Origin of the sequence: Bifidobacterium apicola (assembly GCF_042846865.1) — a bacterium.
Lineage (GTDB): Bacteria > Actinomycetota > Actinomycetes > Actinomycetales > Bifidobacteriaceae > Bombiscardovia > Bombiscardovia apicola.
In genome coordinates this window covers 1,095,760-1,557,132 of record NZ_BAAFQQ010000001.1, presented here as the reverse complement: position 1 = coordinate 1,557,132, position 461,373 = coordinate 1,095,760, and the positions used below count along the sequence as shown (strand labels likewise).

Annotated in this window: 348 protein-coding genes, 9 tRNA genes, 3 rRNA genes, 1 other RNA gene, 4 pseudogenes and 1 riboswitch (2 of these 366 cut by a window edge); of the genes and pseudogenes, 144 read left to right on the top strand and 221 right to left on the bottom strand. The window is 59.3% G+C overall.

The window, feature by feature from the left end:
- Together ACGG9J_RS06375 and ACGG9J_RS06370 are read right to left on the bottom strand one after the other, a co-directional pair.
- Positions 1-517: the start of a hypothetical protein gene (locus tag ACGG9J_RS06375; RefSeq protein WP_390134633.1), read on the bottom strand. 854 nt of this gene lie to the left of the window's left edge; only the first 517 of its 1,371 coding nucleotides appear in the window; it begins with the start codon at positions 515-517; its stop codon lies beyond the left edge, outside the window.
- Between the two features lie 102 nt (positions 518-619).
- Positions 620-1,273 (bottom strand): GNAT family N-acetyltransferase, encoded by a 654-nt coding sequence (locus ACGG9J_RS06370; protein ID WP_390134631.1) that lies wholly within the window; start codon positions 1,271-1,273, stop codon positions 620-622.
- A 79-nt stretch (positions 1,274-1,352) separates the two neighbouring features.
- Between ACGG9J_RS06370 and ACGG9J_RS06365 the strand changes: the two genes are divergently transcribed.
- From ACGG9J_RS06365 to mscL, 4 genes are all read left to right on the top strand, one after another.
- Positions 1,353-2,030 carry a 5-formyltetrahydrofolate cyclo-ligase gene (locus ACGG9J_RS06365; RefSeq protein WP_390134628.1) on the top strand — a complete coding sequence of 226 codons (678 nt, stop codon included), beginning with the start codon at positions 1,353-1,355 and terminating at the stop codon, positions 2,028-2,030.
- A gap of 101 nt (positions 2,031-2,131) precedes the next feature.
- Complete coding sequence (locus tag ACGG9J_RS06360; protein WP_390134626.1) at positions 2,132-2,338, top strand: FmdB family zinc ribbon protein; 207 nt, start codon at positions 2,132-2,134, stop codon at positions 2,336-2,338.
- A gap of 83 nt (positions 2,339-2,421) precedes the next feature.
- Positions 2,422-3,375, top strand: coding sequence for an SAF domain-containing protein (locus tag ACGG9J_RS06355; RefSeq protein ID WP_390134624.1), 954 nt, complete (start codon positions 2,422-2,424; stop codon positions 3,373-3,375).
- On the top strand, positions 3,362-3,889 hold the full coding sequence (mscL, locus tag ACGG9J_RS06350; RefSeq protein ID WP_390134622.1) for a large conductance mechanosensitive channel protein MscL: 528 nt from the start codon (positions 3,362-3,364) through the stop codon (positions 3,887-3,889). Before ACGG9J_RS06355 ends, mscL begins: the two co-directional genes overlap by 14 nt.
- Before the next feature lie 9 nt (positions 3,890-3,898).
- On the opposite strand, the gene ACGG9J_RS06345 is transcribed toward mscL, so the two are convergent.
- The 12 genes from ACGG9J_RS06345 to ACGG9J_RS06290 all read right to left on the bottom strand — a co-directional run bounded on the left by ACGG9J_RS06345 (position 3,899) and on the right by ACGG9J_RS06290 (position 21,352).
- A complete protein-coding gene (locus tag ACGG9J_RS06345) occupies positions 3,899-4,132 on the bottom strand; it encodes a hypothetical protein (protein ID WP_390134620.1) in 234 nt (77 codons plus the stop codon).
- On the bottom strand, positions 4,132-7,842 hold the full coding sequence (locus ACGG9J_RS06340) for a helicase (RefSeq protein WP_390134617.1): 3,711 nt from the start codon (positions 7,840-7,842) through the stop codon (positions 4,132-4,134). The genes ACGG9J_RS06345 and ACGG9J_RS06340 overlap by 1 nt, the downstream gene beginning before the upstream one ends.
- Before the next feature lie 8 nt (positions 7,843-7,850).
- Positions 7,851-9,365: a variant leucine-rich repeat-containing protein gene (locus ACGG9J_RS06335; RefSeq protein WP_390134615.1), complete on the bottom strand. Its 1,515-nt coding sequence runs from the start codon at positions 9,363-9,365 to the stop codon at positions 7,851-7,853.
- Positions 9,366-9,615: 250 nt separating this feature from the next.
- Positions 9,616-11,151, bottom strand: a complete 1,536-nt coding sequence (locus tag ACGG9J_RS06330; RefSeq protein WP_390134613.1) for a glycoside hydrolase family 30 protein — start codon at positions 11,149-11,151, stop codon at positions 9,616-9,618.
- A 52-nt stretch (positions 11,152-11,203) separates the two neighbouring features.
- The gene (locus ACGG9J_RS06325; RefSeq protein ID WP_390134610.1) at positions 11,204-12,745 is read right to left on the bottom strand and encodes a glycoside hydrolase family 30 protein; all 1,542 of its coding nucleotides are present in this window, start codon (positions 12,743-12,745) and stop codon (positions 11,204-11,206) included.
- Positions 12,746-13,088: 343 nt separating this feature from the next.
- Positions 13,089-13,469, bottom strand: coding sequence for a 50S ribosomal protein L7/L12 (rplL, locus tag ACGG9J_RS06320; protein ID WP_110452615.1), 381 nt, complete (start codon positions 13,467-13,469; stop codon positions 13,089-13,091).
- A 101-nt stretch (positions 13,470-13,570) separates the two neighbouring features.
- Positions 13,571-14,092 (bottom strand): 50S ribosomal protein L10, encoded by a 522-nt coding sequence (gene rplJ / locus ACGG9J_RS06315; RefSeq protein WP_390134607.1) that lies wholly within the window; start codon positions 14,090-14,092, stop codon positions 13,571-13,573.
- 225 nt (positions 14,093-14,317) lie between these two features.
- On the bottom strand, positions 14,318-17,023 hold the full coding sequence (locus ACGG9J_RS06310; RefSeq protein WP_390134604.1) for an alpha-L-rhamnosidase-related protein: 2,706 nt from the start codon (positions 17,021-17,023) through the stop codon (positions 14,318-14,320).
- Between the two features lie 54 nt (positions 17,024-17,077).
- Positions 17,078-17,971, bottom strand: coding sequence for a YesL family protein (locus tag ACGG9J_RS06305; protein WP_390134602.1), 894 nt, complete (start codon positions 17,969-17,971; stop codon positions 17,078-17,080).
- Positions 17,972-17,974: 3 nt separating this feature from the next.
- Complete coding sequence (locus tag ACGG9J_RS06300; protein ID WP_390134600.1) at positions 17,975-18,874, bottom strand: carbohydrate ABC transporter permease; 900 nt, start codon at positions 18,872-18,874, stop codon at positions 17,975-17,977.
- A gap of 4 nt (positions 18,875-18,878) precedes the next feature.
- Complete coding sequence (locus ACGG9J_RS06295; protein ID WP_390134598.1) at positions 18,879-19,868, bottom strand: carbohydrate ABC transporter permease; 990 nt, start codon at positions 19,866-19,868, stop codon at positions 18,879-18,881.
- Positions 19,869-19,999: 131 nt separating this feature from the next.
- Positions 20,000-21,352: an ABC transporter substrate-binding protein gene (locus tag ACGG9J_RS06290; RefSeq protein ID WP_390134596.1), complete on the bottom strand. Its 1,353-nt coding sequence runs from the start codon at positions 21,350-21,352 to the stop codon at positions 20,000-20,002.
- Between the two features lie 309 nt (positions 21,353-21,661).
- Between ACGG9J_RS06290 and ACGG9J_RS06285 the strand changes: the two are divergent.
- Together ACGG9J_RS06285 and ACGG9J_RS06280 are read left to right on the top strand one after the other, a co-directional pair.
- Positions 21,662-21,913 (top strand): annotated as a pseudogene (locus ACGG9J_RS06285) (DeoR family transcriptional regulator); the annotation flags it as partial.
- A 321-nt stretch (positions 21,914-22,234) separates the two neighbouring features.
- Positions 22,235-22,990 (top strand): substrate-binding domain-containing protein, encoded by a 756-nt coding sequence (locus ACGG9J_RS06280; RefSeq protein ID WP_390135334.1) that lies wholly within the window; start codon positions 22,235-22,237, stop codon positions 22,988-22,990.
- A 61-nt stretch (positions 22,991-23,051) separates the two neighbouring features.
- On the opposite strand, the gene mtnN is transcribed toward ACGG9J_RS06280, so the two are convergent.
- From mtnN to rpsO, 14 genes are all read right to left on the bottom strand, one after another.
- Positions 23,052-23,786, bottom strand: a complete 735-nt coding sequence (gene mtnN, locus ACGG9J_RS06275; protein ID WP_390134594.1) for a 5'-methylthioadenosine/S-adenosylhomocysteine nucleosidase — start codon at positions 23,784-23,786, stop codon at positions 23,052-23,054.
- A gap of 65 nt (positions 23,787-23,851) precedes the next feature.
- A complete protein-coding gene (locus tag ACGG9J_RS06270; protein ID WP_390135333.1) occupies positions 23,852-25,063 on the bottom strand; it encodes a 3-deoxy-7-phosphoheptulonate synthase in 1,212 nt (403 codons plus the stop codon).
- A 29-nt stretch (positions 25,064-25,092) separates the two neighbouring features.
- The gene (locus tag ACGG9J_RS06265) at positions 25,093-26,235 is read right to left on the bottom strand and encodes a 3-deoxy-7-phosphoheptulonate synthase (protein WP_390134592.1); all 1,143 of its coding nucleotides are present in this window, start codon (positions 26,233-26,235) and stop codon (positions 25,093-25,095) included.
- A 149-nt stretch (positions 26,236-26,384) separates the two neighbouring features.
- Entirely contained in the window at positions 26,385-27,749 is a 1,365-nt protein-coding gene (locus ACGG9J_RS06260) for a C1 family peptidase (RefSeq protein WP_390134590.1), read from the bottom strand.
- 114 nt (positions 27,750-27,863) lie between these two features.
- A complete protein-coding gene (locus tag ACGG9J_RS06255; RefSeq protein WP_390134588.1) occupies positions 27,864-28,886 on the bottom strand; it encodes a CPBP family intramembrane glutamic endopeptidase in 1,023 nt (340 codons plus the stop codon).
- 190 nt (positions 28,887-29,076) lie between these two features.
- On the bottom strand, positions 29,077-30,807 hold the full coding sequence (locus tag ACGG9J_RS06250; protein ID WP_390134586.1) for a cell division protein: 1,731 nt from the start codon (positions 30,805-30,807) through the stop codon (positions 29,077-29,079).
- Between the two features lie 144 nt (positions 30,808-30,951).
- Positions 30,952-31,680: a pyroglutamyl-peptidase I gene (locus ACGG9J_RS06245; protein ID WP_390134584.1), complete on the bottom strand. Its 729-nt coding sequence runs from the start codon at positions 31,678-31,680 to the stop codon at positions 30,952-30,954.
- A gap of 22 nt (positions 31,681-31,702) precedes the next feature.
- Positions 31,703-32,494 (bottom strand): IspD/TarI family cytidylyltransferase, encoded by a 792-nt coding sequence (locus ACGG9J_RS06240; protein WP_390134582.1) that lies wholly within the window; start codon positions 32,492-32,494, stop codon positions 31,703-31,705.
- A gap of 119 nt (positions 32,495-32,613) precedes the next feature.
- The gene (locus ACGG9J_RS06235) at positions 32,614-33,597 is read right to left on the bottom strand and encodes a polyphenol oxidase family protein (RefSeq protein ID WP_390134580.1); all 984 of its coding nucleotides are present in this window, start codon (positions 33,595-33,597) and stop codon (positions 32,614-32,616) included.
- On the bottom strand, positions 33,594-34,475 hold the full coding sequence (locus ACGG9J_RS06230) for an aldo/keto reductase (RefSeq protein WP_390134578.1): 882 nt from the start codon (positions 34,473-34,475) through the stop codon (positions 33,594-33,596). Before ACGG9J_RS06230 ends, ACGG9J_RS06235 begins: the two co-directional genes overlap by 4 nt.
- Before the next feature lie 78 nt (positions 34,476-34,553).
- Positions 34,554-36,809, bottom strand: a complete 2,256-nt coding sequence (locus tag ACGG9J_RS06225; protein ID WP_390134576.1) for a DUF2207 family protein — start codon at positions 36,807-36,809, stop codon at positions 34,554-34,556.
- Positions 36,806-37,396 carry a LemA family protein gene (locus tag ACGG9J_RS06220; protein ID WP_390134574.1) on the bottom strand — a complete coding sequence of 197 codons (591 nt, stop codon included), beginning with the start codon at positions 37,394-37,396 and terminating at the stop codon, positions 36,806-36,808. Before ACGG9J_RS06220 ends, ACGG9J_RS06225 begins: the two co-directional genes overlap by 4 nt.
- 80 nt (positions 37,397-37,476) lie before the next feature.
- Positions 37,477-40,230, bottom strand: coding sequence for a polyribonucleotide nucleotidyltransferase (locus ACGG9J_RS06215; RefSeq protein ID WP_390134572.1), 2,754 nt, complete (start codon positions 40,228-40,230; stop codon positions 37,477-37,479).
- 250 nt (positions 40,231-40,480) lie between these two features.
- Positions 40,481-40,750, bottom strand: a complete 270-nt coding sequence (gene rpsO / locus ACGG9J_RS06210; protein ID WP_024626835.1) for a 30S ribosomal protein S15 — start codon at positions 40,748-40,750, stop codon at positions 40,481-40,483.
- 476 nt (positions 40,751-41,226) lie between these two features.
- Here rpsO and ACGG9J_RS06205 point away from each other — a divergent pair, with 476 nt between their 5' ends.
- The 4 genes from ACGG9J_RS06205 (at position 41,227) to ACGG9J_RS06190 (ending at position 44,637) form a co-directional block, all read left to right on the top strand.
- Complete coding sequence (locus ACGG9J_RS06205; RefSeq protein ID WP_110452634.1) at positions 41,227-41,556, top strand: DUF4176 domain-containing protein; 330 nt, start codon at positions 41,227-41,229, stop codon at positions 41,554-41,556.
- Between the two features lie 56 nt (positions 41,557-41,612).
- Positions 41,613-41,912 carry a hypothetical protein gene (locus tag ACGG9J_RS06200; protein WP_390134568.1) on the top strand — a complete coding sequence of 100 codons (300 nt, stop codon included), beginning with the start codon at positions 41,613-41,615 and terminating at the stop codon, positions 41,910-41,912.
- Between the two features lie 60 nt (positions 41,913-41,972).
- Positions 41,973-43,235 carry a hypothetical protein gene (locus ACGG9J_RS06195; protein WP_390134566.1) on the top strand — a complete coding sequence of 421 codons (1,263 nt, stop codon included), beginning with the start codon at positions 41,973-41,975 and terminating at the stop codon, positions 43,233-43,235.
- 76 nt (positions 43,236-43,311) lie between these two features.
- The gene (locus ACGG9J_RS06190; protein ID WP_390134564.1) at positions 43,312-44,637 is read left to right on the top strand and encodes a hypothetical protein; all 1,326 of its coding nucleotides are present in this window, start codon (positions 43,312-43,314) and stop codon (positions 44,635-44,637) included.
- A 194-nt stretch (positions 44,638-44,831) separates the two neighbouring features.
- Here the strand turns inward: ACGG9J_RS06190 and ACGG9J_RS06185 are convergent, their stop codons facing one another.
- The 3 genes from ACGG9J_RS06185 to ACGG9J_RS06175 form a co-directional block, all read right to left on the bottom strand.
- The gene (locus ACGG9J_RS06185; RefSeq protein WP_390134561.1) at positions 44,832-45,548 is read right to left on the bottom strand and encodes a hypothetical protein; all 717 of its coding nucleotides are present in this window, start codon (positions 45,546-45,548) and stop codon (positions 44,832-44,834) included.
- Positions 45,549-46,058: 510 nt separating this feature from the next.
- Entirely contained in the window at positions 46,059-46,313 is a 255-nt protein-coding gene (locus ACGG9J_RS06180; RefSeq protein ID WP_390134559.1) for a hypothetical protein, read from the bottom strand.
- 777 nt (positions 46,314-47,090) lie between these two features.
- Positions 47,091-47,243 carry a helix-turn-helix domain-containing protein gene (locus ACGG9J_RS06175; RefSeq protein ID WP_390135332.1) on the bottom strand — a complete coding sequence of 51 codons (153 nt, stop codon included), beginning with the start codon at positions 47,241-47,243 and terminating at the stop codon, positions 47,091-47,093.
- A 1,607-nt stretch (positions 47,244-48,850) separates the two neighbouring features.
- On the opposite strand from ACGG9J_RS06175, the gene ACGG9J_RS06170 reads away from it, so the two are divergent.
- Entirely contained in the window at positions 48,851-49,369 is a 519-nt protein-coding gene (locus ACGG9J_RS06170) for a hypothetical protein (protein WP_390134557.1), read from the top strand.
- Between the two features lie 385 nt (positions 49,370-49,754).
- Here ACGG9J_RS06170 and ACGG9J_RS06165 read toward each other — a convergent pair whose 3' ends face one another.
- Positions 49,755-50,246, bottom strand: a complete 492-nt coding sequence (locus tag ACGG9J_RS06165; protein WP_390134555.1) for a holo-ACP synthase — start codon at positions 50,244-50,246, stop codon at positions 49,755-49,757.
- A gap of 439 nt (positions 50,247-50,685) precedes the next feature.
- On the opposite strand from ACGG9J_RS06165, the gene ACGG9J_RS06160 reads away from it, so the two are divergent.
- On the top strand, positions 50,686-51,306 hold the full coding sequence (locus ACGG9J_RS06160; protein ID WP_390134553.1) for a DUF1643 domain-containing protein: 621 nt from the start codon (positions 50,686-50,688) through the stop codon (positions 51,304-51,306).
- A 1,574-nt stretch (positions 51,307-52,880) separates the two neighbouring features.
- Here ACGG9J_RS06160 and ACGG9J_RS06155 read toward each other — a convergent pair.
- From ACGG9J_RS06155 to ACGG9J_RS06130, 6 genes are all read right to left on the bottom strand, one after another.
- Positions 52,881-53,309, bottom strand: a complete 429-nt coding sequence (locus tag ACGG9J_RS06155) for a tyrosine-type recombinase/integrase (protein ID WP_390134551.1) — start codon at positions 53,307-53,309, stop codon at positions 52,881-52,883.
- A gap of 193 nt (positions 53,310-53,502) precedes the next feature.
- Positions 53,503-53,576 (bottom strand) — tRNA-Gly (locus ACGG9J_RS06150).
- Between the two features lie 1,061 nt (positions 53,577-54,637).
- The gene (locus ACGG9J_RS06145) at positions 54,638-63,997 is read right to left on the bottom strand and encodes a fatty acid synthase subunit beta domain-containing protein (RefSeq protein ID WP_390134549.1); all 9,360 of its coding nucleotides are present in this window, start codon (positions 63,995-63,997) and stop codon (positions 54,638-54,640) included.
- 74 nt (positions 63,998-64,071) lie between these two features.
- The gene (locus tag ACGG9J_RS06140; RefSeq protein WP_390134547.1) at positions 64,072-65,643 is read right to left on the bottom strand and encodes an acyl-CoA carboxylase subunit beta; all 1,572 of its coding nucleotides are present in this window, start codon (positions 65,641-65,643) and stop codon (positions 64,072-64,074) included.
- Positions 65,640-67,475: an acetyl/propionyl/methylcrotonyl-CoA carboxylase subunit alpha gene (locus ACGG9J_RS06135; protein ID WP_390134545.1), complete on the bottom strand. Its 1,836-nt coding sequence runs from the start codon at positions 67,473-67,475 to the stop codon at positions 65,640-65,642. Before ACGG9J_RS06135 ends, ACGG9J_RS06140 begins: the two co-directional genes overlap by 4 nt.
- 65 nt (positions 67,476-67,540) lie before the next feature.
- Complete coding sequence (locus ACGG9J_RS06130; RefSeq protein ID WP_390134543.1) at positions 67,541-68,302, bottom strand: biotin--[acetyl-CoA-carboxylase] ligase; 762 nt, start codon at positions 68,300-68,302, stop codon at positions 67,541-67,543.
- 523 nt (positions 68,303-68,825) lie between these two features.
- On the opposite strand from ACGG9J_RS06130, the gene ACGG9J_RS06125 reads away from it, so the two are divergent.
- Both ACGG9J_RS06125 and ACGG9J_RS06120 read left to right on the top strand, forming a co-directional pair.
- The gene (locus tag ACGG9J_RS06125; protein ID WP_390134540.1) at positions 68,826-70,718 is read left to right on the top strand and encodes a DUF6020 family protein; all 1,893 of its coding nucleotides are present in this window, start codon (positions 68,826-68,828) and stop codon (positions 70,716-70,718) included.
- The gene (locus ACGG9J_RS06120) at positions 70,715-71,947 is read left to right on the top strand and encodes a PucR family transcriptional regulator (protein WP_390134538.1); all 1,233 of its coding nucleotides are present in this window, start codon (positions 70,715-70,717) and stop codon (positions 71,945-71,947) included. Before ACGG9J_RS06125 ends, ACGG9J_RS06120 begins: the two co-directional genes overlap by 4 nt.
- A gap of 90 nt (positions 71,948-72,037) precedes the next feature.
- Here ACGG9J_RS06120 and rplA read toward each other — a convergent pair whose 3' ends face one another.
- The 12 genes from rplA to dapE form a co-directional block, all read right to left on the bottom strand.
- Entirely contained in the window at positions 72,038-72,727 is a 690-nt protein-coding gene (gene rplA / locus ACGG9J_RS06115) for a 50S ribosomal protein L1 (RefSeq protein ID WP_015022450.1), read from the bottom strand.
- A gap of 64 nt (positions 72,728-72,791) precedes the next feature.
- Positions 72,792-73,223: a 50S ribosomal protein L11 gene (gene rplK, locus ACGG9J_RS06110; protein WP_015022451.1), complete on the bottom strand. Its 432-nt coding sequence runs from the start codon at positions 73,221-73,223 to the stop codon at positions 72,792-72,794.
- 136 nt (positions 73,224-73,359) lie between these two features.
- Entirely contained in the window at positions 73,360-74,193 is an 834-nt protein-coding gene (gene nusG / locus ACGG9J_RS06105; RefSeq protein ID WP_390134534.1) for a transcription termination/antitermination protein NusG, read from the bottom strand.
- 30 nt (positions 74,194-74,223) lie between these two features.
- Positions 74,224-74,448: a preprotein translocase subunit SecE gene (gene secE, locus ACGG9J_RS06100; protein WP_390134532.1), complete on the bottom strand. Its 225-nt coding sequence runs from the start codon at positions 74,446-74,448 to the stop codon at positions 74,224-74,226.
- A 44-nt stretch (positions 74,449-74,492) separates the two neighbouring features.
- Positions 74,493-74,568: transfer RNA gene (locus ACGG9J_RS06095), tRNA-Trp, on the bottom strand.
- A 120-nt stretch (positions 74,569-74,688) separates the two neighbouring features.
- A complete protein-coding gene (locus ACGG9J_RS06090; RefSeq protein ID WP_390135331.1) occupies positions 74,689-75,897 on the bottom strand; it encodes a pyridoxal phosphate-dependent aminotransferase in 1,209 nt (402 codons plus the stop codon).
- Positions 75,898-75,940: 43 nt separating this feature from the next.
- A complete protein-coding gene (proB, locus tag ACGG9J_RS06085; RefSeq protein WP_390134530.1) occupies positions 75,941-77,083 on the bottom strand; it encodes a glutamate 5-kinase in 1,143 nt (380 codons plus the stop codon).
- Positions 77,080-78,759: a GTPase ObgE gene (obgE, locus tag ACGG9J_RS06080; RefSeq protein WP_390134528.1), complete on the bottom strand. Its 1,680-nt coding sequence runs from the start codon at positions 78,757-78,759 to the stop codon at positions 77,080-77,082. Before obgE ends, proB begins: the two co-directional genes overlap by 4 nt.
- Before the next feature lie 127 nt (positions 78,760-78,886).
- The gene (gene rpmA / locus ACGG9J_RS06075) at positions 78,887-79,138 is read right to left on the bottom strand and encodes a 50S ribosomal protein L27 (protein ID WP_015022457.1); all 252 of its coding nucleotides are present in this window, start codon (positions 79,136-79,138) and stop codon (positions 78,887-78,889) included.
- 32 nt (positions 79,139-79,170) lie between these two features.
- Positions 79,171-79,479, bottom strand: coding sequence for a 50S ribosomal protein L21 (gene rplU, locus ACGG9J_RS06070; protein ID WP_390134526.1), 309 nt, complete (start codon positions 79,477-79,479; stop codon positions 79,171-79,173).
- Between the two features lie 154 nt (positions 79,480-79,633).
- Positions 79,634-82,309, bottom strand: a complete 2,676-nt coding sequence (locus ACGG9J_RS06065) for an Rne/Rng family ribonuclease (RefSeq protein WP_390134524.1) — start codon at positions 82,307-82,309, stop codon at positions 79,634-79,636.
- Between the two features lie 236 nt (positions 82,310-82,545).
- Positions 82,546-83,775, bottom strand: a complete 1,230-nt coding sequence (gene dapE, locus ACGG9J_RS06060; protein WP_390134522.1) for a succinyl-diaminopimelate desuccinylase — start codon at positions 83,773-83,775, stop codon at positions 82,546-82,548.
- A gap of 144 nt (positions 83,776-83,919) precedes the next feature.
- Between dapE and ACGG9J_RS06055 the strand changes: the two genes are divergently transcribed.
- A complete protein-coding gene (locus ACGG9J_RS06055) occupies positions 83,920-84,864 on the top strand; it encodes an AEC family transporter (RefSeq protein ID WP_390135330.1) in 945 nt (314 codons plus the stop codon).
- A 39-nt stretch (positions 84,865-84,903) separates the two neighbouring features.
- Here ACGG9J_RS06055 and ACGG9J_RS06050 read toward each other — a convergent pair whose 3' ends face one another.
- From ACGG9J_RS06050 to ACGG9J_RS06015, 8 genes are all read right to left on the bottom strand, one after another.
- Positions 84,904-86,268 carry a Maf family nucleotide pyrophosphatase gene (locus ACGG9J_RS06050; protein WP_390134519.1) on the bottom strand — a complete coding sequence of 455 codons (1,365 nt, stop codon included), beginning with the start codon at positions 86,266-86,268 and terminating at the stop codon, positions 84,904-84,906.
- Positions 86,258-87,310, bottom strand: coding sequence for a homoserine kinase (gene thrB, locus ACGG9J_RS06045; protein ID WP_390134517.1), 1,053 nt, complete (start codon positions 87,308-87,310; stop codon positions 86,258-86,260). Before thrB ends, ACGG9J_RS06050 begins: the two co-directional genes overlap by 11 nt.
- Complete coding sequence (locus ACGG9J_RS06040; RefSeq protein WP_390134515.1) at positions 87,310-88,650, bottom strand: homoserine dehydrogenase; 1,341 nt, start codon at positions 88,648-88,650, stop codon at positions 87,310-87,312. The genes thrB and ACGG9J_RS06040 overlap by 1 nt, the downstream gene beginning before the upstream one ends.
- Before the next feature lie 110 nt (positions 88,651-88,760).
- The gene (locus ACGG9J_RS06035) at positions 88,761-90,332 is read right to left on the bottom strand and encodes a diaminopimelate decarboxylase family protein (RefSeq protein ID WP_390134512.1); all 1,572 of its coding nucleotides are present in this window, start codon (positions 90,330-90,332) and stop codon (positions 88,761-88,763) included.
- Positions 90,333-90,358: 26 nt separating this feature from the next.
- Complete coding sequence (argS, locus tag ACGG9J_RS06030; RefSeq protein WP_390134510.1) at positions 90,359-92,116, bottom strand: arginine--tRNA ligase; 1,758 nt, start codon at positions 92,114-92,116, stop codon at positions 90,359-90,361.
- A 43-nt stretch (positions 92,117-92,159) separates the two neighbouring features.
- Positions 92,160-92,549: a Rid family detoxifying hydrolase gene (locus ACGG9J_RS06025; RefSeq protein ID WP_390134508.1), complete on the bottom strand. Its 390-nt coding sequence runs from the start codon at positions 92,547-92,549 to the stop codon at positions 92,160-92,162.
- A 103-nt stretch (positions 92,550-92,652) separates the two neighbouring features.
- Positions 92,653-94,407: a pyruvate oxidase gene (gene spxB, locus ACGG9J_RS06020; protein ID WP_390134506.1), complete on the bottom strand. Its 1,755-nt coding sequence runs from the start codon at positions 94,405-94,407 to the stop codon at positions 92,653-92,655.
- Positions 94,408-94,676: 269 nt separating this feature from the next.
- A tRNA-Arg gene (locus ACGG9J_RS06015) sits at positions 94,677-94,752 on the bottom strand.
- Positions 94,753-95,116: 364 nt separating this feature from the next.
- Between ACGG9J_RS06015 and ACGG9J_RS06010 the strand changes: the two genes are divergently transcribed.
- Positions 95,117-95,746, top strand: coding sequence for a CYTH domain-containing protein (locus ACGG9J_RS06010; RefSeq protein ID WP_390135329.1), 630 nt, complete (start codon positions 95,117-95,119; stop codon positions 95,744-95,746).
- Positions 95,747-95,786: 40 nt separating this feature from the next.
- On the opposite strand, the gene ACGG9J_RS06005 is transcribed toward ACGG9J_RS06010, so the two are convergent.
- The 3 genes from ACGG9J_RS06005 to ACGG9J_RS05995 form a co-directional block, all read right to left on the bottom strand.
- Positions 95,787-96,752, bottom strand: coding sequence for a tetratricopeptide repeat protein (locus tag ACGG9J_RS06005; protein ID WP_390134505.1), 966 nt, complete (start codon positions 96,750-96,752; stop codon positions 95,787-95,789).
- 117 nt (positions 96,753-96,869) lie between these two features.
- Positions 96,870-97,895 carry a hypothetical protein gene (locus ACGG9J_RS06000; RefSeq protein ID WP_390135328.1) on the bottom strand — a complete coding sequence of 342 codons (1,026 nt, stop codon included), beginning with the start codon at positions 97,893-97,895 and terminating at the stop codon, positions 96,870-96,872.
- Positions 97,896-97,897: 2 nt separating this feature from the next.
- Positions 97,898-98,971: a hypothetical protein gene (locus ACGG9J_RS05995; protein WP_390134503.1), complete on the bottom strand. Its 1,074-nt coding sequence runs from the start codon at positions 98,969-98,971 to the stop codon at positions 97,898-97,900.
- A gap of 81 nt (positions 98,972-99,052) precedes the next feature.
- Here ACGG9J_RS05995 and ACGG9J_RS05990 point away from each other — a divergent pair, with 81 nt between their 5' ends.
- Positions 99,053-99,991, top strand: a complete 939-nt coding sequence (locus ACGG9J_RS05990) for an FKBP-type peptidyl-prolyl cis-trans isomerase (RefSeq protein WP_390134501.1) — start codon at positions 99,053-99,055, stop codon at positions 99,989-99,991.
- 92 nt (positions 99,992-100,083) lie between these two features.
- Here the strand turns inward: ACGG9J_RS05990 and ACGG9J_RS05985 are convergent, their stop codons facing one another.
- From ACGG9J_RS05985 to ACGG9J_RS05915, 15 genes are all read right to left on the bottom strand, one after another.
- Positions 100,084-100,995, bottom strand: a complete 912-nt coding sequence (locus ACGG9J_RS05985) for a cysteine ABC transporter substrate-binding protein (RefSeq protein ID WP_390135327.1) — start codon at positions 100,993-100,995, stop codon at positions 100,084-100,086.
- A gap of 83 nt (positions 100,996-101,078) precedes the next feature.
- Positions 101,079-101,954 carry an amino acid ABC transporter ATP-binding protein gene (locus ACGG9J_RS05980; protein WP_390134499.1) on the bottom strand — a complete coding sequence of 292 codons (876 nt, stop codon included), beginning with the start codon at positions 101,952-101,954 and terminating at the stop codon, positions 101,079-101,081.
- Positions 101,947-102,621, bottom strand: coding sequence for an amino acid ABC transporter permease (locus tag ACGG9J_RS05975; protein WP_390134497.1), 675 nt, complete (start codon positions 102,619-102,621; stop codon positions 101,947-101,949). The genes ACGG9J_RS05980 and ACGG9J_RS05975 overlap by 8 nt, the downstream gene beginning before the upstream one ends.
- Positions 102,608-103,261, bottom strand: a complete 654-nt coding sequence (locus ACGG9J_RS05970) for an amino acid ABC transporter permease (protein WP_390134494.1) — start codon at positions 103,259-103,261, stop codon at positions 102,608-102,610. The genes ACGG9J_RS05975 and ACGG9J_RS05970 overlap by 14 nt, the downstream gene beginning before the upstream one ends.
- Positions 103,262-103,672: 411 nt before the next feature.
- Entirely contained in the window at positions 103,673-103,915 is a 243-nt protein-coding gene (nrdH, locus tag ACGG9J_RS05965) for a glutaredoxin-like protein NrdH (RefSeq protein ID WP_390134492.1), read from the bottom strand.
- A 227-nt stretch (positions 103,916-104,142) separates the two neighbouring features.
- A complete protein-coding gene (nucS, locus tag ACGG9J_RS05960) occupies positions 104,143-104,946 on the bottom strand; it encodes an endonuclease NucS (protein ID WP_390134490.1) in 804 nt (267 codons plus the stop codon).
- 87 nt (positions 104,947-105,033) lie between these two features.
- A complete protein-coding gene (locus tag ACGG9J_RS05955; RefSeq protein WP_390134488.1) occupies positions 105,034-105,330 on the bottom strand; it encodes a F0F1 ATP synthase subunit epsilon in 297 nt (98 codons plus the stop codon).
- 2 nt (positions 105,331-105,332) lie between these two features.
- Positions 105,333-106,817, bottom strand: coding sequence for a F0F1 ATP synthase subunit beta (gene atpD, locus ACGG9J_RS05950; RefSeq protein ID WP_024626877.1), 1,485 nt, complete (start codon positions 106,815-106,817; stop codon positions 105,333-105,335).
- An 8-nt stretch (positions 106,818-106,825) separates the two neighbouring features.
- The gene (locus tag ACGG9J_RS05945; protein ID WP_390134485.1) at positions 106,826-107,776 is read right to left on the bottom strand and encodes a F0F1 ATP synthase subunit gamma; all 951 of its coding nucleotides are present in this window, start codon (positions 107,774-107,776) and stop codon (positions 106,826-106,828) included.
- Between the two features lie 3 nt (positions 107,777-107,779).
- Positions 107,780-109,438, bottom strand: a complete 1,659-nt coding sequence (gene atpA, locus ACGG9J_RS05940; protein WP_390134483.1) for a F0F1 ATP synthase subunit alpha — start codon at positions 109,436-109,438, stop codon at positions 107,780-107,782.
- A gap of 46 nt (positions 109,439-109,484) precedes the next feature.
- Positions 109,485-110,312, bottom strand: coding sequence for a F0F1 ATP synthase subunit delta (locus ACGG9J_RS05935; protein ID WP_390134481.1), 828 nt, complete (start codon positions 110,310-110,312; stop codon positions 109,485-109,487).
- A gap of 51 nt (positions 110,313-110,363) precedes the next feature.
- Complete coding sequence (locus ACGG9J_RS05930) at positions 110,364-110,906, bottom strand: F0F1 ATP synthase subunit B (RefSeq protein WP_390134479.1); 543 nt, start codon at positions 110,904-110,906, stop codon at positions 110,364-110,366.
- Positions 110,907-110,956: 50 nt separating this feature from the next.
- A complete protein-coding gene (atpE, locus tag ACGG9J_RS05925) occupies positions 110,957-111,184 on the bottom strand; it encodes an ATP synthase F0 subunit C (RefSeq protein WP_015022486.1) in 228 nt (75 codons plus the stop codon).
- A gap of 126 nt (positions 111,185-111,310) precedes the next feature.
- The gene (atpB, locus tag ACGG9J_RS05920) at positions 111,311-112,126 is read right to left on the bottom strand and encodes a F0F1 ATP synthase subunit A (RefSeq protein WP_390134475.1); all 816 of its coding nucleotides are present in this window, start codon (positions 112,124-112,126) and stop codon (positions 111,311-111,313) included.
- Between the two features lie 191 nt (positions 112,127-112,317).
- Positions 112,318-113,364 (bottom strand): homoserine O-succinyltransferase, encoded by a 1,047-nt coding sequence (locus tag ACGG9J_RS05915; RefSeq protein ID WP_390134473.1) that lies wholly within the window; start codon positions 113,362-113,364, stop codon positions 112,318-112,320.
- A gap of 95 nt (positions 113,365-113,459) precedes the next feature.
- Between ACGG9J_RS05915 and ACGG9J_RS05910 the strand changes: the two genes are divergently transcribed.
- A tRNA-Met gene (locus ACGG9J_RS05910) sits at positions 113,460-113,536 on the top strand.
- Here ACGG9J_RS05910 and ACGG9J_RS05905 read toward each other — a convergent pair.
- The gene (locus ACGG9J_RS05905; protein WP_390135326.1) at positions 113,493-113,720 is read right to left on the bottom strand and encodes a helix-turn-helix domain-containing protein; all 228 of its coding nucleotides are present in this window, start codon (positions 113,718-113,720) and stop codon (positions 113,493-113,495) included. The two genes, ACGG9J_RS05910 and ACGG9J_RS05905, sit on opposite strands and share 44 nt — an antisense overlap.
- 136 nt (positions 113,721-113,856) lie before the next feature.
- Here ACGG9J_RS05905 and ACGG9J_RS05900 point away from each other — a divergent pair, with 136 nt between their 5' ends.
- Positions 113,857-114,117: a helix-turn-helix domain-containing protein gene (locus ACGG9J_RS05900; protein WP_390134471.1), complete on the top strand. Its 261-nt coding sequence runs from the start codon at positions 113,857-113,859 to the stop codon at positions 114,115-114,117.
- Positions 114,118-114,209: 92 nt separating this feature from the next.
- Here the strand turns inward: ACGG9J_RS05900 and ACGG9J_RS05895 are convergent, their stop codons facing one another.
- On the bottom strand, positions 114,210-114,440 hold the full coding sequence (locus tag ACGG9J_RS05895) for a hypothetical protein (RefSeq protein ID WP_390134469.1): 231 nt from the start codon (positions 114,438-114,440) through the stop codon (positions 114,210-114,212).
- A gap of 229 nt (positions 114,441-114,669) precedes the next feature.
- Here ACGG9J_RS05895 and ACGG9J_RS05890 point away from each other — a divergent pair, with 229 nt between their 5' ends.
- The 20 genes from ACGG9J_RS05890 (at position 114,670) to ACGG9J_RS05795 (ending at position 129,432) form a co-directional block, all read left to right on the top strand.
- Positions 114,670-114,870 carry a hypothetical protein gene (locus ACGG9J_RS05890; RefSeq protein WP_390134467.1) on the top strand — a complete coding sequence of 67 codons (201 nt, stop codon included), beginning with the start codon at positions 114,670-114,672 and terminating at the stop codon, positions 114,868-114,870.
- A 395-nt stretch (positions 114,871-115,265) separates the two neighbouring features.
- Entirely contained in the window at positions 115,266-115,550 is a 285-nt protein-coding gene (locus tag ACGG9J_RS05885) for a hypothetical protein (RefSeq protein WP_390134465.1), read from the top strand.
- A complete protein-coding gene (locus ACGG9J_RS05880; RefSeq protein ID WP_390135360.1) occupies positions 115,550-115,912 on the top strand; it encodes a hypothetical protein in 363 nt (120 codons plus the stop codon). Before ACGG9J_RS05885 ends, ACGG9J_RS05880 begins: the two co-directional genes overlap by 1 nt.
- A complete protein-coding gene (locus ACGG9J_RS05875; protein WP_390135325.1) occupies positions 115,815-116,093 on the top strand; it encodes a helix-turn-helix transcriptional regulator in 279 nt (92 codons plus the stop codon). Before ACGG9J_RS05880 ends, ACGG9J_RS05875 begins: the two co-directional genes overlap by 98 nt.
- 41 nt (positions 116,094-116,134) lie before the next feature.
- On the top strand, positions 116,135-116,830 hold the full coding sequence (locus ACGG9J_RS05870; protein ID WP_258561484.1) for an HNH endonuclease signature motif containing protein: 696 nt from the start codon (positions 116,135-116,137) through the stop codon (positions 116,828-116,830).
- A gap of 111 nt (positions 116,831-116,941) precedes the next feature.
- Complete coding sequence (locus tag ACGG9J_RS05865; RefSeq protein WP_258561485.1) at positions 116,942-117,247, top strand: hypothetical protein; 306 nt, start codon at positions 116,942-116,944, stop codon at positions 117,245-117,247.
- Positions 117,244-118,689, top strand: a complete 1,446-nt coding sequence (locus ACGG9J_RS05860; RefSeq protein ID WP_220236376.1) for a hypothetical protein — start codon at positions 117,244-117,246, stop codon at positions 118,687-118,689. Before ACGG9J_RS05865 ends, ACGG9J_RS05860 begins: the two co-directional genes overlap by 4 nt.
- A 136-nt stretch (positions 118,690-118,825) precedes the next feature.
- Entirely contained in the window at positions 118,826-119,917 is a 1,092-nt protein-coding gene (locus tag ACGG9J_RS05855; RefSeq protein WP_390134462.1) for a phage portal protein, read from the top strand.
- Complete coding sequence (locus tag ACGG9J_RS05850; protein ID WP_390134460.1) at positions 119,904-121,469, top strand: HK97 family phage prohead protease; 1,566 nt, start codon at positions 119,904-119,906, stop codon at positions 121,467-121,469. Before ACGG9J_RS05855 ends, ACGG9J_RS05850 begins: the two co-directional genes overlap by 14 nt.
- Positions 121,466-121,795, top strand: a complete 330-nt coding sequence (locus tag ACGG9J_RS05845) for a hypothetical protein (RefSeq protein ID WP_220236378.1) — start codon at positions 121,466-121,468, stop codon at positions 121,793-121,795. The genes ACGG9J_RS05850 and ACGG9J_RS05845 overlap by 4 nt, the downstream gene beginning before the upstream one ends.
- Positions 121,792-122,145 (top strand): hypothetical protein, encoded by a 354-nt coding sequence (locus ACGG9J_RS05840; RefSeq protein ID WP_220236379.1) that lies wholly within the window; start codon positions 121,792-121,794, stop codon positions 122,143-122,145. Before ACGG9J_RS05845 ends, ACGG9J_RS05840 begins: the two co-directional genes overlap by 4 nt.
- A 19-nt stretch (positions 122,146-122,164) precedes the next feature.
- Positions 122,165-122,599, top strand: coding sequence for a hypothetical protein (locus tag ACGG9J_RS05835; protein WP_390134457.1), 435 nt, complete (start codon positions 122,165-122,167; stop codon positions 122,597-122,599).
- Positions 122,592-122,975, top strand: a complete 384-nt coding sequence (locus tag ACGG9J_RS05830) for an HK97-gp10 family putative phage morphogenesis protein (RefSeq protein WP_220236381.1) — start codon at positions 122,592-122,594, stop codon at positions 122,973-122,975. Before ACGG9J_RS05835 ends, ACGG9J_RS05830 begins: the two co-directional genes overlap by 8 nt.
- Before the next feature lie 2 nt (positions 122,976-122,977).
- On the top strand, positions 122,978-123,271 hold the full coding sequence (locus ACGG9J_RS05825; protein WP_220236382.1) for a hypothetical protein: 294 nt from the start codon (positions 122,978-122,980) through the stop codon (positions 123,269-123,271).
- Between the two features lie 132 nt (positions 123,272-123,403).
- Positions 123,404-125,515 (top strand): tape measure protein, encoded by a 2,112-nt coding sequence (locus ACGG9J_RS05820; protein ID WP_220236383.1) that lies wholly within the window; start codon positions 123,404-123,406, stop codon positions 125,513-125,515.
- Complete coding sequence (locus tag ACGG9J_RS05815) at positions 125,512-127,014, top strand: hypothetical protein (RefSeq protein WP_220236384.1); 1,503 nt, start codon at positions 125,512-125,514, stop codon at positions 127,012-127,014. The genes ACGG9J_RS05820 and ACGG9J_RS05815 overlap by 4 nt, the downstream gene beginning before the upstream one ends.
- Before the next feature lie 8 nt (positions 127,015-127,022).
- Positions 127,023-128,180, top strand: coding sequence for an SGNH/GDSL hydrolase family protein (locus ACGG9J_RS05810; protein ID WP_390134454.1), 1,158 nt, complete (start codon positions 127,023-127,025; stop codon positions 128,178-128,180).
- Positions 128,177-128,416 carry a hypothetical protein gene (locus tag ACGG9J_RS05805; RefSeq protein ID WP_390134452.1) on the top strand — a complete coding sequence of 80 codons (240 nt, stop codon included), beginning with the start codon at positions 128,177-128,179 and terminating at the stop codon, positions 128,414-128,416. Before ACGG9J_RS05810 ends, ACGG9J_RS05805 begins: the two co-directional genes overlap by 4 nt.
- A 12-nt stretch (positions 128,417-128,428) precedes the next feature.
- Positions 128,429-129,208: an endolysin-like domain-containing protein gene (locus ACGG9J_RS05800; RefSeq protein WP_390134450.1), complete on the top strand. Its 780-nt coding sequence runs from the start codon at positions 128,429-128,431 to the stop codon at positions 129,206-129,208.
- Positions 129,205-129,432 (top strand): hypothetical protein, encoded by a 228-nt coding sequence (locus ACGG9J_RS05795; RefSeq protein ID WP_390134448.1) that lies wholly within the window; start codon positions 129,205-129,207, stop codon positions 129,430-129,432. Before ACGG9J_RS05800 ends, ACGG9J_RS05795 begins: the two co-directional genes overlap by 4 nt.
- 1 nt (position 129,433) lies before the next feature.
- Here the strand turns inward: ACGG9J_RS05795 and ACGG9J_RS05790 are convergent, their stop codons facing one another.
- The 3 genes from ACGG9J_RS05790 to ACGG9J_RS05780 form a co-directional block, all read right to left on the bottom strand.
- Positions 129,434-130,261, bottom strand: coding sequence for a tyrosine-type recombinase/integrase (locus ACGG9J_RS05790; RefSeq protein ID WP_390134446.1), 828 nt, complete (start codon positions 130,259-130,261; stop codon positions 129,434-129,436).
- Between the two features lie 291 nt (positions 130,262-130,552).
- Positions 130,553-132,079 (bottom strand): DUF2130 domain-containing protein, encoded by a 1,527-nt coding sequence (locus ACGG9J_RS05785; RefSeq protein WP_390134444.1) that lies wholly within the window; start codon positions 132,077-132,079, stop codon positions 130,553-130,555.
- 118 nt (positions 132,080-132,197) lie between these two features.
- Positions 132,198-132,611: a hypothetical protein gene (locus ACGG9J_RS05780; RefSeq protein WP_390134442.1), complete on the bottom strand. Its 414-nt coding sequence runs from the start codon at positions 132,609-132,611 to the stop codon at positions 132,198-132,200.
- A gap of 629 nt (positions 132,612-133,240) precedes the next feature.
- On the opposite strand from ACGG9J_RS05780, the gene ACGG9J_RS05775 reads away from it, so the two are divergent.
- A complete protein-coding gene (locus ACGG9J_RS05775; RefSeq protein ID WP_390134440.1) occupies positions 133,241-134,248 on the top strand; it encodes an aldo/keto reductase in 1,008 nt (335 codons plus the stop codon).
- 139 nt (positions 134,249-134,387) lie between these two features.
- Here ACGG9J_RS05775 and ACGG9J_RS05770 read toward each other — a convergent pair whose 3' ends face one another.
- Positions 134,388-135,344, bottom strand: a complete 957-nt coding sequence (locus ACGG9J_RS05770) for a hypothetical protein (RefSeq protein WP_390134438.1) — start codon at positions 135,342-135,344, stop codon at positions 134,388-134,390.
- 527 nt (positions 135,345-135,871) lie between these two features.
- On the bottom strand, positions 135,872-139,765 hold the full coding sequence (locus tag ACGG9J_RS05765) for an LPXTG cell wall anchor domain-containing protein (protein WP_390134436.1): 3,894 nt from the start codon (positions 139,763-139,765) through the stop codon (positions 135,872-135,874).
- A gap of 157 nt (positions 139,766-139,922) precedes the next feature.
- Here ACGG9J_RS05765 and ACGG9J_RS05760 point away from each other — a divergent pair, with 157 nt between their 5' ends.
- The 4 genes from ACGG9J_RS05760 (at position 139,923) to ACGG9J_RS05745 (ending at position 142,488) form a co-directional block, all read left to right on the top strand.
- Entirely contained in the window at positions 139,923-140,414 is a 492-nt protein-coding gene (locus tag ACGG9J_RS05760) for an inorganic diphosphatase (RefSeq protein ID WP_046323398.1), read from the top strand.
- 149 nt (positions 140,415-140,563) lie between these two features.
- The gene (locus ACGG9J_RS05755; protein WP_390134434.1) at positions 140,564-141,010 is read left to right on the top strand and encodes a DUF3290 family protein; all 447 of its coding nucleotides are present in this window, start codon (positions 140,564-140,566) and stop codon (positions 141,008-141,010) included.
- A gap of 3 nt (positions 141,011-141,013) precedes the next feature.
- A complete protein-coding gene (locus ACGG9J_RS05750) occupies positions 141,014-141,658 on the top strand; it encodes a DUF421 domain-containing protein (RefSeq protein WP_390134431.1) in 645 nt (214 codons plus the stop codon).
- Positions 141,659-141,924: 266 nt separating this feature from the next.
- Entirely contained in the window at positions 141,925-142,488 is a 564-nt protein-coding gene (locus tag ACGG9J_RS05745; RefSeq protein ID WP_390134429.1) for a manganese efflux pump MntP, read from the top strand.
- 1 nt (position 142,489) lies between these two features.
- Here ACGG9J_RS05745 and ACGG9J_RS05740 read toward each other — a convergent pair whose 3' ends face one another.
- A complete protein-coding gene (locus ACGG9J_RS05740; RefSeq protein ID WP_390134427.1) occupies positions 142,490-143,152 on the bottom strand; it encodes a hypothetical protein in 663 nt (220 codons plus the stop codon).
- A 163-nt stretch (positions 143,153-143,315) separates the two neighbouring features.
- Between ACGG9J_RS05740 and ACGG9J_RS05735 the strand changes: the two genes are divergently transcribed.
- From ACGG9J_RS05735 to valS, 4 genes are all read left to right on the top strand, one after another.
- On the top strand, positions 143,316-144,146 hold the full coding sequence (locus ACGG9J_RS05735; protein WP_390134425.1) for a winged helix-turn-helix transcriptional regulator: 831 nt from the start codon (positions 143,316-143,318) through the stop codon (positions 144,144-144,146).
- A gap of 61 nt (positions 144,147-144,207) precedes the next feature.
- Positions 144,208-144,855, top strand: coding sequence for an endonuclease III (gene nth, locus ACGG9J_RS05730; protein ID WP_390135324.1), 648 nt, complete (start codon positions 144,208-144,210; stop codon positions 144,853-144,855).
- A 10-nt stretch (positions 144,856-144,865) separates the two neighbouring features.
- Entirely contained in the window at positions 144,866-146,398 is a 1,533-nt protein-coding gene (locus ACGG9J_RS05725) for an ABC transporter substrate-binding protein (protein WP_390134423.1), read from the top strand.
- Positions 146,399-146,442: 44 nt separating this feature from the next.
- On the top strand, positions 146,443-149,184 hold the full coding sequence (valS, locus tag ACGG9J_RS05720) for a valine--tRNA ligase (RefSeq protein WP_390134421.1): 2,742 nt from the start codon (positions 146,443-146,445) through the stop codon (positions 149,182-149,184).
- A 339-nt stretch (positions 149,185-149,523) separates the two neighbouring features.
- Here the strand turns inward: valS and ACGG9J_RS05715 are convergent, their stop codons facing one another.
- From ACGG9J_RS05715 to rho, 3 genes are all read right to left on the bottom strand, one after another.
- A complete protein-coding gene (locus ACGG9J_RS05715; protein WP_390134418.1) occupies positions 149,524-149,883 on the bottom strand; it encodes a chorismate mutase in 360 nt (119 codons plus the stop codon).
- Between the two features lie 143 nt (positions 149,884-150,026).
- Entirely contained in the window at positions 150,027-150,167 is a 141-nt protein-coding gene (locus ACGG9J_RS05710) for a hypothetical protein (protein ID WP_390134416.1), read from the bottom strand.
- Between the two features lie 83 nt (positions 150,168-150,250).
- The gene (gene rho / locus ACGG9J_RS05705) at positions 150,251-152,161 is read right to left on the bottom strand and encodes a transcription termination factor Rho (RefSeq protein WP_390134414.1); all 1,911 of its coding nucleotides are present in this window, start codon (positions 152,159-152,161) and stop codon (positions 150,251-150,253) included.
- A 239-nt stretch (positions 152,162-152,400) separates the two neighbouring features.
- On the opposite strand from rho, the gene ACGG9J_RS05700 reads away from it, so the two are divergent.
- The gene (locus ACGG9J_RS05700; RefSeq protein WP_390134412.1) at positions 152,401-153,018 is read left to right on the top strand and encodes a TetR/AcrR family transcriptional regulator; all 618 of its coding nucleotides are present in this window, start codon (positions 152,401-152,403) and stop codon (positions 153,016-153,018) included.
- A 65-nt stretch (positions 153,019-153,083) separates the two neighbouring features.
- On the opposite strand, the gene ACGG9J_RS05695 is transcribed toward ACGG9J_RS05700, so the two are convergent.
- The 11 genes from ACGG9J_RS05695 to ACGG9J_RS05645 all read right to left on the bottom strand — a co-directional run bounded on the left by ACGG9J_RS05695 (position 153,084) and on the right by ACGG9J_RS05645 (position 164,565).
- Positions 153,084-154,673 (bottom strand): NAD(P)/FAD-dependent oxidoreductase, encoded by a 1,590-nt coding sequence (locus ACGG9J_RS05695; RefSeq protein WP_390134410.1) that lies wholly within the window; start codon positions 154,671-154,673, stop codon positions 153,084-153,086.
- A gap of 138 nt (positions 154,674-154,811) precedes the next feature.
- A complete protein-coding gene (locus tag ACGG9J_RS05690) occupies positions 154,812-155,126 on the bottom strand; it encodes a DUF2469 domain-containing protein (protein ID WP_015022511.1) in 315 nt (104 codons plus the stop codon).
- Entirely contained in the window at positions 155,126-156,229 is a 1,104-nt protein-coding gene (locus ACGG9J_RS05685) for a GNAT family N-acetyltransferase (RefSeq protein ID WP_390135323.1), read from the bottom strand. The genes ACGG9J_RS05690 and ACGG9J_RS05685 overlap by 1 nt, the downstream gene beginning before the upstream one ends.
- A 191-nt stretch (positions 156,230-156,420) precedes the next feature.
- Positions 156,421-157,923 (bottom strand): Asp-tRNA(Asn)/Glu-tRNA(Gln) amidotransferase subunit GatB, encoded by a 1,503-nt coding sequence (gatB, locus tag ACGG9J_RS05680; RefSeq protein WP_390134408.1) that lies wholly within the window; start codon positions 157,921-157,923, stop codon positions 156,421-156,423.
- A 24-nt stretch (positions 157,924-157,947) separates the two neighbouring features.
- Positions 157,948-159,501, bottom strand: a complete 1,554-nt coding sequence (gene gatA, locus ACGG9J_RS05675) for an Asp-tRNA(Asn)/Glu-tRNA(Gln) amidotransferase subunit GatA (protein ID WP_390134406.1) — start codon at positions 159,499-159,501, stop codon at positions 157,948-157,950.
- A gap of 4 nt (positions 159,502-159,505) precedes the next feature.
- Complete coding sequence (gatC, locus tag ACGG9J_RS05670) at positions 159,506-159,802, bottom strand: Asp-tRNA(Asn)/Glu-tRNA(Gln) amidotransferase subunit GatC (RefSeq protein ID WP_015022515.1); 297 nt, start codon at positions 159,800-159,802, stop codon at positions 159,506-159,508.
- A gap of 43 nt (positions 159,803-159,845) precedes the next feature.
- Positions 159,846-160,835 carry an ABC transporter permease subunit gene (locus tag ACGG9J_RS05665; protein ID WP_390134403.1) on the bottom strand — a complete coding sequence of 330 codons (990 nt, stop codon included), beginning with the start codon at positions 160,833-160,835 and terminating at the stop codon, positions 159,846-159,848.
- The gene (locus ACGG9J_RS05660; RefSeq protein WP_390134401.1) at positions 160,832-161,779 is read right to left on the bottom strand and encodes an ATP-binding cassette domain-containing protein; all 948 of its coding nucleotides are present in this window, start codon (positions 161,777-161,779) and stop codon (positions 160,832-160,834) included. Before ACGG9J_RS05660 ends, ACGG9J_RS05665 begins: the two co-directional genes overlap by 4 nt.
- Positions 161,776-162,501 carry a TrmH family RNA methyltransferase gene (locus ACGG9J_RS05655; RefSeq protein WP_390134399.1) on the bottom strand — a complete coding sequence of 242 codons (726 nt, stop codon included), beginning with the start codon at positions 162,499-162,501 and terminating at the stop codon, positions 161,776-161,778. The genes ACGG9J_RS05660 and ACGG9J_RS05655 overlap by 4 nt, the downstream gene beginning before the upstream one ends.
- Entirely contained in the window at positions 162,498-163,163 is a 666-nt protein-coding gene (locus ACGG9J_RS05650; protein ID WP_390134397.1) for a type I phosphoribosyltransferase, read from the bottom strand. The genes ACGG9J_RS05655 and ACGG9J_RS05650 overlap by 4 nt, the downstream gene beginning before the upstream one ends.
- Positions 163,164-163,212: 49 nt before the next feature.
- Positions 163,213-164,565: a DNA recombination protein RmuC gene (locus ACGG9J_RS05645; protein ID WP_390134395.1), complete on the bottom strand. Its 1,353-nt coding sequence runs from the start codon at positions 164,563-164,565 to the stop codon at positions 163,213-163,215.
- Between the two features lie 176 nt (positions 164,566-164,741).
- On the opposite strand from ACGG9J_RS05645, the gene ACGG9J_RS05640 reads away from it, so the two are divergent.
- Positions 164,742-166,805, top strand: coding sequence for a P-type ATPase (locus tag ACGG9J_RS05640; RefSeq protein WP_390134393.1), 2,064 nt, complete (start codon positions 164,742-164,744; stop codon positions 166,803-166,805).
- Positions 166,806-166,908: 103 nt separating this feature from the next.
- On the opposite strand, the gene clpB is transcribed toward ACGG9J_RS05640, so the two are convergent.
- The 9 genes from clpB to ACGG9J_RS05595 all read right to left on the bottom strand — a co-directional run bounded on the left by clpB (position 166,909) and on the right by ACGG9J_RS05595 (position 177,667).
- Positions 166,909-169,716, bottom strand: coding sequence for an ATP-dependent chaperone ClpB (clpB, locus tag ACGG9J_RS05635; RefSeq protein ID WP_390134391.1), 2,808 nt, complete (start codon positions 169,714-169,716; stop codon positions 166,909-166,911).
- Positions 169,717-169,873: 157 nt separating this feature from the next.
- Complete coding sequence (locus ACGG9J_RS05630; protein ID WP_390134389.1) at positions 169,874-170,689, bottom strand: fumarylacetoacetate hydrolase family protein; 816 nt, start codon at positions 170,687-170,689, stop codon at positions 169,874-169,876.
- 66 nt (positions 170,690-170,755) lie between these two features.
- On the bottom strand, positions 170,756-171,568 hold the full coding sequence (locus tag ACGG9J_RS05625; RefSeq protein ID WP_390134387.1) for a YggS family pyridoxal phosphate-dependent enzyme: 813 nt from the start codon (positions 171,566-171,568) through the stop codon (positions 170,756-170,758).
- 241 nt (positions 171,569-171,809) lie between these two features.
- On the bottom strand, positions 171,810-172,850 hold the full coding sequence (gluQRS, locus tag ACGG9J_RS05620; protein ID WP_390134385.1) for a tRNA glutamyl-Q(34) synthetase GluQRS: 1,041 nt from the start codon (positions 172,848-172,850) through the stop codon (positions 171,810-171,812).
- A gap of 88 nt (positions 172,851-172,938) precedes the next feature.
- Positions 172,939-174,285, bottom strand: coding sequence for a metal-dependent hydrolase family protein (locus ACGG9J_RS05615; RefSeq protein ID WP_390134383.1), 1,347 nt, complete (start codon positions 174,283-174,285; stop codon positions 172,939-172,941).
- 223 nt (positions 174,286-174,508) lie between these two features.
- On the bottom strand, positions 174,509-175,240 hold the full coding sequence (locus ACGG9J_RS05610) for a GntR family transcriptional regulator (protein ID WP_390134381.1): 732 nt from the start codon (positions 175,238-175,240) through the stop codon (positions 174,509-174,511).
- A gap of 248 nt (positions 175,241-175,488) precedes the next feature.
- Positions 175,489-176,895 carry a PTS ascorbate transporter subunit IIC gene (locus tag ACGG9J_RS05605; RefSeq protein ID WP_390134379.1) on the bottom strand — a complete coding sequence of 469 codons (1,407 nt, stop codon included), beginning with the start codon at positions 176,893-176,895 and terminating at the stop codon, positions 175,489-175,491.
- The gene (locus ACGG9J_RS05600) at positions 176,892-177,197 is read right to left on the bottom strand and encodes a PTS sugar transporter subunit IIB (RefSeq protein ID WP_390134377.1); all 306 of its coding nucleotides are present in this window, start codon (positions 177,195-177,197) and stop codon (positions 176,892-176,894) included. The genes ACGG9J_RS05605 and ACGG9J_RS05600 overlap by 4 nt, the downstream gene beginning before the upstream one ends.
- 5 nt (positions 177,198-177,202) lie before the next feature.
- Complete coding sequence (locus ACGG9J_RS05595) at positions 177,203-177,667, bottom strand: PTS sugar transporter subunit IIA (RefSeq protein WP_390134374.1); 465 nt, start codon at positions 177,665-177,667, stop codon at positions 177,203-177,205.
- Positions 177,668-178,547: 880 nt separating this feature from the next.
- Between ACGG9J_RS05595 and ACGG9J_RS05590 the strand changes: the two genes are divergently transcribed.
- Positions 178,548-179,078, top strand: coding sequence for an Ltp family lipoprotein (locus ACGG9J_RS05590; protein ID WP_390134372.1), 531 nt, complete (start codon positions 178,548-178,550; stop codon positions 179,076-179,078).
- Positions 179,079-179,228: 150 nt separating this feature from the next.
- On the opposite strand, the gene ACGG9J_RS05585 is transcribed toward ACGG9J_RS05590, so the two are convergent.
- The 8 genes from ACGG9J_RS05585 to ptsP (ACGG9J_RS05550) form a co-directional block, all read right to left on the bottom strand.
- Positions 179,229-179,302 (bottom strand) — tRNA-Lys (locus tag ACGG9J_RS05585).
- Positions 179,303-179,397: 95 nt separating this feature from the next.
- Positions 179,398-180,918 (bottom strand): formate--tetrahydrofolate ligase, encoded by a 1,521-nt coding sequence (locus ACGG9J_RS05580; RefSeq protein WP_390134370.1) that lies wholly within the window; start codon positions 180,916-180,918, stop codon positions 179,398-179,400.
- A gap of 40 nt (positions 180,919-180,958) precedes the next feature.
- Complete coding sequence (locus tag ACGG9J_RS05575; protein ID WP_390134368.1) at positions 180,959-182,485, bottom strand: C69 family dipeptidase; 1,527 nt, start codon at positions 182,483-182,485, stop codon at positions 180,959-180,961.
- A gap of 193 nt (positions 182,486-182,678) precedes the next feature.
- Positions 182,679-183,251: a YbhB/YbcL family Raf kinase inhibitor-like protein gene (locus ACGG9J_RS05570; protein WP_390134365.1), complete on the bottom strand. Its 573-nt coding sequence runs from the start codon at positions 183,249-183,251 to the stop codon at positions 182,679-182,681.
- A 207-nt stretch (positions 183,252-183,458) separates the two neighbouring features.
- A complete protein-coding gene (locus ACGG9J_RS05565) occupies positions 183,459-185,006 on the bottom strand; it encodes a PTS ascorbate transporter subunit IIC (protein ID WP_390134362.1) in 1,548 nt (515 codons plus the stop codon).
- Positions 185,007-185,095: 89 nt separating this feature from the next.
- Positions 185,096-185,368, bottom strand: coding sequence for a PTS sugar transporter subunit IIB (locus tag ACGG9J_RS05560; RefSeq protein WP_024626949.1), 273 nt, complete (start codon positions 185,366-185,368; stop codon positions 185,096-185,098).
- 78 nt (positions 185,369-185,446) lie between these two features.
- A complete protein-coding gene (locus ACGG9J_RS05555) occupies positions 185,447-185,893 on the bottom strand; it encodes a PTS sugar transporter subunit IIA (RefSeq protein WP_390134359.1) in 447 nt (148 codons plus the stop codon).
- A 77-nt stretch (positions 185,894-185,970) separates the two neighbouring features.
- Positions 185,971-187,620, bottom strand: coding sequence for a phosphoenolpyruvate--protein phosphotransferase (gene ptsP / locus ACGG9J_RS05550; RefSeq protein ID WP_390134357.1), 1,650 nt, complete (start codon positions 187,618-187,620; stop codon positions 185,971-185,973).
- Between the two features lie 232 nt (positions 187,621-187,852).
- Between ptsP (ACGG9J_RS05550) and ACGG9J_RS05545 the strand changes: the two genes are divergently transcribed.
- Both ACGG9J_RS05545 and ACGG9J_RS05540 read left to right on the top strand, forming a co-directional pair.
- Positions 187,853-188,119 (top strand): HPr family phosphocarrier protein, encoded by a 267-nt coding sequence (locus ACGG9J_RS05545; RefSeq protein WP_110452833.1) that lies wholly within the window; start codon positions 187,853-187,855, stop codon positions 188,117-188,119.
- A 52-nt stretch (positions 188,120-188,171) separates the two neighbouring features.
- Positions 188,172-189,230 carry a LacI family DNA-binding transcriptional regulator gene (locus ACGG9J_RS05540; RefSeq protein WP_110452729.1) on the top strand — a complete coding sequence of 353 codons (1,059 nt, stop codon included), beginning with the start codon at positions 188,172-188,174 and terminating at the stop codon, positions 189,228-189,230.
- 18 nt (positions 189,231-189,248) lie between these two features.
- On the opposite strand, the gene ACGG9J_RS05535 is transcribed toward ACGG9J_RS05540, so the two are convergent.
- The 5 genes and pseudogenes from ACGG9J_RS05535 to ffs all read right to left on the bottom strand — a co-directional run bounded on the left by ACGG9J_RS05535 (position 189,249) and on the right by ffs (position 195,660).
- Positions 189,249-190,409: a DNA polymerase III subunit delta' gene (locus tag ACGG9J_RS05535; protein WP_390134355.1), complete on the bottom strand. Its 1,161-nt coding sequence runs from the start codon at positions 190,407-190,409 to the stop codon at positions 189,249-189,251.
- 350 nt (positions 190,410-190,759) lie between these two features.
- Positions 190,760-191,413 (bottom strand): annotated as a pseudogene (gene tmk / locus ACGG9J_RS05530) (dTMP kinase); the annotation flags it as partial.
- Complete coding sequence (gene topA, locus ACGG9J_RS05525) at positions 191,410-194,301, bottom strand: type I DNA topoisomerase (protein ID WP_390134352.1); 2,892 nt, start codon at positions 194,299-194,301, stop codon at positions 191,410-191,412. The gene topA and the pseudogene tmk, both read right to left, overlap by 4 nt.
- A gap of 148 nt (positions 194,302-194,449) precedes the next feature.
- Positions 194,450-195,469: a phosphatase PAP2 family protein gene (locus ACGG9J_RS05520; RefSeq protein WP_390134349.1), complete on the bottom strand. Its 1,020-nt coding sequence runs from the start codon at positions 195,467-195,469 to the stop codon at positions 194,450-194,452.
- Between the two features lie 100 nt (positions 195,470-195,569).
- Positions 195,570-195,660, bottom strand: an RNA gene (gene ffs, locus ACGG9J_RS05515) — signal recognition particle sRNA small type.
- Between the two features lie 230 nt (positions 195,661-195,890).
- On the opposite strand from ffs, the gene glf reads away from it, so the two are divergent.
- The gene (gene glf / locus ACGG9J_RS05510; RefSeq protein ID WP_390134347.1) at positions 195,891-197,069 is read left to right on the top strand and encodes a UDP-galactopyranose mutase; all 1,179 of its coding nucleotides are present in this window, start codon (positions 195,891-195,893) and stop codon (positions 197,067-197,069) included.
- Between the two features lie 239 nt (positions 197,070-197,308).
- Here the strand turns inward: glf and ACGG9J_RS05505 are convergent, their stop codons facing one another.
- Positions 197,309-198,451, bottom strand: coding sequence for an inositol-3-phosphate synthase (locus tag ACGG9J_RS05505; RefSeq protein ID WP_390134345.1), 1,143 nt, complete (start codon positions 198,449-198,451; stop codon positions 197,309-197,311).
- Between the two features lie 193 nt (positions 198,452-198,644).
- Here ACGG9J_RS05505 and ACGG9J_RS05500 point away from each other — a divergent pair, with 193 nt between their 5' ends.
- On the top strand, positions 198,645-200,891 hold the full coding sequence (locus ACGG9J_RS05500) for a transglycosylase domain-containing protein (RefSeq protein WP_390134343.1): 2,247 nt from the start codon (positions 198,645-198,647) through the stop codon (positions 200,889-200,891).
- An 83-nt stretch (positions 200,892-200,974) separates the two neighbouring features.
- On the opposite strand, the gene leuA is transcribed toward ACGG9J_RS05500, so the two are convergent.
- The 14 genes from leuA to ACGG9J_RS05430 all read right to left on the bottom strand — a co-directional run bounded on the left by leuA (position 200,975) and on the right by ACGG9J_RS05430 (position 214,840).
- Complete coding sequence (gene leuA, locus ACGG9J_RS05495) at positions 200,975-202,885, bottom strand: 2-isopropylmalate synthase (RefSeq protein ID WP_390134341.1); 1,911 nt, start codon at positions 202,883-202,885, stop codon at positions 200,975-200,977.
- Positions 202,886-203,146: 261 nt separating this feature from the next.
- Positions 203,147-203,767, bottom strand: a complete 621-nt coding sequence (locus tag ACGG9J_RS05490) for a DUF5701 family protein (protein ID WP_046323454.1) — start codon at positions 203,765-203,767, stop codon at positions 203,147-203,149.
- A 42-nt stretch (positions 203,768-203,809) separates the two neighbouring features.
- Positions 203,810-204,898, bottom strand: a complete 1,089-nt coding sequence (locus ACGG9J_RS05485; protein ID WP_390134339.1) for an aspartate-semialdehyde dehydrogenase — start codon at positions 204,896-204,898, stop codon at positions 203,810-203,812.
- A 19-nt stretch (positions 204,899-204,917) separates the two neighbouring features.
- Complete coding sequence (locus tag ACGG9J_RS05480) at positions 204,918-205,481, bottom strand: ACT domain-containing protein (RefSeq protein ID WP_390134337.1); 564 nt, start codon at positions 205,479-205,481, stop codon at positions 204,918-204,920.
- Positions 205,478-206,311 (bottom strand): aspartate kinase, encoded by an 834-nt coding sequence (locus tag ACGG9J_RS05475; RefSeq protein WP_390134335.1) that lies wholly within the window; start codon positions 206,309-206,311, stop codon positions 205,478-205,480. Before ACGG9J_RS05475 ends, ACGG9J_RS05480 begins: the two co-directional genes overlap by 4 nt.
- A 330-nt stretch (positions 206,312-206,641) precedes the next feature.
- Entirely contained in the window at positions 206,642-207,244 is a 603-nt protein-coding gene (recR, locus tag ACGG9J_RS05470; protein WP_015022549.1) for a recombination mediator RecR, read from the bottom strand.
- Entirely contained in the window at positions 207,244-210,156 is a 2,913-nt protein-coding gene (locus tag ACGG9J_RS05465; protein WP_390134333.1) for a DNA polymerase III subunit gamma and tau, read from the bottom strand. Before ACGG9J_RS05465 ends, recR begins: the two co-directional genes overlap by 1 nt.
- A 71-nt stretch (positions 210,157-210,227) precedes the next feature.
- Positions 210,228-210,623: an Rv3654c family TadE-like protein gene (locus ACGG9J_RS05460; RefSeq protein WP_390134331.1), complete on the bottom strand. Its 396-nt coding sequence runs from the start codon at positions 210,621-210,623 to the stop codon at positions 210,228-210,230.
- 3 nt (positions 210,624-210,626) lie between these two features.
- Positions 210,627-211,004 (bottom strand): TadE family type IV pilus minor pilin, encoded by a 378-nt coding sequence (locus ACGG9J_RS05455; RefSeq protein ID WP_390134329.1) that lies wholly within the window; start codon positions 211,002-211,004, stop codon positions 210,627-210,629.
- Positions 210,991-211,251, bottom strand: coding sequence for a DUF4244 domain-containing protein (locus ACGG9J_RS05450; protein ID WP_390134327.1), 261 nt, complete (start codon positions 211,249-211,251; stop codon positions 210,991-210,993). Before ACGG9J_RS05450 ends, ACGG9J_RS05455 begins: the two co-directional genes overlap by 14 nt.
- A gap of 305 nt (positions 211,252-211,556) precedes the next feature.
- Positions 211,557-212,099: a pilus assembly protein gene (locus ACGG9J_RS05445; protein ID WP_390134325.1), complete on the bottom strand. Its 543-nt coding sequence runs from the start codon at positions 212,097-212,099 to the stop codon at positions 211,557-211,559.
- Positions 212,090-212,752 carry a pilus assembly protein gene (locus ACGG9J_RS05440; RefSeq protein ID WP_390134323.1) on the bottom strand — a complete coding sequence of 221 codons (663 nt, stop codon included), beginning with the start codon at positions 212,750-212,752 and terminating at the stop codon, positions 212,090-212,092. Before ACGG9J_RS05440 ends, ACGG9J_RS05445 begins: the two co-directional genes overlap by 10 nt.
- On the bottom strand, positions 212,742-213,764 hold the full coding sequence (locus tag ACGG9J_RS05435) for a CpaF family protein (protein WP_390134320.1): 1,023 nt from the start codon (positions 213,762-213,764) through the stop codon (positions 212,742-212,744). The genes ACGG9J_RS05440 and ACGG9J_RS05435 overlap by 11 nt, the downstream gene beginning before the upstream one ends.
- An 86-nt stretch (positions 213,765-213,850) precedes the next feature.
- Positions 213,851-214,840: an ATPase gene (locus ACGG9J_RS05430; protein ID WP_390134318.1), complete on the bottom strand. Its 990-nt coding sequence runs from the start codon at positions 214,838-214,840 to the stop codon at positions 213,851-213,853.
- Between the two features lie 672 nt (positions 214,841-215,512).
- Here ACGG9J_RS05430 and ACGG9J_RS05425 point away from each other — a divergent pair.
- From ACGG9J_RS05425 to ACGG9J_RS05405, 5 genes are all read left to right on the top strand, one after another.
- Positions 215,513-217,759, top strand: coding sequence for an RNA degradosome polyphosphate kinase (locus ACGG9J_RS05425; RefSeq protein WP_390134316.1), 2,247 nt, complete (start codon positions 215,513-215,515; stop codon positions 217,757-217,759).
- Positions 217,760-217,820: 61 nt separating this feature from the next.
- A complete protein-coding gene (locus ACGG9J_RS05420; protein WP_390134314.1) occupies positions 217,821-218,900 on the top strand; it encodes an NUDIX hydrolase in 1,080 nt (359 codons plus the stop codon).
- 13 nt (positions 218,901-218,913) lie between these two features.
- A complete protein-coding gene (locus ACGG9J_RS05415) occupies positions 218,914-219,609 on the top strand; it encodes a thymidine phosphorylase (RefSeq protein ID WP_390135322.1) in 696 nt (231 codons plus the stop codon).
- Positions 219,610-219,856: 247 nt separating this feature from the next.
- Complete coding sequence (gene upp, locus ACGG9J_RS05410; protein WP_390134312.1) at positions 219,857-220,495, top strand: uracil phosphoribosyltransferase; 639 nt, start codon at positions 219,857-219,859, stop codon at positions 220,493-220,495.
- A 575-nt stretch (positions 220,496-221,070) separates the two neighbouring features.
- The gene (locus tag ACGG9J_RS05405) at positions 221,071-223,146 is read left to right on the top strand and encodes an ABC transporter permease (RefSeq protein ID WP_390134310.1); all 2,076 of its coding nucleotides are present in this window, start codon (positions 221,071-221,073) and stop codon (positions 223,144-223,146) included.
- Here the strand turns inward: ACGG9J_RS05405 and ACGG9J_RS05400 are convergent.
- Positions 223,115-224,200: a glycerophosphodiester phosphodiesterase family protein gene (locus tag ACGG9J_RS05400; RefSeq protein WP_390134308.1), complete on the bottom strand. Its 1,086-nt coding sequence runs from the start codon at positions 224,198-224,200 to the stop codon at positions 223,115-223,117. The two genes, ACGG9J_RS05405 and ACGG9J_RS05400, sit on opposite strands and share 32 nt — an antisense overlap.
- 180 nt (positions 224,201-224,380) lie before the next feature.
- On the opposite strand from ACGG9J_RS05400, the gene ACGG9J_RS05395 reads away from it, so the two are divergent.
- Positions 224,381-225,241 carry an aldo/keto reductase gene (locus ACGG9J_RS05395; RefSeq protein WP_390134306.1) on the top strand — a complete coding sequence of 287 codons (861 nt, stop codon included), beginning with the start codon at positions 224,381-224,383 and terminating at the stop codon, positions 225,239-225,241.
- Between the two features lie 381 nt (positions 225,242-225,622).
- Here ACGG9J_RS05395 and ACGG9J_RS05390 read toward each other — a convergent pair.
- The 4 genes and pseudogenes from ACGG9J_RS05390 to dnaB all read right to left on the bottom strand — a co-directional run.
- Positions 225,623-225,874: pseudogene (locus ACGG9J_RS05390) on the bottom strand (phasin family protein); the annotation flags it as partial.
- 263 nt (positions 225,875-226,137) lie between these two features.
- Positions 226,138-226,938: a type 1 glutamine amidotransferase gene (locus tag ACGG9J_RS05385; protein ID WP_390134304.1), complete on the bottom strand. Its 801-nt coding sequence runs from the start codon at positions 226,936-226,938 to the stop codon at positions 226,138-226,140.
- 26 nt (positions 226,939-226,964) lie between these two features.
- Positions 226,965-228,356, bottom strand: a complete 1,392-nt coding sequence (locus tag ACGG9J_RS05380) for a Mur ligase family protein (protein WP_390134302.1) — start codon at positions 228,354-228,356, stop codon at positions 226,965-226,967.
- Positions 228,357-228,360: 4 nt separating this feature from the next.
- Positions 228,361-229,701, bottom strand: coding sequence for a replicative DNA helicase (gene dnaB / locus ACGG9J_RS05375; RefSeq protein WP_390135321.1), 1,341 nt, complete (start codon positions 229,699-229,701; stop codon positions 228,361-228,363).
- 416 nt (positions 229,702-230,117) lie between these two features.
- Between dnaB and ACGG9J_RS05370 the strand changes: the two genes are divergently transcribed.
- Entirely contained in the window at positions 230,118-231,509 is a 1,392-nt protein-coding gene (locus ACGG9J_RS05370) for an MATE family efflux transporter (RefSeq protein WP_390134300.1), read from the top strand.
- A 118-nt stretch (positions 231,510-231,627) separates the two neighbouring features.
- On the opposite strand, the gene ACGG9J_RS05365 is transcribed toward ACGG9J_RS05370, so the two are convergent.
- The 11 genes from ACGG9J_RS05365 to ACGG9J_RS05315 form a co-directional block, all read right to left on the bottom strand.
- Positions 231,628-231,966 carry a P-II family nitrogen regulator gene (locus ACGG9J_RS05365; protein WP_101432992.1) on the bottom strand — a complete coding sequence of 113 codons (339 nt, stop codon included), beginning with the start codon at positions 231,964-231,966 and terminating at the stop codon, positions 231,628-231,630.
- A 17-nt stretch (positions 231,967-231,983) separates the two neighbouring features.
- Complete coding sequence (locus tag ACGG9J_RS05360; protein WP_390134298.1) at positions 231,984-233,249, bottom strand: ammonium transporter; 1,266 nt, start codon at positions 233,247-233,249, stop codon at positions 231,984-231,986.
- Positions 233,250-233,440: 191 nt separating this feature from the next.
- The gene (gene ftsY / locus ACGG9J_RS05355; protein WP_390134295.1) at positions 233,441-234,670 is read right to left on the bottom strand and encodes a signal recognition particle-docking protein FtsY; all 1,230 of its coding nucleotides are present in this window, start codon (positions 234,668-234,670) and stop codon (positions 233,441-233,443) included.
- A gap of 49 nt (positions 234,671-234,719) precedes the next feature.
- A complete protein-coding gene (locus ACGG9J_RS05350) occupies positions 234,720-235,283 on the bottom strand; it encodes a hypothetical protein (protein ID WP_390134293.1) in 564 nt (187 codons plus the stop codon).
- A 248-nt stretch (positions 235,284-235,531) separates the two neighbouring features.
- On the bottom strand, positions 235,532-236,263 hold the full coding sequence (locus ACGG9J_RS05345) for an ABC transporter permease (RefSeq protein WP_024626997.1): 732 nt from the start codon (positions 236,261-236,263) through the stop codon (positions 235,532-235,534).
- Complete coding sequence (locus ACGG9J_RS05340) at positions 236,260-237,168, bottom strand: ABC transporter ATP-binding protein (protein ID WP_390134290.1); 909 nt, start codon at positions 237,166-237,168, stop codon at positions 236,260-236,262. Before ACGG9J_RS05340 ends, ACGG9J_RS05345 begins: the two co-directional genes overlap by 4 nt.
- Positions 237,169-238,229: 1,061 nt before the next feature.
- Positions 238,230-238,793: a GNAT family N-acetyltransferase gene (locus ACGG9J_RS05335; protein ID WP_390134288.1), complete on the bottom strand. Its 564-nt coding sequence runs from the start codon at positions 238,791-238,793 to the stop codon at positions 238,230-238,232.
- A 325-nt stretch (positions 238,794-239,118) separates the two neighbouring features.
- A complete protein-coding gene (locus ACGG9J_RS05330; RefSeq protein ID WP_390134286.1) occupies positions 239,119-239,793 on the bottom strand; it encodes a response regulator in 675 nt (224 codons plus the stop codon).
- Positions 239,786-241,051 (bottom strand): sensor histidine kinase, encoded by a 1,266-nt coding sequence (locus ACGG9J_RS05325; protein ID WP_390134284.1) that lies wholly within the window; start codon positions 241,049-241,051, stop codon positions 239,786-239,788. The genes ACGG9J_RS05330 and ACGG9J_RS05325 overlap by 8 nt, the downstream gene beginning before the upstream one ends.
- 37 nt (positions 241,052-241,088) lie before the next feature.
- On the bottom strand, positions 241,089-242,510 hold the full coding sequence (locus ACGG9J_RS05320) for an FtsX-like permease family protein (RefSeq protein ID WP_390134282.1): 1,422 nt from the start codon (positions 242,508-242,510) through the stop codon (positions 241,089-241,091).
- The gene (locus ACGG9J_RS05315; RefSeq protein WP_390134280.1) at positions 242,510-243,247 is read right to left on the bottom strand and encodes an ABC transporter ATP-binding protein; all 738 of its coding nucleotides are present in this window, start codon (positions 243,245-243,247) and stop codon (positions 242,510-242,512) included. Before ACGG9J_RS05315 ends, ACGG9J_RS05320 begins: the two co-directional genes overlap by 1 nt.
- Before the next feature lie 497 nt (positions 243,248-243,744).
- On the opposite strand from ACGG9J_RS05315, the gene ACGG9J_RS05310 reads away from it, so the two are divergent.
- Both ACGG9J_RS05310 and ACGG9J_RS05305 read left to right on the top strand, forming a co-directional pair.
- Positions 243,745-243,817 (top strand) — tRNA-Lys (locus ACGG9J_RS05310).
- A gap of 2,236 nt (positions 243,818-246,053) precedes the next feature.
- The gene (locus tag ACGG9J_RS05305; RefSeq protein WP_390134277.1) at positions 246,054-247,364 is read left to right on the top strand and encodes a hypothetical protein; all 1,311 of its coding nucleotides are present in this window, start codon (positions 246,054-246,056) and stop codon (positions 247,362-247,364) included.
- Between the two features lie 33 nt (positions 247,365-247,397).
- Here ACGG9J_RS05305 and ACGG9J_RS05300 read toward each other — a convergent pair whose 3' ends face one another.
- A complete protein-coding gene (locus tag ACGG9J_RS05300; RefSeq protein ID WP_390134275.1) occupies positions 247,398-248,252 on the bottom strand; it encodes a hypothetical protein in 855 nt (284 codons plus the stop codon).
- Positions 248,253-248,419: 167 nt separating this feature from the next.
- Here ACGG9J_RS05300 and ACGG9J_RS05295 point away from each other — a divergent pair, with 167 nt between their 5' ends.
- From ACGG9J_RS05295 to ACGG9J_RS05285, 3 genes are all read left to right on the top strand, one after another.
- Complete coding sequence (locus ACGG9J_RS05295; protein WP_390134273.1) at positions 248,420-249,280, top strand: hypothetical protein; 861 nt, start codon at positions 248,420-248,422, stop codon at positions 249,278-249,280.
- Between the two features lie 357 nt (positions 249,281-249,637).
- Entirely contained in the window at positions 249,638-251,269 is a 1,632-nt protein-coding gene (locus ACGG9J_RS05290) for a DUF262 domain-containing protein (RefSeq protein WP_390134271.1), read from the top strand.
- A gap of 72 nt (positions 251,270-251,341) precedes the next feature.
- Entirely contained in the window at positions 251,342-252,223 is an 882-nt protein-coding gene (locus tag ACGG9J_RS05285; RefSeq protein WP_390134269.1) for a PIN-like domain-containing protein, read from the top strand.
- A gap of 1,008 nt (positions 252,224-253,231) precedes the next feature.
- On the opposite strand, the gene ACGG9J_RS05280 is transcribed toward ACGG9J_RS05285, so the two are convergent.
- Positions 253,232-253,594, bottom strand: a complete 363-nt coding sequence (locus tag ACGG9J_RS05280; protein ID WP_390134266.1) for a hypothetical protein — start codon at positions 253,592-253,594, stop codon at positions 253,232-253,234.
- Positions 253,595-254,543: 949 nt separating this feature from the next.
- Between ACGG9J_RS05280 and ACGG9J_RS05275 the strand changes: the two genes are divergently transcribed.
- The gene (locus ACGG9J_RS05275; protein ID WP_390134264.1) at positions 254,544-255,725 is read left to right on the top strand and encodes an AbiH family protein; all 1,182 of its coding nucleotides are present in this window, start codon (positions 254,544-254,546) and stop codon (positions 255,723-255,725) included.
- Positions 255,726-256,117: 392 nt separating this feature from the next.
- Here ACGG9J_RS05275 and ACGG9J_RS05270 read toward each other — a convergent pair whose 3' ends face one another.
- From ACGG9J_RS05270 to ACGG9J_RS05260, 3 genes are all read right to left on the bottom strand, one after another.
- On the bottom strand, positions 256,118-259,954 hold the full coding sequence (locus ACGG9J_RS05270; protein ID WP_390134262.1) for an AAA domain-containing protein: 3,837 nt from the start codon (positions 259,952-259,954) through the stop codon (positions 256,118-256,120).
- 124 nt (positions 259,955-260,078) lie between these two features.
- Positions 260,079-263,117, bottom strand: coding sequence for a cation-translocating P-type ATPase (locus ACGG9J_RS05265; protein ID WP_408069111.1), 3,039 nt, complete (start codon positions 263,115-263,117; stop codon positions 260,079-260,081).
- 450 nt (positions 263,118-263,567) lie between these two features.
- Positions 263,568-263,954, bottom strand: a complete 387-nt coding sequence (locus tag ACGG9J_RS05260) for a hypothetical protein (protein WP_155804679.1) — start codon at positions 263,952-263,954, stop codon at positions 263,568-263,570.
- Positions 263,955-264,029: 75 nt separating this feature from the next.
- Between ACGG9J_RS05260 and ACGG9J_RS05255 the strand changes: the two genes are divergently transcribed.
- The 4 genes from ACGG9J_RS05255 to ACGG9J_RS05240 all read left to right on the top strand — a co-directional run bounded on the left by ACGG9J_RS05255 (position 264,030) and on the right by ACGG9J_RS05240 (position 267,579).
- Positions 264,030-264,731, top strand: coding sequence for an ABC transporter ATP-binding protein (locus tag ACGG9J_RS05255; RefSeq protein ID WP_024627009.1), 702 nt, complete (start codon positions 264,030-264,032; stop codon positions 264,729-264,731).
- Complete coding sequence (locus tag ACGG9J_RS05250; protein ID WP_024627010.1) at positions 264,728-266,158, top strand: ABC transporter permease; 1,431 nt, start codon at positions 264,728-264,730, stop codon at positions 266,156-266,158. Before ACGG9J_RS05255 ends, ACGG9J_RS05250 begins: the two co-directional genes overlap by 4 nt.
- 433 nt (positions 266,159-266,591) lie before the next feature.
- Positions 266,592-266,885 carry an ABC transporter transmembrane domain-containing protein gene (locus ACGG9J_RS05245; RefSeq protein WP_024627011.1) on the top strand — a complete coding sequence of 98 codons (294 nt, stop codon included), beginning with the start codon at positions 266,592-266,594 and terminating at the stop codon, positions 266,883-266,885.
- 397 nt (positions 266,886-267,282) lie between these two features.
- The gene (locus tag ACGG9J_RS05240; protein WP_198217313.1) at positions 267,283-267,579 is read left to right on the top strand and encodes an ATP-binding cassette domain-containing protein; all 297 of its coding nucleotides are present in this window, start codon (positions 267,283-267,285) and stop codon (positions 267,577-267,579) included.
- A 1,429-nt stretch (positions 267,580-269,008) separates the two neighbouring features.
- Here ACGG9J_RS05240 and ACGG9J_RS05235 read toward each other — a convergent pair.
- From ACGG9J_RS05235 to ACGG9J_RS05215, 5 genes are all read right to left on the bottom strand, one after another.
- Positions 269,009-270,517: a HAMP domain-containing sensor histidine kinase gene (locus ACGG9J_RS05235; RefSeq protein WP_024627014.1), complete on the bottom strand. Its 1,509-nt coding sequence runs from the start codon at positions 270,515-270,517 to the stop codon at positions 269,009-269,011.
- On the bottom strand, positions 270,505-271,236 hold the full coding sequence (locus tag ACGG9J_RS05230; protein ID WP_121914935.1) for a response regulator transcription factor: 732 nt from the start codon (positions 271,234-271,236) through the stop codon (positions 270,505-270,507). The genes ACGG9J_RS05235 and ACGG9J_RS05230 overlap by 13 nt, the downstream gene beginning before the upstream one ends.
- A 118-nt stretch (positions 271,237-271,354) precedes the next feature.
- Positions 271,355-272,179, bottom strand: a complete 825-nt coding sequence (locus tag ACGG9J_RS05225; protein ID WP_121914934.1) for an ABC transporter permease — start codon at positions 272,177-272,179, stop codon at positions 271,355-271,357.
- A 1-nt stretch (position 272,180) separates the two neighbouring features.
- Positions 272,181-273,017, bottom strand: a complete 837-nt coding sequence (locus ACGG9J_RS05220; RefSeq protein WP_121914933.1) for a lantibiotic immunity ABC transporter MutE/EpiE family permease subunit — start codon at positions 273,015-273,017, stop codon at positions 272,181-272,183.
- Positions 273,014-273,709, bottom strand: coding sequence for a lantibiotic protection ABC transporter ATP-binding protein (locus tag ACGG9J_RS05215; RefSeq protein ID WP_267443953.1), 696 nt, complete (start codon positions 273,707-273,709; stop codon positions 273,014-273,016). The genes ACGG9J_RS05220 and ACGG9J_RS05215 overlap by 4 nt, the downstream gene beginning before the upstream one ends.
- A gap of 388 nt (positions 273,710-274,097) precedes the next feature.
- Between ACGG9J_RS05215 and ACGG9J_RS05210 the strand changes: the two genes are divergently transcribed.
- The 5 genes from ACGG9J_RS05210 to ACGG9J_RS05190 all read left to right on the top strand — a co-directional run bounded on the left by ACGG9J_RS05210 (position 274,098) and on the right by ACGG9J_RS05190 (position 279,353).
- Complete coding sequence (locus tag ACGG9J_RS05210) at positions 274,098-275,168, top strand: iron-siderophore ABC transporter substrate-binding protein (RefSeq protein WP_390134255.1); 1,071 nt, start codon at positions 274,098-274,100, stop codon at positions 275,166-275,168.
- 19 nt (positions 275,169-275,187) lie between these two features.
- Complete coding sequence (locus ACGG9J_RS05205) at positions 275,188-276,237, top strand: FecCD family ABC transporter permease (protein WP_390134253.1); 1,050 nt, start codon at positions 275,188-275,190, stop codon at positions 276,235-276,237.
- A 44-nt stretch (positions 276,238-276,281) separates the two neighbouring features.
- The gene (locus ACGG9J_RS05200) at positions 276,282-277,298 is read left to right on the top strand and encodes a FecCD family ABC transporter permease (protein ID WP_390134252.1); all 1,017 of its coding nucleotides are present in this window, start codon (positions 276,282-276,284) and stop codon (positions 277,296-277,298) included.
- A gap of 5 nt (positions 277,299-277,303) precedes the next feature.
- Positions 277,304-278,203, top strand: coding sequence for an ABC transporter ATP-binding protein (locus ACGG9J_RS05195; protein WP_390134250.1), 900 nt, complete (start codon positions 277,304-277,306; stop codon positions 278,201-278,203).
- 178 nt (positions 278,204-278,381) lie between these two features.
- Positions 278,382-279,353 (top strand): siderophore-interacting protein, encoded by a 972-nt coding sequence (locus ACGG9J_RS05190; RefSeq protein ID WP_390134248.1) that lies wholly within the window; start codon positions 278,382-278,384, stop codon positions 279,351-279,353.
- A gap of 210 nt (positions 279,354-279,563) precedes the next feature.
- On the opposite strand, the gene ACGG9J_RS05185 is transcribed toward ACGG9J_RS05190, so the two are convergent.
- From ACGG9J_RS05185 to ACGG9J_RS05150, 8 genes and pseudogenes are all read right to left on the bottom strand, one after another.
- Positions 279,564-280,154 (bottom strand): anthranilate synthase component II, encoded by a 591-nt coding sequence (locus ACGG9J_RS05185; RefSeq protein WP_390134246.1) that lies wholly within the window; start codon positions 280,152-280,154, stop codon positions 279,564-279,566.
- Positions 280,135-281,772 carry an anthranilate synthase component I family protein gene (locus ACGG9J_RS05180; protein ID WP_390134243.1) on the bottom strand — a complete coding sequence of 546 codons (1,638 nt, stop codon included), beginning with the start codon at positions 281,770-281,772 and terminating at the stop codon, positions 280,135-280,137. The genes ACGG9J_RS05185 and ACGG9J_RS05180 overlap by 20 nt, the downstream gene beginning before the upstream one ends.
- A 459-nt stretch (positions 281,773-282,231) precedes the next feature.
- On the bottom strand, positions 282,232-283,680 hold the full coding sequence (locus ACGG9J_RS05175; protein ID WP_390134241.1) for an MFS transporter: 1,449 nt from the start codon (positions 283,678-283,680) through the stop codon (positions 282,232-282,234).
- 40 nt (positions 283,681-283,720) lie between these two features.
- Positions 283,721-284,644, bottom strand: coding sequence for a nucleoside hydrolase (locus ACGG9J_RS05170; RefSeq protein WP_390134239.1), 924 nt, complete (start codon positions 284,642-284,644; stop codon positions 283,721-283,723).
- Positions 284,645-284,678: 34 nt separating this feature from the next.
- Positions 284,679-285,497, bottom strand: a complete 819-nt coding sequence (locus tag ACGG9J_RS05165; protein ID WP_390134237.1) for an energy-coupling factor ABC transporter ATP-binding protein — start codon at positions 285,495-285,497, stop codon at positions 284,679-284,681.
- Positions 285,494-286,342, bottom strand: coding sequence for an energy-coupling factor ABC transporter ATP-binding protein (locus ACGG9J_RS05160; RefSeq protein ID WP_390134235.1), 849 nt, complete (start codon positions 286,340-286,342; stop codon positions 285,494-285,496). Before ACGG9J_RS05160 ends, ACGG9J_RS05165 begins: the two co-directional genes overlap by 4 nt.
- Entirely contained in the window at positions 286,339-287,157 is an 819-nt protein-coding gene (locus tag ACGG9J_RS05155) for an energy-coupling factor transporter transmembrane component T (RefSeq protein WP_390134233.1), read from the bottom strand. Before ACGG9J_RS05155 ends, ACGG9J_RS05160 begins: the two co-directional genes overlap by 4 nt.
- A 146-nt stretch (positions 287,158-287,303) precedes the next feature.
- Positions 287,304-287,954, bottom strand: a pseudogene (locus ACGG9J_RS05150) (ECF transporter S component); the annotation flags it as partial.
- A 250-nt stretch (positions 287,955-288,204) separates the two neighbouring features.
- Between ACGG9J_RS05150 and ACGG9J_RS05145 the strand changes: the two are divergent.
- The 5 genes from ACGG9J_RS05145 to ACGG9J_RS05125 all read left to right on the top strand — a co-directional run bounded on the left by ACGG9J_RS05145 (position 288,205) and on the right by ACGG9J_RS05125 (position 294,670).
- Complete coding sequence (locus tag ACGG9J_RS05145) at positions 288,205-290,076, top strand: PfkB family carbohydrate kinase (protein ID WP_390134231.1); 1,872 nt, start codon at positions 288,205-288,207, stop codon at positions 290,074-290,076.
- A gap of 77 nt (positions 290,077-290,153) precedes the next feature.
- Positions 290,154-290,549: a VOC family protein gene (locus ACGG9J_RS05140; RefSeq protein ID WP_390134229.1), complete on the top strand. Its 396-nt coding sequence runs from the start codon at positions 290,154-290,156 to the stop codon at positions 290,547-290,549.
- 273 nt (positions 290,550-290,822) lie between these two features.
- Positions 290,823-291,716, top strand: coding sequence for a 3-hydroxyacyl-CoA dehydrogenase (locus tag ACGG9J_RS05135; protein WP_390134227.1), 894 nt, complete (start codon positions 290,823-290,825; stop codon positions 291,714-291,716).
- A 221-nt stretch (positions 291,717-291,937) separates the two neighbouring features.
- Positions 291,938-292,831, top strand: a complete 894-nt coding sequence (locus tag ACGG9J_RS05130) for a 3-hydroxyacyl-CoA dehydrogenase (RefSeq protein WP_390134224.1) — start codon at positions 291,938-291,940, stop codon at positions 292,829-292,831.
- 180 nt (positions 292,832-293,011) lie between these two features.
- Positions 293,012-294,670 (top strand): MFS transporter, encoded by a 1,659-nt coding sequence (locus tag ACGG9J_RS05125; protein WP_390134222.1) that lies wholly within the window; start codon positions 293,012-293,014, stop codon positions 294,668-294,670.
- 9 nt (positions 294,671-294,679) lie between these two features.
- On the opposite strand, the gene ACGG9J_RS05120 is transcribed toward ACGG9J_RS05125, so the two are convergent.
- The gene (locus ACGG9J_RS05120) at positions 294,680-295,090 is read right to left on the bottom strand and encodes a DUF4186 domain-containing protein (RefSeq protein ID WP_390134220.1); all 411 of its coding nucleotides are present in this window, start codon (positions 295,088-295,090) and stop codon (positions 294,680-294,682) included.
- A 215-nt stretch (positions 295,091-295,305) separates the two neighbouring features.
- Between ACGG9J_RS05120 and ACGG9J_RS05115 the strand changes: the two genes are divergently transcribed.
- The gene (locus ACGG9J_RS05115; protein ID WP_390134218.1) at positions 295,306-296,595 is read left to right on the top strand and encodes a class I SAM-dependent methyltransferase; all 1,290 of its coding nucleotides are present in this window, start codon (positions 295,306-295,308) and stop codon (positions 296,593-296,595) included.
- A 206-nt stretch (positions 296,596-296,801) separates the two neighbouring features.
- Here the strand turns inward: ACGG9J_RS05115 and ACGG9J_RS05110 are convergent, their stop codons facing one another.
- The 8 genes from ACGG9J_RS05110 to ACGG9J_RS05075 all read right to left on the bottom strand — a co-directional run bounded on the left by ACGG9J_RS05110 (position 296,802) and on the right by ACGG9J_RS05075 (position 306,112).
- Entirely contained in the window at positions 296,802-297,353 is a 552-nt protein-coding gene (locus ACGG9J_RS05110) for an FMN-binding protein (RefSeq protein ID WP_390134216.1), read from the bottom strand.
- Position 297,354: 1 nt separating this feature from the next.
- Entirely contained in the window at positions 297,355-298,182 is an 828-nt protein-coding gene (locus tag ACGG9J_RS05105; protein ID WP_390135320.1) for an ABC transporter ATP-binding protein, read from the bottom strand.
- A 44-nt stretch (positions 298,183-298,226) separates the two neighbouring features.
- Positions 298,227-299,393, bottom strand: a complete 1,167-nt coding sequence (locus ACGG9J_RS05100; protein WP_390135319.1) for an ABC transporter permease — start codon at positions 299,391-299,393, stop codon at positions 298,227-298,229.
- Positions 299,394-299,409: 16 nt separating this feature from the next.
- Positions 299,410-300,720 carry an ABC transporter permease gene (locus ACGG9J_RS05095; RefSeq protein ID WP_390134214.1) on the bottom strand — a complete coding sequence of 437 codons (1,311 nt, stop codon included), beginning with the start codon at positions 300,718-300,720 and terminating at the stop codon, positions 299,410-299,412.
- 21 nt (positions 300,721-300,741) lie between these two features.
- A complete protein-coding gene (locus ACGG9J_RS05090) occupies positions 300,742-302,016 on the bottom strand; it encodes a Fe-S-containing protein (RefSeq protein WP_390134212.1) in 1,275 nt (424 codons plus the stop codon).
- Between the two features lie 13 nt (positions 302,017-302,029).
- Positions 302,030-302,650 (bottom strand): iron transporter, encoded by a 621-nt coding sequence (locus tag ACGG9J_RS05085; RefSeq protein ID WP_390134210.1) that lies wholly within the window; start codon positions 302,648-302,650, stop codon positions 302,030-302,032.
- Positions 302,647-304,461, bottom strand: coding sequence for an FTR1 family iron permease (locus tag ACGG9J_RS05080; protein ID WP_390134208.1), 1,815 nt, complete (start codon positions 304,459-304,461; stop codon positions 302,647-302,649). The genes ACGG9J_RS05085 and ACGG9J_RS05080 overlap by 4 nt, the downstream gene beginning before the upstream one ends.
- A 160-nt stretch (positions 304,462-304,621) precedes the next feature.
- Positions 304,622-306,112: an amino acid permease gene (locus ACGG9J_RS05075; RefSeq protein ID WP_390134205.1), complete on the bottom strand. Its 1,491-nt coding sequence runs from the start codon at positions 306,110-306,112 to the stop codon at positions 304,622-304,624.
- A gap of 304 nt (positions 306,113-306,416) precedes the next feature.
- On the opposite strand from ACGG9J_RS05075, the gene ACGG9J_RS05070 reads away from it, so the two are divergent.
- The 3 genes from ACGG9J_RS05070 to ACGG9J_RS05060 all read left to right on the top strand — a co-directional run bounded on the left by ACGG9J_RS05070 (position 306,417) and on the right by ACGG9J_RS05060 (position 311,429).
- A complete protein-coding gene (locus ACGG9J_RS05070; protein WP_390134203.1) occupies positions 306,417-307,880 on the top strand; it encodes an amino acid permease in 1,464 nt (487 codons plus the stop codon).
- A gap of 89 nt (positions 307,881-307,969) precedes the next feature.
- Positions 307,970-308,148, top strand: a riboswitch (Lysine riboswitch).
- A gap of 96 nt (positions 308,149-308,244) precedes the next feature.
- Complete coding sequence (locus ACGG9J_RS05065) at positions 308,245-309,720, top strand: amino acid permease (RefSeq protein WP_390134201.1); 1,476 nt, start codon at positions 308,245-308,247, stop codon at positions 309,718-309,720.
- Positions 309,721-309,923: 203 nt separating this feature from the next.
- Positions 309,924-311,429 carry an amino acid permease gene (locus tag ACGG9J_RS05060; RefSeq protein WP_390134199.1) on the top strand — a complete coding sequence of 502 codons (1,506 nt, stop codon included), beginning with the start codon at positions 309,924-309,926 and terminating at the stop codon, positions 311,427-311,429.
- Positions 311,430-311,537: 108 nt separating this feature from the next.
- On the opposite strand, the gene ACGG9J_RS05055 is transcribed toward ACGG9J_RS05060, so the two are convergent.
- From ACGG9J_RS05055 to fbaA, 10 genes are all read right to left on the bottom strand, one after another.
- Complete coding sequence (locus tag ACGG9J_RS05055; RefSeq protein WP_390134197.1) at positions 311,538-315,254, bottom strand: family 43 glycosylhydrolase; 3,717 nt, start codon at positions 315,252-315,254, stop codon at positions 311,538-311,540.
- Between the two features lie 26 nt (positions 315,255-315,280).
- Positions 315,281-318,454 carry an immunoglobulin-like domain-containing protein gene (locus ACGG9J_RS05050; protein WP_390134195.1) on the bottom strand — a complete coding sequence of 1,058 codons (3,174 nt, stop codon included), beginning with the start codon at positions 318,452-318,454 and terminating at the stop codon, positions 315,281-315,283.
- 123 nt (positions 318,455-318,577) lie between these two features.
- Positions 318,578-321,556, bottom strand: a complete 2,979-nt coding sequence (locus ACGG9J_RS05045; RefSeq protein WP_390134193.1) for an Ig-like domain-containing protein — start codon at positions 321,554-321,556, stop codon at positions 318,578-318,580.
- Positions 321,557-322,073: 517 nt separating this feature from the next.
- Positions 322,074-325,769 carry a family 43 glycosylhydrolase gene (locus ACGG9J_RS05040; protein WP_390134191.1) on the bottom strand — a complete coding sequence of 1,232 codons (3,696 nt, stop codon included), beginning with the start codon at positions 325,767-325,769 and terminating at the stop codon, positions 322,074-322,076.
- A gap of 628 nt (positions 325,770-326,397) precedes the next feature.
- Complete coding sequence (gene ilvC / locus ACGG9J_RS05035) at positions 326,398-327,447, bottom strand: ketol-acid reductoisomerase (RefSeq protein ID WP_015022635.1); 1,050 nt, start codon at positions 327,445-327,447, stop codon at positions 326,398-326,400.
- Positions 327,448-327,711: 264 nt separating this feature from the next.
- Complete coding sequence (locus ACGG9J_RS05030; RefSeq protein WP_390135318.1) at positions 327,712-328,968, bottom strand: MFS transporter; 1,257 nt, start codon at positions 328,966-328,968, stop codon at positions 327,712-327,714.
- A 401-nt stretch (positions 328,969-329,369) separates the two neighbouring features.
- A complete protein-coding gene (locus tag ACGG9J_RS05025) occupies positions 329,370-330,338 on the bottom strand; it encodes an FAD:protein FMN transferase (protein WP_390134189.1) in 969 nt (322 codons plus the stop codon).
- A gap of 9 nt (positions 330,339-330,347) precedes the next feature.
- Positions 330,348-331,649, bottom strand: coding sequence for an adenylosuccinate synthase (locus ACGG9J_RS05020; protein ID WP_390134187.1), 1,302 nt, complete (start codon positions 331,647-331,649; stop codon positions 330,348-330,350).
- A gap of 141 nt (positions 331,650-331,790) precedes the next feature.
- Positions 331,791-332,489 (bottom strand): CPBP family intramembrane glutamic endopeptidase, encoded by a 699-nt coding sequence (locus ACGG9J_RS05015; RefSeq protein WP_390134185.1) that lies wholly within the window; start codon positions 332,487-332,489, stop codon positions 331,791-331,793.
- Positions 332,490-332,641: 152 nt separating this feature from the next.
- A complete protein-coding gene (gene fbaA / locus ACGG9J_RS05010; RefSeq protein ID WP_390134183.1) occupies positions 332,642-333,706 on the bottom strand; it encodes a class II fructose-bisphosphate aldolase in 1,065 nt (354 codons plus the stop codon).
- 272 nt (positions 333,707-333,978) lie between these two features.
- Between fbaA and ACGG9J_RS05005 the strand changes: the two genes are divergently transcribed.
- The 8 genes from ACGG9J_RS05005 to rlmB all read left to right on the top strand — a co-directional run bounded on the left by ACGG9J_RS05005 (position 333,979) and on the right by rlmB (position 346,528).
- A complete protein-coding gene (locus ACGG9J_RS05005; RefSeq protein ID WP_390134182.1) occupies positions 333,979-334,971 on the top strand; it encodes a nucleoside hydrolase in 993 nt (330 codons plus the stop codon).
- A gap of 13 nt (positions 334,972-334,984) precedes the next feature.
- On the top strand, positions 334,985-336,394 hold the full coding sequence (locus ACGG9J_RS05000) for an MFS transporter (protein ID WP_390134180.1): 1,410 nt from the start codon (positions 334,985-334,987) through the stop codon (positions 336,392-336,394).
- Between the two features lie 830 nt (positions 336,395-337,224).
- Positions 337,225-337,806, top strand: a complete 582-nt coding sequence (gene dcd / locus ACGG9J_RS04995) for a dCTP deaminase (RefSeq protein WP_024627087.1) — start codon at positions 337,225-337,227, stop codon at positions 337,804-337,806.
- Positions 337,807-338,056: 250 nt separating this feature from the next.
- The gene (locus tag ACGG9J_RS04990; protein WP_390134176.1) at positions 338,057-342,115 is read left to right on the top strand and encodes a fibronectin type III domain-containing protein; all 4,059 of its coding nucleotides are present in this window, start codon (positions 338,057-338,059) and stop codon (positions 342,113-342,115) included.
- Positions 342,105-343,553: an MFS transporter gene (locus tag ACGG9J_RS04985; RefSeq protein ID WP_390134174.1), complete on the top strand. Its 1,449-nt coding sequence runs from the start codon at positions 342,105-342,107 to the stop codon at positions 343,551-343,553. The genes ACGG9J_RS04990 and ACGG9J_RS04985 overlap by 11 nt, the downstream gene beginning before the upstream one ends.
- Positions 343,550-344,632, top strand: a complete 1,083-nt coding sequence (locus ACGG9J_RS04980; RefSeq protein ID WP_390135317.1) for a LacI family DNA-binding transcriptional regulator — start codon at positions 343,550-343,552, stop codon at positions 344,630-344,632. Before ACGG9J_RS04985 ends, ACGG9J_RS04980 begins: the two co-directional genes overlap by 4 nt.
- 18 nt (positions 344,633-344,650) lie before the next feature.
- Positions 344,651-345,421, top strand: coding sequence for a carboxymuconolactone decarboxylase family protein (locus ACGG9J_RS04975; RefSeq protein ID WP_390134171.1), 771 nt, complete (start codon positions 344,651-344,653; stop codon positions 345,419-345,421).
- A 114-nt stretch (positions 345,422-345,535) separates the two neighbouring features.
- A complete protein-coding gene (gene rlmB / locus ACGG9J_RS04970; RefSeq protein WP_390134169.1) occupies positions 345,536-346,528 on the top strand; it encodes a 23S rRNA (guanosine(2251)-2'-O)-methyltransferase RlmB in 993 nt (330 codons plus the stop codon).
- A 106-nt stretch (positions 346,529-346,634) separates the two neighbouring features.
- On the opposite strand, the gene ACGG9J_RS04965 is transcribed toward rlmB, so the two are convergent.
- The 3 genes from ACGG9J_RS04965 to ACGG9J_RS04955 form a co-directional block, all read right to left on the bottom strand.
- On the bottom strand, positions 346,635-348,311 hold the full coding sequence (locus ACGG9J_RS04965) for a DUF4032 domain-containing protein (protein ID WP_390134168.1): 1,677 nt from the start codon (positions 348,309-348,311) through the stop codon (positions 346,635-346,637).
- A 180-nt stretch (positions 348,312-348,491) separates the two neighbouring features.
- The gene (locus ACGG9J_RS04960) at positions 348,492-349,619 is read right to left on the bottom strand and encodes an ABC transporter ATP-binding protein (RefSeq protein WP_390134166.1); all 1,128 of its coding nucleotides are present in this window, start codon (positions 349,617-349,619) and stop codon (positions 348,492-348,494) included.
- Between the two features lie 275 nt (positions 349,620-349,894).
- Positions 349,895-350,293 (bottom strand): carboxymuconolactone decarboxylase family protein, encoded by a 399-nt coding sequence (locus ACGG9J_RS04955; RefSeq protein ID WP_390134163.1) that lies wholly within the window; start codon positions 350,291-350,293, stop codon positions 349,895-349,897.
- 172 nt (positions 350,294-350,465) lie between these two features.
- Here ACGG9J_RS04955 and ACGG9J_RS04950 point away from each other — a divergent pair, with 172 nt between their 5' ends.
- The 7 genes from ACGG9J_RS04950 (at position 350,466) to ACGG9J_RS04920 (ending at position 357,920) form a co-directional block, all read left to right on the top strand.
- A complete protein-coding gene (locus ACGG9J_RS04950; protein ID WP_390134161.1) occupies positions 350,466-352,484 on the top strand; it encodes a serine/threonine-protein kinase in 2,019 nt (672 codons plus the stop codon).
- Positions 352,485-352,545: 61 nt separating this feature from the next.
- A complete protein-coding gene (locus tag ACGG9J_RS04945; RefSeq protein ID WP_390134159.1) occupies positions 352,546-353,469 on the top strand; it encodes a DsbA family protein in 924 nt (307 codons plus the stop codon).
- Between the two features lie 110 nt (positions 353,470-353,579).
- Positions 353,580-353,653: transfer RNA gene (locus tag ACGG9J_RS04940), tRNA-Thr, on the top strand.
- 416 nt (positions 353,654-354,069) lie between these two features.
- Entirely contained in the window at positions 354,070-355,467 is a 1,398-nt protein-coding gene (locus tag ACGG9J_RS04935) for an aggregation-promoting factor C-terminal-like domain-containing protein (RefSeq protein WP_390134157.1), read from the top strand.
- A gap of 32 nt (positions 355,468-355,499) precedes the next feature.
- Positions 355,500-356,381: a 16S rRNA (adenine(1518)-N(6)/adenine(1519)-N(6))-dimethyltransferase RsmA gene (gene rsmA / locus ACGG9J_RS04930; protein ID WP_390134155.1), complete on the top strand. Its 882-nt coding sequence runs from the start codon at positions 355,500-355,502 to the stop codon at positions 356,379-356,381.
- Positions 356,378-357,298 (top strand): 4-(cytidine 5'-diphospho)-2-C-methyl-D-erythritol kinase, encoded by a 921-nt coding sequence (locus ACGG9J_RS04925; protein WP_390134153.1) that lies wholly within the window; start codon positions 356,378-356,380, stop codon positions 357,296-357,298. The genes rsmA and ACGG9J_RS04925 overlap by 4 nt, the downstream gene beginning before the upstream one ends.
- A gap of 10 nt (positions 357,299-357,308) precedes the next feature.
- Complete coding sequence (locus ACGG9J_RS04920) at positions 357,309-357,920, top strand: LytR C-terminal domain-containing protein (RefSeq protein ID WP_390134151.1); 612 nt, start codon at positions 357,309-357,311, stop codon at positions 357,918-357,920.
- Positions 357,921-358,028: 108 nt separating this feature from the next.
- Here ACGG9J_RS04920 and ACGG9J_RS04915 read toward each other — a convergent pair whose 3' ends face one another.
- Positions 358,029-359,453 carry a CCA tRNA nucleotidyltransferase gene (locus tag ACGG9J_RS04915; protein WP_390134149.1) on the bottom strand — a complete coding sequence of 475 codons (1,425 nt, stop codon included), beginning with the start codon at positions 359,451-359,453 and terminating at the stop codon, positions 358,029-358,031.
- A gap of 108 nt (positions 359,454-359,561) precedes the next feature.
- On the opposite strand from ACGG9J_RS04915, the gene ACGG9J_RS04910 reads away from it, so the two are divergent.
- The 5 genes from ACGG9J_RS04910 (at position 359,562) to ACGG9J_RS04890 (ending at position 369,309) form a co-directional block, all read left to right on the top strand.
- Complete coding sequence (locus ACGG9J_RS04910; RefSeq protein ID WP_390134147.1) at positions 359,562-360,203, top strand: NUDIX hydrolase; 642 nt, start codon at positions 359,562-359,564, stop codon at positions 360,201-360,203.
- Positions 360,200-362,413 (top strand): DUF6049 family protein, encoded by a 2,214-nt coding sequence (locus ACGG9J_RS04905; protein WP_390134145.1) that lies wholly within the window; start codon positions 360,200-360,202, stop codon positions 362,411-362,413. The genes ACGG9J_RS04910 and ACGG9J_RS04905 overlap by 4 nt, the downstream gene beginning before the upstream one ends.
- Positions 362,410-366,579 (top strand): lipid II flippase MurJ, encoded by a 4,170-nt coding sequence (locus ACGG9J_RS04900; protein WP_390134143.1) that lies wholly within the window; start codon positions 362,410-362,412, stop codon positions 366,577-366,579. Before ACGG9J_RS04905 ends, ACGG9J_RS04900 begins: the two co-directional genes overlap by 4 nt.
- A 240-nt stretch (positions 366,580-366,819) precedes the next feature.
- Positions 366,820-368,103 carry an aminotransferase-like domain-containing protein gene (locus tag ACGG9J_RS04895; protein ID WP_390134141.1) on the top strand — a complete coding sequence of 428 codons (1,284 nt, stop codon included), beginning with the start codon at positions 366,820-366,822 and terminating at the stop codon, positions 368,101-368,103.
- Between the two features lie 3 nt (positions 368,104-368,106).
- A complete protein-coding gene (locus ACGG9J_RS04890; RefSeq protein ID WP_390134139.1) occupies positions 368,107-369,309 on the top strand; it encodes a D-alanine--D-alanine ligase family protein in 1,203 nt (400 codons plus the stop codon).
- An 813-nt stretch (positions 369,310-370,122) separates the two neighbouring features.
- Here the strand turns inward: ACGG9J_RS04890 and ACGG9J_RS04885 are convergent.
- Positions 370,123-370,473, bottom strand: coding sequence for a hypothetical protein (locus tag ACGG9J_RS04885; protein WP_390134137.1), 351 nt, complete (start codon positions 370,471-370,473; stop codon positions 370,123-370,125).
- A gap of 109 nt (positions 370,474-370,582) precedes the next feature.
- Between ACGG9J_RS04885 and trxB the strand changes: the two genes are divergently transcribed.
- On the top strand, positions 370,583-371,527 hold the full coding sequence (gene trxB / locus ACGG9J_RS04880; protein WP_390134135.1) for a thioredoxin-disulfide reductase: 945 nt from the start codon (positions 370,583-370,585) through the stop codon (positions 371,525-371,527).
- A 455-nt stretch (positions 371,528-371,982) separates the two neighbouring features.
- Here the strand turns inward: trxB and ACGG9J_RS04875 are convergent, their stop codons facing one another.
- The 8 genes from ACGG9J_RS04875 to rpmH all read right to left on the bottom strand — a co-directional run bounded on the left by ACGG9J_RS04875 (position 371,983) and on the right by rpmH (position 380,779).
- Positions 371,983-373,578, bottom strand: coding sequence for a ParB/RepB/Spo0J family partition protein (locus ACGG9J_RS04875; protein ID WP_390134133.1), 1,596 nt, complete (start codon positions 373,576-373,578; stop codon positions 371,983-371,985).
- A gap of 4 nt (positions 373,579-373,582) precedes the next feature.
- Positions 373,583-374,530, bottom strand: coding sequence for a ParA family protein (locus ACGG9J_RS04870; protein WP_390135316.1), 948 nt, complete (start codon positions 374,528-374,530; stop codon positions 373,583-373,585).
- Between the two features lie 2,125 nt (positions 374,531-376,655).
- The gene (locus ACGG9J_RS04865) at positions 376,656-377,537 is read right to left on the bottom strand and encodes a 16S rRNA (guanine(527)-N(7))-methyltransferase RsmG (RefSeq protein ID WP_390134131.1); all 882 of its coding nucleotides are present in this window, start codon (positions 377,535-377,537) and stop codon (positions 376,656-376,658) included.
- A gap of 425 nt (positions 377,538-377,962) precedes the next feature.
- Positions 377,963-378,604, bottom strand: coding sequence for a Jag family protein (locus tag ACGG9J_RS04860; protein WP_390134129.1), 642 nt, complete (start codon positions 378,602-378,604; stop codon positions 377,963-377,965).
- A gap of 177 nt (positions 378,605-378,781) precedes the next feature.
- The gene (gene yidC / locus ACGG9J_RS04855; RefSeq protein WP_390134126.1) at positions 378,782-379,804 is read right to left on the bottom strand and encodes a membrane protein insertase YidC; all 1,023 of its coding nucleotides are present in this window, start codon (positions 379,802-379,804) and stop codon (positions 378,782-378,784) included.
- Between the two features lie 2 nt (positions 379,805-379,806).
- Positions 379,807-380,118: a membrane protein insertion efficiency factor YidD gene (gene yidD / locus ACGG9J_RS04850; protein WP_390134124.1), complete on the bottom strand. Its 312-nt coding sequence runs from the start codon at positions 380,116-380,118 to the stop codon at positions 379,807-379,809.
- Positions 380,115-380,618 (bottom strand): ribonuclease P protein component, encoded by a 504-nt coding sequence (rnpA, locus tag ACGG9J_RS04845; protein ID WP_390134121.1) that lies wholly within the window; start codon positions 380,616-380,618, stop codon positions 380,115-380,117. The genes yidD and rnpA overlap by 4 nt, the downstream gene beginning before the upstream one ends.
- Before the next feature lie 26 nt (positions 380,619-380,644).
- Positions 380,645-380,779: a 50S ribosomal protein L34 gene (gene rpmH / locus ACGG9J_RS04840; RefSeq protein WP_015022700.1), complete on the bottom strand. Its 135-nt coding sequence runs from the start codon at positions 380,777-380,779 to the stop codon at positions 380,645-380,647.
- A 329-nt stretch (positions 380,780-381,108) separates the two neighbouring features.
- Between rpmH and dnaA the strand changes: the two genes are divergently transcribed.
- From dnaA to ACGG9J_RS04800, 8 genes are all read left to right on the top strand, one after another.
- Positions 381,109-382,854, top strand: a complete 1,746-nt coding sequence (gene dnaA, locus ACGG9J_RS04835) for a chromosomal replication initiator protein DnaA (protein WP_390134117.1) — start codon at positions 381,109-381,111, stop codon at positions 382,852-382,854.
- Positions 382,855-383,268: 414 nt separating this feature from the next.
- Positions 383,269-384,393, top strand: coding sequence for a DNA polymerase III subunit beta (gene dnaN, locus ACGG9J_RS04830; RefSeq protein ID WP_390134116.1), 1,125 nt, complete (start codon positions 383,269-383,271; stop codon positions 384,391-384,393).
- A 29-nt stretch (positions 384,394-384,422) separates the two neighbouring features.
- Entirely contained in the window at positions 384,423-385,685 is a 1,263-nt protein-coding gene (recF, locus tag ACGG9J_RS04825) for a DNA replication/repair protein RecF (RefSeq protein ID WP_390134113.1), read from the top strand.
- Complete coding sequence (locus ACGG9J_RS04820) at positions 385,682-386,179, top strand: DciA family protein (protein ID WP_390134111.1); 498 nt, start codon at positions 385,682-385,684, stop codon at positions 386,177-386,179. The genes recF and ACGG9J_RS04820 overlap by 4 nt, the downstream gene beginning before the upstream one ends.
- Before the next feature lie 292 nt (positions 386,180-386,471).
- Positions 386,472-388,511 (top strand): DNA topoisomerase (ATP-hydrolyzing) subunit B, encoded by a 2,040-nt coding sequence (gyrB, locus tag ACGG9J_RS04815; protein WP_390135315.1) that lies wholly within the window; start codon positions 386,472-386,474, stop codon positions 388,509-388,511.
- 133 nt (positions 388,512-388,644) lie between these two features.
- Positions 388,645-391,272, top strand: a complete 2,628-nt coding sequence (gyrA, locus tag ACGG9J_RS04810; RefSeq protein ID WP_390135314.1) for a DNA gyrase subunit A — start codon at positions 388,645-388,647, stop codon at positions 391,270-391,272.
- Positions 391,273-391,375: 103 nt separating this feature from the next.
- Positions 391,376-392,005: a DUF3566 domain-containing protein gene (locus tag ACGG9J_RS04805; RefSeq protein ID WP_390134109.1), complete on the top strand. Its 630-nt coding sequence runs from the start codon at positions 391,376-391,378 to the stop codon at positions 392,003-392,005.
- A gap of 58 nt (positions 392,006-392,063) precedes the next feature.
- On the top strand, positions 392,064-393,179 hold the full coding sequence (locus tag ACGG9J_RS04800) for a VanZ family protein (RefSeq protein ID WP_390134107.1): 1,116 nt from the start codon (positions 392,064-392,066) through the stop codon (positions 393,177-393,179).
- Here the strand turns inward: ACGG9J_RS04800 and ACGG9J_RS04795 are convergent.
- Entirely contained in the window at positions 393,125-394,078 is a 954-nt protein-coding gene (locus ACGG9J_RS04795; RefSeq protein ID WP_390134105.1) for a DMT family transporter, read from the bottom strand. The genes ACGG9J_RS04800 and ACGG9J_RS04795 overlap by 55 nt on opposite strands.
- A 449-nt stretch (positions 394,079-394,527) precedes the next feature.
- Here ACGG9J_RS04795 and ACGG9J_RS04790 point away from each other — a divergent pair, with 449 nt between their 5' ends.
- Together ACGG9J_RS04790 and ACGG9J_RS04785 are read left to right on the top strand one after the other, a co-directional pair.
- On the top strand, positions 394,528-395,238 hold the full coding sequence (locus ACGG9J_RS04790) for a LytR/AlgR family response regulator transcription factor (RefSeq protein ID WP_390134103.1): 711 nt from the start codon (positions 394,528-394,530) through the stop codon (positions 395,236-395,238).
- A complete protein-coding gene (locus tag ACGG9J_RS04785; RefSeq protein ID WP_390134101.1) occupies positions 395,235-396,602 on the top strand; it encodes a GHKL domain-containing protein in 1,368 nt (455 codons plus the stop codon). Before ACGG9J_RS04790 ends, ACGG9J_RS04785 begins: the two co-directional genes overlap by 4 nt.
- Here the strand turns inward: ACGG9J_RS04785 and ACGG9J_RS04780 are convergent.
- The 4 genes from ACGG9J_RS04780 to ACGG9J_RS04765 all read right to left on the bottom strand — a co-directional run bounded on the left by ACGG9J_RS04780 (position 396,566) and on the right by ACGG9J_RS04765 (position 404,624).
- The gene (locus tag ACGG9J_RS04780; RefSeq protein WP_390134099.1) at positions 396,566-397,615 is read right to left on the bottom strand and encodes a glycosyltransferase family 2 protein; all 1,050 of its coding nucleotides are present in this window, start codon (positions 397,613-397,615) and stop codon (positions 396,566-396,568) included. The two genes, ACGG9J_RS04785 and ACGG9J_RS04780, sit on opposite strands and share 37 nt — an antisense overlap.
- Positions 397,616-397,785: 170 nt before the next feature.
- Positions 397,786-398,457, bottom strand: a complete 672-nt coding sequence (locus ACGG9J_RS04775) for a hypothetical protein (protein WP_390134097.1) — start codon at positions 398,455-398,457, stop codon at positions 397,786-397,788.
- The gene (locus ACGG9J_RS04770; RefSeq protein WP_390134095.1) at positions 398,450-400,879 is read right to left on the bottom strand and encodes a glycoside hydrolase family 3 C-terminal domain-containing protein; all 2,430 of its coding nucleotides are present in this window, start codon (positions 400,877-400,879) and stop codon (positions 398,450-398,452) included. The genes ACGG9J_RS04775 and ACGG9J_RS04770 overlap by 8 nt, the downstream gene beginning before the upstream one ends.
- Before the next feature lie 844 nt (positions 400,880-401,723).
- Positions 401,724-404,624 carry a glycoside hydrolase family 3 N-terminal domain-containing protein gene (locus tag ACGG9J_RS04765; RefSeq protein WP_390134093.1) on the bottom strand — a complete coding sequence of 967 codons (2,901 nt, stop codon included), beginning with the start codon at positions 404,622-404,624 and terminating at the stop codon, positions 401,724-401,726.
- Positions 404,625-405,209: 585 nt separating this feature from the next.
- Here ACGG9J_RS04765 and ACGG9J_RS04760 point away from each other — a divergent pair.
- The 12 genes from ACGG9J_RS04760 to ptsP (ACGG9J_RS04705) all read left to right on the top strand — a co-directional run bounded on the left by ACGG9J_RS04760 (position 405,210) and on the right by ptsP (ACGG9J_RS04705) (position 418,992).
- The gene (locus tag ACGG9J_RS04760; RefSeq protein ID WP_390134091.1) at positions 405,210-406,046 is read left to right on the top strand and encodes an alpha/beta fold hydrolase; all 837 of its coding nucleotides are present in this window, start codon (positions 405,210-405,212) and stop codon (positions 406,044-406,046) included.
- Positions 406,047-406,572: 526 nt separating this feature from the next.
- Positions 406,573-408,097: ribosomal RNA gene (locus ACGG9J_RS04755) — 16S ribosomal RNA — on the top strand.
- Between the two features lie 414 nt (positions 408,098-408,511).
- A 23S ribosomal RNA gene (locus ACGG9J_RS04750) occupies positions 408,512-411,582 on the top strand.
- 168 nt (positions 411,583-411,750) lie between these two features.
- Positions 411,751-411,867, top strand: a 5S ribosomal RNA gene (gene rrf, locus ACGG9J_RS04745).
- Together the 16S, 23S and 5S rRNA genes form the textbook arrangement of a ribosomal RNA operon.
- Before the next feature lie 497 nt (positions 411,868-412,364).
- Positions 412,365-413,867, top strand: a complete 1,503-nt coding sequence (locus ACGG9J_RS04740; RefSeq protein WP_390134089.1) for a BglG family transcription antiterminator — start codon at positions 412,365-412,367, stop codon at positions 413,865-413,867.
- Entirely contained in the window at positions 413,864-414,364 is a 501-nt protein-coding gene (locus ACGG9J_RS04735) for a PTS sugar transporter subunit IIA (RefSeq protein ID WP_390134087.1), read from the top strand. The genes ACGG9J_RS04740 and ACGG9J_RS04735 overlap by 4 nt, the downstream gene beginning before the upstream one ends.
- Positions 414,361-414,828 (top strand): PTS sugar transporter subunit IIA, encoded by a 468-nt coding sequence (locus ACGG9J_RS04730; protein WP_390134085.1) that lies wholly within the window; start codon positions 414,361-414,363, stop codon positions 414,826-414,828. The genes ACGG9J_RS04735 and ACGG9J_RS04730 overlap by 4 nt, the downstream gene beginning before the upstream one ends.
- 39 nt (positions 414,829-414,867) lie before the next feature.
- On the top strand, positions 414,868-415,179 hold the full coding sequence (locus ACGG9J_RS04725) for a PTS fructose transporter subunit IIB (protein WP_390134083.1): 312 nt from the start codon (positions 414,868-414,870) through the stop codon (positions 415,177-415,179).
- Positions 415,180-415,216: 37 nt separating this feature from the next.
- The gene (locus ACGG9J_RS04720; RefSeq protein WP_390134081.1) at positions 415,217-416,335 is read left to right on the top strand and encodes a PTS fructose transporter subunit IIC; all 1,119 of its coding nucleotides are present in this window, start codon (positions 415,217-415,219) and stop codon (positions 416,333-416,335) included.
- Positions 416,336-416,361: 26 nt separating this feature from the next.
- A complete protein-coding gene (gene alsE, locus ACGG9J_RS04715; protein WP_390134079.1) occupies positions 416,362-417,111 on the top strand; it encodes a D-allulose 6-phosphate 3-epimerase in 750 nt (249 codons plus the stop codon).
- Between the two features lie 10 nt (positions 417,112-417,121).
- Positions 417,122-417,382 carry an HPr family phosphocarrier protein gene (locus tag ACGG9J_RS04710; RefSeq protein ID WP_390134077.1) on the top strand — a complete coding sequence of 87 codons (261 nt, stop codon included), beginning with the start codon at positions 417,122-417,124 and terminating at the stop codon, positions 417,380-417,382.
- Positions 417,379-418,992, top strand: coding sequence for a phosphoenolpyruvate--protein phosphotransferase (ptsP, locus tag ACGG9J_RS04705; RefSeq protein ID WP_390134074.1), 1,614 nt, complete (start codon positions 417,379-417,381; stop codon positions 418,990-418,992). Before ACGG9J_RS04710 ends, ptsP (ACGG9J_RS04705) begins: the two co-directional genes overlap by 4 nt.
- An 81-nt stretch (positions 418,993-419,073) precedes the next feature.
- On the opposite strand, the gene ACGG9J_RS04700 is transcribed toward ptsP (ACGG9J_RS04705), so the two are convergent.
- From ACGG9J_RS04700 to ACGG9J_RS04665, 8 genes are all read right to left on the bottom strand, one after another.
- Positions 419,074-419,460: a nuclear transport factor 2 family protein gene (locus ACGG9J_RS04700; RefSeq protein WP_390134071.1), complete on the bottom strand. Its 387-nt coding sequence runs from the start codon at positions 419,458-419,460 to the stop codon at positions 419,074-419,076.
- A 122-nt stretch (positions 419,461-419,582) separates the two neighbouring features.
- Positions 419,583-420,425, bottom strand: coding sequence for a formate/nitrite transporter family protein (locus ACGG9J_RS04695; protein WP_390134069.1), 843 nt, complete (start codon positions 420,423-420,425; stop codon positions 419,583-419,585).
- Between the two features lie 111 nt (positions 420,426-420,536).
- Positions 420,537-423,362: an ABC transporter ATP-binding protein/permease gene (locus ACGG9J_RS04690; RefSeq protein ID WP_390134066.1), complete on the bottom strand. Its 2,826-nt coding sequence runs from the start codon at positions 423,360-423,362 to the stop codon at positions 420,537-420,539.
- Between the two features lie 104 nt (positions 423,363-423,466).
- Positions 423,467-426,925 carry an FtsX-like permease family protein gene (locus ACGG9J_RS04685; RefSeq protein ID WP_390134064.1) on the bottom strand — a complete coding sequence of 1,153 codons (3,459 nt, stop codon included), beginning with the start codon at positions 426,923-426,925 and terminating at the stop codon, positions 423,467-423,469.
- Between the two features lie 2 nt (positions 426,926-426,927).
- The gene (locus ACGG9J_RS04680; protein ID WP_390135313.1) at positions 426,928-427,629 is read right to left on the bottom strand and encodes an ABC transporter ATP-binding protein; all 702 of its coding nucleotides are present in this window, start codon (positions 427,627-427,629) and stop codon (positions 426,928-426,930) included.
- 155 nt (positions 427,630-427,784) lie between these two features.
- Complete coding sequence (locus tag ACGG9J_RS04675; protein WP_390134062.1) at positions 427,785-429,236, bottom strand: ABC transporter ATP-binding protein; 1,452 nt, start codon at positions 429,234-429,236, stop codon at positions 427,785-427,787.
- On the bottom strand, positions 429,214-429,912 hold the full coding sequence (locus tag ACGG9J_RS04670; protein WP_045923762.1) for an energy-coupling factor transporter transmembrane component T: 699 nt from the start codon (positions 429,910-429,912) through the stop codon (positions 429,214-429,216). Before ACGG9J_RS04670 ends, ACGG9J_RS04675 begins: the two co-directional genes overlap by 23 nt.
- Positions 429,909-430,517, bottom strand: coding sequence for an MptD family putative ECF transporter S component (locus ACGG9J_RS04665; RefSeq protein WP_390134060.1), 609 nt, complete (start codon positions 430,515-430,517; stop codon positions 429,909-429,911). The genes ACGG9J_RS04670 and ACGG9J_RS04665 overlap by 4 nt, the downstream gene beginning before the upstream one ends.
- A gap of 268 nt (positions 430,518-430,785) precedes the next feature.
- Between ACGG9J_RS04665 and ACGG9J_RS04660 the strand changes: the two genes are divergently transcribed.
- The 7 genes from ACGG9J_RS04660 to ACGG9J_RS04630 all read left to right on the top strand — a co-directional run bounded on the left by ACGG9J_RS04660 (position 430,786) and on the right by ACGG9J_RS04630 (position 445,751).
- Entirely contained in the window at positions 430,786-432,786 is a 2,001-nt protein-coding gene (locus ACGG9J_RS04660) for an ATP-binding cassette domain-containing protein (RefSeq protein WP_390134058.1), read from the top strand.
- Complete coding sequence (locus ACGG9J_RS04655) at positions 432,770-434,521, top strand: amino acid ABC transporter ATP-binding/permease protein (protein ID WP_390134056.1); 1,752 nt, start codon at positions 432,770-432,772, stop codon at positions 434,519-434,521. Before ACGG9J_RS04660 ends, ACGG9J_RS04655 begins: the two co-directional genes overlap by 17 nt.
- Positions 434,522-434,932: 411 nt before the next feature.
- Complete coding sequence (locus ACGG9J_RS04650; RefSeq protein ID WP_390134054.1) at positions 434,933-436,627, top strand: RNA-directed DNA polymerase; 1,695 nt, start codon at positions 434,933-434,935, stop codon at positions 436,625-436,627.
- Positions 436,628-436,999: 372 nt separating this feature from the next.
- Entirely contained in the window at positions 437,000-437,614 is a 615-nt protein-coding gene (locus ACGG9J_RS04645) for a DUF4145 domain-containing protein (protein ID WP_390134052.1), read from the top strand.
- Between the two features lie 310 nt (positions 437,615-437,924).
- Positions 437,925-443,276: a type ISP restriction/modification enzyme gene (locus ACGG9J_RS04640; protein WP_390134050.1), complete on the top strand. Its 5,352-nt coding sequence runs from the start codon at positions 437,925-437,927 to the stop codon at positions 443,274-443,276.
- Between the two features lie 2 nt (positions 443,277-443,278).
- Positions 443,279-444,097 carry a TIGR02391 family protein gene (locus ACGG9J_RS04635; RefSeq protein ID WP_390134048.1) on the top strand — a complete coding sequence of 273 codons (819 nt, stop codon included), beginning with the start codon at positions 443,279-443,281 and terminating at the stop codon, positions 444,095-444,097.
- A gap of 703 nt (positions 444,098-444,800) precedes the next feature.
- Complete coding sequence (locus ACGG9J_RS04630) at positions 444,801-445,751, top strand: PspA/IM30 family protein (RefSeq protein WP_390134046.1); 951 nt, start codon at positions 444,801-444,803, stop codon at positions 445,749-445,751.
- Between the two features lie 402 nt (positions 445,752-446,153).
- Here the strand turns inward: ACGG9J_RS04630 and ACGG9J_RS04625 are convergent, their stop codons facing one another.
- The 3 genes from ACGG9J_RS04625 to ACGG9J_RS04615 form a co-directional block, all read right to left on the bottom strand.
- Positions 446,154-446,714: a hypothetical protein gene (locus tag ACGG9J_RS04625; RefSeq protein ID WP_390134044.1), complete on the bottom strand. Its 561-nt coding sequence runs from the start codon at positions 446,712-446,714 to the stop codon at positions 446,154-446,156.
- Between the two features lie 552 nt (positions 446,715-447,266).
- Positions 447,267-447,339 (bottom strand) — tRNA-Ala (locus ACGG9J_RS04620).
- Between the two features lie 38 nt (positions 447,340-447,377).
- Positions 447,378-447,451: transfer RNA gene (locus ACGG9J_RS04615), tRNA-Ile, on the bottom strand.
- A gap of 104 nt (positions 447,452-447,555) precedes the next feature.
- Between ACGG9J_RS04615 and ACGG9J_RS04610 the strand changes: the two genes are divergently transcribed.
- Together ACGG9J_RS04610 and ACGG9J_RS04605 are read left to right on the top strand one after the other, a co-directional pair.
- Positions 447,556-448,164 (top strand): M48 family metallopeptidase, encoded by a 609-nt coding sequence (locus ACGG9J_RS04610; protein ID WP_390134042.1) that lies wholly within the window; start codon positions 447,556-447,558, stop codon positions 448,162-448,164.
- Positions 448,165-448,642: 478 nt separating this feature from the next.
- Positions 448,643-449,410, top strand: a complete 768-nt coding sequence (locus ACGG9J_RS04605; RefSeq protein WP_390134040.1) for an SDR family oxidoreductase — start codon at positions 448,643-448,645, stop codon at positions 449,408-449,410.
- A 2-nt stretch (positions 449,411-449,412) separates the two neighbouring features.
- Here ACGG9J_RS04605 and ACGG9J_RS04600 read toward each other — a convergent pair whose 3' ends face one another.
- The 3 genes from ACGG9J_RS04600 to ACGG9J_RS04590 all read right to left on the bottom strand — a co-directional run bounded on the left by ACGG9J_RS04600 (position 449,413) and on the right by ACGG9J_RS04590 (position 453,141).
- Positions 449,413-450,672 carry a Na+/H+ antiporter NhaA gene (locus ACGG9J_RS04600; RefSeq protein ID WP_390134038.1) on the bottom strand — a complete coding sequence of 420 codons (1,260 nt, stop codon included), beginning with the start codon at positions 450,670-450,672 and terminating at the stop codon, positions 449,413-449,415.
- A 422-nt stretch (positions 450,673-451,094) separates the two neighbouring features.
- Complete coding sequence (locus ACGG9J_RS04595) at positions 451,095-451,574, bottom strand: Dps family protein (RefSeq protein WP_390134036.1); 480 nt, start codon at positions 451,572-451,574, stop codon at positions 451,095-451,097.
- Between the two features lie 214 nt (positions 451,575-451,788).
- Positions 451,789-453,141: a hemolysin family protein gene (locus ACGG9J_RS04590; protein WP_390134033.1), complete on the bottom strand. Its 1,353-nt coding sequence runs from the start codon at positions 453,139-453,141 to the stop codon at positions 451,789-451,791.
- 156 nt (positions 453,142-453,297) lie between these two features.
- On the opposite strand from ACGG9J_RS04590, the gene ACGG9J_RS04585 reads away from it, so the two are divergent.
- The 5 genes from ACGG9J_RS04585 (at position 453,298) to ACGG9J_RS04565 (ending at position 457,624) form a co-directional block, all read left to right on the top strand.
- On the top strand, positions 453,298-453,861 hold the full coding sequence (locus tag ACGG9J_RS04585) for a redoxin domain-containing protein (RefSeq protein ID WP_024627523.1): 564 nt from the start codon (positions 453,298-453,300) through the stop codon (positions 453,859-453,861).
- Positions 453,862-453,982: 121 nt separating this feature from the next.
- Complete coding sequence (locus ACGG9J_RS04580; RefSeq protein WP_390134030.1) at positions 453,983-455,734, top strand: FAD-dependent oxidoreductase; 1,752 nt, start codon at positions 453,983-453,985, stop codon at positions 455,732-455,734.
- 252 nt (positions 455,735-455,986) lie between these two features.
- Positions 455,987-456,160: a hypothetical protein gene (locus ACGG9J_RS04575; protein WP_390134028.1), complete on the top strand. Its 174-nt coding sequence runs from the start codon at positions 455,987-455,989 to the stop codon at positions 456,158-456,160.
- Between the two features lie 411 nt (positions 456,161-456,571).
- Complete coding sequence (locus tag ACGG9J_RS04570) at positions 456,572-457,039, top strand: hypothetical protein (protein ID WP_390134026.1); 468 nt, start codon at positions 456,572-456,574, stop codon at positions 457,037-457,039.
- Between the two features lie 300 nt (positions 457,040-457,339).
- Positions 457,340-457,624 carry a hypothetical protein gene (locus tag ACGG9J_RS04565; protein WP_390134024.1) on the top strand — a complete coding sequence of 95 codons (285 nt, stop codon included), beginning with the start codon at positions 457,340-457,342 and terminating at the stop codon, positions 457,622-457,624.
- 410 nt (positions 457,625-458,034) lie between these two features.
- On the opposite strand, the gene ACGG9J_RS04560 is transcribed toward ACGG9J_RS04565, so the two are convergent.
- Positions 458,035-460,794 (bottom strand): phosphoenolpyruvate carboxylase, encoded by a 2,760-nt coding sequence (locus ACGG9J_RS04560; protein WP_390134022.1) that lies wholly within the window; start codon positions 460,792-460,794, stop codon positions 458,035-458,037.
- A 306-nt stretch (positions 460,795-461,100) separates the two neighbouring features.
- Between ACGG9J_RS04560 and ACGG9J_RS04555 the strand changes: the two genes are divergently transcribed.
- A protein-coding gene (locus ACGG9J_RS04555; RefSeq protein ID WP_390135312.1) for a threonine/serine exporter family protein crosses the window boundary here: on the top strand, positions 461,101-461,373 show its 5' portion. 1,494 nt of this gene lie beyond the right edge of the window; only the first 273 of its 1,767 coding nucleotides appear in the window; its start codon is at positions 461,101-461,103; its stop codon lies off the right edge, out of view.

Genomic DNA, 461,373 nt, shown 5'->3' with positions numbered 1-461,373 from the left:
GTCCAGTCACGCCGGAAGCCTTGTTCGCGGTCAGGCTGGCTGCCCGCTGACGACGCTGACGATCACGCCGCTGGGCCAAGTTGCGTTCCCAGGCCCGCGCCTGGGCCGAGGCATGTGCACCAGCAGCCAACACCACTATCAGCAAGGCCAAGGGAATCAGAGTGAGCCATGCGCTATAGCCCATAAGGAAGGAGAAACCAGCCACCAGTACCGTGACAATCAGCAGAGCAAGGACCAGGATACGACGACGGCGTATGGCCGCACGGCGCAACTGTCTGATCTGCTTGATCCGCTGGGCCTGACTCCGCCGGTTGCCATCCTGCTGCCCTTGCTGCATGACCAACCCTTTCACCGTCATCGACTGCCTGTCGCAGAACCTCATGCCGTCTTCCCCGCCCACCATATGCAAGGAGGTGGAAAGCCTGTCCTGGCGATGCTCCGAGGCCCGCTTCATGCCCTTGATGGTGCGAAACGGCAACCAACCCAGCACCAGAATCACCGCAATCACCAAAACCACGATGCTGCTTAGTGATTCATAAACCATAGGTACTACGTTAGTTGACGGTATGCCCCAAGCGGCAAGTCAAGCCCAGCGTGTCGGCCATGGCGCCACTGGAATTCACAGACTGGCAAGCAGATCCGGATCGAATTGGTCGCTGATCAAGGCAAAGGTCAGGTGGTCGCGCCACTGTCCATTGACGTACATGTAGCTGCGGCGCAGCCCTTCAGGCTCCATGCCCAGCTTTTGGACCACGCGCAGGGACCGCTCGTTTTCAGGCAGAATCGCCACCTCGATCCGGTGCAGATGTGGTCCATTTTCGTTCCGGAAAGCCCAATCAGCCAGCATGGCCAGGGCCAGGGGCGCGAAACCATGGCCAGTCCAGTCCTCATCCACCCAGTAGCCCGCCGTCGCCATGCGCATGGACCCGTAGCGGATGGCGCCCAAGGAGATCTGCCCCACGATGCTCTGATGAAACTCCATCAGGAAGACCGCTTCGGTGCCCTCCTGCCGAGCACGCTCCAGCTGCTGCATCCACTGGACATAGGTCATGCCGGGTTCGTGGCGAGGATCCCCGGATTCCCAAGGGGCCAGCCACTCCCTGTTCTTCCACCGAACCGCGTTCCAAGCCGCCTGGTCGTCCTCGCGGATGGGCCTGAGCAGGAAGTCCCCATGACCTGAAGGCGGGGCCAGACAATCAGGCAGATCCAGGGCATGCTCAGAGCGTGTCCGGGAACCTTGCCATACCTGACGGAAGGTGTGCAGAACCGACATGACTCCATGTTCTCACTGAACGACGATCGAAACAGGCAGGCGTCCATTAGAGGGAGCTCCTGCTGGTAGAACTGAGGGCATGAAGGAGCAGGAAAGCATCGACATGGACAAGCAGGATCAGCGCAACCATCTGCTTGAAGCCCGCAGGCGCATCGACTTGGCTCAATGCATGGACGCAGGCCGCAAGCTGGCCGATCTGCTGGCTGACCAAGTCTTGCCCAAGGTCGAACGCCCCCGGCGCCGCCAGCCCCTGACCGTGGCCGCATTTTCCTCAATTCGAGGGGAGATAGCCATGGATCCCAGCCTGGACCTCCTGCTGCGCCGGGACGACCAGGTGCTCATCCCAATGCTGGGCACGGGCATGCAGGTGGGCTGGGGACGCCTGCGAGCACGACAGGATCTGAATGACATGAAGCGGATCCCCGGCTGGCGTCCGGACGAACCCGATACATCGGCCCTGCCATCGCAGGCCTTGAATCAGGCCGATCTGATCCTGGTGCCGGCACTGGCCATCGACCATACCGGCATTCGTCTGGGACGAGGCGGCGGTTGGTACGACCGGGCCCTGACCATGCGTGCAGATCGAACTCCGGTGGTAGGCATCTGCTGGCCCGACGAATTCATGGAATCCCCACTGCCGCATCTGGACCATGATCTTCCCGTGGATGCCGTCCTGACACCTGAAGGCTTCACGCCTACAGCCACAGGCCTGTCTCGAAGGCCCAAGGCAGACCATAATGGGGATGAGCAAGGCTGACGAAAGGCCCGGCCCCGATCCCTCTGGTCGAAGCCACCACTAGGATATTGGGTGTTGAACCAATCGTCGAGCGAACCGACCATCAGCGGAGGGAAAGAACGGTGCCCACCTATCACTATCGTTGCAAGAACTGCGGATATGACTTCACCAAGGAGCAGTCCTTCAACGACGAACCCATCACCATCTGCCCCAAGTGCGGGCAGCAGCAGGTCCGCAAGATCTTCTCCGCAGTGCCCATTGAGTTCAAGGGCCATGGCTTCTACCGGACCGACGGAGCCTCATCCTCCTCTTCAAGCTCCGACAAGTAACAACAAGCAGGCTGAGAAGCACATTCGACCACATCGACCATACTGGTCCCCTGCGCCGGCCAAGATCCCGGCAAGCTGGGGGCATGGTCGATTTTTCTGTTTTCACCCACAAAGCCACGCCTCCATCCGCCGCTGGATCCCTTAACCGTCGGCGGCGGATTTTTCGACTGAGACGTGCGGGGGCCGCTCTGGCACTTGGATTGGCAGTCTTCTGCACCCTGCAGGTCCTGATCCAGGCTCAAGGCCGCCTGTCTGTACTGGTCGCTGCGCAGCCTATTGCACGCGGATCAGCCATCGAACCTGCCATGGTGGAAACGCGGATCCTGCACAGCAGGGAACGGTTGCCCGGCCTGATCTCCTCCTATGGACAAGTACGCGGGCAGCGGCTGATCATTGGAGTTCATAAAGGACAGCCTCTGACGACGGCCATGATCAGTGGGCGACCGGCACAGCCGCCCGGGACCACCCCGGTGACCGTTCGTCTGGCCGACGATCCGGGGGACCTGCAGGCTGGCGACCAGGTGAGTTTGCTGGCCTCGGGGGACTGCCCGGCTGGTGTGGGCCCGCATCCTGCCCAGCCGAGTTCTCAGTCACAATCCTCCGTGCAAAACCGACCAGTTTCTAACCGGGAACCAAGACTTCCCCAAGGCCAGCAAGTCAACGACGCACGCACCCAGACATCCGGGCAGCCCCCAGGCATTGGGCACTGCGTGATAGCTGAAAAGGCACTAGCGCTACAACCGGCTCAGACCATCGACAAAGATCGATCCGACCCAGCAGGACGGGAGAGCAACCAAGCCCGGCAAGGATCCCAATCCGTCTTCGCCCTGGATGCCAGTCAGGCTCTGCTCTTGCTATCGCTGGACCCATCCACCCCCGTCATCGCCATCCGCCCGGACAGGACTTCTGTATCGACACCCTCCAGTCATGTCGGAAAACCGAAACCATCCCGGGCCCGCGATAATGGAGAAAGAAGGAGGCATGGGCGTTTCATGCCTTACCACAGCTACGGAAGGATGCAGGATGGCCTCGATTAATCAGGCAGCGGCCAAGGATACCGCCGAAGCAGTCCACAAAATCTCGCAGATCAGCAACAAGGGCGTGCTGGGCGAATTCAAACAGTTCATCTCGCGTGGGTCCATGGTGGACATGGCCGTGGGCGTGGTCATGGGTTCAGCGGTGACCAGCGTGGTCAACGCCATCGTCAACAATCTGATCAGCCCCTTGATCGCCATGATCTTCGGCAAACCGGACCTGTCGGGACTCCTGACCATCAGCTACCGGAACGCCACTATCTCCTTTGGCGCCATTCTGACTGCCCTGCTCAACTTCCTCTTGATCGCCATCGCCGTCTACTTCTGCATCATCATGCCCATCAACAAGCTGCGGCAGCTGAGCCGAGCAGCCTCCGGCATCAAGGACCAACCGAACGCACCCAGCCCTCAGGACCAGACCCTTCAGCTGCTGCGTCAGATCGCCGACGACATTCACCAGTCGAAAGGTGCAGACAGTCGGCAGACTGGAACCGGATTGCCCAGGAGCCAGGATTAGGACCGGCAGTCAGTCGCCACGCTCATTGGGGAAGAGTCCCCAGTGCGGCGGCAGCTCGCCCAGGATCCGCCGGTCATCCCCATCAATGCGATCCTGTGCGCAAACCCGGTCCTGAGGATCTTCCTCGATGCCGTCAACATCGAACCGTTCCCTGCCGGGACGAACTACACGACGATGCCGACGCGCATGCGCAGATGCGGAGTCGTCGGCCTGATTTCCACAGCCTTGCCGATCCTCTGCCATCAACGCGCCTGCTGATAGATATCGGCAAGTCGGGCAACGATCCTGTCAGCCTCCTTGTCAGGATTGACAAATGCAGAGACGCTCCAGACCGTCATAACTGACCACCCGAGATACTGCAGGTCCTCGGTAGTGAACCGGTGACGCTCTCGGGTGGACTGGGTGTGCATGAAATCGGCATCGTCAGTCAGCACAGCCAAAGCATAAGGCTTGTTCTTGAGCCCGACCACCAGCGGGATTCGGGGCGCCTGATCGTACCCGTAACCCAGAGCTACATCCAGCCCCCGGTTCCGCAGCCGCTGGGCCAGATCCCGAAAGAGCACATTGGTGGACTGCTCGTCCTGCTCCGGCCGGGCCGGTTCAGCGTCGGGATGTTCAGCCCAGGTCAGCAGCTCCTTGAGCAGACGCGGCCCAGGCTGATGAAGGCGATCATCCTCCAGATCTTCAGCGGAGAACGCCGCTACAATGTCCAGATTCCGATCCGGCAGTGCAAGGGCATCCAACAGCATGCCCTTGCCTCCTTCACCCTCCAGATCGCCAAACTGCTGCAGGAGGCGGCCATGAGCCGTCTTGGCAAAGCCTAAGGTCAGGATCGCGTCCGTTGCCCGTGCGCCGCAGACCTCGTCAATGCCGACGATGCGCACATGCCGCAGGAACTTGGCAAAAGCCCTGTCCTTGGCTGCTGCGGATTTGAGCTCGGCTCCCAGTCGTGAGCGATGGGTTGCGGACAGCGTGATCACAGTCAGCAGATAACTGCTAGGAACCAGAGAGAAAGATCCGGCCTTGCGTCTGAGCATGTCGACAACAGCAGTGACCTCCTGTTGACTGGACTCAACCAGCCCGGTGGCCATGACCGGCACGCCAGCGCCATCCACCCTGGTCAGGGTTACCTTGCCAGGCTCCCGGCAATCGGGCACAGGCGTTGACAGGCCCCCATAGCCGTGATCCTTCAGGAAGGCTTCCAATTGAATGGAGCGGCGCGAAGTACGGGCTTTGACGGTGACCGGGACCAGATGGTCGACCAGCTGCAAGAGGCCATCTGAGGTGATGGTAGGCCGGTGAGCGATGACGGCCACCTGCCGGGCACGAGCCAGCACGGTAAGCACCTGGATGGAAGGCATATGGGCCCCGGCGTCGATGATGACCGTATCAGCCAGTTGCGTCGGATTGGTCCTGGTCGCCAGCGTGGCAGGAGTCGCGATAATGATGGGCTTGGCCGCCGAGAGTATGCCAGGGTGGGCCTGCTGGAAGACCGTAAGGGAGGCACCGGGGTTGCCAGCTAGCATGGTATGCAGCTGGTTGGCCTCCTGGGTGCGTGAGAAGAGCAGCTCAGACAGGCGCTTTTCGCTCTCCTGGGCAACCATAGGTCCTACGCTGGCTACATGCTGTGCATCCACCTGGCTGAAGCGGTCGGCTGCGTTGGAAAGGGCGGAACCATCCTGATTGGAGATGATCTGCGAGGACCGCATGATGTCGTCAAATACAGTGGTCCACCAGGCCAGTTGCAGCTCGGCACGTACCGCCTTGCCCTCAACCTGACGGTTGCGCAGGTCCTGGACCAGGTCCTCCAGCCCCGCCTTGCTGAATTCGCCCTCCAAAGTGCAACGCTCAGGCAAGGTATCCAGGGCCGTATGGTCATCGAAGAGGGCCTTGAGCCGTTCCTCCACCTTGTTGAAGTCCATGGTCTCCAGATCGCCGCCAGCCGGAGTCGATGCCAGGACGGTATCCAGAGCCGTCATGTCGCGGATCAGGGATTCCTGAGTGTCGATAATGACATCCAGCTTGGGCGGCAGAACCGGCCATCCGCCGTGGGGGACAAAGGTCCGCCACTGCTCAGCCTGCTTGGAGACCACCACCAGCGACTCATGCAGATCCTCGACCTGGGCGCCAGGCCTGAGCAGGCTCTTGGCTTCCTTGACCAGACGCCGACGTTCCCAGAATCCCAGATTTGTACCGTTGGCCTTGCGATCGGCCTTGGGCTTGGTGGCTTCAATCATGGCAGGAATATCGCGCTCGAAGATGGAAGGCTGGAAGACATCCAGGACCCGGCGCAGGTTCTTGAGGACCACCACTTGCCGTCCCCAATCCTTGACGGTGGCCGGCACAGGGAATCCACAGGTCTCTACAGTGGATTTGACCTGCTCGCGGGTGTCTGGCAGGAGACGTTGCAGGAGACGAACCACACGGGAGTAAGCGTCCACAGCCTCGTTCTCGTTGACCAAGGCGGCACCGAACCAAGGAGTGTCCTGGGGGCCGATGACGAATTCGCCCAGCTCGGCAGCCCTCTCCAGCTTGTCCGCCCAGGCGTCCAGCTCGGGCTGCAGGTTGTGGGCCGTGGCTGCGCCCAGCCGGACACGGGTGGCGGGATGCGTAGGCATATTGGCAATGCTGGCCAGATTCTGAATGGTCTGGTATGCCGAAACCCCCCAGCTCGAATCCACCCCGTGCAGGTCTCCCAAGTAACGGGTCAGCCGGGAACGGACGCCAACAAGTTCGTCAGCCACCTGGTCGAAATGCTCACTGGCCTTGCCGGGTTTGAACCCCACCGCATCGATCAGCCGCTGATCCAAGTTCCTGCCCAGCTGGTCGTCAGTCAGGTCAAGGGCCATGCTGGCCATCCCGGCAGCATCCAGACGACGTTGGAAGCGCCGCTTCTCCTCCACCACGCAGGGCACATAGAGCACGCTTCTGCCAGAGGTGACACAACGCGAGGCAATGGCCAAGGCATCCTCAGCGCTGTGGCGGCCAGACTGCTCATTCACAAGCACGCTGTGCCCGGTCGCCACCAACTGGGCAGCATAGCGAACCCGGTTGCCCACATCTCCTGCCTCGAACTCACTGTGAGGGTCAGCATCAAAGGGGCTGTAGTCGGGCACTGCTCCGCCCTTGAGCCGCTCGGAGGCTGCCTGATCGCCAGCCAAGGCATCCAGCAGATCGTTGCCGGTGGATCCGGCGGTCATCCGATCCAGAATCCGCAGGCTTTCGCCCAGAAGCTGGGCCGATGGCTCAATGAAGCATCCCAGAACAATTTTCCGTTCGATGGTGAAGTCGCTGATATGCGGCGTGATCAAGGCTGTCATATCCTTGAACAGCGATGAAGTTTCAGGGGTGCCGCCTTGATAGTGGGACGCGGAAAACAGACGGTCAGGATCCAGGGTGATGCCCCGCTCGCGCATGGCCGAGATCAAGGCAGGATTAAGGTCCACCTTGCCTGTGAATCTGATGGAGGCTCTGGATGCTCCCTGTGTGCTCTCGTCGATCCGCACGGGATAGAGCAGTACGGGCATGTCACGTCCCTGCCAGGCAGCCACCCCCACCACCATAGAGAGCTGGGCGAAACCACTGGCACGCTCCTTGGCGGCCTGATCGTCCAGAACCCGCTCCATGCGCCGATGGGCCGCACGCAGCATGCCGCGGTCTCGGAAGAGCGCATCCAGATGGACCTGACCGCTGGCGAAGAGTTGGGCAATGCCTGAAGGATGCGCATGCGTCAGGTCCATCTGCGCGGCCAGCTGCGACACATTCTCCAAAGGAGTCAGTCCCACCTGGTTCTGATAATCCTGACGCCATCCTCGAATTCGCTCCAGAGGAGTCAACGGGGCCTTGACCTGTTCGGCCGCGCGGTCAGACGAAGAGCCAGCTGTTGATGCTTGTGCACCTTCAGCTCGTTTGCTCTGTTCCGATCCCCCGGTGCTCATTACCGTTTCGCTCATCCGTTCACTCACTTCCGCACCGCGTTCAGATATTCGTGGTACCCGTCATTGTTGCGTAGGGCCGCGTCGATGTCCTGATCGCCCTGAGCCTCCAACCAAGCGTAAAGATCATCATAGAGAGCAGGGTTCATAGCCAGGAAAGGCAGCAGCTGCCGATGCTTGGCCATGGCGAACTGCAGAGCGAAGTCCCCGGTGCGTTTGGCGTCATCGGAGCTCATCCCGTCTATCTCGATGGTTTCCTGGCCATGGTCATAGTCGCCCTTGGAGACCCGCTCGAAGACGGATCCGGGCTCAAAGGCCGGCTGATAACGCTGCTCATCGTCATCCGGCTTATCCGCCGGCTCAGGACGCCGGATCTGATCCGATCCCTTCTTGGACAGGCGGGCCAGCTCCACAGCTCCGAGCGGGGTGAACCCCTGGGCCAAGTCCGTTTCACTCCTCCGGCCTTGTCGCTGGCTGTCTTCTTCAGCGGCGGGCCCGGCTGAACGGGCACGACGAGCATCAGCAAAAAGGTCGCGATCGACCGGCTGTCTGTTCTCTTCTTGGGTACCGACCAAGGGCAGACCCTGCTCGGATTCGCGCTCCTGCGATGGCATAGGTCGGCTGGGTCCGCTATGAGTGCCTTGGGCCTGGGAATCCCCTCCACGCCTATCGCCACCACGGTCTTCGAATTCCCGGCCATCCGGCTGGGCGGCGTGAGCGCCGGGACGGTCCGATACCTGACCTTCTGCCACGCCGGTGTCGACAGGTCTGCTGGCAGTTTGACCATGCTGGGCTGAATCGGGATTGCCGGAATGATGAACTGGTGAGCCTTGCGAATCTGCGGACGCTGATCTATCAGTCAAAGGCGACGACGGATTGCCCTGCGAATTGCGGCAGACATGCGCAGCCTTTGAATGATCTTGTGAAATTCTGCCGGCCTCCTGGGGCGAACCGTCTGCTTTGGCGGCCCCTAAGGCCATGTCATGCAGAGCAGCGACCCGGTTGCGGACACCGTTAGCCTTGAAAATGCCGGTAGGCTCACCCGCGCGCATATCCAGAATATCGTCGACGGACATGTCAGCGGCATCAGGCTCCACCATGCCACGGGGCTGTGTGGAGTATGAAAAGAGGTCAGGCACCTGGAGCGAAGAATCGGTCTGGTCCTCTTCGGGATTGCTGATTCGTACGAAATCGGCAGGGACATCGCCGAACTGGAAGCGAGCTGAGCTGCCGGACAGGGGGAAGGCGGCATCCACAGGCAGCCTGACCAAGGAACCATCGGACTGGACCAGGTAGGATCCGTTGGTGGAGCCCATATCACGCAAGGTAGCCAGACCGTCCTGATCTATGGCGAAAATGGCATGCCGTTTGGACATGGATTTGGTCCTATCGGGCACCTCCAGACGACGCCGACCGTCATCAGCCAGCGGGCGCAGAGGCTTACGGCCAATCTCGACGGTCTCGCCGGGCTTGAGCCTGGTCTCTTCCGCCCCATTGAACTTGATTATCCACACCTGCCCCGGTCGCCGATCGTCACTCACGTTTTCGACCTCCCAAATCTGCAGCCGACTTCACTCGGTACTACCGCCTATTCTGTCATGAAACCCAGAGATAGGGTTGATTGCGTGCCGAATTAACTGATAACGGACACATGAGAGGCTTGCGGATATGTCAGCGCTGTGAACCCTCCCTGCAGGCGAAGCTTGGGCATCGACGTGATAGATATGAAACGGCGGCCGTTCCTGCCCCGGATAAAACCGTCAGAGGCGATCAGCGGCCGCCGTCACCGGATCAGGCCTGGTCGACCTCCCCCTCGTAATGGTCGTCAGCTGGGTGCGGAGTCATATGGACGACGAATTGGTCATCCTCGGGCACCGTGCTGCGGTTGATGCGATCGGAGTCTGACATATGGCAGGAGACCGTCCCGAAAGCCGGGATGCTTACTGGTCGCCAGCTGGCACCCCAGCCGTTGACGGTCAGGGCCGCCCGGATGGGTTCTTTGGTCGGATTATAGAGGATGACGCTGAGCTCGCCGTCGTCCCGGATAAAGGCGACCGATCCCAGACCGCCGGTCCGGCCATCACGGGTATGGCTCGTGGAGGCCACCCTGCGAGCGCCGACCGGCACATCCTGTCCGAAATTACGGAGCATGAAGTATTCCAGATTGCGCTTGACCCCGCCAGTTTGGGAATCAACGGTGATGACTCCGCGCCGGCCCATGGTTCGCGCCCAACTGGGCAGACCCTGCTCATCCAGGGCCAGGTTCCACAGATCGATCATGCCTACGCCCTGACGGACCAGCCCGATGCCGATCTCCCCGAACATGACGTGGCTGGCCTCGTCCACTTGCTCATCCAGCATGCAGCGCCGCTCACTCATGACTGATCGCCATCCGGGGAACTGCCTGGTGGCATTCACGACCCATTTGGGCAGGCCGGAATATGTATGCATGGCCGTACCGGCGAAGCTCTGGGCCTCGGCAGGGGTCATATAGTCGCTGACCGGGCGGCTGAAGAACCTCAGACCGTCATCGCCGAAGAAGATCTCCACCTCTGGGAAGCTGCGGTCCAGTGCCGGACGCAGGTAGTCCACCCCCCAGCGCACCAGCTCTTCGGGGGTCCAGGTCGTCATAGGCCAGGAGGGATTGTTGGAGGGTTCGTTCTGCATGGTGACGGCCGCGATGGGAATGCCCAGCTCCTGATAGGCCTGGATAAACCGGACGAAATAGCGGGCATAGGCCGCATCGACCGTGTCAAGTGGACGGTAGCCGTTGCCGCAGTATTGCCCCAACCGTAGACGCCCAGCACCCTCTAGCTGACCGCTGTCCTTCATCCAGGCGGGTGCACTCCAGGGCGAAGCCAGAATCCGCACGCCCGGGTTGATGGCCATGATCTCCTGAAGGACGGGAACCACGTACTTCATGTCCTTGGTGGCCTCGGGCGAGCCCGGCTCCCCCTGACCAATGGAGAAGTATGTCATATCCGAATCCGACATCACGCCCTCGGGCAGCTCATCATAGGAGTAGTAGCGCTGGCTGGAGAAGTCGCAGGACCCCATGGAGATCCTCAAGGTGGACAGACCTGCTTCAGCCGGATCGAAGAGCTCAGTCAGGATCCGATGACGTTGGTCGGCATCCATGGCCGTCATGAACAGGTAGGCGCTGGAGTCAGTGAGAGCTGCGCCTGCCCCCTCCCAGTACTGGTATCGTCTGGTTGGATCAATGACGATGGGAACGGCCGCGCCAGGCTCATTCGTCGCCTCTGGGATCGCGATCGGTTGTCGCCGCTGGGACAGATCCCCTGCCGTTGCGGTCCAGATCTCGTTCATGTTCGTATGTCTCCTTCCGCCGGGCTCTTTCCCGGCATCGCAAATTCGGTTCTCAGTCCTGTCCGGGAGCCTTGTCATCCACGTCGTATTCGGGCAGGTGCAAAGCGAAGTTTTCATCCTCGGGCACGGCCGAATCGTTGATCCTCTCGCTGGTCGTCGCGTGCATGGTCACGGTCCCCCATGCGGGAACGGTCACGGTTTGCCAGCGGTCCCCCCAGCCGTTGACGGTGACGGCCGCCTTGGCAGGCTCGCCCGTGGGGTTGTAGATATGGGTGGCAATGGATCCGTCCGGCGCCAGGAAGGCCACGGAGCCCAGAGAGCCGCTCCAGCCATCCGGGGTGTAGTTGCTGGAGTCGATCACTACCGAACCGGGCTCCACGTCCTGGCCAAAGCTGCGGAGCATGAAATACTCCAGGTTCCTGCGCACCTTGCCGCTGCCATGATCGATAGTGACCACCCCGCGTCTGCCGTCGGCACCGATCTGATTGGGCAGCCCACGCTCGTCCAGGGCCATGTTCCACAGGGTGATAAAGGAAGAGCCATGGCGGACCAGCCAGTTGCCGATGACCCCGGACATGATGTGGGCAGCGTCCTCGGGGGTCTGGTCCAGCATGCAGCGACGCTCGGTCATGCCATAGATCCACTGCGGATAGACCCGGTTGGCATAGTCCAGATTCGGGTAGTCGTTGTCGTAGGTGTGCAGGGTCAGACCGCTGATGGAACGGGCCTGCTCGGCAGTGACATCCTTGTCTACCGGTCCTGTCAGGCAGTGTGCCGAGTCGTCGTTGATGAAGATGCGCACCTGGGGATGCCGACGGTCCAGCACAGGCCTCAGGAAGCGGTGGGCGAAGTCGGCCTGCTGGGCCAGCGTCCAGGTCATGGCCGGCCAGGGGGCGGCGTTGGAGGGTTCGTTCTGCACCGTGACAGCCCAGATAGGAATGCCTATGGCTTCCATCTCGTCGATGTAGCGGGCGAAGTAACGGGCATAGACGCCTTCTATGGAATCCTCAAGCGGATCATAGCCGTTGCCGGTCCACTCGTTGAAGCGCAGGTGGCCGCCCATGCACAGGTGGCCGGTGTTCTTCATCCAGGCTGGGGCGCTCCAGGGCGAGGCGATGATCTTCACTGCAGGATTGATGGACAGAATTTCCTGGACAACGGGAATGATGTACTTATAGTCCTTGGTGGCGTCCGGAGCGCCCGGCTCTCCCTCCCCCAAGGAGAATCTAGTCAGATCCTTGTCATGCTGGCCGTAGGGAATGTCATCGTAGGTGTAGTAGGGCTGTGAGGACGGCTCGCAGGATCCCAGCGGAATGCGGATGACCGAAAAGCCGCCCTTTTCAGGATTGAACATGTCGTCCAGAAGAGCATGCCTTTGCTCTGCGGTTTGACTGCCCCAGATCAGCGAAGCCGCAGCGTCAGTGATGGCGGCACCGGCCCCGATCCAGGGCTGATGGCGCTGGCAGGGATCAATGATGATGGGCTTGGCATCCCTGGGCTTCTCCCCAATTGGAGGAGCTTGCAGGGGCCGGCGTCGATCGGTCAGATCTCCGGAGGTCACGGTCCAGAACTGGTTGGTGAAGGTGATGGTCATGATTGCTCTCTCGTTGTCATATCTGGGCATCGGCGTCACAGTCGATAGGACAGGGCCTTAGCTTAGCAGTGATTCCAATCATGAACAAACTGTTTCGATCAACTTCGATCATCGTGATTGGACAGTCATCCCTATGCTCCTGAGCAGCTAAACTGCAGTCACTGCGGCAGAGCTGATGCGCCCATATACATCGGTGCAGATCGGCTCAGCGCAACGCCATCACCCCTGCGCACGGCCGATAGGGTAAGTAGGGACAGGGCAGGGGGCATATAGGAGAAAAGCCCCATACCGTCATTGACGGTATGGGGCTTTTCAATATGCAAAGGCTCAGAAGAGCCGATGACTACTTGAGCTCGACAGTGGCGCCGGCCTCTTCCAGCTGGGCCTTGGCCTTGTCGGCATCTTCCTTCTTGGCACCTTCCAGAACGGCCTTGGGGGCACCGTCAACCAGAGCCTTGGCATCAGCCAGACCCAGGTTGGTGATGGCCTTGACGGCCTTGATGACCTGGATCTTCTTGTCGCCGACGGCGGAGAGGACGACGTCGAACTCGGTCTTCTCCTCCTCAGCCGGAGCAGCGGCACCGGGGGCGGCAGCGGCCACGGCCACGGGGGCGGAGGCCTCGACGTCGAACTCGTCCTCGAACTTCTTGACGAAGTCGGACAGCTCGACCAGAGTCATTTCCTTGAACGCGTCGATGAGCTCGTCAGCGGAGAGCTTGGCCATAATGGCTTCCTTTCATTTGTGGCAACCGGCATTGACTGGTAGGCCGGTCACCGAACATCTTCTTGTATTTGCCGTATGAATCCAGGGCCGAAGCCGTGGAATCAGGCGGCCTTTTCCTGCTTCTCGCGCAGGGCGTCGAACGTGCGCACAGCCTTGGTAGGCACAGCGACGAACAGGTTGGCGGCCTTGGACATGGTGCCCTTGAGCGCGCCGGCCATCCGGGAGAGCAGAACATCGCGGGATTCCAGATCCGCGATCTTCTTCATGGCATCTGCATCAGCAACGGCTCCATCGATGAAACCACCCTTGACGATCAGTGCCGGGTTGTCCTTGGCGAAATCACGCAGCGTCTTGGCGGCATTGACGTAATCACCCTTGACGAAGGTGATGGCGCAGGGGCCGGCAAGCATCTCATCGAGACCCTCGACTCCGGCCTCTTTGGCCGCAATCCGGGCAAGCGTGTTCTTCGCCACGTTGTAGGAAGTATCGCGGCCTAGCTTGTTTCGCAGATCGGCGACCTGCGGAACACTGAGCCCGCGGTACTCGGTGAGGATGATGGCATCGGCGTCACGGAACTTGTCCGTCAGCCTAGCGACAGCCTCTTCCTTTTCGGGCCTTTTCATGGCGTTCCTTCCTAGACAGACCTATGGAGGGAACCGGACGGCCGAGCCTGGCAGGCAAAAAGAAAGCCCTGCCGACAACAGGCAGAGCGAAAGAGTCACAAGGACCCATCTGAAACTCAACCTGTGCTGGCTCGAACAACCGAACTTAGGAGACCCAAGGGTCCCGACCAACGGTCTTTGGTATGCAAGCGCCTATAATACACAGATCAGCAAGGACCGTCAAGTCTATAGTCGCGTCACCACCAGATGGTGATGGCCACAGGACAGCGCATCCGTAAGAAGGGATCCTGCTCTGCAACGGATCCCGGCCACCCGGCTCTCGGCATCCAAGGCCTTCAGCATGATCGGCGACCCGTCCAGTAAGGCCTCGATCTGGCCTCCTGGTCTGACGCCGAGCACAGGAGGGATGATCAGATAACCCCGGCAGCCCTGAGGCACCGCCAACTCCAGATCGATGCCCGGCAGAAGAACGAACCCGGGCCTGGCATCTGCACTTCCTTCGAGCCTGTACGACAGGTGGATATCCCCAGTGGGCACGGGCATGGTCAGCTCCGCCCGGTCCAGACTTCCAGGCTGGGGAGCGGCAACGAATTCACGGTACCCGGGCTTCAAAGGCCGCAGCCCCATCAGCCCGCTGGAAATCAGCCAGACAGGCGAAGCCCCCCAGGGGTGCGAATAGGTGGTGTTGGATTTGATCGACGGGTCCCAGGCCTCCATGGTGCCTCCAGCGCCCTGATCCAGCATGTGCTTCCAGGTGCGCATGCCCTCCCCTGCCGAAAGCAGAGCCAGAGCATCAGCCCCTAGGCCTGATCGATAAAGTCCATCCAGAAGCACAGCGGCCGCATAGGCGCTGCAGGCCATCCCCTTGTGACGCAGATAGGCACCGACCGCCTCCAGACGGGCAGGATCCGAGGGAGGCGCAAAAGCCAGCACGAAGGCCGATGCATGCATGGCGCAGTGATCGATGGCCGGGCCGTCGGGACCGTTGAGCAGCCCATCCCGGTAGGCGCCGACCGCTGGATCGTAGAGCCGCTCGTCCAAGGCATCATGCATTTTCCTGGACACCTCTCGCAGATGGGCGGCTCTATTGCGATGGCCCAAGGCCCATGACAGACGAGCCATGGCCTCATAGGCGGCACTGGACAGTGCATTAATGACCGTGTTGACACGACCGAAGACATATCCGTCACGTTCCACGGGCGGCCAGTCGACCAGGTCTCCATCCATCTGGCTGGAAGCGCCCGGGTCCTTGACGACCAACCCGCTGTCCTGGTCCAGGTATCTGTCTGGCAGCAATCCCATCAGCCGGTCGTATTGGGCCGCAGCCTGAGTCAGATCTCCGGTGTGCATCCAGGCATCATGCACAGCCAGGATGCTGTAGAGGGGCCACTCGGTGGGCCAGGTCCTGTTGGCGATCAGATAATCCACACTATAACGACCCAGGGCAGGCGCATCATCCAGAACCATATGAGCCCGCTGCTGAATCCAAGCATCAGCCTCATAGGGGGCCCGCTCCCTGGTCCACGAATCGACGTAGATGTCGGCATTGAGCCCCCTGATGGTGTTCCGTCCCAGCTGCCAGACCCGTTCCAGCAGGGGCCTGTCGCAATGAAACCTGGCGTGGTCGTCATAAACCGGGGCCTCAAGGCACTCCGCCCACAGCCCCCCGTGGGACAGGCTCGCCAGCAGCCCTTCGTGGTCAGCCTCCGCCGACCATGCCAGCTCCAGATATCGAAAGACCCGGATCCCCCAAGTCTGCGCCCGGTTGCTGCCAGCCTGCAGCCGCCAGTGATCCTGATAGACATTGGAGGTGGCCAGGCGGTAGCGAACGCCGCCTTGGCCGTCTAGGACCTCCCCGTAGCGGACGGTCAGGTCCAGATGTTGCGACAGCTCCACCCGCAGTCCGATGCCGCCCATCCGCACAGAGCCGAAGTCCAGCAGAAGATGACCAGGGGCAGCCTCCAGAACCCGGTGAACTTCCACCCGAGTCAGTCTGGTACCGTCTGCAGGAGCCGCCAGACACTTGGAGAATGGGGGCCTAATCCGGACTTTGGGCCATGCGGAGTCGTCAAAGCCCGGGCTGGAAAATCCCCAGGGATACCGGGCCAGATCAATGTCCTCAGCCGGAGCCTGATAGTAGGTTGTTCCGATGGAGGCGCTGTCGGGAAAGGCCCCAGCGCCGCTAATAGCCTTCCATTCGGTGTCCGTACCGTAGTGCTCCACCCTGCCATCAGGCCGACCCACATCCAACTGGGCCTGGAAGCGTCGTCCCTCCATGGCATAGGCCACCACGCCCAGAACATTATCCGCCCCGGGGCGCAAGAGCCCGGTAACCTCGTAACCCCTGTAGCGGTCCTCTCCATCCAAGGGAAATACCGGTCCGCAGCCCAGAAAACGCCCGTTGAGCCATAATCGGTAGACAAACTGTCGCGCAGGTACAGTGCTGTCAGCGGTCGCGTACAGACTAGCCCAGAGGATCGGCCCCGGGGGCAGCCGGACCACACCACGCATCAGCGCCCAGCCTTGGGCATTGCCCCGGGACCCTGAGGAGCTTCTTTCGTCCTCTGCGGACCAAATGGCTTGAGCTTGCCAGACCTTACCAGGCCCCGTGCCAAAGGTGATGGGTTCAGAACCTATCAGCCGATGGCCCTGCGCATCCAGCAGGAGAACGGTCAGCCAATACCGTCGCGAAGGATCCATATCAGGTCCAGGCAGACGGCTTCCATTGAGCTCGTCCGCGGGCTGGATGCCGGTGTCTGCAAGCATCCCACCCTTGGGCTGTTGGAAAACCCGTACCCGAGCGAAACGGACCTTATCCGCCCAGGACGGCAGGGGATCCAGCCTCCACCTGACCGTGGGCCTGGACCCCGGCTCGATATCTACAGGACGGCCCCGGTCCTCGATCAACACCTGCAAAGGCCCACAGCCCATTCCAGCAAATCCCCTTTGAGTCTGCTCGCAAATACAACTTTTCTTCATAACCCGCTATTGCCGGTAGTCCTTTAGGGCAGTAAAGGAGGAGCCCTTGCCGTCAGCCTCAGGCAGTCCATACATGGCCTGAACACCTGGGTCCCCGCTCTCACGGGCCATCTGCCGGAAGAAGGGATCAGCCTGCCAACGCACAGCAGCCCAGACCAGATACCAGATCAGGCCTGTGGCCAGAAGAGCCACCAGGATGGGCGAGCGCATCAGCCCCCAAGCATACCCAGCCAGGACAGCCAGCGACAGAACCAGCATGTACCAACGGCGCACCGACAGGAGGAGGCCATTGACCAACACCTTGCGGATTCGCGCCCGAGGATATTCCACCAGCAGCACCAAGGCGACCAGGCCGGCCTGCAACAGGAGCAGCAGGCATACCACGATCGGGAGGAACAAGATCTGACCCCATGAGAGCTGTGATGCGATCTGCAGATCATAAATCAGCGCGAAAGCGATGAGCCCCAGAGGCAGCCAAGCCGCCCATGATCTCAGGGCCAGAACCTTGTAGGCCCGCCAGTAGGCGCGGAAGAATCCATAGACCGTCCCCGAGTCCACATAGGGTTTCGCTATCCAATCCGGCAGAGGATGTCCACGCTCCATCATGGAAGCCACAGCCTGCCGCCTGGCCTGGGCAGTAGTCGAAGACAGCCCGGGATGATCGCGATAGACGGCGAAGAGGGATGCCAGACCAGGCGCGGACAGCACGGCTGCCAGCAGATAGGTCGGGAAATACTGCGGATCTCGCAGAAAAATCAGTACTGCAACCAAAGGCAGCATCCCTAGCAGGGAGCAGCATCCAGCCCCCAGCACCACAGCAATGGAGTTGGTGATCCCCAGGAGGGCCCGCATGGCGTAGCCCTTGGCGGGACGCCCCTGGTCGCCATCGCTTCCAGCCAATACTCAGCCTTTCATGCCAGATGTTGCAATGCCAGCGATGAACTGCTTCTGACCGATGAGGAAGACGACCAGGATAGGCAGGACCGAAAGTACCGAGCCGGTCATGATCATCGCAAAATCAGCATTGTACTGGGAGATAAAGAGCTTGAGGCCCAGCTGGATCGTGTAGAGCTTCTGGGAACGCAAGTAGATCAGCGGTCCCATGTAGTCGTTCCACGTATTAGTGAAAGTGATGATGGCCAAGGCTGCCAGGGATGGTCCCGACAGAGGCAACATGATGCGCCAGTAGATGCCGAACTCACTGAGACCGTCCAATCGGCCCGCCTCTGACAGATCCTCAGGTATGGTGTCGTAGAACTGTTTCATCATGAACACACCAAAGGCTCCGAAGGCTTGCAGAAGGATGATGGACCATCGCGTATCAGAGAGGCCGACAGCCGAGACCAGCTTGAACTGCGGGATCATGTAGGCCTGCCAGGGCACGGCCATGGTGGCGATGTAGATCAGGAAAAGAGTGGTGCGCCCCCTGAAGGGGATCTTCGAGAAGCCATAAGCCGCGAAGGATCCGGTAAAGACCTGCAGGAGGGTCACAATCACCGCAAAGAAGATGGTGTTAAGCAACCAAGTAGTCATATCGGACTTGGTCCAGATGGCTACGTAGTTCTCCCAGTGCCAGACCGATGGGAACCACTTGATGGGGATGGCGTAAACCTCATTGTTGGGTTTGAGGGAGGAAAGGAACATCCAGAAGAAGGGGAGGAGCACGAAAGCCGAAACAAGGATCATGGCCAGATAACCGATGACGGTGCCAACCATCTTGCCCGGCGAGACCGGCTTCTTGTTCCAAGGAATCTGCTCACCGGCAGGTGAGGAAACGGATGCAGAGACTGTGTTGGTGGACATGATCTCAGTCCTCCTTCAGGTTGTTGTACCAGAACTGGACCAGCGTGACCACCATGCAGATGGCCAGGAGAACCAGGGAGACGGTCGAAGCGTAGCCGAAATCACCACGTTCGAAGGCCACACGGTAGATGTACTGCGCCAGAACCAGAGTGCTGGTGCCGGGTCCGCCGTCGGTCATAACCAGTGTCAGATCAAGGATCTTGAAGGATCCGATGGTCAGGGTGACCATGACGAAGAAGAGCGTAGGTCGCATCATGGGGACGGTCACATGCCAGAAGCGCTGCCATCCGTTTGTGCCATCAAGCTCAGCAGCCTCATAGAGCTCGGAGGGGATGGTCTGCAGACCTGCCAGGAGCAGGATCATATAGTAGCCAACCTCGCGCCAAGTACCCACGACGATGACTGCAGGCATGGCCCAAGCCGTCGAGCCCAGCCACCCGGGGGGATTGCTGATGAAAAGCCGCAGGAAAGAGTTTATAGGTCCGGATTTGGGGTCGAAGAGCATGCCCCAAACCTGGGCCGCAGCCACTATTGAAGTGATGTAGGGGAAGAAGGCCACCGTCCTGAAGAAGGCGCGGCCGCGCAGCTTGGAATTGAGCAGGACTGCCAGCGCGAAGGCCAGGACCAGTGTCAGTGGAATGTGGACTATCGAGTAGTAGATGGTGTTCCACACCGAAGTCATGAAAATTTTGTCGTGGGATAGCCTGATCCAGTTCTTCACGCCATTGAAGACGGGGTTGCCGAAGGCCGACCACTTGGTAAAAGCTATATAAAAGAGCGTCAGGGTGGGCAGGAGGGTCAGACAGATAAAACCTATGAAATTCGGCGAAATGAATATCAAACCATTGCGCAGGTTCCTTCGTGAAATCGCCTTGGCATTGAACTTGCCCTGCCTAGTCCTCCGGGCTCGCCGCCCGCCGCCGGGCCCATGAGACCCCGTTTTATGATCAGCAACCGCCTTTTGGTCGCCGATCACACCGATTTCTTCTGACATCTGTGCCTCTCTTTGCTGCCATAACGTGTCATGGGTTTGAGGAATTCCCCTGCCACATTTACTCCATCTGGCTCAGCGGGAGGCTCCAGGACACGCATGCATCCTGAAGCCTCCCTATCTGTCACCAGGAACTATTCGTCCAGCACGCCCTGGTCCTTGACGTTCTGGGTTGCTTCCTTGAGCCCATCGGACGGAGACTTGGCACCAGTCATGATCGAGGAGTGGGTGTCCTTGAGGATGGAATTGATGGTGTCCGTGGCCGTGGCTACGGGGGCTTCCATCTTCATGTCGTGCTTGCTCCATGCATCTTTGGAGGCCTGGTCGGCAGCCATGCCCTCAGGAGAGAAGAAGGTCTCGGTCACCTTGTCGTCGATGTAGGCGGGGGTGGTGGAGAGCTTGGCCAACTCAAGAGCGCCTCCTTGGCCAGTGGCCCACTTCACGAACTCCTTGGCAGCGGCCAGTTTCTGGCCGGTGGCCTTGGAAGAGACTGCCAGGCTGGTGGGGCTGCCGAAGGTAATCGGGGTCTTGGGCAGCTTCTTGTCGGGGTTCTGGGGAGCCGGAGCCATGCCCCAGCTGAATTTCTCGGCTTCACCCGACTGCTGCTGGCTGACAAGGGTAGCGGCGTACCAAGTGCCCATGGGCATCATAGCGGCCTTTTGAGTGCCGAACTGGGCTTGATACTGAACCTTGTTGGTGAATGAGGTGTTCCAGTCGATCGTATACTTGTCTTTCTGCCACTCCAAGGCCCTCTTGTAGAAGGGCTCCATGTAGGAGAAGTCGGCCTTGAGGAAGGTGCTGTCTGCCGACTTGCCACACTGTGCCAGAGCGAAGGACTGCACCACGGACTGCCAGTTGTGCATGTACATGGGGTAGACGCTGTTGGCATCGTAACCTGCTGCCGGCAGCTTCTCCTTGAGTTCCTTGGCGGCCTTGGTGTAATCGTCCCAGGTCCACTTGGCGTTCGGCTCTTCAACCCCGGCCTTCTTGAACATGTCCTTGTTATAGAAGAGGACCCAGGTATCACTGCGGTAGGGCAGGGCGAAGTACTTGCCATTGTGCTCATAGCCGTTCAGATCAATGTGCTTGTTGCCCTGGTAGCCCTTGGCGATGTCGGAGATATCCGCCAGTCCTTGCGAGTCTGAATAGGTGACGTACTTGAGCATGTTCTTGATGGGGAAGACATCCGGCTGGGCGCCTGAGGAGATGTCTGCCGTCAGCTGCTTGTCATAGTCATCAGCGGAGTACTGCTTGACGTTGACGGTCACGTTGGGGTGGGCTTTATGGAAGGCGTTAGCCAGAGTCTTGAACTCAGGGGTCATATCCAACGACCATCCTGCGAAGGTGATGGTGGTTTTGGTCTTGCTGTCGAATCCGTCGCTGCCTGAGGAGGCCTGCTCGCCTGAGCCGCCACTGCCGCATCCAGCCAGCAGCATGGCGCCCGCAGCAGTCACCGCCAGAGCCTTGATTACTGTTTTCACGTTCATGGTCATCCCTTTCCTTCGGCGACAATGCCGCGGAAGAGGCCGGACAAGGCCGGCCCTTCTCTCGCTCCAGATCCATCACAGTCCCAGATAAACCCTTGCTGGCTTACCTGCTCATGATGATTCCGAGCGAACGAAATCTAGACTAATTGGTCGGAAAATGACCTGAAGAGTTTGTTGCAGTCTGTTTCCGTCACTCTTAGGCCATACCTCTGGTATACACTAAGAAAGCTAGGAAAGCTAGGAAAGCTAGGGGTGTTGGCCGTCGCGACTGCCCTCATCAGCATCATAGTCAAGCATCGAGGCTGGAGCATGAATCAAAGAGCGTCAGGGGCTGAGAGCAAAAGACAGAAACCGGCTGACGGGTCCTTCCCAAACCCCCCGGCGGCAGGATGGCTCCCGGCTCAGAGACGTGAGCTGATCCTCAACGCACTGCTTACAGAGAGCGTAGTCAGAGTGCCCTATCTGGCTCAAATGATGGGCACCACTGAAATAACCGTCCGAAGGGATTTGAACAATCTGGCCAGAGCCGGTCTCGTCAGACGAGTGCACGGGGGTGCCCTGGCCGTCAAATCCTTGGATTCCCAAGGTCAATCTGCCGAATCGTTCACAGTCTCTTCCCCCTATAACGCCGACCTGGCCTCGGCAGGAATACCAAAGTCATCAGTGAGAACGAATATCGCTACGAAAAAGAAAACAAAAAGAAAAAGCAATCCAGATCGAGCCAGCAGCGGAAGCACCGACGGCAAAACCAGTGTTGGCCTGTCCGCCATAGATAAAGCCTCCAGCAAGGACAGGGCAGCCGTCGTCCGTAGAAGCAGGATCGGGATAGCTCTGCCTGAGCCCAGCTTTATCTGGCCCTCAGTAACCGATGCCATCAGACGCATGGCAGCCGAAAAATTCGGCCTTGAGATCGTGGCCGAGGAAACCTCTTATGAGACCTTTCCTGAAATAGACATCCTGGATGATCTGGCTGCTGATCCACAGATGCTTGGGCTGATCATGGCCCCCAGCACCGAACCGGATGTGGCACCGGAAACCTGGCAGTGGCTAACCGAGTGCCAACTGCCCGTAACCATTATGGAGCGCCATCCGCCCCAATGGCTGCCCGGATTCTTCGACTCGGTTCATACCGACCACCCAGCCGGAGTTCGCCGAGGACTGCAGCACTTCCTCCAGCATGGCCACCATCGGGTGGGACTGGCTCTGGGCAGGACCCCCACCGCAGGCGATATCGAGCTGGGTTGGCAGCTGATGATGAAAGATGGAGGCGGGCTTGAACAGACCTTCCTGCTCAAGGACAAGCAGCCATATGCAGCCGAGGATGTGGAGCAGATCGTCCAAACGATTCTGGAAACGCACACCACGGCCGTCCTGGTACATCCTGACTACCTGTCCATCGCTCTGGTCCAGGCCTTAGAAAGACGGGGCTGTCGCATTCCCAACGATCTATCCATGATCACCATCGACGGCTACACCAAACGCCTGACCGTCCTGCGATCCTCGGCCCAGGACCTGGCGACCGCAGCCCTGCGCCTCCAGGTGCGGCGGATACAGGACCCGGACCAGCGCATCGAGCACCTCTACATAGAGCCAGCGCTCATTGACAGGGGATCAGTTGCCGACGTAGCTGACAAGTAGGCGACGTCGGCTGCATGCATGGAACAACAGACACCTGGCCGGTCCAGGTACCGGTCAGCTCTTAAAGCTCGCGTACGATGCCCAGCACCAGCTTGGCGGCAGTATCGGCATATTCGGAAATGTCGAACTCCCGGAAGACCTCGTAGTCGGTATCGGCATTATCGCTCAGAGCGCGGATGACCAGGGCCGGGACCTTATTGCGCGCTGCCACATGGCAGACTGCCGCCCCTTCCATCTCGACCGCGTCGGCTCCGGTCTGCTCCCTGACCTGGGCGATCTTTTCCTTGCTGTCCACAAAGTAGTTGCCTGTCGCAATAGTGCCAACGATGTGCTTGATCCCCATGGAGTCCAAGGTCCGGCCTGCCAGATCCAGCAGGCGGGGGTCCGAGTGAAACTCCTTGGTGCCGGGAGCCGACTGGGCAACCAATCGCATGTCGGTATCCAGATAGCGCAGGGTGCCGCCAAGAACCACATCGTTGATGTGCAGGTCCTTGTTCAAATTTCCTGCAATGCCGGAGAAGATGACAGCCCTGGGGTGGAAGGCATCGATCAGATACTGCGTGGTGGCTGCGATGTTGACAGTGCCCATGCCGCCTACGGTGGCAGCTAACCGAACAGGACCATGTGCTCCATCAAGGGTGCCGTATATGACCTTCAGTCCGGCATCGCCAGCATGGGGATCCTGATCCGCCTGCTCCAGGCCTCGGCCGATCAGGGCCACCTCTTCTTCCATAGCCCCGATGACAGCAATAGGCCGCTGATTTTCGGCCTCCAGAGGATCATCTGCTTCGCTCATGCACGACTCCTTATCCATGATTTCATCCGCAACTGCGGCCCGACCAGCCTACTGCAGGCTTTGCATCAACAAGCCGAGCCCCGGCGACGGTCCACTGCCGCTGCCAGCTCCTCCAGCAGCTCCTGAGTGTCGGGCCAGGAGATACAGCGATCGGTGATCGAACACCCATAGACCAGCTGGTCCAGCGGGGCTGGTTTCTGATTGCCTCCACGTATGAAGCTTTCCATCATCAGACCGGTGACGCCTTCCTCGCCGTCGCCTATTCGCTGGGCAAGTTCGCGAACGACCTGGATCTGACGGCTCTCGTCCTTGCCTGAATTGCCATGGGAGGCATCAATAACCAGTCCGTGGGCAGCCGCGCTGTCCGGGGACATGCGCTGGCGCAGCACTGCCAGAGCCGCTCGCACTGAATCCTGGTCATAGTTGGGTCCGGACTTGGAGCCGCGAAGGACCAGATGGCAGTCGGGGTTGCCCATGGTCGCCACAGCCGCAGCCTGGCCCTCGTGGTCTATTCCGAAGAAGGTGTGGCGCTGAGATGCCGCATAGCAGGAATCGATGGAAACATCCACGCTGCCATCCGTGGCGTTCTTGAAGCCGATGGGCATGGACATGCCGCTGGCCAGCTCCCTGTGGACCTGGCTCTCCGTGTTCCGAGCGCCGATAGCTCCCCAGCTGACCGCATCGGAAATGTACTGGGGCGATGTAGGCTCCAGAAATTCCGTGGCCGCCGGAAGCCCGGTTTCCAGAACGCCAATCAGGATGCGCCGTGCCAGGACCAGGCCCTTCTGGATGTTATGACTGCCGTCCAGGTCGGGATCATTGATCAGCCCCTTCCAGCCGACCGTGGTCCTGGGCTTCTCGAAGTAGACCCGCATGACGATCAGCAACCGATCCTTCAACCGCTCATTGACAGCCGACAGACGACGGGCATAGTCCAGTGCTGCCTCCGGGTCGTGGATGGAGCAGGGGCCCACAATGACCAGAAGCCGGTCGTCCCGGCCATGCAGGCAGTCCACAATCTCCTGCCGGGAGCGGATGACCAGATCCTTGGCCGATCCATCCAAGGGGTATCGGGTCAGCATCTGCGCGGGCGAAGGCAAGCGGTCAAGCTCAAAGACCCGCCTATTGACGATCCGACCTATGCCTACCTCGTCCTCCCACCTGGGCAGGTTCCCAGTCTGCAAAGGATTGACTCCGGCCGCCAGCGCCTTGTGCACGAGTTCAACCTCATAGGCCTTGCTGGGTCGGGGCAGAGGCTGCTGCAGTTCATCCTTCATCCGACCCATGCCTTCTCCTTGTCCGCCCATCAGGACCGGACCTCCCGACGAGCTTGGACAGCATCGGCCAGGATCTGCAGCAGTTCCTCGGTCCTGTCCCAGGAAATGCAGGCATCCGTGACGGATCTGCCGAAGACCAGCTGGTCCAGCGGAGCCGGTTTCTGGTGGCCACCCTCAAGAAAGCTCTCCATCATGATGCCTGACAGGCCCTGCTCGCCATTGGCGAGACGTTCTGCCAACTCCTCGACCACCTGGGCTTCACGTACGGGGTCCTTGCCACAGTTGCCGTGGGCGGCATCAACAATCAGACCCCGGCATGCACCAGGGCCCAGCGGCGCCTGATGCATGGTCTCCAGAGCTGACCGGACGGATTCGGGATCGTAATTGGGGCCATGACTGGAACCACGCAGAATCAGGTGGCAGTCTGGATTGCCCCTGGTCTCGGCAGCGATGACATGGCCGTCCAAGTTGATGGACAGGAAGTGATGCTCAGATGCTGCGGCCAGGCAGGAATCGACCGCAGCCTCTACGCTGCCCTCTGTCGAGTTCTTGAAGCCCATGGGCATGGACATGCCGCTGGCCAGCTCCCTATGGACCTGGCTCTCCGTGTTCCGAGCGCCAATGGCCCCCCAGCTGACCGCATCAGAAAGATACTGGGGGGTGATGGGATCCAGCCATTCCGTGGCCGCCGGAATCCCTTGGCCCAGGACCTGCCAGAGCACCTGGCGGGCCAGACGAATCCCCTTGCGAATGTTGAATGATCCGTCCAGATCAGGGTCGTTGATCAGCCCCTTCCAGCCGACCGTGGTCCTGGGCTTCTCAAAGTAGACCCGCATGACAATCAGCAGCCGATCCTTCAACCGCTCATTGACAGCCGACAGACGACGAGCGTACTCCAGTGCAGCCTTTGGATCATGGATGGAGCAGGGGCCGGTGATGACCAGAAGCCGGTCATCGCGTCCATGCAGAACTTCCCGGATCGCCTGGCGGGAGTCACGAACAAGCCCCATCCGCTCTTGGTCCAAGGGGCACGAGCGCAGAAAGACCCTGGGGGCTGGAATGGGATCCAGCTGACGGATGTTGACGTCCACTGTTTCGGGAAAGACGGCCGTATCGGCAAAATACTGCCGCTCCCCTTCCGGGATGATATCCGGTTCCTTGACGAATGCCACGGTCGCTCTCCTCTCTGTCGTACTTCGACAATCACGCCCGAATTCCTCATGATCGCCCACATCCGGGCCAATGCAGACGGTCCGTTCCCGCGACCCTTATAGACCACGGGAACGAACAGATAAATAGATAAATAAATGGGTACGGCTGCTCAGGCCAAAGCACCCATGGGGTCCCAGGCGGGCAGCATGATGGCCTCTTGGTCGAAGGCCTTACGGTACTCGTCGGACAGCATGGACTTGGGCACGGCTACCTCATAGACATACTGGCTGAACCAGTCGTCGCTCATGGTGAAGTAGCCCTTGTTGGCGATGTCACCGCCCCAGGAGTTCTCCACCCGCCAGCGGTTGGTGGTGCGGCCGTCATCGGCAACATCCACGCCCACGAATGCCATGGCGTGGTTCTGGGCCGAGTCGCCGAAGCGCACCCGCTGCTCCTTATTCATGTCGAAGTCCACACCGTAGACCCGTCCATACTCGAACAGGTCGGTGGCCCACTGACCGGCCTTGCGGTCCATCATGGGGTGGCAGTCGGCACCGAACCAGACCGGCAGACCCTGCTCGCTCATCAGACGACGGGCGCAGTCCTTCATGACCTCCACAGGAACGTTCAGGTACTCGGTGGGATCGCCGCCTGCCACGTTGCCCAGGTGCTCGATGCCGATCTTGCGACCCTTGGGATGCTCGGGACGAGGATCATCGACCAAGCAGACATAGTCCTCAAGTCCGGCATCCACGTAGCGATTCCAGAACTCCTGCGGGGTGATCCGCCCATCCCGGTGGAAGACGCCGTCCTTGTCGGTCCACTCCCAGTCGAAGCTGGTGGGCGGGGTGCCCAGATGAATGGTCAGAATACGGTGACCAGCCTCCAGGGTCTGATCGATGGTCTCGTCGATGCCGTCCGGGTTGGCCACCATGTGAGCTGTGGCCTGGTGGAGCAGACGACGCAGCTGATCGTTCATCTGGCTGGTGTTCTGGGAGGAGGCGGTCTCGGGATAGAACTGCTTGGGCACCGCGCCGTACTTCTTGTAGATGTTCATGGCCATGATCCACTGGCCGCCATCGCCCATGACATCGCCCATCAGGAAACGCATGAGCTGGGAGTCGACAGGCTCGCCGGCACGCACTAGGGCAGCCACGTCGCGCAGGAAGTAGTTGACGCGCTCGAGCTTGTCATAGTACATGGCATAGTTCTGGGACAGCTCGAAGTCGCCCATGGGGTTGGCAGTGCTTTCACCATCAATGTTCAGAGCCTTGCGGGCCACGAACCGGGCCACGTTCAGCGAGCTGAAGAGCCAGCAGCGGCCGGAATGAGCCTGCGAGGTGACCGTGCCGTTATCGATGCTGACCGAAAATCGGTGCTGGAGCAGGCGGGAGCGATTATAGTTGTGGGCCACTTCGTCGATGCCTACCTGAGTGACGGCGTTCATGGCGACGCGGTTGGCCTCTCGACCATCGAAAGCGGTGCGCAGGCCCTCCAAACGGGTCTGATCCAGTGGTGTCAGTACTGATGTCATACGGTCTGTCCTTGTTTCCTTTCATGCGGATGTATCTGCATCCCTGCATCCAGCATAGCGGGAATCGGTCATCGAGGGTTCGCCTGGTGGAGGATGTGGACAGCTGTACTTGCGTCAAGCCAAGGAGAAGCGCTGGGCCGCATTGACCACGGCCAGGACCACCAGGACGGCCAGCCCAAGGGAGAGCCAGCCCCGATAGGTGCCGGAGCGTGAACGATTGGCGCGCAGACGCTCTGCCAGCCGTCCCCGAATCAGCCAGAGGACTGCCAGCCCCCCGACAAGACCCAAAAGGGCCATTCCCTGGTTGATCATCATGCCGGTGCGGGCAGGCACTTTGTGGGTCAGCCACATCATGGCATCAGCCAGAACCAGGTTGTTGAAGATATGCAGAGCCATGGACCAGAGGATGGAGTATTCCATGGCCACGACACCCAGAACCAGGCCCAACAGGAAGGTGAACAGACTCTGGGTGATGTCGCCGTGCAGGCAGGCGAAGATAAAGGAGGAGGTGACGATGGCGAAGGTCCGTCCGTAGGGCCTCAGTCGGCCCATGACCACGCCACGCAGCAGGAGCTCTTCGACGATGGGAACCAGAACAGCCGTATCAAGGGGCGACAGGAACCCGTGCTGGCCCGCTGCGATCTGGGAAGTGGTGGAATGGTAGACCAGCCCCATGGCCTGGGATCCCTGGTTGACCACCCAGGTAAAGCCGGTCTCGACACTGCCGGCCAGCATGATCAGCAGGATGGCACCGATCAGCACAGCTGGACCGGGATTGGTCTGAGCCTTGTACTGTACAGGGTTGGAGCCGCGGCCAAGCAGATCCTGGCCACGAGTGCCGAAAAGAAAGACCAACATGACCAGATCGCCCAACAAATCAGCCAACCCCGGTTGACGGGCAATGCCCAGGGCTGCAGCCACTGAGGGCAGATTCAGAACCCCTGCGATCAGGTTGGCCACCACCAGATACACTATGGCGTAGAGGGATTGCAGGTCCACCCCGCGACGCACCCGGGCGCTCCACGAGGGTGAGGGCCCTGGCCCTGGAACCGTGCTTGATCCTCCTTGCCTGTCCGCACCCGCAGCGATCGACCCCGTGGCGAGGGAATCTGATGATGCTTGATTTGTCTGCTGCATGATGCTCTCCCAACCCTGTAACCTTGGCCTGCACCCCTTCACCTTCGACTCTAGGCCACTGCAAGGGTTCGGATCGAGATTGACGCCCATGCCGGTTTAGGCCTGCAGCTACGCAACTTCCAGGTAAGGCAAAGGCCGGGTCGCAGATCATGCCTGCGACCCGGCCCTGACGAATAATGACGTTTGCTGTTCAGTCCCCGTCTGTCGGGGTAGCGTCATCGCTGATGGGCGGAATGATCGTAGTCTCCTGGTCAGCGACCGCTTTCTGCACCTGTCCGTCTTTAGCCTGGGTCGGCGCATCATCAGTCTTGACAGACGCTCCGGGCAGGACGCTGGGCGTCGGAGAAGGCAGAACCTGAGTCGGCATACTGGCCGTGGGCCGAACAGCCGCAGCTGCGCTTGCCTCATCCGCTGAATTGCTGTCGGAATCACTCACTTCATCATCGGCAGGCTGGCCCGCCGCCACAGGAACAACCGATGCCTGAGTGGCTTCTTTCTGTGTGTCTGCAACTGACTGGCCCACAGCCTGGTCCTCGCCTTCAGCCTTCGAAGAGGCCGCTGAAGCCGGGGAAGCAGGAGCCGGGAGCGGATCCACAGCAGGCACAGCATTGACCACGGGCACGCTGGGCGCCTGTCCCTCGTCCTGGTCATTGACCACAGCCTCATCGTGGAAGCCGTCGAAGTTGCCGAAGGACTTGGAGAAGATGTTCCTCAGCTCGTCGACCCGGGAGGTGATTGTGGCTTCCCGGTGCTGCAGCTTGGCAATATGGTCTTTGAGCCCGTCCAGCTCAGCCTGGGCGGCCTTGCGATGGGCGTCGACTTCGGCCTGGGCGCGCTGTTTGGCCTCCTCCAGCAACTGGTTGGCCTTGCGCTCGGACTCCTCCCGCTTGAAGGAGGCGAATGAATCAGCATCCTTGCGAGTGGCCTTGGCCTGTTCGATCAGCTCCTGCGTCTCCTTCTCGGTCTTGACTCGCCGATCCTCCAGGCTCTTGAGCAGCTCGCCCACCTTCTTGGTGGCATCCTCCTGCTGGGCAGCGATGTCGGAGCGGACCTGCTCAGCCTCTGCATTGACCTTGGCCATGGTCTGAGCACTGGTGACCTTGGACTCGTCCACAATCTGCTGGGCCTCGGACTTAGCCTTGTCGGTGATCTCCGAGGCCTGACGACGGGCGTCATTCAGGCTTTTGGAGACCTGCTCACGCACATCGGCAAGCTTCTTGTTGGCCTCGGCCAGGGCCTTCTGAATCTGATCATTGGCCTCTTTCTTGAGCTTGGCGATCTCCTCGTCGTTCTTGCGCCGTTTGTCGGCGATCTCCTTGGCGGCCTCGGCCTTCTGCTCGGACAGCTCCTTGTCCTGGGTGGCCTTGCTGGTAGCCAGCCGCTTCTCATGCTCCTCGCGGGAGTTCTGCAGCTCCAGATCCAGGGCCTGGCGGCGTTCCGCCACAACCTTATCGGCTGCGGCCTTGTTCTGTTCGCTCTGCTGCTTGGCGGTTGTGGTGACGGTCCTGGCTTCGTCATTGGCGGCCTCGAGGATCGACTTGGCCTTGGCGTTGGCCTCGTCCACGATGTGCTTGGCTTCAAGCTGAGCCTCGTTGACCAGGGTCGTCGCCTTCTCCTGGGCGGAGGTCTTAGTGGATGCGGCATCTTGCTTGGCGCGGTTGAGCAGTTCAGTGCTGGTCTGCTCGGCCGAGGCCAGCAGCTGCTGGGCATTGGCCCCCAGGGAAGCGAAGGAGTTGCGCGGCTGTTCAACCTTGCGGGATTTGACCTCCTGCAGTTCTGCCTCCAGCTTCAGAATGCGATCATCATCGGCCTTGATCTGCTGACGCAACCGGGCCAGATTGCTCCGCGAGGCCGTCAGGGCCTGGTCGACCCGCTCCTTGTCATAGCCTCGCAGGACAACGGGAAACTGATCTTCGGCCATGGAAACACTCCTCTTCGCCACCAGGACATGCCGGCCCGCGACAAAAGCGTCTTCGGTCCGGTGGATTTACCTTGACTCTACCCTATGACCTGTCGAAAGTCGCTGTCTGACGTGCCGCCGACACATTGACCTTACATACTGGTCTCAGGCAATAAGAATGGGACTGGAGGAGGGTCTCCGGTAGTAGCGAATGGTCTCATTGACCACCTCGCGCACAGCCTGTATCTGCTGGTCCAGGGGCAGGCCGCACTCCTGGCCGCCGCTTTCGTTGACCAGGGGCAGGCTGACGAACCCGGCCAGGACGTCTGCATGGCCAGCAGCCCATGCCAGCAGATTGTAGAAGAGCGCGTTACAGACATAGGTGCCCGCGTCCGAGCTGAGTGTGGCGGGGATGCCGCAGGTGCCGAAGTCATGCAGGATGGCCCTCAGGGGCAGGCGGGTCCAGTAGGCGGCCGGACCCTGGGGGTCGATAGGCTGGCGGCTGTTCTCGCGGACGGTATCCTGAGACCTCTGCTCCCCGGAATTTTGACGGTCATCTGCATCGTCAGCGTCGTCCTCCTTGAGATTGACGGCGCAACGCTCCATGGCGATTCCGCGAGCCCGACGCTTGAGCCCTGTAGCGATGATGATGTCGGGGTGCACCCGCTCTATGGCCTCATGCAGTATGGGCCAGGCCTTGGCAAAGCTGACGGGCATGGTGACGGAGGAAATAGCCAGGTCCACGCCCTCCAGGGGATCCTCCTCGGTGGGACCGACTGGCCGCATGCCCTCCATGCCATGCTCTGCCAAAGCCTGCGAGACCTCATAGGAGGGGTTGACATCAACACCCTCGTAATGGTCGTACCCGGCGACGATGACCTTGATCTGCTCCATGTGCCCCATGGTACACAGGGCTTCACCCAGCCAGAGAGCGCGCAATCCATTCAGCCATGGGCACGTCCGAGGGCAGGGTGATCTTCATGTTGGTCTCGGTGCCGGCCACGATGGCCACCGGCTCGTCGGGCAGGCGGTCCACCACTACCCGGGTGTCATCGGTTGGATGGAAGTCGGGGTCTGCAGCGGCTAGGTCGTAGGCCTTGCGGAGGGTGCCAAAACGGAAGGCCTGCGGGGTCTGAGCCCGGAACATATTGTCACGGTCAGGCACCTGACGGACCACCTTGCGCTCACCCAGATCGCCAGCCATCAGCATGGTGTCGGTCGAGGCCACAGCCACGGTCGCGGCATTGAACGTATCCAAGGCATCGATGCAGCCGTCGATGGACTCTTGGGCGACGAAGGGTCGTACCGCATCGTGGATGAGCAACTTGGCATCCTGCGGAATCTCCGCCTCGGCCAGGACCTGCAGGGCCGCCTCGGTGCTATCCATGCGCTCGACGCCGCCCTTGACGACCATCCTAACCTTGTCGTAGATGTCATCGCCCAAAATAGTTTCGACAGACTCCCGTACCCGATCGTTAACCACGACCAGGATGTCGGTGACGCGGGCATTGAACTGAAAGGCCTCGATGGACCAAGCGATGATGGGCTTGCCGCCTACCTGCACCAGCTGTTTGGGGTTGCTCTCGTCGAACCGAACGCCCAGCCCGGCCGCCAGAATCACCGCCACGACAGGCTGATTCTGCTCCTCCGGCTCCGCGTTATCCTGATTCAGCTCGGACGGCGCTGCTGACCCTCTGCTCTCACTCATAGGTTCAACGGTACTCATGCAACAGAGAGAAAGGGCGCAGACCCGGCGCTATCTGCACCGAAAATCTGCACTAGGCACTGCCCCCGTTGCCAGGGGCGGGACCAACCAACTCTGCAGCCTCAGTCGTCGACCATAATAAGAGCCAACATGCGGCCCTCCCCCGCCTTGCCAGCAAGCGATGCCCGGCGATGGGAGTACCAGAGCGGGTTCTCCAGGGTGCACAGCGGTCGACGCAGATCATCAAGACGCTTCGACAGGGAGGGGCCTTCGTGATCCTGGTCGCACAATTCTCTCAGGTCCGGATCCCGACGCAGATAGCTGGTGGCAGCGCCAACTCGGGGAGCGGAGTCAACAATCCGCGTCACTCCCGCCGCTTTCAGCTCCATCCTGGCTGCGAAGGCAATGTCAATGGCGATTCCGCCGAATCGACAGGGGCCGGATGCGCCAGGAAAACGCTGCTCGAAGTCATCGGCCAGGTCCGAACCCATTTGATAGCAGGCAGCACAGATCCGAGGTCCCAGGGTCGCCATGATCCGGGACGGGTCGGCGCCCTTGCCGACCATGGCCCGGACTGTGGCCGGAATGACTCCGGCAACCAAACCACGACGGCCACAGTGTGCCGCCCCCATCACGCCGGCCTTGGAGTCAGCCAAAAGCACAGGGAGGCAATCGGCAGCGAAGATGCCCAAGGCCAGGTCACGACGGGTGGTCACCTGTGCATCAGCCTCACAGCGCCCAAGGAGCTGATCCTGATCAGCATCCCAGACTCGGGCCGAGTGAACCTGGTCCACCAGAACTATGGTGCGGTCCAACTGACGGCCCAGGGCCTGACGGTTAGCAGCCACTGCCTGTGGGTCATCGCCGCCCTTGCCGCCCAGATTCAGCTGAGCATAATCTCCCGAGGAGACCCCGCCCAGCCTGGTGGTGTAGACCACTTTGATCCCTGGCGCCAAGGCTATGGGAATGGTGACGGGGATCGGACGGCCATGATCGTCCAGCGCCGACAGGGGGCTGCTGTCCAGCAGGGTCCGTTCCCGATTCCAGGATTCACAGCTCTGAACGCTCTGAGCATCCTGCTCGCTTGGCTGGGACTCGAGACTCATGCAGTCTCCGCCCGGTTCAGGCGGTCCATCTCCTCGTCACTCAGCTCCATGTCGGCCGCCTGCAGGGAGTCCAGAATGGTGGCCGCCCTGTGAGCCCCGGGAACCACAAAGACGTTGCGGTTCTGGGACAGCTCCCAGGCCAGGACCACGCGCTGGTGGGAGACGCCGCGCTCCTGAGCCACCTGCCGGAAGGCATCATAACGGGTTTCGTCCTTAGGCGCTCGGAAACCTCCCAGAGGGCTCCAGCAGACGAAGGCCAGACCCTGTTCAGTAGCATGGTCCAACTCCTGGCGGGAGCTGGTGAAGGTAGGCGAGAACTGGTTCTGCACGGCTACAAGGTCATCGCCCAGAATCTGACGGGCCAGGTCCATCCGCTCGATGTCTACGTTGGAGACGCCCAGAGTCCGAGTCACGCCCTGTTTGGTCAGCTCGGCCATGGCCTCCAGTGATTCCTGGTAGGGCACCTGCGGATCGGGTCGGTGCAGGTAGAGCAGGTCGATGGTGTCCACGCCCAGGGCCTGGGCAGACTCCTTGGCGTGCCGGATCAGGCTCTCCGGGCGACCGTCCACAGCCCAGGTGGGCCGCCCGTCGGTGAAGTTGCGGTAGTGTCCCACCTTGGTAGCCACCAGCACATCCTGACGAGGTCCCTGCCAGGAGTCCAAAGCCTGGCAAACCAGTCGTTCATTGGTCTGCTCAGGACCGCCTGATTCGTAGTAGGACCAGGCAGTATCCAGATGCCGACAACCGGCATCCAGGGCCTGATGGATGACATCAATGGCCGTTGCCTGGTCCGGCTTGCCCTCAATGGACAATCCCATGCAGCCCAGTCCGACCGCTGTCGTAGTAAAGGGCCTCAAGGCCCGCATCGCCGATGTCATGCATGTACTCCCGTCTTGTAGATTGAGGCCGGCTTCGACGCCGCCGGCTTCCCATCGAGCTTAGCTGGCGGCCCGGTCTCAGCGGCCGCCGAAGGATCCGCCACCGGAACCACCGCCGCCACCGTCGAAGGAGCCACCACCGTCGCCAAGCCCACCAATAACACTGCCAGAGCCGCTGGCCATGCCAATCAGGCCGCCAATCTGGTCGAGTCCCTGGGTTAATTGAGTACCCAAATCAATCACGCCACCTTGGCCGAGCGCTGAATTGACAGCCAATGCTTCAGGGTCACTCAGGGAGGAAGCCACCGCAACATCCTGGCTGTAAGGCAGGAAGGTCCAGTAGAGCAGGCTGCCGCGCGCATGGTCATTCAGCCAGTCGGAGTCGGTCAGTTCAGGGCTGCCCTGTGCCAGCTGAGCGACGACCCGGTCGCTTATGCCGAAGGCCGTAGCGTAAACCAGGTAACGGTCCCAGAGCACCAGATCCTCCACACCCCGGTGGCTAAAATCGCTGAAGTCCAGCAGATAGCGCCGAAGTCCCGACACCTGCCCGGCCATGGGCTGTCCATTCCTGCTCAGCACCCGCCAACAGTTATAGCGCAAGGAGAATGTCACCACAGCCACCAGAAGCATGGCCAAGGGCGCACGTACCAGTACGGTGCCCGGCAGGAATCCGGCCAACAGAATGAAAGCAGCCAAGAGCACAGCCAGGAAGGCAAAGATCCCTACATTATGACGATAGGCACGTAGGTCGGCATTGTCGGTCTCATACTCGACAGCCTTGTAGAAAGTATCCAGGTAGGCCCTGCCATTATCGGATTCAGTCCTGGCGAAGAGCGCAATCATCTCATACAGGTCGAAGCGTTTATTCTTGGAGCCAATCATAGTGGAGGCACCTTCCAGCATGCTCAGGCAGGCTTCCTCGCTTGAGGACAGGGCCAGGGATGCTCGATCCTTGCTGCAGACCGGATTGATGACCACCTCTATGGACTGCTGTTTGCCTTTGAGCAGCAAGCGCCTCACCTGGGTCACAGATCCTTCGCCGAAACTCGCCCGGTCCTCATACTTGACGGAAACAAGAGCGATGGCCCGCTTGGAGGCCAGGGAGAGAATGGTTGCTGACAATTGCCTGCCAATAGGGGATTCTCGGGTCAGCATCACATCGTTGATAACGGCGGCCACGGCGGGTGACAGATCAGGAGGCTGACGGTAGTAGATGATATCGCCTTGGTACTGGGAGTCTCCATAATTGCGGAAGGACCGCCAAAGCATCACTGCAATCAGCCCGATAGCAGCCAAGAGTACCAAGACGCCCGTCAAGAGTCCGATCCTCGCCCGTCTGGTCTGCTCAGCGTGCCAGTGCTCGTACTGCGGACGCTCTTGCCCAACAATACGGTCGCATGCCGGCTGAGAATCGGTCCTGACCACCGAGGAAGTCCTCCCCGCATCGAAGAGCACCACCAAATCCAGATGCTGGCCCGGCTTGATGTGGTCTGCGGAGAATCGGATACGGCTGTCATCCACCACCTGGTAGGAACCCCTGCCAGCGAAGTGCAGCCAGGCCTTCGCGTCCTTGTCCTTCTCCGTTCCTGTCTGCTTGGGCAGCTTGACATTGGCGCTCACATGCTCAACGGGAATCTGGTTGGTGTCGCCCACGGGCTCCCATTGGAATTCGGCCACATCGGGATGGGCAGTGGTGACCCCGTGGAAGGTCATGTCGATGCGGAAGCGCCGACCTGAATCCTTGGTAGTCTGTGGAAAGTTCCAGCCAAGCTCCACCTGGCATTGATTGCCCAGATCGCCGCAGGCGGACCCTTGGCCCGCATCGCCCGGCTGGTAGAATTTCAGCCTCCAGTCCGAGACCATGCCCATATACCAGGTGCCGGCCCAGTTCTTGTCCCAGTCGTGAATGTACCTGACAGCATCAGGATACTTTAGCGGGTTGGTCTGCCTATATGTGGAGCCATTAGTCAGGTCAGTCACGCTTACGTCGCTTATGCCGGTCAGCCGGTCAGGCTTGATCTGATAGCGCTGGTAGAGCTCCCGCCAAGGGTGTTTCTTGCCGTGGTCGTCCTCGCGGGAATTCATGGTGACAGTCAGGGTCTGGCTGATACGCAAATCCCCATTATCCAGGACCTGGACATCATAATCCACCGAATCGTATACCAGGTCGGGACGATTCCTGTTGAAGATATACAGGACAGCGAGGCACGTCACCAAGGCTGCCACCAGAGCCAGCGCCAAGGCCCCGAAAAAGCGTGAGGTGCTCCAGGAGGGATGGCCCGAGGAGGGATGATTCGAGGCCGCCTTCCCGGAGGAGGCTGCTGGGGAGTTCACTGTCCGAAGTCCACAACTGGCGCCTGGCGGCTGCCCTCGTCGGCCTGGAAGTACTGGGCCTGACGGAAGTGGAAGAGGGATGCGATGATGTTTGAGGGGACCGTCTCGATGCGGGTGTTGAACTTCTGAACCACATCATTGTAGAACTGCCTGGCGTAGGCGATCTTGTCCTCCAGGTCCTTGAGCTGACGCTGCAAGTCCAGGAAGTTCTGGTTGGCCTTGAGCTCAGGGTAGGCCTCCGCCCGAGCCATCAGAGTGACCAGGGATTGACCCAGCCGCTGCTCGGCATCGGCACGGGCTTGCATTGGGTCCCCGCCAGCTGTCTGGGCCTGTGCCTGGGCCACGTCGGCGCGGGCCCTGATCACCTCCTCCAGGACGGTGGACTCGTGTGAGGCGTAGCCCTTGACCGTCTGGACCAGGTTGGGCACCAGGTCGGCACGCTGCTTGAGCTGGACGTCGATTTGTGCCCAGCCATTGGCCACCCGGTTGCGCAGGTTGACCAAACCGTTGTAGATACCGATTCCCCAGATGACCAGCAACACGACCAACACAAGGATGATAGCGAGCACGATCATTGATACAGGCATGCTGCCATTCTCTCACTAAATTCAGAAGAGACAAAAACGGGACCCCGTCCAATGGAACGGGGCCCCGGCATCAGTGGGAATCAATCCTCACTGTCGAAGGGATCGAAGTCCCTGCGCACGCGGCGACGAGGGCGCTCGGAGCGCTCCTCCCGGTCTGCCCGGTACTCGTCGTAGTGCTCGTCGGCAGCGTAGCGCGGATTCTCCCTGCGGCCACGATAGCCGCCACGTCCGGAAGAACGACGCTCATGACGGCCGCCACGGTCAGTACGGCCACGACGTTCGCCACGGCCCCGACCGCCACGATCCTCGTCCTCGTCGCGGGAGACCCGACGACGATCGCGGCGGGAGCTACGGTCCTCGTCCTCGAACCAGTCTCCGCCATCCTCATAATCGCGGTCGCGGCTCTGACGACGGTGCCGGGGACGATCCTCCTGGCCCTCGTCGTCGTAGTAGCGATCATCACGCTCGGAGCGGGAACGACGCGGGGCCTCATACCGGTCCTCGCGCTCTAAGGAACGGCTGCGGTGATCACGACGATCACGGTCGCCACGACCACCGCGATCACGACGGTCGCCACCACGGTCACGACGGTCGCCATGGCCACCGCGATCACGGCCCCCTGCGGACTGCTGGTCCTCGAAGCCGGGGATAGCCAGGGAGATCTTGCCGCGGTCGTCTACACCCTGGACAATGACCTCGACAGTGTCGCCCTCCTTGAGGACGTCCTCCACGGAGTCAATGCGCTCGCCGTTGGCCAGGTTGCGGATCTGCGAGATGTGCAGAAGTCCGTCGGTGCCGGGGGTCAGGTTGACAAAGGCACCGAAGCTGGTGATCTTGACCACCTTGCCGTTGAAGGTCTCCCCCGTCTCAGGCACGTGCGGGTTGGCAATCTGGTCGATGACCTCCTTGGCCTTGGCTGCAGCCTCGCCGCCCTCGGAGGCGATGTAGACCGTGCCGTCGTCCTCGATGGAGACGTCGGCGCCGGTGTCCTCCTGGATCTGGTTGATCATCTTGCCCTTGGGTCCGATGACCTCGCCGATCTTGTCTACAGGAACCTGGGTGGTGATGATGCGCGGCGCATAGGGGCTCATCTCGGCAGGCCCGTCGATGCACTCGTTGATCACGTCCAGGATGGTGGCCCGGGCTTCCTTGGCCTGCTGCAGGGCGGCGGCCAGGATGTCGGCGGGAATGCCGTCCAGCTTGGTATCCAGCTGCAGGGAGGTGATGAACTCGGAGGTGCCGGCCACCTTGAAGTCCATGTCGCCGAAGGCATCCTCGGCACCCAGAATGTCGGTCAGGGTCTTGTAGGTGGGCCGACCGTCGACCTCGCCTGTGACCAGACCCATGGCGATGCCCGCCACAGGGGCCTTCAGAGGCACGCCGGCAGCCAGCAGGGACAGGGTGGAGGCGCAGACGGAGCCCATGGAGGTGGACCCGTTGGAGCCGATGGCCTCGGAGACCTGACGGATGGCGTAGGGGAACTCCTCGCGGCTGGGCAGCACCGGGATCAGCGCGCGCTCGGCCAGGTTGCCATGGCCCACCTCGCGGCGCTTGGGCGAACCCACGCGGCCGGTTTCGCCAGTCGAATAGGGTGGCATTTCGTAGTTGTGCATGTAGCGCTTGGTGGTGGGACCGGACAGGGCGTCGATGGTCTGCTCCATCTTCAGCATGTTCAGTGTGGTGACGCCCAGCACCTGGGTCTCGCCGCGCTGGAAGAGTGCGGAGCCGTGCACGCGGGGCACCACGTCCACCTCGGCGGACAGAGTGCGGATGTCGCGCAGGCCGCGGCCGTCAATGCGGTAGTCCTGGGTCAGGATGCGACGACGGACGATCTGGCGCTGGAGCTCCTTGAAGGCGTTGCCCAGCTCCTTGTCTTTCTCGGCCTCGTCCATGTCGGTGAACTCGTCGGCCAGGGCCTCGCGGACCTTCTCCTTGATCTCGTGGATACGATCCTGGCGGGGCAGCTTCTCCGCGATAGAGAGAGCTTGGTCCAGGTCAGCATGAGCCACCTGGTCGATGCGCGCGTAGAGCTCGTCGGTGTACTCAGGGAAGAGTTGGAAGTCCTTGGTAGGCTTGGCAGCCTTGGCCTTGAGCTCGCTCTGGGCCTCACACAGAACCTTGATGAAGGGCTTGGCGGCCTCAAGACCCTGGGCGACCACCTCTTCATCGGGCTTGATCTGGCCCTCGTCATAGATCAGGCTCCAGGCGTTCTTGCCGGCGCCTGCCTCAATCATGGCGATGGCGACATCCCCGCCCTCGACCACACGGCCGGCCACGACCAGCTCGAAGACGGCGCGCTCGCGCTCGCTCCAGCGGGGGAAGGCCACCCACTGACCATCGATCAGGGCCAGGCGCAGACCCGAGACCGGCCCCTCGAAGGGCAGTCCGGAAATCAGGGTGGAAGCGGAGGCCGCGTTCAGGGCCAGCACGTCGTAGGCATCCTCGGGGTTAACAGCCAGGATGGTCTCCACAACCTGGACCTCGTTACGCAGGGTGTGCGGGAAGAGGGGGCGCAGGGGGCGGTCAATCAGCCGGCAGGCCAGGATGGCCTCATTGGAGGGCCGGCCCTCGCGGCGGAAGAAGGAGCCGGGGATCTTGCCCGCAGCGTACATCTTCTCTTCCACATCGACGGTCAGCGGGAAGAAGTCGTAGTTCTCCTTGGGGCTGGACCCGGCGGTGGTGGTGGACAACACCATGGAATCGTCATCAAGATAGGCGGCTACTGCCCCATCCGCCTGCTGGGCGAGACGACCCGTCTCGAAGCGCACCGTGCGCTTGCCATATGATCCGTTGTCGATCGTGGCTTCTACAGCCGTGATTTCGGGACCCTCCATAGGGTTCCTCCTTTTGTTTACTGCTTGTTTACTACCTGATGTCAGGATGCTCGGCATCAATTGACTGCCGGAGGTCCTTGTACTTCGGTCTGGTCCTGCCGAACCCCATGTCCGGCTATCTTCATGCCTTGCAGACCAGCCTTGCATTTCAGTTCGGCACCATCTTCTACAACCCCATCCCGGGGTTAACGGTGCCTGGTTCAGTCATGCAAAAGCGCCCGAGCGCTAGGCCCGGGCGAAAGCATGCATATCAGTGGCGTAGTCCAAGACGCTCCACCAGGGAACGGTAGCGGTTGATGTCCACCTTCTTGAGGTAATCCAGCAACCGGCGACGATGGCCGACCATGAGCAGCAGGCCGCGACGCGAATGATGGTCGTGCTGATGCTGCTTGAGGTGCTCGGTCAGGTCGGAGATGCGCTTGCTCAGCAGAGCCACCTGGACCTCGGGGGAACCGGTGTCACCCTCGTGGGTCGCGTATTCCTTGACGATTGCCTGCTTCTGCTCACTCGTAAGAGCCACGGCTCCTCCTCTTGCATTCTTCCGTTACGCGGTGCACCAGCCCTATGCTGAAGCGCTCTCGATCCGCGGGCGAAACACGCCAAAAGTCCATTATACACATTTTGCGGACCAAACAAACAGTGACGGGATCAGCAAAATGAGGGAGAGCACGGCGAGTAAAAGGCGAAAGCTGTACTACGTGAATACACATGTGCCCCTTATCTCAGCTCCACCAATTTCCCTGCTCGACCATGACGAACCAACACAATCGATTACTTTCCCCAACTATGGCACTGCTGCTATGAACGTGGTTATCGCTTGCACCGTAGCGAAAATTGGATTGGCGCCAATGAGAGATGAGCCATTTCACTCCGATGCAGCGAAGATGTCCCACTTTGTTGCATGAGCCGACCGTGATTTACCGTGTAATATCATCATAGGTTATTAGAGAAGTTGAAGGAATGTAACTCGATTCATCCATCAAAGAGGAGCACGTAATGAAGCAACCCGAGCAGGACTCCGTCAAACCAGAAGATACCATTCTTCCTTTGGGATCCGTGGTGAAAACCGGAAGAGACCCAGGTACCCTGCTAGTTATCATCGCCCGCGCTCCGTTGACAGTCATGAATGGAACAACGGGCTACTTTGACTATGGTGCCGTACAATTCCCGTACGGCATGACGGATCCGGCCAAGACCATCTTCTTCAACCGTCCAGACGTCACGGAAATAGTATTCATGGGATATATCAACGCCGAGGAACAATCCTATGAACGAACATTTGACGAAGTCACCAAATCAACCGACTACCCCCACCTTCATCTCTGATTCAGTTACCGGCCACATAGGACATACTCGATAAAAGGAATAGACGGGAGAAGACCATGGTGGACTTTTCCGTGGATTACGGCCAGCTTGGCGACATGAGCAGAACCCTGAACCAGGCCGACAAAAACTGGGAATCCGAAGTACAAAACATTGACGTCGATAGCGCTCAGGGTGAAAACGGATTAGGGGACAACTCAGTAGCCGACAGCACGAATCGGGTCAATGACAACCTAAAACAGCGTTTGTTGAACCTTCAGCAATCTGTTCACGTTCTTAATCAGTTCATTGAGTCGGTAACCATGCAGACAAGCAATGTCGATGACAAGCTGAGCGTTGAAATCGAAAAACGCGAATAAAAAATCACAACTTTTCGTATTTGCATTGACGGGGATGGCACCACTTAAGGATACGACACCATGGGCACTTCAGATTTGGATTGGTCGGCTCTTGAACTATCAAAGAACCCTGTACCAGGAGGGAAGAGCGCAATCGACAGACTGGCCTCGCAGTTTTCCGCGAACGGTGACCGCTGCAACGAAGTGAGTCACTCCATTATCAGCGCTTGCGGCAAGGCACCTGATTTCAAAGGCGATTCAGCAAAACAGCTCCAACAGTCCCTTTCTCAGGTGGCACAGTTTGCCGGACGCCTTTCGGATGTCTGCGGGGACATCAATCAAGCATTAAGCCGCTGGGGGTCTGCAGTTGATACGAGCCAACAAACCGCATACAAAGATTGCCAAAGAGCAATGGACCTTCGTGACTCAATCGCGCAGTATCAGAAGAAACTCGACCAAGCGAAACAGACGTTGAAAACAAACAGCGACAACCTGAAAAAGGTCAGGCAAACCAACGGGGATAGCATGTCGCGGGATACCAATCGTCTGCTTGGTGTCATTAATTCGACAAACGAGAGCATAACTCGTTACCAAAAGCTCGTTGCTGACGACAAGGCTGAAATCAAGCGGTTGAAGGGTGAAGTCAGCTGGGTCAGGGAACAATATAAGGACGCTGCCAAGAGAACCAAACAGAACCTTGATGGATGCGTGGATGAAGCAACAGCCAAGGCTATGCAGCTCAACATATTGAACCACTCTTCCACGGTCGGCGATTTTCTTTCTGGCGGTTTTGAATCATTGAGCGGCATCGCTGAACTCATGAAAGCCGATCCTGCCCTTATTGAGGGGTTGAAGACAGCGGGCCTCATTGGGGATGGGTTGTCGGGAAATTGGCTGGGACCAGTAGTTGGTGGACTCATTGATGGGGGTAGCCTGGTTGCACCGGCAACCAAAACCACGGGGGATATATTTCAAGTTGCCAACAAGGCTGCCGGCACGGCTGCAAAAGTTGGTGCCTTCGGCTGCATAGTTGGCGGTATTGCTGATTCCTTCGGCACATACTATGCACGCAAGGAAGCCTACGGACAACAGGCCGCTACCCAAGATGCTATAGCTCATGGCCTGATCACTGCCTCTGCTGGTTTTGCAGGTGCTTCATCAGGGGCCGCCGCTGGAGCAATTGTGGGATCAATCGTCCCCGGACTAGGTACGATTGTAGGAGCTGGAATTGGTTTAGTCGTAGGATATCTCGGTGCAGCAGCCACCAACGCTTTTTACGACAATTCCGTCAATCGCGGGAACGGAGATGACATGTGGGACCACTTTAAGGACAATCTATGGTAGCTTTCCCGCTGTCTCCTGCATTGCCATGTGCACGGCTCGGATTGAAACCAGAAATGATATTAGGGGGTGCGTACTGATGGGGTACCTATTGGTAGATGTCCTATTCGGCGCTCCGGTGGTGCTGGTCTGGTTGCTTGCGGTGGTGTCGTTCAATGCGTGGAGGTCGAGGCGGCTGATGGACCGTGTCCTGGCGCCCTACCTCCTGGCACGGGGCCTGTGTCTGCAGACCTTCCAGGGGCATGTGTGGCGGCGGCGCGGCAGGATTGGCCGGCCCCGGCCCGGGCAGGTCCTGCCCCTGGGCTCGCTGGTCGTCCTGGCCGACGGGCCCGCCACCGTAGCCGGGGCCTACAGAGGCACCGGATGGTTCGACGGGCTGGGAGAGGACGGGCTGGTGGTCCGCCTGGTCGGCCAGTACGTGCAGCCACCCGCACAGGCCACCGGGTCATCCGGCCCATGGTACGCGGGCAGGATCTGCTCCGTGGGCGGCGTTGCCTGCGGACCCGGCGTGGTCCCCGGCGGCGATGCCCCCCTGCCCGAGACCGGCGTCGGACACACCCCCGACCCCGACCTGGTCACCTTCGCCCAGGACCAGGTCAGCCTCCTGGCCTGGAAGGGACCCGACAACCCCGTCACCAGGCTCCTGCGCGCCCGTCAGGTCCGCGCCCTTGCCCGCGACCACCGACGGGAGGACCCGGTCCGCCGCCGGACACGGCCGATGCCGCACTGGCACGCCAGCCGCCCCGCATGGTGGCGCTACGAAGCCATCGGCTTCCTGCCCGACCGGTTCACCCGCGTCTACTGGGACCGCGTCCGCAACCAGCCCGTCAAGGCACCCATGCTCTACAGGACCCCGGAAGCCAAGGAATACAACAGACGACACTATGCCGCCCCCATATACACCATCGCGCTGATCGTCATCATCCTCATATCCGCCCTCAAAATAGCCCGCACATGGCACCGCTCCAGGCCGCACCGTCCCCTCCAGGGCGGCGAGGTACTCCTGGACATGCCCCCACTGACCTCGGCAATCGTCAGCTGCGTTCTGGGCCTCGCCATCGGCATCGGCACATGGGCCTGGGCCACCCACCGGCAATTCCCCCAACACCACATGACCCCGGCCAGCAGCCGCGAACTCCAAACCGCCCTTCACAACTACTGGATCGACATGCGATACATCACCGGAACCACCATCCCCCACACCATCCACGTCCTCGGCTACACCGCATTCGTCCTCGTGCCGCTCTTGTTCATCACTGATTCCTTCACCCTTCCCGAATGGGTCCATACCTACCTGAGCTGGCCATTCTTAGCTCTGCTTATAACCTGCATGGACCTACCCCTCATAGATACCTTCTACGGTGGTTCGATAGCCAAACGCCTGGATCGGGAATTAGCGGAGTAAAGCCAATATGATGCATCAGCTCCATCCCCCGTGCTCAATACAATAGCGCTACAGCAATCTATGGAAGGCAGCATCCTGGTCTTACGCTCGCACCACTTGACAGCGTGCGGACAGGAATCAGCCCAAAACCACAACTGGTCTGCTAACGTCACCCATCACGCAGCATATTCTAGTAAATTCAGCGATCCTATGATTTATGCCGCGGTGATGAGACCTCCGAAGAGGACGATGGCGATGGCAATCAGTTCAATGATGAAGAACATGGACAGGGCCGACCAGCTGTGAGTCAGCGTGTTCCAGGGGGAATCCTTGCGCACACAGACCAGAATGGCCACGAAGATAACCGCAAAAGCCGCCACGCCCAGCCCAGCCGCGATAATGCCCAAGTTGGCCGCATTGGCCAGGATGGCCTGATGCTGATAGACGACGAAGGTGCTGTACCAGAAGTTCATCTTGAGCAGGCAGAGGCCGGCGATCAGCTGTTCGGCGGCCAGGCCCAGCACGAAGACCACCCGCCAGAACCATGAGGACGACTCGATGATGGACATGCCGATGCCCATAAAGGCCAGCACAGTCACGGTCCAGGCAATCAGAGCTATGCCCCGCGGGTCCAGGACCGAGGCATAGTGGAGCACGCCCTGAGTATGGTTGATGGCCAGCGAGCGCCCGTATCCGTAAGGAATGACGATGGCCAGAAGGACCGCCAGCGCGAAGACCACCCAGCGGACCGGGCGAGCACGGCGCTGCTCGATCTCAGCCAGGGAGTATTCCGAATCTGGAATGGTCGCCTCAGGATGAGCCGAAACCTTGTTCACCGAAGTCACTTCATCAGAGTGCGATGGCACAGCCACAGAACCCGCTGCATCGCTTCTGCCGGATTTTGCGCCATCCGCATCGTCGAATTGCTCCATCGGCGACCACACCTCCAAGTCCGCTACTCGTGGACACATCGCCTACAAGCTTATACCGGGGGGCAAGCCCGCGCTTAAGAGCGAAAAGTACAATTCGTAAACACTTGGCATCCAGACGATAGCAGATAAATGGAGTCATCCTGCAAGCGGTATAGTTCATCCCCGCAGACGCGAGGAACACCTGATTTCTGCGACCGAAAACGCTGCAGACCCAGAATCACTCCCCACGTATCCGAGGAGCACCCGGCAGTGTCTTCTGACCAGCCGATCATACGCATCTGAAAACCATGACAATCCGTGTTCAAATATCCTGCTAGTCATCCGCAAAGCGGTAAATGGATGCCTTGAAAGGCAAACAAAACTTTCAATCAGGCGCACCAATGCGATTATTACAGCTACAGGAGAATCAAACACTCGTGCACGAACTATGAAGCAGTTATCAATTCTCACCGGGGCCCCAGTAGCGATTCTTTTGCTGATTGCAACATAATATGGGAGCCCGGGAATGAATCAGTCGAACTGCCTGATGCCGAGGACATCGTAGAAACTTACCTTGGTGTCACCGCCGAAGCCGGCACCATAGTTTGTCCCATAGTACGTACGATCCGACTGGATCATTCGCCTGTCCTCATCATCCAGCGAATCCCAGACTCTGCGCTCTGCATCATCCATGTCATCAGTAATGGAATACTTTGACGTATAGTCATCAACCCTCTTCTGGAGAATACGGTCATAAGTGGTACAGGCCTTATCCTTAGTTGCCATTTTTCATGAAATCCTCGTCCAAAGCCATTCATCTCCTCTCATCTTTGCGAACATGAGTGCATCCATCCGATGCCCTGCAGGATTGTCCCTGCATCTGCAGGGAGGGACAGTAGTATTTCTATACTACGAAAAGTCCCGGTCACTACTTGGGATCATTCTCGCGAATGCAGGGAGCACAGCACTCTTGCAGCTAGGAACAAGAGAACGACATAAAAAAGATTGACACTATACCTGAGCAGCAACTCATACTCATGTTTAGAAGGAATACAATTCTTAACGGAGTTCTGGGGAAAGAACAGTTTTAATGCATGTTCCCGCTAAAAAACAGTGTTGTCTGGGTGATTCAGAGTAGCATGATCGGTTTTCCAATTCAGGCTTCTACGGGGGGGGGGGGCGTATACCGCAGGCAGAGAACCATACGTAGTGGCATCCCCAATTCACGCCCCCGCGAAGGGAGCGACCAAGTGTTGGAGACCAGCGCCGTCTGCCTTTGCAATTTCAACCCACGCTCCCGTGAAGGGAGCGACCCGCCCCACATAGCAGGTGTCCACGGCCGCGTCCTTATTTCAATCCACGCCCTGCGGCGACTTATCCATTTACGCGATACACATAAAACTTTGAACTCCAACATAGATTATACAAATTAAATCCGGCTCAAACAAATGCGCAGGAGCGCTCTCAGTCACAAATGATCTGCATCGCATTAAGGATATTACATCAGTCTACCGTTCGGCGACAACCACATATAATCGACAAGTTCAACGATCCATCCATCGTCTACAAAGTGCAGCGACGATACTCAATAGGTGACATACATACTTTTGATTTAAAAGCGCTACAAAAGACGGACGGCTTGGAATATCCGCAATTCTGAGCTATACATTCGACAGACTTGGAGGAATTGCTGAGCATTCTTCGAGATGAGTTGATGGCGCGTCCATAACATAGACATAAGGCGTATAACCAGTTTCCTTTTTGAATACCCTAATGAAGCTACGCTCCCCCCCCTAGGCCAGTCATAATTGCAGGCTGATGAAAATCAAGAAACTCATCCAGATGATTAGCGATTTATGTCATCACCATTTGCATGTCATGGCCATTCCTGTCAACGTCGCCCCGACCCGCCGACAAAAAAGCTACGCATCGGCAACAGCCTGATAGCGATGGTATTGGCAACAATCCAAAAGTACAAACTGGCCACCATGAGCAACGCCCTGCATAGCATTGATGCACAGTCAAAGCTCACCTGATTGCAAATGCAAGATTTGAAAACTGGGATAGGCGTCGCGCTCGGTGCGTTGGCCGTCGAGCAGATAGTAAGGCCTTCTTGGCATTGAGACTGCAAGCAGGAGTCAGGAATGCTTGGCATTTACTTGTTCGTGAAGCCGAAGCCCTGCAACAGAGTGCTCAGAAATCCGGGGATTATCCTATTCAGGATGGCAAAGCCAATTATAACGACCGCCATGAAGACGACGACTCCTATTAGCTCGTCACGCTGTCGCTTACGGCGTTCAGCCTCACGCGCCGCAGCCATCCTCTTGCGGTAAACCACCGGACACGTCGTCCCTGGACGATGACGATGTACAGGACATTCTGGATCATACTGACACACACAATTAGTATAAGTCTCCTCCCCAGTTCCAAGCATTGGTACTTGCCCGTAAGCTCCACTTGCTTCGTCCTTGTCTGGCCACACCACACAACCTCAAGATTGGGCGAGATCCAGTCAAAAAATGTTTAGCAGGGCTATACGCCAGCCAAACCAATCGCCCGAAACTGTTTACCTCCTTCAAAGACAAGGATGAAGATGTAAACCCGGCTGCACTTACCACGGCATTCCCTATGCCCGCCCTCATCGATGAACTCAGAGACACCAGCACCGACCCCAATATGCGAGCACTGAAGTCAAAGACAAAGAGGCGAAAGACATACTTGCCGCACTTACACGCAGCAACAGAGCGATTCGGAATCACTCTGGTTGTTGGTTTTGAATTATCGTGGCGAACATGTCAACCATCCGTTCTGAAGTCTTTGAACTCAGAGTAAGCGAAGAGGATTGGACCAATAACAACGAGGTTCCCCTTTGATGGAATCACGCCCACAGATGCAGGGAACACATGAAGTCAAGTCCGGCGAGCCTGCTACAAATATGGTTATTCCTACGTATGCGGGGAATATGCGTAGTCTGCATAAAAAAGTTTGCATCAGTAAGGATTATCATTGAGGATAAGGGTGTTCTGTCGCAGACCGTACTAGGCCTACACCATGAGGTAAGTAAATCAGTCATGGCATGGAAGGAGAATGCACAGGGCGCATCAGCGAAGGCGGCCCATTGGCATTTCATCGTCGGTCTCGTGGCCGTCCTGGTGATTGCCGCGGGCCTATCGCTGGGGGTGTGGACTTGGTCTTCGCACGTCAAAACGAAGTCCCTGGCCGGCTGCCGGTCGCAAGCGACTTCCGCGGCTCGGAGCGTGAAGGCCTACGAAGCGGATCGGGCTGCGGCGCAGCGGTGAGCCCGGGCCATACCCCAGGACGACGTGTCCGACGCCAAGGTCGTGGCCACCGTGGAGAAGGCTGCCAACGACGAGGCCCGGACGGTCAAGGCGCACCTGGACAAGGCAATCGCTGACAGGGACTCGCTGCTCTCGGGCAGCAACGGCCAGGTGGCGGACAACGCTGTGCGCGACGCCATGAAGACGGTGTTCGGCCAGGTCAAGGTCGTGCAGGCCGACACCAAGGCAGATACCAACGTACAGCGCAAAGCCATCCAGGATCTCGATCTCGCCAGCCAGATGCAGGCAGTCAATGACTCGAAGGCCGCCAAGGCCAATGTTGATCGGGAGGCCGCTGATCAGCAGGCCCAGCAGGCGGCTACTGCGGCTCCAGCGTCTTCCTCGGGCCACACACGGGGCGGCTCTGCCGGCGCTTCAGGCCGTTCCAACGGCTCCAGATATGCACGAGGCGGATCAAGAGGCGGCTATACCGCTCCCGCGCCTTCGTCGGGAGGCAGCGGCTCCAGCTACCCTCCCGCCCCTGATCACTACACCCAGGAGTAGATCGACGGAGCTCATCATTATCTGTGCATAATGCAACTTGACATCACCAGCGGATGCTGAGCGCCCTTAGCGTTTTCGGCCAGAATCAGGACCCGGCCGCGCCGTCCCTGAATTTCTTATCAATACACAACCGGACGACGAGCCGAGATCATCCCACGGAAGTAAGGGACGCAACTCAAGAAGAGGCTGTATGTAGTTGGGAACCACAGTCAGCCCTTAGGGCGACGCATGTAATACATAGAGCTGACTGCATCTGAAGTCTTGAACCTTGAATTCGACTTCGACACAATCGGAGCATCGCTCCACATGCCGAGGACTTCTATTTGGTTGTCTGACGCGACAACTAGGAATTCACGGCACATGCGTCACATGTCCTAGCCTAATTTCAGACGAACCTACACAAAAGTACAACCGCCGAAGCCACCGGTCCATCATGGCTGAGAGCGATATGCCAGCGCAACTCCACCTGGTCGACTTGACTACCGGCCAGAGGCAAAGATTCGTGAAGCTTGGCCTTTACGGTGGACTCTAGATTGACACTCGGCCGACCCCGGCCGTCGTCCAGGATCTCCACCCCGCTCCAAGGAAAATCATCCAGACCATAGGGCGAGGGCTCAGGTCCCAGCGCCTGAGACCAGGCCTTGAGCACCGACTCCTTGCCAGCCCAGCGCACTGCCAAGTGAGTCGCTAGGTCGTCATGCTTGAACAGGGCCTGCTGCTCAGCCTGCCGCCGCTCCCGTGCCGAGAACAAGCTTGCCATACGCGTGCCTGGCATAGCCAGCTGCCGGCCGAACTCCTTCAGGTCGACCAAATCATGCCCCAACCCCAGCACCTGTCCAAACACGGCATCTTCCATAGGCCTGAGTATGCCCTTCATCTTTTCCTGCTGCAAATCATCCGGTCGAAAAATTGAAGGCTCCGTAACGCCTTAACGAGGTAATCAATAGTTATGTTCCTACGCGAATGTCCGGACAAAGGAAAAAGAAATAAAGGAGGCCCCGCCTCATCAATAGAAAGAGACATATCACTGGCATAGCGACGATAAACCGCCCTGTTGCTTACCATCTATCACCCTTCGCATGTACACTATTGTCTGCACATTTAGCATGTAAAGTACCGAATACTGGGGGAATTCCACATGCACGAGTACATTGCCGTCATCTGCATCGCAGACTGCTCCATCATCGCACGCCCCGACGATGTAGGACTAAACAGGAAGAAGTAACCCGAGGAGAACGGGCGGCCTTGCACCCGGCGACGGTTGGAAATATTGAATACTCATAGTTCCTTCCGAACCTGAGAAATATACTGGTTATATGAATAAATTGCTACATGCAGCATGGACTAGCGACAAGCTCGTATTCCCTTCCAACCCAGCGGAGGTCAAACAACGGTGGTTCCTACGCACCCCGATCAATCCAGCACAAGATCGCGATCTCGTGTTCATCGGAATCAACCCATCGACAGCCACACGATTCGCCAACCAGAGTTCTGGCGGTGATAAAACGACAGAAATGATACTCAACTCCTCTCTTTTCAATGAGGACGACTCACCGCTCAAGAGGGACGGGTCACCACGGAAATGGCGATCGCTGACAATCGTGAATCTCATCCCCTTGATCGGACAGTCTCACGATCTGCTTGATAGGGACGACGAGATCGACCTGACGATTCCGACAACAGTGGAGGTTCTCGAGACCGTGCTTGCCTCAGCTCAGTTCATTCATCTCATGTGGGGCAATAAGAAGGATCCGAAATTTCCATGGAAGACACGGGTGCTGAAGAAGCTCGCGCCTACAATACTCTCGCTGACAGTGGATAAGCAGGTTCAGGCATACCTGTCACAGTCTGGGGATCCTCTACATCCTGGATTCGGGGGACTTGACTATTGGCACGGCAAAAATCTCTGCAAGGACGCCCGAGGAGCACTCGCGTAGTATCCGGGCGCTCCTTGGTCGCTCCCGCATGACGCTCGTAGCGCAAGCGGACTGTGACAGTTTCGGATGAAGGGTTAGCGGTGTTGCCGGGTTTGCAGGTCATATCTGCTCTGTTCCGCCTTGGCGGGTTGGAATCGAGATCGGTTGAACCCGCCTACCCGCAACGACAAGACTCGGAAGGCGTGGACACAAGAAACGGTTAACTTCGCCATCGGTGTGGCAAAGTGACCCGTGAGTGCTCAGCCTGGTCTCGCAATTTCGTATGTCCAGGTACCCCACGGCTAGCTGATGCCGTGGAAGGGGTGAGAGGGTCGATACGTCTCCAGTGTCGGATCGTCTTGCTCGTGACGATCGAATGGTCAGACACCGTCGAGTGAGAGGCTGAGCTCACCACTAACCAGACAGCGCACCTCTCATCCAAAGCACTGGATTAGTCAACTGAAAGCAGCCGGTTCAACGCGGAAGGCGAGCAATCACCAACTTTCGTTGTGATGGTTCAAGTCTGATTGATAGGACTTTGCCTATTGCCCGCAAGGTGCTTTCGTAGGAAATGGCGATTTGCGAATTAGATGCTCCTGGAGAGTCTGGGGCAAGTGGAACAAGAATTGATGCAGGGGGAGATGGATTGCCGTTCACAGAGTTGATGCTCGCTATCTATCCGCACCTCACTGGTGAACAAAACACCGCATCTTTCATGCGGGGCTTATATGAACGGCTTTCGTAGGCGCCGGAACAACTCTGATTTACTTCGCCGGTCAAGTCACCTGGGGATGATCAGCTGATGCAACTCCGTCCAAGTGGTACACCCGTGGACTTGTCTAAGGCCATAGCTTGTCAGATGCTGAAGGACACGACACGCACAGATATCATAGACTCACCCAATTTCACCGACGACATCGAAATAGAAGTCTGCCAATCAGATGGAAAAGGCACTTATCGGCTCCGTCAAACCCTCTGACGAAGAAAATCTCAATACGAACAACGTTGGACATGTGTTCTTTGACTTGATACAGCAGTCTCTCGAGTTCATTGTCGATCCGGAATTCAAAAAATGACCGCAAGATCTAGCAAAACTCTTTAGTTTTAGATCGAGCAAAGAGCAAGTTCGGATCCAGCCTCCCAGAAGAGTGCAAGCTCAGCTGGGAGCCATGATTCCTGCTTCTTGACCCAGGTTCGATTTCTTCCACCCTGATGCGTCGCCATCCTGGAGTTCCCTGACTCAATATCGGACGGTACGTGTCCACAAAACCCCGTATTAACTGCAGCAAGCAGTAATTCGTAGTCGACTCCTTACATGTGAGCCGCATTTCCGGCAGAGTCCAGGATTTGCAGCGCTTCAGAGGCACATGAGTGGATAGATGTGCACGACTTCGGCCGTGTAGTTCATGCAGGCCTTCTCAAATCTTAGCTTTAGATGACGTCGATCCAGTCCTAGCCGACATGCCCCATGAGTTCCTTGTAAGCATCTTCCGGGGCTCCAGCCTTGGCCGGCCCTGCCGCAAAGTGGTGCCTGGCACCCCTGGTCACATACGGCAGACCGGCCTCTTCGAGCGCTGTAGTCCAGCACCACCACTTCACTGGGTTAGTGGCCATTCCCTGCGAGTGAACACCAGGTCCCCATCGCCGATACCGTGGTCTCGTATCCAGTCCTGCATGATCTTGTTGCTCATCTCCCTGACATGCCAGGGCTCGAGGTCTTCGAGCCGCACGCTGCCGATGACTGCGGTAATGTTCCTGCAGTCGCTCCGGTAGGTTTCGTAGACTAGAGGCTTGACCATGGGCCGCTTGTACTCGTCGGGCCATCGGTCGAACCAGTCGCGCAGCAGCGACGACTTCCCTGTCTTTATTTTCTCTGTCCCTTGGTATTTGGCCAGCGCGTCCTCGAATTTTGCGCGCGCCTTGCTTTTGATGCAGTCGGTTTTGTCGAGCCTGCGCCGCTTGCCGGTGGCGGGGTCGCGGGGAAGTTCGCGGCGGAAATGCCAGTAGCCTCTCCCGTCCCGCACGATCGCTATGCCTGGGGCTGGGAGACCTTGTCGCTGTAGTCATCCGAGGGCCTCCGGCGTGTACCCTATCGTGTACCTATTTAGCTCGTAAAGTGCCGAATACTGGGGAAGATCTCACTCAGTCAGGGCTTGATCCTGACCGCTCCAAGTGTTAAAAAACCCGCCAAGAATAGCGGAATATCAACGATAATCGTGGAGCGGGCGACGGGAATCGAACCCGCGTAATCAGTTTGGAAGACTGAGGCTCTACCATTGAGCTACGCCCGCAAAGCCGTTGGCTCGGTACAGAGCATAGCACATGGGCCAGCCGGAACATGCAGTAACTTTGTTATCGCGAGGCTTAACTCAGCAATAAAGCTAAGTAGTCATCACCAGGAAGAACCGTGGTAAGACATGGAAACCTACGCTGATTACTCCCTCGCCAACGAATAACTTTGAAGATCCGTACAGAAATTCCTGCCGCTTGCCGAGCCAAGTTCGCCCACAGCAGTTCGTTTACCTTAAATATGAAATCATGCCGTTGCGAATATCGCTTCAATGGATATCTATAGATTTACCCCGAGCACAAGCCGGTTCCGATGACGGACGCCAGCCGCTGGATGCTCGATTCGATCGCCCGAACCGACGACACGAATAACCACTGCTGTTCCAGCCTGTAAGAGGGTCACGCCTACAGCAGAAGGGGGAAAGTACCGGCGTGGCTATGATGTTCGGACTTCTTGCCATGAGTATTATTGCAACAAACCGCAGCCGCAGGATTTCCATAAAAGCGGCCACTGACACTTAGCACGAGTAAGAGGCCGGACAACTCCCCCAAGACAAGTCCGGCCATTCGGGTGGCCCGGCAATAACCCCAAGTAAAACCTGGGCCACCCATCTACTTTTTTATACCATTTCATGAACGGGGTCCAATCACGGTCAGGACGTAAGAGCCGCCTGCCCCTTAAGCAGCATTGGAACAACCCCATGTACAGACAGCAGGCAAAGACACCAATGCCCGCCTTTCCTAATCGCTCCGATGACGGATACCGCCTGGATGTCCATGAGGGACTCGCTACGTTAAGACATGAGGCAGAACAAAGGAGCCCTAGCCAAGCGTGGCGCACCCACGGACATTTCACCACGCTCCCATGAAGAGAGCGAACGCTCAAGTACGGGCAGCTGATTAGCGTCAACCCCCCATCAAGAGCAAGATAACGCTCAGAGAACCACGACAAAAGGGGAGGCAGGCATCTGGCCCACCTCCCTGATTAACGCAGTGATTGAACTCTCACCGATTCCCCATCCCCCACTGCGGAGGACGGAGAATTGACCAACTCAGGATGCTCTCAGCTCTGGTCATAGTAGCCGTCAGCACCCAAACGGGCCTGGGGGTCCAGCAGCATGGCCTTCTCGATCTCATGGCCCACATACCCGTGGCCGTCCTCATGGAAACGACGGTTGTCAATGGGCTCGTAGAGCGGGGCCCGACCCATGCGGCCCTCCTCCAGGTGGCGCTGACCAGCAGCCAAGCGGTCGTTGGCCCGGCGGCGCCACTCGTCCAGGGCCTCCTGGCCGGAGGTCTTGAACACGGCTGCTTCGAAGGCTCCAGGGCTGACGATGACCCCAATGCCGGAGACATGGCCGAAGCCCAGGGAGGTTACCAGTCCGGCCTTGATCCTACCCACCTTCAAAGGCTGTTCCAGCCAAACCAGATGGTCATCACGTCTCAGGACCGGATCCACGCAGTCCAGGGACGCATTGGCAGGGATGACCCCGGACCGGAAGAGTTGGGTGAGCCCGTTGATCTGGAAGATGCAGGCACCGCCCTTGGCATGGCCGGTCAGGCTCTTCTGGGAGATGACATAGAGCGGGTTGCCGTCCGTCCGGCCGATGGCGTGAGCCAGAGTGTTGTGCAGCTCGGACTCATTGGGGTCATTGGCATTGGTGGAGGTGTCATGCTTGGAGACCACGGCGATGTCGTCGGGGTCCACACCCAGCTTGGCCAGCGAGCGCACCAGGTCCGAATCCCTGCCGCCCATGCCTGCGGCCAGAGCTCCAAGACCAGGCGCTGGGATGGAGGTGTGGGCGCCATCAGCAAAGGAGTGGATGTACCCGACCACGCCAGCCACGGGCAGACCCATGCGCAGGGCAATATCACCGCGTGTCAGCAGGATGGTCCCGCCGCCCTGGGACTCCAGGAATCCGCCGCGCCGACGGTCGTTGGCCCGGGAGAAGAACCGGGGCTGGATGCCCTTGGCGTACATCTCGGCGGAATCAGCGGTGGCATTCATGTTGCCGAAGCCGATGACCGACTCCACGCCGATGTCGTCAATGGCGCCTGTGACCACGAAGTCCGCCTTGCCCAGAGCGATCTTGTCAGCGCCCTCCTCCAAAGAAACAGCAGCCGTAGCGCAGGCCGAGACCGGCTGGACCATGTTGCCGTATCCGCCGATGTAGGACTGCATGACGTGCGCAGCCACCACGTTGGGCAGGGCCTCCTGAAGGATATCCGTGGGAATTTCCTTGCCCATGAAGCGGTCCAGGTAGAGCTTGCGCATGGAGGCCATGCCGCCGAAGCCGGTCCCCTGGGTGGAGGCCACCTTGGAGGGATGCACGGCCTGGAGGATCTCCACTGGGGTGAATCCAGCCGACAGGTAGGCATCCACAGTGGTGACGATGTTCCAGAGAGCGATGGGGTCCACATCCCCGACCATGGAAGCGGGAATGCCCCACTTGACCGGGTCGAAGCCCTGGGGGAACTGGCCGCCAACAGTCCTTGACATGGTGGCCCGGCGCGGCACGCGGATGCGAGAGCCGGGCAGGCGGGTGACGGTCCACTCGCCGGACTGGTCATCACGGGCGATGCTGGTGTGGTCAGGATCCTGGGCCACGTACTCCTCGGCCATGTCCTTGGTGGGCACCGAGAAAGCCACGTCGTGATCCAGGAAGACGTCGACCTCCTCTTCATTGGTGCCCTGGCGGTAGTCGGAGCCCATGCCGTCATCGAAGGGACGGATGCCGGAGCGGGCCACCACCTGGTCGTGGTAGCGCTCAGCGATGTCCTGCTCGGGCACCAGCTCGCCGTCGGAGTCGTACCAGCCCGGCTTGGGGCTGTCCTGCCATTCGACCAGGCCCATATTCCAGGCCAGTTCGAGCACGGCAGCGGCGCTCAGGTCTACCTGACCATCCGAGTGGATGCCCATTTCGGCCTCGAAGCGGGTGCGGCCGGAGCCCCAAGGACCCATCTCGCCGATCGAGACGATGACGATCTGATCCTCGGGTCTGGCGGTCACGTCCTGCCAATCCTGCAGATCCACTGGTGCTTGGGCAGGCACTTGGGGGGTGGGCAGAGCCTTGATGACCCTGCTCGAATCCCTGCCGATAACTTCGGACTCGTCCCCTGTCTTCGCTGCAGGAGCTGGTGTCGGCGGATCGTCATCCTGGGCAGCCTCGGCCTTCAGGGCCTTGAGGTCCAGCGGGCTGGAGCCCAGACCGCCAGTCAGATCGGCCTGGAGCGGAGCCTGGAGAGCCTGCTGACGAGCATGAGCAGTGCACAGTTCCAGCAGGGAATCGGCCATCTGCTCGGTGGAGTAAGTGTGAACGCCATGGCGCTCCACCACCCGGACCAGCGGATCGTTGCCGCCCATGAGCCCGGTGCCACGGACCCAGCCGATCAGCGGATGGGCGAAGGTGACTCGGCCGGACCAGTCCTGCTCAGGGCGGGACCGGTTGACGATGGCATCCAGGGCGGCCTTGACCTCCCCGTAGGCTCCGTCGCCGCCGAACATGCCGCGGTTGGGTGAGCCAGGCAGGACCACATGCAGACGGTGGTCAACGTCGGTATCCGCCCCGATGCCGGCGAACCCGGCGATCTGGCGTTCCAGGCTCCAGAGCATGAGCCGGGCCTGGGACTCGAAGAGCCGGCCCGAGTCGGCCATGGTCCCGTGCATGGCGGGGGCTGCGAAGGGCAGCAGCAGGGTGGGCTCGTAGGCAGGCTTGAGCACGGTGGTCGTAGCCCCCGTGGTCTTGCGCTGCTCATTGCCGACCCAGTCGACCAGGGCATCAACATCCCGGTAGCTGGACAGGTTGGCAGGCACGATCCATAGACGGGCGCCGCCCACGGCATGGCGGCGGTAGAGGTCGCGAGCCCAGATGACGGTCTGCGGCTTCAGGGAATGGCAGACGGCGATGACCGTCGCCCCGCCCTCCAGCAGGCCTGCAGTCAGAGATCCCGCGATGGACTTGGGAGCCACGCCGGTGACCACCGCCACGTCATTGGCGAATCGTGCGGCGGTCTGATCCGAGTCGGCAGGAGTCATGGCCTGGTCGGCTATGCCGCTGAAGACCCGGGCCAAATTCTGTTCACCGCGTTTGCCTGCCTGCCCGGCATACCAGACAGCCTGATCATGCACCTCGCGTCCGGCTCCTAGGAAGCTCAGGCCGCTGCGGTCATCATCATGCTCATGGTAAATGTGAGCCAGATCCTCGCGGGCGCTGGCCCAGCGATCGTCGAAGAGGACGGCGCGCGAGGCCTCAAACCGCGGCGCCACCTGTTGGGGCCAATCGTTGCCCAGCTCGGCATCGACAGCGGCCACGACCGCTGCATCCTCATTCTCGCCAGGCTGGACTGCCGGGGGTTCAAGTCCCAGCTTGTCCAAGAGGAATCGGGCGGTGGAGGCCAGCACGCCCTCAGAGCCGGTCACTTGGGCTGCAAAGGCATCCAAGGCAGCGGAGTCGACCACGGCACCGCCAGCGGCACCGCCTGCAGAGGGCATGGAGACCGTGACACCATGACGCTGGGCAACCTGCTGAACGGCCTGGTCGATCAGAGCATTGGCAGCGGCCACAGTAGAGACGGCTTCAGTGGGCAGAAGCGCCAGGTCGCCGCCACGCGAGGAGGCGCCCTCACGGGTGTCCAGGACCAAGCTGGCCACGGTGGCCGAGACCCAGCCAGCACCTAGCTGCCAGACATCGGAGACCCGCTGCTCAACCTGCTGCAGCTTGAGCCCGGAGGGGCCGAAGAGGTCTCGGATGCGCTCACGAACAATGTCGGAGAGCACCGGGCCGAAAGGCCGATAGTTGGGGGCCACCTTGTTCACCAGTGCGCTCAGGTCGGTCATGCTGGCCTCGGCTGCGCCGTCCACGCTGGCCACGCCCAGCTCGGAGCTGATGTCCATCAGCAGCTGGTTGCGCCTGGAGGAGACGCCGTTGGTCAGGGTGTCGGTGGTGTCGGTCTGCCCGATCTGCTCGGGACGGATCTTGGTGGAGTAGGCCAGCAGGACGGCGATGGCATCCGAGGCCTTGAAAGGCAGGTCGGCTACATCGGCACCCGATGGACCGCCGGTCGCCGGGGCCGGAACAGGAACCGCGTCGTCAGCTGCTGCCGAGGCAGGGGCTGGAGCCGGAGCTGAATCAGATACGGAAGCTGCCGCGGCAGTCTGGGCTGTATCGGGGCTGGATCCCTGTACCTGGGCTGCGGACTCCTCCTGAACCGGGGCCATGGGATCAGTGTCGGTCAGGTAGACCCGGCTCTCGTCCCTGCCCAGGTTGTAGACGCTCACGTGACGCTCGCGGAAGTCAGGCAGCTTCAGGGTCTTCGTGCCCAGGTTGGCCAGGGTGGGCGAATGGCCCAGCCCTACCTCAATCAGCTGCTCTACGCCCAGGCCGCCCTGCTCAGGAGCCTCGAACATGATCGCCTGGGTCTCGATCCAGCGCACAGGAGAGGCGAACTGCCAGGAGAGCAGCTCGGTCAGCAGCAGACGGCCCAGCTTCTGGTCGTCGGCCGCATACTGATCCCAGATCTGGGGATCGTCCAGAGCCTGCTTAATGCGCTCAGAGGGGACCACCTCCAGGATGGAAGCCGCGAACTCCTTGGTCATCTGGAAGGGCCGTGCAACCAGGTTGGGTATGTAGCGACCCTCCAAGCGGGAGTAGTCGATATGCTCGGGCAGCAGAGCGTCCAAGGTATCTCGGAACTCGGGCACCCCCTTGCGCAGCAGGGTGGAGTGGAAGGGCACGTCGATGCCAGGCACATACATGAAGGCCGGCTTGCCGCCCGCCTCCTTGGCCCGGCGGTTGGCATCGGCTCGCAGATACTCCAGACCGGCGATGGTCCCGGCCACGGCGTACTGCTGGCCAGCCAGGTTGTAGTTGACGATCTCCAGGAATTCGCCGCACTCCTTGGATACGGACTCCACATACTGCTTGACGCCGGAGTCGCCCACGCCAAACTGGTTGGGACGCAGGGCTCCCATCCGGTAGTTGCTGCGCCCCTGCTCATCGCGTTCGATCAGGGAATGCATGGTGGACCCGCGATGGAAGACCAGCTCCAGAACCGTCTCCAGGGACATGACCCCGGCGAAGGAGCTCAGGGCGTTGTACTCGCCCAAGGAGTGGCCGGCGAAGTAGGCGGGCCAGATGTCCATGCCGGACTCACGCAGGCGGGCGGTCTGAGCGAAAGCCACGGTGGCCAGAGCCACCTGGGTGAACTGGGTCAGATTCAGCAGACCCTCCGGATGATGGTAGGTGACCCCCTTGGCCGTCAGGGTGTGCGGATTGTCACGCACCACGGCCAGGATGGAGAACCCCAGCTTGCTGCGGGTCAGGGCATCGGCCCGTTCCCAGGTCTCGCGGGCGGCCGGGGACTTGGCCCGCTCGTCCAGGACCATGCCCTGCTGCTGAATCCCCTGGCCGGGGTAGACGTAGGCGGTCCTTGGGGCACGGGCGATCGCCGTGCCGCGGGAGACCAGCTGGCCGTCGATCCTGCAGGTGACCTCCAGGACCAGTCCGCCGTGGCGGACCTTGCCCACACGCTCCAGGCTGATCTCCACCTTGTCGCCTAGCTGGACCATGCCATACATGTTGTAGGTCCATCCGGCGATCTCGTAGTGGACGCCCTGCTCGTCAGTGGCCTGAGCCGCATATTGAGCGGTGGCAGACAGCCACATGCCATGCACCAGCGGTGCAGACAAGCCGGAGACCGCCGCTCCTCGCTTGGATGTGTGGATGGGATTGAAGTCACCTGAGGTGCGTGCGAAGGCGGTCATATCCTTGGGGGCGGTGACAGTGACGCGGCGCAGCAGCCTGCGGGGTGTGTCCACCGTGTCGGCATGGATGCCGCCGTACTCGGGAGCCTCCTGGGGCAGCTGATCGCTGTAGGCACGGCCACGGATGGCGAAACGCTCCACCTCGCGGGCCAGTACAGTCCCGTCCTGGGCGGCGTGAACCACGTGGATGGTCACCACCCGGCCAGAGGAGGATTCCTGATAGGGCTCGGCCCAGCTGGTCAGCCCAATCCGCTGGCCGGTATGCTCCAGCAGCCGCTTCTCGCTGACCTCCAGCTCGATCAGGTGGTCCAGATGGACCGCGTTGAGCAGTCCCTCGATGATGGGGAAGCCGTCCACATAGACGGATCCCAGGGCTGCATAGATGGCCGGCCAGGCCGGACCCACCAGGGCATCAGGGGCGAAGCCGGAGGGGATCAGCGCATCAGGAAGGGCGCCACCGGTTGCCGCCTCATGGTCGAAGCCCAGGTTGGCCGCCAAGGTGTAGCCGCTGTGGGCCAGGCCGAAGGGGTGGTCAGGGTCGTCATCGTCCTTCTCGATGACAGGCATGGCCTCCAGCTTGTCGCCGGTAATGGAGGTGTTGCCGATGCCCGCTGTGTCGGCCAGCATGGCGTAGACGTCCTTGGGCAGGCGGCTGCGGTCAACCACCGGGAAGAAGCCGACCTGGTCGCTCTTGAGGGTCAGCGGCACGACGATGTGACGCACCGCATGCCGGTCCAGACCGCCGTCAGGATCGTCGTCCCAGTAGGTGTCCAGATGGATGTCCAGGTCGTAGTGCTCACCCTGGTCGTCCTGACCAGTGGCGGTGATGGTGTAGTTGGGGTCGTCCATGGCCGTCCCGTAAGCCGGACTGGCCATCAGATGGCCCACCCAGGAGATGTTGGGACTGCGGCGGATGAACTCCTGCGCATCAGTGGCGCCTGCCAGCTGGCTGTAGGCCTTGGCGGGACTGCTGTCCAGGCCGCGCACCCGGTCTATGGCCGCCTGCTCGAACCGTCCCAGAATGGAGGCCACCGGCTCGTCCACCGTGGTGATGCCCGCCACGGAGATGGGTCCGGGGATGGCCCTGACCGAGTCGGCGCCGTAACGGGGATCCTCGGACTGCCAGAGCTGATCCTGACCCCACCAGCGCAGCAGATCATTGTCGATGACCGGCACGAAAGGCATGGGCTTGGGGTACTCGCGCACCAGGACGGGGAACCAGGCCACGTCGGTGGGCACCACCTTGAGCTCGGCCGCCTGTGGATAGGCCTCATGCAGTCGGCGAAGCGCCTGCTCGGGCTCGGCCACATCCTGCCTGGAGGCGAAGATGGAGTCGAACTCGCCGCTCTGACGCTCGCAGACCCGGGCCTCGATGCGCCGCAGCAGGTGCAGGAAGCGGTCGATGTAGGTGTCGTCGGCCCAGGGGTAGGCCAGGTCGGCGAAGCGCTGGGCCCAGTCCTGGTAGGTCATGGTCTCCAGATCGCCGAAGTAGGGCTTGGCGGTCCTGTTCAGAGCCTCGATGATCTCTGCGCGGCGGGTCTCCAGTTCCTCCGGGTGCTTCATGACCCGGACCAGCAGACGGCCGCACTCGGCAGAGGAGTTCTCCATCTCGTAGATGTCGGCATGCAGATGGCTCAGACCGGAGCCCACGCCTCCCACAGACTTGCCGCTGGGCACCCACTTCTCGCCCATGGGAGCGAAGAGGTCCGGATCGGGGGTAGAGCTGTCGATGCCGGGGGTGGCCACCAGAGCCCGCTTGATCTCGGGATTGGTGTGGGCCTCCTTGGCGGTCATGGCAGCCGTGCCGATCATGACGCCGTCCACGGGCATGTCCGGCAGGTGGTAGGCGCGGGACCACTGGCCGCTGATGTAGTCGGCCGCCCGCCCAGGGGTGCCGATGCCGCCGCCAGCCACCAGAACAATATTGGGGCAGGCGCGGACCTCGGCGTAGGTGGTCGAAAGCAGATCGTCCAGGGACTCCCAGGAGTGGTGGCCTCCGGCAGCACCGCCCTCGACCTCCATCAGTATGTGAGTGGGGGCGACCTTGCGGGCGATGGCCACGACCTGGCGGATCTGGTCCACCGTGCCGGGCTTGAAAGCTACATACGGGAAGCCCTCCTCGTTGAGCTGACGGATCAGGGTCACGGCCTCGTCCAGCTCGGGGATGCCGGCAGAGATGACCACACCGTCGATGGGGGTGCCGGAGGCGCGCTTCTTGGGCACGATATGCTGGCTGCCGAACTGGAGGTTCCACAGGTAGCGGTCCATGAACATGGCATTGAACTCGACCGTGCGGCCCTCCTGCAGCTGGTCCTCCAGCTGGGACACATGGCGGTCGAAGACCTCGGCGGTCACCTGGCCGCCGCCCGCCAGCTCGGCCCAATAGCCAGCATTGGCGGCCGCAGCCACGATTTCGGGCTCCACGGTGGTCGGAGTCATGCCGGCCAGCATGACCGGGGGCTTGCCGGTCAACCGGCTGAAAGCAGTCTCCACCCGGGGTCCAGCCGGCGTCTCAAGCAGACGCGGGGCCAGCTTGGACCAGTCCTGGGTTCGGGCCGGATCCTCCTCCATGGTGGACAGCTGCGCGCGCCGGGCCTGGTTGGAGGCCTCGACCACACCCACGCCAGTGCCTTGGACCAGGTTGTCCACCAGCTTGCCCAGAGTCTCGCCCGGGCCCAGATCAACCAGCCAGAGGGAGGCGGCGTCCTGCTGATCTATGACCTCGGCGATCCGGCCGGCCCAGTCGGCATGATTGAGCAGGACCTCTTCAGCCAGAACCCGGGCACGTTCAGAGTCCAGACCGCAGCGGCCGGCCCAGTCCACACTCAGATCCACGGCCTCCTTCATGAGCGGGGAGTGGAAGGGCAGGGTCACATCCAGATACTCCAGAACCGGGGAGAAGGCGGTTCCGCCACGGACCTTGTCCTCGCGCAGGCGGCGCTGATGATCGCTCTCCTTGCCTGCCTCGATGGCGAAAGCAGCCAGATCCTCCGGATAGCCGGACAGGACCAGGTTGCGGTCCGAGTTGGTCACGGCCACGCTGATGGGGCCGCGAGCGCCAGGCACCCGGTCGATCAGAACCTCCACCTGGTGGCGGGTGGCGCCGCGCACCGAAAGCATGGGGGTGGCCTCACCCTGGCGGTGAATGCCCAATCGACGGGCCTGACGAGTGCCAGCAGCGCCGATCAGCATAGCGGTGGCCAGGATCTGGTCGATGGCGCCCTGTGCGGCCTTCAGGGATCCGGCCGACTGGATCTCTTGGACCATGTGGACCCCGATGATGCCCTGGGAGTGCCCCAGCAGGGCTACCGGACGAGCTTGGGCCGCGTCGTAGCCCAGCTGGTCCATGTCCATAAGGGCACCCAGCTGCACCAAGGCAATGCCGGGCACGCTGACAGCCGCGTCAGCAGCCGGGCCCAGCCTGACGGGATCTGGCTTGTAGCCGAACAGATCCAGCTGGCGGCCGTTAGTGGCCAGCAGGTCCGGCTTGACCGCCCTGAGCAGGTCTGTGGCCGCCGCCATCCGCTCCCTCAGGGCCCTGTCGATGTCGGGATCGCCTTGCAGATCAGCCAGTGCCACAGTCCAGGGGTTGGACTGGCCGGCGAACATGAGCGCGTGCGGCTGCTCGGCGAGACGGTTGATGAAGAATGTACTGGTCATGATGTCCTATTCGTAGAGGTTTGCAGATTGCTGATAATGGCGAGGGGAAAAGCTCGGCCTAGGGTCGGGGAAGCTTATAGGGGTTGGTTGCCATGGTGCTTGTCGTTGACCCTGACACGTTGCTTGTCTGCCAAGAGGTCCATGGCCTGGATCAGGACCGGTCTGGTCTGCTCCGGGTCGATCATGCCGTCCAGCTCGCCCATCTCCAGGGAGAGGTTGGCATTGACGGTGCTGCTTTCGTACTCCTGGGCCAGCCGGTTGCGCAGCTCGTCCACGTCCCGACCGGCCTCCTTGGCCTCCTGCAGGTCGCGCCGGTGGATGATGTTGACCGCGCCCTGGGCTCCCAGTACGGCGATCTGCGAGGAGGGCCAGGCGTAGTTGAGGTCCGCGCCGATGGCCTTGGAGCCCATGACGATGTAGGAGCCGCCGAAAGCCTTGCGCAGAACAATGGTGACCATGGGCACCTGGGCATTGGCGTAGGCATAGATGACCTTGGCCCCACGACGGATGATGCCGGCGTGCTCCTGGTCGGAGCCCGGCTTGTAACCGGGGGTGTCCACCAGGGTGATGACCGGCAGGTTGAAGGCATCGCAGAGACGGACGAAGCGGGCCAGCTTCTCGGAGGATTCCACATCCAGGCTGCCTGCGTCCACCATGGGCTGGTTGGCTACGATTCCCACCGGCCGGCCCTCCAGACAGGCAAATCCGACCACGATGGACCGGGCATAGAGCTCTTGGACCTGGACCAGCTCGCCGTAGTCGACGATGGCGTGGATGACGTCCAGCACATCGTAGGGCTGCCGGTCGTTCTCGGGGATGACCGCGGCCAGTCGCTTGGCGGCCTGGCGCTCGGCATGGCCGGAGATGAAGGCGTATCTGGGAGGCTCCTGTCCGCTGTTGGCGGGCAGATAGGCCAGAACGGTCCTGGCGTAGTCGATGGCGTCGGCCTCGTCCTCGCCCAGGTAGTGAGCCACGCCGGAACGGGTGTTGTGCACGTAGCCGCCGCCCAGCTGGTCCATGCTGATGGTCTCGCCAGTGGCCGCCTTGACCACGTCGGGACCAGTGACGAACATGTCCGAGTTCTCCTTGGTCATGATGATCAGGTCGGTCAAGGCCGGGCAGTAAACGGCACCTCCTGCGCAGGGCCCCAGAATCAGAGAGATCTGCGGGACGAATCCGCTGGCCTGGCAGGTCTTGCGGAAGATTCGGCCGTACTGGGTCAGGGCGGCCACACCCTCCTGGATGCGGGCGCCTCCCGAGTCGATCATGGCCACGATGGGGACCTTGATACGCAGGGCCATGTCCATGAGCCGGCAGATCTTCTCGCCTTCGGCCCGGCCCAGGGTGCCGCCCCTGACGGAGAAGTCCTGGGCGTAGACGCCGACCTTGCGCCCGTAGACCAGGCCGAAGCCGGTGATGACCGCAGATCCCGCCCGGCCCCCGGCAATGTCACCGCCAGCGAATCGGCCCACCTCCTCGAAGGTGTCCTTGTCGAAGAGCAGATCCAGGCGCTCCCGGGCGGTCTGCTTGCCCTTGGCATGCTGGCGGTCGCGGGCGTGCTCCTCGGCCTGCTTGGCCAGGGCAGCGGCCCGATGGATGCCCTGGCGCACCGGCTGGGAGCCCAAGGTGGATTCGGTGACGCTCATGCCTGCTCCTCCCCGCCCAGATCCAGGGTGACCAGGGTCTGGCCCGGATCCACCCCTTGTGCCACGGACACATCGATGGTCTTCACGCGGCCCTTGGCCGGGGCATAGACGTAGTTCTCCATCTTCATGGACTCCAGAACCACCAGCAGGTCGCCCTTGTCAACCTCCTGGTCGGGGGCCACGTTGATGCGGGTGACCACCGCCTGCATGGTGGCCACGATGACGCCGGACCGGGCCGCATCCTGCCGGGGTGCGCCAGGCTCCTGATCCCGCAGCCCGCGCCCACGCAGGGGCTGCCGGGGCCGGGAAATGCCATCATGACCGCTGAAGCCGCCCATTCCTCCCAGAAGCGACTGGGGCAGAGCAAGCCTGACCCGCTTGTCGTCGATTTCCACGTTATAGGTCTCCATGGGATCGCTGTCCCGGTCCTGCTCCTGTGCGGAGACGCCGGAGACCGAAGCAGGCTGGCCGCTGCCGTTGGAGGCAGGCTCCACGTTCAGATAGACCCTTTCAAGCCACTTGGTGGACACGTCGAAGGTGTGACCGTCTTCGGCAGTGAACTCGGGATTGGTGAAGATCTTCTGGAAGAGGCCTGCCGGGGTGGGGACCCCGCTGATGCTCATCTCGCGCAGGGCCCGACGAACCCTGGCCACAGCTGCCGGACGGTCCTGGGCGGTCACGATCAGCTTGCCCATCATGGAGTCGTCCCTGGGCGAGACCGTGTCTCCCACCTCGACGCCTGAATCCACGCGGATGCCAGGGCCGGAGGGCCACTGAATAGATTCGATGGTACCTGAGCTGGGGGTCAGATTGGTGGCCGGGTCCTCGCTGGTGATGCGCAGCTCGAAGCTGTGGCCGCGGGGCGGGGGCGCCACGTTCAGGGAGCCGCCGTCGGCGATCCGCAGCTGTTCGCGGACCAGGTCCAGTCCGCAGACCTGCTCGCTGACCGTATGCTCCACCTGCAGCCGGGGGTTGACCTCCATGAAATAGACATCGTCCCTGGGGGTGACCAGAAACTCGCAGGTGCCCAGGCCCACGTAGCCCACCGTGTCGAACAGGCGGCGCGAGAATCCCTCCAGCTGGGCGATCACGTCGTCGGACAGGAAGGGCGCAGGAGCCTCCTCCACCAGCTTCTGGTTGCGGCGCTGGACCGAGCAGTCCCTGGTGGAATAGACGGTGAACTGGCCGTGGCTGTCCCTGCCGGACTGGGTCTCCACATGCCGGGCCCGGTCCACGAACTTCTCGATGAAGTAGTCGCCCAGGTCGCCGCCCTGAAGGGCATCATGGTTCATGTAGAAGGTGCGCAGCTCGTCGCTGTCGTTGATCAGGGTGATCCCCCGGCCGCCGCCGCCGTCAGCTTTCTTCATCATGACCGGATAGCCGTGCTCGTCGGCGAAGTCCAGCAGAGGGCGCATGTCGGTGACCGGTTCGCTCAGGCCTGGCACCACCGGCACCCGGGCCCGCTCGGCCACCTTGCAGGCGGTGATCTTGTCGCCCAGCTCGTCCAGGACCTCCGGGTCCGGACCCACCCAGGTGATGCCCGCCTCAATCACCTTTCGCGCGAAGGAGGAGAACTCGGAGAGGAAGCCATAGCCCGGGTGGAGGGCGTCAGCGCCGGCCCGGCGGGCGATGGAGACGATCAGATCCTCATTCAGGTAGGTCTCCAGGTTGGTGTCCCCAGGCAGCAGGTAGGCCTCGTCCGCCATTTGGGCATAGGGGGCGTCCCGATCCTGGTCGGCATAGACGGCCACGGTGGCGATGCCCATCTCCTGGGCGGTGCGCACAACCCGCAGGGCTATCTCGCCGCGGTTGGCGATCAGCAGTTTTTTCATTCCCCTCTCCTCACTGGTTGCTCAAGGGCGATTGGACTGACAGAAAAGCATGGACAAGGCAGGAATCAGATCCTCACAGCGGCCACTTCAGGCAGGATGCCCACGTCGGCTGTGGACACATCAACTTGGTTTCCATCCGACAGCCGCACCCTCAGGGAGGCATCATGGTTGATCTCCAGGGCACGACCCTCTACGGGTGCTCCGGCCACGGGAATGACCATGACATTCCGACCCAGTGTCCAGCTGAGCGCGGCGATCCGCGAGCGCAGGCCCTGAGGCCCGTTCAAGGTTCTTTCCAGCGAACCGTCAAGGCCGAGGGGGGCCATCTCCCCGCTCAGGTGCCAGCTGATGGCATCGACCAGATCGTCGCGCAGGGTCTGGTAGTCGGGCAGGTCCTCGTAATGGAGCTGCAGAGAGGTGGAATCCGCAATGGGCAGCGCCTGCCGAGGCAAAAAAAGGTTGATGCCGATGCCGACAGCCAGCGCCGACCAGTTTTGATCCACCCGGACCAGCTCGCAGAGGATGCCCCCCAGCTTGGCCCCGCGGCAGAACAGATCGTTGGGCCACTTGAGAGTCAGGACCCGTTCAGGTTCGCCGCCGTCGGCCAGCTGGCAGCCATGGTGCTCAAGCACGTCCTGAAGGCCTTCCAACGCGGCCAGTCCCGCCACGAGGGGCATCCACCCGCCAAGCGGTCCAGTAAGCAAGCTGGTGGGCAGCGGCAGGGCCCAAGTAGCCAACAGGGAGCATCGGGGCTGGTTGACCCAGGTTCGGTCAAGACGACCGCGGCACCGGGACTGCGCATCAGCAACCGCTACGCTAAGCGGCATGGTGTGCCCCCCGGCGCCCGGCCATCGCCGAAGACCTCTACTTGCGACTCTTCCCTCGTAGATTGTCGTCGTAGAAAGGCCCTGACGGGCATTTTTTCGAGGCGTACCTTCGGCTTTCCCCTTAGTGCCAGAGACCAGTACTTTCGCAGCCCCCGTGCTCGTTGTCGATTCACTGCCCCCGAATAGTCGCTCGACCCGGTCGCGCGCATCCGAATAGGACGAGGCTTCCAGAGCATGAGCCACGAGCGTATTGGTCGAATCGACGGTGTCGAACACCACGATCGAGGAGAGTACGCCACTGTCCAGCGATGCCGATGGCTGCCACTTGATATTCTGATGAGGCACGCGTTCCACTATACGGCACAAGGGGTCAGCCCCGGTAGCGAACCACCCACAAAAGCGATGGTCGGTTTTTGTATCTTTTCACAGGATGCCCTTGAACTGCCCATAGCGCATCCTCGGATGGGCACTGGATAAAATGAGGAAAACCGTACAACAGGCACAACCCGCGAAAGGGGTTCTTTTGAGTGCAGACAGCCGTAGGGTGCAGCCAAGAGAGGAGGTCGAGCGACCTGTGCCGACCCCGGTCTTAAAGACCAAGAAGCCCAGGCCTAATGCATCCCGGACCGTCGGCCTGGCCCTGGCCCTGCTGGCCTGCCTTTGGATCGCCTGCTGCACCGGACTGGGTCCCATCTACCGTCGGCAGGGTTCTTTGACGCAGATAGGCCTGGCCCAAGTGCTGGTCATGCTGGGCGCCTTAGCCGTCTGCCTGGCTCTGGTCCTGGCCTGCCGCCGGATTCTTCTAGGCTGCGCACCCCTGCGAATGCCGCAGCGGCTGACCGCCCTGGCACAGCACCCACGGATGCGTGCCTATGCGGCCTTCATCACCCGGCAAACCAGTGGCTGGCGGCCCATCATGCGTCTGCTTCTGCTGGGCTGGGCCTGGGCCTTTCTTACCCTGCTTGCCGCCTATGGGGCCGACCTGTACGCCCAAGCCCAGGAATGCGCCAACCTCCTGGCCCAACTGCAGGGCAATCAGCCCCCCTACGGCGGCAATGCCTTCACCCAGATGGACGTCTACCCCATCGGCCACTACCTGTGGCCGGAGCACCCAGCATTCCTGACAGACCAGCACAACATAGTGCTGACCCTGGTCTATGGCATGACCATCATGGCCTCCAACCACCTGACCGGGTCCTATGACGCAGGCATCGTGCTCCTGGCGGGACTGCAGGTGCTTTTCGCTGCCTTCTGCTGCGCCGTCACTGCCGACCGCTTCCTGCGCGGCAGCGCAACCGAACAGGTGGGAGCCCTGGCCCGCACCCTGGCCATGCTTTTCTTCCTGCTCTGCCCCTTCGTGGTTTTCAGCACCTTCAGCCTGACCAAGTCGCCCCTCTTCGCCTTCGCCTTCATCTGGTGGTTCGGCATCTGGCACCAGCTGGAGGCAACAAATAGGAACTCTCCGCCTTCCGCCAGCCAAGCGACCCGACTGCGACCTGGCCTTGTACTGAGCACGCTGATCATGCTGATCAGCGCCAAGTACGCCCTGTACATCGTCCTGGCCCAGCTGGTTCTGGCCCTGATCATCCACCGTCGTCAGTGGGCCACCGTCCTGATCGGACTCCTGCTGCCCCTGGTCCTGTTCACGGGGGTGACCGGGGCTCTAACAGCCACGGGGACGGTCATCCAAGGGGATTCCGTGGAAAGCCGCAGCATCCAGCTGCAGCAGATCGCCCGAGTGGCCCGGCTCAACCCCCATGGGATTCCGGCTCAGGCAAGAGCCGACCTTGAGCCCATCATGGACCTGGACAATGCCGCCATCCAGTACACCCCCTGGGAGGCCGACAGGGTCAAGTCCTCGGGCAATCAGCCCAAACTGATCGTCTACCGCTGGAGGACGGTGACGCCCGAGCAGATGTCTCGGCTGAATCGGGCCTGGCTCCAGGTGGGACTGCGCAACCCGGTGATCTACCTGGATGCCTTCATGGCCGAGTCCTACGGCTACTTCGACCCAGGCGATCCTGCCTACGTGGCTATGTCCTACTACCTCAACAACGGCTACGTGCAGAATTCAGGCTCCTGGCTGGCGGCCTGGTGCCACGACTGGCGCAACGGTGTGACCGGATTCGTCAGGACCTGGGCCGATACCCCCCTGCTGGGCCTGGTGGCAAGAGCCAACTTCTGGGTGGTGGCCGCTCTGTTGCTGATCGTCGCCCGGCTGGCAGCCGGCCACTGGCGCGGGGCCCTGTGCTGGTTCCCCCTTCTGCTGATCATGGGAGTCATGATCACCGCCCCAGCCAACAACTTCGAACGACATATGCTTCCAGTGGACATGGCAGTGCCCTTCCTGATCCTGGACATGGTCCGACAGAGCCGTCGTACCCGTACAGATAACCTGATGGACCGTCCGGCATGATCGGCCAGTCGAGGCGCTCCAGATCGAGGAACCATGACCCAGCCAAGGTGCAGCAAGCCCACCAGGCACCTACCGCCTCCAAAACAGCCATGGAGCAGATTCTCCGGAAGACATTGGATCATTTGGAGGAGGCGCTGCCCTGGGCCAGGTCCTTGCCCGTCGATGGACGCAAAACCTTGGAAGGAGCCATTCGAACTGCCTTGGACGACCTGCTGTCCCGACTTGATGCCCAAGGCAGGCAGGACAACGCAGTCCCCTCCCCTCTACCAGCAGAGCTCTCCCGGAACCTGGGGCCGCACCGGGCCATGGAGCTGACCGAAGTCATTCTGGACATGCTTGAAGAGGCTGGCCGGACCTTGGGGAGCGAAGGGGAACGGTCCACGCTGATCTACACCCGTCATGCCGCCACTGCGGCAGCTGGTCTCTACGCCGATCTGGCCGAGGCAAGGAACGGGCGCAAGGCCACAATAGAGTCGAGAATCATTCGGCATTTGATTGAGAAAACAGCAGACACACGGACCGTTGACGATCTAGCCCGGTTAGGCTGGCCGACCGAATTCGACAGCTTCGCTGTCGTTGGCGAAGCCCGTGACAGCAATGACGGGCAGGGAATGGAGAACGCTCGCCAGCCGATCCATACTACCGTAGTCCGTCAAGGCGGCAGAGCTCTGGTGGGCGAAAACGAGGGACTCATGGTGGTCCTGATCAGCCCCGACCGGTCAGGTGCTCCAGCCGACTTCTGCGCGTCCATCCTGCGTTTCTTCGCCGACGGGCCCGCTGTCTGTCTGGGACCACTCCGCCATGGGATCTCCGGCGCTGAGGCTTCCATCCGAGCCGCCCTGAGCACCCAGGCTGCAGCCCCGGCAGTAGCCGACCCCATCACCGCCGCCCTGCCCAGGCCCCTGCACGCCGACGACCTGCTGCCAGAACGAGCCCTGAACGGTGACACGGACGCTGCCGACCAGCTCTACCAAGAGGTCTATCTGAGCCTGGCCGGACAGGACCCCGACGGCCCCCTGCCGACCACTCTGCTCACTTTTCTGCGCTCGGGCAACTCGCTGGAAGTCACCGCCAAGAAGCTGGGCATCCATCCCAACACCGTGCGCTACCGGCTCAGGCGCTGCGTGGAAGTGACCGGCTGGGATGCCATGGACCCGCGAGAATCCTTCGTCCTTCAGGCTGCCCTGATCATCGGCAGAATCCGCAGGTCGCATCCGAGCGCCGACTGACCGGATCCGGATAGATCAAAAGATGGACCGAAATATAAAAAGGGCGGGGACCCGAAGGTCTCCCGCCTTGGAAGTATACGGCGAACCGACTCAGAGCACCGCAATGTCCAGGGGAACACCCGGACCCATGGTGGTGGTTACGGTGGCCTTGGTGATGTAACGGCCCTTGACCGTGGCCGGCTTCAGACGCTTGATCTCCTCGTCAACCGCATGGAAGTTCTCCTCCAGAGCCTGCTGCTCGAAGGAGACCTTGCCCACGGGGAAGCTCAGGTTGCCGTTCTTGTCCACACGGAACTCGATACGGCCAGCCTTGATCTCGGTGACTGCCTTGGCCACGTCCATGGTCACAGTGCCGGTCTTGGGGTTGGGCATGAGGCCGCGGGGACCCAGCACGCGGCCCAGACGGCCGACCTTGCCCATCATGTCGGGTGTGGCCACCACAGCATCGAAGTCCAAGTAGCCGCCGGCAACCTTGGTCACCAGCTCGTCGTCGCCCACCTCGTCGGCTCCGGCCTCGGCGGCTGCAGTCGCCTGGGGACCACGAGCGAAGACCAGGACACGCACGGTCTTGCCGGTGCCGTTGGGCAGGCTTACAGTGCCACGGACCAGCTGGTCGGCCTTGCGGGGATCCACGTTCAGGCGGTAGACGGCCTCAACAGTCTCGTCAAACCCGCGCTTGGGCATGCTCTTGAGCAGGGCGATGCCCTCCTCGGGGGTGTACAGGTTGGTGCGATCGACCTTCTCGGCCGCCTCGCGATACTTCTTGGAACGCTTGGTCATCTGCTTCTCCTATCAGCAGTCGCGGTGCGGGCAAGCGTATGCCCTACCGCTCACAACAAAAATTTCAGTCGGTGACGGTGATGCCCATGGAACGGGCGGTGCCTTCGATGATCTTCATCCCTGCCTCGACGTCACGGGCCGACAGATCCTCCATCTTGGTCTGGGCGATCTCGCGGACCTGGGCCTTGGTGACGGATCCCACCTTGGTGGTCAGCGGGTTGCCGGCACCCTTGGAGACGCCGGCCGCCTTGCGCAGCAGGTCGGCTGCCGGCGGAGTCTTGGTGATGAAGGTGAAGGAACGATCCTCGTAGACGGTGATGATGCAGGGGATGACCTGGCCCATCTTGTCCTTGGTGGCATCGTTGTACTGCTTGCAGAAGTCCATGATGTTCACGCCATGGGAGCCCAGTGCAGGACCCAGCGGGGGTGCAGGATTGGCCTTGCCGGCCTCTATCTGCACCTTGATCAGCGCGGTGACTTTCTTCTTTGCAGCCATATGCTGGTTCTTCTTTCTACGAAGCGGTGATGTCGGAGACCATAGGTCCCCTCCCGCAACCTGTTCTTTCCAAATGCGCTCCACGGGGGAGCACAAGCCTGACGATTATCGCATCAGCCGAAGACGGCCGAGGCGCTCAGACGATCTTCTCGACCTGATCGAATCCCAGCTCCACGGGGGTGTCCCTGCCGAAGATGGAGACCAGAACGGTCAGCTTCTGCGTGGTGGGCTCCACATCGGAAACCACAGCGGCCATGGTGGCGAAGGGCCCTTCAGTGACCGTGACCTGATCGCCAACGGCATAGGAGACCTCCACCGTGCGCTTCTTGGCAGCTTCGGGTTTGTCTCCAGCGGCTTTCAGAGCCTCGGATGCGATCATGGGGGCCATCATCTGGACGACCTCCTTGCGGGTCAGCGGAGCCGGCTCCTTGCTGGGACCCACGAATCCGGTGACACCCTCGGTGTCACGGACGATGCGGCGGGCGTTCTCGTCCGGCCACATGCGAATCAGCACGTAACCGGGAACCCGAACCCGGGTGACGACCTTCTTGCCCTTGTCGGTGTGTTTTTCGACCTCCTCCATGGGAATCTCCACCTGGAAGACCTTGTCCTCCAAGCCGAAGGAGGCCACGCGGGACTCCACGTTGGCCTTGACGCGCTTCTCATAGCCAGAGTAGGTATGCAGAACATACCATTTGCCCTCAAGGGTGCGCAGCTTCTTGGAGAACTCATCCACGGCACGCTGACCGGGATCCTCCTGGTCGGCCTGGTCATCGTTGTCCCCTTCATCAGAGGAGTTGCCGGAATTGGAGGAATCGTCCTTGCCCTGCTCGGCCTGCTCCGAAGCGGACGCGAGCGACTGATCCTGGACCTGGGCATCCTCCTGCGTGGGGGCATCGACGGATGCCGACTGGACCGACTCAGCGGCCTGATCGGGGTCCAGTCCCTCTCTGGTCAGATCATCACTCATGGATCACTCCACCTTCTACCTTGTCACGGCTCAGCCAAATATCAGGAAGCCCAGTTTGCCCAGGCCGAAGTCCATCACGGTCACGAAGATCATCAGCAGCAGCACGAAGATGAAGACGGCCACAGACCAGCCCACCAGCTCCTTGCCTGTCGGGGTCACGACCTTGCGGATTTCATCGATAACCTGCTTGATGAAGAGCCCGATACGCATGAAGAAGTTCGGCCTGGCTTCCTCAGCCCCATCCTTCTGTGCCATGGTCATCCGTCCTTCGTTTGTTCTGCATCGTCTGCTGCAAGCCTTGGCAGGGAAGGCGGGACTCGAACCCACAACCTACGGTTTTGGAGACCGTTGCGCTACCAATTGCGCCACTTCCCTATCGGAACTTCCCACCAGCCTACTCGACAGGGAGGAAAAACCGCCAAATCTCAAGTTTAGCCTAAAGGATGGATTGCGTCCAACCGTGTTGCCCCGACAGCATTTCGTCCAGGAACCGGATCAGGCGCTGACCCAGTCCCCAAGGCGCTGCATGCCCTCGGCCAGGTCGTCGTCAGCCAACGCGTAGGAGAAGCGCAGGCAGCCGGGCGCACCGAAAGCCTCGCCCGGCACGGCCGCCACCTGGATCTGCTCCAGGATGACCTCGGCCAGCTCACTCGATGTAGCGCAGACCGTGCCCTGCGGACCCACGGGCCGATCCAGCAGACCGGACACGTCGGCAAAGGCGTAGAAGGCGCCCAGGGGTTCAGGGCAGGTCACCCAGTCCATGGCGTTCAGGGCGTCCACGATGGCCCGCCGGCGCAGAGCGAAGGCCGACCGCATGGCCTCCACGTCCTCCAAGCCTCCAGTCAGTGCAGCCAGGGCTGCCTGCTGGGAGACGTTGGCCACGTTGGAGGTCATATGCCCCTGAAGCTTCGCGGCCGCCTGGGCCACCGGCAAGGGAGCGGTCAGCCAGCCCACCCGCCAGCCGGTCATGGCATAGGTCTTAGCCACGCCGTTGACTACGATCAGCTGATCGCGCACCTGGGGCACCAAAGCGCCGGGATAGGGGGTGTGCGCCCCCTGGTAGGTCAGATGCTCATAGATCTCGTCGCTGATCACCCAGATCTGGTGCTCTATGGCCCAACGGCCCACGGCTGCCACCAGTTCGCCGTCCCAGACCGTCCCGGTTGGGTTGGCAGGCACGTTGAGAACAATGGCACGGGTGTGCTCGGTTCGGGCAGCCTCCAGCTGCTCCAGCCTAGGGATATAGCCCTGGTCGGCTCCGCTGAGCACCGGGACCGGCCGGCCGCCAGCCAGCAGAACCATCTGGGGATAGCTGGTCCAGTAGGGCGCAGGGATGATGACTTCATCGCCGGGGTTCAGCAGGATCTGGAAGGTCTCGTAGACGGCCTGCTTGCCGCCGTTGGTGACCACAACTTGATCCGGGTCGATTTGATAGCCCGAATCACGCAGGGTCTTGTCCGCGATGGCCTGCTTCAGTTGGGGCAGACCCGCCGTGGGCGTATAGCGGTGGTTGCGCGGATCCAGGCAGGCGCGCGCTGCTGCCTGCACGATATGGTCAGGTGTAGGAAAGTTGGGTTCGCCGGCACCGAAGCTGATCACATTCATGCCCTGGGCCTTCATGGCCTTGGCTTTTGAGTCCACAGCCAGAGTGGCACTGGGGGCCACCGCATCAATGCGTCTGCTCAGGGTCTGCCATTGCGCCATAGTCATGCTGCCATGGTACCGCCCGGCACCCCCAGTGCTGCGCTCAGACCAGGACCAGGGAGTCCCGATGGACCAGCGGGTGGGCATAGTGGGCGCCCAGTCGGCGGCGGAGCTCCTGGGTGGTCAGGCCCAGCATGTCCTGAGCCTCCTCGGAGTCGTAGCCGGACAGGCCCTTGGCCACCTGGTGACCGGACTCATCGTGTATCCAGACAGGATCCCCGGCAGAGAACTCGCCCTGGACGGATCTGGCACCGGCCGCCAGCAGGCTGGCCCGACCGCCGCGCAGAGCTTTTACAGCCCCCTGATCCACCAGATAGCCACCACGGGGACGGGAGGCAAATTTAATCCATAGCCGGTGCGAGGAACCCCGTGGGCGGATAGGGGCGAAGAGAGTGCCCACCCTGTCGCCGGCCAGGGCAGGACCTGCAAGGTCGGCGCGCGTCAGGACAACAGGCATACCAGAAGCCGCGGCAATCCGCGCCGCCTCCAGCTTGGTGGACATGCCCCCGGTCCCCAGCCCGGAGACGGACCCCTGGGCATCCACCTGGTCCATGATGGCCGCCACATCGGGCACGAAATCGACTCTGCGGGCACTCGGCCTGGATGGGGGTTCGGTGTAGAGGGCATCCACATCAGTCAGCAGGACCAGGGCATCAGCGCTGACAATGTTGGCGATCAGCGCCGAAAGGTGGTCGTTGTCGCCGAAGCGGATCTCGTTACTGGCAAGGGCATCGTTCTCATTGACAATGGGGATGACCCCCAGATCCAACAGACGGCAGAGGGTGCGTCGGGCGTTGCGGTACTGGACGGCATGGGTGGTGTCACGGGCGGTGATCAGGATCTGGCCAACACGCAGACCATAGCGGGCGAAGGCTGCCTCGTACTGGGCCATGAGCAGACCTTGGCCCACTGAAGCCGTAGCCTGCTGGGTAGCCACGTCGCCGGGGCGTTGGTCGAACCCCAGGGTGCCGAAGCCTGCTGCGATGGCTCCGGAGGTGACCAGGACCAGGCGGGCGCCATCCACAGCAGCCGAAGCCAGAGCCCCTACCAGCGAGCGCAGGCGATCCTGGTCCAGGCGTCCGTGGGGATCAGTCAGGGAACTGGTGCCCACCTTGACCACCATGGTGCGGGCCTGTGCCACCCGGGAGCGGACCTCATCCTCCTCAGATCCCTCCCGACCGGTCATTGCCCAGCCTCCTCAGAACTGGCAGCATTTGTATCCCCGTGCCCCAGCAGGCCATGCCTGTCGTGGGGATCGTCGTCCACAGAGGGGTCGGCCCAGTGCCCCTGGCGCCGCTCCTGCTCCATAACCTGACGCACCGCCTGACGGGCATCCATCATCTGATGGTACTGGCGGCGGCGTTCGCTGTTGGTGCGGCGGCGGTTGAGCCCCTGGCTCTCCTCCAGACGCAGGTCACGACCGCGGGCCACCTGGGGAGTGCCGTCCAGCATTTCGGCGCCAGCTGCCACGCTCGGGTCCCAGTCGAAGGCCACTGCATCGTCGCCGGGACCGATGCGGACCTCATCTCCAGGCCTGGCTCCTGCCTTTCGCAGGGCATCCTCTACGCCCATCCGGGCCAGGCAGTCAGCCAAATAGCCTACGGCCTCTTCGTTGTCGAAGTTGGTCTGGCGAACCCAACGTTCAGGCTTGGCTCCGCAAACCCTGAACCAGGTTTGCCCGGAACGGGTCTGATGCCGCTCAAGAGTGAAGTCGCCAATCTGGTCGGCATTCCTGCGCCGCCGCTCCAGGGGACGGATGACCACGCGTTCCTCCTGCCTGGCCTCCTGCTGCTCCTGCAGCTGTCTGCGCAGGCGGTCCACCAGATCGGCCAGGTAGTAGCCCAGCTCCTTGAGTCCCTGATGAGAGGCCGTGGAAACCACGAAGACCTTCAGACCCATGGCCTCGAAGTCAGGCCGGACGAATTCAGCCAGTTCGCGGGCCTCCGGCAGGTCGGCCTTGTTGAGGATGATCACCCTGGGCCGCTCGGCCATGGGGATGACCCCCAGCGGAAGCTCGAGGCGGTCGGCATAGCGGGAAAGCTCCTCCTCCAAGGCCTGATAGTCGCTCATAGGGTCACGATCAGGCTCCAGGGTGGCGCAATCAATGACGTGGGCGATGATCTCGGTGCGCTCAATGTGCCTCAGAAACTCCAATCCAAGGCCCTTGCCCTGGGATGCTCCCGGGATTAGCCCGGGCACATCGGCCATGGTGAAGCGGCTCTCCCCTGCCTGGACCACGCCCAGGTTGGGCACCAGGGTGGTAAATGGATAGTCGGCGATCTTGGGCCTGGCCGCGCTCATGGCCGCCACTAGGCTGGACTTGCCTGCGCTGGGGAAACCCACCAGAGCCACGTCGGCGATGGATTTGAGCTCCAGCACCAGGTCGCGCTCCTGCCCGGGGTCCCCCAGCAGGGCGAAGCCGGGAGCCCGCCTGGCCTTGGTGGCCAGGGAACGGTTGCCCAGGCCGCCCACGCCGCCCTGGGCCGCCACGAACCGGTCGCCTGCATGAGCCAGGTCAGCCAGGCGCTCACCAGGTTGCTTGCGCTCCCCCTGGCCTCCCTTGGCGGTGAAGACCACGGTACCCACCGGCACTGGCAGAATCAGATCCTGGCCACGGCTGCCGTCCTTGTCGCCGCCCAGACCCATGGTGCCCGATTCGGCCTGGCGGTGCGGCAGGAAGCGGTAGTCCAGCAGACTGGTGGCGTTGGCATCGGCCTGAAGAATGACCGAACCGCCCTGACCACCGTCGCCCCCATCGGGCCCGGCCAGGGGCTTGTACTTCTCGCGGCGGATGGAGGAAGCCCCATTGCCGCCGTCGCCACCCTTGACATGGACGGTGACCTGATCCACAAATGCGCTCATAGGGGCCCATGGTACTCAATCCGGCCTGACATGCGGCCCCTGAGAGCTGAATGCCCGGCATCTCCATACATATGCAAAAAGGCCACCCCATGACAGGGATGGCCTTTGGCTGATGCCGATAAGGCAATCAGGCAGTAAGCACGTCAACGACCTTGCGGTCACGCCGGTTGGCGAACCGAACCGTTCCGTCCGTCAGGGCGAAGAGGGTATGGTCCTTGCCCAGGCCGACGTTCTGGCCGGGATGGAACTTGGTGCCACGCTGGCGAACGATGATGTTGCCGGCCACTACGGCCTCGCCGCCGAACTTCTTGACGCCCAGGTACTGTGCATTCGAATCGCGCCCGTTGCGTGAGCTGGACGCGCCCTTCTTATGTGCCATGTCTGGTTCCTTTCCTACCTCGACCTAGGCCCTCAGGCGATGGCCGTGATCTTGACCACGGTCTGCTTCTGGCGGTGACCCTTGCGGCGCGCCACGCCGGTCTTGTTCTTGAACTTCTGGATGTTGATCTTGGGGCCCTTGGCCTCGTCGTCCACGACCTCGCCCTTGACGGAGAACTTGGCCAGATCCTTGGCGGCCATGGTCACCTTGGATCCATCGACAACCAGCGCGACCGGAAACTCGACCGACTCGCCCTTCCTGGCAGCCAGACGGTTGACCGTGATCTGGTCACCGACCTCGACCTTCTCCTGATGGCCTCCGGCCTTCACAATCGCGTACATAGCCCTACCTTGCCTGTTGTCCAAAGCTGTATGCGCCCGGTATCCGAGTCCCGCCTTGCAATTGACGGACCCGTCCAGACACCAGCTAACCAGTATAGAAGCAAACACACCGCGTCGTCAAATGTGCCTGCCCCGCCGACAAAACGAAATCAGTCTATGACTCCTTGACGACATCCGTCGTCTCAGCCTGAGCCTCGTCCTCGTCCGATGCCGCCTGGGCCGCCGCAGCGATCCTGGCCAGCTTGGCCTTGACCGCAGGCGTGGAGCCGGTTGACAGGGTCTCCTTGGCAGAGGAGCCATGACCATGCTTGTTGGTCTTGACGAAGGGATCACCGCCCTTGACCGCGTACGGATCGGCGTAGGAGGCAGAGATGGTCGGCTTGTCGTGGAGTATGAAGCCTCGGCCATGGCAGGTGGGGCACTCCTCGGAGAAGGCCTCGACCAGGCCCTGGCCCACCCGCTTGCGGGTCATCTGTACCAGGCCCAGGGATGTGACCTCGGCCACCTGATGCTTGGTGCGGTCCCGGGCCAAGCACTCGACCAAGCGGCGCAGGACCAAGTCGCGGTTGGCCGGCATGACCATATCCACATAGTCGATCATGATCATGCCGCCGATGTCGCGCAGGCGCAGCTGTCGGGCGATCTCCTCGGAAGCCTCCAGATTGCAGCGGGTCACCGTCTCCTCCAGGGACTTGCCCTTGCCGATGAAGCGTCCCGTGTTCACGTCGATGGTGGTCATGGCCTCGGTGCGGTCGATGACCAGGGAACCGCCGGAGGGCAGGTAGACCTGACGCTCCATGCCCTTGCGCAGCTGGCTGTCGATGCTCCAGCGGTCGAAGACATCCTTGCCCTGATGCTCGGCCGGATCCCAATGCTCAAGCTTCTCCTCCAGGTCGGGGGCCATGGTCTCCAGGTAATTGCGGACCCGCTCATAGACCCCTTGCCCCTGGACCACCAGCTTGGCGAAGTCGTCATTGAAGATGTCACGGACCACACGGATGGCCACGTCCGGCTCGCCCTGAAGAAGCTTAGGACGCTTGCCGTGCAGGAACTCCTTGTGCTTGTCCTCGATCTTGCTCCACTGGCGCTGCAGGTTCTCCAGGTCCTTGGTCAGGGCCTCCTCGCTGGCTCCCTCGGCCGCGGTGCGGATGATGACGCCCATATCCTTGGGGGCCACTCTGGAGACGATGCTCTTGAGGCGGGAACGCTCGCGGTCGGGCAGCTTGCGGCTGACGCCGGTCATACCGCCTGAGGGCACCAGGACCAGGAAGCGGCCGGCCAGCGTAACCTGCGAGGTCAGCCGGGCGCCCTTGTGGCCGATGGGATCCTTGGTGACCTGGACCAGCACGGGATCGCCGGACTTGAAGGCCAGCTCAATCCGTCTGGGCTGACCCTCCAGACGGGTGGAATCCCAGTTGACCTCGCCAGCGTAGAGCACACCGTTGCGGGCCTGGCCGATATCCACGAAGGCGGCCTCCATGCTGGGCAGGACATTCTGGACCCGGCCCAGGTAGATATTGCCGACAGTGGAAACCTCCTGGATGTCGGAGACGTAGTGCTCAACCAGGATGTCGTCCTCAATGACCGATATCTGAGTGTGGTTTTCCTTCTCACGCACCACCATCAGGCGGTTGACGCTCTCACGGCGTGCCAGGAAGTCCTGCTCGATCAGCTGGGACTGACGGGAGCGCTCGCGACGGTTGTCCCGCCGACGCTGCTTCTTGGCCTCCAGGCGGGTGGAGCCCTCCACATCGGTGATCTCGTCAATATATTGCTGCTTGCGTGAACGGCGGCTGCCGGACTCCTCCGACTCGCCCTCAGCGGACTTGGAACCCCTGCGACGGCGGCGGCGACGGGTCAGCGGGGCCTCGTCCTCCTCATCCTTGTCTTTTTCCTGCTCGTGCCCGCGACGGCGACGGCGACTGGAAACGGACTTCTCGGACTCCTCATCATCACTCTTTGAACGGCGGCGACGACGGGTGCGGGTGCCGGACTCCTGCTGGTCCTCATCCTGCTCCTGGTCCTCGTCAATCATGAAGGTGATGCCCTCGTGATCCAGATCCTCCTCGATGCGCTCCACCTCGTCAGCGGCCCGGCGCTCCTCCGCATTGAGCCTGCGGGAACGTCGCGAACCGCTCTCCGAAGTATTCCTGGACCTGCTCCGTCGGGAGGACTTGGATGATTGCTCGGTGTCCTCGTCCTCATCATCCCGCTCGTCGCGCTCATCATGGTCAGGTCGTGCGGCTGGTATGACGGGCTCCTGGAAGAGCAGCGATGTCATAGGACGGGGACGGGAGGCGCGGGCGGTACGCGGACGCTCATCCTGCTCCTCACCCTTTCGACCGGCCCTCTGGCTGTGACCCGAGGTCAAGGCCTCCACGGCTTCAAGAGCCCTCTCCTGACGATCGTGGTCAGGTTCGCCCTCCTGGGCATGCTCTTCAGTCCGTCGGCGGGCGGCAGTTCGAGTGCGACGACGGGTGGCCGTCCTGGTTGGCTTGGACTCGCCCTCATCCTCCTGGACATCCTGGCCGGAGTGGTCCTGCACGTTCTGGTCAGCCGCCTGATCCTCCTTGGCCTTGCGGGTGCGGCGGCGACGGGTGGCAGAGGGCTTCGACTCGTTCTCCTCCTTGGCCTTGCGGGAGGTCTTGCGCTTCTCGGCCTCGACTTTCACAGGTACATCAGCACCAGCAGCGCCGGCCACCCGGACCACACGCCGTCCAGTGCGCCGACGGGCGCCGGAACCTGATGCCCCCTCGACCTGCCGCTCCTGCCCACCGCTGATGGCGGACCTACTATCCTTGGTATCCTCATTATTCGTTTTTTCGGGCACAATGCTCCTTGCGGCACGCCGCCTCGCGCCGCTCTCACGGTCCCGATCCGTCCTCACGCTGCACTCTCACTGCAGCCGCGCACCTGCGTACGCCCGATCGAAACGCCTTGGCAAAAAGTCTTCCTGACGCAGGCGGACACCGACGCCCGCACGGATCACTGGGTCTCCGTACAGGGGGATCAACGCCTACGCTGCAAGTGGTCAGGCAGAACCACCGTCCTCTAGTATGGCACAGATCAGCAACGGTCAGGTCCATTGAGCCAGTTGATCAGGATTGCTTCCAGCCGGATCAGGTCATCCAGGGGCACCTGTTCATCAGCCTTGTGGGCCAGCAGGGGGTTCCCAGCGCCCAGGTTGACGGCTGGTAGGCCGAGGGCTGAAAATCGCGCCACATCGGTCCACCCCAGCTTGGCGCGAGGCTGCTGGCCCGTGGTCTGAGCAACCAGATCCGCCAGCGAACGAGCCCAAGGCGAATCCAGACCCGGACGGGCCGCAGGCGATTCGTCGCACATGCGCACCGAAAATCCTTTGAAGACCCCGCCCTGGGCCACATGCTCGCCATTGCCCAGCTCAGCGCCTGTCCCCTGGCCCATCATCAGCTCCTTGGCCTGGGACAGGCTCTTGTCAGGGGCGAACCGGTAATTGACGTGCACCCGGCAGCGGTCAGGGATGACATTGGTGCCAAGGCCTCCCTCGATCATGGTGGCGTTGAGCCCCTCCCGGTAGTCCAGGCCATCCACCCGCACGGTAGCCGGACGGTACCGTTCCAGTCGGTCCAGAATAGGCGCCGCCGCGTGGATGGCGTTGCTGCCCATCCAGGCGCGAGCGGAGTGGGCCGCCGTGCCGTGTGTGATCAGGTCGAAGCGCATCGTTCCGTTGCAACCGGCCTCGATGGCGCAGTCAGTCGGCTCGCCGATGATGGCGAAATCCCCCTGTACCCACTCGGGGCGGGCGGTCACCACCCGACCCAGCCCGTTCAGGTCGGCCTGGACCTCCTCATGGTCATAGAAGACGAAGGTCAGGTCATAGACCGGCTCCCGCAGAGTAAGCGCCAGGTGAAGGAAGACGGCATCAGAGGCCTTCATGTCGGCGGTGCCCCTGCCATACAGCACCCGGGACCCAGGATGGGCGGCAGCCAGGTCGGCGCGGATGGCCGGATCGCCGGGCTCCAGCCAACGCGGGGGCAGATTCCCATCAACCGGCACAGTGTCCAGATGCCCGGCAAGGACGATGCGATGAGGACGGCCCAGCTGAGTGGAGGCCACGACCGTATCGCCCAGCCGCCGGACCAAGAGGTCAGCGCGTGAGGCCAGGGCCTTTTGGACGGCATCGGCCAAGACGGTCTCCTGACCGCTGACCGAAGGCATGGAGGTCATGGACTCAAGCATCCTTGCCAAGGCCTGGGCAGGTTCAACCCCCCGGATGCCAGCGAGAAGATCGATATCCGTCTGTGTGTTCTTGACCATAGTGCCATGCTAGCGGGCCGAGGGAGCGCGGATGGACCTGTAGCCGCGTGAGCAAGGCCCAGGTGGCACAATGGGGACGACGGAAGTGGCGGCACTCCGCCTGGAAGGCCGCCGTCCACCATGCGAGACGAGGAGGATGCCGGAGTGCCTGGACTGCTCAGTGCCATGGAGGGATTCTTCATCATCGGCGTGGTCATCGCCGTGGGCTACGTGGCCGCCCGCTTCCACGTAGGCGGCCCGACGGCCCAGCTGGTGCTCAACAAATACTCCTTCTTTGTATCAACGCCCTGCCTGATGTTCGCCATCCTCTCCAAACAGAAGCTCTCGGTCATCTTCCATCCCAGCATCATCGTGGCCTTCCTGTCGGCAGCGGCCGTGGGCCTGCTCTTCGTGGCCCTGAACGCCGCCAGCTTCCACCTGCCTGCTGCCGAGGCCACCATCGGCGCTCTTGACTCCCTTTATTTGAACTCCAACAACATCGGGCTGCCTGTAGCCACCTACATTCTGGGCAACCCCACTCTGGTGGCGCCCATCCTGGTCATGCAGCAGGCCCTGTTCACCCCCATCGGATTGACCGTCCTGGATGCGACCACCTCTGGCAAGTTCTCGGTCAAGACCGTTCTCAAACAGCCCCTGAAGCAGCCCATTCTCATCGGCTCCCTGGGCGGCATATTGATCTCGGCCATCAGCGCCCAGACCGGCCACTTCGTCATCCCCGACTTCGTTTACAAACCCATCGACATGATCGGGCAGTCGGCTGTGCCCATGATCCTCATGGCCTTCGGCATGTCCCTGCGGGGTTCGCGGCCCATGAGCCAGGGCACAGGCCGGCGAGCCACCCTATGCGCGGTTATTCTGAAGAATCTGGTCATGCCCATAATCGCCTATCTGCTGGCCCGGTTCATGATGGGCTTCAGCGGAGCGGAGCTGTACGGGTGCGTGGTTCTGGCCGCTCTGCCTACCGGTCAGAACGTCTACAACTACGCGGCCCGCTACGAGGTGGGAACCACCTTCGCCAGGGACGGCATACTGCTGAGCACGATCAGCTCGCCCGTAATCATCGCTCTGGTCGCTCTGCTTCTGAGCTGATGAGTGCAGCCAGACCTGCTGCTACCGCATGAGCTTTGTTCAGGCAGACTTCCGACATCCTTCGGCCGCAAGAGCCTCCAAGCGTTGCCGGAAATGCGGCCAGTCCCGGCCGAAGGCCTTCAGCAGGGGCAGGTCCGCTACCTTGTCCATATCCACCCATTCCAAAGCGATGCTCTCATCGTCATTCATGTGCGGATCGACATGATGGCCGGGGCGCTCGAAGGCCAGGATGGTCGTGTAGCCCCAAGGACCATGGTCCTCCAAGTAGGAACCCACAACCTGAATGTCCTCCGGGCGGATGTTGGCCTCCTCATAGCTCTCGCGCAGACCGCCCTCCAGTGGGTTCTCCCCGTCGGAGATGGCGCCGCCCGGCACACCCCAGGTGCCTCCCTCGGCGCTCCAGCGTGCCCGGTGCTGCAGAAGCACACTGACTGGTGCGCCCGTGCGGGCATCGCGTCGGGCCAGCAAGACGCCGGCAGCCCCGTTGAGCCCCCAGTGTCGTTTGCCGCAGGCGCAGTCCACCCACCCATCGCCGGGCTGATGGACGTTCTCCTCGGGGGCGATCAGCCCTTCAGGACCCTGCAGCAATCCGTCAGACCCCCGCCGATCGGGCAGAACCCGTTCGGCCCACAGGTCAGGCCAGGAGACGCCCAGCTCCTGGGCCAGGGCACGCAGGGTGGGCATGCTCAATCCCATCACCCCGCTGGGATCGCCCTCGATGCTCTGAATGAAGGCGCTGCCCAATCCCTCCAAGGTGAAGGCCCCGGCCACCTCCAGGGGTTCTCCGGTAGATACATAGGCCTGTATGGATGACTGGTCGTAGTCCCCGAAGGTCACTTGAGCGCTGCTGATCGCTCGGGCCCGTCGGCCAGTGGCCAAATCAATCAAACAATGGCCGGTGACCAAGGTGCCGGTTCGGCCGCGCATGGACATCAGCCGCTCCAGAGCGCGCTCTGGCTGGTGTGGCTTGCCCATGACGGCGCCGTCCATGCTGAACAGAGAGTCGCACCCCAGCAGAAGGGGCCCGCGCCCAGCGCCGATCATCCCGCCCCAGGTCCCGATGACCTGGCTCATGGGATCCCGGGCGGATACGCTCGAATCGTCCTGGCTCAAAGGCTTGAACGTGACCAGATCGCCCCGCGAGCGCCTTTCAGCATCCTTGACAGCATCCATGGTCGCTTGTACAGCCGTTGCCTTGGCCTCAGCCAAGACACTGACACGTTCTCGCGCATCCATGTCCTCCAGGCGACAACCCAGTTTACAGGCCCGTTCAGCCAGCACAGCAGGTTCATCCACCCTGGAGGGTCGAATGACGGGGTCAATGCCCGACTGGACAAGAAGCCTGCGTCTGGAGGGAGAGGATGAGGCCAGAATAAGCGGGATATGCCTGTCTTCAGTGTTCACGATTGCCTTCCCGGTCCCGTTCCACCTGGACCCCCTTGCGATCCACGTCCAGCGACAGGATCCGCCAGCGGCCGGAATCCAGATAATCCTTGGCGAGGGCCCGCAGCTTCTTTTCGGCATCACCATAGTGCAGGACGATAATGCAAGGGCCGGCTCCTGAGACGGCCGCAGCGTAACCATGACGGCGCAGGAGCTGCAGAAGCTTGGTGGAAGAGGGCATGAGTCCGGCCCGGTATGGCTGATGGATCCGGTCCTGTGTTGCTACGAAGAGCAGAGCGTTGGCCCTGGCAGCCTGTTCTGCTGCCTCGGCCCTTAGGTCATCCAGCGACCCGGGGTTCAGAGCACCCGGAATCAAAGCTGCCCGTGACAGATTATGAACGGCATCCGCGTAAGGCACCCGGCCAGGCAAGGCCTGCCGGGCCTTCTGCGTGGACAGGTGGGCGCCGGGAACGAAGACCGTTGCTTTGATGGCCGGATCCACCTTGTAGCGCAGGGTGTGGTAGCCACCCTCCAAGGGCGCGCCCCCGGCTATGGGCAGGGAGCCCACCCCCTCGTCGGTGGCCAGATCATAGGACACTGTCAGCCCGCCGTAGACAGCAGGCGCCACATTGTCGGGATGCCCCTCAATCTGGGCAGCCAATGCGAAGACGGCATCACGACGCAGGGGACCAGCATGTGCGAAGGCTGCAGCCGCCGCGATCCCGGCCACTATGGCCTCGGCGCTGGAACCCAGTCCTCTGGCTTGGGGGATGCGGTTGACAGCTCGCATGATGAAGCCAAACCTTGGCAGACCAAAGACCTGGCAGGCCCGTCTGAAGGTGGAGACGACCAAATGGGTCTCATCTCGTGGCAGGGTCCGTTCCCCCTCGCCCTTGATAACGACATAGGCGCTGGCATCGCCCGGATCCACGGAACGGGTGAAGACGATCTCGTCATGATAGTCCAGCGCCAGGCCGATCGCGTCGAAACCTGAACCCAGGTTGGCGCTGGTAGCTGGCACACGTACTCGCACAGTTGCAGGCCCCTCTGTCACAACGACCATTATTGAGCCTGCCGATCGAAGACGCGCAGGATGGAGGCCTGCCCGGTGACCGAGTCGAAGGCGGAGATCCGCTCGACCACACGTCGCAGAGTCACCTCGTCGCACAGGTGGGTGACCACGCGCAGCTGCTGGATCTCGCCGCTGTAGCCCGGGTCATGCAGGGTGGGCTTGATGTCCTGGTTGACTCCGTTGATGGAAATGCCCGCCTCGGAAAACACTTGGGCGATGGCCGCCAGCACTCCAGGCTTGTCGTGAATGAGGAAACGGACAGCGAAAGCAGCCCGGGATGAATCCAGAGGAGCCATGGGGATGTTGGCGTACATAGGTATCCCCGGCCCAATGCCATGCTGGACGATGTGGCGGGCCTCGGTGACTACATCACCCACAACGGCTGATGCGGTGGGCGCTCCGCCTGCGCCTCGGCCATAGAACATGAGGTCGTCGGCGGCCTTGGCGGTAACGAAGACTGCGTTAAAGCTGCCGTGGACCGAGGCCAGAGGATGGCTTTCGGGAATCAGCGCCGGGTAGACCCGGGCCGAGATGCCCTGTTCGCCGCGTTCGGCCACGGCCAGAAGCTTGATGACACGGTGCTCGGTCCGCGCAGCCGCAATATCGTCAGCAGTGATGGCACGGATGCCCTCCACCGGCACATCGTCCAGTCGCACGTCGGTGTGGAAGGCCAGCGTAGCCATGATGGCGGCCTTGGCCGCTGCGTCCAGCCCGTCCACATCGGCAGTGGGGTCCGCCTCTGCAAAGCCCTTGTCCTGAGCATCGCGCAGGGCCTGGTCGAATTGAAGACCCTTGGTGGTCATCTCATCCAGAATGTAGTTGGTGGTCCCGTTGACGATGCCGACCAGACTGGTGATGCCGTCGCCCACCAGGGACTCGCGCAGGGGCCGCACGATGGGGATGGCCCCGCCCACGGCCGCCTCAAAGTAGATGTCGACGCCCCGCTCTTCGGCAGCGCGGTAAAGCTCGGGGCCGTGCTGGGCCAAGAGGGCCTTGTTGGCGGTGACCACGCTGGCGCCGGACTCGATGGCCTTGAGCAGCAAGGTGCGTGCTGGCTCGATGCCGCCGATCAGCTCGATGACGATGTCCGCCCGGGTGACCAGGTCAGCCGAGTCGGTGGTCAGCAAGGACGGATCGATCCAATCCGCCTTGACCTTGTCAGGATTGAGGACGGCGATGCCCACCAACTCCAGTGGGCGACCCACTCGACTGGCCAGATCCCGGCTCTGCTCCACCAGGAGGCGGGCGGTCTGGGAACCCACAGTCCCGGCCCCCAGAAGCGCTATACGTATGGGCCTGACGGCCTCCTGCTGCTGCATATTCTTGGGCATATGGATCCTCCATCCGCCCCAACGGGGCCGGTCACCGGGTGTTGCTCCATCTTAGAGAGCCAATCCGACACCCATATTGGCACCGCCAGCTGGTTCCAGCGAGGCGCTGATCATCCCTGATCCAAGGCCAGCAGGTCATCAATGGTCTGTCGCCGCAGCATCAGATGGTCGCCGGACTGGTCCAGACCGACCACAGGAGGGATCAGGGCCTGGTTATAGTTGCTAGCCATGGTTCGCCCGTAGGCGCCGGTCACTGGCACCAAAAGCAGGTCACCCCGGCGGATGTCTGCGGGCAGAAGCACATTCTGCACCAGAATATCCCCTGATTCACAATGCTTGCCAACCACCCGAGCCTGGATACGGTCCGCACTGCCATGCCGGTTGGCTAGAACAGCCGTGTATTCGGCTCCGTAAAGAGCCGGACGGATATTGTCGCTCATGCCGCCATCAATTGAAACGTAAGTACGCACGCTTCCGTCAGACAAGGGGACGGGCTTGACGGTGCCCACCTGATACAGGCTCATGCCGCAGGGAGCCACGATCCAGCGGCCAGGCTCGAAGGCGATGACGGGCATGGGCATGCCCAAGCGACGGTTGACGGCTGTCATGTCGGCCCCCAGGCTGGTCAGGGTCTGGTCCAGATCCATCCGATCCTCATCCGGGGTGTAGGGCACGGAGAAGCCGCCGCCCAGGTCCACCTCGGGCATCAGGTATCCGTCGGTGGCCCAGAAAGTGTGCCTCAGCAGCATCATGCGTCGGGCAGCCTCGATGAAAGCCGAGGAATCATGGATCTGGGAGCCGATGTGTGTGTGGATGCCCACCAGCTCCAGTTCCTGCTCGTAGGAGCGAATCTCCTTGAGCAGGGCGATAGCCGGTCCGTCGGCTAGAGCAGACATGGCTTTGATTCGGGCAGGATCAGTCGATTCAGCGGGCCCATTGGCAACAGAATACAGCGCCGAAGAGAATGGTGACACCACGGAATCGCTGGAGGCAGAGGACTCCTCTTTCTTCGTGGCCACCGAAGCCGTTGCCCCAGCCTGTCCGGAGGCTCCAGGCTGGGGCCCAAGGTCCAGCAGGCCCACGTCAGTGCCCTGCGGCAGCAGGGGGATGCCGAACTTCTGATCCTCATGGGCAGTTGAGATGTACTCGTGACCGCCGGCATGCACGCCCACGGTCACCCGGAGCATGACCCTGGCACGACGCCCCCGTGCCCTTGCAGCAGCGGCGATTCGGGCAGGCTCATCAGGCGCATCGATGACGATGGCCCTATAGCCTTCCCTGACAGCCAGATCGATCTCCTGGTCGGACTTGTTGTTGCCGTGCAGGACCAGACGGCGGCCAGGAGCGCCGGCAGCCTGGGCGATCAGCATCTCGCCCAGGGAGCAGGTGTCAATATCCAGCCCTTCCCGCAGCATGATCCGCACGGTCTCCTTGCTGAGAAAGGCCTTGCCGGCGTAGCTGACCCTGGTGGTCGCTCCGCCCAGGTCTCGCAGAGCCGCCTGACGAAAGGCCGAGGCCCGTTCCGCCATCATCGCGGTATCCATCAGATACAGGGGGGTGCCGTAACGCTTGGCCAGGTCCTCCATTGAGCGCCCATGCATGGTCAGCATGCCCTGGCGGTCCCGCTGCACAGTCCCGGGCCAGAACCCGTCGGACCCCAGCCCGCACATCCGTGTTTCCATCAACGACCTCCCGGCGACTCTGAAGATTACATGCGGTCCGGGGCCTGGACTCCCAGCAGTCCCAGACCGTTGGCGATGACCTGCTGCACGGCGTCATTGAGCCGCAGACGCGCCGCCGCCCGAGCTGGTTGTGGATTCCTGTCCTCGTCCTGGTCCAAATCCGCCCGGCCGGTCGGCTCCATGGGCACCACGCGCTCTAGGTTGTACCAGCGGTGATAGACCCCGGCCAATTGCTCCAGGTAGTGGGCCACCCGGTGGGGGGCCTTCTGGTCGCCTGCCGTCTGAACAACATTGGGGTAGAGGGCCAAGACGCCCAGAACATCGTTATCGGCCGCAGTGTCCAGCAGGGACAGATCAGCCCCGGAACGGTCGATACCCGCCTGGGCTGCGTTCCGATCCACGTTTTTAGAGCGGGCGTGCGCGTACTGCACGTAGTAGACGGGATTGTCATTGGTATGCGAGGCCAGCAGGTCCAAGTCGATGTCCACGCTCTGGTTGTAGTCGGTGCGGGCCAGGGAATATCGGGCAGCATCCACGCCCACGGCATCCACCAGATCGTCGATGGTGACCACGTTGCCTGCCCGCTTGCTCATGCGCACGGCCTGGCCATCCTTGATGACGTTGACCAGCTGGCCGATCAGGATCTGCATGTTCACACCGGGAGTGTCCCCGAAGGCCGCACAGATGGCCATCATTCGGCCGATGTAGCCGTGATGGTCGGCGCCCAGCATGTAGATGGCCTCGTCGCAGGGATCCTTGGCCCTGCGTCTCTTGTTCAGATAGTAGGCGATGTCGGCCGCCACGTAGGCTGCATGGCCGTCGGATTTGATGATCACCCGGTCCTTGTCGTCGCCGTAGGCGGTGGAGCGGAACCAGGTAGCCCCGTCCTTCTCGAAGATGTCGCCCTTGGCCCGCAGCTCCTCAATGGCCCGGTCCACCTGGCCGGACTCATACAGGCTGTTCTCATGGAACCAGACATCGAAATTGACCCGGAAGTCACGCATGGACTGCTGGATCTCGGCGAACATCATAGGCACGGCTCGGGTGCGGAAGGCCTCGCGCTGGGGGCTGTCACCCTCGGCGCCATCCTCGTCGCGCACCCTGGGCATGGCCAGGATGTCCTGCCCCTGGTCGGCGGCTTCCTTGACCACCCGCGAGGCGATCTCATCAATGTATGAGCCCTTGTAGCCGTCAGCGGGCACGGGCTCACCATGAGCCGCCGCTACCAGCGAGCGTGAGAAGCGGTCGATCTGCGTGCCGTGATCATTGAAGTAATACTCTCTGACCACCTTGGCGCCGTTGGCCTCCAGGACCCGGGCCATGGAGTCGCCCACTGCCGCCCACCGTGTGCCGCCGATATGGATGGGGCCCGTAGGGTTGGCTGAGACGAATTCCAGATTGAGTGTGCGCCCGCTCAGGTGATCGTTGCTTCCGAAAGCGGATCCCGCTTCCAGGACGGCATCGACCACAGCAGCTGCCGAGGCCGAGTCCAAGGCGATATTGATGAAGCCAGGACCTGCCACGTCCACCTGAGCGATCCCGTCGACTTCCCGCAGGGCCTCAGCCAAGGCCTGCCCCAGCTCGGCAGGCCTCATGCCGGCCTTCTTGGCCAGCTGCATGGCGATGTTGGTGGACCAATCCCCGTGGGAGCGGTCCTTGGGGCGCATGACCGCCAGACGGTCGGCATCAGGAACCATGTCAGGCTCCAGGTTTCCCAGGTGGCCCGACTGGGCCATCTGAACGGCGGTCGAAGAGATGATACGGGCAAGTGCTTCAGGACTCATGCCCCCAAGTCTAGCGACGGCGGGGACCAGCAACCGGCTTGTCTTAGGCCAATGCCACAACCTCGATCTCGACCAGGGCCCCCTTGGGGATGTCCGCACCTCCAAAAGCCACGCGGGCCGGCCGCACCGAGCCAATGAAAACCTGGGAGTAGGCCTGGTCTACCTCGGCGAAATCCTCCACCCGCCGCATAAGAATGGTGGCCTTGACCACCTTCTCCATACCGGTGCCGGCTGCATCCAGAATGTTCTTGATGTTCTTCAGGGCCTGGGTGGCCTGGTCAGCCGCAGTGCCCTCCACAAGATCGCCGCTGTCCGGGTCGATGCCCAGCTGTCCTGAGACAAAGACAAACCCCCCGGCCTTCACAGCCTGACTGTAAGCTCCCAAGGCCTGGGGCGCATATGGCGTGCCGATCTCTTCCGGTCCATCTTCCATGGGTCCGTCCTTTCTTCAGGTCCGCCGCACCCATGCCGAGCCGAAGCCCCGGGCGGACACCGTCCACTATAGGAGTGTCCGCCCGGCGGAAACGGCACCAGTCTCAGCCCTTGCGAGCCTCCTGACCCATCCAGTAGGCCAGGGAGTGCAGATCGCCGGCCTCGTAGGTCTTGACGAAGTTCTCGACCTGGTCCGGATCCGAGCAGGTCTCCGGGAACCGCATGTAGCGGGTGTCCAGAGGGCTGGCCCCTGTCAGCTTGATGTCGATGACCGAAGACCTATCGGCCTTGCGGGCCTCGGAAAAGGCGTAACGGGCATCGGCCACCGTGCGCACGGTGAAGCCCAAGGCACCCATGCCCTCGCCGACCTTGGCCCAGTCGGTGTCGGGCAGGTCCACTCCGCTCAGAGGCTGATGGCTGTCGTCGCGCTGCTCAGCCTCGATGTAGCCCAAGGACTGGTTGGAGAAGACCACGTTGATGACCGGTGCATGGTACTTGAGCTGGGCCAGCACCTCCTCGCCGAGCATGGCGAATCCGCCGTCGCCGCTCAGGGAGTAAACAGTCGATTCCGGATGCTCCAGCTTGGCGGCCAAGGCAGCCGGCACAGCGTAGCCCATGGTGGCGTGCTTGCCAGACACGGTCCAGCGATTGGTGGGCTTCAGATGCAGCAGACGCAGGAAGTCAATGTCCACATTGCCCACGTCGGGGATAACGATGTCATTGTCCTCAAGCTGCTGATCGATGACGTGGTAGACAGGCTCGGGCCTTAGAGGCGTGCGGGTGTCTTCATTAAAGGAGGCCAGCCACTGGTCCCAGTTCTCCTTGCTGCGCAGACAAGCCCTGTAGAAGACGGACTCCTCCTGGTCCTGGCCGGCAGCGGTTATTGCCTTGAGGGCCTCGCGGGCATCGGCCTGGATGGCCAGGACTACGTTGGCCTGGAAGCGCTTGCCCAGCTTGACCGGGTTCAGATCGATCTGGATGACTTTGGTGTTGGGAGTGACGAACATGGACCCGAAGGGGTTGTCTGAACCCACCCAGACCGTCAGATCCGAGGTGTAGATAGCCTCCGTGGCGGTCTTGGTGGCCACACGTCCAGCCGACTGCAGGTAGGCAGGATAGGTGTCCTCCACGATCCCCTTGGCAGGGAAGGTGGAGACCATGGGCATCTTGAAGCGTTCGGACATGGCGACCAGCTCATCGCGGGCCCCGGCAGCACCCTGGCCGAAGTAGAGCAGCGGCGCCTTGGCGGACTGAATGATCTCCACTGCCTTGCTGACCTGGTCGGCTGGGGGCTTCAGAGGTTCCGGCTTGCGGAAGTTAGGCGCAGATGCCACCGGGCGGTCGTCGATCTCGGCCCAGGCCAGGTCCTTGGGGATGATGACCACGGAGACCCCGTGACTGGCATAGGCGCGGCGGATGGCTTCATCCACCAGGGCCGGCAGCCCCTGGGCGTTGGTGGCGGCCCGGGCGAATACGGCCACGTCGGTAAAGATAGGCACCTCGTCCATGGCCTGGAAGAAGTCCATGTTCATAAAGGCCTGGGGCACCTCGCCCACCAGGGCCAGCACCGGCACGCCGTCCTCACGGGCATCGTAGAGGCCGTTGAGCAGGTGGACAGCACCGGGACCCGACGAGCCGAAGCAGACGCCGATCCGACCGGTCAGCTTGGCCTCTCCGGCGGCAGCAAGGGCTCCGGCCTCCTCATGACGGACCTGGATGAAGTCGATGCGTTCGCGTTCATTGTGGATGGCATTCATCATGGAGTCGAAGGAGCCGCCGGGCAGACCGTAGATGCGCGGCACCCCCCACTGCTCCAGGACGTGAAGGACGGCATCCCCTGCATTGATTCGATTGGCCATGTGATCTCCTTTGCTTCACCGCGGAAAGGAGGCTCCGCCACAACGCGGAAACGCCTGTCCTCCCCGACGTTCGGTCTTACCCTTTCACTATGGCACCTGAAAACGAGGACACAAGCGGGCCAAGGGCCATGTTCCTCAAAAGCTTAGTGATTCACCACACATATCGCGCACGGATTTGATCTGACACGTGACTTGATGCATGACATCCGGAAAGGAACAATCATCTGAAAGAGACCCTCTAAGTGCTTGGATCACGCAGAGGTTTATTCTGGTGGGCTCGAAGGGATTCGAACCCTCGACCTTCTGTTCCGGAGACAGACGCTCTATCCGCTGAGCTACGAACCCGACAGCCACTTTCCAGTGGACAACAGAAACCATACTAGGACACTTTGTGCATTTTTGCACCCATGCGCGTCTTGACGTGTTGGCCCAGCTCCTGCCGTTCTCGGCGTGTTACCCCAAGATTCCGCGCATTTGATAGGTATCGTGATGGCAAGACTTCGTGTCACCGCCCCGGTTGCGCCATTGCATCCTCATGCGGTGGCACGAAGCCGCCAACATTCCCGGATGATCTTCTCTCGGGATGATTCACACTTTAGTTCCTTCACCCGGCCATCACAAGCGACCTTCACATACCTGGACTTTGAGGTGTGCTGCGGACAGCGGATGGTGGCCGCGCCCGGCCTACCGTACCATGGGATGCATGGCCATGAATGAGGACGAGGACGATTTCGAATTCGAGCGCAGATTTTTCTGTCGGAACCTTCCTCGGGAGCTGCTCGGGGAGAGTCGGCCGACCCTGATCGTGCAGAGCTACTACGTACATGAGGACAACTTCGCCCTTCGGGTGCGTCTGCAGGGCCAAGTGAGCCCGGTGATACCCATGACGCCCCGAACCGATGCCCTGCACACCCTGCTCGAGGAAGGCGATCATTTCGACGCCGCCTCCATGACAGCCAAGGGCCCCTCCGTCGGCGGCACTCGCTACGAGGCCGAACGGGCCATCGATCCGGGAATCGCGCTGGAGCTGATCCTGCGCGGCGGCATTCCCATTGTCAAGAACCGATATGGAGTCTGGCTGGACGAGGACTGGTGGAACCTGGATGTCTTCGGGGACGGCAATGCCCCCCTGGTGGTGGCCGAAGTGGAACGGACCGGGCCGGTGACTGACCTGACCATCCCTGATTTTTGCGCCACAGAGATCACCGACGATGCTCGATTCTCCAACGACGGGCTGGCTGACCACCCCTTCGGCGACTGGGCGGCAGACTTCGACCGGGAGCTAAAAGCCCAAGGACCGCGCTTCCTGACCAACTTTGATGGGAACCATGAGTCCTGACTGCAAGCCAGCCAATGTCGGCCGGAGCCCGGCAGCCTGATCAGTACATCAGCGTGGACAGGCGGCGACGTGCCTTGGCCAGTCGAGGATCTGTAGGTTCAGGAATGACGAAGTACTCCAGCAAGCGACGGCGGATGGGATCGGTCTGATCCCGGTGCCTGGCCAGAAAGTCCAGCAGACGATCGAAGGCATCCTGAATCTGACCGCCGATCATGTCCACATCAGCTACATCCAACTGGGCCTGCAGATCGTCAGGAGCATCAGCAGCCGTCTGACGGACCTTGCGGACATCGGCTTGAGCTGAACGGGCCATCAGCAGACACTTGGCCTGTTCACGCTTGGCCAGATCGTCGGTCGAATCGGCCTGAAGCAGCTTGCCGTAAGCCTCGGCTGCAGCTGCATAGTCGCCCTCTTGAGCCAGTCGGTGGGCCTCCTGATGGGCAGGTGGAATAGCATCAGCCGCTGCCTGGCCGGACTGATCGTCCTCCCGCTGATCGTTGGTCTCCTGATAGGGGGCGCTGCCGGTGATGCCGGCCTTCTGCGCCATCTGGACCACCTGGGGAATGAGCTGATCGGTGATCTGGTTCATCTCCTCATCGGTGGGCAGCCCCTGCAGGATTGGCATGGGCCGGCCGGCCAGCAGGGCGAAGAGGGCCGGGGCTCCCTGCACCTGGAAGGTCTGGGCGATCTGCGGATTAGATGCAATGTCAATGCGTGAGAGCTGAATGCGCCCTTCCTGGGCGTTGACGGCCTGAGCCAGGCGCGTAGCCAAGGGGAAGAGGCGATCGTCAGTGGGCACCCAGAGCAGAATCAGAATGGGGAATGTGGCTGAGGTCTGAACCATAGCCTGGAAACTGGCCTCCGTGGTATCAATCACGTAGCCACCTGCAGCTGGCGCACCGCCCTGCTGGCCTGGCTGAGCATCAACTTGGTGCTTGAGCGCGCCCAAGTCGACCGCTCCTGCCAGCGAGACGCCCGGCTGCCCCTGCCCGTCCTTGTTCGCCATGTCAGTCCTCCTTAACCTCGCGGTTGCCGACTGCAGCTTCGGCCCGCTCTGGATTGCATACTCCTGCAAGCCAATCTAGTCCAAGGACCGGGCGTTCACCTAGCGCAATCCCGCCGTTCAGACTGCTTCCACCTTGATGGGCTCACGCTCGGCACCCACAGCCCTGATAGGCTCATGCGAGTCTGCCGAAGGCACATAGAGGGCGATCACATTGACATAAGTGACCTTCATGGTGCTGGTGGGCTTGCCCTGCCCGAAAAGGGCCTTCTCGGCATCCGAGGCCGGCGAGGACTCGCGGCCCTCGCCCGCCTGCCTGGTCCAAACGGAATCGATGCGGGCCACGACCAGGTCTCCCCCATCGGAGGAGTGCATGACCCGCAGTTGCCCCTGTGCCGGAGTGAAGGTCTGCGACTGGCTGCCCTTGTTGGCTTCGATTCCCTGCTGAACCACCTGAGTCAGCGTACCCAGGGAAGTGCGGAAGTCATCCTGGGCGAACTCCTCGGCGTACTTGCTGCTCTGGGGATTCTGCAGAAGGTCGGCATAGCGGCTCACGGCCTCCGCCGGCGTGGCCTTGAGCCCCTGATCGTCGCCCTGCCCCATCCTGGCGCCGATAGTGTCCACCGGGAACTTGGGCAACTGGGCCCCTTGGAAGAGTCGGGCCACCCCCCAGAGCTTGTAGTTCTCATGGGCGGACTCCTGGTCCAGAACCAAGAGGCGCTTGGACTGCTGATCCTGCGTAGTGGTGGTAATCGAGAAAACCGAGCGCGGCCAGCCCGGATCACCGGGGATGACCGTCTGGGCGATGGTGGCAGGAATGGTCGTCTTGGGGTCCAGCTGCCCAGTGGCCTTGGCGATGGTCAACTCGCTGGTGCGTATCTCCAGCTGAGGACCGCTGACTCGTTGGGCCAGCCCGGCCGGGTCCTTGGATGCGTTGGCCTGATCCAGAACCGTCCCGATGCTCTTACGGATCCGTGCCTCCTGGGCCGCAGTCAGGTTGGGTGCAGGGGCGGCGGTCGCAGTGCTCTGAGTTTCGGTCTGGCGGATCTGGGGAACCTGTCCCTCGCAACCCGACAACCCGGGCAGCAGGGCAAGAGACAAGGCCAGCGCCGCTGCAGCTTCCACCCTGTTCATCGGCTTGTTCATGCTCATCGGTCTTCCTTCCCCTCGTGGGCAAACCTGGCCAGGTAGGAAGCCATCTCCTGATCGCTGATGACCGTGGTGGACGACACATCGTCGGCACCCCGGTCGCCGCTGACGGTGCGACCATCGCCATTCTCCTGGCGATCGGCGACCAGGTTCCGGTTGCGCGGATCAATCACCGTCGGAGACTTGAGCGGGGATTCCGGATCCCCCTGCCGCTCCTGACCACGAGCGTGACGCCGACGCCGACCCGAAGCCGAGTCGCGCCGATGTCCCAGATTAGGCAGAATGGCGGTACGCAGCGCCTGGGCTACGCTGACTTCGGGAGATTCCTTGGCCTCCTGTCCAGGTTCGGTCTGCTTGCGGCGTTTAGCCGGCTCCATGGCGAAGACCGTGGCCGAAAGAAGGGCCAGCAGGGCCAACAGCCCACCGGCAAAGTAGAAAGGCATGGCGAAATTGGGCAGCTTGTCTCGTTGCCAGAGCATCTCCAGCCCCAGGGAGTGGCCCTGGGGAACCTCCACAAGCAGAACGGCCTGCGGGTCGTTGGTCTTCAGGGACATGGACACGCCGCTCTCTTCACAGGTGGCCTGTTTCCACATATCCGAATCCTGAAATGCCACGCCCTGATCATTTTTGACGGCCTTGCCGGGGCTGGAGTCCCTGCTGACGGACAGGGTCTGCCAATCATCCAGGCCGCGCACCCGGGCCACGTTATGTCCGGCCGTCCAGCCAGCCGCATCCTTTGCCGTAGTCAGAGCCATGCAGACGGTGGGCTTCTGTGAATTGTCACCTGCGGATCCGGAGGTCCCAGCCGGCACCGCATCCACACGCATGGTCACTCTGCTGTCCACCAGGGGAAGCACGCCTGGATCGGTCACTACATAGGTTGCGTTCGTGCGCGCATGTGCATCCACGTGAGCCGAAGGCTTCCAGACCGTGGCGTTGAGAATTCCCAGCACAATGGCCGCTACAGCCAGCAGTCCGAAGATGGGGGTGACGATGCCGCGCATAATCGTGCTGTGGCGCGAAGGCTTGCCAGGCCGCGTCATCTCATCGGTTTCCTCGGGTACTTGCTCCATATTATCGACATTCTACCGTCGGCTCCCTATGATCCGGTTCCAACACAGGGAAATCACCCATAAGCCCTAAACTGGTCTTCTATGACCATCATCGCAAGGAAATCAGACAGCAGGCGCCTGCTGGGCATCATGACCGCTCTGGCTCTATGTCTCGGGCTGTCGGCCTGCGGCGGAAGATCCGACGGGGGCAGCCACTCAGGAGACACCATGCAGGGCGTATCGGCCAGCGGCAAACTTGGCAGCAAGCCCGACGTCAGCTTCAAGACTCCCTTCAAGGTCGAGAACCAGGCCCATCAGGTCATCCAGGAGGGCAATGGCGAGGTCATCCGCGATGGGGATCGCGTATGCACAAGAGGCCTGGCCTTGGATGCCAAGACCGGCAAGGTAATCAGCTCCACCTGGGACAAGAGCGGCCCGGAGTGCTCCCTTGTCATCAGCAAAAAATCCATTCCGGCATACTATGACACCTTCAAGGGCCTCAAGGTCAACTCCACTGTGGCCGTGGGCATCAATGAGTCAGGCTCCGGCGGCAACAGCCAGGCGACCGACTCCTATATCATGGCCCTTACCTTCGTCTCCCGCTCTAAGAACCTGACCCGCGCCCAGGGTCAGAAGGTGACCGACCTGCCCAGCGACCTGCCCAAGATCAGTCTGGACAGCAAGGGCAAGCCCTCCCTGGATCTCAACGGCTACCAACCCAAGGGAGGGTTGGTGGTCCAGCCCCTGATCAAGGGCAATGGCACCAAGGTCGGCCAGCATCAGAGCGTCAGCGCCAACTACACCGGCTGGCTGGCTTCCGATGGCAAGCAGTTCGACTCCTCCTGGGACCGGGGTCAGGCCAGCGACTTCAGCCTGGACCAAGTGGTCAAAGGCTGGCAGCAGGGTCTGGCCGGCCAGACGGTGGGCTCTCAGGTTCTTCTGGTCATTCCGCCCGACCTGGGCTATGGCAGCCAGAAGCAGCAGAGCATCCCGGCCAATTCGACCCTGATCTTCGTGGTCGACATCCTGGCCGCCTACTGATTCAGCCAATCCACCAACTCAGACAGGCAGGGCCTGCACCCATCCAGCTGCATTCGAATGGGTGCAGGCCCTGTCATAAGTCAGTCGGCAGATCAGTCCTTGCCGCCCTCGACCACAATCTCGTCGGGGTTGGCTGCGCTGCCGTAGACCGGTTCCAGGGTCTTGCGGTAATCCTCATGGAAGAACCGCTCCTGTCCCAGTTTCTCCAGCTCCTTGTTGATGTAGTCCAGCAGAGGCTTGTTCCCCTTGCGCACAGCCGGAGCGATGACCGCCTCGTCTCCAAGCTTGGTGATCCCCACTGAGAAGCCCTTGTTGGCCTTGGCCCAGGCCAGCACCTCGGTGTTGTCGGTGCTCATGGCATCGCCGCGGTGGTCCAGCAGGGCGTTGTAGGCGTCGGCGTACTGGTCGTACTTCTGCAGCTTGACTTCCGGGTAGTGCTGCTCGAAATAGGGCTCAGCCGTGGTCCCCTTGGCAATGATCAGAGTCTTGCCATTGAGCTCCTTGACATTTTTGATAGGTGCCGAATCCGGGGAGACCACGCCCAGGTAGACTTTCATATAGGGCTTGGCGAAGTCCACCTTGCGAGCGCGATCATCGGTGACTGTGAAGTTGGCCAGAACCACGTCTACCTTGTTGCTGGATAGCACGTCCACGCGAGCGGCCGGGTCAACCGAGGTGTATTCGGGCTTGACGCCCAGATCCTTGGCCAGGCGCTCGGCTAGGACCACATCGTAGCCCTGGTTCTTGCCGTCCTTGTCCACATAGCCGAAGGGGGCCTTGTCGGTGAAGACCGCCACCCTGAGCTTGCCGGACTTGGTGATCTGCTCCGGGGTGCGCGCAGACCCGGATGCTGACAAGGAGCCGGAGCTGCTTGCCGAGCCGCTTCCAGCATCACTGGGGGTGGCCGCCGAAGGGCCGCAGGCCACCATGGAAGCCATTATCGCGATCGTCGCCCCCGTGGCCAGCGTCGCCCGTATCAATCGGTTCACTACCCTTGCGGTCATGATCCCTCTTTTCCTGTTCTCTTTCCTATGGCCGCCCTTGGGGGCGGTTCCGGCGAAGACCGCCGGACGAATATGCGAAGCCCTCATTGGGACTCCTGATCCTGGTCCTGATCCCGCCTGCGCTCATAGGTGAAGGTGGACAGGAAGCGCTGCGCCCGGTCAGTGGCCGGGTGAGTGAAGAAGACCTCTGGGTCGTCGGACTGCTCGACTAACGAGCCTCCATCCAGGAGGACGATGTGGTCGGCGATGCCTCTGGCGAAGGCCATCTCGTGGGTGACGATCATCATGGTCAACCCCTGGTCGGCCAGCTCCAGAATGACCTGTAGGACCTCGCGGACCATCTCTGGATCCAGAGCCGCGGTCACCTCGTCGAAGAGCATGATCTCGGGGTGGAGGATGAGCGCCCGGCAGATGGCCACCCTCTGCCGCTGGCCGCCCGAGAGCTGGCTGGGCCAGGCATCCCGGCGGTCGGCCAGACCCACCCGATCCAGCAGCTCCAGAGCCTCTTGACGAGCCTGGTCCCGCTTGCGCTTCTGAACCAGGACGGGTGCCAGAGTCACGTTGTCCAGAACAGTCCTGTTGGGGAAGAGATCGTAGCTCTGGAAGACCATGCCGATCCTGGTGCGCAGGTCGGAGCTGCGACTGCCTGACATAAGGCCGCCAGGACCTCCGCTGTGCTTGCCCAGGGGGTGACCGGTCTCCACCACCTGACCGTCCAGAAGGATGCGGCCGCCCTGTATGGGCTCCAATCCGGCTATGGTCCGCAACAGGGTGGACTTGCCTGAACCCGACGGGCCCAGGACCACAAAGACCTTGCCCTTGGGCACCTGAAAGGAGATGTCATTGAGCACAGGGCTCTGCGCCCGCGGATATTGCTTGACCAGATGCTCCACGGTCAGCACCGCCCGTTCCTCCTGGTCATCCTGTGGCTGGTTCGCCGTCGTTTGCCCCTCAGTCATGGGCCCACCTCTTTTCCAGATGCCGGGCCGCCAGGGACAGGGGCCAGCAGATAAAGAAATACATAAAGAAGATCACCCCGTAGATCCACAGAGTCGCTTGCGGATAAGCGAATCGGTTGGCGTCGATGATCTGCTGGCCGACCTTGATGACCTCGATGACGCCCAGCAGGGCGGCCAGGGAGGTGGTCTTGACGATCCTGGTGGCCAGGTTGACACTGGCAGGCAACAGTTGACGCAGGGCCTGCGGAAGGATGATCCTAGAGAAGGTCTGCCAAGATCCCAGTCCCAGTACGTAGGCCGACTCCACCTGGGTGCGGGGGATGGACTCCAAGGCCCCTCGGACCAGGTCACCCAGTTCGGCCCCGCCCCAAAGCACAAAGACCAGCAGGCAGGCACCAGTGGCATCCAAATTCAGGTTCCATGCCCTGGACAGCCCGTAGAAGGCGATGAAGAGCAGGGCCAGCTGGGGCATGATGCGGATGAAGTCCAGATAGATCCTCATCAGGAAGCGAATCAGGGGGTTGCGCAGGGTCATCAGCCATCCGACCACCAACCCCAAGGGCAGGGAGAGCAGGACCGAGACGCCGGCTATCCAGACGGTCACCCAAAGCCCCTGGAAGAGCCTGGGCATGACCCCTGGCTGGAAGAGCACCTCAACGCCGTGCATAGTCGAACCTCCGCTCAAGAACGGTCCCGATGACGGAGATGGGCAGCAGAATGACCAGATAGGTGACGATGAGCAGGGTCAATGACTCGTAAGTGTCGTAGGAGGTGCCCATCAGATCCTTGGTGACATACATGACGTCGGCCAGAGCGATGGCCGAGACCACCGAGGATTCCTTGATCAGGAAGATGATGTTGGCCACCACGCCCGGTATGGCGCTGCTCAGGGCCTGGGGCAGCACGATCCTGGACAGGGTCTGGCCTCGGGTGAATCCCAGGACGCAGGCTGACTCCATCTGCACCCGAGGCACCGCCTCCAGTCCGCCACGCATGGCTTCGGCCATGTAGGAGCCGCCCAGGAAAGCCAGCCCGACGATGGCGCAGGTCTGGGCGCTCCAATTGACCCCGAGCTTGGGCAACCCGAAGTAGAGGAAATAGAGCTGAACCAGGAGCGGGGTGTTTCTCGACAACTCGATGTATATCCTGGCTGCCTGCGAGAGCAAAGGGATTCTGAAGACCTCCAGTCCGGCGCAGACCAGCCCGATCAGCATGGAAAACACCACGCCAAAGAAGGATATGAAGACCGTGACATAGGCCGCGTTGACGAAGAAGTGCAGATTCTGCGCCATGAAGGTCCAATTCATGCCCTCACCTCCCTACTTGCTTGAGTCCTGTTCATCGTCTCCTCTTCACTGCTTCCCGCCGACTGCCCGCTGTCTGTCCATCGCCTGCACGATAGCCGAACACCTTGGCCACCGCTTGAGGCATGCAATCGACAATCCTAGAGAACGCGAACTGCTTTCCGCTGCTTTTCGATATACGAATACCGGATACCGCGTTATCATCCGCTCTCACAGCGACCTGGACGGCGATCCATAATCATGCCGCAGCCATCTCAACAAGCGCTTGCAGAACAATGATCAGCCAACTGCCTGCCTACCAAGCATCTACTAAGCGAGTAGGCGCACACTGTGTTTTCGATCAACCCTGCTGCTCACCAAGTTATGAAAAAAGCCCGGTCCACATATTCGTGAACCGGGCTCCGAGTCTTTTGATCAGGCCAAGACCTTGGCGCTCTGTGCTACCTTCCTGATCAGATCGGGGCGATACCCGCTCCACGTCTCCTGGTCAGTGACTACGATGGGGGTCTGCTTAAATCCCTGGGCGATGAACTGGTCGATCAAGGTCTGATCCTCGGTCAGATCCACCTGCTCGAACTCCAGCCCCTGCTTGGTCAGCTGACGCTTGGTGGCATCACACTGGGGACAGTGCGCTTTGGTGTAGACCGTGATGGACATGATCGCCTCTCCCTGAAATGTAGCCGCGATATTCCAAGCTCTATATCCGTTTGCTTGGAACCTGATGATTGCACTCTACACACTCCAGGGCGCAAGCACAATACCACCTGTAGTGGCGTGTCAGGCCATAAACCCCAATATCTAGTAGCTTTTCTGCCCTTGCAGGGCAGAGAGGCATCTATGTGAGCTACCTGACATATTGACAATGCAAAACTGGAAAAACTGCCTCAGAAGAGGGTCAGCTCGTCGCTGTCAGCGCCCTTCATGGCCTCGTAGTCCAGGATCAGACACTCGAATCCCCTATCCTCGGCAAGGACCCTGGCCTGGGGAGTAATGGTTTGAGCTGCGAAGATCCCGCGAACAGGAGCCAGCAGAGGATCTCGATTGAGCAGGCGGCAGTAGCGGGTCAGCTGTTCCACCCCGTCAATGCCGCCATGCCGCTTGATCTCGATGGCCACATGCTGCCCCTGGCCGTCCACGGCCATGATGTCCACAGGGCCGATGGGCGTGGGATACTCACGGCGCACCAGGGTGGCTCCCGGCCCGATGCGGTCGATCTGTTCGGCCAGATAACGCTGCAGATGTGCTTCCACACCGTCTTTGACCAATCCCGGATCGGTCCCCAAGTCGTAGCTGTCGTCGGCATAGATCTGATAGAGCCTGATGGTGAGCACGTCGCTGGATTTCACGGCCGAAACGCGCAGAACTTTGCGGACAGGCCGACACTGGTCCTGATCCTGCTCCTGGGCGATCAGCGCATCGGGCGCAGCAGCTTCGGCTACCTCATCCGGCCCAGTCCCAGACACGGGGTCAGCCTTGGCGCCTGTGCCGTCTTTGTCCGTCCCCTCGGGTTCGATCTCTCTGATGGTGCAGGGGGCGCACATCCAGTTCAGAGGCTTGTAGGAGCCCAATTCAGAAAAGATCAGACAGCTCATGTCAGCCTTGATCAGCAGGACACGTCTGGCCGGCGGCAGGCTGGCATTGAGACGCCCGGAGTATTCGGCGGAGCAGTCGGCAACAATGATTCGCACAGATGCCAATATATCAGTCACCGTTCCGGGCGAAGAAGAAAAAGCCCGGCCGATGCAAGAGCACCAGCCGGGCGGAAAGGAAAGAAGTCAGGAGTGTTGTCCCTGACCAGCGTCCTCCAGATAGTGGTCCACGGCCACAGTCAGCTTGTTGCTGTCGAAAGAGGCGAATCCGCTGTCCACATGGAAGGACTGACGACCGCCATCGGTGGCCTGAACCCGGATGTTGCCCTCCTGCAGCAGGGCCAGCACCGGCTCATGGTCGGGCATGATGCCCATGGACCCCTGGGTGCCGGGCACGGTGACCGACCGCGCCTGACCCGACCAGATGGGCCTGTCTGCCGAGACGATGTTGACCTGCATGGAGGCCTTGCCAGTGCCCGCCATGACTACCGGTATTCCTTCTGCATATCGTGCCACTTGTGCTCAAGGTCGTCGATGCCGCCGATGCCGGAGAATGCCTGCTCGGGCACATCGTCGTATGCACCGTCGCAGATGCGGGTGAAGGCCTCGATGGTCTCGTCCGCAGGTACGTAGGAACCCTTGCGACCGGTGAACTTCTCTGCCACGTAGAAGTTCTGGCCCAGGAACTGCTCAATCTTGCGGGCGCGGTTGACCGTGGTCTTATCCTCCTCGCCCAGCTCGTCGATGCCGATCAGAGCAATGATGTCCTGGAGCTCCTTGTTCCTCTGCAGAATGGCCTTGACACGGTTGGCGCAGTCGTAATGAGCCTGCCCCACATAGCGCGGATCCAGAATCCTGGAGGTGGATGCCAGCGGGTCCACAGCCGGGTAGATGCCCTGGGAGGCAATGTCACGGCTGAGCTCGGTGGTGGCGTCCAAGTGGGCAAAGGTAGTCGCAGGTGCCGGATCGGTATAGTCGTCCGCTGGCACGTAGATGGCCTGCAGGGAGGTAATGGAGTGACCCCTGGTGGAGGTGATCCTCTCCTGCAGGGCGCCCATCTCGTCGGCCAGATTGGGCTGGTAACCCACGGCCGAAGGCATACGGCCCAGCAGGGTGGAAACCTCGGAGCCAGCCTGGGTGAACCGGAAGATGTTGTCGATGAAGAGCAACACATCCTGGTTCTCCACGTCGCGGAAGTACTCCGACATGGTCAGGGCGGTCAGAGGCACGCGCAGACGGGTCCCCGGGGGCTCGTCCATCTGGCCGAAGACCAGTGCGGTTTTCTCCAACACCCCAGCCTCGTCCATCTCGCCGATCAGATCGTTGCCCTCACGGGTGCGTTCGCCCACGCCAGCGAAGACGGAGACACCGCCGTGGTTCTGCGCCACGCGCTGGATCATCTCCTGAATGAGCACGGTCTTGCCCACGCCTGCGCCGCCGAACAGACCGATCTTGCCGCCTTCCACGTAGGGGGTCAGCAGGTCGATGACCTTGATGCCGGTTTCGAACATCTGGGTCTTGGATTCCAGCTGATCGAATGCAGGCGGGTTGCGATGAATGGGCCACCGCTCGGTGACCTTGATCTGCTCACCCTCTTTCTTATTGAGGATGTTGCCGGCCACATCAAAGACATGCCCCTTGGTCACGTCGCCCACGGGCACCATGATGGGCCCGCCTGTATCGGTGACAGTGGCACCGCGAACCAGACCATCGGTGGGCTTCAGAGCCACGGTACGGACCGTGGAATCGCCCAAGTGCTGCTCCACCTCCAGCATGATGGTGGTCAGCGACTCACCCTCGGTGTTCGAGGACTTGCTCAGGTCCACGGTCAGGGCATTGTAGATGTCCGGCAGATGGCCTGCCGGGAACTCCACATCGATGACCGAACCCTGGACTCGGGTGACGCGCCCCTTGGAGGCCGAATCCGGCTTGCGGCTCGCTGTGGTCGGCTGTTCTTGCTGTGCAACCATTGGCGTTCCTACTCTTCCTCTTTGTTGAGCGCATCGGCACTGCCGACGATCTCGGTAAGTTCCTGCGTGATGGCCGCCTGACGGCTGGCATTGAGCCTGCGGGTCAGGTCGTCGATCAGTCCCCTGGCGTTATCAGTGGCGGTGTGCATGGCATTCTGTCTGCTTGCGGTCTCCGAGGCGGCCGAAGTGAGCAGGCATTCATGGATGCGCGACTGAATGTATTTGGGCAGAACGGCATCCAACACCTCCTGGGGGCTGGGCTCGAAGCCGTAGAGGGCCGCATAGCGGTCGCTCTGGCGTCCATGACCGTCGTCCGGCACGGGGGCGTCAATGGCCTCTTCAGGCTTCTCCTGGTCAGGCCTGATCAGCTCCAGGGGCAGCATGCGCAGCACCCGAACCTTCTGCACCACCATGTTGACGAATTCAGTGAAGACGATGTAGAGCTCGGAGACGCCGCCTTTGGCCGCTGGAGTCATATAAGTATCCAGCAGTGCCTGGGAGATCTCCCTGGCTACATCCACACCGGGCCGATCGCTGTTGCCCTCCCAGGTCTTGACGATGCTGCGGTTGCGGTAGCGGTAGTAGGAGACACCGCGGCGACCGTAGACAAAAAGCTGGGGCTGTCGGCCCTGCTGGTCCAGTCGGGCCAACAGGGACTCAGTCTCGCGGATGACCGAGGAGGTATAGGCCCCGGCCATGCCACGATCGGCAGTCAACGCCAGCACAGCCACGCGCGGGTTCTTCTCGTCTTTCCTGACAATGGGGTGGCGGATGTCGTCCGTGTGGGCCACCAGGGCCTGGACTGCATCGAAGATCGCATCGGAGTAAGGCTTCGCGTCCATGGCCACGGTCCTGGCCTTGGCGATGTGCGAGGAGGCTATCATCTCCTGGGCATTGAAGATCTTCTCCAATGCCGAAGTGGAAGCGATCCTTGACTTGAATGCGAGTTGTGAGGCCATGGTCTACCGCTTCCCGGCCTTGCTGCCGCTCTTGCCGTCAGCCACCAGCTTCTCCTGCTGGACGTCCACCGGTTGCTCCTGCTTCTGATCGGCCTTGTGCCCGTCCAGAGTCTGGCCCTTGTGGGTCACGAAGGTCTTGGCGAACTCGTCCACGGCCTTGTCCAGGGCCTTTTCGGTATCGTCGGTGAAGTCCTCCGTGTCGCGGATGGTCTTGAGGATGCCGGTGTTGTGGTCCAGATAGTCAAGGAGTCCGGACTCGAAGGGCAGCACGTCCTCCAGGTCCAAATCATCCAGCTTGCCGTGGGTGCCCACCCAGACGGAAACGACCTGCTTCTCCATGGAGTACGGCGTGAACTGGGGCTGCTTGAGCAGCTCGGTCAGTCTGGCGCCACGGGTCAGCTGGGCCTTGGAGGCCGCGTCCAGATCGGAGGCGAACATGGCGAAGGACTGCAGGGAGCGGTACTGGGCCAGGGAGATCTTCAGAGTCGAGGAAACCTTCTTCAGAGCCTTGGTCTGAGCAGCGCCGCCGACTCGGGAGACGGAGATGCCCACGTCCACAGCGGGACGCTGGTTGGCATTGAACAGATCGGACTGCAGGAAGATCTGGCCGTCGGTGATGGAGATCACGTTGGTCGGGATATAGGCCGAGACGTCGTTGGCCTTGGTCTCGATGATGGGCAGACCGGTCATGGACCCGCCGCCCAGGTCATCGGAGAGCTTCGCGCAACGCTCCAGCAGACGCGAATGCAGGTAGAAGACATCTCCAGGATAGGCCTCGCGCCCCGGCGGACGACGCAGCAGCAGGGAGATGGACCGGTAGGCCTCGGCCTGCTTGCTCAGGTCGTCGAAGACGATCAGGACGTGCTTGCCGTTGTACATCCAGTGCTGGCCAATGGCCGAACCTGTGTAGGGGGCTATGTACTTGAAGCCAGCGGAATCGGAAGCCGGTGAGGCCACGATGGTGGTGTACTCCATGGCGCCGGCCTCTTCCAGAGAGGAACGGACCGAGGCGATGGTGGTGCCCTTCTGGCCGATGGCCACGTAGATGCACCGCACCTGCTTCTTGGGGTCTCCGGACTCCCAGTTGCGCTTCTGATTGATGATGGTGTCGATGGCAATGGCCGTCTTGCCGGTCTGTCGGTCGCCGATGATCAGCTGGCGCTGGCCGCGGCCGATAGGAGTCATGGCGTCGATGGCCTTGATGCCGGTGGCCAAGGGCTCGTCGACGGGATGCCGGTGCATGACGTCGGGGGCCTGAGCCTCCAGAATTCTGCGGCCCTCGCTCTTGATTTCGCCCAGGCCGTCAATGGGCTCGCCCAAGGGGTTGACCGTACGCCCCAGATAGCCGTCGCCGACGGGCACCGAAAGCACCTCGCCGGTCCTGTGGACTTCCTGGCCTTCTTCGACGCCTGCGAAGTCGCCCAGGATGACCACGCCGATCTCTCGGGCGTCTAGGTTGAAGGCCAGTCCCAGCGTGCCGTCCTCGAAGGTCAGCAGCTCGTTGGCCATGCAACCAGGCAGTCCCTCCACATGCGCAATGCCGTCACCAGCCGTGCGGACGTAGCCCACCTCCTGGGTGGGGGTGTCCGTCGGCTTGTAGGACTCGACGAACTGGTCGAGCGCCTTGCGCACCACGGCGGGATCAATGGTCATTTCTGCCATGATCACTCCTTATTTCTGTTCTTGTTCAAGTCTGTCGGTTCCCCGCTCATCCTGCTACGGCCATCCGCCGCTTCAGGTGCTTCAGCTGGGTAGCCACCGTGCCGTCTGTGGAGACCGAACCGTACTGGACCTTCATGCCGCCCAATACCGATGGATCGACCACCGAGTTGATGTGAACCGGCTTGCCCAGCTTGCGCCCGTAGACCTCCCGCAGACGACTGACCTGCTCGTCCTTCATGGAGACCGCCGTGGTGACGGTGACCATGACCTGGTCCATGTGCTCGGAGAAGCGGTCCACCAGCCAGACGATGGTGTCAGGAAAACGCCGTCCGCGCAGATCTATTGTGGCGTTCAGAGCCATCTGCTCGGTGACCTCATGCAAATGCTGCCCGTCCAGGAGCGCCTTGAGCAGATCCGCTCGGGCCTTGGAGTCACTGTACTCGTCGGAGAGCCGGAAGAGCACCAGGGGCATGCCCAGCAGAGCCGAATGAATCTCCGCCAGCTCGCCGGCCACCTGGTTGGTGATGCCCAGAGCATCGGTGTAGTAGGCAGCTGCGTCCACCGCCATGTCCTCAGCCGCGTTGGCGACGTGCACCACACGGCTCCACTGATGATCAGCCAAATCATGGAGAATATCCACAGTCAGCGGATCAGCTTTGTCAGCCAGGATAGTGTCGATCACACGCCACTTGTCCTCTGACGGACGGGAGGAATCGGTCAGTGCACGCTCCAGAGTCCTGTTGGCATCAAGCAGAGTCACGAAAGCATAGAGCTCCGAAGCCACATGGAGGGCATCCTTCCCCTTGCTCTTGAGCAAAGGAGCATACTTTGCCCTGGTCTCCTTGTCGGAGCTCAGCGAAGTCTCTCCCCGCATGTCACCTCCCCTTTCGCGGAACGGTCGTTCCCGTCATCCGCCGATCCGTCATCATGCCTGCCGCTTGTCCGAGGACTGTCCGCCCTGGTCCGCGATGATCGAGTCGATCATGGAGGACTGCACGGCATCATCCTGAAGCTGCGAGCCCAGAATCTTGCCTGCAAGAGCTGTAGCCAGCGTACCTACCTCGCCCTTGAGCGAGACCAGGGCCTGCTGCTGCTGGGACTGGATGGAGCGCTGGGCATTCTCAGTGATCTGGTTGGCCTCGGTCTCGGCGCGGGACCTGGCATCAGCCACGATCCTGGAAGCCTCGGCCCGGGCGTCATCCCGAATCTGGGAAGCCTCAACACGAGCCTTGCCCAGCTGATCCTGATACTGCTTGCGGGCCTGATCCGCATCTTCTCTAGCCTTGGTGGCCTTCTGGATGTTGCCCTCGATCTTAGCCGAGCGCTCATCGAAGATGGCCTGGAACTTGGGCATGAAGAACTTGTAGAAGAAGACGGCCAGGATGACCAGGATGACCAGCGACCACACAATGTCATAGAGCTGGGGAATGAATAGCTGGATCCCCTTGCCTGCCGCTAGAGCGTACATTGGCTCCTCCTTTCCCTTATCGAAGCCGGATCATGCAAGAATCGCACGGCTCAGGCGATGAAGAGCGCCACGAAGCCCAGCAGGGCCAGCACCTCGATCAGAGCCAGGCCGATGAACATGGTGGTGCGCAGCTGTCCGCTGATCTCGGGCTGGCGAGCCATGCTCTCGACGGTCTTGCCGACGGCGATGCCCAGACCCAGAGCGGGGCCGAGGGCTGCGATGCCATATCCCAGGATGCTCAGATTGCCGGAGACCTCAGCAAGTGTGATGATGTCCATTTATTTTCCTTTCCTCCACCGTTGCCGGTTCTTGGATTGTGGTTCGGCCCCGACCCCCGTCTACCGGTCGGAACCTCCGAATATGTGGGCTGCGACCGTCCGAAACTCCGACCGCAGGCTTGTCGCTCAACCTTCCTCAGGGTAACTCATAGAGATGTAGACCGTGGTCAGGATGGCGAAGATATAGGCCTGAAGTGCCGCCACAAAGATTTCAAAGGCCGTCAGGGCGAAGCCCAGAACGAACCAGCCCATGCCAGCCAGAGCCAACACCTTATTGCTGGCCTCGACAATGTAGAACTGGGTAAAGGCCAAGGTAACCGCCACCAGCAGATGGCCGGCGATCATGTTGGCAAAGAGTCGAATGGTCAGAGAGGCCGGTTTGACGATGACCATCTCCAGGAGCTGGATAGGCGTCAGAATAATATAGAGAGGCCAGGGCACACCCGCTGGGAAGAGCTCCGACTTGAAGTAGCCCCAGACGCCCTGCTCCCGGAATCCCGTTGCCATGTACTGGCAGAAAGTCCAGATGGCGAAGACCAGAGGCATGGTGATAGTGGCCGTGGCCGCAATGTTCATGCCTGGCACGATGCCACAAAGGTTGAAGACCAGGATGGTCAAGAAGATGGTCGTGATCATGGGCACGTAGCGCTTGCCCCGAATTTCGCCCAAGGTGTCATAGACGACCGAGTCACGGATGAATTCGATGACCCACTCAATGGCTCCCTGCCAGCGGGAGGGGATCAGCTTGGCCCTTGCAGCTGTGATCCCCAGCACCAGAAGAATGATGACCATGGCCACGAACCTGATCAGGATGATCCGATTCATGGCAAAGGGCGTTCCCTGGAAAAGAATCTCAGGAGGCAGGAAATCATCGATGGAAGGCAGCTCACTCGGCTTGGCCATGGCCAGACTGAAAGCTTCACTTCCCATTGCCTCTAGCATCTATCGCCTCCTGAACGACACAGTGAACACTATAGCGCGTGTGCGACTCATGGCTGCACCGTATCGGTAGTGTAGCCCACACCGAGAGCCACGGTAACTATGGATTCATCCAGTGTGTCACAGATGGTGGCCGAAGGTCGAATCCGCCCCGCGCTGCGGGAAGGCTGATGACGAATTTAATCCAACCGTCATCAACCGTTAACAGCTCCAGGAATAAGCCCATATCCGTCACCAGCCAATGGCCGGTACCCGTCGGCGCGTGGGCGTCCAGGAGCGTGCCTGATGGATCTGTCGGTGCCTAATCGACCCGCTGCCCGCAGAGTCGGCACCTGATCCAAGTCGTAGGGAGTGGTCTCGTATACCCAGTTCAGCCAGTTGCGCCAGAGCAGGTTGGCATGGGCCCGCCAGGAGAATACCGGCTCCAGTCCGGGATCGTCATGAGGGTAGTAGTTGACCGGGAAAGGCACCTGATCCAGCCCCTTGGCCATGTCGCGCTGGTACTCATGGGCCAAAGTGCCACGGTCATACTCCCAGTGGCCCAGCACGAAGATCTCTGAGAAATCCTGGGTGCTGATGAGCCCGGAACCTGACTGAGGACCCCAGGTCAGCACCTGCAAATCCGGGCAGGCACGCACCTGGTCCTCATCCACCCCGGCCCAGCGGGAGTGGGGCTGCAGGGCGATCTCGTCGAAGCCATTGGTAATGAAGCAGTACTCGTCTTGCAGGTACTGGGGGAAGACCCCGAAGACCTTGCGATCCAGGTTGCGCTTGGCGATGCCGTGGCGATAGTAGAGCCCGGCCATGGCGCCCCAGCACAAATACATAGTGGAGAAGACGTGGGTGGACGCCCAATCGAGAATACGGGTCAGCTCATCCCAGTAGTCGACCTGCTCGAAGTCCATCTGCTCCACCGGGGCGCCCGTCACGACCAGACCGTCATAACAGTTGTCCTGGAATGAGTCCAGATTCTCATAGAACTTGACCAGGTGATCCATGCTGGTGTGCATGGCCTGATGGGTGGAGGTCTTCATAAAGTCAATCTCCACTTGAAGCGGCGACTTGGAAATCAGCCGCAGCAGCTGGGTCTCGGTTTCCACCTTGGCAGGCATCAGGTTGAGGATGACCAGCTTGAGCGGACGCATCTCCTGGCGCTCCGCCTCGTGGCTTTCAAGGGCGAATATGCGCTCCGAGTCCAGGATGGATCTGGCCGGCAACCCGGTGGGGATGGTGATAGGCATGGTTCCATTATGGCCCAGCGCAGGCCTTCCCACACACGGACTTGACAAGTGCGTTGGAATCCGTAACATAGATAACTGCTGTGTTGAACAGCCGACGCGGGGTGGAGCAGTTCGGTAGCTCGCTGGGCTCATAACCCAGAGGTCTCAGGTTCAAATCCTGACCCCGCTACCAAAAGCCCGTTGGGTTCGAGAAATTTGGCCGGTTGAATTCCTAGGAATTCACCGGCCTTTTCCATATCTGAAATGGTCCAGGCCGTCGTCCCGTGCATTTTCTGGGAAATCACGCCGCTTGAAACCCCCATGCTGCGAGCGAGGTCTGACTGGCTCTTATTTCGAATGGCAAGAGCGACTTTCATGTTCATGCTTATGACGCTCTCTAATGAACTTGTTGTAGCTTTTCGTTCCCTAGTTTTTGTAGTCATACTTAATAGTTTAGCATTATTTAACAAATTATTGGCAAACTAGCAATGGCCAACTTGCGCTAAAAAGAAAATGCCATATAGTTTAAGTATGACTAAATTACACTTAGGTAATTACACGCAGTTCATAGCGAAGCTGAATAGCCTTCTCAGAGAGCGGGGCATGTCCCGGACTGACCTCTCCCGCTACCTGGGTTGCACACCATCGCTGATAACTCAAAAGATGAATGGTCGCACCCAATTCACCCTTCATGACGTTTTAAAGTTATCCGATCTATTCCACATCAGCGTTGATGAACTCCTTGGGCGTGAACCAATGGGAGTTCACTCATGATGCGCAAAAAGAATAAAGCTCTAGAAGCAGCGATAAGAGAGTACAGGCAAAAAGAAAAGACCCGCCGGTTCAGAGCGGGCCAGAGGTCATCTTTATTCAGCCGCCAAGGCAATGGATCTCGGGTTATTGGCGTCTTCAGAGTTGACAAACGCATACCAATCGACATTGTTTGTATTGACCACAACAGTGTGGGTATTGCGGTAACCAGGAATCTTGGCCTCTATCATAAAACCGTCCCCGACAGCGTTAGACGGCTCAGGTTCCTTTGCGAACTCAAGTTGGCTAATGTGCCCGTTTGTAGACATCACAAGATGCGTGGCCATATTTTTCCCTCTTTCCGCCATTTTCAACAGATATTTGTCAATGCATACCCCAGTGTACGTCGAAGGAAGGCTTCAATTCCCGGAGGCCGGCCGTGAAGACCTTTTACAAGATAACTATTGCCTTATTAGTCTCGCCTGTACTTCTTATCTTTCTGACCATGGGATTTTGGAAGCTCTTGGCCATCGCTCTATTCTGTTCCGTTCTGCTTCTCTCCGACTGAGGTGAGTGATGTCAACGAAGACGAATGTAACAATGAACCGGGATTACCCTGACGTGTTCACTGTGGAGGTCTCTACCGGCGATATTCGCCAGGTCATGGTCCTGACATTGGACCAGTTGAAAGCGTTCAAGGCTCAGGCCAACGACGCCATTGCAGAACATAACAGGCTGGTCCATGGCGGCTGGCCGGGGCACTGGGTGCCCCAGTAGCCGAATCCGGCTGTAAGCGATGTACAACCGAAAGCCATTGATGGGCCGTGTGGCGGAGCCCTAGGCGCTTAGCCGGGATTGAGCACCTGGTACGCCAGGCGCGTGGCAGTCGCGCTATTTTCGAGACGAAGTTCTGCTCCAGACCGGTGGGTGACGCTGATTAAGGCGGAATCTGGCAGCTCTACCACGCATGTGGGTTGCCCATCGGGACCATTCCCGGCGTCTTCGGACGCTCTTGCAATCGACGGCCGGCTCCATACCGAAAGCCATTGCCAAGACCTGCACAGTCAGACCCAGCCGAAACTATCGCTGCTGGGCCTGACTAGGTCTTGACTTCTCTAACCTCACCACCCAAAAGTCCTCACAAACACAACCTCTAGGGAAGGAGCCTAACCATGGGAATCGGAAAACTTACCTTTGAAGAAACACTCAGGCAGCAGACCAGAAGCCTGTTGCCCTATCTGGATTCACTCAAGCAGCAGGGCGTCAAGTATGTCACCAGACAGGCCATCATCCGTCGATCTGGTCTGTCCGACAATGAGGTCCAGAAGCTGATTCATGACAATCACATGCCCAGGCACACTTTGAAAGTCCGGGGCCAGAAAGCCTATGACATCGAGACCACGCTAAGAATGCTGGCCCGCTGGTGCCGCTCCTACGAGTACCTGGTGGTGGTCTGATGGCAACGAAAGTAACTATCGGCGAAGCATTGAGCCCATATTCACAACCGGTTAATACAGTCCACTCACTGATGGTACTGGCTGACAGGATTGACAAGGCAGCGAGCCGCTGCGGTTCCACCGAATTGACAGCCAGGGAATGCTTTCGCCCTTTGGGACTGAATACTGTCATTGAATTCCGGGGATTGCAGGCCGAGGGTCTCATGGTCTACAGGCGCGGTGAAAACTGGTGCCTGGACAGTCGGCAGTTTCGCCGATGGGTCAATGACCGGGTTGCCGAGATTCAAGGCAAAACAAGCAATCAGCCATCATCGGCTTTCGGCCAGCAGCAGCTGTTCCAGGAAGGCGACCATGAATCCTAGAGCTAAGCTCAGCACCGAACAGGCCGCGATTTATCTCGGTGTATCGGTATCGACTATGAAGCGAATGCGGGCTAGCCGAACCGGGCCTGCCTACATCCGACTTGAACCGTCACGTATGATCCGCTATGAGTTATGGGCGCTGGACCAGTGGGTTGCCGACCGACGCAAGAGGGGCAACTGATGGGTCGCCGGCAGACTATCGCTCCGGCCATAAGAGCTCAGGTGATAAGGACTTACGGCAACGAGTGCTGGCTCGGCCTGCCGGGCTGCACCGGCCAAGGCGAGGAGGACGACCACATCCGGCCATACCATCTCGGAGGCAAGGACACCGTAGCCAACATCCGCCGGGCATGCAAGCACTGCAACGCCAGCCGGCAGGACCGGATACTCAGCGGCTATGGGGCCAATATTCACGTGGTCATGGGTCCTCCGGAAGCAGGCAAGAGCACCTATGTGGCCAGCCATGCCGCAGACGACGCCTTGGTACTTGACTTCGACAAACTAGCCCGATCCATCCAGCCGATGTCGGACATCCGCAAGGAGCGGCCGGCACCCCTGGTGGCAGCAGCCCAGGGAGCCTGGCAGGGAGCTTTCAACCGTCTGGTCAGACTCGGCGACCCGGTGGACGTGTGGATAATCAAGAGCCTGCCGACCAGCCGACGACACCCTCACATGCTGGACGAATGGCTGGCGCTGGACTACAGCCTGCATGTAGTGGATCCAGGACAGGCCACGGTATCTGAGCGACTGAGAGCTGACGGCAGAACGCATGGCGAAGAGCTGATTGCCCGGAGATGGTATGCGCTCAGAATCAGCCAGCGACTCCTGGATACGCGCCAGGCTCGAAGACGTGAACGCCTGGCTGCTCTTGGCCTTCGACGCAAGCCGACGGCAACCAAAGCCCGGCCGAGTTGGTGAGCTCTTTTTTAAGCCGACGGTTGGCCAGCAGACCGCGCGCCCAGTTTTTTCTCCCCCCAACTCAAATAAAAAACGGCTAGAAACGGTGAAAAATCAACGAAAGGAGACACTATGCAGGACATGCTGCCGGGATTGCAGGAGTTCGAGTCCACCAACCGCTACCAGGAGAACGCCACCATCGAGCTCATCGAGGACATCACCAAGGAAAGGGCATTGACCAGCTATGCGAAGGTGATATGCAAGTCCATGGTCTCCCTAGCCCGGAATATCGACAGCCAGAACGCCGCCGGCAGAGAGACCAGCCGAAACATGGCCGAGTACCGGGCCTATTTGGACGAGCTGCGCGAAATCTACCCTGAGACCCCAAATGTCGATGAAGCCCTTGGCTCCCTTCTGGCTGAATCGAGCGCCAAGTGACGCCACTCAGGGGAGGGACCAAACGCAACCCGGACCGGCAGACCGACGGCGGTATCGTCGCCAAATACGCAGAGCTGCTTAGCACTCCCCTACTGCCTTGGCAGCGGTATGTGGCCGACGTGGCCGGCGAGATTGACCCCTCCACCGGCACCTACTTTTACGACACCGTGGTGCTTTCCACCCCTCGGCAGTGTGGCAAGTCCACGCTGGTCGATACCGAGGACACCCGCAACGCCCAATGGGGCGCGAACCGGTACATTTACTACCTTGCCCAGACCGGCAAAGACGCCGATGACCACTTCAAGGAGTTCTTGAAGAAGCTGCAACCCTCGCCACTCGCACAGATCGCACGCAAACCCAAGCTGAGCAACGGGTCGATGCAGCAACAGTTCCTGAATGGGAGCGTCATCAAGCCGATGGCCGTCACAAGGGTAGCCGGTCACGGCGTTCAGGGCGATAAAATCACCCTCGATGAAGCATTCTCACTTTCATCCGAGACCGGCAAGGCCATCATCGACGGATTCCTGCCCACGACCGCCACCCGGTACATGAAAACCGGCGTGCAGCCCCAGGTCTGGATAACCAGCACCGAAGGCACTGCGAATTCGACCTTCTTCAACCCCATCATCGACGGCCTGCGCGAGGGGAACGTGCCCGAGCACACCTGCTGGTTTGACTGGGGCATCCCCAAGGACAGCGACCCCGAGGACCTGAACATCATCATGCAGCACCATCCGGCCGCCAACCTGCTCTGGGATCTGCGCCAGCTACGCCAGTTCCGCGAAGGTTTCCGCGACGATGTAGCCGGTTGGGCCCGCGCATTCGGCAACCGCCGCGATACCGGCATTATCGACCGCATCATACCGGCCGAGCTGTGGGAGGCCACGACCGTGTCGCCAATCGAGCCGACCGACCTGGCAGATGAAGAACTGGCCTTCGGCACTGCGGTGGACCTCGATGCCACCCACACCAGCATCTCCGTGGCCATCCGCCGGCAGGATGGCACCATCGCTACCCAACTACTCAACGTGCTGGACGGTACCGGCCGGGCCCCCGACGAAATACGCCGCCTCTGCACCCGCTATCACGCTCCCCTGGTGATGGACGACCGAGGGCCGAACGCTGACCTGCACGACCGACTGGAAGCCATGACGGATCAGGCCGGCGACCCTGCCATCCGGTTCGTGCCCATGGCGGCTGGCGACTATATGGCCACTGGCCAAGCCTTCGTATCCGGCTTGCAGAACGGGGTAGTACTCCACGCCACTGACGAAGAGCTGGACGAGTCCGCCGCCATCTGCGCTAGGACATGGAGTGGTGATGCCTGGCGCGTGACCCGCCGGGGCAGCACCGGGCTGACCTCGCCCCTCGAATCCTGCATGTTGGCGACCTGGGGCATCACCCACCTGCCGGACACCAACTGGACTCCTCAAATCTACTAACCCAGCCTGAACCCACCTGAACCCACCCGAACCCACCTGAACCCGAAATCCTTGCTCGGCCGTTCTGAGCATGGCTATCACTGGGGCCATGAGCAAAATGAGTCTATGGCAACGTATGAAAGTTGCAGGCAGGGTTATGACCCGGGGCGAGGAAGCCCTGGACGACATGCCCGAGGGGCTGCGACCACCTGATCGCACCGGCACCTATGACCCATTGCAGCTTTCTACCGTCTTCCGCGGTATCCAGGTGTTGCAGACCGCCATCACAGGCCTGCCCCTGCATGAGGTCCGTAACGGCCTGAACCTGGAAACCACTACATCCATTATCGAGCGGCCCGACGTGAATCGCTCCCGCCGCGACTTCTTCGCCGACCTGGTAGCCAGCATGGCCCTGGACGGCAACGCCTTCATTCGATTAATCAAGTTTGAGGGCAACACCGTGTCCTGCGAGGTCCTGCCCCCTAGCCTGGTCACGGTCAGCAACGACGGCAAGGACCCGGCGGCCCCCAAGCTCCGGTTCAGCTACCTGGGCCGCGACTATTCGGCCGAAGAAGTCATCCACTGCAAGTTCCTAGCTGTTCCGGGCCGACTGCGGGGACTCGGGCCTATCTCGGCGGCACGCGAAGAGGTGGAAGGCGCCAGGATGGCACGCGACTACAAGGCCCACTTCTACACCGATTCAAGCAACGTCAAGGGCTACCTGAAGACCGACCAGAAGATTACCCCAGAAAGCGCGAACCAGGCTAAGAAGGCATGGAACAAGAGCGGCAAGGCCGGCGACATCAAGGTGGTGGGCAGCGACCTGACATATGTTCCGCTGGCCATGAAGCCCGCCGATCTGCAATTCCTGGAGACTCAAAAGTTCGACACTACTCAGATTGCACGGCTCCTTGGCATACCCGCCTCCATCATGCTTGCAGCAGTCGATGGATCTAACCTCACCTACAGCAACATCGAGCAAAGCTGGATAGAGTTCGCCGACTACACCTTGGCGGCTTACACCGGCGAAATCGAGGAGGCGCTGACCTCGCTCCTGCCAAGAGGCCGAAGCGTGAAATTCGACTGGGACTCAAGCCGACGAGCAGACATGGCAGCCCGGTTCGGCGCCTACCAAACCGCCATCGAATCCGGGTGGATGACCATCAACGACGTACGCAAGCGCGAAGGCTATGAACCCCTGCCGACTGACGCACCTCAAACGAAGGAGACCAAGAATGCAAATGCGTGAAATCGGGCTGAAGGGCGTATGCCTGCGGTCCAACGAGGAGGGCGACGGCCGCGACCTTGAAGGGCTGGCGGTGCCGTTCGGCGACATTATCGATACCTGGGACGGCCCCGAGACCTTCGACCGGGATTGCGAGTTTGCGGACGTGGAGAACGCCAAGCTCTGCTATCAGCACGGCGAGCTCATTGGTCGCATCACCAAGTCCGAAGCTCGCGAGGACGGCCTGCACATTCAGGCGCGCATCAGTGACACTGCAAGAGGTCGTGATGTGGTCCAATTCCTGCGCGATGGCGTTCTTGACAGCTTATCTGTCGGCTTCGTGCCCGTGCAATCCGAACGCGATAAGGCGGGCGTCATTCACCGTCGCAAAGTCCGCCTACTCGAAACCTCCGTCGTCTCCTGGCCCGCATACGAGGCGGCCAAAATCACAGCCCAACGATCAGTAGATAACACCAATGACAAGGAGAACAACTCCATGACCGACAACGACAAACTCGCCGAAGAACTGGCGGCCATCAAGGAACAGCAGCGCTCTATGCAGGCGGCCATCGCCAAGGGCTTCAATCCCGAACCCGGCCCAGTCATCGGCGGCAAGTACCGCTCCCAAGCGGAATACCTGAAGGGGCTTTATAACGAAGAGCCCGAAGCCATCGAAATCATGAACGAGTGCCGCGACTTCATCGCCACCGGCGACACTGGCAACACCGCCACCTGGATTGCCGACGACCTGCGCCTGATCCAGCAGCGCCGCAAGGTCATGGGCGTGCTGACCCACGACACACTGCCAGCCAAAGGCATGAGCATGGAATACCACGTGGTGACCAGCGACACCACCAAGACATCCAAGCAAGCCAGCGAAGGTGGCGCTCTGCCCTTCGGCAAGGTCAAGTTCGGAACCAAGACCGCCGACATCGAGACCTACGGCGGTTACACGTCCCTCTCCCGCCAGACCATCGAGCGGTCCACTACCCCCATGCTCAATACCGCTCTAAAAGCGCTGAACAACGCTTATGCGGCAGCTACCGAACAGGCCGCGCGCGACTTCCTATACAAGCTCATCAGTGACCGCAGGGACGCCCAGACCGACCCGAACAAAATCGACGCACCTGTGGCACTCGACAAAATGACCGCTGACCATTGGGCCGGTCTGCTACTGGACGCGGCCGAGGAGATGGACGACCGCAATGCCATGATGGACCGGCTGGTGGTCTCCAAAGATGTGGCTAAGGCCATCATCGGCCTAAAGGACTCCGGCAACCGATTCCTGGACATCTCCGGCAAGGGTAGCGACACCATCGGTTCTTTCAACCTTACCGGTACCGTCGGCGACCTGATGCGTATGCCCGTCCAGATCCTGCCGAAGGCTCCCGTCGGCACAGCCGCCTTCCTCGACCCCGAGGCGGTCACGGTTTGGGAGTCCGGTGGCCCTACCCAGCTGAGTGATAGCGACACCACCAAACTGGTAGACTCCTTCAGCGTCTATGGATACATGGCCATCGCTGAAACATTCGCCGACGGCCTTCTGCCCATCAAGTTCGCTGGTGTATCCGCATGATAAGCGATGCTGAACTAATCGCCCGGCTACGCAGCGAGGTGTCTGTCGAAAAGGGCGACGAGGACCGCCTGAACGAGAAGCTGGGTGCAGCCAAGGTCTATGTTGAAAGCGCCATAGGCAGGCAGAAGGTCGCCGATGAAATCCGCGCTGATTGCGTGGTTAGTTGTGCAGCAGACCTGTACAACAGCAGGGACGCGCGGCTGGGCATCATGGACGTGGGCAGCGAGACACTAGAGCCGTTCCGGGTTTCGACTGATCCCCTGCGAAGCGTCTGGCCCAAGCTCAAAGCGGCCGGCGTCAACACTGGCGGGCTGGTGATCTCATGACCATCAACGACCAACGCGAAGATCTCATCGAACGACTGACCGACAGCGTGGGGAACCTCGTATCCGTCATCACCATTGACGCCCAGAGTCTGCGCCCCTTACCCGGCAAAGCCGCTATCCTCGTCAACCCACCGGAAATCGACTTCGAAGGCTGGGAAATCCAGGAAGCGCGATGGTCAATTATCGTCATCGCTGGCACCATGGCGACGCAGGTGGACGCTCTAGGCCTCATTCTGCCTGTCATCGAGAAGCTCCAAGCCGACCACATCAACATGCACAACGCCCGACCCGTCACCTACACCAACGGTTCGGGCAGTCTGGCCGCCTATCAAATCACCCTCAACCCATGAATAATTAAGGAGAACAAACATGGCGGAGAAAATCAGGACGCTGGGACCCGGAACGCTCATCATCGGCGAAGCCAACGATTCCCAACGGTTCGACGCGGACGCCACCAAGGTAACGCTGACCCCCAAGGCCGATTCGGACGACCCGCTGGACTTTCTGGACGGTACATCCGAGGCCGGGTCCCAGTCCGTTAGCTGGACCATGGACGGCACCATCAAAGAGAACTACAGCAAGACAGGCCTTCAGGCCTGGTGCTTCAACAACTCCGGAAAGACCAAGCCCTTCAAGTACATACCCAACAATGCGGGGGATCTGGGTTTCAGCGGGGACGTGCTGATCTCACCCATCGCCATTGGCGGCGACGTGAAGAAGAAGAATGACCAAGACTTCAGCTTTACAGCCACCAACGTGAAGCTGGCCCCAAATACCCCTGAGCCGTCAGTAAGTGATGAGTAAACGTTCGGCAATTGAAGTCAAGGGGTCCGCGCAACTGGCACGGACCCTGCGCAAAGCCGGGGCAGACATGAAGGACCTGCGCGCCGTTAACCGCAAGGCAGCGGCTTCCATCATCCCGACTGCCAGAGCCGAGACCCCCATCAGAAGCGGACGACTGCAACAATCGGTTCGTGCCGGTGCTACCCAGAAAGCCGGCGTACTCAGGGCCGGCAAAGCCTCCGTCCCCTACGCCGGACCCATCCACTGGGGATGGCGCGACCACCACATTCAACCTCACCCCTTCCTTGTAGATGCCGCCCGGCAGACAGAGCCCACATGGGTAGGCATCTATGAATCAGAGATAAAGAAACTGCTGGAACAAGTGCAAGGAGCATAGACATGGCAACTACAACCATCATCGAATACCTGGACGGGACCAGCGGCTCCGTCACGGTAAGCCTGTTCGACAAGATGCAGGCGGAAAAGTACGGCAAAGCAGCCGGCTGGGGCAACGTTCAGGAATCGCCCATCGAATCCTTCACCTATGCCACCTACTTTGCCCTGCGCCGGTCTCATCAGCTCACGGACGGCCAAGGTTTTGAAGATTGGGCCCAGACCGTCGAGGACATCGACCAGCGCAGGGAGACCGATACCCCTTTGCCTGCTGGCCCTCCGGAAGCCTCTCTGAGTTGAGCGTGGTCCTCGCCGCCCGTTTCGGAGGAACTCCGTGGGAATGGCGGCGAGAAACACATCCCGACGAGCGGGACCTAGGCACGGCGGCATGGCTGCTGGAAGAAGAACAGGAAATGCAGGAGGAGGCAGCAAATGGCTAAGAGCGCAATACTTGCGGTTAAGATCATTGGCGATTCCAGCAGCGCCAGCAAAGCCATGGGCAGCGCCGCGCAATCGGCAAGCGGTTTCGCTGCGAAGATGGGAGCAGTGTCCGGCATCGTCCAGAATGTCGCCTCCAAAGCATTCAACGTTCTCAGGTCCTCGGTGGACAGCGCGGTCAGCCGCGTGGACACCATGAACAACTTCCCTAAGATTATGCAGAACCTCGGCTATAGCTCCCAGGAGGCCACTGCCTCGATCCAGAAGATGAGCGATAAGCTCTCCGGCCTGCCGACCAGCCTGGACGAGATGGCCGGCATGACTCAGAAACTGGCCCCCCTCACTGGCGGACTGGGCAAGGCCACCGACCTGTCCCTGGCACTGAACAACGCCCTGCTGGCCGGCGGAAAGGGCACAGCCGTGGCCGCAAATGCCATGGAGCAGTATTCACAAATGCTGGCCAACGGGAAACCAGACCTACAATCCTGGCGGAGCATGACCGATGCGATGCCCGGCCAAATGAACCAGTTGGCCATCGCGATCCTTGGTGCCGGCCACAACTCCATGGACCTGTACGAGTCCATGAAATCCGGTACCACCACGTTCGGCCAGTTCAACGATGCCATCCTGCAGCTCAACGACCACGGCATCAACGGGTTCGCATCCTTCAGCAAACAAGCCAAGGACGCCACTAACGGCATCGCCACCAGCGCGCAGAATATGAAAACGGCCGTCGTCCGCGGCCTCGGCAATGCTATCGCTAAAGTCTCCCCGTTCCTGACCGACATGATGGGCAAGGCCACCCAGGGCATCAACGATGCCTCGAAACTGGCAGCCGACGGTATCGGGAAGATTACCGACTACGTGCAGAACTCGGGCCTGGGAAGCGCCGTGCAATCAATCATCACGGATGCCAAGACCTATATTGGGCCGGCCCTCGAATTCGTTAAAAGCAACGTACATGATGCCTTCGAAGCCCTCTCGCAGTCCGCCGGTCCCGCGATGGCCGGCGTCAAAAGCGCCTTCAAGGCCGTCGCCGACGTCATGGCACCTTTCGTGGATGCCATCATCGGTGCCAAGAACCAGTTCAGCGACATGCATCTGGACACCGGAATGTGGACGCTGGCGAAGGATACCATCAGCGGCACCGGCCGCGCTCTCGAAGCGGTCGGCGGGTTTGTGTCTAGGTACAAGGACCCATTCCAGGCCTTGGCCGTGAGTGTCGGCGCCATAGGCGGGGCCTTCCTGGCGGGCAAGTTGGCCATAGCAGCATGGAATGGGGTGCTGGGGGCATGGAACGCCATCACACGGATAGCGACAGCAGCCCAAGCGGCGTTCAACGTGGTCATGAACATGAACCCCATCATGCTAGTGGTTGTGGCTGTTGCCGCCTTGACCGCCGGCCTGGCTTACTTCTTCGCAAAGACGCAGACCGGCCAGCGAATATGGGAGGCTTTCACCTCTTTTCTCAGCTCATCCATCGCCAACATCCGAGCTTGGTTCGGCCAGGCCGGCGATTGGATCACCGAGAAATGGCAGGGTGTGCAGGCGTTCTTCTCCGGCATTCCAGGAACGATAGGCGGTTTCTTCGCCGGCATCGGATCTCTTCTAAGTCAGCCTTTCAATGCAGCCAGCTCCTGGGCGCAATCGAAATGGGAGGGGCTTACAAGTTGGTTCGCTGGAGTCCCAGGAAGAATCGCGGGCTTCTTCGGCGGCATCGCAGACACGCTGACTGCCCCCTTCCGCGCTGCCGTGAACGGCATCAAGAGCATATGGAACAGCACAGTAGGGGGGTTCGGATTCGACGTACCGGACTGGGTGCCTGCCGTCGGCGGCAAAAGCTTCAAAATTCCCAAGCTAGCCTCTGGAGGCATACTGCGCGCAGCCGGCACGGTCATGGTCGGCGAAGCTGGGCCAGAACTGCTAACCCTGCCCCGAGGAGCGCAGGTGACCCCCCTCAGCCGCACCTCCTACAACCTCGGCCCGTCCATACCCAACAAGTCCCCCATTATCATCAACCTCACAGTTAACGGCATCCTCGACGGCGAGGACGGCGCCAAGAAAATCAGGAAAATACTCAACGACTATGCGGGGCACCGCCGATGAGACAACCCTTCCTGTTCATCGACCGCGGCCATGGTTGGGAGAATCTGACCGGGCACGAGAGCGGAGTATGCGCACTTACCGACTTCACGGTGGACTGGGGCACCGATGAACCCACTACGCAGCCAGAAGTCAACGTCCTGAAGTTCCGCCTACTGGATCGCACCGGGACAGTAGCCGGAAACAGCTCAAGCCTGGCCGGCGCCAAGGTATGGATACAACTGACCCGCATGCCATTGTGGGCGGACCTCAACGCCGAAGAGAAGTGGCAGGACAACGACACAACCTGGCGAGACTTCCATCTCTGCCATGTGCCCGACCCGACGCTGCCGCCCGATCCGACTGCCTTGACCATCTTCAAGGGCACGATGAGCACAGGCGGGACAATTGAACAGCTGAGCGACGGCCGCTATATGCTCAACCTGTATGCCAATTCGACGTTGGTGCGCGCCAGCAGGACAACCCAGCAAGGTCCTGTGTCGTCCGACCCTGCATTGGCAGGGTACCACTGGGCAGTGCCGGCTGGCCAGCGCATAGACGAGATACAGCGGCGCCTGGAATCGCTGGGCTGCCCGCCGCTTTCTGACGCTACGGTGCATTGGCTAAAGGGCAGAAACCTCGACCTCGCGCCCTATGACACCTCGTCCTTCCCTGACCTGACCACGGTCCTTTACGGGATAGCGGCAGCCGACCCAGACCTGCCCTTATACTACGAGACCCATGAGCATGGCAGCGAAACAATCGAAGCTGTCCATGCCGGCGCAAAAGCATTCATAACCCTGCACGCCAACGGTACTCTGACGGTCACCTGCGCAGGCCACACCGAGCAAGTGGTTTCAGGTGGCGACATAACGGTTGATAGCCACACTCTCACCCTTCCCGACCCGGTGAGCCAGGTCATCATCAAAGGCAAAAAGGTCGAGTGGCAGGATTCTGAACAGCATTTGACCTTTAGCGATGACGAGATTCACCTATCCGATCGCGGACGACTCCCCACGAACCTGAAGGAGACCATCGCCTCGGTCAGCGCCGAAACGGACGCCATCATCACCGACGCATCGGAGGGGCACTACAAGGGGAAGGTATGGCAGCCCACCGAGGGGCAACGCGAACAATGGGCAGATTGGCTTCAGGCAGCCTCCCTACGCCTGCGTCCCGTGAAAATCACCGCCAGCAGCAGGTTCATCGACATAGACGACTTCGAACAGCAGCTCCAGCCGTCCGCAAGCCTCTGGGCGTTCGTGTCCAACCGATACACAAAATTGCTCAGTGACGACGGCAGCCCCGCCACGTCGGGCGCCTGGCTCGCCACCGGAGGGACCCTGACCTTCACATGGCAGGGGAATGAACCCACCATTTCAAACGAAATATCGATCCATCCGCTGCCGATGATCCCACCCACCATGAGCCATTGGCAGGACCTGACCCCCATCACACTGCCCTGGACCGCCCTGCCCATTACCTGGGGCGAGTTCTCGCAAATCACCTACTTCCAACGATAGGAGACACCATGCTGGAAACACCACGTCATCACATTAAGTACCCCGCCGGAACGGACCTTGTTAAAAACGCCAGCTCTCAGTTTCGGGCGATGGCGGAAAGCATCGACGACAACGTCGATGCGCTGCCGGCACAAATTACCGTCAAAGTAGACCAGGCGACCCAGGACACGAAGAGATGGCGCGACGAAGCGGAGCAATTCGCCGCCAAAGCCGGAACGTTGCAGGATAACGCTGTCGCTGCGCTTATCCGCAAACCAGATTCCGCCACCAGAAAGGCCCTTGCTGGCAGTGTGTGCTTGTGGATTGGGGACAGCTTTACCCAGGGATACATGGCCTCCAGCCCAAGCAAGCGGTACAGCCGTCTGGTCAGTGACCAAATGGGGTGGATCGAAGTCAACTACGCAGTTGGCGGGGCCGGATACATAGCACCTGGTGAAGATAACCGAAATTTCCTCCAACAAGCCAAACTCGCTAAATCTAATGGAGTTGAGCCGGATGTCGTCATTGTGGCCGGTTGTCAGAACGACTATAACAACCCCACATATGAAGCCGCAGTCGAGTGCCTGAGCTGGTGCAAAACTACATGGCCACAAGCGCGGTTGGTGTGTATCACCAGTCTCTGGTGTGCAAAAGGAGTGCCGGATTACGTCCTTGCTAGAAGCACAGACGCAACTAGAGCCGCACGGGTGGCCGGAGCACAGGTTATACCATATGGGTACCAATGGCTGTATGGCGATCCGACTCTTGTAGACACATCAGGTGGCAACCATCCCAATGATGCCGGATATCGACATATTGCAGACATGGTAATCCAAGGACTCAATAAGGGGACCGCTGCCGCTAACTACGACTATCTGCCTGTAACGCCTTATAGCTCTTTCTCCGTATCTTATGCGAACCTTAGCATCACTGAGGGTATCGTCACCTTCAGCGCCTGGTTCACCAAAAAAGGCAACAACGCATCATTCAACGACATGATTTGCACGTTAGACAAGCGTGCCGCCCCTGGGAAAGATCAATATATCCCGTTATTCACCAATGGTGGCAATAGCACCATGCTGGGGAAGATATATGACAATGGCATCCTGCAATTGGCAAGCTGGCCCCAGGGCGTGAGCAGTACTCAGATAATCATCCCGACTGTGTCCTGGAGGGTTGGACAGTGAGCAAGGAGATAGTTGTCGCACTCATCGCTGCTGTCGCCGCCCTGTCCGGGTCCTGTATAACCACATTTGCGCAGCATCATTTGCACAAGTTCAACGAAGCACAGATGATCCAGGACGCTATCGCCGACAACCAAAGGCTATGGCTATGGAATCGTCAGCTCGTAGACCATATCTACAAAGGCTACCCGCCACCGCCACCGGAACCCCCGGCTGATCTGTTTCGCCGTAACGAATGAAATCGAGGCACAATGCCATCAATCAACAAGCTCATCGAACGCATGCGCTATTACTGCGGCACTGCGTCCGTGGGATATGACCAATCGTCTCGCTGGGACGTACGGGACGGAGGCGAGACAGATTGTAGTGCTCTGGTCATCGCCTGCCTGCGTGAAGCCGGCTTCGCCGTAGGTGCCGCTACCTATACAGGAAATATGAGCGAGGAGCTCACCGCCCATGGGTGGAGACGGTTACCGCCTGACGGGGCTCCTCAGCCCGGAGACATCTTGCTCAACGACTCCAAGCATGTGGCTGTTTATCTTGGCGGCGGCCAGCTGGCCCAAGCCTCCAAGGACGAGAACGGCAACACCAGCGGGGGCCAGGCCGGCGACCAGACCGGCATGGAAACCAATATCACCAACTATTACAACTTCCCGTGGAACTGCTATTTAAGGTACACGGGAGAAAACGAGGACACAGTGACAGCGCAAGTGCTATTCGATACACGAGACCAGGACGGCCGCAATCTCTTCGATGAGGCCATCCAGACTCGCGCCGAACTCACAGACAGGGCCAAACAGGCCATCTATGAAGCTAAAGGACTGGACGGCCGCAACGTGTTGGACGGGGTGATCCAAGCGCGCCACGAGATAGCCGAACTTAAAACGCTAATCACGGCACAGGGAGCAACCATCGAGACCCTGGCCAGGGCGGCTGGAGCGGATCCTTCGACAATCGCCCGCATCGTGCAGCAGGCGGTCAAGGACAAGCTCGACCAACTGCATATCACTGTCGAGGAGGTCAAGCCATGAGCGACCCGAAGCATTCTGCAGGACCCGCCGAGGAATATAAGCCGCTGTTCAGCGAACGGACCAGGACCGCCATCTATATCGCGGCTATGACCCTGGTCATCATCGGCAGCGGTGTACACAGCTTCGCCAACCCTGCCCTGGGCGACTGGCTGACCACGGTGGGCGGCTATCTCGCCGCCGGTTTCGGAGTCGTCTATAACCCCATGCGCATGGCCGGCAAATAGGTCAGCTGACCAGCCTGGCACCTGCCAGAGCGGCCTTGAGCCGCGAATCGGGCATGGCTACGTACCTCTGCGTTGTCTCGACCGACTCGTGCCCCAGCAGCCTGCTGACCAGGTACAGGTCGTGGGTCTCCTGGTAGGTCATTGTGGCGTACCGGTGGCGGAGGCTGTGGGCGGTCCATTCGCCGCCCAGCAGGCGGGCGACGTGCTTGCCTACATAGCTGGCTTCTACGTGCCCTGACCAGCGGCCGGGCAGCAGCCAGCCATGCCGGTCGATGATCTTCTGGGCCAGGTCGTCGGGCAGGGGGACCAGGCGTTGCTTGTCGCCCTTGCCGTGGACTATGAGGGTCCTGCCCAGCAGGTCGTCCATGACGTCGTCGCTGCGCACCTGGGCTATCTCGGCCCGCCGCAACCCGCATTCGGCGGCCAGCCTAATCATGAGCGTCTCGGTTTCGTTGGCTTTGCTCAGCGCGACCAGGATGACCCGGTCGGGGCATGGTCTCGGATGTGCGTGAGGCCGCCGGATACTGGGTAGATCCTTGGATATGTCCTGCTCGGCCCGGCCTGACCTATAAAGCCATCCGAAAAAGGATGAGGCGGCGTTCCTGTACCCTTTACGGGTCTCCGGCTTCCAGTCTCCCGCCGCAAACCAGTGCACCAGCTCTTCTGCGGTGACATTTTGCGGCGACCCTCTCAAGTCGTTACTGAGCTTCGTGAGCTGCCGGCGCCTGGTGTCGACACTCAGGGCAGAGAGACTGCCGGCCTGGAGGGTTTCAATCCATTTATCTATGCATTCGCGCCATTGGGGCGCAGGGGCTTTCTTCCTTGACATGAAGCCATGTCATCACGCGGTTAGAATGAACTCGCAGGGTTCGCCGCCGGGGCGGTGAACCTGTGACCTCTGGGTCAGTAACCCAGAGGTCACAGGTTCAAATCCTGACCCCGCTACCAGTAAGGCTCGGAATCTTTTAGATTCTGAGCCTTTGTTTCTATCTCGGCATACTTGCGGCAGATGGGAACAGCTGCTGACATGATACAGCCAGTTATGGCTGAACGACTCGACTGCAAATTCAGAGAAGGCCGTCTACATTCATCCCTTCACATGACTGCACCGTTCACAGTCTCAGGATTCTATTGCCTTCGACTTCTTTACTTCGTCGAACTTGGCCTTCATAGTCTCATTGTTTCTGGTCAGTCTTCGTATGGTCACATCCTGCGCCTTGTTGTTGGCCAGACGAAGCTGGTTCTCGGAACCTAGCAGAGCGTCCTTGATCTTGTTCAGGTGGTTGATAGATTTGTCAATCTCCTCTACCGCGTTTTTGAACTTTTTTGAGGCGATTTCGTAGTTACGACCAAAAGCATTCTTGAAAGAGTCCAGCTCTTCCTCAAAATGCGTTATATCGATGTTCTCTTCCTTCACCTCTTCAAGTTCATTCTTGTATTGCAGAGAGTTCTTGGCGGCGTCCCGGAGCAGGGTGATTATCGGAATGAAGAATTGCGGACGGATGACATACATTTTCAGGTAGCGATAAGAGACATCTACGATACCCGTGTTGTACAGGTCGCTGTCAGGCTCCAACAGGGAGACCATGATGGCGTATTCGCAGTCCTTCTCTCGCCTGTCCTTGTCGAGCTCCTTGAAAAAGTCCTCGTTCTTGTGCTTGGTGGAGGTGGTGTCCGTCTCGTTCTTCATCTCGAACATGATGGACACGATCTCCGTGCCGGAATCATCCTTGTCACGGAAGATGAAGTCGCCCTTGCTGCCCGTCCTGGCATCGTTGTCCTTCTCGAAGTAGGCACGGGGGAAGGCCGTGGACCGCAGCTTGTTGAACTCGATCTGGCAATGCTGCTCAAGCGTCTCCCCCACCATCTTGGTGGACAGCTTCGCCTTCAGATCTCGCAGCCGTTCAATCTGATCGTCACGGTCCTGGATCTGGATCTCATAGCGTTCCTTGAGCGACTTGGCCTCGACCTTGCTCTGCAGCTCCGCCTTGTCCAGACTGCTCTTCAGCTCAGCTATCTCGGAATCCTTGTCTGCAACAACCGCCTGCAGCTGCGACTTCAGCTGCTCCTTGGAGAGCTTCTCCTCGGACTCCTTCTCCAGCTGCAGCCTCTCAAGCCTGCCCTTGAAATCATCACGCTCCTTCTCCACCGGACCCAGAGCCTGGGCAAGCTCCTGCTTCTTCTGCAACTGAAAGGCATCCAACTGATTCTGCAATTTGACGATCTCGGCATCTTTGTCCGCTGCCGCTTTCTGCAGCTCACTCTTGGAATTGGCCTCTGCCAGATCGAGCGCCTGCTGCTTCTCTGACTCGGCCCTGTCCAGCTTGGCAGTCAGATCGTCTTTCTCTTTTTCGACCTTCCTCAAGGCCTCCGAAACGGCGAGTTCCTTAGCAGCTTGCTCGGATTCCAGCTTTGCCTGCAGCTCCTGTATCTGGGCATCCTTTGCGCTTTTGGTCTTCTGCAGCGTCTGCTCGGCCTGTGCCTGGTCCAGTTCACGGATCTTGCTATTCTCGCGTCTAGCCTGCTCAAGCCGTTCATGAAGCTGCCTGTCAAAATCCTTGTCACGAACCTGCTTCAGGATGTCGGCATATCCGGCCTCGTCAATAGTGAATGCAGTTCCGCATTTGGGGCAAATAATTTCGGGCATATGCAACCTTTTCTTTCCGAACCTGTGGTAAAAACCATCCTTGCTCTAAGCAGTCTGTACTGAAAACCGAGTACATACGACAACTAGTACAAACTATATTTGATCTACGTCGATACCATTACAAGGATTCAATAATCATGGACCAGGTAATAATCTTGCGGATCGCACCACAGGCCCGGCGATAGTCTCCCGCCTGCCTCGCAGCCTCGAAAGCTGCTGCTACTATCGGCTCTTCAATCCCAACCGCTTCGGCAATCCACAACAGCGACGCAGCGTTCTCCAATTTGTTATAACAAATTTTTGCACTCTTATTGGGCTTCTGCCGGGAATAGGCGCCTGATCCATGTGTTGCGTTAGCTGCAAACCACTGTACCATATGCTGTTTTTCTGTTCTTGCATACGTATCCGGCGAATTGTTTACTTCGCTAAGGTACCTATCGGAATACGGATAATGCGAGCGCTTAAAACGCAGCAAATGCGAAAAAACAACGCAGCTCATATCATTTCCACTTGCCACGTCAGCCTTCTTCATTAAAGGTTAGCTTCAACTTTCCATTAATTATATCAACTGAGAATAATGGCATGTCCGATTGGTAATTATCCCGGTCTATTTGTTTGGAATGCATCCATTTCCTAAAGAACAAAATACGGGGATGTCATAAAAGCCTCATGTCTTTGACAAAGAGCGATAAGAAGACACTACCTCTACAAATATTGTTGCTCTCTCGAAAGGCACAAAAGACCAGCACAAAGGGTCAAAAATGCAGATGAATTCCTATTATGGCAGTGCATTCATTTTGACTCCAATGGCCGTTGGCCAGCAATGCTTCTTATCCCAACTGAAGAACAGCAAATGCAAGTGCGGAGGAGTCTGAGACAGTATCCGCTCAACTCAGCTCGCCTAAATGCTACTGGCAAATCAAGTTGGGAACGCATCAAGCCCAAAACTCAACCCTTGCTACCAAAAAGACTGCATTCACCCATACCCCAGCTCTTTGCCTTATGCTACCGAGTCATAGTTCATAACAGGTAAACAATAAAAGAACTTGAATGCCTCTTTGCTAGTCTCTGTTTGCTCCGCAAGCCAAAGAAGCAGACCTCCACCGACTTGAACTTGCTAGCATGATTGCATCTGCACCAAGGAAGGCCAAGGGGGCTTAAATGCAATACACACAACTGGGCAGGACAGGCATCAGCATATCGAAGATCTGCGTAGGATGCATGAGCTTCGGCAAACCGGGCACCATGCACGACTGGACACTGGATGAGGAAGGGACTGACGCGGTCGTTGCGCACGCACTAGATCTGGGCATCACCTTCTTTGACACAGCCAACGGCTACTCGGCCGGGACCAGTGAAGAGTATCTGGGAAAGGCACTCAAAAGGCATTCAAGCCGCGACCAGGTGGTCATCGCTTCCAAGGTCTACTTCAACAAAGGGCGACTTTCCTCCAAGGCCATCCATCGCGAGATTGATGGGACGCTCAAGCGGCTGGGCACCGACTATCTGGATCTCTACATCATCCACAGGTTCGACTATGAAACGCCCATCGCGGAGACCATGGAAGCGCTGAACGACCTTGTCAAAGCAGGCAAGGTGCGAGCATTAGGAGCCTCAGCCATGTATGCCAGCCAATTTCAGGACATGCAGAAAGTCGCCCGAGACAACGGCTGGACCCCTTTCAGCGCCATGGAAAACCATTACAACCTACTCTACCGGGAAGATGAGAAGGACCTGATACCTTTCTGCAGAAAAACGGGCATTTCGCTCATGCCCTACAGCCCTCTGGCCGCCGGCCATCTGACACGCTCCACCTGGACCGCTGACACCCTGCGCAGCGCCACTGACAAGGTCTCGCGCGGCAAGTACGACCGAGCCGAGGAGAACGACCTAGCCATCATTGACCGCGTGCAGAAAATAGCAGAGCAGCACAACGTACCTATGGCCCGGGTAGCCATAGCCTGGCAGTGGGCCAAAGGCGTTGCTTCACCGATCATTGGCGCCACCAAAGCCCGGCATCTTGACGATGCGGCGGCTGCGCTAGATTTGGAGCTCACACCTGAGGAGATCTCCTCCATGGAGGAGCCCTACCTGCCGCATGAGACCGTGGGAGCCATTGACAGCAACCCGCCCCAGGGCGTAGTGCTCCTGGACGCGGAGGAGAATTAACGCAATCCCCTCCCCCCCTAGTCTGGATCATAGTTGCGTTGGATCTAATGACTTATGGTTTACTGCCAAATCATGTTTGTATTTCTGTGCCAGACTAGAGGAACAGCTCAAGGACAAGTCCTCATGGACTCAGATCGGCCTATAGTCCGTCAGAACCGTCCGCATCCTCCAGATCCGCTGAATCATCCGAATTCTCGCTAATTTCTAGAACAGTCAGGGCATCAGAGGTCTCAACATCTTCAAAATCTGCCGGCGTATTCAACGTTTCCGATGCTTGCGGATTCCCGGATGTCTGCGAATTGATCATGCCTAAATCCAGTACCTTTTTATAGTCATGATCCGCATCAGACTGTGAATAGCCAAAGTGAGCCTCATCCATAACGGAAATCAGGTGCATGCCCATAGGGCGCATAGTCGTCCAGGTAATCCCTCCCGACACCACTCCACCAATTATCGGCACAGCCTTGGAAACTCCTTTGGCAAAGACGCTTTTAGTCATTTTTACGGACATAGTCTTGGCTACCGATTTGACGATTGGATAGATCACTCCCTTTGTCAAGGCCTTCTGCGGCAGACGCTTCAAAGCGGATTTCCCCAGTTGCGTGGAGATCAAACGCACCGCCGAACTGGCACCAGCGGCACCAAGCATGACACCCAGGTATAAAAGCAATTGATTCCCGATCACCTCATCATCTGGCAGGACACCTTCCCAGAAATCCTCCTCTCCATACAGATAGGCGATCTCTTGGGCTGTTATAAAAGCAAAACCGTAGAACTGGACCGTGTCTGTTGGAATTGTGGCAACCATGGTAATCCCTCCCGGCACTCCAGCCAACAAAGATGCACCAGTGGATTGTCCTGTTCTTTTCAGCACGATTTGTCGCGCCATCTTATAAAGGACCTTCCGATCGCAGCCGGCGGCCACCGGCCCCCTCTTTACTATGTCGTCAATGACCTGCCGTGGAGCGCTGGCGAACTGCTCGCGCAGAAAACGCTCACGATCCACTTTCATCCCCGGAATTCGCACGGCCTGTTTCAGCATCACCATCAAGGCTTTTCTGCCATCTTTAGAGCCTTCGGTGTTCTCCTTCGCCATTGCTAATCCTCTCCGCCGCCGTCCTTGGCCGATATTTCACGCGGTCAATGGTATCCAAGAAACCAGACGAACACATCCACAACCGCTCTGATAACGCGATCAGACAGGGCATCAACACTGAAGATCAGCTGCAAGATGCAGAAAGTCGCTATCGGTACACAGCCGCGGCACTTAAGCATGAGACCGACAGTCTATCAAGCAGCCGCCCGCCTCAGCCGTTGGTTGTTTTAATATGAATAGCACAATCATTTAGTCAGTCAAACTTTCACTTTGCCTATTGTTGATTTCCCAGGACGGAAATGACCTAAGACTTCGCAGATATCTGGGAATGGTCAAAATAACTGACATTGCCTGGCGAACAGCCGATACACCCCGCCTTGGATCCGGAGCCGGCTTGTATCGCTTTCCTAGATCTATCTGCTTGCCTGCCTGCGACAGGTCGAGACTGACCTTGGTCTGTCGACCGGCCTAACGAGGCCGATCGGCAGACCAAGGTGCGCACACTGGGTCTCCGTACTCGTTCCAGGTCACTGTCGCCCATGGTTACTGGCGGACATCTGCCTAACTAACTGGAAGATGATAAGCCCAGCCATGACCGCTGCAGCAGCGAGAGCCAAGGGAAGCACCACCACAGCTCCGGTCTTAGGCAGCGCGACTTTCAGAGCGTTCCAATCATCACTGTTGGATTCGACAGATCGATCAGCACAAAGCAGACGGCCATCGACTACCACCCCGTGAGAATTTGCTCGCCAAGAAACTTTTTGGGCATTCTCCAGTTGAGGCATGGAGGCCTGATTCTCCACTGGACAGGGGACTAACGGAGTGCCTACCACTCGAACCCTGTCGGTGTGTTGACCCGATATGCCTGCTACCGTGGCATGCACATCTACAGACTGGCCTGGTCGGAGCATCAGAGTCGACCAGTTGTCTGGATAGTGGATCCCAGTCACCCGCCCTTGACCGACGACCGTCTTATCTTCTAAATGCAGTTGCCGGGCTGGGAAGATTGCTCCGGTCCCATTGCTGGGATCGCGAGGAGAATCGTTCGTGATTCGGAAGACAATGGCGACATCGTCATGAGTCCGGAGGGCCTGTTCCGGCTGATCCCGATCCCCCCTAACCATACCGCCAGCCTGATCAAACTTTTCGATATGCAGAGCCGGGGTCATATCAGGCGTTCTGGTCCAAACCGTGTTGGAGACCAGGGTCTTGTCCTGATAGAACTCAGTAAATCGGTTCTCATGACGCTCCACATTCTTCAGCCGTCTACATTGCAGGTAAGCCCTCCACCCGACTGGGCGATCGCCTGAGGCGCCGACCAAGGCCAGATATCGTGGTGTGGCCTCCACTTTGACCAGACCTGCCGGATCTGCGGTCACCATGAACAAGGGACCGCCATGAATATTTGCGGACATATCCGAACCAGCCATGATCTGTCCATGATGAATCAGGATGCGCCCATTCTCATAGAGGTCCTGGGTGGCGTAGACAGCCCAATGACCAGTGAACCGATCGACCGAAGGGTCCAGCCGATCCTCAATCCGCCAGGTCCCCACCTGCGGATAGGCCCGTCCCGCTGGCAGCAGACTGGAGTCCAGACGGTAGAGGAAGAGCCGATCGCGGTAGATGCTGCCGCCGTGTGCGCTTTCCCCGCCCACGGAAACCACCACATCCTTGGCGGGATTGAGCGGCTTGATCGGATTGGCGACCAGATTGGTCGCTTTGTGCAGGTCGTTGACGATCTGAGTCGCCTGGTTGCGCACCACATGACCAGGCTCTGCACGGATGACCGTGTAAGGCAGAATCAGATCGTAGGTACGCCCTAGCAACCCTTGGTCAATGGCCGGCTCCCTGAGGGGACTATGACCTCGTGCTGCAGCATAGGCAACCAGATCGGCAGGCTGGGGATCCCCTTTGAGGGTCGCGCCTGTGGCTGGAACATAGGTATCTACAGTTTTGGCGAAGACCAGCACTACGCCGTTTTTTACCTGGATATTGAAAGCCTTGGTGTAATCGCGGCCGTTGGAGCCCAGAACTTCGATGCTCTTGGGATCGATATCCAAGTGACGAGCATCGTAGGCATCCGTCACGCCTAACCGCCACACCGGATAGGCGGTGTCCTTGCGGCAGGCGTCCAGACTGATCCGATAGACCCCGCGGTCGCCTATGAAGAGCACCTTGCCGTCGATGCTGATGCCTGGATCACGCGCGCTGACAACGCTCTTTGAGGGATGGAAGTCAGCTGGCGGATTGCTCACCTGGTTGGAGGGGGTCAGCGAATTATTCAGCGTCAGCACCCACTGATTGCCAACCCGATGATCCCTTGGGGCTTTGGGATCAACCCTGCCCTCAAAGCGCAGGCGGATCCTGGGGTTGCCCCCGGCACGCCACTGGCTGATCCGGCCGGGATCGGTGATGGTCACCCGCAAACTGTGTCCCTTGCCATTCCACTTTGTGGCGTATCCGGTCTTGGCGATGATATCGCCGCTCTGCAGGTCAGTCACCTCAAGAGTCTGCTTATCGGGCAAAAACCAGCGGTCATAGACATCCGTCAGAATGACCGACTTGACCGGATAGGCCAGATTGTCAGGGAGACTAGGTTGGGTATCCAACTGATACTCCAGCCGCTGACCAGGGAAAACCACCTTGCCATCAACGTTGGCCTGTTCCCCGCCTTGGCCGGCCTCCGAGATGACATCCTTGCGCACAGGAGGCAGATATCCGCAGATGCCGGGCTTATTGGTTTGCACGCTCTGCGTGTTGACAGTCTGGGAACCCGAGTTAGTCAGCGCCGCGCCCTGGCTGCCATGGCCGTTCGGGGCCTTGCAGAAAGTCAGTTCCTGGTCAGGTGTTCCGCCCAGATCCTTGCGAACTTTGGCTGCGCCGCCGCCGTTGGCAAAGCGGACCGTAAAGGGAACCAGCATAGTGACCTGTCTAGGATCCTCCATGCCTTTGAGACCCTTCAGCCATCCGCTTTTGGCCTGTGCACGCGCCCGCGTTCCAATCACGCTGATCTCGAAACGGTCGGTCACATCCCTGCCTTTGTCCACAATGTCTTCGATGCTGCTTCGACGGTAGTGCCCATCTGCATCCGCCTTAGCCCTGGCCTCGAAGATACGAATAGCCCGAGCACCATCCTGATCAACCAGATAGTCGGCAGCACTCCAGTCGTCAGTCAAGGTGAAAACCTTGGGAGCCTCAATCAGGCGGGCTTCTACAGTGCCGTTGACCACTGACCCCACCCGGTCTCCGTCCAGAAAGGCATGCCCGTCGGCACCGGTTTTGTTGGTCCGCTGAGGGTCAACGACTGCTTTCCAGAGCCCAGTGGCACGATCGCGCAGAATCCATGATTTGTCTGGTCTGGGCTTCCAAGTAGGAGTGCGGCGATCAGGGGTCGACTGATCAACTTGACGACTGGTGCCCTTCCAGCGGACTTCTCCACAGTCCAGGATGACTCCAATATCCGGCTGCTTGACAGTCACGTCCAGCTGCCATACCCAGCGATGCTCCTCAGGCAGAGTCCCGCCCTTCCAGGTAGCTGTAGCCCTATTGCCGGGCGGTCTGCTCCCATCGGCGGTGTTGAAAGCGAACCTGCTGGTCAGATCCTCGCCACTGGTTAGATCTTTGACCTTCTGCCCGTCGATATGGTACTGCTTGCCCCGGGAATCGAAAGCATCGGTAAAGGTCAACTCGCGACCGCCCCGGCCGGTTCCGGTCTCGATGCGGGTGCGGTTGATCATTCCATCCGCGCTGGTGCCGGGATCCACTTTCTTGTCAGGCGGATTCGGCGGCAGATCGGCCGGCTTGGGCTCATAGTCATTAAGCATGAAGACCACCAAGGAGATGCTGTGCTCGTTGCCGGCATACATGTCGGCGAACTTGTCCAGACTGTCTCCGGGCTGGTCCCAGAAGGGGTCGCCAGTCTGATAGGTCACCCCGCGGTTGCTGAAGGTGCGGTTGGCCACCTGACTTCGCCAGTTGGCCATCCATATGCTATGGATGGCCATGCTGACCCCATCGAAGACTCGATGAGAGCCGCGATAGCCCGTGACCACACCCACGCCGGTCACCCGGCAGTGGCCTTGTCCGGATTGGTCAGCATGGGCCTCGTTAAAGCGTGCCTGGCAGTTGCCATTGGCCTCATCCAGAGCCTGGTGTTTGACCCGAGCAGTGGTGGCATTGCCCCCATCCACAATCCCCATTTTGGAAAAGGCCCTGTCGATGCTGCTTATCTCATAGCCGCCGAAGGAGCCTTGATCGTCATCCTTGTAGGTCCAGCCCTGCCAAAACCGGCCATCGCCTTTAGCGCCGCCGCCGGCATGACCTGATCCTCCGCCAGCCATGGCAGGAGCCGCCGGACCGACAAGGGTCGCCAAGGCGAGCAGAACCGCCAACATGCCGGTCCATCTGTGCTTGTACATACTCGTCCTCACTCTTCGCCCGCCCCATGCCTCGAGTATGAACGGCTGCTGAGCGTATACCTGCGTCGGCGAAGCACTGTGGTCGAATGTGCCCCGGGACGGTTATGCTGTGTATGAGACATTCCTATGCCGTCCAGACCGAAAAGGAGACAGGACAATGGCAGAGACATTCGACGTGTTGGTCGAGATTCCCCGGGGCTCCCGCAACAAGTATGAGATGGACCACGACAGCGGCCATATCAGGCTGGATCGCACCCTCTTCACCTCTATGGGCTACCCTGACGACTACGGCTACATCGATGGGACCCTGGGCGAGGACGGCGATCCCCTGGATGCCCTGGTCATGATTCCCGATTCGGTCTTCCCGGGCTGTATCGTCGAATGCCGCGCCGTAGGTCTCTACCACATGGTCGACGAGGCCGGCGGAGACGATAAGGTGCTCTGCGTGCCTGCTGATGTCCGTTACGATGCCATCAAGGACATCGACGACGTCTCCGATTTCCACAAGCAGGAGATCAAGCACTTCTTCGAACAGTACAAGGCTCTGGAACCAGGTAAGGAGGTCATGCCCGGCGACTATTGGACCAATGCTGAAGCTGCCGAGACCCAGATCAAGGCTGCACGCGAGCGCCTGGCAGCGCAGCACTGACTTTTTAAGGCCGACCAGTCGGCACAACCACCCCGGCGAGGGCCCAACCACCGCCCGAACCGGGGTTTTGCATGCTCAAATCCTCCCGAATTGCGTCCGGCCGTCTACGATTGCCAATTGCGGGTGCGCGCGCAACGGCAGGAGCGGCTATGACTTTCTATACGTACCAATATCTCAAGGGCGGTCAGACCAACTGGACCATGATCAGGATCATTGTGGTAGTCGTTCTGGCCTTGGCCTTCCTCTTCTTCCTGTTCATGTACTCCCGCCACCGCTGGAACCATAAGTACAAGGATCTGTCCATCATCCTGGCCACTCTGCTGCTGCTCGCGGCAGCCATCCAGTACAGCGACTACACCAATCTGCGCACAGCCAGCCTGCAGAGCGGACAGCTGACCACGGTCATCGACAAGTCAGCAGCCAAGCTCAAGGTCGATCCTGAGCAAATCAGCATCAACGACACCTCACGCAACAACGACATGATCATCAAGACCCCCAAGGGCTACTACACCCTGGTATTCAACAGCTCCGGCTCTGAATTCCTGCTGCAGCGGGCCGACCTGTACCGCCCAGACATCACCGTGATCGGAGAGTGACCCATGGATATCAATTTCTACGTCAACGTAGCCCTGAAGCTGATCGTCGGACTGCTCTTCATCACCCTGCTCATCAATGTGACCGGCAAGGGAAACCTGGCGCCCACCTCGCCCATGGACCAGCTGCAGAACTACGTCCTGGGCGGCATCATCGGCGGAGTCATATACAGTGACAGCATCTCAATGGCCCAGTACATTGTCATCCTGCTGATATGGGCGGCACTGATCCTCATCACCCGGTACGCCAAGACCCACATCCATGCAGTGGGCAAGTACATTGACGGCGAACCGGTCACCATCATCAAGAACGGGAAGCTGCTGGTACAGAACTGCCTCAAGGTCAACCTGACAGCCAAGGAGGTGGACTTCAAGCTGCGCACCAAGGGCATCAACGACATCCGCGATGTCAAGCGGGGCATCGTCGAGCAGAACGGCAGCCTGACCATCATTTCCGAGGGCGACAAGGACGTGCGCTATCCAGTGGTCATGGATGGGCGGGTTGATCCCGACGTTCTTGACACCATGGGACGGGACGAGGACTGGCTGGACGAGCAATTGGCCAAGCAGGGCATACACAAGGTCAGCGATGTGTATATGGCCCGATACCAGAACGGCGAGTTCTACGCCGTCACCTACCAGGACAAGTAGCGACATCCATGCGGCAGAAGGAAGCCTGACTGTGACCATGGCTCAATAAGAGACCGATCCGATATCCTGTCATGCTTGATTGTTCCAGCGCTGACAGGTAAAATCTATGTCCATATTGTTATGGCGTAGCATGTGAACGGCATTCAACGAATTCAAAGCCGACTCCAGTCGGCAGTTCCGCGCTGGACGCTCCCGAGGCGTAGGCGGGTTTGAGGAGACCTGGTCGAGGCCCATCCCACCGGGGATGAACCCTTTCAAGGAATGCCGTGTACTTAAGATTGCTGTTTATCGCTTTAGGTGTATCTTCTGACGCTTTCGCCGTCTCCATCAGCAAGGGGCTGTCCGTGGACCGTCTGCGGGCCCGCCACCATTGGCTGGTGGGACTTTGGTTCGGTGGGTTCCAGACTCTGCTGCCCTTGCTCGGTTACTTCGCCGCTTCCATGCTGCAGGACTCCCTGGCCGCCGTGGATCACTGGATCATCTTCGGCATCCTGTCGGCCATCGGGGTCAACATGATCCGCGAGGGCGTCTACGGCGAGGAAGAAGGAGCGAACGGCGAAGAGGGCTTCTCCTGGCGGCGAATGCTACCTGCTGCCATAGCCACCAGCATCGACTCATTCGGCGTGGGTGCAGGCCTCGCTCTGCTGGGCATCAACATTTGGCTGTCCGCACTGGTCATTGGCCTTGTGACAGCTGCGGCCTCCGTGGCGGGGCTGCGCATCGGATACGCTGTCGGTTCACGTTGGCGCAAGCCTGCCAGAATCGCAGGCGGCATCATTCTGATAGTCATGGGCATTCAGATCCTTCTGGACCACCTGATGAATGCCTAGCTCAGATCGTCGCCTGCAGTACCAAGGCGGCCAGCACCACGATGGTTCCGGTCAGAAGGACCGACATCAGCGCCAGACCAATGGCCCCACGCCGATCTGCTGCTTCTTTGGCCCAGCGATAGCCCGAGGCCTCAAGCCCGACCAGCAGCAGCAAGGCCACAAGCACCACCAGGATCGACATCGGGTCAGCCCGCAAACCCCCGGTCAGCTCTGGCAGGAAGATCCATCCCGATGCAGCGACAGCGGTGACCCCGCCCATGGCGGTTGCAGAAATGCCTCGGATGACCATCTGCCGGTCCCGACGCAACATCTGCCGAACGAACATGAACACGGCCAAGAAGGCCAACATGAATGCCGCAGTCGACAGCCAGACCCTGAAAGCGTCAGACCCCTGCACGACCAAGGCCGGAACCAAGCAGACCAAGGTCAGCAGACCGAACATGGCCCGGTCGGGGCCAGGTCGAATGCCACGGCCCACCAAGGGCCAGGAGGCCAACAGGGCCGATGCCAGCGCCAGAACCAGGACGGCCTGCACCCATCGAGCGACCCGAGGCTCGGCCAGCAAACCCGCCGCCACGCCTGGCAGGATCAGGGCCGCCAGGGCCAGCAGCTGCGTCAGCGCGGGCGCCCGCCCATCCCGGGTTTCTTTTACGGTCTGCGCCATGGGTCCTCCTGCCTGTCCCCGTCGGGGAGCCATACGTCACATCCTAGGCCAAGGCCATCCTGTGAACTCAGAGCCCCGGTGACGGCCCGATTGTACAATGATGACGACTGTTCAACGAATCCACCCCCGCTATGGACGAACGGACAGGGAAGAAGGTACCCCCGTGACGGATCTGACCTTGATGACCTGCGCCGAGGACCCGGCATCGGTTCTGCCAGCCTTGGCCCTGCTCTCCCATCGAGTGCGTGTTCTGCCCCTGGACGCCGCCTCCTTGGTAAGAATGCCCGAGGACACAGTGTTGCTGATCGATGCCAGCGACGACCTGGCTGAGGCCAAGACCCTCTGCAACCTGACCCGAGCCTCGGGCCTGTCCACGCCCATCATCCTGATTCTCAGCGAGGGCGGCTTCACTGTGGTCAATGCCAACTGGGGGGTGGCCGATGTCATCATCCAGTCCGCATCCCCAGCCGAGGTCGAGGCCCGGCTGCGTCTGGTCTGCCAGCGCGTGCCCACGACATGCAAGCCGGATGCTCAGCCAGAAGAGTCTGAGGACCAGGTGCCCACCGGTCAGGTTCGCTCGGGCGATCTTGTCGTGGACACCGAGAGCTACACGGCCCGAATCCACGGTCGTCCCATCAACCTGGCTTACAAGGAGTTCGAGCTGCTCAAATACCTGGTTCAGCATCCCGGCAGGGTCTTCACCAGGGCGCAGCTCCTCCAGGAGGTATGGGGCTATGACTACTACGGCGGCACTAGGACGGTGGATGTGCATGTGCGGCGCCTCAGAGCAAAGCTGGGCAGCGAACACGAGCACCTGATCGGCACGGTCCGCAATGTGGGCTACCGGTTCGATCCGCCCTCCTCGGCAAGGACGACCTCAGCCCCCGAACCCAAGCCGGATGCCGGGACCAATGCAGACCCAGCCGAACAAAAGGGCAGCCAGACAGAACAATCCCAGGATTCCAAGAAGAAGAAAACCGATCATAGTGACTGATGCATCATCAAATCGAAAGCACCCCCAAGGCAGGGAAAGCAAGGCCCGGCGCTTGGCCCGCATGCACGAGGAGTACCGCATCCTCTGCCAGGTCTTTCCCGAGGCAGTCTGCGCCCTGCACTTTCGCAACCCCTTCGAACTGCTGGTGGCTACTGTCCTGAGCGCCCAGACCACCGACAAGCGGGTCAACTCGGTGACCCCCGAACTCTTTGAGCGCTACCCTGATCCCGCAGCCATGGCCCAAGCCCAGCCGGTCGACCTGGAAGCCATCATCCACCCGGTGGGCTTCTACCACGCCAAGGCCCGCCACCTGCTGGGACTGTCCCTGATGCTGACCGAAGACTACGGCGGCGAGGTCCCTCAGACCATGGAGGAGCTGACCAGTCTGCCCGGCGTGGGACGCAAGACCGCCAACGTGGTCCTGGGCAACGCCTTCAACATCCCCGGATTCCCGGTAGACACCCACGTCACCCGGGTCACCGGCCGCCTGCGCTGGCGGACCGACTGGCGCAGCGCTCACCCCGATCCCGTGAAGATCGAGCATGAGATCTGCAACTGCTTCCCTCCCGAGGACTGGACCAATCTGTCGCACAGGCTGATCCTCCACGGTCGGGCCACCTGCCACGCCCGCAAGCCTGACTGCCTCCACTGCCCCCTTGCTGAAACATGTCCCAGCGCCGAGCTCCTGGCCCGACCGGCCTCTCGGTAGAATCAAAACCATGGCACGCGGCAGACACAAACAAATCAGGTCCGGAATCATCTTTCTCCTGGTACTGGCAGTGCTGACCGCAGGCACCTATATGGCCTGGCCTCTGGTGACAGGCCAGGGAGGGTGGCGGCTGCCGTGGAACAAGGAAGGTTCAGGCCAAGTCGTGCGCATCCGGGCCCGCCAGGCCCCCGTCTCGCTGGATATCCGCACCGAACCCGGACGCTCCACCGACCAGGTCCTGCTGGGCAACGTCTATCAGACCTTGACCAAGCCCGACGCCCAGGGTCGGCCGACGCCCGGCCTGGCCCAGAAATGGGAAGTCTCCGCAAACGGACTGCTCTACACATTCCACCTGCGCAAGGATGCCCGCTTCACCGATGGCCGCCGCCTGACTTCGGAAGACGCCCTCTGGTCCCTGCATCAGATCGTCGACCACCACTACCAGGGCTATCGTGACTTGGATGCACTGGCCAGGGTAACCAACCCCGATGAGGCCACACTGGTAATCGGATTGAAGAGCCCGAACGCCAGGTTGCTGACCGCCCTGAGCGGTCGGGCAGGCATTGTCTACGACCGCCAGGCCAGGATCAACTACTCCACTCAATCAGCCGGTTCCGGGCCCTACCAGGTGGCTGATTGGCAGCCGGGCGCCAGTCTGACCCTGACTGCCAACCAGTCCTATCGAGGTCCGGACAAGGCTGCCATTGGCAAGGTGATTTTCAGCTATACCGGCAGCCCGCAGCAAACCGTCAAGGATCTGGACCAGGGACGCCTGGACGCTGTAGTGGACATGGATCCGGCCACCGCCAAGCAGGCCGGCAAGGCGCCAACCGTCACACCCAGCACAGACAATGTGGTCTTGGCCTTCAACAACAAGGCATCCAGCGCACTGTCCGACCAGCATGTACGCGAGGCAGTCCGCTATGCGCTGGACCGTGAAGCACTGGCCAAACTGGAAGGAGGCGCAGCCAAGGCGCTGGGCGGGCCGCTTAACCAGCTGAGTCCCGGTTATGATCCCGGCCTGCAGGCCTTCCCCTTCGACCAGGCCCAGGCGATTCATCGGTCCTCCTATTACAACCCGTCCTACTTCCACGGCGGTCTGCGTCTGATCTATCCGCGCGAATTCGGCAGCCAGGTGGGCGAGCTGATTCGCACGCAGCTCAAGGCAGTAGGCCTCCCCAGCCAGGTTTCCATGGTGGATCAATCCACCTTCCGCGACCAGGTGCTCAGCCGCCGCGACTATGACATGACCCTGCTGGTCATGGACAATGATGAAATCGACCGCTTCGCGGACCCCGACTCCATCATGCTCTTCGACAACGTCGATATCCAGAACTCCTGGAAGCAGGTGACTGCCTGCACCGACCAGAAGGCCTATGCCGAGCAACTGCGGGCCTTTGCTCGACAGGTCAGCGACCTCTCTGCCAGCGACTGGCTTTATCAGCGTACGCCCCTGGTCCTTAAGGCCCCCCGCCTCCAAGGCATGCCCAGCTCTCTGCTGGACCGCTACCTGCCCCTGTGGAACCTGCGCATCCAGGGGTAATCAGACCGGCGGCCCTTGTCACTGTTCGTCCATAAAATGCTGGTATGTCTGCTGAACACCAAGGAATCGTCAATGCCCATCTGACCCCTCTGCCCGACAGGGTCGGCGTGGATGGCCTGGAGGAAAAGTGGTGCCACGACTGGGACGAGTCCGGCGTCTACCGCTTCCGCAATACCCGCGAGCGCTCCGGCGTCTACTCCATCGATACCCCGCCGCCCACTGTCTCAGGACACCTGCATGTGGGGCACGTCTTCTCATACACCCATACCGACGTGATCGCCCGGTTCAAGCGGATGCAGGGCTACGACGTCTTCTACCCCATGGGCTGGGACGACAACGGCCTGCCCACCGAGCGGCGGGTCCAGAACTATTACGGGGTTCGCGTAGACACCTCGCTCAAGTACGATCCGAACTTCAAGCCTCCCTTCCACGGGACCAAGGGCAAGAAGATCAGCGCCAAGGACCAAGTGCCCGTCTCCCGGCAGAACTTCATCGAACTCTGTGAGGAACTGACCGCCGAGGACGAGAAGCTCTTTGAACGGCTCTGGCGGTCGCTGGGACTGTCGGTGGACTGGTCGCAGACCTACCACACCATCGGCGAGCATCCCCGCCGGGTGGCGCAGAAGGCTTTCCTGCGGAACCTGGCCCGGGGAGAGGCCTATCAGAAGGAGGCTCCCGGGCTCTGGGACGTGACCTTCCAGACCGCTGTGGCCCAGGCCGAACTGGAGTCGCGCGAGTACGACGGCTTCTACCATCGGGTGGCCTTCCGGTTCGCGGACGGCACGCCAATATACATCGAGACCACCAGGCCTGAGCTGCTGGCGGCCTGTGGCGCCCTGATCGCCCACCCCGACGACAAGCGCTACCAGAAGTACTTCGGTCAGAAGGTCTACTCTCCCCTGTTCAAGGTGGAGGTGCCAATTCTGGCCCATCCCGCCGCCGAGATGGACAAGGGCGCTGGCATTGCCATGTGCTGCACCTTCGGCGACGTGACCGACGTGCAGTGGTGGCGGGATCTGAACCTGCCCACCAGGTCCATCATCCAGCGCAACGGACGAATCGTCATGGACGTGCCGGATTGGATCACCGATGAAGGCGGGCGGAAAATCTTCGAGCAGACCGAAGGCAAGACCACCTTCTCAGCCCGCAAGATCATCGTGGACGCCCTGCGCGAGTCCGGCGATCTGGATGGCGAGCCCAAGCCCACCAAGCGCATGACCAACTTCTACGAGAAGGGCGACAAGCCCCTGGAGATCGTCACCTCCCGTCAGTGGTACCTGCGCAACGGCGGCACCGACCAGCAGCTCAACAAGGAACTGCTGGAGCGGGGCAAGGAGCTCAACTTCCATCCGGACTTCATGCGGGTGCGCTACAACAACTGGGTCGAGGGCCTGAACGGCGACTGGCTGATCTCCAGACAGCGCTTCTTCGGAGTCCCCTTCCCCCTCTGGTACCCGGTCAAGGAGAACGGCGAGACCGACTACGCCCATCCCATCACCCCGGCCGAGGACAGGCTTCCCATTGATCCCAGCACTGATGTGCCCGAAGGATTCGAGGAATCCCAGCGTGACCAGCCCAGCGGCTTCACGGCCGAGAAGGACATCATGGACACCTGGGCAACCAGCTCGCTGACCCCTCAAATCGTGACCCACTGGGCCGAACCGAGCGAGAAAGACCAGGCCCTCTTCAAGGCCACCTTCCCCATGGATCTGCGTCCCCAGGGGCAGGACATCATCCGAACCTGGCTCTTCAGCTCCATAGACCGGGCCCACTTGGAGAATGGCTGCCTGCCCTGGAGCGACACCACCTTGTCCGGATGGATCCTGGACCCGGACCACAAGAAGATGAGCAAATCCAAGGGCAACGTGGTAGTGCCCGACGAACCCATCAAAAAGTATGGCGCCGATGCCGTGCGCTACTGGGCATCCTGCGCCCGGCTAGGCCTGGATGCCACCTACGATGAGGGACAGATGAAGATCGGCCGCCGTCTGGCCGTCAAGCTCCTCAATGCCGCCAAGTTCGCTCTGGCCATCGGGCGGGAGGATGAGAACCATAGGGTCGCCCAGGCGGCAGAGGTCACCTGGAACCCCGCAGACGTAACGGTCCCGCTGGATCGCGCGGTCCTGGCCGGCCTTGCCCAGGTGATCGACCAAGCCACCAAGGCCCTCGAAGCCTATGAGCATTCCAAGGCCCTGGAGGTGACCGAATCCTTCTTCTGGGACTTCTGCGACAACTACATTGAGCTGGCCAAGAACCGGGCTTACGGAACTGCGGATGCCACCGGCAGGACCCCTGACCAGGCCCAGGTGCTCAGTGCCCGCACGACCCTGGGACTGGTCCTGGACGCTCTCGATCGTCTCCTGGCCCCCTTCCTGCCCTTCGCCACTGAGGAGGCATGGCAGTGGATGCACCAGGGGGAAGGATCGGTTCACCGGACCTCCTGGCCTCGTTCGGAAGACTACCGGGCAGCCGCCCAGGGCCAGGATCCGGATCTGCTGACTTGGGCAGGCAGAGCCTTGGCCTCACTGCGTCGCATCAAGTCCGAGGCCAAGGTCTCCATGAAGACCCCCATCCTCTCCGCCTCCCTCAGCGTGGCGCCGGAGGGTCTGGAAACCGTGAAGGCTGCTCTGGACGATATAGCGGAAGCAGGCAGGGTCACTGGGGATCTGGATTTGGTCGAGGAGGCAGCAGGGCCCGAGTCACCTGGGGCGACCGACGATGAGTACGGCATCCGGGTGACCGCTAGCCAACTGGGCGAGCCCCCTGCCAAGAGGCCTCACAAGTAAGATTCGCAATTCCCAATACAGCCGGGGTGGACCAGCGATAAGGACCACCCCGGTTATTTATCAGTAAGGCCGAAGGCGCTGCCATAATCAGCACGATCGTCTAATAGGAGCGGCTGCTGACCAAGCCGATAACCCATTCGCGAGCGGATACCAGGTCACCATTGCCGCGGCTTCTCTAGAAAGCATTATCAGCAGAAGGCAGACACGACCCTGCCCGACGCTTTACCGAGGAAGATTCCTGGGTATTTGCAGACAGGGCGGTCTCTCCTCATCGTCAATATTGTAGCCAGCGGTATAAGAAGCCAACCATGCCGTTGACCATTATCCCTGATGCGACTCTCAGCAGGAACTGGCCTGACTGGCCAGTCGCTCGTGACCACGCTTGGCGGCATCGGCCACCAAATGCAAATAAGCCTCAGCCAGATCAGGATCCAGCCCGCAATCCTCTGCCTTGCCCCGCAAGGTCGCCACCTGTGCAGCCTCCCGGTGCAGATCCGCCGAGGCGAATCCCGCTCGAGCCTTGAGCAGACCGATGCGGCGCGTAACCCGGAACCGCTCAGCCAGCATGGCGACAATGGCGGCATCAATGGTGTCTACATCAGTACGCAACTCTGCCACCTGACGGGCAGCGTCAGCCTGGGGACCGCCGCCCTGCGCCTGGTCATCGATCACCGTTTCCTCTATGTTCGTCTTGCCCATGGAAAACCAGTCTAATCCGGCCCTTACAGCTTCACGACCTGGCCCATGATGGGGTTCGATATTGTGCCGGCCGAGTGTATACCGGCGTCCAATGGAGTCTTGTCGGCGTGGATCGGAAAAAGCAGCCCCTCTTTTACTTACAACTAGTTGGCCGTCCACTCCTTGACCGGCAGCGCAGGCATGATTCTGCTGGTTATAGTCAGTCTGCCGGCCATGGATTTGCCTTGGTCGCACGAGAGAGGCGCAAGGTCCAGATAGACCCGATGCACCAAGGTGACTGTCACGCACCACCGCATATGCATTGGGCCCCATCGGCGAACCGAATCGCGAATGGGGTCCAATAAACGTATCAGGCGTCAGACTCGAGTCACTTCTGAGCCAGCATGGACTGGTTGATGGCCGCCAGGAAGTCTCGGTTGGTTGCGGTCTTCTTCAGCCTGGGCGCAAGAGTCTGGTAGGCCTGCTCAGTCTCCATGCCGCCCAGGAGGCGACGCAGACGATAGACCACAGCCAGCTCCTCGGGCGCAGTGATCAGCTCCTCGCGCCGGGTTCCGGATGCATTGATGTCGATGGCGGGGAACATGCGCTTATCAGCCAGATCCCTGGTCAGCCTCAGCTCCATATTGCCGGTGCCCTTGAATTCCTCAAAGATGACCTCGTCCATCTTGGACCCGGTTTCCACCAGGGCCGATGAGATGATGGTCAAGGAGCCGCCGTTCTCGATGTTGCGTGCAGCACCGAAGAAGCGCTTGGGAGGATAGAGGGCCTGGGCATCCACACCGCCGGAAAGAATGCGGCCGGAGGCAGGAGCCGAGATGTTGTAGGCGCGAGCCAGACGGGTCATGGAGTCCAGCAGTACCACCACATCCTGCCCCAGCTCCACCAGACGCTTGGCTCGTTCGATGGCCAGCTCGGCCACAGTGGTGTGATCGCTGGCAGGCCGGTCGAAGGTGGAGGAAATGACCTCGCCCTGGACCGTGCGCTCCATGTCAGTGACCTCCTCAGGCCTCTCGTCCACCAGAACCACCATCAGATGCACCTCGGGGTTGTTGGCGGTGATGGAGTTGGCGATGGACTGCAGAGTCAGGGTCTTGCCTGCCTTGGGCGGCGAAACGATCAGACCGCGCTGACCCTTGCCAATGGGAGCGACAATGTCAATCAGGCGACCGGTGATGTTCTTGGGCTGGGTCTCCATCCGCATGCGCTCCTGCGGATAGAGGGGGGTCAGCTTATTGAAATGGGGCCGTCCGGCAGCATCTTCAACACTCATGCCATTGATGGTGTCAATGGCTTGAAGAGGAACGAATTTCTGTCGCTGATTGCGGTGCTCACCCTCCCGCGGCGGACGAATGGAGCCATGCACGGCATCGCCCTTACGCAGGCCATACTTCTTGACCTGGCCCATGGAGATGTAGACGTCGTTGGGACCAGGCAGGTAGCCTGAGGTGCGAACAAAAGCATAGGAATCCAGCACATCCACGATGCCAGCGACGGGGACCAGATCCTCGGGCTTGAAGTTCTCCCTAGGCTCATAGTCACGATCCCGGCCGCTGTTGCGGTGGTTGTTGCGGTTGCGCCGGTCGTTGCGATCGTTGCGGTCATTGCGATCGCCACGGTTTCGGCGATCATAGCCGTTGTGGCGGTAGTCACGCCCATCCTCGCCGCGATCCTCATAGCTACGGCGACGGGGCCGGTCATTCCTTGAGGGCAGAGCCGCCAGAATGTCGTCCAAATTGCGCACTGAACCGGAGCCAGAGCCACCGCGCTCTTCACTATAGTCACGCTCGCTCCGGCCACGATTGGCGTGGGAGCCACGGGATGAATCCATGTTACGGTGACGGCGTCGGGATATGACCACGTTCTCGTCGTCGGCTACAGTACGGGGGAAGCGGTTCCGATGCTCTGAACGGTCGTTCTTGTGGTCGTCAATGCCCAGAACATCAAAAAGATCCCCAACGGGACGCTCATCCTTGGACCCCGTGGTTTCCTTGGACCTCTGCGCATCTTCCGCGGAGGGTTTCGCCTCCTGCCCGGTCTGGCCACTGTCAGCTTCTGTCGGTTGCTGATCGGCGCTCTGGCCTCCCTTAGCCACGGCGGCCGCAGCCTTGGGTTTGCCTACGGTTACGCCCTTAGGAGCCTCGCCGCCTGAACGGGCCGCCTCGATCGTTTCGATCAGAACCGGCTTGCGCATGCCGGAAATGCCACGCAACCCCAGCTGCCGGGCCAATTCTTTGAGTTCGGGCAGCTTCATGGAATGAATATCTTGGCTTGTTGCCACTGTTGTAATGCCTTTCCTTCGCTATGCCCAATTAGGCTAGGCAAATAGCTTGAGAATATTGCGGGGGTGCCGCTCATGAAAATCCGATGCCGACTCGGCTTATCGAACTTCCATAAGCCTACAACGAGTGTCCGACCGGTGCAAGAATCAGCCTGCGTGTCCAGAATTCATAGACAAACCTCTACACTGAGCATATGAATGACCGATCATCTCTGCGTGAACAACGACGGAGCGAATTCGTGACCACGGCCATGCGGGTCTTCGACCGGAAAGGCGCCGCAAAAACCTCCCTGCGCGACGTGATTCATGCTATGAACCACGGCAAGGGCGTGGGAATGAGCGTTTTTTATTACTACTTCAACTCTAAAGACGATCTGATAGACGCCTGCGTACGCACCTACCTGGCCTCCTACGTGGACCATGTGGTCGACATACTTCAGAACCCTGACCTGAGTGTTCAAGAGGCGCTGAATGACATCTGCCCGCATCTGGTAAGAGCCATCTGGAAGATGGACGTCATCTTCGCTGACAAGGCTAATTGGTACAACTATCTGAGCACCAATAACAATGTGATGGAGGGCTTCGTCAGGCAGATCATCGATCCTTTGACCAAGGCCCTGGACCGCTGGCTGGATCGAGGCGACCTGCCGCAGACCACGCTGACACGGACGGCAGAAACCCGTACCGTAGCCTGGCTGATGGCCGACGGGCTCTCATCCATCGTCAGCAACGGCAGAGGAGCCGCCGGACACCCGCAGATCAGAGAGGTCGTCCGCCAACGTGTCCGCGAAAGCGTGGCTTTCTTCTCGCAGCTCCTAGGCCTGCCCCTGAAGGCGCCAGCCATCGCCTTGTCATAATACGTAGCAAAGCCCCCGAACCGCATGGTCGGGGGCTTTGAAATCACACGAAGGCTGGAGTCTGCCTACTTCTCCTCATGATAGGACTTCTCGGTGTTGACGTTCCAGACGTTGGTCTTATCAGCACGCCCCGATTTGATGTTGGCCACGGCCTCCATGGATGTGGCCATGGAGTGGTCCTGGTTGTTGTAGTGGTGCTGCCCGTTGCGGCCTACGCAGTAGAGGTTGCCGAAGGAGTCCAGCCATTTGACCAGCTCTGGCATCTGGGCATACGTGTCGAAGTAGGCCGGGTAGGCCTTGACCACCCGCTCCCGGTGCGAGTCCAGCACGTCGGCAGGACCGTTGATGATACCCATCCGGGTGAGCTCCTTGATGGCAAATTCAGTGGTCTGCTCATCGCTCATGCTCCAGAAGTCATCGCCTTCCTCGCAGAAATACTCCAGGCCGATCCAAACGGTGCCATCCACATTCTTGACCATGTAGGGGCTCCAGTTGTTGAAGATCTGGATGCGGCCCATCTTGTAGCCGGGGTCCTGCACGTAGATCCAGCAGTCGGGGACGATGGGCGGATCGCCCAAGGTCTTGATCGAAGTGGTGTTGCGGATGCGCAGGTGGCGGACCAACAGTCCAACGGTCACGAAGTCGCGGTAAGGCAGGCCTTGAGCCACCTTGACCATTTCCTTATCGGTGGAAGGCTCCTCGTGGGCGATGGCCTCTACCAGATCCTTGATGGGCATGGAGGAGATGATCTGATCGGCCTGCAAGGTCACCTCCTTGCCATCGGCGTTGCGGTAGATCACACCGGTCATGCGGCCATCTCTCTGGGTCAGCCCGATCACGCGGGCATCAGTGATCACATGGACTCCATGCTCCACATTGCGACGTTCCACAGTCTCCCAGAGCTGCCCTGGACCCAGCTTGGGATACCAGAACTCTTCAATAAGGCTGGTCTCGACCTGATGAGCGTCACGCTTCTTGGGCAGAAGCTTTTGGAAAGCGTTTTTGAGCACGCCCATGATGCTGAGCCCCTTGACACGCTGGGCACCCCAGTCAGCACTGATCTCGCGAGGATGGCGGCCCCAGAGCTTTTCGGTGTAGCCCTCGAAGAACATGGAGTAGAGCTTGCGGCCGAAGCGGTTGATATAGAAGTTCTCCAGATTGTCCTCAGGCAGCTTATGGACGACGGACTTCAGATAGCTGAACCCGGCCTGCACGGTCAGTTTGAAACCCATAGCCCTGAGAGTATTTGGGGTCAGGGAAATAGGATAGTCAAAGAAATGGCGGTTCCAGTAGATTCTGGAAACGCGGTGACGCTTGAGCATGACCCGATCTGTCTTCCCCGGGTCGGGGCCTCCGGGCTCCAGATCGTGATGGCGACCGAGTTTTTTATCGTCATAGGAAGGTGCCCCCTGCAGAGGCAGGACCTCCTTCCACCAGTCCATGATCCGGTCATCCTTGGAGAAGAACCGGTGGCCGCCGATGTCCATGCGGTTGCCGTTGTGCCGAACCGTGCGGGAAATGCCGCCAAAGGCATCAGTGGCCTCCAGCACGGTAACGTCATAATGCTCGTCGCCGCCGTCCTTGACCAGTTCCCATGCCGCTGTCAAGCCGGCGGGCCCTCCGCCGATGACGATCACGGACTGCTTGCGCTCCATGCCAACCTCCTGAAAACCGTATGAAATCATCACCACTGTACTCGGGTCGTCCCCAGCCAGATGCTGCCAAGGAACTTCCCACACGAATTCCCGCCATTGCGTGGAACAAACGTGATGATGCTGGACCTTGCGCGCTGTTTAGCCCAGCGAATCAGGGATGTCGATGTCTGTCTTCTGCACTTCCTCCACATTGACGTCCTTGAAGGTGACGATGCGGACGTTCTTGACGAACCGGCTGGACCGGTAGACGTCCCAGACCCAGGCATCCGTCAGCCGAACGTCAAAGTAGACGTCCTGCCCAGCGGATCGGACGTTGAAGTCCACCTTATTGGCCAGGTAGAAACGCCGCTCGGTTTCGACCACGTAGGTGAACAGCTTGATTACATCCCGGTACTCGCGGTACAGAGCCAGTTCGGCATTGGTCTCGTAGTTGTCGAGATCCTCGGCACTCATCAGCTACCTCCATTCGCGCGATCACGGCCATGGCCAAGCGTACGCCACCAGGCGCGCTTGGATCGTTTGGACTCGGCCGACCCATAGGCCCAATCCGATGCCGTATGCTCCTCGCCAGACTGCTCAGCAACCGATTCTTCAGAACCTGATTCCTCCTGCGCTTTCTCAGTATCTGCCTGACCAAGTCCCGCCTTTTCATGATTGCTGCTATCGGGCCCCGCATGTTCCTCAGCAGGTTTTACTGAACGCGAACCGCCATTCCGGTCCGGATTGGCCTGGTCAGCTGATTCCTGCGTGTCCTGCGATGCAGGGACAGACCCTCCAGGTTCGGATTCGCCCATGCCGCCAGCATCGTCTGCAGCGTAGCCATGCGCGACCATGGCTTCAGCCACGCCGGGATTGTCGCGGATGACATGCATGCCGAAAGCATTCAAAGAGCGAATGGGATCATACTCGTCGACCAGCGCGTCCATGACGATCTGATCCTGATACTTGCCGTTCTCTGCATCCCAGAGCGCATCACGTGAGGTTCCCGAGATCATGAAGCCCAGGGACTGGTAGACAGAGATTGACCGTGTGTTTTTCTCTGGCACAGCCACCCAGATCCGATGCAGGCCCAGGCCCGTAGGAGCAGCGGCGTATCCATAGGTCATGATTCTGGGCATGGCGTCGCGGGAGTAACCACGCCCCCGGAAGTGCCGCCCTAGGACCACCTGGATCCTGGCGGAGCGGGACCAGCCGTCCACGTCGATCAGGAAGATCATGCCGATGACCCCCTTGGTGGCATCAGCATCGGGCGAGCCATCCTGATCGGTGTCAGCATCAGTGACCATGGCCCAGGCCAGCGTGCGCCGGGACTCGGGGTCGCCCACGCCCGAATCGCGGGCAGCCAGGCCCTTGGACCATGCCACAGACCGCCGCACCCAAGCGTTGACCACGGCTCGTTCGGCATTAGGCCCCTTGCCGGTGATGCCGGTGGAATTGTAGAAAGCCTCCAGCTGGTCCATTGCCGTCAGATCGGCGATGACCGCCGGACGCAGGTGCAACATCTCGCCCCGGATGTAGGGGATCTCGATCCGGTCGGGCAGCTGCCTGTCCACCATGTCGTCTGATCCATCGGTCTGCGCTTGCGGTCGGTCGTTGCCCCTGCCGCTCATAGACATCACGTCACCTCCATGATCGCCACCTTGCGATGGCAATCAATTGTAATCCCTTGCCCCTGGGAAAATCATGAGAGGCTGGGCGGGTCCGTCTGCCCGACCCCGAGGCGATCAGGCCGACGGACCGGGCGCGCTCAGGACCGGGCTATGCGCTCCATGACGATCTTGCTGACCGCCTTGGCATCGGCCTGGCCCTTGGTGGCCCGCATGACCGCTCCGATAATAGCGCCCATGGGCTTCATATTGCCGCCTTTGAGCTTGGCCACAATGTCCGGGTTGTCCTTGAGGGCCTGATCGACAGCGGCATCCAGAGCCCCATCGTCAGAAACCACCTGGTAGCCGTGCTTCTTGACGACCTCGCTGGGCGTGCCTTCACCGGCCAGCACGCCGGAGACGGTTTGCTTGGCCAGCTTGTCATTGAGCTTTCCGTCAGCGATCAACTGTTCCACATCGGCGACATCCTGAGCCGAAATGGGCAACTCCTGCAGGCTGACCCCACGGGCATTGGCCTCGCGGGAGATCTCGCCCAGCCACCACTTGCGAGCACCGGCAGCCGTGGCACCGGCCTTGACTGTATCCTCAATCAGATCCACAGCATCGGCGTTGACCGCGTCCTGCATCTGTCGGTCGGTGAAGTCCCATTCCTTCTTGAGACGGGCACGACGTTCGCGCGGCATCTCGGGCATCTGGGCCTTGAGCTCTTCAATATGGTCCTTGGCCACATGGACCATGACCAGGTCGGGGTCGGGGAAGTACCGGTAATCGTTGGCATCGGTCTTGACTCGGCCGCCTGCCGTAGTTTGTGTGGACTCGTCCCAGTGGCGGGTCTCCTGCAGCACCTCCCCGCCGGACTCCAGCAGAGCCGCCTGACGGCGGATCTCGTATGTCAGGGTCTTCTCTATGCCCTTGAAAGTGTTGACATTCTTGGTCTCTGACCGGGTTCCCAGAGGGGCGTCCGGCCCGGCATGCAGGGAGACGTTGACATCGGCGCGCATGTTGCCCTGCTCCATCCGGGCGTGGGAGATGCCCAGGGCCCGGACGATGTCGCGGATTGCCCGGACGTAGGCCCCGGCCACCTCGGGGGTGCGCGCCCCGGCGCCCTCTATGGGCTTGGTCACAATCTCGACCAGTGGCACGCCAGCACGGTTATAGTCCACCAGTGAGTGATCAGCGCCTTCGATACGGCCGTCAGCCCCACCTACATGGGTGTTCTTGCCAGCGTCATCCTCCACATGAGCCCGCTCGATGGGCACACGGAAAATGCTGCCGTCGTCCAGCTCCACGTCCAGATAGCCTTCGCCGTTCAGGGGTTTGTCGTACTGGGAGATCTGATAGTCGCGGGGCATGTCCGGGTAGAAGTAGTTCTTTCTGGCAAACTGGCTCCACTCGTTGATCTGGCAGTGCAGTGCCAGGCCCAGCTTGACCGCATAGTCGATGGCGGTCTTGTTGACCACCGGCAGACTGCCGGGCAGGCCCAGAGAGACCGGGGTCAGCTGGGTGTTGGGCTCGCCGCCGAACTCGATATGGGCCGGGCAGAAGAGCTTGGTGTTGGTGCAGAGCTCGACATGGACCTCCAGGCCGAACACCGGGTCGTACTTGGCCACGGCATCGGCGTACTTCATAAGTTTTTCAGCCATTGTGATTCCGTTTCCTTCCGATGCCTACTTGGTCGAATCCTGAGCCAGGCCATCCAGCCAGGGGGTGGACAGCTTCCGGGAGATGGGCCCGCCCCACTGTTCCTCCAAGGCCGCCTCAAGAGCGGCGGCAGGCCGGTACATGACCTCGTCGCGCATCTGGGGGGCGAAGAACTGGAAGCCGACAGGCAGTCCGTCGTCGCTGAGCCCGGCAGGAATCGACATGGCCGGAGTGCCAGCCAGGTTGGCCGGAATGGTAGCCACGTCGTTCAGGTACATGGCCAACGGGTCGTCCATCTTCTCGCCAAAGCGGAAAGCCGTGGTCGGCGAAGTGGGCGATACCAGGACATCGGCCTGCTCGAAAGCCTTCTCGAAATCGCGGATGACCAGGGTGCGGACCTTCTGGGCCGAGCCGTACCAGGCATCGTAATAGCCGGCGGACAGGGCGTAGATACCCAGGATGATCCTGCGCTTGACCTCGTCGCCGAACCCGGCCTCACGAGTGGCGGACATCATGTTGGCAGCCGTCTGAGGGACACCCTCGGGAGGCATGACCCGCAGACCATAACGCATGCCGTCGTAACGGGCCAGGTTTGAAGAAACCTCGGAGGGCATGATGATGTAGTAAGCAGCCAGCGCGTAGGGGAAGTGCGGGCAGGAAACCTGAACCACCTCGGCGCCCATGGACTCCAGCAGGGAAACGGCCTCGTTGAAGCGGGCTTCCACGCCGGGCTGGTAGCCCTCGCCACCCAGCTCCTTGACCAGCCCCACCTTGAGGCCTTTCAAATCGCGCCGCTGACCCTGGCGAGCAGCCTGGGCCAGAGGAGGAACCGGCTTGGGAATTGAAGTGGAGTCGCGCCTGTCATGGCCGCCGATGACTTCCTGCAACAGCGCCGCATCCAGCACGGATCGGGAAACCGGACCAATCTGGTCCAAGGAGGATGCCATGGCGATGGCCCCGAACCTGGAGACGCCACCGTAGGTGGGTTTGACGCCCACAGTGCCAGTCAGGGATCCGGGCTGGCGAATGGACCCGCCAGTGTCGGTGCCCAGGGCCAGCGGAGCCTCAAAGGCGCCGACAGCCGAGGCCGAGCCGCCGCCTGAGCCTCCCGGGACGCGCTCGGTATCCCAGGGGTTGTGCGTGGGCTTGAAGGCCGAGTGCTCAGTGGAGGACCCTTGGGCGAACTCATCCAGGTTGGTCTTGCCCAGAATGGGCATGCCTGCGGCCTTGAGCTTCTTGATGACGGTGGCGTCGTAAGGCGGCACCCAGCCCTCGAGGATCTTGGAGGCGGCCGTAGTGGGAATGCCCTTGGTAACGATCATGTCCTTTATGGCGATGGGAACGCCTGCCAGTTCCGGCAACCCCTCGGCACCTTCGTGGGCCAGGCGCTTGTCGAAAGCGTCGGCCTGCTCCAGAGCCTGCTCGGCGCTGACGTGTAGAAATGCATCAATGCTGGGCTCAGCGGCCTCGATCACATCCAGATGAGCCTGGACCAATTCACGGCTGGAAACCTGTCCCGACCGCAGCTGCGCGGCCATGTCGGAGGCGGATTGCTTAACCAATTCTTCCTGTACGCTCATCGTCTCACTCCTCACCCAGAATGCGCGGGGCCACGAACATGCCGGACTCGGTGACCGGCGCCCCTGAGAGGGCAGCCTCCTGGGTCAATGGCTCCTCGGCCTCATCGGGACGCAGATAGGCCTCCAGGGGGATGGGGTTGGCAGTGGGGGGCACGTCATCACCAGCCACCTCCTGGACCTTGGTGATGGAATCGGCGATCACGTTGAGCTCGCCCTTGAGGCGGTCAGCCTCCTGATCAGTCAAGGCAATACGGGCAAGATCGCCCAAGTGCTTGATCTCTTCACGTGTAAAAGTTGGCATACTACTTATCATATGGGTGCTCTATGACACGCAAAAGGCAAAATCAGTAGATGTCTACCCGCCTGAAAACCGCGGTTCCCAGAGCGCAGCAGAGGACAGTCCAGGCCGCCATGATCAGGCCAGCCTGCCACCAGGTGGGCCACCATCCGTCGCCCGCCTCTGCCGCCCGATTCAGGCCTGAAAGAAAAGTGCCCAGCAGGCTGGCCGGCGTCAGCCTCAGGAGAATCTGCAGCCACGCGGCATGAGTGCCCAAACCCCTCAGCAATCCCAGAATCAGTGGCAGGATCAAGGTCAGCCCCAGAACCAAGCTGATCCCGTCGACCTTGGATCGGCTCAAGGCCCCAAGGCCCATGCCCATCAAGGCGAAAAGGGCCAGCATGAGCGGGCCGCCCAGCAGATCAATCAGGACAAACGCGGACTTGTCAGCGGGCAAGGGACCAGATCTGCCTGATGGAAGCAGGGTCTCAAGGGTCCAGCTGAACAGCAGGCCCACCTGCGTTGCCAACCAGACCGGCAAGGCCAGGGCAAGACCCTTAGCCATCAGAACCATGCCTCGACGAGGATTGGCCGTCAGCGTGCTCTCAATGGCGGCACCGGAAAACTCACGTGTAACGGTCAGAACCCCCAAAATGCCAGCAACGATCATGGCCGGGAACATGCCTGAAGCGCCGGCCAACCAGTTCACGGCCATGGGTGTAGGCAAGAGGTTGGCGAGCAGGTAGCCAGACCTCCGGTCGAGTCCAGCCATGACCCGAGCCGACCAAGCAGCCAAGATAGCGCCCAACGGCTGCAACAACATAATGATCAGAAGCAGAACCCAGGTCGAGCGCTGGAAGCGCATCTTGCGCAGCTCCCCCAGGACCGCTCCAGAAAATGTCAGCCGATCGGGCTTACGGCCAGCGCCCGGGAAGGTCGAACCTGGAGTCCGACGCAGCCAGATAGGGGCGGAACCGTGCCGCGGGATTGCGTCATCAGGATTCGCGGCTATTCTTCGTCTGCTCCGGCGGGCCCGACGATCGCCTTCAGCACTCATAGCCTTGTCTCCGGCCTACGCTGCAGTTCTCCCCTTCTTTTATGGACGACATCCTCGTAAGCCTGTTCCAGGGAGGCCTGCTCCTGCTGGAACTCATAGAGCACCACTCCCTCATGGGCCAGAATAGTGGCCGTGGAGGCCAGAGGCGCACCTTGGATGCGGAAGCGGGCAGCGTCAGGCGGGCAGTTCTCATCTGAAGGCAGACGGGTGATGCGAATCCCGGCAGCTGTGGCCAAAGCCGCTTCCAATTGGTCGGGCTGCGGCGTTACCGCACAGATTGAGTCACAGGAGTGCTCTCCTATGAACCGGGCCACGGTCGTCCTCTCCAGGATCCGGCCCCTGGCGATGATGACCAGATCGTCGGCGATGTGAGCCATTTCACTCATCATACGGAAACTTAGGAGAACGGCCCTGCCCTGCGAAGCAAGGCTGCGACAGAGATCTTCCACCAGCTTGATTCCTTCAGAATCCAGGCCGTTAAACGGCTCATCCAGAACCAGATTGTGCGGATTGCCCAGTAGCGCTGCGGCAATGGCCAGCCGCCTATTCATCTCAATGGAAAGGGAGCCTGTCCGTCTGTCAGCAGCCGATTGCAAACCGACCAGATCCAAAACCTGGCCCACCCGCTGGCGGTTCAAGCCGTTGGTCGCTGCCAGGGCCAGCAGGTAATCCTTGATCCTGCATGCAGGATAAGCGCCATGCGGGTTCAGCACTGCGCCCGCCGTGTGCATGGGCGATGCGAGCCGAACGAAGGGCTGGCCGTCGAACAGAACCCTGCCTGCACCAGGGCGCACCAGCCCCAGAGCGATGCGAAGAGCGGTCGACTTGCCGGCTCCTTTAGGCCCCAGCAACCCCGTCACCCGACCATCCTTGGCCGTGAAGGAGACACGGTTCAGTGCCTTGCGGGACCCGAAGCTCTTGGTCAGCGAATCGAAGACGATCATTGCAGAGTTCCTTGACCCGACTGACCCGCCACCCCGGCATGCTGACAGATCCAGGAATGCATGGCCACGGCGGCGGCAGCCCCGGCGTTGATGGAACGCACGGACCCGAACTGGGAGATGTAGACCACATCGTCGGCCAGCTCCAAGGCCTTCTCGGACAGACCTGGCCCCTCGGCGCCGAACATGAGCAGGCAGCGACGAGGAAAGCTATAGGCCTCCATAGGGACAGCCCCGGGGACGTTGTCAATGGCAATCATACGGGGCATGGACTTCCCCTGCCTGGTTGCCTCTTCTCGCAGTGTGACCGCCATGGTCGCTATGTCGGGATCATGCACCACGTGCTGGTAGAGCTCGGTCATCAGCGAGCCCTTGCGATTCCATTTGTGAGGACCCACTATATGGACGCGGCGGGCGGCAAAGGCATTGGCGGTTCGGACCATGGAGCCGATGTTGAAGTCGTGGGTCCAGTTCTCCACAGCCACCTCGAAATCATGACGGCCCCGGCGATCCAAGTCGTCCCGAATGGCCTCGACCTTCCAGTAGCGGTACCTGTCCAGGACGTTGCGGCGATCCCCCTGCTCCAGCAGTTCAGGATCATAACGTGAATCCATCGGCAATGGCCTGTCAGAGTGCTCTTCCTGCCAAGGGCCGACCCCCACCTGCCGGAAGACCGGCTCATCTGAGGCCATGGCCGCTCGGGTCACTGGACCGGGCTCCCTCATGAACGCTCCGAGGAATCGTCGGCCGCTCCGACGAATTGATCCTCTTGATAGACACAGATGAAAGGCAGCCGCTGCCGGGATCCGTCCACCGGATCGACCACCTGGATGCTGCCGTCAGTCCGGCCACCCACCAGCGAGGCGATGGCTAGCGTCTTCGCTCCCTGGCGCTGGATGATCCCGCAGTCGAGATTGAGCTCGTTGTCCTTGCCCAAGGTAACCAGAGATGAGGTCTGCACGTAGGATTTCCGACCCAGCCAGGCATCCAGCAGGATGACCCTCCTGCCTTCGATGGATGGCCCCTTGATGGAGGGGTAGACGAAGTCCATGACGAAGGCGTCCAGATCCTGCCCGCGCGAGGCTGCGGCGTGAAGCATGGCATCAGCCAGTGGCACAGCAGCGGCAGTCAAAGCCCCGACCGCATCGAAGTCGTCGACCGAATAGCCGGCATCCTCCAGGGTATCCAGAAGAACATGTCCGGCCAGTTCGGCCCCACGGTGATGGAAGGTGACCCCGCTCAGCTCCGTGAAAGGACGCCCGCCGATCTCCTTGGCCAGGAGTTCACGCAGCTGATCAACCGGCTCAGGCAGCTCCGTGTCTGATTCACGCCTGACCAGATCGGGCGACCCGGTGGGCCTGAAGGGCGAGCCTTCTTGTCTCTTCATTGCCTCGTTCATGCTTATCAGACTAGCGCCGGAGGGCCCTAAGCGGCACTCACCGCTCCTGATCGGGCAGGACCTCCGGGGCGGTCAACTCTTTGACGTTGCCCTTGTCCGAATCAATCACGCCGACCGATTCGATCACCTTGGAGGGGTCCATCTGTTGCAGCTTGCGGGCGGTGACCAGTACCCGCGACTCCAGGGAGGAGGCAAACCTGTTGTAGGCGGTCACCGTGGCAGTGATGGAGCGGCCTAGCTTGTTGGCCCGCTCGCCCAGAACCACAAAGCGGTCATAGAGCTCATGAGTGAGTGTGAAGAGGGTGCGGGCATCCTCGGACAGATTCTGCTGTTGCCAGGCGTAGGCCACCGACTTGAGCACTGCCCAGAGGGTCACTGGCGAGGTCAGAGCCACTTTCTGTGCAAAGGCATCGTCCATCAGGGTGGGGTCCACTTCCAGGGCAGCCTGGAGAAGGGAGTCGTTGGGGATGAAGGCCACCACGAAATCCGGAGCCGTTTCGAAAGCGTTCCAGTACTCCTTGTCAGCCAGGGCCTTGACGTGCTCACGCAAGGCCCGGGCATGTGCCTGAAGCAGCTCGTCCCGGCGGCGCAGCTCGTCATCCGAGGCGGTGTCGGGGATCTCACAGGCCCGCTGGTAGTCGGAATAGGGGGCCTTGGCATCGATGGGGATGGTCTTGCCACCGGGCAGGTGGACTACCATGTCGGGACGCAGGACGCGACCATCCGAGGCTGTGACCACCACCTGGGTATCAAAGTCCACATGCTCCAGGAGCCCTGCCGACTCGACGATATTCCTGAGCTGGGCTTCGCCCCAGGCGCCGCGCACCTTGTTGTTGCGCAGGGCCGAAGCCAGAGAGCTGGTCTCCTTGTCCAGCCGCCCCTGCTGCTCGCCCAGACTCTTGAGCTGCTGCCCCAGGGAACCCATCTCCTGTTTGCGGCCCTCCTCGATCTGGGCCACCTTGTGCTGGAGGGCGTCCAGGTTCTTCTGCACGGGGGCCAGCGCCGAGAGCACCTTGCTCTCCTCCTCAAGGTTCTGAGCCTGCCTGCGTCGCTTCTCCTCTTCCTGAGCCTGAGCACGGCGACGCTCCTGCTCGATCCTGATCTGCTCGGCCTGCTGGGACTGGGCCAGCTGGGACTTGACAAAGGAGAGCTCGCGGTTCAGGCCATCCACCTTGGTCCGCGCCTCCACCAGCGCCGCTTCGGATCCGTGGAGCCGGTCCTGGGCCTGATCCAACTGCGAGCGCAGCTCATCCACTTGAACATCAGACCCCATGCTGACGGCCCTGCGGCCCTGGGCACGCCCCAGCACATATCCGGCTAACCCTCCCAGGACCATACCGATCAGCAGAAGAAGCACCACCATGACCACTGACGACGTAGAATCGAACATATGTTCTAGTTAACCCTCAGCGCTGGACCCGGAAGCCAGGTCGGCACGGCAGGCTGTCGGCGATAATTCGAGAATTCGTTTTTTCCGCAAGGAATCGGCCTTAAGACCGGCGTCGGGCCGCAATGCAGGGCAGAATAGGGAACATCGAGGGGTTGTAGCAAGACCGAAGGAGATCCGTGGGTATCGATATCTTCCTGGCGATAGCCGATCTGGTCGTGGCCTGCGCGGTCACCTGGCTGATCATCTGGTACTTCCTTATGCCGTCGGCTCATGTCAGCGGTCAGGGTGCAGGCGCAGGCTTTGCCGCGAACTTTCCTTGGCGCGATCCCGAGAATTGGGGCAAATGGGGGGCCGATCTGAACTCCCGGAGCCACAGCCTGATCAGGCCGACCATCGTCAGCGCTCTGCTGACTGCGCCTGTGCTGGTTCTGGATCTGTTCGATCGTTTCGGACCCGACATGATCCCTTCATGGCTGACCAGCCCTTGGGTGCAGGCCATTCTGATAACCCCGGTCATCTTCTACTGCGGCCGCGAAATACTCATGGACGGGTGGAGGGCCATGACCATGCATCGCTGCAGCCCCGACCTTCTGGCCATGCTGGCCACAAGCCTGGCCTATCTGTATAGCCTGGCCACCTGTCTGGCCGGATCGCTGTTGCCGGAAGGCTCACGATCCCCATACTTCGATCTGATCGGCGTGGTCATCACCCTCCTGTTGCTGGCTCGGATCATTGGCACCAGAATGGAAGCCTCCCTGGTGGCATCTTTGAACCATCTGACGGAAATCCGACCAGCCTCAGGCCTAGTGGCCGACCCCGAGCATCCACAGACGGTCCCCGCTCAGGTCGTCGCACGTGACCGGATCCGCCCAGGCCACCTGCTCCTGGTGCGCACAGGCGAGCGCCCGGCCGCCGATGGGATTGTGGAGTCTGGGTCGGCTCTGGTTGACGAAAGCGAGCTGACCGGCGGCGACCGGCCCAGGGCATGCGGACCTGGCGACCGGATTCTGGCCTCGAGCAAGATTCTGGAAGGCCGACTGTCTATCCGCGTGGACGCTACAGGCAACAACACCTATGCAGCCAAGCTCATGAAGATCATCCCCCAGGCCCTGGCCGAGCGCTCCCCCGACATGCGCAGGATGGATCGGATTGTCCACACAGCCATCGCCTTGATCATGATCCTGGCTGTCTGGACTTTCATGCTCTGGCTCATGCTAGGGCCACAGCCCCACCTGGCACACGCTGTAGGCAATGCCGTCTGCGTACTGACCATCGCCTGCCCTGCTGTCGCATCCATGACCATCCCCATGGCTTTCCGAACCAGCTTGGAGACGGGTCTGGCCCACGGTCTGCTCTTCACCTCGCCACGAGCCATGAACCACTTAGGCCAAGTACGCACGCTGATTCTGGACGATTCATCCCTGCTCGATCCCAATAACCCGGAAGAACAGGGCGTCCACACGGAATCGCTTACTAGGGCTGCGACCCATCTGCGCTCCTTGCGGGTAGGCACTCTGATTCTGGACGGAAGTCGTCAACCGGACGACAGGGTTGAACGGGCAGCACGTCAGGCGGGCGTAGATATGCTGATCACGCAACTAACACCCGAGCGCAAGCGCGAGTGCATGGACCGGCTCAATCACGACCTGACCCGAACCAGCAGGGGCGTTCCGGCGGACCCAACCGGTCAAGACGCCGCATCCTCCAGGAAACAAGGCCAGTCCAGGCTGGCGGCTCTGGCAACTGCGGCAACCGCTGATCGCGAGCTGACCGCCAAGGCCCAGGTAAGCATCGCTTTGGGCCCCCGACTGCAGACCGACGCAGAAGGCACAGACCTGCTGCAACCGGATCTTATTCTGCACCAGGGCGACTTGGATGGGACGGGCAGGGCCATGGAGCTGAGCCGGGCCACCACCCAGGTCGTCAGGCAGAACCTGGTCTGGTCTACCCTATACAACATTGTCGCCCTGGTCCTTGCCACCGGAATATGCCAACCCCTCCTGGGCTGGATGCTTAACCCCATGATCGCAGCAGCAGCGGGGGCTATGTCCACCATCCTGGCCATGCTCAACGTTCGTCGCTTGCATCGGTTACGGCACCTGCGCCGCCGCTGGCTGCACCTCGCCCTAATCGACACGGACCAGCTTCCGACGGTGGCGGCACGACGCCCTCAGGTCATTGTCGACAGCCAATGGGAGTCCATGCAAGAGGGCAAAGATCCAGCGGCCGCCATGGACTGAATCCACACAGAACAGTCTGTAGTGCAAAAAGGGTCGGCACCCGGGGATGATCCCGGGTGCCGACCCCAATTCATGAGTTATGAATGCTGATTGCAGCCTGACCTCAGTGAGGCTGGGTCTGACCTTGATCGTCTCCACGCGCGGCATGACGGCCACGGCCTCCATCACGACCGCCATCGCTGTGATCGCCAGCGGTCTGGTCGGTGCTGCTCGCATCGGCGTCGCCATCAGCCGTCACATCGTCGACCGTGACCGAGTCATCAACCAGATTCTCAGTGGGCCAAGCGGTCAGCTCCAGATGGTCGCCGCCGGTCTGGTCCACCAGGACCGTGTCGCCGTCGTGGACCTTGCCAGCCAGCAGCATCCTGGCCAGCTGATCGCCGACCTCGGTCTGCACCAGCCGGCGCAGAGGACGAGCGCCAAAGGCCGGGTCATAGCCCATGTTGGCCAGCCACTCCCGAGCAGAGTCGGTGACATCCAGGGTGATGCGCCGGTCGGTCAGCCGCTGGGCCACCTGCTTGACCTGAATGTCCACAATGGAACCCAGCTCGTCGCGGGTCAGCGGATGGAAGATGACCAAATCGTCCAGCCGGTTGATGAACTCTGGCTTGAAGTTGGCCTGCACAGCATCCATGACGGCCTTGCGCTTGCCTTCCTCGTCCAGGTCGTCCCGGACCAGGAACTGCGAGCCCAGGTTGGAGGTCATGATCAGAATGGTGTTCTTGAAATCCACCGTCCTGCCCTGGCCATCGGTCAGTCTTCCGTCGTCCAGAACCTGCAGGAGCAGATCGAAGACTTCAGGGTTGGCCTTCTCCACCTCGTCGAAGAGGACCACCGAGTAGGGCCGCCTACGCACTGCTTCGGTCAGCTGTCCACCCTCTTCGTAGCCCACGTAGCCTGGAGCAGCGCCAATCAGGCGGGAGACCGAGGCCTTCTCCATGTACTCTGACATGTCGATGCGGACCATGGCCTTCTCATCGTCGAAGAGGAAGTCAGCAAGGGCCTTGGCCAGCTCTGTCTTGCCCACGCCGGTGGGTCCCAGGAACATGAAGGATCCAGTGGGCCGATCGGGGTCGGCGATACCGGCACGCGAGCGCCGGACCGCATCGGATACCGCATGAATGGCCTCCTGCTGGCCGACCACCCGCTTGCCTAGGTAGTCCTCCATATGCAGGAGCTTCTCGTTCTCGCCCTCCATGAGTCGTCCCACAGGGATGCCGGTCCAGTCAGAGACGATCTCCGCCACGGAATCCGCATCAACGTGGTCAGGAACCATGGGCTCCTGGGCCGGACCTCCGGCGATGTCAGCCCCATCAGGACCCGCATCATTGGCAGCGTTCTTGGCCTGCTCGGCGGCGTTCTCCGCCTGGGCCAGCTGCTTGCGAATGCCGGGGATCTCCCCGTAGAGGATGCGGGAGGCCTTCTCCAGGTCGCCCTCACGGGTGGCTTTGTCGGCCTCGACCCGCTTGGCGTCCAGCTGAGCACGCAGGTCTCCGACCTTGTTGTGGCCGGCCTTCTCGTTCTCCCAACGGGCCTTGAGGCCGCCCAGCTTCTCACGGGAGTCCGCCAGTTCGGCCTGCAGCTTGCTCAGACGGTCCTTGGAGGCCGGGTCGTCAGCCTTCTTCAGCTGCATCTCTTCCATCTCCAGACGGGTGACGCGGCGTTGAAGCTCGTCGATCTCCTCAGGCTGGGAGTCCAGCTCCATCCGCAGATGGGCTGCGGCCTCGTCAACCAGGTCGATGGCCTTGTCCGGCAGCTGACGACCAGAAATGTACCGGTTGGACAGCGTCGCTGCCGCTACCAGGGCATCATCCCCGATGGTCACCTTGTGGTGAGCCTCGTAACGCTGCTTGAGACCACGTAGGATGGCCACGGTGTCCTCCACGGAGGGCTCACCCACGAAGACCTGCTGGAAGCGGCGCTCCAGAGCCGGGTCCTTCTCGATGTTCTCCCGGTACTCGTCCAGGGTGGTGGCGCCGATCAGGCGCAGTTCACCCCTGGCCAGCATGGGCTTGAGCATGTTGCCCGCATCCATAGAACCCTCGGCGGCACCAGCACCGACGATGGTATGGATCTCGTCGATGAAGGTGATGACCTGGCCGTTGGCACTCTTGATCTCATTGAGAACAGCCTTGAGGCGCTCCTCGAATTCGCCACGGTACTTGCTGCCAGCCACCATAGAGCTCAGATCAAGGGAGATCAGTCTCTTGCCTTGCAGCGTGGTGGGCACGTCGCCGGCCACGATGCGCTCGGCCAGGCCCTCGACCACAGCTGTCTTGCCCACGCCGGGCTCGCCGATAAGGACAGGGTTGTTCTTGGTTCGCCTAGACAGGATCTGCATGACACGACGAATCTCCTGGTCCCTGCCGATGACCGGGTCCAGCTTGCCCTCCTTGGCCTGGGCAGTCAGATCGGTGGAGTACTTCTCCAGGGCCTTGTAGGTGCCCTCGGCATCGGGGCTGGTCACCTTGGCGCCGCCGCGCACCTGTGGCACGGCATTGCGCAGGGTATCGGCCTGCAGGCCGTTTCGGTTCAGAATATCTGCAGCCTGCGAGGGACCCTGGGCGATGGCGATGAGCAGGTGCTCAGTGGAGACGTACTCGTCACCCATGGCCTGCATTTCCTTCTCCGCCTGGGCCAGGGCCATGCTGAGCTGACGGCTGGCACCGGGCTGCGAGGCCGTAGATCCGCTGGCCGACGGCAGCGCCACCAGGGCCTGACGGACCTCGGCACCGATCCGTTGACTGTCGCCACCGGCCGCCTGGATCAGTCCCGGAACCACGCCGGACTGCTGACGCAGCAGAGAATCAAGCAGGTGGAGCACATCCACCTGGGGGTTGCCGGCCGCCGAGGCCGACTGGATAGCATCGCCTATGGCCTGTTGAGCCATCGTGGTGAAGTTTTCGTTCATGAGCATCCTCCAACATTCTTCGGCAAGGCCAGCCGAATAACTCGACCAGACCCCGTCACGGGTTCATCTGTCTTCTACAACAGTGAAAGAAGGATGCCTATTCCCAAACTTGAGCCTATCAGGCTCAAGTTTTTGAGTTACTCGTTTCTACTGCTTGCTACTCGTCGATGACCACGTTGCGCAGGTAGCCAATCCCCTCCACGCAGACCGTGGCCTCATCACGGTTTTTCAGTGAACCAGAGGCGTGCGGGGTCCCGGTCATGATGACGTCGCCGGGCAGCAGGGTGGCAAAGCTGGAAATGAAAGCGATCTGCTCAGGAATGGAATGGATCAGGTTAGCGGTGGTGCCGCTGGCTTCGGGAACCTCTTCCCCATTGAGCTTGAAGGAGATCCTCGCATCTCGATAATCCAGGTCGGTCTCGATCCAAGGCCCGAGAGGGCAGGCGGTGTCAAAGCCCTTGCAACGGGTCCACATAGGATCGTCCTTCTGCAGGTCACGCAGGGTCACGTCATTGACGCAGGTGTAGCCCAGCACATAGTCCATGGCCTCGTTGACGCTCACCTTCCGCGCCATCCTTCCCATGACGACGGCAACTTCGGGCTCATAGTTCATATCCTTGCTGTACGAGGGCTTGACGATGGGGTCGTCAGGGCCAATGACCGAGGTGGAGGGCTTCATGAAGAGCATGAGCTTCTCTGGAGGCTCCGGATTCGAGGACTGACCATGCTCGGCCATGTAGGCGGCATGGGCGCGGTAGTTCTTGGCCGCCCCGTAGATCTTGGAGGGGATGACCGGAGCCAGAAGCCGCACATCCTCATCGTCCAGGGGGTAGCGCTGGCCGGTGGGCTCGACCTGCTGGCCGGTCAGGGGGTAGCCGCTCAACTCGACCAGGTAGTCCTTGCCGTCCTGCTTGTCGGTTTGAACAAAGGCGTATCGTGGGGTGTCCTTATAGGAAAAACGCGCGATTCTCATAGGGCACAGTCTAGCCCCAGCCCGGGCCTCTTGACAGGTTTGGGTTCCGAAACAGACAGCGGCTGGTCAGATAAAAGCCCGCGGGCCGAAGATGGCTGTGCCTACACGGACTTCAGTCGACCCCTCAGCCACTGCATACTCCATGTCTCCGGTCATGCCCATGGACAGCATGGTGCAGGTGTCAGTGCCTGGCTCACCCGAATCCTGGATGCGGTCGCGCAGGCCGCGCAAATGCGCAAATCCGCTTCTGATAACGGCCTCATCATCCACATGGGCGCCGACGGTCATCAGGCCCTTAAGCCGGATCCCCTTCATAGCGCCCAGCTCATAGGCCAGATCCAAAGCCTGGTCGGGGGCACATCCCGACTTGGCCTGCTCGCCGGATTCGTTGACCTCCAGGAGTATGCCCACAGTTCTGCCCGCAGCCAGCGCCCGCGTGGCCAGCTTCCGAGCCAGCGAGAGTCCGTCGACCGACTCGACCGTGTCGACATATGGCAGGATCTTATTGATCTTGTTGGATTGGAGCTGCCCGATAAGATGGAAGTCCACGCTGGGTGAATCGCTCTCTGCAGCGTCAGCGCCAAGGGCCAGTCCCCGGTCCTGACAGAGCTCCAGCAACCCCTGGGCCTTGGCGGTGACCTCCTGGGGACGGTTCTCGCCGATACGACGCACCCCGGCATCAATGGCTGCCATGATCTCGCCTACATCGCGGGTCTTAGTGGCCGCCAGCAGCGTCACCGAACCCTCTTTTCGGCCGGCGGAGTCTTCCGCTTTGGCGATCCTTTCAGCCACACGCTTGACCCCATCCGCAATCTGCACGGCCCGTTCCTGGCTGACCTGCCGATTGCCCAGATCCTTGTGGTCCATATAGGCGACCATGACCCGCTACCTCCTTAAAATCCGGAAGCCTTGACTGAGGCCATAGTAGCCAGTGACTCATACTGGAATTCCCTCCGACCTCGGACATCAGACGGCGGGACTGATAAACCAGGATCGATGAGTCACCTTGCAAGATCGCGAATATTGCTGCTCAGCAGTCGCTCAACAAGTCCCGCAAGCTGAAAAGACGGCAGGAAAAACAGATGCCGTAAACGCTCGGAGCAGCACAGGACAGAAGAACTCAAAGATTCGGCTTTGCTCCGGAACCGTTCAGCTTGCTCAGATCCAGCATTCGATCCTTGCGGTCAGCGGCCAGTGTGTTCCACGTGAAACCATCCAGCAGCTCCTGCGCACTTGCAGGTCTAGGACGGTCCAAGAGTCCCAGGAGCCATCCACAGACCCCCAGCACCTGCCTGGCCGTCCAGCCGTCTCTTCTGAGCGATTCCAGGTCCGGTGAGCCGAAACGCTTGGACATCCTCCTGCCGTCCACGCCATCGATCAGAGGTAGATGCGCGTACTGAACAGGAGCATGCGGGTGAAGATGATTCCGGATCCACATCTGAATGGCTGTGGACCTTAGCAGGTCCCTTCCCCGCACAATCTGATTGACACCCATGGCCAGGTCATCCACCGTCACTGCCAGCTGGTAGGAAATCAAGCCGTCCGAGCGCCGAACGACCACATCGCCGACCTGCCTGGACAAGTTGAAAGACTGCAGCCCGAAGACCAGATCGTCGAAGCGACAGACTGCATCCGACTCATCGGGCTGATCCGGGACTGCAATCCGGAGGCTGTGCCTCCGCCCCTGGGTCAGCCTTTCATTGACTACCTGACGGGAAAGTCCTCGGCAGGTGCCCGGGTAGACGATGAACCCGTCGCCTTCATTCGGCGCCGATGCCGCGCGAATGTCGGCACGGGAGCAGAAGCAGGGGTAAACCAAAGGCTGCCCGCCGATCAATTGCTGCGATTCCAGCTGCTTCAATGCCTGGCCGTAGGCATCGGCACGCTGGGACTGGTAGACTACCTCGCCATCCCAATCCAATCCCAGCCATGCCAGGTCATCCATGATCCAGCGATCGGCATCCTTGACCACACGCGGCGTATCTATGTCTTCGATTCGAAGCCGCAGAACCCCGTCAGACCCTTGCGACCTGACGCCCAGCCAGGCCGCCAAGCATGCATAGATATTGCCTAGATGCATCCGCCCAGTCGGCGAAGGCGCCAATCTTCCCACGACCTTGGTCTGGTCGGTCCGGTCCACTCTTGGCTCTCCCATTTGCATACCGACATGCTTGCATACCACCCGGTCATCGGGAAACCATCAGTCGGTCAAACTATCGCATGCCTCTGGATGGCCATAAAGCAAATGATCAGAAGCTGTCGAGCAGGTGATCGATCTCCTCGAAGTGCTTGACCTCAGGCCGCCATACCGGTTTGCCGCGAGCGATGACCAGCTTAGGATCAGCCAGCGTGCGCACATCCTTGGCAGGGTCCTTGTCCAGGACGATCAGATCCGCATCCTTGCCCGTGTCAACAGAGCCTGTGACATTGTCGAAGCCCAGGTTTCGTGCATTGACCTGGGTAGCGGCGTGGAAGGCCTGCGCCGGGGTGAAGCCGGCATACCGCACCAGATAGTCGAGTTCTCGCCAAGTGCCGTACTGGGGCACGAAGGTCATGCCTGTGTCGGTTCCTACACCAACGGCAATGCCATGCTCATGAGCCTGCTTGGCGCTCTTGACCATGCCGTCGACTACCAGCTCGGAATTGCCGCGAACTATATCGCTGATCCCCAACTCCTGCTGACTGATCTTGACCAGAGGCAGTCCGGCGGACAGGGTTGGGTCCAGAGCGGAGAAGCCACGGAGCGAGCGCGGATTGTCAAGGAAGAGCCCGATCATCTCGTCATCAAGAGCGCTGCCATGCTCGATGGTGTCCACGCCAGCTTTGAGAGCGGCCTTGACCCCCTCGGGGCTCTGGGCGTGCGCCGCGACCAGCACCCCGAATTCATGGGCCTCATCGCAGACGGCAGCCATTTCCTCTTCAGTCATCTGCGGGCTGCCGGCCTCGCCAAGCTTGGTGGCATCGGTGACGCCTCCGGTCGCAGCCACCTTGATGGCATTGACCCCATGGTCCAGATTCTCCCTGGTCCGACGCCTGGCCTCTTCGGGGGAGGAGCAGGACAGAGCGATGAAGGGATCGCCATGCCCCCCGGGAATCGCCAGGAGAGGCCCGGCAGCCAGCATGCGCGGACCAGTCAGTTCATCAGCATCAATCCGGTCACGCAGACGAACCGCCTCATAGCCCACATCGCCCAGGGTACGAATGGTCGTGACGCCCGAGTTCAACAGCGTGGAAACGTTGCCCTTGATCCTGGCGTCCATAAGGACTCTGCCGGCAGGACTGTGCACCACCTTCAAGCCGGCACTGACCACGCGCGGAGACAGGTCGGTTCCCCCAGACAGCGGCTTGCCGTCAGCAAAGAGATGGGTATGCGCATTGATGAGGCCGGGTGCCACAAACTTGCCTGTAGCGTTGATCCGGTGATATCCGGAGGGCACATAGGCCAGCGGTGTCGGACAGACCTGCTCTATCCGGCCATCTGTGGACACCAGAACAGACATATCCTTCTGGACCGTGCCTTTTTCATCACCGGTCGCGATATTGGCATGCTCAAGTACAAACGGCTCGCGCTCTTTCCTGCCTAGAAGACGCCCCATGGTCCTACCTGCCTTTCCATCTCCGATGCGCTCACTGCGAGGAATCGGGCATATATGTTCAATACTATCCACTGCAGGACGAACCATTCAAGCCTGACGCACAAGCATATGGACGCCATTCAGAAGCAGCCTGACAGCAGGAGCCGGACCGAAATTCCCGAAACGCAGCTGACGTTCGAAGTCATCGCCGCAGACCCTTGCCAATCTATTTGAGCGGGGTGGATCACCTGGAGTCCGGCATACTGTTGATGACGAACTCGATTTCGGAATATGCAGGAGGTTGAAGAGCCACGCCGAATGCCACCACTGAACCGAATCCGTCGAAGACGGTGGAATCCATGGCCAGCACGGGACGACCCCTGTCCACATGAAAGTATCCGGCGATCCGTGAATCGACATTCTCGATGCGGACCACCACCTCGTTTCTGGCGAGCCTGACGTCGTATCGTCCCTCGATGAAGTTATAGAGGGATCCATCGGAGAAATCATGCTCAAGTATTTCCGGAAACTGGGCAACCGACAGGTAGGTGCAGACATATTGATGCAGATTGCCGCCGACGTAGCGCAGCCGTTCCAGCTCGATCAGGTCTGCCTGAGAATCGATACCCAACTTGGATGCAAAATCGGCATTCTTGACAACCCTGTTGCCAAGCACCCGGGTCTTGACCGTTCTGCCCAGGTCACGCTGCTGGCGCCAGAATCCCCTGATATGGCCGTTGATCACCTCACGAGAGGACGAGGGCGACTTCAACTTGAAAGTACCCTTGCCTTGACTGCGAACGATCAAACCCTCACGGATCAAATCTTCTATGGCATGACGAACCGTAATCCGACTGACATTGTAGCGTGTGCAAAGTTCGGACTCCGTGGGCAGCTGCGCCCCATCCTTCATCCGTTTGATGCTTCCGCGCAAATGGTCTCGCACGGACACATACTTGGGAATTCCATCTACCATTGCAAAACCGACCCACCTGATTTCATTGCCTTCATGAATTGAAATCCCGCGACCTGCGCCAATCGGAGGCTCGCTGTCTTCAATGATTGTAAGAGCCTCTAACCGTTTCTGCCCAATACAGGGGTCAAGCAGAAACATCCTCCAGCAATGGATGGGTCATGGAACCAATCTCGAAAATTCCGTTAGTCCCATGACCCCCCTCGCCATCGCTGCCTCTGCCGACTTCAGATAGGACAGAGTCTTCAGGTTCAGGCGACGGCTTCAGCCTTGTCAGCCGAGTCAGCTGCAGCGGCAATAGCCTTCTTGCGCTTGTTCATGAAGTAGGAAACCACATAGACCAGGATCAGCACGACAATGATTCCCGCGATGATCGCAATCTGACCGCCGGCCTTGTTGAGGTATCCCAGGAAGATGCCGGCCACGCCGAAATCGGCATCCGAGTATGTGGCAGCGCCCTCGCCCACAGAACCCAGCACCGGCAGAAGCAGGAGCGGCAGGAAGGTTATGGCCAGGCCGTTGACAAAGGAACCGAGAATGGCTCCTCGTCGACCGCCCGCGCCGTTGCCGATCACGCCTGTGGCACCGCCGGTCATGAAGTGGGCCACGACACCGGGAATGATGACGGTGGTGCCGGCCAGGGCCATGATGGCCATGCCTACGATGCCGCCGACGAAGCTGGACAGGAACCCAATCAGAACGGCGTTAGGAGCGAAGGTGAAAGTGACGGGGACGTCCAGTGCAGGCTTGGCGTTCTTGACCAGGTGTTCGCTGATGCCCTTGAAGGCAGGAACGATCTCGCCCAGGACCACACGAACACCTGCCAGGATGATGTAGACGCCGGCAGAGAAAGTAGCAGCCTGCAAGACCACATAGACGATGAAGTTCTGTCCGTCGCTGAGCTTGCTCTCGATATAGTCGGGACCAGCGAAGAGCGCCACGATGACATAGATCACAGCCATGGACAGGGCCACGATGACTGTTGTATCGCGCAGGAAGCCCAGGTTCTTGGGGAAGTTGATATCCTCAGTTGATTTGGAGGGATGCTTCTTGCTGCGGGTGAGCGTAGCCACCAGACCGCCTAGGGCGATGCCCGAGCCTCCGGTGTGCCCCAGGGCCACATCATCGGTGCCAGTCACCTTTTTCATGAACGGCTGCACGACTGCGGGCGAAAGGGTCACAACCAGACCCTGAGCGATTGAGCCCCAGAGCAGGGTCTGCCAGGTGGAGAACCCGGCCGCCACGAAGATGACCGTTATCATCGTGGCCATGTAGAAGGCCACGTGTCCTGACAAGTACACATATTTGAAATATGAGGTTGCCGAAAGAAGGACATTGACAATCATTCCAAAGAAGAAGATGAGTGCAGCTACAGATCCGTACTTGACCAGGACCGTGCCGACTATGGCCTCGTTATTGGGAACAACGCCCTGAACATGGAAGGCGTGCTGGAACATATCCCCAAAGGGTGTCAGTGCATTGGTCACCACGCCAGCGCCAGCGGCAAGGACCAGAAAGCCCACGAAGGTCCGTATGGTTCCCTTCATGACATCCGTGGCAGACTTGCGCTGCAGAATCAGGCCGATCAGGGAGATCAGCGCGACAATGACGGAAGGCTGCCGGAAAATGTCCAAAAGGACTTTCAATACCCCGTTCATGCCGTCTGCCCTCCTTGGGGAACATCCATACCATGGCGCTTCAGAGCCTCAGCCAGCTTTTCTTTAATCTCCTTCATGTCGATCAGACTGTTCAGGACGACCACGTCTCCCAGATCCTTGGCAGCATCAGCGATGTCACGACCGACAAAAATAATATCCGCATCGCCCTTGTTGACCGAACCCAGATCGCTGTGGTTGGTCTCGACCCCGGTCACGCCAAGCTCTTTCAGAGCCTTGTCAATATTGAGCTGGGTAATGAAGCTCGACCCCAGTCCAGTGCTGCAAACCGTCAGAATCTTCATGTTGATTACCTTTCTTCCTTGAGGATCGTCCTCAATTCCTCAACGTTCGCGGCATTGCCCAACCGTTCCTGATTCTTCGCGTCGCTCAGGAAGGTCGCCAGCGATTGCATCAGGTTTAAATGGCTGTTTGAGTCCTGCGCAGCCAGGCAGAAGAGCGTGCTGATCGGGTGGTCCTGAGAATCAGCCAGCAAAAAAGGCCTGCCTACCTTCAGCACCGACAGGGAGGTGGTCACAACGCCTGCCTCAGGCCTGGCATGGGCCATAGCGATGCCTTGACCCAGATCAATATAGGTGCCGCCTGGTTTGCGTATCGAAGCCTTGATGGCATCGACATAAGAGGGTTTGATCCTTCCCAGATCAACCAGCGGACCGGTGACCAGGTCCACCGCTTCCTCCCAACCGGCCACGCCGTCCCGGTATATGACGGTGCCTTCCGGGAAATACTCGTCCAGCAATTTGCCTCCTCGCATACAATGAAGCTCATCCGCTTCGTAGCGAATGCTCGCGTGAGGGTGGATGCCTCCCCACGGAATCTTCAACTTCGAATTCCACAAACATTATAACAACATGACAATATGATGTCTACAGTTGCGTGTTCAAATGCCATATCGTTCAAGCACCATATTCCGGGCATCAGAATAAGACCCGGGACGGTAGGATCGCCAGATAGGTGACCGGCTTCCACTCGCTCAAACCGATAACTATAAAGGGGACAGCCAATCCTTTGACCTTTTACCCTTGCAAACAGCAAAGGGCTCTTAGGATCAGCACAAGGCTCGCAGAGAACCCGTTGATGGAGTAGTTGACCAGAGAGCCCGAGGCATTGACAGCACATAAGGCGTTCAAAATCGGCGCAAATTCATTGGCCATGCGATAGCGCGGGAGGTAGCAGGCATAGACGACCAGCCGGCTTAGGGCCGTTCCGACCAATTGCGGCGACATATGAGGCAGGACCCAAATCTAGGGAAAGATACCGATAACAGTCTGCCCCTCAAAATCTTGGCCGGTTGAAGCAGGCCTCTGATACCACGTCGAATATAAACGCGACAAACATGACCTTGAACCCCTATACCACCGCAATAGGGAGTCAACCAGAGTGGTGGACCGTCAAACAATCTTTGATGAGCGTCATGTTTGCTCATGCCAAACGATTGCCGAATACGTCAAAAATCGTCGTAATTCACACCATGGTCACACTTCGTGTTCGCCATACATGAAAATTCGGGTTTCTCTCAGCTAAGTATGCCGTTCTGGTCTTTCTGGTAGTCTGCTGATAGTCACAGAAGACGAGGAGAGAGGTAAGTCATGTCTCACGCTGGACAGACACCACAGACACCTGCACCTGCGCCGATGCAAGCACCGGAGCTGCCAAAGAAGAAAAAGCCGATATACAAGAGAGTTTGGTTCTGGGTTGTCGTAGCGGTCGTCGTCCTTCTTATCTTTGCTGTATCCTCTGGATCAGGCAATAAGTCGACGAGCAGCGCTCCAAAGACTGAGGCCGCCACCACATCACAGCAGCAGAGCAAGACTGAGGACACCGCAAAGGCCCCTGAAACCCCTGCTACCCCTGACGTGCCTCAAGAGTACAAGTCGGCTCTGGCGCAGGCGAAGACGTACTCGGAGATGATGCACATGAGCAAGCAGGGCATCCTCGACCAGCTCACCAGCCAAGAAGGCGGAAAATTCAGTCAGGAGGCCGGACAGTATGCCGTAGACAATCTCAAGGCCGACTACAACGCTAACGCCCTCGCTCAAGCCAAAACGTATCAGGATACTATGCACATGAGCCCGGCTGCCATCCAGGATCAGCTCACAAGCGAGTACGGAGGAAAATTCACGCCTGAAGAAGCGGCTTACGCCGTCCAGCACCTCAACCTGTAGCCAAATGCTACATATCGGCCCCGCTTCGGCGGGGCTTTTCTTTTGCGAGGACTTTTGTCACACAGATGTCACACAAAACCGTGTTTTAGGAAAATTACCCGGATAAAGAAAAAGCCCCGCAGCCTTTGCGGCTGTAGGGCTTTGACTCTGTGCCCCCACGGGGGCTCGAACCCCGGACACGCTGATTAAGAGTCAGCTGCTCTAGCCAACTGAGCTATAGGGGCAGGGCACTTTCAAGAGCCAAGTAGATACTATACACGGTTTCGGCAGGCCCGCAACACGGCGCGTCACAGGCCTACCGAATCCTGCCGTTGCTGGCTCAAACAATCTTGGGCATAGGAGTTGTCAGGGAGGTGGTCAGGTTCACCTGCAGAAGACCGGCCCCCGTATGGGCTTCGACCTTCTTCAGGGTGACTGTGCGCTTGTCCTCGTCTGCCCGGTCATCGTCGGTCATAGTGGCCGGTGATTTGACTGCCACCACCGTCAGATCCCCGATGGAGATGCCTGCCTTGTTGCACAGCTCTGAGGCCGCCTGGAGACTGTCCTGGAAGCCCTCACGCTCAATAACGCGATCGGCCGGCACCCCGTAGGCGCTCCGAGCGATCCACCGAATTCGATCCGGCACGGACATGCTGTGCAGGCTGGCTGTATCATCTTGGGTCTTCGCAGGCTCCTGCAGGGCCTTGATCAGATCATCCAGTTGAGGCTCAAGGGCCTTGCCCCCGTCACGGAAGAGATTGCCTGCAATAGGCCTGCGGAATCCCAGGCCGTCAGCGGTCTGTCGCAGGGAATCCACTTGGTCGTCCTCGCCCTCCCAGAGGTTGATCAGCGGGAAGGTGGGGATGCCCAGTCCCTCCAGACGGTGCACGTGGAAGGGATAGCGCCAGCTCAGCTTGGGATCGTCCCTCCAGGTGGTGGCACGGGTGACAACCACGGCGGCGGCCGGCCACTGGGCCCCATACTCACGGGCAGCGATGTCCAGCCACTTCTGGGCCCCGGCATCAGCTCCGTAGCCCGCCTCGACGACGACCACGTCGTGCCGGGCGCAGGCCATTTCCACGGACACCAGGCTGGGAATGCCGATGGAGACGTTGGCGAATGGCCCGCCATGCACATAGACCGGAGAACCCTCCAAGGTCTGAGTGAAAGCAGGCTTGACCGCATCGGTCAGGATGCCGGTGATCCGCCACAGGTCCACAAACTCTCCGAAGGTAACCGGACGGCCATCCAGGGTCCCGGCGACCATGGCGGCCACGCGCTGTTCGATCTCCTCCATGCTCCGGGAGAGCACAACAATCTGCATGAGCTCACAGGTGGGAGTCAGCACGGTCCGCTCAGGCAGGTTTCCCTTGCCGCGATCCACCGTGATCTGCCTCAGGGACCGGGAGGGGACCTCACTGACCCTGGGCACCAGAACCGTGTCCAGCCGGCCCTCGTCCACAGCCTTCTCTGCAAAGGAGACCAGCAGGTTCTGGGCGGATTCGATGGCCGCCATCTCCCCGCACAGACCCCAGTCCACCAGCTCAGGATGCGTCAGGGATGACTTGCCGCCACCGGAGGCGCCACCCTTGGATCCGGCTGCGGTGATGCCCATGCTGGGTTGGCGCAGGACAGCCGCGGCATCCACTCCCCGGGCGCGCAGGGCATCGATCAGCGCAATGGTGGTAGTGGTCTTGCCCTCGCCCCGCGAGGCCTTGAGCGGCGTGTCTGCGGTGACCAGCAGCACCTGTCCATGCTTGCGTGGCATGTCCGGATGTTCCCGCAAGTCCTTCAGGTAGCCAAAGGCATCGATCTTGTCAAACAGGCCGTATGGCCTGACATAATCGTCGAAGTCGGTCATGGGGCTCTCCTTCTTTGTGGTCCTTGTAGATTCAGACGGCTCAGTTGTCGGACAGGTGGTATCCGTTGCGCATGCCCATGCTGACCGTATAAAGCACCTGGCCCAGCAGGTCATCGGTCTCCTTGCGCAGACGGTCGGCCATGTCCTGGTTTGCACCCTCCAGAACCTGGCGGACCTCAGGGTTGTCCGTGCCCTTATCGGCGCCCTCAAGCCTGGTCACCTGTTCGTCAGCAGCGGCAATCAGACGATGGCCCTCGCCTCCAACGCTCTGCTGGTAGCGTTCGACTGCAGCTGAAGTGCCGGCGAAGGCCGAGTCGCACAGTGCAGCAATCAGCCGGTCGGACCAATAGAGGCTGTCGGTGGAGACACGATCCGTAGCGTTAGCGAGATAATCAGGCGTACGTTCCACATTGGCATAGAAGGGAACCAGGGCGTTGAAAGCGTTGGACCCGTAGGACATCCACTGGATCGCCCGGCAGGATTCAGGCCGGTAGGGGCGCAGCTGGATCAGGGCCAGCTGGTCGTTGCGGTTGATGCCGATGGGCCGGTAGAGACCCTTGGTGTGCTCGTCGCCGGTCCGCCCATAAGGATCGTAGGGCGTGCCCTGATAGTGGGAGCTGAGCAGATATTTGACATCCTCCACCGTGATCAGACGCTCGGGCTGACGGCACCAAGGGATGTTGTCGCTGGTTGGGGCATGGTCAGCGTCCGGCCCGTCCCAGATCTCGTCATAGGGATTGAGGAAACGCTGCATGTACCAGGCGCGGGGCGTATTATATACATGGTCTGAATCGCTATGGGAGCCAAAGGCATCACGGGGATTGAAGGGCGATGTTGACTCCACAGCCAGATCCAGATGGTTGTCAGCAATGAAATCCCGCAGGTCGGCCGAGCAGAGGTGGTCGGTTTGATCCCCGAAAGCATCGTCCAGATCGAACTCGTCGATGCCCAGCTGATTGGGCATGGTCACATAGGAGTCGTCGGGCACCCGCTTGGCTATCCAATGGTGGCCGCCCACGGTCTCCATCCACCAGATCTCGTCCACGTCGCTGAAGGCGATGCCGTTCATCTCATAGGTGCCGTAACGCTCCAGCAGGGAGCCCAACCGCTGGACACCCTCCCGTGCCGAGTGGATATAAGGCAGGACGATGGTGACCAGATCCTCCTCGCCGATGCCTCCGGGCACCTCGGCCAGATAGCCCTCATCGCCGGGATGGCCCTGGGCAGGGGTGAGCTCCACCAGCGGATCGGCACCCAGAACGCGCTCATTGGTAGTGATGGTCTCGGTGGCTGACATGGCCACGTTGTCGCTGTTGACGCCCGCTTCGGCCCAGAGCCCCTGATCGAGAACGGCGTTGGGCACCGAGGTGTAACGCATGGGATCCTTGGGCAGATCCATCTCCAAGTGGCTGATCACGCTGCGGTAGTGCCGGGGCTGCTGGTCGGGAGCAACCAGGACGAAACGCTTTGGGCGGAACTCCCCGTTGGCTGAATCCTCATTCCGGGCGATGATGGTGGATCCGTCGTAACTGGCGTGTTTTCCTATCAGAAGCGTGGTGCAGGGCATGTAAACGTCTTCCTTTGTCTGGTTGCGGTCAACTGTCATCACCAGCCCGGAGGTCGGGGAATGCCTGTCACACCCGACTGCGTGTGCAGACAGGGATGACGGCCGACTGCGCACTTGGGGCATGGCCTCACTCTAGTGCCAGACCGCCCCAATATCAGTCCCAATATCGGGGGATGTGCGGTAAATCAAATTCTCATGCCTCGGCTGGCAGCCAAACCCGAGCTGCAGCCGCCACAGGCTGAGCGGAATGAATGGCATGGACCAGGGCGTTCAGCCAGAATCCCTCTTCCAAACCAGCAAGAGCCTCCTGCGTAGCCCAGACCGAGAGCACGTAGTCATGGGCCTGGTCTGGAGGGGTGGGACCGTTGTAGCGCATGAGCACAGCGGGATCGTCGGCGATCTCCTCCTCCATAACCAGCGGCGAGGCGGCCGAAGTCCGGCCCTGAGGCACGCCAGGCATCAGATTGGGCAGGTTTCTGGAGAAGTCCTCGGGAATGGACAGGACAGAGCCTCCGTCCTCATCAGGCTGCAGGGCAGCCAGAGCTTCTACAGGCAGATTGGCCACGGACCAGTGGATCCAAGGGAAGCCGCAGACCGGCACGGAATCAGGATCCACCAACATCCAGTGCAGATATCGGGCCTCCTGGGGCATCCCTTCAAGCCGGAAGGGGAAAGAGACTACAGGACGTCCCTTACGCGTGAGGGACTGAGGGGCGCGCTTGGCATACCGATCGGGAATGGTGCCGAAATCAGTGTTAATCCTCATGTCTCGATTCTCGCCCGCACAAGCGACGGGGTCAAGTGCATCCGCTAAAGAAGCTTGGCGCAATTAAGCCCATCGCACTGGTTCAAGAGTGCTAGAGCCGCCCGTTTCCTTTCCGCATGAAAAGAAACGGGCGGCTCTATCTTGTATTGGAGAAAGGAATCAGCCGAACCCTTCCTCCTGGCGCCTATAAGACGCGCTTGCGCATGCCTATTCGGCTTTCGCAGCCTCGGCGGCCTTGGTCTTGGCACGAGCGGCCTTGGCGGCTGCACGAGCCTGAGCCTTGGCCTCCTTCTCTTCAGCCTCGACACTGGCGATGAACTCAGCATGCTTGGCGGCAGGCATCCATCCGGTGTTGACCACCTTGACCTGCCAGATCCAGGCCAGGGCGAAGATCACCACAGCCATGACCACCAAGGCCACGGCCCCGACAGGGATGCCCAGCTGGGCCAGCTTGCCGACCACGGTGCCGTACCAGGCAAAGTCCGCATCGCCGAAGGTTGCGTTGGACAGGCCGAAGCTGCCCAGAACCGTCATCAGGATGGCCGGCAGGAAAGTGATCAGCAGACCATTGATGAAGCCGCCGACCACGGCCCCGATGCGGCCGCCGGTCGCATTGCCGAAGACACCGGCACCGCCGCCATCGAAGAAGTGGGGCACCATGCCCGGCAGAATCAGGGCCAGACCCCAGACAGGCCCGAGCCAGACGGCGATGATGACCAGGGCCACCAGACCACCGGCGAAGGAGGCCAGGAAGCCGATCAGGGAGGCGTTGGCACCGTAGGGGAAGACGATGGGGATATCCAGGGCAGGACGAGCACCGGGGACCACCTTGTTGGCGATGCCCTGGAAGGCGGGCACCAGCTCGCCCAGGATGATGCGAACGCCGTAGAGGATGATGCTCACGCCGATGCCGAACTGCAGAGCCTGAGCGAAAGCGGCCATGAAGAAGGCTCCCCAGTTGGCCGGATGGGAGGGGAAGACGGCAAAGGCGGCCTTGGCAGGCACCACAAAGGCAGTCCAGATAGCGAAGACCAGGTAGAGGACGACCATGAGCAGGGTGGTGGAAACCATGGAATCACGCAGGAAGCTCAGCCCCTTGGGGAAGTCGATGTCCTCAGTGGATCGCGACTTCTTGCCCACAGCGCTGCCGACTGCGCCCGAGACCACATAGCCCAAGGTGTTGAAGTGGCCGATGGACAGCTTGTCACTGCCGGTCACCCGGTTCATGTACGGCTGGGCAAAAGCGGGCATGGCCACCATGATCACGCCCATGAGCAGGGAGCCGATCAGCACGATGAGCAGGTTGTTGCCCTTGCCGAACCCGATCGAAAGGACCAGAGCCAGCAGGGTGGACATGAAGACCATATGGTGGCCGGTCAGGAAGACGTACTTGAGCGGAGTGAACCGTGCCAGCAGGATCATGATGATGAAGCTGAGCACGATGATGTAGGCGGAGGCTGCACCGAACTGGCTGGAGGCCTGAGCCACGATAACCTCGTTGGTGGGGACGACCCCGTGGGCGCCAGTGGCCTTGAAGACCAGCTTGCCGAAGGGATCCAAGGCGTTGGTCACCACGGTGGCGCCGGCGCCCAGAATCAGATAGCCCATGGCCGCCTTAAGGGCGCCAGAAATGACCTGGCCCGCGCTCCGTTTCAGGGCGATCAGGCCGATTGCCGCCACGATGCCAATCAGATAGGCGGGCACATTCAGAATCTCCTGGCTGATGAAGTTCAGCACCGCAAGGAAGACATTCATTGTTTGTCCTTACTATTTCTCTCTTGTTCTCAAACTTAAAAGAGCGGGCATTCCATCGGTCTGACGATGAAGGATGCCCGCCGGGCGCATCAGTCGGCGTACTGCTCCAGAATGCCCTTGATCTCGTCCTTGTCCATGAAGTTCTGGACAGTCTCGACCGGGGTGGTGGTCCCCTCCAGCTCGGGCGCCAGCTGGGGCGAAGTCAGCACCAGATCGTTCATGTTGGCGGTGCCCTTGGCGCTGCCTGCGTCAGAGGTGGTCACAGTCACGTCCATGCCCAGCTCCGATGCCACCTGCTCCACGTTGACCTTGAGCAGAACTGAAGTGCCGATGCCGTTGCCGCATACGCAGAGAATATCCATGAGTTGCTCCTTTGTTCCTTGTTTGCTTCTACTGCTTCTTGTATTTGCCATGCTGGAATCCGCAAAAGCGGGTCCCGCTCACGATTCGAGAATGGCGCGGACCTCGCCAGGAGTGCCGGCCTTGCCCAGCTGCTCGGTCTTCTTCGTGTCCGTCAGAGCACCGGCGATGGCGGACATCACCTGCAGGTGCTCCTGCTCATCCCGGCCGGCCAGACCGATCACCAGGGAGACCGGATCGTTGGCCTTGTTGCCGAACTCGACGGGCGTGGACAGCCTTACCCAGCTCAGGCCGGTTCCCAGAACCGCCTCGCTGGGCCGGGAATGAGCCAGAGCCAGACCAGGAGCGATGACGATGTAGGGACCCATCTTCTCGACAGTCTCGATCATCTGGTCCGTGTAGGCATCGGTGGTGAACCCGGAGGCCACCAGCCTGTCGCCCGCCTTGCGGATGGCATCCCGCCAGTCAGTCGCCGGTACATCCAAGGCGAAGGATGTGTCGGGAAGGAAGGCTTGGAAATCCGTCATGTCTGCTCCTTGCTCGTGCTGTTTGACTTGATCGACTGCACCGGATCTGATAGGTCTGCACAAATCCGGTCGCCTGCTCACCACCCCTGGGGATGGTAGAACTCTCCGTCCAGAGCCTTGGCGGCGAGCGCCTTGGCCTCATCCATGGTGTGCTTGGCCAGTTCGGCGCGAACATCATCCAGAGCGACCGGAGTCATGGACAGGCTGGTCACGCCGATTCCAGCCAAAACCACCGCCAGGTCCGGATCGGCAGCAGCCTCGCCGCAGACTCCGACAGGCATATTATTGGCCTGACCGGCATCAGCGATGAGCTTGATGGCCCTGAGGACGGCAGGATGCCAGGCGGTCTGATAGGAGGCGACCGAACCCAGCGTGCGGTCTGCTGCCAGTGTGTACTGGGTCAGATCGTTAGTGCCGATGCTGACGAAATCGGCCACCTTGGCCACCTTGTCGGCCATCAGCGCGATTGAAGGAACTTCGGCCATGACGCCCACGCGCTTGAGCCCCTTGCTCTTGCCCAGACGGACGAAATAGTCAGCCTCATGTTCGTCGGCGACCATTGGCGCCATGACCCATAGGTCAGCATCCGTCTCGGCATCGGCCCGGGCCAGAGCCTCCAGCTGATCCTCCAGAACCTGGCTGTGGACCTTAAGCGTGCGCAGACCGCGCAGCCCCAAGGCCGGATTGGGTTCATCGGCCTGGGTCAGGAAAGGCAGCGGCTTGTCAGCGCCGGCGTCCAGCAGACGAATGACCACCTTGCGACCGGGGAAGCGTTCAAGAAGAGCCTGGTAGGCCTTGGCCTGCTCCTCGACGCCGGGTGCCTGCTCGTTGCCCAGGAAGAGGAACTCCGAACGGAAGAGTCCAACACCTTCGGCTCCATACTCCAAGGCCGGATCGGCATCCGCGGGCTTGCCGACATTGGCCAGGAGGGGAATCCTGGTTCCGTCCTTGAGCTGGCCTGGGCGGCCTCGCAAGGCCTTGGCCTGATCCGCTTCGCGACGGGCCTGCTCAGCTTTTTCAATCTGTTCCTGGGTGGGATCAGCCGTCACCTTGCCGGCAGCGGCATCGACGATGACCGTCTGTCCGTCGGACAGCCCTGCCGCGTCCTGAGCGCCTACGACAGCGACGATCCCCCTGGACCGGGCCAGAATGGCGGTATGGCTGGTTGGGCCGCCCTCAATGGTGACAATGGCCAGGACCTTGGTCATGTCCAAGCTGGAGGTGTCGGCCGGGGACAGGTCAGGGGCGACCAGAACGAATGGCTTGTCGCTTTCCGGCACGCCCGGTGCCGGGACACCGAGCAGATGGGCGATGACACGCTGCCCAACATCATGCAGATCATTGGCCCGCTCCCCCATGTATCCGCCGATGGCCTGGAGCTTTCCCTCAAAGTCGGCAAAGGCCTCATAGACGGATCGCTCGGCGGTCTTGCCACCGTCCAGCAGGGATCGGATCGAGGTCTTCAGGGCCGGGTCCTGGGCCATCTGAGCCAGGGCGGTCAGAATCGGAGCAGCATCCTTGGCCCCCTGCCCATCCTGGGCGGCCTTGGCGCGCGCAAGCAGGTCCCTGTTGACGGATGTCAGAGCGGATTCGACCCTGCCGAATTCAGCATCCGCCGTCAGGTTGTCAGGCCTCGCCTCATCGCCGGGCACGTCCAGTCCGGCCGCCATATGGATAACCGGACCAACGGCAACGCCGCGGCCAATGCCCACGCCTTGGATCTCCATGTCGCACTCCTTAGTGCCTGGCCACTGCACGCGAGCCGCCCTGAGGCAAGCTGAACAACGGCAGTGGAAACGTTCTTCATGCAACGATGTTCAGTATACACATATTCATTCGTTTTTCAACGGTAATCGTTTTCTGTAATTCCTCTTTTGCAGTGGTAAGATAACCAGCGTATCCACCACTAGACATGCCGGTTCGACAAGATCGGCCTTATATTCAGGAGAGATGATCACCATGGCAACAGCACAACGTTCCACTGTCATCACCGACCCGGTGGGCATTCATGCCAGGCCCGCTTCGGAATTCTCGCAGGCCGCCGCCTCCAGCGGATGCAAGGTTACCATAGCCAAGGGCGACGGCAATCCTGTAGACGCTGGCAGCATTCTGATGGTCATGAGCCTGGGAATCGCCAAGGGCGACAAGGTCACCGTGACCGTCGAGGGCGACGAGGCCGAGACCGTGGCGGACTCCCTGGTCACCAAGCTGACCCAGGCCGAATAACTTCGTCACCAGAGGCAGCCGACATCAGCGGAAAGGATCTTCGAGGGAGCCAATGGGACAGACGGCGGACAACAAGCCTTCCATTGCCAACGTCGCAGCCCTGGCCGGAGTTTCGACGGCGACTGTGTCCCGTGTCCTTTCCGGTCATAGGCGCAAGAACGATGACATCAGTCGCAGGGTTAGAGCTGCGGCTGAGAAGCTTAATTACTCAGCTAACTTCGCTGCTAGCGCGCTCCGCTCGGATCGCAGCAGAACCATGGGTCTGATCCTATGTGGGGTCCCCACGGGCATGGCAGGGTCCATCCTGGATATGCTCAGCAGGAGACTGACCGAGCAGGGGCGCTACCTGCTGGTCATATCTGCCAGGGACGACCAACAGCGCGAAGCTGCCATCAGGTCCATGGCGGCCCGGCAGGTCGAAGGAATCATCGTCGTCCCTTCGCCGGATGACGACCCGGATGGCATGCCTGCCGATCTGCCATCCGGGCTGCCCATCGTCCAGGTCGGGGGCAGACCGCTCTCCTACCACACCAGCTGGGTCGGCATGGACCAGGCGGCCTCAATGCGGCTCATCATCGCCCACCTGGCCGAGCAGAACGCACACGCAGTGGCCTATCTGAGCCGTGAGTTGGACACCAGCGCGGCCACCGAGCTCTTCACGACTTTCTCCACCTTGACCAACACCCTGGGCATGACGCCTCAGCCGGACTGGGTCCAGTTCGGTCCCTGCAGCATGCGCCGCGGCTACGATGCCGTCATGACCATGCTCACTGAGGGAAACGACCATCCCGACGCCATCATCTGCGGGGACGACTCGCTGGCCCTGGGCGCTCTGATGGCCTGCAGCCAACTGGGCTTCCAGGTTCCCGACCAGGTCAAGGTGGCCGCCTTCGTGGACAGCCCGGCCTGCCTGATCAGCAGCCCGACCTTGACTGCAGTCAAGACCCCCATAGAAAGCATTGTCCAAGAGGTGCTGCGGCTGGTCGACGCCAAGGGACAGTCCATTCTCCCCTCCCATGTGGCTCTGCCACCGGCGCTGGAGTGCAGGGAATCGACCTGGTCGCCAAGGATCGGCAGCAGTGATATGACCTTGCCGGGCACTTTTGCCTGATGAACCCTTGGTTTGGGCTTAGACCAGCAGGGTGCAGAAGAGGGCTTCGAAGACGAGGAGCGGCGAGCCGTTGGCGGCCAGCCTCCTGCGAGCTCGGGCAATCAGCTGAATGCGGTCGATGGCCCCCTGCCTGGAGAGCCTGACGGACAGATCGGCAATTGCTGCTCGATTCTCCAAATTGACCAAGCCAGCCTCCTCCTCGGCGCCGTTCTGCAGGACGCCCACATCCCGGTAGACGCTGGCCAGAGTGCTCAAGTTGCGGTCCAGCACATCCCGGGTCAATCTGGTGACCCGTCGGCGAACCTGATCCTTGCCGCCCAAGGCATGATAGGCACCACGAAGCTGACGGGGAATGCGTTCCTTGTCCTTAAGCCCGTTGATTTGCCGAAACTCCCGCTCGTCCCTAGACACCTCATCGTCCACTGTGGAAGTAGCCTGATCCCGGGCCGCATCGACTACCCGACCAGCCAGGACCACGGCATCCGAGGCGCGCCGCAGGCCCAGCAGGCCCACCACCAGCTCATCACGGTCGGCCAGGACCTGATCCCTTGTGGCGTAGAGACGGGCGATGCCGATGTGCCCCTGGGCTAGACGGGCAGCCTTGGCGGCCAAGGATCGGTCCACCCCCACCTGATCAGTCAGAAAATCGGCCACTGCAGTGTTGGAAGGCACCGCCAGGTTGAGCACCCTGGTCCGTGAACGAATGGTGGGCAGCACGTCCTGGGCGCTGGGTGCGCACAGAAGCCAGATGGTATGCTCGGCGGGCTCCTCGATCTCCTTGAGCAGCACATTGGTGGTCCGCTCCAGCATTCGATCCACGTCTTCGATGATGATGACCCGCCAGCGCGAAGTTGATGGCATCTGCTCCGAGGTCATGATCAGCTCCCTGACCTCGTCGATGCCGATGGTGACCTTGTTGGTGGACAGTATGGTCACATCCGGATGGGTCCCGGCTAGTACCTGCTGGGTAACGCGGGTAGGCTGATCGCTCAATCCCTGGTCAGGACTGATCAGGGCAGCTGCGAAAGCCCGGGCCAGATTGGACCGTCCTGATCCGGGCGGGCCGCAGATCAGCCAGGACTGGGCCACCTCGTCATGGCCCTGGGCCTGAGCGGCCACCGTCCGCTTGAGCAGATCGACCGTGGGCTGCTGACCCACAATGGCATCCCAGACGCTCATCGGGTTTTCCGCAGGAGACGGGACCGGAGCAGCCAACGAGCGCGAGAACCCACAGAAACCGAATCATCATCAGCATCGCCGCCGACTGATCCTGCGTCCATGGGCTGACCGTACTGGTCGCCATCAGGCTGATCCTGCAAGTCGGCATCAGCCTCCGGTGCCTGGGACGTACCAGCGTCCTCAGTCCAGTCCGATTCGGCAACCGAATCATCGTCCTCATATTCTGCAGCCGATTCATCCTCGACGGCATCGTCCTGACCATCAGCGCCAGCGCCATCATTCTCATCATCGACATCAGAGAGTTCATCGTCGACCTGAGGCAGATCCGGCTCGCGCCCTTCGACCAACTTGTCCAAATCATCTTGGATGATTTGCCAGACCTGGTCGATGGACTGAGTAGCGTCTATAACCAGGAACCGGTCGGGCTCCCTCTGAGCCAGCTGCAGAAATGCCTGACGCACATGCTGCTGAAAGTCGTCGCCAGCCGACTCCAGCCTATCGGGCTCATGGTCCAGACGCAGCTTGGACTGGTCCGGATCTGCATCCAGAAGGTATGTGCGCTTGGGCAGAAGGCCCTGACTGGCCCACAAACTCAGCCGGCGGATCACATCCGCCGACAGATCGCGGCCTCCAGCCTGATAGGCCACTGAGGAATCCAGGTAGCGATCGCAAAGCACAATGTCTCCGCGATCCAGAGCCGGACGCACAACCTGGGCCACATGCTCGGCCCGATCGGCCGCATAGAGCAGGGCCTCGGTCCTGGGGGTCAAGTCGTCGGAGGCATCAACCACATCAGTGCCCCCGGTCACGGCAACCGACGGAAAGGCAGCCAGACCGTGCAGAACGAGTTCCCGAATGGTCAATCCGACAGGGGTGCCGCCTGGCTCGCGGGTGACCAGGGATCGCAGACCGCACTCCTGCAGATAGTTGTGGGCTCGTTGAACCTGGGTGGTTTTGCCTGCCCCGTCCATGCCTTCGAAGGAAATGAACAAACCGTCGCTCATGCCTGATTCTCCGTAGTCTTGACAGTCTTGGTGGACTTGGCCTTCTGTGTGGCCTTGCGGGTGCGAGCAGACGACTTGGCGGCTGTAGATTTGCCGGACGTCGATTTCCGCGTTGCTGACTTTCGTGCTGTCGATTTGCGGGTGGTCGACTTGCGGGTGGTCCTGCCACGCCGCTTGGCAGGTCCTGCCGCGCGCTTCTCTGCCAGCAGGCGGAAGGCCACCTCTGGTTCAATGGACTGGGCCGTGTACTGCTTGGGCAGGGTCCTGTTGGTCTGCCCGTCGGTGATGTAGACACCGTAGAACCCGTCCTTGATGGTGACGGGTTTGCCACTGTCAGGATCTGTACCCAGCTCACGAAGAGGAGGCTTGGCCGTACCCCGGGAACGCCGTCCATACTTGGGCTGGTCAAAGAGGGTCTTAGCCCCCGCCTGATCGATGGTGAAGATCTGTCCCTCGTCGGTCAGCGAACGCGTCTCGGTGCCGCCGTCAGCCTTAGTGGCCGTCAGGTAGGGGCCATAACGACCGTTGCTGGCTGTGACTGTGGCCTGGCTAGTTTCTCCTGTTTTTGCATCGGTCAGTTCGATGCTGCCCACCGTCCTAGGCAGGCTGAGCAGCTTCAGAGCATCCTCCAGGGTAACCGTGTCTGGATCCATGGTCTTGAAGAGCGAAGCCATCTTGGGCTTAGGACCAGTCTGCTTGGCTGTCCGTGCAGTCTTGCCAGTCGTCTTTTTCTGCTCAGCCGCTTCCTCTTCGGGGCTGATCAGGGCCACATAGGGCCCGAATCGGCCCTTGCGCACTTCGACCCGACCGCCAGTCTTCGGATCCTTGCCCAATTGTCGAGGACCGCCGGCATTGGCAGCGATCAGCTCATGGCCTGCCGCTACAGTCAGCTCGTCCGGAGCCATGGTTGGCGGCAACGAGGCCCGCTTGGGATTGCCGTCGGCATCCAAGTCGGCTGTATCCTCCATATAGGGACCGTAGCGTCCGACCCTCACCTGCAGGCCATCGCCGATCTCGATGGTATTGATCTTGCGGGCGTCGATGTCACCCAACTGGGCCACCTGCTCCTGCAGACCCTGATGGGCCTGGTCTGCATTCTGAGCAGCGCCAGGGCCCGAACCGAAGTAGAACCGGGTCAGCCAGTCCTTGCCTCGCTCCTTGCCATGGGCGATCATATCCAGGCCATTCTCCATCTGCGCCGTGAATTGATAGTCCACGTACTTGGGAAAATTGGTCTCCAGCAATCTGACTACCGAAAAGGCCAGCCAGGAGGGGATCAGCGCACGACCACGCTCGTAGACGTATCCACGGTCGATGATGGTCGAAATGATGCTGGCATAAGTGGAAGGTCTGCCGATCTCCTTGGCCTCCAGGGTCTTGACCAGGGATGCCTCGGTGTAGCGTGCAGGCGGCTGGGTTTCATGTCCCTCAGGCTCTACGGAGGCGGCGCGAAGCACATCCCCCTTCTGGACTGGAGGCAGGGATGAATCCTCATCGGTCTGCTCGGAGCCAGAACCCACAGCCTTGAGGAACCCAGGGAACTTGATGACAGTGCCTGAAGCCTGGAAGAGGGCTGTACCCTCCTTGCCTGCCTGCGCCGACAGGCGGATAGTGGCTGTGGAACCGGTAGCGTCAGCCATCTGTGAAGCCAGGGTGCGCCGCCAGATCAGGGTGTAGAGCTTGAGCTGGTCAGGAGCCAGACGATCGGCCAGATCCTGGGGCCTGTGGAATGTCGAACCGGCGGGCCGAATGCACTCGTGAGCCTCCTGGGCACCGGCAGTCTTGGTTACATACTGCTTGGATTCAACCGAAAGATATTCGGCCCCGTATTCACGCTCGACCCCCTTACGGGCTGCAGCAATGGCCTCCTGGGAGAGAGTGACCGAATCCGTACGCATGTAGGTGATGAACCCATTCTCATAGAGCCCTTGGGCAGCGCGCATGGTGGCCCGGGAACTCATGCCCAGCCGGTTGCCCGCCGTCTGCTGCAGGGTAGACGTGGTGAAGGGGGGCTGGGGACGCCGCCGATAGGGTTTGGTCTCCATGCCCGTCACCGTAAAGTCCTGATCCTTCAGCGCCTCAGCCAGGCTCCGGGCATGCTGCTCATCCAGCTGCAGGACCTGCTCCTTGGCGGCCGCTTCCGTCAGCTGCCCCTTGGAGGTGAAGTCCTTGGAGACCGCCAGCCGCCGCTCGCCCAGGCTGATCATGTGCGCCGGAAAACCGCCTGACGAAGCCGAGTCCCTGGCACCCTCCTGCACCAGACGCGCCAGCAGATCCCAGTAGGAGGCCTTGACGAAGGCCATGCGCTCACGCTCGCGCTCCACAATCAGCCGGGTCGCCACAGACTGGACCCGCCCCGCACTCAGACCAGGACCCACCTTGCGCCAGAGCACGGGGGAAAGCTCATAGCCATAAAGCCGATCCAGAACTCTGCGGGTCTCCTGGGCATCCACCATGTGGGCATCCACGTCCCTGGTGTGCTTGAGCGAATTCTTGATGGCCTCTGGAGTGATCTCATGAAAGACCATGCGCTTTACCGGCACCTTGGGTTTGAGGGTCTGGACCAAATGCCAGGCGATGGCCTCCCCCTCACGATCCTCATCAGTGGCCAGATAGAGCTCGTCGGCGTTCTTCAACGCCTTCTTGAGTTCGGATACCGTGTGCTTCTTTTTATCGTCCACAATGTAGTAGGGCTTGAAGCCATCGTTCACGTCTACGCCGAACTTGCCGTAGGCCTTCTTCTGGGAGGCCGGGATCTGCGATGGTTGGGCCAGGTCGCGGATATGGCCCACCGAGGCCATGACCGTGTAGCCCTTGCCCAGGTACCCGCCGATCTTCTTTGCCTTGGTTGGCGACTCAACAATGACGAGCTTATTGCCGGATGCCATGGCCTCTCCTTATATTGTGGTCTTTCGCACGCCATCTTACTCACGAGGTTCCGTCACCATGCAAATCAAGGGGTCATGTGTACGGATGTGGATCCCTGGGTCCAATGGTGGATGAATCAGAGACGTTCAGCACGCCCAGCGATCGACTTCAGCCATTTTGCGGTGGAGCCGGGGGCCGGCCGACAAGGCCCATCCTGGTCAGAGGCGAGGCCGTAATCTGCCTCATCGCCAGAACCAGACCCAGCGAAAGCGACAGAACAGAGGCCATCAGTATGACAGCCGAGCAGTGAACCCCATAGGCCGTCCACCGGGCGCCGATCTCCAGACCAGGGCTGACCTGCCAGATGACGTAGCAGGCGTAAAGAATCCCCAGGAACCCCGCTACCATCATCAAGGTAGAGACAATTTGAATCGAAGCCGAGGACATTCTGGTCCCAGGAACATCCATCCCTGTTCCCCGAGTGCCAGCCAGAGCAACAAGGCAGAGACCTGCCGGAATAAGCATGCCCATGACTACGTCTGAGGGGCGGTGCCAGCCGCCCTGCACCAGCGAGCAGCCCACGGACAGGTCAAAGGCGAACCCTACCAAGGCAACTGGGGCCCTCCAAACGCGCGGCACCGCACAGAGCAGGGCCAGGACCACCGCCAGAGCCAGGATGGTATGCCCGGATGGGGCTGAATTGGATGTGGAGGCCTGAGCGTGAATCAGCACGGGGCGAGGCAGGAAGCGTTTGAGGATACGCGCCGCCCCGTAAACCACAAGAGCGTATACGGCAAGCTGGCCGAGCAGCCACCACCGGCGACGCACTAGAACAACCGCCAGGGATGAAAGACCCAGCACCACGCAGATCGCCACAGTCACGTAAGGAATGGTGAACAGTCCTAGGTAAGCCTTGATCAGGGGCGCCTGGTCAAGAAAGCCTCGGAAGTTCGCCAGGGCCATGTCGTCATAGGTCTGCCCTGGCACAGTCCACACGGTCGCCCACCAGACCAATGCCGCCAGACCCAGGCAGGCCAGGCCGGCGACCAGGCACAGAACCACGGCAGAAATCCGGGGTCGAGACATCAAAGGATCCCGGTCAGCATGACTGCCGTCCGCCTTGGTCTGCTCATTCGGGTCCCGGTACCAGGCCTGCTGTGCTTCGCCCTGCTTGTGCTTGTTGGTCATACCTCAAGACTCTATCCAACCCCTGGGTCGGCGGCCGACACCCCCGTCCGACAAACGCGTTGTTTTCACGACTCCAGCCAGTTCAGTCAGGGCAAATATGAAAAAACTCCCACGCACCCGCCAGAGGCCACTTACCCTTGCTGCATTCCTGCCCTGGGGGGATTGGGTGACATAACGCCACGTGAGAGCAAGTCACCATGATAGCAGACAGGTTCCACTTGTCCATTGGGAAGCGCCGACCCCTCCGGTCAGGTGCACATTCAGTCGACATCGCTGCCTGCCGCTTCCCTGACAAGAGCCGCCCGCTAGCATGTAAACAGCAGGATCGCCGTACTCCAAGCGGCTGATCACGGATCAGGCCGGGACCTGGCAATAGACAGCCCCGGCATCGCAGCGACAAGGAATGGGCGGCTGAAGACGAATGGATGACATGAATGCTGATTTGGTGATTGTGGGCGCTGGCCTGTTCGGCCTGACCGTAGCCCAGCAGGCGGTCGAGCACAGCGGGGCCCGGGTGCGGATCATCGACGTGCGCGACCACATCGGCGGCAACGCTTATTCCTACATGGACGAAGAGACCGGGGCCGAAATACACAAGTACGGTGCCCACCTCTTCCACACCTCCAACCGCAAGGTTTGGGAGTACGTCAATCGCTTCACCGAATTCACCGACTACACCCACCGGGTCTACACCACCCACAAGGGCGAGGTCTACCCCCTACCCATCAACCTGGGCACCATCAATCAGTTCTTCCACGCCCACTACACTCCCCAGCAGGCTCGGGAACTGATCCGGGAGCAGGCCGGCGAGTTGGCCGGGACAGACCCGGGCAACCTGAACGATCAGGGAATCAGCCTGATCGGCCGTCCCCTTTATGAGGCCTTCATCAAGAACTACACAGCCAAGCAGTGGCAGACCGACCCCTCCCAGCTGCCCGCCTCCATCATCAAACGGCTCCCAGTGCGGTTCAACTACGACAACCACTACTTCAAGGACACCTGGGAGGGCCTGCCCAAGGACGGCTACACAGCCTGGTTCGAAAGGATGATCGACGACCCACGCATCCAGGTGAGCCTGAAAACCGACTTCTTCGACGACTCCCAGCCTTGGAACCGAGATGCTCTGGTGGGGCAGGTCCCCGTGGTCTACACCGGCCCGGTCGACCGCTATTTCGACTACCGTCTGGGCGAGCTCAAGTGGCGGACCGTGGACTTCAAGGAGCGCCGCTACGATGAGGACGACCACTTCGGCTGCCCGGTCATGAACTTCTCCGATCCTGATGTGCCCTACACCCGTGCCATTGAGTTCAAGAACTTCAACCCTGAACGCTACGACCGGCAGAACCATGAGCGCACCGTGGTCTGGGAGGAATACAGCCGATTCGCCGGCAAGGGCGACGAACCCTACTACCCCATCAACACGGACGGCGACCGTGCCCTCTATACCCAGTACAAGCAGCTGGCCGCCCAGCAGCCGAAGGTGGTATTCGGCGGCCGTCTGGGCACCTATGCCTACTACGACATGCACCAGGTCATCAACTCAGCCCTGGATGCCTGGGACAAGCGGATCGCCCCACTGGTAGGCCACAACCAGGACTGAAACCCTGAGTCGAACCTGCTGACCTTCTAGCGGCAATTCCTGAAGGGAGCCGGGGACTGAAAAGTCCAGCACCAGCCAGAGTCAGCAAATCTGAAGCCGCCGTTCCGATCAGAAGACAAAAAGGCCGGCCACTCACGAGAAGCGGCCGGCCTTTCCTAGAACAGGAATCTGCCATTCATGCCTCCGGGACAACCCATTGAAGCGGCGTCTCAGCAATCAATTAGACAGAATCTGCAGACTCAGGCGTGCCAGACGTCCTTGCCGTTCTCCTTGGCGGCCTTGACATCGGCATCCAGGGCGCTCTCGTCGCCCTCCACCTTGCCGGCGATATAATCCTCGACCAGCCGGCGGGCCTCGTTGTCCTCATGCTGGACAGCGGGGGACTTCATGAAGTAGGAGCTGGGTGCCAGCACCGGGCCAGCCAAATGGCGATCCAGGGCGATCTTGGCAGCGCGCAGGGCGTCAATGACGATGCCGGCCGAGTTGGGCGAATCCCAGACCTCCAGCTTGTACTCCAGATTCAGGGGCACATCACCGAAGGTGGTGCCTTCCAGACGCACGAAGGCGAACTTGCGGTCATCCAGCCAGGCCACGTAGTCGGAAGGACCGATGTGGACGTTGTGGGGATCCATATCGTGAGGAACAATGGAGGTGACTGCACGCGTCTTGGAAACCTTCTTGGACTCCAGACGAGTACGCTGCAGCATGTTCATGAAGTCCATATTGCCGCCCACATTCAGCTGGTAGGTGCGGTCCAGACGCACGCCGCGGTCCTCGAAGAGGCGAGCCATGACCCTGTGGGTAATGGTCGCGCCTACCTGGCTCTTGATGTCGTCACCCACGATGGGCAGGCCGGCATCGCGGAACTTCTGAGCCCACTCGGGATCGGAGGCGATGAAGACAGGCAGGCAGTTGACGAAGGCGCACCCGGCCTCGATGGCGGCGGCGGCATAGGCCTTGTCGGCCTGCTCAGAACCGACAGGCAGGTAAGAGACCAGCACGTCGACCTTCTTGTCGCGCAGGACCTGCGCCACATCCACGGGCTCGGCGTCCGACTCGGTGATCATCTTCTTGTAGTACTCGCCCAGCCCGTCGCCGGTCGGCCCGCGCAGGACCTCCACGCCCTTGTTGGGGACGTCGCAGAACTTGTAGGTGTTGTTTTGGGAGGCGAAGATGGCCTCGCTCAGGTCCTTGCCGACCTTGAGTGAATCCACATCGAAGGCGGTCACGAACTCCACGTCACGAATGCGGTAGCCACCGAAGTTGGCGTGCATGATGCCGGGGATCTTGTCATCATCCTTGGCGTCCTTGTAATACTCGACTCCCTGTACCAGCGAGGAAGCGCAGTTGCCCACGCCCGCTATAGCTACACGGATGCTCATACAAACTCCTCTGATTTACTGAGTTATTCCAACCTAAGCATACCTTCTTCCGATGGAAAGCATGAATGGAATTGAACCGCATCTTCAAACTCGGCGGCAGAACTAGCTCCAAAAGGGGAGTAAACGTACGAAAATGATGGACGTTCAGCCCTAGGTCGAACAGTTTTCAGCCCGGCCGGATAGCGTGGTTGGCATGGCCAATCAGACTCGTTCAGTCAGTTCGACCTCGCCCACACGCAGGGCCCAGTCCGGAGCGCGCGGGAGCAGGAATCGCACCGACAAGCCCGTATCGCGGCATGCTGACCAGCACCCTCGGGGCGGCGGACCTCGTCGCGGACGGCCCCACAAGTCGCATCGTGTGCTGAAGTGGACCCTGGCCCTGCTGGGACTGTTGCTGGTCGCCGGAGCAGCGGCTTTCGCATACCTGTATCTGACCACTGAAATCATCCCGCCGGAAAAGCAAGCCCTTGCTCAAAAGACCACGGTCTACTATGCGGACGGCACTACGCCCATCGGAACCTACGCCAACCAAAACCGGGAAATCATCGACTGTGCGGTCCTGCCCAAGTATGTGGGCAACGCGGTCGTCGCCTCGGAGAACCGCTCCTTCTACAAGGACAACGGCATCGACCTGAAAGGCATTGGCCGGGCGCTGCTCAACAACGTGACCAAAGGCACCCGACAGGGCGGGTCCACCATCACCCAGCAGTATGCCGAGCGCTACTATTTGGGCGAGACCACCTCCTACAAGGGCAAGCTGCGCGAGGCTATCCTCTCCCTGAAGATCTCCAGGACCGAGAGCAAGGACACGGTCCTTTGCAACTACATGAACACCATCTACTTCGGACGCGGCGCTTACGGCATCCAGGCCGCCGCCCAAAACTATTTCGGCAAGGATGCCAAGGATCTGACCATGCCTGAGTCAGCCATGCTGGCCGGCATCATCCCCGCCCCTGCCTCCTGGGATCCGGCGGTCAACCCCAAGCAGGCCGAATCGCGCTTCCGACGGGTGCTGGCCATCATGGAAGAGGACCATTACATCAGTCATCAGGACCGGGCCAGCGCTCAAGTGCCGCAGACCATCAAATACATGCCGCAGAATGTCTACCAAGGGCCCAACGGCTACCTGCTGCGCATGGTCCGCGAGGAGCTGTCCTCAGGCAAAAAGGCTCCTTTCACCGCAGACGACCTGGATACAGGCGGCTACCGGATCATCACCACCATCCAAAAGGACAAGCAGGATCTGATGTTCCAGGTGACAAGCCCGTCCACAGGCAACAAGCATCTGCCGGCCACCCTGCAGACCGGAGGGCTCTCGGTAGACCCCAAGACCGGGGCCGTCATCTCCCTGTATGCCGGGGATGACTACCTGACCCACCAGCTCAACAACGTGGACCAGGCAACCTTCCAAGTGGGTTCGACCATGAAAGCTTACACGCTCCTGGGCGCCATCCAGGATGGGGTAAGCCTGAACACGGTCTTCAACGGCAATTCCCCGCGAACCTTCTCCAGCGTGGGCAAGTCCGTCGCTAATGCCGGGAATGTCAGCTACGGGTACATCAATCTCTATTCGGCCTTCGCCAACTCGGTCAACACGGTCTTCATGGACCTGGGCGAACATGTGACATCGCAAAAGATTGCCCAGATAGCCCACACAGCGGGCATCACCGGAAAGATCGATGATACGACCACCTTCGACACCCTGGGTGTGGACGCCCTCTCGGTCTATGACGTGACCCAAGGCTACGCCACCTTGGCCAACGGGGGACGCCGACCCGAGCTGCACCTAGTAGCTCAGGTGAAGGACGCCAAGAATCAGGAGCTCTATACGGCTGCGATCCAGTCGGATCAAGTCTTCAACGCCGACCAGGTGGCCCTATTGCAGAAGGCGATGACCACCACGGTCCAGCGCGGCACTGCATCCTATGCCCGTTCCTTGGGGCGGCCCATCGCCGGCAAGACCGGCACGGCCAATGACCAGACCGCAATTTCTTTCATCGGTTTCACTCCCTCGGTTCTGACCACCTTCGCCGTCTGGAACCAGGGGGAGGACGGCAGCGCCCTGAAAGTGCCGGATCGCTATCAGAACGAGTTCTATACGGTACAACTCTTCACTCAGTACATGAAGTCGGCCCTGGGCAACAGTCCGGTAGAGCGTTTCCCAGACGCTGAGGACCATGGCAAGATCGGTGGCCCGGAGGGCAACTGGGGCACCGGAATCAGGCAGAGCTATTCGGGCACGCCCAACCGTGAATACTCATATGAGCCTCAGAAGCGTGCCCAGCGCCAGAACAACGAGCAGGGGCAGTCCGGATCCGGCAGTGGCTCAGGCGCCGGCACCGGAGGCGGCACCGAGAACAATGGCAACAGCGGCAACAGTGAAGGTGGAAACGAAAGCAGCACTCAGGGCAACTTCGAGAGCGAGCCATCCCAGCAGTAAACCGGTCCAGACGACCAGGTCTTATCAGGGCGCAGCTCTGCGTCCGGATAAGACCTGAAGGAATGGATTGGATCTTCTGGCCTTCAGCCGCGCTGGAAGCGGTTGAGAGCCGAGATAATGGCCTTGAGGGAGCTGGTGGAGATGGACGAATCAATGCCCACGCCCCAGATCACCCGGGATCTTGCTGGCTCGCCCACCTGGCATTCCACGTATGAAGCCGCCAGAGCATCTGTGCCGGCGGTCATGGCATGCTCGGCGTAATCCAGGACCGAGACGGTCTGGTCCAGAGACTTGAGCGCATCCAGGAAAGCCGCGATCGGACCATTCCCATGCCCCTGAACGTGACGGCGCACTTCTGGATCGCCTGGGGCAAGCCCTCGGTCCAGCAGGGTCGCATCCAGGACGGTGTCGGAGCCATCTTCGCCGGAGGTGACTGCCACATTCAGCAGCTTGAAGCGTCCCCACTGGCGCAGGGTCTCGTCACGCTGATCAGCCATGGACTCGCCGCCGATCACGCTCCCACCGGCCTCCACGGGCAGGTACTCGTCCTTGAAGAGCCGCCAGATGTCGGCATCCTTGACCTCTCGCTTGGTCCTGTCGGCATAGCTTTGGACCAGACGATCGAACTCCACCTGGAGACGCTTGGGCAGATCCAGATGATGGTTGGCCTTGAGCAGGTAGGCCATGCCGCCCTTGCCCGACTGGGAATTGACCCGGATGATGGCCTCGTAGTTGCCGCCCACATCCTTTGGGTCAATAGGCAGATAAGGCACCAGCCAGAGGAAGTCGTCGGGATTGGCGTTGGCGCGTAGAGCCGCCTGCTGCCGGGCATCCAGCCCCTTCTTAATGGCATCCTGGTGGGAACCGGAGAAGGCCGTGAAGACGAAGTTGCCGACATAGGGGTGCCGCTCGGAGACGGCAATCTGGTTGCAGTATTCCACCGTCCGACGGATGCCGGGCATGTCGGAGAAGTCCAGCTGGGGGTCGATCCCCTGGACCAGCAGGTTCAGCCCGACCGTACACAGATCCACGTTGCCGGTGCGCTCGCCATTGCCCAGCAGGCAGCCCTCAACCCGGTCAGCCCCAGCCAGCAGACTGAGCTCGGTGGCGGCCACGGCCATGCCCTCGTCGTTGTGAGGGTGCAGTGAAAGCACCACCGCATCCCGGTCCTTGAGGTTGGTGGATATGTATTCCACCTCATCAGCGAAGACGTTAGGAGTGGTCATCTCCACGGTGTTGGGCAGGTTGATGATCATGGGATGCTCCGGCGTAGGCCGGATCACGTCGATGACTGCGTTGCAAACTTCCAAGGAATACTCAGGCTCCGCCCCTGAGAAGGACTCGGGCGAATACTCATAGGAAAGATCAGTGCCACCGGCGTCGGCCTCCAGTGAGCGGCAGAGTTCGGCTGCATCCGTGGCCAGCTGTTTGATCCCTGCCTTGTCCTTGTGGAAGACAACCTCCCGTTGCAGGACCGAAACCGAGTTGTAGAAATGGACCACGGCCCGCTTGGCTCCCCGCAGAGCCTCGTAGGTACGGCGAATCAGATGTTCGCGGGCCTGAGTCAGGACAACAATGGTCACGTCGTCAGGGATCAGTTCGCGCTCTATCAGGAGGCGGATGAAGTCGTAATCAGTCTCGGAGGCCGAGGGGAAGCCCACCTCGATCTCCTTGAAGCCCATGGAGATCAACAGATTCCAGAATCTCAGCTTGCGCTCGGAATCCATGGGATCAACCAAGGCCTGGTTGCCGTCGCGAAGATCCACCGAGCACCAGCGCGGCGCCCGCTTCAGGGTCTTGCCAGGCCAGGTGCGCTGCGGATAGTCAAAAGGCACCTGCTTGTTGTAAGCAACATACTTGTTGTAAGGCATGGCGCTGGGCTTCTGCGGCGAACCCACGAACCTGGGGGGAGGCAGCAGCAGGTCGTTGTTCCCTCCATTGGACGCCGCGGCCTGGGCCGCAAGATCAAACACGGATGCACGATCCTGATCCATCTCTCCTCCTTCTTTCGTTCGTCGGAAACCGCAATGTCACCCGGCTATGGGTGTTCGGGCAGGCCGAAACCGTAACGGGGTGTCATTATCTTACCGGAGGAGGGCCGGGACATGCGGTTTGGGTCCGCATTCCGACGTACAGGAAAGCGAGCACATAAGGGGGGGGGGGGGGCATAATTTGCAAGATCGTCCACGTTGCAAACACCGCACGATGCAAGCGCCGAAAGAGAGCTCACCACATAAGATTCCAGCGGAAGAGATTCACTGGAAGAGGGAAACGCCGCGACGACCCTCGCAGTAGGCATTGCCCAGCCAGGTGTGGCGTGAGTTGGGCCAGACCGATCCCAGACGGGGGGCGTTCTGGCTCATCCAGATGCTGGGCACGCGTCCATCGGCGCTGTGGGAACCCAGCAGGTTGAAGCCGTTCTTGACCGCCAACCAGTCAGGATGCTGAGTGGCGATGGCCAGCCCCTCCTCCAAGGTCAGGGGAAGACGATCGTCGGAGTCGATCAGCTTGCGGGCCACGTCAGGCTCGCGGTTGGTGTAGCAGGTGCCGGTGTGCGGCTCCAGGACAATGTAAAAGGGCCCCTCCGGCGGCTCAAACCCGTTCTGAGGCAGGAAGCTGGCAATGTCACGCGGAGGCATGGTGGTAAAGCCAGCCATTCGGTTGATGCTGGTCCGGGCGATCAGCGACTCAGGCGAGACCAGCTCCCGGGTGGGGATGAGCAGGATCTGCTCGCCCAGCTCAGTGGACTCCAGCGCGGAAATCAGAGGCTGGGCCAAGGCTCTGAAAGCTGCGGCGCTGATGTCCGCCACATCCGGATAGCCCAGGGCCACGATCCGATCCAGTTGCCGCTTCACTTCTTGGGAAGATCTGGTCATGGTCTCCAGTCTAATCGGTGCCCTGCAGGCGAACCGATCATCTCAGATCCTGTCTGCGAAGTGCTTGCGAGCGATCAGCTCGGCAATCTGCACGGCGTTGAGGGCGGCTCCCTTACGCAGGTTGTCATTGGCCACGAACATGGACAATCCCCTCTTGCCTTCCACAGCCTGGTCTTGGCGGATGCGGCCCACAAAGCTGGGGTCCTTGCCAGCTGCGTCCAAAGGAGTGGGTATTTCCGCCAGACTTACTCCAGGGGCCTTGGACAGCAGGTCACGAGCCTGATCAGGGGTGACGTCGTGTTCGAACTCGGCATTGATGCTCATGCCGTGGGCGGTAAAGACTCCTACCCGCACGCAGGTGCAGGAGGCGGCCAGATCAGGCAGGTGCAGGATCTTGCGGCTTTCATTGCGCAGCTTCTGCTCCTCATCGGTCTCCCCGCTGCCGTCATCGACCAAGTCGCCTATAAAAGGAACGGCGTTGAAGGCGATGGTGCGCACCACCTTGGTGGGCGGAGGAAACTCGATGGCCGATCCGTCGAAGACCAGACGATCAGCACCCTGTTCCACGGCGGTTTTGGCCTCGTCACGCAGCTGGAGGACACCAGCACGCCCAGCCCCCGACACGGCTTGGTAGGAGGAGACAATCAGACGGCGCAGACCGTATGCCTTGGCTAATGGACTCAGCACCGGCATGCAGGCCATGGTGGTGCAGTTGGGATTAGCCACGATCCGCCGGGGGATAAGGTCCAGGTCCTCGGGATTGACCTCAGCCACCACTAGGGGGACTTCGGGATCCATCCGCCAATGGGAGGAGTTGTCGACCACATAGGCTCCGGCCTCGGCGAAGCGTGGGGCCCAGGTTCCTGAGGTCGAACCGCCGGCGGAGAAGATCGCCAGATCAATCCCGCTCAGGTCGGCCTGCTCCACATCCTCGACCGTGATGGTCCTGTCACGCCAGCGCAACTGCTCTCCAGCAGACCGGGACGAAGCCATGAAACGCAGGTCCGCCACGGGGAAGTCCCGTTCATCCAGCATGCGGCGCATGACCATGCCTACCTGGCCTGTGGCGCCCAGAACAGCAACATTGATGCCACGGCGGCCGTCGTTCGCCAAATCAGTCTTGTCAGTCATTGCTCCTTCTCCTTTCAGCTCAGCGACCCGTGCCGCCATAAACGACCGCCTCGACCTGATCGGCGTCCAAACGGAAAGCCGTATGGATGGCCCGCACCGCCTCGTCCAGATCCTGGATGGGCACCAAGGCGGAGATTCGGATCTCGGAGGTAGAGATCATGAGCACGTTGATGTGCCGGTCGCTCAAAGCTCGGAAGAAGGTGGCGGTAATGCCGGAGTGGGTCTTCATTCCCACGCCTACCAGAGTCACCTTGCCCACCTCGGGATTGATGTCGACCGAACGGAACCCCAGCTGCTCGCGGGAGTCATCCAGCATGGGAACAACCTGATCAGCCTGAGCGGAGGGCAGCGTGAAGGAGATATCCACGGTGCCGGTGGCCGCCCCAGCCTGGACGATCATGTCGATGTTGATGCCGCCCTCGGCAAGGATAGTGAAGAGCTGTGCGGCTACGCCAGGCCGGTCGGGCACGGCCCGCAGGCTGACCTGGGTCTCGCTGCGGTCGTGGGCCACTCCTGAGATGATGGGTGACTCAGGACCGTTCAGGTCCGGGAACAGGTCGCCCATGGATTCGCCGTTGGTCATGTCCTTCCTTCCGTCATATCCCGTTGCCTATCGGTGTGCGCAGCGGGGCGATCCGGCAGCTGGCCGGTCTCCAAATTGGGAATCTTGTCGGCATCGACATCGTCGGGCATGATCAGCGTGCCCGGACGATGGGAGAAAGAGCTGCGCACGTGGATGGGCATGCGGAAGCGCTGGGCATACTCCACGCAGCGCAGGGCCAGCACCTTGGAACCGCCAGCTGCCATTTCCAGCATCTCCTCGTATGAGATGCGAGCAATTCTGCGGGCAGTGGGCACGATGCGGGGGTCTGCGGTGAAAACGCCGTCCACATCGGTATAGATTTCACAGACATCCGCATTAAGCGCCACAGCCAGGGCCACAGCAGAGGTGTCCGAGCCACCGCGACCCAGGGTAGTGGCATCGCCGTCGGGGTTGACCCCTTGGAATCCGGCCACAATCCCCACCTCGCCCCGGTCCAGGGCCTTCATGACCCGCTGGGGTCTGACATGGCGGATATGAGCGGCGCCGTAGCGTGCATCGGTCATGAATCCCGCCTGTGAACCGGTGAAGGAGTGGGCGCGCTCGCCTTGTGCATGTATGCTCATGGCCAGCAGACTCATGGAGATGCGCTCCCCCGCAGTCATGAGCATGTCCATCTCTCGGGCTGGAGGATTGGAATCCACGTCCATGGCCTGATCAATCAGATCGTCAGTGGTGTCTCCCATGGCCGAAACCACCACAGCGATGTCATTGCCGGCGCGCTTGGTATCAATGATGCGCTTGGCCACACGCTTGATGGAGTCCGAATCTGCCACCGAGGACCCGCCATACTTCTGAACGATAAGTGCCACTGCTGTTCCATCCCGCGACGGTTAAGCCACTAGACCATCATTTGCAACATGTTGATTACATGGATTATACGAACGACACCGTTTTATCAGACCCCCTCCACCAATATGCGAAACGTGGGCAGCGCAGACCGGCACGAACCTGGGCTCCAACAGGGCATGCTGCTTTTACATAACCGAATAAGGCCGGAGATGGTCTGACAGGCTACCCTACAGCTGCTTGGCGGAACCAGCATCAACAAGGATCCTGATAAACCCAGCCTAGGCACTGATCTGGAGCCGAAGTTCAAAAGAACGACAGCCAAGGAAACCAGAGTTCGGTGACCGCCAGCCCTAAAGATCGCGACGGCCGGAAATCGCCCGTCCAAGGGTGATCTCGTCAGCATATTCCAGATCACTGCCGACAGGCAGACCGCTGGCCAGCCTGGTGACCCGCAGATCCAGGGGGCCTAACAGCCGTCCCAGGTAAGTAGTGGTGGCCTCGCCTTCGATGTTGGGATCCAGGGCCAGCATGACCTCCTTGACCTGATCCGTGCCCAACCGCTTCAAAAGCTCGGGAATGCGCAGATCGCCCGGCCCGACGTTGGACATAGGGTCGATGGCTCCGCCCAGCACATGATAGAGACCCCGGTATTCTCCAGTACGTTCGATGCTCATGACATCCTTGGGCTCCTCGACTACGCAGATGATGCTGCGGTCACGACGCGGATCCTGGCAGATGGGGCATGGACTGGTCTCGCAGACATTGCCGCAGATCTCGCAAAACCGGACCTTCTCCTTGGCTGCGACAATGGCATCGGCAAGGTCCTGAGCACTGCGCCGATCAGCTCCCAGAATATAGAAGGCAATGCGCTGCGCACCCTTGGGACCAATTCCCGGCAGCTGAGCAAAGGCATCGATCAGCTCTTGAATGGCTCCATCATAGGTAGCAGCCATCATTCACCTTCCTGTCGTTGCGCGTGTTCCTGCCGACGCCTTTGCACATTGATCGGGTTCTGCGGGTCATCGGCAGCAAAATCCTCCACCTTGGTCACATCAAACAATTTGGTCAGTTCATCCTGGTTCATGGCATTGTCCGCTCCGAGCCTGGCATCGTCCATGGAATAGACATCGTCTTCAGGATCCACGGAAGGCCCTGCAGCTTCTGAAGCAGCTTCAGCAGACGATGCTTCTTCCTGACCGTGACCGCTGGAGGCCGGACCAGCGAAGCCTGCAGGCATCCTCCTGTCCTCAGGTCCAGGGACCTTTGCTGCTGCATGGGACCGATCCGACTCTCCAGCGGTACCCGAACCGCGATCGTTGCCTTGCGCATCTGGCGAGGTTGAGACGCCAGTTGCCACAGCCGCGTCTTCGGGAACCGGCCCGGTCTCTGATGTCGGATCCGCAGTTGCAACCGACTTTGCAACTGCAAGCCCCTGATCCGAAGCTCCACGACCTTGACTGCTGGAGAACTCTGCGGAGGCTGCTGAGGCGGTTCCAGAATCGGGCAAGGCCCAGGGATCAGTGTCATCGCTCATATCCGGCAGAGCCACCTTTTTAGGCTCGTGGTCCTTCCGGCCAGTGGGTCGGTCGCTGCCCTCACTGGACCGCCAGGCCTTTTGTGGCGCATGAGTCGATGGCGTAGGGTGGGCCCAGGGATCGTCGTCAGGCAATACTGCAGAAGCAGTAGAGCCAAAGCCCGCCGCCGGCAACGGTTCCGAAGATGACTGGACAGGACCGCCGACCGGGTGGTGAGCGTCGTCAGAGCTTCCGTCGCCTGAAGCTTCTCCAGGAGTAGACCTTCCGTCCGATGCCGATGTTCCGGTCTGACCCTCATGCCCAGTCGAGGCCGTCATCTCCCTAGGAGCGTGGCCCTGCTCCGTGGCCGCATGAGGCATGACCGCCGCTCCAAGATTCATGGTTGCCAAGCCGGCGCGTGCCAGAGCCACCTCCTTCTTGACCTCTGCCCGACGCTGGGGAGACATCCTGTTGACGGACTCCACCGTCTCGCCGTTGGCAGCCGTCCCTGATGGGGCGATCATGGTAGCCTGTCCGAACTCCTGGCGAGCGCGGACCATGACAATACGAGGCACCTTGGTCTCCCCGTCGACCGACTGCGCGGCCACGGCCATAGCGAAAGCATGCTGACTGAGTGGACGATCGAAGGTCATGGACAGCCGCTGACGGCCGGAGGGGCCTGCTGTCATGGCTACGGTGGGTACCCGGTCTCGCACGACATACTGGCGGACCTCATCCGGCAGGGAAGCCACCAAGGCATCCCAGCGCTTATCCAGCTCTGTGCCAGTCGGTACCTCGTTTGCCTGCCCTTGTGCGGCCTCCTGTTGTGCAGGCCGAGGTATTTCCATAGACTGGGCGGGTCTGGAGGGACTGGATGTCCCGGTCTGTCCCTGCGCTTGTCCAGTCGGCGAGGAGGGAGCTTTCTTGCGCTCGGATTGGACAGGGCCAGAGCCGGAATGGAGCGCCTGCTCTTCGCCCTCTCGCTGTCCATTAGCGGAGGAATCGGAATGAGAACCGACCATGGTCTGTGGTCCGGCAAAGGAGGCGGGCGCTGCAGCAGACGGCGAGCCTGCCATGCCGGATTGTTCGATGCGATCAGCGCCATCAGCACTGTTAAACTGCGATGTTCTGGACAGCCGACCGTTCTGCTGAGACCTGTCGGCGCCAATGAACCCGCTGCGGGCCGGCGCCGGAGCCGACCCAGCGGCGGAAGCCGTCCCTGCGGCCGGCGCCTGCTCCATAGGCTCACAGCCGATTGCCAGCAGCCTGGCAGCCAGCAACTCCAAACGCATCCTGGGAGAGGTGGCTCCGTTCATTCCAGCCAACGCATCGTTGATGATATCGGCCATTCTGGTCAGGGCCTGGAGATCCAACGCATCTGCCTGTCGATGCAGGTTGGTCACTTGGTCGTCGTTGGCATCCCCGCTGAGCACGCTTTCAGCCCGGTCTCCCGCCAGTTTGAGAACCAGCAGGTCACGAACATGAGCAAGGAGATCCTCGACGAAACGCTGGGACTCGAACCCACCGACGACCACCTTTTGAATGACCCCGTAGAGTCCGGCTCCATCGTGGGCAATCAGTGCGTCCACGGCTTCACTGATCAGTGCTGCAGGAGTGAACCCCAGCAGGGCTACCGCCGCATCATAGGTGATGGTATGCTCGTCAGCGCCTACCATGAGCTGGTCCAACACGGAAAGAGTGTCACGCACCGATCCGCCTCCGGCTCGCATGGCCAGTTTGAGCACACCGGGCTCAGCCTTGATGCCCTCTTTTTCGCAGATCCCCTCCAAGTATGGCCCCATGACTTCCTGAGGCACTAGGCGGAAGGGGTAATGGTGGGTGCGGGAGCGGATGGTGCCGATCACCTTCTCCGGCTCTGTAGTGGCGAAGATGAACATGACGTGTTCCGGCGGCTCCTCGACGATCTTCAGCAGGGCATTGAATCCCTGCTGAGTGACCATATGAGCTTCATCCAAAATGAAGATCTTGTAGCGGTCGCGCACAGGGGCGAAACCTGCCCGCTCCCTGAGCTCCCTCGCATCGTCAACGCCATTATGGCTGGCGGCGTCAATCTCCACCACATCGATGGAACCGGGGCCTCCGGTGGCCAGATCCTTGCAACTGTCGCATTCGCCGCAGGGATGGCTGGTCGGACCCTTGGCACAGTTGACGCAGCGAGCAAAAATCCTGGCACTGCTGGTCTTTCCGCATCCCCTGGGACCGGAGAAGAGATAGGCATGGGTCAGCCGGTTCTCATCCAGAGCTCGGGTAAGGGGCACCGTAACCTGCTTCTGACCGATGATGCCGTCAAAAGTGTCAGGCCGATACCGCCGATAAAGTGCTAGTGCCATGATTCAAGGCTATCCATTTCTTTAGACACGTTCGCTTTCTTTCCTAAGGCTTCCGAACCCGCTTCCTCCTCTCATCCACAGGGCTCGGGGCCTGCCCGGGCAGACTGGACCAGGCGGGGCATCATCGGGACTCCGGTCTCAACCCCTACCGAGACCTTCACATCGCCTCCATCCACCTGGCAGTCCGTCAGGACCCCACGGTTGAGACGAGCGACCCGGGAAGCCAGAGTACAGGGCTGCGCCTGTCCTTCGTCCAGGGCGGAAGCTGCAGCCAGCGCCGAGACGTCAGCACCGGTACGTGCACGTGTCCGGCAGATCATGAGATTTCCCAGCAGCACCGCCAGACCCAGGCCCAGACCAACCAGAGCCATCAGCATGATGCCCAGAACCGTGCCTGAGCCTGGATCCGAACCCACTACCCGTGAACCGACACGTTCGATGCGCGTCCTTCTGACATGTCCGGGCATGACTCATTCTTCCAATATGGCCACGGCATCGCCATGGACCTGTGCAGGCAGCACGCCCATTGGGCCGGAAACCACTGGACATGACACCCTGACTGCCGTCTGCCCTGCAGACGCGCTCAACCGCACCTGGGCATGCGGCCCAGCCATTCGACTCACCAGCTCTCGGGAATCACCCTTGCCCTGGGTGACGATCAGATCCCTGGCAACCGCGTTGGCCGCATCCTGACAGACCATGCCGATTCTGATCGTCTGAGTCAGCGTCAGCAGTAAAAGAGCCAGAACCACGACAGCGGGAAGAACGATGGCAAACTCCGCCGTTACTGCGCCGTTATCGGATCGCCACCGTCGTCTCTGCTCAGAGCCTCTTTCAGCCGACGGCACTGAGTGCCTTCTTCACTAAGCCCATCAGCAAAGTGCGCGTGGAGGAGGATTTGACAATGGCCAGCAACACTCCGGCCAGTGTGGCGGCAGCCACCATGATCACAGCGTATTCAGCAGTGATGGCCCCCGATTCAGGCCTGGCCAGCACCACGCTCAGCCGTGCATGCAAGGCACGTACTCCAGAATCAATAGCCTGGCTGATGCGGACATACAAAGCCGCCATGAAGCGATTGGAACGCTTCCTCATTCTTTGCAACCACCGGAATCCGCTACCGGCGGCAGGCCATGTCGCAGTCGGCACCAATTGGCCTCCTGCCTGCCTGGCCTGCAGATGGAAGACTGTAGCAATCTCCTGTGAATATGTCATCGTTCTCACCTTTGCCTTTTCTTGTTCCCCCACCCCGGTAGATGGCGGTTCCTCAGGGAACCGGCATCCGGTACCTTTTACTGTGCCCGGTCCAGTCCATCTCTGCTGCCTTGCCAGATACATGTGGACGAGCGGACCCGGACCGGCAACCTGTGGACAACTGAACCCATAAGGACTCCATACCCTCAGGACAACCCACCCACAAAGGCTGCAATGCAGGGAATGACTCCGATCAGCACGAAGGCCGGCAGTATACACAGCCCAGTCGGCACCAGTAGCCTGACAGTGACCGCCGCCGTGGCCTGGGCCAGGGCGCTGCGGGCATGGTGATCCAGCTGACGCATGGTCGTGTGGATACGCGTAAGAGGCGATGATCCCAAACGCCAGGACGGTTCCAGGCAGTCAGCCAGAACCTGCATCGACCGCCCGTAATCAGGATCGCCGATTGCTGCCGACCAGGACAGCTCCCATCCGTTGCCACGTCCGAGCAGATGAGCCACGCGAACCATTCGAAGCCCGTAAGGACCTGGAAGCAGCCCACCAACTACTCCTAGGGCCCTCGGCAGGGAGGCCCCCTGACGAACAGCGACCCCCAGCAAGGCCAATACCAGACTCAAGGGCGGAGTAGAGACCTGTTCATCGGCTAATCGCTCACCCAAGCCATCGAATTCCATGAGCAGGAGGGTCAGTATGGTCGACACTGCAGCAATCAGCGGCTTCAAATCCATAGATCCTCCCTGCTCAGATCGTTCCTCAGCAGGTGCATCCACACCAGACCAAGGGCATAGAAGCCCACTCCAAGGATCAGACATATGGTTCCCGGACCTGGTCGACACAAGAAGGCCAGCGGTCGTGCACCCATAAGCTCTCCCATGATGATTGTCAACACTGGCAAGATCGACAGGAGGCGGATCGTGGCCTTGGGCACAGCAAAGGCTTTTTCCCTGGCCTCTTCCAGAGCCGCCCGCCGCGTCTGCATGCCTTGCACGGCCCGCAGCCCGTCCGAAGCCCGGCAGCCCAGGATGGCGCTGAGCCCATAGCAGGCCATCAGAGCCTGAGCCATAATTGTCAGAGTCGCTCCTTGTTCCTTGGGCAAGCATCGGCCCTCCAGCATGGCCATGACACGATCCCATGTGACCTCCCGAGTGGCGAACCGCCGCCCCGATGCCTCCTCGAAAGCCTCTACCAAGCCGCCCCCATTGTCGACATAGGCAAGCAGGGATGTGATCAGCACCGCCAGTCCGACCCGATCCGACTGTGCAGAGGATCGGACTGACATAACCGTCAGCCTTGCGGTCGCACCGCCGCTATGCGGAAGCAGAGCCAGACTGGCAATAGTCGTCATCAGCGCAGCCAGCCAGGCTGCCGTCTCATCGCCCATGATCCTCCTTAACCATAGCTGCGCTCGCCCGGGCGCTAGTCACAATGCCCCACCGCCTGGCGAACTCTGACCAGGCTGTTCCATATCCAGCAGCCCCTTGGCCAGGCCAGGTGCAGACAGCTTCCCCAAGAAGCCGACCATCAGCGGCAGTTGTCAGTCGACCAATCTGGGCAATATGCCTATGACCTGCTGAACGTTCCAGATGGATAACAGCATCAAACGCTCCCTGTGCCAGAGCTGCCAGAGCCCTCGGCTGCAGCCCCGCCAGCAATCCCAGGGTCGCCAGCCTGGCGGGAACGCGTTCTACATTGTCGGCGTGCAGAGTCGCCATGCCGCCCCGATGGCCAGAGTTGAAGGCCCGCAGCAGATCCGCTATCTCCTCTCCCCGGCACTCGCCCAAGATGATCCGATCTGGCCGCATGCGCAGTGTGGCCTTGACCAAATCAACCAGCCCAACGCCGCCTGCCCCTTCAACATTGGACTCTCTGGCAGCCACGGAAACCATATTTTTATGACCGGCAATACGGCCCAGCTCGCGCACTTCCTCCACGACGACCAGCCGCTGCTCCTGCGGGCACATGCCCAGCAGGGCCCGAAGAAGCGTGGTCTTGCCGGCACCCGTGCCTCCGGTCACCAGGATGCTGGCCCGGTTGATCACCAGTGCCCGAAGGATGAACAGCCAGCTGGCGGGACAGAGCCCAGCAGCAGCCAGCTCCTCCAGACCGGGCGGATGTCTGTTGGGCAATCTGATGGAGATAGCGGCGCCTTCTGGAACAAGCGGAGCCAATACGGCATGGACCCGAATCCCCTCCCTGCTGGAAGCATCGGCCATAGGACGAGCATCGTCCAGGCGACGTCCCAGCTGAGCACATAACTGGACAGCAAAGTCCCTTACAGCCCGAGGACCTGTGAATCCTGGACGAAGCAGAACCTCCTCCATGCCAGCACCCCGGTCGATCCAGACATCGCCCTGCCCGGTCACAGCGATGTCAGTCACCGCGGGATCGCTCACCAGCCCATCCAAATACCCGAAAGTGGGGGGTTGAGCGCAATCGCCGTCGCAGAGTGCGCCCTCAACGCTTTCCCTGCTTCCTGCGATCATTTGACAGCCCCAGACCGAATCGATTCGTGAAGCGAGATCGGCTCTCCCCCTCTTCCGCTGACGGTTGCCATCCCCGCGATCCGCTCCACCAGGGGATGAAGGGCTCGGGCGTAAGCGCGCGGCACCCGCTCCAGACCACGCCCATCCAGGACGGATGCCGACAGCTTCGGCTGCGGGTTGAGCACCACGTCCACCGATCGACCCAGAAACTCCTCCGCCTGCTCTGGGTCAATGCCATGACTGACCCAGTGCTGGGTGGGCATCATCCCAATCACCGCCATGGGCGGTCTGCAGGCGATCAACGGACTGTCCTGGTCTCGATCACCAGCACTTTTGCAGCCGCTCAACGCATGGAGAAGTGCCTTCGCCCGTGCAAGACCCAGCACGGTCATGTCCACCATCAGCAACGAAGGCAGCCCTCTCAGCGAGCGCAGATTGCCCAGGCCCCTGCCCCGACCGGCATCAATCAGCAACAGATCAGCAAATCCAGCCATTGCGCTGACCGCTGCATCCACGTCCCACCAGCCTTGTGGAGGAGCGCTCCAGGGATCGTTGCTGAGCACCGGGATGCCATCCCAGACCGGCAGCTCCTCATGGAGGGCTTGTGGATCCACTCGGCCCAGGGGAGCTCGAATTCGCCCCAGGCGCATGCCAGGCGCCCCCTCGATACCGACGAGTACATCCATCCCTCCGCCATCCAGGTCCAGATCCACCAAAGCGCATGACAAGTTCATGCCCCGAAGCTGCTTGGCCATCAGTGCCGTCATGGTTGTCAGCCCAAGCCCTCCCGAGGCCGAAAGAAAGACCAGTCCAGTCACGACGGACCCATACTCGGCTCTTGAGCCACTCCGCCCAATACCAGCATCTTGGCTTGCAATCCGCCGATCGGACAGGGTGGATTGCCCGGGCCGATCGGCGCCCCCGTTCTGCACGCGGCCAGATCCCGACGATCGCGGCAGATCAAACTGTTGAACCGTGCCCGCCATTCTCCCTGTTCGACGATCCTGGGTCAACCCGATTGAATTAAAAGAACGCGAAGCCCATTCAGGCTTCCGCCATCTCATGCCACCCTTTATAGTCGTCTGCGGTATGCCTATGCCCATTCCAGTCATGGCTACCAGCACACCCGTCCCTTGACGACAGCACCAGCCCCCAGCGCTGATGTGGTCGAATGACCTCATGTCTCCACATTGCTTCATCTTCTCTGTTCACAGATGAATAAATATCACGACACGCCTGGAAATCCAGTATTTTTGGCCCCACGCCCAAGCGAAGAACCCAGATAATCACATAGAAATAACAGATTCCTTCAAACCTGACGTATTTGACCTATCGCAATGCACGAAATCGCACAAAAGATCAAGCCGACGACCTTCTTCGCTCTAACGCGACGGACATGCTTGCCATCGGCCCCAAAACTGGCATAATGACATATACAAGGACGGTTCGAGAACACGGAAGCCCACAAAGTGTATGGCCACCAGGACCGATACGTTGAACGGGTGTATAAGACTTGACCGTTGCAACGATGATGTTGTGCAGAGATTCCCTCTGAATCGACCTTGTGGGGACGGCCTCCTGCGGGGGGCCGTTCCTATTTATCCACAGGCTTTATCAATGATTGCAGAGGACTGCATCTGCGAATAGAGTGCTATGGTATGGTTCAGAAATTTGACGCACCCTCCAAGGCCTTGCTACGCAGCCAGATCGCGGAGCATATTGCCGAGACCGATGGCCAGGCACGGCATGTATCCAGGCACTCGGATCACCCGGTTTCGCCCTTGCCTGAGGATCGCTATTTCGACCGGGAGCTGAGCTGGCTCAAGTTCAACAAGCGCGTGCTCGAGCTGGCCGAAGACGAGAGCGTGCCTCTGCTGGAGCGCGCCAACTTCGCCGCTATCTTCGCCAGCAACCTCGATGAGTTCTTCATGGTGCGCGTAGCTGGTCTGAAGCGTCGCGTGGACACCGGCATCGCCGTGACGGCCGCCAGCGGAATGAGCCCACGTCAGCAGCTAAGGGCCATCTCCGAACAGGCGCACAAGCTGCAGGACGAGCATGCCCACTACGTCATCGACCACATTCTGCCGGATTTGGCCGCCGAACGCATCATCCTGCTGAGCTGGACACAGCTGAGCAGCCAGGAGCAGGAACGACTCACCAACTTCTTCCGCAACCAGGTCTTTCCAGTCCTAACCCCGCTGGCCGTCGACCCGGCCCACCCCTTCCCCTACATCTCAGGCAACTCCCTGAACCTGGCGGTCCTGGTGGAGAACCCGACCTCGGGCAAAACCCACTTCGCCCGTGTCAAGATTCCCGACAACCTCTCCCGTCTGGTTCCTGTGGATGATCTGACCGACGAGGAAGGCCGGGAGGAACGCTATGGGTTCATCACCATGGAGAATCTGATCATCGCTCACCTGGAATACCTCTTCCCAGGCATGATCATCAAAGAGGCCCGCTCCTTCCGCGTCACCCGCAACGAAGACATTGACGTAGAAGAGGATGACGCAGAGAACCTGCTCAACGCCATGGAGAAGGAGCTGTTGCAGCGGCGGTTCGGACCGCCTATCCGCCTGGAGATCTCCGACTCCGCTTCTCCCTTCCTCTCCCAGCTGCTGGCTAGTAAGCTGCGAGTCAACCAGGAAGAGGTCTATCGACTGCCCGCCCCCTTGGACTGCACGGTCCTGTTCGAGCTGCAGTCCATCGACCGGGCCGATCTCAAGTTCCGGCCTTTCATTCCCACTACCAACCGGCAGATCGCCGAAGTGGAATCCAGTCAGGCCCAGGATATCTTCGCCGCTATCCGCGAACATGACATTCTCCTTCACCACCCCTATGACTCCTTCTCCACCTCGGTTCAGGCCTTCCTGGAGCAGGCGGCGGCTGATCCGCGAGTGCTGGCTATCAAACAGACCCTCTACCGGACTTCAGGCAACTCGCCCATCATCAATGCCCTGGTGGATGCCGCACACGCCGGCAAGCAGGTCCTGGCTCTGGTCGAGATCAAGGCTCGGTTTGACGAAGAGGCCAATATCGCCTGGGCTCGTCAGCTGGAACGGGCAGGCGTCCATGTAGTTTACGGAATTGTGGGGCTAAAGACCCACTGCAAGCTCTCCCTGGTGGTCCGTCAGGAACAAGACGGTCTGCGCCGTTACTGCCACGTAGGCACCGGCAATTACAACCCCAAGACCGCCCGCCAGTACACCGACTTGGGCCTGCTCACCTGCGACCCGGTGGTAGGACAGGACCTGACCCGGCTCTTCAATCAGCTGTCAGGCTATGCCCCCAAGTCCTCCTTCCACCGCCTGCTGGTAGCCCCACGCACGGTCCGCTCCGGGCTGCTGCAGCGGATCGCCCGCGAAGAAGAGACCGCTCTGAACGGCAAACCTGCATGGATACGAATCAAGGTCAATTCCCTGGTGGACGAAAAGATCATCGACGCCCTTTACCGGGCCAGCCAGGCCGGGGTTCACATCGACATCGTGGAGCGCGGCATCTGCTCCCTGAAGCCAGGTGTGCCCGGACTGAGCGAAAATATCCGTGTCCATTCCATCCTGGGACGGTTCCTGGAGCACAGCCGCATCTTCGCCTTCGCCAACTCGCAGGGTCCCCAGATCGGCGAGGGCCCCTTGGCCGGGCCGGAAGTCTGGATAGGTTCTGCCGACCTGATGCACCGCAACCTGGACCGCCGAGTGGAGGCGCTGGTCCGCATCACAGCGCCTGAGCAGGTTCAGGGGCTGATCGACTATGTGGATCTGCAGATGGCCGACACCACCAGTTCCTGGCACATGCAACCCGATGGCACCTACAAACGCCACAGCAGGGACGATCAGGGCCGGCCTCTGGTCGACTCACAGGAGTATCTGATCGACCGCCACACCCGCGCCCCTCGGGCCAGGCGATGATGATGCGCCCCCAAGCCGGCGAGGTCGCCGCCGAGGCGGACGATCGGGATGGCATCCGGCCATGAGCAGGACTGTCGAGGCAGCCGGAGCCATCCTCTACCGGTGGCGCACAAACTTCCAGGGATGGATGAAATTCAGTGACGACGGCCGAGCAGCCCCGGGAGCCGGCCCCCGATCCGACCTCGATGAACTGGAGCTCTGCCTGGTTCATCGCCCTAAGTACGACGACTGGAGCTGGCCAAAGGGCAAGCTGGAGAACCGCGAAACCCACATGCGGGCGGCCGTGCGCGAGGTCGGCGAAGAGACAGGCTGTCTTGTCCGTCTAGGGCCGTACCTGGGGGATGCCGAATATCCGCTGAACAACGAGGGTCGAAGTCGAGGCAGCAAAGGCGGCCGGCTCAAGCATATCTGCTACTGGATGGCCACAAAGACCGACACGGAACACTCTGCTGGTCAGAGCGCACTGTTGGGGCCCATCCACCGGCCTGATTCCAGGGAAGTAGACCAGATACGCTGGGTAGAAGCCTCTGGAGCCCGCAGACTATTGACCCACCCCAGCGACAGAACCATACTGGACGCCTTCGTGGATCGGGTGGAACAGGGTGGCATCCGAGCTCGTCAGCTGATCATCGTTCGTCATGGCAAGGCAGTGGCCCGGAAGGAGTGGACAGGCAAGGACGCGAATCGTCCTCTGACCCCCAGGGGCGCCGGAACCTCTTATGCTCTGGCTCGCGAGCTGGCCTGCTTCGCGCCCGACCGCCTCATGTCCTCCCCCTGGATCCGCTGCGTGCAGACATTGCGGCCCTATGCCGATGAGGTCGGCCTACCAGTGGAGATGGCTGCCTGCCTGACGGAATCCTCCTACCACCGCCGTCCCGATCAGGCCCACAGCTGGCTGAACAGGCAGATGGCCGACCTGCTGACAGGCAACGGAACCACCATGATCTGCATGCATCGTCCGGTCCTAGGGGGGGTCTTCGAGCAGCTGCGCGGACTGTGCTCCAGCGGATCGCTGTCCAAACGTCTGCCTGATGACTCTCCCTTCATGCCCACCGGCAATGCCGTCGTCCTCAGCTTGACTGGCGACCCCAATCATCCGACCATCATCGACATACAGAAGGTGACTCCCATTGTCTATTGACAGCAATTCCAGAATCGGCTCATCCTCGATCCGCTCTTCCCGCACGGGATTCGTGGCTTCCGGCACTGGAGCAACCCGCCCCTCACGCCCGGGCCAGCTGGACCCAGCCATCGCCGACCAGCTCTCCGGAGGCATGGACCCGCAGCAGATCAGCGAGATGAGCCACGTTTCGGCAGCCTCCCTGTTGGACCGGGTCCACCACAGCGCCGACCCCGTCATTGTAAAACGGGTTCTGACCCTGGTAGACCACGAAGGCGTGGATGTAGTGGCCGAGCTCTGGAGCGACAGCGACCCTGACTCCCTGCCTGGCATCCTTTGGCGGCTCTACATGCTCCGCAGCTGGATGCGTAGGGATGCTGATGGAATCAGTCGGCTGTGGCGGCTGGGCGAACCCACCGACACCGCGGCATCAGCTATAGCCGGCGTCGACCAGGCCCCGGAGGCCGATGACATCATCCGAACCGCCGATTCCATCCTCTCCGGAGCTTTCACCGGCGACTTCGCCATAGCTCTGGAACGGGCCGGAGCATTCTGCGACGTGATCGCCCGCGGCATCAAGACCACCATCCGGGATGCCCAGAGCAGGCAGCTGGACGGTCAGGAGGCCAAGGAGGTTGACGCGGCGCAGCGCACGGTCAACTCCCTCAATCAGACGGCCCGTGACTTCATGCGGGGCGCCTCGCTCTGGCGGCGGGGACGACTGGAGTAAACCCGCCACCCTTTCAAGCCGGAAGCGTAAGCGCGTCGTCAACACGGATCAGACTCCGGCATGCCCTACAATGGGGACTGCGTCGGACCATGGTTAAGCCCCGGGCTCCGTTTGTTGCCGCTGCGAGCGGCGTTTGCGCCGACAGGCGCTTGCATGGTTCGGCGTTTTCATTTCCATCCCCAAATCAAAGACAGCATGGCTTGCCGGTCGCTACCAGAAGCCGACCCGCTGAGCTACGCTGAGAGGTATGGAACTTCACGTACTGGAACACCCGCTGATCGAGCACAAGCTGACCGTACTGCGGGACAAGAACACCCCTTCCAACACCTTCCGCGAACTGATCAGCGAGCTGGTCATGCTGGAGGCCTACGAGGCCACTCGCAATCTTGACATCGAGGACCACCCCATTGAAACCCCGGTAGCTCCCATGGTAGGCAAGAAGCTCTGCTCTCCGCGCCCCATGGTGGTTCCCATTCTGCGCGCCGGACTAGGCATGCTGGACGGCATGACCCGGCTGCTGCCCACGGCCGAGGTCGGATTCCTGGGGCTCAAGCGCGACGAGAGCACCTTGGACATCATCACCTACGCCAACCGTTTGCCAGAGGACCTTTCCGGCCGCCAGTGCTTCCTGCTGGATCCCATGCTGGCCACCGGCGGCACCCTGATCGCCGCCACTAAGTATCTTGCTGAGCGCGGGGCCAAGGACGTGACTTCCATCAACATTCTGGCTGCTCCTGAGGGCCTGAACCGCCTCAAGGAGGAGATGGACCCCTCCATCAACCTCAAAGTGGTGGTCTGCGCAGTCGACCAGAAGCTGAATGAACACGCCTACATCGTGCCTGGCCTGGGTGATGCCGGCGACCGCCTTTACGGCGTCATCGACTGACCCAACGAACCGACGGGGCACGAACCCCATCTTTGCCGAGGGCCCGAATCATCCGCGATTCGGGTCCTTTTTTCAATGTCCGTTGAAGCCCGTCACGACAGTTGTTGCGCCAGAAAGACCATAACCAAACTTAATAAGGCCCTTCTAGACCGATCATCCAGGCAGACCAATTATCCAGAGACAGGACAGCCGCACCATTGGCCCTGTACTGGTTCATAGTGTGATTTTCCCGTCCACGTGCACACGTTCGTTGGTAAGCGTGGCCGCAGTCAGAAGCACCAGACCTTCCTCCTCCACCCTGTTAGCGAGGGTAGGTTCGCTAATGAAACCGTCACTAAGGAAACTGCCGGCTCTGCAATGCCATGGAACTTAGCGAACCAGTCATCATATCTGCAACCTTTCCGACCTCTATCCCCTTGGCCTGCATTCTTGCCCCCACCTCTCGCGCAAGAGCACTTAATCGCTCCTCACCACCCTGGTTCTCCCCTGGTCTGACCCTGAAAACACCCTGAGTGCACTTTCCCCCGGTGTTGCAATAAGAACAGCTGCATTCAAGGGCGAGAAAGGAGCACACCATGGAGGGCAAGTCCCTTTCCCTAGGTGGATCAATCACAGGAACCGGAGCCTCAGGACCGATGGGCGGGGGCGGCTCGCAAACCGCAGATCGAACCAAGGCACGCACTCCTGGCCTGGCCTCCCTGGTGCGATCCTTTCTGCATGAGCATCGGTCCTCCTACACGGTCATGGTCCTGGCGGTCATGGCCGCTTCGGTCCTTACCAGCGCTTGGGCCCAGGTAGCCATTGCCGCTCGGAAGGGCGACGGAATGCCGGATACGCGCGCAATGAATTCCTACGACCGCGCTATGACCCTGTCCTTACAAGACGGTGCTTCACAGATATCCATAATGTACGCCTGCATATGCGGGTTCGTCTCCATCTTCCTCGTCATCACTTCCGTAGGGTTCCTGATTGAGCGCCGTCGTCGCGAGTATGCCATGATGCGGCTTTCAGGCGCCTCTCCCAAGACCGTGAGATTCATCTCCCTGCTGGAATTCATGATTCCGGTAGGCCTGGCCGCCCTCCTGGGCAGTTTGGCGGGATGCCTGCTGGTGCCCGCATTCGCCAGGTCCCTGATCAACTCAGGCCTTGAAGCACTGGAAATGAACGCGCATCCCCACCCCATGGGAATTATCTTCACTCTCGCGGGGATACTCCTGGCAGGCCTCTTAGGAACCTGGTTCGCCGCCAGGAGGCTTACCGCGATCTCTCCCATCGAGGCCCTGCAGGACTCCGAAAACCGATCGGGGACCAAGTCAATCGGCCCTCTTCGCCTGATAATCGCCCTGGCTGGCCTGGCAGGAGGACTGGCCATGGTCTATCACCGCTTCAAGGGCATGGACATTGAAATCCAGATTATGGCCTCGACCGGCTGTCTGCTCGTCATCATCGGCGCCCTGGCCCCTGTCCTGGTTCCGGCCTGCGCCAACCTGATCGGCATCCCCTTCCAGCTGGCCTTCCGAGGCGCCGGTCTTCTGGCACGCCAAAGGGCGCGGAAGGAAAACCGGAGCTCCACCGCCGTCGCGGTGCCAATCATACTGATGCTGGTCATCGTAACCGGATTTATAGCCCTGGGACGATCCGGCTGGGCGCAAGAAGTCATAAGCCGGTATAAGCCGGTCGCTGCCGAAACCATGATCAATGCAGAGACCAACGATCCAAGAGACCCGGATCGCCAGCTTCGGTCCATTGCAGACATCGAATCCGCAGTCACCTATAGCGAGGGATCCTGGACAACTGCGGACAAGGAAGATACCGGCAGCAAGGACGAACCTTCCGTCATGGCTATGCACGTCAACAAAGCAGGCAAGAACGTCAATACCATTAGTCCGATCTTCATCAAGGGCTCCGCTGCTGACCTGGGGCCGGGCAAGATCGCCGTCATAGCAAGTGGCCACGCTCAGGAGAAAAACCCTATTGGCCGCAAGCTGACCCTGATCGACAGGTACGACAAAGGCCATACGCTGACCATCACCGCCGTAGTCGATATGACCCCGACAGGGCAGACGGGCGAATACCTGATGACGGATGCCGACCTGTCGCAACTGGCGCCCTACAACAGTGGATCGACCACCCTAGCCAGGACCGCCCCAGGAGCTCGGACAGACGATCTGATCAGCCAACTCAATGCTTCATGGGACAGGAAGGGCATCAAGGCTTGCACCAAGAAGGAGTACATTCATTCCGACATCCAAAGGTCACAGAAAGTGCAGCGGGCCATGCCCCAGATAGCGAATGGGGCCATCGTCCTGACGGCCATATTCCTGATCCAGGCATGCGCCATCGCAGTCAATGAGCGTCGTCAGAAGAATCGGAGAATGCAGGCTGCCGGTGTTTCACGTGGAACATTGGTCTGCTCTTCGATTTGGGAGTCAGTAATCGATGCCCTTTCGGCCATCCTTCTTTCGGCCCTGGCCATGGCGGGGGTGCTTGCCGTCATCTTCCACCAGTTGTCCGGCCAGATAGACATGAGCGTCGTGCCTCTCCCCTACGGCTACTTCCTGATCATGGCCCTCTGGGCGACGGGCCTGGCCGCTGCGGCCTCAGGCCTGTATAGCTGGTTCAGTTCTCGGGCAGATACGACTCGAAGATGATCCCATCGAAGTCGGGGCTGGCAGCCTCTTGCGCGCGCTCGGAACGGACTGTCCAGGCGATTGGCGTTCCACCCAGGAACCGGTAAAGACGCATGGGCAGTGAATGCCCGCTGTGCCACTCGCAGGCCACAAAGTCCGGCCGCCCCAGCCAATTGAAGAGAAGGGACCCGGCCATCCAGCGCACAGCCGTGGAGCAGGTGTCCACCCGGCCATGGTAGGGGGCGACCAGTTGCCCCCTGGTGACGCCTGGGTGATGAACCCGATACCAGGCAAGGGCCAGGACGTTGAATGATTCAATCACATAGGGGCCCTGGTACCTGGACAGGAGGGCATCGGTCCGACGCATAAGCTCCCGATCCAAGCCCACGTCCATCTTGATCTCGACGACCAGAGGCACCCGGCCATCCACCAGAGCGAGCACCTCTGACAGAAGAGGCACATGCTGAGCCTCAAAATCGTTGAAGCTCCCGTTTTCGCTTTCTCTTTCGTGACCGCCGTCGTGGTCGGCAGAGCCCGGAATCCCTTCCCCGGACTCAAGAGCCTGGGCCGGGCTTGGACACAGAGGGATCCTCCGCAGCTGATCGTAAGTCAGATCACCCACTGCTCGATTGACGCCAGCAACCCGTTGCAGGTCTCCATCGTGGATGACCACCACCTGGCCGTCCCTGCTGAGATGAACATCCAGCTCGATCCCGTAGCCGGCCCTGCAGGCCGCCTCGAAGGCAGCCAGCGAATTCTCGGGCGCTACCACCCGATAAGGTTTGGCCGGGGCCGAAGCATGCCTGCCCGAGGGTCTGCCGGACGTAATCTTCAGACAGTCATGGATACGGTGCAGGTAGGCGGTCTGGCCGGGGTTGGGATTGGTCGTCTCCATGCCCGAGCCAGCATCATGCAGACCCCTATGGGCATAGGGATGCAAGGACAGGCCGGCAGGCTTTCTCCGACCCGCAACCACTGAGAGGCCAGGGGCCAGGGCCCAGCACCAAGCTCCCAAAACCCCGAATCCCAGACCCAGTGCGACCTTGCCGGCCAATCGTGCTTTGGACCCCATCATCGCCTCCAGCCATCAGCTACTTCAATCTCCACGCTAGCATCGAAGGAGGGCTGAACGCGCTTTGCTGTCTTGACTTCGAGCTGCTTCAAGGCCCTATCCTTGAACAAGCACATCGTAGAGGCATGCTCTGCCCCTCAGCCGGCTCTGCCAAGCAATCTGCCAAGAAAGAAGCACAATACCATGCAGAATGATCCATCCACCTCCGTCCCGTCAGTCAAGCTCAACAACAGCGTCCTCATGCCTATGGAAGGCTTCGGCGTCTACCAGATCACCGACCAGGACGAGTGCCGCCGCTCGGTGCTGGACGCGCTTGAGGCCGGGTACCGGGCCATCGATACAGCCCAAATCTATGGAAACGAGCAGGCCGTCGGCGATGCCCTGGCTCAAAGCGGCATCGGCCGCGACCAGGTTTTCCTGACCACCAAGGTCTGGATCACCAACTACGGATACGACAAGACCAAGGCTTCGGTCGAGGAATCCATGAAGAAGCTGGGCACTGACCACCTGGACCTGGTCCTCCTCCACCAGCCCTTCAACGACTACTACGCAGCCTGGCACGCCCTTGAGGACCTTTATGACCAGGGGGTCCTGCGGGCCATCGGCGTCTCGAACTTCTATGCCGACCGCTATGTGGACCTGGTCAAGTTCAACAGAATCGTCCCGGCCGTCAACCAGCTGGAGACCCACATCTTCCACCAGCGCCCCCAGGAGCGCGCCTACACGGACAAATACGGCACTCGGATCGAATCCTGGGGACCCTTCGCCGAGGGCCGACAGGGGATGTTCACCAACCCGACCTTGACCGAGATCGGGCAGGCGCACGGCCGGACCGCAGCCCAGGTGGCCCTGCGATTCCTGGTCCAGGACGGGGTCATCGTCATCCCCAAGACCACCCACCGCGAGCGCATGCGCGAGAACCTCGATATCTGGGACTTCCAGCTCAGCGATCAGGAGATGGACCGGCTGCGGGCCATGGACACTGGCAGATCAGCCTTCATGAACCATGAGGATCCTGCCGTGGTCGAGGACTTTGTCAACTGATTCAGCGATTGACAAGCCCCCGTGCAAATTGGGCTCTCAGCCTAGGCTTCGCCCTTGCGTCGCCAGCGCTTAAGGGCCCGATGCATCTGTGTCAAGGAAACTCATCCAAGGGGTACAGAGCCAATCAAAGAGAAGACCTGGCCGAGCGGACGGCCCTATCCGGCGGCCAGGGAGCCAGATTGTGAATGATGCCGGACCAGAGCTGACGGCTGCCGACCTTGATCAGCTCTGTTGACCTGCGATGGGATCACTGGAAGTGATGGGAATGAAACCGGTCCGTCGATTTGGCATCGGCGCCTTGGGGTTCTGGTCATGACGAAGGGGAGCAGCAGGAACGACATGAGCCTCAGGCCGGGGCATATCCACAGCTGGAGCGGGAGCGGCGGGTCGAGGCGCGGCGCTTGGGGCCGGAGCAGGGGCAGCCGGCCGTGGCCCATCTTCGGCCGGGGCAGGTTGCTTCTGCCTATTGCGTTTGAGCTCCGTATTGAAGATCTTCCCTTGTTCGACCGTCAGCTCACCCTTCTTGACCAGGCCGTCAACGATCTCCTGGCCCTTCTCCACGCCTGTGGCCAGTGCCCCGATGCCGGCCAAAAACACCTTGTGCAATCCATCACCGATATGCAAATCCGACATGACATGCCTCCCAGCATTCATACGCCCTTGAAGTACCGGGCTTATTCGAACAGCTGCTCCCCTTTTCACCGCCAAGGAACGAGCAGCCATCTGCCATTACAGTCTAGCCGGATATTTCAGACCGAACCGATGCAACACCATGGCCGGAAGCCCGGAAAGCACAGTCTGCGCCCTTCCCCGGCGCGCAGGCGACCCGTCTCCGCTCTGGCCCGAAAGCCGTGCGCGCCCTGCAGAGGCCAACGCCAGGAACTGCAGGTTCCTATTCACCGTGGCCTTGATGCGGCAATGCGGCTGGCCTGATCTGCCAGGGAGTCCAGACGCTCCAGTTCACTCCGACTCTTCTCATCCATGGATTCCTTCATCTGGGCGAAGGTGCCCTGGCCGTACCGTCTTTCGGCTGCACCCTCGATAAGGAAGTCCGTAATAGCCGGGTTCTTCGGCAGCAGCGACCCATGCATGTAGGTGCCGATGACCTTCTTCCATCGGGCCCCCTCGGTGTGGTCCTTGCCGTTGTTGCCACGGCCGTCTTCGTCCACCCTGCCCAGGGGCTGTGCTCCTTCCCCTAGGTAGGTCAGGCCCGAGTGGTTCTCGTAGCCGACCACCCTGCCGAAGTCCTCTGCTTGCTCCACCAGGTTGCCGATCATCCGCTCGGACTTGGCAATGGTATGCACGTCAAGGATGCCGACCCCCTCCAGGCGCTCATGGTCCGAGGTCTCGAAATAATGGCCGAAGAGCTGGTAAAGCCCGCAGATCATCAGCATGGGCACATCCTGGTCGGCCAAATCGCGCAGATCCCCGCCCCGCTCCCTCAAGTCGTCGATGATCCGTTCCTGGCCATGGTCCTGGCCGCCGCCGCCCAGAATCATATCGATCCGCTCCGGCCAGGCATCGCCGGGATCGTAATAGCGGACCATGGGGCGGAACCCATACAGCTCGGCCCTGCGGGTCACGCTGAGAATGTTGCCCGAATCCCCATAGATGTTCATGTCACGGTGGTAGAGGGAGAGGATCTGCAGCGGCGGGCGGGCCCCTGCAGCCTTGGCCTTATCCTGAGTCTGCGGCATTCCTGCGCTCCTTCTGGTTTGCTCGCTCATGCGCCCACCCCGGCATCATCCACGCTCGTGAGCCTGCCCAAGGCGGACCGGAGCCGAAGCATGGAGGTGTAAGTGCAGTAGATCCGCTTGGGTCGGCCGGGATGCACCTCAAGGAAGGCTGCCAGCGCCCGATCCAGGTCGGTCTCGATCGCCTCCGTGGGCACCTGGTCATAGGCCAGGCGCAGGGCCATGTCATAGGCCCGGGTGCCGGAGACCATGGCCACGCCGACATCTCTGAGCGAGGTGAAGTCCACATCCCAGAGCCAGCTCATGTCACGCCCGTCTGCATACTCGTCGCGGATGGCGATCATGGTGTCCTGTCCGGCAGGGTCGAAGGAGGACAGGGCCAGGCGGAAGCCCATGGGGTTCTTGACCAGGACCAGCTCAACCGGCGCGCCCTGGTAGGTGATGACCTCCCCACGGCCGAAGGCGGGCGTCACCTTGGACAGGGCATCCATGAGCGCTGCATCATCAGGCTCCCTGTCCTCCAGAACGACCCTGACCAGCGCCAGAGCAGCAGCCGCATTGTAGAGGTTGTAGACACCCTCCAGACGTAGATCAGCCTCCAGGATCCGACCGTCCAGGCGGAAGGCAGCCCTGTGGTCCATGACCCGTTCCAGGGTCACCTCGGCTGGCAAACGATGACCATGGCGGACCGGACGGGGAGCATTGCTCGCACTGGCACCGTCAGCATCCCGATCCGAGGCATGCATGTCGTCATCGGTGGGGAAATAGGTCAGCAGGTCATCTGACAGCCCGAAGTAGGCCACACCGGTCTGGGCTGGCGTCTGGGCGGCCAGACTGGCGATGCGCGGATCCTCACGATTAAGGACCACCGTGCCTGTAGTGGCCTGGGCCACCTGACCCAGCAGCCGGGCTGTAGTGTCAATTTCCCCAAACCGGTCCAGCTGGTCACGCATGACATTGAGCAAGAGTGCATAGCGGGGCTTGACCTGTCGCACGAAGTGGACTGCATAGGCCTCGTCCAGCTCCAGGACGGCAATATCGGCGTGCAGCCGGCCGGACAACCCCAGCGTAGAGACCAGGGCCGAGACTACGCCGCGTGTGAAGTTGGACCCGGTCGGATTGGTGAAGACCTTGAGACCCAGGGACTCCAGCATGGATGCCACCATTCGGGTGGTGGTGGTCTTGCCATTGGTCCCCGAAACCAGAACCACCCCACGGGGCAGCCCCGACAGGGTCCTGGCCAGGAAGTCCGGGTCGATCCGCTCCACTACCTTGCCGGGCAGGGCCGAACCGCCATGATGGGATAGACGCGAAACGAGGCGCACCGCCTTGCCGACTAGAAGGGCCAGGAATGAGCGCAAACGCCGACCAGGACGACCAGGCTGATCGGCAGGCTGCGCCTTGGAATCCGTGGAACGCATGATCTCAGACCCCTCCCTGCTGGTAGTCCTGGGGCATGTCCTTGAACTTGGACTTCTCGCCCAGGAAGGCCAGCTTGAAGGTATCAGTGGGGCCGTTGCGGTGCTTGGCCAGGATGATGTCGGCCTCGCCGGGACGGTCCTCCTTGTCATAGAAGTCCGGCCGGTGAACCAGAAAGACCACGTCAGCATCCTGCTCGATGGAACCTGACTCGCGCAGATCGGAGAGCATGGGCTTCTTGTCGTTGCGCATCTCGGGACCACGGTTGAGCTGGCTCAGCGCCACCACTGGAACCTCCAGCTCCTTGGCCAGCAGCTTCAGGGCGCGCGAAAAGTCGGAGACCTCCTGCTGGCGGGATTCGACCCGCTTGCCCGAGGTCATCAGCTGCAGGTAGTCGATGACCACCAGCTTCAGATCGTTGGTCTGCTTGAGCCGACGGCACTTGGCGCGAATCTCCATCAGGCTCATGTTGGGCGAATCGTCCAGGAAGAGCGGGGCATCCTGGAGTCTGCTCCAGAAGGTGTTCAGGGTGTTCCAACGCTCAGGGGTGATGTCGTCCGCCCGGCGCAGGGCCACCAGGGGGATGTCGGTCTCGGCCGAAATGATGCGCTGGGCCAGCTCGGTCTTGCTCATCTCCAGGGAGAAGACCACCGTGGTCATGTTGTTATGGAGGGCCGCGGCGCGGGCGAAGTCGATGCCCAGGGTGGACTTGCCCATGGCGGGGCGGCCGGCCACCACGATCATCTGCCCAGGCTGCAGGCCCTGGGTCACGTCGTCGATGCTCTTGAAACCGGTGGGCACGCCCCGCTCCAGATCTCCGTTCTGCAGCTTGTCCAGCTGGTCCAGGGTGTCATGGACGACCGGTCCGATGGCCTCGTAATCCTGACGGACCCTGCCCACGCTCATTTCATAGACCTCGGCCTGGGCCAGGTTGACGATGTCCTCCGCCTGGGAGCCCTCGGCCGAGTAACCCAGCTGGGCGATCTTGGTGCCGGCTGCGATCACATTGCGCAGGATGGCCCGCTGGTGGACGATTTCCGCATAGTAGGTGGCGTTGGCGGCTGTAGGAACCGAGGCCACCAAGGAGTGCAGATAGTCAGTGCCCCCCACCTTCTCCAAGTCGCCGGACTTGAGCAGCTCGTTGGCCACCAGGACCGCATCCACCGGCTGGGAGGCCGAGAAGAGGGTGACGATGGCCTCGTAGATGGTCTGGTGCTTGGGCTGGTAGAAGTCGGATACTTCGATCATCTGGCTGACTTCGCCGATGGCATCCTTGCTCATGAGCATGCCGCCCAGCACAGCCATCTCCGCATCATCGTCATGCGGCGGCACCCGGTCGAAGAGCATGTCACGGCCGGTCTGGGCATGATCGGTTGGATGCTGTTCGGGATGGGTGTAGTCGGTGTAGTCGTCGGAAGCCATAGCCACGATTCTACGAAGAGGACCGTCCTTAACAGCTCTAAGAGGAGGATTTCACCCAAGGCATTCACCAGGAGGCACCGAGCTCTCCCATGCAGCACAGAGTCGCTTCTGCATGTGCATAGAAAAATAAGTTATCCACATTCAAGGCGTGTCCTAGAGGACATGTGAGCAACTTATCCACCTCGTGGGTATAACTCTGTGCAAAACTTGGGGACAGCCTTCCACATCATCAGTCCAGCTTGCGCCAGGGCCTGTTTGGTGATACGGCATCTACCGGCAAGGCGTCCACGGACTGACTTCCAGAGGTTGTGTCTTCAGTCCAGAGCATTAGCATGACGTCCATGCGCAGCCAGAGGAACATCACCGAAACCAAGACTGGACCAATCACGCCGGAAGAACGCCGGGCGACCTACCGGACCATTGCCGGACTGGCCATACCCACCTTCGGCCAGCTGATCGCCTCCCCGCTCTTCGTCATGATCGACACCGCCATCGTGGGCCACATCAGCGACTCGGCCCTGGCCGGGCTCTCCGTCGGATCCACCGTGGTGCTGACCACCGTGGGCCTGTGCATCTTCCTGGCCTACGGAACCACCTCCCAGGTGGCCCGACTCATGGGCGCCGGCCGTCGCAGGGAGGGGATGCAGGCCGGTGTGGACGGCATGTGGCTGGCCTTCGTCATCGGCCTGATCGTCTGTGCCGTTCTCCTGGCTCTGAGCCGACCCATCTGCAGCCTGATGGGAGCTCGCGGGCCGGTCCTGCAGGCAGCGCAGACCTATCTGAACTCTCTGGTCTTCGGCCTCCCGGCCATGCTCCTGGTCTACGCGGCCAACGGCATCTTCCGGGGACTGCAGAAGGTAAAGATCACCCTGGTGGCCGCCGTGTCGGGCGCCATACTCAACACCGCCCTGGAGGTCCTTCTGGTCTTCGGCCTGCACATGGACATTCTGGGTTCGGGCGTGGCCACCCTGATCGCCGAGTGGGCCATGGGGCTCTTCCTGACCATTCCCGCCCTGGTTTGGGCCCGTCGGGAAGGCGCCCAACTGCGGCCCCGACTCTCAGGCATGGCAGCCAGCATGGGCGACGGCTTCCCGCTCTTCCTGCGGACTCTGGCCCTGCGGGTCTGCCTCTTTATGACCGTGGTGGCTGCGGCTCACCTGGGCGAGCAGGTGTTGGCCGCCTACCAGGGGGTCAACTCGGCCTGGAACTTCGGACTGAACATGCTGGATGCCGTGGGCATCGCCGGTCAGTCACTGGTAGCCACCGAGTTGGGCGCCGGACAGCGGTCACGGGCACGGGTCATGACCGACCTGTCAGCCAAGGCCGGCATGGCCATGGGAGTGCTGGTCGGACTGGTCATGATCGCCCTGGGCCTCTTCGCCGCCCCCCTGTTCAGCCCCACGCCGGCCATCAGGTCGCTGATCACCGTGGGCATGATCGTCCAAGGTGTCTTCATGCCCATCGCCGGATGGATGTGGGCCCTGGACGGGATCCTGATCGGGGCCGGGGACTATCGCTATCTGGCGGCCACCTGCTCCCTGACCGCTGTGATCTACCTGATCGGGCTGCTGGGCATGACAGCTCTGGCCATGAGCTGGACGCCCACCTGGCGGATAGCCATGCTCTGGGCCGTGCTCAATGTCCTCTTCATCGGCGTCAGAGCTATCTGCAATGGCTGGAGAACGCGCACCGATGTCTGGATGGGGACGATTGGCCAGGTCAAGGAAGCCTGAAGAGCCATAGAAAAAAGCAGGACCCCGACCGCTCGGCCATGAAATGAACCACAGCGATGGGATCCTGCGAAACTGGTCAGCAGGAAGACGACCATACAGACGGCAGCAGGCGGCTGCCTCAGATGGCGTCGACGCCGGTCTCCCCGGTACGGACCCTGACTACCGAGTCCAGGGTCTGCACCCAGACCTTGCCGTCGCCTACGGTGTTGGTGGCGGCAGCTTGGACGATAGCGTTGACCAGCTCGTCGACCCGGCGATCCTCGGTCAGCACCTCCAAGCGCACCTTGGGAACCAGATCCACCTTGACAGTGCTGCCCCGGTAGACCTCCTTATGGCCGCCCTGTCGGCCATAGCCCTGGGCTGACGAGACGGTCATGCCGTGCACGCCGACCTCGGTCAGGGCCTGTTTAATCTGATCCAGCCGCCCAGGCTGAACGATGGCGGTAATGAGTTTCATGCTGCCTTCCTTTCTGATCAGTTCAGAATGGATCCGAAGTCGTAGGCGCTCTCACCCTGATCGCTCTGATCGACGCCGATGACCTCCTGATCCTTGCTGACTCGCCAACCAATGGTCTTCTCCAGCGCAAAGGCGATCACACCAGTGACTGCAGCTGCGTAGATGATCGCAATCAGCGCCACCAGGAACTGAACCAGCAGCTGCCGGAAATTGCCGCCGGCCAGGAAGCCCGTGCCGGTACCAAAGAAGCCTATCAGCAGCGTGCCCAATAAACCACCCACACCGTGGATGCCCACCACATCCAAGGAGTCGTCATAGGCGAAACGGAACTTGAGCCCGCAAGCCAGGCAGCAGACGAAACCAGCCAAGAGGCCGATGACCATGGCCCAGAGCGGGGAGACCACGTCGGCCGCCGGCGTGATGGCCACCAGGCCGGCGACCATGCCGGATGCAGCACCCATGGCGGTGTAATGCCCGGTGCGGATCCGTTCAGTAAAGAGCCAGCCCAGGGTGGCGCCGCTGGCAGCGATGGTCGTGGAAACCCAGGCATATCCAGCCGTGCCGTTGGCGGCGAAGGCGGAACCGGCATTGAAACCGAACCAGCCGAACCAGAGCAGGAAGGCGCCCAGCATGACCATGGGCACATTGTGGGGACGTATGGACTCCTTGGGGAAGCCGATTCGCCTGCCGATGATGAGCACAATGACCAGGGCTGCTACTGCCGCGTTGATGTGAATGACCGTACCGCCTGCGAAGTCGTGCGCCTGAGCCCCGATGGCGTTGGAGATGGGTCCATCGGCAGCCAGCAGTCCGTGATTCCAGACCATGTGGGCCATGGGCGCGTAATCCAAGGTGACCCAGAGGGCCACGAAGATCATCCAGGTGCTGATTCTGACTCGCTCTGCCAGGGCTCCCGAAATCAGAGCCACGCAAATCATGGCGAAGGCGGCCTGGAAGGCAATGTCCACCGTGTGCGGGTAAGCAGCGTTGGCGGAATCAAGCGAGGTGAAGACCCCGTCCTTGGCCGTGACCGTGTCCTTGAGCAGGAAGCCGGTGATGGGGTCGCCGAAGACGCCTCCGATGTCCTTGCCTGCAAAGGAAATCGACCAGCCCCAGAAGGCCCAGATAACCCCAGTCACGGCAATGGCCAGCGTGGACATCATCATCATGTTGAGCACAGCCTTGGCTCGGACCATACCCCCATAGAAGAAAGCCACCGCCGGAGTCATCAGGAAAACCATGGATGCCGCTACCAGCATCCAGGCAGCATTTCCAGAATCCATGCCTACACCTCTCTTTTCCCCATCCGGGCGGGCAGTCCCCCGATAACGAGGGCTTCCCTCCGGACAGCCTACGTCAGATTCTCTTCCACTTCCCGATTCATCAAACAGGAAGAGGATGACGGTCAGGTCACCGCCGCATTACCTGCGGGTGACTATTGGATGACCACCGTATGACCAACCGGCCGGCTGGACTACTCGTCTCCCAGGATGCCGTCGACAAAGGACTCGGGATCGAAAACGGCCAGATCGTCGGGCCCCTCGCCCAGCCCGACCAGCTTGACGGGCACGCCCAGCTCCCGCTGGACAGATATGACAATGCCGCCCTTGGCCGAGCCGTCCAGCTTGGTCAGGACAATGCCTGTGACCCCGATGGCCTGGGCGAAGACCTTGGCCTGTATCATCCCGTTCTGCCCGGTAGTGGCATCCAGAACCAGCAGAACCTCGTCCACAGGCAGGTTCTTCTCGATCACCCGCCGGATCTTGCCCAGCTGATCCATCAGGTTGGCCTTGTTCTGCAGACGTCCGGCTGTGTCCACAATGAGGACATCTGCCTGATCGTTTTTGGCCCGTTCAGCCGCTTCAAAAGCCACCGAGGCCGGGTCGGCACCGTCACGGTCGCTGCGGACCACGGGCACACCCACCTTGCCGCCCCAGGTTTCAAGCTGGTCAGCGGCGGCGGCACGGAAGGTATCGGCGGCACCCATGACCACCGACTTGCCATCGGCCACGAAGAGTCTGGCCAGCTTGCCCGCCGTGGTGGTCTTGCCGGTGCCGTTGACGCCCACCATAATAATGACCGACGGCCTGTTGGCCTGGGGTCGGGCAGCCACAAGAGTTCGGTCCATATCAGGATCGACCAGATCGATCAGGCGCTGACGAAGGCCACGACGCACGGCTGCGGGGTCCTTCTGCCCTGTGATCCGGGCATCGTCGCGCAGCTGCTTCACCAGCTGTTCACTGGCCTCGGCACCCACATCCGCCATGAGCAGGGTGTCTTCCACATCCTCCCAGTCGGATTCGCTCAGATGGTCCTTGGTCAGAATGGCAAAGAGGGCCTTGCCAAAGGGGTTGGGACTCTTGGCCAGCCTGGCCTTGAGCCTGGTCATGCGGGATGCAGAGGCCTCCGGATGCGCCAGCTCCTCCTGCGCCGACGATGCCGCTTGCTCAACCGAGGACGGCTGACTGGACTCCTTTGAATCGACTGAGCCGGAACCCGCAGAAGCACTAGATGCGCGCAAAGCAGATCGGGGTGCCTGGTCACCCGACGAAGCTGCTGGGAAGGCACCAGGCTCTTCCGCACTGTCGGGGCGCGCGGAATCCCCCTGGGACCGGTGTTTACGGACCGCCACCAGAATGCCGACCACTGCCAGCACCAGGACGATCAACACCGCGATAAGAATAAGGAGCTGCTGTGTTGTCATAGGTACCAGCCTAAAGGCGAAAAGGGACACGGATGGTCACCACCAGCGGTCACTTCCCGCTCGGATGGCTCGTTCCCGCCTGCGGACCGCTCTGGACTGCGGGCATAATGTCGGAGGTAGTGGGCTGAGGCTCCCGTCGCTGCCGACGCGAAGGCTCAGGGCTTGATGATCGCAGGGTGGAGCTCCTGGGGGCTGGAGGCCCAGAGGTCGCAGAAACCGACGGTACAACATTCTTCTTTTGTCTCGGGCTGGTCGAGGACGCGGAATCAGCGCTTGGGGGCCGAGGCAGATTTATCTCGTCCGTGGAATCGGAGGCCAGCATGCCTCGAACCTCCACCACGGAGGAGGAATTGACATAGACCGGATAGGGATGTTCGGTATCTTCAGCAGTTGATGCGCCCTCGTCCGATCCAGGGGCAAAAGACAGATGCCCTCCTGCTATCCGCGGCAGCCGATTCTCTCGTTCCTGCTGACGGCGGGCCGCCCGGCGTACACGCTCATCCAGAGACTGGGAGAAAGCACGGTCCTGGGACTCACCAAGCGCCAGACGCATGACGAATACAATGAATGCCGCCACCACCAGCACCCATACCAGGACAATCAGCCAGACCATACCTGCCATTCTCTCAGAAGAACGCCCCAAACGCGCTGCAACACGAGGAATCTATCGGTCTCTTTCACACTGATGGGTCAGCGGATGCTCAGTATCTTTCTTATACGCGAGGCGGCTGCAAGTGAGAAGTAACGCTTCTGCGGGAATCACGCTCTGCCAGGTCTGCAATTACCATTCAAGAAATCAAGACATTCAAAAATCGACAAGTCCCTTGCAATGGCGGTAACGGTGCATAACCGCCAGCAGTATTATTTCCAGCGAAAACCGTATATGGAAACAAGTCCTAAGGTAATGCAGCCCACAGCCAGGTATAGGATCCCGAGCCAGGCATGAGGCCAGGTCCCCGATCCGATCAGCATCATCGACAAGGCCTCCCTCATATGATATAGGGGCGTATACGGGGCAATGGTCTGCACCCAGGACGGTAGCATATTGAGCGGCATCATAGCTCCGCCAATGAAGCCCAGGGGCAGAATAATGATGTTCGCAAGGATGGATACCCCTGCGATGGAGTAAATTATCATGGCGATAATGACACCCAGGAAAAAGAACAAAAGATAGCCAAGGACCAGGGGAAGCAATCCCGACAAAAACGTCGGTTTCAGCCTCATTCCCATGACCATCCCCAAGACGACAAGCACTACAGCCTGCGCCAGAAGGACGACGATACCCACAACAGCCTGGGAGAGGATAATCACATTCCAGGATAGAGGAAAATTGCGAACCGTCTGCAGCATGCCATTCTCACGCCAGAGGGCAAGGTGCGAAGCACCCGCAAAAATACCCACGTAGGCCGCACCAAACGCAATGACATTGGCGCTGATTTGACTGGCAATATCAACTCCAGGAACGTAGCTCTTAAAAGACAGGACCAGAACCAGCAACAAGGCTATAGGAAAGAGAAAGGTGAAAACCAAAGTGGACCAGTCACGAATATCGTAGTGGAACATCAACTTGAATAGAGTTTTGAAGCTGTTCATTTGACGTTCTCCTTTTCGAGAAGGCGAAGGTAGACATCCTCCAGACGCCCATCCTTGACTTGCGCCTGGCTTGTATTGATCCCGGAATCAACCAATTTCGCGAAAGTAACTCCGGTATCCCTGGTGCGAACTGTCAGACCGTCGGGTGTGGTTTTTACATAGTCAGCTCCCATGAGACGGGCTACATGATCGGCCTGATCCAAGGCATTTGGAAGAAGAATGGTCGACTCCATCTTTGCTTGCGCAATAAGCTTGCTAGGACTGGCCGTCACGAGAATATGCTTATCCGCCAAGATCGAGACCACGTTGCACAACCGCTCCGCCTCATCCAGATGGTGCGTCGTATAAAGAACCGTGGCGGCCAATTGCTGATTCGATTTGAGCAAGCTCACAAGATCATGGCGTGACTCCGGATCGAGGGCGGCAGTGGGCTCATCTAGAAAGAGCAGCCGAGGATGATGGACGACGGCCGTAGCGATAGCCAATCTCTGCTGTTCGCCGCCGGATAATGATTCAACCTTGTTGGATGCCACATGATCCAGTTTCAATGCATCAATAAGATCGTCCACACGCGACCGGGGCACCTGGTAGATATCCGCCACTGCGGTAAGGTGCTCAAGGAGCGTCGTTTTAGGGAAGAAGGACGACTTTTGAGGCTGGATGCCTATTTGGCGGAGCAGGGCCAAGTTGCGTGGATAGGGCGTCTTGCCCAGAACAGAGACCGTTCCCTCAACCGGTTTTTGCAGTCCTTCCAAGACGGTGAACAAGGTTGTCTTTCCAGCGCCATTTGGCCCTATGACCCCATGGAAGGCCCCTTCTTCAACCTCCAATGAAAGATGAGAGAGAATCGTTTTGTTCTTTATTCGAACAGTAAGGTTCGATACGCTTACTTCGATATTGCCCATTCCAGAGCCTTTCAGCGTCAATACTGATGTGGTAAAGCGCGGGTTGTGTCGTCTATTGCTGCTTGTCTATTCATGACTATTTCAATTTGCTGAGTCTGCGCAGGTGGAGGAAAGAATCAGTCCAAATTCCGGCCCAGCATAGTATGGTGATTTTGGCTCCGATGGTCTTTTCCATGAGACCATCTGCTTCAACTACGATAGCTTATTAATCCATATTCTTTCCTCACCCATGAGCCCAGAATTTCAGGCATTTTCTAATAAAAAACAAGCTGGATCAGACATAAAACCGCCACCGTCCCACAAATTATGGCATCCAAGAGCACGTACTGGCAAACACTGATTCCACTACTGGTTTACCTGCAGCTGGAACAGCATATTCCCATTTATCAAGCGGGCCGCCAAGGGGCGGACGGGTACATCTACTTTGTTCCCAATCGGCACTTTGGCAAGAGAAGCCATACCAGTATCAGCAAAAGCGGATATTGAGAAAAGTGCGATGCTTGTTCCCCCGGCTCATGCTCACCAGTGGGGAGGTTGACCGCCGACAACAGTAGACCGCGCGAACGAACAGCGACGGCGATGATGCGAAACTCTGCAAGTTATCAACGGAACCCACTATTTCGCCCTTTTCGCGTATTGGCTATCTCGAATGATGCTGGCCTTCACCGTTTCGCCGCCAGTCTCTTACCTTCATGAAGACAATCATCATTAGCCAAACTGCTGGGTATGTGCATGAACCCCAGAACTGTGAACCGGTGGCAAACGATATAACATGGGCGAGAATTAATGCCAGGGCAAAAAACCTGACAGCAATGACTTGCGGCTTATCGGATGGTTTCTGTGTCGAAGCTGTTTGTCTCATGGCGGTTCCTTTGCCGTCGTACATAATGCACGGAATGTGCATAAAAACAAAATATACACTAACCGGCATTCGCTCAAAATAAGCTTAAAATAAGTTCGCGTTCTGGATGCGCATATACGTCATAGCCGGAGAAAATCATTGCAGAGAGCCTAGCCAGGAAGCAATTACATGAAAGCTGCTTTTGCATCCAAGATTGCGTTTACCGATCTGTTCGTTTCGAAGACAAATCAATCCAATACCGTTCTACTGGCTGACCAGATCTGCTGGGGAGCACATTCTCCAGTTGCCCGCCACGCGAAAGGATGGTCCGGCGGCTGGCCAGATTTGATGGGGAACAGGTGATCAGAACCCGGCTCATGCCCAGAGTGGCAGCTTGTCGAAGACATTCATCCAGCATCAGCCCGGCATAGCCCAGCCGGCGACAATCCGGACGAACTGAATAGCCGATGTTGCCGCCCACTCGCAGAAGCGCCTGCGTAAGCTGCAACCTCAGCTGGATCGTTCCCACCGGTTTGCCGCCGGGGTCCAGGGCGGCGAACTGCAGAGCGGGCACAAATCCCGACGGCAGATCATCGCCGCGCGCCTGACGAGCCACCTCAGGCAAGCCAAACCGACGAACCTCATCCAGGCTGCGACAGTCCTCCAGAGGACCAAGCCCCGCCGCTTCATCCTCAGTCCGGGCATGACAGGCCTGCAGATATTCCCAAATCGCTTCGGCATCCACCGCCCCTGGCTGGTCCATCCTCACCAGACGGATTCCCACGGCCCACCTCCTATATCGAATGCTTGACCATCCTTTTATCAGCTGCAACCTGACCAACAGTTGTGCTTCAGCTTACTTGAGCAGCATTCAAGAGAACTGAAGTTTCAAAAGGGAACAAGTGCCGCCGGGACATCACGTGCATAACTGAATAGTTGAAACTCAATACAGCAAGAATCACAATGTTCAATAAAAGTTCTCCCAAACTTACGTTCTGGGCTTTAGTCCCTGGCTTCGGCCTCATCAGGTCAGCGAAAGAGTCGCTCTGGAATCTGTCATTCTTTCTGCTTTTCTCCCCGCAATGCCCGGAATGGCCAATCAGGGATCGTCAGTCAGACATTCCGGCCTGAAACCATGTGATGACAATTTGTGTACGGTCCCGCAGTCCAGTCTTGTCGAGTATGCGGCTTACATAGCGCCGGACGGATGTGATTTCGAGAGTGAGACGCTGGGCTATTTCCTGATTGGACAGCCCCTGAGCGATGAGCCCGGCTATCTCGTACTCCCTGGGGGTCAACTTATCCAGCTGCTGCCTGGCCTGCGGGTCACTGATCTTATGCCGGGCATAGGCTCTGTCGCGGTTGATGAGCTCTGCTGTGATGCGGGGGGTGAGCACTGCGTCCCCATCGGCCACTGCGTGAATGGCTCGGTGCAGATCTCTCGTGGATACGTCCTTGAGCAGAAAGCCGTAGGCGCCTGCATGCAGACCGGTGAAGGCATAATCGTCTTCGTCATAGGTGGTCAGGATCAGCGTACGAATGTCGGGGAACTCCTTGGAAATGACCGCAGTGGTACTGATGCCGTCCATCACCGGCATGCGAACGTCCATCAGGATCACCCGAGGCAGCGGCTGCGCGGCTGCTTTCATCTCCCGAAGCATGGTCACCGCCTCCTGACCGTTGGAGGCTTGTCTGACGACCTGTAAATCGTGGTCGGCCTCGATCATGCGTACCAACCCCTTGCGGAGGAGCGCAAGGTCGTCGACCAGCATCAGGTCAATCATGGGCGTTGCACCCTTTCTCGCTGGTCCCAGGCAGGACGGCTTTTACCGTCCATCCCCCGTTCTCGCTCGGCCCGCATCTCAGACTCCCTCCCATCTGTCGGCATTGCTCGCCGATTTGTCTTAGCCCCATTCCTTGATGATCATGAATGGCTGGTTGCTGATCGCCCAAGACTTGCCCGTGCTCATCCCCACGCCCATCGTCGTGGATGCTGATGCGGAGGGTGCCGTCCTGCTCGTAGTCGCGGGAGATGACGATGGTGCTCGGATCCGAGGCGTGCCGGAGCGTGTTGGTGATGGCTTCCCTGCTGATGATGAAGCAGAGGTTGTCCTGTCTGGGATCGTGCCGATGATGGCCTGTTTCGGTAGACACGACAGCCAGCCCAGCCGCGCGGGCATGGGCGATTACAGTGTCGAGTTCGTCGAGCGTATGCAGCCTGGAGCCATAGCTGCGCCCATCATCATCGGACTCTTGAGGGAGCGCCTCATGCTCTTGGACAAGGGTACGGACGGCTTGTCGTGTGTCGGCCAATCCATCCCTGGCCACCTGATTGATGTCCTTAAGCACCTCTTGCAGCTCCTCAATCTCAGCCGAGTCAGCGAATCCCTGGGTCAGGGCAATGATTGTGGTGAGGTCATGGCCCACGCTATCGTGCAACTCCCCTGCCACCTGGGCACGTGATATGGCCTGATCCCTTTGCCTGGCAAGCATTTCAGAGCGGATGCGCTCCTGCTCCTCACGCTGCTGCGTCTCGCGTCGGATCCGGTAGGACCTGGCAGCTACGGCAACGGCCGCGACCGCCATGATGACAGCCATCCGGGCCGACCATTCCAGAAAGAGCATGTGCCCGGCATGCATGCTGACGGTGACCAGGCTGACGGCTGCGGCTACATCACCCACGCCTGCTGCAATCCTGAGTGCTGATGATAAACAGACGCAGAAATAGAGGGCGCCTACCAGTGGTATCAGGAAGCTATCGTCCGAGGTAGCAAATGACAGACCGATGTACGTCAGGGTCTCCAAAGTCGTGATGAGCAGGGGAAGCTGTCTGCTCCAGTACAGCAGGCAGGAAGACAGGAGCCCAATCAGGCCAATGGCCGTCTTCCAAACGGGCAAAGGAATGTTCTCGGCCCAGACTGGAGGAAACGTAGGGGCGCTGACATAGAGAAGCGTATAAATCAGGCTCAGCAGAGGCATGACGAATCTGGTCAAGCGTTGATTGCTCAACAGCTCGAATAGGTAGGTTGCCATGCCCTTCATCGCGCCCCCTCACGCCGTATGCCGAGGATGCCCAGGTTCATTCGCCAGTGTACTGTGCTATCACACCGGCAGGGGAACGACCTGCTGATTTGCGCACCGTGGCCCACGAAGCCAACGATGCCGCAGAAGACAGAAGCAGGTAGACCAGCGCCCAATGAGCCCAAGGTATGCCGATGCTGGCAGCCCCGAAGACCTTGCGAAATCCGGCAGCATAGGCCAGGACCGGCAGGATGCTGGAGGTGAAAGATATCAATACGGCGGTAGTCGCCATGATGAACCCTTCGAGAGCGGACATGAGCTCAAGTTGATTCGGGTCCGCGCCAGCAATCGAGATGAGGGACAGATCCAGGCTTCGACCATGGGCTGAGATCAGGTATCCTGCGCATACTCCAGCCAGCGTGACGACCAGTGCGGGACCCAGGAGCGTCATGAGCATGGAGAAGTCAGAGCTGCTGACATCCAGGTTGGGAGGCAGCAGGCGACTGGAATCGGCGCTGGTCTGATAGAAGGAATCGGTCATCATCAGCAATGAAACCCCCACGACCAGCGGTATGACCGTAGAACTGAGACTGCGCATGCGGGCGCTGGCTTGCCGGCAAGCGACCAGCCATGAGGGGTTGCGAAGTGCGATGAGCCTGGTCCAGCCGCTGGTGACCGCGCCGAGCAGGGAGGGACCTGCCAAGCAGATTGCTGCCAGCAGGAGCACGAAACCGAAAGTGCTGCCCATGGCAATAGGCAGGATGGGTGCCGCAGTGTGCAAACGGACCAGTTGCTCATCAGGTATGGTCCGAGCCTGCATAATCGGCATCAGCATGACTGCCAAGGCTGCCAGCAGACACAAGGCAGCGGCGATACGACGAGCCAAACCTGCTGTTTTTGGAGGAATGATTGCAGCACGCAGAGATTCCACGGGACTGATCCTGCTGATGGTCCGGATGGTCAGCAGTGTGCCGATCAAGGCCACCAATATTCCGCATGAGGTTCCTGCTTCCCAGGAAGCCAGCTGGTGGCTGGCGATGAAAGGCTGCCAGCCGATCAGGAACTGGGAAGTCTCCCAGGCATAGAGGGGACGGGCCAGTAGAAAAGAGGCCGCCAGAGAGACCACGCTGGCCGCGAGCGCCAAAATGAGCACGCGCAGACAGGTCAGCGAGGTCAGTTGCCAGGGCGTTGCGCCTTGCAAGGCTAACAGGGCAAGGTTGCGTCTGCGCTGGTTGATCACCGACGAAACGACCTGCAGAACGATCAATACTGCGGCAACAAGAAGTGCGACAAAGGGGATCATCAAGTTTTGGTAGGCAGTGCGGCCTTGCTCGGCCATGCCGGGGAGATCGACCAGGGCCTTGGCTGAAGAGAGCATCATGGCAAGCAGGCCGACCATGGTTTGCGAGGCGATCAGCACGAGCACGATGCCAGACCAAGCCAAAGGGGCATCCTTGAAATCTCGCAGAAGCAGTCGCATCAGATGCCCGCTTTCGGCATGGGAACCTTGTCGGCTGTGGCTATGCGACCGTCGCACAGATGCACCAGGGTGTTGCAGCGGGAGGCGACTTCCGGGCTGTGGGTGACCATAATCACTGCGTGGCCCGGTCGATCGGCGAAGGCGGCGAGCTCATTGACGACCGCATTGCCGGTCTCCTGGTCTAGGGCGCCAGTAGGCTCATCGGCGAAGATGATATCTGGATCCGAAATCAGCGCGCGGGCCAGGGCCACACGCTGCTGCTCGCCCCCTGACAGGAGGGTCACATTGGCCTTGAGCAGCCCCCTGATGCCCAGTCTGTTCAGCAGCTCGACCGCCTGATCCTCCGGCCAGCGGGTCTTGCGCAGAATAAAGGGCAGCTTGAGGTTGTCATCCACACTCATCGAAGGCACCAGATTATAGGACTGGAAAACGAAGCCCAGGTGCGCACGGCGGAATCGCGCTGACGTTGCAGGCCCCATGGCAGAGATGCGCCGACCCAGGACTTCCACCTGGCCCGAGCTGACTGGTTCGAGACCAGCCAGGCAGTAGAGCAGGGTTGATTTGCCGCTGCCCGATGGCCCTACAATCCCGGTCATGGCTCTCCAGGAAGCAGTGAACTCCACATTCTCCAAAAGAGTTATGGTCTCCCTTTTCCTGGGCGAAACCTGCTTGCACAGGCCGGATGCGCGAATGGCGAAGGACTCGCCCTGGCCGGAAGGATCGACGGTACGCTTCATAGCAGTATCCCGCGCTTGCAAACGGGCGAATGCCAGTGTGAGCCTGTAGCGCTCTGTACATGCGGCGATGCGCATTGAGCCGGATGTTTCATCGGAGCTCCCTCCCTCAGCGCAGTTGCGAGGACAAGAGATCGCCTCGCAGGGATGATTCTTTCAATCCGAGTACGGGGAATCAACGTCGCTCGCCAGTTCGCCATCTGCAGATGGCAAAACATTGTCCGACTCACTGCACAACGGGCAGGAAGCTACCCTACGCTTTGGTAGAAGCTTTTGGCAGACAGGTTGGTTTACTGTCCGGCACGGATCCCGTTGGCAGGTTCAGAGTTTGCCCCACCCCTCCCCCACGCATCCCAACAACCTTCTTAAGTGGGCGGAAAGGTAGCGTTTCAAGTTGATATTCTTCGTTGATCTGTACGGGTTCTCGGTCTTGCTTCGCCAGAGAACCGGCTTGCCGCCAACTGGAAAAATCCAAGACAAACATGTAGTGTTGAGCTGTTGCCCCTCTGGCTCAATGGTTAGAGCAGCGTCCTTTTAAGTCGTGGGTTGTGGGTTCGAGTCCCACGGGGGGCACTTTTTCTGCTGGCTTGCATTTGGCGGCTCAGCGATGGGTAGGAACTAACAGCACAAGCATGGTTCAGAGCTGATCTCGGGGCATGAAATAATAGAAGCTCTGTTCCGCGACCAGAAGGATAATCCCCAGCGTTATAAAGATCCTGGAATTTGGTCAGCACAATGTTTGATAGATGCGGGGATTGTAGATAAAAACATATCCACCGGCAAAATTCAATAAGTCAGGCCAAATTCTGTCGGCTCATAATGATAACGGTCAGCGCGGTCTTTAAGAAATTTTCAGTTTTCCTGTCGCAGGTAGGCAAGGATCCCAGGCGCGATATTATCGTTATTTTTTTTGGGGGGGGGGGGGAGGGAGGCAGGTATTACCTTAAGCAATGGGGATCGATAATCCATAAAGACTCTTCAAAATTTTCAAAAAATCACAAGGTAGGCTCACTTGTGCACTCATATTATTATCTGCTGTCATTATTCTAATAGTCAGAATTCGGCATCATCTTCTCTAAGAGGTCGTCGTCCACTAGCGTGAGAGTAACAAGGAAAAGTAATGATGAATAAATGCGAGACTGTCTCCACTTACTTAATCAATCCCCAAAGTCAATTTGCCGTAACCGAGCATTAAACCTTTCCCACAGTTTACTGTCTGGCGAAACGTTGATTGGGGCAAAAATACTTTCATACCACTCGACGTGATTCCATAGTTTCTTTGTGTTATTCAATCTATAACCACTATTTTCGAACTGACCTGGCCGACTATGTCACGTAAAGTCCTATGAAGCATTGAATTCTATACACATAAGTTAAAACCCTTTTGATGCCTAATATGTTTTCAAGTGCGTGTGACTGAACATAGAATGTGAGCACGCAGCATCACAAGGTCGATCCGCCCGTAAAAAAAATCGAACGTAAACATTTTCAACAGGCGCTAGATGACTTCCGCAGTGCGAATGAGTACGGGCCCATAATAGCAGGTCAGGTCTTCAGTGAGATTGTCGAGGCCTAGGAGAGCCCTGATTTCATCATGAAGATGCCTTCCGGACCGAACACCCTTATCGGTGTCGAGCATCTTCACTCTGACCCGAGCGGGCTTGAAGTACAGCAACCGGGCAGACGCAGCAAACCATCGACCCGCCAGTCCGAGCTTAAAAGGGTTAGGAGAACGCAGGATGCACTCCAGGAGGATGGCAGGCAGATTGACTGAGATGATCACGAACAGATCTTCGGAATCGTGGAAAGGCTCAACAAAAATCATCTCTGCCGATGTGCGAATCCTTTCTAAATCGGATGCACCCCGCCAAATAGGGAATCTCAACTTTTCTCTTTAACACCATCTGAGGAAAACGGAATCATAACTAAACAATGTTCTGAATTGCGGCAGCCGCATGTCGCCACGGCATGAGCTTGGAGGTCTCGTCTTTTACATCGATATGCAATGTGGCTATTCCTATTTCACCATCAACCAGCCAGGCTGGGTGCCTCGCAAATGTTGTCAGGGCGAACTACCCCTATTCCCCGAAATCATTCCATTGATACGTGAATCAACCAAGAACGATGTGAGATGGATACTCATCAGTACCTCGCTGATGATCACCGACGACATGACCGGCGATCTTCTATTCGACACCACGGATATAGAAACGAGTATGCGCCAGTAGGGCCTGAACCAGTGCCTGTGGTTCATCTGCCAGATGCACAAGGGGGAAGTGAACAACGACAATGGAATCGACTTCATTCTCAACAGGAAACAGTATACCGGCACAAGACGCCAACTACAACGACTCGGCAAAGTGGAGGCATGCAAGGCCATCGACGCAATGGAACACAACCAGACCTTCATCACCTCGCCAGCCGCGCAACTCATGATTAATAGGTATGGAGCCAATCTACTAAAATACAAATAACCAGGAGCGACTCTCAAACCTGGTTTGATGGACAGGCTACTAGGACTCATAAGGTATTGAGTGCAGTAAATGTAACCAGAGATCGATGAAGCCTCTTTCCAAAGCAGAAAAATCTTGGAAAGTCCGGGAAGAGCATGGATAAAATCAACCTGAGCCGCCTAGAACGACACCACGGCCGATAGAATATATTGAAAAACATGAGCTCTGAACATGAGGATGGGCAGGATTCCATCCTTCCTCGGTAGAAGGGGCATAAAACAGATTCAGCTCACATAACTGTTTGTGCTAGCAATAGCGCGAATGAGAACAATAGCCCTATCCGATTGGAGATCATTGTGGCCGAACAAAACCGTCTGAATGAGAAGCAGCTGGCTGTTTTGCGGTGGGTCGGTGAAGGGCGACCGAAAGGAGTGTATGAGCATGGGTTCGATCATCGGGTGACGGCGCGCGCATTGGATCGACGTGGGTTGCTATCCGTACAGGGGCATGGTAGATCCTGGCGTGCAAGCCTTACTGATGAAGGACGTTACTACTTGGAACATGGCTCATATCCAACATCCGAAGATTCTGACACTACTGAAACGAAACTGGCTACATCCCTCCCTGCCTCCGAGCCACCGTACAAGCCCGTCCACGATCTTCTTGATCGTCTTGAGTGTGCGGGCGGCGTGCTTCGCTTCGACGCACCAAGTGATGCGGAGCGAATCGGTTATGTTCGTACCGTCAGACAGCTACGTCTTTCAGGAGGTTTGGGTCCTCAACGCCTATTGAAAGTGACCGGGACTAAACGGGGACCGTTGACCATTGAACTCATACGATCTTCAACGCAGGCAGAGACACCGTCCCAGATTCCCGTGCCAGCTGATGCTGATCGCAATCGACCTGAAATACAAGCACTCATTGAGCACGCTTCACATCTCATGGTTAATGAGACAACCCGTCCGCGAGCATTGGCACTCGTACAAGGCATTAGTGAAGAATGCATTCGGCGTGGATGGGCGCTGAGTGTGGACAAGAAACCGAGCTTTCTTATCACGGTTGGCCAAGATCACTATCGCTGCAAACTCAGTGAAGAGAGGGTGAAACGCGATGTCTACACGGACGAGGATATGGCTGAATGCAAGTATGAATGGCAACGAGTCAGCCCAACGCGCAAGGAAGTCTGGTCAGGCCGCCTCAAATTGGAGCTCAATCCTGGCTATAATTCCCGATCGTGGGCAGATCGCCAGCGATGGACTCTCGTCTCCAAACTTCCCGAGTTCTTCGACATCATCGAAGAATGGAGCCACGCCGCACAAGGTAGACGAAAGAAACTTGAAGCCTATCATGCCAAGCAGGTCAAGGAATGGGAGGAAGCCATTCCCAAGGCCCGCGAGGCCTATTTACTTAAGCTCAATGCTGATCGTGCGAGGCAGCAAGCTGAACAATGGGAGAACGCGGCACGGCTGCGCTCCTATAGTCAAGCGATCCGGCGTCATGCGGAGGAATTCGACGAGCAAGCGCAAGAACACGCGCTAGAGTGGGCGACCTGGATCAATGAACATGCAGATCATATCGATCCCCTCAATGACAAATCCCAACTGTCCATGAGTGAGTGCATCAAATTAGGAGCAAAAGAACTGGATGCGTACATGCCTCATGGATAGAGTGTTGAGAACCCTCCCGAACCATGCACCTGGCTACCGTGATTTGCGAGCTTGCATAATCGGAACGCCGAACCGACGCTGAATATCATCAGCCTGTGTCGTGAGTTTCGCGGTACGCAGGACAAGGATCGCGTGAGTCACTAGCTCATCCAGCCGCACTACCTCTTGCCGTAACGCTTTGAGCTCGTCCTGACGCGCGACAGCCTCGGCACCACACCATTGACGCAGCAAGTCACGGCACCGTTTACCATACGGCTCTTCGAAGTCGCTGGATGCAACTTCTTCCGGTGTAACGAAAATATCTTCGTCTTTCTTAAAGTAACTCTTATACCATCGCCCATGCGTTGATTCCAATTGAACTTCTGATTCCTGCTTTTCGACCTCATGCAGCATCTTGTCAGAGAAGAGAGTACAGGCAGTTCTCACGATAAGCTCGGTGGTCGCCCATGGCACAATCCACCCATCTTCGTCATCAAACGATTCGGGAGCATCTCTCAGTAAAGACTCATCAATTTGCAAATATCCAGCGAGACCAGCAACATCCTTTACAGCAGTCACTCCGGTATAGCGATACGCCGGAATAGCCAACTCTTCGTTAATTAGCGTTCTAAAGACTTCATCGATTGCAAACTCTACTGGCCCGCCTTCCAAACCAGGATGAGTATCGACTCTATCCCAGCGAGCCTCTCGAGCCTCGAACTCCACAGCATCTTTCCAGATCACCTTCAAACGAGTAGGTGGAATCCACTTCTGTCTACCCTCAAATTGTTCATCGATAAACCGGACAAGCGTCCGCGGTGGTTTCTGCGTCCCAATCTTGAGAACTTCGACCTCAACCAAGGAGTCAATGTTATGCGCCCGATAACCCCAACGCTCACCAATCTTCATAGACAGCATTATCTCAGATCAGAGCGACCTGCATACCCTTTCTTTGTAATACAGGAAGCTGATCACAACCTCCTTCCCACTCAGCATAGAGGTCAAATCCAGTTCGAAAGAATAGAAGGTTGCCAACGGTTCCACGAATGTGGGTATGTGTTCGTACGCTTAAGCATATGAGTTTTACTGCTTCTATCCTTCGCGTAGTGATCGCATCTCCTTCGGATATCCCAGAAGCCCGAGATGCTGTTGAAAGAGCACTCCACAACTGGAATGACGCCAACTCTATCTCGAAACATATTGTTCTTCTTCCTTGGCGTTGGGAGACAGCTTCCGTGCCACTTCTCGGAGGGCACCCGCAGTCGCAGATTAACGAACAGGGCGTTGATAGCGCCGACATTGTCATCGCACTGTTCGGTAGCCGTCTCGGTTCGCCTACACCAGGCTCGGTTTCTGGAACGGTCGAAGAAATCGAACGTTCCGTAGCCACAGGCAAACCCGTCCACCTGTACTTCTCGACTGCGCCACTACCCCGTGACATTGACACGGCACAGCTTGATGGTTTGCGGGAATTCCGCCGTCAGATCCGTCAGCAAGGGCTGCTGGGAGAGTTCTCCAATAATGCGCAACTGGAACATGAAGTGTGGAAAGCGATCGAATTCGACATTGACAAGCTCGACTTCACTATTCACGACCCTGATTCGACCAGCGTACATGGAGTAAGATTTTCTGCACAGCCCCAGGAAAAGCGAGAACTCAAAGATTATGACAAAAGAGGCAGGGCGAGGTACACAACTCGATATTGGATTGAAATCACGAATTCCGGTGACAAGGATGCCACAAACGTCACATTCGAAGCCTTAGGTGAGAACCCGAGCATGATGCTGATCGGGGATGATGAGCCTACAACAATCCATGCCGGCCAGACCCGGCGACTTCACGTTATCCACTATTTCCAAAGCAGTGACCCAGATATCGTCCGCATCCACTGGGATGAGAACGGAGAAAAGAAACAAAAGGACTTCCACGTCGGATGAATAATACATGATTGTACGTGCTAAGAGAAGGACTTCATAACAGCTCATTGCTCGCTGACAGGCTATGGGTCTCATTCACACAATACTTGAAACAGACCATTTCACTGCGACCTCTGACCCAATAGCTCGCATGGCATCTAGTATCTACTATCTTTCTTCTCGCGGGAATCATAGATAACACAGCAAAAACACAGAATCATCGTTAACACATTCTGGGCTGTTGACAATCCGATGGCGTTGCATGCGAACGTCTGGTAGCCACATTGTGATCGTAAGAGTCTAATTGGAAGCAATGGCCCTTTCCGGCATCGGGAACCGTTCTCACTTAAGTAAGATCATGAGGTGTATGATGTTGGTATGGGAAAACCATTAACAGCCACTTCCAACACTATGAGTTCTTTGATAAGTGGGAACCATTTCGCCATTCCTATATATCAAAGAAACTACAGCTGGGGCGATGATGAGGTAACCGATTTTTTTTCAGATCTCTCCGACTCAGTTGATCAGGACTACTACTTTCTGGGCCTTTTTATTTTGACAGGAGATCAACCCAAAGAAGTGGTTGATGGCCAACAGCGATTACTAACAGTGACGTTACTTGCCGCTGCTCTCTATCATGATGCGGTGAAATTTGGTAGAGACGCACTAGCAGAACGTATCAAATCGACATTCTTGACATATATTGACTATGACACTGATGAAGAAAGACCGAGAATCTCTCTCTCTGACAGCACTGATAACAGAACTCTACAAGAGATTTTGGGGAAACCGGCAACAGACATTGCGCTTCCTGCTAAAGGAAGGGACGCAGAGGACTCTATATCAAGAAATCTCGTAAAGGCTTATAAAAAATTAAGCACGTTACTGGATCAGAATCTGAAGGACGATCCTTTTAAAAGGCTCGGCATCTGGGCAAATTTTCTGACTGATCATCTCTATATTGCACAATTCACACATCCAGATAGCGCATCGGCTTTTCGCGTTTTTGAAATAGTCAACAATCGAGGAAAAGATTTAACTACCGCCGATCTGTTGAAGAGTTATGTGCTGAGTGACGCGGAAACAAGCCAGATGCAAGAAACATACGATCAATGGCAAAAAATAGCGAAATCTTTCAGAGATCCTTCGACTTTCGTCCAATTTATAAGACATGTGGTTACGGTTCGTAGGGGCTATGTGTTACCGAGAGATCTTTTTGATGCATTAACAGGCCGTCTTAAGAAGTTTAAACCCATCGAGTCTTCGGAACTTATGAAAATCATGAGTCACGATTTACGGTATTACCTACAGATGGAGGATCCTTCAACAGCTGGACCCGCAAATGACTACCAAGCATCAATATATACAATTTTAAACCGGTTAAATGTCACATCGATACGACCGATACTTCTTGCACTTACGAATACGAAAAATCCCGATGCGGGAGCATCGAGTCTATTACGGCTCGTCGTAAGAAGAATTAGCGTTGGCAGTCTGGGAACTGGTAACGTGGAACGACGTTTCAGCGAAGCCGCTAAAAAAATTTTTTTGGAACACAGCTGGGAAGCAGCGTTTGACGATCTGAGCGATCTAGTGCCTTCAAGAGAACAGTTCTGCGAGCAAGTACTATCACGTACCCTTGGGAAAAACATTCTACAAGTTCTTGAAGCCTCAGCGATACAAGGGAAAATTAATCCTGATCTTACTGATAGTTTTATCCAGTACGTGATTACCAAAGATGGTGACTGGGGAATAACGAATCCAAGTGAAGTGAATTACTGGAGTGCCACTATTGGGAATGCGGTATTAACAAATATCCTAAGAAGACCTAGCAACAGCGACAACTGGGACGGATTTAAACAAGAAATATTAGGAAAAATGATTAGCGAACATGATCGGGATTACTTTGCAAATTTAGAAAATTGGAGTACTAAAAAACTCGAGCAGCGAGGAAAAACGCTGACAGAGACAGTAGCCTCTATCTGGTATGACAAAGAGATTGGCGAGTGAGATTCGATGGCATTGTCGGGAATGTGCCACTGGCTGTATCCATCTGGTATGACAAAGAGATTGGCGAGTGAGATGGCAGCAGATAAAACAAATACTGAAGTGAACTGCCAACCGTCATCTACTATGAATGACCTATCTGATAAGGTTCAGACAGTTTTTAAAGTACTAGATCGAAGAGAGAAACTTGCTGCCTTACCCAAGCTTGAAGAAGCCTTGGCTTCTCTTAATAGCAAGAATAGTATTAATGCTCAAGTAGATAGAGACTCAACAGTTTTCGGGTTCGATACCAATGCAGTAATTAAAATCAGCAGCCTAAGCCGAGGTAAAAGTGATAACATTATTGACTTCATAAAAACACTACCTAAGCATCATATTATAATTCCGGGTCAGGTCGCCCAAGAGACATGGAATGTCATAACTAGAGATCATCACAATTCCAAAATCGGCCAGATCATAACAATGCAAAAAACTGATGTCCAAAGTATCCGGACGCTACTGGGAGACGTTAAAGCTGATAGGACTTTTGATTTATTGCAAGAATTGCGAGCAATATATCAAGAGTATCAGCCTCAGAATGATTCAGACAGTTTGAGATCCTTAACATCAACCATCACCAATCTTAAAGCCGTTGCAATCTGCCCCTTCGTGCCAAGAGCTCAGTTCTTGCAATTGGCTGAAGTAAGGCAAAAAACAAACACACCCCCAGGTTTTCGCGACTCTGGTGATAACCATGGTGACTATTTCGTCTGGGCAGATTTCTTATTAGGCGTATGCATGTTAAACAAACCAAATATCACCAACATTGTCTTAGTCACGGATGACACAAAAAGTGATTGGAGTATTCGTGGTGTCACTCATCCCATGTTGAGCGCAGAAATCGATGCTTTATGTGGGAAAAAATTCCAACTTTGGGGTGTGCAAGATTTTTCACGTTATGTAGAATTGAACATTTAATTGAGTAATTAGCCACGAGGGGAATCCTATGATCGAGTTCAGTATTGTAGATTGACAATCAGCTCCAATAATGTCTTGAAGACATTCAATTGATTTCGTTCGGCATGAACGAGCAGTCTTAGTCAAAACGTTTGCCTTAATCTACATCTTTTTGTTACCTTTCGCGCTGTCATATCACACCGCCACGGACGGTGTTCACAGCTCGTACTCATTCAACACGAATACTGAGCTACTCCACCGCTTCAGATAACATCACTTCCAGGGCATGGGAACGAGCAGTTTTCCACCGAACCGCACAGAAACAACCTGGCTGCATATTACCCAGAACCACTCGATGCTTAATCGCATTGACTGTCGAACAGTGCGCACTGTAAGGGTACACCATGGGTTGAGCGCTGCGGATATTTTCTTAAAGACCAGATGAAAGTATGTAATGAAGTGGTCAAATCAAATTGCGCTTGTTTTCCAGTATTTTTATGCGGTGATTCACACGCACTCTATCAAGAAGATTGCGTCTGAGTTTTGTTCCTCACATTGTTGCTATCGTTGTGACTGCCTTCCGAAGTCTAGTTCGTTATACGGTAAACGACAATTTCGATATGCGTTGTATGAAGAATCTCCGCGACGCAATCTTCTGTTGTTTATTGTCTAGTCAGCGATCAGCGTGGTCACGATGCTCATTTCTAGTTCAGGCCTCCATTGGGCTCTTCATCGACATCTCCCTGTCCGTTAGGTCAAACGAATAAGCGGATTAAACTGGTACACTACAAGACTACCTATCTGCCTGGGAAAGTGATCTTTGATACGAATCAACTTGCCATACCCAGAGCGCAAGGTTTCTAGTGAACCGAATTAACGATTATCAGGCTGGACCCTTCTGATTATTAGATTGCGATCTGGAATGGCAATGCAACATTAAATATGCTCGCCAATCCGTATCGGGTTCTGCCGCCCGTCTTTTACAAGACGTTACAAATTCATTTTCTCGTTCAACGATCTCTTTATCTATCAGTTTCCGTATGACAATGGGTCGCCGTCCAACGCCCATATTGGATGGGGATCTAGCAATTGGTCATAAGTCAGAGCTATCCGCTGGTAAGTACTGTCACATTTTCTGATGACCAATGAGATGAGTGATATTTCATTGACATCATGGACATATTGACAGAAGGCAACCCCATTCCAAGGCGATTTCAAAACCCCACTAAGAATATCCAATTTCTGAATTTCATTCTCATTTAAACCTTTAGCCGTTCGTTCCACCTCTATTGAGACGAACTCCCCCATCCCAGTGAGCCTGATTAGGTCAGCTTCACCAATTTCGTTACCATCGTCTGTTTTGAAAACACTCATTCCAGGATGCATTCCCATGAGTTAGCCTTTCGACTCAGCTTCAAATATCCAGTGGAAGAACCGGGCAGCAAGAAAGTGTCCTACAGCATCCACCTTGTAGACGCGTCTGGACTGTCTCGCTGAACCTGTACTGGAACTTGGCTACGGGCTCATCCCCGAATGGGAAGTCAATAGTTTTTCGAACAGCCACGACAGATGATTGGCGGGACGAAACTTGTAATTAGAATCCACTGTTTTGCGCTGCATTCACGGCATTGGATCCGGAATCCTTTTAGGACGACACTCGCCTTTCTGCCTAGGCCAGCCAACAGCCAACATTTCGTAGCCTTGTCGCTGTTACCGAACACCTTTTTAAAATCTGGAACGTCTTCACTGGTAGCTCATCTATTGAAATGCCAGCATATTCACCCGGATCAACCTCTTGCCCTTCTCGCCGTGCGCGTTCCCGATACCAGTTGAAAACCTGCTGTGCAGCCATTGATTCCAGTAATCGAAGCAATGGAACAGGGCATAGCATACCCAAATCATTGAGATCTCCTAAACCATATTCTTCAGGGTTGTCGACATAGACTTACATGCGGAAAAGCAGATCAGATTGAAGGAATGCGCCAGGCTAGCGCTCCGAGAGATTACATACTCCGTTACGCCTCTACTCACTGATTCTTATCAAAAGCCTCTTTTAGCCACTTACGTTACCGGGCGTACAGCTCTTTTCAGCTCTTCGGAAACCGGTTTAAGCAGAAGCTTAGCACGGTGCACAGAACCCGCACCTCCTCATATTGCTCATAGCGACTTCTGCGGACTCAAGCATGTTATGGATCCGCGACGGTCTGCTCATGTGGGCATTGCAAAATTCGACTCTGCGTAAATGCAGATGAAACTGAATTAACGAGTTTATTTCACACGGCTTATCGGAAGATTATTATGCATATTTAGATATCTTGATGGCTAGGTAGGGAGTGAGGTCATGTCGGTTCCCGATCAATTGCTTATTCTCGGCAACGGTTTTGATCTTCAATGCGAGTTGGCTTCGACATTTACGGATTTTGAGGAGCCGCGCAAATATATGATTAATACGTTCATAAAGAAATACACACATTGCGAGGACATGGCAGGCATGCCTCTATCGCTTTATGACGATGAAGAGCGACCAGGTAAATCTCTGGCTGCTGATTTGCAGGCTGGGGGAATCACTGCTTGGGATTTTATTCTTATTGCAGACGAACAGGTACGAACCTGGTATGACGTAGAAGCCTGTATCAGAGACTGGCTCATGGGCTACGCCGAGGGCCATCAGTCTTCTAGCGAGAATCAGCTGCAAACAATGGAAAATCAGTACTCACAATATAGACGAGTGACAACCCGTGAAGTATCGCCCGGAGACTACGAGGGAATCGCAGCTTTGGGCAACTTTATTAATGATTCAGTTTTTGAACAACTGTCGGTAGACAGACAAGTCGCTAAACTGCTTCTCAAATGGTATAATTGCGATGCTGATGATAATTCAGTCATGAAAGCAATGATGCAGGAACTCCATCGCCTGGAGGCAGCCTTCTCAAGTTATATGAAAAATGTAGCAGAGAGCAATGAAAATTACCGTAGCCGTGCCTGTCTTCTGCTAGAGCAACTCATGAACGATCAGCTAAACGATTATAATTCTTTGCTGACCGATAACACGTACAAAATAGGCGGGGACATCATTTTCGGCATCGACAACCACAACGTCGACACGGATGACTCCAATTATCAAGGTCTTGTCAAGTTTACCAAAACCTATAGGCTCATGGCACTGGGCAAAGGTAGCAAGACCAAACTAGTCCATCCCCGTGTAAGCGGGCAACCAGGCAGTGAAACCAGCATCATCAAGTTCTTCGGCCATTCCCTTGGTGACCCCGATTACTCATACTTCCAAGCCATCTTCGATGAAGTTAACCTGTACGGAAGCGATACCCGACTGGTCTTCTACTACAACCAAAACCGCTCGAATAAGAACACCGCAGAAGAGAACGCCCAGGAAGAGATGTTCGAGAAGGTCAACCGCCTTATCACCACATATGGACAGACCCTGGACAACAAGGATCACGGCCGTAACCTCATGCACAAGCTTCTCCTGGAAAACAGGCTGCAGGTCGTCCAAGGCCCCGTCTGACAGAGATGCCACTTTCTGAAGTAATTCCACGTGACAGTCAGGATGCAACCCCAGCCTGACTATGTACTCTTCATGACCTAGCACCATGCATATTATGACCCAGTCGACACTGAACTTGGCTACACTCATTTCTTAGCAATAGCAGCCTTGGAACCATACAGCTGATTGATCATAGCCACACTGCTTCAAAGGATTTGGCAGATCGCCATCCCATCAACACCTTCCTGATGCCTTCTAACAAGAGTATGTATAATCAGCCAGAGCGTAAGGCGAAGTGCCCAACAATTAGACTCCGATCTATTTTTAAATCTACAACATAGGTAATTGGTTTTACAGACCAGGGATGAAGTGCTGTCATTAAAGGAATTCTGTTCGCACCTTTCCTGATTCGATCAGGCTCTCATACTCGCCTCCACCGGTAGGTCCTTGGCGATCCTGGACGTATAGGTTCCATTCTTCCAATCAGCAAGGTTGCCGACCACATAGACACGGCGCTTGGCTCGCGACACGGCGACGTTGAGCAGATTGGGCGAACCATTAACCCATGAACGAGAGCCTTCTCCACGCTTGCCGGCTCTGCTGCCGAGGACTATGAAAACCACATCGGCTTCCCGCCCTTGGGAAGTGTGGACGGTTCCGGCCTGGCTTGATGCCAGCCGGTTCGCTTCGCTGCGGTTGCAACCAGTGCATTGCCGCAAGGCATCCGCGAAGGTGTCACGCACCTGGTTGGCCACAGCCCTGAACGGAGCGATGACCAGAATATTGGTGGGGTCAATCCCGCCCCGGAAGAGCCCGCACAGACGCCTGTGAAGCTCGTAGCCTTCCTGCGGCCTCCATTGCGTTCTACTGGTTTCGCCCGAATTCGGCGGCACATCGTACCAGCAGGAGTCCGGCAGCTCATCGCCCGCATGCGGACCGGACGGATAGGCACAGGGCTGATGCTCCGGCCCTACGCGAACCATCCTACCGGAGTAGGCCATATCGTTGCATATAGAGAACATGGGTTCATCGCAGCGCCGATGCACCACCAGAGGCATCCCCAGCCAGTGGTCATCCGTCTCGTCCAAAAGGCCGCAAGGAGTCTGGTAATCGACCAAGGCCTGCATGTTTTCGGATTCCAGTCCCAGGCGCTGTAGGTGATGGGTGCTCGCCAGGAGTTCTCGCATTGGCTTGGGCATGGTATCCACGGGTTGGAGCTGCATCGGGTCTCCGACTGCAACCGCATGTTTCACGCGTTGCAACAGACCAGCAGCAGCCTGGGGCAGGGCCTGTCCGGCCTCATCCACAATCGCCCAGCCGAGCGCCTCCTTGCCTATCCCCGAAAACATTCTGGATATTGATGCAAAGGACGAGGAGACGACTGGGATCACCAAGAAGAAAGTCTGCCAAGCCACCAGCCTCTCGTCATCCGTAAAACCATTCGACTGCATCACAGCGCAAGCCAGGGAAAGATTGCACATGAATTGCTGGGCAGCACCCATAACGGCCTGCTGGTGAAGAGCCAGCGCCTTGATGTAGACCTCCGTCCGCGCCTTGCTCCATTCCTGGTCCATCCATGCAACATGGTCATCGCCAATGTCGGGCCTGGGCCACTGAATCTGCTCGGCTTCAGCAATCTGCTGTTCAAGGGCAGCAAGTTGCTTGTTCAAAGTCGCAATCTGTGTTTGGCATTCCCCTAACTTCCGATCACCGACTTCCAACCCTCCATAGAAGGATTGCAACCGCTGATGGACCCTGCCGGCCTGCTCGTTAAAATGCTGCTTTGCACGACGCGCCTGCTCCAGATCAGTACGTACCTTAAGCTCATCCTGCTGCCTTTCGTAGCTATGGAAAAACGACCTTAGAGGATGCGCCTTCCAGTAAGACAAATGAACCCGACAAATGCCATCAGCCTGCTCCCAAACAGCTCGCGCATTATTGGCAGCCTGGCCAGCATCCGACATCTGCCGCTCCATTGATTGAACCTGTTCGACATACCTTGAGCGGCTTGCCTTCATGCCATGAAGTTGTTCGTTGAGGGTCTTCAGCTCGGCTGACAGATCGGATCGATGATTGCACAAGTCTGAGTAAGAACGCATAAGGTTGTACTGGGCAATTTTCCTGGCGCGAATGCTCTCTTCCTTCTTCAGAGCAGCATTAAAGTCGTTCCGGGCCTTTGCCCAATTGGTCCTGCTGCCTCTTTCACCTGGCATGTATTTCAATGATTTATAGATAAACTCATTTTTGAAGGGCCACAGGAATCGGTTTTTATTGCTCATGTTTCCCAAGACAGCCGATATAAGAGCCCAAGCGGATGAGGCATTTGAAGAACCGCTCTCATTATCCTGACCCCTGCGACCGGTAATTTGCCCGGCAAAGTCTCGAAAAGCGAATCCACAGGGAACCTGTTTGAATTCACTGTCAATATAGGTTTCCCACTCGGTGTCTATAGCATCGGCACTGGGCAGATCCTGGCTGACGTTTTCAACAGCCTTGTTGTTACTGGAAGCAACGACAATCTCAAAACCGGTCACCGACGGATCAAGCGTCCAGTAGACATAGTCCTTGTCCTCGTCTGAAGTTGCTCTGGCCAGCCTCCGGGATGTGAAAATATCCTGGGGGCGGGAGAATCCTGCCAACCGCCGAGCCCTGGCCACAATAATCTCGGCCACCACATCCTTGAGCAGGGTGGTCTTGCCAGTTCCAGGAGGGCCATTGACACCTAGCAGTGATGAGCTGCCATATCCTTCCAAGGCCGCCCGTATTTGATTGATGGCCAGTTGCTGACCAGTTGACTGAAATTGATTGGAAGCACTCGGCCATCGCCCGAATGGCATGCTGGCAGGTTCTGTAAAATCACCGACCAAGTGCCCTTCAGGGTCCTTCTGCAGATTGAACCGTCGAGGATGACCAATCGATAGATATTGCCTGACCGGTTCGGAAAATATTTCAGTCCCATTTTGATAAAGGTCTTCAAGATCTTCTAGGAAGAAGGAATCCATCATTTCGCCATTCAATGATTCTGAGCTGGCTTCCAGATGGCAATTGACATAATCCCTGATCAGTGGTGAGCCGTCAGCGCGAGCGAAAAGAGGAGATCTACTCACCGCGCGGTCATCCAGTCCCATCCGATCCGCTACATGTTCAATGAGGCTTTCGATCTCATATCTGCCGACCGGACCTGCCTTGTACATCGGTCGGCCTGCTTCGTCCCCAGGGTCTTCCCCAGCCAGACGATTGAATTCGGATTTGAGTTTCCTTTCCGTATCGTCAAATACTTCGATATGCGGCCACCCAGCCGGGCAATCAGGCCAGCCTTCATGATTGAACAGGCAGGAAACCGCCTTGGCATATTGAGAGAGCGTCAACGATCTTGGGGCCAGACAGCCATCATCCCCTACGCAGAACTCCATAAGGGAAGCCACGGTAGAAGGACCGCCGGCGCGCCTGTTCTGCCGATGCGCTAACTCCTGCAACACCTCGTCCTGAGCAGTCTCCTCGGCTGGCGAGAGCTCTCGAACAAGCTTGGCGGCCTTCAACAGCGCATTCGTGACTACACGCTGGGAGAGCCCGACTGCTATTCGAAAACGTTCATGCTTAAGCCACCGATTTTGTCGTCCCACCGCTTCTTGCTGCTCCGAATCCTCGTCAGGTTTCACTGCCTGGTGGACGGGGCGACGCGCAAATCGGCGGTCATAGTCCTTGCGGTAAACAGCACAAGCTGAGCCAGGCCGATTGGCCGTTGCTGACAGCTTTCCCGCCACCTGCAGCAGGCGCGAAACCATGGAATCCGTCAGTTCAGTACCTGCCGGCAGAGGATCGGGCTGCTTAGCCACCTCTAGCCATAACTGGCTCATCTCCCCAAGTAGACCGGTTATAGTCTGTTCGTCGAGTCCGGATCTGACCGCCTGCGCCCGCAGCCAGTTCTCAGTATCTTCTGCAAACGAGAAAGGTTTGGTCAGCCGGGCGTTCATGTCTGTCTGCAATCGGTATATTTTCCTGCTCTGCAGGTCGTTATAGAGGTTTGTATAGGAACGATGCTCATTGTCAACCGGCCCGATGAGAAGATCAGCATGAATGTCATTCCATGGAAGTCGCTCCTGCTCAGAAATGCTTACCCTTTGGTCGTCGCTGCGGGGGGAGGATAAAGCAATGAGCTGGTTATCCCTCCAATTTTGCGGCGAGAACAGTTCAACCGCGCACCAATACGACAAAACATCCATTGCATGCCGTTGCTCATCGTTCCCCATATTTGCCAGTATGCGGATAAGCGGGGACAGATGCAGGAACAGGTTCGAGCCACAGATGAGGCCATAGGAGGCAATCCCGATGCGGTAATGTCCAGACCAATCACCGCATCAGGAAGAAGCCAGGTTATGCCCGCAGCCGTCTGACCGCCCAGTTGAACAGTTTGCGCAGCTCCGAGGCCACTAAGACCAGGGAGGCCAGGGCGATGCACTCCAGCCAGGCCTGGGGCTGGAGGGGGACGGTGCCGAAGGCCTCGCCCAGGAAGGGCACGTAGATCACCAGGAGCTGCAGCAGGATGGAGACGCCGATGGCGCCCCAGAGCCAGGGGTTGCCGAAGAGCCCCTGGAAGGCCGACTTGCGGGAGGAGCGGGAGGCCAGCGCGTTGAACAGCTGGGCGAAGACCAGGATCGTGAAGCCCATGGTCCGCGCCTCACGCATCTGCGCCTCATGGCCGATCGCCTGGACCGACCTGTCAGTGAAGAGACCGCCACTCAAATGCATGTCCATGCCAATCAGGGTCACCAGGGCCATGACCAGGCCGATATAGACGATGTCGACCCACATGTTCCGGTCAATCACCCGGTCGTCGATGGACCGGGGCGGACGGCCCATCAGATCGTCGCTCTGCGGGTCCACTCCCATGGCCAGGGCGGGAGCCGCATCGGTCAGAAGGTTGATCCAGAGCAGCTGAGTGGCCAGGAGCGGCACGGTCACGCCCGCCACGCCGGGCTGCGATATGCCCAGAAGACCCGCAAAGACCACGCCCCCGAAGACCGTGAAAACCTCGCCCATGTTGGAGCTGAGCAGGTAGCGCAGGAACTTGCGGATGTTGTCGAATATGCCCCGGCCCTCTCGTACAGCCTGGACGATGGTGGCGAAATTGTCGTCCGCCAGAATCATCTTGGCCGACTCCTTGGTGACCTCGGTCCCGGTGATGCCCATGGCCACGCCGATGTCCGCAGCCTTTACAGCGGGGGCGTCGTTGACGCCGTCGCCGGTCATGGCCACGACCTTGCCCTGGTCCTGAAGCGATTCGACGATCTTCAGCTTGTGCTCGGGGGCCACGCGAGCGTAGACGGAGACCTTGGAGGTGGTCTCCCGAAGCTGGTCCGCGTCCATGGCATCCAGCTGCTCGCCGGTGCAGGCGGGGCCGCCGGGCTCGGTGATGCCCAGGTCACCCGCGATCCTGGCCGCAGTGAATGGATGGTCGCCAGTGATCATGATCGTTCTGATGCCGGCACTGTGAGCCTGAGCCACAGCCTGGCGTACCTCAGTCCGAGGCGGATCGATGATGCCGACCATGCCCGCCCAGATCAAATCGCTTTCCAAATGGGCGCTCTCCTGGAATACCTTGTCCGCAGACAGGAGAACTGCGGAAGCACGCTGAGTCTCCTTAGACAAACGGTCCGTCTGGCCTGTCCCAATCGTGCTTGACGGCCTCTCCCCCTCGTCATCTTCGGTCAGGGACGACAGTTCCTGACCGGATACAGGCCGGAAAGCCTGTCCCAGAGTCCTGTAGGCATCGCCGGACAGATGGCTGACTTGGGCGAGTATCCTCTCCCGGTCAGCGCTAGTCATAGGCCTGACCTGGCTGTCTTCGAGAATCCGGTCGCACCGGCCGAGCAGCACATCGGGAGCACCCTTGCAGAAGAGGCGCGATTGCCCTTCGCTGCCGTCACGCGGAGCGGCCAGGACCGACATGAGCTTGCGCTCGGACGTGAAAGGAATCTCAGCCAGACGACGGTAGCCGTCAGCCTTGGCATCAGCGCCGACTTTGCGAGCGGCGACAATCAGAGAGACCTCCGTGGGATCGCCGACGCTCTGCCAGTGACCCTGCCCGGATCCAGACTGGGTCTGGGAATCAGGTTCGGCCTCGACCGGCTGCCAATGCAGGTCTCCGTCGTTGGCGATGGCCCCGACCATCAGGGTCTCTTCCACTGCCTCAGCCAGAGATGAACCAATGGTATCTGTCAGTTGTTGATCATCTGACCCACTGGCCTCGACCGGCTGCATGGTTCCCTCCGGAGCGTACCCGGTGCCAGTGAGCCTGACCTGCCCCGAGGGGACGACCACCCGTTCAACGGTCATTTCATTGCGTGTAAGAGTCCCTGTCTTGTCGGAGCAGATGACTGATGCCGATCCCAGGGTCTCCACCGAGCTGAGCTTCTTGACGATGGCATGATGCTTGGCCATGCGCTGCACGCCCAGGGCGAGAACCACAGTCAGGATGGCCGTCAGCCCCTCCGGCACAGCAGCTACGGCCAGGGATACGGCCATGAGCAGGGAATCAATCAGATCCTGGGTTGTCTGAAAGCCTTCCATCAGGGCCAAAGCAGCCAAAACCAGGGCGGCAATCAAGCAGACGGCCAGTCCGAGGAGCTTGGAGACGCGGGCCATCTCCTTCTGTAGGGGCGTGGGTTCCTCCTGGGTATCAGCCAGCATGTCGGCGATCTTCCCGACCTGGGTGTCCATACCAGTAGAGGTGACGATCATGCGCCCGTTCCCCTGGGTCACTGCGGTGCCGTTGAAGACCATGTTGGTTCTGTCACCCAGAGCCTTGGGCTGGTCAAGCCGACCGGGCCGCTTGCCCACCGGCAGCGACTCGCCGGTCAGCGATGCCTCGGCCACGCGCAGACCCGCGGCCTGGAACAGTCTTCCGTCGGCGCCGACCGAATCGCCTTCAGCCAGGACTACTACATCACCAGGCACGATCCTGCTGGTCTCCAGGCTGACCACCCGGCCGCCTCGCAGCACCGAGGCGTGCGGGGCCGTCATGCTCGCCAGAGCATCCACAGCCCGCTCGGCCTTAGCCTCCTGAGCGTACCCCAGGGCGGCATTAAGGATGAGGATGATCATGATGACGATGGCATCAAAGGGCAGGGGCTCCCCGCCTCCTGATGCCGGATGTGAGCGTTCCACCACCCAGGCCACCAACGAAATGGCCGTGGCTGCCAGAAGCAGATAGACCAAGGGGTCCTTGAACTGTTGAAGGAATTTCCTCCATGCAGGAACGGGAGGCGCTCCAGCCAGCTCATTAGGACCGAACCTGTCCAGCCGACGCGCCGCCTCGGCCTCATCCAGGCCCCGGTCGGGGTCCACATTCAGGGCAAGGGCAACCTGATCGACACCTACTATAGAAGGGTCCTTGAGGACGGGGCCATTCACTCTGCGCCTCTGCTCATGGCCCTGCCCTGCAGTCGGGATCACGCCGGTATCTGTCGATTGCTCATGCTTGGGATCGCTGGTCAACCCAGTCATGCCACTCTCCTGCTTATGCCACGGAGTAGTCAACGCTTCAGAGGCCCGTTGGAAGAAATCAGAGGCGGCCAGACCAAAACGCTGCGTGGATGCTTGCCAAGTTGAACCAATAATATACATAAACACGGCCGAAGTCGTCAAGGCCTTTGCTTCAGTATGCATTCTCAGGCCTGTCTCATGACAGAGACGGTATCTTTGCTGCACTTAACTTGGCAGCGCCCTAGTTGCCGAATCCCCCCCCCAAAAATACTAGATCTTCATTAGAAAAGCTTTAATCAATTTGGGCTCATCTGGCATAAAAACCCTTATCTGCCCTGAGAATCCTATTTAAGACCCTCTTGTGATTATTCGACAGGCTCAGCTGGCGTTATCTGAGCAGTAAATAGTCTTATAGGCCAACCATGGTAGTTCTTGCCAGCCGTCTGCCCTAACGATCCTTTCAGTGGAGACACCATTGGAAATAGCACTAAACACGAGAAAGAGAGGAGAGAGACGGACAAAATGCACAACATTATCGATCTGCAGAATAGTAATATCGCCATGAATGATGAAGCCGCTCATCATAGCGGCGTCAGCATATTTGCATGCCACGGCGGTGGGCATGATAATATCTGGAGTTGATGGACCTGCAGCTAATCCACAAAAATATGCCACTGCGATGACGTATTCACCAAAATGGCATGGGCTGTCATTTTTGCCTTGATGATGGCAAGGACAACAGTCATGTAAGTCTATGGGTGCCATCCTTGTATGGCATCCATAGCATTATTCTGATGAAGATTTATAAGTCGCGAGAACGGCGATGATGGGAGAACGGTGATGAGTGGTGCTTCAGTGAGTTCAAATGGATTGACGATGACGGTGACTCCGAGGAAGGATGATTCGATCACCATCCTCGACCATGTCGACTTCCATGCTGAGCCCGGAAGAATCACGGGGATTGTCGGCCCCTCAGGCAGCGGAAAGTCCACCTTGCTGTACTGCCTTTCGGGATTGGAACGTGCGACATCCGGAAGCATCTCCCTTCTAGGGCATGACATCACGCATATGCGAGCGTCCGCGCTCACTCGGTTTCGGCGTCGGCATCTGGGATTCGTGTTTCAGTCCTACAACCTGATCACGAGCATGACGGTGGAGGAGAACCTCGCGCTGCCATTCACCCTGCGCGGCCGTCGACTCCCCAAGCAAAAAGCGGATGAGATGTTGCGGTACTTCGGATTGGCAAACGAGAAAAAAAGGAGCGTGACGATGCTCTCAGGCGGAGAGCAGCAACGTGTCGCGCTTGCACGAGTGCTACTCTCCGATGCAGATATCATTTTCGCCGACGAGCCGACTGGAGCCTTGGATCAGGAATCTGGCGCCAAGGTCATGCAGGTGTTCAAAAGTCTGGCTATGGATGCGGGCAGGACCGTAGTAATAGTGACCCACAGTGGAGAGGTAGCCGGACAGTGCGACCAGATCGTTGAGGTCCGTGATGGCCACGTGCTGAACGCCGATGCGGAGAGCGGGGCCGGTATATGAGGGGCGCACTCTCTGATCTGAAAGCAGCCCCGGCCGTATGGGCAGGCGTATGGCTGTCACTAATCGTTTCCCAGACCGCTGTGTGCACTATTGTCGCCGCGCGCAGGGCTATTGATGCCGCTTACCACGGACCGGATGCCGGGCTAGGCGCCAACCTTTCCGGCCCAGCAATGCTGTTCAGCGTGGTCATAGCCGTGTTCGTAATGCTGTGGGTCGTGACCGCCGCTCTGAACCAGCGTCGGCACCAACTAGCATTGCTGGTCCTTCAAGGCGCCACGCCTTGGCAGCTGCTCTTCGGGAATCTGGCTATCATCATCGTCCTATTCATCTTGGCAGCAGTAGCGTCATCCCTCCTGACGCCGCTGGCAGCACCATATCTGTTCGACCTCCTGGCCAGAGCATTCGAGCTGAAACTGACGTATCAAGCAACCCAGCTGCTGGCATCCATCGGCACTGGGTTGGCCATTGCCGGAGTCGCCGTCCTTGCAGGCACAGTGCTGACCGTGCGCACACTATCCAAGATCAGGCCGATAGAGGCGCTTCGGCAGTCACAAAACCCGCCGAGACAAGTGAACGCATTCCGTGTTCTGCTAGGCGCATCGTTGCTCGTGGGAGCGATATGCGCGCTCATCATCCCGGGGACAGCTACACGCAAGATAGACTCTGGCGAGCTCGCCACGCACATTTCCGGCAGGAATCCCATAGAGTCCAGAGTGACAGGATTCATTGGGTTCTCCATGGGAGGCATGTTCCTCCTGATCTTCGCATTGGCTGTTCTGGCTCCCTATGTCATGCACTGGTTCACCAAAGGATGGACGCATCTTCTCCCCCTGCCATTCAGCACCTGGAAACTCGCTAGGCAGCAGGCCGTTGGGAGGATCCAACGACAGAACGCGACCATCATTCCCATGACGGCCGGCTTGTCGTTGCTCATGACTTTCTCTGGTGTGTTGCATACGCTGACCGACAGCCTCAAGAATTTCGCCAGTAACGGCCATTCCATGAACGTGAACCCACACATGCTGACGAACCTGATGGCCATGCTCGGCCCTGCGCTCATCATCGCTTTGGTGGGCGCAATCTCCGGACTGATGATCACCGCACGAGGGCGACGCCTGGATCTGGCGCTGACATACGTATCCGGTGCCAGTACCGGACAGTTGCGCATTTTGGGAGCCCTCGATGGTCTCATTTCGATGGTCACCTCGGTGCTGCTCGCCTTCGTCATCACACTGCTCAGCACCTGCGGCACCGCCTTCATGCTGCAACGATATCTGGGAAGCGCAAAGATAAGCGTTCAATGGGGATATTGGGCGGTCATCGCACTCCTCGCTATTGTCGTAGGCGCCCTCGTCACAGGCGTGCAGGCGCTGTGCGCGCGTTCCGAGGATTCTGTGAGGGTCATATCACGTGCAGTCGGTGAGTAACCACCCCCAACAAAGGACGAAAATGTCGCCACACAAGCGGAATAGTAATGAGAAAACCGCATCTTTGATAGACGTGCCCCGCCTTTTGAAATCCATAAGGGTGTTTTATTCACGGTTAGTCTGCTAAGTATAGCGAGCGCCCTCTTAAATCTGGCTCAGCCACAGCTTGTCAATGTCATTCTTGGACGCGTGCAGCATAACATGCGATCCGCAGTGCCCCTCTAATAGCGTTGGCAGGAGTGTTTCTGTCCGGCGCAGCAATCACTTCTTTTGACGCTTACCTGCTGTTGAACGATATGAGACGGTCTCTAGTAATGCATATTCTGCATTTGCCGTTCAAAGATCTGGACCAGTCGCATACAGGCAACGTAATTTCTATTATTTCATCTGATACAAATGAACTGAAGCGATTGCTGACCGATAATTGCCAGAAGTGTTTGGCACTTTACTGGTGTTCATAGGCGCGTGTGTGGGAATGGTCATAATCAGTCCCGTCATGTTCGTTATCTCTCTTTCGACCTGTCTTGTTACTGTCGGTTTACTGGTAGTCTTATCCGGAAAATTACGAGACTGCTCCAGAGGGGCTCAAACGGCCATAGGAGATATGACGTCTGCAGCCACTGATGCTTTGATGAGTTTGAAAAGGATCAGGGTTTTCGACGCCACGGAGCGTGAGACCAATAAAATCGGCGAGAAGCCAGGCAAGCGTGCACATCCGGTCGTCTAATTTCAAAGAAGCAGTCACTGATATGGCCATCAGGAATGGCCTTAATGCAGTTGTGCCTGATGGTTGTATCGGGAATCGGCGCTTTCCAAGTGGCCAAAGGAGTGATGACTGTTCAGCAACTGGTAACTTTTCTATGTACCTAGAAATGATGCCCACGCCTATGGCGACACTTTCTTCGACATATAGCAGACTGTTCAGAGCGTTGGGCGCGAACTCCAGCATTCAAGCGATAATGAGAATGCCGACCGAAGATGCGACATCAGCATGAGCAGTATCCAGTAGGGTCCAAAGGAAGGTCACCAACTCCGATCAGATTGACATCGATCTTGACCATGCTGATATTCCGTATGATGACGCACGGAACAATCGTGGCGGGCTCCAACTGAATGAAGCGGGTGTGCATATGAAAGGCGGCGTCGTCTACGCGATAGTCGGACCATCCGAAGCGGGCAAATCAACCATGCTGGCCCTTATAAAGGTATTCTATAAGCCAAATCATGGCCATGTTCTCTTTAATGGCATTGATATTTCAACTCTCAGCTCCTCTTATGTACGTTCTCTGATCGGCTATGTAGAACAAGATGCCCCCATATATTCCGGTTCTTCCAGAACGAATTTGGCGATGAACAAGAACGGCGTATCCGATGAAGGCTGCTGGAATGCCTTAAATAAGGTGAACCTCACGCCAAAGTGAGAGACACCTTCGATGGATTGGATACCCCAGTAGGCAACGCGGTGTATTGCTGAGTAGCGGTGAACGCTATCGCTTGGCCCTGGCAAGGCTGTTGTCCATAAGGCGGCCGATCATGCTGCTTGACGAAACAACGTACCATTTAGACGCTAAAAACGAGGAGCTCGTCGCACAAGTCATTCATGCCAATTCCCCGGAGCAGACAATAGTCATGGCGGCACAGAGAATACAATCAATCGCTTCGTCAAATAGAATCATGGTTTTGGCCAATAGAACTATCAATGGTTTCCTTTGGAAAATATTGTCTGCCAATCCTACTCTCCTATATGTATTGCTGTTAATAAACTTGATACCAATGTGAATAATTTGGCTATATATAAATATGCGCGGAAAATACGATCCACCGGCAGCAAGGTTCTCACCTCAACAAAGGAACAGACGATTCAAACTATCGTCTTGCCCTCTAAAGATATCTTTAATGACATTTATTGGCTGCTTGGTTTCCAGCATGATATGCAGTCATTACTAGACTGACCACGGGATATCTAGCAGTAAAGTTTAGCTGGGAGTACAGCACGTGAACCTTACACAGGGCACGCGGGAATAAATCTTGGAATTGCTCATTGTCAAGACATGACCCTCGCTGTTCCGCACAGTCAATCAGCTATCTGTTTTTTGATGACTATATGATCACGACGATGTTGATCGCCTACGGGCTTAAGGAGCCGGACCGGGCATCAGACCGCTGGTTAATAGCCTAAACGAGTGGGCGTGGGCTGATACATGACGTACGCTCTGAGCTTCTCATACCAGATAGGATGATACAAAAAGAAAGAAGAGGATACGGCACCTATATTCCATGTCGGCCGTGCGTTTTGAACCGTATTACGGTATTTTCATGCCAGGCCCTGACGACGATCTCGAGGCTCCTCCGGTCATCTCAAATAGTTTCAATTTCATACAGCTGCGTAGGCGTCATACGGGCATCGGCATCTCCGATCGGGTATGACTGCCTGCGCTGATGCCTGCTGTCTTGCAGTAGACAGGCCTCTTCGCCTATGTGTCTGCCGTTGATGCAAGCCGAAACCACCGTTTTGCCGTCGATCAGGCTTTCGCTATAGAATATGTTTGACCTCGGGATTCATTTCTTTTTCCCTGTGCTATTATCGCCTACTCCAGCGACAGATCGCTCTGTTCAGCGTCATCTGATTTTTACATGCAGATCCCTACAGATTGATACTTTCTGTTATCTGTAACATACAGATCTGCCAAAGAATGGTGAACTTTAGTAATCAATTACTAAAGCGATTGCTAAACAATTGATGTTTTCATAATTATTGGCCCACGATTAACACTATTTGCTAATCTTTACCACTGTGCAATTCTTAACTGGACACCGAGTTTGCTGTGACCGGTATCAGCTCCGCTGAATTCACTGCACTGGCAAAAATACAGTGACTGCTGCGCCATCGCCACTGGCTGCATTGGCGAGGATTAGGCGGCCTCCTGCACTTTCCACAGTCGACCGCGCTGCAGCCAGGCCGATGCCATGGTGACCGCTGGAGCCGTGCCGACTGCTGTCAGCCTGATAGAGCCATTCCGTGGCATGGGCCAGAGCCCGGCTGCTGAAACCTGGACCCCGGTCACGCACCGTCACCACTAAGGCTCGCCCGCCCTCCTGACCACCCTCCAGCCTCCAGGTCAGCGTCACCAAGCCATGGTCCGGCGAGTAGTCGGCCGCGTTGGCGATGATGTTCATGATCGCTCGGGTAAGGTCAGCCGCGTCACCGGAAACCTGACCGGTGTCGGAACCTAGACGGTCATCCCGCTCAAGCCGCAGACTCCGGGCATTCAGGTAGCCTTGGGCCTGGTTGTTGACCGCATCTTTCAAAGCAACCGCCATGACCCCGGATCGCCCTGAAGCCGTGCCCACGGAACCCTGGCTGATGGCTTGCGCATAGTCAGCCATCTCACGGATGGCATCCTCGATGGAGTCCAGGTAGGACTGCTGCTCCCGGCTGAGCCCGGTCTCCCCCAGCAGGTCTGCATTGCCTCGCATGATGGTCAGCGGCGTCTTCAGGTCGTGTGCCAGGGCCGCCACCTGCCGACGCTGGGACTCCTGGGCCATCCAGGTCTTCTCCAGGGATTCCTTCAACGTGGCGCGCATCCTATCGAAGGACCCCAGCACCCGGTTGATCTCCAGCACGTTGCTGCGGGGCAGGGATGCGTCAAGATCCTGCCGCCCTATGTCGTCAGCCACCTGGTTGAAAACCTTGAGCTTGGACGATATGACATGGGCCGCCCGCAACCCGATCAGCAGGAGGGTGATCAGCAGGACCGCCCCGCAAGACACCAGCAGAAGATTCTGGGGATTGGGATAGCGGTCCCGGGCCTGCCTCGATACCCACTGCGGCTGGATCCGATAGGCCAGGACGCATGGCCGCCCATCGGCTGTGGCATAGACGAGGTAGGTCGCATTCGGCCTTGCACGAGTGGCGAGAGGCCGTCCCGTCTTCTTCTCCCGCTCTTCCGATGGCATGGATGCCCTGTGCTCCCAGTGGTCGGCCGCCAGCTGGTCGGCTTCGCTGGCCATGCCGCCCTTCATATCTCCCCCCGTGGGATGCACCTGATGGTCATAGGTTCGGTACCAGTAAGCAGCGGGAATCATGGATTCGTCAATAGCAGTCGAACGGCCGATGGAGTGCCCCACCTCCTCCAGATGCTGTTCGCCATAGTTGGCCCAGAAGAAGTCACCCCTGGTCCCCAGGTTTATCCAGACCATATACATACCGGCGAACAGCAGAGCCAGAATCAGCAGCACGTAGAGAAAGTATCTGATGATCAGCAGAACGATGGGCATTCCCTTGCGGCTTGGCCGGCCCTTGCCGTCGGGGTTCTGCTCCCCCGGCGCTTCGGGCACGCCGTCGGTCAGGCCGCCCATTGGTAACCCACCGACCAGATGGTCCTGATGGGGTCCACCCCCAGGGCCTTGAGCTTGCGCCGGGCATTGCTCAGATGGACTCTGACCGCAGCCGTGGCATCGCTGTCCGTATCCTCAGCGGCCGGGTCATCCTCAGCGGCCAAGCAGGCCTCCCATATCTGCATGGGCGCGTAGGCCCGCCCTGGATGTTCGGCCAGCAGTGCGCATATGCGGTATTCCGCATCCGTCAGATTGGCGTTGCGCCCGTCCACCCTGATCTGCCGCGCCTGAAGATCCATGTCCAAGGAGCCGAAACGCAGGAGCGGACGCCCACGCCGACTGCCCTGGGACAGCCTCGCCCTGACCTTGGCTCGGAGCTCGGCAATGCCGAAAGGCTTGCGTATGTAATCGTCAGCCCCCAGGCCATAGGCCAGGACCGCGCTGTCCTCGTCGGTCTTGGCCGTCAGGAAGATAATCGGGCAGGACACCCGTTCCCTGATGGAGGTCAACAGAGCGAAGCCGTCCAAGTGAGGCATCATGACATCGCAGAGGATCAGGTCGACCGAGGACAGGTCCATCCTCACGACCTCCCGGGAATCGTTGACCGCAGTCACGGCATAGCCGTCCTTGGACAGAGCGGCCATCAGCAGGGTGGTGATCCTGGGATCGTCGTCCACCACCAGGATGGATGCCCTATGCCTATCGTCCCCTGGGGAACCTTCGGCGTGCACGTCAGCCACGATTGGCTCCTTTTCTGCGCTTGCCGACTCGGCCCAGCCACTTTTGAGAATGAACGCCTTGTGGGCCGGGATTCTTGCAAGCCTGATTTCTTGCGGACCGGATGCCCTGCGACCCAGTCTAATCGCTGACCTTGCGACGATCCTCGAACCTGCCGATCCAGAGCAGGAGGGCCAAGCCCAGGGTCAGGGTGAAGACCAGACAGGGAATCAGATTATCCAGAGCCGTCACGCCGATTGAAGCACGCAGACCCTCACCTCCCGGCATGGTCAAGGCCAGTACCTGCTCGATTCCTAGGGAGCCGAACCTGGTAGGCCAAGTGAATGGTATCCACCGGGTGATTCCGGGGGTGCTGCCAACACCTGACAGGGTATGGCTGTACAGACCATTGAAGAGGCCGCCAAGGGAACTGATGGATATTCCGGTGCCGAGGACCCCAATAGCGATAGTCGTGTTTCTACCGAAGCGCAGGGCCAGGGCCATGGAGAAAAGGTAGAGGCAGAGGGAACCACCGGCCATGCCCAGGGTGGCGAGCGCTAGGGCCGAGATTGGCGCATCCAGTCCGCCGACCATAGCCATGGGCAGGCAAAAAGCCAGAGCCGCCAGGGCCAGAGCCAGCAGGCCCAGAAGCCAAAGCACCAGGATCTTGGCTGCCAGACCCAGTCGGCGGCTGGGAACCCCCAGAAGGTTGGCCATGTCGCCGGCCTCCCGCTCGGTTTCGATGTTCATGGCAACGACAATGGCGACCATCAGGGGCATGAGGGCACCCAAGACCTGAAAGAAGGCATCAGTCTCCAGACCAGGATCATAGGGGGCTGCGGCGAAGTAAGCGCCGCAGGCGAGCCCGGCCGCCAGGCCACAGATGACATGGATAGCGATAAGCACCGATCCGTGCAACCGTACGATTTCCGAGGCCACAACCCGGCCGACTGTCATCCTAGTCATGTCAGTTGGTCTCCTTCCGCGAGAACCAGATTCCCGTCAGGACGGACAGGAGCAGGAACCAGACCAGACAGGCCACCAAGGCCGTCAGGCTCTGCCCACCGAAGACAGACAAGGCAGCCTTGATCGGGCTGTTGTCTTCGGTCTCCAAGGGCACGCCATCAGGCATGACCTTCATGAAGGGCACCGGCAGGTTGATCATGGCGGCGGGCGGCAGGAAGGGCCATAGCCGTTGGTTTCCCCAGAAGGTGATCGAGACCAGCAGGTCCGCCATGTAAGGCAGGCCGAACCCAATCAGAACGCCGAACCGGGCGGTCAGCGCCAATCCCGCCGGTATCATCCAGGAACAGGCCAAGACCAGCATCAGGGCGCTGACTACGAAGTCGACTACAGACGGTCCCCCGACCCCGGAGACGGCGACCATGAGCGCCGAAAGACCCAGAGCCAGCAGGGTGGCGATGCCGATCAGAAGCAGGCAGTAGACGATCTTGGCCCACCAGACCAGAACAGGCGCGGCAGGCAGAGCCAGAGTGGTCCTCCACCGCTGCTTCCCGTCGATGTTGGCCACGGCAACGCTTATCAGAGCAGTCATGGCTGGGAGGAGCAGGACATACCAGTAGTTGACCCAGGAGGGCATCCAGACATGCAGCCCGAACGCGAAGCAAGCCACGATGACAATGAGCACCAGAGGGAAAGCCAAGGCCATCCGCCTGGGCGCGGCCGACCGGCCCTTCATGATCTCCGCTGCCAGGATCCTGCCAAAGGGGATGCCGTTGCCCCTGGTTCTGACTCTTTCAGCCGTATCCTGCTGGACGAATTGGTTGGCATTCATGTTGCTCATCGTGACCTCCTGAGCACGTCCATGAACAGCCCCTCCAGGTCCTCCCCGGCGTGCAGCTCATTCTCGTAGGCCAGGCGACCGTCCGCGATGATGCCGATATGATCCGCCAGGATCGACACCTCGGAGAGGATATGGCTTGAGACGATCACGCTCATCCCCTGCTGCGGGAAGCTGCGGATCATTCCCCTCAGCTCCTCGATGCCCAGCGGATCCAGCCCGTTGGTGGGCTCGTCCAGGATCAGCAGACGAGGTTTGGTCAGAATGGCGTTGGCTATCCCCAGGCGCTGCTTCATGCCTAGTGAGAACTGCCCAGCTTTCTTGGAGCCTGTGTCGCTCAGTCCGGCAATGGAGAGCGCCTGGTCGATCCGCTCATCAGGCAGGCCAAACAGGGTTGTGCGCACCTTGAGGTTCTGACGGGCCGTCAGATTGGGGTAGATGGGCGGCTGCTCGATCAGGGCGCCAATGTCGTAGAGGTCCCGGCGCGACCAGGGATGTCCGTCAAGAATCATGGATCCGCCAGTGGGGTGCAGCATGCCTGTGACCATCTTCAAGGTAGTGGATTTACCAGCCCCATTTGGCCCCAAGAGCCCGTAGACTCCGCCCTCGGGGACATGCAGGGACACCTGATCGACGGCCCGCTGTCCGTGGCCGAAGACCTTGGTCAGCCCCTCGGTCCGCAATATGTAACGCATGGTCAGCTCCTATTCATTTCCGTGTGGCAGGAGCCAGACTAAAGACCGAAAATAAGGAAAGATAAAGAAACGAGCAGAGCCCTTCTGCTGCCAAGGAAGGCATCGTGAAAGACGAAGTCCTGAGAGACCTAGAACAGTCAAAATTCTGCGTCTGCCGAACCTTGATATCCGACAGGATCCGTAGAGCAAGGGCTTTGCTAGATGGTTCCACCGAAGGCCATGAGAGGCCGATTGGACCCAACCCTCGCTTTCTCATCGTTTTCGCAGTGTGCCATTTAACACACGCAACCAGGGAAATCAACTCTTTTCTTCCCGCCGGGCCGATGCTACATCTGGTACCTGGCTCTGGTGCACCATGCCAATTCGACAGCACGATCAAAGGAACCACATGCACATTCGACCACTCCTTTCCCTCGCTCGATTCAAGCGCGCTATCGCAGTAATCCTGGTGCTGGCAAGCGCCCTCTTCTTCCTGGGCGCCTGCGGATCGGGCTCGCAGACAGACCAGTCCAGCCAGTCAAAGGCCTCGGAAGGGCAGGGCTCCTTCCCCGTCAAGATCGATCATGTTTACGGCACCACCTCGATCCCTTCCAAGCCCAAGCGCATCGCCACCGTCGGATGGGCCACTCCCGACAACCTCATCGCCTTGGGGGTCGTGCCGGTCAGCATCCAGAAAAACTCCTTCGGCAAGACCGTGGATGGAGGGTATCTGCCCTGGACCAAGGATGCCCTGGATGAGATGCATGTGGCCAAGGCGGATATGCCCAAGCTGCATGACGAATCGGACGGCATCGATGTCGAGGCCATCGCCGCGTCCAAGCCCGATCTGATCATCGGCCTGCTCTCCGGCATGACCAAGAAGCAGTATGACACCTTGAGCAAGATTGCGCCGACAATCGCCTATCAAGAGGTTGCCTGGGGCGACCCCTGGCGCAAGGTCATCACGTCCACAGCCAAGGCCATCGGAGAACCCGAAAAGGGCAAGCAGCTGATATCCGACCTGGAGGAGCGCATCTCAAAGGCCGGAGAGACCCAACCGGCCATCAAGGGCAAGACCGCGGCAGTTATGTATTTCGATGCCTCCAAGCTCTCTAAGTTCAGCGTCTACACCACCTCCGACGCCCGGCCTCAGTTCCTGAACGACCTCGGTATGGAGACTCCGGAGTCCATCAAGGAGGACTCCAAGGGCACTAAGAACTTCTACAAGGAGATCTCCTCCGAGCATGCCGACAGGTACAAGGATGTCGACATCATCGTTACCTACGGCACCCCGGACCTGCTTGAAGCGATGCGCAAGGACCCTCTCCTCTCCAAGATTCCCGCAGTTGAGCGCGGATCCGTCGTGGTTATCGACAATGACAGCGAGATGGCCAATGCCCTTGACCCCTCGGCCCTGTCCATCCAGAAGACGACCGACACATACGCCCAACTTCTGGGCGAGGCTGCCGCCAAGGTCTGATCAGGCCGCAGGTGAGGGGATGAAAGAGGGAGAGGTGGCGCATATATGCGGTCGGCGAGCAACCATGCATCGCAACGGAAACGGACCCATGGTCTTGCCCGGGCTGATTCTGGCGGTCTGCCTGGTCATGGTCTGCGCCCTGTCCCTGGTTTTCGGATCCCGTTCCGTCAGCCCTTCCGACATCCTCCACGCCCTGTCCGCCTCCTCGGATGACATCGCGGTCTCGGCCATCCGCCTGAGAATCCCCCGCACCGTCCTCGGCCTCCTGGTCGGCGCGGGGCTGGGGGTGGCCGGGACCCTGATGCAGGGCATATCACGCAATCCACTGGCGGACCCGTCGATTCTGGGTTTCAATACGGGGGCGGCCCTGGCGATCGTCTGCTCCATAGCCTTCTTCTCCTTATCGACCCCGGCCCAGTATGTCTGGGTGGGACTGCTGGGCAGTGCGACGACCGCACTGGTCGTCTGGGCCATAGGCTCCCTGGGGCCATCCGGTCCATCTCCGCTACGGCTGACCCTGGCCGGTGTCGTGATCAGTTCGGTACTGGGGTCTCTTACCTCCGCCATCCTTCTGCCGCGCGTCAATGTCATCAGCTCTTATCGTTTCTGGCAGGTGGGCGGAATCTCCGGCGCCCGGTTCGACCTCATGATGCCGGTCCTGCCTCTTCTCGCTCTTGGACTGATACTCGCCTTCTGCCTGACGCCCGGGATCAACGCCTTGACCCTGGGTGATCAGATGGCCGAAGGACTGGGTATGCACGTCGGACGTGTCCGCAGCCTGGCCTGGCTTGCGGCAATACTCCTCTGCGCCTCCTGTACGGCACTGGCGGGTCCGATTGGCTTCGTCGGATTGGTGGTCCCCCATGTGGCACGACTGCTCATAGGACCCGACTACAGGCGGATCATGGCCCTGAGCATCCTCATCGGCCCCCTTCTGGTGGTTGGCGCCGACGTGGTGGGCAGGATAATCACCCGTCCATCCGATGTGGAGGTCGGCATCGTCACGGCACTGATTGGGGCTCCCGTATTCGTGATTCTGGCCGGGCGCAGAAGAACCGCGGAGGTATAGGCATGGATGCTTGCCTCCTTCATGATGCGCACAGACCCGATGCGATGACCGACCTGCAACGGATACGACGGACCCACACCGTTCGTTCACTGGCAGTCACCATCCTGCTTGTGATACTCCTGGTTGCTCTCGCGCTGTCCGACCTGGTTCTGGGACACCGCACATACTCCATGAGCGACCTGATTGGAGCACTTCTGGGGCAGGGAGACGAAGGGACCAGGTTCGTGATTCTCCAACTCCGCATGCCCAGGGCACTGATCGGCTGCGCCGCCGGCATCGCATTCGGCATGGCCGGAATTGGTTTCCAACACCTCCTGCGCAACATGATGGCCAGCCCGGATATCATCGGCATCACGACAGGAGCCAACACGGCCGCCATCTTCGGCATTGTCGTATTGGGCCTGTCGGGCATGCCCTTGGCCTGCCTGGCGGTCATGGGCGGTCTCCTGACAGCCCTCCTGGTCATGGCCCTGGCCTGGCGCGGTTCGTTCGACCCGACCCGGCTGATACTGATCGGAATCGGAGTGGCCGCAGGGTTCAATGCTCTGGGTTCCTGGCTGATGGTTCGCAGCAACCAATGGGACATCCAGGCAGCAACCCGGTGGCTGACGGGCAGCCTGGCCGATGCCCAGTGGTCCGATCTACCCGTACTGGCAACAACAACCCTGGTCGGCGCCATGCTCCTGCTGGCACTCGACAGGAATGTCAGCACACTGCAGCTGGGACCGGAGATGGCCGCCGGACTGGGAGTCAGGGTAAGCCCTGTCCAGTTCGAGGTGATTATCGTGGGTGTGCTGCTCCTGGCTGTCGCAACGGCGACCACCGGTCCCATCTCCTTTGTTTCGTTCCTCTCCGGCCCCATCGCCGCAGTCCTGGTTGGTCGGGGAGCATCGGCCCTTATCCAGTCGGGCCTGGTGGGAGGTTGCCTGGTTCTGGAGTCGGACATCGTCGCCCAACATCTGCCCACAACCCAGATGCCGGTCGGCATCATCACCAGCATTGTGGGCGGACCCGTCCTCATCCTGATCATGGTCCTTATGACCCGCAGACAGGAGCTCTGACCATCTTGGCATCATCTCCGGCATACGACGCTTGGAGCAACGCGCATAAGCTGACCGCCTCGCACCTTCGCCTCACCTATGGCGGGCGTACGGTCATCGAGGACCTGAGTCTGGATATACCCCCACACACGATGGGGTCCATCATCGGACCCAACGGATGCGGAAAATCAACCTTCCTCAAGGCCATGGCCAGGATACTGAAACCAGCCTCGGGGACCGTCACGCTGGACGGAGAGCCCATCACCAGCATGCCCACCCGCAAGGTTGCAATGATTCTGGGGTTACTGCCGCAGAACCCGTCAGCACCCGCAGGCATCACCATCGCCGACCTGGTCGCTCGCGGTCGATACCCCCACCACCACTTCATCGAGCGGTGGACGACCAAGGACGAAAAGGCGGTGGAACGGGCCCTCGCCCTGACCGGACTGACCGATATGGCGGGGTGCCCAATCGACCGCCTGTCCGGAGGACAACGCCAGCGCGCCTGGATTGCCTTGACCCTCGCCCAGCAGACCGACATACTCCTTCTTGACGAACCAACCACGTATCTCGATATCGCCTACCAGCTTGAGGTACTCGACCTGCTGAGCACCCTGAACAGGCAGGAGGGCGTCACGGTGGTCATGGTTCTCCACGACCTGAACATGGCCGCCAGATATTCGGATTGGATCCTGGCCATCAAGGATGGCAAGAGGGTCGCTTTGGGCGCTCCCGACGAGGTCATGACCGAGAGCCTGGTCACGGAAGTATTCGACATCGCATCGACCGTGGTCTCTGATGGGTCCACCGGCACCCCATTGATGACCCCGGCACCCAGCCATAGTCTTGAAGCCCACTCTGGCGGGGCTGGCAATGTACACGTACACTGGGATGACCCGACAGGGCGACAGCAACCAATCCAATGATGTAAAGCCCTCGATGTAAACCCCTCGTCCTGTTCTCCGCATCGCTAACACCAACGTCTCCGACCAGAAAGCCTCAAAACCACCGATTCATGAACCATGACAACCTGAGTGGAGCCCCATCCTCAGGCAACTTGACGTTCCGATCAACCCATAAACCTCAACCGAAAGATAGCCAGCCATGGAACACCAAGCCAACAACCATCCTGTCCCTTTGATTCCCTTCCGCGTCTCCGTAGCCAGAGCGGAAACGCTCTCGCCCCACTTCAAGCGGATCGTCTTCCAGGGACCGGATCTGAAGATTTTTGCAGACGCTGGGTACGATGAGCGAATCAAAATCCTCTTGCCGCTCCCCGACGGATCCGTGCCGCCCCCTTCATTCTTCGAGGCGACCCCTGAAGATCCGCTTGCCTGGTACCAACAGTGGAGGACCATGCCCGCAGAGAGCCGCAACCCGCTGCGCACCTATACGGTTCGCAAGGTCAGGCCCGAGAGCGAGCAAATAGATGTGGACTTCGTCATCCACGACCATGCCGGACCGGCTGGAGCCTTTGCAGAGGCAGCAAGACCAGGCGATCAGGCCATCATCATCGGCCCCAATGCACAGGCCGGAGGACCCGTCGCGGGGATGGACTTTCACCCAGGCCAATCCAGACATCTTCTCCTGGTGGGCGATGAGACTGCGGTACCAGCCATCGGCGCCATAATGGACAGCCTGATCCGCGACCACTGGCGGGGAGAGGGGGTGGCATTGATCGAAGTCCCGACCGAAGAGGACCGTCTTCCGCTGCCCGAGCATGAAGGAATCCGCATAATTTGGACGACCTGCGACGAATCCGGGCATGGGCACGCCCTCACTGAAGCCATGCGCAACCTACTGGACGACCTGCCAATCCATCCGCCTACGGCCGCAACCGCTGAACCTTCCAAGGAATTCACAGAGGTCGATATCGACAAAGAGCTGCTCTGGGAGACTGCCAATGCCGCCCAAGCCGATGCCTCCATTCATGCCGACGACCTGTACGCCTGGATCGCCGGAGAGGCAGCCACCGTCCGCGAACTAAGGCGCATGCTGGTCAGAGACCAGGGGATGGATCGGCGCAGCGTCTCATTCATGGGGTATTGGCGCCAGGGCCGCAGCGAGATGTCCTGACCGCCCGTCCCCGTGAGCGGGCGACCACCCTCGTCTTTTCCTGACCTGGAAGCCAAAGAGCGATCACAGAAGCCCTTCTGACTGCGTGAGTAACAGGTCATGGGCTGCCGAATCGAATCCGCCACGGCATCTTGCAGGATTGATGGATAGGAACCACAGCCTTGCTTGCTGTGCGGCAGATTGGATAGAACCCCGTCCGGTTCTGATGAGTCAGTTCCCGTCAGATGAACCGCAGTACTCCCGGAAGAAATTGCCGATCACCTGGTGACCATACTGGCTGCCGATGCTCTCAGGGTGGAACTGAACGCCCTCCATAAGCAACCGGCCCCGCCTAAGGCCCATCACATAGCCATCCAGAAGCGAGCGCGCGCTGATCTCCAGATCGGCGATCTGGCTGACCGAGGCCTCGTCGGCAACCAGGGAATGGTACCTGGTCACATCGAAGGTATCAGGCAAGCACTTGAAGCAGCCCTTCCCGTCGTTGCTTATCCCGCTCACCTTGCCGTGCTGACGACTGGATGCCCTGACTACCCGTGCTCCGGCGTGTACCGCGATGGCCTGCATGCCCAAACAGATGCCGAAGACCGGCTTCCGTCCTGCCACCTGGTCAAGAAGCTCCAGGTAACCGCAGTCCTCCGGGCGCCCCGGCCCGGGGCCCAGAATGACCGCATCGAAGGTAAGCGGATTTACTTCTGCAAGGTGGTTCACCCGGACAATGGTCGTATCGGCGACCAACAGGTCCACGTAGTTCTTGACCACGTAGACGAAACTGTCGAAGGCATCAACCAGCAAGACTTTCATGGGCCAGCTCCTTTCCGGTGATGGCCAGGTAGGCCGAACTCATCTTCTTCATGGTCTCCTGCCACTCGCTCTCAGGCTGGGAGTCCTCGACGATCCCCGCCGAGGCGCGCAGGTGATAGCTGCCGGAATGGTAGGAGGCTGTGCGTATGCACAGTGCGGTCAGGACCAGACCGTCGAATCCGAGGAAGCCCACAGCTCCGGCATACACCCCGCGCGGGCTGACCTCGGTCTCCTCAATGATCTCCACGGCGCGCACCTTGGGGGTACCCGTCATGGTGCCGGCAGGGAAAGCGGCCGAGAAGACGTCGTACTTGTCCAGACCAGGCCGGATCCGGCCGACCACATCCGAGACCATGTGAATGACGTGGGAGTAGACCTCGGTAGTCATCAGCCGGTCCACCTTCAAGGATTCAGGCGTGCAGCACCTGGCTACGTCGTTGCGGCCCAGGTCCACAAGCATCAGGTGCTCGGCCCGCTCTTTGGGGTCGCTGGTCAGCTGCCTGATGGCCGCCTGTCGAGCCTCTTCTTCTCCGGGGTTACCGACCGTTCCGGCGATGGGCCGCAGGGTTATGTCACCAGCAGGGGTCAGCCCGATGAAGAGCTCGGGACTTGCTCCGATGACATGCACGCCCTGAGGGGTTACGAAGTAGTACATATAGGGGGACGGGTCCTGCAGACGCAGCCGCTGGTAGACCTGGAAGGGCGGAATGCGGGAATCCACCTGGATCTCATGCCCGAGCTGGAGCTGATAGACATCGCCCAGGGCTATGTGCTCCTTGCCCTCGGCAAACCACTGATAGAAACGATCCCGATCGATCGTGTCATGGGCCTCGTATGGATAGTCCGGCCCGATGCCACCCTGTATGCCGGTCTGGACCGCATCAGTGTTTGGAGATTGCCCCGGCGATGCGTCGAATTGAAGCAGCCCCAGCACATCTTCTAACGGCGCGGATTCATGCCCGGTCTCGCCGCCCTTGATTGGCGCATTCGGAACCTGTGCACCAGACTGTGCAGAAGATCCGCGCTCTCGCAGATTTTCCTTACCCTCGGGACTGTCATATCCAGCAGAATCCTTATCGGCATGGATCAGGGTGGCACTGCAACCACCGGTTTTCAGATCCAAGGTGATGATTCCTCGGTACAGCGTCAACGAGATGACAGGCAAGGCCGCATCCCTTGGTATGCGCTCCTCCAGATCCTCGATCATGAAGATGGTGTCATACCCGAAGTAGCCGAACCAGCCCATCCCGAAGGGGCCTTCGTGGTCGCCGCTGATGGCGAAGGAGGATTCCAACCTCCTCAGCGCTGCAAAGACTTCCTGGATGCCGGGGACCGGAAGATGAACCACCCCATGCTCAATCCGTCCGAAAGTCTCCAACAGGCCTGTCAGCCGAGCATCGCCCAAAGGGTCGATGGTCATGACGTGGTCCGTCACACTCACGGCCAGCATCGGTTCGAATCCGATTGCCGAGCGGTTCCGATCCGGATCAGGGCCGCTCAGGGACTCCAGGATGAAGAGCTGATCCTCCCGATATCGGGTGCGCAGCCGCCTGTAGATGGCCAGTGCGTCAAGGTCGCTGGAGAACCGACGGGATTCCAAAATTACGTTGATAGTCATTAGGGCACTTCCTAGGTCAAATACTGCAGTTGGGAAGCGGCAGCGATACCTCATCTGATGCCGTTTCAGCGCGTCATGGATATGGATTTCCCATGGCAGGATGTCCGCAGATAGTAAAAGAGCAACCTCATGCACCGAGGCGAATACAGAAATTAGAAGAAGAACCGGCTACAACATCAACGCCATCGGGCATCGACATAGAAGAAGACACCCTTGGGCAACCAAGGCTGCAATGGTGTCGTTTTCTCCATGGCCACGATGCTAGAGCACCAGGATGCAGCCGCCCAACCGGCATCCATAATTCGGACATCTTTAGACTGAAGACTGTTCATCCACCAACGGCGCTGCGGAAGTTATGCCCATCATGCCCAGCAGAATTCTGTCCACACCCTTATGGACAAGAACCGGGCCTAGGGGCAAATTCCCAGACCCGGTTCCCTCAATTAGCAGCTCGGAAGATCAGTCCTCGTCCTCAGCCACGCGGGAGTGGCTGTAGATCATCTTCATGGAGCAGATGAAGAGAACCAAGCCCAGCAGGATGATCACGCCGCCGATCATGAAGACATTGGCGTAGGTCGAAGCCAGGCCCTGCGCAGTGCCGGCCAGGCTGCCCGAACCCATGGATCCGTTGGCCATGAGCTGGCCGAAGAGGGCGACACCGATGGAGCCGGTGATGGCCTGGAGCAGATCGTTGAAGCCGAGCACACGGCCGGACTCCTCAGGTGCCACGGTCAGGGTCGCGGTGTCAACGATGGGCTGGTAGAAGAAGGAGGTGCCGAAGTAGTAGATGCAGGGCGCCACAGCCAGGGCCCAGATCTTGCCGGCGGGGATCAGGAAGGCGATGGCGATCAGGCCGCCGCCCATGCAGGCCAGAGCCAGGATGACCGAAGCCTTGCGCCCGATCTTCTGAATGATCGGCCCGGCAGCGAATCCCATGATGCCAGCCAGGATGATGGACCAGACCAGCAGGTTGGAGACCTTGGAGGAGTCGATGCCGTACACGTTCAGACCAATGGCGTTGACGCCCGCGTTCAGGGTGTAGCTGAAGAAGTAGCCGACGAAGATGACGGTCATGGTCATGGCGAAGGCCGGGTTGGTCAGCATCTTCGGAGTGATGAAGGGATTGCTGGCCTTGTTGACATAGACCAGGAAGGCCACCAGGGTCACGATGCAGGCAATGCCCCAACCCCAGTTGATATCGGTGAAGAACATGGTCACCGAAGCAGCGAACAGTCCGATCAGCGTGAAGCCGATACCGTCGATCTTGACGCCAGCCGCATGCTGGTCGGGCAGGTTCTTGGCCAGGACGGGAATGAAGAAGACGGCCACAATACCTACTCCGAAGAGCCAGCGCCAGTCAAGCAGAGTCATATAGCCAGCCAGGAAGACTCCTAGGGCAGCGGCGAAGCGGAAGACCGCGACGAAGACGCCGTACCAGAGCACACGCTTCTTCTTCTCCACATACTTGGAGACCAGAACCAGGAAGATGGACCCTGAAACCTGCCAGCCGGCCGACTGCACCACGCGGGCAGCGATGACGATCCATATGCTGAAGGTACCGAAGCACCCCAGAATCGACCCCAGCACGAAGACGACCGTGCCCAGGATCATCATCTTCTTCAGGGAGACAAAATCGCCCAAGGAGCCGTAGATGACGCAGACGATTCCCAGGATGATGCCGGGCAGCGAGGTGATCAGCGGAGCCAGATTGGCCTGGTTGAGCTGCTTGCCGATGTTCACGTAGATCATGCCGAAGGCCTGCTGCTGGAGCACGCCCAGGGTGAAGATAATCAGAACCACCGGGATGGCTACGCGGGCCATCTTGTTCATTTTCGCGAACTCCGCAGTCCCCTCCTCGGGAACGGGTATGCCGTTCCTCTGCTCCTCGGAGACAGTTGACTCACTCATTTTTTCTTTAATTTCCTTTCGGTTCTTCTCAATGGGGAAGTTACTGACGGCGGACCTTGCCGACCTTGTCAACGAAGCAGGAACGGAACCTGTCCACGTCCACATCCACGCAGACGCTGGCGTTGGCCTTGCCGCCAAGGATGCCGTCATAATCGACCACCGTGGCGCCCAGGGTGAGCGGGCTGGAGATCTCGACATCCACAAAGGCCTCGCGCATGGTGAACAGGTCTGGCTGAATCAGCACCATGGCGGCGGAGGGGTCATACATCTTGATCCCCTCCTCGATGTGCCCACCGTCATAGGACCGGAAAAGGGAGGCGACCATGCCGCCCACTTCACCGGCTGCGTCCAGATCGTCCAGGTCTCCGGCGACCAGATGGGCCTTGCGACCGATGTCCAGGCCGACCATGGTCACAGGCAGCCCGCTGCGGAAGACCATCCTGGCGGCCTCTGGGTCGACGGAGATGTTGAACTCGCCATAGACCCCGATATTGCCGCGTCCTGTGGAGCCTCCCATCATGACGATCCGGTCGATGTGGTCCTTGACCTCCGGGAAGGTGGCCAGCAGCAGGGCGATGTTGGTCAGAGGGCCCAGGGTCAGGATGGTGACTGGCTCATCGCTCTCCAGCAGCACCCGCCGCTCCTCCAGGACCGCGTTGTTCTCGGTCAGCAGGCTGGGGTCCGGCTCAGGAAAGACGAATGACCCCATCCCCGACTTGCCGTGGGCTTCGGTGGCGAACCTGTTGTCGCGCATGAGCGGGGCCGCCGCGCCACGGGCCACGGGGATGCGCCTGCCCAGGAAAGTCAGCAGCTTCAGCGCATTGTTGGTGGTGTGGCCGATGCCCACATTGCCGGACACCGAAGCTATCAGCCTGATGTCGAAGCTGGGTTCGTCGACCAGCATCGTAATGGCCGCAGCATCATCGATGCCGGGGTCCGTGTCGATGATCAGTGGTCTGGTCATTGCTTCACTCCTTTTGCTCTTGTCGTATCCAAACTCAAATTCCAGCCCCCGCTTTGGCCCGGCGGGCTGCATCGACAAAGGCAGCGACGGTGAAGACCGGGCCGTCCAAGCCCACCTGCCGGGCCACCCGGGTGATGGGCGGAGGCGTCACATAGGCCTGCTTGAGCACACCCACCCGGGCGAAGACCTCCTCACGACTGCCATCCAGCAGGACCCGGCCATGCTGCATGAGCACAACCCTGGGGAAGTTGCGGGTGACAAACTTCATATCGTGGGAAATGGTGATGCAGAGTCTGCCTTGGTCCCGCAGACGGGCGATGATGGCAGCCAGCCGATCATTGCCGGCCTTGTCCTGGCCGCATGTGGGTTCGTCGAAGACCACGGCACCCGTGTCCATCATGAGGACGGAGCCGATGGCGCAGAATTTCTTCTCGGTGGGGCTCAGATCGAACGGATGATCGTCCAGCCGGTCCGCCAGACCCACTAACTGCGCCACCTGCTCCATGCGGCGCTCTATCAGATCCTGATCGACCCCAAGCTGCCGGGGACCGAACTCGAATTCCTTGCGGATGCTGTCCAGAAAGAGCTGATCGTCGGGATTCTGAAAAACGTACCCCACTTTGCGGGCCCACTGGGCCGTGTTTGCCGTAGCCAGATCGACGCCGTCAATCAAGATGCGACCACTGGTTGGTCTAAGGATGCCGTTCAGATGCTTGGCCAGGGTGGTCTTGCCAGCGCCGTTCTGACCGATCAGCGCTACAGGCTGATCACCTTCGAGGGTCAGATTCACCCCGTCCAGGGCACGATGGCCATGCGGGTAGACGTACTCCAGATGTTCCAGGTCGATCTTCATCGCAGCGCCTCCCGAATCATGCGCACCGCCTGGTCCTCGCGTACGGGCAGATCCGGCAGGTCGAATCCAGCGGCCTGCAAACCCCTGCCGAGTTTGACGTAATCCGGTATGTCAATTCCCCACTTCACCGTCTCAGGATCGGTGAAGACCTCCTTGGGAGTGCCTATGGAGCGAACCCGGCCTGCCCCCAGGACCATGACCTGGTCAGCGCATCGAGCGACCCGCTCCATATCGTGATCGACCATGACTACGGTGATGCCCTCCTGGTTGAGCCGCTTGACAATGTCGAAGATCTCTTCGCTGCCTAGCGGATCCAGCTGGGCCGTGCATTCGTCCAGAACCAGGATGTCCGGCTCCATGATCAAGGTCGAGCCCAGGGCCACCCGCTGCACCTGGCCGCCGGAAAGCTCCAGAGGGTTCTTGCCGAGCAGATCCTCGATATGCATAAGGGCAGCCACCCGAGCCACCTTGGCATGCATGGTTTCACGTGGAACCCCATGGTTGCCCAGCCCGAAGGCCAGTTCCTCGGCCACGGTCCCAGCCGTATAGGAGAGCTGATTGAAGGGGTTCTGAAAGACCAGACCCACATGTTTTGACAGATCGGCAATGCTCGAAGCGGCTACGTCGATGTCCGTGATCCGAACGCATCCCTTGGATTTGCCCACGAAATAGTGCGGGATCAGACCGACCAGGGCGTTGCACAGGGTCGATTTGCCCGACCCATTGGCCCCGACGATGCAGAAGAAGCTGCCCTGCTCGACGCTGAAGCTCACCCGCTTCAATGTGGTTCGATCAGCGTCACGGTATCTGAAGGAAAACTCATCCACTCGTATGACCTCGGTCATGCCCGACCTCCCCATTGAATGCCCACGGTGATCAGGCCGGCGCGCGTGAGGCAGCCGAGCACCAGAGCCAGCACCAGAAAAACAGTGAACAGGACGGTCATCACGGTGTCGCTGCGCCGCCAAACCACCTCAAGGTAGCTGGTCTGCCGCACCCCGCGGATGCCGAATCCCCGGGTCTCCAGGGTCATCCCGCGCTCCTGCGAATCCGTCAGGGAGGAAAGAACCACCGGTCCGAGCAGGGGCAGGAAGGCCCGCGCCCGGGAAATCAAGCCGCCGCCGGTCTCCAGACCACGTGCATGCTGAGACTGCTCGATGATCGCAATCCTGCGCTGCATCTGGGGGACTACATTCAGACTGGCCAGGATCAGGTAGCCGATCTTCGATGGCACGCCTATCTGCGTCAAAGCCGCAACCAGACGACCCATGTAGGTAGTTTTATTGGTCAGGTAGAAAGACCCCAGGAAAACCAAAAGGGTCACTACGATTTTGGCCGCGTAGAGGCTGCCTTCAAGGCCCAGCTCAGCAAATCCCAGATCAAGAATGACCTTGGTGTTCCTCGGGCTGTAACATCCCTGAATAAACAGCAGCATGAGCGTGACGGGAATGCCGAACCCGAGCATGATGCCAGAGAAAGGCCGGAGCACCCGGGCCAGGGCCGCGGCTACGAAGAGCATGACGATGATTCCCAGACCCAGGGTAAAGTCCGGCCAAACCAAAGTCGCAAGACCCAAGGAGAACACCCCGGCGATCTTGGCCATGGGATGCATGCGAACCAGCGGAGAATCAGGAATCCCGTTCGATGCAGGACCAGGCATCAGCGTTCAGACCTTTGGGTACGTTCACAGTCCGAGTCCGCTGGATCGCCTGTCGATGTGCCTCGATCAGACTCTGCAGCACCGTCGACCTTCATCGGCCACGCTGAGCTCTCCTGACTGGACGCTCCAGCCGCTTCGCGTTCATCCTCGTCCTCATCCTCATCCAGGTCATCCAAATCATCCAGATCGGACTGGTCCTCGCTGCCGTCCAAGGCGTACTGGCTCAGGAAGCGCTTGGGGATTCGACGCACGATCACATAAGCGATCAGGACGGTGATGCCCTTGTCGATCAGATTCTCCAGCATGGAGGAGGAGAGCACCGAGATGACGATGTTCTTCACAGCCACCACCAGTGCAGCTGTGAGGACCGAAGTGCCGTTGACTCCGGTGGCGCCCCCGTAGACGAGCACGGTGATCAGAGAGGCAGTGACCGTGTTGACCAGCGCGCAGGCCAACCAGACCAGGACGACACCCCATATCCGTTTGAAGAGCCCGGCCTTGACCATGTAGCCGATCACCAGGCCGCACAAAACGCTGGAGAGCGCATAGGGCAGATAGACCGGATTGGCCACCAAGGCGAGGAAGACATTGGTCAGCAGCCCGCACAAAGCAGCCACCCAAGGGCCGGACAGGCAGGCGATGACCGTGGTGCCAATCATATCCAAAAAAAGCGGCAGTTTGAGGGTGGAGCTCAGGGTCCCGCCGATGAGGTTGGTGCCCACTGCGATGGGTATCAGCACCAAGGATTTTGTCGAGAACTGAGCAGTGATTCCTCTCCACAACGATCGCGCGCTCATAATCCGTACCGCCTTTGGTCCTTGAATGTCGATTTCTGCAGATGGCCGTCGCTCACAGCCAGATCCGCATCACCGCTTTGAGAAACCACTTTCGTAAACAACTTTCATTGACAGAGACTATCAACAGCTGCATGGGGTGTCAAATGCGAAACCGCTGACGACGATCTCTCAGGTAAGCTTGATTCGCTAGATCCAACAGGCCAACGAAGCCATTCGCCGGAGCGTCAGAGATGAGGAGGACAGGAACCCCATGAACATCAAGGACATTGCCCAGCTTGCCGGCGTATCCACATCGACGGTCTCCAAGATCGTGAATCACAGGGACGCGAGCATCACCGCCGCCACGCGCGACAGGGTCCTTGAACTGGTCAGGAAGTACCACTACACGCCTTACGGATCCTCCAAGCCCAACACCACCACCTGGAGAATCGGGGTCCTGCTGAGCTCATCCATCTCCATGGACTCCACCTTGGACGGAATCATCCAGCAGGCACAGAAATCCGGTTACGGGACCCTGGTCTTCAACAGCTACGGCGATCACGACCAGGAGGAGCGCAATATTCTGGCCGCCCTGGAGCATCGGGTGGATGGCTTGGTCTGGGAGCCGGTCGACCACGCAAGCCTGCCTTTGAAAAGCAGGATCGAGGCAGGAGGGATTCCCGAGCTCACCATTGGCCCCCTAGGAGACGACAAGACCGCGCTCATGCCCTACGAGGAGGCTGCATACAGTCTTACTGAAGAGCTGATCAAGCGCCGCCACACCAGCATCGCTTGCCTGCTCTCGCCGGGCAGACGGACCCAGAGCTTCCTGCACGGCTATCGACGCTGCTTGTTCGACCACAACCTCCAATACCACGCTGACATGGTCCTGGGAACCATCGGCGAGGACCTGACCCAGGTATTGGAGAACCGGCATGTCACCGGAGTCGTGGCATCCCACTACCACCATGCCCTGGAATTCCTCCAGTTTGCAGAGTCCATGCACTATCGCCTCCCACAGGATCTCTCCCTGGTCTCACTGATGAACGACACCAACGTGCACCTGCGCTACCCGGGCAGTCCGGAGATATCGTCCTACATCATGCGCAATGCCGATTTCGGCGCCTACCTGTGCCGGCGGATCATCCACGCCATCGAACATGACTTCCATCAAAGCGAGGCATTCGACCATGTCTTCGCGCTGGAAGGCGAGCAGACCGTCGGACGGCCTCCGGACCAGCAGTGCAAGAAGATCGTGGTGGTCGGCAGCATCAACGTAGACACCTACCTGACCGCTTCCAGCCTGCCCAAGGCGGGCATGACCACCACGACCAGAAACTTCGCTTCCACGCCAGGGGGCAAGGCCACCAACCAGGCGGTGGGCGTGGCCAGGCTGCAGCATCAGGTCTCCCTGATCGGCAATGTCGGCAGCGATCCGGCTGCGGACTACATATACAAAACCATGAGGCAGGCCCGTGTGGATGCCACCGGCGTGCGCAGAGTCACCGGGGCGGACACAGGCAAAGCCTACATTTTCGTCGACAGCAAGGGCGAGTCGATGATCTCCCTGGTCGCCGGCGCCAACGAATCCCTGACGCCAGACGACATCACCGCGCGCGATCAGATTTTCCGAAACACCGGCTACTGCCTGATCCAGACGGAGATTCCCATGGACACCGTCGCCGAAGCCTGCCGGACAGCCAAACGCCATCATGCCGCCACGATCCTCAAGCCGTCATCCTGCGACCATCTGCCTGAAGACCTCCTGGATTCGATCGACATCCTGATTCCCAATTTCAACGAGCTGAACACCCTGATACCCGGACCGGGATCGGTAGTGGATAAGGCGAAACGGTTCATTGACGGCGGGGTCGGCAAGGTCATCATCACCCTGGGCGAGCGCGGCTGCACCCTGGTCACTGCCAACGGGCACAAGGACTTCCCCGCCCATGAGACACGAGCGGTCGACGACACCGGCGCCAGCGATGCCTTCATCAGCGCTCTGGCTTCCTACCTGTGCAACGGATGCTCCCTGGATAAAGCCGCTCGGATCGCCAATCTGGCCGCCGGTTTCAGTGTCGCCCATGAAGGCGTCATCCCCTCCCTGATCAGCCGACGCCAACTGGAGGGTCTGATCGACTGAGTGCGGAGAATACATGGAGCGCCTACAGTGGGCATCAGGAAGCGTTACAGCTTCAAGGCACCAAAGGAGCGGCCATTATGAAACCTATGTCGGATTACGCCAAAGATCTGCAGCACTCGGGCATGATCGCCCGCGACCTGGACGAGACCATCGACTTCTACACCGACAAACTCGGATTCGAGCTGGTCGGCATCTACCCTAACGGCGAGAACCGGTGCGCATTCCTGCGCCTGGGTCATCTGACCATCGAAACCTGGGAGGGCGAGCCCGCACCCATGCGCACTGGAGCAATCAACCACTGGGCACTGGACGCACCAGACATCGATGCTGCTTACGAGCATGCCCTGGAGATGGGATTGAAGATCAAAGAGGACTCCATACAGTCCATTCCCACCTTCTGGCAGCATGGAATCCGCTACTTCAACGTCATCGGCCCCAACCAGGAGACCATCGAATTCTGCCAGATTCTCTGACCTCCGGAGGCTTCTTTTCGTCTCGGCTATCCGGAGATTCAGTCGACAGCTCGCATAGCAACCCCGCCGGCAGCTGCCGCTGCAATACTCGTGTGAGCAAAGCGACACAATTCTTAGTGTTTCACGCATCCGCTTGATCTGCCGAATAGTCCTTGATTTCGCGCGTTATTCCAGCCTTCCGACAATCCAGGAACATCCAGACAAGTCCCAGTTATTGCCGGTATTATGGAAAAAGTGTCCGAGGATGGATGCATTGCAGCGAAAAGAGGTTGTATGACCAACATCACCAAAGTGACTGTTGCCGGTGGCGGGGTACTGGGCAGTCAGATCGCCTATCAATCGGCCTTCAAGGGCAAGAAGGTAACGATTTACGACATCAACGACGAGGCCGTTGCGGCCGCCGAGGAGCGCGTCAAGAACCTGCGCGATTCCTACAAGCACGACATCAAAGCCACTGATGAGCAGTTCGACGCCGGCCTGAACAACATGTCCTATACCGCAGACATGGCCAAGGCCGTAAAAGATGCTGACCTTGTCATCGAAGCAGTCCCTGAGAAGCCCTCAATCAAGCACGACCTTTATCGGAATCTGGCTAAGCTGGCTCCCAAGGACACCATCTTCACCAGCAACTCCTCCACCTACGTGCCCAGCGCCTTCGCAGCCGACACAGGCAGGCCGGACAAGTTCCTGAACATGCACTTCGCCAACCAGGTCTGGCTGTACAACACGGCTGAGATCATGGGGACCGATCAGACCGACCCCAAGGTCTTCAACGAAATCGTGGACTATGCCAAGGAGATCGGCATGGTTCCCATCGTCCTGAAGAAGGAGCAGCCCGGATACGTTCTGAACACCCTCCTCATCCCTCTGCTCACCGCCGCCTCCTACCTTTGGGGTCAGGGCATCGCGGACCCGGAGACCGTGGACAAGACCTGGATGATCGCAACAGGCGCACCTATGGGCCCCTTTGCCATCTTTGACGTTGTGGGACTGCGGACCGCCTTCAACATCACCAAGGAACAGCAGGGAGACAACCCCGACTTCAAGCCCTTCCTGGACAAGATCCAGAAGATGATGGACGAGGGCAAGACCGGCAAGGATTCGGGAGAAGGGTTCTATGCCTATCCTGATCCCGCCTTCGCCAAGCCTGACTTCCTGAAGGCCTGAGAGAACCGTTTCCGCCAAACAGGGCCCGCCCGTTCCAGGGGACCAGAGCGCAATGCGCCTCCCCGCAACGGGCGGGTCCGTTTTCAATGCGAATTTCAATCGAATCCACTCGTCAAGCCGCTCATCAACCCCCAACTCTCGCAAAGAACAGGCTGCGCCTCTTTACTAGCATGGAATCAGACACCCAAGGAAGGGTGCCGACACAATGAAAGAGGTCATTCATGACAGATATCGAACAGGTCACCGTCGCCGGTGGCGGTGTTTTGGGCAGTCAGATTGCCTATCAATGTGCATTCAAGGGCAAAAATGTCACGGTCTACGACATCGGAAACGAAGCCGTAGCAGCAGCCAAAGAGCGGGTCGAGGCGCTTCGCACTGCCTATAAGCGCGACATACAAGCAACAGACGAACAGTTCGACGCCGGGCTAGGTCGAATGAGCTTCACCACCGACCTGGGCGAAGCCGCAAAGAATGCGGATCTGGTCATCGAGGCAATTCCCGAGAAACCCTCCATCAAGCACGACTTCTATCAGAGCCTGGCCAAACTGGCGCCCCAGGACACCATCTTCGCCAGCAACTCCTCGACCTACGTGCCCAGCACCTTTGCAGCCGACACAGGCAGGCCGGACAAGTTCCTGAACTTGCACTTCGCCAACCAGATCTGGCTGATGAACACCGCTGAAATCATGGGAACCGATCAAACGGATCCGGACATCTACAACCGAATCGTTTCCTTTGCCCGGCAGATCGGCATGGTCCCCATCCAGTTGCACAAGGAACAGCCCGGATACGTGCTCAATACCTTGCTGATGCCGCTCATGGGCGCCGCCGGCATGCTCTGGGCGCACGACGTAGCCGATCCCCAGACTGTAGACAAGACCTGGATGATCGCCACCGGCGCACCCAAGGGACCCTTCGGCTTCTACGACATGGTCGGCCTTCGGACCGCCTACAACATCCTCTGCCAGCGCCAGGGCGACAATCCTCAAGCCAAGCCCCTCCTGGACAAGCTCAAGGCCATGATCGACCAGGGCAAGCTGGGCGAAGAGACCGGTCAGGGCTTCTACCAGTATCCTGATCCCGACTACCGGGACCCTGGATTCCTCAAGGCCTGATCAAATTTAGTCAAACGGGCTGCGGAGGGTCGGAGCAGAGCCCGCCGCAGCCTTCATCATGGGGCGTGGTAGGCTGTGTATTTATGACATTTTTGTGAAAACCACAAAAAGGAAGAGGTCTATAAGGAAACTACCAAGACGAAAAAGCTGAACAACGGCCTGTTGGCCGGAGAAGGAACCATGGCAGAAGACGAGACAAATTCGACCGCGGACAGCGGCCAACATGAGCAGAATCGACGCGACAGGCAGTCAGCCAAGCAGATCAAGAAGCAACAGGCCGCAGCCAAGCGCAAGGCCCGCAAGCAGAACCCCAAACCGCACCGGGGTTGGAGCGAGCGCCTGCATCTGACCGACATCAACGTAGTGGACAGGTCCACGCTCAAGCGGGCCATCGCCGGCACCGTGGTCGGCAACTTCATGGAATGGTATGACGTGGGGGTCTATGGCTACTTGGCGGTAACCATTGGCCACGTCTTCCTGTCCGACGCATCCGATGCCGTACAGCGGCTCTTCTCTCTGGGCGTCTTCGCGGTCACCTTCGTCGCCCGGCCGCTGGGCGGCGTGGTCCTGGGCCAACTGGGCGACAAGATCGGCCGCCAGCGCATTCTGGCCTTCACCCTGCTGAGCATGTCGGCAGCCACCCTGCTGATCGGCCTCCTGCCCAGCTATGCGGCCGTCGGCCCCCTGGCACCAATCCTGCTCATCCTGCTCAAGCTGATCCAAGGCTTCTCCACAGGCGGCGAGTACGCGGGCGCCTCGACTATGGTCACCGAATACTCGCCGGATCGACATCGCGGCTTCTTCGCCTCCCTGCTGGACGTGGGATCCTACCTGGGCTACGCCTTCGGAGCTGCATTGGTCTCCTTGCTGGAGTTCTCCATCTCCCCGCAGGCCATGCTGGCCTGGGGCTGGCGTATCCCCTTCATCATCGCCCTGCCACTGGCTGCCATCGCAGTCTACTTCCGGGCCAAGGTCCAGGACACTCCTGCCTTCCGTCAAGCTCAGGATGCCAGCGATGAGAAGACCAAGAGCCAGCACAAGAGCCTGCTGGACCTGATCCGAGGCTATTGGCGGGAGCTGCTCATGGCCTTCATCCTGGTGGCTGCGGCCAATACTCTGAGCTACACACTGACCGCCTACATGCCCACCTATCTGTCGGGCACCCTGCACTACAACACGGCCCAGGCCAACCTGCTCTCCCTGCCGGTCCTGCTCATGGTGGCCTGCTGCATCCCCATCACCGGAGCCCTTTCCGACCGCTTCGGCCGCAAGAAGGTGCTGTTCATGGGAGCGCTCACCGGGCTCTGCCTGTCCCTGCCGGCCTTCCGACTGCTGGAGCATGAGACCACGGGCGCCGTCTTCGGCGGCCTGGTCCTGCTGGCCATCCCGGTCATCTTCTTCGTGGCCAACCTGGCCTCCACCCTGCCTGCCCTCTTCCCCACCGCTTCCCGTTACGGCGGCATGGGACTGTCATACAACCTGGCTGTGGCCGTCTTCGGCGGCACCGCGCCTGTCATCATGGAGGGCCTGGTGACTGCGACCGGCAAGTCCCTGGCACCTGCCTACTGGATCATGTTCACCTCAACCTGTGGACTGGTCACTGTGCTCTTCCTAGCGGAGACCGCGCGGCGCCCCATGCCCGGCACCCTGCCCACTGTGCTCAACCGGCAGGAGGCACGCGATCTGGTGGCCACACAGGACCGCAACCCCGACTTGGACGTGAAGACCATCATCAAGGATGCCGAAGAGAGCGGCGTGCGCAAGACACCGAAAAAGCTGGTTGCCGAGACACGCAAGCTTCTGGGCCTTTCCCGCGCAGGCAGCAAGAACAAGAAGTAGCGTGCGCTGTCAGGCCGGACGGGCCGGATGACTGACCAGGTCGCGCTCGACCCAAGCCATGACCAGCCTGGCCAGGGCATCCACCTCTGCATCGGTCAGGGCCCGGCCGCGCGGAATGTGATGCCATCGCTCGATGCATCCCCGGCAGCAGGTTGCTGTGGCATGCTGGGCCGTGAAGACCGGATGCCCTCGGTAGGGGGTCTGTTTGCCGTCCTTGAACGGATGGGCAGGCCCCACGCGCTTGGCCAGCATCTCATGGGCATGGCGGTCGATGGTATCCCTGCCCTTGGCCCGGGCGTAAGCGCGATCCTTGGCCGACAGGGAGAAGCCGGTCCGAAAGCGCGAATGCCCCAATCTGGCAAGAGTGTCCTGAATCCACGCATCGTCCGCCCCGTTCGTCGCTGATCCGCTGCCGGTCATTTCCTGGTCGCCTCCGTGTTCGGATCCGCTCCGGGATCCCCGTTCAGCCTTACCAAAGAGTCTGCATCCAGGCAAGGTTTCCCATGCGGAATAATTCAACGAACATGGCGCCAACAGGGACCAGTGTCGGGGGTAGGGTGAAGACAGTACCTATATTCACCAACTATCAGACCCGCCATGTTCAGTCATGTCCGGGTCACGAACAAGGGGGCTTCATGGCCAAAAGCAAGATGACTGTAGCCGAGATGATCGGGCTCTTCCTCACCCCTGACGCGCCTGTGCAGGTGACTGCCTTCGATGGGTCGGTCTTCGGGCAGGAGCAAGCGCCGCTGCATCTGGAAGTCAAGAATTCCCGTGCCATGTACTACATCACGGAGAACCCCAACGACCTGGGCCTGGCCCGCGCCTACCTGCAGGGCGATCTGGACTCTCCCGAGCTGCTGCCAGGCAACCCTTACCAGGTTCTCAAGGAGCTGATGGGTCTCAAGCACTTCATCAAGCACCCCAGCAAGTTGGAGTTGGCCCGGGCAGCTGGATCCGTGTTCTCACACGGGGTGCGCGTACCCGAGCCTCCGGCCATCGAGGGGCCTTCCCTGGCAAAGCGACTGACCGAAGGCATCCGTCCCCACACACGCCGGGGCGATGCGGCCACCGTCAGCTACCACTACGACCAGTCCAACGACTTCTACCGGCTCTTCCTGGGCTCCTCCATGACCTACACCTGCGCCGTCTTCGAGGAGGCGGACAACAGCCTTGAGGACGCTCAGTGGCACAAGCTCAACATGGTCTTGGACAAGATGCATCTGAACAAGGGCGACCGTCTGCTGGACGTGGGTTGCGGCTGGGGCTCCATGGAGATCGCGGCAGCCCGCCGTGGCATTCACGTCATCGGTGTAACTCTGGCCGAGGAGCAGGTCGAATGGGCCCAGAACTGGATCCGCCAGGAGGGTCTGCAGGATCTGGCCGAGGTCAGGCTGATGGACTACCGCGACGTTCCCGAGTCCGGCTTTGATGGAATCTGCTCCATCGGCATGATGGAGCATGTGGGCTATAAGCAGTACCCCTCCTACTTCAAGGAGATGATGGACAAGCTGCGTCCGGGCGGCATCCTGCTCAACCACCAGATCACCCGCACCAACTCCCATGACCACAAGAGGGCTGGCGGGTTCATTGACCGCTACATCTTCCCCGACGGCGAGCTGGCCAGCCCGGCTGAAATCGAACTGGCCATTCAGGACACCGGCTTCGAGGTCATCACCCAGGAGAACCTGCGTCAGCACTATGCACTGACCCTCAAGCACTGGACCGAAAACCTCCAGGAGCATTGGGACCAGGCCAAACCTATGGTGGGCGCGCCGAAGGCGCGGCTCTGGGGCCTGTACATGGCTGGCGCGCGGCTTAACTTTGAGCTCAACAACATTCAGATACACCAGTTCCAGTGCATCAAGCCCGATCCTGAGACCGGCACGGACACCTACCCGCTGCGCCCCTGGTGGGACCGGTAGTTGGTCTGAGGCGACCGATAGCTACGCGACTGATAAAATCATAACGTTCCGAAAAGGGGCGGGGAGTCAAATCCTCGCCCCTTCTGTTTCCGCCACCCGTATAGCCCGCTACTCGTACAGCACGCCATCACAGAGTTCAGCGGCCTTCCGACCTTCTAAGGCATCGAATGCCTGACGTTGGGCATAGCAGCCTTTCGGTTTGAATTTCAGGACGATCTGTCCGCCGAAGCCTCCAGCCGAGCCAGGTCAAGGGCCTTGTTAAAGGCGTCCGAGGTCCAGCTGGCCCCGGCCACCTTTTCCACCTTGAGGTCCTTGAGCGGGCGCCCTTGGACTACGCCAGGCACAGCCTTGGCGAAGCGTTCCATGTGGCCCCGCGAGATGGGCGAGTCCGAATGCCCCTGGACCTGGACCCGGCTCACCTGGCCTCCCGACAGGTCCAGATCCACATCGATGCTGTCGGCTCCGTCACGCCCGTACTTACCCGTCAGAGCGTAGGTGCCGTCATGATAGTTGCCCGTATCAGCAGAAGCGGTCGGCAATCCATCACGGGAGACGGCCGTGGGCTTGCCCTCGCCCGCCCCGTCGGACCCTTCAGCCGACCCTGGAGCAGAGCTGGACTCGGCGCCCGATCCGGCGAACTCGTCGTCCATGGGCTTGGCCTGTTGGCTTCCGCAACCGCCTAAGAGGGAGCCGACCGCCACCAAGGTCGCCAATGTTGCCGAGGCCGTGACTAACCCCCGAGACTTGCTTGTGGCCATCTCAGCGTCCTCCTTCTGATTCAGCGGCCGAGCCCGACAGGGACCCGCCTGTCTTGGCTATTTTAGTGGGGTCGTGGAAGCCGACCGGAATATCCTGGTCCCCGGAATCGCCAGGAGCTCCACTGAAGGCCGGCCGACCTCCGGCTGCAAGGTAGGCGCGCCTGGCCTCCTCATCATTCCACTGCTCGCCAGCCAGCACACCGTGGTTGAGCATGATCTCCCGTTGGGCGCATGAGGCCACTAAAGCGTCATGGGTGACCACGATCAGGGAAGTCCCCTGATCATGCAATTGCCGGAAGAGGTCCAGCACAATCCGCTCATTGGCCTCGTCCAGGTTGCCGGTGGGCTCGTCAGCCAGGATCAGCTTGGGTTCGTTGATCAGCGCCCGGGCCACGCAGACCCGCTGCTGCTCGCCGCCCGAGAGCTGGCTGGGCAGGTGTCGGGCCCGATCCGCCAGACCCACCCGGTCCAGAGCCTTCATGGCCTGATCCTCATCAACCACCGAGTGGTAGTACTGGGCCACCATGACGTTCTCCAGTGCGGTCAGATGCGGGACCAGATAGAACTTCTGGAAGACCAGGCCGATCACGTTCTTGCGCACATCGGCCAGCTGGGACTGGCTCAGATCCTCCAGCGGCCGCCCCTGCAAACGGACCGAGCCACGGCTGGGGGTGTCCATGCAGCCCAGAATGTTCATCAGCGTGGTCTTGCCTGAGCCAGAGGACCCCACCACGGCCAGCCACTGACCTTGCGGGACGCTCAGGTTCAGATCATCCAAGGCATGCAGATCGCCGTAGATCTTGGAAACATGGTCCAGGTCCAGCAGCATGCCGCCGCCCGACTGGGATTCGCTCGCCTTTGCCTGCGTCATTGTCATTCCTCCCTCAAAACCAGGGCCGGGTCGATACGCGAAGCCCGGAGGACCGGCCGGATGGATGCGATCATGGATATGGCCACGCTCAGCAGGACCGTGCCCAGGGCCAGCCACCAGTTGAAGCCCAACGGCCGCTGGAAGACGGACAGGCAGAGCAGCCGAGCAAAGCCATAGCCCAGGGCGGTGCCGATCAGACCTCCTGCCAATCCGTAGCAGGCCGACTCAGCCAAAAACTCCATGGCTATCCCCTGCGAGGAGGCGCCCAGAGCCTTGCGCAGGCCGATCTCGCTGCGCCGTTGGGAGACGATGGAGGCCATGGTGGTTCCCACGCCCACAAAGGTCAGGACCAGCACCACCACCGAAACCAGCCAGAAGAGCGACTGGAGCATGGCGATGGTATGGCTGTCGCCTGCTGTGATCCTGGTGACCGGCCTGGCCTTGACCCCCATGGAGGTCATGTCGTTGATGCCGGCAGCAATGGCCTTTAGGCCAGAAGTCATAGTGTTGACCGAGTATTCGATGACATCAGTACCCCGCTTGACCCCGGTCAGGAGCTCCAGATCGGACAAGTCGGCGTAGATAATGCGATCCTCGGGACCGCCGGTATCGACGATGCCTCCCACTCGAAAGTCACGACCTTGCCCCCCGGTCTTGCCCGTGGCGGTGACCTTTCCAGCGGCGTAACCAATAGTTATCTGCTTGCCGGTGGTCAGCCCCAGCGAATCTGCCAGATCCCGCCCCACCATGACTGAACCAGGCTGCGGCCAGGAACCCTCCACGCTCCAGTGGCGGTTGAGCTGACGCACCTGGTCAGGGTGAATGCCAGCCATCACGCGGGCGCCGGCATTGACCTGCACCGTCTCATATCGATAGGTGGCGTACCGGGCCGGGGCCTTGGCGGTCACCATATGAGTGGTGTGGTCCACCATGCCCTGTTCGATGCCGGAGACGGACCGATTGCCGCCCTGAATGGGCGAGACGACCAGATTGGCCCCGTAGGAACGCATTTCCTGGTTGATCTGCCTGGGAGCCTCAATGCAGACCGCCGCCAGGCAGAAGAGGGTGGCCGCGCCCACTAAGGAAGCCACCACTGCCATCAGGGCCCGGCCCCGACGGCGGAAAACGGCCCCAAAGAGCATGGTCAGGAACATGCGGGTATTGGTCATATGGCTCTTATGGCGATCAGCGGCCATGAAGCACCTCCGCCGGCCGAAGCCGCAGAATCGATCTGATGGATGAGATGGATGCCAGCAGCACGGTCAGGGCCAGCAGCACGAAGACCAGCACAAAGACCATGGGCCTCATGGTGATACCCGAGCCGAAGACCACTCTGCCTACGATCTGAGCTACTCCTGAGCCCAGCAGTGCGCCGACCAGAGCCCCAGCCAGGGCGATCAGGGCGGTTTCAGCCAACACCAATCGGGACACAGCCCCGTCGGTGGCGCCCAAGGCCTTGAGCAGGGCGAACTCAGAGGACCGCTCGCTTATGGAGGACGCCATCAGGTTGGCCACGGCGATGGCTGCCGCTAGGAGGCTGAGCACGGTCATCAGAATCATGACCGCCTGGGTCTTCTGCAGGACATCGCCCTGCAGGGCTGCCACCTGTCTGACCTGCTTGGCCATGGACCCGGGTATGGCCTCCTCAATCTGGTAGGCGATGGAGGACGGATAAGCCGTGCAATACCAGGTCTCCCACTCGTCCTGGGAGAGGGCAGCAGGGTTTCGTGCAGCCTTGCGGGCCAGATCGTTCTCGGGCGTGGTCAGAGCCTTGACCTCCACCTGGTCGATCTGATCGGTCAGGCCGGACATCTCCTGCAACGCCCTGGTGGGCAGGTAGAGGGAAGAGGCATCAGCATCACCAGAGTCGAAGATGCCCACAATGGTGACAGCCTGCTGTTTACCATTTAGACCCACCTTGACCTGGTCGCCAACCTGACGGCCACCCAGTCGCGCAGCCAGCTCTTTGCCCATCATGGCCTCGGTCCGGCCGCCGGACCCAGCCTCGTCCTTGGGCCAGCGGCCTTGAACCTTCCACCAGGGTCGAAGCCCTTTCAGACCTGCGGTGCTGCTCTCGCCGCTGTCCACCTTGACGGTTCGGCCGAACCAGGTGCCTACCAGAGGGGCGCCGACCTGGTCCACAGTGCCGCGAAGGTCCAGGCGCGGGGCGAAGTCGGTGATGTTGTAGGCCCAGAAGATGGTCTTGATCTTGGGCACCTGGGACTCTTTGAGGAAGGCGGTGGGCGTGGACTCGTCGGCCGAGGAGCCGTCCTCCTGGTCGCCATAGAGGTCAGAGACCACGGCATCAGCCTTGGCCTGGACCGTGATGTTGGATCCATAAGTGGACAGCTCTGCGTTGAGCTTGTCGCCCACGTCAAAGACCACCCCCAGCATGGCCGTAGCCACGCAGGCCGACAGGCAGACCGTGACGGCGATGAGCATTCTTCGCCCGAACTGGCGGCTGAATGACCGCAGCATCATTCGCATGAAGAACATACCAACCGCTCCTTCCCTTTTTCAGCTCTTGAAGTGCGAGGACAGAGCATCCAGGTCGGCGGTACTGATCAGTATGGCGCCCCGGCCGGTTTTGTATGGCAGGGGTACGGGATTGCACCCGCCCTTGAACCCGATGGTGGCCAGGTTGATGGCCACGTCGCACTTCTTGCAGATGATCTTGCCGTCTTTTTCGTAATAGCCCGCATCCCCGCAGTTCTCGCAGGCATCCAGCCCGACCCCGTAGGCTGCGCCATTCTTGCGGATGATGATAAAACGCATCTCGGTGCCGTCCTTGGCCCGGTAGCTGAATCGATGCAGGTGGCCATCCTCCACCTGGGAGAAACGAATGGTGGCTGTATCAGAGGTCAAGGAATACCGCTCCGGAGGCGAGAGCACAGGCACCTGGTGGGCCTTGGCGGTACCCACCGTCAGGGCCAGGGTGACACCGATCATGGCCACCAGGCTCCAGACCGCTGATGCCAGGGCCCGTCGGCGGAAGGCCCGGTGGCTGCGGTCGTCAGCTGTGGAGGCTCCGGTCACCGGCATGTGCCAGCCTGCAACCAAGCAGGCGATGACAGGAATGATGAAGACCAGAACCTGGGCAAGAACCAGGATCAGATCGGCGTTGTATCCCAGGGCCATGACCCGGAAGGCCCAGCCGTGGAGAAGAACCAGGCCGGTGGTCTGCATCAGGGCCACCAGGGCTACGCCGTGCCGGACCAGCAGCAGGACCACCATGAGCAGGGCGGCCAGACGGAAGGCAATTCGGGAACAGGAGGTATGCATGGTCCTCAGAATGGCAGCCACTATCACAGCGGCAGCCAGACCGAGCAGGAAGCCCAAGGCCCTCAAAAGCATGGCCGAGGTCATCACCGGCTCCCCCGGCTCCACAAAGGCCGTAAGCTGCAGGATGACATCGGGCAGGGCACGGAAGGTGGTCAGGGCTATGGCCAGGGCCGCCAGGGCGTTGGCCAGATCCATGGCCCAGGGGCGGCGATGCCAGTCTGAAACCAGCCGGTCGGCGGCCAGCACCACCGCAATAGCCGCCAGATCGGTCAGAACGCAGGCTACCAGGGTCGGGTAGTTGACCATGGTTCGCCGATTAATGATCACGGTGGCGCGCAGGAGAGCAAAAACCAGCGCCCCCAGCACGCCGACCCCCAGGCCGATCAGCCGCCAAGAGGCGGAACGGGGCCGATCACGGCCCTCACCCACCCCCAGAAGCACGCTGAAAACCATGACCAGGAGGGCCGGAGCCAGCGTCCCCGGCAAGACCGTGACAAATTGCTCAAGCATGGTGCATAGCAGCTTACCACTGGTGGGGCGTGTAGTCCCAGTCCCAGCTGACCACGATGGGCTCGGTCCAGAAGTGCCCCTTCACACCGGTCTCCGGGTCGACGTGCAGCATCCAGCCCTTCTTCTCAGGAGAGTCGATGGAATAGGTCAGCTTGTAGGATCCAGCCTTCTCCATCTTGATGTTGGCTCCGTAATGCGGGCCATCCGAGGCGTTCATCTGCATGAAGGTGCCGGACTGCTTGTCGTTGGGATCATCCTTGTTCTGGATAGTGTAGTTGACGGTCAGATCCGGAACGAACTCACCCTTGGCATAGCCCAGGTTGTTGTTGGCCAGGGCGTGGATATCAGCCTCCAGATGCAGGCTGGCATCGGCAGCCTTCAGACCCATGGATGCTGGCTCCATATCGATGGGCTGGAAGAAGACCGTGCCAATGTTCAGGGGGCCCTTCTGCTGATCGTCGGGCGGGATGGGGATCTCCTCGAACCCGGCCCCCTTGCCATCAGACTGGGAGCTGCTGGAAGCCTCAGGCGCGGGAGCTTCACGGGTGCCTGACCCGCTGGAGCCGCACCCCGCCAGGGCCAGGGTGCCTGAGAGCACCAGCGCGACCAAGGCGGTCAATTGTCTCTTCTTCATGATTGTCCTTCGCTCTTTAGTGTTTGCATAGATGCCGTGACCTCGGAGGGCACAGCCCCTTCGACGGCCTGATCGGCTTCCGTCTGATGGACGGCTGCCGACGGAGACCCGCCGGAGTCCTGATTCGACCGCGATCGCTCCTGCTTGTGCAGGCGGCGGGTCGACACAATTGCCAGCACGACCACGACCAGAGCCGCCAGGATCTGGGCGCCGATGGTCTGCGTGTATGGATACAGCCCGATCCAGTCGCTGGTGGGCACCCCAGGCAGGTAGGTGGCCGGCACCAGGTCGCCCTCGATCAGGGCATGGACGCCGCCCCCGGCGAAGATGACCACCATGACCGCCATGAGCAGGCTGGTGATGATGAAAAAGGGTCGGATGGGGATCTTGACCGAGGTGAAGCGGATGAGCACGAAGACGATGACCAGCACCACGGCGGCAGCCGCAAAACCGGTCCAGATCTCCCGTCTGCCGCCAGGAGCCATGGCAAAGATGGCCTGGTAGAACATGACCGTCTCAGCCCCCTCCCTGAAGACCGCCAGGAAGGAGAGCAGGGCCAGGGAAATAACGCTGCCTTTCGAAATAGCCGCCACTGTCCGGCTTCGGATGTAGTGGTTCCAGGATTCCACAGAGGACTTGGACAGCATCCAGTTGCTGGTATAGAGCAGCATGAGCATGGCCACCAGGGCCACCACACCCTCCAGGATCTCCTGCTGAGGACCATTCCCGTTGAAGAGCAGGGTGAAGAGCAGGGCCACCAGCCCGCTGGCCACGAGGCCCGCCGCAATGCCCCAGTAGATGTGCCGAACCTTGTCTTTATGGCCGGATTTGACCAGGTAGGCAATGATGGCCGCCACCACCAGGATGGCCTCCAGCCCCTCCCTCAGCAGGACCACAAAGGCCTGGCCGAAGGCGGATGTCAGGAAGGTCGTCCACCCGTTGACATGGTCTGCGGCTCCTCCGTCCAGAGTGGCCGCGTCTTCAATCAGCATGCTCTTAAGGTCGTTCACCAGGGTCTTGGCCGGCTTGCCCGCCACCATGGCCATCCGGGTCTCCTTGAACTGGTATTCCACTTGCGAGACCCTGTTGCCGCTGATGGCATTCATGACGTTCTTCTCGAAGCCCAGCTTTTCGTAATACTGGTAATAGGCCTTATTGACAAGGTCGGATCCCGCCTGGCCCTGTCCCTTGGAGGCCTGGGCGAGCGCCTGATCGAGAATCGGCGTCATCTCATGGGCCACCTGGGTCCAGGTCCGGTCGCCCTTGCCATTGTTCCGATGTTTCTTGGCTGCGTCCAGCCGCCGACGATCTGCCTTGATCTGCTCCTGTTGAGCCTTGGCGTAGGCACGAGGATTGGCCAGTCCTGCGGTGGCATCCAGCTGGGTGGCCGCAGCAGCCAGATCGGCCTTGAGCTTTTCACTGCCTTGGGTAAGGGTCTGCCCGGCATCCGGGGCGTAGGCCTGGTTCTGCAGAGCCTGGAACTGCCCGTCCAGAGCGTTGCGCCTGTCCTGCCCTAAGGTCGATCCCACGACTGAGACGAATCCGGAGCCCACGTAACCTACGTTGTAGGCTCCCATGAATTGCGAGGCGGCTCCGGCGCGATCCCCACGAGCATAGTCCTCACACCCTCGGTCCAGCTGGCGAGACACGGAGCTGGCCACCTGGGCCCAACTGTCGTAATCCGTGGCTTCGCTCGCCGCCATGGCCGACTGCGGGGTCTGCAGAACCAGGAACACCAGGGCTAGGAGCAGGCATGGGAACAGGGAGCCAGCGACCTTGGCAACCCTTGTCCTGCCAACCTGTGCAACCATAGGCGATGATCTCCTTCGTCAGTGCCTCGTCATCGAACCTAAGAGCAACGAAGGTCGATTTGACAACTACCGAAAATCAATCTAGCCCAAGCACAATATGAAAACCAGACTTGTTTATTGCCTCCACAGGCCATATAATTCGCCCTCGCACAAGCCTGACTCAGTCGGCCAGAGTCGTTTCGCCCCTATGCTTCCACAGGCAGATGCCACCGAAGACCAACAGCCAGGCCAATCCCAGTATGGCCGGATACCGGGTGTCGGGAGCCAGGAAGAGCGAGAGGTAGATCAGGACAAAGAAGGTGATGGCAACGGCTCCTGTCACCCGGTAGGCCGGCATGATGAACCCGTCAGGCATGAAGTCCGGGCTGGTCCGGTAGCGGCGGTGAGCAAGCAGGGTCAGGATGTAGATGAAGATGATGACTGCGCTGGAGCAGGAGGTGAACAGGACGAAGGTGTCCTCAAAGCCGGGCAGCAGATGCAGCACCGGAGATAAGAGGATCAGCACTCCGGACAGGACGATGGCACGGGCGGGCACCTTGCCGCGGCGCGAAATCGTATGCAGGCTGCGCATCACTGGAGAGCGGCCGGCGGCGGCCAGCTGGAAAAGGTTGCGGCCAGCGGAGTAGAGCAAGGAGTTCAGCGAGGAGCTGGCTGCCGTGATGACCACGAAGAAGACCAAGGCAGCCGCCCAGTCGACGCCGGCGTAGCGGAAGACCATGACGAATGGCGAGGTGAAGCTGCCGTCGGCGTTGGGGCGGAAGGAGCGCCAGGGCACGATCAGCATGATGGCGACCAGGGCGCCCACATAGAAGATCAACACCCTCAGGATGATCTGGTTGATGGCCTTGGGCAGGACCTTGCGGGGATTCTGGGTTTCGGAGACGGTCACCCCCACGAATTCAATCATCTCGTAGGCGAAGAAGACCATCTGGAAGCTCATGAAGAAGGCCATCCACCCGTTGGGCGCCAGGCTCAGGTCGGTGGTGATGTTGTCCAGGCCCGCATGGCCGGCCGGGCTGATCCGATCCTGCCCCGGCATGTGAACCGCCGGATAGTGGAATCCGGTGATGACCATGACCACGGCCGTGGCAATCATGGCCAGGATCAGGGTGATCTTGATCATGGAGAACCAGAACTCGGTCTCCCCGAAGACCCGCACGGCAATCAGGTTGACGCACACCATGGCCGCCAGGAAGCACAACTCGATCAGCCCCCGCCAGGCGCTCAGATCAATGCCGAAGGTACCGAAGAAAGTGACGAAGTAGGTGCCCACGGCAGTCAGCTCGGACATGCCGATCAGGATGAGCACGATCCAGTAGGACCATCCGGCGAAGGACCCCCAACCCTGGCCCAGGTAGCGGCTGATGAAGGCGATGAAGGTGTGCTGGACAGGGCTGCGATACATGAGCTCGCCAATGGCCCGCATGAGCAGGTACATGATCAGCCCCACCCCGATGTAGACCAGGATGATGGAGGGTCCGGTCAGCGCGATGGACTTGCCCGACCCCAGGAAGAGCCCTGTGCCGATGGTGCCGCCGATGGCAATGAACTGCACATGGCGGTTGCTCAGACCGCGTTCCATGCCGTCGCCTGCCGAGGTGCCGTCACCTTGATTCTGCTGCTCTGAAGGGCCATTGCCCGTACGGTTCATCCGACTGCACCCCCTTGCCTTCGCAACCTATCTATCATCGCCGACCAGGAAGGGATGCCCTTCGAAGCCGGTAGGACAGCAATACCATAGAGGTGCCGATAACCAGGAACAGACGGCAGGCACCGACGCCCATGGTAGGACCAGACAGTCACCATTCTGTGAATTGACCGTCTCATATGGCGGACGCCTCTATTCCACAATGCAAAGGTGTGGTCATTCCGCTCGGACCGGCTCCGATAGGGTTGGCCCTGTCAGCCGGCCACATTCAGCTGACAACTACCACCATCTAAGGAATGGCATCCCCATGGATCAACCCAAGGAGTCGCAGGGCAAGGACCTGCGCAAAACCCTGAAGAACAGGCACATCCAGCTCATCTCGCTGGGCGGCGCCATCGGAACGGGACTCTTCTACGGGTCCGGGGAATCCATCTCATTAGCAGGGCCGGCCATCATCATCGCCTATCTGATAGGCGGTTTGGCCATCTTCATGATCGTCAGGGCCATGAGCGAAATGAGCGTGGAAGACCCCAAGTCCGGCGCTTTCAGCTACTACGCCACCCGCTACTGGTCCAAGCGTGCGGGCTTTGTATCGGGATGGAACTACTGGATGAACTACGTGCTGGTGTCCATGGTCGAGCTCTCCGTGGTAGGCACCTTCGTCAACTTCTGGTTCCCGGCAATACCCGCCTGGGTCTCTGCAGCCTTCTTCCTGGTGGTCATCACGGCCGCCAACCTGATGGGAGTCAGCAAGTTTGGCGAGTTCGAGTTTTGGTTCGCCATCATCAAGATAGCGGCTATCATCGCGATGATCATCGGAGGCCTGGCCGTCGTGGTCATGGCCCTGCCCACAGCCAACGGCCTGCGGGCATCCTTCGCCAACTGGTTCACCGTAGGCGGCGGATTCCTGCCCAACGGACTCATGCGTCATGGGTCCAACGGCCAGTGGACCGGTCTGCTTATGTCGCTGGCAGTGGTCATGTTCAGCTTCGGCGGCACCGAGCTTATCGGCATCACTGCCGGGGAGGCATCCGATCCCCGTCGGACCATCCCCAAGGCCACCAACGCCATCATCTGGAGGATCCTGGTCTTCTATATCCTGACGCTTGGTGTGATCATGGCCGTTGTTCCCTGGAATGCCATCGGCAAGCCCAACGCGCAAGGCATGGTCGTCAGCCCCTTCGTCCAGATCTTCGACTCGGTTGGAGTCCACGCAGCCGCAGGCATCCTCAACTTTGTCTGCCTGACAGCGGTCATGAGCGTTTATAACTCGGCCCTCTACTCCAACTCCCGCATGCTCTTCTCCCTGGCCCGGCAGGGCAATGCCCCCAAGTATCTGGGGCGGCTGTCCAAAGGAGGGGTGCCCTATGCAGGAGTGCTGACCTCGGCCTGCATCATCGCCCTGGCCGTGGTCGTGGTCTTCCTCTGGCCGCAGTTCGCCTTCAACTACCTGATGAGCATCGCCACGATCTCGGCCATCATCAACTGGTCCATGATCATGGTGACCGAAATGCTCTTCCGGCGTGCTGTTGCCCGTGGCGAGGGCCCCGGCGACCTGGCGGGCAAGACCGGCGAAAACGCTCTGAACGCACTGCACTTCAAGCTGCCCTTTGCCCGGGTGACCCCATGGGCTGTCCTGGCCTTCCTGGCCATGATCATAGTGCTCATGTGCTTCTCGTCCAGCTACCGAGTGGCCGTTATCGCAGGGCCCATCTGGCTGATCGTCCTCCTGGTGGCCTGCCAGCTGACCCAGAGGCGAGCGCGGCAGTGATATAAGCAGACCTCACCAATCGTCATCGAAGACAGGGAAGCCGTTTGAGTCTTGTCTGAGAATCACTCTATGCTTACCCGTAATTGCAAAGCCACTGAAGAGGTCGCCGGACCTATCAGTAACTGGGTTCAGACAGTGCGGTGTTGTGCATGCCCAGCGAAAGGAGGTCCGGCCGAAACGGTTCGGATCCGCCCATCCGCCCCGTTGGGCCCGGGCCGAACAGGACCGGGACTGTCGCAACCCGAGGTTGCGGAGCGCTATGTGCAGTGTCACAGACAGGCAGGCCACCTGGCTTCCGTGTGAACGGAGCCGGTCGGAACCATCGTCATAGGGCTCTCAGGTCAGTTCGAGGAAAAGAGCAGTTATGGCGACCAGGCAGGGCGGAAAGGACAGCCCTTCCGCATCCACCGACCGAGTCCAACGCAACCTCAAGACCCGGCACGTCTCCATGATCGCCTTGGGCGGCTGCATCGGCACCGGACTGTTCATGACCTCCGGCTCCACCATTGCCAAGGCAGGGCCAGGAGGCGCGCTGGTGGCCTACGCGGCCATGGGCCTCATGGTCTACTTCCTCATGACCAGCCTGGGAGAGCTGGCCACCCACCTGCCGGTGTCAGGATCCTTCGCCGCCTACAGCGCACGCTACGTGGATCCGGCTCTGGGCTTCGCCATGGGCTGGAACTACTGGCTGAACTGGGCCATCACCGTGGCTGTGGACATCTCCACCGCCGCCCTGCTGATCCAGTACTGGCTGCCCAACACCCCAGGATGGTTCTGGAGCCTGCTGGTACTAGTGGTCATCTTCCTGATCAACGCCCTGACCGTGTCGGCCTTTGGCGAGGCCGAGTTCTGGCTCGCGCTGATCAAGGTGGTGACGGTGATCGTCTTCCTGGTCATCGGTCTGGCCATGATCTGCGGAATCATGTTCCAGCCAGCCGTGGGCCTGAGCAATTTCACCTACAAGGACGCCCCCTTCGTGGGGGGATTCGCCGCCATTCTCAACGTCTTTCTGATTGCAGGCTTCTCCTTCCAGGGCACTGAGCTGATCGGCGTGACTGCCGGTGAGTCCGAAAACCCCGGCAAGGCGGTTCCCAAGGCCATCAACGATGTCTTCTGGCGGATCCTGCTTTTCTATGTGCTCTCCATCTTCGTCATCGCCGCCCTGATCCCCTACACCAGCCCCAATCTGCTGAGCTCCGCCGAGGGGGACATCGCCATGTCGCCGTTCACCCTGGTCTTCCAGCGGGCGGGCCTGGCCTCGGCGGCCAGCGTCATGAACACCATCATCCTGACCTCGGTCCTCTCGTCCGCCAACTCAGGGGTCTACGCCTCGACCCGAATGCTCTACGCCCTTGCCAAGGACCATTACGCCCCGGCCTTCTTCGGGCACACCACCCGTCATGGCATACCCATGGCCTCGCTGGTCGCCACCCTGGTGGTCTCCCTGGCTACCTTTGCCGCCAGCATCTTCGGCCAGCGGATCTACATGTGGCTGGTGGCCGCCTCGGGACTGACCGGATTCATCGTCTGGATAGGCATCGCCCTGAGCCATTACCGCTTCCGCCGCGCCTGGGTGGTCCAGGGCCACCGGGTTGAGGAGCTGCGATACCATGCCAAGCTCTTCCCGCTGGGGCCTATCCTGGCTCTGGTCCTATGCGTCATAGTCATCGGCGGGCAGAACATCGAGGCCTTCGTCAACTGGAACTGGCAGGAGATCGGCGTCACCTACATCAGCGTGCCCTTGGTGCTTGCGCTCTATCTGGGCTACAAGATCCGGTACCATACCCGGATCGTGCCCTTGAAGGAGATGGATTTGAGCGGGGATCTGGAATCGCTATGAAAGATTTGCCAGCTAACATGACACATTGTGACCATGGGAGCCGGAAGGCCGCACCAATGGCATAGACTCCCTAAGCGTTCGAGGACCGGCTCAAGGACCCGGCCATATGAACCTTTCCGGCATCCAGCCGGCATACCAGGAATCGCAATTTCAGTACGACCCCGGACTTCCCGGTGCGTCGCCCAGCCAAAAGGAGGAGGATCATGACGCAGAACACCAGCAATGCAGCGTCGAACATCAATCAATCCGACCGGGCCGGGCAAGAGCATCATGGCTACGGCAGCGTCAAGCGCAACCTCAAGACCCGCCACATCTCGATGATCGCCCTGGGCGGCTGCATCGGCACCGGACTGTTCATGACCTCCGGCTCCACCATTTCCACAGCCGGCCCCGGCGGTGGACTTCTGGCCTACATAGCCATGGGCGTCATGGTCTACTTTCTCATGACCAGCCTGGGAGAGCTGGCCACCCACCTGCCGGTGTCAGGATCCTTCGCCGCCTACAGCGCACGCTACGTGGATCCGGCCCTGGGCTTCGCCATGGGCTGGGACTACTGGCTGAACTGGACCATCTCGGGTGCCGTGGACATCTCCACCGCCGCCCTGCTGATCCAGTACTGGCTGCCCAACACCCCAGGATGGATCTGGAGCCTGCTGGTCCTGGTCATCGTCTTCCTGATCAACGCCCTGACGGTCTCCGCCTTCGGAGAGACGGAGTTCTGGCTCTCCCTGATCAAGGTGGCCACCATCATCGTCTTTTTGGTCATCGGCATGGCCATGATCTTCGGAATCATGTTCCAGCCAGCGGTCGGCCTGAAGAACTTCACTTACAAGGACGCCCCCTTCGTAGGAGGGTTCCCGGCCATCATGAGCGTCTTCCTGATCGCCGGCTATTCCTTCCAAGGCACCGAGGTGGTGGGCGTGACTGCCGGCGAGTCCGAAAACCCCGGCAAGGCGGTTCCCAAGGCCATCAACGACGTCTTCTGGCGGATCCTGCTCTTCTATGTGCTCTCCATCTTCGTCATCGCCGCCCTGATCCCCTACACCAGCCCCAACCTCCTAGGAGCCTCTGACGGAAACATCGCCATGTCGCCGTTCACCCTGGTCTTCCAGCGGGCCGGCCTGGCCTCGGCAGCCAGCGTCATGAACGCGGTGGTGCTGACATCCATCCTCTCGGCCGTCAACACCGGGGCCTATGCATCCAGCCGCATGCTCTACGGACTGGCCAAGGATCACTATGCTCCGGCCATCTTCGCCAAGACCACGAAGAGGGGCATCCCCCTGGCGGCCCTGGTAGCCACGGTCTGCATGTCCCTGGCCACCTTCGCCTCCAGCATCTTCGGCCAGTCCTTCTACATGTGGCTGGTGACTGCCACTGGACTGACCGGGTTCATCGCCTGGATCGGCATCGCCCTGAGCCACTTCCGCTTCCGGAGGGCCTTCAAGCTCCAAGGGCACGACCTGAGCGAGCTCAAGTACCACTCCAAGCTCTACCCGCTGGGCCCGGTCCTGGCCATGGTGCTCTGCGTCATCGTCATTGCCGGACAGGACATCCCCTCCCTGCTCAGCCTGAACTGGTCGCACATGGCCATGACCTACTTCAGCGTGGTTCTGGTCTTGGTCCTCTACCTGGGCTTCAAGTTCGTCAACCACACCAAGATCGTGCGCCTCAAGGACATGGACGTGTCCGGCGCCGAATCCGCCCACTGAAGCAGCAGGTGCAGTGAACACCTTGTAGGTGGTTCCACGGCCTATGTAAATGGTGCCCCGCAGATGATCTGTTCCATCCGCGGGGCACCAATCCGGTCAAGCTCAGACCTATGTCAGCGACGATGACATCGACCTTTTGACCGGAATGGCCACCGTCAAGGCCAACAAGACCATGAGCAGGGCCGCCAGGCTCACTCCGACGATATCCGCCCCGGTGGAGGACAAACCACCGCCCCCGACTGATGCATCACGGCCAGGGTCGTGACGACCATGTCCGCTGGCAACGGCAGGGATCAGACTGGTGCCTTGTCCCGGACCGCCAGCCTGCGTCCCGTCTCCGCCCGGTCTACTGAGGGGAACCAGGGCCTTGACGGCCTCCTGAAGACCCTTCAGAGCCTGATTCACTGCAGCCTGGTCGGCATTGGGATCGTCATAGACAGCCTGCGCCTGCATTCGAGCCGCAGTGAAGGCCAGCCAGGAACCGGACTCATATTTGTCCTGATCCAAACCGTCGGCCTTCTTCAAGGCATTGAAGAGGCCGGATTTGTCGACCTTGGCTGTGGAATCAACCACCTTGACCCGGACTGTCACATCAGGGTGGGCGAGTTCTTCATTCGCATCCATGTCCAGCACGGGCAGACCGTCTGCTGCCCAATGGACTCGGCGCACGAAAGTATCCCGGCCGGAATAGTTGCGGTAGCCATCCGTCTTGTTGGCGTATGCATGGAAGACGTAGATCTGATTGCCGTCCTCGTCCTCGCTCCACATGCCATGGCCCGTGCCCAGCTGCCATTTCCCGTTGAAAATGCCTGAATTCTGGATGGGGTAGTTGAGATTGCTCCAACTGGCTGGATTGGTCAGGTCCGTATTGCCCGATCCGTCGGCCACGGCCATGCCAGTGGTGTAGGTCTTGCCAACCGAGGAACCGGAATACATGAGATAGAGCTTACCCTGGTGCAGGGTTACATTGGGCCCTTCGGCGATTGTGGCGTTCCAGGCGTAATCCGGGGCGACAATCCTCACCGGGTCGGTGGTGACGTGAGCAGGGTCAGCAGGATTCATCCTGGCCAAATAGGTGGCGCCCAACTGCTGCCAGACATAATAGGATTGTCCCTTCTGATCCTGGAAGTAGCTCATATCCAAGGACATGCCGACACTTCCATCAGCGGCAAGGGCCAGGGGGCGCCCGTCGGAACGAGTCACGGCTCGCGGCCGCTCCCAGTTGGAAGCGACGGTCGGATCGAGATCATGACCTCCGGCATCCTGCTTGAGCTGCATATAGACGGCCTTGCCATTGGTCCATTGGTTTCCGTATCCCGCCATGAACAGGACCGTCAACCTGCCATTGATTTCGTGAATCTCAGGCGCCCAGAAGCTGTGCATGATCGGCTGCCCATCTGCATCAGGATCCCCTGCCTTAAGAATAATGTGTTCCTTGGCGTTGTACCCGTTGGCATCAATCAACCCGGAATCCTGGCCAGGGGTGTCAGCCAGATCAGCGATGGCATCGGCTATCCGCAGGGGCATATGAGGACTGCCATGCTGCCAGGTGCAGTCTCCTTCAATGTCATTGGTGGCGATCATGAGATATTTGGTATCCACCCGTTCATGACCGTCAACCTGCCGCTTCCACTGCCACTTGTAGATGGAGGGATCAGCGCGCTCCTCAGCAAAAGGAACCTTGTAAGAGGTCTGGCCGATCGTGCCGGTGACCTCATATTCCCCGACTTTGTTCAAGTCAAGATGCGAGGTATCCCAGTCTCTGATGGGCAGTGAACCCGTGGAACCGTCGGAATAGGTCAGTCGAGCGGTTTTCGGCAGCTTCAATCCGTTTGCTGAACTCCCCTTGGTCACGGTGATGTCGCTGATATCGTCCACGCCGGTGTTGGTCAGACGACCGAATCGGGTTTGCAGGGCCTTGACACGGTCCTGGTCAATGACGATGGACGAACCATGGCGATAGTCATCGATGCCCTGAACCTCCGACGCCGGTTGGCTGCCGCCGACTGTGGCGAACCGCCCGACATGAACGGGCCCATGCACGGAATCCTTGTCCTTGAGCTCAGCGAAACTGGTGTACTTGGGCACTCCGTTGTCGTCATACCATCCGATCATGGTGGTCTTGGACGCCGTATCGTAGGCCCCATAGGGATTGTTGACCCCGTTGGTTTCGCCCAGGTCAATCAGGCCTGCGGAGTTCGGGGACTCCTCATAGGCAAGCAGATCAGTGGACCGGGCAAAGAGCAGGCGACCAGGACTGTCCGGCACATCCGTCCCCCGGTTGGTGCGCACGGAGAGGATCCCATAGGAGCCATCCCCCATCATGAAAATCGTGGGATCCTTCAGGCTGCGCGCGTAGTCCCTGGTGTTCTGGTTGACGGGCTGCGAAGCGTAACCCAACGGGAAGAAGATGCCATAGTTGCCGTTGTAAGGCTGGTACCGCCCCGAAGCTTCATCCTTGAGGGCCAGATGCATGCTGTGCGCGATATCGCCGTTGTTGGCTGTATCCGCCGAGGTCGCATTACGGTCGTAGACGAGGAGGGTGCTGGCCTTCGATTTGGGAAGGACTTTCACCTCGAAGTCTTTGACAACAGGTTCGGCAACTCCCGCAGCGGTGATTGTGGCAGTGATCCGTCCAGAGACAGGCTTGTCGCCAGCTATGGAGACCAGGCCCCCATCTTGGATGGAGATGCCGGAAGCGGCCTTCAGCTGCAGAGTCGTATGATCCGGAGCCACAGGAAGCTTGGTGCCCGAGGCGATCAGGGGCGGGATAACGTAACCGTCAGCCGCCTCCTGCAGCCTTTCAGCCTTGGTCTTCGTGCTCGGTTTGACAGTGATGCGGTAGCTCTTGCTGCCGGTCAATCCACGCACTGTGGTGGTAGCCGTCATGGTTATCGTTTGATCCTGAGCGCCGGAGGGCGGCTGGTTGACCATACCTGCATCAGTGATGATCGAAGGATCCGATGAGGACCAGGTTACCGTGCCTCCTGCTGTGGGAAGTGCCAGGTAGTCGCCGTCCACGCTCTGGTCATGAAAGCCCAGGGCATCGATGCGTCCGTCCACCAGTTCGCTCCGGTGGATGTTGGCGTCGACAGTGCTGATGCTCTTGACTTGTCCAGCGTCCAGAGCCCTGCCGTAGACGCGGAAGTTGGCCACCTGGCCCTTGAAATTCACATCCTTCCAAGGCGAGTGGCCAATGGTGTTGAGGCTCTGGTCGCCAATGTCGGCAGTGGTGACGGGAACCTTGCCAGAGGCGACCTCCTCGCCATCGACATAGAGCTTGGCCATACCGTCCGACCCGTCCAAAGTGGCCGTCACCGACATCCACTGGCTGGCCCGGACCGCACAAGAACCCGACTGGACCAGATGCTCGGTCCCCTTCGCCTTGATGCCTACCAGGGGCTGGCGTCCGAAGGCGCAGTTGAGGGAGCTGAACAGGTATTCCTGGTTGGAGGCGTTGCCGATGTTCCACATGAAGTGGAAGCTCTTCAGCATGTCGGGATCCGCCTTGACCTCCATCTGGACGGTAGCGGAAGACTTGCCGGAAAGCAGATCCGCAGGCAGGCGAACCCAGCTGCCCCCTCCGCTCCAGTCCCCACCGGAAAGGACCAGGGATTGATCCTTCCACAGACTGTCTGCCGGATTCTGCACCTGGGCCTCGCCGAAGGCGCTCCCGGGGGCGGTGTTGGCGACCGTATGCCCATCTGATGGCTTGCTGACGAAAGAGTATTCGGCCAGCAAATCGTCAGTGGGCAGGCTCTCAGCGGCACCCGCTGCTGCAGGAATGAGAGCCAACCCGGCCAAGGCGGTCGGAATCGCCATCATCCAGGCGATCATTCTTCCGCATCGTTTCACTTGTGCTCATCTCCATCCATGGCTGATGCCGACCCTTGCCGACGGGCAAAGAACCTGCAGACGACGATGAGGCCCAGCCCTAGGCTGGCCGCCAGCAGGAGACCTGAAACCTTTGACAGGTCCACACCTGTGGCGGAGAGAGACGGGCGAGCCTGTGCCTGCGGGTTCGCAGTACCGGATGGATTGCCGGATGACGAATGCCCCGGCTTCTGAGTGTTGTCCTTGTCGGGTACAGGCTGGGCGCTGCGAATCTGGGTCAGTTTAACCTTGTAGGTCCTTGTGGTGGCCTTATCGGCTGCTGTGACCGTGATCGTCAGCATCCTTTCAGCTGATCCAGAAGAGTCCAAAGTCAGGGCGACAGTAGCCTGATCATCCGTGGCGAGAGCGGCGATGTCAGCCTCAGTCAGTCCAGGCAAGTCAGCGAGCGCCAGCGTGGCAGTACCCGCCAAGGCCTGCGCCAGGTCCACTGGTTGGCCGGCCACGGTCAGAGACTTGAGGCTGGCGTCATTGGAGAGGACCTTGACCGTGACCTCCACGGGCATCCGAGAAGCATCCGCAGCGATTCCGCTCACTCGGAAGGTTCCGGGGTGGCTGTAGGAGGACGGATCCACAGCGTCCCAAGCAACCTTCACCTGCTCCTTGCTTCCGTCAGCCTTGGTCAGCTCCACCTCGGCAGGAAGATTCGGCGTGGGATCCTGACCGACCTTGGTCTCCAGCGACATAGCCGGAACCGAGACGACCGCCACATGGGGCGCATAGGCCTCCAGGACCTTTTGATACTGAGCCCTGGTCACTGGCAGGACAGTGCCGTGCCGTGGCTTGCCGCCGTCCGTATTGGTCGGGAAGTTGACCTCGGGCATCTTGTCGCCGATCACCTTCCATTGGTCGGCCTTGGATATATCGTTCGTTGCCATCGGCACATAGTGGTTAGGACCACCGTGGTAATTGGGCTGATCGGCAAAGAGGTAGTACTGGTATCCGTTGATGTCCCCGTCGTTCGCCCGGAAAAGGGATGGGCCTTCGCCAGCGCTGAAAGTACCGCCGTAGCCGTTGGCCTGTCCGCCGCCGATGCGTTCCCCGACCAGGGACCAGCCGTTGGCATCGCTGGATGCAGCAGTGGGATAGGATCCGGCAACCTTGGCCAGAAGATCCTTGGACTTCTCCTGACGCAGCGTCATGGTCTTCTCGTCCTTGTAGACGCGATAGTAAAGGCCGCCATCCTTCTGCACTGTGGCATCAATGGATCCTGAGCCAGGCTGACCCCTGCGGTCTACATCGATCCAGACCTGGGGCTTGGAGAAGTTGATGAAATCGTCGGTGGTGACATACATCATCCGGTTGTAAGTCAACGAGGTCCTTTCAGCCGGATCGGTGCCCGGATACAGGTTGGATGCCCAGTAGACCACGTACTTGCCGATCTCAGCGTCGTAATAGGCCTCAGGTGCCCAGGTGTTGCCGGCATAGTCGTCGCTCACCTTGACATGCCGCTCCTGGGACCAATGGGTCAGATCATCCGACTCCCAGATCTCGATGTATTTGGATCCGTTGGCCTGGGCACCCATGAAACCGCTCAGGCCTCCAGGAGCATTGGGGCGTCCGGAGATTTTCAGATCGGTAGCCAGCATGTAGAACTTGTCGCCATCCTTCGACCTCATGATGAAGGGATCGCGAAGCCCCTGCTCGCCCTTGCTGGAGGTGAAGAGGGGAGAACCGTTGTTCAGCGTGTTCCAGTCCAGTGCATTGTTGCCCTTGGACGCAGCCAGGCTGATCTTCTCGCCGCCGACGCCCTCGCCGGTGAAGAATGCCCAGACATAGGCCTGGTCCTTGGAGTTGTCGGCAGGCATGGGCTGCACCTTAAGGGTGAACTCCTTGACCAGCTTGCTGTCACCATGCCTGACCTCCAGGCTCAGCACTACGGTTGCAGCCGGCTTGCCGGCAGCAGGACGGTTGACCTTCACGGTCTTTGAGGAAGCGTTGACGCCATCGACGATCACCGCGCCGACCGCTCCCGGATTCTTGACTGACCAGATTAAGGAAGATCCATGTTCCCCGAGCGTAGGTATGGAAACATTGGTTCGCACATCATCGGCATTCTCGATGGCCACGGCATCCAGATCGGCTTGCGCCTGCTCCTGGTCGCTCGGAAGATGAGGGATCAGGACCTGATAGGCCTTGGTGCGGGTGACTCCGTTCAGGCTGAAAGTGGCCGTCAGCGTCACCTGCGCATCCGGCTGCCCGGGAAGAGGCCTGGTCACTGTGGCTTTCCCGTCGCGGTCCACGGCCAAAGCCGATGAATCGGATGTCCATTCCAGATGCACGCCGGAAAGATCCGCAGGAAGGCTGAAGTCTTCACTCGCTTGAGCCGGAACCGTCACAGTCGGCATGATCTTCTCCAAGGCCTGGCTGGTATAGAGCCCCTTGACCCCATCGGAATCCATTGCCTGATCGTAGATGGCGTAATCATCGACCTCGATCCTGCTCCTGGCATCGGGATATGAGGATTTGCCTAGGTAGGCGACCAGATCCCCGTAATTACCTAGACCGCCCAGGGGTATGGAGTAGGTGGAGGACCCAAGCAGGGCGCCATTGAGATAGGAGCTCATCGTGCCTGTAGATCCGCTGATGACTGTGGTGTACAAGGCCATGTCATCAGTGGATTTGGAGCCGGATGTGGCAGCTCCAGTGGACCCCGGACCCACTTCGGTGCTCCATGGGGACTTGTTGGGATTACTTGCAGTCGCCGTGGTCATTACAGCCTTGACCCGCCCCGCAGGGTTGGAAGGGTTGAGCAGGAAATACCCTTTGGTGGTATCTGCGTTCCCTATGTAAACTGCCGAAGTATTCATGGAGCCGGAATCATTCTTCAACCAGATCGAAACGGTAAGGTCTTCCTTATCTTTCAAGGCTCCGGTAGGAATGACTACGTCCTGGGTACCGGTCAGCACCAGGCGGCCGTCCTTGACGGAAGCCTCACCTTCCAGAGTGGCGTCACTGTGACTGTCAGAGCCCTCGTTGGCTATGGTCCGGCCATTGGGGGCAGCGTTGAAGGAATAGTGGACCAGCGGCTTCTCTGTCTCCTCAGCCGAGGCGGCAAGGGGCAGCAACGACCCCGATGCCAGTGCTGCACACCCTAGGAGCAGCCCCAGGGCCTTCTTTCCATGTCTGTTCATGAACGGGCCTCTTTCTGTGTAATGCCATCACACCATTGCGATGGCTCTTGTCTTGGACTACCAATGCCGGCCGCCCCCGAATAATTCAGAAGGGCAGCCGGTTAGAGCAGCTGCTTAGAGCAGTCAGTGCCTGGATTTCGATCTGTTTCCGGCCAACCGCAGCCAGCAGATCGCCAGGACCGCGCATGCGAGCGCAGCCAAAGCAATGATGCCAACGGAAGCACCTGTTTCAGAAAGTCCCGGGTCCCGTGAAGCCGACCCAGCACTTCCTCCCTTGACTTGTTCGACGGAAGGCGTCTGGGAGGGGTGGGCATCCGGTATGCCGGATCCGCCAGTTTCCGCAGTCTTTGCGACGAGCCCGGTCACCTCGGTCGAGGATGGCTTGACCAGTTTGTCGGCGTACCCCTGATAATCGATTCTGATGTCTCCTGAAACCTCATCCGGGACGGTCACCGCAGCCTTTCCGTCAGCCCCCAGCTTCACATCTGCCGTCCAGGATTGACTCATCCGGGATGCGGGGCTTTGGGTGATGCTTATGCCGCCGGCCACATCGCCCTGGTCTTCGGCCTTGACGGTCACGGTCAGCTTGCGGCTTTCCGAATCATAACCAGCCTGCGTTGTGGAGGCGACAGGCTCCAGATGCGAGGGGCTGGCCGTGGTGTACTGATGCATGGCTTCCAGAACATTCCGGGGGACGGCGACGAAAGCCCCGTGCCTCTTCGGGGTAGGCATGCCATCATCCGTAACGTATCCGGTGACGCCCTTGCCGGGCTTCTTCTGAGTAAACCATCCCGGCGTCTGCGAAAGCCTGTGGGACCAATCGGTCCGGCTCAGATCCGTCTTGCTGGTCATAAAGGGTTGATACCCCCCCGAATCAGCCATGATGACCATGGCGTCACCGGTTTCGTTCTGGTTGACGTCATCCTTGTTCAGAGCTATGGATTCCGGCCCCTCAAAGGGAAGCAGCCGCTGGTCGAGCAACCGCCAGGTGCTCGTCTCATCAGCATCGGGATCCGAACTGGACGTGGTGCAGGTCAGACACTTCGACCGTTCCAGGAAGGTGGACTTGCCATCCACCACGTAGGATCCTGCAGCACCGCTCTCCTCGTTTTTGGTCATTCGATAGTAGTAGCTGCCGATTTTAAAAACAGTGGAGTCTATGCGCGAGTATCCGGTATCCTGCCAATCCTTCGCGGGGGTGAAGGTCTTGAAGTCCCTGGTGATGGCATAGCGCACGATGTTATACGGGGAACCCTTCTTGCCGTTGATGGCCGTCGAGCGGGAACCATCGGTATAGGCCCTTGAGGAGAAGAAGACCACATAAGCGTTCAGCGCGTCATCCCAGAATGCCTCAGGAGCCCAGGTCATCCCCTGGTTGGGGGAGTTGACGACAATGCCTGCATCCGAACCGTCATCGGCGTTGGTCCGTGTCCAATTGACCATGTCCTTGGATTTCCAGGCTTCGATCTTCAGCGAGCCATATTGCTGGTTCTGGCCCCAGCCCTGGCGCGATACTTTCAAATCGGTTGCGATCATATAGTATTCGTCGCCATCATGCGAGCGCAGCACGTATGGATCGCGCAGGCCGGTGGTGTCTGTCTTGGAAGTGATGACAGGGTCGCCATTATTGATGGGGCTGAATGAGAAGAAGTCATTGCGCTCGGTAGAGGTCGCTGATTCGTACAGGGCCTCGCCGATCTTTCCTCCGGTTGTGTTCGCGTCAGAGAGAAAAGTGACCGCTGCATACCCGACGTTCGGCGCGGACCGAGGCTTCTCTTTGACCACGACATCGACGCTGCGCGATACGGTGCGTCCATTGTCTGCCTTGGCTGTGGCCGTCAGACTGACCTTCTTGGAATCACCCTGCCCATAAGCGGGTCGGGTGACGATTCCAGCGCCCCGATAGGGGTCGGCTGCGCCATTGGCCGGCGCCTGGTAACCATTGTTGGTCGGACTGATGCGACCGGGATCCGAGGAGGTCCAGGTAACGTCGATGTCATGCTTAGGCCCCTTGGCCAGCAAGGGCAGATTCCCCGTTACCTGAGAGGGAACTGCAGAGATCAGAGCATCCACATCATCCTGGGCAGCCGTTTCCGGATCCAGCGGTTTGACTGTCACTGCGACTGAACTGACCAATCCTCCAGCCTGACTGGTAGCGGTGACAGTAGTGTTCCCGGCCTTCACAGCCTTGATCTTGCCGTTCGCATCGACCGTGGCTGCAGCTGGATTGGACGAGGCCCAGCCCACCTCCTTGCTGATGGCGTTCTCAGGAGTGATCGTTGCAATCAGCTGCCGCTCCTCGTTCTCCGCCAAGGCCAGGGACCCGTCTACCAGGCCGGTTCCTGCCACGTTGAGCCCAGTCGGCATGACCATATCGGCCCCCTTGTAGATCTTCAGATCATCAATGGCGCCATTCCAATATGCATCGCCTTGATAGAAGGATCTGCCGATGTAGGTGGTGAAGCCCCCGAGATCGGAGAGCTTGATGCCGGTTTTAGTCTTGATCCCCACCAATTTGCTGTCCCTGAGCAGGGCCATGGAATCATCCTTGATGATGATCCGGAAGTCATGCCAGATTCCGTCATTGTTGTCGAGCTCTTCCTTGAAGGAGGGCTCATTATGCCAGCCATTGTCCGCAACGGCCAATTTGGCGCTGGTCTTGCTCAGATAGAAGAAAAGGTAATGCGAAGCATCCTTGCCGACAGCCAGCGAGAAGTAATTGCCATCGTCAGCATGCCTCGACTTGGCAGCGAAATCAATGGTCGCCGCGTTGCCTATAGACTCGAAGATCTGCGAAGGCAGCTCAGCATATTGGACGTTTTTTGCAGCATCCGACTGGCCATTCTGCAGGTTCAGCGCCTCGTTTCCGTTTCGGTCCCCGAAGGCTCCTATCGATGCCCCACCGTGAAGGGTCATAGCATAGCCGTTGACTGAGTCCGAGAGGCTCCCTTGACTGAAATCGTAGGAGGCAACCGGAGTCAGCGAGCTGGTTTCCTCTGCTCTTGCGCCGGGTCGCTCAAGTGCGTATGCCGCACCTCCCGTGAAAGACAGCAGCATCGGCACGGTCAAGATGGCCGATACCAAGGTTCTCAATTTTTTCATACGCTCCACCGCCTTTGGCTCATCGGGATATCGCAATCCCGCTTGCAGCGTCATGCCGGCTGCTCGGCTTGGCTTCAATGACCGCCCTTGAGTCGGCACAACAAGTATTCGTAGATAGGTCATGACTCATGATTGATCATCGCATCAGCACCTATGCCAAATTCCATTCTGGCATCAACGATTCGCCTGCCCCTGCAGAGACGATAACGATTTGATAACAATGAAAGGCTGACACCCTCCAATACCTGCAGGTAAGGAGCAGTTGCCTCCATACCAAGCATGACTCCCACATTCCATAAGCAGACAGTCGGCCTTGGTCCCCTTCGCCGTCGAGACCGGCAAACTCAAGTAGCCTTATTCACCAACAACAGGTGGGAATTATGCTGACCATGAGTCTGACGCGCCTAGGCGCTGGCGGCCGTGGCTCCCCAGGTGCAAAGCATAGGCGCGAGGGAAGCCATCAGCGGAAAACGACCAAGGCCAAACTGCCTGATCCGAAGACGGACCGAGGAGTCAGTTATTTTCGTCTTGCATTAATACGAACCACATTCATCAAGGCAAGACCGCAAGACAAGACCACACAGGCCATGCCCAGCGGGAAGAGCAGGTTGATGCCTGTCCTGGATAACGAACCCTCCTGCTTGGCCTTGCCTGCATCGGTTCCATGACCCACCTCTGGAGGCAAAGCATCGGACGAACCCGCCGACCCTGGATTGGATATCGGGGGCTGAGATGCTTCAGTGGCTTCGACCGACCCTGACTGAAGCCAGTCGGTCCGTGATGCAGCCTTGCTGGCCTTGTAGACATCGGAATCCTCAGCGGCCTGAGCGTTCATCAATACACCGCTGGTGGATTTTCCTATTGACCGGGCAGTGATCATATGACCCTTATCGTCCGAAGACAATCTGTAGGTCTCATGCTGCGCGCCCTCAATGGGCTTTCCGTCACGGAGCCACTGCACCTGATCAATCGCCCAACCCTTGTTGAACTGCGCTTTCAACAAAGACCCGACAGGCATCCGACGAGGCTGCTCGCCTCCATCATTCATAACCTGCAGGTTCGGCGTGGACTCAGCCGGGACATCTTCATACGAAATCGGCACCGGCTGCATCAGCGGCACCTGACCTGCATCCACCTGGTCCTGATCCGGTTCGCTGTAGGTTATCCTGGCTATACGAATCTCACGTTTATTGCCAGTTCGCAGCACACTGCCACTGCCTTGGTCCGTGCCCCTTGGACGCATCTGGTCGTCGAGGAAACAGTGGTACGCAATGTACCAATCATCCGTACCCGGCACCTGGATTATGGAATGATGGCCAGCTCCAAGAATTCCCTTGGACACATCCTTGCCAAGGATTTCACCGCGGTAGGTCCATTGCGTGCCGTCCCCATCCATATGCGTTGCAGTTGCATACGCCACTCGATAGTCAGGGCTGTTGGTGTCATCAATCGAATAGCTGTAGTAGTAGGTCCACTTGCCTTTCCAGAATCTGGCAGTGATGTAGGAGCCTTCCCTGATGTTTCGAGTCGCATTGGTCGTCACGGTGGTGCCTGGTTCAATCGACATCATGTCCTTGCTCAACCGCGCGTATTTACCTGGGCCTTGTCCCCAGGTAAGATACCAGATTCCCGTCGCGGGGTCGCGGAAGGTTCCCGGATCGATGTTATCCGCCACGATGCCATCATGATTCGCTCCAGCATGACTCTGAATGACATAGGGTCCAGTTACCTTGTCAGCCACAGCTACATTGGTCTGATTGGTACCGCCCTTACCCGCATTTCCAGAGAAATAGAGGTAGTATTTTCCGTTTTCCTTCGCAAAAGCCGGCGCCCAAGCCGTCGAGGTACGAGCCGGCAGAAGATCCGTGCGGCCGGAACCATCAAGATGCTGATCTTTCAAGTCCACCATGACCCCATCGTCTTTCCAGCTGATCAAATCGTCTGATTCAAAGCACCGAATCTGGGAGCCACGCCATCCGGAATATCCGTCTGTTGTCGGGAACAGGTAATACTTGCCATCCTCGGCGACAATTTGTGGATCAGCGAAGAATTTCATTCCCATAGCGCCGGTGCCATCTCGTTGCCCCGCCACCCTGATCGGCGTCGACAGCACCTGGGCGGTTACCTTGTATATCTGTTCGCCCTGAGCAGTCACCACTTTGACGCGGAACGGTTTAGACAGGTCCTGGTGCTCAGGCAACGGTCGGCCATCCGCCATGGAAAGCTTTGCTCCAGCAGGACCAACGAACGCCAGGTTCAAATTCGATTTGACTGTACGTGAGCCATCCTTACCGCCGTTCGGAGTCCAATAGTCCAGGATCAGTTCCAGCTGCTTCTCTCCAGAAGCATCCTGGCTTATCCGTTGCGAAAGGATCTGCCGGTTGGGAGATGTCTGCATGACCCGGAGGCCAGTCGACTCGTCATCCTGCTTATCCGCAACTTCATCGTCCGACAAGGACCTGTTCCAGATGCGTACGTTGTCAAAGGCCCCCTTGAAATAAGGGTCGGCATAGAAGGACTTGCCTAAGTAAGCCTCAAGGCTGGTGCCCAAATCCGATATCGTATTGGCCATGGCAGAGTTCTCCGCCACTTTGGTCCCGTCCACATAAAGCTTCATATCGGTTCCGTGGAAGACGATGGTGACCCTACGCCATGTGCCGCCTGACAGGACCGCATCGGCAACGTCCTCGTTCTGCCAGGAACCGGTGCTCATATGGCTACCCAACTCCCCATTGTCCCGGTACCTGAGGAAGTAATATCTGTCGGAGTTCTGCCCGAAAGCAAAAGTAAAGAAGTTGCCGGATCGTTGACTCTTGACGTCCATTTGCACCGTCAGCTGGTTGCGTCTGTCAAACAGTCCCTTGGGGAAGCGGGCATATTGGCCATCTCCATTCAGAAGGAGAGCGGTGCCAGCCCTCCCATCGACTGTCGAAAGAGCGGGGTTGCCGACCATCTCCAAATCGTGCCCATGCCCCGTGGCGTCCTTGCCAGGCTGAGCGGAATCTTCAAAATTATAGGCAGCCATGGGACCGCTTCCATCGGCATCAGGAACTACGGGACCGGCATTGTCGTAAGCGTCGAGAACGGCCTGCTCTTCGGAGCTGGTCAGCCTTATCACCGTACCGTGCCGAAAACGCTGATCGAAGCTCGCGTTCACCCGGGTGAATTTCCCGCCGGATCGCAAACTAGCCAGCTTGTCGATTTGGTAAGCCTGGTAGCCGGAGTGATCAGCCATTGCCAGCCAGGATCCATCAGCGACCTGGTAGAGCGTAAGGCCCTCGTTGCCATTGGACCCGTATAGACCCGCAGCTGTGGTAGTCACCACCTGGTCACCAGTGACTTTTGACTTTCCTTGGCTTACAGCCGCATCCCTTTCAACCAGTCGCGTCCACTTATTCGCTTCCAGATTCGGAGCAGTGTCCACAACGGTGTACCAATCAGACGTAGAGAACCGATAATACTGGCCATCCTCTCCACGTACGATGGTGGCATCAATAATATTCTCTCCAGGCACTGCGCTCTGATCCACCCATATCTCTGGATGATCGAACGATTCAAAATCCTTGGTATGGGCCTTATATACTTTCAAATTTGTGGTACTTGTCGTGTTCCCGGTCGAAAGATCACGACTTGACCAATACACCAAATAATCTTGGGTCTCTTCATCCCAGATGGCCTCAGGGGCCCAGGCATTGCCTACTTTGCCGCTCAGACCGGTCTGGACCAGCCGAGGCTGGTCCCACTTGACCAGATCCTTGGATTTGGCGACCACTAAACTGGTACTGGCATGAATCTGGTCCCAACTGCCGCCAGGCGCTGTTCCTTCTGCATGGAGATCCGTTCCCAGCATTACATACTTATTGCCCTGTGCGTCGGGGGATTGCAGCTTCAGCAGATGCGGATCCCTAAGGCCTTTGGTGCCTGTTTCCGATGCAATAATGGGCTGCCCCTCATTGAGCGTCTTCCAGCGCAACCCATCCTGGCTGTACCCGTAATATATCTTTTCGTAATCGCTGGATGAGAAGTGAAGCCATAGATAGCCTGCTTCGCTTTTCTCCGGAGCCTGATCTTTTGCGAGGCTGTTGACAGATCGGGCATCGTGAACACCCTCGCCCTGATCCGTAGCTGATGCCGCAATCGCTTGTGAGGGAGCACCAAGGACGAAAAGGGGCAGGAGAAGCACCGAAGCCACTATTTTTTTATGTTTATACACCAGATTCCTTTCTCTCGACACATCATTGTGAAAACAGCTATATCGAGCCGCACCAGCCCGGTCGGCACCAACTCATAAGACCACGATCGCGGGTAACGGACGCATAACCAGCATCAATTATGTAAAAACCTGATTTCTGCCCATACATGCCAGTAGCTGGAAATACAGCCATTGGCAAGACCGTCATGCTTGATTCCCCCGTCCTTCGCGCTCTCATGGATTTTCACCGCCTTTGGGCCACAGAGACACTGTCATCTCTTTCAAGCGCCATAAGTCAATGACAAGCTTCACTGCACATGGCTTATAACTCACAGTCGATCACTGCATCAGCAACTACGCTGAATTTCATTGTGACATCAAAGCCTGGCCTATGATGGTGAAGCCGATAACGATTTGATAACAATGAGAAATTGCCATTATTTACCGGCCAAATGAATGCTTGACCGTGCGTGTCGAATAGCGGTCAAGCTCACCTATGCAACTCTGAATTCAGCAATGAAGCACTCCAGGCTCGATGCTGAACGCTCATGCTTCGCACAAAAGAAAATCGCCGTAAACCAGATTCATATCGAACGCTGGTCTACGGCGATGCCAAGGAAAATGGCAGCTGGTGCTCAGAACCTAGAGGTCACTGCACCTGGGAACGGGCGATCTTGCCGGTGAAGGACTGGGCCTCGTCGGCATCCTTGACGTCCTTGTTCCAGGAGAACATGGCGCGCAGCTTGGGGCCGACCTCCTCGATCTTCTCGTGGGAGTACTTCTCCTGGAGCTCCTTGAACTTGGGGGCGCCGGCATCCTGATCGTCAATGAACTCCTTGGCGAAGGAGCCGTCCTGAATGCGCTGCAGCTGGTGGCGCATCCTGTCCTTGGTGGACTCGTCAACCACGGTGGAGGTGAAATCACCGTACTGAGCGGTGTCGGAGCAGGACCAGCGAGCCTTGTTCAGGCCGCCCTCGTTCATCAGGTCGACCAGCATCTTGAGCTCGTGGCAGACCTCGAAGTAGGCGATCTCCGGCTGGTAGCCGGCCTCGGTCAGCACCTCGAAGCCAGCCTCGACCAGGTGATTGACGCCGCCCATGAGCACATCCTGCTCGCCGAAGAGGTCGGTTTCGGTCTCTTCCTTGAAGGTGGTCTTGATGGCGCCGGCGCGCAGAGCGCCCAGAGCCTTGGCATAAGCCAGGGTGATGTCCCAGGCGTCGCCGCGCGGATCCTGCTCCACGGCCACGACCACGGGCACGCCACGGCCAGCGACATACTCACGACGGACGATATGGCCCGGGCCCTTGGGGGCCACCATGAAGACCGGATGGTCGGCGCTGGGCTTGATGTAGCCGTAATGGATGTTGAACCCGTGGGCGAAGGCGACTGCCGCACCCTCCTTGATGTTGGGCTCGATGTCGTCCCGCCAGATGTTGCGCTGGTACTGGTCGGGGGCCAGGATCATGACGATGTCGGCCTCTTTGGTGGCCTCGGGCACGGTCTTGACCTCCAGGCCCTGCTCCTTGGCGAAGGGCACCGACTTGGAGTTGGCGCGCAGGCCGACCACCACATCCACACCGGAATCACGCAGGTTCAGCGCATGAGCATGTCCCTGGGAACCATAGCCGATGATGGCCACTTTCTTGCCATCCAGAACCGAAAGGTCCCCATCCTTCTCATACCAGATCTGTGCTGCCATTATCTACACTCCTTTATGTGCGGTCCAACCGGACCGGCTCTTCCAGGCCGGGGAACGCAAAATACTGTGAATTCCTGTCGTTGTTCCAGGCGGACGATGCTCTTTCGACCGGGGCGACGGATTTTGTCCTTGACCCCGATCCGTACCCTTTGGGTACGGTATGCCTCCAACCATACTCGTGATATGGCCAGACGGACTGTCCGCAATTCGTTGTTCGGACACCGACGCGATTCGAGGAACCGGCCGGCGGGATGAATCCAGGGCTTACTTGGTGAAGTCCACATCCTTGGTTTCGTGGCAGGTCAGTACTGCCACCAGGCAGCAGACCGCCATAACGGCCAGGTAGAGCCCGACCGAGCGCACTCCCCAGTGGGAGGAGAGCCAGGTGGCGATGGTAGGCACGAAGGCCGCACCCACGATGGCCGCCAAGTTGTAGCCGATGCCGGAACCCGAGTAGCGCACGTTGGCGTCGAAGAGCTCCGGCAGGAAGGCGCCGATAGGCCCGAAGGCGATGCCCATCAGGGCGAACCCGACGCAGAGGAAGACCATGACCTGGAAGGTGTTGTGATGGGCCATGAGCAGGTAGGGGAAGACCAGGCTGAAGACCACCAGCATGACGGAACTGCCGATCAGCACCCGACGACGGCCGATGCGGTCTGCATAGACGCAGGCCAGCACGATGAAGAGGGCAAAGACCAGGATGGAGACCATGAGCATCAGCAGGTACTCCTGGTTGGTGAAGCCCAGACCGCCGCCGCCCTGGGACTTGGGCTTGGTGCCGTAGGCCAGGGACCAAGTGGCCAAGGTGTAGAAGAGGGTGTAGGTGACCGCAACCAGGAAGGTGGCCTGGAGCACCTGACGCCAGCTCTTGCGGAAGACCTCCAGCAGCGGGGTCTTGACGACCTTCTGCTGGTCCAGAGCCATCTGGAAGATGGGGGTCTCCTGCATAGACACGCGCACAGCCAGACCCACGACCACCAGGATGGCGGAAAGCAGGAAGGGCACGCGCCAGCCCCAGCTCAGCATCTGCTCAGGGGTGCAGAACATCTCCAACAGAAAGTACGTCCCGTTGGCCAGGAAGAAGCCGATGGGGGCACCCAGCTCAGGGAAGGAGCCGTAGAGGGCCCTCTTGCCTTCCGGGGCGTTCTCAGTGGCCACCAGAGCCGCGCCGGACCACTCGCCGCCCAGGCCTATTCCCTGGACGAACCGGCATAGGCACAGGACCACCACGGCCCAGAGCCCCCAGGAGGCATAGGTGGGCAGGACGCCGATCAGAACCGTGGAGCAACCCATGGTCAGCAGGGAGACCACCAGCGTGGTCTTGCGTCCCTGGCGATCCCCGAAGTGTCCGAAGATCAAGGATCCCAGTGGCCGCGCGATGAAAGCGATGGCGAAGGTCAGCAGGGAGGCCAGGAGGGCCACGGTCGGATCGGTCTTAGGGAAGAAAAGCTTGGGGAAATAGTTGGCCGAAGCCGTCCCGTAAGCGTAGAAATCGTAGAACTCGATGGCCGTGCCGACCATGGAGGCCCCGATGACTGTGCGGACCGAGCTGCGGGTCACACGGGTGCTGCCGGACGCGGACGCTGCCGGGGCCGGGGAAGCAACACTGACGTCGTTTGCCGTCACTTCATCTCATCTCCTTATAGAAAAACCCCGCTGTCGGCAGGGTCTGATGCGATGAAGCCTATGCTCGTCCAGCCCCGCCTTCCGACGGGGTCGAACAATGAAGATTGTCGAGTCAGTCCGCCGGTGAGGACGGGCTAATAATTCGTGCGGACACGGTGCCGGATCGGCGGGTGTCTGTCAAGCTGGTCATCACGGCGAACCTCCCTTCATCATCCACGAACCGGATGCCTTTTCTGTGCATCCGTATTGGTGCTGACCATAGGCCTGATATCGGCCGATCCAGCGAGAATGGTCCACTATGCGGACGGATGGATGCTGGGGTCAGTGAAGAACCGTCCAGGAAATTCGTCGGAGATCACGGCCTGACGGTCGGCATACATCAGAGCGCAGGAGAAGGAAAATCCTGCGGCCAGCGCATCCGGCGGCACCAGGAAGAGGGCGGTGGCCAGACCATCAGCCAGGCCTGTGGGGTGTCCGTTATCGTTTTCGCCAGCCACCACCCAGGAGGCCAGCACACGGTTAACCGGGCGGCCGTCGATGGCATCCAGGATGTGGTGAAGTGCCGTCAAACCAGCTGCTGCGGCATCCTCGGAGCGGTCGGCCCAATGGCGGCGGCTGGGTGCAGAGGCGCACAAGGAGCCGTGGGACAGCTCGATCCGGCCCACGCCGGCAGACAGGTCACCGGGATCCTCCATGGCGATGGAGACCGGGTGAGAGGCCCGCATACGCATGTCGCCGCCGGCATCGATCAGATACTCTTCGACCCTAGGTTCGAGCAGGTCGGCAATCAGATCCACCAGATAGCCCTTGCCGACTGCTCCGAAATCAAGGCTGACCGGACCGGCAGTCATAAGAGCAGCACCCTGATGCCTGAGGTCATCGCCCCAGGTCGGTCGCCCATGGATTCGTCCCAGATGACCGGCGGCATCGGCCTGCAGCCGGAAAGTGGGCTGCCTGCCATAGCCCAGACGGGTCAGATCCTCGCCCACCATGGGGTCCAAGGCCCCGTTGGTGGCGGAATACAGCCTGTCATATAAGTCAAAGAGCCCCTGACAGTAGTCAGGGAATACGAACCTGCCCCCATGAGTGGCCTGGGCCATTCGCGCAGGTATGGCATCCTGCCTGAACCGTGACAGGGCCCGCTCATAATCCTCGATCAGATCGGCAATGGCTCCGTGGAGCTGTTCTCCCAGGGGCCTGTCCGTAGAGATGATGATTCCCGTACCGACCGCCCCGGGGAAGGCGGCCAGACAGGGCAGAGCCATGGAACTTCCTCAGTCGATCAGGGAGTGGATCTGCACGATCTGATCGCGGCCCGGGCCTGAGCCCACGGCAGAAATACGGCAGCCGGACAGATCCTCCAGGCGGTGGATGTAGTCCTTGGCCTTGGTCGGGAACTCTTCGAAGCTCTTGGCGCCGGAGATGTCCTCACGCCAGCCCGGCAGCTCCTCGTATACCGGCTGGGCTGATTGGAACTCGGCCTGGTCCACAGGCATCTGATCCACCCTGACGCGAGAACCGTCGGACCGGGTGATGTCGTAGCCCACGCAGACTGGGATGGTCTCCAGACCAGAGAGAACATCCAACTTGGTCAGCACGATATCGGTCAGACCGTTGATCTGCACTGCATAGCGGCTGACCAGCGCATCGAACCAGCCGCAGCGGCGGGAGCGGCCAGTGGTCACCCCGTACTCGTGGCCCTGACGGCGCAGCCATTCGCCCTGCTCGTTGTCCAGTTCCGTGGGGAAGGGCCCCTCCCCCACACGTGTCACATAGGCCTTGGCCACGCCGACCACCCGGTCGATCTTGGTCGGGCCCACACCAGTGCCGGTGCAGGCGCCCCCGGCCGTGCAGTTGGATGATGTGACGAAGGGGTAGGTGCCATGGTCCACGTCCAGCATGGTGGCCTGTCCCCCCTCGAAGAGAACGTTCTTGCCCTGCTCCAGAGCCTGGTTGAGCATCAATGAAGTATTGGCCACGTAGGGCTTGAGCCGCTCGGCGTAACCCGCCAGCTCTTCAACGGTGGCCTCCACCTCAATGGCCCGGCGGTTGTAGAGCTTGACCAGCATCTGGTTCTTCTGGTGCAGACTGGCCTCCACCTTGTCGCGCAGATGGTCGACATTGAACAGGTCGTGTACACGAATGCCCACACGGTTGATCTTGTCGGCATAGGCCGGACCGATCCCGCGCCCTGTCGTGCCGATTTTATGTTTGCCCAGGAAGCGCTCGGTCACCTTGTCAAGCGTCCGATGATAGGGGGCAATGACGTGCGCGGACTCGCTGATCCTCAACCGGCTGCAATCAACGCCGCGGGACTGGAGCACATCGATCTCTTCAAAGAGTGCGGCCGGGTCAACTACGACGCCGTTGCCGATGACCGGAGTGATGGCCGGGTGAATGATCCCCGAAGGCAGGAGGTGGAGGGCGTACTCCTGGTCGCCCACGACCACGGTATGGCCGGCATTGTTGCCCCCGTTGAACCTGGCGACGTAATCCATGTGCTCGCCGATCAGATCCGTTGCCTTGCCCTTGCCTTCGTCGCCCCACTGGGCCCCGACGATCACGATTCCAGGCATACGATGCTCCTTATCCACTGGCCGCCGTCCAAGGAAACGACGGCAGGCCATCCATAGACGAGCCTAACCCTACGCATGGAGCTGGAGGTCTTTCAGACCTCTCAAATCAGCAAGGGCAGATCCGGAATTGGAAAAGTCTGGTCAGGTCCTGGAGCCGATCATGGTGTCCCGGCCCCGGCAAAGCAGGAAGACCGCACTGACGAGCAGCCCTAGGATGACCGGAATCAGGGATGCTTCAATGCCGAATGATCCACCAGTCAGCAGGGCCGGTCCCTGAACCTTCATGACCATGAAGCCATATATATTCTGGCCGGAGACCGGAATTCCCAACAGGGCCTCAGTGATATTCCACCCTATATGAAAGCCTATGCAGATCCAGAGATTATGCCTGGATACCATGATGGAGCCCAGCATAAGACCGGCTTCGATGGCTATGGCCAGACACGAGAAGAGGGTAGCCCCAGGGTTGAGCGCATGCATGAACCCGAAAAGAAGCGAAGTCAAAGCCAGGGCAGGCACCCATCCCAGCCAGCGATCCAGAGCGTGGAGAGCTACACCCCGCATTATGAGTTCTTCAAAAACCGATGCGCAAGCCAGAACTCCTAAGGTCAGGATCTGGCAGACGCCGAATGGGCGGAAACCATCCACCCTGTAAAACCCAAGGATTATGAGGATGAAAGCCGAAAGGGCCATCAATCCGATGCCGATGCCCAGGCCGCCCAACAAGGAGACGAAGAAACCATGGGCCGTCAACTCGGTAGGCTGACGTTCGGCCCACCTCACCATGACAACTTTGGCATAAAACCAGATGCCGAAGCCCATGAGGAGGATAGCGACCAACAGCACCAGCCATTGGGCCCATAAGGGACGGCCGGTCATTGGGGTCGTTGAGGAATCGAGCATCAGCAATACGCCGAACCCGAGAAATCCCCAAGCAGCAGTCTTGTGCATTCCCTGTCTGGGCGGGCGTGAGTTGGATCGCCTATGCCGTTTCATCTCATGGCCCGCCCTGCGCTGCCCAGCTGCTGGCAGGCCTCGACTACGCGCGCCGCCATCCCGTCCTCAGCCTGGCGTCCCCAGGAACGAGGGTCATACTCGCTCTTGTCACCGACCTCCCCGTCAACCTTGAGGACCTTGTCATAGTTGACGAACATGTGCCCGGCCGCAGCCCTGGTGAAGGCGTACTGTGTGTCGGTATCCACGTTCATCTTGACCACGCCATGAGCGACTGCCAAGGCGATCTCCTCCGGCTGCGAACCGGAACCCCCGTGGAAGACCAAGAGGAAGGGCTTGTCGGCAGGAGCGTCCGGGGCGGGGACGCCGCCAACCTCCCCATCCGATATGGCTCTGGCGGTCCTGGCCTGGATCTGCCCCAGCAGGTCGGGCCTCAACTTGACTACACCGGGCTTGTAGGATCCGTGCACGTTGCCGAAGGTAAAGGCCACCATGTAGCGGCCGCGCTCGCCCAGCCCCAGAGCGTCAACCACCTTGGGACCGTCATCGGGCGAGGAATAGAGCCGATTATCGATAGCAGCCGAGTGGCCGTCCTCCTCGCCGCCGACTGTGCCCACTTCGATCTCCAGCATGGTGCGGGCGGCACAGGACAACTCCAGCAGCTCTGCCGCCGTGGCCAAATTCTCACCCAGGGGCAGGCCAGAACCGTCCCACATATGGGACTGGAAGAGCGGATCCTGACCGTGGGCCACCTGGTCCTTCTCGTAAGCCAGCAGGGGCCGCACCCACTCGTCCAGGTATTGCGGGGCGCAGTGGTCCGTATGCAGGGCCACAGTGATGCTCGGATAGCGGGCGATCACCTCATGGGCGAATCTGGCAAAGGCGATGGAACCAGCCACTCGGTCGGCCAAGCGCTGTCCGGACAAATAGGCAGCACCTCCCACGGAGACCTGGATGATCCCGTCGGACTGCGCTTCGTCCAGCCCCTGCAGGGCCGCGTTCAGGGTCTGCGTACTGGTCACATTGATGGCGGGATAGGCGTAGGACCCCCGTCTGGCCGCATCGAGCATCGCCGTATACCGTTCCGGAGTCGCTAGAGTCATACCCTCATTATCGTCGGTTGCGAGGAAAACGGCCGACGATCCGCAGCTGCGGACATCACTGATGGATTCATATGTGTCTGCCCTGACGGCGAACACCCCACGACGCACTTTGACAAGGCTCCAAGCCGCAGGTATTTTAGCTCCGTACAGTTTGATGAAACGTTACATCAGACAGGTTGTTTGTTTCACGGCAGTAACGAATCAGCCCAGGGAAGGCACGACATAGGTAACAGAAGGTTGGGGCAGCCCATTCTTCTGGGAAGGAGACCAACGTGTCAGCAAGCAAGGGAACCGTCCGCAAGATCATCCTGGATCTGGACACGGGCATCGATGACACACTGGCTCTGTCCTACGTTCTGGGCTCCCCGGATGCCGAACTGATCGGAATCACCGGCACCTATGGCAACGTAGTGCTCGACCGGGGCGTCGACAACGATCTGCGGCTGCTGGCCATGTACGGCAGGGAGGACATCCCGGTCTTCAGGGGGATCGATCATCCCAGCACCGCCGATTCCTTCAGCGTTCCGCCGGACTCCGAGATCTTCCACGGGGCCAACGGCACCGGCAACATCGAAATCCCCGCACAGACCGACCGGCGGGCCAGCCAACAGAGCTCAGTGGACTTCATCATCGACTCGGTCCGCCGTTACCCCAAGGGCGAGCTGGTCGTAGTGCCTACCGGGGCTCTGACCACCATCGCGACAGCCCTGGAAAAGGCACCCGACATCGTTGACCGCATCAGCATTGTCATGATGGGCGGCACCCTGACCCAGCCGGGCAACGTAGGACCCTTCGCAGAAGCCAATATCAACCAGGATCCCGAAGCCGCCAACCGGGTCTTCGCCACTACCGCAGACATCACCATGGTCGGCCTGGACGTGACTACCCAGGCTCTGATGAGCCGCGAGGATACCGAGGCCCTGCGCGCCACAGGCACCAGCGCCGGGCGCTTCCTGGCAGACATGACCGACTACTACATCGGCATCAGCGAAAAGGAGAGCGGGGTCTACCTGGGCGGCTGCAACCTGCACGACCCCCTGGCAGCTGCCGTAGCCATCGATCCCAGCCTGGTCACCACCTTCGCCACCAACCTGATGGTCGAGACCGAGGGGCCGCAGCGGGCCCGTACCATCGGCGATCCCAGCAGGCTTCTGGACCCGGTCAAGAACACCAAGGTGGCCCTGTCGGTCGACACCGAGCGGTTCACCCGGCGCTTCATGGACAGGCTTCTGACCCTGGTGCGCAAGACCGAGAGCGAACGATAGAAGGACGGCAGTCATGAGCGAATCCATCACCACCGGGGCTACCGAAGCAGCCATGGACGAGAACCGCCGCAGCACCAAGCGGGCCCTGCCGGCGCTGCTGGCCATCTTCCTGCTGGGTACCCTGATGATCCAGGCCTTCAACCTGGTCTTCCAGAATGTGGGCGACTCCCTGGGGATGCCCGCCAACGCCTCGCTGATCAGCACCCTGCCCGGCATCGTCCTGGGCGTGGTCTGCATGCTCTACGGAACCCTCTGCGACTACATCTCCCCCCGGAAGATGACCCTGTTCGGAGTGGGCGCCCTGATCATCGGCAGCCTGCTGGGCTTCTTCGGCGCATCGAATTTCTGGGCTGTGGTCCTGGCCCGCATGATCCAGACCGCAGGCGGTCAGGTGGCCGGGTCGGTCTTTCTGGTTATGGCCATGAAGTACCTGAGCGATAAGGAGCGCGCCTTCTACCTAGGCATCTTCAATGCCGTCTACTACGCATCCTCTGCCGTGGGCATCTTCGCTGGCGGACTGATCACCTCCATCGATTGGCGCTACCTCTTCCTGGTGCCGCTGGTCTCCATCCTTTTGATCCCCCCGGTGCTCAAGTACACGCCGGACACCGGCATCAAGGGCGAGCGCATCGATGTCTTCGGCATCGCCTTGTTCGCGCTGATAGCCGGATTCGTAGCCGTCTACTTCTCCTTCCCGGCCACTTGGATGCTAGGGGTGCTGGCCATCCTGATCCTGATCTTCGCTGGTTATGTCTGGAAGGGCGCCAACCCCTTCCTGAGCCGCGGATTCGTGACCAATGGCGCCTACATGGCTGTCCTGCTGGCCCTCTTCGTCTTCTACTTCTTCAACTTCGCCTGCGTGCCCATCTACAACGTGATTGGCGACCGAATCTACGGGATCTCCCTGAGCCAGGTCTCCCTCTGTCTGACCATCGTCTACGTCGTGGCCACTCTGGTGGGCTGCCTGTCCGGAGCCATCATGAACGCCATGGGACGCCTGCCCATGCTGATCCTGTCAGCCGTGCTCATGATCGCCGGAGCGGCCGGTTCGGCCCTGATGCTCACCTCGGGCTTCTGGGTCCTGACCGCCTTGGCCTCGGTCTTCATCGCCGGCATCACCATGTCCTACACGCCTCTCTACGACTCCTTCTCGGCCACCCTGCCGGTGGACCAGAACGGACGCGGCATCGGCATCGGGGATCTGATGATGAACACCTCGGCCTCCATCGGCATGGCTGTATACAGCGGGCTCATGGCCAATCCCCAATTCGGGTCGCACGCTTTGGCAGGCGTCAAGACCGGCATCCAGGCCCAGGTGGCCAACATGTTCTGGGTCATGGCGCTGGCCGCCCTGCTTGCCCTGATCATCGTGGCCGTTTTTCACAAGGCCATGTCAGCCAAGGCTCCCCAGGAGCAAGGCTGATGTGACTGACACATACTTGGTCGGATGACCGCATGGTCTGGTCCGCTCTTCCCGGTTTTGGGGATGAGCTAGGCCCAGGCCCGGCATCCGGCCGCTCGAACCGGGGAGGAAGCGGAGTTCGGACAGCTTTCGGCAATGTGTAGTCCCCCTCTTCCCTCAGCCGCCGAAAGCGATAAGACCGCCCCCTCCCCCGGTGGAGAGCCCCCGCCATAGCCATAACTGACGGGGGTTCTTCCATATTTTCAGCCCCTGCCTTCAATGCCTTGCCTATGGTTCAGGCCATGGATCGGAGCACAACCTATGGAGATGCCCGAGTAGAGGGACCAGGGAATACGGCTGCACGGAATTTCGCTTCCATCTTCAAGATCCGTCGGCCCTGGATCTTGAATCTAAGACAGGGAGCAGTTCAAGGGAGCTGAACCCGGTTTGGCCAAGCATCGAACGACTGATGGGCTTGCAGGCGCCTGACTGCCCTGTCATAGCATTAACGAACGCAAATCCAGCCACTGGCGGCAAGCGGTTTCAAAGAAACATCAGCAGACCGGTATCCACTCCAGAACAAAGAGAACCCGACGGTGCGTGAACACCGCCGGGCGAGAGAGAAGAAAGGGAAATCAGTTGTCGGACGGAGGTCAACCGCCCGTTCGGTTTTTGTGCCGACACTTATAGTAAAGAACGCTTACCTTATGAGGACGATAGCGTTATCTGAAAATTCTCTGTGAATTCAGCAGGATCAGGCGGCGGGCACAGGACCGGTTAGACTGGATTGCGGATGGTCTTCCGCCTGCCGAGAGACCTGCCGCCAACGACTCTGAAGGAGATACCTAGGCATGCTGCTCAGCGATCATGACATCCTGGATGCCCACCAGGCAGGACACCTGAATTTGGATCCGTGGACTCCGGCCATGGTCCAGCCCTCCAGCGTGGATGTACGCTTGGACCGCTACTTCCGAGTCTTCAACAACCATCAGTACACCTATGTGGATCCCGCAGAGGACCAGGGTGCATTGACCGAGCAGTTCGAAGTGCCCAAAGACGAGCCCTGGATCCTGCACCCTGGCGAGTTCGTGCTGGGATCCACCTGGGAGTATGTCAAGCTGGACTCGACGCTGGCTGCGCGGCTGGAAGGCAAGAGCTCCCTGGGCCGTCTGGGCATTCTGACCCATTCCACCGCCGGATTCGTCGATCCCGGCTTTGAGGGTCACATCACCCTGGAGCTGTCCAACGTGAGCACCCTGCCGGTCAAGCTCTGGCCAGGCATGAAGATCGGCCAGATGTGCTTCTTCCAACTCTCCTCACCCGCCCAGTATCCCTATGGATCCAAGCACAACGGCTCCCACTACCAGGGTCAGCGCGGGCCCACCCCCTCCCGTTCCTACGTCAACTTCTACAAGGCCGACGTCTCGGACTGATCAGCCCCAGGCCTGGCTCGTAAAACCTGGCGTTTGCATGCTTGCGCCCGCGTATTCGCCGACCACCCCAGAATGCCCAAGCCAGAAGCCTGCCTTCAGCCGCCATGCTTGAAGCAGATTCTGGACGCCTCCACTGCTCGGGTCCAGATTGGCAATAAATGGCAATGCCTTAATACGATGTACCCTGCCTGTTGACCGGCCATGATGGCCGGTCTGGAACCGACATCAGCAGGCAGCGAGGCGAGGCGGCGTGAAACTCAATCTCAACGGCATCTGGAACTTCCGCCCTGACGACGGAAGCCGGGAATATCCTGTCATGGTGCCCACCTGGTGGGACAGCCTGCCGGAGACCACCGGCTATCCAGACTCCTGGGGCCGGGATCTGCACCACGGCGTCTACCTCAGGGAATTCTTCCTGGGCGCCCTCGACCCGAGCGAAGACATTATCCTGCACCTGGATGCCCTGGCCACCCTGGGCAAGGTGTCCGTCAACGCAATCCCGGTGGGACCATCATCCACCAAGGGCTATCTGATGACGCTTCTGCCCTACGATCTGGATGTCACCAGGGCGGTTCATGCTGGACGCAACCAGATAAGGATCGAAATCTGGAGCGTCAAATCCCTTCCCGCCGATGCCTTGACCTCTACAGAAGGACCCGATCGGCTGCTCTTCCCCTTCGGCACTGAGAACATCGTCGGACGGCTGGGGCTGGGCGGCGACGTTTGGCTCAGCAGCAAACCCACAGTCCGTATCGAAGATCTGCAGATCATCCCCGATCTGTGCGGCGACGCCGACCCTTCCAACGACCGGCTGGAGCTCAACGCGACGCTGGTCAACACCAGCGAGCGCCCGTGCGATCTGCGATTCAGGGCCGAGGTCCACCCCTGGAAGCCTTCGATGCCCAAGGGCCGGACCGTGCTGGCCTTCAACCCGGTGTCCTGCGCGCTGAACCCCCGATCCTCCGAGGTTGTCCGCCTGCAGATGGCCTGGCCAGACGCACACTACTGGTCCCGTGCCGACCCCTTCCTGTATGTCATGCAGGCTGTTCTCGACGTTGGCGGCCATGTGGTCGACCGTTCCCAGGAGCGATTCGGATTCCGGCAATTCCAGCGTCAGGGAGACCGGTACCTGCTCAACGGCATCCCTATCCGGTTGCGTGGCGACTCCCTCTGCCTGCTCAACCAGGGCAGCCGCGACCTGATCAATGAGGCCGGCGACGCCTATGGGCTGATCCTTGACGACAACCAATCCGGCCAGGACATGACCAGGACCTGGGTGGATGCTTATCGACATGCCAACTTCAACATCCTGCGCAACCACATCCGCTCGATCCCCTCGCAAGCCCTGGCCGACCGCGCCGACGAGACCGGAATGCTCCTTGAGGAAGAGACGGCCTTCTGGAATCCCGGCTCTCCAGCCGACATTCAACTGGATCCGCCCTTCCACATGAGCTACGGCCCTGAAGCCATCGGCTACTATGCCGAGTGGACGCAGCGATGGGTGCGGGCCTATCGGAACCACCCCAGCATCGTCCTCTGGTCCACCACCAACGAGGCGTGGAATCCCAGGGATGGCGACCTGCTCATCCCAGCCCTGCAAGCGGCCGTGCATGAGCAGGACGGCACCCGGCCAGTGGTCAACGACGGCTTCAATGCCCCCATAACCGACGAGGATTCCCGTCACTATTACGGCGGATATCCCTCAGGGATGACCTCGGCTCCAGATATCTATGCCCTCTACGACATCGATTCGCCTCTGCCCCTGGCCGCGGGCGAGGAATTCTCGGTCTCCACTGCAGGAATCCCCCGCTACGATGGGCGGGGACGGATTGCCGACATCTACCATGGCCGGCTCAATGGTGATCCGGACACCATCTCCCGGGCGGACTTCGGCAGAGAGGTCGGACGTGTGACCAGGGGCATAAGGACCACACGAGTGGTCGATTGGAAGCCTTTCTGCATATCCTCCTTCATCTACGACAACATCGAGGCCTGCCTGGAACCGAACAGGCGCCGAATTCGCAGGGGGCTCAATCCTAAAAGGCTGCTGCGCCCCCAATTCGATCCCTGGCGCGGCAAGGATGGACCCTGGCAGGAGGGCCCAGCCTTTGGATATATAGCTGCCTCCTTTGCAGATGTCGCCGCCTACGACAAGGAATTCGACCGTGAACCGCGCCTGGGACAACCTCACAGGATCTATCCGCGCGGAACGACCAGCAGACGCACCGTCATCGTCCACAATGACGAGGAGCGACGGGGAACCGACCTTGAGCTGGTCTGGCAAGTCGCCTGGCAGCGTTGCCCAGGAGGCAAACGGGTAATTGTCGGCCGAGGACGCCAACGGGTGCAGGTCCCGCATGCATCCTGGCGGAGCGTACCCGTAACCATCACCGTGCCCAGGAATCAGGCCAGCCAGGGAGCCCGGCTCCTTTTGGTCCTGTGCGTGCGCAAGCAGGGACGACAGGTCTTCCGGGAGGAGAACTTCCTGGGGTGGATCGACCATGCTGCTCCCCCTCGGCTGGGGACCGCACGCCCCCGCATCGACCTAGGCCGGGTGGAATGGATGTCGCGGGAGGTCAAGCACTGCATCCATCTGCGTCAGGAGGGCGGCGCAATGAGCGAGCGCTGGAGCGCCCAGGTCCTGGAAGACGCCGAAGGCGCCTTCAGCCTGGAAAGCATGAACGGGAACCTGCGCCACGAGCAGGATATCTACTACACCGTCAATCCCTCCGGCCTGGAACCTGGGCATGTCTACCGGGCCCGCGTGCTCTTTCGAGGTGCGCTGCAGGAGACTGCCACGGTGACGGTCACTTTCACCGCTGGGAGGCGGCCTCCCCGACAGGCCCAGGCCGATCTTGCCGCAGGGGCCAGGGTTCAGGTCTCCTCCCAGGTTGATCTGCCAGGATGGACAAGGGCCGCCTTGGTCGACGGCCGTCTCGGAGCCGCCTACGACCGATTCGGCTGGTCCAGCAGCATCAGCAATCGAAACCGCCCGGAGTGGATTCTCCTGGAGATGCGACAGGCAGCCACCTTGTCCCAGGTGGTTCTGGCGCCCCGGGGCCGCGATCCGTCCGGGGATTCGGGCCAATCCGGCCAGCGGCCAGTCACCGATTCCTTCGGCGTGGTGGAGTACGCGACCGGCAGCAGATCGACCGACCCTAACCGGGGTCAGGGCTTTCCGCTGGACTTCTCCATCAGCCTTTCATCAGACGGCCATAGCTGGACTCAGGTCTGCAGCCGCCACAACTATCCTCTGCCGGCGGACGGGCGGCCGCAGGCCTTCGATTTCGCCCCAATGAGCAATATCCGGTTCATCAAAATCAAGGCAACCCGGCTGCGCGCCAACCCTTATCAGGGGGGACGATACGCCTTGCAGCTGAGCCAGATCATGGCCTTCGCACGCCATCGCCTGCCAGCCATACCTGCAGCCCCCAAGAGCATCGATGCCCAGCCTCACGGACACCGTCTGCGCCTGACCTGGCAGCACGGACCAATCCGGCACCAGGCCGACGCGCCCAGCACCGCCAGGGTCCTTCTGCATAACCAGAAAGGCAGGGCCATGACATTCTCCCTGGACCGGCCACAAGGACGGGCCGACCTGCGCGGAATCCCCTTCGGCTCCTGGCGCATGATCCTGCAGGAGGGCAACTCCACGGGCATCGGCGAACCTGCGGACCCGCTTGGGCTGCATATGGGTCCTCCCAAAGCCGGAAGGACTGATCCGAGGCTGCCCCGGCCCGGCGACCCCAAGGCCAGCATCGATCTGGCAACCATGACCGTCAATCTGACCGTTGACCATGTTCCGCGTGGGTTTTCAGGGTGCGAGCTGACCCTGAAACCGACCGGCGACCATGAGCCCGAGCCGACCGCCTGGCTGCCCGCCGACAGGCAGACCCACAGTTTCCGGCAGGTTCCGCCAGGCATCTATCGCGTCATGGCAGCCTTCACCACCGAGGACGGTCGAGTCTCGCCCCCCTCATTCCAGGACGATCCCTTGATCCTGGGGCAGGCACCCGGACGCCCGGCCAAGCCCACGCTGACCTCTTCCGGCAAAACCATGCAGGCACGCTGGTCGCCCCCGAGCGACGGAGGCATCACGCTACAGGCCTATCTGGTCACCCTGCGCGAAATGGCCCGTGGACAGAGTACGAGGCTGCGGTTGGCCGCAAAACAGACCATTCTGACCCTCGATGATCTGGAACCCGGCAAGTACACAGTCAGCGTCAGCGCCATCAACGCGGCAGGATCCGGACCGGAATCCCCGGCGTCCCTTCCCTGCCTCATCACCGAGGGCGACCATGAGCGCTGAGTCCCTGCCCAAGTCCGCCATTCTGGGCTACGGCCTGGGCGATGCCGCCAACAACATCGGCTGGCAGATGACCAACCTTTTTTTGACCACCTATTACCTCCACTTGGGCATGGACCCCATGCTGGTGGCCAACATCTTCCTGGGAGCCCACCTCTTCCAGGCCCTGGTCTACCTGGTCGCCGGAAGAATCACCGACGGCCGCGCCAAAGACCGAGAAGGCGGTCTGCGACGGCTGGTGGTCGTCTTCGGCCTGCCGATGATGATCTCCGTCACCCTGATGTACACCATCCCGGCAGGTGCCCCCATGCCGGTGCGCATCGGCTGGGCCATCGCCACATACCTGCTTTACCAGCTCCTCGGAGCCCTGGGCGGCGTGCCCTACGGGGCCCTGCTGGGAGCCATGACCCGGGACCCCGATGACCGTCAGCGCCTGGCGGCCTCCCGGACCTTCGGCGGAGCAGCTGCCGGAGTCGTCCTGACCTTTACCCTGGCTCCGCGCGTCAACGACATGGATCCCTCCCGCCTCTTCCTTCCGGTGGTAGCCGCCTGCTGCCTGCTGGGCTCTCTGGGATATCTGATCATGGCCCGGACCACCAGGGAGCGCTACCTGCCACCGGCAACTCCCCGGACTTCTCTGAAGGAGGATCTGCTGCTCCTGGCCGACAACCGGCCCCTGCTGGTGGTCTGTCTGGCCACACTGTTCATGACCAACCCGGTGGCCTCGCTGGCCCCGATCGTAGCCAAGGAGGTTCTGACCGTCGGCAACCCTGAGCTGACTGGACGGATCACCTTTGCCCTGACCTTGGTGGGTGTCCTTGCCGGAGTGATCGTAGCCCCCTGCTCGCCCTGGCTGGTACAGCGTCTAGGCAAACGAGGCACCTGGACCTTGGGAGGACTGATGGTCATCGGGTCCTCGCTGGCCTTCATCCTGGTCCGTTCCGCCTGGCCTGCTGTTGTCTGCATAGCCTTGAATGGCATCGGAGTGCAGGTCATCACCCCCTGTATCTGGGCCATGCAGGCAGATTCGGTCCAGTACGAGCAGTGGCGAACCGGCAACGGAAACACCGCCGGAGCCGCCATGGCCGCACTCAGCATCACCCGCCAGGTCGGAGCGGCCATCAATGGATGGGCGGGACCGGCCATCCTGTCTTTCCTGGGTTACAGACCGGGCATGAATGTTGCGCAGGATCCGGCCCTAGGCACCAACATGCGACTGGCCGTAGGCCTGGTACCGGCTGTCATGTTCACCATCTCTGTCCTGCTCATCCGCTGCTATCCGCTGACCGAGGAGGTCTTCGGACGCATCAGCGCCGACCTGCAGGCAGGCCGTCTACAATGCCAGTGCAACCACATCAGGCAAGGAACGGAGCATCAAACTTGTCCAGGAGATCCCCGGAGCCCGCACAGGGGCGGGAGCAGCACCGACGCGTGCGCATGATCGATGTGGCCGCAAGGGCCGGGGTATCCCCGTCCACGGTCTCCCGCGCGCTCAACCATCCCGGTCGGCTGAATTCGCAGACTGCCAGCCAGATCCGCTCCCTGGCCCAATCCATGGGCTATCCGCTGCCCGACCATCCTCCCAGCAGGGATGCGACCGGTCCGGTCCTGATAACCTTTCTGGTACAGGATGCCTCCAACGGCATCTCCTCGCAGATTCTTGCCGGTGCGCAGGAAGCTCTGCCTGAGCAAGGCGCAGTCGGCATCATTGAGGCCGGATCCGAGCTGAGGCGTACGGAAGACCTGCTGGAACGCCTGGTCGGCCACACCCGGGGAATCATTCTGGCCACTGATCAGGTCCGAACGCCAACGGCCCGCCGTCTGGGACGCCGCCTGCCTCTTGTGGTGCTCAACCGCCCCATGGAGGGCCTTCCCTCCGTACTGCCCGATGCCTCCACCGGTCTGGCCCAAGCCCTGGAACTGCTACGGCGGCAGGGACGACGGTCCGTAGTCTACATAGCCAGCCGGGTGGGAGCCTGGTCCGACCGATCCCGCTGGGAGAGCGCGCAGGCGCTCAGCCGGGCTATGGGACTGGAATGCCGGCGAATGGGTCCGGTAGATCCTACTGTCCAAGGCGGTAGGCAGGCTGCCGCCGCTCTGGGGCAGGAACCACCCGATGCTGTGGTCGCCTACAATGATCTGATCGCCGCCGGAGTTATTCTGGGACTGCAATCAGAAGGAATCACCGTACCCGACAGGGTCGGCGTCATCGGGTTTGACAACACCATGGTCGCACCTGTCGTCAAGCCTGCCGTCGCTACGATTCGTATCCCCCGCCGAGCCATAGGACATGCCGCAGCGGATATCCTTCTGGGCCACAAGCCCGAGATCAGGCAGTCCCGCCAACAGTCCTCCCTGACCGCACGGCTGCGCAAAGCCGGCATCCCGCCCGTCACCGAGGACCCTGGAGCCTTGGCCGTGCCCACCTCGCTGATCCTCCGAGACAGCCTGGGCATCCTTGACTTCGAGCGCACTCGAAGGAGTATAGCTGAACCTGCCGGAATGACCCGGCCAAGATGACGGCAAGGAGATCAACCCATGGCAATCAAACAAACGGCGGGCCACGACCAACTCGGTCGGCTCGCACCACAATTCGCCCACCTCAACGACGATGTGCTCTTCGGCCAGGTCTGGTCCCGCGAGGACGAACTTTCGGCTCGGGACCGCAGCATGATCACCTGCGCAGGTCTGATGAGCATGGGGCTCTTCCCCCAGTTGAAAAGCCATATGGCCATGGCCAAGGGCAATGGCGTTACCCGCACTGAAATGGTGGCGCTGATCACCCACCTGGCCTTCTATGCGGGATGGCCCAAGGCATGGTCGGCTTTCGACCTGGCCAAGGAGGTCTATGGTGAGGGCGACAGCGACGACGAGAGCCAGGATACCGCTGCAACCCCATCTAAAGCCGGGACTGAGCCGGATTCAGGGCCCTATCCATTGGGAGATTCGGCAGACGGACCCAACTTCACCGGCCATGTCTGGCTGCACTCCCTGACCGATCCGGACGCGGAATGCTCAGCCAGCAATGTGACCTTCGCACCCGAATGCGTCAACCGTTGGCACACCCACCCGCATGGCCAGCTCCTGATCGTCACCGCCGGGCAAGGGTGGGAGCAGGAGGAAGGCCATCAGCCGCGCAGACTGGAACCAGGTGATGTGGTCTTCTGCCCGGCTGGCGTCAGACACTGGCATGGGGCTTCAGGCCGGTCATCCATGGCCCACATCGCCGTCACCCCGGCATCGAGCGGACAGTCCCCGGTCGAGTGGATGGAGTTCCCAGATCCTGATCAGGTAGCCGCTCTGGGATGACCCGCACGGCCGGTCTGCGCAGCCTGAACGATAAAGGTACAGCGTGTCTTCACCCTGCAGATGTTGAGACCGACAGACAGCCAACCGGTTCCCGCCTGCCTTTACACTGAAGACATGGCTAACAAGAAAGGCCCGACCAAGGGTTCGGGCGGCAAGCACCGCAACAAACTGCGCGGCCGGGGGCCTACCCCCAAGGCCGAGGATCGCGTCTACCACAAAGCCTACAAGGCCCGTCAGGCGGCCCAGCGCAGGCAGGCGGCCGATCCACGACTGGCAGCCCGTCGCCGGGCGGACCGGTTCACCTCCGATTCCGATGATCTGGTCATCGGCCGCAATGCAGTTCTGGAAGCCCTGCGTGCAGGAGTCCCAGCCAGCCAGCTCTATCTGGCCGCCCGGATGGAACACGACGACAGGACCAGGGAGATCGTGCGGCTGGCAGGACAGGAAGGGCTCAACCTGTTGGAAGCCGACCGTCTGGAGATGAACCGCATCGCCCGGTCCAGCAACCACCAGGGCGTGGTCCTCAAGGTGCAGCCCTACCAGTACGCCTCCCTGCAGAGCCTGGTCGACAGGGCCGAGAAGCACGCGGCTGCGCTGGAAGGGGCCGACCAGGCGACCAAGGTTGCCGCCCGTCCGCTTTTCATCGCCCTGGATGGGGTCACCGATCCGCAGAATCTCGGTGCCGTGATCCGTTCCGCCGCGGCCTTTGGGGCCTCAGGAGTGGTTCTGCCCGAGCGTCGCAGCGCCTCGGTTACAGCTGCGGCCTGGAAGGTGTCTGCCGGAGCCGCCGCCCATCTGCCTGTGGCCCGCGTGGTCAATCTGACCAAGGCCATTCAAGGGCTCAAGGAGCGCGGCTACTACGCGGTTGGCCTGGACGGCGCAGGCAGCACCATAGTAGGCGAGACCGGCTTCGAGGCTGATCCTCTGGTGGTAGTCCTGGGATCCGAGGGCAAGGGGCTGAGCCGTCTGGTCCGCGAGAACTGTGATGCTCTGGCCTCGATCCCCATCTCCAGCTCGGTGGAATCCCTGAACGCCTCGGTGGCGGCCGGCATCAGCCTCTACGCCGTAGCCATGGCACGCCGCCGTTCCGCCAGCCGAGCCGAATAATCCTCTAGGCAGGCATCGAAAATCTAAACGCGGTCAGACCAAGCGGCAACAGCCAGTGTACATCTGCCAGCATGCAGCAGACCCTTGTCATGCAAAAATCGAAAAATCAACTGGAGGCCCAGACCGCGTCATCCTGATCGTCCTGGTCGGCAGCCGCATCCAGGCTGCCGGGGGCGTAGACCGATCTCAGCGAGCTTCGGCCGCCATTGGTATCCTCAAAGGATGGCTGCGACGGCACCTCCTCGCGCATTCGGTCACGATCCATCTGAGTGTCTGCTCCGGTCTGGCCTCCAGCCTTGGTCTGGATGTTCACATCACTGTTGTTCACGTCTTGGCTTCCCGCCTCACGGCCATCTGCATCCTTGCCGGTCCTATCATGGAGGGCTTGCCCATCCTGACCAGCCTGGGCATGAGTGCCCTGCCAGTTCATCTCGTCATCGACCACCCCGGCATCAGCCTCTTCGTTGATGGTTCTCATGTCCTCGGAGTCCAAACGGTACTCGGGCAGGGATTCGCTGATGTAGCTCTGTACGGCCTCGGCCATGGGCACGTCATGACCAGCCTTCTCGGCCATCAGCCAGCGGTGGGTCAGCACCTCATGGAAGAACTGGGCCGGTTCGATTTGTGAGCGGTATTCCGGCGGAATCATGCGCACGGTGGGCTCGAAGACTTCGCGCATCCAGTCGGTGGCCACAATCTCCAGGTCCTCACCCTGCCGCCAGGTGGATGCCCGGTAGGCATCCAGATCGTTGAGCAGCCGCCGGGCCTGGTTCTCCTGCACATCCAGACCGGTCAGCCTCAGCAGCTTACGGGAGGCGTAGCCGGCATCGACCACCCTTGGGCGCACCAGCACCCGGTTGCCGTCCTCCTCGGTCTTCATCTCCAGCTCGTCCACGTCAAAGCCCAGATCGTTGAGCCGGTTGACGCGGCGCTCGATCTTCCACATCTCATCCGGATCGAAGCTGTCCACGTCCGTCAGGGCGCTCCACAGGGAGTGATAGCGGTCCACTAGCCGGTTGCCTACGCCGACCTCGTCCACCTCGCCGGCCAGCAGGTTGCCGGAATCCAGATCCATAAGTTCGCCGATGATGTTGGTTCTGGCCAGGTCGATGTCATACTCGCGCTGTCCGTCGGTCAGGCTGGGATGCAGATCGCCGGTTTCAGCATCGACCAGAAAGGCCGAGAAGGCATCGGCGTCACGCAAAAAGAGCACGTTGGACAGGGAGACATCTCCCCAGTAGAAACCAGCCAGGTGCAGCCTCACCAAGAGGACCGCCAAGGCATCAATCAAACGCTCAGCCGTGTCCGGACGCAGATTGCGGGCGAATAAGGCGCGGTAGGGCAGCGAGAACTTGAGGTGCTGGGTAACCAACATGGCCTCCAGAGGCTCACCCTCGCGAGTATGCCGACCGGTGACAACAGCGATCGGATTGACAGTAGGAAGTTCCAATTTCTGCAACTTACGCAGGAGCTCATACTCACGCTCGGCCACCCGCTGGGTGATCTCCTTCATGGCGTAGACATCGTCGCCCACGTGCACGAAGCGGACCACGTGCCGGGATATGCCTCTGGGAAGGTTGGCCAGCAGATCCCGGGGCCAGGTGGCCAAAGGCCGCTCCCAAGGCAGTGTGAACATCCTGGGATTGGAGCTGGTGGCCGTGATGTGCAGGGCAGCCGGCTCCTGCTCGGAAGAGGGATCGGCCGTGGTTTTTATCGAGGTGGCTTTCAGGGCACGGGGATCCAGAGATGAGGCCGTTGCCCGGTTGATGTTCACGCTAGTCATGCTTCTCCATCCCATCGCCGCCCATCCTATACGGGAAGAGCCCCGCACGGATGCGCCGCGCGGGACTCCTGGTCACCCGGTTAACAAGGAAAGGAAAGGAAATGAAATGATATCGACAATTCATACGGACCCTGCGGGCCGGCGGAAAACCATGACCGAACCGCAGGGTCGCAGGAGGGCTCAGTTCAGCCGCAGCTCGGTGGCCGGGGAGAACAGGTGCATCTTGGCAGGATCGATGTGGATCTTGACCACGTCGCCCACCTTGGGCAGGTCGCGCGGGTTGACGCGGATGGTAGTCAGCTTGTTCTGGTCGGACATGACGATGGCCTGCTCAGCCACGCTGTTGTCGGTCAGAATGTTGCCGTAGATGTAACCGTCGGAACCCAGGTCCTCCACGTTCGCCACCTTCAATGAGAAAGCATCGGGCTCGTCAGCGCCAGCCAAAGAAGCATCCTCGGGACGGAAGCCCACCACGATCTTGCCCTGATCGTCGGGGGTCAGCTTGTCGACGGCCTCGCGCGGCAGGCTGATGGTGTCCTCGCCGATCTTGGCCTGGCCGTTGACCACGGGGTGGATGTTGATGTTCATGGAGGGCGAGCCGATGAAGCCGGCCACGAAGACGTTCTCCGGCCGGTCATAGAGCTCGGTAGGCGCACCCACCTGCTGCAGGACGCCCAGCTTGATGACGGCGATCCTGTCGCCCATGGTCAGAGCCTCGGTCTGATCGTGGGTCACGTACAGGGTGGTGACGTTGAGCTGACGCTGCAGAGCGGCGATCTGGGTACGGGTCTGGACACGCAGCTTGGCGTCCAGATTGGACAGAGGCTCATCCATCAGGAAGACCTTGGGCTGCCGCACGATGGCGCGGCCCATGGCCACACGCTGACGCTGACCACCGGACAGAGCCTTGGGCTTGCGGTCCAGGTACTCGGTCAGATCCAGCACCTCTGCGGCCTTCTCCACCCGCTGGCGGATCTCATCCTTGGGGGTGCCGGCGATCTTCAGGGCGAAGCCCATGTTGTCGGCCACGGTCATATGGGGGTAAAGAGCGTAGTTCTGGAAGACCATGGCGATATCGCGGTCCTTGGGCTGCATGGTCGTCACGTCCTTGTCGCCAATCATGATGCGGCCCTTGTTGACCTCTTCCAGACCGGCCAGCATGCGCAGGGTGGTGGACTTTCCGCAGCCGGAAGGCCCTACCAGGACAAGGAATTCACCGTCTTTAATGTCCAGACTGAGGTCACTGACCGAGGGCTCATCGTTGCCCGGGTAGATACGAGTGACGTGGTCGAATACCACTTCTGCCATTGTTCATCCTTTCATCGGCAGGTACGTGCCGAACGATCCGTAGTGAAGGGGTTGATGTTCACTGTGGTTTCCGTCCCGGGTCAACACCGACATCGGCATGGCCATGCGACGGTTTTCTATTGTGCGGTTAAGAGAAACTCTCCCTTGAGCCAGTGCCTACTATACACCAAAACCTGAATCAGCCATGTGTGCCGTTGCCTATGACCGGGTTTGCCGAGATCGGTGGAAATCCTATGGTTTCGCGGTTTCAACGAACACACAAGAACCTTGAGGACTCAGTCCTTAGGCTTGTCCTGATCTTCGGAATCGCGCTCGAAGACCGTCCTGGCCACATTGATCGCGTTAATGACCCTCGGGAAACCCACGTAGGGGGCACATTGGAGTATGGCTTCGACCACGGCATCCTTGCTCAGCCCGACATTCAAGGCTCCCTGTATATGGACAGCCAACTGTGGAGCCGTATCCCCCTGCGTGACCAGACTGCCTATCGTGACCAGCTCACGCTGCTGAAGATCCAGTCCTTTCCGGGTGTATATGTCGCCGAAAGCGAATTCGACTATCCAGCGGCCAAGGTCCGGCGCTATATCCTGCAGGGAGTCAATGACGGCCTGACCTCCCTTGCCGTCGATGGCTGCCAAGGCCTCAGATCCCTTTTCAAAACGCGAAGCTTGCATAAAGCCCATTCTTTCTGTTGTTTTGCCTGTTTTCCCGCCGATAATATTGTATCGATGCCAGTTTACGCATTATGCCTTCGGCGGTAGAGGCACCTCAGGCAATTGAAGATGTGACGAAACGGCAGGGGACAATAATCGGGTCCTTTTCAACCAGGCGGGGCACAATGGAGCTATGAGCGATCTTGAGGGATTGGACCTGAAGCCTGGCCGGCTGGTCGGGGGCTACACCCTGATCGAGCCCCTGGGCGGCGGCGCCATGGGTTCCGTCTGGCGTGCCCGTGATGGCGGGGGCCAGGACTACGCCATGAAGATCCTGCGGGAATCCCTGGCGGAAGACGACCAGGACTCACCAGACAACCTCGAAGAACGTGATCGCGCCTCGGCCCGCGAGCGCCTGCGACGCGAGGCTCTGGCCCTGCAACGGATCCGCCATCCAGGCGTCTGCCGGATCGTGGATATGGAACTTGATGATGCCTTGGCTTTCATCGTGACCGAATTGATTGAAGGGCGCAATCTGCGCGACGACGTTGCTGTCAATGGCCCTTACCGGGGTGACGACCTGGAACGGCTGACACGTAAGCTGACCGATGCGGTCGCAGCCGTCCACCAGGCAGGCATCGTCCACCGGGATATCAAGCCCACCAACGTCATGATTTCGGTCTCTGGACCGGTGCTGGTGGACTTCGGCATCGCCATGGGCCAGGGGCAGAGCCACGTGACCCGGACCGGGTTGGTCATGGGGACGCCCGGCTTCATCGCTCCTGAGATCATCGACGGAGCTGAGGCTGATCAGGGAACCGACTGGTGGAGCGCGGCGGCCGTTTTGGCCTACGCAGCCACCGGACGGGCTGTATTCGGCACCAAACCCATGATGGCAGTGCTGGAGCGCGAAGCCTCAGGCAATGCCGACCTGTCCGGGCTGCCCATAGGCACCATGAAAGCCCTGCGATCGGCCCTCTCGCCCAACCGGGCGGCGCGCTGCACGCCCGAGGAGCTCTTGGAAGCCATCAGCCAGGATGCCATGGACCCGGAAGCCTGGCAGTATGGGCAGGACGACCAGGATGTGGACAGTCAGCAGACCGACAGGAAGCCAAACAAGGAACATCAGGAGACGATGCGCCCTTTTGGCGGCGGCTCTTCGGAGGGTGAGGGACAGGCCGCCCCCACCATGATCGTCGAGCCAGCCACCATGCCCATGCCGCCAACCGCTCAGTCTGATCCCGACAGTCCACGGACAGCCTGGTCACAACTCCCGGCAGACAGCGAAACCGTTGAACAGACGACACTCCTGTCCGATTCGGAGCAGCCCACCAGCCTCTTGAATCCTCTTCCCGCAGCCGAGGAGCAGACGCAGACCTGGCAGGACCATCAGCCCCTAGCCGACCGCCAAGATCTTCAAGCCACCACCGTCCAGGACCCGCTGCCACCGGCACAGCCCCTCCCCAGCGGATACCACGACGAGGCGAACGCCCGCTGGCTGGAAGACCAACCCCCCGCCCGGATGCGGCGCCTGCGCTATCTGAAGGCCGGAACCCCCTGTCTGATCATGCTGGGAATACTTCCTGCCCTGCTGACAGCACTGACCCCGGTCTCGGCTCTGGCGGCCGCCGGAATCCTCATCTGGGCCCTCAGCGCCGCAGGATGGAGCATCAGAGCCCAGATCGAACGCGAACTGCGTCGTGATGGCCCTCGGCGAGGCACCGACCGTCTGCTGAACGCAGCCGCCCTCCCCTGGCACCTGCTCAAGGGCCTGGCGGCCGCCCTGCTGCGCCTGTCGGGCATGATCTTCGTACAGGTTCTGGTCATCCTGCCGCTGACCTGGGCGGGCATACTCACCACTGTTCATGCAGGCCTGACCCCGGGCGGACATCTGCTGACCTTTCCTCTGCCTGCGGCCAGACCTCTGTCCGCGGGCGGACTGGCTATGGCCTTGGCGACACTGGTCGGATGGCTGTTGACGACCCTGCCGACAAAGAACCGCTCAGCCCCTAAAGCCGACAGCGGCAACACGGCCCTGCGTCTGGCTGCAGGCCGCATCCCCCTGGGAGGCCAGGACCCCGAAACGCCAGGCAACCCCCGCCGCAGATGGATCCTGCTCTTGCTCTGGCTGCTGATCGTGGCGGTTCTCGTGGCCGGGCTGATCATCCAGCCCTCCATGGACTGGTCCCCCATTCGCCTCCTGCGCGCCTAAGGTCACGCTCCACCCCTGGCGGCTACACTATGCTCAGTATGCCGAGGAAAGGATCCGGGTCATGTCCAAGGGCAAGCAGAACCGTCAGGCCGCGCTCAAGGCCCAGGAAGAGGCCCGACGGCTCCAAGAGGCCAAGGAGCGCCGACAGCAGACCATGATCGGAGTCATCGTCACGGTGGCGATCATCGCTCTGATCGCCCTGGGCGGATTCATTTACTGGCGCAGCCATCGTCCGGTCAAGACGCAGGACCTGGAACAGGCCCGTCAGGCCGTAGCACGGGTCAAGGAGAAGCCCTCGGCCGCCAATGACCAGGGCGGCTTCCTGATCAGCTCCCAAGGGCTCGGCAAACCCGTGGCCAAGGCTCCGACCGTGGAGATCTACATGGACTTCATGTGCCCAGGCTGCGGCGCCCTGCATCGAGGGCTGGACTCCACCCTGACCGGTTTGGTGGATGCCGGGCAAATCAACCTGGTCATCTACCCCATGAGCTTCATGGACCGGCTCTCCACCGACAACTATTCGACCAGGACGGGCACGGCCACCATCTATGTGGCCCAGCACGATCCCGGCCATCTGCTGCCTTTCATCGCCAATCTCTACGCCAAGGACTTCCAGCCGGATGAGTCTGACTACCACCCCATCAGCAACGACAAGATCCGCCAGCAGGCCATCAAGGCCGGGGTCGATCCCCAAGTGGCCGACCAGGCGGTCAAGGGGCACTACCGCGCTTGGATCAAGGCCATGGATACCTATACTCCCCTGCGCAAGGAGCTCTGGAACCCCACCGGGGCCAACAAGGGGCAGATGACCACGCCCACGGTGCGCATCAACGGCAATTACTGGGATCTGAGCGACCTGTCCCAAGCAGGCATGGACTACCGCTCAGGCCTGCTCAAGGCTCTGGGTCTGGACCAGGCCAAGGTGGGCGTCAAGGGAGCGATGCCTGCCATCGGCGCCTCCGGCCATCCGCGCTCGTTGGACTGAACCAGGCGGATTGAAAGAAATTTCGCGCCCAGCGTCCCCTTGGGCACACGGTGATGGTACGATATCATTCCGTACCGCGGCCCGGAATGCTGTTATGGACCACCGGGACCGCCTCCTTAGCTCAGTTGGCCAGAGCAGCCGCCTTGTAAGCGGCAGGTCGTCAGTTCGACTCTGACAGGAGGCTCTACGCTAGGAATGAACCAGCAAACCCATGTATTCAGCTTTGTCTGCGGGCAGGCTATAATAGTGGACATTACCTGGATAATTACCTAGATAATTGCAAATACTTCCCTCGAGTAAGTCATTTCGGAGGCTCGTTCTCCGAAGTACGGACGGAGCCTTTTCCCCAACCAACTCCGTTCGTATCCGAGGACGGGATTATTCCCCTTCATTCCCGTCCTCTTGACGTTGGCCCGCCCGCCCAGGGTTCGGGTCTCGAAAAGCCGACTGACCGATGATGGTCAAGTCGGCTTTTTGGTTGCCGCCCTTCTGCGACAAATGTGGATATTTGCCTGACCTTGCGGATCGTGCAGCCTCGCTCCATGCACTCACCGCTAGAATTGCCGAGTATAGACAAGGCAGGAACGGGGAGGCGAGCACATGGCCAGACGCTGGACACCGCGGCGTTTCGTCGTGCTCAGAAGGATCCGCGTAGCCTCCTGCGCCCTGCTGGTCGTTCTGGCCATGGTCCTGACCTTCGGCATCACCGCGCGCAAGAGCGTAGCGCTGAGCGTTAACGGAAAGACCAAAATGGTGACCACCTACGCCTACAGCGTGGACGGTCTGTTGCGCCAGCAGGGAATCAAGGTCAAAACCCACGACCTGGTCGATTCCACCTCCGGAGGCCAGCTGCGCAACCATGCGGCGGTCACTGTGCGCTCCGCCTATCAGACCACCATCGTCATCCAGGGCCAGCGGGTGCCTTTCTGGACCACGGCCACCAGTATGGACCAGCTGCTGGGATTCTTCGAGGAGAACCGCAAGCAGGCCATGAAGGTCACCGTGGATGTGGGCAACGTCTATAACCAGCTGACCGGCGGTCTGGTCATCAACCAGGCAGGGCCGGTTACCGTCATAGCGGACGGGAAGACCTCGGTGGCCCCTGACGGCAAGCTCCCAGCAGCATCCATCCTGGACTCCAAGGGCATCGTGCTGGGCAAGGAGGACCGGGTCAGCGTGGAGCATGACCAGGGCGCCACTGTTCTGCGTGTCCAACGGGTCACCCACGGAAACACCCAAAGGACGATCCCCATAGCCTTCGCCACCAGGACCGTGGTCGACCAGAGCCTGGCGCCCGGTCAGACCCAGGTGCGGCAGGCGGGCGTAGCCGGTCAACGCCTGCAGACCATCCAGGTCACCTACGTGGACGGACAGGCTGAATCAGAGCAGGTGGTCAAAGAGGAGACCGTAGCCATGCCAGTGGATCAGGTAGTGGCCGTCGGTCCCGACAAGCCAAAGAAGGGACAGAACAGCGGACAGCAGTCCCAGGACACAGAGAAGAACTCCCAGCAGGCGCAGAAGACCCCCTCTCAGAGCCCTTCGCCCAGCCAGGATTCGCAGTCGCCATCGACACCAGCCCCTACGCCAACACAGACCGCTCAGCCGAGCACACCGACTCCAACGAAGCCCGAGAACAAACCAGCCCCGTCGCCAGCGCCGAGTCCATCTCGTGACGGTCTTTGGCATGCCAGTCCAGAACTGGCTCAAACCTATGCCGGGGGCGCAGCCGCCCAACGCGGATGGACGGGTTCGCAGTTCACAGCTCTAGTGGAACTGTGGAACGGCGAATCGGGATGGCGTTGGAATGCTGAAAATCCCTCCGGTGCCTATGGCATTCCCCAAGCCTACCCAGGTCGCAAAATGGGCGACTTCGGCGCCAACTGGCACGATGATGCCGCAGTCCAGATTGACTGGGGACTCGACTACATCAGCAAAACATATGGTGATCCCAGCACGGCCTGGCGCCTCTGGAACGGACGTTATCCGCACTGGTACTGACTCCTTACCACATCTACGAGCAACAAACCAACATGAACACTAAAATCGAAAGCGACCGCCTCCTGGGAGCAGCCGACATCCGACGCATCGCCGACCAGATCGACATCCACCCCACCAAACGATTGGGGCAGAACTTCGTCATCGATCCAGGAACTGTGCGCAGGATCGTGCGTCTGGCGGGGGTGGCATCCGGCCAACCAGTTCTGGAAGTAGGTCCTGGTCTGGGATCCCTGACTCTCGGTTTGCTAGAGATGGGCTGCCTGGTGACCGCCGACGAGATTGATCCCGCCCTGGCCCGGCAGCTGCCGCAGACCGTCCGCGAGCGCATGCCGGAGAGCCTGGACCGGCTGACCGTGATCAACCGGGATGCCCTGACCCTGACTCCTCAGCTGGCAGGTGATGCAGGCACGACCGCCGACCTGACCATGGTGGCCAACCTGCCCTACAACGTAGCCACTCCGATCATTCTGACCCTCCTGGCCCGGTTCGCCAATCTAAGCCGATTCCTGGTCATGGTCCAGAAGGAGGTGGCGGACCGGCTGACGGCCACCCCGGGATCCAAGGTCTATGGCGCCCCCAGCCTGAAGCTGGCCTGGTACGGCCATGCCTCCCAGGCAGGTAGAATCGGGCGCCATGTCTTCTGGCCAGCCCCCAACGTGGACTCAGCCCTAGTCTCCTTCACCCGGGACAAGGATGGGCGCGAGCACAGCGACGAAGGGACGAGGGCCCGGGTCTTCTCCCTGATCGATGCCGCCTTCGGACAGCGCCGCAAGACCCTGCACGCCGCTCTGAAGGGGCTGGTGACCGCCGAAGCCTTCCAGGCTGCAGGCATTGACCCCGCACGCCGGGGGGAAACCATGACCATCGAGGAGTTCGTAGCCCTGGAGCAAGCCCGCCGCGAGGTGACCGCGTGAGCCCGGCAACCGGAAGGGACGGCATTGTCCTCTCCTGTCCCGCCAAGATCAATCTGAAGCTTCGTGTGAGACCAAGCCGAACCGACCTCGGAGGACGACACCGTCTTGACACCATTTACAGCGCCGTGGGGATCTGGGACCAGGTGGAACTGCGCCGGAGAGAGCCTGGCAGCGGCTTCCACCTGAGCTTGGAGGGCGATCACCTGGGCGACCTGAACCGCCGTGATGCTGATCCACGCGCCAACCTGGCCGTCAGGGCCCTCCTGGCCATGGCCCAGGCCACTGGGCATCAGCCTGATGTGGCCATTCACATCGTCAAACGGATACCGGTAGGCGCCGGGCTGGCTGGAGGATCCACGGATGCAGCCGGAACCATGCTGGGCCTGAACCAGCTCTGGAATCTAGGGATGCCTGCCGCCGAGCTGGATCGCATCGCTGCCAGGCTGGGCGCGGACCTGCCCTTCTGCCTGCATGGAGGGCTCAGCAAGGGCACAGGTTTCGGCCAGATTCTGCAACCCCTGGATCTGAATGGCCCAAAGGCCCAGCAGCTGTCGCAGGCCGGGCTGACCGGGCACCTCCTGATTGGAGCCTACGAGGATCAGCTGAGCACAGCAAAGGTCTACAAGGCTTTCGACCTGATCGGATCAGGCCCCCACGACCTGAACGACCTGCAGGAGACCGCCTGCACCCTGCACCCGCGTTCGCGCCAGGCCCTGGACCTTGCCCGGCGAGCAGGCGCCGGACCGGCCTTTGTCTCTGGATCGGGCCCCTCGGTGGTGGTCATGACCCCTCGCCCCGAGCAGGCAATCACACTGATAAGGCTCTGGCGGGAGCAGAATGCCGTCGACAGGATAATCGAGGCTGACTCGCCAGTCCTGCCCAGAATGGTCCCCCTGCGAGTCACCCATGAACAGTAGAGTAGGCAACATGACGAATCCCGAACCACTCGACGAACGCGAGGCCCGCAGGCAGTTCGTACGACGGCGGCAGAAGATGGTCTTCACCATAGTCGTCAGCGCCCTGGTGGCCATCCTGGTCATATGCAGTCTGATCATCTTCGGGTCCATCGGGCATACCGCCAAACATGCCACTATCACCAAGCCCAACTATGGGGTCGCCGTACCCTGCCCGCCTGACAAGTCCAAGCTGGTCAACCACCCAGATATCCGCGTGCGGGTGCTCAACGGCACCAACAAGACCGGTCTGGCCACTGCCCTGGCCTCGGCCCTGCGTATTCGTGGATTCAACATGCAAGATGTGGCGGACTATCCGGGCAAGACCGAAACAGCCCGTACCGAGATACGCTTCGGAGCTTCGGCCATTGACCGCGGCTACACAGTGGGATCCCAATTCAACGATGCCGTTCTGATCATGGACGACCGCAGCGACGATCTGATCGACGTGGTCGTTGGGGCCACCTTTACCGATCTGAACGACGAGGACAGCACTGCAGTCGTAGGCCGCAAGATCGAAGCCATCAAGGGCTGCCAGGCCGATCCCTCTTCCATGAAGAACCTGCCCAAGGCCCCCAAGGCCTGATGCTGTCGAATCCGGCGTAGTGCCGGATTCGACAGCACACCGCCAATATTCGCAGTCTTCCGACCAAGGGCGCCCAAGAAAGACATCCAGGGAAGGTTTGCCCCTGAATCAGGCTTGATCGGCGCTTTCTCTTTGCCACCAGTCCCGCAGTTCCTGCTCGGCTGTCTGCTGATCGACCGGACCCTGATCCAGGCGGTAGTCCAGCATGTGCCGATAAGCGCGCCCCACCTGCGGCCCAGGCTTAAGGCCCAGAATCTGCATAATCTGCTGCCCATCCAAGTCAGGCCGGATGGCATCCAGATCCTCCTGTCGACGCAATTGAGCCACCCTGTCCTCAAGTTCGTCCATGGCGGACGAGAAGACCTGAGCCTTGCGTTTGTTGCGGGTGGTCGCATCGGCCCTGGTCAGGCGATTAAGCCGCTCATAAAGCGGACCGGTCTCCCGCGCATAACGGCGTACAGCCGCATCGGTCCACCGCTCGTCCACGTAGCCATGGAAACGCAGGTGCATGGAGATCAGGTCGCAGACGTCGGCGATCAGGTGGTGGTCGAAGTGCAGAGCCTTAAGACGCTTGCGGGCCAGCCGGGCTCCGACTGCATCATGATGATGGAAGCTGACCTTGCCACCGGGCTCAAAGCGTCTGGTGGCGGGCTTGCCAATGTCGTGCAGCAGCGCGGCCAGGCGCAGGGTCAGGTCCGGGGCGGGCACAGGTCCGTCAGGTCCGGTCTCCAGGGCGATGGCCCGGTCCACCACCATCAGGGTGTGCTCGAAGACGTCCTTGTGCCGGTGATGCTCGTCTATCTCCAGCTGCAGGGCGGGAACCTCGGGCAGAACAATGTCGGCCAAGCCGGACTGCACCAGAGCCTCGATGCCCTGGACGGGGTGGTCAGCCAGCATGAGCTTGGTCAGCTCGTCGCGAATCCGCTCGGCCGAGACGATGCTGATTCGTTCGGTCATCCGGGTAATGGCCTCAGCCGTCTCCGGTGCAATGGTGAATCCCAGCTGGGCAACGAACCGGACGGCCCGCATCATCCGCAGGGGATCGTCGTCGAAGGACTGACGCGGATCCACCGGGGTTCGCAGCACCTGCTTGGCCAGGTCGTTGACCCCCCGGTAGGGGTCTACGAAGATCAGGTCGGGCACCCGCAGAGCCATGGCGTTGACGGTGAAATCGCGCCGTGAGAGGTCTCCCTCAAGGCTGTCCCCATAGTCCACATCGGGCTTGCGGGAATCTGGATCGTAGGTGTCTCGCCGGTAGGTGGTCACCTCCACCTTGACCTCGGTTCCGTCAGGACGCCGCCGAAGCGCGCCCAAGGTGCCGAATTTGCGCCCCATGTCCCAGAATCCCGACCCCCAGTGGCGCAGGATGGGTTCGAACTGCTCGGGCCGTGCCGAGGTGCAGAAGTCCAGGTCATGGGAGGGCCGGTGCAGGAGCAGATCGCGTACAGGACCCCCTACCAACGCCAGTTCATATCCCTGCTCGGCGAAGAGGCGCCCGAGCTCGATGGCCTCCGGCCAGACTTGGAAATCCACGCTCACCCTTTCCTACGGAGTTGATGCGCCTACTAGCATACCGTTACCCCACCTGCACATTACCTTACGTAGAGTTGGAGTATGATTACGCCCGCAGACATGGCGCGCATGCTTGCACATAGCGCCGCCGCTGCGGACACCCATGCCCGCGGCCAGCAGAGGCGAGGCCATCTTGTGGAGACTGTAAGCGAACGTCTGGATCCGCAGGTCCGCGAGCGCATACGGACCGAGGATGACGCCCCCACGCCTGCTCTCATGCCCCGGCACAAACACGCTTCCGGTCCTTCCACCTTCGCCTCCCTGGATGCCCAGGAGCTGCCCGTGGTGCGTGAGTATTCAGCGGGCGGACTGATCTTTGACCCGCACGACCGGGTGGCCATCATCGCGCGGCACTCCCGCTCGGGCCACTTGGAATGGTGCCTGCCCAAGGGACATATCGAGAAGGGGGAAACACCCGAGCAGACGGCCGTGCGCGAGGTGCACGAGGAGACGGGGATACTGGGCAGGGTGACCGATTCCATTGCCACCATCGACTACTGGTTCACCGGGACCAATCAGCGGGTCCACAAGCTGGTTCATCATTTTGTCCTGCGAATGATAAGCGGATCCCTGAGCGTGGAGGGCGATCCCGACCATGAGGCCGAGGACGCCATCTGGGTGGACTTCTCCGACCTGACCTCAGTGCTCAGTTACCCCAATGAGCGTAAGATAGCCTGGCTCTACGCGAGGAAGTATAAAAAACAGCCATGATCCAGACCCCTCTGCGCCCGAGCGGGCGCACCAGCCAGCGCACCCATGCCTTCGGACGATGGTCCCGGTGGGCTCGAATCCTGCAGGCAACCCTCCTCCTGCTGGCTCTGGTGACGACTCCCTGGCACCCGACACCAGCCTTGGCTGCCGCTAATCACCAGAGCTCAGCTGAGGTCGCCCTGCGCTGGTCAACACCAGTGGTGAACGATAAGTCCGGCTACTCCCTGCGCGCCGCGGTGACCAACACTGCGAACCGACCCATGGAAAATGCCCGTCTGACCGCGTCCACCAGCGCTCTTTATTCTTTCAGCTCCCGGGCCGATATGCAGGCCTGGTCCGAAGGCCACGCCCGCATCCCCACCCCGGACGTTCTGGGTACGCAGACCGTACCGACGATTCCGGCCGGGCAGAGCATCGAGGTTTCTGTCAACGTGCCCGCTGATCAAGACACGCTCAAGAAGATGACCAGCTGGGGGCCCAAGCCTGTCCGGCTGTCCCTAAGCGATGATCAGGACCAAGTCCTGGGCGACGTATTCACCTTTTTGACCCGGACCTGGGATGGCCTGCCCACCGCAGGCACCCCCGCCCTGTCCCTGACCATGGTCATGCCGCTGACCTCTTCGGACTGGAACATTGACGACAAGGCTATGACAGCGCTGATGACCCAGTCCGGTTCCGGATCCGAGTCAGGTTCGGGCAACGATAAAAACCAGAGCGTGACACTGACCCGCCAGGGGGTCCGCCGCCAGGAGGATCAGAGTCAGCTGCTGACCAAGCACGGGTCCCTGCAGGCCCTGGGCGATCCGGTCTACCTGTCCACCTTCGCCAACCGTCCCCGGATTCAGGGGCTGATCCAGCCAGCCGACTTCGACATCACCGGGTACGCCTCCCAGAGTCAGGATCGCTATCCCAAGGCTGGGGTCACACCCGAGTCCTGGAGCGCCCAGACCGCAGCCAAACTCTATTCTGACGCCGAGCCTGGCACATACGCCTGGCAGGGCAGGCAGGAGTGGACCATGGAGTCCATCACTGCAGCCCGCCGTGCTGGCTACCAGACGATCATCGCCCCCCAGGGCTTCGAGGTCGGCGCCGGCACCTCCGCTCACACCGGCAAGTACACCATCGAGACCAAAGCCGGACAGGTAACCGTCCTGTCGGCTCAACGAGAGCTCAGCAATCTGGCCAGGGGCCATCCCAGCTCCACGCGCGCCACCGGGGAACAGACCCCAGCGGGACAGACGGCCCGCTTCATCGCTCAGAGCGCCTTTTACCAGATGGAACAGCCTTACGCCGAACGTTCCCTCCTGGTCTGCTTCGATGCTGATCAGGACACCCAGGAGGCGGACCGGATCATGACCGAGCTGGAGCACGCCCCATGGATCAGCCTGGTGTCCATGAACAACCTGATGCAGGCGCCCGACTTCACTGGCGGCTCGTCGGGTCTGCTCAAAGCCCTGGAGCTCAGCGGCGACAGGGACAGCGACAAGCATGGCGACGGCTCGACAGGCACCTTGGACTCCCTGATCGCCAGCCGGGCCGACATCGACCGATTCGCTACCTCCATCCTGGCTGACGGCAAGCAGGAGTCCCAACCCACCGCCAGTGCCACGGCAGGCAAGACCGACAGCCAGGCCCTGGCGCGCCAGGATGCCGACGCCACCGCCCGCCAGCCCAAGGATCCACATCAGTGGCTGAGCCAGCTGACCGCCGCCCACGACGACCTTGCTCTGAAGTCACTGGGAGGAACCGCAGCCGCCGCTGGTTTGGCCGATCAGGCCGAGGCCATATCCCACCGACTCCTGGACGGGGTCAGCATCACGCCCAGTGAATCTCTGAACGTCGTCAGTGAGACGGCCTCCATGCCCGTGACCGTCAGCAACAGCCACCCCTACCCTGTCCACGCCCGCATCAGCGCCCGAACCGACTCCATGGAGATCGTCACATCGCGTATGGCCGAGGCGGTCATTCCCGCCCGATCAGAAGCCCAGGTGACTTTCAAGGTCAGAGTGGCAGCAGCCGGCAGAGCCAATGTGGATATCGGCCTGCTGGACAGCCAGGGGCGCCCCTTCGGCCAGGTGCGCCGGGTTCAGATCACCAGTAATCTGCGACTGAGCGACATGAGTGGCCTGATTATCATTGTCATCGCCGTGCTCCTGGGACTCCTGGGGCTCTGGCGGCAGTTCCACCGTACGAAGGACCCGGACGAATGAGTTCCGTAGGGCGCAATTCCGCCATCATGGCCACGGGCACCGCGGCCTCCCGCGTGACCGGGCAGATCCGCACCATCCTATTGGCAGCCGCCATAGGCACCACCGGAATCGCAGCTGATGCCTACCAGACCGGCGCCATGATCCCTCAAGTCATGTTCACTCTGATCTCGGGCGGCATCTTCAACGCCGTCCTGGTCCCGCAGATCGTACGCACCCTCAAGGAGCGGGACGCAGCGGACCGCCTGAACAAGCTGATCACAGTCGCCATGGTCCTCCTGGCCCTGCTGACCCTGCTGCTGATGCTGGGCACTCCGGTGCTGACCACCATCTATCTGAACTCCAAGTGGAACCCGGCACAGCGGGCCCTGGCCAACTCCTTCACCCTCTGGTGCATGCCGCAGGTGTTCTTCTATGGGCTTTACACTGTCCTGGGTCAGATTCTGGCCGCCAAAGGCCGGTTCACTGCATACGCCTGGAGCTCGGTGGGCGCCAACGTCATCAGCTGTCTGGGCTTCCTGGTCTTCATCCTTCTGTTCGGCAACGCCCGCAATCAGCCCGTCGGCTTCTGGGACAACAGCAAGGTGGCTCTGACCGCTGGGGCCTGGACCTTGGGTGTGGCCTTCCAGGCGCTGGTCCTCTTCATCCCCCTGATTATGAGCGGCTTCCGCTACCGTCCACGCTGGGGCTTGCGCGGAATCGGCCTGCGATCCATGGGCTCAGTGGCGGCATGGAGCATGTGTGTGGTGATCATCAACCAGCTGGCCAACGTGGTCAATGCCCGCATCAACAACGGCGCGCCTCTGGAGGGCAACCCATTCGACATCGCCGGCAATGGCTCCTATCAGAACGCCTACACGCTCTTCATCCTTCCTTATTCACTAGTAGCCGTCTCGGTCAGCACGGCCCTCTTCCCAAAGCTGTCCAAGGCAGTGTCGGACGGCCGCATCGGGGATGCCCGCAATGATCTGAGTCAGGCCCTGCGCAACATCGGACTGGTGATGTTTTTCTTCTGTGCAGTCCTTCTGGCAATTCCAGTGCCCATCACCAGAGCCCTGCTGCCCTCTGTGGGCGTCCATGAGGCCGTCCTGATCTCAGGGCCGCTGATAACCCTGTCCCTAGGACTGGTCCCTTCGAGTGCCTTCCTGCTCATTCAGCGCACCTTCTACGCTTTCGAGGATGGCCGCCATCCGTTCATTTTCGCAGCCGTTTCCAATTCCATCCAGGTAGTGCTGGTTCTGGCATCCATACGTCTGTTCCCTCCCCGCTACTGGGCGGCCCTGGTGGGGCTGAGCTTGTCCCTGAGCGACATTCTCAGCTTCCCCATCCTGACGCATATGCTGCGCAACCCCTTCCAAGGGGATCTGGACGAGCGACGGATCCTGACCACCTACGCCAAGGCCTTTCTGGCTGCAGGACTGTCCCTGGCAGCTGCCCTGACGGTCAAGACACCGGTAACCCACCTGGTCGGCGCCTGGATTCAAGACCGACAGGGTCACATGAGCTGGGTGCAGGCGCTCTTCATCTGCGTGATCATCACCCTGCTGACAGCGACCATCTATGCCGTGACCCTGGTAGCCCTGCGCACCCAGGAATTCGTCCAGCTCCTGGTCGATCTGGCCCGTCGTCTAGGCAGGACTGCCCGGCACCCCGTCCGCAGCCTGGATGCCCTGCAGGAACGGCCCTCCCGACTGGCCGACCGCTCGGTCAGAGTGGTGCATTCCTCCTCCCCCGACTCCGCCCTGCCAGGCCTGGACGCGGCGCTGGAGAACTTTGAGGAGGCCAGCGAGCCCGGCACTGATGGAGAATCCGCGATAGCCGGGCCTGCGCCGACCCAGCCGACCTCGCAACCCGTTAGGATTGTGCCTAGGAACAGCAAGGTCCACCACGGTGCCGCCGACTACAGGCGGCGCCCCACTTCTGATGAGAGCTCGGCAACCATGAACGCGCATATCGGAGACACCATCCTCGGCAGATACACCCTGGTCACCCTGCTCCGCCGCGCGAACGGTCTGAGCGCCTGGCGAGCAAAAGACAAGGTTCTGGACAGAGACTGCCAGCTCTTCATCGCCGGGGATTCAACCTGCATGGACCGGATCAACGTCAATGCCTCCAGCTTGGCGCTGAGCAAGGACCGTCGCTTTACCCCGGTCTACCAGTTGCACACTCGCGACAAGGTCTCTCTGATCGTCACCGCCCCCGATGCCGGCATGTCCTTGAGGGATTACATGCACGGACCAGGTGGGGAAACACTCAGCGACAGGGCCATCGGCACCATCATGGGAGAGGTCACCGAGGCCATGCGCACCCTGCATGCCGCTGGCATGGTCGACTATGCGGTCTCCACGAGCACCATCAGGCTGGCGCCAGCCTCGATCACTCTGGCGGATGCACCTATATCGCCCATGCTCGAGCACCCGTCGGCCTCAACTGAGCAGGGATTGACGGATGAGGAGTATGCCATACGCGAGCTGGCCGGCGTGCTTTATGCCATGCTGACCGGCAGGCCGGACCAGGACGGACGGCAGCCCAGTCTGCAGGAGCTGCCCAAGCACACCGCGGAAGAGTTCAGAATCATCTGCATGCGTGGGCTGGGCTTGGCTAACGAGCGGGGAGCTGCGCCGATTCCACTGGTTACCCTGGCGGAGCTCTCGGCACTGCTCAGCCCATGGATCCCGCCTGAGGAACTGACCGACAGCGATCTGATCTGGCCCGAAATGGACGGCCGTGCCTCCATCGAAGCCGTGGCCCTGCGCCCAGTGGACCCCAAGAATGTACTTCCGCTTCCTAAAGGTCTGACCTCCTCGGCCCTGCCTGCCGCGCAGACCGTATCTCACCATGAGCCACACTGGAAGACCAACCAACTGCTCTTCCCCGGCCGCAGCGAAATTGAAATGCTCAATCCGGAAGATACGGATACCGATCTCTTCTCGCTCTTTGACGAGCGCCAGCGGCTGCGCTCGCTGAACAGCTCTTCCCGCAACAAGACCGCAGCCATGGATGTGAGCGCACTCAGAGCTACGACGGTCCGGCCTGCAGCCATGAATGAGGATGAGTCCAAGGCCGTGACTGGACGTATGCCGGTCGTTAAAGACGACCAGCACGGACCATCCGAGGCTCTCAGCGGCAACGGCGTGACTGCCAATAATCCCGTGGAGCGAGGATTCTCCCAGTGGGACTTCCACAAGTCCGGCAGCGGGCAGGATGCTGCGGCAGGCAGCCGCCAGGTCAAGACAACAGCCAATGAAGGTCCACATGCGCGCCAAGCAGGAGCCACGGCTGCCGAACCGCTTGTCGGAGGAGATCCTGCATCCCGGAATGAACACTCTGGTTCCGCCGCTGTTTCTGACGGAGCCAAGACCCCTGATTTCGACGAGGAGGAGCAGCAGACCACGGTCATCGAGCCACTGCCGCCCAGTTTCACGCCCGAAATCCACTCCATGCCCGTGCCAGCGGCCTATTCAGCACTTCCGGACGATGAGGAGGATAAGGACCTGGATGATGAGGCTGATATAGCCGACACCCGTCTATTCGGCCGCTTCACGACCCGCTCAGTGGTCATCGCCATAGCGGCCGTAATCGTTGTGGTGGCCCTGGTCTGGGCCCTCTCAACCATTACCGGGTCCCGACCCCATGTCAGTAAAGATGATGGCGGCTGGCCGGTCATGTCCAACGTTCCATTCCCCGGCAAGACCGATGAGAGCGAAGAGGCAACTCCTTCCACACATGGCAACGGCAATGGTCAAGCCAAGGCCGGTGCCGATGCTGAGACCGCCAAGGTCAGCCATGCCGACAAGAAGGCCGGGAAGGTTCCCGATCCACCCAAGCCTAAGAACACCACGGCCTATCAGTCGGATCGTCAGCTCTTCCTCAACAAGCCTGCTGGCCTGCAAGGGTACGGATGGTATATGCACCTGACCAAGCCGGAAGAGGTATCCCGCCTGACCATTGTGGCACCTCAGAGCGGCGGCCATGCCCAGATCTATGCGAATTCCACAGCAGCTCAGCCCAACCAGGGACAGCCGCTGGCCGACTTCAGCTTCGATCCTTCAGGCACCACTCAAGTCACCCTGCACGAGCCGGTGACGACTCAGGACCTGGTAGTCTGGGTGCCCATGGACGGCATGCCAGGAAATACCCTGCGCTTCACTTCCGTCCAAGCTTTCTAAGCATGTCTGTGGATCGATGCCCGAATAGCGAACGCTCTTTCGGCCGACCCGCAGACCACCTGTCGACCGTCATTGCCTGCAAACTCCATGAACCATCAGCCAAGCACGGCTGCCCGCCCACCGGTATGCCCATACCATGGGTGTACCGAAATGGTAATGTGTTGGATTTTTCCTCCAACATGGCGCCCGCAGGTAATACAGTTTCCTTAGACAATGGCGGCAGGAAGGCGGAAGTCAGTTATGGCGGATGATCCCAATATCGCATCCAAGGTCATCAAGAACGATCCCTGGTACAGCTCCTATGCGGCACGGGCCGAGCAGATGCGCGCCTCCGAAATTCGTGCTCTCTTCGCCGTGGCCAATCGGCCTGAGGTGGTCTCCCTTGCTGGCGGCATGCCCTACCTGGGCCGGATGCCCTTCGATAAGCTGGCCGACCAGCTTGGCGACATGCTGCGGAGCAAGGGCCAGGTGGCCTGGCAGTATGGATCAGCCCAGGGCGATCCCCATCTGCGCGAAGATGTACTGCCCATTATGGAGCTGGAAGGCATCAAGGACGTCCAGCCTGATGATGTGGTCATAGTCAACGGTTCCCAGTCGGGACTGGACCTGATCACCAGAATTATGTGCGACCCAGGCGATGTAGTGCTGGCTGAGGCACCCAACTATGTGGGTGCTCTGGGCGTCTTCCAGTCCTTCCAGGTCGATGTGGTCAATGTGGCCATGGACGGCGACGGGCTGATCCCCGAAGCTCTGGAGCAGACCATTCTGGAGCAGCGCCGCCAGGGCAGGCCGGTCAAGTTCCTTTATACTGTGCCCAACTTCCACAATCCTGCCGGAGCCACCATGAGTGTCGAGCGGCGGCCACGAATCATCGAAATCGCTAAAAAATACCACGTGCTTATCGTCGAGGACAATCCATACGGACTGCTGGCATTTGACGGCCAGACCTATCCAGCCCTGCGCTCCTATGACTCCGAGGGCATTGTCTACCTGAGCAGCTTCTCAAAGATCATCGCCCCGGGCATGCGCGTTGCCTGGATGGTTGCGCCTCCTGGCATCCGGCAGAAGCTGGTCCTGGCCAACGAATCAGCCATTCTCTGCCCGTCCAACATGAGCCAGATGACCATCACCACCTACCTGGACAACTTCGACTGGAAATCGCAGATCAACGATTACCGGGGGATGTACAAGGAACGCTGCGATGCCATGGACGAGGCTCTGAAGAAGTATCTGCCCTACTGCTCATGGCTGAAGCCCAAGGGCGGCTTCTACATCTGGCTGCAGATACCCCAGGGGCTCAACGCCAAGGACATGCTGCCCAGGGCGATCACCGCCAAGGTGGCTTACGTGTCGGGCACAGCCTTCTACGATAACGGGGAGGGGGCAGACCATATGCGCCTGTCCTTCTGCTATCCCACCCCCGATCGGATCCGCGAAGGAATACGCAGACTGTCCACGGTCATCGAGAATGAACTCGCCACCGTCCGGCTGTTCGAGCCTGACAGCGGCAAGGAAAGGGGCTGAATCATGGCGGCCAAGCACAGCAAGACACCCCGGCAGCAGACCGGCGGCAAAACCCCGGCAATTGACAAGGCCAAAACAGCCGCGAGCGCAACGACGACCACAGTCGCAAGCACGGCCGCCACCACGGCCGCGAGCGCTGGCGAAGTGGCCAAAAGAGCCAACCGGACCTCACATCGCTCTATCCGCGAAGCCACACCGGTCACTATGGACGATGTCCGCTCCCTGGCGAGCAAGGCCACCAAACGCGCCGATAAGTCGCTCCTGGTTATCTGCGGCGGCCTCAGTCACGAGCGCGACGTCTCCATCAGCTCGGGACATCGAGTCCAAGGATTCCTGGAAGAGGCCGGATGGACAGTTCGCGTCCACGATATGGATGGCTCGCTCCTGCCGTACCTGACCGATGAGTCGACCCGCCCTGATCTGGTCTGGCCACTGCTCCACGGTGCCAACGGCGAAGACGGATCCATCCGTGATGTCTTGGAGATGGCAGGACTGCCTTACATCGGCTCCCGGGCCAAGGCCTCCCGGACCGCCTGGAGCAAGCCCATCGCCAAGAACGTTGTCCGCATGGCCGGATTGCAGACGCCACACTCCGTGACCCTGCCCGAATCCATGTTCCGCGAACTGGGAGTCGAACCCGTTATCGATATGCTTCTCGGCTCGCTTGGCCTCCCGCTCTTTATCAAGCCCACCATGGGCGGCTCGGCAATGGGATGCACCATGGTGACTGAGCAGAGCCAGCTCCCCCAGGCCTTGATCAACTGCTTCGCCTATGGTGATGTGGCTCTGATCGAACAGGCTGTCACAGGCACCGAGGTCTCCGTGTCCATCCTCGAATTTGAGGGACACCCTCTGGTTCTGCCTCCGCTCGAGATCTGGACTCCCTCAGGCACCTACGACTTCGAGGCTCGTTCCACACCCGGTCCGACGGAATTCTATGTTCCAGCCCGGCTGGATGCCAGGACCACAGAGGCCGTGAGCGATGCCGCGCTCACAGCGCACCGGGCTCTGGGGCTCCGCGATATCTCACGCACCGATTTCATCGTCGATGCTCAAGGCCAGCCGCAATTCCTGGAGTCCAACGTGGCGCCCGGCATGACAGACACCTCGCTTTTGCCGCAATCAGCCCTGGCCGCCGGCTACAATTTGCCAGAGCTATACACTGCATTAGTTCAATCAGTTTTGAATCAAAAGCGAACCGACTGAAACCTCGAAGCCTGCCCTGTTCTGCCTATCACTTGGCTATCATGAGCGGTCCATGTGACGTACTGTGTCGAATTTGCGCAACATGCATCGCATGTGACCTGCAAGGCAGAAGGTATGCATGCACAGAGACGGATAGCACACAGGACGGGCACCATATATACGATACGAATTACTAGACAGAGCAGTACACTTCACTGCAGTGCACTTCATTTACTGCAAGAGCACGGACTAACACAGGCCGAACACCACCCATGACGGACAGTGAATCCCGCCCGCTCAAGGTGTGAGCCGAGCCACGATGTGAATCAGATGACAATGAATACAGCCTTCGCGGGATTGCAACCACTTCGGATCCTGCATCAACTGGTACAAGATTATTTTGTCAAGACAGGCCCGACTGCATACTACATATAGGCATCGCTGCTTATATATCAACAAGAACTGAGCCGTTCGTGCTGCTCCATCGAGAATTTCGAGCAATATTTGCGTTTGCACCTGCAAAGTTCCGCTCTGCCATCAGCTTTGTTGCCCCGGATCAATCACCTTGCTTTGTTCGTACTCATTGCTGAGAGCACGGTATTCCTACCGGCATCCATTTATCGAGCCCTATTGCTTATGATCGGCCTGCTCGCCTCCCCTGCTCCAAATTCCGTCGAAAAACCATTGATTCCATCCGAAGCGGTGGACACATAGATCCCAGCACATCTGTCCTGGTTTAAAGACCATACTGGAGTAAGATCAAACAAATGATTGAAACCGAACTTCCACCATAATCACCATGATCAAACTGACTACCACCTTGCTAAATAAGTTTTACTTGTCTCTGTTGCTTTCCCCGCTATTGTCCAATGTGCACGAAGAGCTTTCACCAAATCCTTCCGGAGTCGAGGAAGCATGCCGTTCGGCAGTTCTAGCAGCCGTATCTTCATCAGCACCAGGGCTTTTGTCTATTATCGGAGAATCCGCATCCAACTTGTCGTCATTGTCATCAGAGCTTGGAGGATTCCAAAAACGCCAGCTATGCCAGCCGTCATCCTCACTCTTATCGTCTGTTTGATGGCTGGGATGCTCTCGCAACAGTCGATCAACTCGGAGCATAAACCAGATCATCACCAGAATCGTCCCAAGATTGGTTACGATGGCCACTACCACGGTTTTCTCCATGGTTCAAGAATAGCTTGATCTTGTCAGAGCCGAGCTTACTGTGAGATAACTAGCACCCTTTTCGCCCACCGCGTGTGGCCCGGTCATCCTGCATGGATACAGTAGCGATATGAAGCAAACTGTTCATGATGCCATTGTCATAGGGTCCGGACCTGCTGGTTACACCGCCGCTATTTATCTTGGCAGGGCTGGGTATGCTCCACTTGTTATTGCTGGAGCCCTGACGCCCGGCGGTCAGCTTATGAACACGACAGAAGTAGAGAACTTCCCTGGATTCCCCAAAGCGGTACTTGGCCCCGATCTGATGGATCAGATGCGCGATCAGGCCGAACATTTCGGAGCTCAGATCGAATATGATGATGTTGTTTCTGTCGACTTGAGCGGAGACGTCAAACGGATCACCACCGATGGCGGTGAAGAATACCGGGCTCGGGTCGTCGTTATCACCACAGGTTCTCAATATCGTAAATTGGAGATTCCTGGTGAGCGCGAATTTTCAGGCCGAGGGGTATCCTACTGCGCCACATGCGACGGCTTCTTCTTTAAGAAGAAGCCGATCGTGGTCGTTGGCGGCGGCGACTCGGCCATGGGTGATGCAGATTTTCTGACTCGTTTCGGCTCTTCCGTAACATTGATCCACCGTCGCCAAGGCTTCCGTGCTTCCAAAATCATGGTGGACCGTGCCAAGGCCAATGACAAGATCAACTTCCTGCTCGATTCAGTCGTAACGCGGATCAACGGCGACGATAGTGGCGTGACCTCGTTGGATGTACGCAATACAGCCTCGGGCCAGGAGTCCTCTATTCCAGCGAACGGAGTTTTCGTCGCTATCGGATTCACCCCTCAGACTGCTTTTCTTAATGGCCAAGTGGATCTTGACCAGGATGGCTATATCTTGGTCAAGGGTGGATCAACAAAGACTTCTGCAGCTGGAGTCTTTGCTGCTGGTGATGTTACCGACAAAATCTATCGTCAGGCCATCTCAGCTGCTGGCATGGGTTGCCGTGCTGCTTTAGATGCTCAGGAATATCTTACGAGTTTGGATAACCGATAGGACCTGATAAGCCACGCGAACTACAACATATGTGCCTGGCAGTTTAAGATTGCCTGGCACATCGTTTATATCAATTAGGCATAGCCGTCTATAGCAACTGCATATCAGTCCTTGTGACGCACCCATTCAAATACAGGCGGCTATTCGGCTGAGGTACCGATTCAACCAAGTATAATTACCCAACAGAATGACCCAGTAAATCAGTCAGCAGTGATTCACAATCCAGCAGTCTGGCAATAGATTTGCACATCTCGCCAAACCTTCCAATACTAACTATAAACTTGCCTGGTCGGCGAATGAAATATACTCATAACTGTCAAATCATTCTAGATATAGGGCAAATGCAGCGATTGCTCATTTGCTCATACCAAGCTTGATTAAACTCTGCAACAATCGCTTACATGAACTGCAGGATTTGGATAAGCAAACCCTGCAGTCGCATTTCCAGAATGGGATTAAACCCAGCCTTTATCGTCCGAGCGGCTGTTATTGCTTACGGATTGATTCTTATCCAAAAGAATTGCAACAATTCGGTCCATATCTTCCGGCGAAGAAAATACGATTTCTATTTTCCCATGCTTTTTAGTGCCCTTTATAGCCACTTTCGTATCAAAGTGACTCTCCAGATCTTGGCGTACGGGACTATTGGCCCAAGCGTTTACTCTAGGTTTTTTTGCTTTCTGCTTCGTCTGCCCGGTCTGCAACGCGACGAGTTCCTCGGTAGATCTTACCGACAAACCCTCAGCAATGATCTTATCTGCTATAGCAGTCATGGATTTTTCATCCGGCAAAGTCAGCAAGGCGCGAGCATGTCCGGCTGATAACACACCTGAGCTTACCTTTTTCTGCACACTGAGAGGCAACTTCAATAACCGAAGCGTATTAGTAATTTGAGGCCTTGACTTAGAGATTGACTTAGACAAACCGTCCTGAGTCAACCCGAACTCATCGATCATCTGCTGATAAGCTGCCGCTTCTTCCAACGGATTAAGAGCCACTCTATGAAGATTCTCAAGCAATGCATCACGCAACATGGTGTCATCGCTCGTTGTTTTCACAATTGCAGGTATGGTATCGAGACCAGCCAATCGAGTAGCGCGCCAACGACGTTCACCCATTATTATCTCATAATGGGTTGTTTGTCGCAGATTCGCTTTTCTTTGATTTAAAAGCTGGCTCGTTCGCTCTTCACCAGTCTCAATGTCAGATACTTGCGATTTACTTTCCGCACTGACAAGGGATGCTGTTTTATTCCCATCGGATTGTGCACTGTCTGCAGAAGTCAATCTGCGCACCACTATGGGCTGCAACACGCCAACTTCCTTGATGGAGCGCGACAGTTCCAGTAGTTCGTCTTCATCGAAGATTTGCCGCGGTTGCTGGGCGTTGGGCTTAATGTCATCTACACGCACTTCAGCCAAGTACCCACCTTGAACGGGTTTCAATTGCTCTTGGCTACTAGCATTCGCCTCATTGGGTTCATTATTGTTACCCGCAGTAGTTGCATGGTTATCGCTTGGTCGAGTTTCCATTGCCCGTCGACCGACAGTCTTGCTCGATTCCGTCGCTGGCGATGTTTCACGTGAAACATGTGTCGTCGCAGAACCAAAGAATAAATCACTGGGGTGTTCCAACCCGCTAATATGTGGGACAGGCCGGCGCTTAGCAGTCCCCTTTGATGTTGATGTTTCACGTGAAACATCCACGTTTAGCGATCGGGGAATGCTGACACGCTTTTGCTTCGCGTTGTTAGAACGCTTACGACGACTCTTGGAAGAATCGGCTGAAGCGACTTGTTGAGAACTTGCATGATCCGAATGTATAATGCTGCGTTCTTGTTTCGCCTTGTCTCTTACTGTAGAGCTCGTCGCTGAGCGCTTTTGACCATTCGATTCCGTATCCAATTCCTGAAGAGCCGGGCGCTTGTTGCCAGAATTCGGCTCGTTATAACCTTGTTGTTGACTAGTGTCAGTAGGAGTCTCGTCATCTTCACCTGGCAGTGCAGGAAACAGAGCCCCCAAGCCCTTGCCTAACCGAGAACGGCTCGTCATGTCCTCACTCCCCCTGTCTTCTATTGGCGATATGTTCAAGCACCCGCTCGGACCTCTGAGCGATCTCTAATGCTGCCTCTTCATAGGCGATGGCTCCCGCCCCCTTGGGGTCATAGGTGACAACGCTTTGTCGGAAGCTGGGAGCTTCAGAAATCTTGACTGACCGGGGAATTGTCGTATTGAGCACTATATCTGGATAATGTTCTTTGACTTGATCAAAGACTTCTTTGCTGAGCAACGTCCGCCTGTCGTACATAGTCAACAACATGGTAGAAATCACGAGATAGGGATTGTAGCTTTGCTGAACAAGTCCTATCGTATGCAGCAGTTGTTGCAACCCTTCAAGGGCATAGTATTCAGCTTGCACAGGGATCAATACCTCATTGACTGAACACATGGCATTCAGTACCAATAATCCAAGACTAGGCGGGCAATCAACCAGAATATAGTCATAATGCTGCTGACAGTCTTTGAGATAATCAGCAACTGCTTTTTTCATTAGCTGATTACGGTTCGGCATATCCGCAACTTCCAGCTCAGCGCCACTTAAATCAATAGAAGAAGGAACAACCTCCAGGCTTGGAAATTCTGGCGAAACCACCTTAACATCGTCTATTCCAAGACGACCCTCAAGCACATCGTAAGTTGATGGCGTCCCAGACTCATGGGCTACACCTAATGCAGTAGAAGCATTGCCTTGTGGATCCATATCTATGACCAACACACGTTCACCGAATTCAGCGAATGCGCACGCTAAATTGACAGTAGTCGTAGTCTTCCCTACTCCACCTTTTTGATTTGCGACCGCAATGAATCGTGTTCTTGAAGGGTGAGGAAACTCAGCTCGACGTAAGGCCTGATAACGTGCAGAAAGGTCTGCCATCTCTGCGCCGGCCACCGAACCGGTCCCGTCAGCGAATATTCGATTCAGAATATCCGTTGCCGTCTCCATACCTGATGTGTTCGACGTCTTTTGCTCACCGGCGTCAAGGGTATTTCTCGAAACGGGTTTCACCTTCTTCGATGTGGTCACGAACCTTCCTCCTTTTGATAACAATTCGATTTTCCCGTCCTCGTTGGACATGTCAAAGCAACTGCAAGTTATACACAACCTTTGTTTATAACTGTGGATAAGTGTGGATAGCTTTCTCATCACCTCTACGACTGATCCTTGCCCAAAGATACTAATTTTGCCTTGTAATTATTGACAATTTTGACCCTTCTCATTCCAAAAAACAGTCCACGAATACTAATGTGGATAATTCTTTCGTTAACTCTAAATTGTGCATAACTTAGAGGCCACGAAATAATAAATCTTCTACATCGGTCAAGTAACCAGCACCATGCGTGGTTATAATCAATGATTTCATCCACCTGTTAGATAGCAGTTCTAAAACTGCTGGATCTCCCAGATCAAACCCTCTTTTGACCGCTAACCTTATACAACTGCTCAGCAAAAGATTGTTTCACGTGAAACATCTCTATTGCCTTGAAAAGTACCTTACCTTGTAAATGGTCTACTTAGGAGAGTCAACTTAGGTCATCGGATGCATTTTTTATATCTGTCGTATTCTCCAAAAGCGTTCTTTACAACAATAGCTTCAGCCCGATTCAGGCGAAAGCTCACTGACAGATTATAGATAATCATTCCGGGTTGTATATTGGGAGCTATCTACATTCAGATTCGTTCACATTATATTTTTCTTACCTTTATCATGACCGGAAATGCTGTCCACTAAAAGGACCTGTGCTGGATGAGTTCTTAGCTCAAACACCTGAGAGTCTTTGAATCATCTTTTTGCTTATATTTCAATGGTCGGCCACAAAAATGTTGTGCTCTGTGTCTATAGTTTCACGTGAAACATCCTGCTCTCTGCTGCATTGACGTTAATCAGGTAAGAGCAACTAGCTTGAATGAAGTACTTTAAAAAATTCATCGCAAAATTATTCGATTATGAACAAATATGCTCTACTAACTCAAGCACACACCTGACAGCGAATTTAGCTATGCCTATCACTGCAAATGATCACCACTCCAGATGTTCATTACTCCGAATACTCATCACACATGATGCTCATCAATAAATAATCAATCAACCTGCGCTGATATATATGGGCCTAGAAAGAGCCGTGATTTGATGATGTTTCACGTGAAACATCGGTTAAAATAAAAGACCAAGTATTAAATCTCTTTCTATCAGCCGTTTAATTGCTGCCATCGTAGCGAACCACAAATTAATCAAGACGTGAGATGGTTTTGAGACACACGTTGGTTGGGACCATTTGATCGCCAACTCACACAATCATCCATTCCATCAGCAAGAACGAAAAGGAAGCATCAACTCAGCTGCAGGACTAGTAACGAAGAGATGACAAGACTTCTCGAGTGCTTCAAAATGCAAGGCACCCGGCACATTCCGTTGAAATCAATTACTTAGTACATCAAGGAAAGCGCAAATACAAGAGAGTAGTATAGAGCTGGCAAGATTAATAGATCGGTGAGTAATAAAATAACAGCATCTCAAGCAACAGCCAGAGCAAACTAGCAATTTAGCTTTAGAGGGCAGCAGAATAATCTATTCCATAATGAGCGTTGCACGATAGATATAGCGCTAGTTTGCAGCCATGCTCGGTACGAAATAGCGCTTCCAACAGAGTAGCTAAAAGTGATAGCTAAGGCTGATAAATATAATCTGGAAAATAAAGAAAACATACTAGAATTTTATTTCAAACAATATACATATATATAAATAGCTGATGGCTGGTATATATAGCTTAAGGATAAACTATGATCTCTAGAATTTCTAGAATAATGGGAAATGCGTCTGAGATAGGCAGCACGGATCAGGCAGGCGCTTGCCCCTCCCCCTGAACCTGGCTGGTCGTCAATTCTGAAAAAGTAGCGACTCGTTAAGTCACTGTCTATAAAAGACCAGGTTAATAGAACATAACTTAATAACCATGTAAGGAGTTTTTATGTTGACAAAGAAAAGTTGATGCTCTAATTGAGTCTTTTTTTCAGCATGCTGAATTTCAGACACCAAAGTCATTAAGTACTAGAATACCAGCTTCCCGCTTTAGCGTTTGTCAACAAGAACCACGTGAGTATCCTCAAGGCCAGGTGCGACAGGAGCCTGACAAACCCGTGGATTCTCTCCATGACATTTCTTTATCTCTTTGGCAGCCTTATCAATTTCCGCCTGCGCCGATCGACCCTTAAGCGCAATAAGCTGGCCCCCAGATTTCAAGAGGGGCAAAGTCCATCCAGCGAGCTTGGTCATAGGCGCTACGGCGCGGCATGTCACGACATCGAAAACCTCCGGAATCGAAGGAGTAGTATCGATATTTTCCAAGCTTGCTCCACCTGTCGTCACTGAAGGATCATGTCCATTCGAATTTTGTCGGCTGTCACCATCGCTGGCTGCGGCCAAGGTTGAAGAACCGCGGCTGGAAGCGGAAACCGCACGTTCCTGGCTTCGACGACGGCCATGACGGCGGTGTTGAGAACCTTTATTGTTGTGACGCTTTGACGTAGTGGAGGATTGCCGAGCCAGATCTTCTGCACGCTTACGGACCACAACCGCATTAGTCAGATCCAGTTCATCAATGACTTCCTGCAGCCAGATTACACGTCGTTCCATTGGCTCGATAAGGGCGACATTGCATTGCGGAAGACACGCAGCTAGTACAATACCTGGGAAACCCCCGCCTGACCCTATATCCGCCACTGTTGCTGTCTGACTGTCAGTGGTCAATTGGCCTCGTACGAAAGGCACAATCGCGGCCGAATTGAGTATGTGCCGCTCCCAAATAATACCCTCATCGCGAGGGCCAATGATGCCTCTCTCTACACCCTCACGCAAGAGCTTGTCATGAAAACGCTGCATGGGCACAAGAGCATCGCCGAGCACCTGGCTCAAGAGGGGACTATCGTTGAGCTCATCATTCACAACAGCCATGTCAACTCCTCATATTCACATTCGGTGTCCATTCGATCGCAGTTGCTGATCACGACGCCATCATGCTGTCTTGTACTCATCGCATTCAGCCTGCCGTAATCAAGACCTGCATGGATCCCGAAGACCCTTGTCGACCTATGATTCTCAACTCAAAAGCACCGAGGGCTGTACATCAGTATCCTAGCGGAAACAGCACAGAAGGCTGTTTCTGATAGAGGATCACCGACCAAGCGCATTCCGAATTAAAGACTATGGCAACTAAGCACCATCATGAACCAGAGAACACTACACATCTGACAGGCGACACAACCCTAGCCTGTAGCACGACAGTCTTAGATTGCATGGCTGCACCGAATAATGGACTAATCCAAAAAAGGCGGCGTCATGAATACTTCATCGACGGATAGCCCCGTATGGCTTTACAGTCACTCCCTATCGGCATCCTCAGAATCGTCATCAGCAGCGTAGTCAGTCGAATCATCGACCTGACTGGTTTCATCCACGTCAAGCCGAGCATCATACCCGACTGGCACATCCTCAACATCGTCAGGCAAGTCTTCGTCTTCGCTCTTGGCCTTCAGATAGACCGTGACGTAACGGTGGGGCTCCTCCCCGTGGGAGCGTGACTTCAACCCCTCTTCGCGGACCATGTCATGGACGATCTTGCGCTCGAAGGAGTTCATAGGCTTCATATTGACGGGATCACCGGTTTCACGGACCTCGTCAATCACATCCAGGGCCTGCTCGCGAAGATGCTCCCGCTTGCGCCGCAGGAAGCCGTCCACATCCACGATCAGATGAGAGCGCTCCCCTATCTTCTGTTGCACGGCCAACCGCGTCAGCTGTTGAAGAGCGTCGACTACCTCGCCATCCTTGCCGATCAGATGCTTGATATCCGTATCGTCGTCAGCCACAATCTGCACGGTCGGACGGTGGTTGCGCACCCCCATCTCTATATCGCCTTCGTAATCGGCGATATCCAGCAACCCCTCCAGATAGTCGGCGGCAACATCCGCCTCCTCATTGAGTTGCTCGATGGTCTTTCCCTGGTCCAGAGACTGAGACATCTATGCTCTCCTTACACGCGTTTACATCCGATTCATAACCTCAGGTCCACTGGATTCCTGGTCACTAATCGAGTGTCCAGTATTGAGGATACACGGACGTGATGATTGCAGACTACTCCAGTATCCGCCCGACCGAAAGCTCAGTCACCACGTCGGCCACCGCTGCTAGTAGCCACATCAATGGCCACGACGTTTGCGGTGGGGCTGAGAGCGTTGGTGGGAGACATTCTTGTTGTTTCGGGCCTTCTCTTCCAGCCGCTTAGCCTCCATCAGCTGCTCCTCTTCCAGAGAGGGCAGCCCCTGGCGCTTGCGGCGGGCGTTCTCATGGCGGTGATCCCGCTCTTCCTTGCTCTCGGCGGCTGGCGAACCCGGCGTGGGCATATGGCGAACCTGGAAGAGTGTGCGGCCCAGGTTCCACAGGTTGTTGGTCAGCCAGTAGATCAGTACGGCGAAGGGGAAGTAGATGCCCGAGAAGATGTACATGACCGGGAAGATGAATGCCATCATCTGCTGCATCTTGTACTGCTGTCCCTGCATGGCCGACCTGGGCATGTTCCGCCGGACATTATGGAACTGCGAGTAGAACATGGCCAGGCACATGAGCACGATGAAGACCACAATGACTATGCGGCCCGCACCCTGTGCCGACATGAAGTTGTCCGAAATCCGCAGTCCGAAGAAGGTGGTCTCCTCGAATTCTCGCGCCACCTGCCGATTGAAGGCTCCCAGAGGTGCCCGCTTGCCCCGGGCGATGAAGGGCACCGCTGAAAGCACATAGAACATGGTCATGAAGACCGGGCCCTGGACCAGCATGGGCAGACAGGACCCCATGGGGTTGGCATGATTATCCTGGTAGACCTTCATGGTCTCCCGGCTCATGGCCTCTCGGCTGGCTGGATCCTTCTTGTTGCGGTACTTGTTCTGGATCTTCATCAGCTTTGGCTGCAGGGCCTGCATCTTTTGCATGGATCGCAGCTGCTTGATGAAGAGCGGCAGGACACAAAGGTTGACGACCAGCACCAGCATCACTACCGAGAGCGCCCATGCCACTCCGGGTCCCTTGTGGAACCCGATCAGGGTCAGAAACTTGTGGCAGTAGGTCATGATGTAGGTCATGAGCCACTCGATCGGGTACAGGATCTTGTAGAAGAAGCCGTATATGCCCGTATCGAAAGTGAAAGTGTCGTTGTTCTGGAACATTGTCAGGCCGTCTCCTTGTCTGGGGCCATAGGGGTCAGCCGGGCCTCCTCATGGGCCTTGGACCACGAGAACCGATAGAAGATGGAAAATCTTCGGGGCACGTCATCGATCCCGCCGTTGTTGAAGGGAGTGCATCGCAATAACCGCAGAACGGCCAAGATAGTTCCTCGCAAGGCTCCAAACCGCCGCAGGGCGGTCAAAGCATACTGTGAACAAGTCGGATAGTAACGACACCTCGGCGGCGACAGAGGCGAGATGTGGAGCTGATACCAGCGGACTGCACCCTGCAGAGCCTGGGAGGCCAGGCCGTTCATGCTCGGCATCCTTCCCTGGCTTCCGGCCGTTGAGCCGGTTGACGCTTGGATCTGGCCAGATGCGGGCCGGGCTGTCCTTGCACATCAAGGCCTGCGGCAGTTTTTTCAGTCTTGCGCATAAGGTCACGGAAGAGCCTGTCCACTTGCTCCCCCAACTGCTGGTAGGTAGCTCCGGCTGCACTTGGTTTGGCACGCATGACCAGATCACAGGAGGATGGCAGCAGGTCCTCCTTGGATCCGGCAAGTTGCCTGAACCGGCGCTTGACCTTGTTCCTGGTCACGGCCTTGCCTACATTTTTGGATACAGCAAGCCCCATGCGGCGTCTGCCCGCAGGCAGGATGTCATGCCGCTCTTCGCGCACAGCCGACGTCGCCGGCAGCGGGGTCGCCGTCCGGCCAGACCCAGGAATCGAATAATGAATAACCAGATCCCGGCTGCTGACCCTATGGCGTCGCCTGAGCACCGCTGTGAACTCCCGGTGGCTCCTCAGCCGCTCCACCTTCTGAGAAAGGATTAGGATCCGACTCAGGCGGAGAGCGTCCGGCGGCCCTTGGCCCGGCGGCGGTTGATCAGTGCGCGACCGGAGCGGGTACGCATGCGAGCACGGAATCCGTGCTTCATGTGGCGGCGGCGATTATTGGGCTGGAATGTCCTCTTCATATTTCCTTGCTCCCGTGTGTAGACATACTCGAGTACGGCTCGTTATGAGTCAAGCTATATCACGGTACACATGAGTCGGGACGGAGTCAAACAGGCTTCCGTCACCCAACTAGCGAGGACTGCTTCATACCCTGCAAAAACACTGTCATAGCGTGAAAAAGAGCTTCCTTACTTATCCACAAATTACATCACTGTTATTCACATTCAACGTAGATACAACACGCTAACCTGTGGATAACCACGCAAAGTCGGTGTAACAATGAGCTACTGTCGACTTTGAGAGAAGCAGGAAGACCGGGACGATCCGTCGAGAAGAGAGGAGCTCACTGATGGCGCAGGATCCGCTGGATGCCGCTGCCCAGGCCAAGAGAATCTGGGATGCGGTCCTGCAGGTGCTCCGCTACAGCAGCTCACTGACCTCCAGGGACAAGGGCTGGCTGGAGGACATCACCCCTGAGGCGGTCTTCGGCACCACCATTGTTCTGCGGGTCTCTTCCAAAGCCACCCAGGAGGCTGTGCAGGGACCGCTCAGCCAGCCTGTCCTCAATGCACTGCAGCTGGTCACCAACCAGGAAATGTTCCCGGCCATCAAAATCGTCTATCCAGAACAGCTGGCCAAGCAGATGACGGCCGATCAGCAGAGCGACCAACGCGCATCCGCCATGACCGGGTCCGCCCCAGGTAGTGGCGAGTTTCGTCAAGTTCCCAGTCCTGCTCAGGATCCCTACGGCGACTACCAGCGTCAGACCGGCGCCGAACGATCCTCCGGTTCTGAGACCCGCTCGGACTGGCGGGCAGAGAATGCCGCGACTTCCAAGTCCCCGGTTGTTTCCATCAATGACTTTCATCAGGGCACCTATGTGCCCATGACCTTGGACATGCAGGCCGAGCTGTCCGAGCCTCCCTCTGTCATGAGGCCAACGGCAAGCGGTGATGCCGACCAGCAAAACGAGGCAGAGAGGACCACATCCCGTCCCGCCTCTTTCACTGTGCCCCGCTTCCCCATGAGTCAGAACAGGGTGGAGCGCGACCCTCAGACTCATCTGAACAAGAACGCCACCTTCGATACCTTCGTCCCAGGCGACTCCAACCGCTTTGCGCGGACTGTAGCCTTGGCCGTTGCCGAAGGATCAGGCCAGGACTTCAACCCCTTGTGCATCTACGGCAGCTCTGGCCTGGGCAAAACCCATCTGCTCAACGCCATCGGAAACTACGCTTTGGTCAAGGATCCCTCGCTCAAGGTCCGATACGTCAACTCGGAGGAATTCACCAACGAATTCATCGATGCCTTGCAAAACTCCACCCAAGGGTCGGGCCAGATTGCGGAATTCAACCGTCGCTACCGGCAGGTGGACGTGCTCCTTATCGATGACATCCAGTTTCTGGGGGGCAAGGAAGCCACCCTCGACCAGTTCTTCCATACCTTCAACGCCCTGCATGACGCCAACAAACGCATTGTCATCGCCTCGGACGTGGCCCCCAAGAATCTGAAAGGCTTCGAATCGCGACTGATCTCGCGCTTCGACTCAGGTCTGACTGTGGATGTCAAGCCGCCAGACCGGGAGACCCGGGTGGCCATCCTGCGAATGATGGCCTCCATGAACGGCGTCAGCATCCCCAACGAGGTCCTGGATCTGATTGCGGAACGCTTCACCGAGAACATCCGAGAGCTCGAAGGGGCTCTGACCCGCGTCACAGCTGTGGCCAGTCTCAATAATCAGCCTGTGACAACAGCCTTGGCTGAACAGACCCTGCAGGACTTCTTCTCTACAGACGTAGAGATCAAACCCACTGACATCATCTCCCAAGTGGCCAAGTACTTCCATCTCACCTTTGATGATATCGTCGGCCGCACGCGCACCAAGAACATTGCTCTAGCCCGGCAGATTGCCATGTATCTGGCTCGAGAAATGACCAGCATGTCCCTGGTAGACATTGGCGAGGTTTTCGGTGGTCGTGACCACACCACGGTCATGCATGCTTACACACGCATCTCCAATGAGATGCAGGAGAAGCGGGAGATTTACAACTACGTTATGGAGCTGACCGTCCGGCTTAAGCAACCTCAGAATTGATGCGACACGCAGACATCAGTGTGTATCGATAGAAAAAGATATCCACCTACTTATCCCCGAGTGTGGGCAAACCTTGGGAATAACCCACCGATTTTTCGGGGAAAAGTGGTGGATCATCAGCGAATAACCACCGGTTTTTTGTGGATAAATTGGCAGAAACTCCGCCTTGTGGATAAATCGGCTTTTTAAGCACATTACTTTCACCACTTATCCACAGTACACAAGGGGGACCTATCCACCCCGTTGCAAGGATCTGCAAACTTATCCACACCATCCACCGAGCTTATTACGATGACTCTATGTATATTTATGCAATAATCATCATCTCATTCAGCCTCATCCACTCACTCCAATCACATCGCTTGATCGATTGGATAGAATGAATCCAGTTCATTCCTCGACAAGAAGGCTCCCATGAAAGTTGAAGTGAATTCATCCGCACTCTCGGATGCAGTGGCTTGGACCACCCGCATTATCCCTTCCAGACCAGCTTCGCCGATTCTGGCAGGCATCAGAATGGAAGCCTCTGACGGAACATTGAAGCTCTCTGCTTTCGACTACGAGGTTTCGGCAAGAAATCACATCGAAGCAGGCATCGACGAATCCGGAACAGCCCTGGTCCTAGGCAAACTGCTGGCAGACATCACCAAATCCCTGCCATCGGAAAAGACCTATCTGTCAACCGAGGGATCCAAGATGACCATTACCTCGGGCAAATCCACTTTTTCTCTGCAGCTGATGCCCGACAGCGAATATCCTGACCTCCCTGCCGTCCCCGAACCCATGGGCCAGGTAGATGCCCAGACCTTTATCCAGTCCATCTCCCAGTCCATCGTCGCTGTTTCCCGAGAAGAAAGCCGGCCGGTCCTGACCAGCGTCAAGACCGAGATCACCGGGGACAAGGTGGTCATGACCGCTACTGACCGTTTCAGACTGTCCCGTTCGAGCTTTACTTGGACTCCTCGTGATGCCGACTTCTCCACCTCCATGCTGATTCGAGGCTCACTGTTGCGTGACATCGCCCGCTCTCTTGACGAGCACCAGAACGTGACCATGGATTACGAGGCTGACAACCCCACCATCATGGGTGTGGAGAATGCCGGCAAGATATCCACCACCCAGCTGATCGACGGGGAATTTCCGGCTGTGGATCGGCTCTTTTCGGACCAATACCCTATCCAGGCGGTCATCGCACGGCAGGATCTGATCGACGCCATCAAACGCGTTGCTCTGGTGGCCGAACGCAACGCACCCATTCGTATGGTCTTCTCCGGCAACGAGGTGACCCTAAGCGCCGGTACAGCGGACGAAGCTCAGGCACACGAGGTTCTGCAGGCAGATCTGGACGGTGAGGACATCACGGTAGCCTTTAATCCCAGCTACCTGATCGACGGGCTGGGTGCCATTGCTGAACCCTTTGTTCGCATCAAGATGACCTCGGCGGTCAAGGCCGTGGAGTTCAACGGTCAGCAGGAACAGGACTCCGAGGAGTCCATGGACTACCGTTACCTGCTGGTGCCCATGCGTTTCAACAGCTGACCCCCAGACTGGTTTGAGGAACGATCGCCGTGCACATCTCCCGTATGGTTCTGGATCACTTTCGTTCCTGGGAGCATTGTGTCCTCGATCTGGATCCTGGAGTGACCATTCTGGAAGGTCGCAACGGTCTGGGCAAGACCAACCTGGTCGAGGCGATCGAGGTCCTGTCCACCGGTTGCAGCCATAGGACCTCATCCTCACTGCCCCTGGTAGAGCGTGGACAGCCCAAGGCCACCATCAGGGCCAGGCTGGAGCATGATGAGACTGCCACCGACTATGAGCTGACCATTGCTGCCAAGAGAGCCAACCGGGGAAGAATCAACGGCGGCCCCTCGCTTTATCAGCGTGACCTGGTGGGTCGGGTGCCCTGTGTGACCTTCAGCCCAGAGGATCAGCTGATGGTTTCCGGAGAGCCGGCAGCCAGGCGGGCCGTGCTGGACCAGGCTGGCAGCCAGCTCGATGCCGACTACTTCCAAGTCCGTCAGGATTTTCGCCATGTAGCCAGGCAGCGAGCGGCCTTGCTCAAGCAGCTTTCCCAGGCAGGTCATGATCCCTCAGGGAATGGGCGTGATGCCGCTCTGTCTGGCCTTGAGGTCTGGACCGGGCAGTTTATTCGCACCGGACTGGATCTGAGCCGACGACGAGCAGCTCTGGTGGAGGCCTTGGACCAGCCCTTCAGTGATTTGTATGGTCAGCTGGCAGGCCCTGATCAGAATGCTCGACTGACCTACCGGCCCTCCTTGGAGGAGATCGGACTCGATAGCCAGATTGGTCCCGAGGCTGCCGAAGCCGTCAGTCGTCATTTTCAGCGGATATACCCGGGAGAGGTGGCTCGGGGGACCAATCTGATCGGTCCTCAGCGCGATGATCTAGCCTTCACTCTCAACGGCATGCCTGCCCGGGAATTTGCTTCCAACGGTGAGATGTGGACCCTGGCTCTGGCCCTGAGGCTGGCCTTGCTGCAGGTAGTCAAGGATCGTCGCGCCCTGGAGCCCATTGTCATTCTGGATGATGTCTTCGCCCAGTTGGATAGAAACCGCAGGGATCAGATTCTGGATTTTGCCCGTCAGCAGGACCAAGTGCTGATCACCGTGGCCGCCGACAGCGATATCCCTTCCCTCCAGGACACCAAGCTAGTGGATGTTTCCAGACTGAGGCCCTCGCAGTCATCTGATCCAGCTGCCCAGGACCCGGCCATCGCCAGTGCCATGCAGGATCTGCGCCGATCCAGAGCGACGGCTCATGACAGCTCGGATATGCCGAATGGGCTGGAGAAGGATGACCAGTCGTGAAAGCGCCCATAGTTGAGATTCTGCATCTTGACCAGCGTCGACTGCCAGCCCTGGTCTTCGAAGGCTGCACGCGACGGGCTGCCAACCGTCGGCAGCGGGAGGACAACTCCCGTAAGGCTTGGTATGCATTCGGCAAACCTGGGCGTGACCCAGCCAAGCTTGGGGGTGTGGTGACCAGCTTGGCTGCCGGGAGCGGGTGGACCAGCCATCTGAAGGTGGCCCGGCTGCGCAACCAGTGGGACAGTGTGGTGGGCCCCGGCATCGCCGCCCATTCAAGAGTGGTCTCTTACCGCGAGGGCGTGCTGATTATTCAGGCACAGACCACGGTCTGGGCCACCCAGCTGACCTACTTGGTCCCTCAGCTCAAGGCGACCATTGTCAAGCGGCTGGGCATGCCGGTCAAGCAGATCCGAGTGACCGGTCCTCACAACTACAGCTTCCGCCGTTCACGGTTCGATCCGCCTGGCCGAGGCGTACGCGACACCTACGGGTGAATCCATAATTTGTGAATACCCTCTTCTCAGCTTTCTGTAAGCCTAAAGTCCCCTATCGCTGGTAATCTATAGGCCAGAGGGTCAAACGCTTCCAAGGCCCCTTTATGGACGATTTGGAACCTGGTGACCATGACTCGATCCCCCGCTCGACCGCGAACGGAAGCTGCTTTGTCGTCAGTGGCCGACGATGGGGGTGCAGAAAGGACTATCCGTGGCAGATCTCAACACTGACCCGTCCCGAAACCCGCAAGAGGGCCGGGAACAAGAGGAGGACAAGCCTCAGGATGACGGCATGACGGGCCAGGATCAGCTGGACGACGCACAGCTGGATGACTCGCTCTCCCCCGAGCACTATGACGCCAGCGATCTGAAGGTGCTGGAGGGACTGGAGGCGGTCCGCGTCCGTCCCGGCATGTATATCGGCTCAACAGGCCCCAGGGGTCTGCACCATCTGGTTTACGAGATTGTCGACAACTCGGTTGACGAGGCTCTGGCCGGTTACGCCGATCATATTGAAGTCACCATCCTGCCCGATAACGGCATCCGGGTGGATGACAACGGCCGCGGCATTCCTGTGGACGAAGTGCCAGGCGAGGGCAAGAGCGGCGTCGAGGTGGTCATGACCAAGCTGCATGCCGGAGGTAAGTTCGGCGGCGGCGGCTACGCGGTCTCGGGAGGCCTGCATGGCGTGGGAATCTCCGTGGTCAACGCCCTGTCCACCCGGATCGATGTCCAGGTGCGCCGACAGGGCTACCACTGGCATCAGAGCTTCCGCAACCAGAAGCCCACGGCTCCCCTGTCCAAGGATCAGGCCATGGGGCCGGAAGAGAATACCGGCACCTCGGTGACTTTCTGGGCCGATCCCAAAATCTTCGAGACCACGGTATATGACTTCGAAACCCTGCGCAGCCGTTTCCAGCAGATGGCCTTCCTCAACAAGGGCCTGCGGATCACCCTGACTGACCTGCGCCCCAACGACCAGGCCGGTGACGAGGTGACGGGCGAGGAGCAGACCCTGGAGCAGAAGGGCCAGTCCGTCAGCTACCAGTATGCCAACGGCATCAAGGACTATGTGGACTACCTGGTCAAAGTCAGGAAAGCTACGCCTGTGGAGGCCGAGGTCATCGACTTCGAGGCCGAGGATCTGAAGCTGGGCATCTCCGCCGAGGTAGCCATGCAATGGACCACTGCCTACTCGGAGTCGGTTCACACCTTCGCCAACACCATTGCGACCACTGAGGGCGGCACCCACGAAGAGGGGTTCCGCGCGGCCCTGACCAGCATGATCAACCGCTATGCTCGGGACAAGAACATCCTCAAGGACAAGGATGACAACCTCTCGGGCGACGATGTGCGTGAGGGACTGACCGCTGTGGTCTCCGTCAAGCTGACCAACCCCCAGTTCGAGGGCCAGACCAAGACCAAGCTGGGCAACTCCGAGGCCAAGACCTTCGTCCAGCGGGTCATGACCGAGAGGCTGAGCGACTGGTTCGACGCCCATCCCAGCGAGGCCAAGGCCATCATTCAGAAGGCCATGGAGGCCTCCCGGGCACGGATTGCAGCCAAGAAGGCCCGCGAGAACACCCGGCGCAAGTCCATCTTCGAGACGGCCGGCATGCCAGACAAGCTCAAGGACTGCCAGTCCAACGACCCCGAGGAATGCGAGCTGTTCATCGTGGAGGGCGACTCCGCAGGCGGCTCGGCCATCCAGGGACGCAACCCCATGACCCAGGCCATCCTGCCCCTGCGTGGCAAGATCCTCAATACGGAGCGGGCCAGCCTGGACCGAATGATGAAGTCCGACACCATCGAATCCCTGATCACTGCTGTGGGCGGGGGATACGGCGAGGACTTCAACATCGACAAGGTGCGCTACCACAAGGTCATCATCATGGCCGACGCCGATGTGGATGGCGCCCACATCGCCACCCTGAATCTGACCCTCTTCTTCCGCTACATGAGACCCATGATCGAGGCAGGCTACGTCTATGTGGCCATGCCCCCGCTTTACCGGCTTAAGTGGACCAAGGGCCCCCACAGCTTCGTCTACACCGACGCCGAGCGCGACAGGGTTCTGGCCGAGGGCAAGGCTTCCGGCCGGCAGCTGCCCAAGGGCGAAGGGATCCAGCGCTACAAGGGTCTGGGCGAGATGAGCTACCAGGAGCTCTGGGAGACCACCATGGATCCGGATCACCGCATCCTCAAGAAGATCCGCATCGACGATGCCGAGCAAGCCGACGAGACTTTCACCATGCTCATGGGCGACGAGGTAGAACCCCGGCGTCTGTTCATCCAGCGCAACGCCCACGATGCCCGCTTCATCGACGCCTGAGACAGGCGTCTCCCCCTTTCACAATTTGAGCTAAGGATCGATTTTGGCAGACGATAACAACAACGACAATAGCCCGGACCAGGACGGCCTCAACCTGCCCGACGGGTCTCGAGAGCCGCTCAGCCCCCAGGAGATGGACAACACCGATTACGGCCTTCTTAAGGGCGAGCGGATTCAGCCCATCGACCTCCAGCAGGAGATGCGGGAATCCTACCTGTCCTACGCCCTGTCCGTGATCGTGGAGCGGGCCTTGCCTGATGTTCGCGACGGCATGAAGCCGGTCCATCGCAGGGTCATCTACGCCATGTACGACGGCGGATACCGGCCCGACCGTGGATATAACAAGTGCTCGCGCGTGGTGGGCGATGTCATGGGCAAGTACCACCCCCACGGCGATGCGGCCATCTATGACACCATCGTGCGTCTTGCCCAGTCTTGGTCCATGCGCTACCCGCTGGTGGACGGCCAGGGCAACTTCGGCTCACCCGGCGACGATCCGGCGGCCGCCATGAGGTACACCGAGTGCCGCATGGCCCCACTGGCCATGGAGATGGTGCGAGACATCGACAAGGACACAGTCGACTTCATCCCCAACTACGATGGCAAGACCCAGGAACCAACGGTTCTGCCCTCCCGCTTCCCCAACCTGCTGGTCAACGGATCAGCAGGCATCGCCGTAGGCATGGCCACTAACATTCCTCCGCACAATTTGCGCGAGGTATCCAAGGGCGTGCACTGGGCCCTGGAGCATCCCGAGGCTTCCAAGGAAGAGCTGCTCAACGCCCTGATTGCCATCATCAAGGGACCAGACTTCCCTACCGGTGCCACCATTCTGGGCCACAAAGGCATTGAACAGGCCTATCGGACCGGACGCGGCCTGATCACTATGCGGGCCGTGGTCAATACCGAGGAGATCCGCGGAAGGATGTGCCTGGTCGTCACCGAGCTGCCCTACCAGGTCAACCCCGACCGGCTGGCTTCCTCCATTCGCGAGGCTGTGCGCGACGGCAAGATCCAGGGCATTGCCGACATGCGCGACGAGACCTCAGGCCGCACCGGCCAGCGTCTGGTTCTGGTGCTCAAACGCGATGCCGTACCCAAGGTGGTCCTCAACAACCTCTACAAGCACACCCAGCTCCAGCAGACCTTTGGGGCCAACATGCTGGCCCTGGTCGATGGGGTCCCCAGGACTCTGAGCCTTGACGCCTTCATCCGCCACTGGGTGGACCACCAGCTGGATGTGGTCGAGCGGCGCACCCGCTACCTGAAGCGGGAGGCCGAGGATCGCGATCACATCCTGCAGGGGTATCTGAAGGCCTTGGACATGATCGATCAGGTCATTGCCCTGATTCGTGCCTCCAAGGATGTAGAGACAGCACGAACCGGTCTGATGGAGCTGCTGGACGTGGACGAGGTCCAGGCCGATGCCATCCTGGCTATGCAGCTGCGCCGTCTGGCTGCCTTGGAACGGCAGAAGATCCTGGACGAGCACGAGGATCTCATGCGCAAGATCGCCGACTACAACGACATTCTGGCCCATCCTGAGCGCCAGCGCACCATCGTGGGCGACGAGCTGGACGAGATCGTAGACAAGTACGGCGATGAGCGACGCACTCGTATTGTTCCCTATTCGGGCGAAATGAACGTCGAGGATCTGATCGCCGACGAGCAGGTGGTGGTCACTGTCACCCACTCCGGCTTCGTCAAGCGGACCAAGGCCGACGAGTACCGGGCGCAGCACCGCGGTGGAAAGGGCATCCGTGGAGCCAGGCTGCGCGAGGACGACGTGGTGGACCACTTCTTCCTGACCAGCACCCACAACTGGCTGCTCTTCTTCACCAACAAGGGCCGGGTGTACCGGCTCAAGGCCTATGAGCTGCCTGAAGGATCCCGCGATTCCAAGGGTCAGCATGTGGCCAATCTGCTCCAGCTTGGGCAAGGCGAGCGTATCGAGCAGGTCCTTTCCCTGCATGGCTATGACGATGCCGACTATTTGGTTCTGGCTACCCGGACCGGACGAGTCAAGAAGACCCGTCTGGCCGAGTATGATTCGCCTCGCCAAGGCGGTCTGATTGCTGTGCGGCTGATGGAGCTGGGCACAGTCACCGACGAGGACGGGCAAGAGGTGCCTCGGAGCGATGAGCTGGTGGGCGCCGCCCTCTGCAATGCCGATGACGAAATCATCCTGGTCTCCCGTAAGGGCATGAGCGTGCGCTTCTCGGCCGACGACTCCACCCTGCGACCCATGGGACGGCAGACTGCTGGTGTTCAGGGCATGCGGTTCCGCCCTGGCGATGAACTGCTGAGCATGGACGTAATCGCCAAGGAGTCCGAGGATGACCTGCTGGTGGTCACTGACGAGGGCTTCGCCAAGCGAACCGCCCTGAGCGAGTACCGCCTGCAGGGCCGCAACGGCTACGGGGTCAAGGCCATTGCCATGGTCGAAGGCCGTGGTTCCCTGGTCGGTGCCTTGGTGGTGAACGAGGACGACCAGATCATGGCCATCATGAAGTCCGGCAAGGTCATCCGCTCCGATGTGGCCGAGGTCAAGCGAACTGGACGCAACACCCAAGGGGTAACCCTGGCCAAGCCCGACAAGGGCGACGAGATTCTCTCCATCGCCCGCAACGCCGAGCGTGACGATCAGGAAGAGGATGCTGGTCAGACCGACCTGGCTCCTGCAGCTCCCTTGGCGGCCAAGGATCAGCCCATCGCCACCACAGGAACCGGCGATGGCCAGAGCCTGACTCAAGGGGAATGAGCGGGTCCGCTACCAGTCTGACAAGACTGGTAGCCTCGTAAGAAGTCATGCAGGCCCGAGGTGGTATGCGCGGGCCATTGAACGCAAGGATCAAGGAGTGCCGATGAGCCAGGATGATCAGGAGCAGGTCAAGGCCGGCAATCAAGGTGTCGGTAAGCCCCAAGAGGGGAAGACCAAGGCTGATGAATCCGCACAGGGCGAGTCCCTTCATTCATCTTCATCGGTTACTCCTCCAACTTCTGCAGCCGGCAGAACGGCATCTGGACGTTCCGTAAGAACCACAGCTTCAGCGGCCGGTCCGGTCAAGGTATCCTCGTCCCGTCCTGCTCGGCCTTCGGCTTCTGCTTCGGCCGCGCGTCCCCACGTGCCTCGGGCCAGGCGCATGCAGCTGTCCCTGACCCGGCTGGAGCCCTGGTCGGTGGCCAAGGTCACCTTTCTGTTGGCCATCGCCGGAGGCATCATCCAGGTGGTGGCCGCTGCCCTGCTCTGGTTCCTGCTCAACGCTATGGGGCTCTTCGACAACCTGACCCAGGTCATCTCCAAGACGGGCCTGGACGCGGGCGGCTTCGACCTGGGCCAAGTGCTGAGCCTGGGGACGGTCTTGAGTTCGGTGACCATTTTCTCAATTTTCGAGATTGTCATAGTAGTGGTTCTGGTCACCATTTTCGCCTTCCTATACAACCTGGTCAGCTCCCTGGTGGGCGGCATCCACGTGACCTTGGGCGACGACTGAGCTTTTTGTCAGCGCAGTCAATCGGCCGACTGGCCCGAGAGCGCTTTAGACTGGGATTGTGCTCTCGACATACCTGGACTACTTCAGCGGCTCCTTTGGCATATCTCTGGTCTTTTGGCCCCTGGCTTCGCTGATTCTGACCTTGCCCATTCTTGCCCTGATCTACAACCGCTATCACCGACTCCGGCTGACTGCAGCCATGGCGGCTTACCTGACCGTCTTATACCTGCTGGCCTTGGTCTTCTTCACCCTCTGGCCCATGCCCGACGACCGTGCTGCCTTCTGCGCCACCCATCATCTGAGCCCCCAACTCAACCCGCTGCAGTTCCTAACCGATCTGAGCACAGGCGGGCGGATGGCCCTGCTGCAGATCCTGCTCAATGTGGCCTTCTTCCTGCCCTTGGGATTCATCATGGGGCGGCTCTTCCGCTGGCGCTTCATCGTGGCTCTGCCAGTCGCTCTTCTGGTTTCCCTCTTCATCGAGACGGCCCAGCTGACCGGGGTTTTCGGCATCGTCGGCTGCGCCTATCGCCTTTTCGACGTGGACGACCTGATCTGGAATACTTCAGGCGCCATAATCGGCTACCTGGTGGGCATGGCGGCCAACAAACTCGTTCCCACCCGTCAAGCTGACGCTGCCCAGCTGGTCACCAACCCCGGGTTCATACACCGTGCCGTCTCCCTGGCTCTGGATCTGCTCTTGGCCACCATCCTGTCCATGTCTCTGGGGATGGGCGTGACCTATGCGGTCCATCGCTTGGGCGCCTATCAGCTTGATGGCCACTACCGCTTTGGCGGGCTGCTGATTGCTCCATCCGCTCTGGATGTGTTCGGAACTGCGGTGGATCTGGCCATGCTGCTGATCTTCGAACTGCTTATCCCACTACCCCGTCGGGGACGGACGCTGGGTGCCACCTTCACCCACATGACCGTCGAGACCAAGCAGCGGCATGGCTGGTCCCGCTTCCTCTTCTACCTGTTCCGGACCGCAGTCATCCTGGCTGTCTTCGGCCCCTGGACCGGCAGCGTTCAGATTGCAACGCGCATCCTGGCTCTGCTCCTGCTGGTCTTCTATCTGATCAAGCGGCAGATGCCCTACGATCTCTTGCCCGGGACAGCCTACCGGGAGGAGGACACCGGTGCAGAGGAATCCGCCGATGACCGGCGGGGGTGAAGCCTGACCTCGGACAGGATGATGGCAGCGAAGATGATGGCGAAGCCCAGCAGATGGGTGGCTGTCAGCTCCTCGTGCAGGACCAGGACCGAGACCAGCATCCCGAACAGGCTCTCCGAGCACAGGATCAGCGAACCTTGGGCGGCTGGGACCCTAGAAAAGGCGATGTTCTGGAAGTTCTGGGCCATCAGAGTCGAAATCAGCGTCAGATAAATCATGGAGCCCAGGGTCGAGGGCGTGAAGTCAGCCATAGTGGGCAAGGGATCGAAAATCAGCGCGCAAACCAGAAAGAGGGTGCCGCCGAAAAGCAGCTCCAGGTAGGTCAGCGTGGGGGCATCGAACTCCTTGGTCAGGAAACCGGTGATTACCAGGTTGACCCCATAGAGCAGCGCGCCGGCCAGGGTCAGCAGGTCACCAGTGCTCAAAGACAGCCCCTGTCCCCTGCCGTGGGCTGGCAGCGAGATCAGAGCCACGCCCAGAATGCAGATGGCAGCCGCGACGAAGTGGCGCAGGGCTGGTCGTCGACGTGCCATGATCCAAACCAGAAATGGCACAAAAATGCAGTAGGTGGCCGTCAGAAAGGAGTTGCGTCCCGGAGCGATGGTGGTCAACCCCATCATCTGCAGGCTGAAGGCCGCCCAGTAGCTGACCCCCAGAATCAGCCCTGGCACCAACGTATGAATGGCCCCGGTTCTGCGCAGCCGTGGCAGCAAAAAGGGCGTCATGATGACGATGGCACACAGGATGCGAATTCCCATCAGCCAACGCACGGTCAAGGTCTCCATGGCAACCTTTTCGAAGGTGTACCCGGCTCCCCAGGCGGCGGCGGCCATCAGCAGCATCAGGCGGGCCAGCCAGGTGGAGGGTTTCCATGACGAAGAAGGTGCGAAGGTAGGCATGTTTCGACTCTAACCGTGCCTGTCCACAAGCGAGAATCGATTCGCAAAACCCGCCATCTGTCCATTCGGCTGTTGGACTCTGTGCTGATTTATGCCACGAAGATGACATCTGGACCCAGGCAGCTTCCTAAGTCCAGCCTGTGCACGTAGTGGTGCAGACCGGCGGACTGCAAAGAGGGAAAGCGAGTGGTTCAAGCCATGTTTGCTTTTCTCAAACCAGTCCTTCATGTCAAGGTAAAGGTTCCCGAGAATCAGATTCCTGGCGACATATCGTTCCCATAGCGTACGGGTGGTCGATGACCGTTGAGCCCGGGCTGTAGACTGCAGCTTATTCGCGTTCGGCTTTGGGTAAGCGGGGTCTGCCATGCGGACATCTCCGATATCATGGAAGAACGGTGATGACGTCGGCCATGGGTCCTTGGCCGGCGGGTTAAGGAGTGTGCACCAGGATGATCAGAATCGCAGTGGTGGATGACGATTCCATCAGCTGTCGGACCATGGTCAATTACCTGAGCCGTTATCGCAAGGAGCGTCAGGAAGAACTGGCAGTCAGCGTCTTCACCGATGGCAAGGCTTTCGTAGATGGGTATCGGCCTGTTTACGACATCCTTCTTCTGGACATTCAGATGACCCCCATGGACGGGATCGAAGTAGCTCACAGGGTACGCGCCCGTGACGAGTCTGTGGTCATCGTCTTCATCACTTCCGCCCCCCAGTACGCCATCAACGGCTATGAAGTTGGTGCCCTCTCATATCTGCTCAAGCCCCTGCCTTGGTTCGCCTTCTCCCAGGAGCTGGATCGATCCATCGCTCAGGTGCGCGGCCGTGTGGACCTGTCCATTCTGATTGCCGAGGGCGCCCGATCCACCAGAATCCCTCTCAAGGACATCGTCTTCATCGAATCCGTCCGCCACAGCAGCGTCATCCATACCTTGGATTCCTCACTGACTACGAACAGCACTCTGAAGAGTCTGGAGGGCAAGCTGGACCAGCGAGGTTTCTTCCGCTCCAACTCCTGCTATCTGGTCAATCTGGCCCATGTGACGGGCATGGAGGACCAGGATTGCATCATGTCCACCGGTCAGCGGCTGCGGGTCAGTCGACCCCGCAAGAAGTCCTTTATGACGGCGCTTACCGCTTACGTGGCAGGTCGGGCATGACTGCCACCCACATTCTCAACGCCCTGCCCGATATCCCCCGGCTCTATACGGCCATCAGCGAGTGGCTGGGTTGCCTAGTCTATTTGTCGGCCATAGGACCGAGGATCTCCCGCTTGCGGATGGCAGCGGTCCTTCTGCCTGGTCTGGCAGTGCTGATCGTGGTCCAATACTGGGCCGGAACGTTGCCCATTGCCTTCTGGATCATCAGCATGTGCCTGGCCGTGGCCTGCATGTATGCCATCATCATGCTGGCTTCAGGGTTGGGCGCGCTGGATGGTGCTTATCTGCTGGCCCGCGCCTTCGTCCTGGCTGAGCTGGTCGCTTCCCTGCATTGGCAGCTGGACTCCTTCATGAGGCCTGCCAGCCATAGCCTGTACGACCCGGCCTCACTGATCCTCCTGGTGCTGATCTACGGCGGCGTAGGGCTGGTGGCTTGGGTGGCGGAGCGGCGCAACTTCGCTGATGCCCAGCCTTCCGTGCCTGGACGCAGCGTCTTCATAGCCGCGGTCATTGCGGTGGTCACCTTCGCCATGTCCAACCTGAGCTTCGTCTCCACCAACACTCCCTTCTCCGGGCGGGTCGGCCTGGAGGTCTTCTACATCCGCACCCTGGTGGACCTGTGCGGGTTCGCCATGCTCTATGCCCAGCAGGAACAGCTGCGGGAGAGCCATACCAGCGCCGAGCTGGCATCAATCAACGCTCGGGCTTACAGCCAGCATCGGGAGTACATGCGCTCCAAGGAGAATCTGGAGGCCATGGGCAGGCTTGCCCACGATCTCAAGCATCAGATCGCCGCCCTGCGCTCGCAGATGGATCCTGAGCGCACGTCCCAGGACTTCGAGGAGCTGGAAGCTGCGGTCGGGCGATACGGGTCGCAGCAGCACACCGGCAATCCCATTCTGGACGTAGTCATGTCAACCAAGGAGCGCATCTGCTCCGAAGAGGGGATTACCCTGACCATGGTGGCTGACGGTTCGCTCTTGGAGGGGATGTCGCCCATGGATGTTTCCACCCTCTTCGGCAACGCCTTGGACAATGCCATTGAGGCCTTGAGAAAGGTCAAGGAACCTGACCATCGTCTGATTAAAGTGGCTTTATATGCTCGAGGACAATTCGTGGTGATTCGCATTGAAAACTACTTCGCCTCGCCTCTGAATTGGAATGGCAATGGCGAGCTGGCCACCACCAAGACCAAGACCGACGATGGTCTGCATGGGTATGGGGTAAAGTCCATTCGGCACATAGCTCACCGTTACCAGGGAGAGATGACCTTGCGCACCGAGCATCACTGGTTCAGCCTTTGTGTGCTCTTGCCGAGAGAGGGCGATCAGTTGAAGCCCATGGCGGCTTCGGCGGCCTTATAACCCAGGCGGATGGCCAGACGGCCCGGCCTGCCCGGCATGTTGATCATCCGGCAGAGCAGGGTGGATCGCACGTCTGAGGCGATGACGGGGGAGCGATGCTCCAGCCTGTTCCAGAGCATGTCCTTGTTCCGGTAGTTGCTGGGCTTACGGGAGAGGATCAGGAAAACCGAGGTCACCACGCAGTTGATGGACAGATAGTGGATCATATAACGATAGAGTCCACGGGGAACCGTCCCCGGGTCAGGTGTGGAATCCGCCATGAGCCCGTTGACCAGCAGCAGTTGCGAAACCCGGGCGATCATGATCGAGGTCTGCACCGACTGGCCCTGGCGACCGGTGTGGTAACGGTAGAAATTCGTGTCCAGGTAGAGCAGGGTGCGCACCCAGGGCAGAGGCTGATATGAATAAATGAAGTCCACATAATAGGTGTGCTCGGGCAGGCAGGTATGAGCCTGGCGGAGCACCTCGGTGCGCAGGATCAGGGCATGCATGATCATGTACTGGGCCAGCCCGAACCGCCGCAGATGGTTCCAGTCCAGCACCTGCCCCGGGTCCATGACGCTGCGGAAGTTGATGATCCGCTTATGCTTGCGGCCTTCCTTTTCATAGACGTAGTTGGTGACTACCATGTCCACAGGATTCGTACGTCGTGACTGGTCGCGCAGCTGGTCCAGGACCAGACTCAGAGAGTTCGGGTCCACCCAGTCGTCGGCATCGACCACTTTGACGTAGCAGCCCCGTGTGGCTGCCAGGCCTGTGTTGACTGCGCCGCCATGGCCCTTGTTGGTCTGGCTGATCAGACGGACAGTATGCGGATGGCGTTCCTGGTATGACTGCACCACTTGCGCTGTGTCATCTGTGGATCCGTCATCGACCACGATGACTTCCAGATCTCCCTTCTCCTGGCTCAGGAGCGAATCCAGGCAGGTCGGCAGATGGTGAGCCATGTTATAGGCGGGGACGATGAAAGTGAGAACAGGCGGGCTTGTGGAGGCCGGTCGATCAGCTGTCATGAACAATCACTTCGCAAAAGAATGGGTCAGCGGGTATGCCGGCGGGGTTGCCGTAATCCCGCCGGCGGCCGTTGCGACCACTGTACATGATTTGTTTGGGGAAAAGGCCCCGCCCTCTGGCCGCCGATGCATGCCGGTTCATTGGCAGCCGGGGGTGCGGGGCCGGAATTTTACTGGGGGCTAGCCTCGGATTCTGCGGGTTCTTGACGGAAGATGACCTTGAAGATGGGGAAGAAGACCCAGAAAGAGATGGCCGAGTTGATGATCATGGTGACCAGATCAGCAATAGTGGTCCCTAGGTTGCCCCAGTTCAGGGTGTGCTGGAAGAAGCTGTAGATGGGGTCCTTGTACCAGCCCTGCAGCGCCGCCGCGATGATGGTGATGATCACGTAGGCCACCAGGTACCAGAAGGCCGCTTTCCAGACCGAGGAGTTGGACTTGAAAGTGATGTTGCGCTGGAGGAAGAAGTTGATGATCTGGGCAATCAGCAGGGTGATCTCCACAGCAAGGAAATAGGCCAGGCCGCCTCCGCCGCCGTGGGCGATGGACCCGGCCGCGTAGTCGAACAGATAGTAGGGCTTGCCGCCGGCGGTCCCCATGCGCCAGATCTGGAAGTTGGCGCTCACCAGGGGAGTTCCGTTGAAGATTGCCTTCAGCACGGGCATGAGCACCAGCTGCAGGACGGTGACCCCGTTGGACAGGATGAAAAAGACGATGAACTGGGCCAAAGTGGTGTGCCGGTCGCTGAACCGTCGCCACCAGCGGATGATCGCCCACTGCGAGGCCGTCGTCGCCTTCCTCTGGATCGGCTGTCCAGCCTGCTGGCTGTGCTGATCACTCATGATTGAGCTCCTTTCCGGTCCTGCGGTTGGCGGACATGTTTCTGAAGAATCCGGCGATGAATCCGCCCAGCCCCCGCCATAGATGGCCATTGGGGATGCGGACGATGGCCTCGACCATGGCCGTGTCGATCAGCCCGTTGGTCATCTTGGCCATAGCCCTGGGGGGCATGTTGAGCAGGAAGAGGATATTCAGGTCGGGATTGCCGGTCTTGGCTTCGTGGCGGTTCTCGCTCCTGGCCAGGAAGTTGGCCACGAACCTGGCCAGGGTGCTTCTGGAGTCCTTCCAGGATGAGAGCGGGTCATTGACTCCAAAGGCGCTGACGGCGCCCTGTCGGACCACTGGATGGCCGAATAGGGCCACTAGGGCGGCATCGTCGGCATCCTTGACTCGGCCGGTCAGGTAGGCGCCCAGGGCAGGGTCGGGACTCTGCGGGTCGACGGTGCCCTGCACTGTCAGATGTTCGCTCAGCTCCATGTTGCGGGCGTCGGACCCGATCATGACGGTCCAGTCGCCGGATTCCACCTGCCAGGAGTTGCTGGCTGTGTCGAAGTGCCTGAAGGTCGTCTTATCGAAGTCGATACGGACTCGGGTTGACTGACCGGCCTCCAGGCTGACTTTCTTGAATCCTTTCAGCTCGCGCACTGGTCTGAGCACGCCACCCTTGGGCGCCTGAACGTAGAGCTGGGGAACTGTGGCTCCCTGCCTGTCCGAGTTGTTGGTCAGGGTGAAGCTGGCACCCTCGTCGTCCACGGACAGATCGGCGTAGGTGAAGTGTGCGTAGGACAGCCCGTAGCCGAAGGGGAAGCGCTCCTTTACGCCGGCAGTCAGATAGTAGCGGTAGCCAACGAAGGGACCCTCCCGATAGATCGACTCGTGCGCAGGATCTGGGTACCAGTCGGCGCTGGGGCAGTCGGCATAGGACTTGGGCCAGGTTTCCGCCAGGTGGCCGGAGGGGTTGACCCGACCAGTCAGTATGTTCAGGGTGGCTGAGGCTCCAGCCTGTCCGGACAGACCTATGTAGAGAACGGCATCGCACTGGTTGATCCAGTCGGTGGTGACGGGGGAGCCCGCTGCCAGAACGACCACTAGGGGCTTGTCCATCGCCCCCAGGGCATTGATCAGGTCGACCTGGTTGCTGGGAATGCCCATGTGGGAGCGGTCCAGGCCCTCGGATTCGCTGCGTTCATCCAGGCCCACGCAGGCGACAATCACGTCAGCCTGGCCAGCTGCAGCCACGGCTTGGTCAATCAAAAACCGGTTCTTCTCGCCATGGCGTTCGTAGCCCTGGCTGTAGGAAGCCAGCTCCAGTCCGTCGCCGTTGCCCTGCCTGAGTAGGTCCAGCATGCTTTCCTGCTTGGCTGCGTTGACCTTTGAGGATCCAGAACCCTGGAACCTTGGGGTTTTAGCCATGTCGCCGACCAGGGCGACCCGGGTGCCGGCGGCCAGTGGCAGGCGTCCCTCGCGGTTGACCAGAAGAACGGCCGATCCTTCTGCGATGCTTCGTGCCACCTGATGGTGGTCCCGTATCTGGTCCGCGGTCAGGTTCCCATCAGGATCCATATCAGAGTGGTGGGTCAGCTTGGCCAGTCGCGCCACCTCTTCGGCCCGGGCGTTCAGGTCGGCCTCGTCCAGGCGACCCTCCTGCACGGCCCTGGCAATCTGGCGCGCGGAGTCATATCCGGCCTGGGGCATTTCCAGTGAGGAGCCATTGGCTGCTGCGGCGACCGCACTGTTGGAGCCGCCCCAATCCGAAACCACCATTCCATCGAAGCCCCACTCCTTGCGCAGGATGTCCTTGAGCAGGTGGGGATTCTCGTTGGCATAGATGCCGTTGACCATGTTGTAGGAGGTCATGATGGCCCAAGGGTGGGCCTGGCGCACGGCGATCTCGAATCCGGTCAGATAGAGCTCGCGCATGGTGCGCTCGTCCACAACGGAGTCGGATGCCTGGCGGCGCAGCTCCTGGCTGTTCATGGCGAAATGCTTGGGGGTGGCGGCCACGCCTTGGGACTGGATGCCTTCAATAAGGCCTGCAGCCATACGACCGGCCACCTGGGGGTCTTCGGAATAATATTCAAAGTTTCTGCCGCACAGGGGGTTGCGCTTGATGTTCATGCCCGGACCCAGGACCATGTTGACGCCCAGGCTCCTGGCCTCGTTGCCCAGCGCCCGTCCCATGGTCTTGGCCAGCTGCGGGTCCCATGAGCAGGCCACGGTGCCGGCTGTAGGGAAGCAGGTAGCGGACTTGGATTTGCCCATGCCCAGGTTGTCCCCTGATCCGGTCTGGCGGCGCAGGCCGTGAGGGCCGTCGCTCAGGACCATGCTCGGGATGCCCGCCCTCTTCAGGGCACGGGTCGCCCAGGTGGATTTTCCTGAGAGCAGCGAGGCCCGTTCCAGAACTGTCAGATCCTTGACTTCCATGGTGTTCCCTCTCCGTGACTTCTTCGGTGGCTAACTGGCCAGTTTCCCAAAGAGGTCAAGACCTATCTCGCAGTTCTCTTCAGGTTCAGGAAACAACGAAGTTTTCTGATAATGGCTCGGTTCTGCTTCCTTTGTATTATCAGCGATTGTGCCTTCAAGGGCACAACCCTGTTCCTAATCTGTTTGATCGGGCGCATAAATAGTCTCTTATCGGTCTATGGGCATCTAAACCAGGCTTCTTTTGGAGGTTGACTTCAGCCACTATCTTCCTTGTCTTAAAGACGAGGCCACGATAAAAAAATTCAAGCCGGATCACTGCAGGGAACAGTAGAGCCGCAAAAGAGTCAAAACACAATAGTGGAGGGTTCAGGGCTCCATGATCCACGTTTGGTCAGTAAGCGGATCAAATCCAACCGGACGCACCTGTATGACCTGCTTTCAGCAGTTGTTGGAAACAAATTCTGCTTCAGGGTTCCCTTTCTGCTTGATGCTGCAGTTTTAGCGTCTTGTGCTTACTGGTTTTGGCAATTGCCAATTTGGGTTGCAGTTGCGCTAAAACTGATGAATCACCCTATGTATGAAAAAGATCAGAAGTATCCGAAGGCTTCGCTTCGGTGTTTTCTGAATGGTGTTTTCCGAATAATGGATGCCAGGATGTAATGCCCATAACGGTCTGATGAAGTGGAGATCCTCTTCCTTGCCTTGCAAATACCGTGTATGAAAACCGGTTATAAAAAACGGTGCACCGAATATACGGTGCACCGTTCTTCTTGCTGCTCAGATTTCAAGACTGAGCAGCGATTAATCTCTGCCCGCCAAGAGTTGGCTTGGATGGCGGTAGCAGTCAGGCCTTCCTTCTCTTGATGAATCGCCTTATGGTCATGTACTCTGCCAAAACAGCGAGGACAGCCGTGATCACCCAGACAACACGCATAGCTATCTTCCAAGAGGGTAGTTCTGCCTTTGGCTCGCCATTGGCATAGGCCCACCCATTCACCGAGGTGAAGAGGATATTGTGGCAGGCCTGCCGCATGGCTTTAACGGAGGTGGCTGACTTGTCAGTCACATGGTTGGTGATCTTGGTAGTTGCAAGCATGGCATCGCCTCCGGCTCGGATTATCTGGTCGGCGTTCATGTACCCATTGCCGCCAAAGTAATCCGTGATGGTGAATCCTTGGAATCCCCATTCTTGTCTCAGCAAGGTTGTCAGGAGGGTGGGATTGGCTCCGGCGTACGTAGGCCCTACATAGTTGAAGGATGTCATGGCAGCCTTGGCTTTTCCTTGTTTCACGCTCATTTCGAAAGGCTTAAGGAATATCTCACGCATGGACTGTTCGTTGGCCCAAGTGCAGAGCATCTGGGATTTGTTGCTCTCCTGCTCATTGAGGGCGAAGTGCTTCATGAAAGCATAAACGCCCTTGGATTGTGCGCCCGATATCTCATTGGCCGCCATCGTGCCAGCTATGAGGGGATCCTCGGAGAAGTACTCGAAGCTGCGGCCGCTGAAGGGGCTGCGGTGAATGTTCATGGCTGGGGCATACCAGCCGTTCACATGCATTTCCTGCGCCATTTTGCCGATGATCTTGCCATATTCCTTTGCCAGAGCTTTATTCCAGGAGCAGGCGAAGGAAGTAGAGGCCGGGAAACCGATGGAGCTGACTTTGGTGAAGTTATTGATCAAAGCTGCTGGCCCATCGGCCTCGGAGGTCTTGACCTTTCCGATAGAGGAGATCTCTGGTGTGGAATACCCGCTGTTGGCTATCAAATCATCCATTTGTGAGAAGGTCAGCTGATCGAGAAGCTTCTCCCACAGGGGGTCTTCATAAGATTTGCCTCTCAGGGAAGCCAGACGTATGTCGTTGTCGACGCCCATCTTCGGCATCTTGTCGGAGTTTCGATCGTGATCGGTTGGCTTGTAGGTCCCGTTGTTGCTGAACCGCGCCTTGATCGTGTCGCTCATGGTGAAGTTGGCGGGAGCTGCTATGGCCTGACTATAGTTGGCGAAATGATTGGCCCGGGAGAGGTAGGTTATATTCTCCCCCTCAGCGTCGTCGAATATATTGGTAGCAGGAATTTTGTCACCATTGTGGGTCTGGCCCTTACGGTTGTATGTGATGGTATCGGCCATCTTGACGGTTTTGGAGTCGATCGCAGTGTGGGCGTCGGATTGAAGACGTATGGCATAGTCACCTGCTTCCAGCACATATGCCTTGGCGTGCAGGTAATCATAAGAGGCCATATCAGAGTCATTGAAAGCGACATGCACCTTCTGCGAAGCACCAGGCTTCAGCAGATTGGTCTTGTCGAATGCTACAAGATTGGTGGAGGCTTTCTCGATGCCGCCGTCAGTATATGGGGGGTCGTAGTAGATTTCGACTACATCTTTGCCTGCCCGTGAGCCGGTATTGATGACTGTCACATCGAACGAGATTCGTCCCTTCTCGTGCTTTACCGGTCCCATTTCCTGTTTGAACTGGGTATAGGAAAGTCCGAACCCGAAGGGGAACTTGACCATACTGTCGTAATTGATCAGGCCCTCCTTGGCGGCCGTTTCATAGAAGCGGTAGCCGACGTAGATTCCCTCCGTATAGTTGACGAAGTGGGGCTTCACCTCTTTCTTCTTGCCGCGGAAATCAACTATGTTCTGATTGAATTCAGAAGTGTTGCGATACTCGAAAAAGCCGAAATTATTGTATGAGTTTGACTTGGTCAGGTCTTTCAAGAAAGTGTCGGAGGTCCGACCTGAGGGATTAATTTTGCCCGTGAGGACTCGGCCAAGCGCCTTGAAGCCGCTCTGGCCGGCAGGGGGGCACCAGAGCACCGACTTGATCTGCGGGTAGGAATCCAGGAAGTCCATCTGGAAGGCGTTCGCCCCGTTATAGATCAGAGTCACATGCTGGAAGTTTTTGGTGACCATGTCGATCATGTCTCTCTCAGTCTGGTCCAGTTGGAGAATATGATCGCCGAATTTGAAGTCTTCGTACTCCTTGGTGTTATCAGTGAAGTTGATCTTCCTGCCCTTGTGCTTCATGTCCTCGCCTTTGACGTTGGTGGGGAGGTCGGCACCTTCTCCGCCTGTGCGGGCCAGAACGACGATGGCTTGGTCTGAGAAGCTTTTGGCATTTTGCATCAGTGATTGCGGATACTGAGATGCCGGGGGTTCGGGAAGGCTCCAATCCTGGCCGAACATGCCCACTTCGGGCCGGGCGCTTTTGTAATCTTTGTAGAATTTGGTTACCTGTTTGTTGGTTTCAAGACCAGCACTGTGAAGGCCCTCCAGAAGGGAGACTTTCGGGTACTGGTCGGAGATGGACCCCGATCCGCTGCCACCATAGACCGGGTTGGTCGATGCCCATCCGAAAACGTTGATTTTCTTTGTTTTCAACGGAAGGTTGGAGTCCTGGTTCTGCAACATGGTGATGCCTTCGCCCTGTGCTTCCTCAGACAGTCTGGTGGCTTCAGCTATGGTTTGCTCAGTCAGCTCATGCTTAGACGCCGTGGCGTTGTTCAGAAGCGTGGCCATAGGGCCTTCCAGCATCATTGATATGGCTATGACCAAGCCAATCAGGGCGACGATCCATGATTCGGAATGAATGATCTTCCTGGTCTTGAGGTCCCCGACGGTTTTCCTGTTTACTGCGATAGTGATGATCAGTGCCAAAAGGAGCAGTACACCGGCAACCGACAGATAAGGTACCAGTGAATGCATAACGGCAACGACATCGGCCATATTGATTTGCAACACGGTTCTTGTCTCTCCTTGTTATCTTTTTGCTTGAAACAAGCGGACAAAGGCCATGCGCTCGTGTTTGATAAGGAGCAACCTTGGTCTTTATCACCTGTCTTTTTTCACTATGACAAGCGGCGTGAAATGTCTCAAACAAATATCATGAATTGTCGATTAAGCCGTCTGATCTGTCAAAGTGGAGCTGGATAGCATCGGAAAAAGAAGAGGCAGCTCCTATTCGCCCTTACCTTATAAAAGGCAAGATCAACTGCCCCACTGGTATTGGCAGACTAATCGGTCGTCAGTAGCCCCAACGATGCCGGGCAATCAACTCACCATGCCGGGCTAATGCTTTGCCGTTCCAAGGGGTAGAACGTTTACGCCGTTGGGCTTGGTGAGTGCCATATGACTGTTATTGTGAAGCTGTAGGGATGCTCGGGCCTGCTCTCTTGCTCGCTTCAGCATAGGAATAAGCAATTCTTGTGGTCTGTTTTCCGATAGAATTCCGGTATGGCCCAAGGCAGAAGCTGTGTTCATCCTCAGTGTTCTACGCATTCACGTTTGCACTGGACGCAGATCAATGGCACGCGCCTGGTTTTCTCGATGAATCCAGCGCCTCGCCGTGCTCCTATCATTCTTTATTTGCACGGTGGCCCAGGCGATGCCTGCATTCCGTTGACCATGCGGTACAACGCGGCCTTGGAACGCGATTTCCGTTTCATCAACCTGGACCAGCGCGGCAGTGGGTTGTCCTACCATCCTTTTGCGCCTGACGAGGCAGTGACCATCGATTCGATGGTCGAAGATGTTCACCAGTTCGTGCTTGGGCTTCTTCGTGGCTATGGGCAGGATTCCCTGATTCTCATCGGTCATTCCTGGGGCAGCGTCCTTGGGCTGGAGATGGTGAAGCGCTATCCCTCGCTTGTCCGCTGCTACATCGGTCTCGGACAGGTTGTCAGCATGCATGCTGCTCTTCGGTTAAGACAAAATTGGGCGCAACAGCATTTAGGCCCCAGGATCGGTTCGATCGTCAGCGGGGAGAGCGGGGCTGCTGACATAGTGCTGATGATCGATGAGCTGCTGTCTCGCGGCGGAGCTGCCATGCTATTCGGATCCCTGGGACGGATCATGACCTACCTGCGTTCGCCGTACTACAACTGGTTGCGTCTGCTCAACCATGCCAAGGGGGCGTCTCAATCCCGGGCGCGCTTGGATGTTGAGTTGGAACAGGTCGATTTCAGCGGGCAGACCTCTTTTGGGGCGCCTGTCTATTTCATCAGCGGCAGGTATGACCGTCATCTGCCAGGCATTCTGGTTGAGCGGTTTGCCGATGGATTGAAGAGCCCGCATCGGTTCATCCGCTTTGAACGGTCCGGACACTGCCCGCAATGGGACGAGCCTGAACGGTTCGCGGCAACGGTCAAAGCCATCTGCCTGTAGCGCTTGATTAATAAGGAACGGCTGTCTCGCTGTTCGCGCTCATCCACATGGTGGAAATACACCCTGTGAGGAGCTGGATCTATTAATATGGGTCGTGGAAGATATTGGTTTGAGCCTCGCTGAAGAGTGCGCGGGGTTCCTGGATAGGTGAAGGTCGATGAAACGGGAACCGTGTTGATGAAAATCAACACGCCGTAGAATCCTCGGAATCATTGGGCTCCTCCTAGATTTTTCCATACCAACTTGCAGGACAACTCAGGTTCGTGTAAGTTTACTTCTTGCTGCCCGGCAGTGATGAGAACTCTTCGGAGTGCTTGGATCTGTTGGTGTGGTGGTGGTTTGAGAACTCAAGAGCGTGTTTGTGCTACTTATAGCTTTTTGATTGCCAGTCCGATGCCCGCCCGGCTGTTGTCGGGTACGTGGGAGCGTTGTGAGGGGTGTCGGGGTTTTTCGTGGGTTGGTTTCCTCCTTATGGAAGCTGGCCCGTCAATTATTGATGTGAGTCGTTTCGGCTTCTTCATGGTTTTTTGTGGAGGGTTTGATTCTGGCTCAGGATGAACGCTGGCGGCGTGCTTAACACATGCAAGTCGAACGGGATCCGCCAAGCTTGCTTGGCGGTGAGAGTGGCGAACGGGTGAGTAATGCGTGACCAACCTGCCCCATGCTTCGGAATAGCTCCTGGAAACGGGTGGTAATGCCGGATGCTCCGCATCATCGCATGATGGTGCGGGAAAGGGTTTACCGGCATGGGATGGGGTCGCGTCCTATCAGCTTGTTGGCGGGGTGATGGCCTGCCAAGGCTTCGACGGGTAGCCGGCCTGAGAGGGCGACCGGCCACATTGGGACTGAGATACGGCCCAGACTCCTACGGGAGGCAGCAGTGGGGAATATTGCACAATGGGCGAAAGCCTGATGCAGCGACGCCGCGTGCGGGATGACGGCCTTCGGGTTGTAAACCGCTTTTGATTGGGAGCAAGCGAGAGTGAGTGTACCTTTCGAATAAGCACCGGCTAACTACGTGCCAGCAGCCGCGGTAATACGTAGGGTGCAAGCGTTATCCGGATTTATTGGGCGTAAAGAGCTCGTAGGCGGTTCGTCGCGTCTGGTGTGAAAGTCCATCGCTTAACGGTGGATCGGCGCCGGGTACGGGCGGACTGGAGTGCGGTAGGGGAGACTGGAATTCCCGGTGTAACGGTGGAATGTGTAGATATCGGGAAGAACACCGATGGCGAAGGCAGGTCTCTGGGCCGTCACTGACGCTGAGGAGCGAAAGCGTGGGGAGCGAACAGGATTAGATACCCTGGTAGTCCACGCCGTAAACGGTGGATGCTGGATGTGGGGCCCGTTCCACGGGTTCCGTGTCGGAGCTAACGCGTTAAGCATCCCGCCTGGGGAGTACGGCCGCAAGGCTAAAACTCAAAGAAATTGACGGGGGCCCGCACAAGCGGCGGAGCATGCGGATTAATTCGATGCAACGCGAAGAACCTTACCTGGGCTTGACATGTGCCGGACGGCTGCGGAGACGCGGCTTCCCTTCGGGGCCGGTTCACAGGTGGTGCATGGTCGTCGTCAGCTCGTGTCGTGAGATGTTGGGTCAAGTCCCGCAACGAGCGCAACCCTCGCCTCGTGTTGCCAGCGGGTCATGCCGGGAACTCACGGGGGACCGCCGGGGTTAACCCGGAGGAAGGTGGGGATGACGTCAGATCATCATGCCCCTTACGTCCAGGGCTTCACGCATGCTACAATGGCCGGTACAACGGGATGCGACATGGTGACATGGAGCGGATCCCTGAAAACCGGTCTCAGTTCGGATCGGAGCCTGCAACCCGGCTCCGTGAAGGCGGAGTCGCTAGTAATCGCGGATCAGCAACGCCGCGGTGAATGCGTTCCCGGGCCTTGTACACACCGCCCGTCAAGTCATGAAAGTGGGCAGCACCCGAAGCCGGTGGCCCAACCCGCAAGGGGGGGAGCCGTCTAAGGTGAGGTCCGCGATTGGGACTAAGTCGTAACAAGGTAGCCGTACCGGAAGGTGCGGCTGGATCACCTCCTTTCTACGGAGATATGAGTAAAATCCCCCGCCCGTGTTTGGGTCGTGGGGTCGGGTCCATGGGTCCGGCCGGATGGCCGGATGGCGTGGGCGTGCTGGCGTGGAACGGTCGGAAGGCTGTGGCATGGATGCGCTGTTGGGTTCCCGGACCGCCACCTTGTTGTGGGTGGTGTTCCTGCCGCCCGTCGGGTTCCTGCATGGGGTGTTGCCCTGTGGCGGGTCTTGGCGGCGCGCTGGTGGCTTGAGAACTGGATAGTGGACGCGAGCGGATGGCTGGCTTTGGGCTGGCTGTCTGCTGTATTGTTTCGTCCGAGCCTATTTTTTTGGTGGGTTCGGGTCGATCGTTTTGTGATCGTTTAGTGTGATGATTTGTCGTCTGGCAGTTCGCAGTTGTTGTTGTCGTGGCATGGCCTGTGGTCGTGTTGTCGGCAAGGGCGCATGGTGGATGCCTTGGCAGACAGGACCGATGAAGGACGCGTGGGGCCGCGATAGGCCTCGGGGAGCCGCCGACAGGGCTTTGATCCGAGGGTGTCCGAATGGGGTAACCCGCCGGCTGTTATGGGCCGGCACCGCATTCGTGCGGGGGGTACGCAGGGAAGTGAAACATCTCAGTACCTGCAGGAAAGGATATTCCGTGAGTAGTGGCGAGCGAAAGCGGATGATGGCCAAACCGGTGCCGTGCAAGACCCGTCGGGGGTTGCGGCATGGGTGTTGTGGGACTTGGCGTCCGGGCTCCGACGGGCCCGGCGGCAGTGATAAAGCGGCGTGTGAGGCGAACGGGATTGAATTCCCGGCCGTAGAGGGTGATGGCCCCGTAGCCGAAGGCGTGCCGCCTGCCGGTTCTTGTTCCCAAGTAGCGCGGGACTCGTGGAATCCCGTGTGAATCGGCCCCGACCGTGGGGTAAGCCTGAATATTCCTGTCTGACCGATAGCGTACGAGTACCGTGAGGGAAAGGTGAAAAGCACCCCGGGAGGGGAGTGAAAGAGTTTCTGAAACCGTGTGCCTACAATCCGTCGGAGCCTTTCGGGGTGACGGCGTGCCTATCGAAAAATGAGTCTGCGAGTCAGTGGTGCGTGGCGAGGCTAACCCATGTGGGGCAGCCGTAGCGAAAGCGAGTCCGATAAGGGCGTTTCCAGTCGCGTGTCCTGGACCCGAAGCGGGATGATCTAGCCCTGGGCAGGTTGAAGCGCGGGTAAGACCGCGTGGAGGACCGAACGGACCTGGGTTGAAAACCGGGCCGATGACCTGGGGCTAGGGGTGAAAGGCCAATCAAATTCCGTGATAGCTGGTTCTCTCCGAAATGCATTTCGGTGCAGCGTCGCGTGAGTGCCTCCATGGGGTAGAGCTACTGGATGCTTGAGGGCCCGTATCGGGTACCGACAGCAGCCAAACTCCGAATACGTGTGAGGTGTATCGCGGCAGTGAGTCGGCGGGGGATAAGCTCCGTCGTCGAGAGGGAGACAGCCCAGATCGTCGTCTAAGGTCCCTAAGCGCGTGCTAAGTGGGAAAGGATGTGGAGTCGCATAGACAGCCAGGAGGTTGGCTCAGAAGCAGCCATCCTTGAAAGAGTGCGTAACAGCTCACTGGTCTAGTGGTTCCGCGCCGATAATGTAGCGGGGCTCAAGCACGCCACCGAAGACGCGGCAGCGCAGTTTGCTGTGCTGGGTAGGAGAGCGTTCCGCGTGGGGCGAAGCGGCGGCGTGAGCCGGCCGTGGACCGCGTGGAAGTGAGAATGCAGACATGAGTAGCGAGAGGCGGGTGAGAATCCCGCCCGCTGGATGACCAAGGGTTCCGGGGCCACGTTCGTCGTCCCCGGGTGAGTCGGGTCCTAAGGCGAGGCCGACAGGCGTAGTCGAATGGATGAAGGAGTCGATATTCTCCTACCGGCGTCAAGCCGTCCAATCCAAGACGCGGAAGCGTGCCCTTACCTGTGTCGGGTGATGGTCTTCGGACCGTCCGATGGCATGGGACCGGCGTGTGGATGCGTGGCGGGTAGCGCAGGAGTGACACGGAACGGGAGCCGGGCCGCGGTGGTGGTTATCCGTGGTCAAGCATGCGGCGCGTCGGGCAGGCAAATCCGCCCGGCATGAGCGCGAGGTGTGATGATGGGGGGTCTTGTGCCCCGAATCCGGTGTGCCGTTCCGTCGAGAAAAGCTTCGGCGCGAGGAGTGGCGCCGCCCGTACCCTAAACCGACACTGGTGGTCAGGTAGAGTATACCAAAGCGATCGAGCGAATCCTGGTCAAGGAACTCGGCAAATCACTCCCGTGCCTTCGGTATAAGGGAGGCCCCTGCCGGTGAGACGCCTTGCGCGCGGAGCCGGTGGGGGCGGCACAGACCAGGGGGTAGCGACTGTTTACCAAAAACACAGGTGCATGCGAAGACGTAAGTCGCTGTATATGCACTGACGCCTGCCCGGTGCCGGAAGGTTAAGAGGATCCGTCATCCCTCTTCGGAGGGGGCAGCGGTGAATTCAAGCCCCGGTAAACGGCGGTGGTAACTATAACCATCCTAAGGTAGCGAAATTCCTTGTCGGGTAAGTTCCGACCTGCACGAATGGCGTAACGACTTCCCCACTGTCTCGACCAGGAGCTCGGCGAAATTGCAGTACGAGTAAAGATGCTCGTTAAGCGCAGAAGGACGAAAAGACCCCGGGACCTTTACTATACCTTGGTATTGGCGTTAGGTGCGGACTGTGTAGCATAGGCGGGAGGCTTCGAAGCGGGTGCGCCAGCATCCGTGGAGCCGGAATGTGAAATACCGCTCTGTCCTCATCTGGCCTCTAACCTCGGCCGGTCATCCCGGCCAGGGACAGTGCCTGGCGGGTAGTTTAACTGGGGCGGTTGCCTCCCAAAGAGTAACGGAGGCGCCCAAGGGTTCCCTCAGCCCGGTTGGCAATCGGGTGTTGAGTGCAATCGCACAAGGGAGCTTGACTGCGAGACCGACGGGTCGAGCAGGGACGAAAGTCGGAGATAGTGATCCGGTGCCGGCGTACGGACGCGGCATCGCTCAACGGATAAAAGGTACCCCGGGGATAACAGGCTGATCATCCCCAAGAGTCCATATCGACGGGATGGTTTGGCACCTCGATGTCGGCTCGTCGCATCCTGGGGCTGGAGCAGGTCCCAAGGGTTCGGCCGTTCGCCGATTAAAGCGGCACGCGAGCTGGGTTCAGAACGTCGTGAGACAGTTTGGTCTCTATCCTCTGCGCTCGTTGGAATCTTGAGGAGCCCTGCCCATAGTACGAGAGGACCTGGGTGGACGAACCTCTGGTATGCCGGTTGTCGCGCCAGCGGCACGGCCGGTTGGCTACGTTCGGATGGGATAACCGCTGAAAGCATCTAAGCGGGAAGCCCCCTCCAAGATAAGGATTCCATGAAGCCTCCGGGCTTCTGAAGACCCCATGCAGAACACATGGTCGATAGACCGGACGTGGACACCCCGCAAGGGGCGGAGCCGACCGGCACTAATGGTCGAAGACAACACAACACCCGCCCCCGTAAGGGGTGGCGGCATCAACCCTGCTGCGAAACATGCCTGCGGCAATATGCACGAACATTCGCAGGCGATCGAAACGAAACACGCGTCCGCCATCCGGTCCCCAAGCCGCCAGGAAACCCCGACCCTGCAAGAGAAGGGCCGGAAGAATAGAAGATTCGCGGCGGTCATGGCCTGGGGGAGACGCCCGGTCCCATTCCGAACCCGGAAGCTAAGACCCAGCACGGCAATGGTACTGCACCCGGAAGAGTGTGGGAGAGTAGCACACCGCCGCCACAACACGAAATGTAAAGGCCTCTGATGACATCAGTCATCAGAGGCCTTTACTGTATGCCTTGCCCTATAACCAGCAAAGCACCACTGGCTGCACGATGCCACATACCTGGAGGAGCACTTCTGCCATAGCCACTCTCACTTAATACTTAATAGTGCGACATCGCCAATAAGCGTTTACAGGCCATAGTACGTATACAGCAGAAGCACCTATCGAATATGACTTCATTCCCAGAATGCACTTTGGACCATGTGGTGTGGCAGATCTCCTGTGGCGTCATCATTCAGTTACAGCTGCCATCGGTTTTTTATATATATGACATGATGCCGATTCCAGTCGAAGACGACATATTTCAGTAATTTCTCAGCCTCTTTTGGTCTTATAGGCTTCCCTGATGTTCAGCGCATAGTCCGCAGACAAAGGACAATGCTGACTATTACACACCGTCCTGTGCCGAAAGCGGCCACATTACCCTAAGCATAAAGGAGGTCCAAGGGCAATGGAGACCGGGTTCAAGAAGTCGTTGATCGGCTATCTGCTCAACAGGCGCGATTACGTGCGCGGCTCCGAGCTGTCCCATGCGCTCAAGGTCTCGACTAAAACCATCACCAGAGCTGTCCGGCAGATCAACGAGCAATATCGGCCGGTGACCATTATCGAATCCAAGAGAGGGCGCGGGTATCGGCTGAAAAACCCCGAGACGCTGTCATTCGGGGATTCAGGATTTGTGATCGGCCAGGCCAATGTCGATGTCAGCCGCCTGACGTCTATAGAGCGGCGGGATGAGATCGTCAAGCGCCTGTTGTTTACGGCGCCACAGCGGTACAGGGTGACCGAGCTCTGGGGCAAATACTTCATCGGCGACTCTGCCGTGGCGACCGATCTTCGTTCGCTGAGACTGATGCTGAGCCGTTTCCAGATTTCCATCGAACATGTCAGCGGGTTCGTCTGGATTGAGGGCGAGGAGGCCGACATACGCCGGGCGATCGGCAGCCTGTTCGTCAATGAAGGCCAGCCTGGCAACCGACGGTTCATGCAGTCCGACCAGGACATTGAGCAGCGTGACGCGGCCTTTGTCGACAAACAGCTGGATCTGATCGAGGAGCTGCTCCACACCGAGATCCCCTATCCTTACCGGGTCAACATCTTCACCCATTTGTACATCCTCATCGAGCGGTTTCGCAGCGTTGGGGCGCTCATGGAGGATCGAGCCGGCAACCAGCAGGCCGCCATTGCCGATGAAGGTTCCAAGGTCATGAACGTATGCCGAGCAGTCATCGCCAACGTGAACATGTATCTGGATGCGCAGCTGCCCGATGCCGAAGTTTACGATCTCTACCAATATCTGGCTTCCTCAAGGATCGAGGATGATCTTCCGGCTGCCAACGACATGCCTGATCCAGTTCGGCGGGCCACGCGCTATCTGATCGACCAGGTCGCGCTGAAGCCTCGTTACGCGCAAATCGATCAGTCCGAGCTGTTCACCAGGCTTTCCAAGCATATGAAGCCCTTGCTTAACAGGTTGAAGAACGGCATCAGAGTCAACAACAACCTTCTTGAGCAGATCAGGCTGGAGTATCCGAACCTGTTCCGTACAGTGAAGGAAGCCACACGTCAGTTGGAGGAGCACGAGCATCTCCCGGTCATCGACGACGAGGAAATCGGCTTCATCACTGTTTATTTCGCTCAAGCTGTGGAAAATCTCAGCAGGCCCTTGAATATCCTGCTGGTCTGCACCACTGGGCTGGGTACGGCGCAATTGCTGAAATCCAAGATCGAGCGGCGGTTCTCCGATATGAACGTCATTGGGACAGTAGCTGCCAGAGACGTGGAGAAGGCCTTGGAGCGGTATCCGATGACTGATCTTGTGGTCTCTACGGTTACCCTGTCTGAAGCACTGAAGCGGCCGACGCTGGTCGTCAGCGCCATGCTGACCATCGAAGATCAGGAGCGGCTGGAGCGGATTGCCGACCATATCCATAACGGGGAGGTCGGACGATGAAGATCCTGATTGAGCAGGAGCCTTCTGGCGGTTTCGGATTCCGAGACTCTGCAACCTGGCATCAACAAGCTGCCACTGCATCAGCGGCATCCTCACGCCAGGAGTCCATGCATGCCTTATTCGTCTGCATATGCAGGCATTTACAGTCCAAGGGCATCATCAGGTCCGTCGATCTGTTAGCCAAGGAACTGCTTGCCCGTGAGGTGTCGGGCAGCACAGTCATTGCAGACCATCTGGCCAACCCCCATGCGCAGGGACCTTTCGTTGATGAATGTGTGCTCTTCTATCTGAGGCTTTTCCGTCCCGTGCCGCAGTGGGACGGATCGCATGACGTATCCCGACTTTTGCTCACCCTCATCCCGCAGAACCCATCGATGAAGGACTTGCAGTATCTGCGTGGCCTCTATCGACGAATGGGTGGTGATGAGGTTCTGGACCTGTTAGGAACAGGTTCGATCACGGATGTTCGACAGATATTGACGACAGAAGGGAAATGATGGTGGACGCAGCATCACTCGGCGAGGCAATCGACAAGAGCACCGTGGTGACGGGACTCAAAGCGAAGACCAAGGACGAGGTCTTTACCGAGCTGACCCGCAGGCTTCATGATGCCGGCTACATCGATTCGCCGGAGGTCTTCATGAAGGCCCTGTACGAACGCGAAGGCCAGGGCGCGACAGGCATAGGCGAGCATGTGGCCATCCCTCATGGTCGCAGCGACACTGTTCGCAGGAACGGCGTCGCCATAGCTGTGCTGGATCATGAAATTCCTTGGGAATCCTTGGATGACACTGGAGCAAAAGTCGTGGTGCTGTTTGCCGTCGGCGCCGATGACGAGGGCTCAAAGCGACACCTGCAGCTGCTTTCGGAGTTTGCCAGGAAACTGGCCAAGGCCGATGTGGTGCATGACCTCCTTCAGGCCCAGAACACCGACCAGGTCGTGGCCGCTTTGACAAGATGATTCGTCACTTAATCGAATAACAGCAAAGGAGAATCAATCATGAAGATCGTGGGAGTGACTGCCTGCACCATTGGCATCGCGCATACCTATCTGGCCCAGCAGAAGCTGGAGGATGCAGCCAAGGCGGCCGGCGACGATATCAAGATCGAAACCCAGGGCACCATCGGCATCGAGAATGCCCTGACCGAAGAGGATATCAAGCAGGCGGATGTAGTGATTCTGGCCATTGACATCAAGATAGCTGACGAAGAGCGGTTCCAGGGCAAGAAGACCGTCAAGGTCTCCACCGAGACGGCGATCAAGTCGCCCAACAAGCTGATCGCCAAACTGCACGAAATCGTCGGCAAGTAGAAACTGTGCAATCAACCATGCGGACAAGGAAGTCATCATGAAACAATTTTGGAAGCAAGCCAATTTCAAGGGCCATCTGCTGACGGCCATCTCCTATATGATCCCCATCGTCTGTGGTGCGGGCTTCATTATCGCTATCGGAATGGCCTTCGGCGGCAAGGCCCAGGACACCTTGGTCATGGGGAAGTTCGACTTCTTCCAGGCCCTGGCTACCCTGGGCGGCAAGGCGCTGGGACTCCTCCCGGTCATCATTGCCACAGGCATCGCCTTCTCGATTGCGGGCAAGCCTGGAATCGCGCCTGGCTTTGTGACCGGTCTAGCGGCCGTAGCCATCAGCGCTGGCTTCATCGGCGGCATCATCGGCGGATATATCGGCGGCTGGCTGGCCTACGCAGTACTGCGCTACGTCAAAGTGCCCAGCTGGGCCAAGGGGCTTATGCCCACTTTGATCGTGCCTTTCCTGGCCTCCCTGGCCAGCGGGCTGATCATGATCTACATCATCGGCACCCCTGTGGCCTGGTTCACCACCTGGCTGACCAACCTGCTGACAAGTATGAACGGGGCCTCCAACCTCATCTTCGGCGCCGTGCTGGGTGCCCTGAGCATCGTCGACTTCGGCGGACCCATCAACAAGACCGCCTTCGCCTTTGCGCTGACGCTGCAGGCCCAGGGCATCAACGGCCCTGTCACTGCCTTGCAGCTGACCAACACGGCCACCCCCATAGGCTTCGGCTTCGCCTATCTGGTCGCCAAGCTCCTGCGCAAGCGGATCTACACCCATGAAGAGGTGGAGACCCTCAAGTCCGCAGTGCCCATGGGCGTTGTGAACATCGTCGAGGGATCCATCCCCATCGTCATGAACGATCTGGTGAGGGGAATCATCGCCGCTGGTCTGGGCGGCATGTGCGAGGGCGCCATCCTGATGAGCCTGTCCAACGGCAAGGGCGCCACCGTGCCTTTCGGCGGCTTCCTGATGCTCCCCACCATGGGTGCCAAGTGGTGGGTTGGACTGCTGGCCATCGCTGCCAACGTCCTGGTGACCGGCATCGTCTATGCATTGATCAAGAAGTCGATCCCTGAAGATGCCGCCGAGCCTGCTGCATCAGCGGCAGAGGACGAAGAGGATCTTGACCTGGACGATATTCAGGTCATATAAATCAACAGAAGGATAATAATTCCACAATGACAGTGACAAGCACACCAACATTGACCAAGCGCTCGCGGCAAATCCAGCTGGCCCCATCGCTGATGACCATGGATCTGGACCAGTTCAAGGAGCAAATCGGTTTTCTGAACGAGAGAGTCAACCTCTACCACATCGACATCATGGACGGCCACTTCGTGCCCAACATCACCCTGTCGCCCTGGTTCATCGAACAGACCCGCAAGATCTCAGATCTGCCAATGTCGGCCCACCTTATGGTGACCGACGCACCTTTCTGGGTTCAGCAGCTGATCGATATCAAGTGCGAAATGATCTGCATGCCAGCGGAGGTGTCCAACGGCGTGGCTTTCCGGTTGATCGACCAGATTCATGATGCGGGCCTTAAGGCGGGCATGGTGCTCAACCCGGAGACCCCGGTCGACACCATCCTTCCCTACATCGATTTGTTGGACAAGGTCACCATCATGACTATCGATCCAGGCTTCGCCGGTCAGCGGTTCCTGTCGGTCTGCCTGGACAAGATCGTCCAATTGCGCAAACTGCGCGACGAGCACGGCTATGGGTATCAGATCGAGATGGACGGATCAACCAACCTAGCCCACTGGAAGCTGATCTCCGATGCTGATCCTGACATCTATGTGATCGGCCGTTCCGGGCTATTCGGACTTACTGACAGGATCGAGGATTCCTGGGACCAGATGGTCCACGAGTATGAACAGTCCACAGGATACCGGTTCGACAACGGTCGTTACGTCAGCGAAGACTGAGGAGACAGCTATGGCAAGCGAATTCACCTTCACTATTTCCGACCCCGAGGGCATGCATGCAAGACCGGCAGGCAGGCTGGTCGAGCAGGCGCAGAAATACCAGTCCGCCATCACTCTTGACGACAAAGGCAACAAGGCGGATGCCAAACGCATCTTCGCGGTCATGGGTCTGGGCGCCAAGCAGGGCGATACGCTCACTGTGAGCGTGGATGGCCCGGACCAGGACAAGGCCGTCGAGGGGCTCCAAAGCTTCTTCAAGGAGAACCTATGAGGGAGCTGAGAGGCACCGGTGTCTCGGCAGGCATTGCCATAGGGCCCGTCAAGGTCTTGGAGGAGGCCAGGCAGGTGGTGCGGCGCACCGTCGATGATCCTCACGCCGAGATCGAACGATTCCGCCAGGCCCAGCAGGTTTCCATGGACCAGCTGGCCAGGATCCGGGAGGATACCGCTGCCAAACTTGGCGAGGACAAGGCCGAGTTATTCGACACCCATCGGCTCATGCTCAAAGATCCGGACTATGTGGAAGGAATCGAAGGGCTGATCCAATCGGACAAGGTCAATGCCGAATATGCGGTGGATGCCACTGCGCAGAGCTTTGCCACCATGTTCGCCGGTATGGACTCCTCCTATATGCAGGCGCGGGCCGCCGACGTGCAGGACATTTCCAGACGCCTGATCGACAACCTTGGCTCGGGTGCACAGGCGGGCGGACATTGCCTGCCAACCATCGTCATGGCCTCCGACCTGGCCCCCAGCCAGACGGCTCAGATGGATCCCTCGCAAGTGCTGGGTTTCGCCACCAGCCAGGGCTCGGCTAATTCCCACACGGCTATACTGGCCAGGACCATGGGGCTGCCTGCCGTCATCGGTCTTGGCCAGGATCCCAGATCAGAGGACCAGGGCCTGACAGCCATTGTGGATGGTAGTCAGGGTCTGGTGTTGATCGATCCGGACCAAAAGACCCTTGAAGTCTATAAAGTTCGTCAGCGGGAGTTCCAGCAGCGCATGCAGCAGCTCCAGGAGCTCAAGGGCAAGCCCACCAGAACCAGAGAAGGCCAGGAGGTCCATCTCTATGCCAATATCGGCAGGCCTTCGGATCTGGATGCAGTCGAAGCCAACGATGCCGAAGGGATTGGACTCTTCCGCAGCGAGTTCCTCTACCTGGAGAGCGAGGACTTCCCCACCGAGGAATCACAATTCCAGGCCTATAAGGAGGTCGCCCAGAGAATGGGCGACAAGCCCGTCATCATCCGGACTCTGGATATCGGAGCTGACAAGCAGGTCGGCTACTTCGGTCTGGACCATGAGGCCAATCCTGCTCTGGGTTATCGGGCCATCCGTATCTGCCTGACCCGTCCGGAGATCTTCAAGGTGCAGCTCAGAGCCATCCTGCGGGCATCAGCCTTCGGGAACGTCTCCATCATGCTGCCCATGATCACATCCACCAAAGAGGTCGAGCAAGCCAGAGGCATCATCGACCAGGTCAAGGAAGAGCTGCGCGATAGGGACGAGGACTTCAAGGAGGACATCCAGGTGGGCATCATGGTCGAGACCCCGGCCTCGGTCGTCATGGCGCCGGAATTGGCCCGGAAGGTGGACTTCTTCTCCATCGGGACCAACGACTTGACCCAGTACACCCTGGCCTGTGACCGGCAGAACCCCAACCTGGGACAGTTTGCCGACCCGCATTCGCCTGCTGTCCTGCGCATGATCCGCATGGCTGTGGATGCCGCTCACCAGGCGGGCATCTGGTGCGGGATCTGCGGCGAGCTGGGTGCCGACAGGGCTCTTACGGCGACCTTCCTGGATTACGGCCTGGATGAACTTTCGGTCTCGCCGGCGAGCGTTCTGCCGGTCAGAGAGGCCATTCGCGCTCGCTGAAACCTTCTGGTTCTCTTGCCGTCGAACCCATGGTTAAGTGGCAAGAGAACCAGCTTGGTCGGTTGAGGGACGGGGTAAGGGTCAGAAGAGGCCGTTGCCGTTGCGGGACTGAACGCCTTCCACGTTGTGTTCGATGATGTCCCAGTGCTCGGCCAGCCGGCCGTCCTGCAGACGGTAGATGTCGCAGACCTTGTTGACATGGCCGTTCTTCAGCGTGCACTTGAAGAAGACATAGACCATGTCGCCCTCTCCGTTCAGTCTGATGATGTCGATTTGCGGTCCCAGAGCCAGGAACCCCTTGATGAACTCCAGGAACCCCGTCTTCCCGTCAGCGCAGGTGGGGTTGTGCTGGATGTAGTCGTCACGCATGAACCTGTCAATATTGCTGGTGTCTCCCTGGCTGAAGACCTGATCGTAGAATTGTTGCACCAGGGACTTGTTGGCTGCCGTCTCGCTCTCGCTCATCATGAACCTCCGCTTTCTGTCTGTACATAAGCTGTCGAATTTCTTCATGATAGGTGCCTTTGCTCAGGCTCGTAAGTACATCTGAAATCACCGTGAGCATGTGGAGGCGGCTAAAGTGAGGACTATCAGGCCTTGAACCGGCGCTCGTCGTTCATGGTGGCGAAGTTCAGACCGATCAGGATGCCGCCGCCTATATAGTTGCCCAGCATGGCCACTAGAACAACCAGGATCGCCTTCCAAGCGTTGACCCGCCCAAAGACGCCCAGGATGAGGAAGAGGGCAGAATCCGCTATCGAGTGCTCGAAACCGCAGAAGGCGAAGACGAAGACGGCCACGACCATGATGATGCACTTGGTGAAGTCGTTGGAAAGCTTGCCGTTGTAAACCATGAGCATGGCGATGTTGATGCAGAAGTTGCACAGGATGCCGCGCACGAACAGGTCAGCGAACCCCATGGGACCCCCGGAGACGTAGCCGGTCTTGGTCGCCGCGGCCGTCAGCATCTGGTTCAGGGTCGGCCCGCTGACAATGGATGAGAAGCGGAGAATCACGGCTACGATCAGGGCCCCTGCCAGGTTGCCCAGAAGGCAGAGGACCAGGATGCGCAGGGAGGCCAGCCAGCCCAGACGCTTGTGATAGGCGCCTATAGTGACCACCATCATGTTGGAGGTCAGCAGCTCGGAGTTGGTGTAGTAGATCAAAACCAGGGCCCAGCCGAAGGTGGTCGCTGCCAGGACCCTGCCTGCCAGAATCAAGCCATGGTTGGCGGGGTCCTGGCCGGCCTGGCCCATAATGACAAAGTAGGCCGTGAAGAAAATGCCTACAAAGAGGCCTGCCATGGTGGCTCGTTGCATGTACTTGCCGGTCAGGGCGCCGCTCATGGTCTTCTTGCTCTCGACCACATCCAGGACGGTGCTGATGAAGGCCCGCCCGGGGAAGAGGGGTTGCCTGTCTTGCTGGTCTGTCATCTGATTGAGTTGCTCATTCACGGGGTTCATTATGGCATTCCAGAGCAGGGAAAGGCCGGCCTTAAGGCCCTACTGTGCGGGAATTCACTTCTTTGCCAACGTCGCCCAGCCTCATTCGGTGCGCAGGGCGGTGGCGGGATCCTGCTTGGCCGCCTTCCGTGAGGGGATCAGGCCGCCGATCAGGGTCAGGATCACGCTCAGAATCACCAAGGCTATCCCGCCTGAGGCAGGCAGGGCCGCGTTGACTTCGGTGGTGCCCATGAAGTGGTGCATGATGCTGTTGGCCGGAATGATCAGCAGCAGGGTGATGCCCACCCCCAGCAGGCCCGCCAGAAGCCCGATGAGGCCGGTTTCGGCGTTGAAGACATTGGAGACGTTGCGCTTGGAGGCGCCCATGGCGCGCAGGATGCCGATCTCCTTGGTCCGCTCCAGAACCGATATATAGGTGATGATGCCGATCATGATGGAGGAGACCACCAGCGATACTCCGACGAAGGCTATCAGCACGTAGGTGATGACGTTGATGATGGTGGTGACCGAATTCATCATCAGGCCGACGTAGTCGGTATAGACGATCCTGTTCTTTTCTGCTGCCTTGTCGTTGTAGTGCTTGATGGAGTCGCCTACGGAATTCTTGTTCTCGAAGCTGTCCGTGTAGATGCTGATGCGGGAGGGGGCATCCCGGGAGATCAGGCCGAAGTCGCTCAGGTTGTCGGCGTAGGTGCCTGTAGAGACGTATTGGTTGTATATGGCGACCAGGGCGTCCTGTGGGGCGGTGGCGATGTACTGGTCGAAGGCCTGGGCAGTCTGTTGCTCAGCTGAGGCTCCTGTGGGGATGCCTGCAGAACCTTGGGCTCTCGCAGCGGCTCCGGCCCGGCCCTGGGCCTCCTGGCCGGCCATGGCTGCCGAACCCTTCATGATCTCCTGGGCCATGCTGGCCTTCTGTGTAACCCCCAGGGATGCGATGTAGGCCTTGGCATCGTTGGCCTTGGCGGCATCGTCGGCAGGGGCGAAGGCCATCCCGTTGAGGACGCTGTGGCCCTGGTCGGCCTCCTGGTCGGTGACGATGGGGCTGGTCTTGGCCTGGTCGATCAGGTAGTCGGTCAGCTGGCGGGTATACCCGACGCCGACCTTGAGCGGCGTGGCCTTGGCTCCTTGGTTGGGGCGGACGATGCCGACGATGTGCAGCTGCAGGCCCTGGTCGGCGGCCTTGGTCATCTGGTCCGTGCTGTCGCCGATGTAGTGGTAGTGGCCGTCGGTCCCCTTGGCATATTGGCTCGCAGCGGGCACCAGGGAGAGCTTCTGGTCCATGGCCTTGGCGTATTCGATGGGCTTGGTGTCGACCTTGACCTCCTGGCCGCTGTTGAGCTTGTTCATCATGTCGGTGTACTGGCTGGAGGGGAGGATGCCCAGCTTGTAGAGGCTGGTGACGGGCATCTGGTTGTTCTTGTCCAGCACCAGAACCACCTGATCCTTGGCCTTGGGCCAGGTGCCGTTCACCACCTGGTAGTTGTCGGTGACCACCTTGCTGATGGTGGTCTTGGCGTTGGCCCCCGGCATGATCTCGCCGAAGATTTCCGGGGCCTTGTTCTTTTCGGTCTTGCCGGTCAGGTAGGACATCTGCATGGACTGGATGTCGCCCATGTCGCTGTCGGTGTTGGCCGTGGCCATCTGGCTGGCGGTGGAGCTGGCGTCGTCCTGCCCATTCATGGTCACCTTGTCTGCAGAGACCAGCTTGCCATCCGGATCGTGCCCGAAGACCGAGAACTTGGTGGCGTAGGAGTACTGGATGCCGACGGATCCCACGTACTGGTGGATTTCGCTCTTGGGATTGTCCAAGTATTTCTTGAAGTCTGTCAGATTGTTCTGGGTGATGCTGCTGGTCAGGCTGGAGGCCCCCTTGACGCTGGAGTCGTCCGGCTGGATGGCCTTGAGGTTCTTGTGGGCCTTGGCCTCCTTCTGGGTTTCCTGGGCGGAGTCCACTATCTTGTTCAGGTCGAAGGACTGCTCCTGGATGGTGATGGGGTAGGAGGTCATGGTCTCACGCTGTATCCTGTCGATGTAGCGATTGACTCCGGTGGACACCGACAGGATCAGGGCGATACCGATGATGCCGATGGATCCGGCGAAGGCTGTGAGTGCAGTTCGCGCCTTCTTGGTTCGAAGATTGTTGAAGCTCAGCGACAGGGAGGTCAGCAGCCCCATGGAGGCCTTGCCGAAGGTGCGGTGGCGTGCCCGGCGGATGGGCACCTGGTCGTCGGGCAGGGGGTCGGAGTCGCTGATGACCGATCCGTCGTGCAACTCCACGATACGGGTCGCGTACTGGTGGGCCAGCTCGGGGTTGTGGGTGACCATGACCACCAATCGGTCCTGGGCCACCTCCTTGAGCAGGTCCATGATCTGGATGGAGGTCTCGGAGTCCAGGGCTCCCGTGGGCTCGTCAGCCAGGAGGATGCGGGGGTTGTTGACCAGGGCCCTGGCGATGGCCACCCGCTGCATCTGCCCGCCAGAGAGCTGGTTGGGCCGCTTGTTCACATGCTGGCCCAGCCCCACCTGCTCCAGGGCCTTCCTAGCTCGCTCCCGCCGCTCCTGCCGATGCACGCCCGAGATGGTCAGGGCCAGCTCCACGTTGGACAGGATGCTCTGGTGGGGGATCAGGTTGTAGCTCTGGAAGACGAAGCCCACGGTGTGGTTGCGGTAGGAGTCCCAGTCCCTGTCCTTGTATTTCTTGGTGGAGGTGCCGTTGATGATCAGGTCGCCCTGGTCATAGCGGTCCAGCCCGCCGATGATGTTGAGCAGGGTGGTCTTGCCGGAGCCGGAGGGGCCCAGGATGGCCACGAACTCGTTGTCGCGCAGGTTGACGCTGACGTCATTCAAGGCCTGCTGGACGAAGTCCCCTGTTTTGTATTGTTTGGAGATGTGTTCGATCTGCAGCACCGTCGTCCTCCGCTTTCTGGGTTTTCAATGGCTTTAATGGCATGGACTTATGGACTCTTGGAGTGCCAGCTTACGCCATCAGCATGGGTAAATGCCGATATGGCCTAGTCCACTGACTTGAGAGCCTCCAGCATGTCCACATGCTTGAGCTTGTTGTTGACCATCCAGCCCAGTCCGGCCGTGATGACCGTAATCATGACCAGGGGCACGACGAAGGCCACCCAGCTGATGGAGGGGTCAAAGAGGACGTTGTCCGGCGGGACGGTGGTGATGATGTAGTGGTGCAGCCAGGCCCCGAACCCGTACCCAGCCAGGACGCCAATGGCCGAAAGGAGGATGGTTTCCCGGTAGATGTACATGGTCACCTCGCGGTCGTAGAAGCCCAGCACCTTGATGGTGCTCAGCTCGCGGATCCGCTCCTCCACGTTCAGGTTGGTCAGGTTGTAGAGGATGACCAGGGCCAGCAGGGTGGCCACGATGATCAGCACCTGCATGATCATGTTCAGGGACCTGACCACCGTGTCGATCTGGCTCATCAGGGTGGTGTTCTGCACCACCCCCTGGATCCCGTCGATACGCATGAAGGAGGCGGCCTGCCTTCTGGTGTTCTCCGCGCTGGAGTCCTTGAAGGTGACCAGATGGGCGTTGGGTGAGAAGTCCTGGTGGAAGACGGTCCTGTAGGCCGATGGGCTCATGAAGACGAAGTGTCCCAGGTACATCTCGCAGATGCCGTCCACCCGCATGGTCCTGTCCCTGCCGCCTGAATCCTGCAGGGTGATCCTGTCGCCGGCCTTGGTCCCTGTCAGCTGGGCGATCCGTTCGGAGAGGATCACGCCGTCGCCCTTGAGGCTCAGGGGCTTGTGCCCGGACCGGGTGTCCATGCGGATGAAGTCGTCCAGGTGCTCGGCGCTGGCCGGCGCAATCATGGTGATGGACTGCTTGTCGGCGTTGTGGCCGGCTGTCTTGCTCATCTCCTCGTAACGCACGTTCAGGGAACGGCTCACATCGGGCTTCTCCAGCCGCTTCTTGATGGATTGGCGCTGGTCGGATGTGGCCTGGCTGTTCTCGGCGGCGATTAGGTCGTAGCGGATCACCTGGCCGAACTGGTGCTCGTTGATGGCCGAGATGGATCCCTGTACGCCGAATCCTGCCATCAAAAGGGCCACTGACCCGCAGACCCCGAAGATGGTCATCAGCATCCGCTGCTTGTAACGGAAGATGTTTCGGGCGGTGACCTTGTGGGTGAAGTTGAGCCGGTTCCAGATCAGGGGGATGCGCTCCAGAAAAATCTTCGAACCGGCGCTGGGCGGTTTGGGCAGTAGGAGGGCCGACGGCTTCTCGCGCAGCTCCCGCCAGGCGCTCAGGAAGGCTGGAACCACGGCGCTCAGGAAGGCCAGTAGGCAGGCCAGAAGGGTGATGGGCAGGTGGAAGCCGTAGTGGATGGGCGGCATGTCGAAAGCGTGGGCGTAGGCCTGGTAGACGATCCAGGGCAGGAGGATGTGGCCGGCGATGATGCCCAGAAGCGCGCCTAGGGCCGAGGCCGCTCCGCCATAGACCAGGAACTTGGCCATGACATCCTGGTCCCTGTAACCCAGGGCCTTGAGCGTTCCGGCGTTGATCCGCTCCTCGTCCACGAAGCGCGTCATGGTGGTGAAGGTGACCAGGGCGGCCACCAGGTACATGAAGTAGGGGAAGACCTTGGCCAGCGAGTCCACAATGAAGGAAACGGAGGCGTAGACCTTGTAGCCCTCTGAGCCGGGCGCTTCCCGGCGTGAGTCCAGGGCATAGACCGGCTTTTCCAGTCGGCTCAGCTGGTCCGCCGCCTTGTTTAGCTTTTTCTGGGAGTCGTCGATCTTCTTCTGAGCGTCCGGGCTCTCCCTGTTGAACTTGTCCAGTTTGGTTTGGTATTCCGCGATTTTCTGATCCAGGGTGGCCTGGGCTTGGTCGATCTGCCCCTGGGCTGAGGCGCGGCTGTTGGCCAGCTGCTGCCGGGCCTGGGCCAGCTTGGCCCTGCCCTGGGCCAGCTGTGCTGAGCCTTGGTCGAGTTGGGCCTTGCCCTGGGCCAGTTGGCGCTCGCCTTCTTCCACCTTGGCCCTTGCCTGGGTCAGTTCCTGCCGCTTTGCGTCCAGGGTCTGCTGGTTGGCCGCAATCTGGGCCATGCCGGGGGTGTACTGGTTGGTCATGAAGGCATCGCGGCCGGCCTTGGCCTTGGCTGCCAGCGCATTGATCTGCGGTGACTGCTGGTTGAGCTCGGTCAGCTGTGCCTGCAGCCCGGCCTTCCTGCGGTTGAGCTCCTCTTGCTGCTGGGGGGTCAGCCCGGGTGTGGCCAGTTGTGCGTCGATGGCCTGAATGAGGCCGGTGACCTGTGTAATGCCCTGCCTGCATTGCTTCTGTGCTTCCTGGGCCTGGGCTACGGCCTGGTCGGCCTGGGCCTTGCCACCCTCCAGCTGCTGGTGGGAACCATCAAGCTTGGCCTGTCCCTGGTCGATGGCCTGTTGCCCCTGGTCGGCCTGTTGCCTGCCCTGGGCCACCTGGCTGGCGGAGGACTGGTACTGTTTCTGCTTTCGAGCCAGTACGGCCGAGCTCAGATCTACCTCCTGTTGCCCCTGGTCGATGGCTGCCTGGGCCTGCACCGTCTTGGCGGCCAGTTGGTTCTTGGCGGACTGGATGCTCTGGGCACCCTGGTCCAGATCCTTCCTGGCCTGATCCAGCTGTTGCCGGTTCCTTTCGAGTTCCGCTCTGGACTGGTCCACCTGGTCTTGCCCCTGGTCCAGTTTCTGCTTGAGGGGGGCCTTGATGGCGTTCAGCCTGGCGGTAGGGCGGCCTGACAGAATCCTATTCAGATCGTCCTTATGGGTCTGCAGGGCTTGGATGTACTGGTCGGAATAGTGGTCCCTGATCCGATCCAGGTCTTTGAAGGTCAGGCGGGCGATCATGTACTCGTCCGAGTCGAAGGCCCCGGGCGTGGTCACAGCGTAGGAGTCCAGCGACCCGGATCCGGCTGTGGAGGGCCCCATGTTGACTTTGCTGAGGATCTCGGTTGACTTGACCGTACCCACCACGCGCAGCTTGTGGTGCCTCAAGACCCTCCTGCCCAGCTGGTCGGCCTTCTCATCTACCTGGATGCTGCTGCCGATGGGGTGGCTCCCGGCCAGGGCCGTGTCGACTGCTATCTGGTCCGGTCTGGTCGGCATGGATCCGTCGACCAGTTCGTAGGTGGAGATTCGGTTGGGGGCAGAGTAGATGCGCAGGCTCTTGTCGGTCCCCTTGAGCACCACATCCTTCAAATACCCGTATTCGATGCCTGAATTACCAGGGGCGGTGTCGATAGCATCCCGATCCTCCTGGTCCAGCCCGTAGTTGCTGATGACCATCAGATCGGCCAGATGGTGGTTGGACAGGTAGGCGTTGCCGGCCTGCCGCATGTCCGGCCCCGTAACGCTCAGCCCGACCAGGGCGAAGGAACCCAGTGCCACCAGGCAAACGATGGAGATGAATCGTCCCAGGGACTTGCGCAGGGAGACCCGGATGTCGTGCCAGAGCACCTTCCTGACGGGCTGCATCCTCACCACTCCACGTTTTCGATGTCTTCGGGGCTGTCATTGGTCTGCACGGCCTGAACCCGGGCGTCGTGCATACGGATGACCCTGTCGGCGATGGGGGCGATGGCCGCGTTGTGGGTGACGATGACCACGGTGGCGCCCTTCTTGCGGCACTGATCCTGCAGGATGCGCAGCACCTGCTTGCCGGTCCGGTAGTCCAGGGCCCCGGTGGGTTCGTCGCAGAGCAGGATCTTGGGGTTCTTGGCCACGGCCCGGGCGATGGCCACACGCTGTTGTTCACCGCCGGAAAGCTGGGCAGGGAAGTTGTCGATCCGGTCTCCCAGGCCCACGTCGACCAGGGTCTGGACCGGGTCTGCGGCATCGTCCACGATCTCCGAGGCCAGCTCCACGTTCTCCCTGGCGGTCAGGTTGGCCACCAGGTTGTAGAACTGGAAGACGAACCCCACGTCGTAGCGGCGGTAGGTGGTCAGCTGCCGGGCATCATAGCCGGCGATGTCCTTCCCGTCCACGATCACTTGGCCCTCATTGCAGGTGTCCATGCCGCCCAGAATGTTCAGTACTGTCGATTTGCCCGCCCCCGAGGCACCAAGGATGACCACCAGCTCGCCCTTTTCGATGGAGAAGGTGACGGCGTTGTTGGCCACGATGGTCGTTTCGCCGGTCACATACCGTTTCGTCTCTCCGATGACGTCGATATAGCCCATCATGCCCTCTCGTAACCCTGGCTGTGCGGCGGGGCCGTCCGCCGCGAGGGACGCCCCCTGATGCTCTTTTCCCCACTACTGTATACGTTCGCGGGGCCCGGAGCACAGGAGAACCGCCTACCGGGAGGCGTCATGTTCACCGACCCTGCAAGGGCTCAGAGGGCTTGTAGGAGGTTGCCCAGTTTGCGGCTGTCCCTGACCGGTCTGCCCTGACGGAAGGTGATGAACCGCTGGCAGGTCTGAGCCAGGAACTCCTGGTCGTGCGAGATGACGATCACCATGACCCCCAGGGAGCGCATGTAGCGGATCATCCCGGTCACCTGGTTCATGTGGAGCAGGTCCAGGCCGCTGGTGGGCTCGTCCAGAACGACCAGGCGTTTACCTGACAGTATGGCGGCCGCAATGGCCACCCGCTGCTTCTCTCCGCCGGAGAGGGTGTTGGGGTGTCGGCCCAGGAGCCGCTCCAAGTCCAGCTTTCGCGCCACCTCCTCGAAGAGATCGGTCTGCCTGGCCCCAAGGAGCATTTCGCCCTCGACGGTCTCGCTGAAGAGCTGGTAGTTGACATCCTGGAAGACCATGTAGGAGTCCTCGACGCGCTCTCTGGCGGTCTGTTTCGTCCCGTTCAGGCTGATCTCCGACCTGTCGCCAGGCTTGAGCAGTCCGGTCAGGACCGAGGCGAAGGTGCTCTTGCCGGCTCCGTTGCGGCCGATGATGCCGGTGACGTCCTCGCTGGACAGGGTCAGATCGTCCACATTTAGGGCAGGAGCCTGGTCGTGGTGGTAGGCATAGGTCAGATTCCTGACCCGGAGTAGGTCGGGGGTCTTCTCAGGGGCGACTCTGGCAGGGGCGCTCGCCTCCTCGTTCGCATCTAGGTTCAGGGCCCGAAGCCCCATGGCCTGACGACTCGGGCCATCCAGTCCCCTCATGGCGGCCGGGGACAGGTGTTCTTCCAGCTTGCCGTCTTTCATGACCAGGAAGTCGTCGGCCAGCCCGTCCAGGTAGTAGAGGCGATGCTCGATCAGAACCATGGTCAGGCCCCGGTCCTTCAAACGGCCCAAAATTTGCGCCAGGCTGGCCACCGCTTCGACGTCCAGGTTGCCGGAGGGCTCGTCCAGGACCAGAATCTGCGGGTCCATCATGCAGGAGGAGGCGATGGCGATCATCTGCTTTTCGCCCCCGGACAGGGAAAAGATGTCCCGATCCAAGAGCTGGGTGATGCCGAAGAGGTCGGCCACCTGGTCTATACGCTCCCGGATGGCCTCCGGCTGAACCCCGGTGTTCTCCAAGGGGAAGGCCAGCTCGCTACGGACGTCGGTGGTGAAGAATTGGGTTTTGGGGTTCTGGAAGACCGATCCCACCTGCTCCGAAAGTCGATAGATGGGCCGGGCCGTGGTGGGTTCGCCCCCGATCAGGCACTCTCCCTCCAGCTTGCCCTCGTAGAGTTCGGGAATCAGGCCGTTGATGACCCTGGACAGGGTGGTCTTGCCGCATCCGCTCGGCCCGGTGACCACAGTCAGTCTGCCCTGATCTATTCGGCAGGAGACCTCCTCGAGGGATGGCTGGCTGGCGCCCTCGTAGGTGAAGCTAAGCCTGGAACATTGCAACATAGGCTCCACATCCCATAAGGACCAGGCCCAGGGCGCACATGAGCGCATCCAGTCCGGTGAAGGCAATTCGTTGGATGGAGGTCTTGGGACCGGGGTCGCCAATCCCCCTGGTCAGGGCGGCCGAGGTCAGGTCGGAGGCCACGTTGGTGGCGTTGTTGAGCAGGGGAACGTAGATGTACTCCATGGTTCGCATCGGATGCCGGACCATGTCGCCGGTGGTGACGGCGATCCCCCTGAATTTCATGGCTCGTCTGATCTGGGCATAGTCGTGCCTGACGGTCGGGAAGAATCGGAAGAGGACGCTGACGGGGATGACCAGCCACTGGGGGGCGTGGATCTTGCGCAGCAGGTAGACCAGCTCCGAGACCTTGGTGGTGCCCATCATGAAGGCCGCCACCAGCACCAGGGGGAGGATCCTGCCCACGCCGACGAAGAGGAAGAGCAGGTAATGCCCCGGCAGATTCTCGGGAAAGACCATGGCCAGGGAGGCGCCCAGGGCGAAGACCAGACAGACCAGAAGCCAGGCCTGGCCCTTCCTGACCCTGCCCACGATGACCTGGAAGCTGCAGAAGTAGATGTTGATGGCCAGGACCAGCGGGGTGGGGAGGGTGACGAAAATCAGGGCGTTGGCGAAGATGACCAGCAGGAATCTGGTGTAGATGGAGATGGGCCTCATTGCTTGGCGGGAATCCGGTTGAAATGCCGGTCAACGATCCGGGCGCCTATCCATGCCCCGAGCAGGGCGCCGACCAGAGTGGCCAGAATGCAGACCAGGAAGGTGGCTCCGGTGATGGGCGCGAAGACCCCGTCGATGTACTCCTGGCTCTTGCCGCGGCGGACCAGGCTGGCCACGTAGGCATCCTTCATGAACCAGAGTGGAAGCACGGGGCCGGTGCAGCCGAAGGTGAGGATGACGTAGCTCAGGTAGCGGGCCAGGTTGGGACGGCTCTCCCTGAGCGAGGACTGAACCAGATCAGCCAGCAGGCCGCAGAAGGCGTATGGGATGAAGGAAAGGGCGAAGTGGCCGAAGACCAGCAGGAAGAGGCCCATGATGATGCCGACGATGGTGATGGCCCCGAACCTTGGCACGCGGCGGATCATCAGCATGTAGACCGGGCCGGAGACCAGCCCTACCACAGCAGGGATGAAGAGGGAGGACAGGCCGGGCATGACCAGGCCCGCCAGGAAGACGGTGATAAAGTTGCCGACCGCCATGCTGACGAAGTAGAGGGCCGTAAAAATGCCGACGTTGACCAGGTCTTTTGTCTTCAGTGCTTTCATAAAGGATCGCTCCCATCCGGGTGGCGGTCGCTCGGCCCTAGGCCATATCCGCCGATTGCAGGTTGTGCCGTCAAGTTTAGGAGGGCCGGGAGGGAAAGTAAATGATATTTTTTTATATCTCTTGCCAGCTCTTGCCAGGGCTTCACAATAAGGGTATTGCCTGGCGCGAGAGGATTTTGTTAGTGTCCACTGAGAGGGGCGTATCAGAAAGGCGGCACGGAGGACAGGCATGATCAGCAAGCGACTACTTCATCTACCGGGAGCCAGGATGGGCGCCAGCCTCCTGCTGGCCCTCCTGCAGACGATCGGCGCGCTGGCGGAGGTGCTCCTCCTGCCGGTAGCTATCGCGGCCGTGGGCCGTTCCCTTGGTCTGACTGTTCCTCATGCCCTTGCCTGGGTGCCGGGTCGCCCCGGACCCCTGGCGGCCTTGATAGGCGGGCTGATCCTGGTTCGGTTCCTGACCCAGGCGGTCGCCAGGTTCGTCAGCGCCCGGCTGGCTGATGGGATGGGCAAGGCGCTCTCCCAGGCCCTCTACCTATCCGTGTTCGACCCCAACAGGCAGAAGGACGACCTGGGCGTTCCGGCGCAGACCCTGGCCAGGCTTTCGACCGAAGGGGTCAAGTCGGTCGTCTCCTACTTCACGGCCTACATTCCGGCCCTGGTCCAGACCGCCCTGATGCTGGTCGTGACCCTGGCCGTCCTTCTGCCTGTCAGCCCCCTGGCTGCGGTGATCGTCGTGATCGGCATGGTGGCCCTGCCCCTGGCTTCTAAGCCCACTATGGGCGAGAACATCAAGGTACAGCTGGGTCAACTACGCAAGTACGACAAGGTCGGCGTCCACTTCGAACATGCCCTGAGAGGGCTCAATACCTTGAAGATCTTCGGGGCAGACCAGCGGCAGGCCGACGATCTGGCCGAGGAGTCCGAGGGTTTTCGCCGGATAACCATGGGGGTCCTGGGCGGGCAGCTGCGCTCGCTGATCAAGGCCGACGTGGTTATCTACACCAGCCTCATTCTGGCGGTCGTTGCCACAGTCCTGATCGGGCAGGGCGGGCCCTCACGAGTGCTGTCCTGCCTGGTTGTTGCTTTGACTGGGGTCCGGCTCTTCGCCCCTGAGCGGCAGCTGGTCTACATGATGCATTCCGGCATGGTCGCCATCAAGCAGGGCAAGGCCATCGACGATATTCTCCAAGCGCGGCAGGGGAGCGACGGGGAGTCGGAGGCTCCAGGGGCGACTCCTGAATCAAGCAAGAAAGTGGCCTCGGAAGGTGCTCCGGCAACGATTTCGGAAGCATTTGAGGAAGTGGATCCAGGAACGAGTCTTGAAGTATCTGAGAAAGCAGCTCGGGAGTCTGACCCGGAATCCGTATCGGGTGCTGGCCGAATTCCTGCAAGTGGATCCGCCTCGGAGCTTGCTTTGAACGCTGTCCAAGCGCCTGTATCAGGTTCTGCCGATGTGGTGGGGCAGAATGCTGGTTCGGTACGGCTGAGCTCGGAACAGGCAGATCAGGCGGATATGTCTGGAGACGATTCGCCGGGCATCCGCGCTCGCAATCTGACCTACACCTATCCTGACGGCTTCCAGGCCCTGACTGACCTGAACTTTGACCTGCCGGACAAGGGGCATGTGGGCTTAGTCGGTGCCTCGGGCTCCGGCAAGAGCACCCTGGCGGGTCTGCTGTCTGGGCGCTTTCAGAGGTATGCCGGAGAGCTGACCATTGGCGGGCGCCAGATCGGCGACCTGTCACGCGAGGACTTGGTCGGCCTGCAGACCGTGGTTCGGGGAACCGATCACCTCTTTACCGGGATCATCAGGTCGAATCTCGATCCGGCTGGGCTGGGCTACTCGGATTGGGAGCTGCAGGATGCGCTGGACCAGGTCGGCCTGACTGGTCTTGTCCAGAGCAAGGGCGGGCTGGATGCTCCTATCGACCCTGAGGGAGGCAACCTTTCTGGAGGGCAGCGCCAGCGTCTGTCCATTGCCCGCGGGCTCCTGCGGCGTTCTCCTCTCTACATCTTCGATGAGGCAACCAGTGCCGTGGATCGCGAGCATGACGCCACCTTGGCTGCCCTGATGGATGCGCTGGGCAAGGAGTCCCTGGTCCTGACCATCACCCACCGCCTGGCTGGGGTCCGCAATGCCGATTCCATTCTCTTCCTGCAGGAAGGTCGTCTGGCGGAGAGCGGTGGCTTCCGCGAACTGATGGATGCCGGAGGCGGATTCGCGGCCCAGTGGAAGGAGCAGGCACAGTATGAGGACGGGGAGTGACGACATGCAGCAGCAGACGACGAGCAACCTGGCGATGATGCGCCGCATGGCCCGGCTGATGAAGCCTCTAGCTGGTACGGAGGGCAAGGCCATCCTCTGCGGCAGCTTAGGCCATCTCTTTGCTGTCTGGAGCATGATGGCTGCCGCTGCGGCCCTGATCGGTCTGGTCACGGACTGGCCGCCGCTGAATGGCCAGTGGGTCGTCTGGGCCCTGGTAGCGGTTCTGACCGCTCTTAGCCGTGGGGTCATGGCCTATGGGGAGCAGTACTACAACCACGAGATGGCCTTCAGCATGCTTCGCGACATCCGCACGACGGTCTTCGACAAGATGCGGTCCCTGGCCCCGGCTGGCCTGCGAGATCAGGCGCGCGGAGACATGGTGACGGTGATCACCAATGACATCGAGCTGCTTGAGATCTTCTACGCCCACACCCTTTCGCCCATAGCCATTGCTTTGGTGACATCTCTGGCCAACTTGGCCCTACTCACCTGGCTCTCGCCCTGGATGGGTCTGGCTGCCCTGGTCTCCTACCTCATCGTCGGTCTGCTCATCCCCATCCTGAGCGCAAGGCCCACCTTCAAGGTAGCCATGAAGGAGCGGACGGCCCAAGCCAACCTGCATTCCCTTCTTCTGGAGACTCTGCAGGGCCGCACAGAGCTGGCGGGGTTGGGTGCTTTGGGGAACACTCGCCGTCGGGTGGGAGTCGCTACGGACCAGATGCTGGATGCCAGGGGGCGCACCTCTGGGCGGACCATTGCCAACGATCTGGTCACCAACGTGGTCACTCTGATCTGCGCTGGAGTCTTCACATTGATGGTCTGCCACCTAGGTTCGGCAGGGTTGGTGAATCCTGCACGGGGAATGATCGGACTGGTCGGCTTCCTCTCCTCTTTCGCTCCCTTGATACCTGTGGCCCGGCTAGGCGCCGGCCTGCAGCCCACCTTGGCCGCGGCTCGACGGGTCTTCTCGCTTCTGGATAAGGAGCCGCCTGTACGTGAGGTGGAATCCGGTCATGGGAATCCTCTGACGGAGTTCACTGGAGAGGAGGCCAAGGCGGTTTCTTTCTCCTATGCTGGCAAGACTGACACGGGCAAGACTGATTCGAGTGAACATGGCGGCCGAATTTCGGTTTTGGAGGGTCTGGATCTTTCCATCAGGCCTGGCGAACTGATCGGCATCCAAGGGGCCAACGGGGTTGGCAAGTCAACCTTGATCGACCTGCTGATGCGGTTCCAGGAGCGAAGCGGCGGGAATCTGACAGTTTCCGATCTGCCTATTGAGACTATCCACACCGCCGACCTGCGCGTCCAGCAGGCTCTGGTGAGTCAAGATACCTATATATTTAGCCTTACTTTGGCGGATAACATCGCTCTGGCTCGGCCCGATGCCAGCAGAGAAGATATTGAGAAGGCAGCTCATGATGCCTGCTTGGATGATCTGATCGACCAGCTACCCGACGGCTTGGATCATCTGCTTGCTGACAACGGCTCGGACCTGTCTGAGGGTCAGCGGCAAAGGGTGGCTCTGGCTCGCGCCTTTTTGAGCTCGGTGCCATTCATGCTTCTGGATGAGCCCACCAGCAATATGGATGCTCTCCTCGAGGGTCGGGTCTTGACTAGGTTGATTGAACGCAAGGGCGACCGTACCTGTCTGATCGTCTCCCATCGTCCCTCTGTGATGGCTAAGGCAGATCGCCTACTGACGCTAGAAGACGGTAGACTTATTCAGGCGTAATTTTTCCACTTCGTAGATGGCAGATGAGTGACGATGTAACCGAAACTCATTGCTGTAGCCAAGGTTGCTCACCTTAAAGAGAGTCGGTACTGGTCAGTCGGAAACCTACAAGTGCATCACTTTGAGTGAGTTCTATAGTCGAAAAAAATGGCATCATGCAGGTCCAAATAACGCTAAAATAGTGATATGTAAATGTTGCATTCTGCAAACCTACTATTTAAACATGATTGATTAAATATCTAATCAACCAGGATTCTGTTTCAGACCAGCTGTCGACAGCTAGCTATAACCGGATAAGCTCAGTCTTTATTAAAACATATCCCAGGAAAATCTGGGTTTACTTGTTGGTGATGTAATCTAATAGATGATGCTTCTTATACGTATCTATAGCTATAGAGAGAAGAATATCTTTTGAAACCAACGATGCAGAAAATGTTAACTGAAAAAGAGTTACAAGAGGGGCTGCTTGGTTATAACTTCTTTCCACGCGTGGCAAAATATCAGGATGAATTCCCGCCATGTTTTGTTTCAACCTGTCTATGTGAGGATGATTTTAAAGCTTATAAAGCATTAGTTAATGCAGGCGACAGACTCACCCACGAGCGGCAAAAAAGCGGGTTTGGCGTTATTCATGCTAACTCAATTAGGTCTGACTATAGCCCGAGACTCACAGAGATTCCGCACCCTCTTGCATACTGCAACCTCTGCAAGAAGTTGATAGATCACTATGATGAGTGGACAGAAATTCAGAATAATCCGAAGTCTGCAATAAGAGTAGGCAAAGACAATAAGGGTGATAAGCGGGTTTTCATTATGCGCCCAAGGGCGAAACTCGAAGTCCCAGTAAATGCAAGATATTTAGTAAAAACAGATATTGCTAAGTTTTATGACTCCATTTATACCCATGCGATTGCATGGGCCATGATGGGTATAAAAGAAGCAAAACAGAATAGAGGCATGGGGGAGGGGGCGAATGAAATTGATGCCGCTCTTAGACGTACAAGACGAAATGAAACCAACGGAATTTCTATAGGTCCTGGGAGTTCGTCAATTTGTGGTGAGATTATGCTAAAAGCAGTAGATGACAGTAGCACAATGCAAAAATATCAGTATCTCCATTTTATTGACGATTTTCGTTTCTATGCTGTTTCCGAAGATGAAGCAGAAAGATTCATATTAGATCTAACTGAAGTGTTGGCAAGATATAAGCTGACAATAAATCAGCGGAAGACTCAAGTCATTCCTTTGCCGGAAGTTCAAACCGTTGATTGGCTCCGAACAATATCAGCAGCAAGTAGCATAGGGCTAAATTGGAAAACTATATCAAATTTCCTTGATCTAGCTCTACAAATTCAAAAGCAATACCCTGAGTCATCGGCTTTGCGAACAGCGTTGATAACAATCGAAGGGCAATGGGATAGCCTAGACAATAGTGCAAAAAAGACGACAGTTCATCGGTTGTTTAATATAGCATTTTTTTATCCGGCAGCAGTTAAGTCACTATGCCGAATCCTACTAAACAATAGTGCTGTAAAGAACAATGATGATGTTACTGCAAATCTTGACAAGTTGTGTGATTTGATAATTCAGCATTCTAAGCTTGATCATTCTGACGCGGTGACATGGTTGTTGTATACCATTCTTCATGAAGGACAGGCGGTTAGCGAAGATGCAGTAGATGCAATAATAGAGTCAAAAGATAGTCTTGCATTGGCATTACTTACAGAGACGCGTAGCCATAAGGTTCGGAGTAAATTAGTTGCGTTTATCGCTAGTTTCGAAGATCTGAATCCAGAGCCTTATGAACGCGATGAGTATTGGCTTTTATACTATGAATTATTCAGCAAGGGAGGGGTTCCATTAAAGGATCTAAATAAACAAGTAGGGAAATATGAAGAGGAATTTCATAGCTTAATAAATATGGGGTGTAAGTTTATTGATACCGAGAAAGATTCTCAGTTAATCAAGCCGGGTAGCTCTCGGTTAACCAAGCCGGGTACCTCTCGGTTAATCAAGCCGGGTAGCTCCCATGCACCTATACTGAATCGTATCCCATTTCTGTATACAGCTACGAATATAGTTAACGATTTACCCTATGCCGATTGAGGAAGATTGCTGCAATTGTAGATTATTATCAGTTAGTTGTGGAATTACAGATTTCAGCTAATGTTGACCAAAGCCATATAGCTTTGGTCAAAGCCTTTCCAAAAGACGTTTTATTTTGTGTGGCTTGAGAATGATGTGTGCTTATTCGCGATAATAAACAATTTAAATGTGCATATCTTACATGCATTTATGCTGCTGAATAATCCAGTCTTTATTGAAAATGATTGCCACCCCGTTTGGTTGAATTATATCTTGTCAGTATTTAGCAATTGATTGGGGATGAGGGATCGTAGTACACATGAGCAGTATTGTTGGCGCTGTAACGATATAGAGGCTATAATTGTTGTCCTCAGTAAAGGTCAAGAAGATCGGTTGACTGGGAATGATAGCAATGACAGATGGTTGGCTGCATATCCAAACGAAGGCGGATTGAGGAATAATGCAGATTATATTTGCCTTATTTATGTGTGTAATCACTTTGGTTGCCCGACCGTAGAACGGCGGGAATACAATGATCCACAAAAACAAGCGTTGGGGATAAAATCGTTTTTTATCTTCACTCCTCACAATTGTGGCGTAGTAGAAAACAGAAAACTGGAAGCTGCATACGATGAAGTTTGGGACTGTTTTTCATGTAAGGCCTATAAAGCTACGGTAATTAGGGCTCGTAGTGTTCTAGAAAATATAGTTAATAGGTTAATTGGTGAGGCTCGATTTGATAAGCCCAATAAGTCCAAGTCGGGTAGGTCCAAAGAAAAATGGAGAGGTAAAGGGCTGAGTAAGAAAATAGAAAAAGCAGAAAAAAGCGGGGTCATACCAAAACTTGCAACTAAAAATGCGAGGGCTATAAAACTCTTGGGTGACAGTTCTACGTACAACATTGCTGAGGACATAACCACGAAAGATGTCAAGGCAGTTATCAGGCTTCTTGAAGATGTAGTTCGCGCCACCTATGAAAGTAAGTCTGAGCGAAATCAGGTTACTTAAAAAGCTGAGGATATAAGAAAGCGGCAAGGGTAGTTCAGATGAGAGAACTAGTTACTATTAAGACTTTTCAACTTCAATTTTTTGATTTATTGATAGCTTTTGATTAAGTCTACGCTATATATCAGGATTTTGATGCCTCTGGACGATTTCAGTATTTAGTAAATTATCCCTTCCTTAAGAAAGTAGCTGGTCGAATGAGGCATATAGCATGATGTTGCATGTTCAAGCGAACGGATGTTGATGCTCATCGTATAGAGCCATCACTGACATTAATTTTGATCTGTCGAAGTGGTGGTAGATAATATATCGCATGACGGTCTTTCAAGATGTTCTCAATGTTATCGAGAAGTCAATGGCGGCTCAGGTGGAAGGCGGGGAGAGAGCCCGCGGAACGGCCTTTGAGCAGGCGACAAAATATTTTCTGACGCATGACTCCGCATGGGCTCCTCAGTTCAGCAATGTTTGGATGTGGTCGGAGAAGGGCAATCCGCTTCTTACGAATGACGCGCATGGGCAACCGCATAATCTGCCCAGGAATGACACTGGCATCGATCTGGTGGCCCGTGGTCTCGATGGGTCGCTGTGGGCGATTCAATGTAAATATGTTGCAGCCGAACACGTTGTAGACAAGGCTGATATATCCACATTCTTTACTGCTGCCTTTGCCAGAAAAGTCGAACCTGGTCATTTGATTATTGTGCATACGGGGGCAGGTCTCACAAAAACTCTTTATCGGGAGGCCGAACAATTCGGCGCTACCGTCATCGATTCAACCGCCTTGGACGGCGATTTTGTCGATTGGACCCCATTCCTTCCCTCAGCAACAGTCAGTAAGTTTTCCCCACGTCCTTATCAGCGTAAGGCGATTGATGATTGCCTTCGGGGGTTCGAAACGCATGACCGGGGCAAACTGATTATGGCCTGTGGTACAGGCAAGACTTTGACAGCTTTGCGTCTCGCTGAAGAGATGAAGAGCCGACGCGACGAGCAGTACCCAGATCTGAAGAATGCACCTTTCAGAGTTTTGTTCCTGGCCCCTTCCATTGCCTTGGTTTCCCAGACTTTCCAATACTGGACCCATCAAGCAATGGACCGCATGGCAGGTTTTGTCGTGTGCTCAGATGAGACGGCGAATAGACGGAGAAGTGAGGATAACGATGCGTGGTCTTCCTCAGTGCTTGATGTGCCATTCCCGACAACGACCGATGCTGCGACTTTAAAGCGTAATGTGGGAATCGGGAGTATTACGGATGGCCTTTCCGTAGTTTTCTCCACCTACCAATCGATCTGTGCCACAATCGATGCACAGCGCATGGGTATGCCTGAATTTGATCTGGTGGTTTGTGACGAGGCCCATCGCACCGCTGGCACCAGTGATAACAGAGGTAAGACGTCTCCGTTTGTTTTGGTTCATAATGCTGAATTGCTCAAATCGAGAAAACGCTTGTATATGACGGCCACTCCGAAAGTTTATGCCGATGCTGCAAAAGACCAGGCCAAGCGTGCTGACTATACAGCCTATTCGATGGATAACGAAGCAGTATTCGGACCAGAATTCCACAGGCTTAAGTTCGGCTCCGCTGTGGAGCAGGGAATACTAAGCGATTATCGCGTATTGGTGCTCGGTGTCGCCCAGGGCCAGGCCTCTAACCTCCAGGAACAAATGACCAGCACGCAAACCATGCGGGATGAGTATGACAAGATCGAGGCTCAGCGTCGTAGATCACGTAAAGCTGATCGCGATACTCTTGCAGAAACGCGCAAGGCCAAGATCGCAGAGCAGGCACAGTCGTTCGCAGGTAAGATTGTTGGTGCATGGAACGGGTTGTTGACCCGAGGAGTGCATACTAACAGTACACTGAAATCCGTTGACATCGATACAGGATTGGGTGAACAGGTCCAATTTGCGGTGATGGGCAACCAATCTCAGCGGCAATCTGGGGGGGAAACCCGTACTGAAACAGTGCAACCATTACGTAGGGCAGTGGCATTTACGAGGCGTATTGCCGATTCAAAGGCGCTTGCCGATGGATTCAATGATGTAATTTTTCAATATCTTGAGCAGCAGATAAAGAGCGGACATAAAGTTGAAGGGCTTCTGAAAACCAGCGTTAAGCATGTTGACGGCAGTATGCCAGCCCGTAAGCGTAACGACTTGCTTTCATGGTTGGGTGAACCTCCTGATGAAGACGAATGCCGCATGTTGAGTAATGCGAAATGCCTTACCGAGGGTGTTGATTTGCCGCAGTTGGATGCAGTGATTTTCTTTCAGCCAAGAGCTTCTCAGGTTGATATTGTTCAGGCTGTTGGACGGGTGATGCGCAAGGCCGAGAATAAAAAGTATGGATATATCATCCTTCCGGTCGTTGTTCCTGAAGGTTCTGACGCTAATGACGTGCTTGCGAGCTCCGATTTTGAGACAGTCTGGAAGATTTTGCAATCCTTGCGTTCCCATGATGAGCGTTTGGATGCGCGTATCAATGCATTGAGCCTGCATCGTCAGTCTGAGCAACATAAGCGTCAGCGTAAGCCGGGCAAATCGAACCGTGTAGGCCGGGGTGATTACGTAGACCAGGATGGTATCGATGAGGGGGCATTTAATGAAAAGCATGGCTCTCTGACCACTATGGTGCAGGGTGAGCTACGGTTTGACAAGCAGATTTCAGAGAATTTCCAAGCAAGACTGGTTCAGAAATGTGGAGATACAGCTTACTGGGATGATTGGGCAGACTCCGTCGCTAAAATCGCGAAGACTACGGTGGAGATTATTAACAATGCCGTCGTTGATGATGCGCAGGTTAGAACGGCATTCAATATATTCCTACAAGGACTGCGTGACACTCTAAATCCAGGCATCGACCGAGATGACGCAATAGGCATGCTCGCTCAGCATATCCTTACTGCGCCTATTTTTGATGCGCTGTTCGCACAGCAGAAGGATCAGCAGGGCCGGAGCTTCGTACAAGCCAATCCCGTATCGCAGGCTCTCGAGCCCATTACTAAGCTGCTTGAACCGTTAATTAGCAAGGCCGATCCACAACACGATTTGTCGGAACTCTACGCCCAGGTAAGGCTCTCCGCTTCGGCTGTGCACAGCGACGAGTCCGCCCGTCAGACGCTGGTGAAGAACCTCTACGAGTCGTTCTTCCGCAATGCGTTCAAGGACGACTCCAAGAAGCTCGGTATCGTTTATACGCCCATTGAAATCGTAGACTACATTATTCATGCCGTGGACCGCCAGCTTAGTGAGCATTTCGGAAAGCATATAGGCGATCGGGGCGTTACGATCCTTGACCCGTTTACAGGAACCGGCACTTTCATCGTTGAGCTGCTGCGTTCCGGACTCATTCCTGCTGAGAACTTGCGCTACAAGTATGAGCATGAGATCTATGCGAACGAGATTATGCTGCTCGCCTACTACATAGCGATGGTCAACATCGAATCCGCGTTCTACTCCGTACAGATGGAGCTAGCCAAGTCTGGGAAAGTTGGTGACAAAGGCAACTCGTTCTACGTCCCCTTCCCGGGCGGGGTACTTACTGACACTTTCCAGACTTCGGAAGATAACGACACCATAGACCAGTCAGTGTTTATGGCGAACAGTGAACGTGTGCAGCGTGAGAATGAACAGCCCATCACTGTCATATTCGGTAATCCGCCATATTCTGCAGGCCAGAAGTCAGCGAATGAGAACAATGCCAACGATCACTATGAAACGCTTGACTCGCGCATAGAGGAAACCTATGTGGCTACTTCATCATCTTCGAACAAGCGTCAGATCTATGATTCATATATTCGTGCGTTCCGCTGGTCCTCTGACAGAATTGCAGGTGTTAATCGCGATGGCAAGGGCATTATAGGGTTTGTGAGCAATGGTGGATGGCTTTACAGCATCGCTTTTAACGGATTCCGCAAGGCTCTATGTAACGAGTTCAGCGATATATACGTATTCAACCTTCGCGGAAATGCATTAGGCAAGGGAATTGAGAGGAAAAAAGAGTCAGGAAATGTGTTTGGAGGGGGCACGCGTACATCAATAGCCATAACCCTGTTGATTCGTGATCAAGAAGCTGATCATCAAGGTATTGTGCACTATCGTGACATTGGTGATTATCTTTCACGTGACGAAAAACTTGCGACTATAGACGAATCTGCAGATGGGGAAGAATTTGAATGGCAGATATTAATTCCCGATGAGCATGGCGATTGGCTATCTCAAAGGGATGATTCCTTTGATAATTATGCTCCTCTCGCACTGGGCAAACGCAAACGGATGCCAGGGATGTTTGCCACATATTCTCTGGGTATCAATACTAATCGTGATGCGTTCTGCTATGGATTTTCCTTTAATGAGGTACAGAACAATATTCAACGTTTGTTGAAGACATATAATTCTGAGTTATCAAGATGGATAGCAGATGGGAGAAAACAGCCAATCGGAGATTTTGTCGTGAGGGATGCTCATTTGATCAAGTGGAGCAGTTCTCTATATCAATTGTTCGCGAGAGAAAAGCAACTACTATATTCCGATGAGCATCTTGTCTACAGTCTCTACCGGCCATTTACGAAAAAATGGTTGTATTACGATGGCTCTCTTATTCACAGAATATTTCGTAACTTGTCGCTGTTCCCCCCTGCTTTATCAACGTCTGAAACAACGTCGGCTACTGGTATGCATATACAACGTGAGACAGCCCTCCCGCCTTTCGTTAATCGAGTGATAGATGTTTCAGGTGTTGGCAACACGGGTTTTTCGTGTTTAATCTCAGAAGAAACCGTCTGCCTCGATGCAGTGCAAAAAGGTCAGTGCTTCCCCTTGTATTGGTATGAGGTGATAGATAATTCCAAGAAGGTTCCAGAGGGTGAACTTGATCTTGGACATGCATCCCTTCTTAAGCCTGGCGACCTTATCGTGAATGACAGTCAGGGCAAACGATATATCAGGCATGATGCCATCACGGATGACACGTTGCGCGTGTTCCGCGCTGCATATCCCGATAACCGTTCCCTGCATGCGAAAGATGTATCAGCGGCGAAAGAATGTATTTTCTACTATGCATATGGATTGCTGCACAGTCCTGAGTATCGTGAGCGTTTCTCTGCGAATCTCCGCAAGGAATTGCCTCGGATCCCATTTGCTGCTGATTTCGACACGTATCAGCTCGCGGGCCGCCGCCTTGCGACATTGCATGTGGAGTATGAGAACGTTGAACGCTATGTGAGCACCGAGAATGGTCAGGACGACCGCATAGTTGAGGATTGGTCTGAAGATGCCGACCATTCTGATCCAGGAAGAGTGCAGAAGCTCCAATTCGGACGCACTACGAAATCTGAAGACAACCCTCAAGGCAAGGACAGGTCGACGATCATCATTAACGATAAGGTATCCTTGCGGAACATTCCCGAGGAGGCGTATCGATACAAGGTATCAGGCCGGTCGGCTATTGAATGGGTCATGGATCAGTATCGAGTGAAAACCGATAGAGCCAGTGGGATTACTAATGATCCTAACGATTGGGTACGAGAGAGCGGCAATCCCAGATATATCATCGATTTGCTCGAATCAGTTGTCACCGTGTCAATCGAGACGATGAAGATCGTTGACTCCTTGCCGCCGATTAATGCACAGGACAAACCCTCATTCTGGCCCCTAGGATGGTAATAATGGTTTCGCAGCGACTATCTCCCTGGCCCTATGGGGTGCTCAAGAATGTGGCGGCGGTTTTGGCGGACACCAATACAGGGTTGAAGAATAGAGAAATCGGCGATCTTCTTGCTCGTTTGCATATGGTGGACCCCATGCCTTCAGCGACAAAACGAGATCGCCTTACAGAGGCTTTCGTGGTACGGCAGAATAAGGACCATAATCCTGCAAGAATCATCACGTTCATCGTGCGTGCCATGGAACCAGTAAATTATAGGGACTGCCCTGAGTTGTTCTCTCTCAGACGCGATCGGCTTAATGAGCGTCTCACTTTCGTAGGCTTGCATATTAATGAGAAAGGTCAGGTCGCGAAAGGTGCTTTGGCGCAGACTTTGGACGAAGCCACGCGAGCTGCTACATCGATAAGAGATGAACTCAATCGTCGCAAGACACATCCTGAAGTTCTGCGCTATTGCTCGCTTGAAGTACTCAAACTCGATAACTTTCACGCCTGTCTGGAAGCGGTTAAAAGCATCTTTGATCGAATTCGAAAAATGTCAGGTGAACAAGGTGACGGTGCAGCTCTCGTGGATGCTACTCTTTCCTTGGGGAAAAGCCGTCATTCAAAACTGGCAATAAACTCGCTGAACACCCAGACGGAACGTGATGAGCAATCCGGTTTCGCTAATCTTGTGAAGGGTCTTTCTAGCCTCTACAGAAATCCTACTGCGCATGACCCGCGATTGACACGTGTCATAAGCAAAGACGAACTGTTGGAGGTGCTTACATTGGTCTCAATGATTCATAGAAGATTAGACATAGCGGTATATGAAGCATGAGAGGATGTTTCTGGTGAGGTGATCTTGTATAGAGGCTCGGAAGTGCTATTGCTTGGATAGTTCAAGAAAATATAGGAGAAGCTACCTGTTGCATTCTCGAATTACTGTGCAGGAAAAGTACCCAGTAGCTGTCTTATCTGGGAGTCATTGGGTTGAGGCAAGACCTTGTTTGAGGTTTTGTAACGGCATGGTCTCTGATCTGTCTAGCTCAATGCATTATTTTGACATCATTTGATTTAAATCTAAAGTATCCAAGCTTGATTGTGGGAAACTATCTAGCTCTCGATAAGTCAGAATAATAGTTATATTTCGTTTAAAAATTCTATAAAAAGAGACCTACGTCGACTTTCTGGAACTCTTATCTGTGGAGCTAGCCGGGCTCCGTATATTCACAATTTTACTTGTAATTGCAACGGTTCTCATCAATGAAGATCAAATCGTAGTCTATTTTATAACCTATTAGTGAACAAACCTGGGACTTAATGACTCAACATGAGCGACTTCTACTCGAAGTTTCTGCCATTGATATATTTCAGTTTCAGATAAAGTAAAAAGCAAGCAAAAGGAATGTCATGTCTGCGTGGACACGTGTGCATGACATAATAAAAATGCCGCGGCATCCAGTAGATGGCACACTAAGTTTGAAACAGCAAGAACGGGCCGTTAACAGGGAATGGCCGTCGGTGGAGAGAGAAGGGCGACTGTGAAGGAAAACGGGAACGGGGACACCTCGAGACGCAGGCCTGCAGTCATTGTGGCGGTCCTGGTGCTGGCGGTAGCCGTCATCCGCGGCGGGGGACTGTGGTGGCATAACCACACGGTCCAGGAACACGATCAAGCCCTCACCTCATACCGGGCGGCGGTCAGGGACTATGCAAGCCAGGAGGGCCGATATCGCTCATACCTGGACTCTGACGAAGTGAAGTCCGCCTCTGCCATCAAAGAGGAAGAGGTCAGCGACGCCAAGACGGTCCTGGCCATGTCCAGGGATGTGAAAACCACCAAACCCGCATCAAGCAGAAAGACCAGTGTTAAAACCGCCCTAACGGGGGATGCATCCACCGGGGAGCTGAAGAAGGCGACCGAAAACCTGGCCTCACAGATCTCGAGAATGAAGGCAGAAGTCAGGACCATCAAGGCCAAGGTGCTCGCCGTGAACACTTCTAAGGCCCACAAGCAGCTCTCCGACGCTATCGGCAATGCAGACAAAACCCTCGCTGATTCCAGCGGCAAGGTGCCCGATGGGAACCACTCCCGTGATGAACTGACCAAGACCCTTGACTTGGCCAAGAAGACCCTTGAGGACAGGAAATCGGTTCTTAAGACCTTCACTGATGCCAAGACCACCCTTGACACTAAAACTCAGGCTGTAAACAATGCTGTTAATGCTAAAGCCGCTCAGGATGCTGCTGATGCAGCTGCTGCTGCACAGGCCCAAGCTACGAGCGCTGCTGCGAGCGGTGGTTCTGGTTACCGTGCATCTTCTGGCGGTGGTAGCGGTTATCGTGCACCTTCCGGTGGTGGTTCTGCTCCTGCACCCTCTAATGGTGGTAATGGCGGTAGTTGGCATCCTACTTGGCTTGGTACAACTGATGGTTCGCCCGGTACAGCTCATTGGGAAGGTGACCATCATATCGTTGAACAAGAGTTCTGATATTCTTCTAAAGAATATCCGGGTTCTTCTCCTGTTTATCGGGATTAGAATCCACTGTATAACTGAATAATTGAATTAGAGTTTGGTGATAGGTTTTGATGCGAGCTACTTCTGTTCCTCCCTCCCCATATTAAATGATCGGTTGCCATAAGCGGCTATAGCTGCTGGTGGGGTTCTAGTCTCTGCAATTGAATTATGCTGCCACTAATCTGACGCCTGGTCTGTGTAAATCATGGTTTCAAGAGGCTGATTATCCTGGATGGATCATTGATGAATTCCGATTGCCACGTCTCGGCACTGATGACCTGGACGAGCTTGCCTTTCCCCATATCATCCCGAGTGATGTCCCCATCGCTGGACCCAGCGGCATGCTCATGGTCGAGGAACCTGTTCCACAGGCTATCAAGAACCGAGTCTTCCCTCCTGCAACGATGACTGTAGTTCAGTACCCGACGGCCTTTCATGACCTTCTCGATGGAATGCAGCACACGCCAATACTGTTGGTCGCCCCCCCCCCCCCCATGGCGCTACTCCAGGTAATTTCACCGGTTGCCTTGTTGTCCACATGAAGCCCGAATCATCCCATGAGGCATCTTCCCCTGTCCTGAGCGGGAACCAGAACCTGGCCAGCCTCTCATCAAGGCACAGGTACGCCAGCAGCTCGAAGAACCCTACCGACTCACCCCGTCCAAGCTTGCCCTGGTCGTTGAGCATCTCCGCTGCCGCATGCCCGGCATCCGCCTTGTTGACACACCTGGATATTCTGTCGGACATCGCGATGGTACTGGTCAACGGCAGCATCGAGAACCCCTGAAGCGAGCAGTCGAAATCGTCGGCTTTCAGACTCTTCTTCCATCGCCCATACAGACGGAATACCCTAGGGTGCTGAAGCAGCAGCAGACAATGCAGGTGGAAATGGTGCCCGCTGCTGCGGTTCCAGGTGACCTCGACGGTGCTGACCATGCCGCAGACTCCGAATCTCCTCCGGTCGCCCAGGCTTCGAGACCCGCCGTTCCAGGATCCACCGGCTGTCAAAGCACTCCGGGCATGACCCAACGCGTCCATCAGCTGTCAGCAAAGGAATGCCCGATTGTGAACGTGGCGAACAGGACCTGATGGCCGATGCCGTCCCCGAGTCCGTCATGCATGAACCAGTCCAGCCCCCTCGACAGCTGGTCCTCCCTCTCGGCCGCTATCGACTGCGAACACCTGGCACACCGCCTAGAGCCGCAATGGTACAGGCCACTGATATACCGCTTAGCCCTGGTACCCTTACCGATCTGTATTACCGACAACTGGGTTTCACCACCTGTAGAGGCGACGCGGGGACTACGAGAACAACAGCGGATGGATAGCAGTGAGGAGGCGCCCAACTGCAGGGACTTCATCCGCCAGTGCAGCTCACGTGCAGCGGCATCATCATTCACTACCGGGCCGCCGTCGGATAGTTCCCCTTTTATCAAGGAAAACCATATGAAAAAAGGTCTCCTAGCGGAAACCCGGAAACACTGCCTGTGGAGCTAGCCGGATTCGAACCGGCGACCCTCTGCTTGCAAAGCAGATGCGCTACCAGCTGCGCCATAGCCCCGTGAATGTGAAAAGAACTTCAACCGCGCAAGAAATGCGTGGGCCTGGGAGGACTTGAACCTCCGACCTCATCCTTATCAGGGATGCGCTCTAACCAGCTGAGCTACAGGCCCATGCCGTGTGACCGAAGAATCACACAAATGGATAGCTTACCATAGTGTCCCCTCAAGTCAATCTCGGCGGCGTCGCGTCGCGTCTTGGCGGAAGAATGGGGGTCATGAGGCGGAAACGGCGTGCGGAACCAGTCCGGTCGGAGCGGTTAGAGGTCGGTGGCGAGACGGTTCTGGTCATCAGGAAGCGGATCGCCAACGTCTATCTGCGGGTCAAGCCGCCTGACGGTCATCTGGAAGTGACGGCGCCTCTAAACTTGGGCGATGACCAGATTCGTGCTTTTATCGACGGCAAGCACCGCTGGATTGCAACCACTAGAGAACGTCTAGCCCGTTCGCGCGATGTCTATGCCCAACCCGGAGCCGATGATCAGCTGTCGCCAGGCCGATCCGAGGCCGAAGCCAAGAGAATTCTCCACGAGAGGCTGCCGACTCTGCTTGATCGGTGGGTCCCTGTGGTAGGTCGTCGACCCGAGCGCATCAGTCTGCGGAAGATGAAAACCCGCTGGGGCTCCTGCACCCCCGCCACTGCCAGCATCCGGCTCAACACCGACCTGGCTTGGCTGGATCCCGACCTGCTGGAGTATGTGCTGGTTCACGAGCTTACCCACCTCTACGAGCCCGGTCACGGTCCCGGCTTCCGCGCGCGGATGGATCGCTATATGCCTGACTGGACCGAGCGCCGTCGTCGACTCAACCGCTATTTGGCTTTGTGACTACAGAAGCTAGACATCTGAAGCTATGACTTCGAGAGCCATGAATTCTGGAGCAATCAACTCCACGTGATTTCTGAATTTGTGCAATGCGAGCTTGTAAATTACGAACCCGTGGCATCATACGTGCTGATGATTTCGCGCCCGAAACCCTGCTGGGTCTTCTGGTGTGAAGCTGGATTGGTTTTCGAGCCGCTCTGTCTATCGAGATCTAACCTGACTATGCGGTCTGATTCAGCGCGATCTGATTTTAATCTGTTCTGACTTAACCAATCTGCCTTTGATTCGTGCTGACTCTGCTCAAGCTTGGTTTAACGCGCCACATTTGTCATCGAAGACTGACGAGAGACTGCCGCAGCCCATGATGGTGCGCTAGCGTTGAGGAAGAGGGGCGATCCTGCAGCAGTTAGGCGGGCTCCCTGCGGCCCGGAGGCGAGTGTGGAGCCGATCCGGGGCAATCGATCATGAAGGAGCAGATGAGATGACGGAATCCAAGAAAACAATCAAGCGTGCTGTGGTTACTGGCGCCTCCAGTGGTATCGGCCAGGCCAGTGTGCGGGCCTTAGTGGACAAGGGCTGGAAGGTGGTCGGCCTGGCCCGGCGCGAGGATAATCTCAAGGCTTTGGCCGATCAGCTGGGCCAGAACTTCACCTACGAGGTCTGCGATGTGACCGATGAGGACTCCACGCAGGCGGCGGTTGATGCCGTGCTCAAGGGCGGTCCGGTCAAGGCTCTGGTCAACTGCGCCGGAGCGGCCTTCGGCAAGGACCCGGTGGCTACCTCCAGTCTGGACGATTGGCGCGGCATGTACGAGCTGAACGTCATCGGCACCCTGCGGGTCATCCAGAAGTTGCTCCCGGCCCTGAAAGAGGCGGAGGGCACGGTCCTGGTGATCTCCTCCACGGCAGGCATCGAGCCCTACGAGGGCGGCGGTGGATACTGCGCCTCCAAGGCGGCGGAACGGGTCATGGCCCGTATTCTGCGGTTGGAACTGATTGGCGAGCCAGTGCGCGTGGTCGACATTGCTCCTGGTCTGGTCCACACCGACGAGTTCTCCCTGAAGCGGTTCGGCGGGGATAGCGACCGGGCTGACGCGGTCTACGCCGGGGTGCCCGACCCGCTGACCGCCGACGACATCGCAGGATGTGTCACCTGGGCCCTGGAGCAACCCGACACTGTGGACATTGACCAGATTGTGGTTCGTCCTCGTGCCGAGGGCTCCTACACCAAGCTTTACCGTCGCAGCTGAGCCTATGCGCGCCTGGCGGAACGCAGCCGACCGGGGATAGTGCCTACGGCCACGATGAGTACGGACAGGATCGACCCTGCCAGCACGCCTAGCAGGGCTGACTCCAGGTGCGGGGATCCGGCGAAGGCCAGGTTGGCGATCAGGAAGGACATGGTGAAGCCGATTCCGCAGAGCTGGCAGAGGCCGATCAAGTTTCCGGTTGTGGAGCCGGCAGGCCGCCGCAGCCCCAGATGACTTGCCAGGACCAGCATGGTCAGGATTCCCAGGGGTTTGCCCAAGGCCAGTCCCAGCGTGGCGCCCCAAAAGACCCGGTCAGTGAGCAGTCCGGGTCCCAGCTGATCCAGGGAGATGGACAGCGAGAAGAAGGCGAACACGGGCAGAACCACCAGGGCGCTCAAGGGTGTCAGCAGGCGGTCCAACTGTTCGGCAGGCGATGGTGCCTGGACGTGGCTCGGCCCAATCCCAGTTGGCTCGGTCCCAGCTGGATTGGCCCCGGTAGATTCTGTTCCGGATGGTTCAGCCTCGTGTGACCTGGCGACAGGGGTCAACAGGCCCATCGCTACTCCCGTCAGTACCGGGTGGATTCCAGCCTTGAAGAGGCCGTACCAGGCCAGCAGTCCGCCGACAAGGGCACCCAGCAGGAACAGCGGCATCAAGGGTCGCCAGAGCCGAGAGGAACGGCTCGCTGCTCGGACCAGCAGGGCCCAGACCACAAGGCCGGCCAGGCAGACAAGCAGCCAGCTCGGTTGTCCCAAACTGGAGTAGCCCAGAGCGATCAGCAGGACGCCGATCAGATCGTCGAAGATGGCCAGGGTCATCAAAAAGGCCTGCAGGGCGGGCCCGGCCTTGGGCAGGAGCAGTTGCAGAGCCGCCAGGGAGAAGGCTACATCGGTGGCCGTTGGGACAGCCCAGCCACGCAAACCGGCGGGGGAGCCCAGGTTGAGCAGGCAGTAGATCAGAATCGGAACGGTCACACCGCCCAGAGCGGCCAGCATGGGCAGCAGGACCTGCCTGTGGTCGCGCAGAGTACCCGTGGCAGCCTCCTGGCGCAGGTCAAGACCCATGGTCAGGAAGAATATGGTCAGCAGCCCGTCCTGTATCCAATCCTTCAGGGACAGGTTCAGCCCACCGGGCAGGTCCAGAGGAATCCAAGCGGCAAGAGCCTTCAGCCCTAGCCCGGTCTCTGGCAGATTGGCCAGGATCAGCCCTGCCAAGGCACAGGCCATCATGAATAGCCCGGTGATCCGATCGTTTTCTGCCAACGAAGATATGGTTGCGAAAAAATTTGAGGGATGGAGTCGGTTGTGCCGGACTCTGTCAGATCCGTCCTGCTCACGCTGTGGATTTGATGGTCGGGCATTTGATGGCTTGGGAGCCTGCTGCGAATTCGAAAGTCGGGGGTCTGATGGTTCGGGGTTTTGACGCTGTGGATTGATTTGAGATGTTGGGAATGTAGGCGTGGGCGGCATGATGCTCCTGGTCGGGCGGATAGGGTTCGGTCTTCCACGGCCGACCAGTCTTCCCGGCGTGAGGCGGCGCCCGGCCGTCTCCCAAATGTTAATTCTATCTTGTTCAAAGAGTTATGCCAGCGGCCCCGCACCTTTTACGATGCAGGGCCGCTGGCATACCGCTTATCGGAGCGGCGATGAGCTCTCAGAGCTCAGAAACCGAGTAACTCAGTAACTCAGAACAGGTGGCTGCGCATGAACCACTGGAAGTGCTCCAGCTCCTGCACGTGGTCCTGCACGATGTTGGAGCTGATGACGTCCAGGTCGTCCAGCTCCTTGATGGCCTCGCGGTCGCGCTTGATGAAGGTGGTGTAGTAGGTGTCCAGGGTCTTCAGGTAGTCCAGGGCATCCTGGCGGCCGGTCATGGTGATGCCATCCCAGTCGCGGTTCTTCATGATGTCGTCGGGCCGTCCGGCGGGGGAGCCGCCCAGGGTGGCGATGCGCTCTGCGGTCTCGTCGGCCATGTTCAGCACCGAATCAACCTCGGGGTCCATCATCTCATGAATGCCGATGAATTCCTTGCCCTTCATGTTCCAATGGGCGTGCTTGAGGATCAGGGCAGTCTCCTGTTCCTGGCTCAGACGGCTCTGCAGGATGGCGATGACCTTTTCGCTGGTCGCTTCGTCGAGTCCCGGTACGGTAAAGTTCAATGCCATAATCGCTCCTTAAATGTGAAATTATGCCTGCGGTCGGGTCGGCCCGACCATGTACCTCCAGACTAGAGGAAAAGGCAAGGAAACGCTTGGATTTTGCGGGAATCAACCAGTGAAATCATTCACGTACCATCGGCTACGCTGACAGTCACTTTTCCTTGACTGACGTGTGACCGGTCACCGGCTGACTGCCAACCGAGCACAGGCCAGAGGATAGCTAGGCTCCGGTCGCAGCATCGTCTCCATCGTCGTCATCCTCGTCGGCCTGGTCCTCGGCCTCCTGCCGCCGTCTGACCTCGATGGTCTCGATGCGCCGCCCGTCAACCTTGGTCACCACCATGTCATACCCGTCGTCGGAGTGAATCACGTCTCCCACCTGCCCCATCCGCCCGGTCTGCGCCAGGAAGTAGCCGGCCAGGGTCTCGTAGGGGCCATCCTCCAGCTCAATCCCGGTCAGGTCGGCGAAGTCCTCGATGGTCATGCCGCCGTCGACCGTGGCAACCCCATTGACGAAGGCGGTTGCCTGGGGATGGGCAGGGTTCTGCTCCTCGGGCAGGTCGTACTCGTCGCGGATGTCACCCACCAGCTCCTCGGTCATGTCCTCCAGGGTGACAATGCCGTCGGTGCCCCCGTACTCGTCGATGACTACGGCCAGGTGGATGCCCTTCTTGCGCAGCTTCTCCAGGCTGGGCAGGAGCTTGGAGGTGCCGGGCAGGGCGATGCCGGGCCTGGTTACGTCGGCCACGGTCTTGGCATGGGGATTGCGCACGTCCATCAGGTCACGCACGTGGACGAAGCCCAGCACGTCGTCGAAGTCGCGTCCGGTCACCGGGTAGCGCGAGTAAGGCTCGTCGTGCACGAATTCGACCGCCTCCTGCAGGGGCATATCCCCAGCGATGAAGACCACGTCGGCCCTAGGACGCATGACCTCGGCCACGCTGGTCTCCGAGGCATCGAAGACGTCGCCCAGGATCATCCGCTCGTCCTTGCTCAGGTTGGTGTTGGAGGAGACCAGCATCCGCAGTTCGTCATCGCTGACCTCGGTGTCGGTCTGCTGGGGGTCGAAGCCCAGGATGCGCACGATGAGGTTGGTGTTCTTGCCGATCAGCCAGATGAGCGGCCTGCACAGGGTGGTGAAGACGTCGATGGCCGGAACGACGGCCCTGGCGATAGCCTCAGTGCGCTGCATGGCAATCCGCTTGGGCACCAGCTCGGAGATGACGATGGAGCAGTAGGAGATGATCAGAGTCAGAATCACCGTGGTCAGGGTGCTGGCCAGACCCTCGTGTACGCCCCACCCGGTCAGGACGGGCACCACGTAGGGGGCGATGGATGATGCGCCGAAGGAGGCCGAGAGGAAGCCCGTCAGCGTCACGCCGATCTGCACGGCGGAAAGAAAGGTGTTGGGGTCGCGGGCGATGCGGGCCACCCGGGCGCCGCGTGCGTCCTGCTGCTCCATTTGCTCCAGCTGCGAGCCTCTCAGGGAGACCAGCGCCAGTTCAGTCCCCGAGAAGACGGAACCGAGCAGGAGGAAGAAGAAAATGAGCAGGATGTTCAGCCATAATGCCATGCCTTCAATGCTAGGGTATGGACGCCCCATGTGCCCTATGTCACACCCAAGCGGTGAACCTCCGTCTTCCCCATACAGCGCTACCTGACTAGCATGAAACACGGAAGCAGGTTCGGCTCCAAGCCGGCATTCCCAACGCTCCCGAAAGGATTTTTCATGTCACAGCTTCAGCACGAATTGACTGAGTTCACCACGCAGGCCTACCAGGATAACAAGACCTTCTCGGTCTCCAAGAAGGATCTGCTGGGCCACTGGTCCCTGCTCTTCTTCTACCCTGCGGACTTTAGCTTCGTCTGCCCCACCGAGCTGGAGGATCTGGCCAGCAAGTACGAGGACTTCAAGAAGATCGGCTGCGAGATCTACTCCGTCTCCTGCGACACCGAGTTCGTCCACAAGGCCTGGCACGAGGCCAACGAGAAGATCGCCAAGGTCCAGTACCCCATGCTGGCCGATCCGACCGCAACCCTGGCCAAGGACCTGCAGACCTACAACGAGGCCGAGGGCAAGGCCGAGCGTGGCGACTTCATTCTGACCCCTGAGGGCAAGGTCGTGGCCTACGAGGTCATCTCCTCCAACGTGGGCCGCAACGCCGACGAGCTGCTGCGCCGCGTCCAGGCCTCCCAGTTCGTCTACGAGCACGGCGATCAGGTCTGCCCTGCCAAGTGGGAGCCCGGCGAGGACACCATCGAGCCCAGCCTGGATCTGGTCGGCCAGCTCTGATCCGTAGCTGCCAACATCGGGAACTCGCCGATCGGAAGCGACCAGGGTGGGTTCCCTTTTCTGTATTCACGACCAGCATCCAACACCAGCACAACAGTGCATTCCTTTGGAAGAGGCATTCATGACGGAAGACAAGAATCTTTATGACGTGGTCGTCATCGGCGGCGGCCCTGCAGGCCTGAGCGCAGGCCTCTACCTGGCCCGGGCGCGGTATCGCACCCTGATCCTGGAGAAGGACGACTTCGGCGGCCAGATCACCATCACGGCCGACGTGGTCAACTACCCGGGCGTGGCCAGCACTGACGGCCGCAAGCTGACCGATACCATGCGCCAGCAGGCACAGAACTTCGGAGCCGAGTTCATGAGCGCCGAAGCCTCGGGCATTGAGGCCCAGGGCGACATCAAGGTGGTCCACACCTCCCGGGGCGACCTGCGCACCTTCGGCATCCTGATCGCCACCGGCGCCAGCCCCCGCAAGATCGGCTTCCAGGGTGAGCAGGAGTACGCGGGCCGTGGCGTGGCCTACTGCGCTACCTGCGACGGCGAGTTCTTCACCGGTCGCGAGGTCCTGGTGGTAGGCGGCGGGTTCGCGGCCGCTGAGGAGTCGGTCTTCCTGACCAAGTACGCCACCAAGGTGACCCTGCTGGTGCGCGAGGAGGACTTCACCTGCGATGCCGCCGTGGCTGACGAGGCCCGGAACAACGACAAGATCGAGATTCATTACTCCACCGAGCTCAAGGGGGTCTCCGCTGGCCCCGGCGGGCTGGTCGAGGCCACCATTCTGGACCGCAAGAGCGGGCAGACTACCACCTGGAAGCCCCAGGACGGCGGCACCTTCGGCGTCTTCGTCTTCGCTGGCTACGTGCCCCAGACCGGCATGCTCAAAGGCGTGGTGGATCTGGATGACCATGGCTACGTGCTCACCCACGACTACCTGGAGACCTCGGTGCCGGGCATCTACGCCGCCGGGGATCTGCGGGTCAAGAACCTGCGCCAGGTCATCACCGCCACCTCCGATGGGGCTGTGGCCGCTGTGGAGCTGGAGCGCTACGCCTCCAACATGTCGGACAAGACCGGCCTGGTGCCGCCCCGGCCCGACGATTCCCCCTACGCCCGCTCCGAGCGGCAGGCCGAGAACTCCGCCTTGGCATCGGGCACCTCGCCCGCGCCTGTGGCCCAGGAGCACGACCAGGCCCCGGCAAAGACCTCCGGCTTCTTCGGGCCGGACATCCGCAAGCAGCTGGACATGGTCTTCGGCAAGATGACCGGAAAGCTGGAGCTGGCCCTGGATCTGGACGGCAGCCAGGTCTCCAAGGAGCTGGAGGCCTTCGTGGACGAGCTGGTCGGGCTCTCCGACGGCAAGCTGTCCTCCAGGGTCGACTCCCGCACGGACGAGGATGGCAAGGACTACGATCCCGCCAGCGACCTGCCCGATGCCCGGCCCAGCGTGCGCATATGCCGGCTGGATGATCAGGGCGTTTCCCAGCCGACAGGGCTGGCCTTCCATGGCGTGCCCAGCGGCCACGAGTTCAACTCCTTCGTCCTGGCCCTCTACAATGCGGCGGGCCCCGGCCAGCAGGTGGATCAGCCCACCTCGGACCGGATCGACGCCATCAAGGACCAGGTGGACGTGATGATGTTGGTCTCCCTGACCTGCACCATGTGTCCGACCACGGTTCTGTCTGCACAGCGGGTGGCGGCCCAGAACGGCAAGGTGCGCGCCGAGGCCTACGACCTGGCCCACTTCCCCGAGCTCAAAGACCAGTACCAGGTCATGAGCGTCCCCTGCATCGTGATCCGCAAGGACGGCCAGGAGACCGTGGAGTTCGGCAAGAAGTCCGTTCCTGAAATGCTGGATCTGATTGGGGCCTGACCCTGGGTAGAAACCAGAATAGAGCCTGAAAGGGCGCTGGTGTCACTGTCTTTGCGGCGATGATGCCAGCGCCCTTTTCTGATGTATGCTGCAGCTCTGTATTAATGAAAAGCTATGGATGTTATCCACGGTTTGTCCGGTTTGCCATATCAGCAGCCATAGGAGTGGCGGATGACCGGATCGGCCTTGATCAGCTGCACGTCGGGGACCTGATCCGGCTCCAGGGCCGCATTCATGGCGCAGGCGGCGACCGTGATCATCATGACCGGCTCGACAGTATGGAGCGACTACGCCCTGTCCAGCTACATCCTGACTGACCCCTCGGCCCAGACCGTTGCCCCTCGTGTGGCTTTCTTCTTCTCGGACAACACCAACAATCTGGGTATTGCTGCAGCGGCATCCCTGATTGCGACAGCCCCATGGTGATCGCCTACATGTTCCTGCAAAGGTACTTCATAGCGGGGATGGTTGCCGGAGCAGTCAGGTGGTCTATCAATCAGGAGCTGCCCAACAGCAGTGGAGCGGGCGGCTCACTGGTTCATCAAGCGTTGTTGTTTTGCGCATTTGTGTCGTTACCAAAGGATTGTTCATGCTCTTTCCACAGTCGGTCCGTTCGGATCAGCCGCTCACCTGCATGGCCCTGGGGCCGGACACGCCGGGTGCCGATATTCCCGACATCAGGGGGCTGCATGCAGGCCCCGACTGAATGGCTCGGAACAGACCCCCGTCTGGACCTCACCCATTCGCCCCTGCTGCTGGAGCATGCGCAGAACACCTGCCTGCATCCGGGCCTGACCGGGCATCCAGGCTGGGCGCTCCTGGTCGCCTCGATTCCTGGTGGAGGGCCAGCCTGAGCAGACCGCCGACTCGCTGACCATCAAGGTCCGTGACGAGGATGCCCAGCTTGGGTTGGAGACCAGGTTGGAGGCCATGGCTGGCGGATCCCTGCGGATTCGCTACACCCTGCTCAACTTGGGCGCAGATCCCTTCCTGCTGGAGGGGCTGAAGGTCCGTCTGCCCCTGGACGACCAGCAGACCCAGATTCTGGACTTCGCTGGCAGGCACGACGTGAAGCGCAGCCTCTATCCGGTCCCTGTCCTTGCGCTGGACCAGGCCCATGCCCTCCGATGGCCTCTACTTGGGCGAAGCTTGGGAGCGCGGCTACGGCCGCATGGGTTCCAGACCATGCGTGCTAACCGGTTCATGCCCTGGTACTTTCTGGCGGTGGGTCAGGAGCAGACCAATGGGTACGGGTGGTCACCGGAACCGACGCCTTCTGTCCTGGCAGGACCACCACCGGCTTGAGGACTACAACGGCGGCCCCTGGCGGCGTGGCAACAAGAAGTTCGGCGACCTGGCCAACCTGGCCGACCGGATCAAGGCCATGGGCATTGAGCCCGGCATCTGGTACCGCTCGCTCCTCAACGAGGACGAGACTATTGCCGACCAGTTTAGGCTTCCGCACAACGGATACCTGGACCCCTCGGCCCCTCAGGCCTTGGACTACATACGCCAGGACATCGCCCAGCTGGGGGAGCGGAGCTACCAGCTGGTTAAGCAGCTTTACCGGGCCATATTCGAACAGGCCACCTGGGCGTCGGCTTCATGCAGATCAACCGGACTGGCGACGACACCAGCGGCCTGCAGTGGGAGTGGACCAGGCAGATCGGGATCAACACTCTGGCCTTCCGCCAGCCCCAAAACGGGAGTTTCTATGCCACCGACGCCGACTGCGCGGGCATATCCGACACAATCGACTGGGAGCTCAACCGTCAGTGGATGGACCTCTTGGGGTTGACCGGCACCCGCCGATACACCTGGTATCAACCGGCTGGCCTGGAGTTCACGGATATGCCCGAGCGCTGCGACGGGTATCTTTCCGCCGTTTAGAAGTAGATGGCGGCCGTGCCCGGTTGGGGATGGGCACAGCCGCCGATTCGCCGGATTGCAGTGATGGAAATCCGGCCTTACTCGTGCGAAGTACAGTAGAAAATACTCGATAACGTCATATACAGAGCCTTCCGAGAACTCTGCCGACCGTCTCCCCCGACAGCCGGTGTATGTCATTGATACCTGCGCCTTTGTACAGCTATTGCAATCCTATCACCACGCAATGATTGTGACAGTTCAACCTATCATCGATGGCACTCATAGCTGGCGCAATGCGAAAATGACGGTCCGTCCGGCGGGAGCTATTCAGCCCCGGGCCGAACCGGCCGTCATTTTACGGCTCCTGGATGGGAATGAAGGCGTGCACGCTTGTATTCATCCCCATCTGCCAGAAGCAAAGTGCCAGGCAATCAGCCGGTGTTCTGCAGGCCGGCGGCGACTCCTGAAACCGTGCAGAGAATCAGGTAGATGAAGTCGGCCTGTTGGCTCTTGCTGAGCTCCTCCTTGTCGTTGCGACGACGCAGGGCGCGCAGGGCACGCACCTGGGTCACCGACAGGGCATCCACGTAGGGGGAGCGGATCCGGATGGCCTGGCCCAGCACGTGGCGATGCTGCAGGGGCCACTCGTCGCCCACGATCTGCAGAACCCACTTGCGGGTCAGCTCCATCTCCGAGAGGACCTTCTGGCTCAGGTCGTCCCGGTCGCCTAGGGAGAGGTACATCTTGGCGATGCGCTCGTCGGTCTTGGCCAGGCTCATCTCGATGTTGTCGATGAAGGTGCTGAAGAGCGGCCATTCCTCGTAGGCCTGGCGCAGGGTCTCCAGGTCGCCGAACTTCTCGCAGGCGGTGCCCAGGCCGTACCAGGCGGCCAGGTTGATTCGGGCCTGTGCCCAGGAGAAGACCCAGGGTATGGTCCGCAGGTCGTCCAGGGACTTGGCTCCCAGTCCGCGCTTGGCGGGCCGTGAGCCGATAGGCAGCAGACCGATTTCGTTCAGAGGTGTCACGATGGAGAACCAGGGGGCGAAGTCCGGCGTATGCAGCAGGTCCAGGAATCGCTCATGGGCTGTCTGGTCCAGCTCGTCGGCCATGTCCGCGTATTTCTCGGTCATGGTGGTGTTGCGCTCCTCCACGCTGGGTGCGGACTGGAGCAGGGTGGCCGCAGCCACGGACTCGATATGGCGGATGGCCAGGACAGGGTTGCCGTAGCGGGCGAAGATGACCTCGCCCTGCTCGGTCAGCTTGAACCGGCAGTTGACTGAGCCCACAGGCTGTGCCAGCACCGCCCGGTTGGCAGGACCGCCGCCGCGTCCGACAGCACCGCCGCGTCCGTGGAAGAGGGTCAGGTCGATGTCATGGCTCTCGGCCCACTTGGCGATGCGCTCCTGGGCGGAGTGCAGGGCCAGGGTCGCCGAAACAGGGCCGGCATCCTTGGAGGAGTCGGAGTAGCCCAGCATGACCTCCATCTTGTTGCCGGTCTCCTTGAGCCGGGCCTGGACCTCGGGGATCTTGATGATCTCCTCCAACACATCCACTGAATTCTGCAGGTCCTCCAGCTGTTCGAACAGGGGGATCACGTCGATGACCGGCACATCCTCGGCATGTTCGAAGGCCAGCCGGTTGAGCTCGTAGACGTCCTTGACGTTCTGCGCCGACTTGGTGAAGGAGATGATGTAGCGGCGGGCGGCCTTCTGGCCGTTGCGCTTCTGGATGGCTCCCAGGGCCCGGAAGGTGTCGAGCACCTCGTGGGTCATGGGCTGCAGCTCGCCGCGCTCGCCATGCAGGCCGTGCTCGCGGATGTCCTCCAAAGCGCGGGCGTGGACCAAGGAGTGCTGGCGGAACTCCATCTCCACCATGTGGAAGCCAAAGGTCTGAGCCTGCCAGATCAGATCCTGCAGGGGGCCGTAGGCCTGACGAACCGCGCCCGCCTTGGCCAGGGAGTCCTGGACCACGCGCAGATCGGCGATGAAGTCGTCGCAGTCGGCATACATGAGGTCGGCATCACGCTGGATGGTGGCCTGCAGGCGGTCGGCGATGACCAGGACCACGGCCCGGTGCAGCTCGTTGTGCGAGATGGTGGTGGCCCGGTCGGTCAGGCGCTCGCTCATCTCCTTCTGGTGGCTCCACAGGCTCCTCAGCTCGGGGCTGGGCGGCGTGGTGGTCACCTCCATGGTCATGTTGCGGCCCACGGTGGTGGTGGCCTTGACCAGGGCCTTGAGCATGTGGTCGGAGAACTTGCGGGCCACCTTGCGCGAGACCTTGGCGGTCACGTTGGGGTTGCCGTCGCGGTCGGAGCCGATCCAGCTGCCCGGGTGGAAGAAGGCGGGGCAGACGGGCTTGACCATGCCGGCCTTCTTGCCCAGCATCCAGTCGTCGAAGCGGCGGTAGACCTTGGGAATGGTCTCGAAGAGCGTGGCGTCGAAGATGTCCAGAATGGTGTTGGCCTCTTCGACGGGCGTCGGCTTCTTGGCTGCGATGGGCGATGTGCGGAAGAGGGCGTCGATCTCGTTGTGCAGCAGACGCTCGTTCTCCTCCAGCTCGGAACCGCCCAGACCACGGCGAACGGCCAGCAGGTTGGCGATGCGCCGGATCTTGCCCTCCACGGCCTTGCGCCTCGCCTCGGTCGGGTGGGCGGTGAAGACGGGGTGGAACTCCAGCTTCTCCAGCAGCTCCGAGGCCTTGGCCGGGCCCATCTCCTGAAGCAGCTGGCTGTAGGCGCTGGTCATCTCGTTGATGGGGTCGGTGCCCTTGACCTTCAGGTCCACCTTGCCCTCGCGCTCATGCAGGACCTTCACCCGGTAGTTCTCCTCGCAGAGGTTGGCCAGGTGGAAGTAGGTGGTCAGGGCGCGGGCCAGCAGCTGGGAATCCTTGACTGAAGTGTCGTCGATCAGGGCCACGGCCTTGGACAGGCCGTCCTCGTCAGGCACGGGGTCCGAGGGGTGGCGGTTGAAGTGTTCGGCGCTGGCCGTCATCACGTCCTCGCGCAGGGAGTCGAACCGCTTGAGCAGCTGTTGATCGAATTCCCCCAACACATCCCTGAGCAGCCGCAGGCACAAGGCCATGTCCTCATCCAACGATTGAGGCAGCTTGCGTTCCTCCGGCCCCTTGGTCCCGGTGCCGGATGTGACCAGGGTCGCATCGGCAGCCGTGATTTGCTGATTACTGTCTGTCATCAGTCCTCCTTGTCGAATCGCAGGTTGCCCGGTCTTCGACCATTCCACGGCTCCTCCGCGGTTATTGGTGGTCGGCGTTGCAGGCCCACAGCCTTCGGTTCGATGGCTCGCGGCCCATTCTAGGACGCTTTCAGGTCGAATACGTTTCATGGTCCCGTGCGGCGGTGCAAGGGCACGTGACCCGGGTGGAGTATGAATGTGGGTGTGAAATTCAAGAGCAGGAGTTCCAAGGACGGCTATCGCGGCAGGACCGCGGCCGAGGTCAGACGGGTAAGCAAGTACCACACCCACTCCATTCCGCTGGACATGGAGGACATTGAACGCGATTACGACAAGCCCATCGTCGAGGCCTGCATCGCGGCCAAGACCAGCCTGATTGTGCGGGTGGGCATGCTGGAGCTGGGGGCCGGCACGGGAAGCTTCCGCGTGCGCGAGATGATGCACAGGATTGCCTACCCCATGGGCGTGCATGTGCGGGCCGACGTGAACCTGACCGACATCGAGGCCACCTGCACGGATGGCGTGTCCCGCATCACCGAGGTGGTGGACCTGCCCACCACCGGTGTCAACACCGAGCGG

Excerpts from the sequence above, each read along its gene's own strand:
- ACGG9J_RS06370 (WP_390134631.1), bottom strand. The coding sequence starts at position 1,273 with ATGTCGGTTCTGCACACCTTCCGTCAGGTATGGCAAGGTTCCCGGACA.
- ACGG9J_RS06365 (WP_390134628.1), top strand. The coding sequence starts at position 1,353 with ATGAAGGAGCAGGAAAGCATCGACATGGACAAGCAGGATCAGCGCAAC.
- ACGG9J_RS06355 (WP_390134624.1), top strand. The coding sequence starts at position 2,422 with ATGGTCGATTTTTCTGTTTTCACCCACAAAGCCACGCCTCCATCCGCC.
- mscL (WP_390134622.1), top strand. The coding sequence starts at position 3,362 with ATGGCCTCGATTAATCAGGCAGCGGCCAAGGATACCGCCGAAGCAGTC.
- ACGG9J_RS06345 (WP_390134620.1), bottom strand. The coding sequence starts at position 4,132 with ATGGCAGAGGATCGGCAAGGCTGTGGAAATCAGGCCGACGACTCCGCA.
- ACGG9J_RS06340 (WP_390134617.1), bottom strand. The coding sequence starts at position 7,842 with ATGAGCGAAACGGTAATGAGCACCGGGGGATCGGAACAGAGCAAACGA.
- ACGG9J_RS06330 (WP_390134613.1), bottom strand. The coding sequence starts at position 11,151 with ATGAACGAGATCTGGACCGCAACGGCAGGGGATCTGTCCCAGCGGCGA.
- ACGG9J_RS06325 (WP_390134610.1), bottom strand. The coding sequence starts at position 12,745 with ATGACCATCACCTTCACCAACCAGTTCTGGACCGTGACCTCCGGAGAT.
- rplL (WP_110452615.1), bottom strand. The coding sequence starts at position 13,469 with ATGGCCAAGCTCTCCGCTGACGAGCTCATCGACGCGTTCAAGGAAATG.
- rplJ (WP_390134607.1), bottom strand. The coding sequence starts at position 14,092 with ATGAAAAGGCCCGAAAAGGAAGAGGCTGTCGCTAGGCTGACGGACAAG.
- ACGG9J_RS06310 (WP_390134604.1), bottom strand. The coding sequence starts at position 17,023 with ATGGGCTGTGGGCCTTTGCAGGTGTTGATCGAGGACCGGGGCCGTCCT.
- ACGG9J_RS06300 (WP_390134600.1), bottom strand. The coding sequence starts at position 18,874 with ATGTCCACCAACACAGTCTCTGCATCCGTTTCCTCACCTGCCGGTGAG.
- ACGG9J_RS06295 (WP_390134598.1), bottom strand. The coding sequence starts at position 19,868 with ATGTCAGAAGAAATCGGTGTGATCGGCGACCAAAAGGCGGTTGCTGAT.
- ACGG9J_RS06290 (WP_390134596.1), bottom strand. The coding sequence starts at position 21,352 with ATGAACGTGAAAACAGTAATCAAGGCTCTGGCGGTGACTGCTGCGGGC.
- ACGG9J_RS06280 (WP_390135334.1), top strand. The coding sequence starts at position 22,235 with ATGGCAGCCGAAAAATTCGGCCTTGAGATCGTGGCCGAGGAAACCTCT.
- mtnN (WP_390134594.1), bottom strand. The coding sequence starts at position 23,786 with ATGAGCGAAGCAGATGATCCTCTGGAGGCCGAAAATCAGCGGCCTATT.
- ACGG9J_RS06270 (WP_390135333.1), bottom strand. The coding sequence starts at position 25,063 with ATGAAGGATGAACTGCAGCAGCCTCTGCCCCGACCCAGCAAGGCCTAT.
- ACGG9J_RS06260 (WP_390134590.1), bottom strand. The coding sequence starts at position 27,749 with ATGACATCAGTACTGACACCACTGGATCAGACCCGTTTGGAGGGCCTG.
- ACGG9J_RS06255 (WP_390134588.1), bottom strand. The coding sequence starts at position 28,886 with ATGCAGCAGACAAATCAAGCATCATCAGATTCCCTCGCCACGGGGTCG.
- ACGG9J_RS06250 (WP_390134586.1), bottom strand. The coding sequence starts at position 30,807 with ATGGCCGAAGATCAGTTTCCCGTTGTCCTGCGAGGCTATGACAAGGAG.
- ACGG9J_RS06245 (WP_390134584.1), bottom strand. The coding sequence starts at position 31,680 with ATGGAGCAGATCAAGGTCATCGTCGCCGGGTACGACCATTACGAGGGT.
- ACGG9J_RS06240 (WP_390134582.1), bottom strand. The coding sequence starts at position 32,494 with ATGAGTGAGAGCAGAGGGTCAGCAGCGCCGTCCGAGCTGAATCAGGAT.
- ACGG9J_RS06235 (WP_390134580.1), bottom strand. The coding sequence starts at position 33,597 with ATGAGTCTCGAGTCCCAGCCAAGCGAGCAGGATGCTCAGAGCGTTCAG.
- ACGG9J_RS06230 (WP_390134578.1), bottom strand. The coding sequence starts at position 34,475 with ATGACATCGGCGATGCGGGCCTTGAGGCCCTTTACTACGACAGCGGTC.
- ACGG9J_RS06220 (WP_390134574.1), bottom strand. The coding sequence starts at position 37,396 with ATGCCTGTATCAATGATCGTGCTCGCTATCATCCTTGTGTTGGTCGTG.
- ACGG9J_RS06215 (WP_390134572.1), bottom strand. The coding sequence starts at position 40,230 with ATGGAGGGTCCCGAAATCACGGCTGTAGAAGCCACGATCGACAACGGA.
- ACGG9J_RS06205 (WP_110452634.1), top strand. The coding sequence starts at position 41,227 with ATGAAGCAACCCGAGCAGGACTCCGTCAAACCAGAAGATACCATTCTT.
- ACGG9J_RS06200 (WP_390134568.1), top strand. The coding sequence starts at position 41,613 with ATGGTGGACTTTTCCGTGGATTACGGCCAGCTTGGCGACATGAGCAGA.
- ACGG9J_RS06195 (WP_390134566.1), top strand. The coding sequence starts at position 41,973 with ATGGGCACTTCAGATTTGGATTGGTCGGCTCTTGAACTATCAAAGAAC.
- ACGG9J_RS06190 (WP_390134564.1), top strand. The coding sequence starts at position 43,312 with ATGGGGTACCTATTGGTAGATGTCCTATTCGGCGCTCCGGTGGTGCTG.
- ACGG9J_RS06185 (WP_390134561.1), bottom strand. The coding sequence starts at position 45,548 with ATGGAGCAATTCGACGATGCGGATGGCGCAAAATCCGGCAGAAGCGAT.
- ACGG9J_RS06180 (WP_390134559.1), bottom strand. The coding sequence starts at position 46,313 with ATGGCAACTAAGGATAAGGCCTGTACCACTTATGACCGTATTCTCCAG.
- ACGG9J_RS06165 (WP_390134555.1), bottom strand. The coding sequence starts at position 50,246 with ATGAAGGGCATACTCAGGCCTATGGAAGATGCCGTGTTTGGACAGGTG.
- ACGG9J_RS06160 (WP_390134553.1), top strand. The coding sequence starts at position 50,686 with ATGAATAAATTGCTACATGCAGCATGGACTAGCGACAAGCTCGTATTC.
- ACGG9J_RS06145 (WP_390134549.1), bottom strand. The coding sequence starts at position 63,997 with ATGACCAGTACATTCTTCATCAACCGTCTCGCCGAGCAGCCGCACGCG.
- ACGG9J_RS06140 (WP_390134547.1), bottom strand. The coding sequence starts at position 65,643 with ATGAGCGTCACCGAATCCACCTTGGGCTCCCAGCCGGTGCGCCAGGGC.
- ACGG9J_RS06135 (WP_390134545.1), bottom strand. The coding sequence starts at position 67,475 with ATGAAAAAACTGCTGATCGCCAACCGCGGCGAGATAGCCCTGCGGGTT.
- ACGG9J_RS06130 (WP_390134543.1), bottom strand. The coding sequence starts at position 68,302 with ATGCCGCTTAGCGTAGCGGTTGCTGATGCGCAGTCCCGGTGCCGCGGT.
- ACGG9J_RS06120 (WP_390134538.1), top strand. The coding sequence starts at position 70,715 with ATGATCGGCCAGTCGAGGCGCTCCAGATCGAGGAACCATGACCCAGCC.
- rplA (WP_015022450.1), bottom strand. The coding sequence starts at position 72,727 with ATGACCAAGCGTTCCAAGAAGTATCGCGAGGCGGCCGAGAAGGTCGAT.
- rplK (WP_015022451.1), bottom strand. The coding sequence starts at position 73,223 with ATGGCTGCAAAGAAGAAAGTCACCGCGCTGATCAAGGTGCAGATAGAG.
- nusG (WP_390134534.1), bottom strand. The coding sequence starts at position 74,193 with ATGAGTGATGATCTGACCAGAGAGGGACTGGACCCCGATCAGGCCGCT.
- secE (WP_390134532.1), bottom strand. The coding sequence starts at position 74,448 with ATGGCACAGAAGGATGGGGCTGAGGAAGCCAGGCCGAACTTCTTCATG.
- ACGG9J_RS06090 (WP_390135331.1), bottom strand. The coding sequence starts at position 75,897 with ATGGCGCAATGGCAGACCCTGAGCAGACGCATTGATGCGGTGGCCCCC.
- proB (WP_390134530.1), bottom strand. The coding sequence starts at position 77,083 with ATGACCGGTCGGGAGGGATCTGAGGAGGATGAGGTCCGCTCCCGGGTG.
- obgE (WP_390134528.1), bottom strand. The coding sequence starts at position 78,759 with ATGAGCGCATTTGTGGATCAGGTCACCGTCCATGTCAAGGGTGGCGAC.
- rpmA (WP_015022457.1), bottom strand. The coding sequence starts at position 79,138 with ATGGCACATAAGAAGGGCGCGTCCAGCTCACGCAACGGGCGCGATTCG.
- rplU (WP_390134526.1), bottom strand. The coding sequence starts at position 79,479 with ATGTACGCGATTGTGAAGGCCGGAGGCCATCAGGAGAAGGTCGAGGTC.
- dapE (WP_390134522.1), bottom strand. The coding sequence starts at position 83,775 with ATGGTCAAGAACACACAGACGGATATCGATCTTCTCGCTGGCATCCGG.
- thrB (WP_390134517.1), bottom strand. The coding sequence starts at position 87,310 with ATGGTCGTTGTGACAGAGGGGCCTGCAACTGTGCGAGTACGTGTGCCA.
- ACGG9J_RS06040 (WP_390134515.1), bottom strand. The coding sequence starts at position 88,650 with ATGCCCAAGAATATGCAGCAGCAGGAGGCCGTCAGGCCCATACGTATA.
- ACGG9J_RS06035 (WP_390134512.1), bottom strand. The coding sequence starts at position 90,332 with ATGGAAACACGGATGTGCGGGCTGGGGTCCGACGGGTTCTGGCCCGGG.
- argS (WP_390134510.1), bottom strand. The coding sequence starts at position 92,116 with ATGAGTCCTGAAGCACTTGCCCGTATCATCTCTTCGACCGCCGTTCAG.
- ACGG9J_RS06025 (WP_390134508.1), bottom strand. The coding sequence starts at position 92,549 with ATGGAAGATGGACCGGAAGAGATCGGCACGCCATATGCGCCCCAGGCC.
- spxB (WP_390134506.1), bottom strand. The coding sequence starts at position 94,407 with ATGGCCAATCGAATCAATGCAGGGGATGCCGTCCTTCACGTCCTGGAG.
- ACGG9J_RS06010 (WP_390135329.1), top strand. The coding sequence starts at position 95,117 with ATGAATGAGGACGAGGACGATTTCGAATTCGAGCGCAGATTTTTCTGT.
- ACGG9J_RS06005 (WP_390134505.1), bottom strand. The coding sequence starts at position 96,752 with ATGGCGAACAAGGACGGGCAGGGGCAGCCGGGCGTCTCGCTGGCAGGA.
- ACGG9J_RS06000 (WP_390135328.1), bottom strand. The coding sequence starts at position 97,895 with ATGAACAAGCCGATGAACAGGGTGGAAGCTGCAGCGGCGCTGGCCTTG.
- ACGG9J_RS05995 (WP_390134503.1), bottom strand. The coding sequence starts at position 98,971 with ATGGAGCAAGTACCCGAGGAAACCGATGAGATGACGCGGCCTGGCAAG.
- ACGG9J_RS05990 (WP_390134501.1), top strand. The coding sequence starts at position 99,053 with ATGACCATCATCGCAAGGAAATCAGACAGCAGGCGCCTGCTGGGCATC.
- ACGG9J_RS05985 (WP_390135327.1), bottom strand. The coding sequence starts at position 100,995 with ATGACCGCAAGGGTAGTGAACCGATTGATACGGGCGACGCTGGCCACG.
- ACGG9J_RS05980 (WP_390134499.1), bottom strand. The coding sequence starts at position 101,954 with ATGACTGAGGGGCAAACGACGGCGAACCAGCCACAGGATGACCAGGAG.
- ACGG9J_RS05975 (WP_390134497.1), bottom strand. The coding sequence starts at position 102,621 with ATGCACGGCGTTGAGGTGCTCTTCCAGCCAGGGGTCATGCCCAGGCTC.
- ACGG9J_RS05970 (WP_390134494.1), bottom strand. The coding sequence starts at position 103,261 with ATGAATTGGACCTTCATGGCGCAGAATCTGCACTTCTTCGTCAACGCG.
- nrdH (WP_390134492.1), bottom strand. The coding sequence starts at position 103,915 with ATGTCCATCACGGTCTACACCAAAGCGCACTGTCCCCAGTGTGATGCC.
- ACGG9J_RS05955 (WP_390134488.1), bottom strand. The coding sequence starts at position 105,330 with ATGGCGGGCACTGGCAAGGCCTCCATGCAGGTCAACATCGTCTCGGCA.
- atpD (WP_024626877.1), bottom strand. The coding sequence starts at position 106,817 with ATGGTTGCACAGCAAGAACAGCCGACCACAGCGAGCCGCAAGCCGGAT.
- ACGG9J_RS05945 (WP_390134485.1), bottom strand. The coding sequence starts at position 107,776 with ATGGCCTCACAACTCGCATTCAAGTCAAGGATCGCTTCCACTTCGGCA.
- atpA (WP_390134483.1), bottom strand. The coding sequence starts at position 109,438 with ATGGCAGAAATGACCATTGATCCCGCCGTGGTGCGCAAGGCGCTCGAC.
- ACGG9J_RS05935 (WP_390134481.1), bottom strand. The coding sequence starts at position 110,312 with ATGCGGGGAGAGACTTCGCTGAGCTCCGACAAGGAGACCAGGGCAAAG.
- ACGG9J_RS05930 (WP_390134479.1), bottom strand. The coding sequence starts at position 110,906 with ATGTACGCTCTAGCGGCAGGCAAGGGGATCCAGCTATTCATTCCCCAG.
- atpE (WP_015022486.1), bottom strand. The coding sequence starts at position 111,184 with ATGGACATCATCACACTTGCTGAGGTCTCCGGCAATCTGAGCATCCTG.
- atpB (WP_390134475.1), bottom strand. The coding sequence starts at position 112,126 with ATGCTAGAGGCAATGGGAAGTGAAGCTTTCAGTCTGGCCATGGCCAAG.
- ACGG9J_RS05915 (WP_390134473.1), bottom strand. The coding sequence starts at position 113,364 with ATGCCTATCACCATCCCCACCGGGTTGCCGGCCAGATCCATCCTGGAC.
- ACGG9J_RS05905 (WP_390135326.1), bottom strand. The coding sequence starts at position 113,720 with ATGAAAGTCGCTCTTGCCATTCGAAATAAGAGCCAGTCAGACCTCGCT.
- ACGG9J_RS05900 (WP_390134471.1), top strand. The coding sequence starts at position 113,857 with ATGCCATATAGTTTAAGTATGACTAAATTACACTTAGGTAATTACACG.
- ACGG9J_RS05895 (WP_390134469.1), bottom strand. The coding sequence starts at position 114,440 with ATGGCCACGCATCTTGTGATGTCTACAAACGGGCACATTAGCCAACTT.
- ACGG9J_RS05890 (WP_390134467.1), top strand. The coding sequence starts at position 114,670 with ATGTCAACGAAGACGAATGTAACAATGAACCGGGATTACCCTGACGTG.
- ACGG9J_RS05885 (WP_390134465.1), top strand. The coding sequence starts at position 115,266 with ATGGGAATCGGAAAACTTACCTTTGAAGAAACACTCAGGCAGCAGACC.
- ACGG9J_RS05880 (WP_390135360.1), top strand. The coding sequence starts at position 115,550 with ATGGCAACGAAAGTAACTATCGGCGAAGCATTGAGCCCATATTCACAA.
- ACGG9J_RS05875 (WP_390135325.1), top strand. The coding sequence starts at position 115,815 with ATGACCGGGTTGCCGAGATTCAAGGCAAAACAAGCAATCAGCCATCAT.
- ACGG9J_RS05865 (WP_258561485.1), top strand. The coding sequence starts at position 116,942 with ATGCAGGACATGCTGCCGGGATTGCAGGAGTTCGAGTCCACCAACCGC.
- ACGG9J_RS05855 (WP_390134462.1), top strand. The coding sequence starts at position 118,826 with ATGACCCGGGGCGAGGAAGCCCTGGACGACATGCCCGAGGGGCTGCGA.
- ACGG9J_RS05850 (WP_390134460.1), top strand. The coding sequence starts at position 119,904 with ATGCAAATGCGTGAAATCGGGCTGAAGGGCGTATGCCTGCGGTCCAAC.
- ACGG9J_RS05845 (WP_220236378.1), top strand. The coding sequence starts at position 121,466 with ATGATAAGCGATGCTGAACTAATCGCCCGGCTACGCAGCGAGGTGTCT.
- ACGG9J_RS05840 (WP_220236379.1), top strand. The coding sequence starts at position 121,792 with ATGACCATCAACGACCAACGCGAAGATCTCATCGAACGACTGACCGAC.
- ACGG9J_RS05835 (WP_390134457.1), top strand. The coding sequence starts at position 122,165 with ATGGCGGAGAAAATCAGGACGCTGGGACCCGGAACGCTCATCATCGGC.
- ACGG9J_RS05830 (WP_220236381.1), top strand. The coding sequence starts at position 122,592 with ATGAGTAAACGTTCGGCAATTGAAGTCAAGGGGTCCGCGCAACTGGCA.
- ACGG9J_RS05825 (WP_220236382.1), top strand. The coding sequence starts at position 122,978 with ATGGCAACTACAACCATCATCGAATACCTGGACGGGACCAGCGGCTCC.
- ACGG9J_RS05820 (WP_220236383.1), top strand. The coding sequence starts at position 123,404 with ATGGCTAAGAGCGCAATACTTGCGGTTAAGATCATTGGCGATTCCAGC.
- ACGG9J_RS05815 (WP_220236384.1), top strand. The coding sequence starts at position 125,512 with ATGAGACAACCCTTCCTGTTCATCGACCGCGGCCATGGTTGGGAGAAT.
- ACGG9J_RS05810 (WP_390134454.1), top strand. The coding sequence starts at position 127,023 with ATGCTGGAAACACCACGTCATCACATTAAGTACCCCGCCGGAACGGAC.
- ACGG9J_RS05800 (WP_390134450.1), top strand. The coding sequence starts at position 128,429 with ATGCCATCAATCAACAAGCTCATCGAACGCATGCGCTATTACTGCGGC.
- ACGG9J_RS05795 (WP_390134448.1), top strand. The coding sequence starts at position 129,205 with ATGAGCGACCCGAAGCATTCTGCAGGACCCGCCGAGGAATATAAGCCG.
- ACGG9J_RS05790 (WP_390134446.1), bottom strand. The coding sequence starts at position 130,261 with ATGTCAAGGAAGAAAGCCCCTGCGCCCCAATGGCGCGAATGCATAGAT.
- ACGG9J_RS05785 (WP_390134444.1), bottom strand. The coding sequence starts at position 132,079 with ATGCCCGAAATTATTTGCCCCAAATGCGGAACTGCATTCACTATTGAC.
- ACGG9J_RS05780 (WP_390134442.1), bottom strand. The coding sequence starts at position 132,611 with ATGAAGAAGGCTGACGTGGCAAGTGGAAATGATATGAGCTGCGTTGTT.
- ACGG9J_RS05775 (WP_390134440.1), top strand. The coding sequence starts at position 133,241 with ATGCAATACACACAACTGGGCAGGACAGGCATCAGCATATCGAAGATC.
- ACGG9J_RS05770 (WP_390134438.1), bottom strand. The coding sequence starts at position 135,344 with ATGGCGAAGGAGAACACCGAAGGCTCTAAAGATGGCAGAAAAGCCTTG.
- ACGG9J_RS05765 (WP_390134436.1), bottom strand. The coding sequence starts at position 139,765 with ATGTACAAGCACAGATGGACCGGCATGTTGGCGGTTCTGCTCGCCTTG.
- ACGG9J_RS05760 (WP_046323398.1), top strand. The coding sequence starts at position 139,923 with ATGGCAGAGACATTCGACGTGTTGGTCGAGATTCCCCGGGGCTCCCGC.
- ACGG9J_RS05755 (WP_390134434.1), top strand. The coding sequence starts at position 140,564 with ATGACTTTCTATACGTACCAATATCTCAAGGGCGGTCAGACCAACTGG.
- ACGG9J_RS05750 (WP_390134431.1), top strand. The coding sequence starts at position 141,014 with ATGGATATCAATTTCTACGTCAACGTAGCCCTGAAGCTGATCGTCGGA.
- ACGG9J_RS05740 (WP_390134427.1), bottom strand. The coding sequence starts at position 143,152 with ATGGCGCAGACCGTAAAAGAAACCCGGGATGGGCGGGCGCCCGCGCTG.
- nth (WP_390135324.1), top strand. The coding sequence starts at position 144,208 with ATGCACGAGGAGTACCGCATCCTCTGCCAGGTCTTTCCCGAGGCAGTC.
- ACGG9J_RS05725 (WP_390134423.1), top strand. The coding sequence starts at position 144,866 with ATGGCACGCGGCAGACACAAACAAATCAGGTCCGGAATCATCTTTCTC.
- valS (WP_390134421.1), top strand. The coding sequence starts at position 146,443 with ATGTCTGCTGAACACCAAGGAATCGTCAATGCCCATCTGACCCCTCTG.
- ACGG9J_RS05715 (WP_390134418.1), bottom strand. The coding sequence starts at position 149,883 with ATGGGCAAGACGAACATAGAGGAAACGGTGATCGATGACCAGGCGCAG.
- ACGG9J_RS05695 (WP_390134410.1), bottom strand. The coding sequence starts at position 154,673 with ATGGAGCGCAAGCAGTCCGTGATCGTCATCGGCGGAGGGCCCGCCGGC.
- ACGG9J_RS05690 (WP_015022511.1), bottom strand. The coding sequence starts at position 155,126 with ATGAGTGCCGAGGATCTCGACAACTACGAGACCAATGCCGAACTGGCT.
- ACGG9J_RS05685 (WP_390135323.1), bottom strand. The coding sequence starts at position 156,229 with ATGGTGGACAGGCAGCTGCCCGACCGGATCGAGATCCCCTACATCCGG.
- gatB (WP_390134408.1), bottom strand. The coding sequence starts at position 157,923 with ATGGCTGAAAAACTTATGAAGTACGCCGATGCCGTGGCCAAGTACGAC.
- gatA (WP_390134406.1), bottom strand. The coding sequence starts at position 159,501 with ATGAGCGTACAGGAAGAATTGGTTAAGCAATCCGCCTCCGACATGGCC.
- gatC (WP_015022515.1), bottom strand. The coding sequence starts at position 159,802 with ATGCCAACTTTTACACGTGAAGAGATCAAGCACTTGGGCGATCTTGCC.
- ACGG9J_RS05665 (WP_390134403.1), bottom strand. The coding sequence starts at position 160,835 with ATGAGTGCTGAAGGCGATCGTCGGGCCCGCCGGAGCAGACGAAGAATA.
- ACGG9J_RS05660 (WP_390134401.1), bottom strand. The coding sequence starts at position 161,779 with ATGATCGTCTTCGATTCGCTGACCAAGAGCTTCGGGTCCCGCAAGGCA.
- ACGG9J_RS05655 (WP_390134399.1), bottom strand. The coding sequence starts at position 162,501 with ATGAGGGAGCCCGGTCCAGTGACCCGAGCGGCCATGGCCTCAGATGAG.
- ACGG9J_RS05650 (WP_390134397.1), bottom strand. The coding sequence starts at position 163,163 with ATGAAGAGACAAGAAGGCTCGCCCTTCAGGCCCACCGGGTCGCCCGAT.
- ACGG9J_RS05645 (WP_390134395.1), bottom strand. The coding sequence starts at position 164,565 with ATGTTCGATTCTACGTCGTCAGTGGTCATGGTGGTGCTTCTTCTGCTG.
- clpB (WP_390134391.1), bottom strand. The coding sequence starts at position 169,716 with ATGAACGAAAACTTCACCACGATGGCTCAACAGGCCATAGGCGATGCT.
- ACGG9J_RS05630 (WP_390134389.1), bottom strand. The coding sequence starts at position 170,689 with ATGAGAATCGCGCGTTTTTCCTATAAGGACACCCCACGATACGCCTTT.
- ACGG9J_RS05625 (WP_390134387.1), bottom strand. The coding sequence starts at position 171,568 with ATGGTCGCCTATATGGACCACAAGGATCTGGGCAATCGGCAGGTCAGC.
- gluQRS (WP_390134385.1), bottom strand. The coding sequence starts at position 172,850 with ATGCAAATGGGAGAGCCAAGAGTGGACCGGACCGACCAGACCAAGGTC.
- ACGG9J_RS05615 (WP_390134383.1), bottom strand. The coding sequence starts at position 174,285 with ATGGGGCGTCTTCTAGGCAGGAAAGAGCGCGAGCCGTTTGTACTTGAG.
- ACGG9J_RS05610 (WP_390134381.1), bottom strand. The coding sequence starts at position 175,240 with ATGGTAGATGGAATTCCCAAGTATGTGTCCGTGCGAGACCATTTGCGC.
- ACGG9J_RS05605 (WP_390134379.1), bottom strand. The coding sequence starts at position 176,895 with ATGAACGGGGTATTGAAAGTCCTTTTGGACATTTTCCGGCAGCCTTCC.
- ACGG9J_RS05600 (WP_390134377.1), bottom strand. The coding sequence starts at position 177,197 with ATGAAGATTCTGACGGTTTGCAGCACTGGACTGGGGTCGAGCTTCATT.
- ACGG9J_RS05595 (WP_390134374.1), bottom strand. The coding sequence starts at position 177,667 with ATGCGAGGAGGCAAATTGCTGGACGAGTATTTCCCGGAAGGCACCGTC.
- ACGG9J_RS05590 (WP_390134372.1), top strand. The coding sequence starts at position 178,548 with ATGCAAGCACCGGAGCTGCCAAAGAAGAAAAAGCCGATATACAAGAGA.
- ACGG9J_RS05580 (WP_390134370.1), bottom strand. The coding sequence starts at position 180,918 with ATGACCGACTTCGACGATTATGTCAGGCCATACGGCCTGTTTGACAAG.
- ACGG9J_RS05575 (WP_390134368.1), bottom strand. The coding sequence starts at position 182,485 with ATGCCCTGCACCACGCTTCTGATAGGAAAACACGCCAGTTACGACGGA.
- ACGG9J_RS05570 (WP_390134365.1), bottom strand. The coding sequence starts at position 183,251 with ATGAGGATTAACACTGATTTCGGCACCATTCCCGATCGGTATGCCAAG.
- ACGG9J_RS05565 (WP_390134362.1), bottom strand. The coding sequence starts at position 185,006 with ATGAATGTCTTCCTTGCGGTGCTGAACTTCATCAGCCAGGAGATTCTG.
- ACGG9J_RS05560 (WP_024626949.1), bottom strand. The coding sequence starts at position 185,368 with ATGGATATTCTCTGCGTATGCGGCAACGGCATCGGCACTTCAGTTCTG.
- ACGG9J_RS05555 (WP_390134359.1), bottom strand. The coding sequence starts at position 185,893 with ATGACGGATTTCCAAGCCTTCCTTCCCGACACATCCTTCGCCTTGGAT.
- ptsP (WP_390134357.1), bottom strand. The coding sequence starts at position 187,620 with ATGGAGATCCAAGGCGTGGGCATTGGCCGCGGCGTTGCCGTTGGTCCG.
- ACGG9J_RS05545 (WP_110452833.1), top strand. The coding sequence starts at position 187,853 with ATGGCAACAGCACAACGTTCCACTGTCATCACCGACCCGGTGGGCATT.
- ACGG9J_RS05540 (WP_110452729.1), top strand. The coding sequence starts at position 188,172 with ATGGGACAGACGGCGGACAACAAGCCTTCCATTGCCAACGTCGCAGCC.
- ACGG9J_RS05535 (WP_390134355.1), bottom strand. The coding sequence starts at position 190,409 with ATGAGCGTCTGGGATGCCATTGTGGGTCAGCAGCCCACGGTCGATCTG.
- topA (WP_390134352.1), bottom strand. The coding sequence starts at position 194,301 with ATGGCATCCGGCAATAAGCTCGTCATTGTTGAGTCGCCAACCAAGGCA.
- ACGG9J_RS05520 (WP_390134349.1), bottom strand. The coding sequence starts at position 195,469 with ATGACCAACAAGCACAAGCAGGGCGAAGCACAGCAGGCCTGGTACCGG.
- glf (WP_390134347.1), top strand. The coding sequence starts at position 195,891 with ATGGATGACATGAATGCTGATTTGGTGATTGTGGGCGCTGGCCTGTTC.
- ACGG9J_RS05505 (WP_390134345.1), bottom strand. The coding sequence starts at position 198,451 with ATGAGCATCCGTGTAGCTATAGCGGGCGTGGGCAACTGCGCTTCCTCG.
- ACGG9J_RS05500 (WP_390134343.1), top strand. The coding sequence starts at position 198,645 with ATGGCCAATCAGACTCGTTCAGTCAGTTCGACCTCGCCCACACGCAGG.
- leuA (WP_390134341.1), bottom strand. The coding sequence starts at position 202,885 with ATGGATCAGGATCGTGCATCCGTGTTTGATCTTGCGGCCCAGGCCGCG.
- ACGG9J_RS05490 (WP_046323454.1), bottom strand. The coding sequence starts at position 203,767 with ATGACCAGATCTTCCCAAGAAGTGAAGCGGCAACTGGATCGGATCGTG.
- ACGG9J_RS05485 (WP_390134339.1), bottom strand. The coding sequence starts at position 204,898 with ATGACTGACAAGACTGATTTGGCGAACGACGGCCGCCGTGGCATCAAT.
- ACGG9J_RS05480 (WP_390134337.1), bottom strand. The coding sequence starts at position 205,481 with ATGACCAACGGCGAATCCATGGGCGACCTGTTCCCGGACCTGAACGGT.
- recR (WP_015022549.1), bottom strand. The coding sequence starts at position 207,244 with ATGGCTGCTACCTATGATGGAGCCATTCAAGAGCTGATCGATGCCTTT.
- ACGG9J_RS05465 (WP_390134333.1), bottom strand. The coding sequence starts at position 210,156 with ATGGCACTAGCACTTTATCGGCGGTATCGGCCTGACACTTTTGACGGC.
- ACGG9J_RS05460 (WP_390134331.1), bottom strand. The coding sequence starts at position 210,623 with ATGCCCGGACATGTCAGAAGGACGCGCATCGAACGTGTCGGTTCACGG.
- ACGG9J_RS05450 (WP_390134327.1), bottom strand. The coding sequence starts at position 211,251 with ATGAGGAAGCGTTCCAATCGCTTCATGGCGGCTTTGTATGTCCGCATC.
- ACGG9J_RS05445 (WP_390134325.1), bottom strand. The coding sequence starts at position 212,099 with ATGGATTTGAAGCCGCTGATTGCTGCAGTGTCGACCATACTGACCCTC.
- ACGG9J_RS05440 (WP_390134323.1), bottom strand. The coding sequence starts at position 212,752 with ATGGGCGATGAGACGGCAGCCTGGCTGGCTGCGCTGATGACGACTATT.
- ACGG9J_RS05430 (WP_390134318.1), bottom strand. The coding sequence starts at position 214,840 with ATGGCGGGCACGGTTCAACAGTTTGATCTGCCGCGATCGTCGGGATCT.
- ACGG9J_RS05425 (WP_390134316.1), top strand. The coding sequence starts at position 215,513 with ATGGTTCAGAAATTTGACGCACCCTCCAAGGCCTTGCTACGCAGCCAG.
- ACGG9J_RS05420 (WP_390134314.1), top strand. The coding sequence starts at position 217,821 with ATGAGCAGGACTGTCGAGGCAGCCGGAGCCATCCTCTACCGGTGGCGC.
- upp (WP_390134312.1), top strand. The coding sequence starts at position 219,857 with ATGGAACTTCACGTACTGGAACACCCGCTGATCGAGCACAAGCTGACC.
- ACGG9J_RS05405 (WP_390134310.1), top strand. The coding sequence starts at position 221,071 with ATGGAGGGCAAGTCCCTTTCCCTAGGTGGATCAATCACAGGAACCGGA.
- ACGG9J_RS05400 (WP_390134308.1), bottom strand. The coding sequence starts at position 224,200 with ATGATGGGGTCCAAAGCACGATTGGCCGGCAAGGTCGCACTGGGTCTG.
- ACGG9J_RS05395 (WP_390134306.1), top strand. The coding sequence starts at position 224,381 with ATGCAGAATGATCCATCCACCTCCGTCCCGTCAGTCAAGCTCAACAAC.
- ACGG9J_RS05385 (WP_390134304.1), bottom strand. The coding sequence starts at position 226,938 with ATGCCGCAGACTCAGGATAAGGCCAAGGCTGCAGGGGCCCGCCCGCCG.
- ACGG9J_RS05380 (WP_390134302.1), bottom strand. The coding sequence starts at position 228,356 with ATGCGTTCCACGGATTCCAAGGCGCAGCCTGCCGATCAGCCTGGTCGT.
- dnaB (WP_390135321.1), bottom strand. The coding sequence starts at position 229,701 with ATGCTCTTCGACCGGGTGCCGCCGCATGACGATGATGCGGAGATGGCT.
- ACGG9J_RS05370 (WP_390134300.1), top strand. The coding sequence starts at position 230,118 with ATGCGCAGCCAGAGGAACATCACCGAAACCAAGACTGGACCAATCACG.
- ACGG9J_RS05365 (WP_101432992.1), bottom strand. The coding sequence starts at position 231,966 with ATGAAACTCATTACCGCCATCGTTCAGCCTGGGCGGCTGGATCAGATT.
- ACGG9J_RS05360 (WP_390134298.1), bottom strand. The coding sequence starts at position 233,249 with ATGGATTCTGGAAATGCTGCCTGGATGCTGGTAGCGGCATCCATGGTT.
- ftsY (WP_390134295.1), bottom strand. The coding sequence starts at position 234,670 with ATGACAACACAGCAGCTCCTTATTCTTATCGCGGTGTTGATCGTCCTG.
- ACGG9J_RS05350 (WP_390134293.1), bottom strand. The coding sequence starts at position 235,283 with ATGGTCTGGCTGATTGTCCTGGTATGGGTGCTGGTGGTGGCGGCATTC.
- ACGG9J_RS05345 (WP_024626997.1), bottom strand. The coding sequence starts at position 236,263 with ATGAACAGCTTCAAAACTCTATTCAAGTTGATGTTCCACTACGATATT.
- ACGG9J_RS05340 (WP_390134290.1), bottom strand. The coding sequence starts at position 237,168 with ATGGGCAATATCGAAGTAAGCGTATCGAACCTTACTGTTCGAATAAAG.
- ACGG9J_RS05330 (WP_390134286.1), bottom strand. The coding sequence starts at position 239,793 with ATGATTGACCTGATGCTGGTCGACGACCTTGCGCTCCTCCGCAAGGGG.
- ACGG9J_RS05325 (WP_390134284.1), bottom strand. The coding sequence starts at position 241,051 with ATGAAGGGCATGGCAACCTACCTATTCGAGCTGTTGAGCAATCAACGC.
- ACGG9J_RS05320 (WP_390134282.1), bottom strand. The coding sequence starts at position 242,510 with ATGCGACTGCTTCTGCGAGATTTCAAGGATGCCCCTTTGGCTTGGTCT.
- ACGG9J_RS05315 (WP_390134280.1), bottom strand. The coding sequence starts at position 243,247 with ATGAAGCGTACCGTCGATCCTTCCGGCCAGGGCGAGTCCTTCGCCATT.
- ACGG9J_RS05300 (WP_390134275.1), bottom strand. The coding sequence starts at position 248,252 with ATGAAGATTGGTGAGCGTTGGGGTTATCGGGCGCATAACATTGACTCC.
- ACGG9J_RS05295 (WP_390134273.1), top strand. The coding sequence starts at position 248,420 with ATGAGTTTTACTGCTTCTATCCTTCGCGTAGTGATCGCATCTCCTTCG.
- ACGG9J_RS05290 (WP_390134271.1), top strand. The coding sequence starts at position 249,638 with ATGGGAAAACCATTAACAGCCACTTCCAACACTATGAGTTCTTTGATA.
- ACGG9J_RS05285 (WP_390134269.1), top strand. The coding sequence starts at position 251,342 with ATGGCAGCAGATAAAACAAATACTGAAGTGAACTGCCAACCGTCATCT.
- ACGG9J_RS05280 (WP_390134266.1), bottom strand. The coding sequence starts at position 253,594 with ATGGGAATGCATCCTGGAATGAGTGTTTTCAAAACAGACGATGGTAAC.
- ACGG9J_RS05275 (WP_390134264.1), top strand. The coding sequence starts at position 254,544 with ATGTCGGTTCCCGATCAATTGCTTATTCTCGGCAACGGTTTTGATCTT.
- ACGG9J_RS05270 (WP_390134262.1), bottom strand. The coding sequence starts at position 259,954 with ATGGGGAACGATGAGCAACGGCATGCAATGGATGTTTTGTCGTATTGG.
- ACGG9J_RS05260 (WP_155804679.1), bottom strand. The coding sequence starts at position 263,954 with ATGGCACCCATAGACTTACATGACTGTTGTCCTTGCCATCATCAAGGC.
- ACGG9J_RS05255 (WP_024627009.1), top strand. The coding sequence starts at position 264,030 with ATGAGTGGTGCTTCAGTGAGTTCAAATGGATTGACGATGACGGTGACT.
- ACGG9J_RS05250 (WP_024627010.1), top strand. The coding sequence starts at position 264,728 with ATGAGGGGCGCACTCTCTGATCTGAAAGCAGCCCCGGCCGTATGGGCA.
- ACGG9J_RS05235 (WP_024627014.1), bottom strand. The coding sequence starts at position 270,517 with ATGGGCGGCCTGACCGACGGCGTGCCCGAAGCGCCGGGGGAGCAGAAC.
- ACGG9J_RS05225 (WP_121914934.1), bottom strand. The coding sequence starts at position 272,179 with ATGACTAGGATGACAGTCGGCCGGGTTGTGGCCTCGGAAATCGTACGG.
- ACGG9J_RS05220 (WP_121914933.1), bottom strand. The coding sequence starts at position 273,017 with ATGAGCAACATGAATGCCAACCAATTCGTCCAGCAGGATACGGCTGAA.
- ACGG9J_RS05215 (WP_267443953.1), bottom strand. The coding sequence starts at position 273,709 with ATGCGTTACATATTGCGGACCGAGGGGCTGACCAAGGTCTTCGGCCAC.
- ACGG9J_RS05210 (WP_390134255.1), top strand. The coding sequence starts at position 274,098 with ATGCACATTCGACCACTCCTTTCCCTCGCTCGATTCAAGCGCGCTATC.
- ACGG9J_RS05205 (WP_390134253.1), top strand. The coding sequence starts at position 275,188 with ATGAAAGAGGGAGAGGTGGCGCATATATGCGGTCGGCGAGCAACCATG.
- ACGG9J_RS05200 (WP_390134252.1), top strand. The coding sequence starts at position 276,282 with ATGACCGACCTGCAACGGATACGACGGACCCACACCGTTCGTTCACTG.
- ACGG9J_RS05190 (WP_390134248.1), top strand. The coding sequence starts at position 278,382 with ATGGAACACCAAGCCAACAACCATCCTGTCCCTTTGATTCCCTTCCGC.
- ACGG9J_RS05185 (WP_390134246.1), bottom strand. The coding sequence starts at position 280,154 with ATGAAAGTCTTGCTGGTTGATGCCTTCGACAGTTTCGTCTACGTGGTC.
- ACGG9J_RS05180 (WP_390134243.1), bottom strand. The coding sequence starts at position 281,772 with ATGACTATCAACGTAATTTTGGAATCCCGTCGGTTCTCCAGCGACCTT.
- ACGG9J_RS05175 (WP_390134241.1), bottom strand. The coding sequence starts at position 283,680 with ATGAGTGAGTCAACTGTCTCCGAGGAGCAGAGGAACGGCATACCCGTT.
- ACGG9J_RS05170 (WP_390134239.1), bottom strand. The coding sequence starts at position 284,644 with ATGACCAGACCACTGATCATCGACACGGACCCCGGCATCGATGATGCT.
- ACGG9J_RS05165 (WP_390134237.1), bottom strand. The coding sequence starts at position 285,497 with ATGAAGATCGACCTGGAACATCTGGAGTACGTCTACCCGCATGGCCAT.
- ACGG9J_RS05160 (WP_390134235.1), bottom strand. The coding sequence starts at position 286,342 with ATGACCGAGGTCATACGAGTGGATGAGTTTTCCTTCAGATACCGTGAC.
- ACGG9J_RS05155 (WP_390134233.1), bottom strand. The coding sequence starts at position 287,157 with ATGCCTGGTCCTGCATCGAACGGGATTCCTGATTCTCCGCTGGTTCGC.
- ACGG9J_RS05145 (WP_390134231.1), top strand. The coding sequence starts at position 288,205 with ATGAACATCAAGGACATTGCCCAGCTTGCCGGCGTATCCACATCGACG.
- ACGG9J_RS05140 (WP_390134229.1), top strand. The coding sequence starts at position 290,154 with ATGAAACCTATGTCGGATTACGCCAAAGATCTGCAGCACTCGGGCATG.
- ACGG9J_RS05135 (WP_390134227.1), top strand. The coding sequence starts at position 290,823 with ATGACCAACATCACCAAAGTGACTGTTGCCGGTGGCGGGGTACTGGGC.
- ACGG9J_RS05130 (WP_390134224.1), top strand. The coding sequence starts at position 291,938 with ATGACAGATATCGAACAGGTCACCGTCGCCGGTGGCGGTGTTTTGGGC.
- ACGG9J_RS05125 (WP_390134222.1), top strand. The coding sequence starts at position 293,012 with ATGGCAGAAGACGAGACAAATTCGACCGCGGACAGCGGCCAACATGAG.
- ACGG9J_RS05120 (WP_390134220.1), bottom strand. The coding sequence starts at position 295,090 with ATGACCGGCAGCGGATCAGCGACGAACGGGGCGGACGATGCGTGGATT.
- ACGG9J_RS05115 (WP_390134218.1), top strand. The coding sequence starts at position 295,306 with ATGGCCAAAAGCAAGATGACTGTAGCCGAGATGATCGGGCTCTTCCTC.
- ACGG9J_RS05110 (WP_390134216.1), bottom strand. The coding sequence starts at position 297,353 with ATGGCCACAAGCAAGTCTCGGGGGTTAGTCACGGCCTCGGCAACATTG.
- ACGG9J_RS05105 (WP_390135320.1), bottom strand. The coding sequence starts at position 298,182 with ATGCTGCTGGACCTGGACCATGTTTCCAAGATCTACGGCGATCTGCAT.
- ACGG9J_RS05100 (WP_390135319.1), bottom strand. The coding sequence starts at position 299,393 with ATGACCAATACCCGCATGTTCCTGACCATGCTCTTTGGGGCCGTTTTC.
- ACGG9J_RS05095 (WP_390134214.1), bottom strand. The coding sequence starts at position 300,720 with ATGTTCTTCATGCGAATGATGCTGCGGTCATTCAGCCGCCAGTTCGGG.
- ACGG9J_RS05090 (WP_390134212.1), bottom strand. The coding sequence starts at position 302,016 with ATGCTTGAGCAATTTGTCACGGTCTTGCCGGGGACGCTGGCTCCGGCC.
- ACGG9J_RS05085 (WP_390134210.1), bottom strand. The coding sequence starts at position 302,650 with ATGAAGAAGAGACAATTGACCGCCTTGGTCGCGCTGGTGCTCTCAGGC.
- ACGG9J_RS05080 (WP_390134208.1), bottom strand. The coding sequence starts at position 304,461 with ATGGTTGCACAGGTTGGCAGGACAAGGGTTGCCAAGGTCGCTGGCTCC.
- ACGG9J_RS05075 (WP_390134205.1), bottom strand. The coding sequence starts at position 306,112 with ATGAACCGTACGGGCAATGGCCCTTCAGAGCAGCAGAATCAAGGTGAC.
- ACGG9J_RS05070 (WP_390134203.1), top strand. The coding sequence starts at position 306,417 with ATGGATCAACCCAAGGAGTCGCAGGGCAAGGACCTGCGCAAAACCCTG.
- ACGG9J_RS05065 (WP_390134201.1), top strand. The coding sequence starts at position 308,245 with ATGGCGACCAGGCAGGGCGGAAAGGACAGCCCTTCCGCATCCACCGAC.
- ACGG9J_RS05060 (WP_390134199.1), top strand. The coding sequence starts at position 309,924 with ATGACGCAGAACACCAGCAATGCAGCGTCGAACATCAATCAATCCGAC.
- ACGG9J_RS05055 (WP_390134197.1), bottom strand. The coding sequence starts at position 315,254 with ATGATGGCGATTCCGACCGCCTTGGCCGGGTTGGCTCTCATTCCTGCA.
- ACGG9J_RS05050 (WP_390134195.1), bottom strand. The coding sequence starts at position 318,454 with ATGAACAGACATGGAAAGAAGGCCCTGGGGCTGCTCCTAGGGTGTGCA.
- ACGG9J_RS05045 (WP_390134193.1), bottom strand. The coding sequence starts at position 321,556 with ATGAAAAAATTGAGAACCTTGGTATCGGCCATCTTGACCGTGCCGATG.
- ilvC (WP_015022635.1), bottom strand. The coding sequence starts at position 327,447 with ATGGCAGCACAGATCTGGTATGAGAAGGATGGGGACCTTTCGGTTCTG.
- ACGG9J_RS05030 (WP_390135318.1), bottom strand. The coding sequence starts at position 328,968 with ATGGTCGGCACGGCCATCGAGTTCTACGATTTCTACGCTTACGGGACG.
- ACGG9J_RS05025 (WP_390134189.1), bottom strand. The coding sequence starts at position 330,338 with ATGGCTCTGCCCTGTCTGGCCGCCTTCCCCGGGGCGGTCGGTACGGGA.
- ACGG9J_RS05020 (WP_390134187.1), bottom strand. The coding sequence starts at position 331,649 with ATGCCTGGAATCGTGATCGTCGGGGCCCAGTGGGGCGACGAAGGCAAG.
- fbaA (WP_390134183.1), bottom strand. The coding sequence starts at position 333,706 with ATGACTCTAGCGACTCCGGAACGGTATACGGCGATGCTCGATGCGGCC.
- ACGG9J_RS05000 (WP_390134180.1), top strand. The coding sequence starts at position 334,985 with ATGAGCGAATCCATCACCACCGGGGCTACCGAAGCAGCCATGGACGAG.
- dcd (WP_024627087.1), top strand. The coding sequence starts at position 337,225 with ATGCTGCTCAGCGATCATGACATCCTGGATGCCCACCAGGCAGGACAC.
- ACGG9J_RS04985 (WP_390134174.1), top strand. The coding sequence starts at position 342,105 with ATGAGCGCTGAGTCCCTGCCCAAGTCCGCCATTCTGGGCTACGGCCTG.
- ACGG9J_RS04980 (WP_390135317.1), top strand. The coding sequence starts at position 343,550 with ATGATCGATGTGGCCGCAAGGGCCGGGGTATCCCCGTCCACGGTCTCC.
- ACGG9J_RS04975 (WP_390134171.1), top strand. The coding sequence starts at position 344,651 with ATGGCAATCAAACAAACGGCGGGCCACGACCAACTCGGTCGGCTCGCA.
- rlmB (WP_390134169.1), top strand. The coding sequence starts at position 345,536 with ATGGCTAACAAGAAAGGCCCGACCAAGGGTTCGGGCGGCAAGCACCGC.
- ACGG9J_RS04965 (WP_390134168.1), bottom strand. The coding sequence starts at position 348,311 with ATGACTAGCGTGAACATCAACCGGGCAACGGCCTCATCTCTGGATCCC.
- ACGG9J_RS04960 (WP_390134166.1), bottom strand. The coding sequence starts at position 349,619 with ATGGCAGAAGTGGTATTCGACCACGTCACTCGTATCTACCCGGGCAAC.
- ACGG9J_RS04955 (WP_390134163.1), bottom strand. The coding sequence starts at position 350,293 with ATGCAAGCTTCGCGTTTTGAAAAGGGATCTGAGGCCTTGGCAGCCATC.
- ACGG9J_RS04950 (WP_390134161.1), top strand. The coding sequence starts at position 350,466 with ATGAGCGATCTTGAGGGATTGGACCTGAAGCCTGGCCGGCTGGTCGGG.
- ACGG9J_RS04945 (WP_390134159.1), top strand. The coding sequence starts at position 352,546 with ATGTCCAAGGGCAAGCAGAACCGTCAGGCCGCGCTCAAGGCCCAGGAA.
- ACGG9J_RS04935 (WP_390134157.1), top strand. The coding sequence starts at position 354,070 with ATGGCCAGACGCTGGACACCGCGGCGTTTCGTCGTGCTCAGAAGGATC.
- rsmA (WP_390134155.1), top strand. The coding sequence starts at position 355,500 with ATGAACACTAAAATCGAAAGCGACCGCCTCCTGGGAGCAGCCGACATC.
- ACGG9J_RS04920 (WP_390134151.1), top strand. The coding sequence starts at position 357,309 with ATGACGAATCCCGAACCACTCGACGAACGCGAGGCCCGCAGGCAGTTC.
- ACGG9J_RS04910 (WP_390134147.1), top strand. The coding sequence starts at position 359,562 with ATGCTTGCACATAGCGCCGCCGCTGCGGACACCCATGCCCGCGGCCAG.
- ACGG9J_RS04905 (WP_390134145.1), top strand. The coding sequence starts at position 360,200 with ATGATCCAGACCCCTCTGCGCCCGAGCGGGCGCACCAGCCAGCGCACC.
- ACGG9J_RS04900 (WP_390134143.1), top strand. The coding sequence starts at position 362,410 with ATGAGTTCCGTAGGGCGCAATTCCGCCATCATGGCCACGGGCACCGCG.
- ACGG9J_RS04895 (WP_390134141.1), top strand. The coding sequence starts at position 366,820 with ATGGCGGATGATCCCAATATCGCATCCAAGGTCATCAAGAACGATCCC.
- ACGG9J_RS04890 (WP_390134139.1), top strand. The coding sequence starts at position 368,107 with ATGGCGGCCAAGCACAGCAAGACACCCCGGCAGCAGACCGGCGGCAAA.
- ACGG9J_RS04885 (WP_390134137.1), bottom strand. The coding sequence starts at position 370,473 with ATGGAGAAAACCGTGGTAGTGGCCATCGTAACCAATCTTGGGACGATT.
- trxB (WP_390134135.1), top strand. The coding sequence starts at position 370,583 with ATGAAGCAAACTGTTCATGATGCCATTGTCATAGGGTCCGGACCTGCT.
- ACGG9J_RS04875 (WP_390134133.1), bottom strand. The coding sequence starts at position 373,578 with ATGACGAGCCGTTCTCGGTTAGGCAAGGGCTTGGGGGCTCTGTTTCCT.
- ACGG9J_RS04870 (WP_390135316.1), bottom strand. The coding sequence starts at position 374,530 with ATGGAGACGGCAACGGATATTCTGAATCGAATATTCGCTGACGGGACC.
- ACGG9J_RS04865 (WP_390134131.1), bottom strand. The coding sequence starts at position 377,537 with ATGGCTGTTGTGAATGATGAGCTCAACGATAGTCCCCTCTTGAGCCAG.
- ACGG9J_RS04860 (WP_390134129.1), bottom strand. The coding sequence starts at position 378,604 with ATGTCTCAGTCTCTGGACCAGGGAAAGACCATCGAGCAACTCAATGAG.
- yidC (WP_390134126.1), bottom strand. The coding sequence starts at position 379,804 with ATGTTCCAGAACAACGACACTTTCACTTTCGATACGGGCATATACGGC.
- yidD (WP_390134124.1), bottom strand. The coding sequence starts at position 380,118 with ATGAACGGCCTGGCCTCCCAGGCTCTGCAGGGTGCAGTCCGCTGGTAT.
- rpmH (WP_015022700.1), bottom strand. The coding sequence starts at position 380,779 with ATGAAGAGGACATTCCAGCCCAATAATCGCCGCCGCCACATGAAGCAC.
- dnaA (WP_390134117.1), top strand. The coding sequence starts at position 381,109 with ATGGCGCAGGATCCGCTGGATGCCGCTGCCCAGGCCAAGAGAATCTGG.
- dnaN (WP_390134116.1), top strand. The coding sequence starts at position 383,269 with ATGAAAGTTGAAGTGAATTCATCCGCACTCTCGGATGCAGTGGCTTGG.
- gyrB (WP_390135315.1), top strand. The coding sequence starts at position 386,472 with ATGACGGGCCAGGATCAGCTGGACGACGCACAGCTGGATGACTCGCTC.
- gyrA (WP_390135314.1), top strand. The coding sequence starts at position 388,645 with ATGGACAACACCGATTACGGCCTTCTTAAGGGCGAGCGGATTCAGCCC.
- ACGG9J_RS04805 (WP_390134109.1), top strand. The coding sequence starts at position 391,376 with ATGAGCCAGGATGATCAGGAGCAGGTCAAGGCCGGCAATCAAGGTGTC.
- ACGG9J_RS04795 (WP_390134105.1), bottom strand. The coding sequence starts at position 394,078 with ATGCCTACCTTCGCACCTTCTTCGTCATGGAAACCCTCCACCTGGCTG.
- ACGG9J_RS04790 (WP_390134103.1), top strand. The coding sequence starts at position 394,528 with ATGATCAGAATCGCAGTGGTGGATGACGATTCCATCAGCTGTCGGACC.
- ACGG9J_RS04785 (WP_390134101.1), top strand. The coding sequence starts at position 395,235 with ATGACTGCCACCCACATTCTCAACGCCCTGCCCGATATCCCCCGGCTC.
- ACGG9J_RS04780 (WP_390134099.1), bottom strand. The coding sequence starts at position 397,615 with ATGACAGCTGATCGACCGGCCTCCACAAGCCCGCCTGTTCTCACTTTC.
- ACGG9J_RS04775 (WP_390134097.1), bottom strand. The coding sequence starts at position 398,457 with ATGAGTGATCAGCACAGCCAGCAGGCTGGACAGCCGATCCAGAGGAAG.
- ACGG9J_RS04770 (WP_390134095.1), bottom strand. The coding sequence starts at position 400,879 with ATGGAAGTCAAGGATCTGACAGTTCTGGAACGGGCCTCGCTGCTCTCA.
- ACGG9J_RS04760 (WP_390134091.1), top strand. The coding sequence starts at position 405,210 with ATGAATCCAGCGCCTCGCCGTGCTCCTATCATTCTTTATTTGCACGGT.
- ACGG9J_RS04740 (WP_390134089.1), top strand. The coding sequence starts at position 412,365 with ATGGAGACCGGGTTCAAGAAGTCGTTGATCGGCTATCTGCTCAACAGG.
- ACGG9J_RS04735 (WP_390134087.1), top strand. The coding sequence starts at position 413,864 with ATGAAGATCCTGATTGAGCAGGAGCCTTCTGGCGGTTTCGGATTCCGA.
- ACGG9J_RS04730 (WP_390134085.1), top strand. The coding sequence starts at position 414,361 with ATGATGGTGGACGCAGCATCACTCGGCGAGGCAATCGACAAGAGCACC.
- ACGG9J_RS04725 (WP_390134083.1), top strand. The coding sequence starts at position 414,868 with ATGAAGATCGTGGGAGTGACTGCCTGCACCATTGGCATCGCGCATACC.
- ACGG9J_RS04720 (WP_390134081.1), top strand. The coding sequence starts at position 415,217 with ATGAAACAATTTTGGAAGCAAGCCAATTTCAAGGGCCATCTGCTGACG.
- alsE (WP_390134079.1), top strand. The coding sequence starts at position 416,362 with ATGACAGTGACAAGCACACCAACATTGACCAAGCGCTCGCGGCAAATC.
- ACGG9J_RS04710 (WP_390134077.1), top strand. The coding sequence starts at position 417,122 with ATGGCAAGCGAATTCACCTTCACTATTTCCGACCCCGAGGGCATGCAT.
- ptsP (WP_390134074.1), top strand. The coding sequence starts at position 417,379 with ATGAGGGAGCTGAGAGGCACCGGTGTCTCGGCAGGCATTGCCATAGGG.
- ACGG9J_RS04700 (WP_390134071.1), bottom strand. The coding sequence starts at position 419,460 with ATGATGAGCGAGAGCGAGACGGCAGCCAACAAGTCCCTGGTGCAACAA.
- ACGG9J_RS04695 (WP_390134069.1), bottom strand. The coding sequence starts at position 420,425 with ATGACAGACCAGCAAGACAGGCAACCCCTCTTCCCCGGGCGGGCCTTC.
- ACGG9J_RS04685 (WP_390134064.1), bottom strand. The coding sequence starts at position 426,925 with ATGCAGCCCGTCAGGAAGGTGCTCTGGCACGACATCCGGGTCTCCCTG.
- ACGG9J_RS04680 (WP_390135313.1), bottom strand. The coding sequence starts at position 427,629 with ATGGGCTATATCGACGTCATCGGAGAGACGAAACGGTATGTGACCGGC.
- ACGG9J_RS04675 (WP_390134062.1), bottom strand. The coding sequence starts at position 429,236 with ATGTTGCAATGTTCCAGGCTTAGCTTCACCTACGAGGGCGCCAGCCAG.
- ACGG9J_RS04670 (WP_045923762.1), bottom strand. The coding sequence starts at position 429,912 with ATGAGGCCCATCTCCATCTACACCAGATTCCTGCTGGTCATCTTCGCC.
- ACGG9J_RS04665 (WP_390134060.1), bottom strand. The coding sequence starts at position 430,517 with ATGAAAGCACTGAAGACAAAAGACCTGGTCAACGTCGGCATTTTTACG.
- ACGG9J_RS04660 (WP_390134058.1), top strand. The coding sequence starts at position 430,786 with ATGGGCGCCAGCCTCCTGCTGGCCCTCCTGCAGACGATCGGCGCGCTG.
- ACGG9J_RS04655 (WP_390134056.1), top strand. The coding sequence starts at position 432,770 with ATGAGGACGGGGAGTGACGACATGCAGCAGCAGACGACGAGCAACCTG.
- ACGG9J_RS04640 (WP_390134050.1), top strand. The coding sequence starts at position 437,925 with ATGACGGTCTTTCAAGATGTTCTCAATGTTATCGAGAAGTCAATGGCG.
- ACGG9J_RS04635 (WP_390134048.1), top strand. The coding sequence starts at position 443,279 with ATGGTTTCGCAGCGACTATCTCCCTGGCCCTATGGGGTGCTCAAGAAT.
- ACGG9J_RS04625 (WP_390134044.1), bottom strand. The coding sequence starts at position 446,714 with ATGGTCAGCACCGTCGAGGTCACCTGGAACCGCAGCAGCGGGCACCAT.
- ACGG9J_RS04610 (WP_390134042.1), top strand. The coding sequence starts at position 447,556 with ATGAGGCGGAAACGGCGTGCGGAACCAGTCCGGTCGGAGCGGTTAGAG.
- ACGG9J_RS04605 (WP_390134040.1), top strand. The coding sequence starts at position 448,643 with ATGACGGAATCCAAGAAAACAATCAAGCGTGCTGTGGTTACTGGCGCC.
- ACGG9J_RS04595 (WP_390134036.1), bottom strand. The coding sequence starts at position 451,574 with ATGGCATTGAACTTTACCGTACCGGGACTCGACGAAGCGACCAGCGAA.
- ACGG9J_RS04590 (WP_390134033.1), bottom strand. The coding sequence starts at position 453,141 with ATGGCATTATGGCTGAACATCCTGCTCATTTTCTTCTTCCTCCTGCTC.
- ACGG9J_RS04585 (WP_024627523.1), top strand. The coding sequence starts at position 453,298 with ATGTCACAGCTTCAGCACGAATTGACTGAGTTCACCACGCAGGCCTAC.
- ACGG9J_RS04580 (WP_390134030.1), top strand. The coding sequence starts at position 453,983 with ATGACGGAAGACAAGAATCTTTATGACGTGGTCGTCATCGGCGGCGGC.
- ACGG9J_RS04565 (WP_390134024.1), top strand. The coding sequence starts at position 457,340 with ATGCAGATCAACCGGACTGGCGACGACACCAGCGGCCTGCAGTGGGAG.
- ACGG9J_RS04560 (WP_390134022.1), bottom strand. The coding sequence starts at position 460,794 with ATGACAGACAGTAATCAGCAAATCACGGCTGCCGATGCGACCCTGGTC.